Source organism: Caulobacter sp., from assembly GCF_965279145.1.
Lineage (GTDB): Bacteria > Pseudomonadota > Alphaproteobacteria > Caulobacterales > Caulobacteraceae > Caulobacter.
In genome coordinates, this window is the sequence record NZ_OZ257139.1 from 3,909,215 (window position 1) to 4,354,529 (window position 445,315).

The following is a 445,315-nucleotide window of genomic DNA, read 5'->3' on the forward strand; positions in this document are numbered from 1 at the left end:
TCCCAGCCTTGGCCGGCTTGTCGGTCGTCGTGGCCGTCGCGCGCGCCATTCAGGCCCCTAGATGTGCAGCACCCGTCCATACGCGTCGAGCGTGGCTTCGTGCATGGCTTCCGACATAGTCGGGTGAGCGTAGACGATTCCGTGCAGGTCTTCCTCGGTCGCTTCCAGCGTGATGGCGGTGACGAAGCCCTGGATCATCTCGGTCACTTCGTGGCCGATCATGTGAGCGCCGATCAGGGCGCCGGTCTTGCCGTCGAACACCACCTTCACGAAGCCCTCGGTCTCGCCGGCGGCCACGGCCTTGCCGTTGACCTTGAACGGGAAGCGGCCGGCCTTCACGTCGATGCCGGCCGCCTTGGCGGCGGCTTCGGTGTAACCCACCGAGGCGACCTGCGGGTTGGCATAGGTGCAGCCCGGGATCGGCGAATGGACGGCCGGGGTCTTGTAGCCGGCGATGAACTCGGCGGCATGGATGCCTTCGTGGCTGGCCTTGTGCGCCAGCCAGGGCGCGCCGGCGACGTCGCCGATGGCGTAGAGGCCAGGCACGTTCGTCTCGCCGTGCTTGCCGGTGACGACATGGCCGCGATCGGTGGTCAGGCCCACCGCTTCGGTCCCTTCGGTATTGGGCACGATGCCGATGGCGACGATGCACTTCTCGGCCGTCAACTGTTCGGCCTTGCCGCCGACCTCGACCGACACCGAGACGCCCGTGGCGGTCTTGTCGATCTTGGTGACCTTGGCGCCGATGCGGAACTTGATGCCGCGCTTCTCGAACGCCTTCTGGGCGGCCTTGGAGACCTCGGCGTCCTCGACCGGCATGATCCGGTCGACGGCCTCAACGACGGTCACGTCGGCGCCCAGGGCGCGATAGAAGCTGGCGAACTCAATGCCGATGGCGCCCGAGCCGATCACGACCAGCGACTTGGGCATGGTCTTGGGGGCCAGGGCGTCGCGATAGGTCCAGACCTTGTCGCCGTCCGACACCGCGCCGATGGCGGGGATATTCCGGGCCCGCGCGCCGCTGGCCAGGATCACATTTTTCGCCTGGATCGTACGGCTGCCGCCGGCCTTCAGGGCCACGACCACCTTGGGAGCCGGCGCACCCTTCTCGAGCTTGGCCTCGCCCTCGATGACCTCGATCTTGTGCTTCTTCATCAGGAAGGCGATGCCGCTGGACATGGTCTTGGCCACGCCGCGCGAACGCTCGATGATCTTGCTGAAGTCGAACGCCGGCTTCTCGACCGACAGGCCGTAGCTGTCCAGATGCGACAGCTGCTCGAAGATCTCGCCGGACTTCAGCAGGGCCTTGGTGGGGATGCAGCCCCAGTTCAGGCAGATGCCGCCCAGGTTTTCGCGCTCGACGATCGCCGTCTTCAGGCCCAGCTGGCTGGCGCGGATCGCGGCCACATAGCCGCCAGGACCGGCGCCGATGACGACGACATCGAATTCCGTGGACATGGTGTTCTTACCCTAGCTTGGACGTCGCCCGAGGGGAGCCGGGCGGCCTCGATCGATCGGCCTGCAAGCCGATCCGGGAGAATTAGAGCAGCGCCTCGACCGCGACCTTGAGGTCTTCGGGCTTGGTGGTGGGAGCAAACCGCTCGACGACTTCGCCGTCGCGGCCGATCAGGAACTTGGTGAAGTTCCACTTGATGCCCTCGGTACCCAGCACGCCCTTCTGTTCCTTCTTCAGGAACGCATAGAGCGGATGGGCCGAAGGGCCATTGACGTCGATCTTGGCCAGCATCGGGAAGGTGACGTCATAGGTCAGCGAGCAGAAGCTGGCGATCTCTTCGGCGTTCCCGGGCTCTTGGGCCCCGAACTGGTTGCAGGGGAAGCCCAGGATGGTCAGGCCACGATCCTTGTAGTCGCGGTAGAGCGCCTCAAGGCCTTCATACTGCGGGGTGAACCCGCACTTGCTGGCCGTGTTGACGATCAGCAGAACCCGCCCGCGATAGTCGGCCAGGCTCACGTCCTGGCCGTCCAGCGTCTTGGCCGAGTAGTCATAGACCGACATGGCGCTCTCCCTGCCCTTTCCGGTGATCAGACGATCAGGGTCAGCGGCTCTTCGATCAGCGGCTTGAAGGCCGCCAGGAATTTGGCGCCGATCGCGCCATCGACGACGCGGTGATCGCAGGTCAGGGTCACGGTCATCACGGTGGCCACGGCCAGTTGGCCGTTCTTGACCACGGGACGCTGCTCGCCGGCGCCCACGCTCATGATCGCGCCCTGCGGCTCGTTGATGATCGAGGCGAAGGCCTTGATGCCGAACATACCCAGGTTGGAGACCGAGAAGGTGCCGCCCTGGAATTCCTCGGGCTTCAGCTTCTTGGCCTTGGCGCGGGCCGCCAGATCCTTCACCTCGGCAGAGATCTGGGCCAGGCCCTTGGTCTCGGCGGCGCGCACGATCGGGGTGATCAGGCCACCGTCGATGGCCACGGCCACCGCGATGTCGGCGTGCTTGTGCATGGCGATGCCTTCGGGCGTGTACGAGGCGTTAGCCTCCGGCACGCGCTTGAGGGCCACGGCCACGGCCTTGATGATGATGTCATTGACCGACACCTTCACGCCCTGATCCGCCAGCAGGCTGTTGATCTTGGCGCGCGCCGCCAGCAGGCCGTCGATCTCGAGATCGATGGTGAGCGGGAAGTGCGGCACGTCGCGGAAGCTGTCGGTCAGACGGCGCGCGATCGTCTTGCGCATGCCGTCCAGCGGAACCAGATCGTAGGAGCCGGCGGGGATGCCCATCTGCTCCAGAGACAGCGCCTGGCGTGGCGCGGCGGCGGCGGCCGGAGCCGATGCGGCCGCTGTCGTCCTGGCCGGCGCGGCGCCACCCTTGCCGGCGGCTTCGACATCAGCCTTGACCACACGGCCGTGCGGGCCGCTACCCTTGACAGTCTTAAGGTCCAGGCCCGCGACCTGGGCCAGACGACGGGCTAGAGGGGAAGCCAACACACGGTCGCCGTTCTGGGCGACGGGCGCGGCGACGGTTTGAGCCGTGGCTGCCGGCGCAGGCGCGGCGGCCTTGGGCGCTTCAGTGGCGGGCGCGGCCCTGGGCGCGGGCGCTGGGCTGTCGCCCTCTCCCACCAGCTTGGCGATCAGGGCGTTGACCTTGACGTTTTCGGTCCCGGCGTCGACCAGGATGGCCTCGACCACGCCTTCGTCGACGGCTTCGACTTCCATCGTCGCCTTGTCGGTTTCGATCTCGGCGATCACGTCGCCGGCCTTGACGGTGTCACCCACCTTCACATGCCACTTGGCGAGGGTGCCCTCTTCCATGGTGGGTGACAGGGCGGGCATCAGGATGTCGATCGACATTGAGCTTCTTCCTCAAGCGTTCGGGACGTTGTCGGCCGGGCCGTCGTCCGCGCGATCTCGCGCCGGGGCGAGGTGTTGTTCTTGGCCGGAATCGAAACGGCTCACATCCAACAGGTATGCAGCGATCGCCGCCATCCCGCCAGACGTGAGCCGCGTCTTCATCAGCGGTAGCAAACCTTCTTGGCGGCCGAGACGATCTTCTCGACCGACGGTAGCGAGAGGGCTTCCAGATTGGCCGCATAGGGCAGCGGCACGTCTTCCTGGTGCACGCGCAGGGGCGGCGCATCCAGGTAGTCGAAGCCGTGCTCGGTGATACGGGCGACGATCTCGGCACCGACGCCCATCGGACCCCAGCCTTCCTCGGCCGTGACCAGACGGTTGGTCTTCTTGACGCTCTGCAGGATCGTCTCGTGATCCATCGGACGGATGGTCCGCAAGTCGACGACCTCGGCCGAGATGCCTTCCTTGGCCAGTTCGTCAGCGGCCTTCAGCGCGAAGCCCACCATGCGGCTATAGGCCACCAGGGTGACGTCCGAGCCTTCGCGGCGGACCTTGGCCTTGCCGATCGGCACGACGTAGTCCTCGACATCCGGGATGTCGAACTCGATGCCGTACATCATCTCGTGTTCGAGGAAGACGATCGGGTTCGGGTCGCGGATGGCGGCCTTCAGAAGGCCCTTGGCGTCGGCCGCGTCATAGGGCGCGATGACCTTCAGACCGGGAACGTTGCCGTACCAGGCCGCGTAGTCCTGGCTGTGCTGGGCGCCGACGCGGCTGGCCGCGCCGTTGGGGCCGCGGAACACGATCGACGACTTGATCTGGCCGCCCGACATGTAGAGCGTCTTGGCGGCCGAGTTGATGATGTGGTCGATCGCCTGCATGGCGAAGTTCCAGGTCATGAACTCGACGATCGGCTTCAGGCCGGCCATCGCAGCGCCGACGCCCATGCCGGCAAAGCCGTGCTCGGTGATCGGGGTGTCGATCACCCGCCTGGCGCCGAACTCCTGCAGTAGGTCGCGGCTAACCTTGTAGGCGCCCTGATACTGGGCGACTTCCTCGCCCATCAGGAACACGCGGTCGTCGCGACGCATCTCTTCGGCCATGGCGTCGCGCAAGGCGTCGCGCACGGTGATCTTCTTCATCGGCGTGCCGGCCGGAATCTCCGGGTCGGCAAAGGTCGAGGCGGCGGCGATTGTAGCCGGCGCGGCCGCGACCGGCGCGGTGGCCGGAGCGGCGTCGGCGACGGGCGTGATCGGAGCCGGCGGCGCGGCCCCGGCTTCGCCGGCCAGACGCGCGATCGGGGTGTTGACCTTCACGTTTTCCGAACCGGCGGCGATCAGCAGCGCTTCGATGACGCCTTCGTCCACGGCTTCGACTTCCATCGTCGCCTTGTCCGTTTCGATCTCGGCGATCACGTCGCCGGCCTTCACGGTGTCGCCTTCCTTGACCAGCCACTTGGCCAGCGTGCCCTCTTCCATCGTGGGCGAGAGGGCGGGCATGAGGATGTCCACGCTCACTGGGCGGCCTCCAAGTATACGTCGGTATAGAGTTCGGACGGGTCCGGCTCGGGGCTGGTGCGGGCGAATTCCGCGGCTTCGGCGACGATGCGCTTCACCTCGGCGTCGATGCCCTTCAGGTCGTCCTCGGTGACGCCGGCCTTGGCCAGGCGTTCCTTGATGTGATCGATCGGATCGCGCGTCTGCTTGACCTCGTCGACTTCTTCCTTGGTCCGGTACTTGGCCGGGTCCGACATCGAGTGACCGCGATAGCGATAGGTCTTCATCTCAAGGATATACGGGCCCTGGCCGCTGCGCGCGTGCTCGGTGGCGCGTGCGCCGGCCTCGCGGACGGCAACAATATCCATGCCATCAACTTCCTCGCCTGGGATCCGGAACGAGACGCCGCGCTTGTGGAAGGCGGTCTCCGAGGCCGAACGCTCGACGCTGGTGCCCATGGCGTACTGGTTGTTCTCGACCACGTACACGACCGGCAGCTTCCACAGCTGGGCCATGTTGAAGCTCTCATAGACCTGGCCCTGGTTGGCCGCACCGTCGCCGAAATAGGCGTACGAGACGTTGCCATTGCCCTTGTAGTGGTTGGCCAGAGCTAGCCCCGTACCCAGCGCGACCTGGGCGCCGACGATGCCGTGGCCGCCGTAGAAGCCGGTCTCGATGTCGAACATGTGCATCGAGCCGCCCTTGCCACGCGACGAACCGCCCGCGCGACCGGTGAGCTCGGCCATGACTTCCCTGGGATCCATGCCTGCGGCCAGCATGTGGCCATGGTCACGGTAGCCCGTAATGATCTGGTCGCCCTTCTGTTGGATCGACTGCATGCCGACCGCGATGGCTTCCTGACCGATGTAGAGGTGGCAGAACCCGCCGATCAGGCCCATGCCGTACAACTGACCAGCGCGCTCCTCGAAGCGACGGATCAGCAGCATGTCCTGATAGAACTTGAGAAGCTCATCCTTGCCGACGAAAGCGTTGACACCGGTGTCACTCGCCTTCTCCCCGGAAGCTTCACTCTTGCGCGTACGCGCCATTCAAATCTCCCTGGCCAATCTTCATCGCGGCCTTCATCCCAGAACACATCCCGCCGAATTAGTCGTCGGTTCCGCGAAGGAAGTGCTCGTCATGTCACGCCAAGACCACTCCCGGTTCGGATAATCCGAGGAGCGATCGTCAATCCGCGCCGAAAGCAACAATCCGACCCCGCTAACGCTTGGTGCGGATCACATAGTCCTTCGGGTCGGCATATCCCAGGAGCGAACGCGCGCGTTCTTCCAAGAGGTCGGCCGACAGACTGCCGTTGCGTAATAGACGAGCGCGGGCCTCCAGGTCCATCCTCTCCGCGCGGATCTTCTTGAGTTCCTTCGTCTTGGCGGCGAGATCGGCGTTGCGTTGAGACGTCGATAGGAGGCCGCGCTCGCCGGTCAGGGCGTGAAACGCGAAGTAGAAGATCAGGAAGAAGATCGCTGCGGTCGGCAGGATCGGTTGCAGTCGGGCGAACATCAGAGAATCCCGAGAAGGGAGTCTCAGACTCTCAGATCGTGCTTAACGCCTTCTAAACCGGGCGATCGGAGGGCGCCCCCGGGCCGCCTACGAGACCCCGATGCGATGCTTTCAAATGAGATGGTTTCATCGGCATCTAGATGCCGCATTGCAGCACCCTGCTCGCATCCGCGAAGCCGCGTTTTTCGACCATTCAAGTGGGGAAACCGCCGCTTATAGAAAAATTGTTGGTGAATTTTCGCGCCCGAACAATCGTTTACCGTCTGAACGCTGTTTTCGCCCGAGAATCGCCATTCTTACCAAACTCTCTATCAGCCAAAGGTTGAGGAGGGAGAATTTGCCATGATGGATAGACGAGGCCTGTTGCTGTCGATCGGCGCAACGATAGCTCCAGCCGTGGCTCTGGCTGACGAGGGCGTGGTCAAGGGACGCAAGGGCGGCCCCAATATGATCAAGGGCAATCCCCCCAAGCTCGACTTCGGCGGAGGCCTCATTGTCCCGATGAACGCCTCGATCTTCCGGACTCTCTGGGAGGGGGAAGATCGCTGGATCACCTACGGCCGGGCGTTATCAACCCAGAAGGCTCGCGCCATGGGACAGTCCGAACACGCCGCCATTGGGTCGATGAAACTCATGCTGCTTACACTGGTCTTCGCGCCGGATAGGCTGGAGCGCTTCGAGACCTGCGGCTGGAAGCTGAAGTCGGGAGACACAGCCGACCTCGTCAAGGGCGATATCGCCCTGCCCGGCCGCCCTGTCATGCCGACGGTGGATGAGGTCTCCAGTTCGATGGGGCAGGCCCCAGAAGGCGGCGCTGTCGGTGATCCCGCCTTTCACGCCATCACCGGCTACATGGTCATGAAGAAGGATGCCCCGCTGACCTACATAAAGGAAAAGGCGCAACTTCTGTCCGAAGCCGCGCCTTCCTGAAGTCCCTGACTCTGGAGACCGCTAGCGGCCCTTGAGCGCCGAACGACCAGCGTAGACACCTTGATCATCCAGCATTTCCTGGATGCGCAGCAGTTGATTGTACTTGGCCAGCCGGTCAGAGCGGGCCAGCGAGCCAGTCTTGATCTGGCCGCAGTTCAGCGCCACGGCGAGGTCGGCGATGGTCGAGTCCTCGGTCTCGCCAGAGCGGTGGCTCATGACGCTGGTGTAGCCGGCCCGATGGGCCAGATCCACGGCGTCGATGGTTTCCGACAGCGTGCCGATCTGATTGACCTTCACGAGGATCGAATTGGCCAGGCCCTTGTCGAGGCCCATCTGCAGGCGCGATGAATTGGTAACGAAGAGATCGTCGCCGACCAATTGAACCTTCTTGCCCAGACGATCGGTCAGCAGCTTCCAGCCCTCGAAATCGTCTTCGGACATGCCGTCTTCGATCGACAGTATGGGGAACTTGTCGGCCAGGCCCGCCAGGTACTCGACCATGCCGGCCGGATCCAAGCTCTTGCCTTCGCCCTCCAGCTCGTACTTGCCGTTCTTGAAGAACTCTGTGGCCGCCACATCGAGGCCGAGGACGAAATCGTCACCGGCCTTGTAGCCCGCGGCCTCACCAGCCTTGACGATGAACGCAAGGGCGTCTTCGGCGGAACCGAGGTTGGGGGCGAAGCCGCCCTCATCGCCGACATTGGTGTTGTGGCCGGCGTCCTTCAGAGCCTTCTTCAGCCCGTGGAAGATCTCAGCGCCCATCCGAAGGGCTTCCGAAAAGGTCGGCGCGCCGGTCGGCAGGATCATGAATTCCTGGATATCGATCGGGTTGTCAGCGTGGGCGCCGCCATTGATGATGTTCATCATCGGGGTCGGCAGCACGCGGGCGTTCACGCCGCCGACGTACTTGTAGAGCGGCTGCCCAGCGGACTCCGCGGCAGCCTTGGCCGTGGCCAGCGAGACGCCGAGGATGGCGTTGGCGCCCAGACGGGCCTTGTTGGGCGTCCCGTCCAGATCGATCAGCAGTCGATCCACGCGACGCTGATCTTCGGCGTCGACGCCCGACAGGGCGTCGAAAATCTCGCCGTTCACGGCGTCAACGGCCTGAAGCACGCCCTTGCCCAGATAACGGCTCTTGTCGCCGTCGCGCTTTTCATTGGCTTCATGAGCGCCCGTGGAAGCGCCCGAGGGTACTGCGGCGCGACCGAAGGCGCCGTCTTCCAGAATGACATCGACCTCGACCGTCGGGTTTCCCCGGCTATCGAGAATTTCGCGGGCGATGATGTCGACGATCTCGGTCATGGCGTTCCTCAAGGCGAAATGGCGCGGGAGCCTTAGCCGCCAAGGCGGCTCGGCGCAACTTGACTTACCTTTCGGACGGCGCGTGATCATCATTCATCAGAAGGAGAACGCGATGCTGATCGTCGAACGCAGCGGCCCTGTCGCCGTCGTCACGCTGAACCGGCCCGAGGCGATGAACGCCCTGTCCAAGGCGCTGAGGTCCGCGCTCCACGCCGCGATGATCGAGCTCGACGCCGATCCTGACGTTAGTGTGGTCGTCCTGACGGGTGCCGGCGAGAAGGCCTTCACGGCGGGTCTGGACCTGAAAGAGCTCGGCAGCGATCCCAAGGCTATGAGCGCCGCCAACGACCAGGGCGCGGCGTCCAATCCGGTCAAGGCGATCGAGTTGTGCCGGAAGCCCGTGATTGGAGCGATCAACGGCGTGGCCATCACCGGCGGCTTCGAGCTGGCCCTCGCCTGCGATGTGCTGATCGCGTCGGAAAACGCCCGCTTCGCCGATACGCACGCTCGCGTCGGGATAATGCCTGGCTGGGGCCTGTCACAGAAGCTGTCGCGCCTGATCGGGATCTATCGCGCCAAGGAGTTGTCCCTGACCGGCAACTTCCTGGACGCCGCCACCGCGGCGGACTGGGGCCTGGTCAATCGGGTGGTTCCCGCCGCGGACCTGATGCCGACGGCGCTAAAGCTGGCCGCCGATATGGCGTCGATCCCGGTCGAGACGTTGTCGTTCTACAAGGGGCTGATCGACGAAGGCTTTGGCCGCTCGTTCCGCAAGGGTCTGGAGATCGAGCACGAACGGTCCAGCGCCCACAATCGCAAGGTGACGCCGCAGGCGGTGGAGGCGCGCCGTATCCAGGTCCAGGCCCGAGGTCGCGACCAGTAGCCTCAGGCGTTCACCGTTCGTGGCGTCGTGACATTGCCCATCCGGAAGACCACCCGCCCCGCGCCGAAGTCCAGTTCGACCCGGGCGAACATCCGCAGCACGTCGACACCCAGCAGGATCGCCGGTCTGTTGAGCACGCCCCAGACGTCGAAGATGTGCACATCGGCGAAGGCCATGGGCAGGTTGGTGATCCGCACGTCGCCCAGGGTCATGGATGGCGCGATGCGGAACTCGCCGATCGAGACCTCGCCGGCCGCCGTGAGCAGTTGAGCCGGGCGAACGGCGTCGCCGCTCTTGCGCCGGCGCGTGGCGATGGCGCGGGAGAGCGCCATGTTGCCGATGCTGACGCCACCGCCGGAATCGATGAACGCCAGGGCCCTGGCACCGGCGACGCGGCAGTCGACGACGGTCAGACGGCCATACCGGTCATCGGCGCTGACGGAGACCTCACGAGACAGCTGGACAAGATCCAGGCTCGAGCGGCTCCGGCGGATCTCCAGACGCCTGCTTCGGAAATCCATGATCACGTTGCGCCCTTCGAGGACGTCGACGCCCAGCAGACCATCGGCGCCGACGCGCTCGGGAGGCAGCACCGGCAGGCTGACGCCGCGCAGGCTGGCGTCCCCGACCGTGAGCTGATCGATCCGGGCTGTAGGGCTGATCTGCGAACCGCTGACGCCGTGCACGAGGACGTCCTTGCCACGAGCCAGGTCCAGCCGCGAAGCCAGGTCGGCCGAGAGCACGCTGCGATCGGCTCCGGTGTCGACGATAAACTGGAACGGCCCGAGCCCATTGATCATCACCGGAATGGTCAGGCGGTCATCGGCGTCCAGGGACGCATCGAGGAACAGCACCGGATCGGGCGTGGTCGGAATGGGCGGCGGCGTCGACTGCTGAGCCTGGGCCGCGCCCTGGCTCATGAATGACAGTCCCAGTCCCGCCGTTATGAGTCGGCGTGTGAGCATGGGCGGATCTCCCTGACCCGCTCAGCTAACGCCGTTTTCTGCGCGACGGCGACAAAAAAGCGCCGGAACGAAAAACGCCGCCCGGGCAAGCCCTGGCGGCGTCTTCGAACTCACATCCGTGACGGAGAGACCTTAGTCTTCCTTGGGGGTGAGGATTTGCTTGCCGTTGTACAGACCCGTCTTCAGGTCGACATGGTGCGGGCGGCGCAGTTCGCCCGAGTCCTTGTCTTCCACGAACGAGTTCGCGCCCAGGGCGTGGTGCGACCGGCGCATGTTCCGGCGAGAAGGCGAAGTTTTTCTTTTGGGAACGGCCATCGAAGTGACTCTGCTCGCTGAGCTTGAAAATCGGAAGCGGCGACTCGGGGAATGCCCAGGCCGCCGCGTGAGGGCGCGCTTATGCCTGAATCTCTTCAGACATGCAACAGCGCCTGTTAGACCAGCCTGCCCTGCTCTTTCGCCGCGGCGATAAAGCTGGCGAACAGCGGGTGCGGCGCGAACGGACGGCTCTTCAGTTCCGGGTGGAACTGGACGCCGATGAACCACGGATGGTCCTCCCGTTCGACGATTTCGGGCAGCACGCCGTCAGGCGAGCGTCCCGTCAGTTTCAGGCCGGATTCCTCCATCCGGTGGCTGTAGCCGATATTGACCTCGTAGCGGTGCCTGTGGCGCTCGCTGATGGCCGTATCGCCATAGATCTTGGCGACCTTGCTTCCGGGCGTCAGCACGGCGTCAAAGGCCCCCAGGCGCATGGTGCCTCCCAGGTCGTCGCCAGAGCGACGCTGGACGGTCTCATTGCCCTTGATCCACTCGGTCATGATCCCGACGACCGGACGGTCGGTGGGGCCAAATTCGCTGGACGAGGCGTCGGTGATTCCGGCCACGTTGCGCAGGGTCTCGATGACGGCCATCTGCATGCCGAAACAGATGCCGAAATAGGGCACCTTGCGCTCACGGGCGAACTGGGCGGCGCGGATCTTGCCCTCTGCCCCCCGCTCGCCGAAGCCGCCGGGCACCATGATGGCGTTGGCGTTTTCGAGGCGAGCCGCGGCCGCGCCGGGATCGCCCTCGAAGGTCTCGCTCTCGACCCAGTCGAGATTGACCTTCACCTTGTTGGCCAGGCCGCCATGGTGAAGCGCCTCGATCAGCGACTTATAGGCGTCCTTCAGGACGGTATATTTGCCGACCACGGCGATGGTCACTTCGCCGTCGGGATGGTTGACGGTCTCGTCGATCGCTTCCCAGCGCGAAAGGTCGGGCTTGGGCGCGTCGCTCATGCCGAACACGTCCAGCACCTCGGCGTCCAGGCCTTCCTTGTGATAGTCGATCGGCACCGCGTAGATCGACGAGGAGTCCATCGCCTGGATCACGGCGCTGGGCCGCACGTTGCAGAACTGCGCGATCTTGCGCTTTTCCTCGACCGGGATGTCCTGCTCGCAGCGGCACAGCAGGATGTCGGGTTGGATGCCGATCGAGCGCAGTTCCTTGACGGAGTGCTGGGTCGGCTTGGTCTTCATCTCGCCGGCCGTCTTGATGTACGGCAGCAGCGTGAGGTGGACGTAGCAGCTCTGGTTGCGCGGCAGGTCCTGGCGCAGCTGGCGGATGGCCTCGAAGAACGGCAGACCCTCGATGTCGCCCACCGTGCCGCCGATCTCGACCAGCACGAAGTCGACCGGCTTCTCGCCCGTCTCGTCCATGGCCGGCGACAGGACGAAGTCCTTGATCTCGTTGGTGACGTGCGGAATCACCTGGACGGTCGCGCCCAGATAGTCGCCGCGCCGCTCCTTCTCGATGATCGTCTTGTAGATCTGGCCGGTGGTGATGTTGTCGGCCTTGGTCGCCGAAACGCCGGTGAAGCGCTCGTAGTGGCCAAGGTCGAGGTCCGTCTCGGCGCCGTCGTCGGTCACGAAGACCTCGCCGTGCTGATACGGGCTCATCGTGCCGGGATCGACGTTGAGATAAGGGTCGAGCTTACGAAGGCGGACCTTGTAGCCACGAGCCTGGAGGAGCGCACCGAGCGCTGCGGAGGCGAGGCCTTTTCCAAGCGAGGAAACCACGCCGCCGGTGATGAAGATGTACCGGGTCATGGGCGCTCAGATTAGCCGCGATTCGGCGATCGCGTCGAAAAGACCGACGTTCATCAACAGCTTTCGCTGCAAACGCTTACTGGGCGGGGGCTTTGGCCGGCGCCTGGGCGGGCGCCGGGGTCGGCGCGGGCGTCGCGGCCGGAGCCCCGGACAGCGAACCGTTGATCTGCGGCGTCGGCGCCTGGATCGCGCCCGGCTGGGCGGTCGAAGGCGCCTGAGTGGCGGGAGCCGTCGACGGGGCTGGCGCGTTCAAGGACTTGGTGTCGAGATTGTCGATCTTCAGGCGATCGATGGCCGAACCGCCACCCATGCGACCGGTCAGCAGGGTCAGGATCAGGCTGATGAACAGGAAGACCGAAAACAGGATCCAGGTGATGCGGGTCAGCAGGTCGCCGGCCCCCCGCGCCGTCATGAAACCGGTGTTGCCGCCGCCCATGCCAAGGGCCCCGCCCTCGGAGCGTTGCAGCAGGACCACCCCGATCAGGCCGAGGCAGACAACGATATTGATGGCCAGCAGGATGCCGATGAGCATGAGGAAACTGATCTCGATCCGGGCGACGGGACAATCCGTCGTGTAAAACGAAGCGGCCCCTCTACCACTAGCGGCGCGCGCACGCCATAGCTGGGAAGGGCGTCGGGCAACTCAAGGCCCCAAGGGGAGCCAAACAGCCGAATGATCCTGGAAACCGAACGCCTGACCCTGGCGCCGTTGACGACCTCGGACGCGCCGCTTGTCTATCCGTTCCTCAGCGATCCTGAAGTCATGGCCCACTGGGATCAGGCCCCCATCGAGGACCCCGACGAGGTCGCGGCCTGCGTGGAGGCCCAGGTCGCCGAGATGGAGCAGGGCAAGGCCCACTACTGGGCGCTGCGCAATTCCGGGACGGGAGCCTTCATCGGGTCTTGCGAACTGGTCGATATCGACCAGCGCCATCACCGGGCCGAACTGCGATTCATCGTCGCTCGCCAGGGCTGGGGCCAGGGTTACGGGATCGAGGCCGTCCGCGCCGTCCTGGCCCACGCCGCCTCGATCGGCCTCAAGCGCCTGAGCGCCCGCACCCACGTCGGCGACAGACGCGCCGAGCGCTTGCTGGAAAGCCTGGGCTTCGAGGAAGAGGGCTACCTGAAGGGTCATGTTCAGCGCGAGGGCGAGCGGCGCGATTGCCGGATGTATGGGTTGCTGTTGTAGGCGGACACGGCTTCTCAGCCTCACGCGGCATCAGCCACTGAAGGGGTTGGGGAGGCGCGAAGCGGCCGGGACGAACCCGGATGACCGTGATGTGTTTTGTGCGTTTCGGCTCGACCTGTCCGCTCCGCCAAGCTGTTCTTGACCGTGAGGATTGGGGCACACGAGCGTCGGTTTCAGCTCTGATTCCCAATTAACCCCCGGACGGGCGCGCATCTTGTCGATCGGCTAATCCGTCTCGACGCCGACGATGTGCGATAGGCGGACTCTGATCCCCGCCCTGTGATCCGCGCCGTTCCGCGCCCAGGCTTCCGGTGGTCCCGGATCAATCCAACGAACAGACCACCATCGTCCCCGACGCGGGGCGTCGCGGCCCCGCTCAGCTTCATCACCCGTCGCCGCTTTGGGCCGGTACCAGGCGCCCTCCCCCTGCGACGGGGACAAGGAGAAGTATCCACCCGTTTTGGGAGCGGGGGATACAGAAGCGCGAGAAAGTTGGAAGGGATTGAATTCGCTCAGTTCGATTCGCTGAACGCGGAGGATAGAGCGCGACAGGTCCTCCCCATGAAGGGGGAGGCGGCCGTCAGGCCGGCGGGGGAAGACCGCAACGAGTCAACGGTCACTTCCCCCTCCGTCGCCTTTGGCGACACCTCCCCCGCTAGGGGGAGGACTTGGCGGCGCGTTCCCTACGCCCCGCTCCCCAGGCCACCCAGAGCCATGCCGGGCGGCCTCTCAACCAAGCCGCCCCATCACGCCGCCGCGATGATCGCCAGGAAATCGCTGGCCTTCAGCGAAGCGCCGCCCACCAGCGCCCCGCCGACCTCGGCCGTACGCAGGATCTCCGCGGCGTTGTCGGGCTTCACCGAGCCGCCATAGAGGATCGGAACGGTCGCGCCGTGATCGCCGAACAGGACCACCAGTTCGGCGCGGATGGCCGCGTGCATCTCTTCGATGTCGGGAAGGGTCGCCACGCGCCCCGTGCCGATGGCCCAGATCGGCTCATAGGCCACCGCGAAGGCCTGGCCCGCCAGGACGGCCGGCAGCGATTCGCGGACCTGACCGGTCACGACCGCCAGGGCCGAGCCCGCCTCGCGCTGCTGAAGGCTCTCGCCAACGCAGATGATGGGCTCCAGCCCCGCCGTCAGGGCGGTCTCGACCTTGGCCGCCACCAGGGCGCTGGTCTCGCCGTGATCGTCGCGACGTTCGGAGTGTCCCAGGATCACCAGGGCCGCGCCAGCGTCGACCAGCATCGGCGCGGCGATGTCGCCGGTGTGGGCGCCGCTGGTCTTCACATGGCAGTCCTGGCCACCGGTGAGGACGGCAGAGCCTTCCAGGGCCTGGCTGAGCCGATCCAGCAGCGTCGCGGGCGGACAGATCGCCACGCGCGCTCCGGCGGGCTTTTCATCAAGCCCGGCGGCGACCGCGCGGGCTTGATCGAGGGCCTGCGCGAGGCCGTTCATCTTCCAGTTTCCGGCGATCAGCGGCCGGGGCTTAGGGCTCGAAAGGGTCATGAGTAGCGTGTTGACCTCGCGCACCCTTGGGAAGTCAAGACCGCCGTGGCTTGCCCCCTCGCCTCCCCCTCTACTATACCCGCTCCTCGCGTCCGCCGCGTCGTCCCGGGTCACTTTGTCGGGGCGGTGCGCGCGCGATAGTCAGGAAGGTCTTCCCAGTCATGCTCGCCGGTTTCCGCACCTTCGCCAAATCGCCCCTCGCGGTGATCCTGTTTGGCCTGCTGATCGTCAGCTTCGCCGTGTTCGGGATCAGCGACGTGTTCAAGGGACCCCGCATCTCGGGCGTGGTCTCCGCCGGCTCGCGGTCGATCTCGCCGCAGGACTTCAAGGTCCGCTACGACAACTATCGCAAGGAAACCGAGCGCCGCACGGGCGAGGCCCTGACGGCCGACCAGGCCGTGGAGCGCGGCATTGATCGCCAGATCCTGCAGGAAGTGGCGCTCCAGGAATCGACGGCCGAAATGATCCGTCGGTTCGGCGTCCAGCCGTCCGACAAGCTGATCGGCAATGTGGTGCGCGAGCAGATGAGCAACCTGCCCCCGACCCAGCGCCCCTTCGACCCGATCACCGGAAAGTTCGATCCCAAGCTGTACCAGGCGCTGCTGGCCCAGGCCGACCTGACGCCCGACAGCTACCAGGCCTCGCTGCGCGACGACATCGCCCAGACCCACGTCTTCTCGGCCCTGGCCAATGGCCTGCACGCGCCGCGGATCTATTCGGTCCTGCAGGCGGCCTATGGCCTGGAAAGCCGCGATCTGGCCGCCTTCGCGATCAATCCCGCCAGCGTCGAGCGTCCGGCCAATCCGACCGACGCCCAGCTGGTCGCCTTCATGAAGCAGCACGCCGACCGCCTGACCCGCCCCGAAACCCGGGTGCTGTCGATCATGCGCGTCAGCGCCCAGGCGATCGCGCCGTCGGTCACGGTCGATCCGGCCGAAGTCCAGAAGACCTTCAATTTCCGCAAGGACACGCTGGCGACGCCGGAAACGCGCTCGCTGGTCCAGATCGTCGCGCCGGACGCCAAGGCCGCGACGGCCATCGCCCAGCGCCTGGCCAAGGGCGAGCAGCCCGCCGTGGTGGCCAGCGCCTACGGCAAGCAGCCAGTGATCCTCACCGACAAGCCGAAGTCGGCCCTGCCCGACCGCAAAGTCGCCGCCGCCGCCTTCGCCCTGGCCGCCGGTCAGGTCAGCGCGCCGATCGCCGGCGAACTGGGCCTTTCGGTGGTCAAGGTCACCAAGATCACGCCCGGAACCTCCGCCGCGCTCGAGAGCGCCCGCCCGGCCATCGAGGCCGAGCTGCGCGTCCAGAACGCCCAGGCCAAGGCCTATGACCAGACCCAGACCTATCAGGACGCCCACGACGCCGGCGCCGATCTGGTCGCCGCCGCCAGCAAGGCCGGGGCCATGGTGCTGACCACAGCGCCACTCACCGCGCAGGGAACCGACGAAACCGGCCAGCCGGTCGCCGGCCTGACCCCCGACATCCTGAAGACCGCCTTCGCCCTGTCGTCGGGCGGCGAAAGCGAACTGATCGAGATCGGCAAGGGCGAGTACTACGCCGTCAAGGTCGAGAAGGTCATTCCCGCCGCCCTGCCGCCGCTTGACGCCATCCGGCCGCAGCTGACCCAGGTGTGGCTGCAGAACGAGATGGGCGAGCGCATGCAGGCCAAGGCCGACGCCCTCGCCGCCCGCGTCCGCAAGGGCGAGTCGCTGGAAAGCGTCGCAGCTTCGACCGGCTCCAAGGTTCAGCGCGTGGCCGGCATCAGCCGCGAGAACGCCCAGCAGCATCAGGGCCTGGGTCGCGACCTGCTGATCGCGACCTTCGGCGCCAAGCCGGGCGGCATCTTCACCTCGCGCGCGGGCCAGATGGCCTTCGTGGTCGCCAAGCTCGAGGCCGTGCATCCGGGCGACGTCGCCGCAATGGCCCGCATCTCGCAGGCCGTGCGCCAGCAGACCGACGCCGGCGTGATGCGTGATCTGGGCGAGGCCGTCCGCGTCGCCGCCAAGGCCAGCCTGAAGACCAAGGTCAACCTGACCCTGGCCCGCCAGGCCATCGGCGTTGACACCGCCGCCCTGGCCAAGGCCGAGGCCGCCAAGACCGGCAAAGCCAAATGAGCCTTGAGCCCGCCTTCGACGCCTTCGCCCAGACCTATGACGCCGGCCGGCCCCAGGTGGTCTGGACTCGTCTGATCGACGATCTCGAGACGCCGGTTTCGGCCTATCTGAAAATCGGTCAGGGCCGGCCCTACGCCTTCCTGTTCGAAAGCGTCGAGGGCGGCGCCTGGCGCGGCCGCTATTCGATCGTGGCGATGAAGCCCGACCTCGTCTGGCGCTGCCACGGCGACAAGGCCGAGATCGCCGAGGGCGACGCCATCGCCCGGCGCGAGTTCACGCCCCAGCCCGGCGGCGCCCTGGACAGCCTGCGCGACGTGATCGCCCAGGCGCGCATCGACCTGCCCAAAGGGCTGCCGCCCATGGCCGCCGGCGTGTTCGGCGCCCTGGGCTACGACATGGTGCGGCTGGCCGAGCGCCTGCCCGACATCAACGCCGACACCCTGGGCGGTCTGCCCGACGGCATCATGACCCGGCCGTCGATCGTCGCCGTGTTCGACGCCATCGCCCAGGAGATCATCCTGGTCACGACCGTGCGTCCCAAGGCCGGCGTCTCGCCCACGGAGGCGCACGACGCCGCTCGCGCCCGCATCGAGACGGTCATGGCCGACCTGCGCCGTCCGCTGGCCCACGACGCGCCCCGCGCCGGCCACGCGCCGGTCGAGTTCACCACGCCCGTCAGCCGCGAGGACTATGCGGTCGTGGTCGAGAAGGCCAAGGAGTACATCCGGGCCGGCGACATCTTCCAGGTGGTGCCCAGCCATCGCTTCCGCGCGCCGTTCGACCTGGATCCGTTCGCGCTGTACCGCTCGCTGCGCCGGACCAATCCGTCGCCGTTCCTGTATTTCCTGAACCTGGACGGCTGCCATCTGGTGGGCTCCAGCCCCGAGATCCTGGTTCGACTGCGCGACGGCAAAATCACCATCCGCCCGATCGCCGGCACCCGCCCTCGCGGCGCGACGCTGGAAGAGGATCTGGCGCTGGAAGCCGAACTGCTGGCCGATCCCAAGGAACGCGCCGAGCACCTGATGCTTCTGGACCTGGGCCGCAACGACGTGGGCCGCGTGTCGATGTTGAAGGAACCGGGCCGCAACGAACCCGCCAAGCCCCACAAGGGCCCGCGGGTGAAGGTGACCGAGAGTTTCAAGGTCGAACGCTACAGCCACGTCATGCACATCGTCTCCAACGTCGAGGGCGTCGCGCCCGAGGGCGTGGATCCGGTCGACGTGCTGATGGCCGCCCTGCCCGCCGGCACGCTGTCGGGCGCGCCCAAGGTGCGGGCCATGGAGATCATCGACGAGCTGGAGATCGAGAAGCGTGGCCTCGGCTATGCCGGCGCGGTCGGCTATATCGGCGCCGACGGCTCGGTCGACACCTGCATCGTGCTGCGCACGGCCCTGGTCAAGGACGGCATGATGTACGTGCAGGCCGGCGGCGGCGTGGTCGCCGACAGCGATCCCGACGCCGAATATGACGAGACGCTGCACAAGTCCCGCGCCCTCAAGCGCGCCGCCGAAGAGGCTTGGCGTTTCGCTTAGGGGCGTTTCGCTTAGGGCCTACTCGCCCAGGCGGTCGCTCGGCAGGTGCTGGGTGACTGTCGGGGGCGCGATCACCATCACCGTGGCGAAGCTCAGGGCGCAGAAGGCCGCGAAGGCGGCGGCGGCCAGCACCGGAGCCATCTTCTGGCGACGCTCCCGGGGCCGCAGCAGCGCGCGGGCATAGGCGATGGCGACCGGGTCGAGGGCGGAATCACTGACGTCCATGCCCGCTAGGATGACGCACCCCACGCCCGACGCAATGCGGCGCTTTCGCCCGGGGACCACAGGCTGGGACCACAGGCAGAAAAACTCCTCTCACCTTTTTGCCGAACCCGAACTAAAAGCTGTTCTTCGAAAGGCGGCGTCATGATCCTGGTCATCGATAACTACGACAGCTTCACCTACAACCTCGTCCACTATCTGAACGAGCTTGGGGCCGAGACGGTCGTGCACCGCAATGACGACCTGACGGTGCAGGAGGCCCTGGGCCTGCGCCCGTCCGCGATCCTGCTGTCACCCGGCCCCAAGGCGCCGGACCAGGCCGGCATCTGCCTGCCCCTGCTGCGCGGCGCGCCGGAAGACATGCCGATCCTGGGCGTCTGCCTGGGCCATCAGGCGATCGGCCAGGCCTATGGCGGCGAGGTGATCCGCGCCAAGGAAGTGATGCACGGCAAGACCAGCCCGATCCGCCACGCCGACAAGGGCATCTTCAAGGGCCTGCCCAACCCCTTCACCGCCACGCGCTATCACAGCCTGGCGATCCGTCGCGAAGACCTGCCGGCCGAGCTGGAAGTCACCGCCTGGACCGACGACGGCGAGATCATGGGCGTGCAGCACCGCACGCGCCCGGTGCACGGCGTGCAGTTCCACCCCGAATCGATCGCCACCGAGGGTGGCCACCAGATGCTGGCCAATTTCATCGACCTGGCAGGCGTCAAACGCGACGCGGCGATCTGGGTCTAGGCCGACCATGTCCGACGCCTTCAAGCCGCTGCTGGCGAAGCTCGCCGACGGCCAGACCCTGTCCGAGGACGACGCCGAGGTCTTCTTCAGCGCCTGCCTGCGCGGCGAACCCACTCCCGCCCAGGTCGCCGCCGCCGTCACCGCCATGCGCCTGCGCGGCGAGACGGTGGGCGAGATCGCCGCCTGCGCCCGCGCCATGCGCCGCGCCGCCGTCAAGCTGGACCATCCCTATGACGTGGTCGACGTCTGCGGCACCGGCGGCGACGGCCTGCATACCCTGAACATCTCGACCGCCGTCGGCTTCGTGGCGGCGGGCGGCGGGCTGAAGGTGGCCAAGCACGGCAACCGCGCCATCACCTCGAAATCCGGCACCGCAGACGTCCTGACCGCCCTGGGCGTCAATATCGACGCCAGCCGCGAGCAGCAGCGCAAGGCGCTGGACGACGCGGGCATCTGCTTCCTGTTCGCCCAGGCCCATCACGGCGCGATGAAGCACGTCTCGCCGATCCGCCAGCAGTTGGGCTTCCGCACCATCTTCAATCTGCTGGGCCCGCTGACCAATCCGGCCGGCGCCCGCCGCCAAGTGGTGGGCGTCCCCGCCCCGCGCTTCGTCGAGCCCATCGCCCGCGCGCTTGGAGCCCTGGGGGCAGAGCGCGCCTGGTCGGTGCATGGCTCGGGCCTGGACGAGCTGACCACCACCGGCCCCACCGAGGTCGCCGAATGGCGCAACGGCGCGGTGCGCCTGTTCACCATCACCCCCGAAGCCGTCGGCCTGCCGCGCGCGTCGCTGTCCGACATCACCGGCGGCGAACCGGCCTTCAACGCCGCCGCCCTCACCCGCCTGCTGGACGGCGAGACCGGCCCCTATCGCGACATCGTGCTGCTCAACGCCGCCGCCGCCTTCCTGGTCGCCGACAAGGTCGAGACCCTCAGCGAAGGGATTGAAGCCGCCGCCGCGTCGATCGACAGCGGCGGAGCCAAGGCGGCTCTGGCCGGCCTTGTCGCGGCCACCAACACAAAGATCGCCACCGCATGACCGATATCCTGGCCAAGATCGCCGCCTACAAGCGCGACGAGGTCGCCGACCGAAAGCGTCGACGATCGTTCGCGCAGTTGGATGCGGCAGCCAAGAACGCCAACAGCCCGCGCGGGTTTCGCAACGCTCTGAAACACGCCCATACGCCGGGTCGCCTGGCCCTGATCGCCGAGATCAAGAAGGCCTCGCCGTCCAAGGGCCTGATCCGCGCCGATTTCGATCCGCCGGCCCTGGCGCGAAACTATGAGGCCGGCGGCGCGGCGTGCCTGTCGGTGCTGACCGACGGCCCAAGCTTCCAGGGCGCGGACGCCTATCTGATCGACGCTCGCGCCGCCGTCAGCCTGCCCTGCATCCGCAAGGACTTCCTGGTCGATCCCTGGCAGGTAGCCGAGAGCCGCGCCCTCGGCGCCGACGCCATCCTGGTGATCCTGGCCATGATCGACGATGTCGTGGCCGCCGAGCTGATGAGCGAGGCCGAGCGCCTGGGCATGGACGCCCTGGTCGAGGTGCATGACGAGGCCGAGATGGACCGCGCGGGTCAACTGGGCGCGACCCTGGTGGGCATCAACAACCGCGACCTCAAGAGCTTCATCGTGGATCTGGCCGTCACCGAGCGTCTGGCCGCCCAGGCCCCCAAGGACGCCCTGCTGGTCACCGAAAGCGGCATTTTCGTCCACGAGGACGTGGTGCGCATGGAAGCGGCCGGCGCGACGGCGATGCTCGTGGGCGAAAGCCTGATGCGGCAGAAAGACGTCACCGCCGCCACCAAGGCGTTGCTGGGCTAGGACCAAACCCCAAGACACTGCGGCGAAGTGGACTCTGGCGCTTTCGATGCCAGCCCCTCACGCTGCGCATCAAGACATCACGCCGTGTTCGGCACGGACGCGATCGCGCCGAGGGAGGCGGTAGAAGAATGGGTTGGATCGCCCGACTGGTGAAATGGTGTCTGGTCGCGTTCTTCAAACGCGAGGGGTGGGCCATAGAGGGCTCGGCCCCGGCTGTCCGAAAGTTCGTCGTGATCGCGGCTCCCCATACCAGCAACTGGGACTTCGTCTATTTCCTGGGCGCGGTGGACGCCCTGAACCTCAACCTCAGCTTCATGGGCAAGGCGTCGCTGTTTCGCTGGCCTTTCGCGAGGGTGATGCGCGATCTGGGCGGCGTTCCTGTCGACCGGTCCCGCTCACGCGACACGGTTCAGGCGATGGTCGAGGAATTCGCCCGACGCGACGAATTCATGCTGACGATCGCGCCCGAGGGCACGCGCGGCAAGGCGCGGCAATGGAAGACCGGGTTCTATAACATCGCGCTCAAGGCCGGCGTGCCGATGGTGTGCGCGATGATGGATTATCGACGCAAGGTGGTCACCCTGGGCCCGCCGATCATGCCGTCGGGCGACTATGACAAGGACATGGCCCAGATCGCCGTCTTCTACCGCGCCTGTACGCCCAGGCATCCGGAACTGGCCACCAGGCTCTAGCCGGCCGCGCCATGATTTGGTCAAGCTGCCACCGGTATCCTGCCCCCCACCATGCTGCGCGGAGGGGATGACGTGAGCGAGACTGAAGGCAAGACAGGCTGGCGGTATTGGCTGTTCGATACGGCCAAGACGTTCGCCCTGGTGTTCGCCGTGATGCTGATCCCGCGAACCGTGCTGTGCCAGCCCTTCACGATTCCTTCGGGTTCGATGGAGCCCACCCTGCAGGTCGGCGACTATCTGCTGGTCTCGAAATATCCCTATGGCTGGAGCCGCCACTCGGCCCCGCTCAGCCCTCCCCTGGGCAAGGGGCGCCTGCTGGGTCATGCGCCCGAACGCGGCGACATCGTGGTCTTCAAGAAGCCCGGAGACGCTCGCACCGATATCATCAAGCGCCTGGTCGGACTGCCGGGTGACCGGCTGCAGGTGGTGGGCGGGGTGTTGCGGATCAACGGCAAGCCCGTTCGGCGCCAGGCGCTGTCGGACACGCTCGAGCAAGGTCCCTACGGCGAGACGATGCGCGTCAACCGGTTCGTCGAGACCCTGCCCAACGGCAAGACCTTCGTGACCAACAGCTATGGCCGCGACACCGCCGCCGGCAACACCGGCGTCTATGTGGTCCCCGCCAACTGCTACTTCATGATGGGCGACAATCGCGACAACTCGCTCGACAGTCGTTTCGACCCGGGCGCGGCGCCCGCCGGCGAGTCTTCGTGCCCGTGGAACAGTGAACTGGATCGCTATCTGTCGGCCGAAACAGGCATGGGTTTCGTGCCGTTCGACAATCTGGTGGGACGGGCCGAGATGGTGCTGTTCTCGCGCCAGCCCGGCGTGGGCCTGCGCCTGGACCGGACCTTACGCAGCCTGACCGCAACCGCGAATCGGTCGGCGAGCTGAGCGCGAATCGGCCTCAGCCCTGGGCCGCCGCCGCCGTCCTGAACGATTCGACGTTCGCGGGCGGCGCGATCTTGCGGCCCATCGTCCAGTTGGACTGGACCCGAACCTTGGGGTTTGGGGCTGACCAGACTTCGCCCGTTCCGTCGATCGCCACCACCCAGATCAGATGATGTTCCTGACCGTAGTCGATGACCGCAAAGGCAAATCCGCTGCCCTTGCCTTCGACGAGGACGGGAAGGGTCGGATTCAGTTGTGTGAAACTCATGGGAAGCCCGCCTCTCCAAGCACCGGGCCTGATCAACGGCGTGGACGCCCCTGCGTTCCAAAGTCGATAACTTGACATTAAGGAAGAACGCCTAGAGAACATTCGCAAGGTTTGCGGTTTGTTCCGCGTCTTCATCGAGGTCGAGATGCTCACGCGCAAGCAGCACGAGCTGCTGATGTTCATCCATGAACGCATCAAGGAGAGCGGTGTCTCGCCCTCTTTCGACGAGATGAAGGAGGCTCTGGACCTCGCATCGAAGTCGGGCATCCACCGCCTGATCACGGCCCTGGAAGAGCGCGGCTTCATCCGTCGCCTGGCCCACCGGGCCCGGGCGCTGGAGGTGGTGAAGCTGCCGCAGCAGGCCACGACCGCCTCGCCGCCCAAGGGGCGCGGGACCTTCAAGCCGCAGGTGGTCGAAGGCGGCGGTGGCGCATCGCCATCGACCGGCGCGGCCGCGTCGGCCCCGGCCAATGACAGCCGCGATTTGCCGATCTTGGGCAAGATCGCCGCCGGCACGCCGATCGACGCCATCCAGCACGAACGCGACCGCCTGCCGGTGCCGGAAAGCATGCTCGGCGGCGGTGAGCACTATGTGCTCGAGGTGCAGGGCGACTCGATGATCGAGGCCGGCATCCTCGACGGCGACTATGTGATCATCAAAAAGGGCGACACCGCCACGTCCGGCGAGATCGTCGTCGCGCTGGTTGGCGAGGAAGCCACCCTCAAGCGCCTGCGCAAGAAAGGCGGCTCGATCGCCCTGGAAGCCGCGAACCCGAAGTACGAGACCCGGATCTTTGGTCCGGATCAGGTCGAGGTGCAGGGCAAGCTGGTGGGGCTTATTCGGCGCTACCACTAGACGCCGCGCACGTTTGCGAGATTGAGGGCCGCTCCGGTTGGGGCGGCCTTTTTCGTTGGGTGCAGCGCACTCGCCCCCTCCGCGCCTGCGGCGCTCCTCCCCCGTAGGGGGAAGATGAGGGGCGCGGTTCATCTTCCCCCTCCGGGGGAAGACGATCGCGAAGCGATCCGTAGGGGGCAAGTGGCCCGGAGTCCCTACTCCTTAGCGATCCGCGCCAGATGCCCCAGGATCTTCTCGGCAGCATCCAGTCGCTGGGCCGGGGTGTCCCACTCGCCCTTGATCACCACCTTCTGGTCGGGGCGCACCTTCCAGACCAGACTGTTCTTGGCCACGTACTGCATCAGCCCCAGCGGGTTGGCGTAGGTGTCATTGCGGAAGCTGGCCACGGCGCCCTTGGGCCCGACATCGATCTTGGCGACATTGGCTTCGCGGCACAGGCCCTTGATGGCGACCACCTTGAGCAGGCTGTCGGTCTCGGGCGGCAGCGGGCCGAAGCGGTCGATCAGTTCGGCGGCCAGGGCTTCGCGATCGGCCGACTTCTCGGCTTCCGACAGGCGGCGGTACAGCGACAGACGCACATTGAGGTCCGGCACGTATTCGTCCGGAATCATCACGGCCGCGCCGGTGTTGATCTGCGGTGACCAGCCGCGATCTTCCAGCAGGGCCTCGGCGCCCTGGCGTTGGCGTAGCTCGGCGACGGCGTCTTCCAGCATCTGCTGGTACAGCTCGACGCCGATCTCCTTGATGTGGCCGCTCTGCTCGTCGCCCAGCAGGTTGCCGCCGCCGCGCTGGTCCAGGTCGTGGCTGGCCAGCTGGAAACCGGCCCCCAGGCTGTCCAGCGACTGCAGCACCTGCAGGCGCTTCTCGGCCGACTGGGTGATGGTCTTCTCGTTGGGCGTGGTCAGATAGGCATAGGCCCGGGCCTTGGACCGGCCGACCCGCCCGCGGATCTGATACAGCTGGGCCAGACCGAACATGTCGGCGCGGTGGACGATCAGGGTATTGGCCGACGGGATGTCCAGGCCGCTCTCGACGATGGTCGTGGCGAGCAGCACGTCGTACTGGCCCTCGTAGAAGGCCGTCATCACGTCTTCCAGCTGGGTCGGGGCCATCTGGCCGTGGCCGACCACATATTTGACCTCGGGCACCTGGGTGCGGAGGAACTTCTCGATCTCCTCCAGGTCCTTGATGCGCGGCACCACGTAATAGGCCTGGCCGCCGCGATACTTCTCGCGCAGCAGGGCCTCGCGAAGCGTCACGGGGTCGAACGGGCTGATATAGGTGCGCACCGCCAGGCGATCGACCGGCGGGGTGGCGATGATAGACATCTCACGGATACCGCTGAGCGCCATCTGCAGGGTGCGTGGGATCGGCGTCGCGGTCAGGGTCAGCATGTGCACGTCGGCGCGAAGCTCTTTCAGCTTCTCCTTGTGCTTGACCCCGAAGTGCTGCTCCTCGTCGACGATCACCAGGCCCAGGTCCTTGAACGAGACCTGCTTGGACAGGATGGCGTGGGTGCCGACCACGATCTCCAGCTGACCATTGGCCAGGCCCTCGCGGGTCTCGGCGGCTTCCTTGCCGGTGACCAGCCGCGACAGGCGCGTGACCTTGACCGGCCAGCCCTGGAAGCGGTCCTTGAAGGTCTTGTAGTGCTGGCGGGCCAACAAGGTGGTCGGGCAAACGATGGCCACCTGCTTGCCGCTCATCGCCACCACGAAGGCGGCGCGCAGGGCGACCTCGGTCTTGCCGAAGCCGACATCGCCGCAGATCAGGCGGTCCATCGGCTTGCCCGACCCGAGATCGCTCAGCACGTCGGCGATGGCCGACAGCTGGTCGTCGGTTTCCTCATAGGGGAAGCGGGCGCAGAACTCGTCGAACACGCCGTGCGGCGGGTCGGTTTCTTCCACCGACTTCAACTGGCGGGCGGCGGCGATCTGGATCAGGCCCTCGGCCATGACCCGCAGACGTTCCTTGGCCTTGGACTTACGGCTCTGCCAGGCCGCGCCGCCCAGCTTGTCGAGCTGAACGTTCTCGCCGTCGGTCCCGTAGCGGGTCAGCAGGTCGATGTTCTCGACCGGCAGGTAGAGCTTGCTCTCGCCGGCATAGAGCAGGTCGAGGCAGTCGTGCGGCGCGCCCTGGACGTCGAGGGTCTTGAGGCCTTCATAGCGGCCGATGCCGTGGTCGATATGGACGACCAGATCGCCCGGTGTCAGGGCGCTGGCCTCGGCCAGGAAGTTGGTGGCGCGGCGCTTCTTGCGCGGCCGCGCCAGACGGTCGCCGAGAATGTCGGTCTCGGAGATGACCGCCAGGTTCTCGGTCTCGAAACCGTTGTCCAGCGGCAGGATCGCCCGTTGCGGCGTCTTGGGATCGGCCGCCTTGGCCGCCTGCCAGTAAGGCGTGAACGGGATCTTCTTCAGGCCGTGGTCCGACAGCATGGTCCCGAGGCGCTCGGACGAGCCCTCCGACCATGAGGCGAACAGCACCCGCTTGCCCTGGGCGCTCAAGGCCTTGGCGTGCTCGCCGGTGGCCTCGAACAGGTTGACGCTGTCCTGGGCGCGCTCGGCGGCGAAGACGCGGCCGATCTTGGCGCCCATGTCGACCACATCCAGGCCCTGGGGCTGGAAGGGCGTGAACTTGCGGTGCGGACGATCGCTCAGCGCCTCGTCCCATTCCTGGGCCGAGAGATAGAGGGCCCGGGGCTCCAGAGGTCGATAGGCCGACTTGCGATCGGCGCCGGCGCGGGCCTCGTAGGCGTCCTCGATCATCGCCAGACGTTCGTCGCGCGCTTCGGCGGCCTGGTGATCGACACCGACCAGAGAGCCGTCCGGCAGATAGTCGAACAGGGTCGCCATCCGCTCGTAGAACAGCGGCAGCCAGTGTTCCAGACCGGCGCGGCGGCCGCCCTCGCTGACGGTGTTGTAGAGCGGGTCGTCGCCCGGCGCACCGAACTTGGCGACATAGCCGCGCCGGAAGCGCGAGATGCCGTCGGCGTCCAGCAGGGCCTCGCTGACCGGCAGCAGGTCGATATCCTTCAGCTGCCTTGTCGAGCGCTGGGTCTCGGGATCGAAGCCGCGGATGCTTTCCAGCGTGTCGCCGAACAGATCCAGGCGGACGGGTTCTTCCGCTGCGGAGGGATAGACGTCGATGACGCCGCCCCGGATCGCGAACTCGCCCTTCTCCGAAACCGTGGAGGCGCGGACATAGCCGTTGACCGCGAAATAGCGCTCGAGGTCCTTGATATCGACAGTCCCGCCGACCTTGGCCGAATAGCTGGCTCGCATCAGGACGGTCTTGTCGGGGACCCGCTGCAAAAGGGCGGGCGCGGCCACCACCAGCATGGCCGGCTTGGCGGTTCCCAGGCCCCGCGCCAGACGCGACAGGGTGGCCATCCGCTGGGCGGCGACGCCGGCCGACGGGCCGACCCGGTCATAAGGCAGACAGTCCCACGACGGGAAGATCACGGCCTCGATCTCGGGCGCGAAGAACTTCAGGGCGTCGGCGAAGGCGTTGGCGCGGGCGGTGTCGCGGGCGACGAAAACCGTCAGGCCTCCGCGCGAACGGGCGATGTCGGCCATGACCAGGGCGTCAAAGCCCTCGGGCGCGCCGGCCAGGGTCAGGCCGCCGGTGGCCTTGGCGATCTGCTTGGCGTCGTAGGCCATGAATGTCTCTTAAGCGCCGTCGCCGATGGGGCGCACGGCATGGGCCTCGAAGCGGAACGTGCGGATCATCGCCAGCACGTCGGTGTCGAACTCAGCCGGCGTCGCTTCCTGCCCGACAATCCAGGCGTAGATCTCGCGATCCGGATTTTCCAGAAGCGCCTCAAGCGTATCCAGCTGTTCTGGCGTCAACTTGTGGCCATGGTTGTCCGCGAACGGCCCCAGAATGAGGTCCGCTTCACGAAAACCGCGATGCCAGGCGCGGAACCGAAGCCGCCGAAGGCGGGAGTCTTGATCTATGGTCATGTGCCCGGCGGATATAGAGCCTGCAAAGGCTTAGCGCCAGAGACGCCAGTCGCCGCACAGTCTTCGTCGAGATTGACTTTGCCGGGGTTCGGCCTATTTATCCCCAACTTCGGAGCAGGTCAGGCGAATCCGCGCCACCCGTTCGCCCAAATACGGGTGGCTCTGAATTCAGCCAGAATGACATGACAGAATTTTCCGAACTCGGGCTGTCGCCCACGACCCTTCAAGCGGTCGCAGACACCGGCTACACCACGGCCACCCCCATTCAAGCCGCAGCGATCCCGGTCGCCCTGGCCGGTCAGGACGTTCTGGGCATCGCCCAGACCGGCACCGGCAAGACCGCCGCCTTCACCCTGCCGCTGATCGACAAGCTGATGAACGGCCGCGCCAAGGCGCGCATGCCGCGCGCGCTGGTCATCGCGCCGACCCGTGAGCTGGCCGACCAGGTCGCCTCCAGCTTCGAGAAGTACGCCAAGGGCACCAAGCTCTCGTGGGCCCTGCTGATCGGCGGCGTGTCGTTCGGCGACCAGGAAAAGAAACTGGATCGCGGCGTCGACGTGCTGATCGCCACCCCCGGCCGTCTGCTCGACCATTTCGAGCGCGGCAAGCTGCTGATGACCGGCGTGCAGTTCCTGGTCGTCGATGAAGCCGACCGCATGCTGGACATGGGCTTCATCCCGGACATCGAGCGCATCTTCAAGATGACGCCGCCCAAGAAGCAGACCCTGTTCTTCTCGGCGACCATGCCGCCGGAAATCACCCGCCTGACCAAGCAGTTCCTCAAGGATCCCGTGCGGATCGAGGCGGCGCGCCCGGCGACGACCAACGAGAACATCACCCAGCTTCTGGTCAAGGTGCCCTCCTCCGATCCCAAGGCCAAGCGCCTGGCGCTGCGGGCGCTGATCGAGAAGGCCAAGATCGAAACCGGCATCGTGTTCTGCAATCGCAAGACCGAGGTCGACGTCGTCGCCAAGTCGCTGCGTTCGCACGGCTTCGACGCCGCCGCCATCCACGGCGACCTGGACCAGAGCCAGCGCATGAAGACCCTGGCGGCCTTCCGCGACGGTTCGCTGAAGATCCTGGTGGCCTCCGACGTCGCCGCGCGCGGCCTGGACATTCCGGCCGTCAGCCACGTCTTCAACTACGACGTCCCGCACCACGCCGACGACTATGTGCACCGTATCGGTCGCACGGGTCGCGCCGGCCGCTCGGGCGTGACCTACATGCTGGTCACCCCGGCCGACGACAAGGGCTTCGACAAGGTTGTCAAGCTGATCGGCTCGACCCCCGACGAGGAAAAGCTCGACCTCGACTACTCGCAGGCGGTCACCGTCCATCGTGACGGCGACAAGAAGCGTGGCGGTCGGGGCGCACCGCCCAGCCGTGATCGCGGCGGCGAGCGCGAACCGGGCGAACGCTCGGCTCGAGGCGGCCGCGGCGCGCGCACGCGCGACGCTGAAGCGCCGGCCCCGGTCGAGACAGCCGCTGTGGCGGTCGCAAGCGAAGCCGTCGATGCTCCCGTGGAAGCCCGCGAAGAACGCGCCCCGCGCGCGCGCCGCGACCGCAAGCCGCGGGGTGATCGCGCGCCGCGCGTCGAGACCGAAGCATCGACCGACGTCGTCGCGGCCGAAGCGGCAGCCCCCGCCCCCCGCGAGCGCTCGCGCCCTGAACGCGAGCCGCGTCCCGAGCGCGAGGTCCGTCCGGCCCGCGAAGGCCGTGGCGAGCGCGAGCCGCGCGTGGAACGTCCTGCGGCGCCCGAGCGTGAGATTCGTCCCGAGCGTCCCGAGCGTGAAGCCCGTCCAGCCCAACCCGTTCGGGGCGTGCAGCCCGTTCGCGGTCGCGAAGATGATGACGACCGTCGCGTCGTGGGCTTCGGCTCCGACACCCCGGCCTTCCTGATGCGCGCTCCGCCGCGTCTTCCCAAGGTTCCCAGCGACGACTGAGACGGAGAGCGACGCAACGCCGTCGCCATCGCCTGAAATCGAGCATAAGATAACGGCGTTCTCGGCTCTGGCCGGAGCGCCGTTCGCGCGTCTGCGCCGACGACCTCATGGCCCGATCCGAGCCCTCTCGGAGGTCACTGGCATGCAAACCGCGAACGACTCTGAAATCTCCCCGGATCTGCTGGCTCACGAGCGCACCTATCATGCGTTCAACATGCTGGTTCGCTGGGCCATGCTGGGCTTGGCCACCGGCATCACGATGTTGACCCTTTGGTTCGCCACGCCGATCGGCTTCCTGGGCGCCTTGATCACGGGCGTCGTGGTCTGGGTGGTCGGCTATTTCGGGCTGGTCCGGAAGGAAGCCCACCAGCCTCTCGATCCGTGGGCGATGGGACGCTGAACGCTCAGAGCGCGGCGTCTATGAAGGCCAGCAGATCGTCCAGTGGCGGCTCATAGGCGAACCTGAAACCGCGCCTGAGACGGGCCAGTCCGGCCTTGCGCGCATCCGCGGGCGAGTCGCAGACATAGCCGCGCCAGTCCACGCCGACCTGGCGGCAGGCGGCCCATGCCCAGCGGCTGGTGAAGTTCTCGGGTTGAATCTCGATCATCCGCGCGCCGGCCGGCATGAACAGGGCGTTGGCTACGGCCGCGCCGGTGGGAGCCACCACCACCTCTGCGTCGCGCATCAGCTCAACCTGCTGACGGGCCGACAGGCGCTCGGGCCGCACTACCACAAAGCCGCGTTGCTTCAGCGCTTTTTCCAGGGCGCGCTCATTGACCATCACCCGCATCGATTGCCAGCGACGAGAAAGATAGACGCGTCGCGGTCCCTGCCCCATCGGCTTCGAAGCCGCCAGAACGCGTTGGGCGACACGGGCCACTGTCGCGTCCGGCGCGTGCAGGAAGTGGTTCATGCTGGTGGCATAGAGCGCCGACTCCACACGAACGACAGGCGCGGACAATTCCCGGATCGCCCGCTTGGGAAAAGCCAGGGCTAGCAGATCACGCTGCCAGGGCTTGAGCACCGGCGAGAGAATCTCGGCGTCATCCAGCAGTCCGGCCTCGTCGAGCATCAGCAGCGACGGCAAGGCGTCGAGGACGAAATGGCCGTAGTTGAAGCCGCCGCCCCAAGGCTGGAACAGCGCGCCCCGCGCGATCACCGGCGGATCGTCGCGCAGAACCAGCCTTGGCCCATAAGCCTCGACGCGTACGCCAGGCAGACCCGCCAGATCGGGCCAGCGATGGAGAGCCTCGCCCGAGGGGCCTTGATGCACGCCGCCCTTCAGTGGGCCATCGCGCTCCACCACCACCCCAAAAGCCGGAAAGTGCAGGACGTCTCGCGCCAGGCAGAGCGCCGACACGCCTATGGGGGGCGCGGAACGCTCGAACGGCCAGCGCTCGGCTGCCTTGCCCGCCAGGAGGGCGTCACCGTCGGACGCAGCCGCGTCGTCTGTCGTCCGCCAAGCCATGGCGGCCGGTCCGCCGTCGCGCAGACGGGCCAGCAGCGTCGCCTCGTCCGCGACGGCGGGAAGCACGGCGTTGTCCAGCACATGGAGCGGTGCGTCGAAGGTCATCGTGGCCTTTCGACCACGTGACCCGCGACAAGGCAAACCCCTCTAGCGCTTGATCTGACCCGCCAGATATTTGCGAATGCCTTCGCCATAAGGCGGACGCAGGCCCAGCATCGGCGCGATGTCCTTCTTCAGCTGCTGGAACACCGCCTTGCGATGGCTGAACTCCAGGAAGCCGTCATGGCCGTGATAGGCGCCCATGCCGGCCGGCCCGACGCCGCCGAAGGGAAGTTCTTCCTGCGCCACGTGGAAGATCACGTCATTGACCGTGACGCCGCCGCTGATGGTGCGCTCCAGCACCCGGTCCTTTTCGGCTTCGTCCGTACCGAACCAATAGAGGGCCAGGGGACGATCGTGGGCGTTGATGTAGTCCACCGCCTCCTCGACCTTGTTGTAGGTCTTCACCGGCAACAACGGCCCAAAGATCTCCTCCTTCATCACCGTCATGTCGTCGGTGGGGTTGAGGATCAGGGTCGGGGCGATCTTGCGGTGCGGCTGCTGGGACAGGTCCTCGCCGCCCGGATTGATCTCGACGATGGTCGCGCCCTTGGCCCGCGCGTCCTCGACATAGCCCTTGATCCGGTCGAAGTGGCGCTGAGCGACAACGGCCGTGTAGTCGGGATTGTCCTTCAGGGTCGGGAAATAGCGGGCGACAGACGCCTTGGCCTCGGCGACGAAGCTGTCCAGCTGGTCGGCCGGCGCGAACACATAGTCGGGCGCCAGGCAGATCTGACCGGCGTTCAGGGTCTTGCCGTTCATGATCCGGGCGGCCGCCGTGGCCATGTCGGCTCCGCGCGAGAGGATAACCGGGCTTTTGCCACCCAGTTCCAGGGTGACCGGCACGAGGTTCTCGGCGGCGGCGCGCATCACATGCCGCGCCACCGAGGTGGCGCCCGTGAACACCAGATGGTCGAAAGCGAGGCCGGAGAAAGCCTGCCCCGCCTCGGCGCCGCCGACGAAGACGGCGATCTCCTCCTCGGTGAAGGCCTTGGCGAACATCGTCTTCATCAGGTCGGACGTCGCGGGCGTGAACTCCGACGGCTTGATCATCGCCCGATTGCCGGCGGCCAGGATCCCGGCCAGCGGGGCGAAGGTCAGGTTGACCGGGAAGTTCCAGGGGCTGATCACGCCCACCACGCCCTTGGGCTGGTACTGGATGCCCGCCTTGGCCCCGAACAGGCCCAGAATCGCCGGCGTCGTCTTGCGCTTCTGCGGCTTCATCCATTTGGCGAGGTTGTCGCGGGCGAACTTCAACGGTCCGATGGAGCCGGCCACGTCCGTCAGCGCGGTGGCTTCGGGCGAGCGCGACCCAAAGTCGGCGTTAACAGCCCGGGCGATTTCCGTCTGGTGGCCGACCAAAAGATCGATGCAGAGATTGATGCGCTGGATACGCTTGTCGGCGCTGGGCGGGCCCTCGCGCAAATGCGCCGCCTTCTGGCGTGCAAGTACATGATTCATTTCGGCTTTGTGAGCCTCAAGGCTCAGATTCGTCGGCGCGTTCATGCTCACAATCCTCCCAGTCGGCCCGCTCAGGGCTCATCTTATCACTGTTCACAATGATAGGCCGAATACAGAAGCGCAAGAGAACCTTGTTCGCTCTTAACCCCTCGTTTGAACTCTCTGACCTATGGTGATGCTCCAAACGGTCGGCAACGTCGCCATGAAGCGCGCCGACGGGGGAACAGAATATGTCGGACGTCGAAACCACACTGCGCGGACCAGAAGCCTACAAGACCGCCAAACGCGCCTTGGAGCTGATGGAACGTCATCAGGTGTGGCCCACCGCTCTGAACTTCGAACTCTGGACGCACTATGTCGCGGATCCCGAAGGTGCGCTGGCGCGCGAACTGACCCGACTGATCTCCCTGGGCGAGCCGATGACCGAACTGGTCAGCGAGGAGCTTGCCGCCGTCTACCTTCCCAAGGCCCGACTGAACGAACAGATCCGCGATGCCGGCGACCTGCTCAGCAAGGAGCTGGCGGCGGTTTCCAAGGCGATCCAGAACGCCCAGAAATCCAATGTCGCCTTCGGCAAGCAGCTGGATGGCGTCAGCAAGAACCTGAATGGCGACGCCGACGTCGCCACCATCAAGACCGTGGTCACCAGCCTGGCCGAGGCCACTCGCCGCGTTCAGAAGGAAAACAAGTCGCTGGAGTCGCGCCTGGCCGAGTCGACCGCCGAAGTCGACCGTCTGCGCGAACACCTGGAACAGGTGCGCCGCGACGCCACGACCGACGGCCTGACCAACCTCGCCAACCGCAAGGCCTTCGACGAGGAACTCGACCGCGCCTGCGCCGAGAGCGACGAGTCCGGCGCCAGCCTCTGCCTGGCGGTGCTGGATATCGACCACTTCAAGGGCTTCAACGACACCTGGGGTCACCAGACCGGCGACCAGGTCATTCGCTACGTCGCTTCGGTGATCGGCCGCGTGGCCGCCATGCCGCGCTTCGCCGCCCGGTACGGCGGTGAGGAATTCGCCATGATCTTCCCGCGCGAATCCTCGGCCATCGTCGCCGGCTGCCTTGAAGAGATCCGCATCGAGGTCTCGTCGCGCATGCTCAAGCGCCGTTCGACCAACGAAGATCTGGGCACGATCACCATCTCATCGGGCTTCGCGGAACGTCAGAAGGCCGAAAGCGGCCACTCGCTGATGGAACGCGCCGACGCCGCGCTCTACGCCTCCAAGCGCGGCGGCCGCAACAAGGTCAGCTCTGCCGAAGGCAAGCCATCATCGGCCAACGCCGCCTAGGCTATTGGACCTGCAAGTTCATGGAGCGCCGCCGTTTTCGCGAACGGCGGCGCTTTCGTGTGAAAAACCCTCTGGCCTTCCCCGGGGTTAGCGGCGCCTAGCTAGCTCTAAGAGCCTAGAGTCTTGGGAGGACCGCCATGGACTATCAGAAAATCCGCCTGACCGCCGAGGACGGCGTCGCGACGATCACCCTGGCTGATCCGACGACGCTGAACGCCGCCAGCATGGATCTGGCCCGTGAAATCACCCACGCCCTGGCGGCGATCGCCCACGGCAAGGTCGAGGCGCGCGCGCTGATCATCACCGGCGAAGGCCGCGGCTTCTGCTCGGGCGCCAATCTCTCCGGCGGGGGTCCCGCCGCTCGCGAACTCGACGTTGACGGCAAGCCCGACGCGGGCTCGGCGCTCGAGACCGTCTACAACCCGATGATGACCGCCCTGCGCGACTTTCCCTACCCGATCGTCACCGCCGTCAATGGCGCGGCGGCCGGTGTCGGCTGCTCCCTGGCCCTGATGGGCGACATGATCGTGGCGGGTGAAAGCGGCTACTTCCTGCAGGCCTTCCGGCGCATCGGGCTGGCTCCCGACGGCGGCTCGACCTACCTGCTGCCGCGCATGATCGGCAAGGCGCGCGCCATGGAAATGATGTTGCTGGGCGACAAGATCCCGGCCTCGAAGGCGCTGGATTGGGGTCTGGTCAATCGCTGCGTGCCGGACGGCGAACTGCTGGCGACCGCGACCGCGATCGCCAAGGAGCTGGCCAGCGGCCCCGCTTCCCTGGGCACGATCCGAAGACTGGTCTGGGACAGCCTCGACGCCGACTGGAACGGTCAACTGCACGCCGAGCGCAAGGCCCAGAAGATCGCCGGCAAGACCGAGGACTTCATCGAAGGCGTCAGCGCCTTCCTGCAGAAGCGCGCGGCGGTGTTCAAGGGGCGCTAGCGGCTCTTACGGGAAACGCCGCGCTCATGCGTCTGCTCGCCATTTCGGGAAGCCTGAGGAGGGCCTCGTCCAACACCCTGTTGATCGAGGCCCTCGCTGACCTCAGCGCTCCGGGCGTCGAGGTCGAGGTCTATCGCGGCCTCGGCCAACTGCCCCATTTCAATCCGGACCTGGATGGCGAGACGATCGACGCGGTGCGCGCGCTGAGGCAGGCCGTGGGTCAGGCCGACGGCCTGATCATCTGCAGCCCGGAATACGCCCACGGCGTGGCGGGTGTGATGAAGAACGCCCTCGACTGGCTGGTCCCAAGCCTGGAATTTCCGCTGACTCCCGTGGCGTTGCTGAACACCGCGCCGCACGCTCATCACGCCCAGGCCCATATCCGTGACACCCTGGAGGTCATGCAGGCGCGGATCGTCGAAGACGCCAGTGTCACGATATCCTTGCACGGTCGATCGAGCGTTGAGGCGATCCTCGCGGACGAGACGCTGGCGGCGGCCGCGCGAAAGGCTCTATCGACCTTCACGGATGCTATCGCCGCCCTGCCGGCCAAGCCGGACTGGACCTGAGCCTAGCTGGCCAAGTAGGGCTTGTAGCTCTTTTCCTCGACGATTTCCGAGCCCGCGGCGACGTTGATCGCTCTCTTGATCGCGGCGCGCTGATCATTGTCGATATAGACGCGGCGCGCCAGGGCCACGAAGCCGGCGCCGAAGTCCTGGCGACGTTCGCAGTCGCGCTTGCCGTCCTCGATGTCCCACAAGGCCCCGTTGACGGCCGTCAGTTCGGCGGTCAGCCGGTCGATCTCCGCCGATGCCGGCAGGTGCTGCCTGGCCGTGGCCTCCAGCAGAGCCAATTCCTTGCGGACATTGGCCTCCTTGGCGGCGTCGCCGATGCGCTCGGCCTTGACGCGCAGGATGGTGATCTTGTCGATCAGTTCGCCGGCCGAGATGGGCGCGAGGATGGCCATTCTAGGCAACTCCGGACATCAACCGCGCCAGGGCGGCCTCTACCGCCGCCAGCGGCAAGGCGGCCATGTCGTCTCCGTAGTCTCCCGCGACCAGCATCTCAAGCCGGGCGGCGGCTGGACGGAACTTCACGGCCTTGCGGGCGTCCTTCTGCAGCGACAGCAACGGCGCGCCGCCGGCCGCCAGCATATGGCCCGGCCCCGCGTCGTTGGCCACGGCGGCGGCGAGCCGACCGGCCAGGGCGATGACCAGCAGCGGGCCCTTCACATGCGGATAGGCGTCGCGGCGGTCTGTCTCGGGGAAAAGCGCGGCCGAAACCTCGCGCCGCGCCCTGACCGCGTCCTCGGCCTCATCGGGACCGAAGAAGAATACCGGCGTCGCGCCAGCCCTTTCCAGATTTTGGGCCAGCGCGATGTAGCGCTCCAGGGGCCAGCGCTTGTCCTGCCCCCCCGCGCCGGGCGCCAGGCCGACATAGGTAGGACCGTCCGGCAGCAACGTTCTGGCGGCCTCCAGAGCGTCCGGGTGAGCCAGGGTGATCGGTGTAGGCCTGCCCTTCCCGTCCGACGCCAGGGCCAGCAGCCTGGCCAACCGGTCGGTCACCGCCGCCGGCCAGTCCCGGGTTCGCGCCAGCCGCGCCGCCGACACGAACACCCCGGACGCCGCCCGCCGGGCCACGACGCTGCGGCGAAGATTCTCCTGGGTGTCGATGACAAGGTCGAACCTGCGCCCGCCGAACGGCCGGGCCCAGGGCAACAGGTCCCGCAGGCTCGCGCCGGTCACGTCCTTGGACAGGATCTCATCGACATAGCCTTCGACCACGGCCTTGAGCGGACCTGAATAGACCGTCTCGCCCTTGGCCGCGCACCACGCGATATGGGCGTCGGGAAACGCCGCGCGCAGGCCGGCGATGAAGGGCAGCTTGATCAGCCCATCGCCGATCACCTCGCCCATCGAATAAACCAGGACCGTCTTGACCATGGGCTGGATTAGGCCGCCTCAGACCAGACGGTCAATCGGCGGGTTCGACAGCCGGCTGGATCGTCACGCTCTCGCCGCAGCCGCAGGCGTCAGTCTCGTTGGGATTGTTGAACACGAACTTCGAGGACAGCTTGGTGGTCTCGTAATCGATCGTCGTGCCGATCAGGAACAGCACGGCCTTGGGGTCGATCAGGATGGTGACGTCCTTGTCCTCGACCACCTCGTCCAGCGGGTTCTTCTCGGCGGCGTATTCGAAGACATATTCCGAACCGGCGCAGCCGCCGTTCTTCACGCCGACGCGCAGGCCGGCATAGGGTTGGTCGGGCTCTTCTAGCGCTTTTCGGGCCATGATCTCCTTCACGCGCGCGGCCGCGGCGTCGGTCAAGGTGACGACCTTGGGACGGGGGCGGCGTGCGCGGGGCGTAACGGCGATTTCCATGGCGTTCGAACCGATCAGAACATGTTCAGTTGCAGCTTGGCCTCGTCGCTCATGCGCGACGGGTCCCAGGCGGGATCGAAGACGAGGTCGACGGTGCAGGATTTCAGGCCAGGGATTTCCATCACCGCGTCCCTGACCCAGCCCGGCATTTCGCCGGCCACCGGGCAACCCGGCGCGGTCAGGGTCATGTCGATGGCCACGTCCTTGTCGTCGCTGACGTCGACCTTGTAGATCAGGCCCAACTCATAGATGTCGACCGGGATTTCCGGGTCATAGACCGACTTCAGTTTCTCGATCAGCAGATCGGTCAGCCTGGCCAGCTCTTCCTTGGGAAGGGCCGAGACGGTTTCGGGAACAGCGGCGTCGGTCATGAAGGGCTCAACTGAAGAAACTGCGGGCCTTGGCCAGAGCGTCCACGAACGCATCGGCCTCGGCCTCGGTGTTATATAGGGCGAAGGAGGCGCGAGCGCTCGACGTGACGCCAAAGCGGCGCATCAGGGGCTCGGCGCAATGGGTGCCGGCGCGCACGGCGACGCCGTAACGATCCAGAACCTGGGCGATGTCGTGGGCGTGGGCGCCTTCGACCGTGAAGGTCAGCACTGCGCCCTTGCCGGGCGCCGTGCCGAGGATCCGCAGGCCGTTGACGCCCTGAAGACGCTCGGCGACCCGATCATAGAGCGCGTGCTCGTGAGTGAAGATGGCGTCGCGATCCAGGCCGTTCAGCCACTCGACCGCCGCGCCCAGACCGACAGCCTCGAGGATCGCCGGCGTGCCCGCCTCGAACCGATGCGGCGGGTCGGCATATCTGATTTCTTCCATGGACACCGAGGCGATCATCTCGCCGCCGCCTTGGTAAGGCGGCAGGGGGGCCAGTCGCTCGGCCTTGCCATAGAGCACGCCGATGCCGGTGGGGCCGTACAGCTTGTGGCCGGAGAAGACGTAGTAGTCGACGTCGAGCGCCTTCACGTCGACCCTCGAATGGACCACACCCTGGCAGCCGTCGATCAGCACCTGGGCGCCGGCAGCGTGGGCCAGCCGCACGATCTCGGGCACATCATTGACCGTGCCCAGCACGTTCGACATCTGGGTCAGGGCGACCATCCTGGTGCGCTCTGACAGCAGGCCTTTATAGGCCTCCATGTCGAGTTGGCCGTCGTCCAGCACCGGCACGAACTTCAGGACCACGCCCTTGCGCTCGCGCAGGAAGTGCCACGGCACGATATTGGCGTGGTGCTCCATCTCGGAGATGACGATCTCGTCGCCGGCGTTCAGCGACAGGCCAAACGAGGCCGCGACCAGGTTCACCGCCTCGGTGGCGCTCTTGGTCCAGACAATTTCCGTCGGTTCGGCGTTGATGAAGCGCGCTACGCTTTCACGCGCCTTTTCATAGGCTTCCGTCGTTTCATTCGCCAGGGTGTGCAGGCCGCGATGAACGTTGGCGTAAGACGTGCGCGCCAGGCCCATCATGGCGTCCAGCACAGCGTCGGGCTTCTGAGCGCTGGCGGCGCTGTCCAGATAGACCAAGGGCTTACCGTGAACAGTTCGCGCGAGGATCGGGAACTGGGCGCGGATCGCCTCGACATCGAAGGGGGCGTCGAAAGCCATCAGATTGCGCTCCGGCCAAGACGCTGGGCGACCCAGGCGCGGGCCACCTCGCGCGCGCCGTCGTGCTCGATGCGCTCGACCACCTCGCCCAAGAAGGCCTCGGTCAGCATGGCGCGGGCTTCCATTTCGGGGATGCCGCGTTGACGGGCGTAGAAGATCGCCTGCTCGTCCAGGGCGCCGATGGTGTTGCCGTGGGCGCATGACACGTCGTCTGCGAAAATCAGCAGTTCGGGCTTGGCGTCGACCTCGGCCTTGTCCGACAGGATTAGCGCGTGGTGACCCATGCGCGCGTCGGTCTGGTCCGCGCCGGGCTGGACGATGATCCGCCCCTGGAACACCCCGCGCGCCTGGTCGGAGACCATACCCTTGGTCAGTTGCGAGGTGACGCCGTCAACGCCAGCGTGGGTGACGACCGTCGTCTGATCAGCATGGCGCTGGCCATCCAGCAGATAGATACCGTCGAGCCGCAGATCGGCATGGGCGCCGGGGTGGGCGACGTGGGTCTCGATCCGCTGACGGCGGGCGCCGGAGGTCAGGATGGTCTGGGCATAGCGAGCGCCGGGGGCCAGGGAGACCTCCGCGGTGCTGACGGTCACGGCGTCGGCCAGGTCATCGACCAGAACGATGCGCTCCAGGCGCGCGCCTTCGCCGACCGAAAAATCCAGGCCGATATTGGCCAGATAGCCGCCCGCCCCCTGGCCCTCGTAGCTTTCCAGCACGGTCAGGGTCTGGCCGGGCGCGACGGTCACGGCGAAGTCGGAGTCATGGGCCGTCGCATCGGTGTGGGACACGAACCGCAGCGCCAGAACACCGGACTCCCGGACGGGCTCACCCTCGCGCACCCAGCCGTTGACGATCACCACCGAGCTGTCGGCCAGCGCGTCGAACGGGCCCGCGCTGACGTCGCCGACAAAGGCCGGGGACACCGCCGGAATGGCGCGGATCAGGCCGCGCAGATCCGTCCAGCGCCAGTCCTCGTCGCGGCGCGAGGGCAAGCGGCTTGCGTCGCCGGTCTTGAGGGCCAGGGCCAGGCTCATGCCGCGGCGCTCGCATATTTGTCGTAGCCTTCGGCTTCCAGCTGCAGGGCCAGCTCCGGACCGCCCGAGGCGACGATGCGGCCGGCGGCCAGCACATGAACACGGTCGGGTTTGATGTAGTCCAGCAGGCGCTGGTAGTGGGTGATCACCAGCATGCCGCGCTCGGGGGAGCGCAGGGCGTTGACGCCCTCAGAGACGATTTTCAGGGCGTCGATGTCGAGGCCGCTGTCGGTCTCGTCGAGAATGAGGAATTTCGGCGAAAGCATCGCCATTTGAAAGATTTCCATCCGCTTCTTCTCGCCGCCCGAGAAGCCGACGTTCAGGCCGCGCTTGAGCATCTCGAAGTCGATTTTCAGCGAGGCGGCCTTCTCCTTGGCCAGCTTCAGGAAGGCCGGGGCGGCGATCTCGTCCTCGCCGCGCGCGCGGCGCTGGGCGTTGAGGGCGGTGCGGATGAAGGTCAGGGCCGGAACGCCCGGAATTTCAAGCGGATACTGGAAGGACAGGAACAGACCCTTGGCGGCCCGCTCATTGGCGTCCAGGGCCAGCAGGTCCTCGCCATTCAGGCTGGCCGAGCCCTCGGTGACCTCATAGCCGCCACGGCCGGTGAGCACGTAGGACAGGGTCGACTTGCCGGCGCCGTTCGGTCCCATGATCGCATGGACTTCGCCGGCCGGCACGTCCAGCGTGACGCCCTTCAGGATGGCCTTGTCTTCGACGCGGGCGTGGAGATTCTGGATATTAAGCATTGAAAGCCGTGATCTTTTCGAGCGTCTGGATAGCGAACGAGGTCGGCTTTCCGGTCAGGGCCGGCGCCTCCCATTCATGTTCGGGGCTGTAGGCGGCGAGTTTCAGCAGTTCGGTCAGCAAGGCGCGCTCGGCGTCGGCGTCGGCATTGCCCTTGGCCAGCAGCTTGGCGCAGCGGTCGATCAACGGGGCCTCGTCGCCATACGGATTGATCCACGTGCCATGCGCCGCCTGATAGGCCAGCTGCCGGGCGTACTTGTATTCCTTGTCGTTCAGACCGAAGCGGACGGGGATCATCCCACGCTCCCTTCCAGGCTGATGGCCACCAGCTTCTGGGCCTCGACGGCGAATTCCATCGGCAGCTGCTGCAGCACGTCCTTGACGAAGCCGTTGACCAGCAGGGCCACGGCCTCTTCCTGGCTCAGACCGCGCTGCTGGCAATAGAACAGCTGGTCGTCCGACAGGCGGGTGGTGGTGGCCTCGTGCTCGAACACCGACTGGCCGTTGCGGGCCTCGATATAGGGGATGGTGTGGGCCGCGCAGGTCTTGCCGATCAGAAGGCTGTCGCACTGGGTGAAGTTGCGGGCGCCCTTGGCCTTGGGGTGGGCGCTGACCAGGCCGCGATAGGTGCTGGTCGACTTGCCGGCGCTGATGCCCTTGGCGACGATCCGCGATTTGGTGTTGGCGCCCAGGTGGATCATCTTGGTGCCGGTGTCGGCCTGCTGATGACCGTTGGTCACGGCGATCGAATAGAACTCGCCCGAGCTGCCCTCGCCGCGCAGCACGCAGGAGGGATATTTCCAGGTCACGGCCGAGCCGGTTTCCACCTGGGTCCAGCTGACCTTGGAGCGGTCGCCGCGGCAGTCGGCGCGCTTGGTGACGAAGTTGAAGATGCCGCCCTTGCCGGTCTCCGGATCGCCCGGATACCAGTTCTGAACGGTGGAATATTTGATCTCGGCGTCGTCCAGAAGGACCAGCTCGACCACGGCCGCGTGCAGCTGGTTCTCGTCGCGCATCGGGGCCGTGCAGCCCTCCAGATACGAGCAATAGGCGCCCTTGTCGGCGATGATCAGGGTCCGCTCGAACTGGCCTGAATCCTTGGCGTTGATGCGGAAATAGGTCGACAACTCCATCGGGCAGCGCACGCCCGGCGGGATGTAGACGAAGCTGCCGTCGCTGAAGACCGCGCTGTTCAGGCAGGCGAAATAGTTGTCCGAGGTCGGCACCACCGAGCCCAGATACTGCTTCACCAGATCGCCGTGCTCGCGGATGGCTTCGCTCATCGAGCAGAAGATCACCCCGACGGCGGCCAGTTCCTTCTTGAAGGTTGTCACGACGCTGACGCTGTCGAACACGGCGTCGACAGCATAGCGCGGCGCGCCTTCAACGCCGGCCAGAACTTCCTGCTCTTTCAGCGGGATGCCCAGCTTTGCGTAGACGGCCAGGATGTCGGGATCCACCTCGTCCAGGCTCTTGGGGCCGTCCTTGGTCTTGGGGGCGGCGTAGTAGTAGGAGTCCTGGTAGTCGATCTTGGGATAGTTGACCTTGGCCCAGTTCGGCTCTTCCAGCTCAAGCCAGCGGCGATAGGCGTCCAGGCGCCAGTCCAGCATCCACTGCGGCTCGCCCTTCTTGGCCGAGATGAAGCGCACGATATCCTCGGAGAGGCCCTTGGGGGCGAACTCCTGGTCGATATCGGTGGTGAAGCCGTGCTCGTATTTCTCAAGCAAAGCAACGGTTTCGACGGTTTCTTTAATCGCGGCCATCAAGCCACCTCCCGGCGCCGGGCGCCGATACGCTTCCAGGCGGCGAGCCAGGCGTCGCCGCATTTGATCCAGTCATCTTCCGTGCTCGCCCAGCCGCCGCTGACCCGCAGGGCGTAGGGCGCCAGGTCGGACCGGCCCATGGCTTCCACCACGCGGCTGGCCTTGACCTTGCCCGACGAGCAGGCGCTGCCGGCGCTGACCATCACGCCGGCCAGATCGAGGTTCATCACCTGGATCTCGGAGCCGAAGCCCATCCCGGCGAAACACAGGGTCTGGGGCAGGCGATCCGCGCCCTCCCCCAGCACGACCGCGCCCTCAACCTTGACGCGTTCAGCCAGTGCGTCGCGCCATTGAGCCTGCTGGGCGATCAAAGCCAGGTCCCGCGACGCCGCCTCGGCGGCCGCGCCGAAGGCGGCGATGCCGGCGACATTCTCGGTGCCGGCCCGACGGCCGCGCTCCTGCCCGCCGCCATGCTGGCGACGATGCAAGGTGGCGCGCGTGCCGGCGACCAGGGCGCCGACGCCCTGCGGTCCGCCCAGCTTGTGCGCCGACAGCGCCAGGGTGTCAGCGCCGAGGGCGGAGAAATCGATGGCGATCTTGCCGGCCGCCTGCACCGCGTCGACATGCAGCCAGCCGCCGGCGTCCCGAACCAGGGCCGAAGCCTCGGCGACGGGCTGGATGACGCCGGTCTCGTTATTGGCCAGCATCAGGCAAACCAAGGCGCGGCCTGGAGCTTTCAGATCGGCTTCCAGCCAGGGCAGATGGGCCACGCCATTGGCGTCGACCGGCCAGGTCTCGACCGGCAGGCCGCTGGCCTTCGCCGTTTCGACGACCGCGTCATGTTCGGTGGCGCCGACGATGATCCGGGTGAAGCCCGCGGCCCGGGCGCTGTCGATGGCCAGGGCGTTGGCCTCGGTGCCGCCGCTGACGAAGGTGACCGAGCCGGACGGCACGCCGACCAGGGCGGCGACCTGGGCGCGAGCCTTCTCCACGACGTCGCGCGCCGCGCGGCCGGCGGCGTGCACCGACGACGGATTGGCCGGCGCCTCCAGGGCGCGCAGCAGCGCATCCCGCGCTTCCGGACGGATCGGCGCGGTGGCGTTGTAGTCGAGATAGACGGAAGTGCGGGACATGCTCACTCCGCCGCGATCTCCAGGGCCTTGGGATCGGGACGCAGCCGCCCCTCCAGCACATCGGCGATCGAGACCGAGGCCAGATAACCGTGGATCTGACGCCCCATCTCTTCCCAGAGGTCATGGGTCATGCAGCGCTCGCCGCCCGCCATGCAGCCCTTGGGGCCGCCCTTGGTCATGCCGCAGCGCGTGGCGCGCAGGGGCTCGTCGACCGCCAGGACGACATCGGCGATCCAGGTGACTTCCGCGTCCAGCGCCAGGCGATAGCCGCCACCGGGACCACGGGCGCTCTTGACCAGCCCCTTGCGGCGCAGGCGCGCGAAAAGCTGTTCGAGATAGGAAAGGGATATCTGCTGGCGGGCCGCGATCTCGGCCAGGGCGACCGCACGGCCCTCCCCTTCGTCCTGACGCTTGGCCAGGTCGGTCATGGCCATGACGGCGTATCGTCCCTTGGTGCTCAGGCGCATGCGCCTTACTCCTTGCAGATTCCGCGCGCATCGGCTTTTGCGTGTGCTACAAGCCGCGACTTCGCGCCGGACCCCTGGGTCCGCGTCGCTGGTTGCGATTTAGGAAGACCAAGCGCAGCGGTCAAGTATTCCGTCGGTCGAAAGATCGGGAATCGTCCGCCGCTTGCCGAACCAATGGGGTCGATATGCCTGATGTGATTTTGACCGGCGCCTCCGGACGGATCGAAGGTCGCTATTCTCCGGGCAAGACCGAGACAGCGCCGATCGCGCTGATCCTGCACCCGCACCCCAAGGCGGGCGGGCACATGAACCACCCAGTGTCGGTGCAACTGTACCACCTGTTCATGAAGCGGGGTTTCGCGACCCTGCGCTTCAATTTCCGCGGCGTGGGCCGCAGCCAGGGTGAGTTCGACGCCGGCATCGGCGAACTGGCCGACGCCGCCACCGCGCTGGACTGGCTGCAGACGTCCAACCCGGCCGCCAGCCAGACCTGGGTCGCCGGTTTCGACTTCGGCGCCTATATTGGCATGCAGCTTCTGATGCGCCGCCCCGAGACGGACGGCTTCATCAGCGTCTCGCCGCCCACCAACATGTATGATTTCAGCTTCCTGGCGCCCTGCCCGGCCTCGGGCCTGTTCCTGACCGGCTCGGCCGACAGCATCACCCCGCCGGTGGAAGTGGAGCGCGTGGTCTCCAAGCTGCGCACCCAGAAGGGCATCGTCATCGACTACGAGGTCATCGACAAGGCCAGCCACTTCTGGACCGAGCATCTGCCCTTCGTGGAAAAGAGCGTCGGCGACTATCTGGACAAGCGGATCGAAATGAACCCGATCTGATCCTTCAAAGGCCTCCCTTCGGGGAGGCCTTTTTCGTTCGGGACATCGTCGCTGCAAGTACTTACATATCGTTGGTACCGGTAACGCGAGAGCGAACATGCACTACGACATCGTCATTGTCGGCGGCGGCGCGGGCGGTCTGGAACTGGCCTCGCGGTTGGGCCGCAAGCTGGGCCGCAAGGTCGGACGCGAACGCGTTTTGCTGATCGACCGCTCGATCTTCCACATCTGGAAACCGACGCTGCACGAGGTGGCCGCCGGAACGCTGGACGTGCACCAGGAAGGCCTGTCCTATCCGATCCTGGCCCGCAGCAACCATTTCAGCTTTCTGCTGGGCGAACTGACGGGGTTCGACCCCATCGCCAAGCGCGTGACCTTGGGCGAGATGCGCGGCGACGACGAAACGGTTCTGGCGCCGGAGCGCCATGTCAGCTTCACCTGGGGCGTACTGGCGATCGGCAGTGGCTCGAACCTGTTCGACACTCCGGGCGCCGAGACCGCCTATCTGCTGGAACGCACCGAGGACGCCGAGCGCTTCCACGCCCGGCTGCTGGCCGCGTTCATGCGGGCGCCGTTCTCGACCGACAAGGCCCTGCGCGTGGCCATCGTCGGCGGCGGCGCCACCGGCGTCGAACTCTCGGCAGAGTTGATCGAAGCGCACAACGAACTGCAGGATGGCCTGGGCGCCGAGCAGCGCTTCCGCCTGGAGATCAGCATCGTCGAGGCCGCGCCGCGCATTCTGGGCGGCTTGCCCGAGAAGATTTCGAGCCAGGCGACCACGGCGCTGGAACGCAAGGGCGTTAGGGTGAAAACGGGGGCCAAGGTCATCTCTGTGCATCCCGATCGACTGGAGACCAGCCTTGGCGACATTCCGGCCGACCTGATCGTCTGGGCCGCTGGCGTCAAGGCGGCCGGAGCCAACGCCGCCTACGGCCTGGAGACCAACCGCCTCAACCAGTTCGTGGTCAACGACCGGCTGGAAACCTCGGCGATCGACGTCTACGCGCTCGGCGACTGCGCCGCCTGCCCCTGGAAGGACGGAAAGCTGGTGCCCGCGCGGGCCCAGGCCGCCCACCAACAGGCTGACTATCTGACCCGGGTGATCGTCGCGCGCCTACATCAGCGACGCGTCGAGGCGTCCTATGTCTACAAGGATTTCGGCTCGCTGGTGTCGCTGGGCGAGAACAAGGGCGTCGGCTCGCTGATGGGCGGGCTGGGCGGTCCCAACTTCTTCGTCGAGGGGCTGATCGCCAAATACATGTACATCTCGCTGCACCTGGACCACCACCGGGCGATCCTGGGGACGGTGAAGACCGCGGTGCTGGCGATGGCGCGGCTGCTGCAGGAACGGGTGTCGGGGCGGTTGAAGCTACACTAGTGGCGACGGAAGCGGATCTCAGGACGGCTGAACGATCCGTCCGCCCGTCATGGGCTCGGCGACGCCCGTCGTCCCCGGAAAGCTGATCGGCAGCCCCATCGCCGTTCGCGCCGCGAGATAGGCGAAGGCCTCGGCCTCTATGGCATCGCCCCGCCAGCCGAAAGACTCGGCGGTCTTGACTGGCACCGGCGCCCGTTCAGCCAGCACGCGCATGATCTCGGGATTGTGCCGGCCGCCGCCGCAGACGATCAGGGCGCGGGGACGCGCGCCCTTGTCGAACGCCTTGACGACGGCTTCGGCCGTAAACGCCACCAGGGTGGCGGCGGCGTCTTCGGCGGAAAGATGCTCGACCGCGTCGAGGGTGAAATCGTAGCGGTCCAGCGACTTGGGCGCGGGCGCGTTGAAGTAGGCGCCCGCAAGCAGGCCCTGAAGAGCGACTTCATCCACCATGCCCACGGCCGCCAGCCGACCGTTCTCATCGAACCGTCCCAGCCCCCGAGCCTGCAGCATCAGGTCGATCATGCCGTTACCGGGGCCTGTGTCGAAAGCCAGCAGGGTTCCGTCGGCATGGATCAGCGTGATGTTGGCCACCCCGCCCACGTTGAGGGCCGCCACGGGCGTCGCCAGACCCGAGGCCCGGGCGCGGGCGGCGTGATAGATCGGGGCCAATGGCGCGCCCTCCCCGCCGGCCGCGACGTCGGCGGTGCGGAAGTCGAAGGCGACAGGGCGGCCGGTGGCCGTGGCCAGCCGTTCCGCGTCCAGAAGCTGTACGGTGCGGCCGATCCGGCCCGGCTGCGGACGCTCGTGCAGAACGGTCTGACCGTGCACGCCCAGGAGGTCGAAATCGCTCCAGGCCAGGCCATGCTCGGCGATGAAGGTTTCCGCCGCGTACAGGTGCTCGTCGGCGACGGCGCGGCGGGCTTCCTCGAAGATCGCGGGCTCAGGCTCGCCGCGCGCCCAGGCCCGGGCCTGGTCTGTGGCCGCCAGCAACAGATCGCGGGTCGCTTCGCGGAGCTTTCGCTCGCCCGCCGGGCCAAAGGCCTGGATGTCTTCGCCGTCGGTCTCCAGCACCGCCATGTCGACAGCGTCGAGCGAGGTGCCGGTCATGAATCCCAGGATGCGCATCGCCGTTGACTGCCATGCTCGCGGACCTGTAGCTAGACCCCATGATCGCCACCCGCTTCCCCGTCCGCGCCTATTACCGCCCGCTGAAATAGCGGGAGGCCGGCCTGACACGTCGCCACCCTGCCGGGGTCGCGTCTCACAAGATCATGGCGCTCCGGCCTTATCCGGAGACTGACCTTATGAAACCCTCGCCACATACAGGCCCGCCCGTGCTAGACGGCCCACCGTCTCCGCAAGAGTCGTCCCATCCAGAGAGTCGATCCATGTCCGCGCCCGCCTCGTTCAAGTCGGAATTCCTGCAGACGCTGCAGGCGCGCGGCTATATCCACCAGATCACCCACCCCGATGAACTGGACGCCGCCGCCGCCGGCGGGATCGTCACGGCCTACATCGGCTTTGACGCCACGGCGCCCAGCCTGCACGTGGGCTCGCTGATTCAGATCATGATGCTGCGCCGCCTCCAGCAGGCCGGCCACAAGCCGATCGTCCTGATGGGCGGCGGCACCACAAAGGTGGGCGATCCCACCGGCAAGGACGAGAGCCGCAAGCTGCTGTCGGACGCCGACATCGCCGCCAACATCGCCGGCATCAAGCAGGTGTTCGCCAAGTTCCTGACCTTCGGCGACGGTCCGACCGATGCGATCATGGTCGACAACGACGCGTGGCTCTCCAAGTTCGGCTATGTGCAGTTCCTGCGCGATTACGGCGTGCACTTCACGGTCAACCGGATGCTGGCCTTCGACTCGGTCAAGCTGCGGCTTGAACGCGAGCAGCCGATGACGTTCCTCGAGTTCAACTACATGCTGATGCAGGCGGTCGATTTCCTGGAGCTGAACCGCGCCCATGGCTGCGTGCTGCAGATGGGCGGCTCGGACCAGTGGGGTAACATTCTCAACGGCGTCGAGCTGACCCGGCGGGTCGACCAGAAGGCCGCCTACGGGCTGACCACGCCGCTGCTGGCCACCGCCTCGGGCGCCAAGATGGGCAAGACCATGTCCGGCGCCGTCTGGCTCAATGCCGAACAGTTGAGCCCCTATGACTACTGGCAGTTCTGGCGCAACACCGAGGACGCGGATGTCGGACGGTTCCTGAAGCTGTTCACTGACCTGCCCCTGGACGAGATCGCCCGCCTGGAAGCCCTGCCGGGCGCCCGGATAAACGACGCCAAGAAGGTTCTGGCTGACGAGGCCACCCGCATGGCGCACGGCGAAGACGCCGCGCGTTCGGCGCGCGACGCCGCCGAGAAGGCCTTCGAGCAGGGTGTGACCTCGGCCGATCTGCCCACCTTCGAGGTTCCCGCCGCGGACTTGAAGGCCGGGATCGTCCTCGCCAACCTGTTCGCCGACGCCGGTCTGGCCGCTTCGCGCGGCGAAGCTCGCCGCCTGGCCCAGGGCGGCGGCGTGAAGGTCAACGATAAGGCCGAGCCCGACGCCAACCGCGTGGTCACTGACGCCGACCTGATCGACGGGGTGGTCAAGCTGGCGGCCGGCAAGAAGAAGATCGTTCTGGTCAAACCCATCTGACCAGTGTCATCCCGGACCGCCTCCGAGGGGCGGTCCGGGATCGCTGGAAATATCGACGTAGAACCGAATTACGGAGAGAGACGATGCTTCAAGCCGGCGACAAGGCTCCTGCGTTCGACCTGCCCACCGATACCGGCCGGGTCAGTCTTGCGAGCCTGAAGGGCAAGAAGATCGTCCTCTATTTCTATCCCAAGGACGACACTTCAGGCTGCACGTCCGAGGCGCTTCAGTTCTCGTCCGAGGTCGAGGAATTCGCCAAGGTCGGCACGGTGATCATCGGCGTTTCCAAGGACAGCGCCGCCTCGCACGCCAAGTTCCGCCTCAAGCACGACCTCACCGTCGAACTGGCCGCTGACACGACCGGAGAGATCGTCGAGACCTATGGCGCCTGGGTCGAAAAGAGCATGTACGGCCGCAAATATATGGGAATTGATCGCTCGACCTTCCTGATCGACGCCGATGGCGTGATCCGCGAGGTCTGGCGTAAGGTGAAGGTGCCCGGTCACATCAAGGCGGTTCTCACCGCCGCCCGTGCCTTGAAATAGCTGCGCTTTCAGCGAACTCCTGCGTTCTGACGGCGGATCGGCCCGCCTGCAACACTGTTGCATTTCCGCCGCGATCATCCAGCTTCTGTCATGATCGCGGCCGTCCGGCGTGGTCGGCGCATTCAGAACGCGTTAACGCTTGCTGCCGCATGCTGATTTTTTCGACTCGCGCTCCCTTACGGAGTGAAGAGTCTTGCACCGTTCGGCTTTATCGTTGCATATCCCCCTGTCCTGAAAACGGGGGTTTCCTAGGCCATGGTGATCAAGCGCTTCAAGCGGCTTCGGCAATCCCTGGAAGGCCTGTTTCCCGAGCGCCATCTCTACATCCGCTCCGGCGGCGAGATGCGCGGCTACGTTTTTTCCACCAACAAACAACTGCTTGCCGCCGCCGGCGTTGGCATCGCCGCCCTCTGGATGGGTGTCTGCACCGCCTCGATGATGGTCAGCGCCCTGGCCGTAAGTTCGACCGACCAGCAGGTCATCAAGCAGCGCGCCTACTATGAGCGCCTCAACGCCGACCGTCAGGACCGCCTGAACCGTGCTCTGGCTCAGTTGTCGGCCACGAATGGCTCGATCGATGATCTGGCCGCCTCGGTCGAGAAACGCCACGCCGCCCTGGCGATGCTGGTCAGCGACTTCAAGGGCGTGCCTGGCGCCGCCGACGCGCTCAAGGTCGCCAAGCCCCGACTTCTGGCCGCCTCGCCCGTACAGCGCATTCAGGCCACGCGGATGGATCAGGAACGCCTGATCGACGCCGCCGAGACCTTCGCCAAGAGCCGCGCCGAACGCCTTCGCCTCGCCATGCGCATGGCCGGCCTGGACGCCGGTACCTACACGGGGCGCGGCGCTTCGCTGGGCGGCCCGCTGATCGAGGCCAAGGACCCGCGCGCCCTGGCCGCCGTGCTTGACGTCGATGAAGAGTTCGCCAGCCGTATCCAGCGCGCCGCCACCGACATGTCGGACATGCGCTCGCTGAACGCCGCAGCCCAGAAGCTTCCGTTCTTCCGTCCAACCAGCAACCCGGCGCTCAGCAGCAGCTACGGCGTAAGGTTCGACCCCTTCACCCATCGCCCGGCCTTCCATTCGGGTCTGGATTTCCCCGGCGCGTTCTACACGCCGATCCTGGCGACGGCCCCGGGCGTGGTCTCATTCACCGGCGTGCGCTCCGGCTATGGCAACACGGTCGAGATCGACCACGGCGGCGGCTTCAAGACGCGATACGCTCACCTTCAGGCGACCGCCGTCCGGGTTGGACAACGCGTGGCGATCGGGCAACGCGTTGGGGCCATGGGCTCGACCGGCCGCTCAACCGGTCCGCACCTGCACTACGAAGTCTGGGCCAATGGTCGCGCTCAGAACCCCAATCGGTTTTTGAAGGCTGGTGAGTATGTTCAGCAAACAAACTAAGGCTCCGGCCCGTGGCCCGACCAAGATCGAGCCCCTGCCCACCCCGGTGTCGACGGTGGACAGTGCGCGTAAGTCTCCGCCCAAGGTCGCCTCGCTGATCTCGGCTGACATCACCATCGAGGGCGGCGTCACGGGCGACGGCGAGCTCCAGATCGACGGCGTGGTGCGCGGCGATGTTCGCGTCGGCCGCCTGACCGTCGGCGAAACCGGGCATGTCGAGGGCTCGGTCTATGCCGAGGTGGTCGAGGTTCGCGGCCGCGTGGTCGGTTCGATCACGTCCAAGCAGGTGCGCCTCTATGGCACCTCCTATATCGACGGCGACATCACCCACGAGCAGCTGGCGATGGAAACCGGCGCCTTCTTCCAGGGCCGCAGCCTGAAGTTCCAGCGCCCCGCGCCGCAAGCCGCGCCGACGCCCGTCCTGGCGCCCCCGATCGAAGCTCAAGCCAAGCCGGCCTGAAGACACGCAAACGCCCCGGCCAGCCGGGGCGTTTTTCGTTAAGGGTCAGCGACTGGACAGCACGAAGGTGTTGCCGTCTGGATCCTTGAACCTGGCGAAGGTCCCCCAGGGCTGTTTCTGAGGCGGTCCCTCGAACTCGACGCCCTTCTCGACCATTCTGCGATAGCTGTGCTCGACATCGTCGCAGGCCAGCGAACCGTTGAAGAACGTGCCAATGCGGTCCTCGTGGCCTTCCGGCGTGAACAGCACCAGTCCGGTCTCGGCGCCCACGCCGACGGGCGCGCGGTCTTCAGCCACGCCCAGTTGGCCGAGCGCACTGGGCTGTCTCGCCGCACGGCGCAAAGCGCGGTGGAGGTTCTGAAGCGGAGAGGTCTGATCAGCGTGGACCGCAACGGGCCGACGGAAGCGGCGATCTATGTCCCGCTGACGGCCTGGCGACGTCAGCGGGACTAGAGGCCCTTAGGCGTCGCGCGTGGCGCCGACGCGCTGGGCCAGAGACGCGCCCATGAACTCGTCCAGATCGCCGTCCAGCACGCCCTGGGTGTCGGAGGTCTCGACGTTGGTCCGCAGGTCCTTGACCATCTGGTAGGGCTGCAGGACGTAGCTGCGGATCTGGTGACCCCAGCCGATATCGGTCTTCTGATCTTCCAGCGCCTGCTGGGCGGCTTCCCGCTTCTGCAGTTCGGCCTCGTAGAGGCGCGCGCGCAGCATCTTCCACGCTTCCTCGCGGTTCTGGTGCTGCGAACGGCCAGCTTGGCAGGCCACCGCGATGCCCGTCGGAATGTGCGTCAGGCGCACGGCCGAGTCGGTCTTGTTGATGTGCTGGCCGCCGGCGCCGCTGGCGCGATAGGTGTCGGTGCGCACATCGGACGGGTTGATCTCGATCTCGATGGCGTCGTCCACCACCGGATAGACCCAGGCCGAAGCAAAGCTGGTGTGGCGCTTGGCCGCCGCGTCATAGGGACTGATGCGCACCAGACGGTGAACGCCGGCCTCGGTCTTCAGCCAGCCATAGGCGTTCGGGCCCTTGACCAGCAGGGTGGCCGACTTGATGCCGACCTGGTCGCCGGCCGTCTCTTCAACCAGCTCCACGCTCATCTTGTGAGCGTTGGCCCAGCGCGAATACATGCGAAGCAGCATACCGGCCCAGTCGCACGACTCGGTGCCCCCGGCTCCGGAATTGATTTCGACATAACAGTCGTTGCCGTCGGCCTCGCCAGACAGCAGGGCCTCAAGCTCGGCGCGACCCGCGCGGTCCTTGAGATCCTTGAGCTGGGCGCGGGCGTCCTCCAGCAGGGCGTCGTCGCCCTCCATGTCGGCCAGCTCGGCATATTCCAGCGCGTCCTTGAGACCCTGTTCGAGGGCCTGTACGGCCTCGACACGCGTGGCCAGGCTGGCGCGCTCGCGCGAGACGGCCTGGGCTTCGGCGGGTTTGTCCCAAAGGGTCGGGTCCTCGACCCGCGCGTTCAGCTCATCGAGCTTGCGAAGTGCGGCATCCCAGTCAAAGACGCCTCCTGAGCAGTCCTACGGACTGCTCGATGTCAGCCGCGGAGGCCTCGACATCCGGTCTCATCACGTAACTCCGTGACAGTGGTGAAGGGCGCGGGGAATAGCCCGCGCCCGGAGTCGACGCAACGTCGATGATGGATCAATAGAGGCCGCTCAACGGATCGGGAGCCTTGGGCGGCGGCTTGGCGGCCTCGGCGGCGTTGGGCGCGCCGGTCGGCACGCCGTTGGGCCAGGCGTCAGAATAGGGCTGCGGCCCGGCGATGGCGGTCGGAACCTCGACCTTCGGCTCGGTGCCGGGACGGAAAGCCTCGCGGATGCCGCGCACCATGGCGAACTTGGCCGTCTTGGGCGGCTTGAAGTCGACAACCGGCGTGCCCTTCAGGGCTTCCTTCATGAAGTCCATAAACACCGGAACGGCGTCCACGGCGCCGGTTTCCCCCTCGCCCAGCGAGCGATTGTCGTCGAAGCCGACAAAGACACCGACCACCACGTTGGGCGAATAGCCCACGAACCAGGCGCTGCGATATTCGTTGGTGGTGCCGGTCTTGCCCGCCAGGGGACGACCCAGCGAGCTGACCGCCGCCGCCGTGCCGCGCTGGACCACGCCCTGTAGCATCGACGTGATCTGATAGGCCGTCACTGGGTCCATGACCTGCTCACCCGGCGCCTGGAAGCGCGGGCTTTCGTCGCCGTTGAAGCCGGCGTTGCACTTGATGCAGTCACGCTTGTCGGCGCGGAAGATGACCTTGCCTTCGCGATCCTGGACCAGTTCGATCAGGTGGGGCTCGACGCGGCGACCGCCGTTGACGAAGGGCGCATAGGCCGAGGTCAGCTTGAACGGCGTGGTTTCCCCCGCCCCCAAGGCCATGGCCAGCACGGGCTCCATGTCGCGCACCACGCCGGTGCGCTTGGAGAACTCGATGATCTTCTTCATGCCGACGCTCTGGGCCAGGCGCACGGTCATGGCGTTGATGGACTGCTCCAGGCCCTTGCGCAGCGGCTGCGCCCCGTAGAACTCCTTGTGGTAGTTCTCGGGACTCCAGTCCTCGCCGTTGGCGCCCTTCAGGGTGATGGCGCTGTCGACCACCACGCTGGCCGGCGTGTAGCCGTTCTCGAGGGCGGCGGCGTAGACGAACGGCTTGAAGGCCGAGCCCGGCTGACGCATCGCCTGGGTGGCGCGGTTGAAATTCGACAGCGAGAAACTGTACCCGCCGACCAGGGCGATCACCCGGCCGGAGTTGGGCTCGATAGCCACCAGGGCGCCATTGACGGCAGGCACCTGCCTGAGGCGATAGGCGGATGAATTGTCGACCTGTTCGACAAAGATCAGATCGCCGGGCTTGAGCCCCTTGGTCGCGCGAGCCCAGGCTACGTCGGCGCCCGTGAGGGCGCCCTCGCCCGCATTCTTGGTCAGTCGGATACGGCCGTCGGCCGAGGTCACCAGGGCAGGTCGCCAGCCTGGACGTTCGGACGGCGGCGCCTTGGCGCGGGCGGCCTTTTCCCAGTCGGCGTTGTCAGCCTCGACATGCCCCCAGGCGCCGCGCCAGCCGTGGCGACGGTCATAGTTCTCAAGGCCGTCCATCAGGGCGACGCGAGCGGCGGTCTGCAGGCGCGGATCGAGAGTCGTGCGCATGTAGTAGCCGCCCTCGTTCAGGCGGGGACCGAGGGTGGCGACGCCGCGCTGGCGCACTTCTTCGACAAAATAGTCGGCGTCACGATAGGCGGCGCGCTTGGGCGCGGCCTGGACCACCAGATCCTCCGCCATGGCCTTGGCGGCGTCGGCCTTCGACACCCAGCCCAGCTCGGCCATCTGGCCCAGGATCCAGTTGCGGCGGGCGATCGCCTTGGCCTTGTTGCGGACCGGGTGATAGTTGTCAGGCCCCTTGGGCAGCGCGGCCAGATAGGCGCACTCTGCCAGGGTCAGGTCCGGCAGCGACTTGCCGAAATAGTTGTAGGAGGCCGCGCCGACGCCGAACGAGCGATAGCCCAGCCAAATTTCGTTGAGGTACAGTTCGAGGATCTGCTGCTTGTCGAGCGACTGCTCCAGGCGATGCGCCAGGATCGCTTCCTTGAACTTGCGGCCGACCGTGGCGTCGCTGGTCAGCAGGACGTTCTTGGCGACCTGCTGGGTGATCGTTGAGCCGCCCTCGAGGCGCTTGCCCCGCGCGGCATTGCCGACATTCTTGAGCATGGCGCGCGAGAAGCCGCCGACATCGACGCCGCTGTGGCGAAAGAAGTTGCGATCCTCGGCGGCCATGAAGGCCTGGGCCAACTGGGGCGGTATCTGGTCGTATGGAACAAAGATGCGGCGCTCTTTGGAGTATTCGCCGATCAGGGTGCCGTCCCAGGCATAGACGCGCGTCGCGGTCGGCGGACGATAGTCCTGCAACTCGCCGGCGTCGGGCATGTCGTGGAACAGCCAGGCCGCATAGATCGCGATCGCGAAGCCCGCCACGGCGATCGCGGAAAGCACCGCTACGCCGGCGATGGCCATCCATCGTTCGGTGGGTTTCAGATCCACGCGGCCTCCGTCGGGCGACGCGCCCTCGCCCGCCTCATGTCCATCCTCTAGAGCCGGCTGCACAAAAGTGTAAGCGGTTTTGCGGTCGCAACGTCGCGCGCCGACTCAAGTCCATGCCTCTAACGCGCATTAGGCGGGGCGCCAACGGCGCGCACGCCTCAGGACTTGCGGACCTGGGCCGCGAAATAGGACTCGATGGCGTCGCCGACGGCGTTGACCACGCGCGCGCGGCTGCCGGGATTGCTCAGCAGGCGTTCATCCTCGACATTGGTGATGAAGCCCATTTCCAGCAGAACGGCGGGCACATCCGGCGCCAGCAGGACGACGAAGCCGGCGTCGCGATGACTGCGCCGCAGCAGCGAGGTTTCCTCGCCCACCCGCTCCAGCAAAAGCTGAGCAAAGGCGGCGGAGCGGTTCTTGGTGGCGCGCTGAGACAGGTCCAAAAGAATCTGGCTTACCGCGCGATCACGGCCCGGCAGACTGGCCTTCATCAGCCAGTCGTCTTTCTCCAGCACCCGCGCGACGCGATCGGCGCCCTTTTCAGACAGCGTGTAGACGCTGGCGCCGCGAGTGGAGATGTCCGGCCCGGAGTCGGCGTGCATCGAGATGAACAGGTCGGCGTCGGCGCGGCGGGCGATCTGCACCCGCGCCTCCAGTGGGATGAAGGTGTCGGTGTCGCGAGTCATGACCACCTGGAACCGGCCGGTCTTTTCCAGTCGGGCCTTCAGCGCCTTGGCGGCGGCCAGAGTGACATCCTTTTCATAGACCGAAGCGCCCAGCGAACCGGGGTCCTTGCCGCCATGGCCGGCGTCGATGACGATGACCTTCTTCAGACGAAGCGGGGCGGCCTTCACGGCGCTGGAGACCTGAACCAGCTTGGGCATGGCCGACGCCGGAGCCGCGCCGTCGATCGCCTTCAGATCGATCACATATCTATAGGCCACGGCGCCGTCGCCGGGCGGCAACAGAAAGCGCCTGCGAACTTCAGCACGTCCGGCCAAATCCAGCCGAAGGCGCGCACCGCCACCGGCTTCGTCGATGACCCAGCGCTTGACCAGGCCTTGTCCAGCGCCCTGAAGATCGCCCGAAACCGAGACATTGGGCAGTCCGATGACGATGCGTTGATCCACCGAGCCGTCGGCGATCAAACGTCCGACAGCGGCGCGATCCAGGTCGATGACGATGCGGGTCTCTGCGCGGTCTCCGCCGAAGCGTACTTTTTGCACGCCAGCGGCCGGCGCCTGGCCCTGAGCCATGGCGACAGCCACGCCCGTAACAGTCAGGCCGGCGACGATAAACGCCGCCTTCAGCCAGCCAGCCCGAGCTAAACCTATGAGAACCTTACGCATACCGCGCCCACGCATCCCCATCTGGTGAACCAAACGTCAATATCCACCAAGCGCGGTAGCAAAAGCGTTAAACCGGGCCGTGTTGTCGAGTGCTTTCCTTTTGCCTCGCGATGTTGCTACAATTCCCGAGCGTGCGAGCGACGTGATCGTCATGGAAGCCCGCGCGAGCGACCGCGATATGATCGAAGCCTTTCGCCTCTTTCGTTTCGTGCGCCGCGACTAGACGACCTGTTTCAAGGATCGATCCTTCGTTCGTAGGCAGACGCCTGCCCGAGGCCCGTTCCGAAGAGCCCGCGTCGGGCTCTGCGCCTTCCCGGCGACGACGCGCCATCCGATCAGCGCCACTCTGGCGCGACCCGGTAAACCATCCAGCCCGCGCCTCACGGTGCGGTGGAGAAAACGAAACCTCATGGGCTGCGCCGCACCCGTCCGCCATTGGCATCCGACCTCTCGCAACCGCACTGGCGGAGCGACGGGCGGTGACGCGCGCGCCTGTCTTTCATATCGGCGACCGGGCCAAGAGCCCGCCGTGCGCCGTGGAGATTCCCTTAATGTCGAAGAAGATGCTGATCGACGCAGCACACGCCGAAGAGACGCGTGTGGTCGTCGTGGACGGAAGCCGGGTTGAAGAATTCGATTTCGAAAGCCAGACCCGCAAACAGCTTCGCGGAAATATCTATCTCGCCAAGGTGACCCGCGTTGAGCCCAGCCTCCAGGCTGCGTTCATCGAGTATGGCGGCAACCGCCACGGGTTCCTCGCCTTCAACGAGATCCATCCCGACTACTACCAGATCCCGGTCGCCGACCGGGAAGCGCTGATGCGCGACGACTCGCACGATGACGAGGATGATCATCATCACGCTCGCGACGACGATGACGGCGACGCCATCGACGACGAAGAGGATGCGGTCGAGGAAGAACTGGCGCGTCGCAAGCGCCGTCTGATGCGCAAGTACAAGATCCAGGAGGTGATCCGCCGCCGGCAGATCATGCTGGTTCAGGTCGTCAAGGAAGAGCGCGGCAACAAGGGCGCGGCCCTGACCACCTATCTGTCTCTGGCCGGCCGCTATGGCGTCCTGATGCCCAACACGGCGCGGGGCGGCGGCATCAGCCGCAAGATCACCACGGTGACCGACCGCAAGCGCCTCAAGAGCGTCGTTCAGAGCCTGGACGTGCCGCAAGGCATGGGCCTGATCGTCCGCACGGCCGGCGCCAAGCGCACCAAGGCCGAGATCAAGCGCGACTACGACTATCTGCTGCGCCTGTGGGAAAACATCCGCGAGACGACCCTGCATTCGGTCGCCCCGGCGCTGATCTACGAGGAAGAAGACCTCGTCAAGCGCGCCATCCGCGACATGTACGACAAGGAGCTGGAAGGCATCTGGGTCGAGGGCGAGGCCGGGTTCCGCGAGGCGCGCGACTTCATGCGCATGCTGATGCCCAGCCAGGCCAAGAAGGTCTTCCACTACCGCGATCCGGCCCCGCTGTTCGTCAAGCACCGTATCGAGGACCATCTGGCGCAGATCTATTCGCCGATCGTTCCTCTGCGTTCGGGCGGCTATCTGGTGATCAACCAGACCGAAGCCCTGGTCGCCATCGACGTCAACTCGGGCAAGGCCACGCGCGAGCGCAATATCGAAGCCACCGCGCTGAAGACCAACACCGAAGCGGCCGAGGAAGCCGCTCGCCAGCTGAGGCTGCGCGACTTGGCCGGCCTGATCGTCATCGACTTCATCGACATGGATGAGGCCAAGAACAATCGCGCCGTCGAAAAGGTCCTCAAGGACGCCCTGAAGGACGATCGCGCCCGCATCCAGATGGGCAAGATCAGCGGCTTTGGCCTGATGGAAATCAGCCGTCAGCGCCGTCGCACCGGCGTTCTGGAAGGCACCACCCACGTCTGCGAACACTGCGAAGGCACCGGCCGGGTCCGCTCGGTCGAGTCCAGCGCCCTCGCCGCCCTGCGCGCCGTGGAAGTCGAAGCCCTCAAGGGCAGCGGTTCGGTGACCCTGAAGGTCTCGCGCGCCGTCGGCATCTATATTCTGAATGAAAAGCGCGCCTACCTGATCCGCCTTCAGCAGACCCATGGTCTGTTCGTGACGGTGCTGGTCGACGATACGCTGCACGCCGCCGAAAACGAGATCGAGCGCACCGAGCTGGGCGAGCGCATCGCCGTCGCGCCGGCGCCGCTGACTGACGACCTGGCCGACGACGACTTCGCCTATGACGACGAGGACGAAGACGAGGATGAGGAAGTCCTCGACGAGGAAGAGGTCGAACGCGAAGACACCGACGATGACGACGCCTCGACCCGCGCCGCGTCGCGGGGCAAGCCCCGCGCCGAAACGGCCGAGGACGACAGCGATCGCAACCGCAAGCGCAAGCGTCGCCGTCGCGGCCGCCGGGATGAGACCGACGCCGCGCCGGACGCCGAAGCCGCCGAAGGTTCCGACGACGATCTGGGCGACGACGCCCGTGATGGCGACTTCGCCATCGAAGGTGAAGACGAGGAAGCCCGTCGTCGTCGCCGCCGTCGCGGACGTCGTGGCGGCCGTCGTGGCGGTCGCGAGGACGGTGATCGCCCGGCCGACGCCTTCGTCTGGATCCGTCCGCGCGTCCCGTTCGGCGACAGCGCCTTTGCCTGGCACGATCCGGCGGCTCTCGATGGTCGTGGCGGCGAACCCCGCCGCCCGGCGCCCGAGCGCGAGCCCGAACGGGCTCCGGTCGAACGCGCCGAACGTGCTGAACCGGCCGACCGCCCCGAACGGGCTGACCGCTCCGAGCGTCGCTCGGGTCGCTCGGGTCGTGGCCGTCGCGGCGAGCGTGAAGCGCGTCCTGCGGCTATCGAAACCGCCATCGAGGTCGAGGCCGAGATTGGAGCCATGGCCGATGCGCCCGTGATCGCCTCGGCGGTCGTGGAAGCCCCGCCCAGCGATATCTGGGTCGAGCTCCCCGCTCCCAGCGAGGATGCTCCGAAGAAGGCTCGTCGGCCCCGCGCCCGAGGCCGCAAGGCCGACGCCGCGGTGGACGCCGTGGCGGAAACCGAGGCCGTCGCGGTCGAAGAACCCGCAGCTGTCGTCGAGGTCGCCGCGCCGGTCGAAGCCGCGCCGGAAGTCGTCGTCGAGCCCACGCCTGTCGCGGCGCCCGAACCTGAACCCGCGCTGGAAACTGTCTCGGCGCCCGCCGAGCCGGACCCGGCCGAGATCTCCGAACCGCCGGCCAAGCCCCGCAAGGGCTGGTGGCGCCGGGGCTAATGCGTGATCGTGGACGGCCGGGCCCTGGCTCGGCCGTCCACGACGCCTATATGGGCTGGTGACGGAAGATGGAAAGCAGCGGTTCACAGACCGCGGAAATCCACGTTACATTGGCCTCGATCGCGGGGGCGCGACCTGGAGACACTGGATGACCTCCCGCACGCGGTGGGCTGAAAAACGGTTCCGCGCCCTGTGTTCCGTCGCGATCGTGACGGCGATCAGCCTTTCCGCGCCGGTGTCCGCACAAGCCCAAGACGGCGAATCCCTGATCCGCGACACCGAGATCGAGGAAATCCTCCTTCACGACGCCGTGCCGATCTTCCGGGCCGCCGGCCTGGATCCCAAGTCCGTGCACATCCTGCTGATCGGCAGCAAGGAACTGAACGCCTTCGCCGCGCCGGGCATCATGGGCATCAATACGGGCCTGATCCGTCAGTCCGAAAACCCTAATCAGCTCAAGGGCGTCATCGCCCACGAAGTCGGTCACTTGCAGGCCGGCCACTCGTTTCGCTCCGGGGACATGACGAGGGCCGGCCTCAAGCCGATGATCCTGACGATGGGCCTTGGCGTTCTGGCCGCCCTGGCCGGCGCGCCGGACGCTGGCGCGGTGCTATTGGGCAACGCCAGCTTCTTTGGCCAACTGGGCGCGCTGGGCTACAGCCGCGAGCAGGAAGGCCGCGCCGACCAGGCCGGGGCCACCCTGCTGGAAGCCACCGGCCAGTCCGGACGCGGCCTCGTCGAGTTCTTCGACAACTTCCGCTACCAGGAGGTTTTCGACCAGTCGCGGCGCTTCGCCTACTTCCGCAGTCACCCGCTCTCCTCTGAGCGGATCGACGCCTTGCGCAACCGCGTCGAACACCTGTCGAACTACGAGCAGGTCGACACGCCGGAGGATCTGGCCGAGCACGAGATCATGAAGGCCAAGCTGGAAGGGTTCATGAACCCTCAGTCGGCCCTGATCAAATACAAGGAAACCGACCGCAGCTATCCGGCCCGGTATGCGCGCGCCATCGCCTACTATCAGATGAAGGAGCCCGATCGCGCCCTTGGCCTGATCGACGGCCTGCTGACCGAGCAGCCAAAAAACCCTTACCTGTGGGAACTCAAGGGCCAGGTTCTGTTTGAATTCAATCGCGTTCAGCTGGCCGAGGCGCCTCAGCGCCGGTCGGTGGAACTAAAGCCCGACGCGGCTCTGTTGCGGATCAATCTGGGCCAAACCCTGATCGGCCTCAATGATCCCAAGAAGGTCGAGGAAGGCGTGCAGGAGCTGAAACGCGCCCTGCTGGCCGAGAACGACAACGCCGTCACCTGGCGTCTTCTGGCCCAGGCCTATGACCAGCAGGGCAAGGACGGCGAAGCCCGTCTGGCCACCGCCGAGCAGTATTTCTCCATGGGCGCGCCGCAGGAAGCCCGGGTGTTCGCCATGCGCGCCCGCGAACTCCTGACCAAGGACACCCCCGAATGGCGGCGCGCGACGGACATTGTCCTGGCCTCGCGCCCCAGCAACCAGGACCTCAAGGATCTGGCAAAGGAAGGCGCGACCCAGTCCGTCTTCCGCCGCTGATCATCGACATCGTTTCCGGGACTCTCATGAACCTGACCCACCGCGCTGGCGTTTTCGCCGCCTCGCTCGCCCTTTCTGGCGCCCTGATGACCGGCTGTGCGCCCGCTAAGCCCGACAAGGCCTTCGGCGATAGGGTTCGCGCCTACCTGCTGGAGCATCCCGAGGTGTTGCTGGAAGTCAGCGCCAAGCTGGAACAGAAGCAGGCGGCCAAGGTCGCCGAGACCGGTCGCAAGGCCATCGGCCAGTATCGTCAGGCGATCGAACGCGATCCACGCGACTTCGTCGCCAATCCGAACGGCGTGGTCACCGTCACCGAGTTCTTCGACTACCGCTGCGGCTATTGCAAACAGGCCGCGCCGGAGATCGTGAAGCTGATTCAGGAAAACCCCGACGTCCGGTTCGTGTTCAAGGACTTCGTGATCTTCGGCCATGATTCAGAGGCCGCCGCACGCCTGTTCCTCGGGGCCAAGGACCAGGGCAAGGATCTGGCGCTGCACCAGGCTCTGATGGCCGAGAAGAGCCTGGACGAAGCCGCCGCTCTGCGAATCGCCGCCGGCCTCGGCATCGACATCGCCAAGGCCCGCGCCGCCGGCGCCAGCCAGGCGACGACCCAGCACCTGGCCGACACCCACGGCCTGGCCCAGGCCTTGGCCATTGAAGGCACGCCGGCCTTCATTATCGGCGACCAGCTGATTCCCGGCGCGGACATGAATGCCCTGAAGCTGGCGATCGCTCAGGCCAAGGCCGCCAGGGTCAGAAAGGCCTGATCGCAACGGGCCGGCTGCTCGACCTGAAGGTCTAGATCAGGCCCGCCAGCGGCGAGCTGGGATCGGCATACATCCGCTTGGGCATCCGACCGGCCAGATAGGCCTCGCGGCCCGCGATGACCGCGTGCTTCATGGCGCGGGCCATGCGGATCGGATCCTTGGCCTCAGCGATGGCGGTGTTCATCAGGATGGCGTCGCAGCCCAGTTCCATGCCGATCGCGGCGTCAGACGCCGTGCCGACGCCGGCGTCGACCAGCACCGGGACCTTGGCGTTTTCGATGATGATTCTGAGGTTCACACGGTTCTGGATGCCCAGACCCGAGCCGATCGGCGCGCCCAGCGGCATGATCGCCACCGCGCCGGCCTCTTCCAGCTTGCGACAATAGACCGGATCGTCCGAGCAATAGACCATAACCTGGAAGCCCTCGGCGACCAGCAGCTTCAGAGAGCGCAGGGTCTCTTCCATGTCGGGATAGAGGGTCTTGGGATCGGATAGCACTTCCAGCTTCACCAGATCCCAGCCGCCGGCCTCGCGGGCCAGCCTTAGGGTGCGCACCGCGTCCTCGCCGGTGAAGCAACCAGCGGTGTTGGGCAGATAGGTGAAGCGGTCCTGCTTGATGTAGTCGACCAACAGGGGCTGGGTCGGATCGGTCAGGTTCACGCGGCGCACGGCCACGGTGACGATCTCCGCGCCGGCGGCTTCTGCGGCCGCCGCATTGGTCGCGTAGTCCTTGTATTTTCCCGTACCGACGATCAGTCGCGAGGTGAAAGTGCGGCCAGCGACGGTCCAGGTGTCATCGGCGGCGACGGAGTCGGGGGAAACATGCGCGTTCATGCGGCTGGTTTACGCCTGCGGAAGTCCGGTTTCAAACCCGTAGAACCCGCAGCGTTCTAGCCGCCGCCAATAAAGGTGACGATCTCGATGCGATCGCCATCCCCGAGCGCCGTATCGCCATAGGTCGAACGCGGCACGATCTCCAGATTGCGTTCAACGGCCACCTTGCGGGCGTCCAGACCCAATGCGACGACCAGATCCGCGACGCTGGAAACCCCGGCGATGTCCCGCTCGTCGCCGTTCAATAAAAGCCTCATCTCACCTCCTGAGCGAGCCCTGCTTGTGACCCGGCGGAACCGGCTATACAAGACCTTCGGAATCGACGGCGGAGCCGAATGGTAAAACCGATCCATGTGCTGAGCGGCCCGAATCTCAACCTGTTGGGAACGCGTGAGCCCGAGATCTACGGCAAGGACACGCTCGACGATGTCCGGGCGCGCTGCGAGGCGCGTGCGGCTTCGCATGGGCACTCCGTGGTCTTCCGGCAGTCCAACCATGAGGGTCAGTTGATCGACTGGGTGCAGGAGGCGCGTGTGTCTGCCTCGGCCCTCGTGATCAATCCGGCTGGCTACGGCCACACCTCGATCGCCTTGCTGGACGCGCTCAAGATGTTGAGCATCCCGGTGATCGAGTGCCACCTTTCCAACCCGGCGGCGCGGGAGGAATTCCGCCGCCACACCTATGTCTCGCTGGCGGCCACGGGGATCGTCTCCGGCTTTGGCGCGGCGAGTTATGAACTGGCGATCGAGGCCGCTATCGGCCTGATCGGCGCGAACTAGGTCCAGCCCGCTGGCGTGCAGTCGCCGCGAGCCAAGAGAACAAGGTAGCTTCAATGTCCAATCCCAAGGCTTCCGCCGATCCGGTCGAGACTCCGTCGATCGACGCCCGCCTGGTCCGCAAACTGGCGGACATCCTGAAGGACACCGGCCTGAGCGAGATCGAGGTCGAGCATGCGGGCCTGAAAATCCGCGTGGCCCGCGAACTGACCGTGGCCGCCGCGGCCACCACCTATGTCCAGGCCCCGCAGGCCTATGCGCCGCAGGCCGCGCCAGCGCCGGCCGCCGCTCCGATCACTGAAGCCGTCGCCTCAGCCGCGCCCGCCGCCCGCGCTGCGGGTGATCTGGTCAAGTCGCCGATGGTCGGCACGGTCTACATGTCGCCCCAGCCGGGCGCTGACGCGTTCATCAAGGTTGGCGACACCGTCGCCGCCGGCCAGACCCTTTTGATCGTCGAAGCGATGAAGACGATGAACCCGATCTCGGCCCCCAAGGCCGGCAAGGTCGTCGAGATTCTCGTCGGCGACGCTCAGCCCGTCGAGTTCGGCGAGCCCCTCGTCGTCATCGAGTAACGATCATGTTTGACAAGATCCTGATCGCGAACCGGGGCGAGATCGCGCTCCGGGTTCACCGCGCCTGCAAGGAGATGGGCATCGCCACCGTGGCGGTCCACTCCGAGGCCGACTCCAATTCGATGTGGGTTCGCCTGGCCGACGAAAGCGTCTGCATCGGCCCCGCCCCCGCCGCCAAGAGCTATCTGAACATCCCGTCGATCATCGCCGCCTGCGAGATCACCGGCGCCCAGGCCGTTCACCCCGGCTATGGCTTCCTGTCGGAAAACGCCCGCTTCGCCGAGATCGTCGGCGCGCACGGCTTCACCTTCATCGGCCCCAAGCCCGAACACATCCGCTTGATGGGCGACAAGATCACCGCCAAGCAGGCGGTGAAGGACGCGGGCATCCCGGTCGTCCCCGGCTCTGACGGCGGCTTGGCCACAGAGGAAGAGGCCTTCGCGGCGGCCGACAAGATCGGCTTCCCCGTTCTGATCAAGGCCGCCTCCGGCGGCGGTGGTCGCGGCATGAAGGTGGCCCAGACACGAGAAGACCTGGCTGAAGCGGTTTCGACCGCGCGCTCGGAAGCCCGTGCGGCCTTCGGCGACGACACGGTTTACATGGAGCGCTACCTCCAAAAGCCGCGCCACATCGAGATCCAGGTTATCGCCGACAGCCATGGCAATGTGGCGCACCTGGGCGAACGCGACTGCTCGCTGCAGCGCCGCCACCAGAAGGTGCTGGAAGAAGCCCCCTCGCCCGCTCTCGGCGCGGCCGATCGCGCCAAGATCGGCAAGATCGTCGTCGATGCGGTCAAGGCCATCGGCTATCTGGGTGTCGGCACCATCGAGTTCCTTTGGGAGAATGGCGAGTTCTTCTTCATCGAGATGAACACCCGTCTGCAGGTCGAACACCCGGTCACCGAAGCCATCACCGGCATCGACTTGGTGCGCGAACAGATCCGCATCGCCGCCGGTCTGCCGCTGTCGTTCAGCCAGGAAGACGTCGTCTTCGAGGGCCACGCGATCGAGTGCCGGATCAATGCCGAGAACGCGCGGACCTTCACGCCGTCGCCCGGCACCATCACTGACTTCCACGCCCCCGGCGGCCTGGGTGTTCGTCTGGATTCGGCGATCTACACCGGCTATGCGATCCCGCCCTATTACGACAGCCTGATCGGCAAGCTGATCGTCCACGGTCGCGACCGTCAGGAGTGCATCGCGCGCCTGAAGCGTTGCCTGGGCGAGATGGTCGTCGGCGGCATCGAGACTACGATCCCGCTGTTCCAGGACCTGCTGGTGCAGCCCGACATCCTGGCCGGCGACTACGACATCCACTGGCTGGAGCGCTGGATCAAGGCGCAGGGATAGGGACGAGGGCGCGAATGGACGCCTTCACGGTCGACGATCTCATCACCTGTTACCAGCGCGGCGTCTTTCCGATGGCCGACGCCCGGCATGACGAGAGCGTCTTCCTGATTGATCCCGAGCGACGGGGCGTGTTGCCGCTGGACGGCGTGCACATTCCCCGTCGACTGGCCCGCACGGTGCGCGCCAACACGTTCGAAATCCGGATCGACAGCGCCTTCGACGCCGTGGTCGAGGCCTGCGCGACCTCTCGTCCCGGCCGCCTGGAAACCTGGATCAATGCGCCGATCCAGCGTCTCTACGGCGAGCTCTTCGCCCGCGGGCTGGCCCACAGCGTCGAATGCTGGCGAGACGGCGCAATGGTCGGCGGTCTCTACGGCGTTTCTCTGGGCGCGGCGTTCTTCGGCGAGAGCATGTTTTCCACGGAACGAGACGCCAGCAAGGTTGCGCTGGCGCATCTGGTGGCGCGATTGCGGGTTGGCGACTATCGACTCCTGGACACCCAGTTCATCACTGACCACCTGCTGCAATTCGGGGCGCTGGAGATTTCACGCGCCGACTATCGACGCCGTCTGGCGCGCGCCTGGCCTGGCGAGGCCGACTTCTACCGATTGTCGACGGGCGCGACCGGCGCCGACGCCTTGCAGGCGATCAGCCAGGCGTCATAGACCGGGTGCTGAAGCGGGTTCATGCCCGGTGAATTGGCATACATCCAGCCCTTGTACACCTGACGCCCGGGTGGGGCGACGCGGCCCGCCACGGCCTTGGGTTGGGTGTCGATGACCACATAGGCCGCTGATTCCGGAGCCACCTCGTCCGGCGCGGCGGTTTCGCAGGCGCGGACGGTGAAGATCAGGGTCTTGTAGCGAATAGGCTGACCGATCGGCGCCTCGAAGCGCATCGTTTCGGTCGTCACCTTGTCCAGCGCCTGAATGATCGCGACCGAAGAGCGGCCCCGCTTGACTGGTTCCGCCGGCTCAGCCGGTTTGGTTGGCGTCGTGGCGACAGGCTTTGGCGCGGGCGTCGGTTTCGCGGTCGGATCGATCTGGGTCGGCGCCGCCTGAGGGGCAGGCGTGGCCTCGCGCGCCACCTGCGGCTGGGGAGCCGGGGCGACGGGCGCTTGTGGAGCCGCAGGCGCGACCGGCGCGGCGGATTGGCGCGCGGCCGCTGAGCCGACCAGGACCAGGCCGACGACAGCGACGGTCGCGCCCAGAATCACCGATCGGCGCATCAGTCTATTCCGGCTTCCAGGGCTGGTAGTCGCTAGTCGCCACGGCGCGTTCGCCGCCACGGGCCAGGGAGCCCTTGGGACGCCAGGCGTGAACAGTGCCCGTGAGGTTGGGAATGTGATCCTTCTCCCAATCACGGCGCATCAACGGCGCCGTGGTCGGCGGCTCATCCAGGGTATAGTGCAGCCAACCGCTCCACTCGGCCGGAACCTTCGAGGCTTCGGCATAGCCGGTATAGATCACCCAGCGACGCTTGTGAGCGTCGTAGCTGTCATTGGCGTCACGGGCTTCGAAGTAGCGGTTGCCATAATCGTCCTGCCCCACGAACACGCCACGGCGGCCAATGTGGAACCGCTGACCAAGGGTCGCGCCATTCCACCACGTGAAGATCGCTTTCAGCACTGCGTTCGCACCCGAATTTGCAAGGACTTCTAGGGTCGCGGCGAGCGCGACGAAGCGGCCGGACTATAGGGCGGCCAGTCGATAGCGTCCAGCATCACACCGAACGATGGCGCTTCAACATCTTGTGGACCATACTCCCTTAGCCCCCAACATCTATTGAAGGCTGCTATGGGGCGCTCTAGATTGGCAGCCTCCCAGCGCCTAGACGCGGAATCGCACATGCGCATTCAATCCGGATATGTCGGTCAGCCCCCCGGGCTGGAGCGACGCGACCTTGAACGCAGCGATGCTTTCCTTGACGTCCTGGCGCCCGCGTCCTGGACCGATGCGCGTGTGGAGTGCTGGCTGGATTGGTCGGGAGCCCCCTTCGAGTCGGATTCGCCCTTGGGCGGCGGCCCCTCGCGCTACGCGGAACGGCTAGCCAAGGCGGGCCTGGCCAGGGGCGTCTTCGCCGACGCCGCCGACGCCGGCGCCTTCCGCGACGCCCTGCTCACGACAATGCTCACCGGTGTCGCTACGCCAGCCAGCCCGGCAGCGGGCCTGGACCTGCTGCCGGACATCGCCCAGATCGAGTTTCGCCGCCTCGCGGAGGGCCATGTCGCCCGTCGACGGGGCCACCTGCTCGCCAGCAAGGCCGCAGCGAAGCTCGACTCCGCCCTCGCCCAGGTCGGCGATGCGGTTCAACGATGCCATGGCGACGCGAAGGCCTGCTCCGATCCCAGCAAAAATACCGCGCTGGCTCGCGCCGCCCGTCGGGCCCGCGACTTGGGCGCGGACGATCGGATGATCTCCGACGCCATCGCCATGGCCGGGATAGACCGCACACCGTTGCCCGATCCGAACGCGGTGCCCGACATCGCGATGGTCGCCTCGGCCTCGCGCTCCACCGTCGCCGCCGGCGACGACGACGCGAGTCATGCGGCCCAGATCGGCTGGGAGACCAGCGCCCTCACCCTCGCCCTGTCGCCGGAGGACGCCGAGGCCGTGGCTCGCGGCGCGACGCTCGGTGCGGCGATCGACGCCTCGGCCTTCCAGTCGGGCGACGCTTTCAATATCCAGGGCTTCAGTTACGCCGTCCATCTGTGGACGACGGCGCTGGAAATCGAGCGCGGCGCGCAGCGCGCGGTAATTGGTCTGGCAGGCGTCGGCGACTGGCTGCTGGCGCAAGGCCTCTCGGTGGCCAGCAGCGACGGCCGAGATGGAGCCGCCGCCCTCTGGGCTCTGGCCACGGGCGCGGCCCTGGCCGCCAGCGCCGAAGTCGCCGCCACCCTGGGCGCCGATCCGATCTTCACCCAGGACCGGCAAGCCGTGCTGCGTGGCTTGGCCGAGCGTCGCGTTCGAGCCGCGGCGCTCCGCTCCCCGCTAGCGGCCGAGGCCGCCACGGCGCTGGCCATGGCTCATGGCCTGGCCAAGAAGCACGGCCTGCGATCCTCAACGCTCACCGTCGCCTTCGAAGACGACGAGGCCAGCCTGCGCCTTGGCGGCGCGCGGATGGGCTGCGCGGGCGCTGCGTCTCCGGTCTCGACCGCACAGACCGCGGACGGCCTGTTGGTGCCGTCGTTCAGCGCCGCGACCTTCGCCTTTCTGACGGGCAGCGAGGCCGACATCGACGGCGCGCGACGTCATGCTCTGGGTCATGGCTCCCTCGCCGACGCGCCTTCCATTGACCATCAGACGCTGCAAGCGCGAGGCTTCACCGCACACGAGATCGAAATGGTCGAGGGCGTGCTGCGGTCAGCCGGCGGGCTTCGCGAGGCTTTCGCCCCGAGCGTGGTGGGCGCGGGCTTTCTGAGCGACGTGCTGGGCGCGCCATCCCGGGCGCTGACCCAACCCCATTTCGACACCCTGGCCTTCGCGGGCTTTTCACCAAGCGAGATCCGCGCAGCCGAGCGTTACGCGCTGGGAACCGGCGGCCTCTCCGATTGCGAAGCCTTGACCGCCGAAGTGCGGGCGACATTCCAGGCGATCGAGGCCCCGGCTCTGGCCGATCGACTGGCGATGGTCGCGGCCGTCGAGACCTTCACCTGCGCGCCAGCCCCTGTCGCCCTGCACCTCCCCTTCGACGCGCGGCCGGTGGATGGCGTTCGACTGCAGGCCGCCGCGGCTCGAGCGGGCGTTCGCGCCCTGCGCCTGAGCCGGGCCGATGTTCCCGCCGACTTCCGGCTGGACCTGCCGGAAGAGCCCACTGAAGCGCCACGGCAGGCGGCGCGCGAGCAGGTCGTCACCGAGCGGGTGGTCGAGAAAATCGTCGAGCGCGACCGCTCGCGCCGCAAGCTGCCCGACCGTCGCAAGGGCTACATCCAGAAGGCGGCCGTTGGGGGCCACAAGGTCTATCTGCACACCGGCGAGTATGACGACGGCGAAGTCGGCGAAATCTTCATCGACATGCACAAGGAAGGCGCCGCCTTCCGCAGCCTGATGAACAATTTCGCCATCGCGGTCTCTCTGGGCCTGCAGCATGGCGTGCCGCTGGACGAGTTTGTCGACGCCTTCGTCTTCACCCGCTTCGAGCCAGCGGGGCCGGTGACGGGCAACGACTCCATCAAGTCCGCGACCTCGATCCTCGACTATGTGTTTCGCGAACTGGGCGTCTCGTATCTGGGGCGTGATGACCTGGCCAACGCCGACCCGCAGGAGTTCAACGCCGACGGCCTGGGCCATGGCAAGGCCGACGCCGCCGAGGCGGAAGCCGCGCCCCTGCCCGCCAGCAAGTTCATCTCCAAGGGCTTCTCGCGCGGCGCTGCGCCCGACAATCTGGTGTTCCTGCCGTTCGGCGGACGCAAGTCCGAGGACGGCGCCCGCCCCACTGTCGGTGAAGCCGATGTCTGCCCGGCCTGTGGCGACATCGCCCTGACCCAGCGCGGCGCGATCACCGTCTGCGACAGTTGCGGCGTGCAGTCCAACCGGTCGGAGCCCGCGACCTGAGGTCGTTTGCCCGGCCTTAAACTTCCGGCGCCATCCTGATCGCGCCGATAGTCGCCAGGATGCGTTTCAAGATGACCCCGATCGCCCGTCTCGCCGTCCTGGCGCTCAGCGCCGCCGCCCTGGCCGGCGCCCTCCCCGCCCTGGCCCAGAACCCAAGCCAGATCGCCCGGGTTCGTAGCGGCGCGAGCTGCCCGGGCTGTAACCTGTTCCAGGCCGACCTCGCCAATCTGACCTTGCGCGGCCTGAACCTGTCAAAGGCCCGCCTGCGCCAGGCCGACCTGTCGACGGTCGTGATGAACCGCGCCAGCTTCTCGGGCGGCGATCTGCGCGACGTCAACGCCTATGGCGGCGTGTTTGGCGGCGCGAGCTTCGCCCGGAGCGACCTGACCAACGCCAGCTTCGTCGGCGCCTATCTGGAGGGCGCGAACTTTTCCGGAGCCAATCTGTCCGGCGCGAACTTTTCCGGCGCCGAGATGGATCGCGCCGTCGGCCTGTCCCAGAGCCAGCTGAACCGGGCCTGCGGCGACCAGTCCACCCGTTTGCCGCGTGGCCTTTCCATCCCCGGTTGCCGTTAAGTCGCTGTCATTACCGCGATTTAAGTGGCGCCCGGCGGCTCGCGGGGCCAAATCGTAACTCATGCAGTCGCGTATTGGCTGATAGGAGATTTCGATGTCCCGCTTGGGCGTTTCACTCGCAGCACTGACCCTGGGCCTGACGGCCCTGGCCGGCCAGGCGCAGGCCTCGAGCGAGGACAAGGACGTCGCCCGTCTGGTCTCGTTCGGCGGCGTGTGCGTCAGCTGCGAGCTGTCGGGCCGCAAGCTGACCGGCGCCAAGTTCACCGGCGCCAATTTCGCCAAGGCGATCCTGATCGGCTCGGACCTGCGCGGCGCGGCCTTCTACGGCTCCAACTTCCAGAGCGCCGACCTGACCCGCGCCGATCTGCGCGGCGCCGAGATGCGGGGCGCCAACTTCGCCTCCACCAATTTCACCGACGCCCGCCTGTCGGGTGTCGAGAGCAGCGGCGCCAACTTCCAGAGCGCCAACCTGACCCGGGTCGACCTTTCGGCGTCGGAGCTGCACGGGGCCAACATGGTCGGTGCCGTGCTGAACCGCGCCAACTTCTCCAACGCCGAGCTGACCGGCGCCAACCTGGTTTCGGTCAACGCCCGCGACGGCAACTTCCGCAACGCCGAGCTGAACGGCGCCAACCTGACCAACGGCCGCTTCGACGGCGCCGACTTCCGGGGCGCCGAGTTCAACGCCGCCAACCTGCGCGGCGCGGTGTTCAACGGCGCCGACTTCCGGGGCGCCGACCTGTCGAACGCCATGATCGGCGGGGCCGACCTGTCGGGCGCCCGGGGCCTGGACCAGGACCAGCTGGACGAAGCCTGCGGCGACGGCGTCACCCGCCTGCCCCGCGGCCTGACCGTCCGCTCCTGTCACGGCGACCGCCGCCAGATCCGGGTCATCGTCGACTTCCAGCGCGCCCAGGCCGAGGCCCAGAGGGCCGCCGCCGAAGCCCAGAAGGCCGCCGGCGTCGCCGCCTGGGCCGCGCCCGCGCCGCCCAAGCCGCCCAAGGCTCCCCAGCCTCCCAAATACTGACCGTCCGCCCCATACGGTCAAAAGGCCCCGGTTCGCGAGAACCGGGGCCTTTTTCTGTTCGGACTAGACCTTGATGGCCCTACACCTTGATGGGGGGAGCGGCCCGGATGTGCAGCTCCTTGTACTGGCGCTCCTGGGCCTCGGCCGGGGCGTTCATCAGCAGGTCCTGGCCCTGCTGGTTCAGCGGGAAGGCGATGACCTCGCGGATGGCCACCTGCTCGGCCAGCAGCATGACGATCCGGTCGATGCCGGGGGCCAGACCGCCGTGCGGCGGGGCGCCGAAGCGGAAGGCGTTCAGCATGCCGCCGAACTGCTCCTCGACCACCTCGGGGCCATAGCCGGCGATCTCGAAGGCCTTGAGCATGATCTCGGGCTTGTGGTTCCGGATCGCGCCCGAGCACAGCTCATAGCCGTTGCAGACGATGTCGTACTGATAGGCGCGGATGGTCAGCGGATCCTCGTTCTCGAGGGCCTGCAGGCCGCCCTGCGGCATCGAGAACGGGTTGTGCGAGAAGTCGACGCGCTTTTCGTCCTCGTTCCACTCGAACATCGGGAAGTCGACGATCCAGCAGAACTTGAACTGGTTCTCGTCCACCAGGGCCAGCTCGGTGCCGACGCGGGTGCGGGCCAGGCCGGCGAACTTGGCGAAGGTGGCGGGATCGCCGGCCACGAAGAAGGCGGCGTCGCCGGTCTTCAGGCCCAGCTGCGCGGCGATGGCGGCCGAGCGTTCCTCGCCGATGTTCTTGGCGATGGGGCCGGCGGCGCCCTCTTCATTGCCGTGCTCGTCGGCGGCGCGCCAGAAGATGTAGCCCAGGCCCGGCTGGCCCTCGCCCTGCGCCCACGAGTTCATGCGGTCGCAGAAGGCGCGGTTGCCGCCGGTCGGGGCCGGGATCGCCCAGACGCGGTTCTTGGGATCAGCGCCCAGGATCTTGGCGAACAGGCCAAAGCCGCCCTCGCGGAAGTGCTCGGAGACGTCCTGCATCTTGATCGGGTTGCGCAGGTCGGGCTTGTCGCTGCCGTACCAGGCCATCGACTGGGCGTAGGTCAGGCGCTCGAAGCCCTTGTGCTCCATCGTCGCGCCGAAATCGTTGGTGAAGGTCTGCACGCCCGAGATCGGCGACACCGGCTTGCCGCCCGAGAATTCCTCGAACACGCCGTGCATCACCGGCTCGATGGCCGCGAACACGTCTTCCTGCGTGACGAAGCTCATCTCGACGTCCAGCTGGTAGAATTCCAGCGAACGGTCGGCGCGCAGGTCTTCGTCGCGGAAGCACGGCGCGATCTGGAAATAGCGGTCGAAGCCCGACACCATCAGCAGCTGCTTGAACTGCTGGGGCGCCTGCGGCAGGGCGTAGAACTTCTGAGGATGCAGGCGCGAGGGCACCAGGAAGTCGCGCGCGCCTTCCGGCGACGAGGCGGTCAGGATCGGGGTCTGAAACTCGTTGAAGCCCTGGTCGAACATCCGCGCGCGGATCGACTGGATCACCTTGCTGCGCAGCACGATGTTCTTGTGCAGGGTCTCGCGGCGCAGGTCGAGATAGCGGTGCTTGAGGCGGATCTCTTCGGGATAGTCGGGCTCGCCGAACACCGGCAGCGGCAGCTCGGCGGCCTCGCTCAGCACTTCCACGGCGGTGACGTGGATCTCGATCTCGCCGGTCGGCAGGTTGGGGTTCACGGCCGCGGCGTCGCGCGCCACCACCTTGCCGTCCACCTTGATCACGCTCTCGGCGCGCAGGCGCTCGACGATGGCGAAGCCCGGCGTTTCCGGGTGCAGCACCAGCTGGGTCAGGCCGTAATGGTCGCGCAGGTCGATGAAGACCAGGCCGCCATGGTCGCGCTTGCGGTGGATCCAGCCCGACACCCGCACAGTGGCGTCGGTGTCGGAAGCCCGAAGGGCGCCGCAGGTGTGGGTGCGGTAGGCGTGCATGGTGGTCATGACAAAGTCTTCGAAAGTCGCGGGAACGCGTTGATTTGCAAGGCGCGGAAAGGCGCATGGGGGGGCGGATATGTCAAGGATTCTGCGGTTCAGATCCTCCCCCTGAAGGGGGAGGCGGTCCGAAGGACCGGAGGGGGAAGGATGGCTGTCGCGCCGCGTCACTTCCCCCTCCGTCGTCCCTCCGGGCCGACACCTCCCCCGCTAGGGGGAGGATTTAGGCGCACAGCTTCGCCCCCTCGCGCTTTCGCTGCGATGGCGATGGAAAGGGTCGCGGAGCGTCCGGACCACGTCCGGAAGAGTTTGATAAATACCGTTTCGACGAAGCCGTCCGCTCCGCGTGACCGTTCTGGCGAAAGCGCGCGGCGCTCGAGCCCTGTTGGGGCCTCGCCGCCTTGAAGCCTCCGACGGGCGGACGGGATAGCGTTCCCCGCCCGGACTGCTGATCCTTCCGGACCAGCCTGCTGCTCGTTCGACCCTCGAGGTCACGTCGTTTTAGTTTTCCACGGCCGACCGCCGCCAGAGAACAACGAGGTTGACGGCCCGGAGCGCAAGACGCTCCTCCCGCCATCGATTGAGCTTCCCGCTCGATCACCCCCCGCCGCCGCAATGGTCGCTGGCCTTGCGCCCTTTCCTCGCGACGAGGTGACTACAGAATACGGGAGGTTTGAGCGGGGCTGCGTCGATTGTCTGGACGCCCGCGTCGGTCCTCCCCCTAGCGGGGGAGGCGATCGCGTAGCGATCGGAGGGGGAAGTGCTGCAGACTCAATGCGGTGTTCCCCCACCGGCCTCCGGCCGCCTCCCCCTTCAGGGGGAGGACCTGGGGCGTCTATCCCCGTCCCCATCCGTGGACGGCGCGATCGCAATCACCGTAGTCGGCCCCGTCGTCGCCCCCGCCTCCCGCATCCGATAGGCCATCACCGCCGTCGTCCCCAGGTGCTCGACCAGCCGCCAGTTGACGATGGCCCCCACCGGCGCGCCGACCACGGGCAGCAGCTGGGCCAGCTTGGCCAGGTCGATATGGTCGCGATACTGCTGCTGGAAGGCCCGCCAGTCGAAGGCCTCCAGGCCGCCCGGCCGCTCCCCTCTACGCAAGTCCCAGTCATCCATCGCCGCCAGCACCCGGGCCCGGTGGCCGGCGTCGGAAAAGGCCAGCTCGAAGATGTGCAGAATATAGAGCCGCTCATCCAGCGCCGTGCCGTCATGGCCGAAGATCGCGGCGATCTCGAACAGCAGCTTGATCTTGAAGCTCATCAGCAGCGGGAAATCGGCCGCCGCCAGCAGGAAGCCCCCGGCCCCGGAAATCCCGCCCTCGACGCTCGCGGTCTTCTTCCAGCCGTCGATGGCGGCGGCGGCCTTGGCGCGCCGCTCATTCAGGGTCAGGCCGTGAAGGGGCGAGCCGGTGGCGAAGTCGGCCCCGGTCAGGATGGCCCGGGTCATGCCCTCCATGGCGGCGGTGATCGCGGCGTGGACCTTTTCGGGGATGATCTGGTTGATCCTGACCTGCGCCTTGCGCGCGAGGCCGCCGAGGGGGCCGGGCGGCTTGGTGATGGCGGCGCGCCAGGCGGCGAGGTCGGGGGGTGGTGAGGTCATGGGTTTGAGATAGTCCTTCTCCCCCTGCGGGAGAAGGTGGCGCGGAGCGCCGGATGAGGGGTAGCACCGCCGGCGCCGAACCCGTCGTTCCGCACGTCGCGGCGGCCCTCGCCTTCAACCCCTCATCCGACCCCGGACTTCGCCGGGGCCACCTTCTCCCGCAAGGGGAGAAGGAACGCTAAGCTGCGCCCATGACCGACGCTCACCGCCTGACCCTGGTCCGCGCCCTGCACACGGTGATCTATGTCGTGATGGCCAGCGCCAGCCTCGTCGTCCTCTATGCCGGGATCACCGGCGCGCACGGCCCCTGGCTGTGGGTGGCGGCCGCGCTGGTCGCCGGCGAGAGCGTCGTCTTCGCCGCCTTCGGCCTCAAATGCCCCCTGACCGCCATCGCCGTGAAGTACGGCGCGACCAGGGACGGCGCCTACGACACCTTCCTGCCGGAGCGGATCACCCGCTGGACGTTCGCGGTATTCGGGCCGGTGATCCTCGTGGGGTTTGGGTTGTTGGCGGTGCGATGGGGGTTGGGAGGTCTCTAGGCGGCTCGTAACCCTTCGAAGTTGATCACAGCCTCCGGGTTAAAGACCCAGTGAAGCGCGCAGAAAGACCTCGGCCTTGTCCAGCATTTGCGCGCGCGCGGCGCTGTCGTCCAATTGGTGGTCAAGACCTGGGAAGATGACGAGTTCAGCCTTCTTGTCGGCGCTCTTCAGCCGCGAAAGCATGAGACGAGACTCGCCAACGCCAACATTCACATCTTGGTCGCCATGGAACATCAAAATCGGAGCTTTGATCTTCTCTGCGTTTTGAGCGGGCGATCCTTCGCGCAGATGCGGTCCGCGACCGATGTAGGCGTCCATGATTTTGAAATTCGTGAAGTTGCGAGATTCCTCGCGCAGCGTCTCAAGATCAGTGACCGGCGCCACGGCGACGATGGCCTTGAACAGTTCTGGATCAAGAACTGAAGACTGGAGCGCGGCATAGCCGCCGTACGACCATCCGACGATGGCCAGCTTTCCGGGAGCGGCAATGCCCTGATCCCTCAGCCAGCGTCCGGCATCGTTTACATCGCCAATCGCCTTACGCCACGATTGGAACCCGTTCTGTTCGAACCAGGCCTCGCCATAGCCGGAGGATCCGCGAAAATTAGGTTGCAACACCGCAAAGCCCTGATTGGCGAAATACTGCGCCAGCCAGTCGAAGCCCCATTCGTCACGCGCGGCGGGCCCGCCGTGCGGCATGACGATCGCGGGAAGGCTCTTCCCGTCGCTACCGGGCGGTAGGGTGAGATAGGCCGGGACCATGGTCCCGTCATCGGCCTTGTAAGTCATGGCCTGCACAGTCGCGAGCTTGACGGAGGCCAGTTCGGGACGCTGGGGCATGATCTCGCTCAGCCGACGCGTCGTCTTGTCATAGAGATAATAACGGCCCGGATCGATATCGCTGCCGGCCCAGAGCAGCAGACGACTCTCGTCCTGGCTGGCATCGACGAAATTGATCACCGGATGACCGGGAAGCGCCTTGGACAACGACGTTGTCAGCGCCTTCAAGGTGGGATCGAAGAAGACACTCTGTCTTTTGTCCGTCGCGAAGCTGGCGCCAACAACCCGGTTCTGACGACCGATGCGGATCAGCCTGTCCACATCGACATCATCGCGAGATAGCAGAACCTCACGCTTCATCGATCCGTCGAGTGAAACCCGAGTAACCGCCTGTCGACCGTTGAGCCATTCGAACCCATAGGCAACGTTTAGATCGCGATCCACGGCCACAGGCCGAAATCCGGAATGGGCGTCCCAGTCCATCATCCCGAGGGGCGTCCAGGGACCACCGTCAGCTGGGCGGTAGACATAGTTGATCTGGGCCCGGTTGTATCCTGTGTTGGTCTTCAACTGCTGGCCCAGGATACGAACAGAACCAAACTGATCAGAGATGTAGTGTACGGCGTCCTCATGGGGAGGCTCCACCAAGCTGCGGCGAAGCGTATTGGTGTCTACCCGCTCGACGCCAAGGCCCTTTCTCTGGTTGGCCAGCAGGGTTCCCGTGCTCGCTTCTGGCGTATAGACCCGGGTCATCAACACCGAGCCGCTGGCGTCATTGGCCAGACCATCAATGATTTCGCCGCCATCCTGCTGATAGCCGAGAACAACGCCGGAGGAGCGCGCGCTCAACTCCTGAGCCTTGGTTCCATCCGCGTTCACCGCGATCATCCGCGTATGGCCAAGCCTAAAGCCATCACGCAAAGCCAGGATATAGATGCTGCAAACCAGGCGCGTGTTCGATACCCAGCCGCAGTCGCGCAGGCGCTCCGGGCGACCAGTGGCCGAGAGAATGGCCTTCGGCTGTCCCGTCCCATCGAGCGGCGCGACAAACAGCGCCGAGGCTTGGCCGTCCTGAAGCGGCTGCACGAGGGCGATCCACATGCCGTCAGGAGAAAGACTCGCCTGCTCAACGCCCGGCCGAGCGCCGAAGGCCTTGGCAGCCGTATTCTCCGTCGCCCATGCAGAGCCCACAGAGACCAGGGCGGAAATAGCCAAGCTCGCGAGGCCCTTCCAAATCAGGTTTGGCATCACTTCTTTCTTTCAGGCGACGACCACTCAACCCAGCACACTGGAATCCGAAACACCACCTTAAAGAGCAACCGTATCCTTGCCATCCACACCCTCTTTCCCTCCATCCCCACCTTCCCTCACCCACCCCGCTCGCGCTTCCGCCGCACCCGGCCTATATCCAGCACACCCCGTAACCACGCCGGACACTCCCCGACTTGTCCCGTCAGTTCAGACTGCCGCTGCACAGCCCGCCGTCGTTCGCGCGCGCCGACTTTGCGGCGTCGCCGACCAACGCCCAGGCGCTGGAGGCGCTTGACGCCTGGCCGCGCTGGGGCGACGGGCGGCTGGCCCTGGTGGGGGACGCCGGGGCGGGCAAGACCCATCTGGCGCGCGACTGGGCCGCGCGGGCCGACGCCGTGGTGGTCGAGGCCGCCAATCCGCTTGAAGCGCCGCTGGACCTGTCGGCCCTGCGCGGCCGCGCGGTGCTGATCGACGACGCCGACCGGCGGGCGCAAGGCGGCCATCTGGACGACGAGACCCTGTTTCACCTGATCAACATGGCCGGGGTCGACGGCGGCACCCTGCTGCTGACCGGGCGGCTGGCGCCGGTGGCCTGGGACTGCGTGGTGCCAGACCTCCGCTCGCGCCTCAACGCCACCGCCGTGGCCCGTATCGACGAGCCCGACGACATCGTGCTGGAAGCCGTGCTGCGCCGGGCCTTCGCGGCGCGGGCCATCACCCCGGCCCCGGACGTCTATCCCTACCTGCTGCGCCGCATCCCCCGCTCGTCGCTGGAGGCCATGGCGGCGGTCGACCTGCTGGACGAGGCGGCGTCGGCCGAGGGCCGGGCGATCACCCGTGTGCTGGCGGGGGAGGTGCTGGCGTTCGGCGAGGGGGATGAGGAAGAGGACTGAGGTCCCTTTTCCGCTCCAAAATCCTTGTCATCCCGGAAGCCTCGCAGAGGCTGTCCGGGACCCAGGGGCAACCGCACTGCATTGGCCCCTGGGTCCCGGCGCTCCGCGCTGCGCGCTCCGACCGGGATGACAAGGTTAGTTTGTAGGCAGAGAGGGCTTGTCTTGCCCCTGTCACCCGCCGCGTTCACCATAGGCGAACACACCTCGTCTATGGTTCATCCGATGACTGACATCGCCGCCCTGCCGACCCCCGCCAACGAAGCCGAAGCCCACGACGAGACCTGCCGCCTGGACAAGGCGCTGCTGGCCTCGCCGGAGCGGTTCATCAATCGCGAGACCTCGTGGCTGGCCTTCAACGAGCGGGTGCTGGAAGAGAGCGCCAATCCGCGCCATCCGCTGCTGGAGCGGCTGCGGTTCCTGTCGATCAGCGCCAACAACCTCGACGAATTCTACATGGTGCGGGTGGCCGGCCTGAAGGGCCAGGTGCGCGAGGGCGTGCGGGTGGTCAGCCAGGACGGCCTGACGCCCGGCGAGCAACTGACGCGGATCAACGCCTCGGCCTTCGACCTGATGGCCGAGCAGCAGAAGATCTGGCGCGAGGTGCGGGCCGAGCTGTGGGACGAGGGCCTGAAGCTGCTGGACGCCAAGGACATCGAGGGCGAGGACAAGGTCAAGGCCGAGGAGTTGTTCCTGACCCGGATGTTCCCGGTGCTGACGCCCCTGGCCATCGATCCGGCCCACCCCTTCCCGTTCATCCCCAACCTCGGCTTCTGCCTGGCGCTGAAGCTGCGCCGGATCGCCGACGACAAGCACCTGTATGCGCTGGTGCCCGTGCCCAGCCAGGTGCAGCGGTTCTGGGAGCTGTCCAGCGTGATGACGCGGGGCAAGAAGCGCACCCGCAAGATCGTGGCGCTGGAAAGCTTCATCATCCTGTTCCTGAACCACCTGTTCCCCGGCTACGAGGTGGAGGGCCGCGGCCTCTTCCGCCTGATCCGCGACAGCGACCTGGAAATCGAGGAAGAGGCCGAAGACCTGGTGCGCGAGTTCGAGGCGCGGCTGAAGAAGCGTCGCCTGGGCCAGGTGGTGCGGGTCAAGATCCAGACCACCATGCCCGAGGACCTGCGCGCCTTCATCATCGAGGGCCTGCGCGCCGAGCCCGAGGACGTGATCCTGGTGGACGGCAAGCTGGGCCTGGCCCAGATGAGCGAGCTGATCCCGCCCGACCGTCCGGACCTGAAGTTCAAGCCCTACAACGCCCGCTTCCCCGAGCGCGTGCGCGATCACGGCGGCGACTGCTTCGCGGCGATCCGCGAGAAGGACATCCTGGTCCACCACCCGTTCGAGAGCTTCGACGTGGTGGTGCAGTTCCTGCGCCAGGCGGCGCGCGATCCCAACGTGCTGGCGATCAAGCAGACCCTGTACCGCACCTCCAAGGACAGCCCGATCGTGGCGGCCCTGATCGAGGCGGCCGACAACGGCAAGAACGTCACGGCCCTGGTCGAGATCAAGGCCCGCTTCGACGAGGAGAATAACCTCAAGTGGGCGCGCGATCTGGAACGCGCGGGCGTCCACGTGGTGTTCGGCTTCGTCGACTGGAAGACCCACGCCAAGCTGTCGGTGGTGGTGCGCCGCGAGGGCGAGGCCCTGCGCACCTACTGCCACTTCGGCACCGGCAACTATCACCCGCAGACGGCGCGGGTTTACACCGACCTGTCGCTGTTCACCTGCGATCCGGCCCTGGGCCGCGACGGCGGCAAGCTGTTCAACTTCATCACCGGCTACGCCCAGCCGCATGGGCTGGAGAAGCTGAGCTTCTCGCCCGAGACGCTCAAGCCCGACCTGCTTAAGATGATCGCCCACGAGGCCGACAACGCCAAGGCGGGCAAGCCGGCCGGCATCTGGGCCAAGATGAACGCCGTGGTCGATCCCCAGATCATCGACGCCCTCTACGCCGCCAGCCAGGCCGGGGTCAGCATCGATCTGGTCGTGCGCGGCATCTGCTGCCTGCGTCCGGGCGTGCCGGGCCTGTCGGAGAACATCCGGGTCAAGAGCATCGTCGGCCGCTTCCTGGAGCACGCCCGCGTGGTGGCCTTCGCCAACGGCGCCACCCTGCCCAGCGCCCAGAGCCGGGTGTTCATCAGCTCGGCCGACTGGATGCCCCGCAACCTCGACCGCCGCGTCGAGAGCCTGGTGCCGATCGAGAACCCGACCGTGCACCAGCAGGTGCTGAACCAGATCATGGTCGCCAACCTCAATGACGAGGCCCAGAGCTGGAACCTCGACAGCGAGGGCGACTATGCGCGCGACCCGGGCTGGGACGCCAAGGGCGCCTTCTCGGCCCACGACTACTTCATGACCAATCCCAGCCTGTCGGGCCGCGGTCACAAGGTGAAGGATCTGCCGATGGCCTTCGACCACGTCGGACCGCGTCGCGGTTGAGGCGCGGCCTCGCCCTGCCCCTGCTGCTGATGACCGGCCTGAGCGCCTGCGCGCCCAGGGCGTCCGATCAGGCCGAGATCTGCGCCATCCTGGCCCTCCCCGCAGAGCCGGGTCTGGACCAGATCGGCGACGCGGGCCGGTACGACGCGCTGGACAAGCGGCTTCAGTCGCAGGGCCGGTTCTATGGCCCCGGCTGGCGGCTGGGCACCAATGTCCGTTACTGGGGCAAGTGTCGCGCCGCGCCGGCCAGCGGCCAGATGCTGCTGATCAGCCGCGACCACGCCTTCGCCGCCCTGAAGGGAGGGCCCCGCGACCATGGACTTCAAAGACGTTTTGGCACCTGCTTCTACGCCAGGGTCGAAACAGGCTGGCGCTTGCTGGCCTGTCGGATTAATGGCCCGTCCTAGTTCCTCGCGGCGTTTTTCGTCGCGGCCCGCTTCCTCCCTCGCCTGAATAGGCTAAACCAGCTCCATGCCCTTTCCGGCGCCGCGCGACGCGGCCGTGATCGATATCGGCTCCAACTCGGTGCGCCTGGTGGTGTACCGGCTGGAAGGCCGCGCCATCTGGACGGTCTTCAACGAGAAGGTGCTGGCGGGCCTGGGTCGAGACCTGGGCGACAACGGCCGGCTGTCGCCCGACGGCGTGCTGCAGACCCTGGCGGCCCTGAAGCGCTTCCGCGCCGTGCTGGAGGCCGTGGCCCCGGCCGAGACCTTCGTGGTCGCCACAGCCGCCGCGCGCGAGGCCTCCGATGGCCCCGCCTTCGTCGCCCGGGTCAAGGCCGAGACCGGCCTGACGGTGCGCGTCCTGTCTGGCGAGGAAGAAGCCCGTTACGCCGCCCTGGGCGTCCTGGCCGGCGCGCCACGGGCCACCGGCGTCGTGGGCGACCTCGGGGGCGCGAGCCTTGAACTGGTCCGCCTGGAAACCACCGGCGCGGGCCTGGGCGTGACCCTGCCCCTGGGCCCCTTCAGCCTGGGCCTGAGCGACGGCTTCGACGGCGAGCGCGTGCGGCGGCTGTGCGCCCAGCGCCTGGCCCCGGTGGCCAGCGCCTTCAAGACCGACAGCTTCCATGCCGTCGGCGGCGCCTGGCGTAACCTGGCCCTGCTGCATATGCGACTATCGGGCTATCCCCTGCACGTCGTCCATCAGTACGAGATCTCCGCCCAAGAGGCCCTGGAAGCGGCGCGTCTGGTCGCGCACCAGTCCAAGAGTTCGCTGGAACGCATCGAGGGCATGAGCAAGAAGCGCTCGGAGACCCTGCCCTACGCCGCCGTGGTGCTGGAGAGCCTGATCGAAGCCCTGTCGCTGAAGCGGATCGAGATCTCGGCCTTTGGCGTGCGCGAGGGCCTGCTGTTCGAGGCGATGCCGCCGCGCGTGCGGGGCCTGGACCCGCTGATCGAGGGCTGCGCCTCGCTGGGCGCCCGCCAGGGCGTCGCCGACGAGCTGGGCGAAGGCCTGAACGCCTGGATCGCCTCAGCCTTCACCAGCCTGCCGCCGCTCTTCGACGAGGGCCGTGACGCGGTGCTGATGTCGGCCGCCTGCCGCCTGGCCGACCTGGGCGCGCGCCTGCACCCGGACCATCGCGCCGATCTGGTCTTCGAGCAGGTGCTGCGCGCCCCGATCGCCGGCCAGGGCCACGCCGAACGTGCCTTCCTGGCCGCCGCCGCCTATGCCCGCCACTCCACGGCCTTCAACCCGCCCGAGGCCCAGGTGCTGGAGCGGCTGCTGACGCCGGCCCGCCTGAAGCGCGCGCGGGCCCTGGGCGCGGCGATCCGCCTGGGCTGCGACCTCTCGGGCCGCAGCGCGCCCCTGCTGGCCAGGTCGCGCCTGTCGATCGACAAGTCGCAGCTGACCCTCACCGCCGAACCCGGCTATGCCGACCTCTTGCTGGGCGAACAAACCAGCAAGCGCGCGGGCACGACCGCTCAGCTTCTGGGCCTGAAACTCAAGATCTCAACATCCTAAACAAGTCATTGCACCGCGCTCACCGTACTTAATGAGGTATAAATTTCCTCATATTAAGCCCGGACGAAGTCAATACAACCTGCCGCCCAGATATTGAGTACGGTTTGTTAGCATAGATTGCCTAGTGTGTACGGGAACACACAAGGAGGTCAGTTATGCTTCAGCGTAAAGTGGACTATCTGGACGCCATCGCGCCCGAGGCGCGCAAGCGCCCTGCCCTTCGCCTCGCCAACGACAACGATGCTCCGACGGCAAGCCCCGCCCTGGGCCTGCAACATGACATCGCCCGGGTCTTCGCCCAGGAGAGCAAGTGGTCGGTCCGCCGCACCGTGGCGATCGGCATTGTCTTCCATCTGGGCGTCTTCTGCGCGCTGGGCCTGGCCGCCGGCGGCGCGATCCTGCCTCACTAACCGCCTTCCCCTTCCCCTCACCGAGGGGGAGGGTCGCGGACCTCAGGCGGACGCCGCGCCAAACAGCGCGGCGTAGAGCGCGGTCGCGTTTACGGGCTTCTCGACCCAGCCGGTCATGCCGGCCGCCTTGCAGGCGGCGATATCCTCAGGGGTGACCGCGCCCGTGACCGCGATCACCGGCGTCGCCTGATTGAGACCGCTCGCGCGAAGACGCCGGGTGGCTTCCAGGCCATCGACGCCGGGCATGCGCACGTCCATCAGGATCGCATCGAACACTCTGGCATGAGCGGCTTCCAGCGCTGTCTCGGCGTCCTCGGCCGTCTCGACCTGGGCGCCGAAGGCTTCCAGTATGCCACGCAGGGTTCGTCGATTGATGTCGTGATCATCGACCACCAGCACCAGCGGCGCGTCCGCCACCGCCTCCAGGGCAGCGGTCTCGGTCGCGTTGGCGACAGGCGGCGCGACGCCCGGCGGCGCCGGGAGGATCAGCTGAAACCGCGCCCCGCCGCCACTGTCGGCCGCGGCGCTGAGCGAGCCGCCCATCAGGCGAGCCAGATCCCGACTGATCGCCAGCCCCAGTCCCGTGCCGCCGTAGCTGCGCGCGGTGGCCGCCCCCAGTTGGTCATAGGCGTTGAACAGGCGGGCGATCTGATCCTCCGACAGGCCGCGCCCTGTATCGACGACGGTGATCGCGACCTCACGCCCCTGCGGGCCCTCCACCATGGCGATGGACAGGGTCACACCGCCCTTGGCGGTGAACTTGATGGCGTTGGACAGCAGGTTGTTGAGGATCTGTCGCAGGCGCATCGGATCGCCCCGCACCCACTGCGGCAGAAGGCGCGCGCCCTTGACCTCCAGCTTGATGCCCTTGGATCGCGCCTCCGCGCGCCACAGCAGGGCCGTCTCGTTCACGGCGGCCCGCAGATCGTAGTCCACCACCTCGACACCCATGCGCCCGGCCTCGATCTTTGAGTAGTCGAGCAGGTCGTTGAGCAGGGTCTTCATCATTCCGCCGGCGCTGGCGATCAGGCTGGCCGCGCCGCGGTCGATCCCCGCCTGGCGCTCCAGGGCGTTGGCGCCATTGAGCAGAGCATTGATCGGCGTGCGCAGTTCATGGCTGACCATGGCGACGAAGGCCGACTTGGCGGCGGTCTGCGCCTCGGCCGCCAGACGCGCCGACCGCTCGGCCTGCATGGCCTTGCGCGACCACATGAAGACCATGGCCAGCACCAGCAGGAACAGGCCCGCGCCGATCAAGAAATAGGGCGTCACGGGATCGTTCCGCGAGCCGCCGAAGATCGGCAGGACGAAAAGATAGATCAGATGGGGTGTCACCGCCGAAAGGAAGGCCCCGAGACAGCCCTCCGCGCCCATCAGGGCCGTGAGGATGGAGCCCAGTATCAGCAGGGCGCCCGCTGCGGCGGCGGCCGGCGTGCCGATCTGCCACAGAGGGATAGCCACCCAGCCGAACACAACGGCCATCATCAGGTCGGTGACGAGGTTGAACCCCACGATTGAAGACGGGTGCGAAGACGCCAGGAATCGCCGCAAGGCCTGAAGTTCGGCGACCTGAACAACGACATAGGCGGCGGACCAGCCGAGCAGGAACTCAAAGCCGGAGCGCCAGGCCATTGTCGCGCACAACACCAGGATCACGAACAGCCGCAAAGGCACCTGATTGCGACGCGACACCGCGGCAGGATGGTATTCGGTGGCCAGTCTCTCCCAGAAATCAGCCAAGACCACCCCGCTACGCCAACCCACTCGCAACCGCGCCCCTCGGAGCGCCCCGAAGGCTACAGGATACGCTCTGATTCCATCTGGGCGAGAGAACCCATAGCAAAGCTTCCGCACTGTCGTGCGACGGCTGTTGCTTCAAGCCTTCAAGCGCACCCGCTTTGGGTCGGGACGCTCGAACGGGTCTTGATCAGGACGCTTCTGGCTTGGGCGCGCGACGCACTTCGACAACACGGACCTTGGAGCCGTCCAGCACAAGGGCCAGTTCGCCGCGCTTGATCTTCAGGGCGTCGGCTCCGAAAGCGTCGCGCCGCCACCCCACCAGGGCAGGCGTCGAGGCGTTGTCGTCGGCGGCGATCTTTTCCAGATCAGAGACGGTGGCGATGAGCTTGGACGCCACGCCGGCTTCTTCCGACCGGGCCTTCAGCAGCACCTTCAGCAGCTCGACGACAGCGCCCGCCGAGGGCGGCGGCGGCGGACCGGGCTTTTCCAGCACGGGCGCGTAGCCTTCAGGATCGGCCAGGGCCGCCTTGATGGCCGCCAGCAGGTCCGGACCAAACTTGCTGCCGCCAAAGCCCTTGGGCACGCCGCGCAGGGTGTTGAGCCCTTCCAGCGAGGTCGGGGCCTGGGTGGCCAGCTCGTCGATGGCCTCATCCTTCAGGATGCGGCCGCGCGGCTGGTCCCGGGTCTGGGCGGTGCGCTCGCGCCAGGCCGCCACGGCCTTGAACACGGCGAGATACTTCGGGGCGGTCTTGCGGGGGCGCAGGCGACGCCAGGCCTTTTCCGGATCGACGTCATAGGCCGCCGGATCGCAGAGCGCCTTCATCTCTTCCTCGACCCAGGCGCCGCGACCGGCGTCGATCAGCCGCTGACGCAGCATCGGGAACAGCGAGGCCAGGTGGGTGACGTCGGCCAGGGCGTAGGTCAGCTGGGCTTCCGACAGCGGGCGGCGGGCCCAGTCGGTGAACCGGCTGGACTTGTCCAGCTCGATCTTGAGCATCTGCCTGACCAGCGCGTCATAGGCGATCTGCTCGCCAAAGCCCGCGGCCATGCCGGCGACCTGGGTGTCGAACAACGGCCGGGGCATGGCGCCCAGGTTGTTGAAGATCTCGACGTCCTGGCGAGCGGCGTGAAACACCTTCAGCACGGACTCGTCGCGCATCAGATCCAGCAGCGGCGCCAGGTCGATGCCGTCCGCGAGCGGATCGATAACGGCCTCGATATTCGGCGCGCCGACCTGGATCAGGCAGAGCTTTGGCCAATAGGTCGTCTCGCGCATGAACTCTGTGTCCACGGCGACGAAGGGCTGGCCCTGCAACGCATTACAAAACGCCGCCAGCTCGGCGGTAGTGGTTATCGGCTTCATCGGCTGCTAATAGCCTCGCGCACCCCCGAGTCTGCAAGCGTCAAGCGGCGCCTGCGTGCAAATTTCCGCGAGTTGAAGACGAGATTGCGTCTTCAAATAGACCAGAGCGAGCGAATGAGCGATCTGCCCAACGGCCTCACCTATGCCCAGTCGGGCGTGGACATCGATGCGGGCAACGCCCTGGTCGAGGCGATCAAGCCTCTGGCCAAGGCCACGCGACGCCCCGGCGCGGACGGCAGCCTGGGCGGGTTTGGCGCCCTGTTCGACCTGAAGGCGGCCGGTTATGATGATCCGCTGCTGGTCTCCACCACCGACGGCGTCGGCACCAAGCTGCGGATCGCCATTGATGCGTCGATGCACGCCACGGTCGGGATCGACCTGGTGGCCATGTGCGTCAACGACCTTCTGGCCCAGGGCGCCGAACCCCTGCTGTTCCTCGACTATTTCGCCACCGGCAAGCTGGACCTCGAGGTCGCCAAGAGCGTCGTCGCCGGCATCGCCGAGGGCTGCAAGCTGGCCGGCGCGGCCCTGGTGGGCGGCGAAACCGCCGAGATGCCGGGCATGTACAGCGACGGTGAATACGACCTGGCCGGCTTCTCGGTCGGTGCGGTCGAACGCGACGGCGTCCTGCCCAAGCTGGACAAGCAGCGCGCGGGCGACCTGATCATCGGCGTCGGCTCTTCGGGTCCGCACTCCAACGGCTATAGCCTGGTGCGCCGCGTGGTCGAGCGCTCGGGCCTGGCCTGGGACGCTCCGGCCCCGTTCGCAGAAGGCAAGACCCTGGCCGAGGCCCTGATGGCCCCGACCCGCATCTATGTGAAATCGATCCTGCCCCTGCTGCAGTCGGGCCGGGTCAAGGGCGGCGCCCACATCACCGGCGGCGGCCTGATCGAAAACCCGCCGCGTTGCATCGCCAAGGGCCTGGTCCCCGAGTTCGACTGGAACGCTTGGCCCCTGCCGCCGGTGTTCGCCTGGATGCAGGAGGTCGGCGGCATCTCTGACCACGAACTGCGCCGAACGTTCAACTGCGGCGTCGGCTTCATCCTGGTGGTGGCGTCTTCGGACGCCGAGCCGGTTCTGGCCGCCCTGCTCAACGCCGGCGAGGACGCCTTCATCTGCGGCCAGCTGGTCGCGGGCTGATGCCTCAGAAGACCAAGGTCGCGGTCCTGATCTCGGGCCGGGGCTCCAACATGGAGGCCCTGGTCCGCGCCGCCCAGGCCGCTGACTGCCCGTTCGAGATCGCCGTGGTGCTAGCCAACAAGCCCGACGCCGGCGGCCTCGCCACGGCCTCGGCGGCCGGGATCGAGGCGCTGTGCGTCGATCAGAAGCCGTTCGGCAAGGATCGCGAGGCCCATGAACGGGCCATCGACGCGGCCCTGCGCGAACGCGGCGTCCAGGTCATCGCCCTGGCCGGCTACATGCGCATCCTGACGCCCTTCCTGGTCGACGCCTGGGAAGGCCGGATGCTCAACATCCACCCTTCCCTGCTGCCGAAGTATCCGGGCCTCGACACCCACGCCCGCGCCCTGGCGGCCGGCGAGGCCGAGGCGGGTTGCACGGTGCATCTGGTGACGGCGGGCGTCGACGAAGGCCCGATCCTGGGTCAGGCCCGCGTGGGCATCCTGCCCGGCGACGACGAGCACGCGCTGTCTCTGCGCGTGCTGGCGCAGGAGCATCGCCTCTATCCCGAGACCCTGGCGACCTTCTGCCGGAGCCTAGGCTAGGCGCTTTTCCTCGGCGTGGCGGATCACGGCCAGCGCCGCCACCAGGACCGCCGCGCCCCAGAGGGCCAGGACGCCGAACCGCAGATAGGCCGCCGCGCCCAGCGCTCCGCCCAGGGTCAGGCCCAGCCACAGCAGGACGTACGGGCCCCAGGCCCAGCGATCGCCGCCCGTCAGGGCCGCCGCGATCCGCTGCCCGGCCTTGACCAGGGCTCCGGTCATGTAGGTGAGCCCCACGCCCACGTCGCCATTGCGCTGGAAGACGGCGTTCTCGGCGCCCATGGCCAGGACCATGGCCGCCACGCCCGGGCCGTCCAGCCCCGCCATGATCAGCCCCGCCGCGCTCGCCAGCAGAAAGGCCTCCAGGGCCATCACCGTCGAGCGGCGCTCCTCGCCGGCGCGCCGCGCCACCAGCGCCCCCAGCACCACGCCGGCCACGAACAGCGCGATCAGGGTCAGGGCGGTCGCCGCAGCGGCGACATGGCCCGTCGCCAGCCCCACGCCCAGACGGGTGGAATTGCCGCTCATGAACGAGACGAAGAATCCGCCCAGCTTGAGGAAGCCAATGGCGTCGACATAGCCAGCAACGCCCGAAAGGGCGGCGGCGAGGGCCACGTCGCGTCGGCCGTAGTCCTTCACCCGCGATCTCCAGATACGATGATGGCGTGATGGTCGCCGATCCAGGCCGGCCGTGTCATCGAAAATCGTTCTACGCGGACGCCTGGGCGTTGGCGCGTGTGAAGACGATGGTCACCTGCATGCCGCCGCCCGGCTCCGCGCCGACCTCGACCCTGGCGCTGGCGTTCTGGCGCAGGGACTGAACGATCATGTTGCTGAGCTTTCCCGGCCGGGGCCAGGCGTCGCCCGGCTTGAGACCCACGCCGTCGTCCGAGACCACGACCCGGCAGCCTTCCTCGTCGACCAGGCTGTGAAGCGTGATCGTACCGCCATCACGCCCCTTGAAGGCGTGCTTGAGGGCGTTGGTCAGCAACTCGTTGACGACGAGGCCGGTGGGCATGGCCACGTTGATCGAGACCAGCCAGGTGTCGACCTGGAGGTTGAGGTGGATGCCTTCCACCGCATGGGCGCGCATCACGGCCGACGCGATCTCGCTGAGATAGACGCCCAGATCGACGGTCTCGCCCCGCCCCTCTTCGGAGAGGGAGCGATACAGCAGGCCCAGGGCCTCGACCCGCCCGGCAAGCCGGCTGAAGCGCTCGTCCTTGGCGTCCTCGGGGACGTTGCGCGCCTCGATGCGGATCAAGGCCGTGATCATCTGCAGATTGTTGGCCACCCGGTGCTGAAGTTCACGGAGCAGGACATCCTTGTCGAGGATACGCTGCTCGAATTCGCTGCGGTCGGCGTCCCGACTGGTCGCGCCCACCAGGGCCAGCATCCGAAACACCGTAGCGCCGCTGTTGTCCTGGATGATGTTCGACCAAGCGTCGACCGCCTCCACACCCTGGTCGTTGGGGAAAGAGAAGACGCCGATATAGTCCTGATCATTGACGACCGCGTCGCTGAGCGCGCCCTCGCCAGCATCGGTCGCGTTTCCAAGCAGGGCGGTCCACGACTTGCCCTCGAGGTCAACGCCGGTCTGACCACTCAGCCTTTCGAACTCGATGTTGGCGTAGACGATGCGCTCGACCGGATGCAGTTCCGAAACTGCGATGGCGATCGGAACCTGGTCCAGAAACTGCCGGAAGCCGTCACTCTCCAGAACGCCTGCCAAGTCTGGTGTCTTGAGCAGTTGATCGACCTGCTCGCTATTTTCGCTCACGACGCATGCACTCCGCCCTTTCGGTCTCCAGACGACGCCGGGGGAGCGGAAGAGGGCCTGCATACGCCAAATGAGCGCCGCAGACATGAAAAAGCGGCGCGGCCATGGGCCGCACCGCTTCTTGACTTGTAGCTCAGACCGGCAAGGCTCGCCGGCTGGAAAGCCTTAGCCGACGATCTGGTCGTCCGTGAAGAACTGGGCGATCTCGATCGCGGCGTTCTCCAGGCTGTCCGAACCGTGGACCGAGTTTTCGCCGATCGACAGGGCGAACAGCTTGCGGATCGTGCCGGCGTCGGCGTTTTCCGGGTTCGTGGCGCCCATGACTTCGCGGTACTTCAGGACGGCGTTGTCGCCTTCCAGAACCTGCACCACGACCGGCTCGGCGGTCATCTGGCCGACGAGTTCGCCGTAGAACGGGCGCTCGGCGTGCACTTCGTAGAACTTCTTGGCTTGGGCTTCAGTCAGCTGCACGCGGCGCTGAGCGACGATGCGAAGGCCGGCGGCCTCGATCACCGCGTTGATGGCGCCGGTCAGGTTGCGACGCGTCGCGTCCGGCTTGATGATCGAGAAGGTGCGTTCGGTCACGAAGATATCTCACACATAAAGTTGTGAATTGGGAGGTTGCGGGCTTATAGCCGGGCGCTTCCTCCCCGCCAACCCGCCGCGTGCCTTCAAAATCAAATGCTTCAGATCAAAGACCTGACCTTCAACGCCTGGGGACGGAAGTTCTTCGACCACGCCAGCGTCAGCCTGCCGCCGGGCGCCAAGGTCGGCCTGATCGGCCGTAACGGCGTGGGCAAGTCCACCCTGTTCAAGCTGGTCCTGGGCCAGCTGCACGCCGGCGACGACGAGATCAGCCTGCCGAAGACCGCGCGCATCGGTTCGGTGGACCAGGAACACCCCGCCACGCCGGTGTCCCTGCTCGACACGGTGCTGGAAGCCGACGAGGAACGCCACGACCTGCTGACGCGTCTGGAAACGGCCGATCCCGAGGACATGGGCGAGATCTGGGGCCGCCTGATCGAAATCGACTCCGACGCCGCCCCGGCCAAGGCCTCGGAAATCCTGTCGGGCCTGGGCTTCTCGCAGGAAGACCTCGCGCGCCCAATGGCCGAGTTCTCCGGCGGCTGGCGGATGCGCGTGGCCCTGGCCGCGGCGCTGTTCGCCGAGCCCGACATGCTGCTGCTGGACGAACCGACCAACTATCTCGACCTGGAAGGCGCGCTCTGGCTGGAGGCCCGCCTCCAGAAATATCCGCACACCGCCCTGATCGTCAGCCACGACCGCGAACTGCTCAACAACAGCTGTACGCACATGCTGCACCTGGCTGGCGGCAAGCTGGAACTCTACACCGGCGGCTACGACGACTTCGAAAAGCGCCGCGCCGAGAAGGCCCGCCTGCAGCTGTCCGCCAAGGCCAAGCAGGACGCCGAGCGCGCCCACCTGCAGTCCTTTGTCGATCGCTTCAAGGCCAAGGCCTCCAAGGCGGCCCAGGCTCAGTCCCGCATGAAGCGCCTGGCCAAGATGGAGCCGGTGTCGACCACGATCGAGGAGCGCGTCGCGCCCTTCACCCTGCCCTCGCCGCCCCGTCCGCTGCCGCCGCCGCTGATCCGGCTGGAACGAGCCAATGTGGGTTATGAGGAGGGTCGCCCGATCCTCAAGAACCTCAACCTGCGCATGGACCTGGACGACCGCATCGGCCTGCTGGGCGTCAACGGCGCCGGAAAGTCGACCTTCGCCAAGATGATCGCCGGCGCCCTGGGCGTGCAGAGCGGCGAATTCCATCGCGACCGCAAGATGAAGGTGGGCTGGTTCCACCAGCACCAGATCGAGGCGATGGACCCGGTCGACACCCCGCTGGAAATCATCCGCCGGGCCATGCCGGACGCCTCGGAATCCTCGCGGCGCTCGAAACTGGCCCAGTTCGGCCTGGGCTTCGAGAAGCAGGAAACCACCGTCGCCAACCTGTCGGGCGGCGAGCGCGCGCGCCTGCTGCTGAACATGGTGGCGATGGATGCGCCGCACATGCTCATCCTCGATGAGCCCACCAACCACCTGGACATCGACAGTCGCCGCGCCCTGCTGGACGCCCTGAACGACTACGACGGAGCGGTGATCCTGATCACCCACGACCGCTCGCTGATGGAGCTGGTGGCCGACCGCCTGTGGCTGGCCGCCGACGGCACGGTGAAGCCGTTCGACGGCGACATGGATGACTACGCCAAGTTCGTGCTGGATCGCGCCAAGCAGTCGGTGAAGCCGACCCAGGTGGCCCGTGAGCCGGCCAAGGCCGAAGCGCCCGCGGCGGCGCCGCGCAAAGCCGTCGCCATCGAACCGCTGAAACGCAAGATCGAAGCGGCCGAGCAGGTGGTCACTCGCACGACCCGTCAGGTCGCCGAGTTCGACGCCCAGCTGGCCGATCCGCAGCTCTACAAGAACCCCACCAAGCTGGCGGAGCTGACCAAGCGCCGCGAGACGGCCAAGGCGAAGCTCGATGAGGCCGAAGCGACCTGGATGGGCCTGGCCGAGGACCTGGCGGCGGCCGAGGCTTAAGGCCTCAGGCCTGGATCTTGCGACGTACGCGCACCGAGTCCCTTTCCGGAACAGTGCGAGTACGGCGTGATGACCTTCAAGAGCTTCCTGATGATCGGCGCGATGGCGGCGGGCTTCGGCGCGACCGCGCTCACGCCGGCGACGGCGCTGGCCGATGGCTATCCCGCGAGCCTCCGCCATCCTGCGCCGGTTCGCCACAAGCCCAAGCCCTCGCGTCGCCCCGCCCCCGTCAGGATCGTGGAGCGCGTCGTCGAGCGACCGGTCTATATCGAAAAGATCGTCAAGGTTCCGGTTGATCGCCCGGTCTATGTCGACCGCCCCGTCGAAAAGATTGTCGAGAAGGTCGTCAACGTTCCGGTGGACCGCCCCGTCTATGTCGACCGCCCGGTCGAGAAGATCGTGGAGAAGATCGTCAACGTTCCCGTGGACCGCCCTGTGTACGTTGATCGCCCGGTCGAGAAGATCGTCGAAAAGGTCGTCAGGGTTCCCGTCGACCGTCCGGTCTATGTCGACCGCCCCGTCGACCGCGTCGTGGAGCGCCGCGTCGAGGTCCCCGTGGTCAAGGTCGTCGAAAGGCCCGTCTATATCGACCGCCCGGTGGACCGGATCATTGACCGTGTCATCGAAAGGCGCGTCGAGGTCCCGGTCGAACGGCCGGTCTATATCGAGCGCAAGGTCTATGTGGACCGCGAGCCGAGCTATCACGAGCGATACTCTGGCGGCTCAGCTGTCGTTGACTCCAGCGAGAGCCGTTACGAGTCGGAATCCTATTCCAGCAGCGCCGAAGAGAGCCGCTGGAGCCAGGGCCAATACGGCTACGGTCAGGCCTATGACCTCAATCCCTTCACCGGTCAGTCCGACGGCCTGATGACGGGCCTGAACATGTATGGCACGACGGCGCGCTATGGCGCCGGTGGCGGCTGGATCCCGCGCCAGCAGTCCATCGGTTCGGCGGCCTGGGGCATGAGCCGAGCGTATGGCTCGGCCTCGGCGTCATCGAGCGCTCATTCCAGCGCTTCGGCCTCGACCAGCGTTCATGTCGGGGGCGGAAGCCATGGCGGCGGCGGTCATTCCGGCGGCTGCTGCGGCCACTAGAGACCGCTACCTGGCTAACCCCCGCGCGCCGACCCGATCGCCGGCCTCACTTCCGGGGTTCAAGTCCGCGAAGATAGGCGGTCAGCGCGGCGACCTCGTCGAGGTCGAGCTTGGCTTCAGGCATGCGGGGATGGCCGGGGCGAGCCCCCTCCTCCTGCGGCCGTGTGGCGGGCAGCATCCCCTCGTCCAGCAACTGCCGCAGCCCGCCGGGCGGATAGCGCCGATACAGCTCCCGGAACGGCGGAGCGTCGGCCAGAGGGCTCTTGCCCCCGGCGACCGCATGGCAGCCGCCGCAGGCGTTCTGGGCGACGCGCTGCCCTTGCGACACGGGCGCGGCGTCCTGTGCGGCGGCGGCGGTCGCGAAGGCCGCGACGGCCAGCAGCGTCAATGTACGGATCAACCGCATTTCACTTCCTTGACGATGCCGGTGTTGGCGTCGAACAGAATGTTCAGCCGATCGGGTCGGAAGTCCATGGTGACGGGGCAGGTCGTACAGGCCACCCGCCAGCGGGTCGGGTCAACCGGCGCGGGCAGATCGGTGCGGATCTTGCCGACAAAGGCCTTGGCGTCCTCCATGCCGCACTGGTCGTGGGGCTGGGGCGGCGCGATGGCGATGGGCGGCGGAGCGACCGGCGTCTCGGGCGGCGGCAGGGGCGCGGGCGGCGGCGCGCTCGAGCACGACACGGCCAGGACCGTCGCGGCAAGCGCCACGCCCAGCAAAATCAACCGCTTCATGCCTGCTTCTCCCATCCGCGTTCGGCGCCCTGCCGCCAGTAGGACACGGGGTGGCCGGCCTTCTTGAAGCCAGACCAGCGCCCGCGCGCCTGGGACAGGGCCGACTCGTCGCGTCCGTCGAACAATAGGACGCAACGGGCTAAGCCCGCCAGATCACCTGGCTCGGCTCCGTCGATGAGGAACAACGCATCGCGGCCGGCGGGGTTGTCGGCCTGGACGGTCAGCAGCACCGGCTGACGCTCGGCCATGGGTTCGGTCGCCAGGCCATGCGGCAGAAAGGCTTCCTCGCGATAGGTCCAGAGGTGGGCGTCGAGGGCTTCAAGCCGTCCGGCGTCCGCCCCCCGCACCAGCGCCTTCCAGCCGCGCCCCAGGGTCTTTTCCAGCAGTTCGGGCAGCACCTGATCGGCGCTGCTCCGCTCCAGATGGTAGAACCAGACCTCGCAGGGCGCGGACATCAGGTCGATCAGCCTTCGTAGGCGTCAGCGACCAGGCGGTTGAGCAGCCGCACGCCAAAGCCCACGGCCCCCTCCGGCACGGTGGGATCGGTCGAGGGTTTGCGCCAGGCCACCGAGGCGATGTCCAGGTGGGCCCACGGCGTGCCGTTGACGAACTTCTGCAGGAACAGACCGGCCGTGATCGAACCGGCCGGACGGCCGCCGATGTTCTTCATATCGGCGATCGGGCTTTCGATCTGCTTTTCGTAGGCGGCCGGCAGCGGCATGCGCCACAGGTTCTCGCGCTCGGCCTTGCCGGCGGCCAGAAGCTTTTCCGACAGGCCGTCATTGTTGCTGAACAGGCCGGCATAGTCGTGACCCAGCGAGATGATGATCGCGCCGGTCAGGGTGGCCAGGTCGATCATGAACTTCGGCTTGAACCGGTCCTGACAGTACCAGAGGGCGTCAGCGAGCACGAGGCGGCCCTCGGCGTCGGTGTTGATGACCTCGATGGTCTGGCCCGACATCGAGGTGACCACATCGCCGGGGCGTTGGGCGTTGCCGTCGGGCATGTTCTCGACCAGGCCCAGGATGCCGATGGCGTTGACCTTGGCCTTGCGGCCGGCCAGGGCGTGCATGACGCCGGTCACGGCGGCCGCGCCGCCCATGTCCCACTTCATGTCTTCCATGCCGTCGGCAGGCTTGATGCTGATGCCGCCGGTGTCGAAGGTGACGCCCTTGCCGACGAAGGCGATGGGCTGGGCGGTTTTGTCGGCCGCGCCGTTCCACTTCATGATGACCAGCTGGCTTTCGCGGACGCTGCCCTGGCCGACGCCCAGCAGGCTGCCCATGCCCAGCTCGGCCATGGCCGCTTCGCCCAGGATCTCGACCTCGAGGCCCAGGCTTTCCAGGCTCTTGGCCCGGGCGGCAAATTCCTCGGGGTGCAGGATGTTGGCCGGCTCGGAGACGAGGTCGCGGCTGAACAGGATGGCTTCGGCCAGGGCGTCCAGGCCTTCGAACACCTTGGCGGCCTTGACCGGATCGGCGGCGGCGACCTTGACCACGGTGACCGACGGCTTCTTCTCGGCCTTCTCGGTGGTGCGATACTTGTCGAAGCGGTAGGCGGCCAGCTTGACCCCGAACGCGGCGCGGGCGGCCGTCTCGGCGTCGGCGCCCAGCTTCAGGACCAGCTCGGTGACGCCCGTGGTCTTCACGGCCTGATAGGCGGCCGCGGCGGCGGTCTCGACCGCCTCCGGCTCGACCGCGCCGGCGCCGTCGACGCCGACCACGACGACGCGGGCGGCTTCCAGCCCGTGCGGGGCGATCAGGTCCAGGGTCTGACCCTTGGCGCCGATGAAGCGGCCGCCGGCGATGGCGCGGGCGAGAACGCCGCCCGTGGCCTCGTCGACCACGCGCGCCTCGGGCGACAGCGCCCCGGCTTCGTGGGCGAGAACCGCGAGCGCCGCGGTGGCGCCGGCCTGGATGTCGGCGGGGACGAACTCGATACGCATCGCACGCTCCTGAATGGGCTTGGCGGGGTGTCGTCGCGGGCGGGCGGTAACCGACTCGCGGCGCGACCGTCCGCGACGGCCGTCTCGCCTTGATCAGGCGGCATAGTCCAACCCTCGCTCCGAGAAAAGAGTTCCGGCAAGACGCCGCTCGCGGTCTTCGGTTGTGCCCGAGGGAACCGCCCGTGTAGAACACCCCTCTTCCGTGGGGTTCGCTTTTCGAATCCGCCCGCCCGAACCCCATTTTCGATGCGCCTGATCGAACGCTATCTCTTCCGCCAATTGCTGGGTCCGACGCTTTTCGCGACGGCGGCCCTGGCGGCGCTCGCGCTCCTGGCCCGCAGCCTGTCGGAGTTCGACGTCCTGGTGGAACAGCGGCAGAGCGCGCTGATTTTCCTCAAGATCATCGCGCTGGCCCTGCCCCAGCTGCTCAACATCATCCTGCCGATCGCCCTGTTCGTCGCCGCGCTGGTGGCGCTCAACAGGCTGCACACCGAGCAGGAGATCGTCGTCTGCTTCGCCGGCGGCATGAGCCGCTGGCGGGTCATCTCGCCCGCCATAAGACTGGCGGTGTTCGCGGCCCTGTTCTCGCTGTTCCTCGGGCTGTGGGTGCAGCCCTGGGCCGCGCGCCAGATCCGGGAGACCGCCTTCGCGGTGAAGACCGACGTGGCCTCCACCCTGGTCCAGCCCGGAGAGTTCACCGAGCCGGGCCCGGGGCTGACGGTCTATGCCCAGTCGATCGACCGCAACAACCTGATCCACAACCTGTTCATCCACCAGGAACGCCCGGACGGCGGCGCCTCGACCTATTCGTCGCGCGAGGCGGTGATCGCCACCCGGCACGGGGTACCGGTGCTGATCATGTTCAAGGGGTCCAACCAGCAGTTCTCGCGCTCGGGCGTGCTGCAATACACCTCGTTCGACGAATACACCTTCGACCTGTCCTCGCTGTTCCGCAGCGACGAGTTGCTGCACTACAAGGTCGCCGACCGCTATCCGCACGAGCTGTTCGCGCCCGACATGACCCAGGAATGGGAGCAGAAGAACCGCGTCGAGATGCTGGCCGAGGGCCATTCGCGGTTCGCGGGACCGCTCTACAACATCGCCCTGATGGCCATGGCCCTGGCGGCCGTGATCGGCGGGCCGTTCAATCGCATGGGCTATGGCAAGCGCATCGCCGCCGTGGCCGCGGCCGCGGGCGTGGTGCGTATCGTCGGGTTCGGCGTCCAGGCCGCCTGCGACGACTCCGCCTGGCTCAACATCCTGCAGTATCTGGTCCCGATCGCCGCCACCTGGTGGGGCCTGTCCCAGATCTTCCGGCAAAAGGTTTCGCGCTACGTGGCCATCGGCCGGCGTCGCCAGAACGGCGCCTTCGGCGCCCAGGCAGGCGCCGCATGAGCTTTGGCGTCGGCATGGTCGAGCGCTACGTCCTGAAGCGGACAATGGCGTCTCTGGGCGCGGCCCTGGCCGTGCTGGGCTCGATGGTGATGCTGATCGCCTTCGTCGACATCGCCCGCAATGTGGGCACGCGCGCCGATGTCAGCTTCTTCCAGCTGCTGTACCTGACGATCCTGCAGGCGCCGGCCACCGTGCTGGTGCTGACGCCCTTCATCTTCCTGTTCGGCACCCTGGGCGCTTTCGTGGGCCTTAATCGCCGCAGCGAGCTGATCGCCATGCGCGCGGCCGGCGTTTCGGCCTGGCGCTTCATCCTGCCGGCCGCCGCGGCGGCCTTCGTGATCGGCGTCCTGACCGTCACCCTGCTCAACCCGCTGAGCACGGCCATGACCGCACAGTACGAAGTCTCGCGCGACGCGATGATGGAGAACTATCTGAAGGAAGCGCCCAAGGGCACCTGGCTGCGCCAGGGCGACGACAAGACCCAGATCGTGATCCACGCGCGGGCCCGCGACCAGATCGACGGCTCGGTGCGCCTGCGCGGCGTATCCCTGTTCGTCTACACCCTCAACAGCAAGGGCGTGATGGACTTCTCGCGCCGGATCGAAGCCAACGAGGCCCGGCTCGAACCCGGCTTCTGGAGGCTGATCGGCGTGCGCGAGGCCACCCCCGGCGCCGGCGCGATTCGCTCTGAAAGCCTGTCGATCCCGTCCAATCTCGATGATCGCACGGCCTCGGAGCGGTTCAACTCGCCCCAGGCCGTCGCCTTCTGGCGCCTGCCGGGCACCATCAAGCGAACCCAGGACGCCGGCTTCTCGGCCACGCCGTTCCGCCTGCGCTTCCACCAGATCCTGGCGACGCCGCTGCTGTTCGCGGCGATGTCGGTGCTGGCGGCGGCCTTTTCTCTGCGCCTGATGCGTCTGGGCGGCCTGACGGCCCTCGCGGGCTCTGGCGTCGCCCTCGGGTTTGGGTTCTTCTTCTTCAACGAGCTTTGCAGCGCGTTGGCGAAGGCGGACGTTCTGCATCCGGCGATCGCCGCCTGGACTCCTCCGCTCGTCGCGCTTTTGGCGGGCTTCACCCTGCTTTGCTATACCGAGGATGGTTGAGTCCGTGGCTCCGAGGTTGTTCATGAAGGATCAGCGCCAAGGCGCGGCGTTTTACGCGCGCGCGCGGCTGCTCGGCGGCGTCGCCTGGCTTGTGCTGGGCGTCACCGCCACGCATGCCCAGAGCCTGACCGCTGTGCCGCCGGTCCCGGTGGTCGCCGCCGCGCCGTCCGACGGTCTGGGGACCGATGGCTACTATCTCGAATCCGACCTGCTGATCCGCGACGACAAGACCCAGACCCTGACCGCGCGCGGCGACGTCGAGGCCCGCTATCAGGGCCGCACCCTGCGCGCCGAAGAGGTGATCTACGACACCAAGGCCGGCGTGATTACGGCCAAGGGCAAGGTGGCGCTGATCAACGCCGACGGCACCGCCCAGTTCGCCGACGAGATGACGCTGGACAAGGACCTCAAGGCGGGCTTCGCGCTGGGCTTCTCGGCGCGCATGGACAAGAACGTCAAGATCGCCGCCGCGTCCGCCATCCGTCGCAACGAGAACATCCAGGAACTGAACCAGGCGATCTACACGCCCTGCGAGGTCTGCGCCGAGAAGCCGACGCCGACCTGGTCGGTGGCCGCCGACCGGGTGGTCCAGGACAAGCAGCGCCAGCTGGTCTACTACAAGAACGCGGTCATTCGCCTGTGGGGCGCGCCGCTGATGTACCTGCCGGTGTTCTGGCATCCTGATCCGCAGGCCACCCGCAGCTCCGGCTTCCTGACCCCCAAGCTCGGCGCGTCCAAGCGCCGGGGCATGTCGTATCAGCAGCCCTATCTCTACGTGATATCCCCATCTCAGGACATCGTCGTAAGTCCCCAGATTAATTCGAGTGTTAACCCGTTCCTGAACGTGAACTGGCGCAAGCGGTTCTATTCCGGCTACGCCGAGGTCCGCGCAGGGTTCACCTACGAAAAGGACATCGACAACCGGGGCGAACGCTTCGGCGAGGCTACGGCCCGCAGCTATATCCTGGCCAAGGGCGCCTTCGACATCAACGACAAGTGGAAGTGGGGCTTCAGCGCCGAAAGAGCTTCCGACAAGCTGTTGTTTGATAACTACAATATCAACGACGTCTATGCCCAGCGCGGCCTGTTCACCAGCGAGGATCGCCGTCTCAGCTCGCAGGTCTACACGACCCGCCAGGACAAGAGTTCGTTCCTGTCGGTCTCGGCGGTTTCGGTTCAGGGCCTGCGGGTGTCGGGCATCGACGCCGTCACGGGTCTGGCTAGTTTCGAGAACACCGACGCCTTCCCGCTGATCGGTCCTCTGGTCGAAGGCCGGTGGCAGCCCGATGCCCCTGTGCTGGGCGGCCGGCTTCGGGTTCAGGGATCGGGCGTCGTCCTGACCCGGGCCGAGTCGCAGTTCAACGCCGCGCTCGACGGCGCCGACAGCCAGCGCGGCAGCATCAACGCCGACTGGCGCTCCAACATCACCCTGAAGTCCGGCATGCGACTTTCGCCGTTCGTCCAGGCGCGCGGCGACGCCTATCGCGTGTCCGACCTGCCGGGCGCGAATGACAGCAAGAGCTACTCGCGTGGCCTGGCCGTGACGGGTGTCGATTTCAGCTACCCGTTCTTCAAGGCGCTGAAGGGCGGCACGGTGGTGCTGGAGCCCCTGGCCCAGGTGGCGGCCGGCTCCAAGAGCTCGCGCGTGCCGATCGTGGTCGGGACGTCCGGCGCGACGACCTATCTCTACAACGAGGACAGCACCTCGTTCGAGTTTGACGAAACCAACCTGTTCCGCGCCAACAAGTCACCCGGCTTCGATCTCTACGAGGGGGGTCAGCGCCTGAACATCGGCGGTCGGGCGACCGTGAAATATGACGACGGTCGCGGCGCCAGCCTGCTGCTCGGCCGCAGCTTCCGATCCGACAAGGATCTGGTTCTGCCCAGCCGTTCGGGCCTGCAGGACAAGTCATCCGACTGGATCGTAACCGGCACCGTCACGCCGATCCGCGGCGTCAACGCCTTCGTGCGCACGCGCTACGCCCCGGATCTGGCCGACAACAAGTTCCGCCGGATCGAAGCGGGCGTGGACGCCTATCGCGAACGCGCCAGCGGCTCGATCCGCTATATCCGGGACAACCAGGACGCCAGCGGCTCGCGGCTCGAAACCTTCGAAATGCGCGGCCAGCTGAACCTGACCAAGCGCTGGGGCCTCACCGCCTATGGCCAGAATGACGTGGTGGCCGGCGTCTGGCGACGGCGCGACCTGGGCGTCGTCTACAACGACGACTGCATCCGCATCGACGTGATCTACCAGAACGAAGACCGCTTCAGCCAGGTGTCCACGGGCGGTCTGAAGCTGAAGTCCGACGAATCCATCGTGCTGCGCCTAACGCTCGCCACATTGGGTGATACAGGTTACAGCGACTATTGATCCGCGGCGCCGCCGGCGCGCGTGGCTTTACGCGCGCGTGATCGGCATGCCCGCTCTAGAGGAACGACACTATCCATGCGGCCTGCTGCGCGTAGCGTGAAGACTTTTGCGGCGGCTGGAGCCGCCTCCATCATCGCCCTGGCCGCGGCTAGCTTCGGCCTGCCCGCCGGCGCTCAGGAGGCCCCTCCCGCGGTGGCGGCGCCCGCCGCCGCCCCGGCGCCGCGTCCCAACGCGCTGTCGGAAAGCGTCGCGGCCGTGGTCAACGACGACATCATCTCCAGCTATGACCTGATGCAGCGCATGCGCCTGCTGATGATCAGCTCGGGCCTCCAACCGACCGAGGAAAACCTGCCTCAGCTGGAGCAGGAAGCCCTGCGCTCGCTGATCGACGAGCACGTCCAGCTGCAGGAGCTGAAGCGCGTCGAGAAGGCCCAGAAGATCACGATCATCTCGACCGACAAGGAAGTCGACGAGCAGATCGACGACATCGCCAAGGGCAACAACGCCAGCATGACCGGCGCACAGCTCCTGGCCCAGCTGGCCTCGCAAGGCGTCGGCGCCGAGACCTTCCGCACCCAGATCCGCATCGACAGCAGCTGGCAGAACTGGATCAGCGGCCGCTACGGCTCCCGCCTTCGGGTGGGCGAAGACCAGATCAAGGCGTTCCAGCGCCGCATGGCCGAGTCGGCCAGCAAGCCGCAATATCAGGTCAGCGAGGTGTTCCTCGACGCCAGCCGGGTCGGCGGCATGGAAACGGCGGTCAACGGCGCAACCCAGCTGGTCACCCAGATGCAGCAGGGCGCGCCCTTCCCGGCCGTCGCCCGCCAGTTCTCGTCTGCTCCCACGGCCGCCAATGGCGGTGACGTGGGCTGGATCAGCCCCGGTGAAATGCCGGCCGAGGTTGACGCGGCGCTCGAGCAGCTTCGCCCCGGCCAGCTGTCGCGTCCGATCCCCGTCAAGGACGGCGTCTACATCATCTACCTCCGCGACAAGCGCGCGGGCGCCAAGGCCGCCCTCGTCGATCTGAAGCAGGTCGCCTATCCGCTGGCCGCCGACGCCACGCCGGCCCAGATCGATGTCGCCAGCAAGGCCCTGCTGGCCCTCAAGCCGCAGATCACCAGCTGCGCGACCCTGGAAGCCACCGCCGGCAAGGTCGACGGACTGGTCGCGGGCGATCTGGGCGAAGCCGAGATCACCGACCTGGCGCCCGCCTTCCAGGAAGCCGCCGCCGCCCTGCAGGTGGGTCAGGTCTCCGACCCGATTCGCACCGACGCGGGCCTTCACCTGATCGCCGTCTGCGGCAAGCGCCAGTCCGGCGCCGCCGCCCCGACGCACGACCAGATCGAGAACCGTTTGCGCGGCCAGCAACTGGCCCTGATCTCGAAGCGCTACCTTCGTGATCTGCGCAACTCGGCGACCATCGAAACCCGGTGAAACTGACGCCTCTCGCCCTCAGCGCGGGTGATCCCGCCGGCATTGGGGCCGAGATCATCGCCAAGGCCTGGGCGGCGCTCCGCTGGGAGGGGCCGCCCTTCATGGTGGTGGGCGACGCGCGCTCGCTCGCCTCGGCGGGATCGGGCGTCAAGGTCAAGACCGTCACCGGGCCCGCCCAGGCCTTGGACGTCTTCCCGGTCGCCCTGCCGGTTCTGGATATCCCCCTGCTCAGCCCGGTGATCGCCGGACAACCGTCCAGCGCCCATGCGGCCCAGATCATCCGCTGCATCGAGACGGGCGCGGGTCTGGCCCTGTCCGGCGCGGTGTCGGGTCTGGTGACCGCCCCGATCGCCAAGGCGCCCCTCTACGACGCCGGCTTCAAGTTTCCGGGCCATACCGAGTTCCTGGCGGAACTGACGGCCTCGGCCGTGGTCCACGATGGCGCGCGCGGCCCGATCATGATGCTGACGGCCGGTGGGCTGCGCGCCACCCTGGTGACCATCCACAAGGCGCATAACGACGTCTCGGCCGCCCTGTCGGTGGAGGCCATCGTCAATGCCGGCCTGGTGACCGCCCAGGCCCTGAAGCGTGACTTCGGCGTCGCCCGGCCACGCCTGGCCCTCGCCGCCCTGAACCCCCACGCCGGCGAAAGCGGGGCCCTTGGTCGCGAGGAGATCGAGATCATCGAGCCGGCGGCCCGCGCCCTGCGCGACCTGGGTGTGGAGGTCATGGGCCCCGCCCCCGCCGACACTCTGTTCCACGCCGAGGCCCGCGCCCGCTATGACGGGGTGCTGTGCATGTATCACGACCAGGCCCTGATCCCGGTCAAGATGCTCGACTTCTGGGGCGGTGTGAACGTCACCCTTGGCCTGCCGATCGTGCGCACCTCGCCCGATCACGGCACAGGGTTCGACATCGCTGGACGCGGGCTTGCCCGACCCGATAGCCTGATCGCCGCCATCAGGCTGGCGGCCCAGATCGCCGCCCGTCGCGCGGCCTGAATTCCTGTAGAGACCTGAAGACCATGAGCCTGGCCGACATGCCGCCGCTGCGCGACGCCCTGGAGCGTCACGACCTTCTGGCCCGCAAGAGCTTTGGTCAGCACTTCCTGCTGGACCTCAACATCACACGCAAGATCGCGCGGCTGGCGGGCATCGGTCCCGATGACGTGGTGGTCGAGGTGGGCCCCGGTCCCGGCGGCCTGACCCGGGCGCTGCTGGAGACCGGCGCGCGCGTGGTCGCCATCGAGATGGACAGCCGCTTCATGCCGATCCTGGCCGAGCTGTCCGAGGCCGCCGACCAGCGGCTGGAGGTCGTGCAGGGCGACGCCCTGAAGGTGGATGCGGCAAAGGCCGTCGGCGGGGTCCCGGCCCACGTGGTCGCCAACCTGCCCTACAACGTCGGCACCCAGTTGCTGATCAACTGGCTGACCGGTCCGTTCCTGCCGCTGTCGATGACCCTGATGTTCCAGAAGGAAGTGGCCGAACGCATCGCCGCCCACGTCAATGACGACGCCTATGGCCGCCTGGCCGTGATCGCCCAGACGGTCTGCGAGGCCAAGGTGGTGATGGACCTGCCGGCCCGCGCCTTCACGCCGCCGCCCAAGGTCAATTCGGCCGTCATCCGCCTGATCCCCCGCGCCGTGATCCCGCCCCCCCAGGAATTGGCCGCCCTGGAACGCGTGACCGCCGCCGCCTTCGGCCAGCGCCGCAAGATGCTGCGCTCCAGCCTCAAGGCGCTGGGCGGCGGCGCACTGTGCGAAAAGGCCGGGATCAGCCCCGACATCCGCGCCGAGAACGTGCCGATCGACGGGTTTCTGGCTTTGGCGAAGGCGACGCTGAACTAGGCTGACAGCCTAGATTTCTTCCTTCAGCAGGTCGGCGACCAGATCCCCGATCCACGGGTTGCGGGCCCGCTTCTGGCGTTCCGCATGGTAGATGTGGGCCAGGTCGGCATAGGCCTTGTCGAAGTCGTCGTTGAGGATGACGTAGTCGAACTGCTCCCAGGCGGCGACCTCGTCCTTGGCGCGCGACAGACGGCGATGGATGACCTCTTCGCTGTCCTGGCTGCGGGCGTGCAGGCGACGGCTCATCTCGGCCAGCGACGGCGGCAGGATGTAGACCAGCACGCTGTCAGCGCCGGCCTGCTTGTGCACCTTCATCGCCCCCTGGAAGTCGATGTCGAACAGCGCGCTCTCGCCGCGGTCCAGAGCTTCCATGATCGGCGGCTTGGGGCTGCCGTAGAAGTTGCCATAGACCTCGGCCCATTCGAGGAAGGCGTCCGCCGCGATCATCTCCTGGAACTTGTCGCGCGTGACGAAGTGATAGTCGCGGCCGTCATGCTCGCCAGGGCGCGGCTCGCGCGTGGTGGCGCTGATCGACAGGTGCAGGTCGTTGTGGTCGGCGACTAGCCGGCGGGTCAGCGAGGTCTTGCCGACGCCCGACGGGGCCACGACCATCAGCAGAAGGCCGCGGGTCTTGTGAAGGGAAGGCTTATTCAACGTTCTGAACCTGCTCGCGAAACTGCTCGATGGTGGCTTTCAGCTCCAGACCGATCGCGGTCAAGCTGCTCAGGGCCGATTTCGAGCACAGCGTGTTGGATTCGCGCATGAACTCCTGAGACAGGAAGTCCAGCCGGCGACCGGCGGCGGCTTCGCCGGTCAGCAGGGCTCGGGCTCCGCTCACATGACCAACCAGTCGATCCAGCTCCTCGCGGACATCGGCCTTCACCGCCATGGCGGCGGCCTCCTGGACGATGCGCTCCTCCGAGGCGGACTCGCCCAGAAGCTCGGTCATGCGGCGCGCGAAGCGGTCCTTCAGGATGGCGGGCTGACCGGCGGCCTCTGCGCCCGCCTGGGTGGTCAGGGTCTCGATCGTATCGACCTGGCCGTTCAGCACCGGTGTAAGGGCCGCACCCTCCTCCAGTCGGGCGACCTTGAGGCCGTCCAGCGCCTGGGCGATCGAGGCGGCCATGGCGGCCTCAAGGGCGGCGCGGGTTTCGCTGTCGTCCTCTTCCTCGCGGACCTCGATGACGCCGCGAAGGGCCAGCAGGCCATCCAGCGAAGGCTTGGCGACCATGCCAGTGGCGACATAGGGCGCGCCGGCCTTCAGGTAGCGCTCCAGGGTCTCAACGCTGACCTGACTCAGTCCGGTCGCTTCGGCGCGCTTGGCCTGCAGGTTGACCGTCAACTGGCCCCGCTGGAAACGCGCCTGCGCGCCGTCGCGCGCGGCGCGGTCCAGGGTCTCGAACCCGGGCGGACCGCGAAAGCGGGTTTCCAGGTTGCGGCCGTTGACGCTGCGGGCCTCCACCGCCCAGGACCAGGCCCCATGCGCGCCTTCGACCCGGGCGAAGCCGGTCATGCCCGACAGCGCCACCTCAGCCTCCGCTCAGCGGCGTGACCGCCGGCTTGGACGGCGCCTTGGCCGCGCGGCTGCGCTCGACCTGCCGCCACTTGGCGACATTGGCCTCGTGCTCGGCATAGGTGCGGGCGAAGACGTGACCGCCGGTGCCATCGGCGACGAAATAGAGATCGCCGGTCTCCGGCGGATTGAGCACGGCGGCGATGGCGGCGCGCCCGGGGTTGGCGATCGGCGTCGGGGGCAGGCCGTCGATGAAATAGGTGTTGTAGGGCGTCTGGCGTTGCAGTTCCGACAGCAGGATGCCCCGGCCCAGCGGCCGTCCACGGGTCAGGCCGTAGATGATGGTCGGGTCGGAGCCCAGGCGCATGCCGGTGCGCAGGCGGTTGACGAACACGGCGGCGACGCGCGGACGCTCCGACGCCAGGCCCGTCTCCTTCTCGACGATCGAGGCCAGGGTGACGGCCTCTTCCTTGGTCGAGAACGGCAGGCCCTTCTGGCGGTGCGGCCACAGCTCGTCGAGCAACTGATCGCGGTCGTCCATCATCCGCTGCAGGACGGCGGCCCGGTCCTCGCCACGCTGGACCTGATAGGTCTCGGGCAGGATCGCGCCCTCCGGCGGGGTCGGGGCGCTGCCGGTCAGGACGGTCGAGCGTTCCAGGATATCCACCGCCATATCCGAGGTGACGCCCTCGGGAATGGTGATCATGTGGCGCACGATCCGGCCATGCCGGATGGCGTCGAGGACCCGCGCCATCGAGGCGTGGCTCTTGAAGTCGTATTCGCCCGCCTTCAGCGATCGCGCCGCGCCGGTGATCTGGGCGGCGGTCATGAAGATCGACGAGGAGCGGATCACGCCGCCCCGCTCGAGGCTGGAGGCGATCTCGGGCAGGCTGGCGCCCTTGCGCAGCACCACGGTGGTGACATCGCCCGCCTTGGCCGCCGGTCCCGGACCTTGATAGAGCCACAGCGCGCCAAAGATCAGCACCAGGCCGACGACCGCCAGGGTGGCGACCGCCGAAAAGGTCATGGCGATCAGTCGACGTCCGATGGACGCCGACTCACGCTTGCGGGCCTTGCGAGGCGGGGCGGCTTTGCGGCTCACGAGATTTTGCGGAAGACGACGGAAGCGTTGGTGCCGCCGAAGCCGAAGCTGTTGGAAACGGCCACGTCGATCTTCATCGGCACGGCCTTGTTCGGCGCCAGGTTCATGGCGACTTCGACATCGGGATTGTCGAGATTGATGGTCGGCGGCGCGATCTGGTCGCGGATCGCCAGGATCGAGAAGATGCCCTCGATGGCGCCGGCCGCGCCCAGCAGGTGGCCCGTCATCGACTTGGTCGACGACATCACCACGTTCTTGGCGTGATCGCCCAGGAAGCGCTCAACGGCCCGGGCCTCGATGCCGTCGGCCATGGTCGAGGTGCCGTGGGCGTTGACATAGTCGATGTCCGACGGCTGCAGGCCGGCGTCGCGCACGGCGGCCGAGAGGGCGCGGAAGCCGCCGTCGCCATCTTCCGCCGGGGCGGTGATGTGATAGGCGTCGCCCGACAGGCCGTAGCCGACGACCTCGGCATAGATCTTCGCGCCGCGCGCCTTGGCGTGCTCGTACTCTTCCAGAACCAGGGCGCCGGCGCCCTCGCCCATCACGAAGCCGTCGCGGTCCTTGTCATAGGGGCGCGAGGCCTTTTCGGGCGTGTCGTTCCAATCGGTGGAGACGGCGCGGCAGGCGATGAAGCCGGCGATGCCGACCTTGCAGACGGCCGCCTCGGCGCCGCCGGCCACCATCACGTCGGCGTCGCCGTACTTGATCAGTCGGGCCGCGTCGCCGATGGCGTGCGCGCCCGTGGCGCAGGCGGTGACCACCGAGTGGTTGGGGCCCTTGAAGCCATAGCGGATGGAGACCTGACCCGAGATCAGGTTGATCAGCGCCGAGGAGATGAAGAACGGGCTGACCTTGCGCGGCCCCCGGGCTTCCAGCTCGAGCGCCGTGTCGGCGATGGTGGACAGGCCGCCGATACCTGATCCGAGGATCACGCCGGTGCGATACCGGTCTTCCTCGGTTTCCGGGACCCAGCCCGAATCCTTGATGGCTTCATCGGCCGCGGCGATTCCGTACAGGATGAAGTCGTCCACGCGCTTCTGGTCGCGCGGGCTCATGGTCAGGTCGGGATTGAACGCGCCCTCGACGTCAGGGCCGCCGCCGCCGCGTCCATCGACGCGCGGAACCTCGCAGGCCACCTTGCAGGCATAGTCGGTCGGGTCGAAGGCCGAGATCCGATTGGCGCCGGACTTGCCGGCGAGAATGTTCTTCCAGGAAACCTCGACGCCCTGACCCAGGGGGGTCAGCAGGCCAAGTCCGGTGACGACAACTCTACGCATGGATCACTCCTAACCTTCGTAGTCGCAAACATGTGGGGATGAATCGACGAATCCCACGCCCCCCAGCCGCGACTCTCGGCCACATACGAAAACCGCCGCGCGCACGATGGCAAGAGCCCGTGCTGCGCGGCGGTTGAAGACCTGTTCGCAAAAGGCGAACGGTGCCGTTAGGCGCCGGTCTTTTCCGTGATGAACTTCACGGCGTCGCCAACCGTCTGGATGTGCTCGGCGGCGTCGTCCGGAATTTCGATGTCGAACTCTTCTTCGAACGCCATCACCAGCTCGACGTTGTCGAGGCTGTCGGCGCCCAGGTCATCGATGAAGCTGGCCTTCTCGGTAACCTTCTCGGGATCGGCATCCAGATGCTCGATGACGATCTTACGCACGCGCTCGAGAATGTCGGACATTCTGTTAGTCCCTCAGTTTTGAATCTGTTGTCCGCCAACGGTTTGACCAAAGGTCTCATCGCTAACGGGAATTGTCGGCCACCGCCTATCACGTTCCTTTTCAGGTGACCAGCCGGTCACCTACCAAGAAAACAGCGGGTGCTAGATCATGGCCATGCCGCCGTTGACGTGCAAGGTCTGGCCGGTGACGTAGGCCCCCTCATTGCTGGCGAGGTAGACGCAGGCGGCCGCGATATCGCTGCCTTCGCCCAGACGACCAGCCGGAATGCCCGACAGGATACCGGCCTTCTGGGCGTCGGTCAGGGCGTCGGTCATCGGGCTGGCGATGAAGCCCGGCGCGACGCAGTTGACGGTGACGTTGCGGCTGGCCAGTTCCTGGGCCAAGGCCTTGGAAAACCCGATCATTCCGGCCTTCGAGGCCGCATAGTTGGTCTGCCCGGCATTGCCCGTGACGCCCACCACCGAGGTGATGCCGATGATGCGGCCAGAGCGGCGCTTCATCATGCCCTTGGCGGCCGCGCGGGCGAGGCGGAAATAGCCTTCAAGATTGACCTTGATAACGGTGTCCCAGTCCTCGTCTTTCATCCGCACGATCAGACCGTCGCGGGTGATGCCGGCATTGGCGATCACGATGTCGAGTGGCGCGCCGGCGGCCTCCTCGGCCTTGGCGACCAGACCGTCGACGGCTTCAGCGTCGGAAAGATTGGCGGCCACGGTCGAAACGCGCTCGCCGAACTGAGCCTTCAGCTCGGCCAGGGCTGATTCGCGGGTGCCGGAGAGCACCACGTGGGCGCCCTGGTCGTGCAGGGCCTTGGCGATGGCCCCGCCGATGCCGCCCGTGGCGCCGGTGACGAGGGCGGTCTTGCCGGTGAGATCGAACATGGTTGGGTCTCCCAATCCAGATTGTCATCCCGACCGGAGAGCCGGGATCGCCGGACGCGCCGGCGCGTGTTGCGGTCCCGGGCCGGCGCGCTGCGCGCTGGCCCGGGATGACAGCGTCTAAAGAGACTTGGCGAAGGCTTCGAGATCGGCCGGACTGTTCAGCGGCGTGGCCTCGGCGTCGGGCGCGATGCGCTTGGCCATGCCCGACAGCACCTTGCCGGCGCCGGCTTCGGCGAAGCGGGTGATTCCGCCCTCGCCCGCCAGCCAGATCATGCTTTCGCGCCAGCGGACGCGGCCGGTGACCTGTTCCACCAGAAGCCCGCGAATGACGTCGGGATCATGGACGGGGGCCGCAGTGATGTTGGCCACCAGCGGCGCGCGCGGCGAGATGATCGTGGTCCCCGCCAGCGCCTCGGCCATCTCGTCGGCCGCCGGCTGCATCAAGGGGCAGTGGAACGGCGCCGAGACATTCAGCGGAATGGCGCGCGCGCCCAGTTCCTTGGCCTTCTCGATGGCCTTGTCGACCGCGGCCTTGTCGCCGGAGATCACGACATTGCCGTTGTTGTTGTCATTGGCCACGACGCAGACGCCGACCTCGGAACCGGCCGCGGCGGCGGCTTCGGCCAGGGCCAGGTCGGTCTTCGGGCCGATCAGCGAGGCCATGGCGCCCTCGCCCACCGGCACCGCGCGCTGCATGGCCTGGCCGCGCAACTTCAGCAGCCGAGCGGTGTCGGACAGGGTGATCGCGCCGGCGGCGGCCAGGGCCGAGTATTCGCCCAGGCTGTGGCCAGCCACGAAGGCGGCCCTGTCGATGCCGATCCCGAATTCCTTTTCCAGAACGCGGGTCACGGCCAGGCTGACGGCCATCAGGGCCGGCTGGGCGTTTTCGGTGAGGGTCAGGTCGCTCTCGGGACCTTCCTTCATCAACGCGAACAGTTTCTGACCCAGGGCGTCGTCGACCTCCTGGAAGACCTCTCGGGCCGCGGCGAAGGCCTGCGCGAGGTCGGCGCCCATGCCGACCGACTGGCTGCCCTGGCCGGGAAAAATGAAGGCGATGCTCATGGAAGCCCGCTCCGTTTCTGAAGATTCAAGTCGTTCTTGGGGGCGGAGGGTTAGGGTAAAGCCCCTCGCCGGGCAAGTGCGACGGCGTCCAGCGACCATCGCTTGCTTTCCTGTGGCGTGCGTCCAAATTGCCGACCGGCCCGTAGCTAGGGCGACAGAACCCTTGGAGCGTCTCATGAACCGCCTGACCGCCGGCCTCGCGGCCCTTGCCGTGCTCGCCGCAACCCCCGCCTTCGCCGCGCTGAAGCCCGGCGCCAAGGCCCCCGACTTCACCGCTCCGGCCGCCCTCGCCGGGAACGACTTCCAGTTCACCCTGTCCAAGGCGCTGAAGAAGGGCCCGGTGGTCCTCTATTTCTTCCCGGCCGCCTACACCTCGGGCTGCACCGCCGAGGCGCATGAATTCGCCGAGGCGACGCCGGAGTTCGAAAAGCTGGGCGCCACCGTGATCGGCGTCACCGCCGGCAACGTCGACAAGATCAAGGACTTCTCCAAGGAGCACTGCCGCGACAAGTTCGCGGTGGCGGCCGCCAGTCCCGACCTGATCAAGAGCTACGACGTCTCGCTGGGCATTCCGCTCAAGCCGGTGTCCAACCGTACGTCCTATGTGATCGCGCCGGATGGCAAGGTCCTGCTGGCCTACACCGACATGAACTTCGCCGGCCACGTCACCCAGACCATGGACGCTGTGAAAGCCTACAAGGCCAAGAAGTAGCCAGCACTTTCCGGTTTCGACCAGCCTCGCGGCTTGAACGTCGCGAGGCTGACGGAGACGATCGGCCATGACCGATCCCGCCCAGATTCCGTTCGCCGCCCTCGAAATCGGGGTCCGTGGCGTCGCTGTCGGCGCCTTTGCCGCCACAGCCGTCGCCCTCGGCGCCAGCCGCAAGATGACCCCAACCCGCTGGGTCGGCGTCCTGCTGATGGCCTGCGCGATCGCTCACGTCGTCGACGGCCATTTCTACTACACCCAAAGCCGGCACTATGACCTTTTGACCTGGGCCCTATCAGCCTCGGCGGCCGGCGCATTCTGGCTATTCTGCTCGGTGCTTTTCGAGGATGAACCCTCGATCCCGCTCTGGCGCTTCTCGGTTCCCGGGGCCGTGCTAGCCCTTTGGGCGGCTGGCGCGCTTTTGCCTACGTCTCCCGCGCGCGCAGCCGCATGGTGGCTGTTCGCCGCCTTCTCGGTGGGCATCCATTGCCACATCCTGCTGACCGCCTGGCGGGGCTGGCGCATTGATCTGGTTGAGCGTCGCCGTCGTCTTCGCGCGCCCCTCGCCGCTGCGGCGACCGGCTACATGTTCATCCAGAACCTCTGCGATTTCGGCTTTGGACATGGCCCGGTGCTGCCCAGCCTCGTTCAGGCCCTGTCTCTCGCCGCCCTGGGGATCGGGTCAGCCCTGGCATTGTTGCGCGCCGAGCCCCTCCTCGTGCAGGCGGCCGACGTATCCGCCGACATGCCCGCGCCCAAGCCTGCTGAGCCGCTTGATCTGACGCCCGCCGATCGCCTCGTTCTGGCGCGCCTGGAAAAGGCCATGACCGAAACCGAAGTCTGGCGGGGCGAGGACCTGTCGATCGGCGCCCTGGCCGCCCTGATCGGCGCGCCCGAGCATCGCCTGCGCAGGCTGATCAACGGCCTGCTGGGCCATCGCAACTTCGCAGACTATGTCAACGGCCGGCGGATAGAGGCGGCCAAGGTCGCGCTGGCCGATCCGGAACAGGCCCTGAAGTCTGTCTCGACCATCGCCTATGAGCTGGGCTTTGGCTCTTTGGGTCCCTTCAACCGCGCCTTCCGGGCCGCCGTCGGCGTTCCACCGACTACCTGGCGCCAGGAGGCTACGCCGGTCCTCCCGCATCTGCGACTGGTCGAAACCGCACATACCGCGTCGAAAGCCGACAAACGCGCCTGATTTCGAGAACGGCGCGACCCGTCGTTCCCCAACAGCTTCCCTGGCGGCGTCATCCCCCTAGGAGCCACCAATGCCCGATGCCCTACTCCCCTTCGCCCAAAACTGGCTGATCGCCATGCAGGCCGATGTCACCCGCTATGTCCTGTTTTCAGTCGGCGTCTGGCTGACCCTTTGGGTTCTGCTGGCCCGCCCCCTGGCCGGACGCAGGATCCGCGATACGCGACCGCCGGCCCGCCAGCTTGTCCTGGAGTTCCTGATCTCGATCCGCTCGATCATGATCTTCTCCACGGCGGGGCTGCTGACCTTCGGCCTGTTCCGCGCCGGCCTGATGCCGGGCCCTTACATCGCGCGCGACCTGGGCCCCTTCTGGTTCTGGACCAGTCTGGTGCTGATGATCATCGGCCACGACGCCTGGTTCTACTGGACCCACCGGCTGATCCACGACCGGCGACTGTTCCGGACCTTCCACCGCCGCCATCATCGGTCGCACAACCCCTCGCCGTTCACCGCCTACAGCTTCGATCTGGGCGAGGCGGCGATAAACGCGCTGTTCGTGCCGCTGTGGATGCTGATCGTCCCGACCCAGTGGCCGGTCATCGGCCTGTTCGTTCTGCACCAGATCGCCCGCAACACCCTCGGGCACAGCGGCTACGAGCTGTTCCCGGCCCGCAAGGACGGCCGGCCCCTGCTGCCCTGGCTGACCACCGTGACCCACCACGACCTGCACCACGCGCAGGCGGGCTATAACTACGGTCTCTATTTCACCTGGTGGGATCGCTGGATGGGCACCGAGCACCCGGAGTATCTGGCGCGGTTCGCCGCCGTGACGGCCCGCAAGCGTCTGGCTACCAGTTCGCCTTCACCAGCTTGACCATGAAGCGGCCGTCCTGAACGCGCCAGTCCTGGCCATTGAGGTTGGCGGCGCGCAAGCTGACGGTGAACTCGGCGGGGATGTCGAACGGCCGCGTCAGGCTGAGATCGACACCCTCGTCGCCCATCGTGCCGCCGCCGACGGCGATGGAACCGACCGGCTTGCCGTCCAGGGTCAGGGCGGAGCGCACATTGGCCCGCGCCACGGGGATCTGACCGGGGACCGCGATCACCTGGCTGGCGTTCATGTCCATCGAGACGCTGACATAGTTGGCGCGCGGCAGAAGGCCGAAGCCGAACATCTTCGACATCGACGAGCGCAGCCGGGCCTCGCGGTCGTTCCACGAGGCGCCCAGCGCCAGGGAACGCTTGCCGACTTCGGCTTCATCGGGCTTGGCCACCAGATTCAGGTCAAGGTCGTAGGTGGGACGTTCGAGGGTGCCGGCCACCCTTGCGGTCAGCTTGGCGCTTTCGGTGTCGGTGGACAGATCGAGCGGCAGGGCCGCCGAATAGCCGGTGAAACGGCCGTCATTGGCGGAAACCGACAGGGCCGGCTTCTGGATCGCCTGGGCGGCGGCGGATTCGGCGAACATCGCCAAGGTTCCGCAGGCCGCGAAGGCGCGTATGACAGCGCGAGACAGCATCCCTCGCTTCCTAGCACAACCGCCCCTTGCGGCAAGGTTAAGCTGCCATGGGGTTGATGACGGTTTGTGAAGTCGCCGCCTTCGCCCAGGGACAAGGCGTAAGGCGCCGGCTTCCAATGCTTTCTTGCCTCCTGACGCCTTCTCCTGTAATAGCGCGCCCTCTCACGGATGGCGGTCTTGCACGCAGCCCCTAGGGGTCGGGATTTCCCGGTCGCGCTCAGGATCCATCGTGGTGGTCGGACTTCCGCCGACAACCGCGCCGCTATCCAAACCGGAAGAAGGAAAACATGGCGTTCTACGAACACGTGGTCATCGCGCGGCAAGATATCTCGCCGCAACAGGCCGAAGCTCTGAACGAGCAAATCAAAGCCCTGATCGAAGAAGGCGGCGGTCACATCGCCAAGATCGAATACTGGGGCCTGCGTAACCTCACCTATCGCATCAAGAAGAACCGCAAGGGCCACTACTCCCTGCTGGCCATCGACGCTCCGGCGCCGGCCGTCAAGGAAGTCGAGCGCCAGCTGCTGATCAATGAAGACGTCCTGCGCTTCATGACCATCCGCGTGGAAGAGCTGGACCTGGAACTGTCGCCGGTTCTGGCCCGTCGTGACCGCGAACGTAGCGAGCGCCCCGAGCGTTCGGACCGTCCGCGCGAAGACTTCGCGGCCGCGTAAGGGAGAAGAGAGATCATGACCGATACCACTGCTCCCGAAGCCGGCGCTGGCGCGCCCGCCGCTGGCGGCGCCCGCCGCCCGTTCTTCCGCCGCCGCAAGGTGTGCCCGTTCTCCGGCGCCAACGCTCCGAAGATCGACTACAAGGACGTCAAGCTCCTGCAGCGCTACGTTTCCGAACGTGGCAAGATCGTGCCGTCGCGCATCACCGCGGTGTCGGCCAAGAAGCAACGCGAACTGGCCAAGGCCATCAAGCGCGCCCGCTTCCTGGCTCTGCTCCCCTACGTCGTGAAGTAAGGGAGACACCACGATGAAAGTCATTCTGCTCGAACGCGTCGAAGGCACTGGCGTCCTCGGCGACGTGGTCACCGTGAAGGACGGCTTCGCCCGTAACTTCCTGCTGCCGCGTCACAAGGCTCTCCGCGCCAATGCGACGAACCTGAAGTCCTTCGAAGTTCAGCGCGCTGAAATCGAAGTGCGCAACGTGAAGAACCGCGAAGCCGCCGGCGCTGTCGGCGAGACCCTCGACGGCACGCAATACGTGATGATCCGTCAGGCTGGCGAAAGCGGCCAGCTGTACGGTTCGGTCGCGGGTCGCGACGTCGCCGACGCCATCAAGGCCGAAGGCGGCAAGGTCGATCGCTCGATGATCGTCCTGGACAAGCCGATCAAGACGCTCGGCGTTCACGAAGTGAAGGTGAAGCTGCATGCTGAAGTGACCGTCACGGTCACCCTCAACATCGCGCGCAGCGCCGACGAAGCCGAGCGTCAAGCGCGCGGCGAAAACGTCATCGCCGCTCAATTCGAAGAAGACCGCGCGGCTGACGCCGAAGCGGCCTCGGACATGGCCGCCGGTGGCGCCGGTTCGTTCGAAGGCGATCACTACGAGTCCTGATCCTTCCCGGATCGGTGACCTATCGAGAAACGGCGCGGAGCAATCCGCGCCGTTTTTTTCTGCACCGCAGCCTAGAAATGCTCGTCTTGTGGGCGGAGCTCTGAATTCCCATCTTCACGGTAGGGGAGGCTCAACTCCCCTGCTCCGGGGCAAAAGAGCGTTCGTCGCCTCCCGGAGACATCCGAGGGGATTACACATGCGCTATAGAAACCTGCTACTGGCCGCGGCCTCGTTCACGGCCCTGTCCGGCGTCGCCCACGCCCAGACCGCCTCCGCCGACAACGCCATCGTCGATGAAGTCGTCGTCACCGGCACCCGCGTCGTCGGCCGATCGCGCCTCGACACCCTGGCGCCGGTCGATGTCGTCACCGCCAAGACCCTGCAACAACGCGGCAGCACCGAACTGGCCACGGCCCTGGCGGCCACCGTGCCGTCGATCACCTTCCCGCGCCCGTCCAACACCGACGGCACCGACTCGGTTCGCCCTGCGGTGCTGCGCGGCCAGGGCCCCGACCAGACACTGGTGCTGGTCAACGGCACGCGTCGCCACACGACGGCGCTGGTCAATCTGAACGGCTCGGTCGGACGCGGCTCGGCCGCCGTCGACCTGAACGCCATCCCCTCGATCGCCCTCGACCGCATCGAAGTCCTGCGTGACGGCGCGGCCGCCCAGTACGGCTCGGACGCCATCGCCGGCGTCGTGAACCTGCGCCTGCGCGAAGCCGACCACGGCGGCGGCGTCACGATCACCGCCGGCCAGTACCGCACCAGCTTCAAGGGCCTGCAGACCAACGCCAAGCGCAACATCGACGACGGCACGACCCGCACCGTGGCCGGCTGGCAGGGCCTCAAGCTCGGCTCGGACGGCTTCCTGACCCTATCGGCTGAATATCGCGACCGCGACTTCACCAACCGCAGCGACATCGACACCCGCGTGACCCCGCAGCGCGTCACCTCGCGGTTCGGTGATCCGGAAACCAACGACGTCACCTTCTACGCCAATGCCGGCAAGCCCATCGGCGAAAGCTGGGAGGCCTATGGCTGGTACGGCTATCAGCAGCGTGACGCCGAGGCCTCGGCCACCTATCGCCTGCCCACCGACGCCAGCCAGAACATCCCCAGCGTCTATCCCAACGGCTATCTGCCCCTGATCACCACCAACACCGAGGATGTCACCGCCGCCGGCGGCCTGCGCGGCGACTGGAACGGCTTCAAGATCGACGCCAACCTGGTCTACGGCAAGAACGACATCGATTTCGGCGTCAAGAACACCATCAACCCTTCGTACGGTCCGACCTCGCCGACCAGCTTCAAGGCCGGCGGCCTGACCTATGACCAACTGGTCCTGGGCGTGGATGTCAGCAAGGAAGTCGAGGTTGGCCTGGCCGGTCCGCTGAACGTCGCCTTCGGCCTGGAAGCCCGCAAGGAGACCTTCCAGATCAACGCCGGCGAAGTGGCCTCGTATGCGCGCGGCACGGTCTCGCCCACCCTGGCCTTCGGCTCGCGCGGCTTCACCGGCTTCACGCCCAGCAACGCGGTCGACGTCGATCGCGACGCCGTCGGGGTCTATCTGGATCTGGAAGGCAAGCTGACCGAGAAGCTGACCGGCTCGGCCGCCATCCGCTACGAGGACTATTCGGACTTCGGCACCAATACGAGCTGGAAGCTGTCGGGCCGCTACGACTTCACCCCGGCCTTCGCCATTCGGGGCGCCGCCTCGACCGGCTTCCGGGCCCCCAGCCTGCAGCAGCAATACTTCACCTCGACCTCGATCCTGTACATCAACCAGACGGTCGGCGGCGTGACCACGGCGGTGCCGTTCGAGACGGGCACCTTCCCGTCGGTCAGCACCACCGGCAAGGCGCTGGGCGGCAAGCCGCTGGAGCCTGAGAAGTCGAAGAACTTCTCGCTGGGCGCCGTCTATCACAAGGGCCCGTTCGAGCTGACGATCGACGCCTATCGCATCGACGTCGACAACCGCATCGTCCTGACCGAGACCCTGACCGGCAGCGCCACCGCCGCCGCCGGGACCAACGCCCGGGTGATCTTCGACCTGCTGTCGCCCTTCGGCGCCTCGGCCGGCCGCTTCTTCACCAACGGCGTCGACACCGAGACGACCGGCATTGATGTCGTGGCGCGCTATCGCATCGTCGACGAACAGGCCGGCACGTTCGACCTGACGGCCGCGGGCAATATCAACAGCCTGGACGTCACCCGCACGCCGACCACCTCGGTGCTGCCGACCCCGGTGTCGCTGTTCGCCCGCCAGGCCACCCTGCGCTTCGAGGAAGGCACGCCCCAGCGCAAGCTGACCCTGCAGGGCGACTGGAGCAAGAACCAGTGGGGCGCCACCTTGCGCACCACGCTCTATGACAACGTCCTGGCGCCGGGCTCGGCCCTGGACGGCAGCGGCGACTGGCACACCGGCGCGCAGGGCATCGTCGATCTGGAAGCCCGTTATCGCTTCGACGCGGGCGTGACATTGTCGCTGGGCGCCGACAACCTGTTCGACCAGTATCCCGATCAGGTGCCGCCGAACCTCAACACCAGCGGCGGCAACCCCTGGTCCAGCTTCTCGCCGTTCGGCTTCAACGGCCGGTTCGTGTACGGCCGCGTCGCCTACAACTGGTAAGCCAAGGCGATTGACCCAAGGAAAGGCGCGGAGAGCGATCTCCGCGCCTTTCTCTTGCGGAATCGCCCACCGAGAACATACACAAAACATCCCCATTCATCTGAAGCGCGCGACCACACGGCGCGCGCGCGACCCCGGGCCGCTGCGTTAACCTGTGACGATGTCGCTCGTACCCGCTCTAGACTTGCGTCCGCCCCACGCGGACATCACCATCGCCGTCGCGCCGCACAACCTGGAAGCCGAGCAGGCGTTGCTGGGCGTACTGCTGTACGACAATGCGGCCTATGAGCGACTGACCGACGCCCTGAACGGCCGCCACTTCTACGAGCCCTTCCACCAACGGCTGTTCCAGGCGATCGAGACCCACATCCGCAAGGGTCAGCTGGCCGAGCCGATCCTGCTGGCCGACGAGTTCAAGAAGGATCCGGCCTTCGAGGAACTGGGCGGCCTGCGCTACCTCGCCGACCTGGTCGATCGCGCCCCGCCGGCGGCCAATGTCGGCGACTATGCCCGGGCCGTTTTCGACCTGGCCCTGCGCCGCGACCTGATCCGCATCGGCGGCGAGATCGCCTCGGTCGCCCACGGCGGCGGCGAGGAGATCAAGCCGGCCCGCGACCAGATCGAGGCCGCTGAACAGCAGCTCTACACCCTGGCCGAAAGCGGCACGGCCTCGTCGGGCTTCGTCAGCTTCGGCGACGCCCTGCGCGGCGCGGTCGAGATGACCGCCGAGGCCTACAGCCGCGACGGCGGCATGTCGGGCGTCGCCACCGACCTGACCGACCTGGACCAGAAGATCGGCGGCCTGCACCCTTCCGACCTGATCGTGCTGGCCGGCCGCCCCTCGATGGGCAAGACGGCTCTGGCGACCAACATAGCCTTCAATGTCGCCCGCAAGTACGCCTACGAAATCCAGCCCGACGGCACCAAGAAGACGGTCCAGGGCGGCGTGGTTGCCTTCTACTCGCTGGAAATGAGCGCCGAACAGCTGGCCCTGCGTATGCTGGCCGACGCCTCGGGCGTCTCCGGCGACCGCCTCCGCAAGGGCGAGATCGACGCGTCCGAGTTCGGCCGGGTTCGCGACGCGGCCATGGATCTGCAGGAAGCGCCGCTCTACATCGACGCCACCGGTGGTATCTCGATCGCCAAGCTGACGGCCCGGGCCAGACGCCTGAAGCGCCAGGTGGGCCTGGACCTGGTGGTCGTCGACTACCTGCAGCTGGTGACGGGCAGCGACCTCGGCTCCAACGCCAACCGCGTGCAGGAAGTCAGCCAGATCACCATGGGCCTCAAGGCCCTGGCCAAGGAACTGGGCTGTCCGGTGATCGCGCTCTCGCAGCTGTCGCGTCAGGTCGAGCAGCGCGAGGACAAGCGACCGCAACTGTCCGACCTTCGTGAATCCGGCTCGATCGAGCAGGACGCCGACATGGTCTGGTTCGTGTATCGCGAAAGCTATTATGTCGGCCGCGCCGAGCCGCGCGAAGGCACGCCCGAGCACCTGACCTGGCAGGAAGACATGGACCGCCTGCAGGGCCTGGCCGAAGTGATCATCGCCAAGCAGCGCCACGGCCCCATCGGCACCGTGCGCCTGTCGTTCAACAGCGACACCACGCGCTTCGGCAACCTGGCCCGCGACCACTACTTCGCCCAGGCGCGCAACATTCCGTCGGACGAGTAGCGGCGGTTTGACGAGCGGCGGCGCGGCGGGCAAGGCTCGCGCGGCCGCTCCCAGTCCCATCCCCCCTGCGACGAGTCACCCGTGAACTTCAGCCCCCTGCCCGTCTCCAGCTTCATCGGCGCGTTCCTGCTGGCGTTCCCGGCCCTGTTCTCGATCGTCAATCCGGTCGGGGCGTCGCTGATCTTCGACCAGGCCATGGGCGGGCGCAGCCAGGATCAGCGGCTGAAGCTGGCGCGGGCCATCGGCTTCTACGCCTTCCTGGTGCTGCTCGGCTCGTTGCTGCTGGGCGGCTATATCCTCAACTTCTTCGGGGTCAGCCTGGGCGCCCTGCGGGTGGCCGGCGGCCTTGTGGTGGCGATCCGCGCCTGGGGCCTGCTGATGGATCCGCAGGAACAGGAGGACCGAAAGACCAGCGACACCGAACCAGCGCGCCGGCAGGAAGACATCGCCTTCTTTCCGATGACCATGCCGTTCACGACCGGCCCCGGCTCCATCTCGGTCGCCATCGCCCTGTCCTCGCAACGTCCGACCGAGGGCAGCGCCGTGGCGTTCTTCCTCGGCGCCGGCGTGGCGGCGGCGGGCGTGGCCATCCTGGTCTGGCTGCTCTACAGCGCCTCTGACCGGGTGACGCGGCTGCTGGGCCAGTCCGGCGCACGGGTGCTGTCGCGACTGGTGGCGTTTCTGCTGCTGTGCATCGGCGTCCAGATCACCGCTTCGGGTTTCGAGAACCTGGTGACGGTCTTCCTGTCCAAGCACCCGGGCCTGTTCTAGCTGGAAAAGCGGGCCGGTGTCGGCTACGCCCTGACCGCGCCTTAGAGCGTGGCAGCCGAAAGTGTGAGCGGTTTCGGCGACTGCAACGCTCTACATGTTTGATTTAGAGCCTATTTTGACGCCCCGCACGATTCCGTGTGGGGCTAAAAGGCTCTAGCCGGATATCCAGAGCCTCGTGACCGATCCCTTCGACACCCGCCTGACGATCGACCTCGCCGCCCTGGCCAGCAACTATGCGGTGCTGAAGGCCGAAGCCTCGGGAGCCGAGGTCGCGCCGGCCGTCAAGGCCGACGGCTATGGCATCGGCGCGGCCATCGTCGCCGATCGGCTGTGGGCCGAGGGCGCGCGCGGCTTCTACACCGCGCGCCTTTCCGAGGGCCTGGCCCTGCGCGAAAGCCTGGGCGACCGCGAGGCGACCATCTACGTCCTGGATGGCGTAACGCCCGGATCGGCCCCGGCCATGGAAGCCGCCCGCCTGACGCCGGTGCTCAACAGCCTGCCGCAGATCGAGGCCTGGAACAGCCACGCTCGCGGCGGGCGGCTGGCCGCGACGATCCACATCGACACCGGCATGAACCGGCTGGGCCTGCGCCTTGAGGAAGTCCGCGTGCTGTTGGGCGCGATGGACCGCCTCAAGCACGTCGAGATCACCCAGGTCATGAGCCATCTGGCCTGCGCCAATGCGCCCGCTCACCCGTTGAACGCCAGACAGCTGGAGCGCTTCCAGGAAGCCGCCGCGCTGTTCCCGGACGCCCGCAAGAGCCTGGCCAGTTCGGCCGGGATCTTCCTGGGCGCTGACTATGCCTTCGACCAAGTGCGACCGGGCGTCAGCCTGTATGGCGGCGGACCGCGCGATGTTCCGGATGCTCGCCTCAAGGCCGTCGCCACCCTGGAAGCGCCGGTCCTGCAGACCCGAAACGTGCCGCGCGGCGAGAGCATCGGCTACGGCGCGACCTATACCGCCACGGAGAACACCCGCGTCGCCATCCTGGCGGCCGGCTATGCTGACGGCGTCCCCCGCGCGGCCCATCCGCGAGGCGCGGTCTGGTTCGACGGCAAGCGTCGGCCGATGCTGGGTCGCGTCTCCATGGACCTGATCGCGGTCGACATCACCGACTGCGACGCCGCTCGCCCCGGCGCGATGATGCAGATCATCGGCCCCGACCTGCCGGTGGACGACGCGGCGGCGGCGGCGGGGACAACGGCCTATGAACTGCTGACGCGGATCGCGCCCAGAGCCCTGCGAGTAACCAAGCTCTGAGTTGGCGGCGATCCTGGCTCGGCGCGCTTCGCACTGGGCCGGGATGACAGTTTTCAAGGACACGTCCGCCTTTGGCGCAGCGCGGCCCCAGCCTGTAGTCTCCAGTCATTCTCGAATCAGGAGCTTCCATGGCCCGTGACGGCGCCGTTTACGCCTGCCAGTCCTGTGGCGCGGTCCAGACCAAGTGGTCGGGACAATGCCCGGCCTGCCAGAGCTGGAATACGCTCGTCGAGGAAGTGGGCGCGAGAGCGCCCGGCGCGCTTTCCGTCACCAAGGCCACCCGCACGCGCGGCCTGCAGTTCACCGATCTGGAAAGCGACACACCCGCCCCGCCCCGTATCATCACCGGGGTCGACGAGTTCGACCGCGTCTGTGGTGGCGGCGTGGTGCCCGGCTCGGCCATCCTGATCGGCGGCGACCCCGGCGTGGGCAAGTCCACCCTGCTGCTGGAGGTGGTGGCCAGGGCCTCGCTGAAGGGCGTGTCCTGCGCCTACATTTCCGGCGAAGAGGCCGTGGCGCAGATCCGCGGCCGCGCCCATCGGATGGGCTTTGAGAAGGCGCCGGTGAAGCTGGCGGCCGAGAGCAGCCTGCGCGACATCCTGGACGGACTGAAACGCGACAATTTCGACCTCGTGGTCATCGACTCCATCCAGACCATGTGGAGCGACGCCCACGAGGCCGGCCCCGGCACAGTCACCCAGGTCCGCGCCTGCGCCCAGGAGCTGGTGCGCCTGGCCAAGAAGAAGGGCGTGGCCATCCTGCTGGTCGGCCACGTCACCAAGGACGGCCAGATCGCCGGTCCGCGCGTGGTCGAGCATCTGGTCGACGCCGTGCTCAGCTTCGAGGGCGAGCGCGGCTATCCGTTCCGCATCTTGCGCGGCGCCAAGAACCGCTTCGGAGCCACCGACGAGATCGGCGTCTTCGAAATGGGCGATGCGGGCCTGCGCGAGGTCAAGAACCCCTCGGCCCTGTTCCTCAACGAAGGCGGCGAGCGGGCGGCCGGCGCGGCGGTTTTCGCCGGCATCGAGGGCTCGCGTCCCGTACTGGTCGAGTTCCAGGCCCTGGTCGCGCCTTCCGCGTACGGAACGCCGCGCCGGGCCGTGGTCGGATGGGATTCCGGACGGCTTGCGATGGTGCTGGCCGTACTTGAATCACGCTGCGGCCTTGGTTTTGGCGATAAGGACGTCTATCTGAACGTCGCTGGCGGCCTGCGCATAACAGAGCCGGCGGCGGATCTCGCGGCGGCGGCGGCCCTGGCCTCTTCGGCCCTCGATATCGCCCTGCCCCAGGACTGCGTCGTGTTCGGCGAGGTCAGCCTGTCGGGCGAGGTGCGGCCGGTCAGCCGGATGGAGACGCGTTTGAAGGAAGCCGCGAAACTGGGGTTTGGCCGAGCGCTGTCATCGCTGTCGGGCCTGCCTGAAGGTGGCGGCGCCTTGCCGGTGGCGGGGGTCGCGAGACTTGCCGACGCCGTACGCCGGATCGGCGACGAGATCTGGGGTCAGCTGACGTGACGCCGTTCGACATCATCGCCGGCCTTCTGCTCATCACCTCCGGTTCCATCGGCTTCGCGCGCGGCGCGTCGCGGGAACTGACGTCCGCCCTGTCCTTCATCTTCGCAGCCGCGATCTCCCTGTTCAGCCTCAGGATCAGCGGACCGCTCTTTCGGGACCTGATGGACCCGGACTGGGCGGCCACCGCCTGCGCCCTTCTGGTGGTGTTCCTGGTCGTCTTCGCCCTGGTGCGCTTCATCGGCGGCCGCCTGACCGCCAGTCTGCACGAAAGCGCGCTTGGCCTTCTGGACCGCGCCGTGGGCCTGGGCTTTGGCCTGATGCGGGCCCTGGTGGTCCTGGGCGTCTTCAACCTGCTGTTCCACATGGCCACACCGCCCGACCGGGTGCCGGCCTGGGTGGAGCGCTCGATCTTCTACCCCCTGTCGGAAGCCAGCGCCCGGGTGCTGAAAGTCTTCGCGCCGAAAGGTGGCGCCCTGGCGGGCAAACTCGCCCCCGCCATCGAGGGCGCGGTTCGGGGGACCAGCGACAATGCGCCGGACGGCAAATCCGGCGAACACGGCTATGATCAGAACCAGCGTCAGAACCTCGACGATCTGGTGGAGAAATCGCGATGACCTCTATCGGCCAATCGACCGATCGGTACTCCTCCCTCCCGTGGCGTGATCCCGAGGACGACACCCTGCGCCTCGAATGCGGCGTGTTCGGCGTGTTCGGCGTGCGTGACGCCGCCGCCGTCGCCGCCCTGGGCCTGCACGCCCTGCAGCATCGCGGCCAGGAAGCCTGCGGCATCGCCGCCTTCGACGGCCAGCGCTTCCACACCGAGCGCCATATGGGCCATGTCGGCGACGCCTTCACTGGCAACGACCTGGTCGAGCGCCTGCCCGGCGGCATGGCCATCGGCCATACGCGCTATTCCACGGCCGGCGGCAGCGGCATCCGGAACGTCCAGCCGATGTTCGCCGATCTGGAGACGGGCGGCGTCGCCATCGCCCACAACGGCAACCTGACCAACTTCCTGAGCCTGCGCGAGCGCCTGGTGCAGGAAGGCGCGATCTTTCAGTCCACCAGCGACAGCGAGGTGATCCTTCACCTGATCGCCCGCTCGCGGAAGGCCCGCATCGTCGACCGCTTCATCGACGCCATCGGCCAGATCGAGGGCGGCTACGCCATCGTGGCCATCACCAACAAGAAGATGATCGGCATCCGCGATCCGCTGGGCATCCGCCCGCTGGTGCTGGGCGATCTGGACGGCCAGCCGATCCTGGCTTCCGAGACCTGCGCGCTGGACATGATCGGCGCCCGCTTCGTTCGCGACATCGAGCACGGCGAGATGGTGATCATCTCCGACACGGGCGTGAAGTCGCTGAAGCCGTTCAGCAATCTCGCGGCCCGTCCCTGCGTGTTCGAATATGTCTATTTCGCCCGTCCCGACAGCGTCGTGAACGGCCGCTCGGTCTATGACGTGCGCAAGCGCATGGGCCAGCGCCTGGCCATCGAGACCGGCGTCGAGGCCGATGTCGTGGTGCCCGTCCCCGACAGCGGCGTGCCCGCCGCCATCGGCTACGCCCAGCAGAGCGGCATCCCCTTCGACCTGGGCATCATCCGCAACCACTATGTGGGCCGCACCTTCATCCAGCCGACCCAGGGCGTGCGCGAACTGGGCGTGCGCATGAAGCACAGCCCCAACCGCGCCGTGCTGGAAGGCAAGCGCGTGATCCTGATCGACGACTCGATCGTGCGCGGCACCACCTCGCTGAAGATCGTCCGCATGGTCCGCGAAGCCGGCGCCAAGGAGGTCCATCTCCGCTCGGCCAGTCCGCCGATCAAGTGGCCCGACTTCTACGGCATCGACATGCCGGAGCGGGAACAGCTGTTGGCGGCCAACAAGTCGCTGGAAGAAATGGCGCGGTTCCTCGAGGTCGACTCGCTGGGCTTCCTGTCGGTCGATGGCCTCTATGAAGCCCTGGAAGCCGGCCCGCGCGACCCGGTGACCCCGCAGTTCACCGACCACTATTTCACCGGCGACTACCCCACCCGCCTGACCGACCGCGAGGTGGCCGAAGGCCGCAACGAGTCCAACGACAGGCAACTGTCGCTGCTCAGCGCGTAACAATAACTGTCATCCCCCGACTTGTTCGGGGGACCCAAGCCGCGCTAACCGTGCGCCCCGGACGGCCCGCCTGGGTCGCCCGGATCAATCGGGCGATGACGAATGAGAGTGGCGGCGTGACCAATCCTGTTTCCAAACTTCTCTCCAGCCTGAAGATCGACGGCTACATCCTGGCCCTGATCGGCATGGTGGTGCTGGCCTCCATTCTGCCGGTGCATGGTCAGGTCGCGGCGGTCCTGGGCGTGGTGGTCAAGCTGGCCATCGCCCTGCTGTTCTTCCTGCACGGCGCCAAGCTGTCGCGTGAAGCGGTCATCGCCGGGATCACCCACTGGCGCCTGCACCTGACGATCCTGGCCTTCACCTTCGTGATGTTCCCGATCCTGGGCCTGGCGGTCAGCAAGAGCGGCGTCCTGTCGCCGACCATGGCGGCGGGCATGGTGTTCCTCGCGTGCCTGCCCTCGACGGTGCAGTCCTCGATCGCCTTCACCTCGATCGCCCGAGGCAACGTCGCGGCCGCCGTCTGCGCCGCCTCGGCGTCGAACCTGCTGGGCATCTTCCTGACGCCGGTCCTGGTCAGCCTGCTGATGCACAAGACCGGCGGCGCGGGCGACTGGAAATCGATCCAGGACATCATCGTCCAACTGCTGCTGCCGTTCATCGCCGGCCAGCTGGCGCGTCCCGTCGTGGGCGGCTGGATCGAGAAGCACAAGCCGCTGATCGGCTATGTTGATCGCGGCTCGATCCTGCTGGTGGTCTATTCGGCCTTCAGCGCCGCAGTGGTGGGCGGCCTGTGGAAGCGGGTCTCGCCGCTGGAACTGGTGACGCTGCTGGTCGTCTGTGGCGTGCTGCTGGCGGTCGTGATGATCGCCACGACCCTCGGCGCGCGCGCCCTCGGCTTTTCAAAGGCCGACGAGATCGCCATCGTGTTCTGCGGCTCCAAGAAGAGCCTGGCCACCGGCGTGCCGATGGCCGGCATCCTGTTCCCGGGAGCCACGGCTGGCGTGCTGGTGCTGCCGCTGATGATCTTCCACCAGATCCAGTTGATGGCCTGCTCGATCCTGGCGCAGCATTACGCCAAGCGTCCGGCCGATGATGTCACGGACGGGGTTCAAGAACCCTCCGCCGCCCGCTAAAAGCCCCCATGGATTCTTCAGCAAAACCGCTCGCGGGCCGCGTGGCCCTGGTCACCGGCGCGACGCGCGGCATCGGGGCGGCGATCGCCCAGGGCCTGGCCGAGGCCGGCGCCCATATCGTGGCCATCGGACGCACCCAGGGCGCGCTCGAGGCCCTGGACGACGCCATCTTCGCCGCCACCGGCGAGCATGCCACGCTGGTGCCCATGGACCTGCGCGAAGCCGACGGTCTGGACCAGCTGGGCGCGGCCCTGCACCAGCGCTGGGGCAAGCTGGACATCCTGGTCGGCGCGGCCGGCGTGCTGGGCGCTCTCACCCCGGTGGGTCACCTCGACCCCAAGGGCTGGGACATGATCCTGTCCACCAACCTGACGGCCAACTGGCGGCTGATCCGCGCCATGGATCCTCTGCTGCGCGCTTCGGACGCCGGCAGGGCCCTTTTCCTCACCAGCAGCGTCGCCAGGACCCATCCGGCCTTCTGGGGCGGCTACGCGGCCTCCAAGGCGGGCCTGGAAGCCATTGTCGACTGTTATGCCGACGAGATGGAGAACACCACGGTTCGGGCCTTCTGCGTCGATCCTGGCGCGATGCGCACCAAGATGCGCTCAGGCGCCTTCCCCGGTGAGGATCCCATGACCGTGCCGGCGCCCGAGACCATCGCGCCCTACATCGTCGATCTGGTGCGCCCTGATCGCGCGCCCGCCAAGGGCGTGGCGCGCTTCAAGGATCGCGGTCAGGAATCGCCCAGCCTCGGCTAGCGGATCACGGGGCCAGGTGTTGGACCGAGCGGGCGACGGACATCCACGCCTCGCTCTGACCGATCGGGATCACCGAGAGCTGCTGAAGATATAGACCGGATGGGGCCGTCCCCGGGTCCGCTGACGCGGGCTACGCTTGTACGAAACATGGAGACCGCCAGGCTGATTGCAGCCTGAAGGCGGCGCGAACGAGACTGAAAAACCAACGTTCCGCGACGTGCGCGCTCAAATCTCCAGCAGGTCGCGGCCGACGATGATCTCGCCCGCGAAATGGGCGCGCACGGCTTCCAGCCAGACGCGATCTTCGATGAAGGGATAGCCGCCGGGCACGAAGTGCGAGAGCACCAGCGTCTTCACGCCGGCCGCGGTGGCAATCTTTCCCACCTGTTCAGTGGTGGTGTGACTGGCCAGCAGATGATCCTTCAGGCGGGTGGCGTTGGGCTCGGTGGCCAGCAGCGCCTCCATCGCCGGCAGGTACAGAACCTCGTGGACCAGCACGTCCGCTCCCTTCGCCAGGGCGATCAGAGCTTCGGACGGCGCGGTGTCTCCGGAAATGACGATCGAGCGGTCGGCCGTGTCGAAACGATAGGCGAAGGCCGGCGCGACCGGCGGGTGACGCACCAGGGCGGCCGTCACCTTCACATTGGCGTCCTGCATCACAAGGCCCGGCCCAGTGATCTCGTGCGGATGGATCAGCGGCCCCAGCGGCGGACGGCCCTCGTCGGCGATTCTGGTCTGGATGTCGAAGGCGTTCAGCGCCAGCGACTGTCGTGTCATGGCCGCCAGGGGCGGCGGACCATAGGTGTCGACCCGGTGATCCAGATCGGCGGCCCAGGCCAGCAGCAGCAGGTTGCCATAGTCGGCGTTGTGGTCGGAGTGATGGTGGGTGATGAAGACGTCGCGGATCGAGCCCAGCTTCAGCCCCGCCGAGACGATCTGGCGCGCGACGCCGTCACCGCAGTCGATGACATAGGTCGCGCCATTGACGACAATCGCCTGGGCGGGGGCCGAGCGGTTCTTCTTGGGCGTGGGTCCGCCAGCGGTGCCCAGCAGGATCAGCCGGCTCTCCGTGGCGGCCTGCGCCGGAAGGCCGCCGGCCAAAAGCGCGGCGGCGCCAAGCGCCACGCCCCGGGACAGCAAATTTCTGCGATCCAGTGACATGACCCCTGGCTCCCTCGCCCCTACTTGCCCTTGGGCTTGGCCTTGTTGCCGCGCACGATATTCGAACCCGCAACGGGACGCTTGGGCGCGGCCGCCTTGCCGCCGGCGGCCTTGAAGCCGACCTTGTAGCTGGGCGTGGTCGAGACCTTCTTCTGCGCGCGAGGCCCCTGCTTCTTGATCGACTTGACGGCGGCCTTGCCGGGTTCGGCGGCGGGCGCCGTGGCGGCGCTGGTGGTCTTGGCCTCGGCCTTGACGGGCTTCTTCGGGCCCCTCACCGGCGCCTTCTCCGGTGGCGGCAGGCCGGCTGCGGCAGCCGCGGCGGCGGCGGCCTCGTCGGCGATGCGCTTGGATTTCTTGACCGTGTTGCGCGAGGCGCGGATGCGTTCCTCCTCGCGCTCACGGCGTTCGAATTCGCGCTTGCCGCGACCGCTGTGGCCCTTGGCCTCACCATCGGCATAGGGGTTGGCGCCCGACTTGATGGTGATGCGCAGCGGCACCCCCGGCAGGTCGAAGCTCTCGCGCAGACTGTTGATCAGGTAGCGCCGATACTGCTCGGGCATCTGGTCGGCGCGGCTGGAGAACAGCACGAAGGTCGGCGGGCGGGCCTTGGTCTGGGCCATGTACTTGGGCTTGATGCGCTTGCCGCTGACGGTGGGCGGCGGGTGGCGCTGCATGGCCATCTGCAGCCAGTCGTTCAGGTCGCGCGTCTTGACCTTGGTCGCCCAGTCCTTGTGGATCTTCATCACGGCCGGCATCAGCTTTTCGATGCCCTTGCCGGTTTCGCCCGACAGCGCCACCACCGGCGCGCCGCGCAGCTGGGGCAGCATGCGCTCGGCGTGCTCGCGGAAATCCTTCAGCTGGGCCACGGGATCCTCGACCAGGTCCCACTTGGCCAGGACGAAGACCAGCGCCCGCCCTTCCCGTTCGGTCAGGTCGGCGATCTGCAGATCCTGGACCTCGAAGGGGTGGGTGGCGTCCATCACCAGCAGCACCACCTCGGCGAAGGTGACGGCGCGGATCGAGTCCTGGGTGGAGAGCTTTTCCAGCTTCTCCTGAACCTTGGCCTTCTTGCGCAGGCCGGCGGTGTCGACCAGCCGGACCTTGCGACCATCCCACAGCCAGTCGACCGAGATCGAGTCGCGGGTGATGCCGGCCTCGGGACCGGTCAGCAGGCGTTGCTCGCCGATCAGGCGGTTGACCAGGGTCGACTTGCCGGCGTTGGGGCGACCGACGATGGCGATGCGGATCGGCTTGTCGTCGTCGTCCTCTTCCTCGGAATACTGGTCTTCCGGGAAGGCGGCCAGCATGGCGGCGTAGAGCTCGGCCATGCCTTCGCCGTGCTCGCCCGAGATCGGGATCGGTTCGCCCAGACCCAGCTTGTAGGCCTCGCCGATCCCGGACTGCCCCGCTTTACCCTCGGCCTTGTTGGCGGCGATGATCACCGGCTTGCCGCGACGGCGCAGCAGGGTGGCGAACACCTCGTCCAGCGGCGTCACGCCCTCGCGGGCGTCGTAGATGAACAGCGAGACGTCGGCTTCCTCGACGGCCAGTTCGGTCTGGGCGCGCATGCGCGCTTCCAGGCTTTCGTCCGAGACGTCCTCGAAGCCGGCGGTGTCGATCAGTTCGAGGTCCAGATCGCCGAGGCGACCGGAGGCGTACCGGCGGTCACGGGTGACCCCCGGCTGGTCATCAACGATCGCCAGCTTCTTACCGGCGAGACGATTGAACAGCGTGGACTTGCCCACGTTGGGGCGGCCGACGATAGCGAGTTTCAAAGGCATGGGTTTGCAGTAGTCGATTTTTCCCGTTCCCGCAAAGCGACGACCCGGGCCGGCTTGCGCCGACCCGGGTCTCGGGAACGTCTGGTTGATGGTCAACGGGCCGAAAAGCCCGCCGAAAGTCTTTAGCGGATGGCGACGACCTGAGCGTCATCGGTCACCAGATAGATCATGCTGCCGACCGCGATCGGCGACAGCAGAACCGGCGCGCCGATCTTCAGGGTCTTTTCCGCCGCCCCGGTCTTGGGGTTCAGGGCCACGGCCTGGCCGTCGCTGGACACCGTGATCAGACGGCCCGAGGCCAGGATCGGGGTCGACCACAGACGCGGGTGCTTGGCGAGCTTCTTCTTCTGACGCTTGGTCTGGCCCAGGCCCTCGTTGAGGTCGCGGATCCAGTAGATCGAGCCGCTTTCGCGGGCCACGCACATCACCTGGCCGGCCTTGTCGATCACGAAGACGACGTCGCCGGCGGCCCAGGGGCTGGTGATTCCGGTGACCGGCAGGCTCCAGCGCGCCTGGCCGGTGCGCAGGTCGGTGGCGGTGAACACGCCCGAGTGGCTGACGGCGAAGACGTCGCCCTTGTAGATCACCGGCCGGCCGGGAATGTCGCGGATCTCGGACAAGGCGTTGGTGCGGCTGGCGCGCGACAGCGCCTCGCTCCACAGGTCATTGCCGTTCGAGGCGCGCAGGGCGACCAGCTCGCCCGAGGCGAAGCCGGTGACGACCGTGTCGCCGCTGACGGCGGAGCTGGGGGCCGACAGGATGCGGGCCGGCTCGATCAGGGCCTGATAGGTCCAGCCCGGCGCGCCCGAGGCGGCGGCGTAGGTCAGGAGTTCGTTGTCGGTCGAAACCACGAACACGCGACCATCGACGACCGTCGGGGCGGCGTGGACGGGCGTGGCCGTCGTCTGTCGCCAGCCTTCAGCGCCGGTCTTGCCATCCAGTTGGGCCACGAAGCGGAAGCCGGACGAGACATAGAGCTTGTCGTCGGGGCCCAGGGCCAGACCGCCGCCGAAGCCGAGGCGATCGTTCTTGGCGCCGCCGAAACCAAACATGCCGCGTTTGCCGCTCGGACCGGCCGAGGGGCGCAGATCCTTGCGCCATTCCACAGAGCCGCTCTGGATGTCGAGCGACGACACGGTCGACTCGCCGTCCATCACATAGATATGGCTGGCGCTGGCCACGGGCGGCGCCGTGATGTGGAACTTGCGGTTGCCCTTCTGGCCGAAACCCTTGCGCCAGGCGATCTCGAACGCCTTGCCGGCGTCGACATGCTCGACCGACTGCTCGGCGTTGCCGCCCGGCAGACGCCATTCGGTCTGAACGGCGGGTTCCGGCAGGAAGAAGTCCGTGCCCTTGAGAGTCTCGGAGGCCTCGACCTTCTGGTCGAAGGCGATGACCGAGATCCGCTGGCCCTGGGTGGCCTTGGACTTGGCCTTCTCATCCGACTTGTCGAACGGATTGATCTTGGAGATCGTCGAGCACCCGCTCACCGTCACGGCGGCGGACATCAGCGCGATCAACGCGACAGAACGCTTGGAAATCATGAAGCGGCTCATTGGGCGCCAGCGGGCGCGGTTTGCGAGAGGGCCGGCATGGCGGGCGCCGGCGGCAGCGCGATGGCGGCCTTGACCGTCGCCGCCAGATTGGCGGCGGACCCGGAGTCGATCAGCTGGATGGCGGCCTGGGCGCGCTGGCGCACCTCTTCGGACGGGTTGTCGAGCAGGTTGGCCAGGACCGTGAAGTCCTCGCGCGCGCCCTTGGTGTCACCGGCCTGAAGCTTGGCGAACGCCAGGGCTTCCTTGGCCTTCACCCGATACGGACTTTTTTCCCCCGCCAACGGCGTCAACCTCGCTTCGATATCCTTGAACGAGGCCGTATCCATGAGCGCGAAGGCGGATTTGAGGCGGGCCAGATCGCCCAGCACCGGATCGTGCGAAAGCTTGGCCGCTTCATCGAAATAAGCCACCGCCTCGGCGGTCTTGCCCTCGTCCAGGCGGATGCCGCCCATGTGCATCAGGGCCAGGGCGCGATAGCCGGGCGCGCCGCCCTTGGCGATCGCCTGCATGGCCGGGAAACCCTTGGCGGTTCCCTCCCGGCCCATGGTTTCCAGCGCGGCCTGGTAGGCTTCCGAAGCTGCGGCCGACTGCTTGGCTTGATACGCGGTCCAGCCCCAGTAGCCGCCGACGCCGATGACGACCGCCACCGTCAAGGCGCCGAGCCACGGCAGCGCCTTCAGCGCGAGGGTCTTGTAACGGTCGGAGCGCAGTTGCTCTTCGACCTCGTCAAACACATCGACCACGAACGAGGCTCCGAAACAGGCGCCGAAGACGCCCTGACACGACAGCGCCGGTGAGTGCCGGCGGCGGCGCATGGTTTACAACAGAATGTGGCCGGCGGGGGGCCGCCAGCGCAGGCGGCGAACCTATAGCGTGTCCGGGCCAGCCGCAACGGGCGCGAGGCGCGCCGGCTAGCCCTTCTTGGCGTAATAGGTCTCGGCCTCGCCCGGGAAGGTGCGCGCCTTGACGTCGTCGGCGTATTCGCGGGCGGCGCGTTCGATCTCGCCCTTCAGATTGGCGTAGCGACGCACGAACTTGGGCGTCCAGTCGAACAGGCCCAGCATGTCGTCGGTAACCAGGATCTGGCCGTCGCAGCCGGCCGAAGCGCCGATGCCGATGGTGGGCGGGGCGATGGCGGCGGTGATGTCGCGCGCGAGGCTCTCGGCCACGCCTTCGACCACGACCGCGAAGGCGCCCGCATCCGCGGTGCGGCGGGCCTCCTCCAGGATCAGCGCCCTGCCCGCCTCGTCCTTGCCCTTGGCCTTGAAGCCGCCGTCGACCAGCACCGCCTGGGGCCGCAGGCCGACATGGCCCATGACCGGCACGCCGCGCTGGGTCAGATATTCGATGGTCGCCGGCACGGTGGGACCGCTCTCGACCTTCACCGCCTGGGCGCCGGTCTCCTTCATGATCCGAACGGCGTTGGCGTAGGCGGCCTCGGGAGAGGCCTCGTAGGAACCGAACGGCATGTCGACCACGACCATGGCCCGGCGAGAGCCGCGCATCACCGCCTGGCCGTGCAGGATCATCATCTCCATGGTGACCCCGACGGTGTTGGGCAGGCCATGCACGACCATGCCCACCGAGTCTCCCACCAGAAGCAGGTCGCAGGCCTCGTCCAGCGCCGCCGCGACGGGGGCGGTGTAGGCGGTGAGACAGACGATGGGCACGCCACCCTTGCGGGCGGCGATATCGGGGGCGGCGAGACGGCGAACCGTCTCCTCACGATGCGAGGACAGAACGATGCTCCAGAGCAGGCCCCCGGCGACATGAGGGCGCGCTGTTGTCGGTCAGAAAGCGCCCCGCCGCAACATGAACAATGATCACTCCTGACGTGCTCGTTCAGAAGTCTTCCATCATCCGCGTGACCGCGAAGCCCAGGGCCAGGAGGGCCAGCCCGGCCGCCAACCAGAGCGCCTCGACGCTGGCGGACGTGGCGGTGATCTGGTTGAAACGGGTCATGACCTTGTCAACGTCGGCGCTGATATCGCGCGTGCCGTTATGCGACAGGGTCTGCAGCTCCGCCGAAAACCGTGTCGTGACTAGCTGGAACGCCGCGATCAGGCCCGCAAGGACGCCCGCCCCGCCGATCAGCACACGCCGCATAGCCCAGCCCCGGTCGAGGCTGGCTCCAACCTGGGCGGCGAAAAGCTCGGCGTCCGGAAAGGACGGAGCCTCGCTGTAGAGTCGCGTCAACTGCGCTTCGAAATCGGGTTCAGCCATGAGCTTCCCTCCTCGCGCCTTCCGTCTGTGGGGCCAGTCGGACCCGGAGTTTATCCAAACCACGTTTGACATGGGATTTCACCGTGCCGATCGGGATGTTCAAGGCCTCGGCGACCTCGGCATGCGACCAGTCACCCCCATAGCAAAGGGATACGCAGAGCCGCTCGCCCCTCGACAGGGCCTTCAGGGCCTCGTCCAGATCGATGCGATTGGCGGTCCGAGGTTCATTCAGAGCCGTGGGATCGTCGCCATCCTGGGCCTCGTCGGTAAAGATCACGCGAGCTTCCCGCTTGACCTTGCGCAGGTAGAGCCGCGCCGCGATCCGCTTGATCCAGCCCCCGAAGGCGCCTTCGCCGCGATAGTCGGCCACCTGCTCGAACCCGGCCAGGAAGGCGTCCTGGGCGACATCGTCGGCCGTGGCCGAGTCCGCGCCCATCCGGCGCAACAGCCCCCGGATCGCCGAGCCGTGACGCCGGACCAGTTCGCCATAGGCGCGCCGGTCGCCCGCCGCGGCAAGGGCGGCCAGCTCGACATCGTGGCCTGTTGGCAGGCGGTCCATGGACATGCTTTCCCCCTTCCCCAAGGTCCAGCGATCAGACGCGCTTGGCTTTGTTGGGGTTGAAGAAGCTGAGAACGATATAGGCCAGGCCGATCACGGCCGGGATGCAGGCGATGCCGATGCCTGGCGAATGGAAGTCGTTGTCGCCAAAGTCGACGAAGTAGCTGAACGCGGCCAGGCCTATGCCGATCGCCAGCCAGATCACGCCGGCCCGCATGTCGCTCAGCGACGTGGGAGCCACCTTCACGTTGCGGGTCAGGGCCTCGATCACTTCGGGCGGAACGGGCTGTCCCTTGTCGATCGCGGCGCGCAGGGTCGACTGCATCTCGATGCGCTCGCGGCTCTTCAGATACACCGGCACGATGCAGATCGCACCGATGACCAGAAACATGATGATAGGGATCCAGACCTCATCCATGGCGACATTCCTCTTGCGGGGCGCTGTCCACTCAGCGCCGCATTCTGATGATAAGAGGCGCCGGGACCTTCGTTTGGAGGCGCCCGGCGGGATGAAACTTTCGTAACCCTAGTCCTGGGACAGCAACCGGCCGCCCATCACCGCCAGGGCCAGTATGACGACCAGCATGCCAACGGCTGGCAGCAGCGTGGGCGCAAGGGTGTCGACGGCTAGGTTCAGGACCGGCGAACAGGCCCAAAGAACCACACTCAGCACCAGGGCGGCGGCGGCGGCGGCCAACAGGCGGTCAAGGAACGCGCGACGCTCCACGGCTTCCATGACCTCGGCCACGAAGACATCGGTCGTGGCGGGCGGGGGCGTTTCCCCCAGAAAGGCGGACAAGCGATCATCGGGCGTCATGACGGTTCTCCCAGGACGACGAGCAGTCTCTCACGGCCACGCGTCACATGCGACTTCACAGTGCCCAGCGGCAGACCCAGGGCCTGAGCGACCTCGGCGTGGGTCCAGGCCTGGCCCAGGCACAGGGTGACACAGGCGCGCTGGTCTTCCGGCAGGGTATCCAGGGCGGCCTGAAGGGCCATCCGATCCTCCCCGGCGACGGTATCCGGCGCTTCCAGGGCTTCCTGGCCGCGCCAGTCTTCGTCGCGACGGGCCGAACGGCTGGCGGCGCGACGGTGGTCCAGCGCCTTGCGCCAGGCGATGCCATAAAGCCAGGCGCGAAAGCCATCGTCGGCGCGAAGCCGCCCCAGGCTCGTCCAGGCCGCGACGAAGGCGTCCTGGGCGATGTCATCGGCGTCGATCCAGCCGCTCTTCCGCAGAAACCCCCGCAGGGGCTTCTCGTGGATCGCGACCAGTCGTGAAAACGCCGCCTGGGATCCCCCCCGCGCCGCCCTGACGAGCGGCGCATCCATCAGACCTTGGGACCCCGGCTGAGAACCAGCGACACCAGCGAGGCCAGGCTCAGCGCGCCCATCACGAAGGCCACGATCGTAAAGGCGTCGCCCGAGCCGTAGATGTCAGTGAAGGCCGCATAGCTGAAACCGGCGCAGAGGGCGCCGAACAGGACGACCCTGTAGACCGGGTCGCCGCTGTAGCGATAACCGCGATAGCGACGCCGGCGCGGCCGATCATCGTAGTCATAGTCATCTTCATTCCAGCGCTTGTTCAACCGAGCCACCAGCTCCGGCGGGGGCTCACGCCCACTGGCCGCGTAGGACTTGATCAGGTCCAGCGTGTCGCGATTGGCCTTGTAGGAGAGCCAGCTCTGAAAGCCGCCGAACACGAACCAGCTCAGCGGAAAGATCAGCCACCAGTACGAACGAAACAGGTCTTCCATCGAATTTGGCCCCTTGTGGGTCTGCGCGCACTTGCGCGTCGGTCTCGGTGAGTAGTCGCCGCCGCGGATGCGATTGGATGCGGACGGCGGAATTATTTCGGTCTAGCGCCGGCCCAGCCTGGCGATCAGTTCCGCCGGCGGCTCGCGGCCATTGCTGGCAAAAGTCCGCAGAACATCGGCGGCGTCGCGATCGGCGCAATAGGACAGCCAGTTGCGCCACGCGCCGATCACGATCCAGCTCGTCGGAAACACCAGCCACCAGAATGAGGAAAACAGATCTTCCACGACAATCCCTCCAGCGAACGCGAGCCTCTCGCGCCTTCTGAAGACTAGTCGGCGCCGACAGGCGTCCTGGATGCGACCAGGTGGGAAATAATTTCGGACGGCGATTCAAACACGATGGTCGGGTGGTGCTCAGCCAGGATCGAACGCTTGGCCGCGCCCCAGGTGACGGCGCCGCTGGCCAGACCCAGTGCGCGGGCGGCCTCGATGTCGCGGGTCTCGTCGCCGATGCAGATCACCCTGTCGCGCGAGACAACGGCGGTGACCTTCCGGAACTTGCGCGCCTTGCCAAACAGCGAGGCGCCGCAGGCGAACTGACTGATCAGGCTCGACAGGTCCGGCCCCAGCACGGCGCGGATGGTGCGCTCGCTGTTGGAGCTGACCACCGCCAGACGCAGACCCGCGTCGTGCAGGGCCCGCAACATGCCCTCGGTCTCGGGAAACAGCGGAATGGAGTCGCTGTCGGCCGCCATCAGCTTCTTGCCATGGGCGGCGATCATCGGAAGCTTCCACGGCGAGATGCCCAGATAGCGGATGACCTCGCGCGTGGCGCGTCCGCGCAGCATGTCGATCTCGTCGTCGGTGACGGTCTTGAAGCCGAACCGGCGCGCCATCGGATTGACGGCGCGGATCATCCAGGCCGCGCTGTCGGCCAGCGTGCCGTCGAAGTCAAAGATGACCATGTCATACGACGGGATGGGATGGGCTCCCACGCGATGGTTTCCTGCGCTCTTCGTGTTCAAATGGACGAGACTAGTCGCAATAGCCCTGCTCGCCCCTGCTTGTCGCCCTAAAGTCGGCCGACTCGCGCTTTCAGCAAAGCTGCTAGGCCTTCAGGCCGCCTTTTGGAACAGGCGGGCATAGACTTCCGGCTTGAAGCCCGCAGTCAGCTTGCCGTCCACGTCAAGCATCGGCCGCTTGATCATCGAGGGCTGGGCCAGCATCAGGGCGACAGCCTTGTCGGCGTTCAGGTCTTGCCTGTCCGCGTCAGCCAGTTTGCGAAACGTGGTCCCCGCTCGGTTCAGCACGGTTTCCCAGCCCAGCGCCTCGACCCACCGCTCCAGGCTGGCGGCATCGATCCCGGCGACCTTGTAGTCATGGAAGCGATAGTCAACGCCGTGCTCGTCGAGCCAGGCGCGGGCCTTCTTCATCGTGTCGCACGCCTTGATGCCGTAGATGGTGACGCTCAACGCCCTGCCCCCGGTTGACTGAGCCGCGACGGGTAGCGCCCGGCCAGCCAGGGCGCAAGTCAGTCGGCCAACGGATAACGGGCCAGCACCTCGTGCCGCCCCTGGCCCTGATGGCTGACCACCAAGGCAAACTCCCGGACGGTCCAGGTCACCGGCTCGATGGGCGTCACAACGGCGCCAGGCTGTCCGTACAGAACCGTTACGTGCGGCGTGAACGCCAGATTGGCGCTATCCAGCTTCTCCCAGGCCAGGGCCTGGCGCAGCCCGGCCTGAAAGGCTTCCAGAGCGCCAAGCCCCTCGCCGCCGCGCAGCACGACATTCCTTGGAAATCCGCCGATCTGGTCGAACGCAACCTCGAACGGTGCGACGTCCAGCCGCCTGGCGGCCCGCGATATCCTGTCGATCAGGCTTTGAGGCACCTGATCCCAATAGTCGAAATGCCCGAGCGTGATGTGCATCAGATCGGGATTGAAGACCGCCCCGCCAAGCTGATGATCCGCCTGATAGCGTCGCCCCGCGGCCCGCGCGGCGACCCGAGCCTGCTGATCCAGGTAGATCATCAGGATCAGGTGCTTGTCGCGCGGCGCGGCCTCGAAGCCCAGCAGCGAGAGCTGTTCCGCGGCCATCGTCTCAACCCTTGGCCAGATTGCTCCGCAGGCGGTCGGCGACCGCGCCCAAGGTGATCGCCGAGAGCGCTTCCTCGATGACCAGACGGTCCTCGGTCGAGGCGATCTGGGCGATGCGGTGGGTGAAGTCGGTCACCGCCGTGATATGCTGGGCCAGAAGATCGACCATGTGCAGTTCCTGCATCACGCGGGCCTGCTGTTCAGGCGGCGCGGCCTGAAGCATCTGCCCCAGCGCGTCGTCCAGCTTGCCGCAGGCTTCCGCCGCGATCGACATCTCCGCCGACACCGCCGCCAGAATCGCGGCCGTGCTCGAACCCGCCGTGCTGTCCTGTTCCGAATTCATGCTTCCCCCGACGTCTCGTCTGCGGTGTCTTTGTGATTGGCCGGCGCGACAAAGCGCGACCGTCGCGCGCAGGTTGGAGTGATCCCACGCCTCACCGCAAGCCTGTTTACGCAGGGGCGCCGAATAGCGGACTCGGAACGGGTTCCGTTTCTTATCGCCAAAGGAGCCGAACGATCGGCAAACTAGGGGCCGAAACCAGCCCTAGAAGGACTTGGGCATGCCCAGCACGTGGGTGGCCACGTGGCTGAGGATCAGGTTGGTCGAGATGGGCGCCACCTGATAGAGGCGGGTCTCGCGGAACTTACGCTCGATGTCGTACTCCTCGGCGAACCCGAACCCGCCATGGGTCTGCAGGCAGGTGTCACCCGCCGCCCATGAGGCCTCGGAGGCCAGCAGCTTGCCCATATTGGCCTCCGACCCGCAGGGCCGACCCGCGTCGAACAGGGCCGCGGCGCGTTGCACCATCAGTTCGGCGGCGGCGATCTGCACATGCGCTCGGGCGATGGGGAACTGCACGCCCTGGTTCTGGCCGATGGGACGCCCGAACACCTCGCGGTCACGGGCATAGGCGCTGGCGCGGTCCACGAAGAACTTGCCGTCGCCGATACATTCCGAGGCGATCAGGATTCTCTCCGCGTTCATGCCGTCAAGAATGTAGCGAAAGCCCTGCCCCTCCACCCCGATCAGGTTCTCGGCGGGAACGCGCAGATTCTCGAAGAAGAGTTCCGTGGTGGCGTGATTGAGCATGGTGCGCACGGGACGGATGGTCAGCCCCTGCCCGACGGCTTCCCGAAGATCGACCAGCAGAACGCTCATGCCGTCGCTGGACTTGGCGGCCTGATCGCGCGGGGTGGTGCGGACCAGAAGGATCATCAGGTCGGAATGCTCGGCCCGCGAGATCCACAGCTTCTGGCCGTTCACCACATAGGCGTCGCCGTCGAGGCGCGCCGTCGTGGCGATGCGGGTCGTGTCGGTTCCCGCCCCAGGCTCCGTGACGCCGAACGCCTGCAGTCGCAGTTCGCCCGTGGCGATCCTGGGCAGGTATTGCGCCTTCTGGGCCTGGCTTCCATGCTTGAGCAGGGTGCCCATGGTGTACATCTGGGCGTGACAGGCGCCGCCGTTGCAGCCCGAGCGATGCACCTCTTCCAGGATGGCGATCGCCGCGCCCAGGCCAAGACCCGACCCGCCATAGGCTTCCGGGATCAGCACCGACAGGAAACCCGCTTCGGTCAGGGCCTGCACGAACCGGGTCGGATAGGTGCGATCCCGGTCAAGAGCCTGCCAGTAGGTTCCAGGAAACTGTGCGCACAGCCTGCGCACCGACTCGCGGATCTCCGGAAAGCTCTCGTCTGTAATGCTGGACATGCGGACTCCTCGATGTGGCCAGCCTGCCTCGCCCCCCCGGCCAAGGCGCAAAGCCTTTCGCAGAGCTAATCCAGTGACGTTGGGTCAAAGCAAACGGGCGCTGGACGGCGGACGGTAATTTTCGTCGAATAGGCACATGTCGCCCGAAGATCTTGAAACTTGGCGTCGCCACGTCGGTCGCAGCGAAGTCCGTCGCCAGGTGCTGGATGTCGAGACGGTGCGTCGTTTCGCGGCGGCCGTCGACTGCGACCTGGATGTCGAGCGACGGCTTCCGCCACTGGCCCACTGGGCCTTCTTCCTGGACGCTGCCAGGGCGGAGGATCTCGGCCCCGACGGCCACCCCCGGCGGGGAAAAGGACTGCTGCCGCCGGTCAGTCTGCCGCGACGCATGTTCGCCGCCAGCGCCATGCGTTTCGAGGCGTCGATGACCCTGGGCCTCCCGGCCGAATTGAGGCTCACGATCGCGGCTGTTCAGCACCGGGCGGGCAAGTCGGGCGATCTGGTGTTCGTCGAGGTCGACCGGGTCCTCACCCAGGACGGTCACGCTTGCGTGACCGAGCGCCAGACCCTCGTCTATCGCGATGCCGGCGACAGCACGCCGGCGATCGTCCCGATCGAGACACTCCCGAACGACGGGGGCGAGATGTGGACGCCCGGGCCAGCCGACCTGTTCCGGTTCTCGGCCGTGACCTTCAACGCCCATCGCATCCACTACGATCTGCCCTATGCGCGGGACGAGGAAGGCTATCCTGGCCTTGTCGTGCATGGCCCGTTCACGGCCGTGAAGCTAGCCTCCCTGGCCGCGCGGGAACAGCCGCTTAAGACCTTCTCATTCCGGGCTGTCGCGCCGTTGTTCGCGGATCAACCCGTGCGGCTGTCGCCCGGAAGTGCGCCCGGCGTCTATGAGGCGATCCGTTGCGATGGCGTGGTCGCCATGTCGGCCAGGGCCGAGACCTAGATCCGGCGTTCCAGGCCCTGGAGCGTGACCGCGCCGATGGCCGTCATCAATCGATCCGCGGTAAGGCCCTCCACGGTCGGCGCCCATTTTGTCAGCCAGATCAGCATGCCCAGCAGCAGTTGCACCACCAGAGCCGCCTCGCAGCGCACGATCGAGCCGTCCGCCATGCCCTGATTCAGGAGCTGTTCCAGCAGCCCGCTGAGACGAGCGCTCCAGGCGTCCAGATCGTCCCGCTGGGGTTTCTCAAGATAGGAATAGTCGCCGAAATAGAGCTGCGGCCCGTTTCGGGCGGAGTCATGCAGCAGGTTCTCGAGGAAGCGCCGCAGCTTTGCGGCCCCGGTCCCGCCCGCATGGTCAGCCTCATCCAGGATCTGCTCGAAGCGTTCGAGGGAGCTGAGGTGGCAGGCATAGACCAGCGCCTGCTTGTTCGGGAAATAGTAGTAGAGGGCCGCGTCGCGCAGATCTAGCGTCGCCGCGATCTCGGTCATCGTGGCCTGCGCGAAGCTCTTGGCGTTGATGATCTCGATCGCCGCGCGAAGAATGGCGTCGCGCTTCTTGGCCGACTTGCGGCTGTGCGACAGCGGCTTTTGCCCCTCGACCTGGGCCAGCGCGACAGGGTCTCCGCCCTTCAAAACACCGCGATCCCACTCAAATTTGACAAACCTGTGAAATTATATTGGGCAGTTCCGTAGCGTTAGCAAGGGCTCCGCTAAAAATTCTAACTTGTGTTAAAATATCGGAGCCCTACTAAATATTACCCAACCGCGAAGTGTCGAAACAGGCACCGCGAGCTTTGAGGAAACGGCCACCATGCGGAACATCCATTTTCTGAGTGCATCTCTTCTCGCGCTGATCGCCTGCGGCCCTGCCCTGGCGCAGGACAAGGCGGCGCAACCCGCTCCCGCCGCATCGACGGCGCTCGACGAGATCATCGTCACAGCCACAAAACGCGAGCAGACACTGCAGGACGTTCCGATCTCGGTGTCGGTGACCGGCGCGCTGGCCGTCGAACGGGCCCAGATCCGCGACCTGATCGATCTGCAGTCACTGGTGCCCTCGCTGAAGGTTTCCCAGTTCAACTCGGTCGGCCAGACGAACTTCGTCATCCGCGGCTTCGGCAACGGCAACGGCAACGACGGCATCGAAAGCTCGGTCGGCGTCTTCATCGATGGCGTCTACCGCTCGCGGTCATCGGCGGCCCTGGACGATCTGCCCGAAGTCGAACGCATCGAAGTCCTGCGCGGCCCGCAGTCGACCCTATTCGGCAAGAACGTGTCGGCCGGCGCGATCAGCATCGTGACCAAGAAGCCGGAGTTCGAGTTCGGCGGTAAAGCCGAGGTCAGCCTCGGCAATTTCGGCCTCAAGCAGGTCAAGGGCACGATCACCGGACCGATCAGCGATACGCTGGCCCTCCGCGTCTCGGGCAGCGTGAACAAGCGCGACGGCTACGCCACCAACGTCATTACGGGCAACGACGTCAATAATCGCGATCGCTGGTCGATGCGCGCAGACGCCCTCTGGCTTCCGAACGACAAGGCCTCGATCCGCGTGATCGCGGATTACAACAAGATCACCGAGATCTGCTGCGCGGTCGTGTCGCTCCTAAATGGTCCTGCGACCCAGTTCATCGCCGCGCCCTCTCCGTTCGGCCTGGGCAAGCGCGTCGGCAATCCCGCCAACAAGTTCGACCGCAACGTCTATTTCAACGCCGATCCCAGCAATGCCCTGGTCGGCAAGGGCGTGTCGGGACAGCTCGACTATGATCTCGGCTTCGGCGCCCTGACCGCGATCACCGCCTATCGCAAGCAGACCAGCGAATCCCTGCAGGACGTCGACTTCACCGGCGCCGACCTGGCCAACAACGCCCTGGGCAACAACATCAAGACCTTCACCCAGGAACTGCGCCTGGCCTCGAAGAGCGACGGCCCGCTGAACTGGCTGATCGGCGGCTTCTATCAGAACGAAAAGCTGGCGACGGGCCGGACCATCAGTTTCGGCACCGATATCCGCGCCTATGCCGATGGCCTGAGCGGTCAGGTTCCGGCGGCCCTGCTGGGCGCCCTGCCCGCAACCCTGCGCCCCGCTCTGACGGGTCGCTCCAACATCTACGCCCTGGAATTCCTGCAAAGCCTCGTCACGCCGTCAATCGTTCCGGGTTCGACCTATTTCAAGACCGGACCGGCCATCGACGACTACTATACGATGAAGCAGACGTCCTATTCGCTGTTTGGTCAGGCCGACTACAAGGTCACCGATCGCCTGACGTTCACCGGCGGTCTGGCCTATCTGAGCGACAAGAAGGACGCAGCATCGAACGTGGTGCTGTACGACGCGTTCTCGAAACTGAACCTGCAGGCTGTGCCGCAGTTGGCTGCCCTGGGTCTGCCCGGCAACATCTATGGCGCGTTGGGTGGCCTGCAATTCTACTACGGCAACACCACCAACCACGGTCCGGTCAACTTCCCGAACGCGACCGAGTCCGGCAAACTGAAGGGCAACAAGGTCACCTACGCGGTTCGTGGCGCCTATGACTTCGGCCCCGTGAACGCCTATGTCAGCTATTCGACGGGTTGGAAGGCCGGCGCCTTTAACCTGTCGTCGGACAGCCGTCCGCCGAACGCCAACGGCGTGGGCCGCACGGCTGCTCCCGAGCTCGTGGACGTTCTGGAAGCTGGCCTGAAGACCAAGTTCCCGGGCGGCTACATGAACCTCGCGGTCTTCGATCAGGCCATCAAGGGCTTCCAGTCCAACGCCTTTACCGGCCTGGGCTACAGCCTGGTCAACGCCGGTAAGGAGTCGGTGCGCGGTTTCGAAGTCGACAGCGCCTATCGCCCGACCTCGTGGCTGGCCCTTACCGGCGCCGTCACCTATCTCGACCCCAAGTACGACTCCTTCGCCGGTGCGGCCTGCGTGAACTACGACACGGTCCGTTGCCCGGTGAACCCGCTGACCGGTACGCGGCCCAACTTCCGCAACCTGACGGGCGACAAGCCGGCCGGCATCCCGACCTGGAGCGTTTCGACCTCCGCGACCTTCACGCACGACTTTGGCAACGGGTACAACGGTTATCTGCGGGCCGAATATGACTATACCAGCGACACTCAGCTGACCGAGACGACCCCGCCGAACCTGTCGACCTGGGGCTCCAACAACGTCAACGCCAGCCTCGGCGTCACCAGCGCCGAACACCAGCTGGAAGCGATGCTGTGGGTTCGTAACATCACGAAGGACGATAGCCTGATATCGACCTTCCCGACCGTGGCCCAGGATGGCAGCTATAGCGGCTATCCGAGCGCGCCACGCACCTACGGCGTGACCCTGCGCAAGACGTTCTGATCCAAAGCGCCGCGACCTGCCCCATCCGGCGGTCGCGGCGTCCTTGCCTCCAGGCGACGGAGCCGGGACAGCTCGGGCCGTCGACAAATCTTGTTCCATGGCCGATATCCGTCGCGCGCTGGCGAATGCGGCGAAGGGTCCGGACGGTGCGCCGGCGATCTCCTCGGCGCGGCGCGTCTTGAGCTTGGGAGCACGGACACAGATGAGCGACGTAACGGTCAAGCGCCGAAGCCTGCTGGGCGCCGCCGGATTGTGGGCGGCCAGCCCGCTCTACGCCCAGGCGGCCTCGCCCAAGTCCAGGGTCGCGATCCAGACGGCTCAAGGCTTGATCATCGTCGAGCTGGAAGTCGACAGGGCGCCGATCACCTCGGCCAACTTCCTGCGCTATGTCGACGCCCACAAATATGATGGCGGCGCGATCTATCGGGCGTCTCGCAAGCGAGGCGTTCCTGGAGCCGGGTCGATCCAGGGCGGCCCCGCGCCGCGTTTCCGACACTTCGCGCCGATCGCGCACGAGAGCACGCGGACAACTGGCCTCAAGCACAAGACCGGGACCATTTCGATGGCGCGCAATGCGCCGGGCACCGCCACCTCGGACTTCTTCATCTGCGCCAGCCCCGCGCCCTTCCTGGACGCTCACCCGGGCGCGCCCGGTGACAATCAGGGCTTCGCGGCCTTCGGGACAGTCGTCCAGGGCCTGGACGTGGTGCGCAGGATCCTCGCCCTGCCGACAACGGGTACGGCGCTGACGCCCGGCATGAGAGGCGAGATGCTCAACCCGCCCGTTCAGATCGTCAGCATGAAGCGCTCGTCCTGACGGGCGCCATCCCACTCGATCATCAACGGCTCGGCCCTGCCCAACACACTATTCCCCGCGTCAAACCCCTAGCCAACCGTTCGGATCTCCGGCGGCCCTCGACCCAGCGCACTTTGGCGCCGACAGCGCACTGCCCGCGGCCGTCACGGCCACGCAACAATCACGGACTAGAAGGGCGCCGCAGCACGCCGCGCCGAGTCCGATGACCGCCTTACGCCCGATAGACCGCTGGTTCATTGACGAGGTGCTGCCACACGAGGCGCGCTTCATGAAGGTCGCTCGACGGCTTGAGCGCGATATCGACGCCGCTAACGACCTGGTCCAGGAAGCCTATGTTAGGCTCTACGCGATGGACGGCTGGGCCTCGATCACGAGTCCAAGCCACTATGTGCTGCGTATGTTGCGCAACATATCGATCGAGCGGCTGCGCCGTTCCAAGATCATCGCGTTCCAGCGCATTTCCGACATCGACGATTCCAACTTCGTCGACGACGCCCCCTGTCAGTTTCGCGTCGCCGCGGGCAAGGAACTCGTCGCGCGGATCGGGGACGCCTTGGCCGCGATGCCGGAGCGTTGCAGGACCGTTCTGGTGCGCCGTCGCTTCGACAACCAACCCCCGCGCGAGATCGCCCGAGAACTGGGCATTAGCCTGTCGACCATGGAAAAGCGCCTGGCGCGCGCCGTGGTGCTGCTGTCGCGCGCGCTAGGGCCGGAAGGGAGCGGCGCGCTCGTTTTCGACGAACCCGAGGAAGACATCGCCTACAGGGACGACGCGACCAACGGCTGAAGTCGCACAAATATTTCTCCGTCGCTTGGCGGCTCTTTCCACCTGAAGCATCTTATCTCTTGAACGCCCTCCGCGTTTGGTTTCGGGGAGACGTCCCATATCTTCGCAAGGCGCATTTCACCAAGATCCAATTGCCGACGAGGCCGCCCAATGGCTCGCGCGGCACGATCTGGGAACTGCAGATTCCGTCCAATTCGAACAGTGGCGCGCCCGCGATCCAAGGCACGCCATAGCTTTCGCGCGCGCCTCGGCCGCTTGGGAGCGAGTGCGGTCGTGCCAGGACTTCGCGGATGTGGCGGGACGGCCCGAAGGCGGGCGAAGAGCAGCCGATGAGGCCGTGGCGCCTTCCCGGCGAGGGCTTCTACGCGCGGCGGTCGCCAGCGGCGCGGTCCTGGCGGTGGGCGGCGGTCTGATCGGCTCGCGAGCCTACGCCTGGAGCGCCGCCAAGACCGATGTGGGCGAGACCAGACTTCTGCGGCTGCCGGACGGCAGCGAGCTCATTCTCAACACCGACAGCGCCGTCGCCTGGAAGTTCGACCGGGAAACCCGCGCCGTTCGGCTCAAGCGCGGCGAGGTCGCGCTGAACGTCCGTCCCGGAGCGACCAAGCTTGCGTTGATCAGCGAGGGATTGACCGCCGATCTGTCGGAGGGACGTTTCAACGCGCGGCTGAAAGCCGGAACCCTGAACGTCACGGTCCTGAGCGGCGTGGCTCAACCGGGTAGCACTTCTGATCCGTCATCCTTGCGTGATGCGGCCGCCAAGGACCAGACCCTGTTGCTGACCGATACGGCGGCGAGCGTCCGTCCCGTATCAAGCCAGCAGGTCGCCGCGACCCTGGCCTGGCAGGACGGCGAAATCCTGTTCCAGGACGAGCCTCTGACCTCGGCCGTTGAGGAGTACAACCGCTACCTGTCGGCCAAGATTGTCATCATGGATACAAGCTTGGGCGGTATCCGGGTGGGGGGGCGCTTCACCACGACCAACCCCGCGAGCTTCCTGGAAGCCTTACGGGAAATCCTGGATATCGATGTACAGACCACGAACGAAAACTATCTTCTGACTAGAAAAAATAATTCCCAAATTTGGCGGCAACTATAACGCCAACCGTCTCCCCAATGAGAGCCGATTTTCTTGATCGGAAAAACATTGGGGGTTCCATGTTAAATAGAACAACGCGGCATTACGCGCTCTATGCTTGCGCTATTTCCACCATTATTTCTCCCATCGCCTTCTCAACACCCGCGCGCGCCGAGACGCGTGAGATTTCAACGATCAATTTCGACATTCCGTCTCAACCTCTGCCCAGCGCTTTGAACGCCTACGCGAAGCAGGCCGGGATCCAGATCTTCTTTCCGAGCAAACAGATCGCCACGATCCCGTCCGCGCCGCTCAAGGGCGCTCTCACCGGCGAGGAAGCCCTGCGTCGCCTGATCGCGGGCAGCGGTCTCGAGGTCGCGCAGCGCTCCGGCGGCACGATCATGCTGCGTCTGGCTCGTCGTCCGACGCCGACGGCCTCCGCCGACGGCGCGCCGCTTTCGGCGGACACCGCCGAGACGGTAGAGGAGATCATCGTCACCGGCTCGCGTATCGCGCGAGCGGCGCGGGAAAGCTCCACGGCCGTCTCGACCCTCGGTCGTGACGCGATCGAGGCAAGCGGCGCTTCGGTGCTCGAAGATGTCCTCACGCGCGAGCCGCAGTTCGCGGGCGGCCAGACGTCGCGCTCCAACAATCCGGGCACGGGCGCGGCCCAGATCGACCTGCGAGGCCTGGGCACGGCGCGCAATCTGGTGCTGGTCAACGGTCGGCGCTACGTCTTCTTTGGCATCGACCAGGTCACCGACATCAACACGATCCCCTCCGCGCTGGTCGAGCGCGTCGAGGTCGTGACCGGCGGCTCCTCGGCCGTCTACGGCTCCGACGCAATCGCCGGGGTCACCAACTTCATTCTGCGCAAGGACTTCGAGGGCTTCGAAGCCAAGGCCCAAGTCGGCGGTGCGACTCGCGGTGATGCACGCAGCGGCAACCTCGACCTGACCTGGGGCGCGAACTTCGCCGAGGATCGCGGCAACATCGTGCTGTCGAGCAACTATTACGAGCGCGACGGCGTGCGCCAGGCTGCCCGCGCATACTCCAACTTCGCGCTGACCGATGGCGCCGACAGCGCCGGCAAGCCGATCCTGACCGCGCGCGGTTCGCTGCAATCGCCCAACGGCAGCTTTTCCAACATCCCCTACGGATCGCAGCTCAACGCGGCGAACCTGGCCGGCCTGAAGGTGGCGCTGGCGGCCGCGGGTCTCTCCAATATCGGCTCGGCGGGCTTCACCTTCGACGGCGCCGGATCGGCGGCGCGTGTCTACAGAGATCCCGCCGACCGCTACAATTTCGCGCCGCTCAACTACCTGATCATTCCGGCCAAGCGCTATGGCCTGTCAGGCTTCGGTCATTTCGACATCACCGACAAGATCACCGCCTACAGCGAGTTCGCCTACTATCGCAGCGAGGTCGACATGCAGCTTGCAGAGAGCAACCTGTCGACGATCCTGCCGATCGGGGTGAACAACCCTTACGTCTCGTCGGCGATTCAGGACGTTTTCCGCCAGCTCGACATGTCGGAGACCGGCGCCAGCAAGAACGACGGGCTCGTCAACCTGCGCATCGCCCGGCGCTTCCAGGAGTTCGGCGCCCGCCAAGCGCTGGTCACGCGTGACACCTATCGCGTGGGCGGCGGCGTTCGGGGTTCGCTTCCCGATTTCAACGACACCTTTCTGCGCGACAACAAGTTCGACGTCTCGTACTTCTATGGTCAGGCCGACAGCGTCACTCATCTGAACAATCTGGTCTCGCTGAGCAAGCTCAAGGCGGGCCTGCTGAGCAGCAACGGCGCCAAGCCGCTGGTCAATATCTTCGGCGAGGGCGGCATCTCCGCCGAGGCCGTCAAGGCGCTGTCGATCGACACCAGCAACCCCTCGACCAGCCGCCAGCACATCGCCTCGGCCAATGTCTCCAGCAATCTGCTGGCCCTGCCCGCCGGTCCGTTGGGCGTGGCCTTCGGCCTTGAATGGCGCTCGGCCTACGCTCGCTCGCTGCCCGACGCGGCCTTGGCCAGCGGCGATGGCGTGGGCTTCGACAGCTTCCTGCCGACCAAGGGCAAGGTGAACGTCTACGAGGCGTTCGGGGAAACGCGCGCGCCAATCCTGTCGAAGGAGTCGCCCGTCGGTTCGGTCACCGCCAACGGCGGCTTCCGTTTCTCGCATTATGACATCCCGGGCGCCGACAGAGTCTGGACATATCTGGGCGGCCTGGAATGGGCGCCGATCCAGGATCTGCGTCTGCGCGGACAATCACAGCACGCGGTTCGCGCGCCGAACATCGGCGAGTTGTTCGGCGGTCAGTCGGCCGACCGTCCGCGGGCCAGCGACCCGTGCGCGGCCGCATCGGCGGCCACGGACGCCAAGCTGCGCGCGCTCTGCGTCGCAACCGGCGTGCCGACCGGCATGGTGGGCGACGCCAGCTTGCAAAGCGGCGACCGGCTGGACGTGCTTTACGGCGGCAACCTCGACCTGACCGTCGAGACCTCGGACACCTATAGCCTCGGCTTCACGCTCACGCCGCGCTTCATTCCGGATCTGTCGGTGTCGGTCGACTATTTCAACATCCAGGTGAAAGACGCGATCGCTCCGCTCGCGGGCGGCGTCACCAGCATCTTCAACCTGTGCTACTCGGTGATTCAAGACGCCAACAGCGCGGTCTGCAAGGCGGTGCGCCGCAATCCGGCCGATGGCCGCATCGAGGCGCCCTACAGCGTGCTCGCGGCGAACACCAACATCGGCAAGCTCAAGACCTCTGGTGTCGACTTCAACCTGGCCTGGAAGACCCCCTTGGGCTTTGGCCTGCTGAGCGCCGACAGCGCGTTGAACCTCGACCTGCGCGGCACTTGGCTGGAATCATACTCGATCACCCCGGTTCAGGATCTGCGGGATCAGGTGAACGCGTGCGTCGGCGCCTTTGGCCTGACCTGCGGCGACCCCCGCCCACGCCTGAAGACGGTCGCACGCCTCAGCTGGAACACCGGGCCGTTGTCGCTTCGGCTGCAACATCGCTACATCGGTGAGGTCACGGACGATCGGATCGTGATCCCGCGCCGTCGCGGCGTCGCGGGGCCACCGGAGTCCAGCTTCGCGGCCCCGACGATGGGCGCGCGCAACTACATCGACATCTCGTTCAACTTCAACGTCCCGGGCGAGCGACTGTCCGTCTACGGCGGGGTCAACAACGTGTTCGATATCGACCCGCCGATCGTCGGCGCCTCGCAGCAACAGGCGAACACCTATCCGTCGACCTACGACGCGCTGGGGGCCGAGTACTTCCTTGGCGTCAAGGTGCGCTTCCAGTGAGGCGGGGCCCGATGACTATCGCGCGTCGCGCCCTCCTTCAGGCCGGCGGTCTGGTGCTGGTCACGGGCCTGTCCGCCGGACCGGTTTGGTCGCAAGGCCTGGGCGCCGATCCCTTCACCTTGGGCGTGGCTTCCGGTGATCCGGCGCCGGACGGTTTCGTGATCTGGACGCGGCTGGCGAACCGCCCGCTGGAGTTCGGCGGCGGAATGCCCATGCGCGCCATCCCGGTGCGCTGGGAAGTGTCGGCGGATGAGGGCTTCACCAGGATCGTCGCGTCGGGTGAGACACTCGCGCGCCCGGAATTGGGCCACTCGGTTCATGTCGAGATCGGGGGGCTAAAATCCGCGACGCGGTATTGGTACCGGTTCTTCGCGGCCGCGGAGACCAGTCGCGTGGGAACCGCGCGCTCAGCGCCTGAAGCAGGCGCGCAAGCCGACCGGCTTCGTATCGGCGTAGCTGGCTGCCAGCACTACGAGGCCGGTCTCTACACGGCCTATCGCCACCTGAGCGAGGAGTCGGACCTGGACGCGATATTCCACTACGGCGACTATATCTACGAGGGGGCTGCGGGTAAGGGGTGCCCCGTCGCGTGGGGCAGCGCCGACAAGGGGCGCGTGTGCTTCCGCAAGCACGTGGGCGAAGAACTCTATTCGCTCGACGACTACCGGCGGCGATACGCTCAGTACAAGACCGACCCTGACCTGCAGGCGGCTCACGCCGCGGCCGCCTTCATCGTCTCGTTTGACGACCACGAGGTCGATAACAACTGGGCCGGCGACGACGACCAAGACGCCACGCCACGCGAGGTGTTCCGCTTGCGTCGCGCCGCGGCCCTGCAGGCTTGGTACGAGAACATGCCGGTCCGAAGGGCGCAGTTCCCCGCTGGAGGCCATGTGCGCATGCATCGCAGAATCGACTATGGCGACCTTTTGCGCCTTCATGTCCTCGACACTCGGCAGTACCGCAGTGGCCAGATCTGTGGCGCAAAGGCGCCTGACGGTTGCCTGCCACTGAACGATCCCAGCCGTCCGAGCATCCTGGGCGAAGGCCAGTCAGTCTGGCTGGAGGAGGGGCTCGGCGGCGAGGCGCGCTGGAACCTGTTGGCCCAACAGGTAATGGTCATGCCTTTGGCGTATCCCGCCAAGGGCATGACCGGCGGCGCGAATACCGACAGTTGGAGCGGCTATCCCGCTAGTCGCGAACGCTTGGTCGCCGCGATACAGTCGCGGGGCCTGACCAATGTGGTGATCGCCACCGGGGACGTGCATCAACACCACGCTGGGGTGCTGCCGGCCCGGGCTGGCGCGCTGGACAGCGCGGCGGTCGCTACCGAGTTCGTTGCCTCCTCGATCAGTTCCGGCAGCGACGGCTTCATTATGGCCGAGGACTGGAAGGACGTTCCGGCGAATAATCCCCATTGCCAGCTCTTTGACGCCCGACGCGGCTATCAGATTTTCAATGTCGGACGCGATATCTGGCGCACGGAGGTCAAGGTTGTCGACAAGGTCACAGCGCCGGGCGGCGCGCTTTCGACCGTGGCGCAGCTTGTCGTTGATCGCCGCCGCCCCGGATTTTCCTTTGCGTGAAAGCTGGCAGGTTCATGCGATCGCGCGGACCTTGATTGGCGATAGTGCGATCAGCGACTGTTCGACGCCAACGCCCAAAAGCTCGCCACGGCGAAATCAATATGGCGATGATGACGAAGCCCATGAAGTTGGCGAGCAGCTTGTCATGGCGGGTGGCGACGCGGCGGAGGTGCTTGAGTTTGTTGAAGAAGCGTTCAACGCGATTGCGCTCTTTGTGGACGTCGGTGTCTTAGGCGTGCTGGACGCGACGGTTGCGCTTGGGCGGAATGACTAGCGCGGCTCCAGCTTGCGGCATGGCGTTGCGGAGTCGGTCTGCGCCTTGTCGAGCCACTTATTGGCCCACTCTCCATACGTTCTGGCGTCTTGCAGCTTGGCCATGGCACGCCGCTTGTCGATAATGGGCGAACGCCCTTCCCGGACCTCCTTGCGAGCGGCCATCGCCAGTTCCCGAGCCCTCACCAGAGTGATGACATCTGGCCCGTACCGGCCCAGAGTCAGGCTCTGGCGGCGACCGTTCATCCGGTAGCCGAGGCGGAACGAGATCGCTCCAGCCGGAGAGACGGTGACGTAAATGCCGTCACGGTCGCGACCTCGTGGATTTTATCACGGGGTTTCAGGGACTTGAGCTTGCTGTCGCTCAACACTGACGGTCTCCGGCTGGCCCTGAAAGCGGCCGAAAGCGCGCGAAAACGCCGTCAGCCCTAAAGCCAAACGAAGAGCGCGCCGGCGATAGCCCCGAAACGACGCCCCGTCATTCCCACTCGATCGTGCCGGGCGGCTTGCTCGTCACGTCATAGACGACGCGGTTGACGCCCCGGACTTCATTGATGATGCGGGTGGCGGTCTTGCCCAGCACGTCCCAGGGGAACTCGAAGAAGTCGGCGGTCATGCCGTCGGTCGAGGTCACGGCACGCAGGGCCAGGACGTTCTCGTAGGTGCGGGCGTCGCCCATCACGCCGACGGTCTTGACCGGCAGCAGCACCGCGAAGGCCTGCCAGATCTTGTCGTAGAGACCCGCCTCGCGGATGGCTTCCAGATAGATGGCGTCGGCCTGCTGCAGCACCGCGACCTTCTCGGGCGTGATGTCGCCAGGGATGCGGATGGCCAGACCCGGACCCGGGAACGGATGGCGTCCCACGAAAGCCGGAGCCAGGCCCAGTTCGACGCCCAGGGCGCGGACCTCGTCCTTGAACAGCTCGCGCAGCGGCTCGACCAGCTTCAGCTTCATGAAGTCAGGCAGACCGCCCACATTGTGGTGGCTCTTGATCACCGCCGAGGGGCCGCCGCGCGCCGAGACGCTCTCGACCACGTCCGGATAGAGCGTGCCCTGGGCCAGGAAGTCGGCGCCGTCGATCTTGGCGGCTTCGCGGTCGAAGATGTCGATGAACTTGCCGCCGATGATCTTGCGCTTGGTCTCCGGGTCGCTGACCCCGGCGAGGGCGCCCAGGAACTCGGCCCCGGCGTCCACATGGACCAGCGGAATATTGTAGTGGTCGCGGAACAGGGTGACGACCTGCTCGGCCTCGTTGTGGCGCAGCAGGCCGGTGTCGACGAACACGCAGGTCAGCTGGTCGCCGATGGCTTCGTGGATCAGCACGGCGGCCACCGAGCTGTCGACGCCGCCCGACAGGCCGCAGATCACCTTGCCGGTTCCGACCTGGGCGCGGATCTTCTCGACCATCTCCTGCCGGAACGCGGCCATGGTCCAGTCGCCGCGCAGACCGGCGAGCTTGAGGAAGTTGCGATAGACCTGTGTGCCGTTGACGGTGTGGACCACCTCGGGGTGGAACTGCACCGCATAGATCTTGCGGGCGTCGTCGGCGATGGCCGCGAAGGGCGCGCCGTTCGAGGTGGCGATCACCTCGAAGCCGTCCGGGATGGCGGTGACGCGGTCGCCGTGGCTCATCCAGACGGTTTCCAGCTCGCCGACGCCGGCCAGGCCTTCGAACAGCGGACTGGTCTTGCCGATGGTCAGCTCGGCGCGACCGAACTCGCCGGCGTGGCCGCCCTCGACCTTGCCGCCCAGCACGTCGCACAGCAGTTGCTGGCCGTAGCAGATGGCCAGCAGCGGCACGCCCAGCTCGAACAGCTTCTTGCCGATGCGGGGGCTGTCGGCTTCCAACACGCTGGCGGGGCCGCCCGACAGGATGATCGCCGAAGGGGCGTAGTCATCGACAATGGCCTCGGCCTTGTCGAACGGATGGATCTCGCAATAGACGCCCGCCTCGCGCACCCGGCGGGCGATGAGCTGGGTCACCTGGCTGCCGAAATCAACGATCAGAACGCGCTGGTGATGGACGGGGGCGGTCATGGGCGATGGGTCTCCGGCGTGTTCAGGACCTCCTCCCCCAAGGGGAGAAGGACTCTTATGTTCGTTCCAGCACGGCGGCGAAGAAGCCGTCCGTACCGGCGGTGTGGGGCGTCAGGCGCAGGTAGCCCTGGGCGCTGACATGTCCGGCGACCGCCTCGAAGGCGATCGGCTTGACGGCGAAGTCGGGCCGGCGCGCCAGGAAGGCGGCGACGCGGTCCTCGTTCTCCTCGACCAGCAGCGAGCAGGTCACATAGACGAGGCGCCCGCCCGGTTTGACGAAGTCGGCGGCGTCGATCAGCACGCTGTCCTGCTCGATCTGGCGCTTGGCCAGCTGGTCGGGTGACAAACGCCATTTCGCATCAGGGTGACGGCGCCAGGTGCCTGAACCGGTGCAGGGCGCATCGACGAAGACGACGTCCAGCTTGCCTTCCAGGCCCTTCAGGGGTTCGGCCTCGATCGGCGAGCGGATCTGCAGGTTGCGGACCCCTGCCCTCTGGCCGCGACGGATCGTGTCGGCCAGGCGGCGGGCGTCGCTGTCGTGGGCGAAGATCTGGCCGGTGTTGTTCATGGCCGCGGCCAGGGCCAGGGTCTTGCCCCCGCCCCCGGCGCAGAAGTCCAGCACCTGCTTGCCCTTGATCTCGCCGGCCATCGTGGCGGCGATCTGGGAGCCCAGGTCCTGCACCTCGAACCAGCCCTTGGAGAAGGCCGGGACGGCCTCGACCGAAGGCGTGCGATCGGCCGCTTGCGGCGCGGGAATGCGGAAAGCGTTTTCCAGCACGCCGGCCGGCTCGCCGCCGATGAGGGCGACGGCTTTGGCGCCTCGCTCGGCGTCGGTCTTGATGGTGTTGATGCGCAGGTCGACGGGGGCCCGTTGCGACAGGGCCGCCATCTCGTCGCGCACGCCATCGCCCAGAGCCCGGGCCAGGAAGGGCTCAAGCCAGTCGGGATAGTCACCCGCGACCGCCGCCCGCGCGTCCGTCAGCGAGGCGGGCGTCGCCAGCGCCTTGATCTCGGCCTCGGCCAGAGCGCCGGGACCGTGCTCCTCGCCCGCCATCTCGGCGACGCGTTCGGCTGACCAGCCCCAGACATGGGCCAGCACGCCCAGCACCACGCCGCGCGCGCTGCTGTCGCCCATCATGAAGCCCAGCGAGCGCTTGCGACGCAGGGCGTCCAGCACCAGGCCCGAGACGAACGCCCGGTCCTTGGAGCCGGCATAGCGCGCGCTCTCGCCCCAGCGCTTAAGCGCCATCTTCACCGGAAAATGCCGCGCCTCGATCTCGGCCAGAACCTCGATCGCTGCTGAAACCCGTCCTCCGTCCCGCATGGTCTCAGACCACCATGGCCGCGAGGACCATCCCGAGACCGATCAAGGACAAAAGCCAGACCAAGCTGCGAACATAGGGAATGCCGAACGCATAGAGCGGCATATAGACCACTCGGGCCGCCACATAGAGCAGCGCGCCATGGGCGGTCAGATAGCCGATCCGGCCCGACAGATAGGTGACGAGCACGGCGGCGGCGAACAGCGGGAAGGTCTCGCGGAAATTGGCGAAGGCGCGTTCGAGGCGCCCCGCCATTCCGGTCAGGACCACCGGTTCGTCGCGCGGGCCGACGTTCCACTTCAGACCCCGCTGCGGTTGCGCGGCGGCGGCGGCCCACAGCAGGTGGACCAGTCCGACCAGGACCGCGATGGCGAGGAGTTGAAGTTCGACGGCGACCCGCATGATCTAGACCGCGCTCGGATAGTTGGGCGCTTCCCGCGTGATCATCACGTCGTGGACGTGACTTTCCCGCAGGCCCGCGCCGGTGATGCGCACGAAGCGGGCGCGGTCCTGGAATTCGGCGATCGTGGGAGCGCCGACATAGCCCATGGCGGCGCGAAGACCGCCGACCAGCTGGTGCAGGACCGGGGCGATGGCGCCCTTGAACGGCGTCTGGCCCTCGATGCCTTCCGGCACGAGCTTGAAGCTGTCGGTCACTTCCTTCTGGAAATACCGGTCGGCCGAGCCGCGGGCCATGGCGCCCACCGAGCCCATGCCGCGATAGCTCTTGTACGAGCGGCCCTGGTACAGGAACACCTCGCCCGGAGCCTCCTCGGTGCCGGCGAACATCGAGCCCATCATGGCCGTGCTGGCGCCGGCGGCGATGGCCTTGGCCAGATCGCCGGAATACTTGATGCCGCCGTCGGCGATGACCGGGGTGCCGCTTTCACGGGCGGCGCGGACGGCCTCCATGATCGCGGTCAGCTGCGGCACGCCCACGCCCGCGACGATGCGGGTGGTGCAGATCGAGCCCGGACCGATGCCGACCTTCACCGCGTCGGCGCCGGCGTCGATCAGGGCGCGGGCGGCGTCATAGGTGGCGATGTTGCCGGCGACGATCTGGACGCGGTTGGCTTCGCGCTTCAGACGGCTGACGGCCTGGGCGACCTGGCTGGAGTGGCCATGGGCGGTGTCGATCACGACGACGTCGACGCCGGCGTCCACCAGCCCCATGGAGCGCTCAAAGCCGGCGTCGCCGACGGTCGAGGCCGCGCCGACCAGCAGCCGGCCCTTGTCGTCCTTGGCGGCCAGGGGGTGAGCCTGGGCCTTCTCGATGTCCTTGACGGTGATCAGGCCGACGGCGCGATAGGCCTCGTCGACAACGATCAGGCGCTCGATCTTGTGCTTGCGCAGTAGTTCGCGGGCCTCGCGGTGATCGATCCCCTCGCCCACCGTGATCAGGTTGTCGCGGGTCATCAGCGCCGAGGCCGGCACCTTGTCGTCGCCCTCGAACCGCATGTCGCGGTTGGTCAGGATGCCCACCAGCTTGCCGGTCTTGGGCTCGACCACCGGGAAGCCCGAGATCTTGCGGCGGGCCTTGATCTCGCGGATCTCGGCCAGGGTGGTGTCGGGATTGATGGTCAGCGGATTGATGACCATGCCGCTCTCGTAGCGCTTCACTTCGCGCACGTGGTCGGCCTGTTCGTCCACCGTCAGATTACGGTGCAGGATGCCCATGCCGCCGGCCTGGGCCATGGCGATGGCGAGGCGGCTTTCGGTGACCGTGTCCATGGCGGCGGACACGAGCGGTATGTTCAGACTGATTTCACGCGTGAACTTGGTCTCGGTCGTCACCTGGGTCGGCATGACGTCTGACGGACCGGGTTCGAGCAAAACGTCGTCGAAGGTGAGCCCTTCGCGAATCTCCATTGGAGTCTCCATTTTGCGGCGCGGGTATAGCGGCGAGGTCCAGGTTTGTCGAGGCGCGTCCGCGCAAATCGACGGCCTAGTCGGCGATCGCGCCAAGACCCGAACGACCAAGCCGGGAAACCACCAGCAAGCCGTCGCCCGCGCGAATGACCTCCTGAGCGTTCGGCCGCTGCAGCACCGAGCCGTCGGCCCGGTCTATGCGAACCACCAGAAGGCTGCCGCCCCGTCGTTCGAACTCACCGACCGTAATCGCCCGCGCGCCGAATGAGACTGGCGCGACAACCACGCCCAGATCCAGGCCAAGGCTGGACAGCGACTCGCCGAGACCGGCCTGGTCCGGCGTGGCGCCGCGCAGATACTCCGCCAGCTTGGGGAACAGGATCAGCTCGGCGATGCGCTCGGCGCCGATATGGGTGGGCAGGATCACCTTGTCGGCGCCCGCCTGCAGCAGCTTGCGTTCCGTGGAGGGGCGCTCGCCGCGGGCGATGATCTCGAGCTTGGCGTTCAGGCTTCGCGCCGACAGCGTTATGAACACATTGGCCGCGTCGTCGGGCAGCACCGTAGCCAGGATCCTGGCCCGCTCGACGTGAACGGCGCGCAACACGTCCTCGTCGGTGGCGTCGGCATGGCGGCAAAGATAGCCCAGCTCGCGCGCCTCCTGGCAACGCGGCTCCTCGCGCTCGATGACGACGAAGGTCTCGCCCGCCGCCGACAGCTCCGCCGCCAGCATCAGGCCGATCCGGCCAAAGCCACAAATGACGATGTGGCCGTCGAGGCGTTCGATGTCCCGTTCCACGCGTTTTCCAAAAAACTGTTCGAGTTGAGACTGGGTCAGCGCCTGGACCAGGGCGCCGGTCACCACGATCACCCCCGTACACCCGAACAGCATCGTGGCCATGGTTACCGCATGCAAGTAGTCGGTGTTGATCGGGCGAACTTCACCATAGCCCACGGTGAAGATGGTCAGGGTCACCATGTAGAGCGCGTCGGAGAAAGACCATCCCGCCCCGACATAGGCGGTCACCGCCATGACGGCGACCAGCAGAACGAAGACAACGGCGATCGAAAGATTGCGAAACGGGCGCGCCGTCAGTCCATCAAGAACGTGCGCTGCCCGGGTCACCGCCCCCGAAACCCCGTCGCCACCAGGAACACCTCCGAGCTGTCGGCCCGGCTGGCCTTGGGCTTGTAGTGCACCACCTTGTCGAAATGCTTCTTGAGGCGGGCGATGACGTCCGCCGTCTCGCCGCCCTGGAAGGCCTTGGCGACGAAGGCTCCGCCGGGCTTGAGCACCTCGATGGCGAACTCGGCGCCCATCTCGATCAGGCCGACAATGCGAAGGTGATCGGTCTCGCGGTGGCCCACGGTATTGGGCGCCATGTCCGACAGCACCAGGTCCGGCGCGCCGCCCAGCAGCTCGATCAGCTTGGGCGGGCAGGCGTCGTCGGTGAAGTCCATCTCCAGGATGTGGGCCGGCTCGACGGGATCGACCGGCAGCAGGTCCACGCCGACCAGCTGGGTCACACCCCGCTCCACGGCGATCTGCAGCCAGCCGCCGGGCGCGCAGCCCAGATCGATGACGCGGACGCCCTTCTTGAAGAAGCCGAACTTCTCGTCGATCTCGCTGATCTTGAACGCCGCGCGGCTGCGATAGCCCATGGCGCGAGCCTTGGCCGAGAACGGATCGTTGATCTGACGCTCCAGCCAGGCCTGCTGAGAGGTGGTGCGGCCATAGGTCTTCTTCAGGCGCGCGGGCTTGGCGCGGCCGGCTTCGGTTCCCCCGGCGGGCGGCTTGACCATGCGCTTGCGCGGCGGTTCTTCATCGGTCATTCGGACACCGGCTTTGACTTGGACGCGCCGCCCCGGCGGCGCCGACGCGGGCGACGCTGCTGTTCGGACATCAGGGACATCAGGAGCCCCTCTCTAAGCCCTCGATCGGCCACACGCACGCGAGAACAGGGCCAAAGCTCCTGAACGGCCTGAAGAATCGCCGCTCCGGCCAGAACCAGATCGGCGCGGTCGGCGCCGATGCAGGGCTCCTGGGCCCGCTCGGCGGCGGTCAGGCCCAGCAGGCGATCAGCGGCGATCTCGCAGTCCTTGCGGTCCATCCACAGGCCATCGACGACGTTGCGGTCATAGCGCGGCAGACCCAGATGCAGGCCCGCCAGGCTGGTGATCGCCCCCGAGGTGCCGACCAGATGCGCCCGGTCCTGCTGGAACATCTCGCGCATGGGTTCGGCGTGCGGAAAGGCCTCGATCCGGGCCTTGACGTCATCGACCATGGCCCTGAACCAGCCCTCTTCGACCCGGTCGCCTTCCGGGAAGCGTTCGGCCAGGGTCACGACGCCGACCGGAATCGACAGCCAGGCCTTGATCGGCAGCTTCCACGCGGCGAACTGGCGCGGCTTGGCGTCCAGCCCGCCCCCCTTCAGGTCGACCCAGGACAGCTCGGTCGAGCCCCCGCCGACATCCACCACCAGGGCGCCGTCCGATTCGCGATCGAACAGGCTCATGCACCCGGCGACCGAGAGCTGGGCCTCCTCGCGCGGACTGATGATCTGCAGCTTCAGACCCGTCTCGTCGGCGACCCTCTGGACAAACTCTGCCCCGTTGTCTGCGCCCCGGCAGGCCTGGGTGGCCACGGCCTTGATCTTGACCGCCCGCCGGCGGCGGATCTTCTCGGCGCAAACCTTCAGCGCCGCCATCGAGCGATCCATGGCCGCCTCGGAGAGCCTCCCCGTCTGGGACAGGCCTTCGCCGAGACGCACGATGCGGGAATAGGCCTCGACGACGCGGAAACCGCGCGGAGACGGGGTCGCCACCAGCAGGCGGCAATTGTTGGTGCCAAGATCGAGCGCCGCATAACACGACGACTCGCCCGGCGGCCGCCGGCGCCGCCCGCTCTCCTCTCGAGGAGAAGTCGGCGCGCCGGGCGCACGCGGCGCCTCCGACATGGTCTTTCCACCTTGTCTCGCAGACGCCGCAAATCACGGCGCCTCACTTCGAGGCCGAACATAGCAACGCCCCGGCGGGGGGCGGAAGCCTTGTTATCCGTTCGCGGAACGCTCCGTTCAGGATTCAGTCAGGCGAGCCTGCTATTCTCCACATCATGAATTCGAGATTCGCCAAATTCGCGATCGGCCAGGTGGTCAAGCACCGGATCTTTCCGTTCCGGGGCGTGGTGTTCGACGTGGACCCCGTGTTCGCCAACACCGACGAATGGTGGGAGTCGATCCCCGAGGACATCCGGCCGGTCAAGGACCAGCCCTTCTACCATTTGCTGGCTGAAAACGACGAGAACACCTACGTCGCCTATGTGTCGGAGCAGAACCTGCTGGCCGACGAGACCGGCGAGCCGGTGCAGCATCCGCAGACGGCGGTGATCTTCGAGTCCTTCGATCACGGCGCCTACAAGCTTCGCCCCCGGATCTCGCACTAGGCGCAAGGTCTGACCAGCGAACACTCTATTCAGCGCAAATTCCGAACGATATTTGCCATGAACGGGGCGTAGCGTCGTTCCATGAGCGCAGACGGCTTCATCACCTCTCCACCGCCCGGAGCCCGGGCGGACTGGACCATCGATCAGGGCTGGGGCGCCTATTCCAGCGCCGAGCACGAGGTCTGGATCACGCTGTATGAGCGCCAGACGGCCATGTTGCCCGGCCGCGCCTGCGACGCGTTTCTCAGCGGCCTGGACGCCCTGGACCTGCACCGGTCGGGCATTCCCGACTTCGCGCGCATCAATGAAGAGCTCCAGCGCCTGACCGGCTGGAGCGTGGTCGCCGTCCCGGGCCTGGTCCCCGACGACGTGTTCTTCGACCATCTGGCCCATCGCCGCTTTCCCGCCGGCCAGTTCATCCGCAAGCCCGACGAACTGGACTATCTGCAGGAACCCGACATTTTCCACGACGTTTTCGGCCACGTGCCGATGCTGACCGATCCGGTCTTCGCCGACTACATGCAGGCCTATGGCCGGGGCGGCCAGCGCGCTCTGGAGCTGGGCCGCCTGGCCAATTTGGCGCGTCTCTACTGGTACACGGTTGAATTTGGCCTGATGCGCACCGACGCCGGCCTACGCATCTATGGCGCGGGCATCGTCTCGTCGCGCGCCGAGTCCGTCTTCGCCCTCGACGATCCCTCCCCCAACCGCATCGGCTTCGATCTGGAGCGGGTGATGCACACCCCCTATCGGATCGATGACTTCCAGCAGGCCTATTTCGTGATCGACTCGATCCAGACCCTGCAGGAGGTCACCCTCCAGGACTTCGCGCCGATCTATGACCGCCTGGCCATGGCCAGCGACATCGGTATCGCCGAGATCCTGCCCGGCGACACCGTGTTCACGCGCGGGACCCAGGCTTACGCCAAGACCGGCGGGCGGCTGGCTTCCGCGCGCGGCTGAGGCTTCAGGCCGAACAGCCAGCACACCACCGGCAGCCGCCGGGCGATCTCATAGGTGGCGAAGCAGCCGGCGAAGGTGGCGATGATCAGGATCGTCGCTTCCAGTCCCTGAGGCAGGCCCAGCTTGGCCAGGTGATGGGCCATGACCACGATCAGGGTCTGGTGGACCAGATAGAATGGGAAGACGCCCAGGGTCAGGTAGCGCAACGCCGGTCCGCCCTTGTTCAGGTGCTTGGCGCCGAAGCCCAGGATGGCGACGATCGCGCACCAGGTGTCAGTGGCGAATACAAACCGCATGACCATCCGCAGCGTCTCGGGCGGGTTGGCGTCGTCGGCGCGATAGATCCAGACATAGCTGGCCCAGACGGCCCAGGCCGCCACGGCCAGGGCCAGAGCAGGCCAGCGGGCGGCGATCAGGCGCTGACGCAGGATCTCCGACTTGGCCAGACCAAAGCCCAGCAGGAAGGCGCTGAACGAGACGGCGTGCACATAGTGGTCGCCGACCAGGGCGTGGGTCTCGCCGAACCGGGCGTAGAGCAAGGCGCGCATGACGCCCAGGAACAGGACAGGCCAGACGACCAGACCGACGCCCTTCAGCACAAGCTCGGCGCCCGCCTGGATGTGCTCGCCCGCCTTGCGCCAGACCAGCAGCAGGACCGCCAGGACCAGCGTGTAGAACAGCAGATAGGCGACGAACCACATGTGGTTCCAGGTCGGGGTGATCAGGCATCCGTCGGCGTCGCACCAGTGACCCGAGGCCGTGACATACTTCACCCAGAACACCGGATAGGCGTCGACGATGATGCTGGGCGTCGCCGCCGCGGCCTCGACGATCTCATAGTAGGATTGCGGCGGCACGATCACGAACATCGCGAACAAGAGCGGCGGCAGCAGCCGCGCGATCCGCGCGCCGGTGAACTTTCCCACCGTCATCTTGTCGGCCATGAACCGCGTCGCCGCGCCGGAGACCAGGAACAGCAAGGTCAGGCGCCAAGGATTGGTCAGCAGCATGAAGGGCATCACCCCGTCGACGGGATGCGGCGTCTTCACGTGCCAGTCCCACGGTACGTAGAACATGCCGACGTGGTAGAGGATCAGCAGGAAGAACGCGCCGACCCGGATCCAGTCGAGATCGTATCTGCGGTCGGGAGACGTGGTCGTGGTCATGAAGGAACGCCCGGCTTGAAAAGAGATGCCAAGGGGGTGCCTCGCGATGCCGGCTCGGGCCAAGACCCGGGGGATCGGCGGCGCCTGGCGGGGACAAGCGGAAAGCGCATCGGGATCAACGGCGCGGTTTTCGGGATAAGCGGCGAGGAGTTTCGCGCCATTCTGCGGGCCTGGATTCTGGGTGTCGGCCTGATCAGCGCAATCTGCGTGGTCAACGTGCTGACGATCCGGCACGACGCGCCTCGGCTGGGCACGCTGCCGCCCGCCATCTGGGAGGGCAGCAGCGCCCTTGTCACCCTGGTGATCTTCGCGATCCCGGCCGCCGTCGCCCTCTGGGCCGCCCGGACATCGCCGCGTTGGTGGCTGGCCGCGCCCGTCCATCTGGTGGCGGTGTTCGTCTATTCGGCGCTGCATGTGGCCGGGTTCGTGGCGCTGCGAAAGCTCGCCTACCTGACCCTGCTGCACCAGACCTATGACTTCGGCGCCATCTCCAGCGAGTTCCCCTACGAATTCCGCAAGGACCTGATGGCCTACGGCCTGGCCTCGATCATCTACTATCTGTCGCTGCGACAGGGCGCTCGGCAGGCCGCTCCCCTCGCCTCGCCGGCCCGGGCGACCTTCGACATCCAGGACGGCGCGCGCCTGGTCCGGGTGCCGATCGAGGACATTCTCGCCGTCCGATCGGCCGGCAACTATGTCGAGTTCGTGCTGGTCGACCGCCGCCGCCCCCTGATGCGCACGCCGCTGGCCGCGATCCAGACCGACCTGTCGGCGCATGGCTTCGTGCGCAGCCACCGGTCCTGGCTGGTCAACAAGGCCAGGGTGACCGGCCTGCGGCCCGAGGGCTCGGGCGACTACGCCGTGGAGCTGGGCGAGCTGGAAGCCCCTCTGTCGCGCCGCTTCCCCGAGGCCCTGGCGGCGCTACGCCGCTAGAGCAGCAGGCCCAGCAGGATGTCGTCCTCGAAGTGGCCGTCCGGATAGAGGCCACGCGCGACCTGCCGCCCTTCGTGCTGGAACCCTAACCGCTCATAGAGCCGGATCGCGCCGGGATTGCCGGCGCCGGCGGCCAGTTCGATCCGCAGGATCGGCGGCTGCATCGTGCGGGCATGGCCGATCAGCGCCTCGAACAGCCTTGAGCCGACGCCCAGGCCCTGCCGGTCGGGATGCACCGCGACCGTCAGGTTCGACATTACGTGCGAGAACAGCGCCACGCTTTCGCGACGGCCATGGATCTCGCCCCAGATCGCGCCATCCGGACCAACCGCGACGAAGCTCACCGCGCCGGGCGCGCCGATCGCCTGCTCGACATAGGCGCGCGAAATCTCTTCGGGCGCGCGGGCCAGGCCGCCGGGCGTCACGGCGGCGGCGCGGTGCACGGCCAGAACGGCGTCGACGTCATGGGATGTCGCGAGCCGGACCTGAACTCCCGCGCTCACGCCGACCTCTGGAACGGGTAGAAATCGCCCCCGAGGTCGAGGATGCCGGTCAGCTCGTCGAGAGCCTCGCGGCTCTCCGTCAGCAGGGCCGGATCGGCCAGATCGGCGGGCGCGAGGCGATCACGATAGCGACGCTCGATCCAGTCGGCGAGCCGCGCGTGCAGGCTGGCGTCAAACCGCTGGGCCGGATTGGCGGCCGCCAGTTCGGCGTCGGTCAGCACCACGCGCAGGCGCAGGCAGGCCGGACCGCCGCCATTGCGCATGCTCTGCCGGACATCGACATACTCGACCCGGCCAATCGGACCGTTGGAGGTCGCAAGGCTTTCGGCCACCGCATGAGCGCGCGGATTGTCCCGCGTCTCGGCGGGCGCCAGCAACACCAGGCGATCCTCGCCCGGGATGACCAGAAGCTGCGAATTGAACAGGTAGCTGGCGACCAGATCGGCCATCGGCAGGTCGGCTTCCGAGATCTCGACAAAGGCCGGCTCGAAACGGCCCTCGGCCGCCGCGCGGACCTGCGCCTCCATGTCCTCACGATCCTCGAACGCGCGCTCGTGGAAGAACAGGCATTCCCGCGTGCCGACACAGACCACGTCGTTATGGAACGCCCCGCCATTGATCGCCGCGCGACCCTGACGGGGAAACACGGCCCGGGCGGCGCCATGGCGACGCTGGACGGCCTCGAAAGCCTCGCGGGTCTGGCGGGCCGGAAAGCGACCGTCCCAATGCTCCCAGGCCTCACGGCCCCAGACGAACAGGTTGACCCCGCCCGCGCCGTGCTCGGCGCAAAGCCGCACGTGGTTGGCCGCGCCCTCGTCGGCGAAGTGCGGCTGGGCCGGCAGCGGATCGTGAACCGCGAACCGAGCCTCGTCGGGAAACAGGCGACGCAGACTGCGGGTGGTCTGCGGGCCTTCAAGGCTGCGGTGCAGGTTGGTCAGCAGATTGGCGGGCGTGAAGTGGACGCGGCCATCGGTCGTATCGGCGCTGGGCGTCACCGTCGCGGCGTTAGCGGCCCACATCGGCGAGGCCGAACAGGCGGCGGCGGCCAGGGCCGGCGCGTCCTTCCAGGCGCGTTCCAGGACCGCGCCATCAGCGCCGGAAAAGCCAAGTGACTTCAAAAGACTTACGTCCGGACGCTCATGCGGCGGCAGCACGAACTGGGGGATGCCCCAGTCGGCCAGCTTGCGCATCTTGGTCAGGCCTTCCAGCGCCGCGCCGCGCGGATTGGAAACCTCGCCGGCGTTCTTCTGGCTGGCCAGGTTGCCCGGCGATAGGCCCACATAGGAATGGGTCGGCCCGACGATGCCGTCGCAGTTGGCTTCCGTCGCTGAGATCACGGACGCAGGCCCTTGATATCGCTCGTTGTATCAAGCACCGCATCAGCCTCGAAACTGGCCACCGGATAGGCGCAATAGTCAGCGGCGTAGTAGGCGCTGGGGCGATGGTTGCCCGATGCGCCCAGACCGCCGAACGGCATGCTGCCCGCCGCGCCCGTCGTGGGCCGGTTCCAGTTGACAACGCCGGCGCGGATCCGGTTCAGGAATGTGTTCCAATGCGCTGATTCATTGGAGATAAGCCCTGCCGACAGACCGTATCGCGTGGCGTTGGCGGCGGCGATCGCCTCATCGAAGCCGCCCACCCGGCGCACCTGCAGGAGCGGCGCGAACAGCTCCTCGTCAGCGACATCGACGCCGGTCACATCCACGAACCCCGGCGACACGAACGCCTCGCTGAGACCTTCGATCAACCCCATGGCGCGGATCCGCTCGCCCCCCAGCGCCTCGGCCCCGGCCTTGGCCAGGCCGGCGGCGCGGGCCGAGATCAGCGGCCCCATGAAGGGCTCGCTGGGGCCATTCCAGGGCCCCGCGCTCAGGCGGTCGGTCAGGGCCGCGACCGCCTCGATCACCGCCCGGCCCGCCGCGTCGTCCGACACGATCAGCCGCCGCGCGCACGAGCAGCGCTGGCCCGTGGTGATGAAAGCCGACTGGACGACGATGGCCGCGGCGGCTTCGGGGTCGCCCGCATCCCAGACCACCAGCGGATTGTTGCCGCCCAGTTCCAGCGCCAGGATCACGTCGGGCCGGTCGGCGAAGTGGCGACGGAAGAAGGCCCCGGCCGCCGCCGAGCCGGTGAACAGCAGGCCGTCGATCTCTTCATTGATCAGGGCCTGACCCGTCTCGCGACCGCCCTGAACGAGGTTGATGACACCGGCCGGAACACCCGCCGCTTCAAGGGCTTCCACCAGCATCTGACCGGCCAGCGGCGTCTCTTCCGACGGCTTGAACACCACGGTGTCGCCGGCCAGCAGGGCCGGCACGATATGGCCGTTGGGCAAGTGGCCGGGGAAGTTGAAGGGCCCCAGCACCGCCATCACGCCATGGGCGCGGTGGCGCAGCACGGCCCGGCCGAACGGCATGGGATTTTCGATGCCGCCCGTGCGCTCGTCATAGGCCTTGATCGACAGGTCAACCTTGCCGGCCATCGAGCCCAGTTCGGCTTTGGTCTCCCAGAGCGCCTTGCCCGTCTCGCGGCTCAGGGCCTCGGCGAAGGCCGGCGTGCGCTCGACCAGGATTTCCTTGTAGCGGCGGAGGATGGCGATCCGCTCCTCGCGCGGACGGTCAGCCCACGACGGAAAGGCGCGCCGCGCGGCCGCGACAGCGGCGGCCACATCGGCCTGCGAAGCGGTCGCCTCGCGCCAGATCGTCTCGCCCGTCGTCGGGTCGATCGAGACAGCCTCGGCCCCGGCGCCCGAGCGCCAGACGCCATCGATGAACACTCCGCCGCTCATGCCTTCACCCGCACCATGTCACCTTCGGAAAGTCGCAGCGCCTGGGCCGCGTCGCGGCTCAGGATCGCTGTTTCACCATCGACCAGGACGGGCGCGCGCACGGCGCGGAACTGGCCGATCTCGCCCGTCGAGACCAGCGCCTCCTCGCCAAAGGCGTCCTCGCCTATCTTCAGCCGCAGCCGCCGCGCGTCGCGCACGGTCTTGATGTCATCACGTCGGGCCGCCACCGTCGGCCCCGCGTCGAAGATGTCGATCAGACCCTGATAGCGGAAGCCCTCGGCCTCCAGCATGGCGCGGGCCGCCTCGCCCTCACGATGCACCCGTCCCAGCACGTCGCGCGCCTCCTTGGGCAATAGCTCGGCGTAGATCGGGTGGCGGGGCGCCAGGTCCAGGATGAACTGGCCATCGGTCGAGGCGCTCATCATGTCGGCCTCGTCAAAGCCCAGCCGGAAGAACTTGTTGGCGACGTGGTCCCAGAACGGACAGCCGCCGTCCTCGTCAAACCAGCCGCGCAGTTCGGCCAGCACCATCTCGGCGAAGCGCTCGGGCTCCAACCCGATCAGCATGTAGCGCGATTGAGCCAGCAGGCGCCCCGCCCCGCCCTTGCGGCGCTCGGGCTTCAGGAACAGCGAGCCCACCTCCGACCAGCCGGCGCACTCATTGACCAGCACCAGGGCCGTGTGGTCGAAGCGCTTGTCCAGCGTGGGAGAAGACTGGGCCAAGGTCACGACGCGGAACGAGAAATGCGGCCGTTTCAAACCGACGCCCGCCTTGACCCCGGCCACGCCGATGACGTCGCCGGCGTCGAGATCCTCGAGCATCAGGGTGTACCAGGCCTCCGGCGCGGCGACATTGGCCTTGAAGCTGGCATCGGACAGATCCAGGCGCGAGCGCAGTGTCTGTTCGTCCTCTGGCAGACTGGTGAAGCCCCGGCCCGACAGCACGGCCAGCTCCATCAGGGCGTCAAAGTCGGAAGGTCCAGCGGGGCGAACGACAAGCATCAAGCAGTCTCCGAAAGCGTAGTCATGGCCGCGCGGATCGACCGTCCGTCAATCTCGCCACTGGCCAGTTTCATCAGGATCAGGGCCGAAAGCTGGGCGCGCTCGACAAAGCTTTCCGGCCAGGCGTGTTCGGCCTCGCTGTGGATGTCGCCGCCACGCACGCCCAGGGTGTCGACATTGGGCAGTCCCGAGGCGAACAGGTTGTTGCCCTCGCAGACGCCGCCGGACGGCTTCCACGCGATCTCCTGCCCCAGCAGCGCGCCGACCTCCTTCACCGCGCCGAACAGCCGCTGTTGGGCGGCGTTGAAGGGCTTGGCGCCGCGGGTGATCAGGCCGTGCAGATGCACGTGCAGACCCTCGCGCGGTTCAGCGACGATGCGGGCGACCTGGGCCTCGAACCACGCGGCGGCCTCGGCGTCGGGGAAGCGCACATTGAAGCGGGCGATGGCGACATCGGGCACCATGTTCAGGGGCGCGCCGCCGTCGATGCGGGCGACGTTGACGGTGACGCCATCGCGCTGGCCGTTCAACCCGTGCAGCGCCTCGGCGATCCGCGCCGCGCCGATCACCGCGTTGCGGCCGGCGGCGAAGTCGCGACCGGCATGGGCCGCCTTGCCGTGAACGACGATGTGGAAATTGCCCGAGCCCTTGCGCGATGAGGCCAGGGAGCCGTCAGCCAGGGCGGGTTCATAGGTCAGGCCCACATGGCCCAGGCGGGCGAAGTCGGCCAGGATCGGGGCCGAGGCGATCGAGCCGATCTCCTCGTCCGGCGACAGCAGCACGCGATAGCCGACATTGCCGGCCTCGGGATGACGTTCGAACGCCGTCAAGGCCGCCAGCATCACGCTGATGCCGCCCTTCATGTCGGCGATACCCGGTCCATGCAGGGCGCCGTCAGGACGGGTCTGCACGGTCTGGAAGGCGCTGCCTTCGGGATAGACGGTGTCGTAGTGGCCGGTGAGCACCACCTGCAGCGGCGCCTCGGGGCGCACGACGACGGCGATGGCCGGCGTATGGTGCTGCTCGCCGACGCGCCCGTCGGGGCCGATCTCCTCGGACGAGGTCAAGGGAATCTCGGTCGGAGCGGCCGGCAGGGCCGAGACCGCATCGAGCAGAACCTGCCGCTGGCGTTCCAGCCCGGCCAGGTGCCGGCTTCCGGAATTGATCGCGCACCAGGCCACGGCCCGGTCGATGATCATCCCGCCGTCGGCGGCGATCGCCTCCAGGACAGCGCGATCCTCGTCTTTGAGTCGCATGGACATGCTGTTCCTCCCTCAGCCACGATAAACCAAGGGCCGCGGGTAAAACGTGCTTCCTCCGAGGAGGTAACCGGGCGCCCGCGCAACAGCCTTGCCCTCTAGTAGTCCTTTCGCCAGCGGACGGAAAGCTTGGCGTCGTTCTGGCCCCCGATGCGCGAAACCAACGACAGGGTCCGGCGAATCCGCCACTCGACCTGCGCCTCGGGCCCCTCGCGGCCCCCGCCGATGATCTCGAGATAGACATCGTCGGTGACATACTTGCCGCCCGCCACGGTCATGCCGGTGGCGCTCTCGGCGAAGGCCAGCCGGTCCAGCCGCGCCAGGCTGCGCAGGTTGCCGATCACGTCGAAGCCGCCGCCGCCCGCCAGCGCCGCCAGGGCCGAGGCCAATTGCGCCGCTTCGATGGGCGACAGCTGCGCCGCCGAGGTCCCGAACAGCACCTGGCTGAGCACCTCGTCGCGGGGCAGTTCCGGGGTGGAGGTCAAGGTGATTTCCGGCTTGGCGGCCGTGCCCTGGATCTTCACCACTGCGGTCAGGGTGGTGTCCTGACGGCTGGCGCTGAGGTTCAGGCGGATCCTGTCCAGCTGGGTCGACAGCGTGACCACGCCATTGTCGTCGAACTCGAAGCGCTTGCCCGCGAAGTCGTATTCGCCGCGCACCACGCGGGCCACGCCGTCCAGGCTGGGCGAGAACGAGGTGCCGCCGACATGGGCGTCGAGCGAGAGTTCGACGTCCAGCCCCCTGCCCTTCACGAACACCCGGCGCGGAGCCTTCAGATCGATGTCGAGGGCCACGCCGCCGCCGGGACTGGCGCGCCGAGGCTGCACGCCCTGGTCCAGATCGCCTGGGCGATTGCGCTCGACGACATCCATGCTGACCACGCCGGCCGGCGTCTTGCTCTGAGCCGAGACGTCGGCGCGGTCGATGGTCAGGGCGCCGCTCAGCTTGACCTTGCCGTCGGCCGACCGATTGACGGTCGCCTGACCGGTGGCCGTGGCCTTGGCCAGGTCGTTGTCGATCAGTTGGAAGCTCTTGAGGTCCAGCTTGAAGCCGCTGACGGCCTCCCGATTGAGGTTGATGCGTCCCGCGCCGCTCAGCGTGCCGCCACGCCCGTCCTCAGCGGTGGCCTGGCTGACGTCGATGGCGTTGTCGGCCAGAGCCATGCGCAGGGTGATGTTGCGCAGGCGCAGGCCTGTCTGGCCTTCCTCGAAGCCGCCGTCATCCAGCGAGGCGCGACCGACGACGCGCGGATCGGCCAGGGTGCCGGCCAGCGTGCCCTGGGCGTCGATCTTGCCCGACAGGGAGCGTTCGGGGCCGAACAACAGGTCCCATAGCGGCTTGATCTCGCCCTGGGCCAGGAACGTGCCCTGCATCGGCCGGGTGCGGTCGATAGCCAGGTGCAGCGGCCGGGCCGAGGCCTCGGCCGGCAGGGTCAGTCGCGCCTCGGACTTCAGGCCCTGGCGATTGGCGCCGTCGGCGGCGATGGTCACGACGCGATCGCGCAGTTCGCCGCGGATCTGGGCGTCCAGCGACTGGTCGATCTTCGAGCCCCGCTCGCGCGCGCCGGTCAGCTTGGCGGCGAACTCACCGAGCAGGGTCTCGCCCTGTCCGTGCAGATCAAGGGTTCCATCGATGTCGCCGGCCAGGTCAGGATCGAAGGCCGTCAGGCTGACGCCCGCCAGCTTGGCTTTCAGGCTGGCGGTCTCCCCGCCAAGATCGGCGTCGATATCCGCCTGGCCTTCGCCGATCAGCAGCCGCAGCCGGGTCGCCATGGACGGGCCGCCGAAGCGGATGCTGGCGGTCTCGCGCGTCTTGACCTCGGTGCGCCCCATGCGGCCGGTCGCATCGAGGCTCAGCGCGTAGTCGGCGGCGTTCTGGGCCAGGGCGCCGGACCCCGTCACCCGCCAGCGGCCGCCGGGCGCGACACCCTGGGCGTCCAGGCTCAGCGGCAGATTGGCCAGCGGTCCATCGGCCTTGATCCGCGCCGTGCGAACCTTCCAATTGCCGTTGGCGATATCCTCGGCGGTCAGGTCCAGCGTGGCGCGTCCGCCGGTCGGCGCATCGACGATCCTGGCGGAGCCCGAGACATGGCCTTGCGGCAGGAAGGCGCCGGGACCGATGGCGACCACCAGATCCGCCGAGGCCGGCCGTGAGCCGCGCAGAGACACCGCTCCGCTCGCCTTGGCGCCGCCGGCGTCGACATCCAGGTCACTCAGATCCAGCCCGCCCGGCGCGAACCGGAACGCGGCCCCACCCCGCGCCGGTCCATAGAGGCTGTCGGCCGTCAGGCGCGCCACGCCATCAGCGCCTCTTGCCGTCCGCGCGAAGGTTAGGACCAGGTGGGCCTTGGTCAGCAGCAGATTCGGGATGTCGATGGCGTCGAAATCGGCGGTCAGATCGGCCTTGGGCGCGGAGAAGGTTCCACTGATCGCGCCGTCCCCCTTGGCCTTGCCCGCGACTTCAATCGGCCCGGCGCGGAAAGGCCCCGTCGCGGTCCAGTCGAGCTTGAACCCCAGTCCGCCGCCCCGCGCCATCACGCCGGAGGCGCGCGCGCCGGCATTGACGCCATCCAGCTTGGCGTCGGCCACCGAGATCGCGCCGTCGTTCCAGCTGGCCTTGCCGGTCAGCCGGGGCGTCTTGCCCAGCAGGCGGTCCAGTTCGGAGACCCCGGTGGCGAAGTCCTCGCCGCGCGCGTCGACGGTAAAGCCCCACGGCTTGCCGCTGGAACTGCTGGCCGACCACTTGGCGATCAGCCGTCCCTTGGCGCCGGCCCTCACGGGCGACAGGCTGGCGACCCGCGCCTCGCCGTTGAAGCTGAGGCCGCCCAGGATGCCGCGCTCGCCCTCGCCGGTGACCACCAGATTGGGCGCCGTGATCTTGGCGGCGCGAATCAGGAAGCGGCCGCCCTTGACGCGCGCCCCTTCAAACTCGGCCTTGGGATTGGCGCCCAGCACCGCCAGCACGCCGCTGCCCGCGCCGCCCTGGCCGGAGGCCTGGGCCTTGATCGTCAGCTCGCCTTTCGACCACCGCACCAAGGCCGGCCCCCTGGCCCGCGACAGGCGGTAGCCGAGCAGCGACAGGTTGGAGACATCGGCGTCGCCCTCGACCGAGAAGCCGCCGGGCTCCAGCCGGAACCGGCCATCCACCTGACCGACGCCCATGTCGGGAATCGTGACGATCCGCGACAGCGCGCCAATCCGAGCCGTGAACGGCAGGCCGTCCGGTCCGGTGCGCTTCTTGCCGATATCGGCCAGTCCGCGCGAGTTCAGCGTCAGGTTCTGAGCCCGGATTTCCGTGGTCAGATCGTACAGGCCACTCGTCGCCTTGCGTCCGTCGATCATGAACGCCGCCTCGGGGCCGAACATCCGCTCAAGCCGCTTGGTCAGGGTGGAGGCGCCAAGCTCGACCCGCCCCCGCGCCGAGCCGCCTTCGGGCGTCCAGGCGCCGGTGGCGTCGAGCGGCGTGTCGGAACCCGTACGGGCCAGGACCGTGAAGGCGCCGCGGCTCATCGCGCCAGTGGCGCGGGCCTTCAGGTCGAACGGCCGATCCACCGGCAGGCCCAGGGCGCCGGCGATAGCGCCGCCATTGGCTTCCTCGGCGTCGGCGTCCAGCGCGATGGTCTTGTCGCGCCCCAGGTCGAAGGTCAGCCGCAGGTGATCGCCGCGATGAAGCCGGCTAGCCACGGCGACGCGTCCCTTCTGGCCGCCGGCGCGCGCCATCTCGTAGTCGCCCGAGACGTCGAAATCGCCCTCGCTGCCGCTGAAAGCCTTCTTCGTCACCAGGCGCAGCCCAAAGGCGTCCAGATCAACCGAGACCGGCGTGGCCCCGGACTTGCCCTTGGGCGTCAGGGTCGGGCGGCGCAGGACGATGACGTCGCGCGCGTCGATCCGCTCGGCATGGAAACGGCGACCGAAGAGTTCCGCCGGACGCCAGGCGACGCGCACATCGTGCGCCTCCAGCCAGACGCCCTTCTCGTCGACGATGGTCAGGCGACGGACGGCGAAGTCCTTCCAGATGTCGCCAGACAATCCCTCGATCTTCAGCCGGCCCATGCGCCCCAGCTTCAGGCCGCTGGCGCGCGCCTCCAGAAACATCCGCCCTTGCGGCGTGATGGGCGCATAGCGCAGGCCGCCAAAGAAGAAGGCGATGGTCAGCACCGCGATCAGCGAGACGATCATCAGCCAACCGGGACCGCCCACGCGCTTGGCGACGTCAACGACGGTGTCGACCGCGTCTTCCACGGGCGTGGCGCGGTCGGGATGCTCGGGCGCGTCGGTCAAAAGCTTTGCCCGATGCTGAGATAGAGCTGAAACGCGGGGTCGCCGGAGCGCTTGCCCAGCGGCACGGCGATGTCGGCGCGGATCGGGCCGAAGCCCAGGTCGTAGCGAACGCCAAAGCCCGCCCCGGCGCGGAAGTCCTCGCCCTTGGGCTTGCGCTCGGTGCCCACGGCGCCGGCGTCGATGAAGACCACCCCGCCCCAGCGTTCGGTGAAGCGATGACGCAGCTCGAACGAGGTCTCGACCAGCGAAACGCCGCCCTGGGGCGTGTTGTCGGCCAGTCGCGGCCCGATGGCCTGATAGGCATAGCCCCGCACCGAGCCGCCGCCGCCCGAAAAGAACCGGCGAGCGGCGGGGACTTCCTGAAGAAGCCCGCCGAACATCGCGCCCACCTTCAGCCGACCCGCCAGGACGGTCTTGGCTCCTTCGCCGAACGGCAGATAGGCCGAGCCCTGCACCTGGGTCTTCAGATAGCCCAGCACGGTGTCGCCGACGATTCCGGTCGGCTCGGCGCGCGCCTCGAACCGCCAGCCTCGCTTGGGGTCCAGGATGTTGTCGGACTCGTCCCAGGCGAAGGCGGCCAGGGTGGTGAAGGTGGCCAGGTTCAGGGTCTCGCTGGTCGATCCGCCATTGCTGGCCTTCAACTGCTTTGACTGCGAAAGATCCAGGGCGACGCCATAGGTGCGGTACGAGGTCGTCTGGCGTCGCCGGGTCAGGTCGGCGCTGATCGTGGCGCCGGTTTCGTCGTAGGCGTCGGTGGTTTCGCGGAACACCGCGCCATTCATCTTCAGGGTCTGCTGCGGGCGCCGCCAATGCGGCAGGGAAAGCTCCCCCCCCAGTCGCTTTTCCAGCTTGGCCAGGCGGGCGGTGTAGGTCGTGGTGTCGGCGCGGCGCAGGCGGTTGTAGTGGATCCAGCGCGCATCAACGCCGGGGCCCTCGCTGGTCGAATAGCCAGCCCCCAGTTCGATCGTGCGCGCCGGCCGATCGGCCAGGGTGACGATCACAGGGCGCAGACCGTCGGGCCGGATCTTGTCGCGGGGCGACAGCGAGACCGAGACCGAGTCATAGACGCCGGTGTCGCGCAGGCGGCGCTCCAGCTCGGCGATATCCTCGGGATCGTAGACATCGCCTGACGTCCAGGTCGCCAGGTGGCTGACCCAGTCGGGGTTGCTGCGGCCCTTGGTGACCAGTTCGATCCCGTCCAGCTTGGTCAGATCGCCGGCATTGATGTTGAAGGTCGGGTGAACCGTGTGGTCGGCGTGGTCGACAATGACCTCCCGCGGCTCGGCGGCGACATCGGCATAGCCCAGTTGCTGGACCTGGGCGATCACCCGGCCCTCGGCGCCCAGGATGTCGGCGGCGCGTCCGGGGTCGCCGGGAACAAGGTGTATGGCGGCCACCGCCCGCTGGGCGACGCCCTCGTCGGGGCTTGGGCCGCGCCAAGCGACGGTCGGATCAGCCAGCACGAACACCGGGCCCGGGGTCACCTTGACCACACCGCGCGGCGGATCGCCCTCGCTGATATCGGGCTCGACGGCATAGGCGTAGTAGCCCTCGGCGCGCAGCACGGCGACGACGTCCTCGCCCGCGTCGCGCGCCCTGCGCCGGGCCTCGGCGCGGCTTTGCGGCGGCCCCGACGATTGCGCCAGGACGCGCATGATGGCGTCACGCAGCGCCTTGTCCTCGACCCCGGAAATCGTCGCGGAAGGCTCATCGGCCCAGGCGACTCCGGCGACCATCAACGCCGCTGCCGTGATCCCGAGGGTTATTCGTCTACGCACCAAGCCGTATTCCCCGCGCGGAGCGCCCCCGCTCCCCTGTAGTCGCCGGCTCACCCGCTGTCACGGTGGGAAATGCAAAGGAAAGACGACGACGAGCGCTTCCCGGGACGAACGAAAGGCGCCCAAATGATAGGCAGTCGTGCGCATCGACGCGGCGACAGAGAAAATCGCCGACACCGGCCGCCCTGACGTTCTAGGGTTCATCGTGGCGCGTCTGACTCGACGGAGCCCAAAAGGCGAAAAAGCGTGGACGAAGGCGTGGCGGCGAAAATCCAAGACCCAATCGAGGCTCCGACCCTGCCGATGACCGAGGCGGCCTATCTGCCCGGGGTCGCCTATGACGAGATGTTCGCGCCCGACGGGGCGGTGCGATCGCACTACGATCCCCTGCACGCGCGCATGTCGACGCTGGGCGGCGACGAGCTGGCGGGCCGTCAGCAGACTCTGGAACGTTCGTTCCTGCTGCAGGGCATCACCTTCACGGTCTATGGCGGCGGCGAGAACACCACCGAGCGGATCATTCCGACCGACTTGTTTCCGCGCATCCTGCCCGCCCAGGAATGGGCGCGGATCGAGGCGGGCCTGACCCAGCGTCTGATGGCCCTGAACCTGTTTCTCGCCGACATCTATGGCGACCAGCAGATCCTGATGGACGGGGTGGTGCCGCGAGAGCTCGTCCTGGGCGCGCCGTCCTATCGCCGCGAAATGCAGCACCTCTATGTGCCGCACAAATCCTACGCCAATGTCTGCGGCAGCGACCTGATCCGCTGCCAGGACGGCCAGTTCGCCGTGCTGGAGGACAATCTGCGGGTGCCCTCGGGCGTCTCGTACATGCTGGCCAACCGCGACGCGGCCAAGCGCACCTTCCCGGGCACCTATCGCGCCGCCGGGGTGCGGCCGGTGGAGCGCTATCCGGACCTGCTGCTGGCCACGCTGAAGAGCATGAGCCCCGAATGGCGGCCCAATCCGCAGGTCGTGGTGCTGACGCCGGGCGTCTACAACTCGGCCTATTACGAGCACGCCTATCTGGCGCGCCTGATGGGCGTGCCTCTGGTCGAGGGCCGCGATCTCGTGGTCCACGACAACATGGTCTACATGCGCACCACCAGCGGCATCCGACGGGTCGATGTGATCTATCGCCGGGTCGACGACGACTTCATCGACCCCCTCACCTTCCGCCGGGATTCATCGCTGGGCGCGGCGGGCCTGTTCAACGCCTATCGCGCCGGAAATGTGGTGATCTGCAACGCCCCTGGCACCGGGGTCGCCGACGACAAGGCGGTCTACGCCTTCGTGCCGGACATCATCAAATACTACCTGGGCGAGGACGCCATCCTGCCCAACATCGAGACCTTCCTGTGCCGCGAGCCGTCGCAGCTGAAATACGTGCTGGCCAATCTCGACAAGCTGGTGGTCAAGGCCGTCGGCGCCTCGGGCGGCTACGGCATGCTGGTGGGCCCGCACGCCACCCAGAAGGAGCGTGAGGATTTCGCGCTCGCCATCAAGGCCGACCCGGCCAACTACATCGCCCAACCGACCATCCAACTGTCGACCGCGCCCTGCCTGGTCGATGGCCGGATCGAGCCGCGTCACGTCGACCTGCGCCCCTTCATCCTGTCGGGCGAAAAGACCATCGTCACGCCCGGCGCCCTGACCCGGGTGGCCCTGAAGCGGGGCTCCCTGGTGGTCAATTCCAGCCAGGGCGGCGGCTCGAAGGACACCTGGGTGCTGGCCGAGGAAGGCCCCGCCAACGGCAATGGAAACGGAAACGGCGGAGCCCGCCCATGATGCTCGCTCGGGTTGCCGACAGCCTCTACTGGCTGGGCCGATACATCGAACGCGCCGAACACCTGTCGCGGCTGTCCAGCGTGATGCTGAACGCCACGCTCGACCAGACCGACGCCGGCGTCCAGGCCGTCTGGATCGCCCTGTCGGCGGTGGGCGAGCCGGAGATGAGCAGCGCCGTCGGCTCGTTCGAGGCCGCCGAAGCGCTGGTGCTGGATCGCTCGGACGCCAATTCGGTGGTCTCGTCCCTGGCCCGCGCCCGCGAGAACGCCCGTCAGGTGCGCGACCAGATCACCACCGAAACCTGGGAACGGCTAAACCTGCTGTATCTCAAGGTCACCGACGACAACGCCCGGCGTGACTTCGCCGACGGCTCGACCACATTCCTGCACGACGTGATCGCCGACCTGCACCTCTTCAAGGGCGCGGCCGACACCACGATGAGCCACGGCGAAAGCTGGCGGTTCATGATGCTGGGCATGTATCTGGAGCGCGCCCAGCTGGTCTCGCGCCTGCTGGAGGTGTGCTTCGCCGAAACGCCCGGCCGGCAGATCAACGACCACATCGCCCTGGTCAGCCTGCTGCGCATGGCCTGCGCGCTGGAGCCCTATCTGCGGGTCTACACCGCCGAGATCGAGCCCCGGCACATCCTGGAATTCCTGGTGTTCGACGAGGATTTCCCGCGTTCGATCCGGTTCGCGACCTCGCAGATCGAGGCCAATCTCAGCGCCCTGGCGCGCCGCACCGAGGCGGGCGAACGCGCCGGCCCCGAGCGGATCGCCGGCCGCCTGAAGGCCCGGCTGGAGTTCGCCGACATCCATGAACTGGAAACCCAGGGCGCGGGCGCCCTGCTGACCACCGTCGTCAATGAATGCGCGCGGATCCACGAGGCCATCTACGAGACCTTCGTGGCCTATCCGCTCGAAATGCGCCTGCCGGCCTAGGAACGCGAGCGTGGCAGCCGAAAGTGTCAGCGGTTTCGGCGACCGTCACGCGACCCAATAAGGACTTCCCCGTGCTTCTCGAAATCCGCCACGTCACCCAGTACCACTACGAGCGCCCGGTCCGGGAAAGCCTGATGGAGCTGTGGATGCAGCCCCAGAAGACCGCCCGCCAGCGCCTGATCAGCTTCGAGCTGGAGATCAATCCGGCAGCCCAGGTGTTTTCGTACGCCGACAGCTTCGGCAATGCGGTCTATCACTTCGACGTGCCCCAGCCGCACGACAAGCTGAGCATCGTGGCCCGCTCGGCGGTCGAGACCGAGTCGCCCGGCGAGCGACCGGACGCCCTGGACATGGGCGAGTGGGACCGGCTGCGCAGCGAGTTCGTGCGCGGCGAGTGCTTCGACTTCCTGCGCCCGCACGGCTTCGTCGAGACCACCGACGCCCTGCTGACCTTCATCAACGAACACAATCTGGAAGATCTGCGCCGCCGGGACCCGCTGACGGCGATGCGGATCCTGTCGGAGACCATCTACCAGGCGTTCGAGTATCAGCCCGGTGTCACCGACGCCGACAGCCCCATCGACCTGGCGCTGAGCGTGGGTCGCGGGGTCTGCCAGGACTTCGCCCACATCATGCTGGCCGTGTGCCGGTCGTGGGGCGTGCCCGCGCGCTATGTCTCGGGCTATCTGTTCACCGATCGCGACGCGGGCGACCGCTCCGACCCGGACGCCACCCATGCCTGGGTCGAGGTGTTCCTGCCCAGCCTGCGCTGGGTGGGCTTTGATCCGACCAACAACATGATGACCGGCGAGCGCCACGTGGCCGTGGCCGTAGGGCGCGACTACGCAGACGTCACGCCGTCGCGCGGCGTCTACAAGGGCGATTCAGACAGCGAGCTGGCGGTCGGCGTCTCGGTGCGGCGGGCCCGCGCCGCCCTGGCCGAACCGGAATTCCTGCGCATGGCCCGGCCCAGCTTCGCCGGCGGCCGCCGTCGCCCGACCAACGAGGCGGCGCTGCGGCAGGATCTGCATCAGCAGCAGCAACAACAGCAGCAATAGGCCTCAGCCCGGGAAGACGTGCGCCTTGCGCGCGGCGACCCGGACCGCGCCGACGAAGCGTTCGGCCTGATCGCGCGCGGCGGTGATGTCGATCCGGACACCGTCGGGCGTGACGCCGTCGATGGTCGCAAGCGCCCCCTGCACGTGTACGCGATTGATCCGCACCTCGAAGCCGCTGGGGTCCAGCACCAGATCGTGCGGCCGCGCAAAGCCCGTGGCCTTGCCGTCGGCCACGCCCGGCGCGGGCAGGTTGACGGCTCCGGCGATGAAGCGGCCGTTCGACACCGCGCCCTCGAACCGGTTGGCCTCGCCCACGAAGCCGCAGACGAAGGGCGAGACAGGTTCGTCGTGGACCTGGGCCGGCGTGCCGATCTGCTCAATGCGTCCCTGGTTCAGGATGGCGACGCGGTCGGCCAGATCGAGCGCCTCTTCCTGGTCGTGGGTGACAAAGATGGTGGTGACGCCGGTAGCGTCATGCACGCGGCGCAGCTCCTTGCGCAGCGACTTGCGGACCGTGGCGTCGAGAGCGCCGAAGGGCTCGTCCAGCAGCAGCACGCTGGGCTGCACGGCCAGGGCCCGCGACAGGGCCACGCGCTGGCGCTGACCGCCCGACAGCTGCGACGGATAGCGCCCGCCCAGACCTTCCAGCTCGACCAGACGCAGCAGCTCATCGACCCGCCGGGTGATCTCGGCCTTGGACGGCTTGTCCTTGCCCTTGCGCACGTCCAGGCCGAACGCGATGTTACGGGCCACGGTCATGTGCTTGAACAGCGCATATTGCTGGAACACGAAGCCCACGCGACGGGCGGCCGCCGAGGCGAAGGTGACGTCCTGGTCGTGGAACAGCACCTGACCGGCGTCGGGAAACTCCAGGCCGGCGATCACGCGCAGCAGCGTCGTCTTGCCCGAACCCGACGGCCCCAGCAGCGCCAGCAGCTCGCCGTCGGCGATCTCGAGCCCGATCTTGTCCAGCGCGGGATAGCGACCGAACTTCTTTTCGACGGAACGGATGGAGATGGTCATGGCGTCTGGCGTTCCGATCAGTGACCGCCGCGCCCGCGCACGGCGGGCTGGGCGACTTCGAGCGCGGTCTTGAGAACGAGGGTCACGATCGCGAGCAGGCAAAGCAAGGCCGCGACGGCGAAGGCGCCGACGAAATCGTACTCGTTATAAAGAATCTCGACGTGCAGCGGCATGGTGTTGGTCAGGCCCCGGATGTGGCCGCTGACCACCGACACGGCTCCGAACTCGCCCATGGCGCGGGCGTTGCACAGCAGCACGCCGTACAGCAGCCCCCAGCGCACGTTGGGGGCGGTCACCCGCCAGAAGGTGTAGAGCCCCGAAGCGCCCATCGAGACGGCCGCCTCCTCTTCGCTGACGCCCTGTTCCTGCATCAGCGGGATCAGCTCGCGGGCGATGAACGGGAAGGTCACGAAAATGGTCGCCAGCACGATGCCGGGCGTGGCGAAGATGATCTTCACGTCGTGGTCGATCAGGCGCTCGCCGAACCAGCCCTGCAGGCCGAAGACCAGCACATAGATCAGGCCGGCCACCACCGGCGACACCGAGAACGGCAGGTCGATCAGGGTGATCAGCAGGCTCTTGCCCGGAAAGTCGTGCTTGGCGATGGCCCAGGCGGCGCAAAGGCCGAAAACGACATTGAACGGCACGGTGATCGCGGCGGTGATCAGGGTCAGCTTGATCGCGGCGACGGCGTCGGGGTCGGCCACGGCGTCAAGCGCGGGCTGCAGCCCCTTGCGCAGGGCCTCGGCGAAGACGGCGGCCAGCGGCAGGATCAGGACCAGGCCCAGGAAGGCCAGGACCAGGGTGATGATCACCGCCTTGGCCCAAGGCGCGTCGTCGGTGGAACGGCGATGAGCGGCCATCAGGAGTACCTTCTCGCCCAGGCCTGAACGGCGTTGATGACCAGCAGCATCAGGAACGACACGCCCAGCATGACCAAGGCGATCGCGGCGGCCTGGGCGTATTCGAACTGCTCCAGCTGGATGATGATCAGCAGCGGCGCGATCTCGGACTTGTAGGGCATGTTGCCGGCGATGAAGATCACCGAGCCGTACTCGCCGATGCCCCGGGCGAAGGCCAGGGCGAAGCCGGTCAGCCAGGACGGGCCCAGGGCTGGCAGCACGATGCGCACGATCGTCGCGATCCGCCCCGCGCCCAGGCTGGCGGCGGCCTCCTCGACGTCATCGGACAGGTCACGCAGCACCGGCTCGATCGTGCGCACCACGAACGGCAGCCCGATGAAGATCAGGGCGATGGTCACGCCGATCGGGTTGTAGGCGGCCTTGATGCCCAGGGGGGTCAGGAACTGCCCGACCCAGCCATTGGGGGAATAGAGCGTCGCCAGAGCGATGCCGGCCACGGCGGTCGGCAGGGCGAACGGCAGGTCGACCAGCGCGTTGACCAGCGTCTTGCCCGGAAACTCATAGCGAACCAGGGCCCAGGCGGTCAGCACGCCGAACACGCCATTGATCGCGGCGGCGACGAACGCCGCGCCGAAGGTCAGGCGATAGGCCGCCAGGGCCCGCTGGGAAAAGGCCGCCGCGACGAACTGCGCGGGCGATAGCTCTGCCGCCTTCAGGGCGACCGCCGACAGGGGCAGCAGAACGATCAGCGACAGGATGGTCAGAGTCACGCCCAGGGTGATCGAAAAGCCGGGGATCGCCGAGCGGCGACGAAACAGGGGCCTTCGGGCGGCAGGCGCGGGTCGGATCGCGGCGGCGGTCTCGGCGGTCATGATCTGATCGTCGTCCTGGGTCCGGCGAAGTCCGGGAGTGAAACGCGCCGGTTCCCGAAGGGGTCCCGCCGACGTCAAAGCCAGGCTGCTTAAATCCCCACCGCAACGGTGGGGTCAATTGAGAATTCCCCGGCGAGGGTCCCAGAAAAACTCACCGCCATCTCCGAAACACGCGCCGAAACGGCCTTCCAAGGGAACGCGGGAACAGCCGGTTTGAAAACAGCGCCGGAAGCTTCAGAAGAACGCTTTCCGCTCTCCTTTTGTCAGGAGAACGCCACACTCCGAGCGCATGTGGTTTGGTAGGCCGGGTGGGGTTCGAACCCACGACCATTCGATTAAAAGTCGAATGCTCTACCACTGAGCTACCGGCCCGCTCACGACGCGGCGTGGCCGGTGGAAGCGGCGCGGAACATAGTCGGGGGTTCGATGGGCCGCAAGCGTGCTTTCGCCGGTTATCCCCGGTGACGGCGAGGCTTTCGGCGCGATAAGGTTGTTGAATGCGTGGACTGATGATCACGGCCCTGGTTTTCCCCCTCCTGGCGACGAGCGCGCCGGCGATCGCCCAGCAGCAACAGCCGCCCCCGCCGACCGATTCGGAGAAGATCCAGACCACCTCGGACGCCAACAAGGACGGCGTGGCCGGCGCGATCAGCGCGCCGCTGCGCGACGTCAACATCGTGCGCACCAAGATACCGCCGGTGCTGATGGAGGCGATGGGCGACCCCTACGCCCGCCCGCCCCGCGTCACCTGCGACGCGCTGGTCCGCCTGATCACGCCGCTGGACGCCGCCCTGGGCGAGGATTTTGATCAGCATCCGCCGGAAGAGAACGAGGACCTGATGGACCGCGGCCGCAAGGCGGCCGGCAGCGCCGCCCTGGGCGCGATGGCCAGCGCGGCGCAGGACATCATCCCGATGCGCGGCTGGGTGCGAAAGCTGAGCGGCGCCGAACGCCATGATCGTCTGGTGCAGAGCGCCATCGCCTCGGGCGCGGTGCGTCGGGCCTATCTCAAGGGCCTGGGCGAGTCGCGCGGCTGCAATCCGCCGGCCACGCCGCAACACCAGCCGCCCCCGCCGGTCGTCGTGGTCGATCCGGGCATGCCGCCGCCCGTGGATCCGAACGGTCCGCGCAAGCCGCGCTTCCCGATCAAGAACTAATTCAGGCGTTGTGGCGGGCCGCGAAGTCGCGGCGGAAGGCCTCGAACCGGCCCTGCGCGATCGCCTCGCGCATGGCCGCCGTCAGAGCCTGGAAGAAGGCGATGTTGTGCCAGGACAGCAGCACCTGGCCCAGGATCTCCTCGGCCTTGAACAGGTGGCGCAGATAGGCCTTGGAATAGTCGCGGCTGGCCGGGCAGTCGCTGGTCGGATCCAGCGGCGTATCGTCCTCGGCGAACCGGGCGTTCTTGAGGTTGATCGCCCCGTCCCAGGTCCAGGCCTGACCATGGCGGCCCGAGCGGGTGGGCAGAACGCAGTCGAACATGTCGACGCCCCGCGCCACCGCCTCGACCAGGTCGATCGGCTTGCCCACGCCCATCAGGTAGCGCGGCTTGTCGGCGGGCAGCAGGTCCGGTGCATAGTCCAGCACCTCGCACATCGCCGTGTGCCCCTCGCCCACCGCCAGGCCGCCGATGGCGTAGCCGTCGAAGCCGATGTCCTGCAGGCGCTGCGACGACTCGCGGCGCAGATTTTCGAAGGTCGAGCCCTGCTGGATGCCGAACAGCACCTGGCTGTCGCGCGTTCCGAACGCGGTCTTCGAGCGCTGGCCCCAGCGGGCCGACAGCTCCATGCCCTCGCGGGCCCGCTTCTCCTCGGCCGGCCAGGCGACGCATTCGTCCAGCTGCATGACGATGTCGCTGCCCAGCAGGTCGGCCTGGATCTCCATCGACCGCTCGGGGCTCAGCACGTGCTTGGAGCCGTCGATATGGCTGGCGAAGGTGACGGCCTCTTCGGTGACCTTGCTGATCCCCGACAGGCTCATCACCTGGAAACCGCCGCTGTCGGTCAGGATCGGCTTGTCCCAGCGCATGAACCTGTGAAGCCCGCCCAGGCGCTTCACCCGCTCGGCCGTGGGCCGCAGCATCAGGTGATAGGTGTTGCCCAGGATGATGTCGGCGCCGGTGTCCTTGACCTGATCGACGGTCAGGGCCTTGACCGTGCCGGCCGTGCCCACGGGCATGAAGGCTGGGGTGCGGATGTCGCCGCGCGGGGTCTTCAGCACGCCGGTGCGCGCCTTGCCGTCGGTGGCGGAAATCTCGAAGGGAAAGGCCATCAGAGGGTCTCGGGATCGGCGGGGAACAGCAGCGAGCTGTCGCCGTAGGAATAGAAGCGATAGCCCGTGGCGATCGCCCGCTCATAGGCCTCGCGCATGGTCTTCTGACCGGCGAAGGCGCTGACCAGCATGAACAGGGTCGACTTGGGCAGGTGGAAATTGGTCATCAGCACGTCGGCGGCGCGGAAGCGGTAGCCGGGAGTGATGAAGATCGCGGTCTCGTCGGCGAACGGCCGGATGACGCGATCCTCGCCCGTGGCGCTTTCCAGCAGACGCAGGCTAGTGGTGCCCACGCAGACGATCCGTCCGCCGGCGGCGCGCACGGCGTTCAGGGCGTCGGCGATCTCGCGGGTCACCTCGCCATATTCGGCATGCATCCTGTGCTCGGACACCTCGTCGGTCTTGACCGGCAAGAAGGTGCCCGCGCCCACGTGCAGGGTGACGAAGTGGAGGGAGACGCCCCTCGCCTTCAGCCGCTCCAGAAGATCGGGCGTGAAGTGCAGGCCGGCGGTCGGCGCGGCCACCGAGCCGTCCTCGCGGGCATAGACGGTCTGGTAGTCGGCGCGGTCGCGGTCGTCCTCGGCGCGCTTGGCGGCGATGTAGGGGGGCAGCGGCATCTCGCCGTGGCGGGCGATACCGATATCCAGGTCCGGGCCCGCCTGGTCGAAGGCCAGCAGCACCTCGCCGCCCTCATGCTTTTCCAGCACGGTGGCGTCCAGGCGATGCTCGTCAGAGCCGAACGCCACGCGGTCGCTAACCTTCAGCCGCTTGCCCGGGCGCATGAAGGCTTTCCAGCGATCGGGCGACACCCGGCGATGCAGGGTGGCCTCCACCGGCACCGGCGCGCCGTCGCCGCCGCCCGTCGTGCGGGCTTCGCGCAGACCCGCCAGCCGGGCCGGGATCACCCGCGTATCGTTGAACACCAGGGCGTCGCCGGGACGCAGGAAGTCGGGCAGGTCGCGCACGACGTGGTCGGCGAGATCCTGGCCCGGCCGAACGACTAGCAGGCGCGCGGAATCGCGCGGCTCGGCTGGACGCAGGGCGATGTTGTCCTCGGGCAGGACGAAATCGAAGTCGGAAAGGCGCATGGGGCGGCTTCAAGGACACGGCGCGGCTCGCAGGTCAAGATACGGCACGGGACGATCTGCGTGGCGGGCGCCGGGGTGGGAGGATCGAATGAAGGCGCTCGCATCGTTCCGCGGGGCCGATCGCGGATCGGCGCCGAGCGGATGCACAATATCGGCCACCGCGCTTTCGCCGACGACGGAGCCCATCGCCCTGTCTTATGGTCGTGCTAAGGGCAGAGCATGGATCTTCTGCTTCGACTCCTGAGCCTGATGTTTCGCGGTACGGCGCTGATGCTGGGCCTGGCCGGCACGGTGCTGGCCCTGGCCAGCCTCGGCGGCGCGTTCAGCGACCAGCTGGACGCCCTGACCCATTTCGCGCCCTTCTGGTTGGCCATGGGGCTGGCCGCCGTGGTGCTGGGGTCGGTGTTCGCGCGCGGCGATGAACGCAGGGCGATGGTGGGTCTTGGCCTGATCGCGGTGGTCGCCTGTTCGGTCCTCATGGGACCCGACCTGCTCGCCGCCGCCCGCGCCAAGCGCCTGGCCGCCCGCGCCGACGACCTGAAGATCATCCAGTTCAACGTCTGGCACGACAACCGCACGCCAGGAAAGGCGACACAGTGGCTTCTCGATCAGGACGCCGACGTGGTGGTCCTCGTCGAGGGCGGCGGCAGGTCGTCGCCGGTCGTCAAAGCCATGAAGGCCTATTACCCGTTCCTAGTCTCCTGCGCGGGCAAGCGCGTCTGCGACACTTGGATCTTTAGCAAGAAACGGATGATCGCGCGCGCAGGCCTCTATGAAGAAGGCAGGGAACTGCCCGGCGCCTGGGCGACGCTGGCCGACCCGAAGGGCGCGTTCACGGTGGCGGGCGTCCACTATGTGTGGCCGGTGCCCGCCGGACCTCAACAGCAGCAGGTCAAGCGGATGACCGACGCCATTGCCCGCTTCGACAAGTCCAGCACCATCGTCACGGGGGATTTCAACTCAACGCCCTGGTCGTTCACGATGAAGCGCCAGGACAAGGCCTTCGGCCTGGAGCGACGCACCCACGCCATGGCCTCATGGCCGTCGGGCAAGTTCTCCCGCATCGGCAACGCGCCCGCTCCGTTCCTGCCGATCGATCAGGTCTATGCGGGCAGCTCGTGGAAGACGGTCAGCGTTGAGCGCGGCCCGGCGCTGGGTTCGGATCACCGGCCGGTGATCGTCAGGCTGCGCCGGATCGCGCCGTAGCGTCTCGCGCTCGGATCATCGCAGCGCCTCCGGCACGGCAGACACGACCATCGCTCTTGAGGTCGCTACCCGCTTCCCACGGTATCCTGAAAGCCCGTCATCTCACGATGTACCCGCAGGATGCGGGGACAGGATGACCGGTCGCCCGAAGCGGACCTTCCGGAAGTCGGCTTCGGGTGGATGACGGACCTCCGATTCCCTCATCCCCTCAGTTGGCGATAGTGACGGACCTGACGCCGCCGCCCGACAGCGTGACCGGGGCGACGATGGTCCCGCCCCGCTGTTCCAGGTAGGCGCCCTGCTGGGACGGGAGCTCCCAGCTAACGACCACGGCGAGATGGTAGGCGCCATTGGGCAGTCCGGAGAACTGGAAGCGGCCGTGAGCGTCGCAGGTCGTGACCCGCGGCGCCCCGTCGAACGGTAGTCCTTCCCACCGGGTCGTCAGGATCAGGCCGCTACGTAACGGGCCGAAGGCCTGCTGCAGAAACGCGTCCGCTTCGGCGGTGGCGGGAATGATCCACGCGTGGCCGCCAGCGCAGGTGCGGGTCTGGCCTTCGCGCGTCAGCAACCCCTGTCCATCGACCTGATTACCCGCCGGCGTCGGCCCCGCGGGGGGAGCAAAGCCGAGGAGGCCCTGAGAGGAGGCCGCGGGCGATCTCGCCATGGGCTGTGACGGGCGCGGTTCGGGTTCGGACGCGAACCTGGGCGGTGGCGAGGCCGGCGGGCGCGGCGTTTGTCGCGCGGCCCACGCGGGTGGAGCCGGCGCCGAAAAAGCGGCGACCGTCGGCGGGGGCGGCGGACTTGCGGCTGCCAGGCGCGCGCCGCCGAACCTGTAGCCCTCCTCGAACGGCGCGCCGGGTACCTCGAAGGCGTACATCCCCGGATCGGTGCAGGCGGACGTGCTGCCGTTCACATAGGCCGCAGGCCTGACGGCCCCGGCGGCCGGCTGACCGGCCAGGAAGGCCCGGACCGGCGCCGGATCCAGATCAGGTCCCATTGCGGTCGCGCCGAGGTCGAAGCTGCCCAGATAGACGACCTCGCCCGCCTTGATCTCGAAGGCGGGCGAGCCGAGGCAGAGGCTCAGGACCGGCGCGAACCCCAGGCTGCTCATTCGCCAGCGGCCGGGCGCGACGGGCATGGCGATGAAGTCGCCGTTGGCTCCGAAGCTTACCAGATCGGGTCGGTGGTCGACGCTGGAGGCCGGGGTCTCCGGGCTGGAGCCTACACGCGTGAAGCTGACGCCAGCGCCGTTCTTCATGCCGCCGTTCGACACGCGGATCAGCACGATCCCAGCCTGAGGCGTCACCGCCGCAATCCCGGCGGGCTTCACGGGTTTCCTTGGCCACGCCTTGTCCAGCTTGATCCGCTCGGGGGGCATGAAGTTGGGGCCGCTCGCCTCGTCCAGGGTCTGGCCGTTCGCCGCCTTCAGGCTCAGCGAACCGTCGTTCTGATGCGCCGGCCTGATGGAAAAGCGTGGGATTGCTGCGTTGGCCGCGTCGTTGTTCCAGGCGCGGACGAGCGTCCCGGGCGGCGCGTTGGCGCCGACCCAGGGAGCGAGCCGGTCCATCAGCGCGGCCTGCGGAAGCGCGGCCAAGGCCTGGCCTTGGGCGTCGGACAGACGCACGACGCGCCAGCCTCGCACGACCATGCAGTTCTCCAGGCCAGCCCCGACCGTGCCGTGGTAATAGGCCTTGCCCAGCGCGCCGCCGATGAACATGCCCGCCAGGCCCATATCGGCGCCGTTGTTGATGACCTGATCGAACGAGCGCGTCGTCACCGCCTGGGACAGGCAAGCCAGGACGTCGGCGTTGTGGTCCTGGATGCTCGCGCCGGGCTGGTTGAAGTAGCTGTAGCCTAGGGTCATGCGCGACAGATGCACGCCCGGGCTGTCAGAATCCGCCGCCTTGGGCGCGGGCGCGGCGAGCGCCAAGACCGGCGTCGTCGCAAGCGCGCCAACCATCAAGAACCATTTCGCCAGTTTCATCGCCGCCCCCGTAAGCTCAACCGCGTGTAGAGTGGGGGTCGAGCGTTATCAATGTCCAAAGCTTGACCGCGCTTGAGAACCTCCGAATAGAGCCGACCTGATCAAGCTTGCGCGCGTGGCGGGCTAGCGCGTTGGCAAGGTCCACTCAGGGTCGACAGCCCCCTTCGCTCCCCCGCCGATTTCCGACGCGCCCACTCCCAACAAAGACGGCCCCGGATCGCTCCGGGGCCGCTTTCATGTTCGGTTGAGGCCGGATCAGGCGTCGGCGGCGATCTTGGCGCTGACGATCTTGCCCGGCGCGCGGGGCGGTTCGCCCTTGGGCAGCGCGTCGACATGCTCCATGCCCTCGGTCACCTTGCCCCAGACCGTGTACTGGCCATCGAGGAAGGTGGCCTCGTCGAAGACGATGAAGAACTGGCTGTTGGCCGAGTTGGGATCGGGCGTGCGGGCCATCGAGCAGACGCCGCGCACGTGGGCCTCGTCGGAGAATTCAGCCTTGATGTCGGGCTTGTCGCTGCCGCCGCGGCCGGTGCCCGACGGATCGCCGCCCTGGGCCATGAAGCCCGGGATCACGCGGTGGAACACCACGCCGTCATAGAAGCCCTCGCGGACCAGTTCCTTGATGCGCTCCACGTGGCCCGGGGCCAGGTCAGGACGCATCTGGATCGTGACCGGACCGCTCTCGAGCGTCAGGATCAGGGTGTTTTCGAGGTCGGCCGACATGGTCATCCCTTGGGTGTCGAATGGTGAACGCGCTTCTAGCGCGCTTTTCACCCCGCTGTGAACCATCGGTGGACCCGATTTGGCGGCTGACCTATCGGATATCGACCGGGACCGTCACATCACAGACGGAAAAATCGGCGCCCTTGGCCCCGCGCGCGCGCGCAACCTCGGCCGCGAACCATGGCCCCTTGGTGTCGATCACCCGCACCTTGGGCCGATCCGCAGGCGGAATGTCGGACAGCATCCGCACCTTTTCCATGCGGTCCTGCGGCGCGGCGACGGGTTCGCCGGTCTTGATCGCCCGCACCACCTCAAGCCCGCTGATCACCCGGCCAAAGGCGGTGTAGCGCTTGTCCAGCGAGGGATAGGGCTGGCGCATCAGGAAGAACTGGCTGTTGGCCGAGTTGTTGTCGTCGTCACGCGCCATGCCGACCACGCCCGGGCAATAGGTCCCCCAGGCCGAGACCTTTCCATCGGTCGTGACCTCGTGCCAGCTCCAGTTCTGGCTGACGACGGGCAAGGCGCCGATCAGTCCTACTTCCAGGCCGGCCGGCGCGGCGGCCGCGACGAACGGCGTCTCGGCGGAGCGGCGGAAGGTGAATTCGGCCTTCAGGTTGGGCTTGTCGGTTCCGCCGTCGCCGGTGTCCTTGGGATCGCCGGTCTGGGCCATGAAGCGGTCGATGACCCGGAAGAAGGTGCGGCCGTCATAGACACCGGCCCGGGTCAGGTCCCGCAGCCGCGCCACATGGCCGGGCGCGACCTGCGGAACCAGCTCGACGATCACCCGGCCCTTGTTGGTGTCGATCACCATCACGTCGTCGGCGGCCGGAACGCGCCAGTCGGCCTCGGTCGGCTTGGCCGGCCCGGCGGACCAGGAGACGGCCGGAGCCCCGATCAGGGCGACGCCGAGGACAACAGCGGCAGCGCGAGACGGCTTCATTTGACCTGCACCGGGATTTCGACGTCGCAATTGGTGAAGCTGGGGCCCACCTCGGCCCGGCGCTTGGCGACCAGGGCGGCGAAGGCGGGGCCCCGGGTGTCCATCACCTGGATGGCGGGGCGCTTGTCGGCCGGCAGGTCCGCCAGCAGGCGCACGCTGATCATCTTGTCCTGCGGATCGGGTACGGGCTCGCCGGCCTTGATGGCGCGCACCACGTCCAGGCCCGACAGCACCCGGCCAAAGGCGGTGTAGGTCTTGTCCAGCGACGGATAGTGCTGGCGCATGAAGAAGAACTGGCTGTTGGCGCTGTCGGGATCGCCCGCGCGGGCCATGCCCAGCACGCCGGGACAGAAATTGCCCCAGGCCGCCACCTTGCGGTCGGCGGTCATCACCGCCAAGGCGGTCGGCTGGCTGGTCACCGGCAAGGCGCCCAGGAATCCCGTCTCGTTGCTGCCGACCTTGGCCGACGCGCCCAGGGTCACGTCCGTCGCGCGCCGGAACGTGAACTCGGCCTTCAGGTCGGGCTTGTCGGAGCCGCCGGCGCCGGTGTTCTTCGGATCGCCCGTCTGGGCCATGAAGCTGTCGATGACCCGAAAGAAGGTGAGGCCATCATAGAAGTTGGCATGGACCAGTTCGCGGACGCGCTCGATGTGGGCGGGCGCGGCCTGGGGATTCAGCTCGGCGATGATCCGGCCCTTGTTGGTCTCGACCACCAGCACGTTCTGCGGATCGGGCGTGCGCCAGTCCGACGTCTGGGCCCCGGCCGTCTGGGCGACCGCGGCCGTGGCGAACAACGCCAGCGCGGCGGCGGAATGGGCGAGCTTCATGGATATCCCCGAGAAAAAGGCAGACGGGGCGTAGAACGACCACGCCCCTGCGACAAGTCCGCCCCGTGTTGAAGCCCATGATTTCGACAGCTTCACGGCAAGGCCGCGCGTTTCACGCCTTGCGGAGCTTGGACACCAGCTGTTCGCCCACGCCCGCAGGGACGAACTTGGAGATATCGCCGCCCAGGGCCGCGATCTCCTTGACCAGCCGCGAGGCGATGGCCTGGTGCCGGGGATCGGCCATCAGGAACACCGTCTCGATCTCGCGATCCAGCTGCTGGTTCATGGCCGTCATCTGGAATTCGTATTCAAAGTCGGCCACGGCCCGCAGGCCGCGCACGATCATCTGGGCGCCGACCTCGCGCGCGAAATGCATCAGCAGGCTGTCGAAGGGCCTGACCTCGATCGTGGCGATCTTGGCCAGATGCGCGGTTTCCCGCTCGAGGATCGCGACCCGCTCCTCCAGGGTGAACAGCGGACCCTTGCCGATGTTCACCGCGACGCCGATCACCAGCTTGTCGACCAGCTTCACCGCCCGACCGATAATGTCGAGGTGGCCGTTGGTGACCGGATCAAACGTTCCGGGATAAAGCCCGACCCTCATGCAACCCCCTGCGTATCGGCGGGCTACGGGGTCTCGTCCGCCCCGTTTGCCTCGCCCTGATCGTCAGCCTCGCCGCCACCGGCGTCGGCCAACCGTTCCACGCTCACGACGTGCTCGTCCTTCGCGGTGCGGAAGACGGTTACGCCCTGAGTATTCCGCGCTGCAACACGAATTTGCGCGACGGGGCACCGTATCAACTGTCCGGCGTCTGTCACCAGAAGGATTTCATCGCTGTCCTCGACCGGGAACGAGGCCGCCAGACGGCCGCCGCGCTTGGTCAGGTCCTGAGCCGTGAGGCCCTGCCCGCCCCGTCCTGTGCGGCGATAGTCATAGGCGCTGGTGCGCTTGCCGAAGCCTTCCGACGAGACCGTGAGGATGAATTCCTCGGCCGCGCCCAGCTGGGCGATGCGCTCGGGCGTCAGGCTGGCTTCGCCCACATCCTCGTCGGCCTCTTCCGGCGCCGGGGCGTCGTCGCCTTCTTCGCCAGCGGCGCGCAGCATGGCGCGGGCATGTTTCAGATAGGCGGCGCGTTCGGCCGGCGTGGCGTCGACGCCGCGCAGGATGGCCATGGAAATCACGCTGTCGCCGTCGGCCAGCTTCACGCCGCGCACGCCGGTCGAATCACGGCTGGCGAACACCCGCACCTCGTCGGCCGAGAAGCGGATGCAGCGGCCCACGGCCGTGGTCAGCAGGATGTCGTTCTCGCTGCCGCAGACGCCCACGCCGACAATGCCGTCGCCTTCGTCCAGCTTCATCGCGATCTTGCCGTTGCGGCGCACGTCCACGAAGTCGGACAGCTTGTTGCGGCGCACGCTGCCCGAGCGCGTCGAGAACATCACGTCCAGGCCGCCCCAGGTGGCTTCGTCCTCGGGCAGGGTCAGGATCGAGGTGATGGTCTCGCCCGGCTCGATCGGCAGCAGGTTGACGAACGCCTTGCCGCGCGAATTGGCGGCGCCAAGCGGCAGCCTCCAGACCTTCAGCTTGTAGACCTTGCCGCCCGAGGTGAAGAACAGCAGCGGCGCGTGGGTCGAGGCCGAGAACACGCGTGTGACCGCGTCCTCGGTCTTGGTCGCCATGCCCGACTTGCCTTTGCCGCCCCGGTGCTGGGTGCGGTAGCTGGCCAGCGGCGTGCGCTTGACGTAGCCGCCCATGGTCACGGTGATGACCATGTCCTCGCGGACGATCAGGTCTTCATCTTCCACGTCGGCGTCGCCGTCGACGATCTGGCAGCGGCGCGGCACGGCGAATTTCTCGCGCACCTCGACCAGCTCCTCGCGGACCACGGCCATGATATTGGCGCGATCCGACAGCAGTTCCAGGAAGCCGCGGATGGCTTCGGCCAACGATTGGGCCTCGTTGCCGATTTCCTCGCGGCCCAGGCCGGTCAGACGCGACAGGGTCAGGGCCAGGATGGCGCGGGCCTGCTCGTCGGTCAGGCGGATCAGGTCGCCGCCTTCCTGCAGGGTGCGCGGATCGGCGATCAGCTCGACCAGCGGCAGCATGTCGCCGGCCGGCCAGGCCTTGGCCACCAGGCGCTCGCGCGCCTCGGCCGGATCCTTGGACGAGCGGATGATGTGGATGAACTCGTCGATATTGGCGACGGCGATGGTCAGGCCCACCAGGACGTGGCCGCGATCGCGCGCCTTGCCCAGTTCGAACTTGGTCCGCCGGACCACGACCTCTTCGCGGAACTTCACGAAGACGTCGATCAGCTGGTGCAGGCCCATCTGCTCGGGGCGCTTGCGGTTCAGGGCCAGCATGTTGACGCCGAACGAGCTCTGCAGGGCCGTGAAGCGATAAAGCTGGTTGAGGATCACGTCGCCCGAGGCGTCGCGCTTCAGCTCGACCACGATACGCATGCCGTCGCGGTTGGACTCGTCGCGGATGTCGCTAACGCCCTCGATCTTCTTGTCGCGGACCAGTTCGGCGATGTGCTCGACCAGATTGGCCTTGTTCACCTGATACGGGATCGCGGTGACGATGATGGCTTCGCGACCGGCGCGGATCTCTTCCACCGAGGCCAGGCCGCGCATGATCACCGAACCGCGACCGGTCAGCAGGGCCTGACGCGGCCCGCTGCGGCCGATGATTTCGCCGCCGGTCGGGAAGTCGGGACCGGGCACCAGGTCCAGCAAAGTGTCGGTCGTGACCTCGGGATCGTCGATCAGCGCCAGACAGGCGTCGATGATCTCACCCAGATTATGGGGCGGAATGTTGGTGGCCATGCCGACGGCGATGCCGCCCGCGCCATTGACCAGCAGGTTGGGAATCCGCGACGGCAGGACCGAGGGTTCCTGCTCCTTGCCGTCATAATTGTCCTGGAAGTCGACCGTGTCCTTGTCCAGATCGGCCAGCAGAGACAGAGCCGGGGGCGCCATCCGGCACTCGGTGTAACGCATGGCGGCCGGCATATCGCCGTCGACCGAGCCGAAATTGCCCTGGCCGTCGATCAGGATCAGACCCATCGAGAACGACTGGGTCATGCGCACGAGGGTGAAGTAGATCGAGGCGTCGCCGTGCGGGTGATACTTACCCATCACGTCACCGACCACGCGGGCCGACTTCACATACGACCGATCCGGCGTATGTCCTTGTTCGTGCATGGAAAACAGCACGCGGCGGTGAACGGGCTTCAGACCGTCGCGCGCGTCCGGCAGGGCGCGGCTGACGATCACGCTCATCGCGTAGTCGAGATACGAGCGACGCAGTTCGTCCTCGATGAAGATCGGGGCGATATCCCCTCGCGGCCCTTCGGGAGGGGTAGTGATTTGATCGTCGCTCAAGGGGATTTTTCGCCGTCAGAATCGAACACGGAACTGTCAGAAACTGTTAGCATTCCCCCAGGGGCGACGCCACCTTTCCAGGACGGGCGCGCCCTTGGCCCGCTTGTTTTTGAAGGATTTCCCATGCGTCTTCCCCTTCTCGCCACCGCCCTGGCGATCACCAGCCTCGCCTGCGTCGGCGCCGTCTCCGCCCAGGTCGCGGGGGGTCAGTCCGCGACCGCCGAGGTCAAGGCGGGCGATGGCAAGGCGCTGGGAACCGCCACCCTGACCGAAGCGCCGCACGGCGTGCTGCTTCGCCTTGAACTCAAGGGCCTGACGCCCGGCTGGCACGGTCTGCACTTCCACGAAAAGGGCGACTGCGGGACGCCTGACTTCAAATCGGCCGGCGCCCACGTCCACACCACGGCCAATGTGGTCCACGGCCTGCTCAACCCCGACGCCAACGACAACGGCGACCTTCCCAACCTGTTCGCCGGCGCGGACGGCTCGGCCACGGCCGAAGTGTTCTCGCCCCAGGTCTCGCTGAAGGGCGCCGGCGGCCGCCCTGCCCTGCTGGACGCCGACGGCTCGGCCATCGTCGTCCACGCCAGCCCCGACGACTACAAGACCCAGCCCATCGGCGGCGCCGGCGCCCGGGTGGCCTGCGGGGTGGTGAAGTAGGCTTCTCTGCCTATAGCCGGCCAACGCCACTGGCCCCCTCCTGACCTGCTGCGCAGGTCGTCCTCCCCCGGAGGGGAAAGACGGCTGCGCAGCAGCCCGTAGGGGGCAAGTACGGGGACAGGGCTGCGCCCATCCCCGTACTTTTCAGACCAAAACTCAACCCGATCAACGCCTTGTAAAATAGTTGATCGCGCCAATCCTCCGCGCTGAAACCGCCCGCATAATCAATCTCACCTGACAGCACGGGAAGGGCGTCCGGCCGGCGACCAGAGGCGGCTGTCAGGGGTGATCGAGCGGGGCCACCGGAGTCGCGTGAGCGGGACCGGGCTGGGCTTAAAGGAAGGCGGGGGACGTAAATCCGCCTATCGGGGAACTCTCGTCGGAGGTCCCCGCCCGTCCGAAGGTACGTTCCGGGTCCTCCGGAATCGGCGTGGCTGCAGCTTGAGGGCTGGGTCCGTCGCGAGGAGGGCAGCCCGGATGGGTGCAAAGGGTTGAATGAGACCCGCGCGTGCCGGCCAGAGGGATAACGATCACGCGGAGCGTCTGTCTTCGTCGAAACGGTACTTAGAACTCACACATTCCGGGCGAGGCCCGGACGCTCCGCGACCCTTCCCATCAACTCGGCGGATTCCGCGCGAGGTCGCGGACACTTGCCCCCACCTGACCTGCTTCGCAGGTCGTCCGCCCCCGTAGGGGGCAGATGAAGGGCGGCCACCTCATCTTCCCCCTCCGGGGGAAGACGATCGCGCAGCGATCCGTAGGGGGCAAGTCCCGCCCGGCTAAACCGTCTCGGCCGCCATCGCCTCGGCCTTGACGGCCCGCTTCTCCGTCAGCGCCACCAGCGCCACGCCGACCATGGTCGCCGCGCCGCCGATCAGCAGTTGCGGCGTCAGCCGGTCGCCCATGAATAGGATGCCGATCGAACACGAGACCAGAGGCGTCAGCAGGAAATACGGCGTCACCCGTCCCGCCTCGCGCCGCTGGACCAGCCAGAACAGCAGGGCGCTGGCGCCGATGGTCGAGACAATGCCCGCGAAGGCCACGCAGGCCCAGGCGATCAAAGGCGCGCTCGTCACCCGCTCGACCACCCGGGGCTCGAACGCGAAGGACATGGCGATCAGGGTCGGCGCGGCCACCAGCGCCGTCATCCCCTGCACCTTCAGCGGCTTGACGCCCGGGGTCATGCGCACCAGCACGGTGGCCACGGCCCAGCAGGCGCAGGCGGCGATGATCAGGGCCACGGCCGGCAGATCGCCCGCGCCGTGAGGATCCAGGCTCATCCAGGCCACGCCCACGAAGGCGATGACCAGGCCAATCACCGCCGGCAGGCGCATGGTCTCGCCCAGCATCCGCCAGGCCGCGACGGCCGTGAACGGGATCCACAGCTGGCTGGCCACCACAAGCGGGCTCAATGACTTGCCCATGCCGAACGCCACATAGATCAGGCCAAAATGGATCGGCCCCGACAGCAGGATGATCCCCAGCAGCTTCTTGGGCTCGGGAAACGGCGGCCGGACGAACGGGAACAGGAACACCAGCGCGAGGGCGAAGCGAAGGCCGCCCACCATCATCGGCGGCAGATAGGCGGTCGCCACCTTGGCCGCGGCGTTGTTCAGCCCCCAGGTCAGGATGATCGCCACGATGGCGAGACGTTCCAGACCGGACAGGGGCGACTGCGAGGACATGGCCCGCTTGGACCAGACCCGGCGCTTTGGGTCAATCGACGGCGAGAACCCGACGCACGGCGCGGGTCAGAAGGGCGAGGTCCGCATCGGGCGTCGTGAAGGCCGGGGTCAGGTAGATGACCTTGCCCATCGGCCGGATCCAGACGCCCACCTCCGCGAACCAGGCGCACAGGTCGCTGACCGCGACGGGCGTGTCGAACTCCACGACCCCGATCGCCCCCAGCACCCGCACATCGACGACGCCGGGCGCCCGGCTGCAGGGCTCCAACCCTTCGGCCAGGGCCGTCGACACCCGGCTGACCTCAGCGCGCCACGCGCCATCCTCGAACAGGTCGAGCGAGGCGTTGGCCGCCGCGCAGGCCAGCGGATTGGCCATATAGGTCGGGCCGTGCATCAGGGCCGCCTCCGGGTCATCCGACAGGAAGGCCTGGAACACCCGCGTGCTCGCCACCGCCGCCGACAGCGGCAAGGTCCCGCCGGTCAGGGCCTTGGACAGGGTGACGATGTCAGGCTCGATCCCCGCCTGCTGCATGGCGAACATCGATCCGGTGCGGCCAAAGCCGGTGAATATCTCGTCGAAGATCAGCAGCACGCCATGGGCGTCGGCCAAGCGCCGCAGGGCCCGCAGGGTGTCGGGACCGTGCAGCAGCATCCCGCCCGCGCCCTGCACCAGGGGCTCGACCAGTATGGCGGCGATCTCCCCGCCCCGCTGCGTCAGCAAGGCGTCCAGCGCCGCCTCTCCATCGGCGTCGCGCGGCAGATCGGCGATGACCTGGGCCGGCATGACGCCCGAGAACAGGCTGTGCATGCCCTCCTCGGGATCGCAGACCGTCATCGTCGCCAGGGTGTCGCCGTGATAGCCGCCCCGGAACGACAGGAACCGCGTGCGGCCCACCTCACCGCGATTGATGTGGAACTGCAGGGCCATCTTCATGGCGATCTCGACCGCCACCGAGCCCGACTCGGCGAAGAAGGCATGGTTCAGGTCGCCCGGCAGCAGGTCGGCCAAACGCTTGGCCAGGCGATAGGCCGGCTCGTGCGCCAGACCGCCGAACATCACATGCGGCATCCGCTCGATCTGGTCGCGCAGAGCCTGGGCGATGTGCGGATGATTGTAGCCGTGGCAGGCGGTCCACCACGAGGCCAGACCATCGACCAGTTCGCGCCCGTCGGCCAGCACCAGCCGCGAGCCGTGCGTCGCGACCACCGGCAGCGGCGGCCGGGCGGTCTGCATCTGGCAATAGGGCCGCCAGACATGGGGCGCGCCTTGCGTGAGCCAGTCGGGGGTCATGGACGATCCTGCGTTACGCCTCCCTTTTCGTTGCCATGGGAGGGCGCCTTGCCTATGCCCTGCGCCCTGCCTTCGCAAACGGGAAACAGCATGCAGAGCCTAGACGCCTTCGCCGGCGATAAGCTGACGGCCTTGGAGGCCAAGAGCCTGCGCCGTACGCTCAAGCCCACCCGGAGGCTGGACGGCGCGGTCGTCGAGCGCGACGGCCGCCGGCTGATCTCGTTCTCCTGCAACGACTATCTGAACCTGTCGCATCACCCGGCGGTGCGCGCCGCCGCCGCCGAAGCGGCCCTGAACTACGGGGCCGGCGCTGCCGCCTCGCGACTCGTCACCGGCGATCATCCGCTTCTGGGCGACCTCGAAAAACGCTTGGCGCGGCTGAAGGGAACCGAGGCGGCCTGCGTGTTCGGATCGGGCTATCTGGCCAATCTGGGCGTCATCCCGACCTTCGCCGGACCCGGTGACCTGATCCTGATCGACGAACTGGCCCATGCCTGCATCTGGGCCGGCGCCAAGCTGTCGGGCGCCCGAGTGCTGGCGTTCCGCCACAACGACGTCGCCGACCTCGATCGCCTGCTGAAGGCCGAGCGCCCCGCCGCCCGCCACGCCCTGGTCGCCACGGACGGCGTGTTCTCGATGGATGGCGACATTGCGCCGCTCGACGCCCTGTCGGCGACCTGCGCGGCGCACGACGCCTGGCTGCTGTCGGACGACGCCCACGGGGTCGGCGTTCTGGCCGAGGGGCGCGGCTCGGCGGCGTTGTTCCCGGGCGCCGACGTCCCGCTGCAGATGGGCACCCTGTCCAAGGCCATCGGCTCGTACGGCGGCTATGTCTGCGGCTCCAAGGCCGTGATCGACCTGCTGAAGACCCGGGCCCGCACCGTCGTCTATGCCACCGGCCTGCCACCGGCCTCGGCCGCGGCCGCCTTGGCGGCGCTGGACATCATCGAGAGCCAGCCGGCCCTGACCGCCCTGCCCCTGGCCAAGGCCCGCGCCTTCACCGACGCCCTGGGCCTGCCTTCAGCGACCAGCGCGATCGTGCCGGTGGTGATCGGCTCAGCGGCCGCCGCCCTTGAGGCCTCGGCGCGCCTGGAGGCCGAGGGCTTTCTGGTGGTCGCCATCCGCCCGCCGACCGTGCCCGAGGGCACCGCCCGTCTGCGCATCGCCTTCAGCGCGGCTCACACCGACGCCGATGTCCTGCGGCTGGCCGAGCGGGTCGCCGATATCCGCGGGGGCCTCCCGGCATGAAAAGCCTGTTCGTCGCCGGCACCGGCACCGATATCGGCAAGACGCATGTCGCCTGCGCCCTGCTCCGCTCGGCCCTCGCCGAAGGCCTGACCGTCGACGCCTTCAAGCCCGTTGTCAGCGGTTTTGATCCCGACGACGCCGCCGCCAGCGACCCGGCCAGGCTGGCCGAGGCGCTGGGCGAGCCGGACGCCCTGACCCGCATTTCGCCGCGTCGCTACCGCGCGCCGCTGGCCGCCAACCTCGCCGCGCGGCTGGAGGGGCAGACCTTGCTGTTGACCGACCTAGTCGCCGACTGCCAGGCGCGGCTGGGCCGTGAGAACCGAGACCTGTTGCTGATCGAGGGCGCTGGCGGCGTGATGTCGCCCCTGACCGACGACGCGACCAATCTCGACCTGATGGTGGCGCTCGGCCTGCCCGTCCTGCTGGTCGCGGGCTCCTATCTCGGCACGGTCAGCCATGTCCTGACGGCACTGGAGGTCATCCGTTCGCGAAACCTGACCGTCGCCGCCATCGTCATGAGCGAAAGCCTGGACGCGCCCGACCTGACCCAGACCGCCGACTTGTTGCGAGACTTCGAGACCCGCGCGCCACTGGTCGTCGCGCCTCGCGCCAGGGAGTGGGATGGCTCAGAGCTCCTTCAGGCGATCCTTCACGGCCAAGCCTAGCCTCGCAGGTCATCCGAGAGCACCGAACGACAATGGGGCGGTCTCCGGAAGGAAACCGCCCCATCACCTTTGAAGTCGATTGAAGACTGATCCCTAGAACGGGATTTCGTCGTCCAGGTCAGCCGAGAAGCTCTCGCGCGGACCGCTGGGCTGGCTGCGCGCCGCGCCGCCGCCGTAACCGCCGCCGCCACCGCCGCTGGAATAGCCGTCGTCGCCGCCACCCGAGGACGCTCCAGCGCTGTCGCCACGACCGCCCAGCATGGTCAGTTCGCCGCGGAACTTCTGCAGCACGATCTCGGTGGAATATTTCTCGGCGCCGGTATTATCCGTCCACTTGCGGGTCTGGATCGCGCCCTCGATATAAACGGTCGACCCCTTGCGCAGATACTGTTCGGCCACCTTCACGAGGTTGTCGTTGAAGATCACGACCCGGTGCCACTCGGTCTTTTCCTTGCGCTCGCCCGACGTGCGGTCACGCCAGCTCTCGGAGGTGGCGATGCGCAGATTGGCGACGCGGTCACCGGAACCCAGGCTGCGGATTTCGGGATCGGCCCCGAGGTTGCCCACCAGAATGACCTTGTTGACGCTGCCCGCCATCGTTTCGACCTTGTTCTCGCCCGGCGACCCATGCGCCGGAATCTGATCAAGACGTTAACGGAGCGGGCAGGTCAACTCAATTTGTTCTCAATACGTTCTTGTGGACGACAGCAGCTCGCTATTGGGCCGGCGGCGCTTGACGCACCGCGCCCGGAACGGCCAGACGGCCGTCACCCGTGCGAACCAGCGACATGAAACGCGCGCCGTCGTAGGTCTGCCCCAAGAAGATGCCTTCCTTCTCCAGGAAGATGAAGCTGCCCTGATAGGCTCCCGTGAGGGTGCGGTTGGGACTACCCATCCGGACGAAGCGGATGCGCATGCCCTCCAGCGTGGCCGCGCACTGCTCCATCGTCTCGACGTTACGCGCCACGGGATTGAAGCGCAGCGTCTTGTCCTTGTTGGTGGCGACGTGGAAACAGACCCCCTTTTCGAAGGGAGCCGTGATCTGCTTTTCGCACGCCGACAGGGCCAGCGCTGCGGTCGTGACAATAACGGCGGTCAGGATCTGACGACGCATGAGCGATACTCGTCTTAGCCGGCCGCCGGGATCGAGCAGTTCGATCCCTGGTCGATCACGGCGTGGAAGGAACGGTTGTCTGACGATGCCTCGACGCGACCGGGCACCAGGCGAAGGGTTTCCTCGCCCCAACGCCCATAGGTCGCGCCGCCGGGCTTTTCGCAACGCCCGGCGAACAGGATCTGGGCGCAGGCGTTCAAGGTGATGTCGCCCGGCAGACGACGCCATTCGGCCCCCGAATAACGCCAGCAGGCGGCCAGGGGGATATTGCTGGCCGCAGCGGTGGGCGACGGCGCGGGTCCGGGTGTAACGGCGGACGGGGCCGGGACCTCGGTCGCGGCCGGCGGAAGCGGAGTCAGGACGGTACCCGCCTGGTCGGCCGCGGCCAGGGCGCCCGTCTCATCGACGCCGACATCGAGCGCGCCGGTGGCTACGCCGTTCTTCTTGGCGCATTCGGACAGGGTGGTCTCGCCCACGAACTGACCGCCGACGAAACAGCGCAGCGGACGGGCCGGATCGAGCTTGGTATCATCCGAACGGCCGGTCTCAACGATCAAGCCGGCGCGCGAGGCGGGCGGCGGCTCGGTCTGCTTGCCCTTCCCCATCAGGGCGATGGCAATGCTTAGGCCCGCCAGCAACGCCAAGGCGGCGCCGCCGACCCAGATGATCCGTCGGTCTTTCAGAAGTTCCATGAACACTGGCTACGACGCGAAGATGGCGCTTTCAAGCTTCACGGAGCCGCCAGCGCGACTAACCGCCCGTCAGGCGGTTCAGAGCGGCCTGATAGTTGGATATCTGGTTCTTCAGATAGGCGGGGACCGTGCCGCCGGCCTTGCCGGCGGTGTTGGCCGCGCTGCTGTCGACGCCAAGAGCGTTGTCGGCGATCTCGCGATAGGCGGTGCGGACGGCCGACATGGCTCGGGTAATCACAGAAGAGGCGTTCTTGCGCGCCGCTTCGGTGGTGATATCGAGTTCTGGCGAGAGCTGGAGGCCAAAGACCGGCCCCCCTCCGTCAGCCGACACCGTCTTGCCGCTCTCGGTCTTGGTGCCGCGCACCACGCCGGACGCGAGGCCAAGAGCAGACAGCACATCTGTACCGCCCTTCCCCGCGACGATCTCGATGGTGGACGTATTGTAGGCCGGGCTGATCTTCAGCTTTCGGTTATTGCCGTCGCTGGACGTTTCGACCTTGGCGCGGAACCCCGATGCGCGCTTGATCTTGTCAGCCAGGGTCTCGAGCGTGTCCTTGGCTTCGATCGTGACCGTCGTCAGCGTGCCACGCTCGCGAGTACGGATCTGGAAGGTGTCGCCGGCGCGCGCCGCGGTCGCCGACACGATCCTGTCGGACTGCGTGAAATCCATCGTCCCCTTTGGGAGACCAAAGACGTCCAGGCTGCTGGAGCCGGCCTTGTCCACCGAAACGGAGGTGGGCGTCGCGTAGCCGTCCTTGCCGGTCAGGCGCTGCGACCAGGACACGGCGCCGGTCGCCATATCGATCTGGGCGACATAGCCGTCCTTCTCGCCGACCGTGCTTTGCCCTTCAAGATCCTTGCCCGCAGAACCGACCAACCAGGCTGATCCATTGGCCACGGCCATGCCTGTGACCGTCTCGTCGCCGGCGCCGCCGTAATAAGCGAGGGTGTCGGCGCTGGTGTCGGCAAGATCCGTCGACATGCGACCGACGAAACCATCGGAACCGCCCGACGAGGCCGTCGTGGCGTTGTCGATATCCAAAGCGCCGTTCGACGTGTGTCCGCCCACATAGAGCTGGCCGCCGTCGATCTTCAGTCCCGCCAGGTCGCCGCCCTTCAAAGAGCCCAGATCCCGCACGGCGCCGGCCGTCAGAGTGGCGGACTTGGTATAGGTGACCGGTGTCGTGATCGTCACGCCGGTGGGCGTCATGGACGTCGCGTTCTCGGTAACCACGGTCGGGGCGACGGAGAAACTGCGCAGGATGGCGTTACCGCTTTCCTTGCCGGCAACGATGACCTGCGAGCCGTTGACGACGATGTCGGAGACGGTGTCATTTTCGGCGCTTCCGAACTTCTGGGTGAACAGCGCCTTGGGCGAGCCGTTCAAGTCGGTGGCGAAAGCCGAAAGATAGGAGTCATAGCCACCGCCGTTCGCGATGGTGGTCGAGCCTGGAAGATCGGACTTGGAGCGCCCTCCGACATACAGAACGCCGTCCGAACCGAAAGCAACGGCGGTGGCTTCGTCCTCGAGCATACCGCCCCGCCGGACGGTCCACTGCTCATCGCCCTTGGAGTCATAGCGGGTGACGAAACTGTCGGTGAGAGTCGTCGAGGTGGAATCCGAATTGATCGGCCCGTTCACCGCGCCTTGCAGACGTCCGGTCACAGATCCCGCGACGGCGGCGCTGCCATCATCTGCCACGGCGAGGGTCAGGCCGCTGGCCGTATCGGTCGCGCCCAGGCTGCGGGCATAAAGCAGGTGACCGGCGGAATCGTACTTGAGCAGGGCGACGTCCTTATCGCCCTTGATGACCTGGCCGCTGACATCCTTGGTCACGTCGGCCAGCATGTAGATCGAGCCGTCTGCGCCGGTCACCGACTTGCGGACGCTGGAAATGGTGCCCTGAAGGGTCTCGGAGAAGACCTTGCCACCGGGTTGGCCGCCACCCGCGGCGCTATATTTTGTCAGCGTGTTCTCGATGACGGCGTCATCGGTCTTGGTGTTCTTGTCGGGATCTGGATTGCCGGCCGCTGTGGTGATGTAGACCGCTGGAGAACTGGTCGTCGCCGTGAAAGTCAGTTGCTCGGTCGAATCACCCTTCACGCGCAGCGCGAAGTCGTCGCCCGTCGCCGGCAGGGTCACGGCCTGGCCATTGACCTGAACGGTCCGCGTCTCACCGATCTTGCGCTCGACGGCGAAGCTGGTCTCGAACCCCTCCGCCTTCAGCTTGTTGTTCATGAAGCTCACGACATTGGACATCGTGCGCGGGGTGGCCCCCATGTCCGCCAGATCGATGTTCACATTTGTCGTGACGCCGAATTTCTTGACCGCCATGTCGAAGCTGACGTTGCCCTGGAACTTGGGCACCACGTCATCGACCTGACCGCTGTAGATCGTGTCGGTGACATAGCCATAGACGTTCTTGGGCACGCCGACCGTCGCTCGGTCGCTGGCCATGACGGAACCGGCTGTCAGGCGCCCCTGCTCCAGATTCAGGTTCTGGGTATAGGTGGTGATTTCCGAAAGGCCCTTGGTCAGCGCCGTCTGAAGACGCTTCATCTCGCTGTCGGTAACGCCCTTTTCGGACGCCCGCGCGGCAAGCGCCGAGAGGGTGTTCAAAGCCTGATAGGTCGCGAAGAGTTTCTTGTAGTCCCCGCTGGCCCCTTTCAGACTGGTCTGATTGGCGGCTTCATCAACGAACTTGCGTCCAGCGAGGGCGGCTTTCACGAGAGCGCTGGGTTCAGTGGTCGTCGACAGCCAAGGAGCGCTGGGCACGACGGCCTTCGCCTTGCCGCCCGAGGTGGTGGTGGTGGTGGTCGCCGTCGACGCCGTTGCAGCACCAGTCTGGCCCGTGCGAGCCTGATAGTAGCCGAGCAGTGCGCTGGTGTCGAAAGTGATCACGGCCGATCCTAATCGGAGCGCAAGAGCACCCCATCCTTAAACTTGCGCCAGGAACCCTGAAGACTCATTAAGACCTTTGGTTACGCCGCAATTAGGTGGGCCTCGGTCAAGCCGCGCCGCGCCGCATCGCGCAAGCCGCTCCATTCCTCCGCCAGAATACCCAGCAGCACGACGTCGCGAGCCATTCCGTTCTTCAGAACATGTCCGCGCAGATAGCCCTCGCGCCGGAACCCGGAAGCCGCCTGCGCCTTGAGGGCCGCGTCGTTGTCAGCCATCACCTCAGCGAACACCTTGTGCAGACCAAGCTCACCGAAAGCGCGATCGAGACCAAGAACCTGCGCGGCGCGCCCTACCCCGCGGCCACGCGCTTCGGCGGAACCTAGAAACCAGTTCCATTCAGCCCGTCGGTGGTGGCTGAGCAGACCGGTAAGGGTCAGCAGCCCGGAAGGGGCGCCCCCCCGCGTGATAAGCCATCCGCGCTTGTCAGGGTCTGTTCGCAGCCCTTCAAACCATGCGGCATGAGCCTCGCGACTGGGAAAAGCCGCGTCGGACATCCAGCGGTCAACCTCGGGTTCGGACCGCCACTGAAACAGCACGCCCTCGTCCTCATCCCGCAAATCGCGAAGGTCGATCATGCCGGCCCGATTCCCCAAACGCCCTTGACTGTAAACTACCTTGCGCAAACGCCTGGGACTAGGCTTCTCGCTCCGCCAGCGAAGCTTAGCCGCCGTTGAAGAGCTTAAGGATGATTTGCGGCGCGCTGTTGGCGATCGACAGAGCCTGAGCGCCCAGTTGCTGCTTGACCTGCAGAGCCTGAAGGCGCGCGCTTTCCTTGGCCAGGTCAGCATCCACGAGGTTGCCCACGCCTGTCTCCAGAACGTCCGACAGCTTGGAAACAAAGCTGCTGTGCGCCTCGATCTGCTTGGCCTGGGTGCCAATATTGCCGACCGCCTGGTTGACCGCGCTCATCGTCGCGTCAAGACGCGTCAGAACTCCCGAGGCGTTGGCGAGGTTAAGGATGTCATCCGTCGCGGTCAGGGTATTGATCGTCCCGCCGAATGACAGATTTTGCAGGTTCAGCGTGATGGCCGTCCCTGCGTCCGCGTCGGCGAGGAACGAAATGTCGGTCGGCAGGCTGCCGTTCAGCAGGTTGGCGCCGTCGAACGTCGCGCTCGACAGAACCTGCGTCATGTTCTTCATCAGCCCCTGGAAGTCGGCATTGAGGGCCTGACGCGACGTCGTCGTGAGCGACGCGTCCTTCGCAGCGACGACTTTTTCGCGCATCAGGCTGAGAAGATCGGAAACCGATTCCCCCGCAGCCAACGCCACGTCAGCCACCGAAGTGGCCCTGTCGAGGCTCATCTTGACCGCTGACAGCGCGTTCATATCCGCGCGCTGTTCCTGGGCGATAGACCAGACGGCCGCATTGTCCTTGGCGCTGGAGATCGCCAGACCCGTGTTGATGCGGGTCTGAACGCCCTGCATGTCTTCGTTGGTCTGATTCAGATTTTGCAGTGCGATCAGCGCGGGCTGATTGGTATTGACGCTAAGCGTCATTCTCGGCCTCCGATCGGAAATTTTTTCCGGGTTTGGTTCGCATAACAACAGGCAAGCGAGCCCTCACGGAACCGACCGTAGGATCAGAAGGTAAGGTTATGGTTAACGAAAATAAACCATAACTAGCGTGCCCCGCGACCGAGCGCCGCAGAGCCTGAAAACGGGCTTCAGGTCAGGCCGTCGAAGACCGCGCCTGGGCCATAAGTGGCGGCGTGCTTGAGTTTCAGCACATCTTCCCGCGGCAGAACCTGCAGCGTCTCGCCGGTTCGGCGATCCACCGTCTTGTAGATAAAGAACCCCGTGTCCTCGTCCTGCTCGATCACAAGGCGAAGATCGCCAGGCTGAGGCTCCGACGAATCGGATCGCGAATCAGAAACGCCAACAACGCCCGCGGAAGGCTCCGGGGCGACGGGCGTATTGAATGGCCCCGACAGGGGCGGTTCGGCGGGTATCGCCGACAGAGCGGCTTTGGTTTCCATTTCTCCCTGCGCCGAAACCTTCGCGTCGGCGTCCTCTGATTTAGGTTCTCCCCGGCCTCAACCCTGAGAAAGATGGAGGCGGATCCGCAAGGAACCCGCCCCCGTCCATTCCTTAACGGAACAGGCTCAGGATCGACGACGAAGACTGGTTGGCGATCGACAGCGCCTGCACACCCAGCTGTTGCTTGGTTTGCAGAGACTGAAGCTTGGCGCTTTCCTTGGCCAGGTCGGCGTCAACCAGGTTGCCCACGCCTGCGTCGAGGCTGTCTTGCAGCTTGCCGACGAAGGTCAGGTGGGTGTCCAGGCCGGTCGAGTTGGTGCCCAGCGAGGCCAGCTTGTTGGTGGCCGTCTGCAGCGCCGTGGAAACCGTGCCGATCATGGTCTTGGCCGTGGCGGCGTCGGTGAAGCTCGAGGTCGTCGTCAGGCCGATGCCGGCCAAGGTCAGGGTCTGCGCATTGACGGTGAAGCCCGAGCCGTCCGCATTGGCCAGGAAGGTCAATTTGGTGGTCGTGCCGTCGGCGATGCTGACGCCGTTGAACTTGGCGTTCGTGGCGGCCTTGGTCACCTGATCGCGCAGGGATTCAAAGTCGGCCTTCAGAGCATTGAACGAAGCGGTATTCAGCGAGGTGTCGGAAGCGGCCAGGGCCTTTTCCTTCATCTTGCCCAGCAGGTCGGTGATCGTGTCGCCCGCGGCCAGAGCCACGTCGATGGTCGACTGACCGCGTTGCAGCGAGTCCTTCACGGCGTTCAGCGAGGACGCGGTGGAGGATTGATTCTTGGCGGTCGCCCAGATGGCGCCGTTGTCCTTGGCGCTCGCCACCTTCTTACCGGTGTTGATGCGTTGCTGGACGGTCTGCAGTTCCGAGTTGGTGGTGTTCAGGTTTTGCAGCGCGATGAGCGCGCCCGCGTTCGTGTTGATGCTGTTCAGCGCCATTACGAAAGTTCCTTTTCAAGGTGGTCCGACGTCATTTTGACTGCCGGGAGCTTTTTGCTCGGGTGGGTAGGAAGCAATGACCGGGCCAAAGCTGCCGACCCGAACCGCCCACCCAAGCCATTGAAAAGGTTGCGTTATAGATCTGTTTACGACAAAGGCTCCCGGCATTTTCTGCCGAGAGCCTTTGGTCATAGGTAATTATTGCCGGGCACTTGGCGCCCAGCTTGAAGGAGGCGCCGGGCGACCCGAAGATCGCCCGGCATGTCGGATCACTTGAACAGCGACAGAATCGATTGCGGCGTTTGGTTCGCGATCGACAACGCCTGCACACCCAGTTGCTGCTTGGTTTGCAGCGACTGAAGCTTGGCGCTTTCCTTCGCCAGATCAGCGTCGACCAGATTGCCCACCCCGGTGTCCAGGCTGTCCTGAAGCTTGCCAATGAAGGTCAGGTGCGTGTCCAGACCGACTGAATTGGTGCCCAAGGACGACAGCTTGTTGGTCGCCGTGGTGAGAGACGTGGTGATCGTCGCGATCATCGTCTTGGCCGTCGCAGCATCGGTAAACGTCGAAGCCGTGGACAGACCGATGCCGGCGAGCGACAGGGTCTGGGCACTGACGGTGAAGCCAGCGCCATCGGAGTTCGACAAGAAGGTCAGCGCCGTGGTCGTGCCGTCAGCAATGCTGACGCCGTTGAACTTGGCGTTCGTAGCCGCCTTCTCGATCTGATCGCGAAGGGACTCGAAATCGGCCTTCAAAGCGTTGAACGACGCGGTGTTCAGCGAGGTGTCGGAAGCGGCCAGGGCCTTTTCCTTCATCTTGCTGAGGAGGTCAGTGATCGTATCGCCAGCCGCCAGCGCCACATCGATCGTCGATTGACCGCGCTGGAGAGAATCCTTCACGGCGTTCAACGAGCTCGAGGTCGTGCTCTGCATTTTGGCCATCGACCAGATCGCGCCGTTATCCTTGGCGTTCGCGACTTTCTTACCGGTGTTGATGCGGCCTTGAGTGGTTGCAAGCTCCGAGTTGGTCGAGTTGAGGTTCTGGAGCGCGATAAGCGCACCGGGGTTCGTGTTGATTGAGTTCATCATAGGTCACCTACCATTTTGGTCGGATTTATCCGGCTTTCGCCGAGCGGGCGTTTTGCCCACGGTGACCATCGCAAGCGGCGGGCCAGCCGCGCGCACATGAGCGAACTTTATAAGTCGCTGATTTTGAACAGCTTTAACCAGCCATAGGCCGGAATCAAAACCGCCCGGCGAATGCATTATTCGCCGGGCGGCAGGAAGTTCCTAAGCAGACTGGGCAAAGTTGTCGCCGGCCTCGCCAGCGCGTCAGGCAGCCTCGATCCGGCCGGCCAAACCCTGCATTATGGTGCGGTTGATATCGATGAGAGGCTCGAAGTCTTCCTCCTTGCGCATAACCGCGCTGGAGTGACGGCCGACCCAAAGGCTGAGCGAAATAATGCTGGCCCGCAGCTCGGGAGCCAGCGAGTTCTCAGGCAAGGAACAATCGGTGGCCATTGCTGACCACACGCGACGATTCCAGTCGAGCGCATCGATCCGAGTCGCGAAGTCATCCTCCGCGGCCTTTGACGCGTCCATAAGGGCGCGCGTCACCTGGCCGAACAGGCGGTACTCCAACTCACGCGGATTCTCAGCCCGCGTCGCCGCCTGCTGATAGGCCCGTAGAGACATGCCCCAACCTCTCGTCTTCGTATTCGATCAACTTTCGGCTCAACATGAGCGCTTTATAGTACTCGCGCGCCATGACGTGCTTTGAGATGGCGATACAATCGCCAAGCACGACCGGGTTACGCACCACGCTCATGAACTCGTTCAGTCGCGTGGCGAAGTCTTCATAAAACCGCTCCGCGACGCTCTCTTCGAGATACATCATCATGACCGGAAAATAGATACGGCGCGATGGCGTCGTAACTTGATCGGGCTGCATGATGTCCTTCTCGCGAAGGACGGAGGCCTTGTTCTGGAGTACAAGAACGCCACGACGGTCGCCATTCTGGACAACCGCGCCGTTCAAGACGAACTTCTCGCCGGGCTTCAGCGAAAGCTTCAAAGGCACGTTAGGCCGCTCCCCTCTGCGTTGCCGCGAAAACCCGGTCCGCCAGGATCGGCGGTTCAAGGGACAAGCTAAGGCAGCGCGGGTTAACGCCGTCTTGCTGGCCCCGCGACCGTGAGCCGCAGCTTAGGACTCAGTTAAGCATACTGCCCCAGAGGATGGTTAACTCCAAACGCGCAAGGCCAGAAACATGTCACGCAAACGCGCCCTAGAAGGCTCCGGCAGCGCGCTCGCCCAGCAGGAGGTTACCGCTGCAGCGATTGTACAGCGTGGCATCACCGGCACGACAATGGGCGATTCGGCCTCAATCGAGGCCCTCGCCAGACTTGATGCGATCGCCAAGGAGATAAAGAATCAGGAGAACGCCCGCATCATCGCCCAGGCGATCGCGGCGATAAAAAGCCGTGACTATGCGGCGGCCGAGGAAGTCGCGCTCAAGGTTCTGCAGCGTGATGAGCGCTCGGGCCTAGCGTGGCATATCCTGGCGATCGCCAAGGAGAAAGCTGGACAGTTCGCAACCTCGATGCAGGCCTATGAAGCGGCGCTGCAATTGTTGACTGATCATGGCCCGGTCGCCGGCGATCTCGGACGCCTGGCGTTTCGGATGAACATGCCGGAGCTGGCCGCCAAGTTCTTCGCGCACTATCGCGTTGCGCGGCCTGATTGTCCCGAGGGCGCCAATAACCTCGCCTGCGCCCTGCGTGAAATCAATCGAGACCAAGACGCGATCGAGGTGCTGCGCGAAGCCATCCTGGCCGATCCCTCACAGCACATGCTGTGGAACACGCTCGGAACGGTTCTCTGCAATATCAGCGATGGTCAGGGCTCGTTGACCTTCTTCGACGAAGCGCTGCGCCTGGCGCCGACCTTCTCCAAGGGCTACCACAACCGCGCCTTCGCCCGTCTGGACCTGGGCGATATCGAGGGCGCGTTCGCCGACTGCGAGGCGGCGATGCGCAATCCGGAAAACGAAGAAGATCTGGCGATGATGCGCTTTGCGCGCGCCACGATCCTGCTCGCGATGGGGCGTGTCGCCGAAGGCTGGGAAGCCTATGACGCGCGCTTCTCACCCGCGCTGACCGATGCGCCGCGCTTCATGATAAACGCCCCGCTTTGGACCGGCGAGGATCTGAAGGGTAAGTCCCTGATGCTCAGCGCCGAACAAGGTCTGGGGGACGAGGTGATGTTCGCCAGCATCCTGCCCGACGTGCTGGAGGCTCTGGGACCGGAAGGAGCCCTGTCCATCGCTGTCGAGCATCGACTGGTGGGTCTGTTCCAGCGCTCGTTTCCTGGCGTTGAAGTGACGGCCCACAGGACCGTCGCTCAGGAAGGTCGCGTCTATCGAACCGCGCCAAATATCGAGGATTGGTCCCGCTTTGATTTCTGGGCTCCGATCGGCGCCCTGCTGCCCCGGTTCCGTCCGTCGGTAGAGTCTTTCCCGAAGCGCAACGACTATCTGATCCCCAAGCCGGACCGGGTCGCGCACTGGAAAACCCAACTGGAACAGGCGGGGCCAGGACTGAAGGTGGGTCTTCTCTGGAAAAGCCTAAAGCTGAACGCCGAACGCGCCCGCCAATTTTCGCCATTCCATCTCTGGCAACCGGTTCTGGAGACGGCTGGCGTGACCTTCGTCAATCTCCAGTATGGCGATTGCGAGGAAGAAATCGAGCTGGCGCGCGACAGCTTTGGCGTCGACATCTGGCAGCCTCAGGGCATCGACCTGAAGCAGGATCTCGATGACGTGGCGGCGCTTTGCAGTGCTGTGGATCTCGTGATCGGCTTCTCGAACGCCACGATCAACCTGGCTGGCGGTTGCGGCGCGAAAATCTGGATGCTGACGGGGGCCGCTGCCTGGACCCGCCTGGGGACAGACAGCTATCCTTGGTATCCCAACACGCGCTGCTTTGTCACCGAACGCTATGGCGCCTGGGAGCCGACAATGGACGCCATTGCGCTGGCCCTAAGTGAATTGGTCGCGGCCTAACCACTGCGGTTGGCCGTTCGCCATTGAGCTTGGTCAATTTTCGCGCATAGTCGCCGCCCTACTCTTTCGGGCTAAGCGAAGAGGAGCAACAGGTGGCGTGGGCGATCCTGCAGGCAAGGATGTCTTCCTCCCGTCTGCCCGGCAAGGTTCTGGCTGATGTGGTCGGCGCGCCGATGGTGCTGCGGCAGGTCGAGCGTTTGGCGCGCTGTCGCCGGCTTCAGGGCCTGACCGTCGCCGTTCCCGAAGACCAACGAGATGACGGGCTCGCGGCGACGCTGAACGAAGCGGGCGTATCCACCTATCGTGGCCCACTGGATGATGTGCTGGCGCGATTTGCGGGGGCCGTGCGCGCCGCCGGCTCGCCCGAGACGGTTGTTCGCCTCACGGCCGACTGCCCCCTGACCGATCCCGCCGTCATAGACGCCACGATCGACTTCTTCCACGCTTCGGACGCCGACTACGTGTCGAACACGGGCGATCACAGAACCTTTCCCATCGGCCTTGATGTCGAGGTTTTCCGCTCCGCCGCCCTTATGGAGGCCGAACGCGAGGCCAACGCGCCGTACGACCGCGAGCACGTCACGCCGTTCATCTACCGCAGGCCCGACCGGTTCCGGATCGCGACCCATCAGCAGGCGCCCGATGAGGGCGCGGTCCGGTGGACGGTCGACCGACCGGACGACCTGGCCTTCGTTCGGGAAGTCTATGGCGCGCTGTACGGGATCAACCCCGACTTCACGAGCCAGCACATCCGTCACTTCGTGGCTTCCCGCCCCGAACTGATGGCTTTCGGGGGGGACCCTCGCCTGTGAGTACGGTCGAGCCCCAGCCGCCCGCGCCCCACACGGTGACACTTCATCCGGTCGAAGAGGCCGATCGCCTGCGTCTGTTTACCTGGCGCAACAGCGCGGACGTGGCGCCGTTCATGTATACCGACCACCAGATTACGGCGGAGGAACACAACCGCTGGTTCGACGGCTTGGGTCAGGACCCGTCCCGGCTCTACTGGGTCATCTGCCTGGACGGCGTCCCCGTGGGACTGGCGAATTTCGCCGACATCGACCTGAAGAATCGGCGCTGCGCTTGGGCGTATTATCTGGCCAGCCCTTCCGTTCGAGGCCTGGGCGTCGGGTCTTTCGTCGAGTTCTGGATGATCGAATACGCCTTCAATGTCCTCAAGCTTGAAAAGCTGTGGTGCGAGGTCCTCCTGTCCAATGAGGCGGTGTGGAAACTTCATCAAAACTACGGATTCCAGCAGGAAGCGCTCTTCCGGGGACACGTCATCAAGGAAGGCGAGCCCCGGGATGTCGTTGGGTTGGGCTTGCTGACGTCAGAGTGGGCCGCTCGTCGGGAGGCCATGCGGGCCCGGTTGGCCGACAAGGGTTACGTAGCCTGAGCGCCGTTGCCTGCGACATCTGAACTGCATTTTCAAACAGGACGCCAAGCACTCTTGCCAACCGCGTCGGCGTCGGTAATTTGAACGCTTGTTTGAGACCGGGCCAGCCCCGGCAGAAGGTGGGCATGAGCCAGCGCTTCGAAGGCACTTCCGATTATGTCGCGACCGAGGACCTGAAGGTCGCGGTCAACGCTTCCGTGGCGCTTGAACGCCCACTGCTGATCAAGGGCGAACCCGGCACCGGCAAGACCGTGCTCGCCTACGAGGTCGCCAAGGCGATGGGCGCGCCGCTTCTGACCTGGCACATCAAGTCCACGACCAAGGCTCATCAGGGCCTTTACGAATATGACGCCGTAACCCGTCTGCGGGACAGCCAGCTGGGCGACGAGCGGGTCAAGGACGTCAAGAACTACATCAAAAAGGGCAAGCTCTGGGAGGCTTTCGAAAGCCCCGTGCGCCCTGTCCTGCTGATCGATGAGATCGACAAGGCCGACATCGAGTTTCCGAACGATCTGCTGCAAGAGCTCGATCGGATGGAATTCTACGTCTACGAAACCGGCGAAACGATCGCGGCCAAGGTCCGGCCGATCATCATCATCACCTCGAACAACGAGAAGGAACTGCCCGACGCGTTCCTGCGCCGCTGTTTCTTCCACTACATCCGCTTCCCCGAGGAAGCGACGATGCAGGCGATCGTCGACGTCCACTACCCGGGCATCAAGCAGAAGCTGGTCAGCGAAGCGCTGCGGATCTTCTACGACATGCGCAAGGTGCCGGGCCTGAAGAAGAAGCCGTCGACGTCCGAACTGCTGGACTGGCTGAAGCTGCTGATGGTCGAGGATATCGACGAGAAGCTGTTGCGCGAGAAAGATCCGACCAAGCTGATCCCGCCTCTGCATGGCGCCCTGCTGAAGAACGAGCAGGATGTTCACCTGTTCGAGCGCCTGGCCTTCCTGGCTCGACGCGAAGCGGGCGGACGCCCAGGCCAGTAGCAGCGCGGACCGGTCGCGCCCTTACCGGGAATTCACTGGACGGCTCGCGCGGCCGCGCTCACCTTCCCGCCGAAATCAAAGGGATGGTCATGCGTCAATCGACTTGGCTCGCTACGGTGCTCGTGATCAGCGCCAGCACTTTGGCGCTGGCCGGCTGTCATCGTTCGGAAACGGTGAAGACCGAAAAATACGAGCGATCTGCCCGCCGCGAGCCCATCCGCGTGATCTCCAAGCTCGACTGCCCCGAAAAGCAGGGTGACCTGAAGCGGATCAGCGTCGCTGAAGACGGTCTCTCCTGCGCCTATGAGGGCCAGGACGCCGAAATCCTGCTCAAGCTGGTATCGCTGAACGGCGGTGACGCCGAAGACGCTCTCACCCCGATCGAGGCCGATCTGAAGACCCTGATGCCTGCGGTCAAGGCCGTCGGCGACGCCGCCAACGACGCCAGGCACGGCAGAAACAAGACCAGCATCCATCTGCCCGGCGTGCGGATCGACGCCAGCGACGGCGGGGCCGACATCAAGATCGGCCATCTCACCATCAACAGCGACGACGGCGCGGCCGAGGTCAAGATCAACAAGAACGTCGAGGTCAAGGGCGGAAAGCACACCGAAAGCGTCAACGTCACCACCAACGGCGAAGAAGACGATGACGACGTCAACATCCGCGCCAACGACGGCGGCGCGGAAATCCGTCACAACAAGCGCGGTGACTCGATCCGTTCAACCCTGATCCTGGCCAGCGACAAGGCGCCCAGCGGCTATCGCGTTGTCGGGTACGAAGCGCGCGGGCCCAAGGGAGGCCCGATCGCCGTCGCCACCATCAAGGCCAAGAACCGCGACGCGGGCGACCACGACGTCTTCAAGGACATGAAGGCCCTGGTCCGCCACAACGTCGGCGGCTGATTTCAGGCCGCCGGGACAACCTCCATGACCTTGTAGGTCAGCGGACGACCATCCTCGTCGGTCACGGTGACATATTCTCCCAGCGCGAACCGGTGCTCCCCAAGCCGATGCACGGGCTCGTCGTCGGCGCTGTCGGTGCTGTCATAGTCGAAGAACCAGTGAGCGCCCTTGCGGGCCAGGCGGCCGTCGGCGGCCTCTTCATCGGGCGCGAAGCGACGGACGCTGCAGGACGCCTTGCTCTTGGCATAGGCCGCTTCGTCAAGGTGACCATCGGGGGTCAAAGGGGCGGTCAGGGCGTAGCCGCGATGGTCGTCACCACCGGCGAACTCGGTGCCAGGATTGCGGGCAAGGCGCATTACGATGCGAGACAGGGACATCCTGGTCTCCTTCTTGAAATCTAATGGGAGAGGAACAGCGAAGGACCTTCGCTGTTCAGCAGGCTGCGCGTGGTCCCGCCGAAGATGAACTCCTGAAGGCGAGGATGCCCGAAGGCGCCCGCCACGACGAAGTCGGCGCCCACATCGCGCGCCGCGTTCAGGAGCAGTCCAGCCGCGTCGCCCGACCCGTCAAGGGTGCGCGTCGTGGCCTTGACCCCGCGAGCGCCGAGGAACTCGGTCAATCGCGAGAGGTCGAAATTCCGCGACGACGCGCCAGGCGCGCCAGCGACGACCACGGATGAAGCCTTCTGCAGAAGCGGCAGGGCCGTCCGCACGGCGCGGCTGGCTTCCTTGCCGCCATCCCAGGCCACCAGCGCCACACCGCCCACCTTGAGGCCTGGACGGGCCACGACCACGGGGCGCTGCTCGTCGGCGACCAGTTGCTGGAACGCCTCCGCCAGAGGACCCTTGCCCCGCGCGGCGGCGTCATCGAAGACGATCACGTCGGAGAGGCGGCCTTCCATGGCCAGTCCCGCCCAGACGGGAGACTCAAGGGTCAAGACCCGGGTCCGCGCATAGCCAAGCTCGGCGGCCATCGCGCCGACGGCCCGAGCCCCCTCGACGGCGGCTTCCTTCAGGCTTTCCAGCGCCGTGACCTGCACGCCGCCCATGAAGCCCTCACCCATCCAGGGCATCAGATCGGCCATGTCGGCCGGCGCGTGGATGCAGGCCAGCTCGGCGTCAAAGGCCTTGGCCAGCACCGCGGCGGAGGCCAGCAGCCCCTTGTCGCCCTGCGCTCCCGCGACGGGAGCCATAATTCTCGCCCAGCTCATGATCGAACTCCTCTGGCGTGTATTTCCACAGATGAGAGCGGACCCATCATTGATCTTTGTCAACCAATGGGCCAGTCAATCCACCTTCATTGCAAGGAACGATCACGTGGCCAAAGGGCTGCATAAGGGAAAGCCGCCCCGGGCCTGGCAGAGAATGCTCTCCGGCCGGAGACTGGATCTGCTTGACCCGTCGCCCATGGACATCGAGATCGAGGACATCGCCCACGGGCTGGCCCGCGTCGCGCGCTGGAACGGCCAGACGATTGGCGAGCATGGCTTTTCTGTCGCCCAGCACAGTGTGGTGGTCGAGGAGATCGCCGCCCATATCAAGCCCGACCTCGAACCCAAATGGCGCCTGGCCGCTCTGCTTCACGACGCCTCCGAATATGTGATCGGCGACATGATCAGCCCGTTCAAGGCGGCCCTTGGCGTCAGCTACAAGGATTTCGAGGCCCGGCTGGAGGATGCGATCCACATCCGCTTTGGCCTGCCGGTGAAGACCCCGCCGGCCATCAAGAAGCTGATCAAGCAGGCCGACCGCGCCTGCGCCTTCTTCGAGGCCACCCAGTTGGCCGGCTTCGATCACGCCGAATCCCTGTCCATCTTCGGCGCGCCGCCCGCGGGCTATGATCTGCACATCAAGCCGCAGTCGCCATTCGAGGCCCAGGCGCACTATGTGCAGCGCTTCCACGTGCTCTCCCGGGCGGCGGGCTTCGAGTCCGCGCCCAACGCGGCGTTCGAGACCGAATGACGGCGTCGGTCGTCATCGGACTGTCGGCCGTCGTGGTGGCCATCCGCGACGGCGAGGCCGTGGTGCTGACCGTTCGGCCGCATGACGCCGTCACCGATATCGCCTCTCCCCTGCCCGGCCTGCCGTTCGGCCCTTTCGACCCCGAGGGACACCGCACCTTCGAGCTGGGCCTGCGGGCCTTCGTCACCGAGCAGACCCGGTTCCAGCTCGGCTATGTCGAGCAGCTCTACACGTTCGGTGACAAGGGCCGCGACGCCCCTCGGGCCGAGGTCGGGGCCGGCGCGGCGCGCGTCGTCTCGGTCGGCTATCTGGGCCTGACGCCGGACGCCATCGACACCGACGCCCCGGATACGGTCTGGGCCCCCTGGTCGCGGTTCTTTCCCTGGGAAGACTGGCGCCACGGACGCCCGGCCCTGCTGGACGAGGCGATCGCCCCGGCCCTGAAGCGCTGGGCGGCGGACGACGCCGGCAAGTGGTCGCGGGCCCGTCTGGCCTTCGCCCTGGAGGGCGCGCCGTGGAACGAGGAGCGGGTCCTGGAGCGCTATGAGCTGCTCTACGAGGCGGGTCTGGCCCCCGAAGCCGCGCGCGACCGGGCCAGGGCCGACGGCCACGATCCGGCCGAGCCCGAAGCCCTGTCGGCGGCCCTGGGCGAGCCGATGATCTCCGATCACCGCCGCATCCTGGCCACCGGCCTGTCGCGGCTGCGCGGCAAGATCAAGTATCGCCCCGTGGTGTTCGAGCTGACCCCCGACGAGTTCACCCTCTCGACCCTGCAACGCACCGTCGAGGCCATAGCCGGGGTGCCGCTGCACAAGCAGAACTTCCGCCGCGTGGTCGAACGCGAGGAGCTCGTGGAAGGCCTGGGGCGCCTGGACGCCGAGACCGGCGGCCGCCCGGCCGAGCTGTTCCGCTTCCGCCGCGAGATGCTGACGGCGCGACCGGCCAGCGGGCTCAGCCTGCCGCTGCTGCGGGAGTAGCGCACGGTAGCTGAATCAATGTCCAAACTCCGTCTTCCCGGCCTTCGCTGGGGAAACGGAGAAACAGGGCAAATTTACAGCTCTGAGCCAGACTATTCCGCCGCGTCGCGCATCGCCGCCTTTTCCGCCTCGATCCGCGCCCGCCACTTGGCTTTCAGCGTATGAGACGTATCGCGCGAGCCGTCCGGGCTCCAGCCCGGCGGGCCGAACACGTAGCCCAGCGCCTCGCGCGGCGACTTCGAACCCGCCAAGTCCTTGCCGATGCCGATCCACTCGTGAAAGACATTGGTCAAGAGATTGAAATTGCCAAGGTTCTTGACCGTGCCGTAGCGGCACGGCTCTTCGTCGACCTCGGGGATGAAGGTGCCGAACATCCGGTCCCAGATAATCAGGATGCCGGCGTAGTTGGCGTCCAGATACCGGGCGTTGCGCGAATGGTGCACCCGGTGATGCGAGGGCGTGTTGAACACCGCCTCGAACCAGCGCGGCATGCGTTTGATCGCCTCGGTGTGGATCCAGAACTGATAGACGAGGCTGATCCCTTTCTGGATCGCCACCATGGCCGGCGGAAAGCCCAGGAATGAGAGCGGCAGCCACAGCAGCCACGTCCCGGCCACCCCGCCCGTCCAGGTCTGCCTCAAGGCGGTGGACAGGTTGTAGTGGGTCGAGGTGTGGTGGTTGACGTGGCTGGCCCACCAGAACCGCCGCTCATGCGCCAGGCGATGGAACCAGTAGTAGGTCAGGTCTTCGGCGAAGAAGAGCGCCACCCAGGCCCAGACCGCCGTCATCGGGATCGTGAAAATGCGGTGATGCCAGACCCAGATCGTGGCCGCGAAGACCACCCCGCCCAACAGGACGCCGGCGATGGTGCTGCCCAGGCCCATGGCCAGGGACGTAGCCGTATCCCGCGTCTCGTAATGGGCCTTGGCCTTGCCGAACCTGGCCAGCAGGATCTCGAGAATGATGGCCAGAATGAAGAACGGAATCGCCAACTGGACGGGATCGAAGGTGGCTTTCATGCGGTCCGTTCCGGTTGGGTGACGAGGATTTGGGGCGGCCAGACGTTGTCGCCGACGGCCAGCACCGGAGCCGCGTCGGCAAGCTGAAGCGTCAGCCTTCCGCTCTTCGATCGCGCCCCCGCCACGACAGACCAGGCGACATCGCGGGCGACATAGCCGTCGCCGCGCCGCCAGAGGACCAGCGCCAGATCGCCGGACCGCACCAGGGCGCCGGCGCCGTCGGTCGAGATCCACGTCGCCGTAGGGTGATGATCGGGAAACTCTTCGGCCAGCAGCGCCGCCAGCCTCGCGGCGTCAAGCGGCGGGGTCGGCCGGGCGATCTTCGCCCAGGCCGCGAAACCGACAAGCGCGGTGATCGCGATCGTCGAGCCGATAAGCTGAATCAGCATCGCTTTGTCCAAGCTGACGCCACCCTCCCTTTTTTTCCAGCGTCGGGCCGCGGGCGCCCCGCGTCAAGAGTGACGCCTGCGTCATGTTTGCATCTCTCGCCCGAGACTTGCCCCCTACGGGCTGCTGCGCAGCCGTCTTCCCCCGGACGGGGAAGATGAGATCAGCGCCCTTCATCTGCCCCCTACGGGGGCGGACGACCTGCGAAGCAGGTCAGGTGGGGGCAAGTCTGGCGGACACGGCCTTACGCCCTCGCGCGGAAACCGCCGAGTTGATGGGAAGGGTCGCGGAGCGTCCGGGCCTCGCCCGGAATGTGTGAGTTCTAAGTACCGTTTCGACGAAGACGAACGCTCCGCGTGATCGTTATCCCTCTGGCCGGCACGCGCGGGTCTCGTTCAACCCTTTGCACCCATCCGGGTTGCCCTCCTCGCGACGGACCCAGCCTTGGGCTGCAGCCACGCCGATTCCGGAGGACCCGGAACTCACCTTCGGACGGGCGGGGAGCTCCGACGAGAGTTCCCCGATAGGCGGATTTACGTCCCCCGCCTTCCTTTAAGCCCAGCCCGGTCCCGCTCACGCGACTCCGGTGGCCCCGCTCAATCACCCCTGACAGCCGCCTCTGGTCGCCGGCCGGACGCCCTTCCCGTGCTGTCAGGTGAGATTGATTATGCGGGCGGTTTGAGCGCGGAGGATAAGGTCGCGCGAGAAAGTTGCAGAGCGTTGAAATCGTGGAACTCTGCCCCGCCAACGCCGAGGATGGAGCGCGCTCTATCCCCGTGCGCCCCCAGCGAGCCGCGAAGGACGCGAGGCGTCTGGTCGGAGACCGACCGTCCTCTCCCGAAGCGGAAGAGGTTCCAGACCTCAATCAGTCGAGCGCGCCGATATACGGCAGGCCACGGCTCTTGCCCTCGTCATCCAGGCCATAACCCACCAGATACCGGGCAGGAGCCTCCCACGCGACGAAGTCGGGCTCCATGCCGCGATCGGTCGGCCAGGGCTTGCGGGCGAAGACGGCGGTCAGGACTTCGCTGGCGCCGGCGTCCTTGACCAGGCGCGAGGCCTCGCTCAGCGACAAGCCGCTGTCAAACACGTCATCCACCACCAGAGCGCGGCGGCCGACCAGCGGGCGTTGCAGATCGGCGCGGACCTCGCAGCGGCCGGTGCTCTTGCGCTCGTCATGATACGAGGCCAGCCACAGGGCGTCGAAGCGGACATTGCGTCCGGCACGCCACAGCGCCCGGGTCAGGTCGGCGGCGAACCACAGGCCGCCGGTCAGCAGGCAGACGGCGACGGTGTCGTCGTCAATGCGTGGGGCGATGGCGTTGGCGAGGGCCTGAACGCGCTGCGCGATGTCGGCTTCCGAAATCAGGACTTCGGGTTGGGTCTGGTCATTCATGATGCGCGGGTTCGTGAGAGTCGGTGGGAGGGGCTTCGGCCGCTCCGGTCTCATGCCCCGGGGGTTCATGTCCAGCCGCTTCGCCTTCGGCGACCGCATCCTGGGCGCCGCGCAGCGACGGTTCGTGCTCTTCAGCGGGCGCGTGGGGCTTCTTCAGGACAGCCTTGACGGCGTTGGCGGCGCCCGGCTCGGTGGCGAAGCTGATCACCACGTCCTTGGCGGTGCGCGGCGGGTCCTTGATGGTGATGGAGAAGTGGCGGATCTCGCCCGGCGGCACCTTGGGATCGGCCGCGGCGGCGATGCGGCCGGCCACCCGCTTGTCCTTGGCGTTGCGCAGCTCGACCCGCAGCGGCGGCGCGACGACGGCGCCGTCGGTGATGTTGCGCATCGTGCCCGAGATGGTCACGGCCGCGTGACCTTCTTCCATCGACGGTTCGGCCTTCAGCGACGCCTTGTCGATCACCAGGCCCACGGTGTTCACCGGCAGGCCGACACTGGCATAGGCGCCCGCCGTGGTCGGCAGAAGCTTGACGACGTCGATGCGGAAGATCAGCGCGCCCACCACCATGACCGCCAGGGTGGCGGCCATGCCGGCCCAGACGACGCCCGTCGTGGTGGCTTCGCGCAGCCGGCGCTCAGCGTCGGCGCGAGCCCGGAAGACCTTGGGCAACTCCTCGCCCGGCAGGGCGCTGACCGGCGGCTCGCCCTCGCCCTCGGCGCCGCCGGCGGCGGCGGCCGAGTCCGCGTCCGCGCCGTTGGCGTCGAGCGCGGTCATCGAGGTGTCGCTGGCCACCGAAGCGGGGGCCTCTTCGAAGATGTCGAGGGCTTCCTCGTTACGCGCCGTCCAACGGTGCCCGCACGAGGCGCAACGCACGACGCGACCCGCCGACCCGACCTTGGAGTCGTCGACGAAATAGCGGCTGGCGCACTCCGGACAGGTTAGTATCATGGCCTCGAATCGTACGCCCCCTGCGTTAATAAATGGGGTCGCCGATTTTGTCCCTGATGTCCAGAAAGCCCGGCGGCGGCACCTTGCGGATTGACGCAGAACAGGGCGACGACGCCCTTCCGGTGGTCCGCTTTCAAGGCGTGTCGATGCGCTATGGGCGTGCGCCCGAAACGCTTCAGGACATTGGCTTTTCCCTTATGCCCGGGTCGTTTCACTTCCTGACCGGCGCCTCGGGCGCGGGCAAGAGCTCGCTGCTCAAGCTGATCTACCTGGCGCATCATGCGTCACGGGGTCGCGTTGAGCTGTTCGGACGGGATGTGAGCCTGGTTCCGTCGGCCGACCTGCCGTTCCTGCGCCGCCGGATCGGGGTGGTTTTCCAGGAGTTCCGGCTGCTGGAGCACCTGTCGGTGTTCGATAACGCGGCCCTGCCGCTGCGCATCCTGCAACGCAAGCCGGCCACCTATCGCGACGATGTCGCCGAGCTGCTGAACTGGGTGGGCCTGGGCGACCGGATGCACGCCCTGCCCGCCACCCTTTCGGGCGGCGAGAAGCAGCGCCTGGCCATCGCCCGCGCCGTGGTCGACCGGCCCGACGTGCTGCTGGCCGACGAGCCGACCGGCAATGTCGATCCGGCCATGTCGCTGCGCCTGCTGCGGCTGTTCGTCGAGCTCAACCGCCTGGGCACCACGGTGCTGATCGCCACCCATGACGAGGATCTGGTGGCGCGCGCCGGTCGCCCCACCCTGCACCTCGAACATGGCCGCCTGGTCGACACGGGAGAGGCGCGATGAGCGACATATTCCTGGTGGCGCGGTGGAAGCCGGGACCGCTGCTGCCGCCGCGTGACGCCCGGGACGGATCGCTGGTCTTCGTGGTCGCGGTGCTGTGCTTCTTGGCCTGCCTGACCGCCATGGCCGCCCTGGCCGCCAATCGCGCCGCGCACGGCTGGACCAGCCAGCTGACAAGCTCGGCCACCGTGGTCGTCCGCGCCCGCTCCGGCGAGACCCCCGATTCGGCCGCCGCGAGGGCGGCCGAGGCCCTGGCCGGCGTCAGGGGCGTCGTCGAGGCCCGCGCCCTGTCCCGCGAAAAGGCCGAGGCGCTGCTGGCGCCGTGGATCGGCAAGGACGCCCTGGTCGAGGACCTGCCGACGCCGCGCCTGGTCACCCTGGATCTCGACCCCAAGTCGCCGGCCTCCGCCGGTGCCCTGGCCCAGGCCCTGAAGGCGGCCAATGTCGACGCCGTCGTCGATGATCACAGCCGCTGGATCGCCGACATCGAGCGCGCCGCCAACCTGGCGCGCTGGGCCGCCCTGGGCGTCTTCGCGCTGATCGCGGCGGCGACGACGGCCGTGATCGCCTTCGCCACGCGCGCCGGCCTGGCCGCGCGGGCCGATGTGATCGAGGTCCTGCACCTGTCGGGCGCCGAGGCCGGCTTCATCGCGGGCCTCTTCCAGACACGCTTCGCGGTCATGGCCGCCGTGGCGGGCTTGCTGGGCGGCGCGTCGGCGGCCATCATCGGCGCGGGACTTCGAACCCTGGGTGGCGGTTCGGGCCTGGCCCCGGTCCTGCCCCTGGCCTGGACCGACCTGCTGGCGCCCCTGCCCTGCCCCCTGATCGCGGCCCTGGTCGCGGGCCTCACCGCCCGCCTCGCCGCGCTTCGCCTGCTCAGGAGCATGCCGTGAAAAGCCTCGCCGCGCTGCTGATCCTGGTCATGGTCTGGGCCGTCGGCCTGCTGGCCTTCTCGGTTCGGGTCGAACAGTCCACGCCCGCCCGTGAGCCGCCGGTCGCCGACGGCGTCGTGGTGCTGACCGGCGCCTCCAACATCCGGCTCGAGGCGGCGACCAAGCTGCTGGAGGCCGGCAAGGGTCAGCGCCTGCTGATCTCGGGCGTCAATCGCGAGGCCACGCGCGACGACGTTCAGGGGGTCACCAAGGCCGTCAAACCGATCTATGACTGTTGCGTGGACCTGGGCTTCGCCGCCGCCAACACCGTCGGCAACGCCCGGGAGACGGCCGAGTGGGCCAAGGCCAAGGGCTATGACAGCCTGATCGTAGTCACCGCCGACTACCACATGCCGCGCTCGATGCTGGAACTGCGGGCGACCATGCCGGGCCTGAAGCTGTATCCCTATCCCGTCGCCACCGAGGGCCTGAACGCCCATCGCTGGTGGAAGAACGACATCAGCGCCCGTCGCATGATCGTCGAATATTGCAAGTACCTGGCGATCCTGGGCCGCGAGGCGTTCCTGGGGCTGGGTCCGAAGGACAAGCCTGGGCAACCGGCGAAGGAAGCATCTTGATCTATCTGCGTTCGTTCCTGTTCCAACTGTATTTCTGGGTCTGGTCGGTGTTCACGGCCGTCTGGATGCTGGCGCTGCTGCCTCTGCCGCGCCGCTTCGCCGTCGCCGCCCTGACCTTCTGGTCCAAGGGGCTGTTCTTCGGTCTGCGCTGGATCGCCGACGTCAGGGTCGAGGTGCGCGGCCGCGAATATCTGCCGACCGGCCCGGCGCTGGTCGCGGCCAAGCACCAGTCGATGTTCGACGTGTTCAGCCAGTTCGGCCTGCTGCCCGACGCCTGCTTCGTGATGAAGAAGGAACTGCTGAACGTGCCGCTGTTCGGCTGGCACGGCCTGAAGGCCGGCATGGTGGTGGTCGATCGCGCCGGCCACTCGGCGGCCCTGAAAAAGCTGGTCCGCGACACGCTGGAGAAGATGAAGGAAGTCCGCCAGGTCGTGATCTTCCCGGAAGGCACGCGCGGCGCGGTGGGCGTTCCGGGAGACTACAAGCCCGGCATCGCCGCCCTCTACCGCGAACTGGACCTGCCGGTGACGCCCCTGGCGCTGAACTGCGGCGTCCACTGGGGCAAGGGCTTTCTGGTCAAGCCGGGCGCGATCGTCTTCCACTACCTGCCGCCGATCCCCGCCGGGCTGAAGCGCGGCGAGTTCATGCGCGAACTTCAGACCCGCATCGACACCGCCACCAAGGCGCTGGAGGACGAGGGCATCTAGGCGTCGGCGGGCTCCCGCGCCTCGACCAGTTTCAGCAGCTTTTCCATTGCGTGATCTCGCACGCCGTCCTCGCGCAGGTGGCCGACGAGGTCGCCGAGATAGTCGATATTGCGGCCCGACAGGCCCCGGGCGCCGGCGATCAGGTCGGCCTGCTGTTCCAGGCTCAGGGCTCCGGCCCACTGGCTGTGCTTCATGTCTGACAGGAAGACCAGCGAGGAGACCTTGCCCGCCTCGCCATCGATCTTCAGATCGCTCCAGGCCTCAAAATAGGTCTCGGTCGGCTGTTCGCGTTCGCGCAGATAGGCATAGACCTCTTCCCACTGCGCCGCCGCAACGCGGTAAGCCGCGCCGCGCACCGAACCACCGGGCGCGAGGCCCAGAACCAGCCCCGGACGCTCATAGGTGCCCCGGTGGTGCACCGAATAGATGCAGAAGGCTCGACGACGCCCGTGGAGAACCGCGCGTCTTCGCTCTACAAACGGGAACCCGGGACGCCACATGAGCGATCCGTATCCGAATACCCAGCGATCGCCGCTCTCTACGCTCATCACAAATCCCGACTGGACGCGCCCTTCATGACCCATACCGACGCCGCCCCGTCCCGCAAAGCCCGTCGGCGCGGCTTGATCACCCCTTTCGTCCTGTTGCTGGCCTTTGCCTCGGCCTGGTGCGTCGGCTGGTTCTGGCTGCGCGGTCAGGCCGAGCAGCGGATGGACACGGCGGCGGCGTCGCTGAAGTCGCGCGGCTATGACCTGTCGTGGAGCGCCCGCACCTTCTCCGGATTTCCGTTCCGCCTGGACGTCACCCTGGCCGACGCCCGAGTGGCCGAGCCGTCGGGCTGGGCGCTGCGCATCCCCGAACTGAAGGGCGAGGCGCTGATCTATGACCTGGACCACTGGGTGGCGGTCGCGCCGCGCGGCGCCTTGCTGACCCGTCCCGATGACGGCGGCGACGTCGCCATCGCCGGACAGGCCCTTCGCGCCAGCCTCGCCGGCTTCGACCAGTATCCCCCGCGCATCTCGATCGAGGGCGCGGGACTGGTGTTCTCGACCGCGCCAAACGCCCGCCCCTTCCCGCTGCAGACGGCGCAGTCGATGCAACTGCACCTGCGTCCGGGCCCGGACGACCAGGGCGCGATCCTGTTCAAGGCCGAAGGCGCGCGCGTCAACTTCACCGGCCTGCTGGGCCGCATCGCCCAGCAAAACACGGCCGACATGATCCTGGACGCCCGACTGAGCCGCGTCTCGCACCTGCGCGGCAAGAACTGGGCGGACGCCGTGCGCGACTGGGGCGTGGCCGGCGGGACGATCACCATGCACGACGCCCGGATCACGGCCGGCGAGGCCGAAGGCACGGCCAAGTCCGGCGCGCTCACGGTCGACGCCAACGGCCGCCTGCAGGGCGCGCTGGACGTGGCGCTGAAGGAGCGCGTCGATCCCAACGCCAAGATCAAGACGCCCGAGCAGGCCATCGCTGCCGTCTCCCAGGCCCTGGGCCGCGAACCGGTGATCGAGGCCAGCCTGATCTTCCAGGACGGCCGCACTCGCCTGGGCACGATCGACACCGGCCCTTCGCCGCGCGTCTATTAGGCGAAGATCAAGCGCGCCTCCCGCGAGGGGCGCGCAAGTTTCTTCCCGAGAACGCCAGCTATTGCACCGGCGGCGGCAAGGACTATGGTCCGCCCTCCAATTTCGGGGATAAACATGGGTACCGACGCGGCCGACGCGCCTCTGTCACTCGACGAGGTCCGATGGCGACTGGACGCCATTGATGGCGAACTTCTGAAGCTGCTGGACGAGCGGGCCGCCCTGGCCAGTTCGGTGGCGGCGGCCAAACGCGCGGCGGGTGATGATGGCTTTGGCCTGCGCCCCGGCCGCGAGGCGATGATCGTCCGCAAGCTGCTGGCCACGCCGCGCAAAGCCGCCAACGACGCCCTGGTCATCCGCATCTGGCGCGAAGTGATGAGCGACAACCTGGCGCGCCAGGGCCCTTATCACCTGTCGGTCTGGGGCGGGAAGGACGCGACCCGCACGGTCGAACTGGCTCGCCTGCGCTTTGGAACCGCGCCGCGTATGCAGGTGCTAGCCGAGCCCAAGGACGTGCTGGCCGCCGCCAAGACGCCCTGGGGCGTCGGCGTGCTGGCCCTGACGCCGGACAGCGCCTGGTGGGGCCGGCTGCTGGCCGAACCGAAACTCAAGATCTTCGCCGCCCTGCCCTGCCTGTCGGCCTGGGGCCCGCAGGCGGCCCTGGCCGTGGCCGAGGTCGAGGTCGAGCCCACCGGCGGCGACCAGACCTTCTGGGTCACCGACTCGGCCAAGAGCGCCTCGGCCATCGTCGAGGCCCTGGGCCAGGACGGCGTCGCCGCCGAGCCCCTGGCCGAGGCCGGCGGGCTGAAGCTGTTCTCGCTGGTGGGCTTCTTCATGCCCGGCGACGAGCGCCTGACCCGCGCTCCGGGCAAGCTGACGGGAGTCATCGGGGCCGCGCCAACGCCGTTCGACGTTTGAGCGGACGAGGTGTAAGACCGCCCCGAGTTTCCCCAGGTTCCACCGAGTAGCCAAGATGACCGCCCCGACCTCCGACCGTTTCGCCGCGCCGCGCCCCACGCCCAAGCCGGGCCTGATGGACATCCACGCCTATGTCGGCGGCAAGTCGAAGATCGAAGGCGTCGCCCATCCGGTGAAGCTGTCGAGCAACGAGAACGTCCTGGGCTGCAGCGAAGCGGCCAAGGACGCCTATCGCGCCGCCGTCGATCGCCTGCACATCTATCCGGACGGTAAGGCCAATATCCTGCGCGAGGCGGTGGCCCAGCACTATGGCCTGGAACCCGAGCGCCTGACGTTCGGCGACGGCAGCGACGAGATCTTCGCCCTGCTGTGCCAAGTCTATCTGGAGCCGGGCGACAATATCGTCCAGGGCGAGCACGGCTTCGCCGCCTACGCCATCGGGGCCCGCGCCTGCCAGGGCGAGGTGCGCATGGCCCGCGAGCCCAACCAGCGCATCGACGCCGAAGAGGTGGTCAAGTGCGTCGACGAGCGCACCCGGCTGGTGTTCATCGCCAACCCCGCCAACCCGACCGGCACCTGGCTGACGGGTGAGGAGATCCGCGCCCTGCACGCGGCCCTGCCGCCGTCGGTGGTGCTGGTGCTGGACGGCGCCTATGCCGAGTTCGCCACCGATCCGCGCTTCGAGGACGGGCTGGATCTGGCCCGCACGGCGCAGAACGTCATCGTCACCCGCACCTTCTCCAAGATCCACGGTCTGGCCGCCCTGCGGGTGGGCTGGGGCTACGGCCCCTCGCACATCATCGAGCCGATCGAGCGCATCCGCCCGCCGTTCAACACCTCGATCCCCGGCCAGGAAGCCGCCGTCGCCGCCTTGGCCGATGTCGACTTCCAGGCCCGTTCGGTGGCGCTGGTCGAGCAATGGCGGCCTTTCCTGACCCAGCAACTGGGCGGGCTTGGCCTGGAGGTGACGCCCTCGGCGGCCAATTTCGTGCTGGTCAATTTCCCCAAGGTTCCGGGCAAGACCGCGCCGGAGGCCGAGGCGTTCCTGGCGTCGAAGGGCTATCTGGTCCGCGCGGTCGGCAATTACGGCCTGCCCGACGCCATCCGCATCACCATCGGCCAGGAAGAGCACAACCGCGCCGTGGTCGAGCTGCTGACCGAGTTCGTGGGGCGATGATGTCTAAGCCCGGCATCCTCTATCCCAAGATGACCGTGATCGGCTGCGGCCTGATCGGCGGTTCGGTGATCCGCGCGGCCCGCGCCCACGGCGTGGTCAGCCAGATCACCGTGGCCGACTCCAGCGCCGCCAACCGCGCCCGCGTCGTCGAACTGGGCATCGCCGACCACGTCACCGACGATATCGCCGAAGCCGTGAAGGACGCCGACCTGGTGGTCATCGCCACGCCGGTGCTGTCGATCGCCGAGGTCGCCGCCGCCGTGGCTCCGGCCATGAAGGCCGGCGCGACCCTGACCGATGTCGGCTCGACCAAGGGCAATGTCGGCGAAGCGTTTCGCGCCCAGCCGCTGGACCACGTCTTCGTCATTCCTGGCCACCCGATCGCCGGCACCGAACAGTCTGGGCCCGACGCCGGCTTCGCCGAGCTGTTCGAGAACCGCTGGACGATCCTGACCCCGGCCGAGAAGGACGACGAGGCCTATGCCGCCGCCGTCGCCAAGCTGTCGACGTTCTGGCGCGCCTTCGGCGCCCAGGTCGAGCTGATGGACGAAAAGCACCACGACCTGGTGCTGGCCGTCGTCAGCCACCTGCCCCACCTGATCGCCTACACCATCGTCGGCAGCGCGGCCGATCTGGAGAACGTCACCGAGAGCGAGGTGATCAAGTTCTCGGCCTCGGGCTTCCGCGACTTCACCCGCATCGCCGCCAGCGACCCGACCATGTGGCGCGACATCTTCATCGCCAACAAGGACGCGGTGCTGGAGATGCTGGGCCGCTTCACCGAGGACCTGCAGGCCATGAGCCGCGCCATCCGCTGGGGCGACGCCGACACCCTGCACAGCCACTTCACCCGCACCCGCGCCATCCGCCGGGGCATCGTCGCCGCCGGCCAGGAAAGCGCCGAACCGAACTTCGGACGCGATCGCGGAAAGCATTGAGGTGAGCCGGCGGCGCCTGTTGTTCGTGGGCGTTGGCGTCGCTCTGCTCGGGGCGCTCGTCGTTGCCTTCTCGACGGGCCTCATAGCAGTTCAGATCGACGTCGCGACGCCGAAAGGCGGGTCCTTCAAGGACGCGGTGAAGCTGGTCGCCTTGCAGCAGAACATCGACGTCAAGAAAGACGGATCGCTACGCCTGGGCGGCCGTCCCACGACCTTGGAAACGTTGGAGCCCGACTTAGCCACCGCCTTCACGCGAGCGCACGCTCCCTCTGACCGTTCGGAGCAGCCCGTCACGATCTGGGCCGAAGAGGGCGCCCCCAGAGCATCAATCGACGCCGCCTATGAGAAGTTACTCACATCCGGATGGACCGAAGCCGATCTCTCGATGAAAACGCGGCAAATCCAATGAACGGCTATGCTTGGCTGGCTATCGCCATTGTCGCCGAGGTCATCGCCACCTCGGCGCTGAAGGCCGCCGAGGGCTTCACCAGGCCCCTGCCGTCGATCATCACGGTCAGCGGCTATGCGATCTCGTTCTTCGCCCTGTCGCACACGCTCAAGACCCTGCCGGTGGGCATCGCCTACGCCATCTGGTCGGGCGTCGGCATCGTGCTGGTCACCGGCATCGCCTGGGTGATGTATCGCCAGCGCCTGGACGGCGCCGCCCTGGCCGGGATCGCGCTGATCATGGCGGGGGTGCTGGTGATCAACCTGTTTTCCAGGAGCGGCGCGCCGCATTGACGCGCCGCGATCGGCGGACCGGGATTTTCTCGACACAGGAAGCGAACGGAACGGCGTCTCGGGCGCTATCAGGGCATGGACATCCCGTTCACGCCGCTGAAGACCTTCGCGCTGACCCGGCCGGTGCTGTACGGCGCGCCGCTGGCGGCCGTGATCGGCATCGCCTTCGGCCTGATATTCCGCATCGGCGGCCAGATCGAGGACCCCGCGCCGGAGCAGTCGGTCAACCGCGCCGCTCTCGAAGAAACGGCTGCTCCCATCGCCTGGCCGACCGGCAAGGTGCCCGACTATGTGATCGGCACCGACTTTCTGGCCCCGCCCCCGGTGCAACGCACCGACGCCGCCTATTATCGCGATGAAGAGCCGTTCGTGATGCCGCCGCCGATGGACGTCCCGCCGCCTCTGGTGACGGTCGCCCGCACCCCGCCCGCCCAGCCTCACTGGGCTTCGACCCAAGGCGACATCCTCAATGTGGCCCTTCCCGAGGATCCGCCCGAAGGCGCGCCGACCTCGGACTGACTCGCCTTTCGGCTCCGGGATGGCTACTGGAGCGGCATGACCGACTATACGCCCCAACAGATCGTCGCCCGCGGCGCCCGCGCCGACGCCGAAGCCGCCGCAGACGCCATTGATGTCGACGTCGCGCTGGAAGGCGCCACCTACTCGATCCTGGAAGAGGACGAGGACAAGGGCATCTGGCGGATCGACGCCTTTCCGACCACCCAGGACGAGTCCGACGGCATCAACCGCGTGCTGGCCGGCTTCAAGCTGAAGGTGACCACCGAGGTGCTGGCCGATGCCGACTGGCTGGCCATGGCGCTGTCGGGCCTGCCGCCGGTCAAGGCCGGGCGCTTCTTCGTCTACGGGATGCACGATCGCGGCCGTCTGCCGGCCAGCACCGTCAACCTGCGCATCGAGGCCGGCGCGGCCTTCGGCACCGGCCACCATGGCACCACCGTGGGCTGCCTGCAGGCCTATGACCGTCTGATCAAGGCGCGCGGCTTCAAGAAGGTGCTGGACGTCGGGGCCGGTACGGGCCTGCTGGCCATCGCCGCCGCCCGCACGGGCAGCAAGCTGGCCGTCGGCACCGACATCGACAAGCCCAGCGTCCGGATCGCCCGCGAGAACGCCAAGGTCAATCAGGCCAACGCCAAGTTCGTCCACGCCTCAGGCCTGGGCGACCGGCTGGTGGCCGACAACGCGCCCTATGACCTGGTGTTCGCCAACATCCTGGCGCGCCCGCTGATCAGCCTGGCCCAGGACATCAAGCGCGCCCTGGTCCCGGGCGGAACGGTGATCCTGTCGGGCCTGCTGCGCACCCAGGAACGCATGGTCAAGGCGGCCTATCTGTCACGCGGCTTCAAGATCGTCAGCCGCATCCATCGCGACGCCTGGGCGACGCTGGTTCTCCAGCGCCCCTGAGGCTGATGTCGAGGCCGCCCCGATCCGAACTGGACCGGATCGGGGCGGCCTGAACTCAGGCGATGGTCTCGACCTTGCCGTCCAGGGACATCAGGCCCAGTTCGACCTCCAGATGCTCGTGACGACGCTTGATTTCCGCGCGCAGGGCTTGAAGTTCCTTGGTGTGCGCGGCCAGTTCCAGCTCCGGCGTCGCGATAGCGTCCGCGCCGAGAATCACCTTGTAGGCGCCGCAATCGCGGTGATCGAGCACCATGACCTTGTGAATGGCGTGCAGGCTGATGGCCACGTCGAGATGGCTCCAGAACGCTTCGCCCCAGCTGGGATACTTGTCCGTCAGCGCCCCCAGTGAAGCGCCGGCCAGAACGACATGATCATATTTGTCGCGCAGGCCACGCCCGTCCATATAGGCGACGGTGTCATCGGTCAGGCGATAGTCCATGCAGGTGAGCAGAAGCATGTCGGTATGACCGCGAGCCCGGGCGACGCCCGGCGCCAGGGTCGATAGCAGGCCGACGCCGCCGCCCAGGGCGATCAGGCCAAAAGCTTCCCGACGCGACAAGGCCGGGATCTTAGCGGAACAACAGCTCATCATGGCATTTCTCCGAAAGCCCAGGATCGCTCGCCCGGCGCCAAGCTTCACAGTTGCAAGCGACGCTGACTCTCGCCATGCGACGTCCCGTCGCACGAACGCGGGTATGTCGAGCACGCGATGCGGCCGCACTTGGCCTTTTGGAGCCCACGCTCTAAATCCCTGCCATGCGCCAGACCTTCGATGAATCCACCGATCCGTCCTTCGGACCCCGCCACGTTCCGCTGATCCGCGCCGCCATGGCCCGCCAGGGTCTGGACGGCTTCCTCGTGCCGCACGAGGACGAGCACCAGAACGAATACCTGCCGGCCGCCAATGACCGCCTGGCCTGGGCCAGCGGCTTCACCGGCTCGGCCGGGGCCGGCGTGATCCTGCGCGACCGCGCCGCCGTCTTCGTCGACGGCCGCTACACCCTGCAGGTGCGCGAGCAGGTTGATCAGGACGTGTTCGAGATCCGCGACCTCGTCGAGGGCGGCGTCCCCGCCTATCTGGAGACCGCCACGCCCGGCGCGGTGATCGGCTATGACGCCCGCCTGCACAGCCCCCAGGCCCTGGACGCCCTGAAGGCTGCCGCCGCCCGGGCCGGCGCCGAACTGAAGGCCGTCGCGACCAATCCGCTGGATGAAGCCTGGGGCGCCCAGCGTCCGGCCCAGCCCGCCGCGCCCATCGTGCCCCAGCCGGTCGAGTATGCCGGCGAGGACTCCGCCTCCAAGCGCGGCCGCATCGGCGCCAGCCTGGCCACCCTGGGCGCGGAAGCCGCCGTGATCACCGCGCCCTCCTCGATCGCCTGGCTGTTCAATGTGCGCGGCGGCGACGTGATCCGCTCGCCCCTGCCGCTATCCCAGGCCATCGTCAACGCCGACGGCACGGCCCGTGTGTTCATCGATCCGGCCAAGGTTACGGCCAAGCTGCCCGCCTGGCTCGGCAACCAGGTGTCGCTGGAAACGCCCGAAGCCCTGGAAGGCGCCCTGGCGGACCTGGCGGGCAAGAGCGTGCTGGTCGATCCGGGCCAGTCCTCGGCCTGGTACTTCGACACCCTGACCAGCGCGGGCGCCAAGGTCGTGCGCGGCATGGACCCCTGCACCCTGCCGCGGGCCTGCAAGAACGCCGTCGAGATCGAAGGCACGCGCGAGGCCCACCGCCGCGACGGCGCGGCCCTGACCCGCTTCCTGCACTGGCTGGCCACCGAAGGTCAGATCAATCCGCCGGACGAGAAGCAGGCCGTCGCCAAGCTGGAAGGCTTCCGCGAGGCCACCGGCGTGCTCAAGGACCTCAGCTTCGACACCATCGCCGGCGCCAATGGCCACGGCGCCCTGCCGCACTATCGCCCGACCGAGCGCAGCAATCAGCAAGCCGCCATGGGCTCGCTGCTGCTGGTCGACAGCGGCGGCCAGTATCTGGACGGCACCACCGACGTCACCCGCACGGTGGCGATCGGCGAGCCGTCGGCCGAGATGGTCCAGCGCAACACCCTGGTGCTGAAGGGCCACCTGGCCATCGCCCGTCTGCGCTTCCCGGCCGGCACCACCGGTTCGGCCATCGACGCCTTCGCCCGCGCCGCCCTGTGGGCTCACGGCCTGGACTATGACCATGGCACCGGCCACGGCGTCGGCGTCTATCTCGGTGTTCACGAAGGCCCGCAGCGGATCAGCAAGGCGCCCAACACCATAGCCCTGCAGCCGGGGATGATCGTCTCCAACGAGCCCGGCTTCTACAAGGACGGCGAATACGGCATCCGCATCGAGAACCTGGAAGTGGTCATGCCCGCCGAGGACATCGCCGGGGGTGAGCGTCCGATGCACCGCTTCGAGGCCCTGACCCTGGCCCCGATCGACCGCCGCCTGATCGACAAGGCGCTGCTCAGCGCCGAAGAGGTCGCCCAGTTCGACGCCTATCACGCGCGGGTGCTGAAGGAGATCGGGCCCCGGGTCGACCCCGAGGTGCGGGCCTGGATGGAAGAGGCCTGCGCGCCGCTGTAGGCTTGAGATCCTCTCCCTGAAGGGAGAGGTGTCGCCGCAGGCGACGGAGAGGGAAGCTCAACGGCCCAGGCCACTTCCCCCTCCGGTCGCTACGCGACCGCCTCCCCCATCAGGGGTAGGACCATTACTACCGAACCCGGTTCCACACCTGCGTCTTGCACAGCGGCGCAACGATGCAGCCCTTCAGCTTCAGCTGGTTGTCGTTGAGCATGTCGATCGTGCCCGAATACGTGCCGCCGTCGTCGGGATTATAGACCTTGCCGCCGGTCCACTTGGTGGGGCCGCCGGTAAAGTCGTACAGCATCTGCAGGTTCTTCAGCGTGCGACCGCGCTGGGCGGCGTCCTTGTTCTTTCCGTCCTTGAGCGACGGATCGTCCTTGATGTGCTGGGACGTCACCAGCTTGCCGCACAGGCTGTTGCCGCAGCGGCCGATCTCGACCTGCCCGCCGTTGGTCGGGGTGGCCCAAAGGCCCGTGATATCCGAGGCGAAGGCCGGGCTGGCCAGCGCGCCGAGGGCCGCGACGGCGATCAAGGTGGTGCGGAACATGCTTGTACTCCCAAGGGTTCGCGTTTCGAACACGCGTTCGGCGTAACGGATCGCCCGATCCGCCAGGAACGGCAAGCGTCGCGGCGAATTCAGGGCGAAATCTTCGAAATCGACCCGTCAGCCCGCCACCATCGCCAGCCATTCGTCCTCGGTCATCACCTGGATGCCCAGGTCGGTGGCGGTTTTCAGCTTCGAGCCCGCCCCCGGACCAGCCACGACCAGGTCCGTCTTCTTCGAGACCGATGAGGCGACCTTGGCGCCCAGGGCCTCGGCCTGGGCCTTGGCCTCGTCGCGGGTCATCTTTTCCAGCGCGCCGGTGAAGACGATGGTCTTGCCGGCCACGGCGGTGTCGGTCTTTGGCTTGGCGACGGCCTGGATGTCGAGTTGCTCGACCAGATTGGCGACCTTTTGCCGGTTGTGCTCTTCGCTGAAGAACCGGGCCAGGGACTGGGCCGCCACGGGCCCCACGCCATCGACGGCGGCCAGGTGCAGATAGTCCTCGCCCGGCGCGCCGCCGGCGGCCTCGACAAGGGCGGCCGCAAAGGCGTCCCAGGTCCCATAGCGCTCGGCCAGGGCCGCGCGGGCGGGCTTGGTCAGCTTGGGGACGGCGTGGCCGATCTTGATCTCGAGATTGTCGGCCTGCGGCCAGGGATCGGCCAGAAGACCGCCCTTTCCGGCCTCGACCAGCAGGTCCAGCGCCTTGGGGCCCACGCCGGGCGCCGTCGACAGCTCCAGATAGGTGGCGGTCGGCAAACCGGTCGCGGCGGCCTCCGCTGCGGCCTGCAGGTCGGCGAAGGCGTCGAAGTGGCGGGCCAGGACGGTCGAGGTGGTCTCGCCGATATCGCGCATGCCAAGACCGTAGACCACCCGGTCCAGACCGATGGTGCGCCGCGCCTCGATCCCCTTGACCAGATTGGTGACGGAGGTTTCGCCGTAGCCGTCGCGCTCGCGCAGCGCCGTCAGCTTCTCCTCGTCGCGGGCCAGGCGGAAGATGTCGGCCGGCTCCTTGATCCAGCCCTCGTCGAAAAAGGCCTGCAGTTGCTTCTCGCCCAGACCCTCGATGTCGAAGGCCCGGCGCGACACGAAGTGGCGCAGGTGCTCGACCCGCTGGAACGGACAGGCGAACTCGCCGGTGCAGCGCCGGACGACGGATTCGGTCCCCGAGGCGTTGGTCTCGCGCGCCAGCGGCGTCTTCAGCGGACAAGGGCAGACATGCGGAAACTCATAGGCCGGCGGCGCGGGGTCGGGCCGGACGTCCAGAGCCACCTCGACGATCTGCGGGATCACGTCGCCGGCCCGCTGGATCACCACCGTGTCGCCGATCCGCACATCCAGCCGGGCGATCTCGTCGCCATTGTGCAGGGTGGCGTTGGTCACCGAGACCCCGCCCACCGTCACCGGCTTCAGCCGCGCCACGGGCGTGATCGCGCCCGTGCGGCCCACCTGCAGGTCGATGGCCTCCAGGATCGTGCGGGCCTTCTGGGCCGGGAACTTGCGGGCGATGGCCCAACGCGGCGAGCGCGAGACGAAACCCAGACGCTTCTGCAGGTCCAGATCGTCGACCTTGTAGACCACACCGTCGATATCGAAGCCCAGCTTGGGCCGCAGGATCTCGAACTGCGCATAGATGTCCAGCAGGCCCTGGGCGTTCTCGACGCGCCGGGCCGGCGGGGCCGTGGTCACGAAACCCCAGGACTCCAGCTTGGCCAGGGCCTCCCACTGGCTGCCCGCGAAGCTGTCGCTGACCAGGCCCCAGGCATAACCGAAGAAGCGTAGCGGCCGCTGGGCGCTGATCTTGGGGTCGATCTGGCGCAGCGAACCGGCGGCGAAGTTGCGGGGGTTGGCGTAGGTGCGCTGGCCGGCCGCCTCGGCGGCGGCGTTGAAGGCGGCGAAGGCGGCCAGCTCGACATAGACCTCGCCGCGCACCTCGATGACGTCGGGCCAGCCTGAGCCCTTCAGGCGTTGGGGAATGTCGGCGATGGTGCGCAGGTTGGCGGTGACATCCTCGCCCACCCGGCCGTCGCCCCGGGTCGCGCCCTGGACCAGCACGCCCTTCTCGTAGCGCAAGGACGCCGACAGGCCGTCAATCTTGGGCTCGGCGGTATAGGCCAGGGGCTCATCGGCCGAGAGCCGCAGGAACCGCCGCACACGGGCGTCAAACTCGATCGCCTCGTCATTGGAAAAGGCGTTGTCGAGGCTGAGCATCGGCACGCCGTGCTCGACCGGCGAAAACTGGTCGGCCCGCGCCGCGCCGACGCGCAGGGAGGGCGAGTTCTCGCGGATCAGGTGCGGAAAGCGCGCCTCGATGTCGAGGTTGCGGCGCTTGAGCGCGTCGTACTCGGCGTCCGAGATCGTCGGCGCGTCCTGCTGGTGATAGCGCAGGTCGTGGGCGGCCAGCTCGTCGGCCAGCGCGGCCAGCGCATCGGCGGCTTCGGTTTCGGACAGGTCGGCGACGGGCTTCAGGGTCACGGGCGAATCCGGCTCGGAAAGGTCAGGTGTGGGTTTTAACCGATGCCCGGATAAAACGCTCCTGCTGGCGCGCGCCTTGCTGACAGGCCGCGTGGACCGGAGTTCCTGATGCAAAGCGCCGCCTTGCCGTACCGCAATGACGCACGCCCCCTGTCGCGCGGCGGCCCGCTGGACGCCCTGCGCTTCTTCGCGGCCTTCTTCATGGTGGTCTATCACTATGCCGAGCAGGCGCCGGTCAGCCTGTTTTCCCTGCATCCGGCGCTGGGGCGCGGCTATCTGGCGACGGACTTCTTCCTGATGCTGTCGGGCTATGTGCTGGGCCGCGCCTATGGCGACCGGGTCGCCGGTCGCCAGGTGAAGGACCGCGAATTTCTGCTGAGGCGCGTCGCCCGCGTCTGGCCTTCGCACCTGGTGATGCTATCGGGCTTTGTCGCCCTGATCCTGGTCACCAGCCTGGTGGGGATCGCGCCGCAGAACCCGCAGTGGTTCCAGTGGTCACAGCTGCCGGCCCAGGTGTTCCTGGTCCAGGCCTGGGGTTTCGACGGCCCGTCCGGCTGGAACACCCCGACCTGGACGCTGTCGGCCCTGATCTTCTGCTACGCCGCCTTCCCGACCCTGTGGCGCGCCTTCTCCAGGATTCGATCGCCCTGGGCGGCGCTGGCGGTCGGAGTCCTGATCTTCGCGGCGGTCGATCTGGCCTGCCGTCCGATTCTGGGCGAAGCCGCCTATCGCCTGCCGCTGAAGTACGGCGTCATCCGCGCCCTGCCGCTGTTCCTGCTGGGCGCCCTGATCGCCCGCATGGGGCGCGAGGTCTTGGTCAGCGCCCGCATGGCCGACGGACTGGGCGCGGCGGCCATCGCCGGGGTCGTGGGCCTGAACCTGATCGGACGGTTCGATCATGCCAGCCTGGCCCTGCTGGGCCTGCTGATCTTCGCCGCCGGGGCCTCGGCGCGGACGGGCTGGGCCTGGGCCAGCACGGCGGGACGGTTGTCGTTCTCGCTGTACCTGACCAACCAGTTCGTCGGCGTCACCTGGTTTGGCGCGCAGCACGTGGCCGCCGGCAAACTGGTCCTGGGCCAGCCCGCCCTGTGGCTGACCTGGGCCCTGGCCTTCCCGGCCGCCATCGTCTTCTCGGCCCTGTTCGAGCGGTTCGTCGACGCGCCGCTGCAGCGCTGGGTAAAGCCTCGGGCGGAGGCTCCGCGACTGGGTCGACGTGGTCGCTCCGGGGCGACCGGCTTCAGGGAAGGCGTCCCGGGCCTCAGGGCCCGGGACGAAACCTCCTAGAACTTGCGGACGTAGGCCACGGCGAGCGTGTCGGCGTCTTCCTTGGAGTTGTTGAACTCCGATTTGGTCCAGTCGGCGCGAACGCCGTTCCTGTCGTCGAACCTGTACTGGGCGCCGACGCCGTAGTTCCAGCTTTCCATCGAGCCCTTCAGCGGCGAGGCGGCCGAGGAGGCGTCGAACTTGGTCGTGCCGTAACCGGCGCGCGCCAGAAGCTCGATGTTCGGCGTCACCGGCAGAAAGCCCACGGCATAGGCGGCGGCCTGATGCTGCTGCTTCACATTGACCGGCACGCCGGCGACATAGGTCTTGTCGTCCGAAACGCCGCCGGCGAGTTCGCCTTCAACACCGAAGTGGGGGGTGATCTTGGCGCCGACGCGCCCTTGGATGACGCCGGTGTCGGCGCCGCTGGCGCGGGTCGAGCCGTAGCCGACCGAACCATAGATTTCAGGCGAGGTCTGGGCCTGCGACAGGGCGGGGATAGCAGCGACCGAAGCGGCGACAAGCGTCGCGGCGATGAGAGTTTTCATTGTTGTTACTCCTACTCGTACTCATTCTTCAGCTCCCTCAGCGGCCTTTCAGCTAGGCGCGGAACACGGCCGGCATGGGGCGGTTCACGGTCGGGTTTGAGGCCATTGCGTGTCGGAGCGGCAACGCGGCGCGTCGGACACACTGATGATGACGGCGGCGTCATCCATGATATCAACGGCGCCAGAACAAGAAATCGCGGGCCCCTTGAGGCTCCGCGCGCATCATCGGGACAGTCGCGTGCATCAAGCCGTCATCGCCGCCACGGGGCTCTACACCCCGCCCTTCAGCATTTCGAACACCGAGTTGGTCGAAGCCTTCAACACGTTCGTCGAGCGCTTCAACGCGCAGAACGCCGAGGCCATCGCGGCCGGCGACGTGGCGGCCCTGGCCCCCTCCTCGCCCGAGTTCATCGAGAAGGCCTCGGGCATCAAGTCGCGGTTCGTGATGAACAAGTCCGGGATCATCGACCCGGCCGTGATGCGGCCCGACCTGCCCGAGCGGCCCAATGACCAGATCTCGATCCTGGCCGAGATGGCCGTCGAGGCCGCCAAGCAGGCGATCGCCGCCTGGGGCAAGCCGGTGTCGGAAATCGGCGCGGTGATCTGCGCCGCCTCGAACATGCAGCGGGCCTATCCGGCCATGGCCATCGAGGTGCAACAGGCCCTGGGCATCGAGGGCTTCGCCTTCGACATGAACGTGGCCTGCTCCTCGGCGACCTTCGGCATCAAGACGGCCGTCGACTTCGTGGCCACGGGCAGCGCCAAGGCGGTGCTGATGGTCAATCCCGAGATCTGCTCGGGCCACCTGAACTTCAAGGATCGCGACAGCCACTTCATCTTCGGCGACGTGGCCACGGCCGTGATCATCGAGGACGCGGCCCAGGCCACGGGCGGCTGGGAGATCCTGGGCACCCGCCTGAAGACGGTGTTCTCCAACAACATCCGCAACAACTTTGGCTTCCTCAACAACGCCGCCCCGGAAGGCATCGGCGCCAAGGACAAGCTGTTCGTGCAGGAAGGCCGCAAGGTGTTTCGCGAGGTGGTGCCGATGGTCAGCGAGATGATCATCCAGCACGCCGCCGACCTGGGCGTGGATCCGCACGGCCTCAAGCGGCTGTGGCTGCACCAGGCCAATATCAACATGAACGAGATGATCGGCCGCAAGGTGCTGGGCCGCGATCCCGCTCCCGGCGAGAACGTCATCATCCTGGATACCTACGCCAACACCAGCTCGGCCGGCTCGATCATCGCCTTCCACTCGGCCAATGACGATTTCAAGCCGGGCGAGACCGGGCTGATCTGCAGCTTCGGCGCGGGCTATTCGGCCGGCACGGTGTTCGTGCGCAAGCGGTAGGCCCGACCACTCGGGATTCTGCGCGCGAGAAGGGCAGAATCCCGACAAAGCGCCCGCTGGATCCATCGTCGCCCCGCCGGTGTCGCAAGGGGTCTGGCGAAGGGCGAACGGGCGTATAGAACTGCGGTGAGAGAAAACCTGTCAGAGGTCCACATGCGATTCCCTGCCCGCCGCGACATCCTGCTGGCCCTTGGCGCCGGCGGCGTGCTGGCCCTTGCCGGCTGCGGCGACAAGGCCAAGGATGGCCCCCAGACGACCGCGCAACGGGTCGAAGCGACCAAGACCCTGCGGATCGGTCTGGAGGGGACCTATCCGCCGTTCAACTTCCAGGACAAGGACGGCCAGCTGGCCGGCTTCGATGTCGATTTCGCCAGGGCCCTGGCGGCCCAGATGGGCCTCAAGCCGGTGTTCAGCCCCTCGCCTTTCGCCGGCCTGCTGGGCGCGCTGGAATCCCGCCGCATCGACGTGGTCGTCAACCAGATCACCATCACGCCCGAACGCGCCGCCAAGTACGACTTTTCCAAGCCCTATACGGTCTCGGGCATCCAGATCATCACGCTGAAGGGCAAGGCGGGCCCCTATTCACCCGCCGACCTTGCCGGCAAGAAGGTGGGCGTCGGCCTGGGCACCAACTACGAGAGCTGGGCGCGCGCCAATGTGCCGACCGCCGACATCCGCACCTATGACGACGACCCGACCAAGTACCAGGACCTGAAGGCCGGGCGCATCGACGCGGTGCTGAACGACCGCTTGGTGGCCGCCGACTTCGTCAAGAACTCGCCCGAGTTCGTGGCTTCGGGCCCCGCCTTCGCGGCGCAGAACCAGGGCGTGGCCATGCTCAAGGATCCTGCCATGAAGGTCATGGTCGACCAGGCCATCGACGCGATGCGCGCCGACGGCCGGCTGGCGGCGCTGTCGCAGAAGTGGTTCGGCGCGGACGTGACCCGATAGGCATGGACGCCACGCTCGATCTTCTGCGCCAGTCCGCGCCCCTGCTGCTGAAGGGCGCGGGCTACACCGTGGCGCTCAGTCTGATCGGCATGAACCTGGGCCTGGTCCTGGGCTTTGGCCTGGCGCTGATGCGGCTGTCGCGCTCGGCCCTGCTGCGCTGGCCGGCCGGAGCCTATGTCTCGGCCATTCGCGGCACGCCGCTCTTGGTGCAGCTCTTCCTGATCTATTACGGCCTGCCGCAATTTGGCGTCGAGCTGCCGCCGCTGGTCGCGGCCGGCATCGGCTTTTCGCTGAACATCGCCGCCTATGCCTGCGAGATCCTGCGCAGCGCCATCGCCAATGTCGATCGCGGCCAGTGGGAAGCCGCCACCGTGCTGGGCATGAGCCGCGGCCAGGCCCTGCGCCGGGTGATCCTGCCGCAGGCCGCCCGCACGGCCGTGGCCCCGCTTTCCAACAGCTTCATCAGCCTTGTCAAAGACACCTCGCTGGCCGCCACGATCCAGGTGCCCGAGCTGTTCCGCCAGACCCAGCTGATCACCGCCCGCACCTTCGAGATCTTCACGATGTATCTGGCGGCGGCGGCGATCTATTGGATCGTCTCGACCCTGCTGGCCGCCGGACAGGGCGTTCTGGAACGCCGCGCCGCCGAGGGCCGCCGATGAGCGCGATCACCGCCAGGGGCCTGGTCAAGAAGTTCGGCGCCGCCACCGTGCTGAATGGCGTCGATCTCGAGGTGGCCACCGGCGAGGTCGTGGCCATCATCGGCCCCAGCGGCTCGGGCAAGAGCACCCTGCTGCGCTGCATGGCCGGGCTGGAGCTTCTGGACGGCGGAAGCCTGCGCATCGCCGAGGTCGAGGCCGCGCCCCGCGCCCCCTTGGCCCGCGCGCTGAACGGGCGGGTTGGCTTCGTCTTTCAGAACTTCAATCTGTTCCCGCACCGCACCGCGCTCGAAAATGTGATCGAGGGTCCGATCGTCGTCCGCAAGCAGTCTCGGACCCAGGCGCTGGAGCGTGGCCGTGCGCTTCTGGACAAGGTCGGACTGGGCGGCCGCGCCGACGCGTATCCGGGCGAACTGTCGGGCGGCCAGCAGCAGCGCTGCGCCATCGCGCGCGCCCTGGCCATGGATCCGGAGGTTATTCTGTTCGACGAGCCCACCTCCGCCCTCGACCCGGAACTGGTCGGCGAGGTGCTGTCGGTGATCCGCGACCTGGCCTCCGAACGCCGAACCATGTTGATTGTCACCCATCAAATGGACTTCGCCCGCGACGTCGCCGACCGCACGATCTTCATGGATGACGGCGTTATCGTTGAACAGGCCCCCTCGCGCGAGCTGTTCGGAGCGCCTAAGGAGGAGCGCACGCGACGATTCCTCGGCAAAGTGGCGGCGTCCTGAGCCTTAATTTGGCCTCCGGCGCCCGCCACCAGATCGCCGCCAGCGCCGCGTGCTGTTGAGGCGAGGTCCCGTGAAACCCTATATCGAACTGAAAGGCGCTTCTGGCGCCGTCTACCGCTACAAGCTGGCCGAGGGCGCCGATCCCCGGACGACGATCGCTGGCAATTTCATCTATCTGGACGCTCAGGGCGTGGTGGTGTTCGCCGGCGAGACCAACAATCTGGTCGGGTCCACCGAGCGCTGGTCCGAAGCCGTCACCCGGCACGGCGCCGCTACGCTCTACACCCGCCTGAACGTCTCGGGCGCTTCCCGCGCCGAAGAACACGCCGATATCATCGCGGCGATCAGCCCCGTGATGAACCGGGACGCCTAACCAGCGTCCCCTTCCGACGCCGACTTGGCTATGGTCGTCTCCAGATGCGACCCGAGATTCTCTTTCCCCTGTTCACGCCGGTCTCCACGCTGAAAGGCGTGGGGCCGCGCGTCGCGCCCCTGGTCGAGCGCCTGGCGGGTCCCCTCGTGCGGGATGTGCTGTTCACCCTGCCGCAAAGCGTCATCCGTCGCACCGCCACCACGGTCGACCGCGCCATCGACGGCCAGGTCCAGACCTTCATCGTCAGCATCGACGCGCATCAGCAGCCCGGACGCCTGGGACAGCCATGGAAGATCCGCGCCTGGGACGAGACGGGGTTCCTGACCCTGACCTGGTTCAAGGGCCATGGCCCGCACCTGGAGCGCCAGCACCCGGTCGGCGCCCGCCGCGCGGTCAGCGGCAAGGTCGAGCGCTTCGGCTCGGAAATCCAGGTCGCCCATCCCGAATATCTGCTGCCGGAAGAGCGGGCCGGCGATATCCCCGAATTCGAGCCGGTCTATCCCGCCACCGCCGGCCTGCCGTCGCGCACCTTCAGGCGGTTCGCCCTCGAAGCCCTGGACCGCGCCGCGCCCCTGCCCGAGTGGCTGGACCCGGCCTGGCAGGCCCGGGAGGCTCTTCCGGCCTGGCGCGAAGCCTTCGCCGCCGCCCACCATCCCGGCGGGGAAGCCGACGTCCATCCGCTGTCACCCCATCGTCGCCGCCTGGCCTATGACGAACTGCTGGCCCACCAACTGGCCCTGGCCCAGCGCAAGGCCTCGCGCCGCGCCCAGCCCGCCCCACGCATCGCCGCCAGCCCCCTGGCCGAGGCCGCCGAAAGGGCGCTGCCCTTCAAGCTGACCGGCGCCCAGATCCGCAGCCTGTCGGAGGTGCGCGGCGACCTGGCCTCGGGCGAGCGCATGAGTCGCCTGCTGCAGGGCGACGTGGGCTCGGGCAAGACCGTGGTCGCCATGCTGGCCGTCGCCGACGCCGCGGGCGCGGGTCTGCAGTCGGCGATCATGGCCCCCACCGAGATCCTGGCCCGCCAGCACTACGAGACCATGGCCGCGCCCCTGGCGGCCCTTGGCCTGTCGGTGATCCTGCTGACGGGCCGCGACAAGGGCGCCGGCCGGGCCGCCAAGCTGGCCGGCCTGGCCGACGGCTCCCACGCCGTGGCCATCGGCACCCACGCCCTGTTCCAGGATGACGTGGTCTTCAAGGCCCTGGGCCTGTCGGTGATCGACGAACAGCATCGCTTCGGCGTCAACGAGCGCCGCCGACTGCAGGACAAGGGCGATGGGGTGCACCTGCTGGCCATGTCGGCCACGCCCATCCCGCGCACGCTGGAACTGACAGTGTTCGGCGATCTGGACGTCTCGCGCATCGACGAAAAGCCGCCAGGACGCACGCCGGTCGCCACCCGGGCCGTGCCCATGCCGCGTCTGCCCGAGATCATCGCTCGCCTGAAGGCCGCCGCCGCCAGTGGCGCCCAGGCGTTCTGGATCTGCCCGCTGGTCTCGGAATCCGAGAAGATCGACCTGCGCGCCGCCGAGGAGCGCGCCGCCGACCTGCGCCAGATCATCGGCTCGTCGGTCGGCCTCGTGCACGGCCAGATGCCGGCCGCCGAGAAGGACGCCGTCATGGCCGATTTCGTGGACGGCAAGGTCTCGGTGCTGGTCGCCACCACCGTGGTCGAAGTCGGCGTCAACGTGCCCAACGCGAGCATCATGGTCATCGAGCAGGCCGAGCGCTTCGGCCTGGCCCAACTGCACCAGTTGCGCGGCCGGGTCGGACGCGGCGCGCGGGAGAGTTCCTGCGTGCTGCTGTACGACCTGCCCCTGTCCGACACCGCCCAGCAGCGGCTGGACATCCTGCGCAAGTCCGACGACGGCTTCGAGATCGCCGAGAAGGATCTGGAACTGCGCGGCGGCGGCGATCCCCTGGGCCTAAAGCAGAGCGGCTTTCCCGCCTATCGTCTGGCCGACCCCGTGGCCCACCGCGACCTGATCGCCGTGGCCGCCGACGACGCCCGCCTGATCCTGGCCCGCGACCCGGACCTGACTTCGCCCCGTGGCCAGGCGGTGCGGACGCTGCAGGAACTGTTCGACTGGAAGCCCACCGCGCCACAGCACGACGCGGGTTAGTGCGCGGCGGCGCCCTTGCGCTTGTGCCAAAGGTGCATCACCCCGGCGATGACGCCGCCGATCACCAGGCCGACGACTGCGGATCCGGCGGCGAAGGCCATCCAGCCCGTCAGCGCCCCGACCACCGGAACGCCACCCGCCCAGTGCGAGAAGCCCTCGACCCAGTGCGGGATCGGCGTCAGGTGGAAATGCTCCAGGCCATGGACGATGATCCCGCCGCCGACCCACAGCATCGCCGCCGTGCCGATCGCGCTCAGGGCGTCCATGGTCACCGGCATGGCCTTGACCAGCCCGCGCCCAAATCCGCGAAAGGCGGCGTTCTTGCCCTTGGCCATGTGCAGGCCGATGTCGTCCATCTTCACGATCAGGCCGACCACGCCATAGACGGCGATGGTCAGCAGCACGCCGACCAGGGCGAGCGCGGCCGCCTGGATCAGCAGGGGCCGCTGGGCCACATCGGCCAGGGCGATGGCCATGATCTCGCCCGACAGGATCAGGTCGGTGCGGATCGCGCCGTTGACCTTCTGCTTTTCCAGCTCGGGTCCGCTGAGCGCCAGCTCCTCGGGCTCGTCGCACTCGTTGTCCTCGCCGTCGAAGGCCTCGAGGATCTTCTCGGTCGCCTCGAAGGTCAGATAGGCGCCGCCCAGCATCAGGATCGGCGTTACGGCCCACGGCGCGAACGCGCTGAGCAGCAGCGCGCCGGGCAGCAGGAACAGCAGCTTGTTGCGGAACGACCCCATCGCGATCTTCCAGACGATCGGAAGTTCGCGGTCGGGGGTGAAGCCCATGGCGTAGCCCGGCGTGACGGCGGTGTCGTCCACGACCACGCCCACGGCCTTCGTCCCGGCCTTGCCGGCGGCTCCGGCGACGTCATCGAGGGAGGCGGCGGCGAGCTTGGTGATGCCGGCGACGTCATCCAGCAGTGCGGCGAGACCTGAAGGCATGGAACTCTCGATAGGGCGGAATGGAAAGGCGGCGCCAAGGTGTGGTGATCCGCCGGCAAAGTCGATAACGCGATCCCTTGCATGACGCTGGGTGAGACCTGAAACCTTGTTTTCATGGATGTGCCCACCGCCCTCGCCCGCCTCGCGCCGCGCCTGTCGCCCTCGGCGACCACCGTGGTCAACGCCCGCCGACTGTCAGGCGGCGCCAGCCTGGAGACCTGGGCCTTTGACCTGGATGACGGCGCCTCGCTGATCCTGCGACGTCGGCCCGACGGCGCCACGCCGCGCGAAACGGCCCAACCCCTGTCCACCGAGGCGGCCCTGATCGTCGCCGCGGCCCGGACCGGGGCCCCCGTGCCAATCGTCGAGCATGTCTGCGCGCCTGAGGACGGCCTGGGCGAGGCCTTTGTCATGCGCCGGCTCGAAGGCGAGGCCCTGGGCAAGCGGATCGTGCGCGACGCGGCGTTCGACGCGGTTCGCCCTGGCCTGGCGCACCGTTGCGGCGAGGTGTTGGCCCGGATCCACGGCGCGCCGACCGTCGGCCTGCCGCCGCTGACCACCTCCGACGCCCGGGGCGAACTGGCGCGCTACGAGGAGGTCTACCGCCAGTCCGGCGCCGAGCGGCCGACCTTCGAGGCGGCATTTCGCTGGCTGGAGGCCTCGTCGCCGGCTCCCGTTGCGCCCGTGCTGGTCCATGGCGACTTTCGCAACGGCAACCTGATGATTCACCCCGAGCAGGGCCTGGTGGGCGTGCTGGACTGGGAGCTGGCTCATCTGGGGGACCCGGCCGAGGACCTGGGCTGGATCTGCGTCAATTCCTGGCGGTTTGGTCAGTGGCGCAAGCCGGTCGGCGGCTTTGGCGACTATCAGGCCCTGCTGGACGGCTATGCGGCCGGTGGAGGCCGCGAGATCCCGTTGTCGCGGCTACAGTTCTGGCAGGCCCTGGGCTCGCTGAAATGGGGCGTCATGTGCCTGATGATGTACGCCAGCTTCGCCAACGGCTCGGATCCCTCGATCGAACGGGCCATGATCGGGCGGCGGGTCAGCGAGACCGAGATCGACCTTGTGCACCTGATGGAGGCCATGGCGTGATCACCTGCCCCACCGCCGCCGAGCTCCAGACAGCCCTCGACCTCTTCGATTCGGAACCCGACAACCCCGGCGACGGCCGGCGGGTGTTCCTGGCGCGGGTGGCAGACAACGCCCGGGCGTTGCTGGCGCGCGAAGCGAGCCTGGGCGCCGTGGCCGAGACGGGGGAGACCGCGCGGCTCACGGCCCTGCTGGGCGGCGACGGCGCGTTCACGGATCTGAATCATCGGCTTTGCGAGGCCTTGAAGTCCGGCGTCATCGCCCCGCGCGATCCTGCCCTGCTGGCGCATCTGAGGGCCACGGCCATCGCCCGCATCGCCATCGACCAGCCGACCTATTGTGGACTGGAAGCCCTGCTGGCCTGAACCGGCTTGCCCGTGGCGACCGCCACCCGCTCCTGCGCGTCGGCCTCGATGTCGGCGTAGAACAGGTTGAAGCCGTCGACCTTATGGCGATCAGCCCAGGATCCGGCGCCGCGCAGGGCCGTCGATTTCGGACGGCTGGTGTGCAGCAGACCGCCCTGGCACTGGGCCCAGACCTGGCGCTGCAGGAAGGCCGGACGAGCGCCCCATTCCAGCCCCGTGGCGTTGGCGGCGCCCAGATTCAGCCTAGCCGGCGCGCGCTCGGTTCCCGTCCCGCCCAGCAGGGGGTTGAAGCACAGCGCCTGACGGCCATTCAGGTCGATCAGTTGGTCGCCATTGTCCCAGATCAACGAGCGGCGGTTCAGGTCCTGGATGCGCTGGAAATCGCCCTCCTGGGTCGAGGCCCAGGCGGCGACGCAGCCCGTCTGGCCGCGCTGGCCGCAGGCGGGAATGGGCGACAGAACGCCATATTCCTCGACCGGAACGATGGTCTCGATCAGATAGGCGGCGACCAAGCGCGCCCGGACCGACGCGGCGCCGCTGACTTCCTCGCGCAGCAGCCGCGCGGCCATCGCCCCGCCCTGCTCCACCCCGACGACGATGAACGGGCGGTCGTTGTTGTAGCGGGCCAGATAGAGCCGGAAGGCCTCGCGCACGTCGCCATAGGCGAAGCGCCGGGCCTCGCGGGCGTCATCGCGCAGGGTCAGGTAGGTGTAGAGGCTCGCCTGCCGGTAGCGGGGCGCGAACACGCGGCCGACCCTGTAGAACGGCCCGGCATAGTTGGGCAGCACCACCCGCGACAGGAACCGCTGGGCCTTGGGCTGGTCGATCGCGCCGTTCCAGTCCTGTCCGCCATCGAAGGTGGTGGGATGGACGAAGAAGACGTCGGCCGGCAGATCGCCGGGGGCCGGTCCGGCGGGATCCTTGGGCAGGAGGGCCCAGGACGAGGCCCTGGCGTAATCCGGAGCCGGCGGCGGCTCATAGGTCAGGAACGGGACCTTGGGGTCCAGGGCGTTGCTGAGGATGTCGTAACGCCACACGAACGCCGCCGCGACGAGCAGCCCCAGGACCAGGACCGCTCCGGCGAAGATCCAGCGTTTGAAGCCCTTTAAGCGGTCGCCCATGAGTCTGGGTTACACCAAGCAGGGTTGGGGATTAAGCCCCCTCCTGCCCGATGATCGCGACCGAACACACATTGCTGGCCGGCGCGCCGCCCAGATTGTGGGTCATGCCGAAAACCGGGTCTTTCAGCTGTCGCTCGCCGGCCCGGCCCTGCAGCTGCAGGTACATCTCGTAAAGCATCCGCAGGCCCGAGGCGCCGATCGGGTGGCCGAAGCACTTGAGGCCGCCGTCGATCTGGCAAGGCACCCCGCCGTCGGCGTCGTAGAAGCCGTCCATCACGTCGCGCCAGCCTTGGCCCTCGGGCGAGATGAACAGGTCCTCCATGGTCACCAGCTCGGTGATCGAGAAGCAGTCGTGCACCTCGATCATCGAGATCTGCTCGCGCGGCCGCTCGATTCCGGCCTCGCGATAGGCCTTGCCGGCGGCGATGCGGGCGGTGTGGAAGTGGCTGCCGTCCCAGCCGTTGTACTGGCTTTCATAGCCGTTGGAGACCGACAGCTGGATGGCCTTGACCATCGTCAGGTTCTTCTTGCCCATCGCCTTGGCGATCTCGGGCGTGGTGACGATGGCGCAGGCCGCCCCGTCCGACACGCCGCAGCAGTCGAACAGGCCCAGGGGCTCGGCGATCATCGGAGCGTTCAGCACCTGATCCACCGTGATCGCCTTGCGCAGGTGGGCCTTGGCGTTCTTGACCCCGTTGGCGTGGCTCTTGACCGAGACGTGGGCGATGGCGCGCTTGAGATCGTCCTTGGAGACGCCATGCTTGGCGCGATAGGCGCTGGCCAGCTGGGCGAAATTGCCGGGCGCCGAGCCGTTGGGCATGACCTGCGGCGTCAGGGTGCCCGGATTGGCCACCGGCAGGCCGCCATAGCCGGTGTCCTTCAGCTTCTCGACGCCCAGGGCGATGGCGATATCGGCCGCGCCCGAGGCCACGGCATAGACCGCGCCGCGGAACGCTTCCGAGCCCGAGGCGCAGAAGTTCTCCACCCGGGTGACGGCGATATTGGGCAGGCGCAGGGCGATCGACATCGGCGTGCCGCCCTTGCCCGTGCCCATCTCGTCGACATGGGTCGAGAACCAGGCCGCGTCCAGCTGGCTGGGCTCGATGCCGGCGTCGCTCATGGCCTCGATATAGGCCTCGACCATCAGGTCGTCGGGACCGCAGTCCCAGCGCTCGCCGAACTTGCTGCAGCCCATCCCCAAGATGGCGACCTTGTCGCGGATGCCTTGCGCCATGATCGTCTCTCCTATTCGGCCGCGACGGCGGTTTGGGCTGAGGCGGCCGAGCGATCCGGCGCGGCCTTCCAGAAATAGCGGACGAAGCCGCGCTTCTCGTCGATGTCCTTGATGCGGAACACCATCTTGACCGGCAGGCCGGTGTCGACGTCGCCGGGCGAGACGTCGGTGATGTCCATCATGATCCGGCCGCCGCCCTCGAAGACGATCATGCCGTAGTGGTTGGGCGGGGCCATCGAGAAGGTCAGGTAGTCGGCCGAATAGCTGAGCACCGACGCCTTGCGCTCGGCGAAGCGGTACGGCTCCTGGGTGTCGACGGCGGGGTTGTTGGGCGCCACCGAGATGCGGGTGCGGGGGAACTGCACGACGCCGGTCTCGCGGCAGCGACCGCCGACCAGGCCCAGGATCATGTCCTCGTTGCGATAGAGGGTGGTCAGGGCCGTCTTGTTGTCCTTCTCGGCCCGCATGCCCTTGTCCCAGTCGACCAGGCCATTGAACATCAGGAACTTCAGGTAGTTGGTCTCTTCCTGACGGTCGGCCAGCGAACCCGCCACGCCACGCGCCGGCTTGAGGTTGGCCGCGCCGGTGGCCCGGAACACCAGGGCCTCGGCACCCTGGCCGAACTGGGCGACGACGATGATCTCGCCGGCCTTGGCCTGCTCCAGGGCGTGGGCGAGCATCAGCGGACCATGGGCCGAGCCGGCCTCGCCCATCACGGCGGCGAGGTTGTCGCGCACGGCTTCGGCCGGGATGCCCAGGGTCTTGGCCAGGGTCGCGGCCATGCCCGAAAAGGTCGAGGGGAAGCAGAAGTGGGCCACGTCGGCGGCGGCGACGCCGGCGACTTGCAGCGCGCGCTTGATGGCGGGCGGGACCAGCTTGACGATGCCCTCGTCGCGGATCCACCGCTCTTCCCACGAATAGTCGAACCCGCCGTCATTGCCCCGGAAGTGGTCGACGAAATCGTCGGTGACGCTGCCGCGCCCCAGGAAATCAGCCGCGCCGCCCTCGGCGGTGACCACGAAGGCCGCCGCGCCGTCGCCGCAGTCCAGCTCCAGCGCCGAGACCGCGCGGGCCTTGCGGCGCTCCCCGGCCGCGACCAGCGCGGTCTTGGCCGCGCCGCCCGAAACCGCCGCCAGGGCGTCGGCCAGGGCGGTCAGACCGCAGCGCTGCGAGCCGGTGACGTCACTGGCGGTGATCGACTTTTCCAGGGTCAGCGCCGCCGAGACGATCCCCGCGTTCAGCCGGTCGGCGAACGGCGCGGTCGTCGAGGCGAAATAGAGGGCGTCGATTTGGCTGCGGTCGTCACCGGCCCCGAGGGCGTCGCGGGCCGCCTCGACGGCCATGGTCAGGGCGTCCTCGTCCCAGTTGGCCATGGACCGCTCGCCCTTGCCCTTGGAGGCAAGGTTAGGCGCGACCCAGGCGTTGGCCGTGACCACCGCCTTACGGCTCAGACGTAGACGCGGCGCGTACGCGCCCCAGGCGGCGATGCCGACCATGTTCCGCTCCCCGAGATATCCGCAGAGCGGATATTTCTAACTGTTGCACTGGAGCGTGACGGGCGCCGAAACCGGCTTCCACTTTCGGCTGTCACGCTCACGTCGCGTTAGATCGCGACTTATCAGCGGTTAGATTACGCTCGCGGAAGGGGGCGGCAAGTATGACGTGGCGGCAAGAGGCGGGGTTTTTGGCGGCCTCGCCATGCGTCCCTCGAGGCCCGCTCACGCGGGCGCCTCAGGATGAGGAAATCAGCAAACCGTCCTCATCCTGAGGCGCGAGCCGCAGGCGAGCCTCGAAAGACGCAAGGCCTCTACCGATACGGATCGTCCGTATTCAAAAATCCCGCCACATAGTCATCCACCCCGTCCTCCAGGCTGGTCATCGGCGCGGTGTAGCCGGCGGCCCGGAGGCGGCTCATGTCGGCCTCGGTGAAGTACTGGTACTTGCCGCGCAGAACCTCGGGCATGTCGACATAAGCGATGTCGGGCTCGCGACCGATCGCCCGGAAGGTGGCCTCGGCCAGGTCCTTGAAGGTTCGCGCCTGACCCGAGCCCAGGTTGAAGACGCCGTTGACCTGCGGGTTGTCCGCCAGCCAGCCGGCAATATCGGCGACGTCGCGCACATAGACGAAATCGCGCAGCTGCCCGCCGTCCTCGTAGTCGGGATGATGCGACTTGAAGAGCTTGACGCCCTCGCCCGCCGCGACCTTGGGCCAGATCTGGGCGACCACCGACTTCATGCCATCCTTGTGGTCCTCGTTGGGGCCATAGACGTTGAAGAACTTCAGGCCCACCCATTGCAGCGGCGCGCGCCCCCGGGCGGCCTCGCGCACGGCATAGATGTCGAACAGGGCCTTGGACCAGCCGTAGGCGTTCAAGGGACGCAGCGCCTTGAGCGACCCGATGTCGTCCTTGCCGTCAAAGCCCAGGTCCCCGTCACCATAGGTGGCGGCCGACGAGGCGTAGATCAGCCGTCGGCCATGCTCTGCGCACCAGGTCCACAGGTCACGGGACAGCACGAAGTTGGACTGGACGATCTTGTCGGCGTCCGGCTCGGTCGTCGAAGACACGGCGCCCATGTGGATCACCAGCTCGACATCGCCGCCGCGCTTGGCCAGCCAGTCGAACAGGTCTTCGGGCGCGACGAAATCGGCGATCGGCGACTTGGCAATGTTGCGCCACTTGCCGCTGGCCGCGCCGCGCAGCCGATCGCAGACCACCACGTCGATGGCGGGGTCTTCGGCCAGGCGGGCGACGATGTTGGAGCCGATGAAGCCGGCGCCGCCGGTGACGAGGACGGTGCGCCGGGTCATGCCGCCCGCTTGGTCAGAGCGTCGTATTCCAGCAGATTGGCGACCAGCGCCTCGAACTGGCTCATGGGCACCATGTTCGGGCCGTCCGAAGGGGCGTTGTCAGGATCAGGGTGGGTTTCCATGAACACGCAGGCCACGCCGATCGAGACGGCGGCGCGGGCCAGCACCGGCACGAACTCGCGCTGACCGCCCGAAGAGCCGCCCAGACCGCCGGGCTGCTGCACGCTGTGGGTGGCGTCGAAGACCACCGGGCAGCCGATCTCCTTCATGATCGGCAGGCTGCGCATGTCGCTGACCAGGGTGTTGTAGCCGAACGACACGCCCCGCTCGCAGGCCATGACGTTGGGATTGCCGGCGCCCGTCACCTTGGCGATGACGTTCTTCATGTCCCACGGGGCCAGGAACTGGCCCTTCTTGATGTTGATGGCCCGCCCCGTGGCGGCGGCGGCCAGCAGCAGATCGGTCTGGCGGCACAGGAAGGCCGGGATCTGGATCACGTCGACGGCCTCGGCCACCGGCGCGCAGTGGCTGATCTCGTGCACGTCGGTCAGGGTCGGCAGGCCGGTGACCTCGCGGATCTCCTGAAAGATCGGCAGGCTGTCATGCAGCCCGATGCCGCGCTGGGCGTTGGCCGAGGTGCGGTTGGCCTTGTCGTAAGAGGTTTTGTAGATCAGGCCCACGCCCAGGCGGTCGGCCATCTCGCGCAGCGCATGGGCGGTTTCCAGCGCATGCTGGCGGCTTTCCATCTGGCAGGGGCCGGCGATGATCGACAGCTTTTCGCCGTTACCGATGCGGACAGGCTTTCCATTCGCGGTCTTGATCTCGACGACGGCGTTTGGGGCTACGGCTTGGGGCTGACTCAAGGCAAGACTTCCGGCGAGTGGTGATGTCAGGTCAGACAGGTGGCCTCAGAAGCGGGACGGTGCAAGTGCGGATCGACATGGGCGGCGACGGACCGATCGTGGTGTGGCTTCGCAAGGACCTGCGACTGACCGACAACCCAGCGCTGGACGCGGCGGTTTCGACCGGCCGCCCCGTTATCCCGCTCTATATTCTGGACGAGACACCAGGCGTTCGCCCCATGGGCGCGGCGTCGCTGTGGTGGCTGAACAAGTCGCTGGCCGCGCTGGGCGCCGACATCCATGAGCGCGGCGGCAGGTTGATCCTGCGGCGCGGCCCTGCGGCCTCGGTTCTCGACGACCTGATCGCCGAGACCGGCGCGGCGGGCGTGGTCTGGAACCGGCTTTATGACAAGGCCAGCATCGACCGCGACGCCGAGATCAAGGCCGACCTGCGCGACCGGGGTCTGGCCTGCGAGAGCTTCAACGCCAGCCTGCTGAACGAGCCCTGGACGGTGAAGAACGGCTCCGGCGAAGGCTACAAGGTGTTCACGCCGTACTGGCGAGCGGCGCGCGAGCATATTGGCGAGGTGCATATCGCGCCGGCGCCGGACACCCTGCCCTCGCCCGCCGCGTGGCCGGCCAGCGAGCATCTTTCCGACTGGGGCCTGCATCCGAGCCGGCCGGACTGGTCCACGGGCTTTTCGATGTGGTCGCCCGGCGAAGCCGGGGCGGCCGATCGTCTGGTGACCTTCCTGAGTTCGAAGATCCAGGACTATGCCGACAAGCGCGACATTCCCGGGGTCGAGGTGACCTCCCTGCTGTCGCCCCACCTGCATTTCGGCGAGATCGGGCCCCGGCAGGTCTGGGCGGCCACGCGGGCCGAGGCGGCCGCGGGAAACATTCCCGTCGCCCAGGCCGACAAGTTCCTGTCGGAGGTGGGCTGGCGCGAGTTCAACCACTCAATCCTGTTTCACCGGCCAGACATCATCACCGCCAACTTCCGCCCGGAGTTCGACGCCTTCCCCTGGAACCGCGACGACGCGGCTTTCGCGGCCTGGACCCGGGGCCAGACGGGCTATCCCATTGTCGACGCCGGCATGCGCGAGCTGTGGGCCACCGGCTTCATGCACAATCGCGTTCGCATGATCGTGGCCTCGTTCCTGATCAAGCACCTGCTGATCGACTGGCGACAGGGCGAGGCCTGGTTCTGGGACACGCTGCTGGACGCGGATCTGGCCAACAATGTCGGCAATTGGCAGTGGACCGCCGGCAGCGGGGCGGACGCCGCGCCCTATTTCCGGATCTTCAATCCGATCACCCAGGGCGAGAAGTTCGATCCGCGCGGCGTCTATGTGCGCCGCTGGATTCCGGAACTGGCCAACCTGCCCGACAAGCTTATCCACAGCCCGTGGACGGCGGCGACGCATCTCACCCCGGCAGCCAAGCGTATATACTCAAGACCGGTCGTGGATCACGCCCAGGCGCGGCAACGCGCCCTGGCCGCCTATCAAAGTCTCAAGGGAGACTAACGGGCATTTGCGGGGACGGTCCCAAGAGCGTTTAATGCCCAGGAGACCGCATGCGGACCGCCATGACCTGTTCGGACACAGCGCTCTGGAATGACCCGGATCTGCGGCGCGCCCCCGGCGCGTTCCGGACGGCTCTGCGCGTCGCGGCCGAGAACTGGGCGGCGGGCTCCCTCAGCTTCATCCTGCCGTCGGGCAAGCGTCTGGACATCGAGGGCAAGACACCCGGCCCCCGGGCGGTGATCCAGATTCGCGACTACCGTTTCGTACGCCGGGCCCTGGCCTCGGGCGACATCGGCTTCGCAGAAGGCTTCATCGCCGGAGAGTGGGATACGCCGGACCTGTCGACCGTGCTCGAGGCCTTCTCGCTGAACTTCGACCGCCTGCACGATCTGGTCGAGGGCAACATCGTGATGCGGGCGATCAACGCGCTCTATCACCTGTTCAACCGCAATGACCGCAGAGGGTCGAAGAAGAACATCCACGCCCACTATGACCTGGGTAACGCCTTCTATTCCCGCTGGCTCGACTCCAGCATGACCTATTCCTCGGCGCTCTATGACAAGCCGGGACAGGCGCTGACCGACGGCCAGACCGCAAAGTACGCCGCCCTGGCCCGGACCATCGACCTGCGGACCGATCAGAGCGTGCTGGAGATCGGCTGCGGCTGGGGCGGTTTCGCCGAGTTCGCGGCCAAGGAGGTCGGCGCGCGCGTCACCGGCATCACCATCTCGCCCGCCCAGCACGATTTCGCCCGCAAGCGCCTGTTCGACCTGGGGCTGGCCGACAGGGCCGACATCCAGCTGATCGACTATCGCGACGTTCAGGGCCGCTTTGACCGCGTGGCTTCCATCGAGATGTTCGAGGCCGTCGGCGAGGAATACTGGCCCACCTATTTCGGCAAGATCCACGAGGTGCTGAGCCCCGGCGGCCGCGCCGGCCTGCAGATCATCACCATCCGCGACGAGCTGTTCGAGCACTATCGGACCCACACCGACTTCATCCAGCGCTACATCTTCCCGGGCGGGATGCTGCCCAGCGAGACCCGCCTGAAGGCCGAGACCACCAAGGCCGGGCTGGAGTGGCGCGAGATCAACCGCTTTGGCCAGGACTATGCCAACACCCTGGCCGAATGGGCCCGTCGCTTCGAGGCGGCGTGGGACGAGATCGCCAAGCTGGGCTTCGACGAGCGCTTCCGGCGGCTGTGGCGTTTCTATCTCAGCTATTGCGAGGCAGGCTTCCGGACTGACCGCACCAATGTGATCCAGCTGGGTCTGAGCCGGACCTAGACGTTTGGCCTTCGCTTCACGACCTTTGGTGTGCGTAGATGATCAAAAGCATCGCGAGGTCGCGTTCGAATGACCCTCTACACCATGGTCCTGGATTTCCACGGCGGCACCTACATCACCCAGTTCGACGCCGACTCCCCGGTTGACGCCGTTACCGCCTGGTGCGGCGAACTGCAGGAAGAGCAACTGCTGGGCGAGGTGTCGTCCGACATCGCCGAGGGCATCATGATCGACGCCGTCGAGAACCGCCTGGTCGAGGTGGAAGGTCTGCATAACGTCTGGTGCGCCGCCACCACGGCGGGCGGCCCGCTGGCCCTGCTGAACGTCATCGAGACCCACGCCAGCCCGGCCTAGACTCCCATGGCCTTGCGGGTGGCCGCCGCCTTGGCGCGGAAGGCCGCCCGTTCGGCGTCAGGCATTTTCGACAGGGTCTTGAGCGGCATCATCATGCGCCCCAGGCCCGCCAGCCTGACTTCGTGTCTGTCGATAAAATCCCAGTACAGCGCATTGAACGGACAGGCATTATCGCCGTTGCGATCCTTGACGTCATAGCGACAGCCTTTGCAGTAGTCGCTCATCCGATCGATGTAGGCGCCGCTGGCCGCATAGGGTTTTGAACCCACGATCCCGCCGTCGGCGAAGGTGGCCATGCCGCGGGTGTTGGGCATCTCGACCCACTCATAGGCGTCGGCGAACACCACCATGTACCAGTCGTCGACCGCGTCGGGATGCACGCCCAGCAGCATGGCCAGATTGCCGGTGACCATCAGCCGCTGGATGTGATGGGCGTAGGCGTGATCGCGCGCGGCGGTCACGGCGTCGGAGACGCAGGCCATGTCGGTCTCGCCCGTCCAGTAGAACCACGGCAGCTTGCCCTGGGCGTCCAGGGCGTTGCGGAGGGCGTATTCTGGCATCTTCAGCCAGTAGACCCCGCGCACGAACTCCCGCCAGCCCAGGATCTGGCGGATGAAGCCCTCGACGGCGTTCAGCGGCGCCTTGCCGGCCCGATACGCCGCCTCGGCGCGCCGACAGACCGTCAGCGGGTCCAGCAGGCCGATGTTCAGGGCGGGCGAGATCAGGCTGTGCCACAGGAACGGCCGCCCCCAGCTCATCGCGTCCTGCCAGTCGCCAAAGCCCGCCAGCATGTCTGCGAAGAAGTGGTCGAGGATCGCTTCCGCTTCCTCGGGATTGGTCGGCCAGGCGAAGGAGTCGACGCGGCCGAAATGGTCCTCGAACCCCGTCCCGACCAGGGCCATCACCTCCCGCGTCGTGGGGTTGGGCGACGTGCGCAGCCGCTGCGGCGGCCGAACGCCGGCCGGCAGCTTCTTGCGGTTCTCGGCGTCGAAATTCCACTGCCCGCCGACGGGCTTGTCGCCATCCATCAGCAGGCCCGTGGCGCGGCGCATCTCGCGATAGAAATACTCCATCCGCAATTCCTTGCGCCCTTCAGCCCACGCGGCGAACTGCTTGCGGGAACACAGGAAACGGTCGTCCTCGCGGATCTCCATCCGAGCCGGAAGGGTGCTGGCCAGGGCCAGCAGATGGTCCTCCAGACCCCACTTGCCGCAGGCCGTGCGGATAACCCGGTCCAGCGGCTCCTCGGCTAGAGCGCGGGCGATCTCGCCGCCAATCGAACCGGTGTTGGCGGGATCATCCAGTGTCACATAGCGAACCCGCACGCCTCTGGCCCGAAGGCGCTCAGCGAACTGGCGCATCGCCGACCACACCAGAACCAGCTTCTGCCTGTGATGCTTCCAGGCCGTGGCCTCGGCGACCGACTCGGCCATCAGGACGAGATCGCGATCCGGATCCAGTCCCTCGAGGGCCGAGAGGTTGTCGCTCAGCTGGTCGCCTAGCACCAGCCGCAGCGCGCCCTGTCCATGTTCCGTCACGCTCTGCTTCTTCCCTCGCCCCGACCTTTAGGAAAACTGGGCTTGCTTCGGGTCGTCGCGACACGATCTACCATGATCAACGCACCCCGCCCCCTCCAGCTTCACCGAACCGCGCACATGACCGTCAAACCCAGCGTCTCCCCCAGTGTTCTGGACGCTATCGGCAATACGCCGCTGATCCGACTGCACCGCGCCAGCGAGGCGACCGGCTGCGAGATCCTGGGCAAGGCCGAGTTCATGAACCCCGGCCAGTCGGTCAAGGACCGCGCCGCCCTGGGCATCATCCGGGACGCCGAGGCGCGGGGCCTGCTGAAGCCCGGCGGCCGGATCGTGGAGGGCACGGCGGGAAACACCGGTATCGGCCTGGCCATGGTCGCCTCAGCCCTGGGCTACAAGACCACGATCGTCATCCCCCGCACCCAGAGCCAGGAAAAGAAGGACGCTATCCGTCTCCTTGGCGCCGAACTGGTCGAGGTGGACGCCGTTCCCTATTCAAACCCGGACAACTATGTCCGCTATTCCGGACGGTTGGCCGAGGAACTTGCCAGGACCGAGCCCAATGGCGTGATCTGGGCCAACCAGTTCGACAATGTCGCCAATCGCCAGGCGCATTACCTGACCACAGGACCGGAAATCTTCGAACAAACAGATGGTAAGGTGGATGGCTTCATCTGCGCCGTCGGCTCGGGCGGCACCCTGGCCGGCGTCGCCGCGGCGCTGCGCGAGCGCAAACCGTCGGTGAAGATCGGCCTGGCCGACCCGCACGGCGCGTCCCTCTACAGCTGGTACAGGGACGGCGAACTGAAGTCGGAGGGAACCTCGATCAGCGAGGGCATCGGCCAGGGCCGTATCACCGCCAATCTGGACGGCCTGGTAGTGGATCACCCCTTCCGGATCAGCGACGAGGACATGCTCAAGGTCGTCTTCGATCTGGTCGAGCACGAAGGCCTTTGCCTGGGCGGCTCGGCTGGGATCAACGTCGCCGGCGCCGTTGAACTGGCCAGGGTGATGGGTCCGGGCCACACCATCGTGACCATCCTGTGCGACCACGGCTCGCGCTATCAGAGCAAGCTGTTCAATCCGGCGTTCCTGGCTGAAAAGGGCCTGCCGACACCGCCCTGGATGTAGGCCTGGTCGCTTAAGGGCGCTCAACAGCTTGCCCCACGGGGCCGATGCCGCGATCCTGCGAGTTCTCAATCTGGGGCGAGTCAGACCCCGAAAGGCGCAGCCATGACCCCACAAGACCCCCTCGTCTCGACCGCCTGGCTGCGCGACCATCTCGATTCCCCCGATGTGCGGATCGTCGACGCCTCGTGGTTCATGCCGGGCACGCCGCGCGACCCCAAGGAAGAGTTCCTGCAAGCCCACATCCCGGGCGCGGTGTTCTTCGACATCGACGAGATCGCCGATGAGACCTCGGACCTGCCGCACATGCTGCCCAGCGCCATCAAGTTCGCGTCCCGGGTTCGCAAGATGGGCCTGGGCGATGGCTCGCGCATCGTCGTCTATGACAGCCTCGGCATCCTGCCGGCCGCGCGGGTCTGGTGGCACTTCCGCGCCATGGGCCACGAGGACGTGGCGGTGCTGGACGGCGGCCTGCCCAAATGGATCGCCGAAGGTCACCCCACCGAGGACGGCCCAGCCCTGCCGCAGGAGCGGCATTTCACGCCGCGTATCCAGGCCGATATCATCCGCTCGCTCGAGCAGATGAAGACCATCGTGGCGACCGGTCGCGAGCAGATCCTCGACGCCCGCCCCGCCGGGCGCTTCACCGGCGAGGTCCCCGAGCCCCGCGCCGGCCTGCGGGGCGGTCACATGCCCGGCGCCCACAACATCCCACTGAGCGCCCTGCTCGCCCCGGACGGCACCATGCTGCCGGCCGACAAGCTGGCCGCCGTGTTCGAAGCCGCCGGCGTCGACATTTCCAAGCCGGTCGTCTCGACCTGCGGGTCGGGCATCACGGCCTCGGTCGTGGCCCTGGCCCTGGCCCGCCTCGGCCGGCCGCGTTCGGCGGTCTATGACGGCTCATGGACGGAATGGGGCGGTCTGGCCGATACGGCGGTTGTGACCGGGCCAGCGACCTAGGTCGGCCTCAACGCATCGGCGGCGCGTACAGGAGCCCCGGCTTCTGTGCGCTCCACAGCGCGTTCATGCCCCGATCCAGCTTCAGCGCCGAGCCCGCGCCGATCTCGCGGTCGAAGATCTCGCCGTAATTGCCCCCGGCCGTCACCGCCCGATAGGCCCAGGCCGAATCCAGCCCCAGCAATCGGCCAAACGTCCCCTCGCCGCCCAGCAGACGTCGCATCTCCGGATCCGAGCCGTCGGTCATGGCCTTGGCGGTCTTGGCCGTGACGCCGTGTTCTTCGGCCAGGATCAGGGCGAACAGCGTCCAGCGCACGATGTCGGTCCAGGCCGGATCGTCCTGGCGCACCAGCGGCCCCAGCGGCTCCTTGGAGATCACGTCAGGCAGGATCACGTGGTCGGCGGGGTTGTTCATCACCGAGCGGGCGGCCGCCAGGGCGGAGATGTCGGCCGTGAAGGCGTCACAGCGCTCGGCCTGGTAGGCGGCGCGGGCCTGGTCCCCGCTGTCCAGCACGACGGCGGTGTAGGCGATGCCGCGGCCGCGGAAATAGTCGTCCAGGTTCTGGGCGCTGGTGGCGTTGGCCTGCACGCAGACCTTGGCGCCGCTCAGCTCGACCGCGCTGGTCAGGTTCAGGGTCTGGCGGACCAGAAAGCCCTGACCGTCGAAATACGAGATGGCGGCCATGTCGAGGCCTTGGCCCGCGTCGCGGCTGAACGTCCACGAGGTGTTGCGCCACAAGACATCGACCTGGCCCGATCGCAAGGCCGCGATCCGCTCCTCATTGCCTAGCGGCACCATCCGCGCCTTGCTCGCGTCGCCCAGCACAGCCGCCGCCAGGGCCCGGCAGAAGGCGACATTGAAGCCGCGCCAGCGGCCGCGATTGTCCTGGAACGCAAAGCCCGGCAGGCCCGGATTGACCCCGCACCGCAGCTCGCCCCGAGCCTTGACGGCCTTCAGGGTCGGACTGGGCGTCGCGGTTTCAGGCGCGGCTTTTGACGCAACGACAGGCGCCGCCGAAGGCGTCGGCTCGGTCCGGCGCTCACAGGCCGCCAGCCCCACAACCGCGATCAACACCACGCCAAAACGCCACAACACCGTATCGCTCCTTGAACCGGCCGCGCCGAGCGCCTTAAACCACCCGACGTCTTCCGTCGCGTCGCTTTGAGCTTGCCGTTCCCATGGATGAAGAAACCCGCCTGATCCGCAAGGGCTCGTCGCAGGATTTGCCCGCCCGCACGGTCAATCCGCCGATCCAGCGCGGCTCCACGGTGCTGATGCCCAACGCGGCGTCGCTCTATGACGACAACGAGATCAGCTACGGCATCACCGGCCTGGCTTCGCCCACCGCCCTGCAGAGCGCCCTGGCCGAGCTGGAGGGCGCCGCCAATGTGACGCTGTACCCCTCGGGTCTGGCCGCGATCACCGGGGCGCTGCTGGCGGTGCTGAAGGCCGGCGACGAGATCCTGGTGGTCGACAGCGCCTACAAGCCGACCCGCCGGTTCTGCGACCGCGTTCTGGCGCGCTATGGCGTGACGACGCGCTATTACGATCCCGCCCTTTCGGCCGACGCCCTGATCGCCCTGACCACCGCCAGGACGCGGCTGATCGTGCTGGAAGCGCCGGGCTCCCTGACGTTCGAGATGCAGGACATCCCGGCCATCGCCGCGGCCGCCAAGGCGCGCGATATCCTGACCCTGATCGACAACACCTGGGCGGCAGGCCTCTATTTCAAGCCCCTGGCGCACGGCGTGACCCTCAGCGTCCAGGCCCTGACCAAATATGTCGGCGGCCATTCGGACTGTTTCATGGGCTCGGTCGCCGCCAACGATCCCGACGTCATTCGCCTGCTGGACGACGCGATGTGGGACATCGGCTGGTCGGTCTCGGCCGACGACGCCTACACCATGCTGCGCGGCCTTCGCACCATGGCCACCCGCCTTCCCCGCCATCACGAGCATGGCCTGGCGATCGCCCGCTGGCTGCAACAACGGCCCGAAGTCTCCCGCGTGCTTCACCCGGCCCTGCCGGAAGACCCGGGCCACGGCCTGTGGAAGCGCGACTTCACCGGCGCCTGCGGCCTGTTCGGCGTGGTGCTGAAGCCCGCGTCCGAGACGGCTGTTCACGCCTTCATCGACGCGCTGGACCTGTTCGGCCTGGGCTTTTCCTGGGGTGGCTATGAAAGCCTGGCGATCCATTGCGATCCGCAGTTGAAGACCCGCACGATCCCCACCCAGCTGGAAGGCCCCCTCCTGCGCCTGCATATCGGCCTGGAGAGCCCGGCCGACCTGATCAACGACCTAGAGCGCGGGTTCGCCGCCCTCGCCCGAGAGGCATAAGACCCCATGACCACCCACATCGCCCTGCTGCGCGGCATTAGCGTGGGCGGCCAGCAACCGATCGCGGCCGAGACGTTCATCGCCCTGCTGGGCGAATTGGGGTTCACCGGGGCCCGGGCCGTCGGCGGCGCCAACAACCTGGTGTTCGACAGCCCTGAGCGTACGGGCGCCGACCTGCAGACCTTTCTGGAAACCGAGATCCACGCCCGCCTTGGCCTGCGCACCGACATCTATGTCCGCACGGCCCAGGCCTGGGCCGCGATCATCACGGCCAATCCCTACATCGAGTTCGCCGAAAGCGACCCGGGCCTGCTGATGACCCTGTTCCTGAAGGATCCGCCGGACAAGAAGGTGATCGGGGCCCTGCGCGCCAAGCTGACCGACGGCGAGCAACTGCGCGTCGAAAGCCGTCAGTTCTACGTCACCTATCCCAATGGCCTCGGCGCATCGAAATTCAGCAACAACATCGTCGAAAAGGCCCTCGCCACCCGCATCACCAGCCGTCCCTGGACGGTGGTTCAGGCGATCGGAGACGCGACAGGCGAAACCGCGAGCGCCTAGGCCGGCGTCAGGGGGTGGCTTCGGAAATAGTCGCGCGCCGCCCTCGTGAACACCGCGACATTGGCGGAGGCGATCCGGCGCGCGGGATAGACGGCGCTGACCGGTGACGGCGGTTCGGCGAATACCCCCAGCAGCGGCGCCAGACGGCCGGCCTCGATGGCTGTCTTGACCTGATAGGACAGCGCTCGCGTGATCCCCAGTCCGGCCTCGGCCGCCGCGATGGCCGCGTCGGCGCTGTTGACCGTCAGGCGCGGATCAATCCGAACCAGGCTTTCGGGAGACCTGAACCGCCACTCGTTGGTCACGCCCAGCCCGTCAAAGGCGATGATGTCGTGTCCGTCCAGATCGCCGGGCGACCGGGGCTCGCCATGCGCGGCCAGATAGGCGGGGCTGGCCACGAGCACGCGACTGACGGACCCAAGGGTCGTGGCCAACAGACTGCTGTCGGCCAAGGCTCCGATCCGGATGGCGACATCGACGCCATCGTCGACAAAGTGCACGTTCCTGTCGGACAGCAGCAGGCGCACCTTCAGGCGTGGGTGCTCCCGCAGCAACCGCTCGATGATGGGCAGCACATGCAGCCTGCCAAACACCACGGACGCGCTCACCGTCATTTCGCCCCGAGGATCGGCGTCCTCGCCGCGCACCCGGCGCTCGGCGGCGTCCAGGTCGTCGAGGATCTGCTGACAGCTTTCCAGGAAGATCGCCCCGCGTTCGGTAAGCCGGAGCGATCGCGTGGTGCGGGTCAGCAGGGTCAGGCCCAACTGGTCTTCCAGCTGGGCGATGGCGCGCGTGGCCACCGACGGCGACACTCGAAGCTGACGCGCAGCCTCGGCGAAGCTGCCGCGGCCGGCGACGGAAACAAACACGCGCATAGCGTCAAGGCGATCCATGAGATCATTGCTGAATTGGCAATACTGGATTGTCAATTGGCTCTATTATTCCAATCGATCGATGGCCGTAGAAGACATGCATCCGGCGCCGCCGGTTCAGCCTTTTCGGAGAACGCCATGTCCCGCCTTGCCATCCCCGCCCGCGACGCCGCCCCCGCCGCTTCCCAACCGCTGCTCGACGCCGTCGAAAAGCAGTTGGGCGTCGTTCCCAATCTCTACCGCCTCGTCGCCAGCAGCACGCCCGCCCTGCAGGGCTTGCTGGGTTTTGGCGGCGCCCTGGCCAAGACCCTGGACGTCAAGACCCGCGAACGCATCGCCATCGCCGTGGCCCAGGCAAACGGCTGTGACTACTGCCTGTCCGCCCACACCTATCTCGGTCTGAACCTGGCCAAGATCGACGCCGCCGAGATCGCGCTGAACCGCCAGGGCGGCTCCTCCGACCCCAAGGCCAACGCGGCGGTTCACTTCGCGCGCCTGGTGGTCGACACCCGGGGCAAGGTCAGCGACATGGACCTGGCCGCCGTCAAGACGGCGGGGTTCAGCGACGCCCAGATCATCGAGATCGTCTCGGTGGCCGTCGAAAACGTCCTGACCAATTTCCTCAACAATGTCGCGGAAACCGAGATCGATTTCCCGGTTGTTCGCGCCGCCGACGCGATCTGACGCCACGCCTTCCGGAGAGCCTCCCCGGCTCTCCGGAAGGATGAATCTGGAGACCGCCCATGACCTATGGATTTCTGGATATTCTCGCGACGCCCGAGGTTCGGGCCGCCCAGGACGCCAACGGCGTCGGCTCGACCTGGTCACGCTTCGCCGGAGACCGGGCCTTTGACCGGTTCACCGACAACGAAGCCGCCTTCATCGCCGCGCGGGACAGCTTCTACCTGGCTTCGATCTCCAGCAGCGGCTGGCCCTACGTCCAGCATCGCGGCGGTCCGCCAGGCTTCCTCAAGGTTCTGGACGAGACGACGCTGGGTTTCGCCGACTTTCGCGGCAACCGGCAGTATATCACCCAGGGCAATGTCGCCGGCGATGATCGGGTCAGCCTGATCCTGATGGACTACCCCAACCAGGCGCGTCTGAAGATCCTGGCCCACATGGAAATGCGCGATCTGGCGCAGGCGCCCGACCTGGCGGAGCGCCTGGTCCAGCCCGGCTACAAGGGCCGGCCGGAGCGCGCCTTCGTGCTGCGCCTGGAAACCTTCGACTGGAACTGCCCCCAGCACATCACGCCGCGCTTCACCGCCGCGGAGATCCAGACCGCTGTGTCGCCCTTGCAGACGCGCATCGCGGCGCTCGAGGCCGAAAACCAGGCGCTGAAAGCGAGGCTTGCGCTGGCCCCGTCCCCCGACCGCTAGAGTTGGGACGCCACATAGAGCACGATCGCGATGATCGGGCCTATCGCCACCAGGATCGCCAGGGGCGCATGGCGGTGGCCGAGATTGAGGGTCAGGCCCGTTCCGGCGATCTGCTTTGGCACCAGCAACCGGGGATTGGCCGGGTCGCGGTAGAAGCCAAGGCCGTCATATCCAGGCTTCGTTGGTTGGGTCACGCCGATGAACTCCACGCTTAATGGGTTGAGTTTCTCCAACGATTCTAACCGTGTCCAGAAATCTCCACAGTTTCTCCCCAAGCGGCGAAACCGCGCCCGACCTCTGGTCCGCCTCGCGACGAGCCGGCGACGGACAAGGATCGTGCGGCCCTAGTCGACCGGATCCTCGGCGACCGACCGAAAGCGAGCCTGGCGGACGATCTTCTCCTCGGCGTCACGCACCATCCGCCTTTGCTCGTGGAACATCGACAGCTGGGCGCAAATCTTGAAAAATCCGCCGAGCCGCCGGGTGTCGATGTCCTCGCTCAGGGTCACCAGGTCGAGTCCCGCGGCTTCCAGTCGACCCAGGAAGAGCAGCAGGTCGACCAGGTGGGCGGCGAAGGCGTGCAGGCTGGGCGCCACCAGCACATCGCCGGCATTCATCGCGGCCAGAGCGGCCTCAAGTCCCGGCTTGTACACGGCCAGACCATAGCAGCCATCGTGGAACAGCTGGTCGCAGCCGGCCTCGAACAGGCGCTGCGACAGAGGTCCGTCGAACACAACGCCCCTGACGGGTGGAACCCGGAAATAGCCGATCATGCGCATGGCGCGGTGTGTCGCAAAGCCCGGCCGATGACGCCAGAGCCGATCACGTCAAAGTCGTGGATAGCCTGTCAGGCCGTCGTGGAAGCCGCAGCCCGCGCCCGTCGCCGGGCGAACGCCGCTGCGGCGTCAGCGGCTCCCAACACGCCTCCAACGCCGTCGCCATCCAGGGTCTCGGTCTCGATGAACTGCAGGCCGGCTTCCCGTTCCGACTGCCAGACCGATTTGGTCAGGTGGATAAGCCGCGTGCGGGTATCGACCAGATAGAGATCGTCCTGGGGCAAGGCCGCGTTGGGCAGACGGATACGCGCGCCGCCAATGGCGACATCGACAAGTCCGCATTTCACGGCGAACGACCCACTGACCAGATAGACTTTTCGGCGCGCCGGCTCGCGCGGGGAGGCGCGCTGCTCTGGTCGTGATGTGGTCTGATCGAAGGGCGGCATGAGCACACCATAACCCAATACGGTTAATGGAGCATGCCTCTTGCGCCTGCCCCAGCCGCGCGGATTGTCGCGGCTTGTCGTTGAGCGATGATCGCGGACTATCGCCCAGGATCTGGTCAGCCAGCGGATCGTCGACCGAACGCCCCACGGCCAACTAGATCACGAAGGGGAACGGCGAGAGCGACTTGGTGGATTCCTCGACCAGCAGGGTCCTGTTGATCGGCGCGGCCGCGCGCTGCGGACAGGCGGGGCGCTCGCAGATCCGGCATGACGGTCCGATCTCGACAGCGACCGGCGCGGCGATATCGAGCCCCCGCGCATAGGCCAGCTTGCTGGCGTATTTCAGCTCGCACCCCAGGCCGATCACCAGTTCGTCTTCCTGTCCCGCCTGCAGGCCGGATACGCGGCGGACGGTGCGCGACAGGGTGAAATAGCGCTCGCCGTCCGGCGTCTCGATCACCTGGGTCAGGATTCGCCCCGGGGTCTTGAAGCTGTCGTGGACGTTCCAGCGCGGACAGGTTCCGCCGAACCGTGAGAACGGAAAGGCCCCCGCCGCGAAGCGCTTGGAGATGTTTCCGGCCGCATCCAGCCGGACCATGAAGAACGGCACCCCCCGCGCGCCGGAGCGACCCAGGGTCGTCAGGCGCTGGGCCGCCTGCTCGAAGCTGATGCCAAACCGCGACCGCACGCGCTCGATGTCGTAGCCATTGGCTTCAAGCGCCGCCAGGAACGGGCCGTAGGGCATCATGATGGCGGCGGCCAGATAGTTGCCCAGGAAGACCTTGAGCAATTGTCGCGTGGCGCGATCGGGCGCCTTGTAGCGATCGGCCAGCGCGGTCAGGGCGTCGCCGAACTCCAGCAGGCCCAGTTGATAGCACATCGCGAAGATCCGACTGGCCGGCGCCAGGGTCTCCGACACCATCAACCGCTTGCGGTGATGATCGTAACGGCGAAGCGCGCTGGCCATCACCTCGACCGGCATGACCCGCGTCTGGATGCCATGACGAACCAGCAGGCGCTCGCGGACCGCCGGACCCAGGTCCTGTGGATCAGCCTTGAGCGCCGCGACCAGGGTCTCGGCGCAGGTTTCCAGTTCGGCGAAATAGTTGCGCTGCGAGCCGACCAGGTCGCGCACCCACTCGGTGGGCTGCACGGTCGGAATGACCTCCGAGCCCCCTTCCCGATCGAACGCCCCCAGGTCGATCAAGCGGCCGCGATCCAGATAGGCGCGGTAGAGCCGCACCACCGCCTCGGTCACCGCAGGCGAGACCTCGGCCACCTCGGCGGCCTCGTGACGGCCGATGCCGAGGTCAGCGAACATCTTGTCGCCCAGCACCTCTTCCAGGCCCGCCCCGCCACCGGGATCGTCGGCGGCCAGGCTGCGGAAATCCAGGTCGTAGGCGTCGGCCAGGCGCAGCAGCATCTGAGCCGTCACCGGCCGCTGGTTGCGTTCCAGCAGGTTCAGATAGCTGGCCGAGACCTCGAGGTCTTCGGCCATCCGGGTCTGGGTGATCCCCAGGTCGCGCCGCAGCCGCTTCAATCGGCCGCCGAGAAAGAGCTTCTTGTCCGAGGTCGCCATTCGGTCAAGTTGTCATAGATTTACAGAAATCACAATGTCCGTTTGTGACAAATCACCTTCAATAGGTTCGACCGGTTCGGCCTCATGCGGCTAGCTGGGTTCAACAGACACCGCTCTTGGGACCCGCCGACCATGCAACGCACCACCTATGCTCAACACCGCGAAGCCCTGCTGGCCCGCTACCCCAATGGCGTGGCGCCGGGCGACATCGCCATCGACGACATCATCCAGCTGAAGCTGCAGAACACCTTCTCGACCCACCTGGACATCGCCCGGTCGATGGCCGGCGTCATGCGCGCCGACATGGCCGAGTATGATCGCGACAGCAGCAAGTTCACGCAGTCGCTGGGCTGCTGGTCGGGCTTCCACGCCCAGCAGATGATCAAGTCGGTCAAGCGCCTGCGCGGCACGACCAAGGGCGCTTACGTCTATCTGTCCGGCTGGATGGTCGCCGGCCTGCGCAACCGCTGGGGCCACCTGCCCGACCAGTCGATGCACGAGAAGACCGCCGTCGTCGACCTGATCGAGGAGATCTACGTCTCGCTGCGCCAGGCCGATGAAGTGGCGATCAACGACCTGTTCAAGGCCCTGAAGACCGCCCGCGACGCCGGCGACCAGGTCGCCGAACAGGCCGCGATCAAGGCCATCGACGGCTTCGAGACCCATGTCGTGCCGATCATCGCCGACATCGACGCCGGCTTCGGCAACGAGAACGCCACCTACCTGCTGGCCAAGGAAATGATCAAGGCCGGCGCCTGCTGCCTGCAGATCGAGAACCAGGTCTCCGACGCCAAGCAGTGCGGTCACCAGGACGGCAAGGTCACCGTGCCGCGCGAAGACTTCATCGAGAAGCTGCGCGCCTGCCGCCTGGCCTTCGAGGAACTGGGCGTGGATGAGGGCGTCATCGTCGCCCGCACCGACAGCCTGGGCGCCGGCCTGACCCAGAAGGTGCCGGTCAGCCAGTCGCCGGGCGACCTGGCCAGCGACTACATCAAGTGGCTGAAGACCGAAGCGATCACCGCTGAAAATCCCATCCAGGATGGCGAGGTCGCGCTCTATCGCGACGGCCAGTTCGTCAAGCCGGTGCGCATGCCCAACGGCCTGTTCGCCTTCCAGGACGGCACCGGCCGGGCTCGTGTCATCGAGGACTGCATCTCGTCGCTGACCCAGGGCGGCGCCGACCTGCTGTGGATCGAGACCGACACTCCCAATGTCGACGAGATCGCCTCGATGGTGAACGAGATCCGCAAGGTCGTGCCGAACGCCAAGCTGACCTACAACAACTCGCCGTCGTTCAACTGGACCCTGAACCTGCGCAAGCAGGTGCGTGACCAGTGGATCGCCGAGGGCAAGATCCACAAGGACAGCTATCCCGAAGGCGCCGCCCTGATGTCGGCGGAATATGACGACGCCGATCTGGGTCGCGAAACCGACGCCCGCCTGGCCCGCTTCCAGGTGGACATCTCGGCCCGCGCCGGGGTGTTCCACAACCTGATCACCCTGCCGACCTTCCACCTGACCGCCAAGAGCATGGACGAACTGTCCCGCGGCTACTTCGGCGACGACCGGATGAAGGCCTACGTCAACTCGGTGCAGCGCGAGGAGATCCGCCGCGGCGTCTCGGCCGTCAAGCACCAGCACGAGGTCGGCTCGGATCTGGGCGACACCTTCAAGGAAATGGTCGCCGGAGAGCGCGCCCTGAAGGCCGGCGGCCACGGCAACACCATGAACCAGTTCGCGGCCGAATAGGCCTCGACCTCACCTTTTCGACCAGCCCCTTCCACCCGATCGAGGATTCAACCATGTCCGCTACGCAATTTGCTCCCGCCGCCATGCCGAACTCCACCGCCGAACAACGCGCGGTCGATCGGGTGGCCGAGGCCTCGCACCGCCTGAACGAAGCCGTCCGCCGCGCCATCGAGGCCGGCTATTCGGTGGAGTTGGTGCGCACCTCGCGCCATCATGACGGCGCCGGCAACTGGGGCGACCAGATCGTCCCGACCGTCCGCGCCAACAGCGCCGAAAAGAGCGCCTGATCCTAAGACTGTCATCCCGGCCAAGCGCGCAGCGCTGCGGCCGGGATGACAGACTGAGCTAGATACACTGACCTTGGCCACAAGACCGCCTACAGGATCTCCCATGCCCCTCGACATCGCCGCCCACATCCAGATCACCGGCCCTGTCGAAGGTCGCGCGGTAGAGATCCTGACGCCGGAAGCCCTGGCCTTCGTGGCTGATCTGCACCGCCGCTTCGACGCCCGTCGTCGCGAACTGCTGGCCCTGCGCGTCGCCCGTCAGGTCCGCTTCGACGCCGGCGAGGCTCCAGACTTCCTGGCCGAGACGGCCGATGTCCGGGCCAGTGACTGGACCGTGGCCCCGATCCCGGCGGACTTGCAGGACCGCCGCGTCGAGATCACCGGCCCCGTCGATCGCAAGATGATCATCAACGCCCTCAACTGCGGGGCCAAGGTGTTCATGGCCGACTTCGAGGACGCCACCTCTCCGACCTGGGCCAACCTGATCGAAGGCCAGGTCAATCTGAAGGACCGCTGGGCCGGCGCGCTGACCCATGTGGATCCGAAGTCCGGCAAGAGCTACGCGCTGGGAGCCAACCCCGCCGTCCTCGTCATCCGTCCGCGTGGCTGGCACCTGCCTGAACGCCACATGGAGGTCGATGGCCTGCCCGTCAGCGGGGCCTTGTTCGATTTCGGCCTGTATTTCTTCCACAACGCCAAGACGTCGCTGGCCCAGGGCTCGGGCCCCTATTTCTACCTGCCCAAGATGGAGAGCCATCTGGAGGCCCGCCTGTGGAACGAGGTCTTCGTTCACGCCCAGGCCGCGCTGGGCATTCCGAACGGCACGATCAAGGTCACGGCCCTGATCGAGACCATTCCGGCCGCCTTCGAGATGGACGAGATCATCTACGAACTGCGCGACCACATGGCCGGCCTCAACTGCGGCCGCTGGGACTACATCTTCTCGTTCATCAAGCGTCTGGGCCGCCGCCCGGAATATCTGACGCCCAACCGCGCGACGATGGTGATGGGCCAGGCCTTCCTGGGCGCCTATTCGCTGAAGCTGATCCAGACCTGCCACCGCCGCGGGGCCTTCGCCATGGGCGGCATGGCCGCGCAGATCCCGATCAAGGGCGACGAGGCCGCCAACCAGGCCGCCTTCGCCAAGGTCCGCGCCGACAAGGAACGCGAGGCCGGAGCCGGCCACGATGGCACCTGGGTCGCCCACCCCGACCTGGTCCCGGTGGCCATGGAGGTCTTCGACCGCCTGATGCCGACGCCCAACCAGCTGGGTAAGCGCCTGGAGGACCTGACCATAACCCAGGCCCAGATGCTGGAGCTGCACAAGGGTGTGCGCACCGAAGAGGGCATGCGCGAAAACATCCGCGTCGGCGTGCGCTACACCCAGGCCTGGATCGAGGGCCGGGGCGCGGTGCCGCTCTACAACCTGATGGAAGACGCGGCCACGGCCGAGATCTGCCGCACTCAGCTGTGGCAGTGGATCAGGCTGGGCGCCGACCTCGACGACGGCCGGGAGATCACCTCACAGCTGTTCGTCAGCCTGCTGACCGACGAGATGACCGGCCTGCGCCGCGACTTCCCGTCCGACCGCCTGGAAGAGGCCGCGCACCTGTTTTCGCGCATGGTCCTGGCCGACGCGCTGGAAGAGTTCCTCACCCTGCCGGCCTATGAACTGATCGACTGATCGTCGGGATCGGGGTGTCGGGACCTGCATCGTCAGGTCGCCGACACCCTTGTCCGGACCCGGCGCTCCAGGCTCCGGTCGAAGGGCTAGCCTGCGGCTCCGATGCGCGCGCCGCCAGCCTTCGGCGTCTCGGCCGGGCAATAACGATCCAGGAAATCCTGGTGGCTGGGCATCCTGGCGACCGCGCCCGCGATATTGCCCTTCAGGTCTTCCAGCGCCTGGCGCAGTTGCGCCGGCGGCATCATCCGACCCATGTGATGGTGGCTGGCCGGGACCATCCTCTGACCCAGCATCACCTGCAGCCATGAGTCGACCTGGAAGAGTTCGCCGGGGGCCTGATAGACTTGGGCGTTTTCCTGGAACAGCGCCACGCGTTGGGCCAGACTATCGGGGATATCCATCATCCGGCAGTAGTCCCAGAACGGACTGTCGGCGCGCTCGGTGGCCTTGTAGTGCAGGATGATGAAGTCCCGGATCTTTTCCAGCTCGTCTTCGGCTAGGCGGTTGTAGCGGTCGGCCAGCGCTTCGTTGAACCCGCCGAAGGGGAACAGCTGCATGAGCCGCGTGACGCCGATCATGATCATGTGAATCGAGGTCGATTCCAGCGGCTCCAGGAAGCCGCTGGCCAGTCCCAGGGCCACGCAGTTCTTGGACCAGGTCTTGCGGCGACGGCCCGCGCCGTAGCGGATCACCCGCGGCTCGGTCAGCATCTGGCCCTCGACAGCGTCCGTCAGGATCTGACGCGCCTCGTCGTCCGACATGTGGTCGCTGCTATAGACCAGACCATTGCCCACGCGGTGCTGCAGCGGAATCTTCCATCGCCAGCCGGCCTTGTGCGCGATCGCCCGCGTATAGGGGACGGCCGGTCCGGTGGAGGTCGTCTGCACCGCGAGCGCGCTGTTGGTCGGCAGCCAGTGGCTCCAGTCCTCCCAGCCGGTCTTCAGCGTCTGCTCGATCAGCAGGCCGCGAAAGCCGGTGCAATCGATGAAGAGATCCCCCTCCACCACGGCGCCGGAGTCCATGACCAGGGCCTCGATGAAGCCGTCGCCTGCGCGCTGCCTGACGCTGGCGATCTTGCCCTCGATGCGCCGGACCCCTTTGCCTTCGCTCATCCTGCGCAGGAACTGCCCATAGAGGGTGGCGTCCAGATGATAGGCGTAGTTGATCGAGGCCTTGTCGTCGGTGAAAAACTTTTCCGCCTCCGCAGCTTTCAGCTCGAAACAATAGTCGCCCAGGTCGCCCCCGAAGCCCTGCGCCCGGGCCTGAAGCCAGAAGTGGTGGAAGCCGCCCATCCAGGTGGATTTGCCGACCTGGCCGAACGAATGAATGTAGCGATCGCCGATCTGGCCCCAGTTCTCGAACGAGATCCCCAGCTTGAACGTCGACTGGGTCTCGCGCATGAACTGCTGCTCGTCGATGCCCAACAGCGCATTGAAGGTGCGCGCCGTCGGGATGGTCGACTCCCCTACCCCGACCGTGCCGATGTCGTCGGACTCGACCAAGGTGATGTCCAGCAACGGCCCCAGTTGCCTGCAGAGCGCCGCCGCCGCCATCCAGCCGGCCGTGCCGCCGCCCGCGATGACCACCCGTTTCACGATCTGACCGTTCATGGCGTCCTCCCTTGTTCTTATCGGTTCAGCCGGTCGAGCAGCGACGCCCGCAAACGCCTGGCCGTCACAACATCCATCGGCCCCAAGGGACCTCGCGCGGGCTCAGGCAGATGCTCGGCGGCGCGATCGGCCCGGCCAAACACGTAATAGTCAAACAACGCCTTCCAGCCCTGCTTCTCGAAATCTGGTCGATCCCGAAGGCTGAGCAGGCCGTGCAGCAGGGTGTTCATGGGGGTGTCCATGAAGCCCGGCGCGGCGTTCCACCAATAGTTCACCAGCACGTTGAAGGGGTCGAGCGCCTCGACCTGGTGCCACCACAGGGCGGGATAGACAAGCACATCGCCAGGCTCGAGCTCGGCCACCTGGGCGTTGGCAAGGGCTTGCCTGAAGCCGGGATGTCGCTCGAAGTCGGGGGCGTCGAAGTCGACCATGCTCACCACCTGGCCGCCGGGCGTCGGCTCCAGCGGGCCGGGATAGAGATTGGCGACCTGGTCAGGCGGAAAAAGCGTGAAGCGCCGATGTCCCACGGCGCAGACGGCGAGGTTGTTGGACATGTCAAAATGGGCGGAGGCCACCGTGCGGTTGCCGATCCACAGGCTGGCGAACGGCGGCTCGGACCCGAATGTCTCGGGGCCCAGGCCTGGATCGTTTTCGCGGCCCAGGCTGGGAAAATAGGTGTCGAGGTCGGTCGAGCCCACATACAGCGAGGGCCCATCGGCCTCGTGCAGCCCGGCCTGTATCCGCTCCAGGATCTCGCCAAGGCCGGCCCGCTCGGCCCGAAAATTCATCTTCGTCCGACTGTCGTCGTAGAAGAAACGCCCCCTGATCTCGGGCTCGCCCACATAGGCCAACAGAGGCCCGCCCCGGTCGTGGGACAGCAGATAGCTCATGGCGTCCTGGCTGGAGCTCAGACCCGCGCGAACCAGGGGCCAGTCGCGCGCCAGTCCCTTGAACACCATCGGCGTCTGGCCCTGCAGAACGGCCGCGAACGGAATGTCGGCGAACAACGCGACCGTCGTCTCAAGGACCTTTCGCGCAGCGCCTGTCATGGCGTCGCCAGCCCCTCGCCCGCCCGCGCCATGACCAGTCGGCGGTTCTTCATCTCCACCAGCTGCTGGACATTGCCCATCGACGACACCAGCCATTGGGCGGCGCGCAGCAGACCCGAATGATGGAGCCGCTCGAGATCGCCCCCCGACAGCGCCGCCAACCGATCGGCGGCAATCGTGTGAAAGTCTGGCAGGTCGTATGTCGCGCCATCCACCAGCTCGATCGCGATGGCGACCGGCTCGATCAGATCCAGCTCCGAGAAGGCGGCGAACATCGGCTTGGCGACCTCCAGCCCATCATAGATGGCGCCCAGGACACCGATCATGTGCTGCAGATAGGGCGCATTGCCGCCGGCCGGCAGGAACAGGGGCAAGCCCTCGCTCGTGCTGACACGCGGGTGGTCCAGATCAACGTGGATCATCGGCCGTGGCGCCCCGCCGTCCTTGGCGTCCTGCAACGCGATCGAGAACGGGCCCCGCTGCTGAACCGCCGGCACGTAGCGTGCGCGCCACTCCCCGCCGTCGAGAAACAGGTTTTCGTCACGGTCCAGGCCCAGCAGGGCCACCGCCTGATAGTCGCCTTGCGGATCCTTGCGCAGCAGGATCGGATATTCCCGCTGGGCCTCCTCGAACTCCGTCGGCAGGAGAAGCGCCTGATTGACGTTGTCGCCAAACCTGGGGCCGTAGCCGACGATCGCCCGCAGATCGGCGTGATCGACATTGTTAAGCAGCACTCTGTTGGTCATGCGCGCCTTTCGCGTCGAACGGTCCCTTGCTTAATCCTACGCCGCTTCGGAAGAAAAAGGCCGCTGCGTGAGCAGCGGCCTTTCCCTTTCTCCAGCGTAGGTGTCGTCTAGAAGCGGTAGCGCGCGCCGAGCAGGATGCGGCGATCCAGCTCCTGGGCGAACCACAGCTCGTGTTCGCTACGGCCGTAGGTCCGCAGGCTTTCACGCGTCAGGTTGATCCCTTCCAGCGAGAGCGCCAGCTTCTCGTTCACATCGTAGCTGACGTTGAAGTCCAGCTGACCGAACGGCGCGACGAACACCGGGTTACGCGAGCCGCCACGGTTGGTCTGTTGCAGGAACCGGTCGCGCCAGTTGTAGGCCAGACGCGCCGAGAACCCGTTCTTGTCGTAGATCAGGGTGGCGTTGGCCGTGTCGCTCAGACCCAGCAGCGCGAACTGATCCTGGCTGGGGTTGGCGCCGATGTCGAAATCGACGTCACCCCGAACCAGGGTGTAGGCGCCGGCGATACCGAAGCCGGTGTCGCCGAAGAAGTGCTGACCAGCGATTTCAAACCCATGGATCTTGCCGGTCTTGTTGTTGATCGGCTGCGACACCTGGAAGTTGAACAGCGGATCCGACGAATTGGGCTCGATGTCATAAGCCGCCAGGATCTGGTCGACGAAGGCCTGCTTCAGGTCGCCCCCCGGACCGCGATTGGCCTGGTACTGCGCCGATGCGGCCGCCACCGAGCCGAGCTGGTTGATCAGAGCCGTCATCGTGAACAGGTTCACGTCGGTCTGATCAGCGCCGATCGCGGTAAGTTGCGCCTTGGCGTCGCCCGAGCGGGTTCCCGCCGCGCCGGAGCTGGCGTCACGCAGACCAAACAGGTTCTGGGTGACGGTGCCGGTGCCGACGAAGTTGTTGACCCGCTTTTCGAAGAAGCCGGCCGAGATGTAGCTGCTGGGCTTGTAGTACCACTCCAGCGAGACGTCGAAATTGTCCGAGATCAGCGGTTCGAGGTTGGGGTTGCCGCTGGTGCCCAGCGGAATGGCGCCGTTGGCCACCGGGCGGTTGGGAGCCCCGGCCGATTTGGAGGCGAACAGGTTGCCATAGTCCGGACGCGCGATGGTGCGGCTGAACGAGAACCGGCCGACGACGTCGTCCCGCAGATCGACCTGGAAGTCCAGGGACGGCAACAGGTTGTCGTACTTGCCCTCGCCGGAGACCGGCACATAGGTCGCGGTCGTGTCGATGCGGAAGTCGTTGTCGGCGGTCCAGACGATGGCCCGCGGCGAACGGATCAGCGAGACGGAATTGACCTTGGTCCGCTCATAGCGCGCGCCGGCGACGAGGGTCGCGGGACGGCCGGCCAGGTCCGCCTTCCAGGTGAGTTGGGCGTAGGCGGCGGTGATGTCTTCGTCGACCCGGTTGTTGTCCTGACCGGTGACGCCGACGGGATTACCCTTCGCCACATAGGCCGGTGACAGCGCGTTGTACAACTTGATGGCGTCGGCGCGGAACGAGGTCAGGCCCGAGCCGCTTTGATGCGCGTCATAGGTGTTGAACTGGCAGGACAGGCAGAAGCTGCTGACCAGGCTGCCGGCGTATTGCGCCACGTCGCCCGGATTGGAAATGCCCCAGCTGCCCAGGTCCTGTTGGGTGTTCAGGGTGGTCTGGATCATCTTCGAGGTGCGGTAGTCCGCCCCGAAGTCGAACCGGCTGCCATTGTCATCAAGATCCCAGGTCACGTCGGCCCGGATTTCCTTGATGTCGTTGCGCTGGCGCTGGGCCGAGGTGCGGGCCACCTGGCTGCCCAGATCACCGGCGTCGAGCTTTCCGTTGCCGTTACCGCGCGGCGCGGCGTCGTTGATCGTGAACGCCTGGACCGGAATGTCGCCGTTGTAGTCCACCGAGTGGCTGGAAATGATCGGTGCGCCGATGCTGACCGAGGTCATGCTGGTGCCGTTGGGCGCATCGGGGGCGCTGTCGGCTTTGGAGACGTGGCCGTCAACCGCGACGTGGAAGCGGTCGTTCACGTCCCAGACGCCGTTCAGGCCGAAGGACTGCAGCTTGTCCTTGTTGGCCCGATACTGCTGTTCAAAGCCCATATCCTTGGTGCCGCTGAGGTTTTCCTGCAGCAGAACCGCCGTGGCGACGACGGGATTGTTGTCGAACGTCACCTTGTCGAAGGGCCGGTTAAACCAGTTGGTGCTGTCGTTGCGGCGTTCGAAGGACTTGTTTTCCGCATACAGCGCGTCGGCGGTGATCAGGAGGTTCTCGATCGGGCGATATTGCACCGACAGCTGACCATTGACGCGTTCCCGCTCGCCTTCGGCGAAGTGGTAGCGGCTGTCATTGGGGATCGCCACCCAGGTGTCGCCGCTCTTCGGCGCGTTGGTGATCTGGGTCGCGCCGCCGTTGCGGACAAAGCCGTTGGCGGGATTGAGGAAGTCCGAATACTTGCGGATGTTCCAGTCGTTGGACGTGGCCGCGCGGCTGGTGAAGTTGCGCTTCTGATAGCTGCCGAACAGGCTGACGCCGAACTTTTCGGACTCGTCCAGCCAGTTGAGCAGGCCCGAAACTTCCGGCGTGATCTTGTCGGCGCCCGAAAGCGACTTGTCCGCGCCTTCGTCATAGACGGCCTTGGCGCCGAGGCTGCCGCTGAAGCCGGTTTCGCGCGCCTCGAGCGGGCGACGGGTCTTGACGTTGATGGTGGCGCCGATGCCGCCCGACGGGATCGCCGCGCGGCCGGTCTTGTACACTTCCAGCGTGGTCACGCCTTCCGACGCCAGGTTGGAAAAGTCGAACGAGCGGCTGGTGCCGGAGGCGAAGTCCGCCGATTGGTCGCCGCCGACCGTGGCGACATTCGCGGCGGGCATCGTACGACCGTTCAGGGTCACCAGGTTGAAACCGCCGCCGAAGCCGCGAACCGTGACCTGCGAGCCTTCGCCGTTGGTGCGGTCGATCGACACGCCGGTGATGCGCTGCAGGGACTCGGCCAGGTTGGTGTCGGGGAACTTGCCCATGTCTTCAGCGGAAATCGCGTCGACGACGCCGCTGTTGGTGCGCTTGATCGCGATGGAGCGTTCCAGCGACGCGCGGATCCCGGTGACGACCACCTCTTCCACCGCCTGGCTGTCCGCAGCCTGACGCGCATAGGCGTGCCCCGCGCCCAGCATTGCTGACAGCGCTATCAAAGATACAGATGTGGTGAGTCTGCGTTGCCGCTTCATGGTCGTTTCCCCGCGCAAGAGCCCCGAAGACCGGAGCGAATTTGTTTTTTTCAGCGCCGTAAAAAATGACACAGGCCGGGGGGCTCACCCCAATCTGAACAACTTAACAGCGAAGATGACGGTAGCGGTAACATCGGTTTGCGAGACGGGTCAAGGGTAAGATTTGGCCTTGAAGACAATTTTGACAGCGCTGTTTGTAGTATTATTTAAGCCCAGTCCCACTATTTGGACAAAGATTGTGATTTATGCATTTTCTTTCATCAGTGAAAAAATTGCGGGCATAGCCGCAACACAACCCAAAGATGTTTGCAGGATTGACCACCAAGCGACGCGATGGTAGCGGTACCGGAAGTGGTTCATGACTTCAGTAGGTCATGACGCCCAACTCCCCCTCTGCTAGGGGCCGCCAAGCTTTTGACGGCCCCCTTTTTTTGGCCGACGCGCAAGGGGAAGATCCGGACAGCCACGAACTCAGGGACGGCCAATGACCCTTGGCAAGCAGTCCGCGCCGTGACCGGACATGCGGATGACCTCGGGCGGTCCGCAGACGCGCGCCCGCGCGGCGCAAGACACGCAATTTAGAACACCTGCCGGCCGAGAACCGCTATCAAGACTGGATGGATCACAGACGCAGAATCCTGATCGTCGGAGGTGGCGCGGCCGGGTGGCTGACCGCGGCCTATCTGGCCAAATCGCTGCGGATCGCCCAACAGGCGCATCTTGAGATCACGCTTCTGGAGTCGCCGGAGGTCGGTATCATCGGCGTCGGCGAGGCCACCTTCCCGACCATCCGCGCGACCCTACAGTTCCTGGGCATCGACGAAGCGCGGTTCATCCGCGAGACCTCCGCCACCTTCAAGCAAGGCATCCGCTTCACCGACTGGGCCTGGGCGCCGAAAGACAATGGCGACCACCACCAGTATTTCCATCCGTTCGAAGCCCCCTTCTCGACTGACGGGACCAGCCTGGCGCCCTATTGGCTGCTGCAGGATGAAGCCACCCGCGCGCCCTTCGCCGAGGCGATGACGATCCAGGCGCGCGTCGCCGACGCCCAACGCGCGCCCAAGCGACCGCACGAGGGAAATTTTTCCGGGCCGTTGAACTACGCCTACCATTTCGACTCCGCCAAGCTGGCCCTGGTGCTGGCCGAACGCGCCCGCGAGCTGGGCGTGCGTCACATCCAGGGAATGCTGGGCCAGGTGGAACTGGACGCGACCGGCGCGATCGACCACGTGACCTCGCCCGACCATGGCAGGCTGGAGGCGGACCTCTATATCGACTGCACGGGCTTTCGGGCCGAACTGATCGGCCAGGCCCTCAAGGCGCCGTTCAAGTCGGCCCGCCCCACCCTGTTCGCCGACCGGGCCCTGGCCTGCAAGATCCCCTACGAGCGCCCCGACGCCCCCATCCAGAGCTTTACGGTCGCGACCGCCCATGAGGCCGGATGGACCTGGGACATCGGCCTGAATGGCATGCGCGGAATCGGATGCGTCTATTCCAGCGACCATCTGGGCGATGACCAGGCAGAGGCGATCCTGCGGCGCTATGTTGGTCCCGGCGTCGAGATCTCGCCGCGATCCATTCCGTTCGACGCGGGCTATCGCCAGAAGCAATGGATCAAGAACTGCGTGGCCGTGGGCCTGTCAGCGGGCTTCCTGGAGCCGCTGGAATCCACGGGCGTGGTGCTGATCGAGGCGGCGGTGGCGATCATCGCCGAACTCTTCCCGCACAATGGCCCGATCAGCGCGCCAGCCTTCCGCTTCAACGAGCTGATGACGGCGCGCTATGAAAACATCATCACCTTCCTGAAGCTGCACTACTGCCTCAGCCAGCGGACCGAGCCGTTCTGGCGCGACAATGCCGATCCCGCTTCGATCCCCGAACGGCTGGCCGATCTGCTGGAGCAGTGGCGCTACAGGCCGCCGACCCGCTACGACTTCATCCTGGATCTCGAGACCTTCGCCTTCTTCAACTACCAGTACATTCTCTATGGGATGGGCTTCAAAACCGACCTGTCGCCTGGCCGCAGCGAGTTTCCGGATGTCGCCGGCGCTGAAAAGCTGTTCGCCAAGATCCGCAGTTTCGGCGAACGCGCCACCCACGACCTGCCCAGTCACCGCGATCTCATCCAGCAGATCAACCGCTTCGGCTTCGATCCCGCCGTCGAGCACGCCTGACGGGGACGCCCCCGTCCCAATGGAACGGGGACCTGGAGTCGCAAGCGAACCGCTAGACGACCTTGGCGGCGGCGGTGTCCAGCGCCTCGAGTTCGCCCGACTCCCGGGCCTTGCGACCATAGAAGAGTTCGAACAGCGGGCTGGCCATCACGGTCGTGACGATCGCCATCAGCACCAGCATCGAGAACAGCGTCGGGCCGATGATACCCTTCTGCAGCCCGATATTGATGATGATCAGCTCCATCAGGCCGCGCGAGTTCATCAGGGCCCCGATACCCAGAGCGGTGCGGTTGTCCTCGCCCGTCAGGCGCGCGGCGACGTAGCAGGCCACGCCCTTGGCCAGGATCGAGGCCAGCAGGATGCCAAAGGCGATAAGCAGCAGCTGCGGCGAGTTGACCATGTCCATCCGGGTGTTCAGCCCCGAATAGGTGAAGAACATCGGCAGCAGCAGGACCACCGCCAGAGGCTCGACCTTCCTCTTCAACTCCTCGACGAACCTGCCGCGCGGCATGACCGCGCCCAGCATGAAGCCGCCAAAGATGGCGTGGATGCCGACGGCGTCCATCAGGAAGGCCGACAGGCAGAACAGCATCATGGTGATGGCCAGGATCGTAAGGCTCATCTCGCCTTCGCGCTCGACGATCCGACCCAGCGGCGCCAGCAGGCGCTGGCCAAACAGCATCAGGAACAGGGCGTAGGACAGCCCCCCGCCGATCGCCAGGATGGCCACGCCCGGGCCACCACCGAAGGTCGCCAGAACGATGGCCAGGACGCACCAGGAACAGGCGTCGTCGAAGGCGCCGGCGGTCAGGGACAGCGTGCCCAGGGACGTCTTGGCCAGGCCCCGCTCATTGATGATCCGGGCGAGCATCGGAAACGCCGTCAAGGCGATGCAGGCGCCCATGAACAGGGTGGCGTTGGCCTGTGAGATACCCGGCGCGAATAGCCCGGGGACCTTGATCAGGAACGGCGTGATCAGCACGGCGATCAGGAACGGCGCGGCGATGCCGGCGAAGGAAACACTGGCGGCGCTCCTGGCCTTGGCCTTGAAATGATCGGCCTGGAAGCTGGTCCCGACCATGAACATGTAGAGCCCCACGCCCAACTGGGCGCCGACATAGAGAACGTTCTTGGTCTCCTTGGGAAACAGCATGCCCTGAAACTGCGGGAACAGAAGACCCAACAGCGACGGGCCCAGCACCACGCCCGCGATCATCTCGCCGACGACCTGGGGCTGCCCCAGCAGCTTCTGGCCAAGCCATCCCACCACGCGACAGGCCAGCAGGATCACCGCCAGCTGGAGGAAGAAATGCACGCTGAAATCGCCCGGCGCGTAGCTGTGCGCGCCCGCTGCCGTGGCGGGACCATGCGGGGATAGAATGCCGCCCACGGTGCTGATGATGCTGGCTAGGATATCGGACAAGCGTGTCCCCCCGTACTTATGGCTCGACGTTTCGCTCGCCGTTGCCGAAAGGCGCGCAGAGTCCACTGAAGGGCGCAAGTGAAAAGCTCCGCGTCGACGCCCTGGGTAGCATTATGTTTTTGCAGGGGAATTTCGTGTTGCCGGAACATCACAATGTAGTAACGTACCTACAAGGCAACGCTGTCAATGTAGGCTTGTAGGCACATGAAGGTCATCACCAGCCGCGACTTCAATCAGGACGTCAGCCAGGCCAAGCGGGCCGCGCGGATAGAGCCGGTCTTCATCACCGATCGTGGCCAGGCGACCCATGTGCTGATGAACGTCGAGACCTATCGCAAGCTGACCGGCCAGGCTGAAACCATTGTTGACCTGCTGGCGATGCCGGGGCTGCCGGCCATCGATCTCGACGCCGCGCGTTCGACCGACGCCTGGGACGGCCGGGGCGACTGATGTACCTGCTCGACACCGACATCGTCTTCGAACTGCGCAACGCCAAGTCTGGCGCCACGGACACAGGCCTGGCCGCATGGGCCGCGGGCGTACAGAGCGCCACCCTGTTCCTCTCGGCGATCAGCCTGCTGGAACTGGACGCCGGCGCCGCCCGGGTCGAGCGCAAGGACAAGGCTGCGGGAACCGCGCTGCGTCAGTGGTTGGACAATCAGGTCGCCCCCGCTTTCGAAGGGCGCATCCTGGCTGTGGACGCCGCGGTCGTGCGGCGTCGGGCTCATATCCCCCTCGGCTCGTCGCGTGACGCCTTGCTGGCGGCGACGGCGCTCGAACACGGCCTGACCCTGGTGACGCGTGACACGGCCGCCTTCAAGGCCTCCCGCGTGAAACTCTTCAATCCCTGGGGTTACGCGCCCGAAGCCGTCGAAGACGAAGACTGGGGACAGGCCACCAAGTCCAGCTCCCTGTGGCTGAGAAATATCTTCGTCCGCGGATAGACAGGGGGCTCTCCGCGTTCGACGAGACAGGCTTGGACGCGCAGCCTGTCACCGCACGGACATGAGGCGTGGCTACACAGCATCTGAGTCTCCTTACCTTTCGGAATCGACATGTCGCCTTCAGTAGATCGTCGCGCCTTCCTGCTCTCGGCCACGGCCGCTCTGGCTCTGCCCCCCGCCGTCGCCAAAGCCCTGGCGATCGACGCGGACGTGCGGACCGGCACGCTAAAGGACGTCGAGCACGTGGTGATCCTGATGCAGGAAAACCGCGCCTTCGATCACTATTTCGGCGTGATGAACGGGGTCAGGGGCTTTGGCGATCGCTTCCCGATCCCCCTGCCCGACAGTCAGGGCCTGCGCCACAAGACCGTCTGGACCCAGGCCAACGACACGACGAAAGGCGGGCCGCCGCTGATCTCCCCCTTCCCGTTGGACACCCTCAAGACCTTCGCGCACATGCGGGTCGAGGGCACGCCGCACGGCTGGTCTGACGCCCAGGCCGCCTGGAACGAAGGCCGCATGAATCGCTGGCCGGCCGCCAAGACCGAACGCGCCATGGGCTACTATCGTCGCGAGGACATCCCCTTCCAGTATGCGATGGCCGACGCCTTCACCGTCTGCGACGCCTATCATTGCTCGACCCAGACCGGCACCAACACCAACCGTCTGTTCCTGTGGACGGCCACCAACGACCCGTCCGGTCAGCATGGCGGTCCCTCGATCTCCAACAGCCACGACAGCCTCGTGGCCGATGGGGGGGCGGCCGATCCGTATCGCTGGACGACCTACGCCGAACGACTGCTGTCAGCCGGCGTGACCTGGCGCATCTACCAGGACATGGCCGACAATTTCACGGACAACCCGACGGCCGGCTTCAAGACCTATCGCGACAGCCACGCCGGCCTCCCGGGATCCGATCCGCGCCTGAAGGCCCTGGCGCTGTCGACGCGCAAGCTGGACGGTCTGCGCGAGGACGTGCTGGCCGGAGCCTTGCCGCAGGTGTCGTACATCGTCGCCCCGGCCGCCGATTCCGAACATCCCGGCCCCTCCAGCCCTGCCCAGGGCGCGGACTACACCGCCCGGGTGATCGACGCCCTGACCGCTGATCCCAAGGTCTGGGCCCGCACGGTTCTGCTGGTGATGTTCGACGAGAACGACGGCTTCTTCGACCATGTCCCGCCTCCTGCCCCGCCCTCGAAAGCCGCGGATGGAACGACTTTGGGCGCTTCGACGGTCGACACCGCCGGTGAGTATCATCTGGTTCGCAACCCCACCGAGGCCTCGGCCGAACGCGACGAACTGATGGGCCGTCCCTACGGTCTTGGCCCCCGGGTTCCGCTGTATGTGCTGTCACCCTGGAGCCGCGGTGGCTGGGTGAATTCACAGGTCTTCGACCACACCTCGGTGATCCGCTTCCTGGAGACGCGTTTTGGGGTCATGGAACCCAATATCTCGGCCTGGCGACGCGCGGTCTGCGGCGACCTGACCACCACCTTCGACTTCAAGACGCCGAACAACACGCCCTTTGCTCCGGCCCTGCCCACCACCAGGGCTCTGGCCGATCGGGCCGCGGCGCTCAAGGGCACCACCGTGCCGCCGACCCCGGCCGCGCCCGCGGTTCCGACCCAGGCGACAGGCCCCCGGCCCTCGCGCGCCCTGCCCTACGCCCTGCGCGTCGACGAAGGCGCGCGGGACGGCCGCCTGACGCTGACGCTCGCCAACGACGGCGCGCAGGCGGCGGTGCTTCACGTCTATGACCGTCTGCGCCTGGACCAGCCGCCACGTCGCTACACCGTCGAGCCGGGCAAGCAGGCCAGCGACGCCTGGCCCGTCGGCGCCTACGACCTGTGGGTGCTGGGTCCGAACGGCTTTCATCGGCACTTCATCGGCGCGGCGCCGGGCGAGGATCCCATCCTGCGCATGCTGACATCGCCATCCCAGGAGCTGGTCAGCCTGTCGCTGCGCAATCCCGGCGGCGCGGCCAGAACCCTGACCGCCGCGTCCAACGCCTACAAGACGGCTTTCCGGCCCTGGAAAAAGGCCCTGGCGCCGTCTCGGGAGATCCGCACGGATCTGCGCGTGGAGGCCACCGGGGGCTGGTACGACGTGTCGATTGAGGCTCCCGGCTATCTGCGCCGCGCGGCTGGACGCCTTGAGCGGGGTGTCGACACCATCAGCGATCCCGCCATGGGCGGTATGGCGATCATGGATCAGCCGTATCGCGGCTAAGCGGGCCAAGCCGGGCCCTTCAAGGCCCGGCGATTACCAGGATGGGCGACAAGCCGAAAAGGCGCCGCCCGTCCAACCCGCCCCGGTCCGGTAACCGGTCCTGTCAGTCCGCGACGACGACGGCAGGACTCGGACGACGGCGCAGGAAATAGAGGCCGGCCAGGACCGTGCAGACCGCGCCGACCACACTCGTCGCATAGGCGCTGGCGATGAAGAAACCCAGCCAGTCCAGCTGGACCATGGCGAAGTTGCGCCAGACCAGCAGGGCGACGCTGCCGAGATAGCCCGAAGCGTCGGCGACATAGATCAGGAAGCCCGCCGTGCCCACGGTGCCGCTGAACGCGATCATCCGGTCAAAGAGCATGGCGTTGAACGGCGTATAGGCCATGTAGAGGCCGGCCCCGGTGAGGACCATCCAGGTCAGGGGCGTCAGGAAATGGGCCTGAAAGGCCAGGGTCGAGAGGCCCAGCAGCAGAAAGCCGGCCAGGATCACGCCGTGCATGACCAGAAGCGCCCGCAGATTGTCGCGAACCAGCATCACCGCCCCCATCACCCCCAGGGCGATGGCGGCGACCGGCAGCTCGCTGGCGGTGAAGACGCCCGACGCTTCGCCAAAGCCCAGCGCCGTCCAGATCTCGGCGGCGAAGTTGTCGCGGAAATCACGGAAGGCGGTCAGCAGAACATAGGCCATCACCAGCAGGACAACGCCGGGGGCGTAGGCGGCGAGAAAGGCGCGGCGCTGGGCGCGGTCCATCGGCTGACGACGCACGCGGGCGGCCTCGTCCTCCGGGCTGGGCGGCGGCAACTGAACCAGCGCCCAGACCGAAACGGCCAGCAGCGGCAGGAACAGCGCGCCGGTGGCGGCCGGCATCCAGAACGCCGAGATATGGAGGTCGACCATCAGCCATTTTCCGACCGATTTCACGACGCCGGACGAGAGGATGAAGCTGGCGCAGAGGATGGCCCCCAGGACCTCCGAGACGCGCCGCCCTTCCATGAAGCCGAACACGAGCCCCCAGATCATGCCCAGCGGCAGGCCGTTCAGGAACAGGGCCGCGACATTCCAGGGCGCCGGGATGACCGCGAAGGCCAACAGGGCCAGCCATGAGATACCGATCAAGCCGAGAATGGCCCGCCCGCGATGAGCCGGCGAGATTTCGGAGATCACCTTGACCCCGATGAGCTTTGAGGCCGCGTAGCCGGCCACCTGGGCCAGCACCAGGGCGATCTTGTAGTCGACGGCGAAGGACCAGCCATCGACCACGCCGAAGGTCGCCGCCGCGAACGGCTTTCGGAAGGCGTACATCGAGAAGTAGGCGCAAAAGCCGGCCAACCCCGCGAACAAAGTGAACGCCAGCGGATTGGCTCGCTCCAGCCAGCGTCGCGGACCCGAACTCATGAAAACGCCCCTCGTGAGCCGCTTGGTCTATACCACCGACATGGCGGTTCGATGACGGCGCGAACGCGCCCAACAGACGCGCCCGAGCGCGCCACGTGAGAACCCAGCACCATCATCGGACGCGGATGTCGACGCTGATCTTCAAGGCGTCATGGCGCCAGTATTCGCGGTCAAACTCGACCACCCGCCCCTGGGCGTCATAGCAGGTGCGAACCAGGCTCAGCCCCGGCAGGCCAGACTTGACGCGCAAGGCCTCGGCCACGTCGCGCGTCAGGGCGCAGGGCTGCATGTCGACCTTGTTTCGCGCGACGCCGATGCCGTACACCTGCTTGAGGACGCTGGTCAGCGAACCGTCCAGGTCGTGGTCCACGAGGCCCGGCGCGAGCGACCCGTCGACGATGATGCTCTCGATCAATACAGCCCGTCCGTCGATACAGCGCCGCCGCCGAATCCACGACATCGGCGCGCCGACAGGACGCGAAAAGATCTCCGCGAGTTGCCCGTCGCAGGCGATCTCGATCTTGCTCAGCGTCTCGGTCTCGGGCCGCCGCCCCTGCGCCTCGACATAGGACATGAAGCCTTCCCAGCGGGTGGGATCATAGACCACAGGCGGAGGCGAAACGTACCAGCCGCTGCGGTCCTTGCGATAGATGACCCCTTCGGCTTCCAGCTGAAACAGCGCTTCGCGAATCGTGCCGCGCGCCACCCCGCCGCCGATCTGCAACTGGCGCTCCGAGGGCAAGCGCTCGCCGGGCTTGAACTCGCCGCAGGCTATGCGGGCGGCGATGTCATCGCGCACGCCGATATACTGGAGACTCTCGGGCTGCTGCATCGGACGACCTGGCCGGCGGTCGAATCCCGCCGTGTCAAGGATGGGAGGGCGCTTGACCGGGGTCAAGGAACTGCATCCGACCGCCCGAGAACAGGCCATGCCGCAGCGGAGAATTCACGAAAGTTTCGTCAAAGCGAATTTTCATCTGGTCTATACCAAAAATGAGATTGAGATATGGACTGCCATGACCGACCGCCGCTCATTCCTGCGTTCCGCCGCCGTCACGGGCGCGGCCATCGGCCTGCTTCCCGCCACGGTCGCCAGGGCCATGGCCATTCCCGCGCGACATCGCACCGGCACGATCATGGACGTCGAACACGTCGTGATCTTCATGCAGGAGAACCGGGCGTTCGATCACTATTTCGGCGCGTTGAACGGGGTGCGGGGCCTGGGTGATCCGCGACCCCAGCGGCTACCGGGCGGAGCCTCGGTCTGGCGCCAGCCCAGCACCGAACACCCGGACGGCTTCGTCGCGCCGTTCCACGGCGACGCCTCGGTCACGAACGCCTACACGGTCGACGGATCGGACCAGGGCCACCAGGCGGCGGTCACCATCGTCAATGGCGGCCGGTATGATCAATGGGGCCACTCGGGCGAGCTGCACAAGCGGATGGTCTACTACAAGGCCTCGGATCTGCCCTTCTACCACGCCCTGGCCAGCGCCTTCACCATCTGCGACGCCTATCACTGCTCGACCCTGACCCAGACCTATCCGAACCGCCTGCACCTGTGGACGGGCTGCAACGGCGGCGGCAAGGTGGGCGGCGATCCCGAGATGAGCAACTACGGCGAGGACGAAACGCCCAGCGCCGACATGGCCGAAGACAAGGTGATGGCCAGGGGGCCGTACAACTGGACGACCTACGCCGAACGCCTGCAAGCCGCCGGGGTCAGCTGGAAGGTCTACCAAGAGTACGACAATTTCGGCGACAACATCCTGTCGGTGTTCAAGCCTTTTCGCCCCTGCCCCAAGGACTCGCCGCTGTACGAACGCGGTCGATCCTGGGTGTCGGAGCACAAGACCGGCGCCGACCGCACCCGCTCGGACGGCCAGCAACTCGTCGAGGCGTTCAGGGCCGACGTCGCCGCTGACCGCCTGCCGCAGGTGTCCTGGATCGTCACCGCCGCCGACCTGTCCGAACACCCCCAGGCCGAGCCCTCGAAGGGCGAGCACGTCTGCGCTGAACTGATCAAGGCGCTGGTCGACAACCCCGAAGTCTTCGCCAAGACCGTGTTCATCGTCAATTACGACGAGGCCGGCGGCTTCTATGATCACATGCAGCCGCCGATGCCGCCGCTGACGCCCGAGCAGGGGTGGAGTTCGGTGTCGGTCGCCGGCGAGGCCAAGGACTACGGCCAGGCCAAGGTCGACAATCCTGGCGCTCATCCGCTGGGCCTTGGCATCCGCGTGCCGGCCATCATGGTTTCGCCGTGGAGCCGGGGCGGCTATGTTTGCTCGGAAGTGTTCGACCACACCTCGACCCTGCGCTTCCTGGAAAAGCGTTTCGGGGTGCGCGAGGAAAACATCAGCGACTGGCGCCGAACGGTTTGCGGCGACCTGACCTCGGCCTTCGACTTCGCCACGCCCAACCAGGACTGGACGGCTCTGGCCCTGCCGCAGACGGCCGACTACATGGCGCGTGTCACCCGCTCCAAGGCCGCGCCGACCCTGCGGATTCCCGCCAAGCAGACCGCCTCGATGCAGGAAGGGCCGCAGCGCGGCGCTCGTCCCCTGCCCTACGTGCTGTCGGCCAACGCCCGCGTACGTGACGGCGACCTCTGGATCGACCTCGCCAACAAGGGCCGGACAGGCGCCGTGTTTCAGGTGTTCGACAACACCGATCGCGAAGGTCCCTGGCGGTTCACCCTGGCGGCCGGCGAAACCTACGCGGCCGGTCACTGGAATCACGCGGGCCGCCCGCCGGGGCCATACGACCTGACCGTTCATGGCCCGAACGGCTTTTATCGGCGCTTCGCCGGCGACGCGTCGCGACGCCAGCCCGGCGTGGCGGTGACGGCTGACGCGCGCTCCCGTCTGATCGTCAGCCTGACCAGCACGGGCGGGGGTCCTGCCGTGGTCACCGCGCGCATGAACGAAGCCTATCCGCTGGCCGAGGGCGAAGCTCGCGAGAACCTGATGCTGAAGCCAAACGGCGCCGTCCGCTCGGTCTGGGACCTGCGCGGCAGCGACCACTGGTATGACCTCACCCTGACCCTGGCGGACGATCCCTCGTTCACCCAACGCCTGGCCGGCCACCTCGAGACGGGGCGGGCCAGCCGAACCGACCCGGGCATCGGGCGGATGCGCCTCTAGCGCGTCCGTCTAGGTCCCCCCGTCACGTCAACAACCACGGATACTCGATGACCTCCCTTTCCACGGCCGACGCCTTCGTGGCCGAACTGACCGATCTCTTCACCCGACTGGGCGGCCTCCATTATGGAGAGGACGTCAGCCAACTGGAGCACGCGCTGCAGACGGCGCATCACGCCAAGCTCGACGGCGCGCCACCCGCCCTGGTCGTCGCCGCCCTGCTGCACGACGTCGGCCACCTGATGCAGAAGGTCGGAGAAGACGCCGCCGACCACGGCATCGACACGCGCCACGAACACATCAGCGCCGGCTACCTGGCCCGCGCGTTCGGCCCCGAGGTGACCGAACCGATCCGGTTGCATGTGGCGGCCAAGCGCTATCGTGTGGCCGTCGACCCCGCCTATCTCGCGCGCCTCAGCAAGGCGTCGCTTCAGAGCCTGGTCCTTCAGGGTGGACCGATGAGCGAGAGCGAGGTCGAGGCCTTTCTCGCCGAACCTGCCGCCGAGGCCGCCCTGCGGCTGCGTGGCTATGACGAGGCCGGCAAGGCCCCCGACGCCGACGTGGCCGGCTTCGAGAGCTATCACGACCTTCTCCGCGAACAGATCGAGCGTCCGGCGCGGACCTAGGAGGCCGTCTGTCGCGGCCGCTCGCCACGCCGGATCCGCGCTTCGATGTCCGCCAGAACGGGGCCAAGATCGGCGACGCTCTCGACCACATAGTGCGCGCCGGCCTCGAGTAGCGCCGTCGCCGAGGCCTGGATCCGCGCGGCGCGCTCGACGGGAGGCAGAGCCGCCAGCGCGTCCTGTTCCAGACCGACGCCGTTGCCAGAGGCCGAAAGACCCACGGTCCAGGCGCCGACCTCCAGCCCCTCGCCGATGCCGACGACAGCATCGTCGACCTTGACGCAGGCCCGCGCCGGCCAGGCGCCGAGCTCGACCAGGGCCTTCCACATCATGAGGGGCGACGGGCGTCCCTGCGCCGTTTCGCCCGCGCAGACCACCACGTCAGGCGCGTAGCCCTGTTGGGCGGCCAGCGGCAGGATGTCGGCCATCATCGGCCGGGTGTAGCCCGTGGTCGAACCGATCGGCACGCCTCGCGCGCGAAGGTTGGCCGCGATCTCGGCCGCCCCGGGGATCAGCCTGGCGCAGTCGCGGGCCGCAGCGCGCATCTTCGGCTCGACGGCGTCATGCAGACGCGTGACGTCGTCCTCGTCGGCGGCGACGCCGTGGCGTTCAGCCCAAAGCGTGGCGATGCGGGGCATGGCCAACAGAGCCCGCACATGATCGCGCTTGGCGCGGCCCATGTCCGCCCGCGCCTCGGCTTCGGAAATATCGACTCCCGCCTCGCCAAAGACCTCGCGCAAGGCGACGACCGGCGCGCGACAGCCGAAGTCGATCATCGTGCCGGCCCAGTCAAAGATGACGGCCTGAATGGAGCTGTTGGTCATGCGGTGGCTCTTTGGGAAAGATCATGGAGGTCGGCGATCACGTCCTCGGCCAGGCCGAACGCGGTCGAGGCGCCTGTGCCGCTGGTCACGGTCACCAGCCGTACGCCCGCCATGGGCGCTTCGACCAGGCTGTGGCGAGCGGCCGACGCGTAGGTGCCGACCCAGCGCTCAACGACAGGCGGCGGCGCCTGGCCGAACACCTGGGCGAACTCGTCGAGGATCAGGCCGTCGACATCGTCACGGGCGAACGGGTCCGGTGTCGCGGCATAGTGGTGGCTGTCGCCGACCACCAGGGAACCGTCGGCGCTCTGGGCAACGATCAGGTGGACGCCATGCTCAAGATGCTGGGCCTGCTCGGCGCGCAGCCGCGAGAGCAGCGGCACGGCCTGCGGCAGGTCGGCATAGCCCTGGTAACGGACAAGGCCCAGGTCGGACATCACCGGCGCGGGCAGACGCCAGCCCGGATCGGCCAGGCGCAGCATCTGCAGCTTGCAGCGCGTCACCTGGGCGCGGGCGAAGCTTTCGGGAAACAGGGTGATCAGGTCATCGCCCGGACAGACCACGATGGCCTCGGCGCGGACCACGCCGGCGGAGGTCTCGAGGCGTCCGGTCTCGACGCCATGCACGGCCACGCCGCGCAGAAAGACCACGCCATGCGCGTCGGCCAGCCAGCCTGCCAGACGGGGAATGGCCGTGCGGGACTCAACCCGCAGATCGACCTTGCTGACCAGGGCGCCCAGAATGTCACCCTGACGGGGCAGCTGGTCGGCGAGGTCGCCAGGCTCTCGCCAGGCGCACCCCTCGGCCATCTCGGTCGCGAGGAAGCTTTCCAGCACAGCCTTGGCCTCTGGACGACGCGCGACCATGGTCAGGCCGCGCTGCAGCACATCGATCCCGGCGGGGCCGGCGACCTCGTTCCAGATCTGGGCCGATCGGCGGGCGCGTCGCCACACTTCGCCACTGGCCTGGCCCGTGACCGTCACGAAGCCGAAGTTGCGCACCGAGGCGCCGTTGGCCTGGGCGTCGCGATCAATGACGACGACCCGCTTGCCGAGGCGCGCGGCGGCCAGGGCGTGGGCCAGGCCCACAATGCCCGCGCCGACCACCGCGAGATCGAAATGTTGTTCCAAGTTCATCATCCTTCGCCGGATAGCCGGCTCGTTTGCGGCGGAACCTCGTCCGCGACCAGGTGCTGCAGCACCCGCTTTTCCAGCACCAGCAGCGCGCTGGCGTCGTTGGTGCGCATCACCAGACCGTCGGCCAACGGTCTGGCGGCCGCGTGCACGGCGTGCGCCAGACGCAGAAAGTCCTGCCGGCCCCGCCCGCCGGCGCCGTGCAGCGCGCAGAGCTGACGCCAATCGAACACGAAATCTTCCAGCAGCGCGCTGAACCGGGCGGCCCGCGCCCTGGCTTCAGGCGTGTTGGTTGTGATCGCCAGTTCCCCGCGCAGGTCATCGACCAGCATCTGCACCTCGGCGGCGGGCATCACCGGCGCGCGCTGATCGCCCTCGGTGAGCAGTTGCGGCGCGGCCGCCGGATCCCAGGCGACCGTCCGCCACTGCGCGCGCGGCGGCGCCTGACCGCGGGCGACCCGCCAGAACGCAGCCGTTCCACTGGTGTCCGCGACGAGATGGATGCGCGCGGCGCTAGCCCCGTTCTCGACGTGGTGTCGGCGCCAGTTGTCGAAGATCCAGGCCTCGCCGGCGGCCATGTGGACAGATTGCCCGTCGCAATGGAAACGCACCTCCGGCCAGGTGAAGATCGGGATGTGGAGCCGGACGCGGTTATGCCAGTGGTAGTTGATATCGGCATGCTCGGGCACGCCCGCGCCGGGCGCCAGGCGCATCAGCCGTGAGCGGCTCCAGACAACGCCGAACCCCGCCAGCGCCTGTCGCAGGTAAGGCATGGCTTCAAGCCAGCGCGTCGGCAGCATCTGTCCGTGGACGGAATCAGTCTCTTCGCCCCCGGCGCTGATCAATCGCGCCGCGCTGTTGCCCGGCACGCGGTCCGGGTGCGCGGTCCAGGCCTCGGACGGCAAGGCCGCGACCTCGTCCTGCAGACGCGCCACGTCGAAGATCAGGGGAAATTGGAAGAAGGGATGGGAAAGTCGCATGGTCAGTCCCGATAGCGCATCAAGGCATCGCCCAGCGTGTCCCGCAGCGGCGTGAGCCAGGGCGCGTAGTGACGCCATTGCTCCAGCCCTTCCCGTCCGATGGGCTGGCGAACCTGCTCGGAGCTGGGCGTTCGCACGCTGCGCCGGGTCTCGTGGAATGTCAGGCAAGCCGCCTCGAAGGGTAATCCGCAGTGCTCAAGCATGCGCCGCGCGCTCCCTTCGAGATCCTCGATGACGTCTTCATAGGGCGCCCGCAACACCCGCCCCGGCAGCACCTCTTCCCAATGCCGCATGAGATCGAGATAGGCGCGATAGTGGCGAGCGACGTGATCCACGCCGTAGCTGAATTCCTGATTGGCGCCACCGAACAGCTGCTTGAGATTGCTGAAGCCGCACGCCATCGGCTCCCGCCGCACATCGATAATGATCGACCGCGGCAGGATCAGGTGGATCAGGCCGATGTGCCAGAAGTTGTTGGGCATCTTGTCGATGAAGAACGGTTTGCCCAGCCTGCGATAGGTGTGGGTTTCGGCCAAGAACCGCTCGCCCAGCTGCTGGGCGTCCCGCGCGCTCAGGCGCAGCAGGGCCTCAGGGCGCAGGGGCAAGCCGCAGTCAGGATCCCGGCCGCAGAGTTCGCCGACATAGCGATCGATTTCGGTCAGCTCCTGCGTGCCCTCCACGCGGGAATGCGAGGCGAGGATTTGCTCGATCAGGGTCGAGCCCGATCGCGGCAAGCCCAGGATGAAGATAGGCGCCGCGTCGGCCACGCCCCAGCCAGCGCGCGCGGCGAAAAAGTCGGCGGTGAAGACCTGCTTCAATCGCTCGGCGCAGGACTCCGCGCCCTCAGGTCGGTAGCGGCTGGCGCCGCGCCGCACCGCGTTGCCGCGCTCGTAGTACTGCCAGGAGGCTTCGTAGTCGCCCCGATCCTCCAGCGCCTTTCCCAGCGCGAAGCACAGATAGACGCGATCCATTTCCTGAACGTCAGGCCCGCACTCGGCGGCGCGCATCCGCGCGACGTCATCGTCGGTGAAGCGATAGGTCTTCAGGTTGGCGAGGCTGAACCAGGCCACGCCGTAGTCCGGTCGAGCCGCCAGAGCGGCGCGATAGTCCAGAATGGCCTCCTGCTGCCGGCCCGTGATCTTCAGGGCGTTCGCCCGCCACAGACGCAGATCGGCGACCTCGGCTCCGGACTGAGGCTGACCGGCCAGCAGGGTCTCATAGAGATCAATCACGGGCTCGTGGTCGCCCAGACCGATGCAGGCCGCGCCGTACTGCTTGAGGTAATCGCGGTTGTGCGGGTCGTGTCCGAGCAGGTGCTCGGCCTCCTGCCGCGCCCGCAGGTGCTTCTGTTGCTGCAGGAGCACCATGGCGTAGTCCAGGCGAGCCGCGTGATAATCCGGCGCGCGATCCAGCACAGATTTGAGCAACGTCTCGGCCTCTTCGGGCGCGTCCCGTTCCTTGCGGATGCGCGCCAGAAGGCGCAGCGAGCCCACGTTGTCGGGATCCTTGCGCAGGTAATCCCGGATGACCTCCTCCGCCGACGGAAGGTCGCCGTCGGCCAGAAGGCTGTGCGCCACCACCACCTCGGGAGGCAGCTGCCTCAACGTGGACAACTGCCGCTCCGCCGCGGCGGCCTGCGCGGCGTCGCCCTGCAGGCGGTAGAGTTGCTCCAGCATGTCCCAGCTCGCGGGCAGCGTCGGGTTCAGGCGCACCGCCTCCCGAAGCGCGTCGATGGCGGCCGGAGCGTTCCGAAGCAGGACATGGCAGTGGCCCCGCTCCTGAAAGAGTCGGCTGAACCGGGGATACAGCCCTTCCAGCCGCGCGAGGACGGCCAACGCCTCGGGGATGCGCTGGCGCGAGCGCAGGTCCCGGGCCTCCTTCAGGAGCAGGTCGCGATCGCTGGAGTCGGTGGAAAAATTCACCGCGCGGCGCCGGCCAGCAGGAACGGCTCCAGCCAGGCGGGGTCCGGCTGGTCGGCGTCGTAGTATTCGAAGATCAGGTGGATGCGATCGGTTTCGCCGTCATTGCGCACCCAGTGCGGGCCAAGATTGTCGACCTCCACCGCCTCGCCGGGCGGGAAATGGTGTTCGCCGCCGCCGAAGAAGGACACCACACCGGCGTTGGTCGACAACGGCACGTGAATCTTGTGCGGCCACTTCGCGGCGGGATTGGCGTCGATGTGCGGGAGGATCACCCCGCCCGGCCGCATCCTCGCCAGCATCACCCTCGGGAACACTCCGCGCGCATAGCCGTAGTCGCGGACGGCCTGCTCCAGCACCGGCTCGAGCATCTCCCGCCATTGCGGCCAGGCCGCGCGATCGTGCGACCCGCGCCAGTCGCGGGGACTGTCGATGAAGCGAAAAACGATATGGCGCGTGCCGTCGAGAACCTCGAACTTGTTCGGCTTGCTGGCGTTCTCGGCCTCCCAGACGTCCTCAGGGATCGCCAGGACAGCCGCCCGCAGCGCGGCGATATCGACCGGACCGAGCTTGCGGATGCTCGTCGTCTTGCGCGGGTTGGCGGCCGGCTCTGGACGGACGGCGCTCATCGCAGGCCTTCGAAGGTGTAGCCGAACAGGTCCAGATCCTGGGCGTAGCGCGCGGCGACCCCGTCGATCAGGGCCTGGTCGTAGTATTGACGATAGTCCCCGTGCTTGCTGCCGTTGACGCGATCGAGCGCTCGGGAATTGATGCCGATCCGCGCGCAGATCGCATCATAGGATCCTTGCATATTCTCGACATGGCCGACCTGGTCGGTAAGCAGGGCCGTGCCGTCCTCCCCGACCAGCAGCGACGCCTGCGGCTGGAAAAGGATGTGATCTTCCGGCGGCTCCACGAACAGGAAGTGGCGCATTACCTCCCGTGGCTGCCGCTGAAAGACGTCCCCGCCCCTCAGCATGAAGGCGCAGTACGAGACGAAGCGGTCGAAGGGATTGCGCACGAAGGCGAACTTGAAATAGCCGGCGAAGGCCTCTTCGCCGAGATAGGGCCGCACCTGCCGCAATGAGAGGTGGCCATGCCGGATCGCCGCCAGATCTTCCCACGGGAAGCGCTTGTCGACGAACAGCCCCACCTGCTCGACATCCTCGTCGCCCAGTTGCTCGCGCAGGGCCTGCCGCACGGAATGGGTGCCGGTCTTGGGCACCGCGGCGAAGATGAAGCGGTGGCGATGGGAAACAATCACGTTTCAGCAAACCCGGAAAAGCGCCCCGCCACCAGGGCGGCGGGGCGCACAGTCAAACAGTCAGTGGTCTAGAACTTGTAGCTCAGCCCCAGCATGTAGGTCTTGCCGCTCTGGGTCTGGTTGTAGAGATATTCGTTCTGACCCCAGAACTGCGTGTCCTTCTGGTTGGTCAGATTGATCGCATCCAGCGTGATCTGCAGCTTTTCGCTGATGTTCACGAAGGCCGCGGCGTCCACATAGGTGGACCCCTGGAAGCCTCGCGTGCTCGCGCTCATGACGGAGTCGTTGCGCCCGGAGAACCAGCGGTCACGTTGGCTGACTGAAGCGCGGGCGCCCCAGCTATCGGTCTCATAGTAGATCGTGGCGTTGTAGCTGGTCTTCGAGATGCCCGTAAGCTCCGGGGGGGTGTCCACATAGGTATAGTTGGCCACCACGCCCAGATTGTCGAACGGCGCCGGCAGGAACGACAGCTGGCTCTGAGCGGCCAGTTCGATACCCGTCAGCTTCTTCTTGCCCGCGACATTGATCGGCATCGAGAATTCCGAGACGATCGTGCTGTCCTTGGCGCCGGGGATCGTGCCGGATGGCACGCCCGTTTGGCTGAAGGGGACGTTCTCGAGGGTCAGCGAACCGATGAAGTTCGTGATGTTCTTCTGGAACACGCCCGCGGAAAGCAGGCCAGCCTTGCCGAAATAGTATTCGACCGCCAGATCCAGCGTCGTGTCCTTGTAGGGCTTCAGATTGGGATTGCCGCGCGACGCCGTGATTTTGCAATCATTGACGCCGTTGGCCGCGATCGTGCAGGCCTCATTACCCTGGAACGCGCTGCCCTTGGCGGCCATGGAGCCCAGGCCGGGACGGTTCAGGTTCTGCGTGGCGGAGAAGCGCACCAGAACGTCCGGCGTCATCTCCAGCACCGTATTCAGCGACGGCAGAACGCCCGAATAGCTGCCCTCGACGTTGGTGGTGCCCAGGTAGGCATAGCTGTCGCCCTGGATCCAGCCGGTGCTGTGGGTGTCGGTCTGATAGCCGCGCAGGCCGATGTTGCCCCGGAAGGTCTTGCCGAAGAGCTCGCTGTCCCAGTCCGCCTGCACGTACTCGGAAACGGTCTCTTCCGTGGTTTCGTAGACGTTTTCGATGTCCTGGAGCGCGCCGCCCGTGCCGTCCTTGTTGGGCCCGAACCGGTGGTACTCGTTATACTTCGCGAAGGCCTTGGCGTAGTCGCCGACCAGCCAGGACCCGAAGCTGTTGGTGAACACCGAGCTGATGTCGGCGACCGAAGTCCCGCGCGTCTTGGACCGGGTGCCATTGACGTTGTCGTCGTAGAACAGGTCGATGCCGCCCTGCGAGAATTTGTGATAGGCGGCGCCGGCCCGCACGGTCCACACGTCGGACAGTTCGTAGCGCGCGTTCAGAACGCCCTCGCGGAGCTCCGACTTGTTGTTGAAGCCGCGATAGTAGAACGAGTCCATGGCGTAGTTGGCGGGATTGGTCGGATCCCAGTTCGGATACTGGAACGTCGCCGACTGGCCGTCAGCGCCATAGTTGGCGACCAGGTTGCCCTTGGCGCGCATATAGAGCTTGTCGTCATAAGGCGTCTTGTAGGTCGACTTCTCGTAGCCGACGTGGCCGTCGATCGTCAGGCGATCAGACAGGTCCCACTTGCCGGTCAGGGCGACCTGGTCGAAGCGGTTTTCGTTCAGCGACCGGCGGTGCTCGCTGCCGAAGGTCGTGCCCGTGACATCCGTCATGGTGACGTAGTTGCTGCTGTCCCAGGCCAGGTTGTTGATCACCGAACCCGTCTGGAACTGGGCCGGCCAGACACCGTTGGCCTTGGTGTCGAACGCCACCGAGCCCGTCGAGGCCAGCGGGCGAGTGGCCAGATGCATCTCGTCACGATGGGTGGTAAACTCGCCGTGCAGCACATCCAGCGTCAGCAGCAGGTTGTCGACCGGCTTCCACTGCACGGCGCCGGTCAGGCCCAGGCGCTCCATCTTGGAGTCCCATGAGGAGATGCGGTTGCCGTCCGCGAAATACAGGTCGCCCGACAGGAACTTGGCCTGCTGAGAGGCGCTCAGCTTGGAGATGTTCAGCCCCTTGGCGACCAAACCCTGCAGGGTCGACGCGCTCGGGTGGGAGTAGTTGTAGGTATTGTGGCCCTGCTCCGTGGTCTCACGCTTGCTGTAGGCGACCGACACGGCCACGCCGAACTTGTCGCCCCAGTTATGGCTGAACAGCGCGGCGATGCGCGGCTGCGCGTCTTTGGTGTATTGGTTGGTGCCCAGCTTGAGCGAGACCGCGCCCTTGGAGCCCGGCTTGTAGTCGAACGGCTTGCCGGTAAACAGGCCGACCGTGCCGGCCATCCCGCCTTCGTTCTGGGCGGCTTCGAAGGTCTTTTCGACCTCGACCTTCGAGAACAGCTCTGAGGCGAAGATGTTGAAGTCGAAAGCGCGGTCGCGCGAGCGCTGGCCACGGCTGTCCTGCGCGGAGTCGACGTTGCCCAGAACTTCCATGCCGTTCAGCTGCACGCGGGAGAAATCCGGGCCAAGACCGCGCAGCGAGATCCGCCGGCCCTCGCCCGCCTCGCGCGTGATCTGAACGCCCGGCAGGCGCTGCAGCGATTCGGCGAGGTTCAGTTCCGGGAACTTCGCCATGTCTTCAGCGACGATGGCGTCCTTCTGGATGACGGACTCCCGCTTGATGTTGCGGGCGTCGGCCAGCGACTTCCGGAAGCCCGTGACGACGACCTCGTCGACCACGTCGCCGGACGCCGGCGCGCTCGAGGCCTGCTGCGCATAGGCAACCGACGAGCTGGCTCCGACGACCATCACCGAAACGGTGGCCAGCAAAAGGTTCTTGAGGTTCGGGCGCATGGCTCGAACAGGATATTGCTTCGACATAGGTGTTCCCCTGCCCCAACTGGTATGGACCAGGCGCTTAAAGCAGCTTGCGACAACATCTCCGTGACAGTTGCCGACGCCGAGCAGGAAATCCGTCATTCAGGCGCCGAAAGTTGGCGATACAGCGACAGACGCGGAGTGAAGACGAGAGCGGAAGCTGCCTGTCGCTCCGCCCGTCGGCGTCGAAACCCCGCGGCGAGGGGTTACTTGAGTGCGGCCAGCCTTTGTGACACCTGCGTTACAAGCTGAGCTCATGAGCGTCAGAAGGGTCTAGGCCGACTCAGGGCCTTTCAGGGTCATGGGTCCGGTCTTGCGACTGTCGGCCCTGTTCCTCGTGGACGCCTCTTTGCAGCGAAGGTGGGCTCCAGGCGGCTTGCGCCACAACAGGCGACAGTATCTGGACTATACCAAAATTTCCGCGACGACCGCTCGCTGCGCTAGGGGCGTCTAGGCGTTGGCGCGCGCTCCCCCCATGACTTGCCTGCCGGCCGGCCAACAAGACGGATTTTTCAATGAGATAGATCTGGTGGGTCCGGAATTGGAGCTCCGTACAGAGACCCTTGGTCCACCGGCTCGGCCTGACTGTCCCCGCCGAAGAGAACTCTCGAACGTCGGCGTCGAACCCGAGTGGGGACAATCGGGCGCGACTTACCATAGCGAAGTCGAGGCGCTCTCCGAACGAAAGTCGGCATGATGCTCGTACGAATGAACCACCTACTCGCGGGAAATAGTCCTGCGAACTGAAACCCGCGACCGCTGCAAACTGTTCGGAACGGGTGAGCCGCAGGCCTCGAAGCCATGCTCCAACACCCAAATTGCACCGACGGACAAGCCGATCGCGCGGCATGTGTGAAGCCTGCGCTGGCGCCGCGGACTAGCCTGAAATGGCGGGGCCTCCCTTTGCTGTCTGAAGATCGGAGGACCGCCTGCAGATAGGAGATCCCCCATGAACTCTTCGTCCGCCCGCGCCCAGCCCCCTCGCCTATTCCGCGGCCTCCAGCCGGCTCGCATAGCGGTTTACGGGATAGTCCAGGCCAAGGTTCTCCCGGAATGTCGGCCCGTCGTAGTCGCGGCGATAAACGCCCCGCGCCTGCAGGATCGGCACGACCAGCTCCACGAACAGTTCCAGTTGCCCGGGAAGGCTCTCGAACAGCACGAAGCCATCGCTGCCGCGCGCCTCGAACCAGTTCTGCAGGCTGTCTGCGACCTGTTCCGGCGTCCCGACGAAATGACCGCGCGGGGTGGCGAAGCGGAGGGCGACCTGGCGCAGGGTGAGATCCTCGGCCTCGATGGCGGCGAGGACCTTCTGGCTCGCGCTGAGGTTCGAGTTGGCCCCATAGGTGAACGCCTCGCGGGGGAACGGCCCGTCCAGGTCGTGGGGGCTGAAATCGTAGTCGTTGAACGGACGCCCCAACATCGACAGGGCGTTCTCGATCGACACCAGATTGATCAGTTCCTGGTACTTGGCCTCCGCCTCCTCCGGTGTGCGGCCAACCACTGGCCGCGCTGACGGCAGGATGTGCAACTGGTCAGGATCGCGCCCGAAGCCGGCCGCCCGCGCCTTGACGTCCTTGTAATAGGCTTGGGCGGCGTCCAGCTCCTCGTGCGAGACGAAGATGGCGTCCGCGCGCTGAGCGGCGAAGTTCTTGCCGTCTTCCGACGCGCCGGCCTGGAAGATAACCGGCTGGCCCTGAGGCGAGCGCGAGATATTCAGCGGCCCCTTCACCGAGAAGAACTCGCCCTTGTGATTGAGGGTATGCAGCTTGGCCGGATCGAAGAACTCGCCAGAGGCCTTGTTGAAGGTCAGGGCGTCGTCCTCCCAGGAGTCCCAAAGCCCCTGGACAACGTCGAGATACTCTCCCGCCAGCCGATAGCGCACATCGTGGGCGTAGTGCTTTTCGCGGCTGTAATTGGCGGCGCTGCCTTCCAGCCAGGATGTGACGACGTTCCAGCCCGCGCGACCGCCGCTGATGTGGTCGAGCGAGGCGAACTGACGGGCGACGTTGAACGGCTCGCTGTAGCTGACCGTCAGGGTGGCCACGAGACCGATATTGTTGGTGGCTCCGGCCAGGGCCGACAGGATGGTCAGCGGCTCAAAGCGGTTCAGGTAGTGCGGGCTGGACTTCTCGGTGATGTAGACGCTGTCGGCGACGAACAGGAAGTCGAACTTGCCGGCCTCGGCGACCTGCGCCTGGCGTTTGTAGAACTGGAAATCGGTGCTGGCGGTCGGCTGGGCGTCGGGATGACGCCAGTCGCCCCAGCCGGGGCCGACGCCGTGAAGGATGAAGCCGAGCTTGATTTGACGGCCAGGGTTTTGGGTAGCGGCCATGAGAAGGACTCCGGTCTATTCGGCGGGAACGAGGGTGATGTCGCGAACGGCGGCGACGATGGCGTCGGCCTCGGTGCGGACCAGCCAGTCGGGACTGACGTCGACAAAGCGAGCGATGCGGTCATGGCCGATCACCACCACGGCGGGCTGGGGCAATTCCCAGGTCCCCGTGCCGGTGGTGTCGCCGATGAAGCCGCCCTTGGCGCGCTGCGCGGCCTGGCTGGCCTCGTCGGCCGTGTAGAGAATGCCAAAACGACGCCCCAGCGCGTTGCCGATATCCGACGCGACCTTGAAAGACAGGCCGTGGCGTTGGCGGATCTCGATCAGGCGGTCGGGAACCTGCGGGCTGACGGCCACCAGGGTCGCGCCGACGTCGCGCAGGGCCAGCGCCAGGGCCTTGTCGTAGTAGGGCAAGGCGATGTTGCAGGCCGGGCATCCGGCGAAGCGGAAGAAGATCAGCACCGCCGGGCCGGTGGCTGTGAGGCTTTCGAGGGTCAGATCGCCCCCCTCGACATCCTTCAGAACGAAGGGCTCGACGCTGTCGCCTTCCTTGATCCAGGCCGCCGGATCGGCGGTTTCCACCAAGATCCGGCGTTGATCGATATTGATCTGCAGGGCGGCTGGGTCCCAGGTGCGCACGCGCTCGGCATGCAGGGCGGCCAATTGCTGATTGAGGCTCATGGTGCGGGTTTCCTCGGCTAGGTGGATCGTCACGGCTGGATCGTCGCGTTGAACGAGGCGTCAAAGGCGTCGGCGGGATCGCGGTTCGACTTGACCGCGCCACTGGTGCGGAACCGGTCGAGCACGGCCTTGGCCTCGGCGATGGCAGCAGCGTCGATGGCGGCGGGCTCGGCGCGATAGCGTTCGACGGTGTAGAGCGCGACCTCGGGCGACAGGCCGGTCTCCTTCGACAGAACGGCGGCGAATTCCTTCGGGTGCGCGGCGGTCCAGCGCCGGGCCTTGGCCAGGCGGCGCAAGAAGTCCTCGATCTGCGGCCGCTTGCCGGTGATCGCCGGCTCGCTGGCCGCCTCGTAACCAAGCCCGCTCATCACGCCTTCGCCGTCGGCCAGGATCGTGGCGTCATCATGCAGGCGCGCCAGGGCGACATAGGAGCCCCAGGTCACCCAAGCGTCGATCGCGCCGCTGCTGAAGGCGGCCTTGGCGTCGCCGGGTGACAGGAAGACCACCGACACGTCCGTCGGCTTCAGGCCGGCGTCCTCGATCAAGCGCAGCAACAGGTAGTGACCGATCGAGCCCCGCCCCGTGGCGACCTTCTTGCCCCTCATGTCGGCCACGGTGCGGATCGGCGAGCCCTTGGGCACCAGGATCGCCGTCGCAGAGCCCCCGCTCTTGCCGGCCTGCACCGCCTTGATCCTGGCCCCGCCGGCGTAGGCGAACAGGAACGGCGCGTCGCCGGCCTCGCCCAGATCCACCGCTCCCGCTGACAGCGCCTCCAGCAGCGGCTGGGCGGCGGGAAACTCGCTCCACTCGATCTTGTAGGGCGCACCTTCCAGGGCGCCGGAGGCGACCAGCGCCGCCTTCGTGCCGCCGCGCTGGCTGCCGACCTTTAGGAGCTGACCGCCGTCCTTCGGGCCGCAACCCGCGAGCGTCAGAGCCAGCGCCAGACCGGCGAAAACAGAATGTCTCAGCATCGCGCCCACCTCAGAACTGCTGGGTCAGGCGGGCGTAGTAGTAGCCGCCGGTGATGCCGAAGGGCGAGAACATGCCAAACTGGTTCAGGCCCGTGTCGGCGTTGATGATCCCGATCTTGTCGGGATGCTCGTCGAACAGGTTGTTGGCCCCAATCGCTACGTTGGTCGTCGGTCGCACGTCCCAGGAGAGATCGAGATCGGTCACCCACTTGGGACTGAAGACCCGGTCCAGGCTCGCCGAGGTTCCGGCCTCGGTATATTCGCCGTAGCGGGTCGAGCGCAGGCTGGCCGTGAGCTTGTCCCGGCTCCAGACCGCGCCAAGAATGACCTTCTCGCGGGGCGTCCCAATGGTCAGGTCGGCGATCTTCTGCCGGTCGAACAGCACGAGGTTGGGATTGACCGCCTTGAGGATCGCCGGCGTCGCCAACCGCTCGCGGATCTTGGTCTTGTTGAAGGCGTAGGCGGCGTTGAGGTTGACCCGGCCGGCGTCGCCCAGGTCGAAGCTGTACTCGCCGACAAGGTCCACGCCCGTCGTCCGGGTGGAGACGGCGTTGGTATAGTAGGTCGCCGTCAGGCCCTGCGGGAAGCGGGCCAACAGCGGGGCCAGGGTCGGCTGCGAGGCCAGCTGGGCGATGTTGAGATCAAGGTTGCTGGTGTCGACGATGCGGTCGTCGATATCGATCTGGTAGGCGTCCAGCGTCACGCGCAGCCGGCGGACCGGCTCGGCGGTGATCCCGACGCTGTAATTGGTCGAGGTCTCGGGCTTGAGCGGCGTCGCGCCCAGGGCGGCGGCTTCGGCGCTGTCGGGACGCAGCACCTTGATGGGAAAGCTCAGATACTCGCCCGCCACGCATGGCGCGCCGCGGAAGGTGTTGTTGGGCGCGGCCGGGCACAGGCTGGCCGAGATGGTCGAGCTGGCGAATACCGACTGGCCCAGGGACGGCGCGCGGAAACCGTTGCTGACCGTGGCCCGCACGGCATAGCCGGGCAGGAACTCCCAGCGCGTGGTGAACTTGCCGCTGGTGGTGTCGCCGACGCTGCGCGTGAAACGCTCATGCCGCAGGGCCGCCCCGACATACCAGTTGCTGGTCAGGTTGGTCCCGATATCGACATAGGCCGCGTAGCTGTCGCGGGTCGCGGAGCCGGCGTCCCGCGGCGCCGTGCCGGCATATGACGCCAGACCGGGATTGGGGCGCAGCCCGGCGAACGGCTGTCCAGCCGGAATGACGTAGCTCCCGACAACATAGGAGGCCTCGTCGCCGGCCTCGATCAGGAACCGCTCATAGCGCTGCTCCAGACCCCAGGAGACCTGCAGCGGCTGCGGCGTGAGGCCCTTGAACTCCCGCGTTACATCCAGGTTGGTCGTGACCTGCTGGAACTCGTGGGTCGACAGGTGGAAATAGGTCGGGCTGCTCGGACCCAGCGTGGCGTTGAGCGTGTTCTGGGCGTCGAGCTGGGCGTGATCCTGGGCAAGGGTGGTGGAGAGGTCCCAGTCCCAGCCCGCCTTGACGCCGCGTGCGCCGAAGCTGGTCTGGAAGTCGGTCTCGAAGATCCTCCGCAGGGCGTTGAAGCCATAGGGATAGACCTCGGGCAGCGAGTTGCGGTTCTGAGGTCGGCCCGCCGTGACGCCGGCCACGGGCGCGAGGTTGGGCAGGAAGCTGCCGGTCACCTTCCTGGACGACCGGTGGCTGAGCGTGCCCGACGAATAGAGCGTCAGGTCCTTCCAGGGCAGTTCGGCATTGTAGGACGCCGCCAGGATGTCTTCCTCGCCGGGACCGTAGCTCTGGCCCCAGAAGTAGCGGTCGGCCGTGGCGTCGCGGGAATCGGCCGTGACCGTGGTGACGCCGCCGACGGTCGTGACCGTGGGCTGAAAGATGTATTGGGCGCGCGAGGGCACGGCGCGCGAGGCGGCCTCGTTGTTCTTCCAGTTCAGCGCCAGGCTGACGAAGCCGCCGTCGTCGCCGAGCGGCAGACCATAGTTCAGGGTCGCCGAACGCGTGTCGCCGTCACCCAAATAGTTCTGGCCGCCGGTGTAGCTGAACGACCCGCCTTTCGCGTCCTTCTTCAGGATGATGTTGACCACGCCGGCGATGGCGTCCGAGCCGTACTGGGCCGAGGCTCCGTCGCGCAGCACCTCGATCCGCTCGATGGCCGACGCGGGGATGAAATCCAGATCCACCGGCACGCCGCCGCGCCCGACCCGAGCCAGGTTGTTGATCAGCGACGTGGTGTGGCGGCGCTTACCATTGACCAGGAATAGGGCCTGGTCGCCGTTCAATCCGCGCAGGGTGATGGCTCGCACCGTCCAGGACGTGCCGCCGCCATTGATGCCCGGCAGGTTGAACGACGGGATCAGGGTGTTGAGCACCTCCTTGAGACCGACCTTACCGGTGGTCAGCAATTGCTCGCCGCTGATCACGTCGACGGGCGCCGGGCTGTCGGCGACCGTGCGCCGGACGCCGCGCACGCCGGTGACGATGACGCTGTCCAGCGCCGTTGCGCCATCGACGGCGGGATCGACCGGAACTTCAGCGGCGACGGCGGAAACGGCGAAGGCGGACACGCAGGTCAGAAGCGCCAAACGTAGAAGCGGCCGGCGAGCGGCGCGGATCGAAAAGGTCAAGGTCATCCCCTGCACGGGGATCGATGCCCCGCGCCTTCCTGGTCTTGAAAGAAGCAAACGCACCGTCGATGCGGCGCCGGGGGAAACCTTGACGGGGAAACTTTACTTCATCGATAGAGTATTTCTTCTCGCCATTTGAGCATTTTATATATCGCGATCAAAAATATGCGTGACGAGCTAAGATCAATGTGGATCTAAAATATATCTCTTAAGCCAAAATCATGGATCAGAGCTCAATGGCGGCCGCGTGAACCAATTGTCCGAGCTTCAAGATCGATGCATGCGGTGAATCATTTGTTCGCTGGACATAGGCGACCTGCGGCAATTCCGGCAAACCCACCGCCTCAAGAGGCGGACTGCCGGGCAGGAAAAGCACCGTCCGGCAGGTGACCGCGAGGCCGGCCTGAACCGCGGCCCGCAAGGCCGAAAGACTGGGTGTTTCCAGGGCCACCCGATAGGCGCGCCCTTCCCGATCGAGCGCGGCCAGAGCCGCGTCGCGAAAACGGCAGGGCGCCTCAAGAATGGCGATCGGCAACACGGCCTGCTCGGCCAGGGCCTCGTCGCCATGCCAGACCATCGGCGCGACACGCACGGCGGCGGGATCGTCAGGCGGCCCCATGCACAGGATGACGTCGAGACGGTCGCTGCCCAGCAACTCCAGCAGTTCGGGCGAGCCGGCCACCCGCACCTGCAACTGGGTGTCGGGATTGAGTTTTGAAAACCGCGCCAGCACACCCGACAGCAGGGTCTCGGCGAAGTCCTGCACCAAACCCACACGGGCTGGGCCGGCCAGGGTGTCGCCCGTCAAGGCCACGACGGCCTGGTCATTGAGCGCCAGGATTTCCCGAGCACGAGGAAGCAGGGTCTGGCCCGCCGGGGTCAGCACCAGACGGCGACCGTCACGATGGAACAGCGGCGTCAGCACCGTCTCTTCCAGGCGCTTCATCTGCAGGCTGAGCGCCGACTGGGTGACGAAGACGCGCTCGGTCGCGCGCAGCATCGAGCCGCTGTCGACGATGGCCACGAAGCTGCGCAGAAGTTCGGTCGGAAGATTGGTGGCCATGGCCCGCCCTTGAGAAACTCTAATAAGACCCCTGAGGATAAGTCTATTGATCTGGTAGGAATTAGATCGCCTTCTCTGTGGACCAAAGGCGCTTGCGCCGCAACGGCTCACAGCGTGGAAGGGCCTCAATGTCTCTGGCGGAGACCCACAGAAATTCTTCAACCGGATCATGGCGTTGGCCTGATCTGTCGCGCGCCCGCTGGCTGTCGCCAATCATCCTGCTCCTCATCTGGGAACTGGGCTCGCGGGCGGGTCTGATCCCCGAACGGGTTCTGGCCGCTCCCTCCGCCGTCGCGAAAACCGCCTGGGAGCTGACGATTTCGGGCGAGCTGCCGTCAAATCTTCTGGTGTCGCTTGGCCGCGCCGCCGCTGGGTTGGCGGCGGCCCTGACCGTCGCCGTGACCTTGGGGCTGGTCTCGGGCCTGTCTCGCTGGGGCGAGACGCTGGTCGACCCGCTGATGCAGATCAAGCGAACCATCCCGTCCCTGGCCCTGACCCCTCTGTTCATCGTCTGGTTCGGCATCGGCGAGGCGCCGAAGATCACCCTGATCGCGGTCGCGGCCACCTTCCCGCTCTATCTGAACCTCTTCGCCGGCATCCGGGGCGTCGACGTGCGGCTGGTCGAGGCGGCCCGCAGCTTTGGCCTGTCGGGCTGGTCGCTGATCCGCGAGGTGATCCTGCCCGGCGCCCTGCCCTCGTTCTTCGTGGGCCTGCGCTACGCCCTGGGCGTCGCGGTGCTGGTGCTGGTGGTGGCCGAACAGATCAACGCCCAGGCCGGCCTGGGCCACCTGATCAACAACGCCCGCGACTTCATGCGCACCGACATCATCGTCGTCTGCCTGCTCGTCTACGCCCTGCTCGGCCTCGGCGCCGACGCCCTCGTCCGCACGCTGGAGCGCAAGACTCTGGCCTGGCGCCCCAGCCTCGTGGAGCAATGACATGGTACAGCCCCGCCTTCGCACCCGTCCCCTGACAGTCGTTTCCGGCGCCGCGCCGCCGCCGACCGTACGCCTGAAAGGCTTCACCCGCCGGTTTGGCGACAATGTCGTCATCGACGGTCTCGACCTGACCATCGCCCCCGGCGAGTTCGTCGCCCTGCTGGGCGCCAGCGGCAGCGGCAAGACCACCCTGCTACGCACCCTGGCGGGCCTGGATTCGGCCCAAGGTCAGGACGTCGCCACCCCCGATGCGCGCGCCGTGGTCTTTCAGGACGCCCGCCTGCTGCCGTGGAAGAAGGTCTGGCGCAATGTCGCCCTGGGCCTGAAGGGAAGCGACATCCGCGCCCGCGCCGAGGCGGCCTTGCGAGAGGTGGGCCTTGGCCATCGCCTCGACGTCTGGCCCTCCACCCTGTCCGGCGGTGAGGCGCAGCGCACCGCACTGGCCCGCGCCCTGGTTCGCGAACCGGCCCTGCTGCTGCTGGACGAGCCCTTCGCGGCCCTGGACGCCCTGACCCGTCTGAAGATGCACGATCTGGTTCTCTCGCTCTGGCGCGAACACAAGCCCGCCGTGCTGCTGGTCACCCACGATGTCGATGAAGCCATCGCCCTGGCCGACCGCGTCCTGGTGCTGGACAAGGGCCGCATCGCCGCCGAGGAGCGCATCGCCCTTGAGCGGCCGCGCCAGCCCGACGCGCGCTTCCACGCCATCCGCCGCCGTCTGCTGGCGCATCTGGGCGTCGACACCCCCGCGCCGCAAGCCGAGGGCGCCCTGGTCGCCTTCCCGACCGGCGAGGTGGTGCTGTGAACGCCCCCGCCCTCCGCCTGACGCCGACGCCGACGCCGGACCTTCCCGATCTGGACCTCATCCTGCCCGGCCTGACCGCCGCCTTCGCCGCCACCGCCGGCCAGCACGACCGCGAAGCCAGCCTGCCGACCGCCAACTTCGAGGCCCTGCGCGAGGCGGGCCTACTGGCCCTGACCGCGCCCAGGCGACTGGGCGGTCTGGAAGCCGACCTGCCGACCGCGCTCAAGGTGATCTCGGCCGTGGCCCGCGGCGAGCCGGCCACGGCGCTCGTTCTGGTCATGCAGTACCTGTTCCACGCCTCGGTGGAAGGCCGCTCCGGATGGCCCGAACATCTGAAGCAAAGGGTGATCGGTGAGGCGATCAGCGACGGCGCCCTGATCAACGCCCTGCGGGTCGAGCCGGATCTGGGCACGCCCGCGCGCGGCGGCCTGCCCGCGACGATCGCCCGCCGCACGCCCGAAGGCTGGCGGATCGACGGCCGCAAGATCTATTCCACCGGCTCGACGGGCCTGACCTGGTTCGTGGTCTGGGCCCGCTCCGACGATCCCGAGCCATTGGTCGGCGGCTGGCTGGTGCGGGCCGACACACCCGGCATCACCATCGAAGAGACGTGGGACCACCTTGGCCTGCGCGCCAGCGCCAGCCATGACGTGGTGTTCGAAGACGTCCTCGTGCCGCTCGACCACGCTCTGGACCCGCAACCCCTGGGGGCGCCACCGCCCTATCCCGCCAGCTTCGCGGCCTGGTCGGCGGTGCTGACCGCCGCCATCTACGACGCCCAGGCGCGCGCGGCCCGCGACTGGCTGATCGGGTTCCTGGCCAATCGCAAGCCCGCCAACCTGGGCGCGGCGCTGTCGACCCTGCCCCGCTTCCAGGAAGCGGTCGGTGAAATCGACAGCCTGCTGCTGTCCAACCGGGTTCTGCTCGACACCGCCGCCAGGGGCGAGGTCACAGGTGTAGAGGCCGGACAGGTCAAGCACCTGGTTACCGAAAACGCCATCAGCGTGGTCGAAAAGGCCCTGAAGCTGACCGGCAATCCGGGCCTGACGCGAGGCGCCCCGCTGGAACGGCACCACCGCGACGTGCTTTGCGGCCGGGTTCACACCCCTCAGGCCGACGTGGTGCTGACCAGCGCCGGCAAGGCCGCCTTCGCGGCCCATGAGGCGGCGCGATGACTCGCCTGGTCGTCGCCAGCCAGTTGCCGGACCTATTCAACAGCGTCTTCGCCCAGCACGCCGGCGACGCCGATATCATCGCCGTCCCCCCAGGCCTGACCGCGCCCCTGCCCGACAAGGCGCGGGTCTTGGTCGCCGCCCCGTTCCGCAAGGCCGGCGGCGTGCTGCCGGCCAAGGCGCCCAGCGGCTGGCCCTATGATGTGGAGTGGGTGCAGTTGGTGTCGGTCGGCATCGACTTCTACCCCGACTGGCTGTTTGACGGCCCAGTGGTGACCTCGGCGCGCGGCTCTTCGGCCGTGGCCCTGGCCGAGTTCGCCATGGCCGCCATTCTGGCCGACGCCAAGCGCCTGCCCGAGATCTGGATCGACAAGGCCGAGCGCTGGGCGCCGCAGCCCCTGAAGCTGATCGCCGGCACCACCCTTGGCCTCGTCGGCTTCGGCGCCATCGGCGAGGCTTTGGCCCCGCGCGCCCAGGCCCTGGGTCTGAAGGTCATCGCCACCCGGCGCTCGGACCAGCCGATCCCGACGCCGGGCGTCGAGCGGGTGGCCGATCTGAAGACGCTGCTGGCCCGCAGCGACCATGTCGTGCTGGCGGCCCCGGCGACGCCGGAAACCCACCACATCATCGGTCGCGACGCGCTGGCACACGCCAAGCCCGGCCTGCACCTGATCAACATCGCGCGCGGCGCCCTGATCGATGACGAGGCCCTGCTGGAGGCGCTGGAAGACGGCCGTGTCGCCCGCGCCAGCCTGGACGTCACCCATCCAGAGCCCCTGACAGAGGGCCACCCCTACTACACCCATCCCCGGGTGCGGCTCTCGCCCCACACCTCGGTCCATACGCCCGACACCCGCATCAATCTCGCGACCCGCTTCGCCGAGAACCTGGCCCGGTTCCGGTCCGGCGCGCCCCTGGCCGACGTCGTCGACCTGTCGCGCGGCTACTGAAGGACACCCCATGACCGCCATCAGCCCTTCTCGCGCCTTCGCCGCGCAAGGCCCTCACCCGGCCAAGATCGAGACCGCCCTGCCCGAGTTCGGATCGAAGGTTCTCCCGGTCCAGCCGACACACGAGCAGGAGCGGCTCTATCGAAAGCAGCGCCTGGCCGCCTCGTATCGCCTGTTCGGCCGCTACGGCTTCGACATGGGCGGCGCGGGCCACATCACCGCCCGCGATCCAGAGCTAACGGACCACTTCTGGGTCAATCCGTTCGGCGTGCACTTCAGCCGCATCAAGGTCTCGGACCTGATGCTGGTCAGCCATGCCGGCGAGATCGTTCAGCCGCCCGCCAAGGTCCCCGCGCGCCTGAACCGCGCCGCCTTCGCCATCCACTCGCAGCTGCACGAAGCGCGGCCCGACGTCGTGGCCGCCGCCCATTCGCACTCGCTGTACGGCAAGGCCTGGTCGGCGCTGGGTCGGCTACTGGATCCTCTGACCCAGGATTCCGCCGCCTTCTATGACGACCACGCCCTGTTCGAGGAATTCTCCGGCGTGGTGCTCGACACCAGCGAAGGCCAGAAGATCGCCAAGGCGCTGGGGCCAAGGAAGGCGGTGATCCTGCTGAACCACGGCATTCTGACCGTCGGCCAGTCCGTCGAGGCCGCCGTGTGGCGCTATCTGGCGCTGGAGAACGCCTGCCAGACCCAGCTTCTGGCGGAAGCCGCCGGCCCGACCAAGCCCATGTCGCCGGAGGTCGCCAAACACACCGCTGGCCAGGTTGGCGGCGAGGCCGGCGGCATCTGGGCCTTCCAGCCCTACTGGGATGTCGTCACCGAAGAAGAACCGGACCTGTTCGACTGATGGCTGGCCTCACCCTTTCCCGCCGCCATCTGATGGCTGGCGGTCTCTCGATTGGCGGCCTGTCCATGGCGGGCCTGACCGCCTGCTCGCCCTCCAGCGACGGCAAGGCTATCGACCTCAAGGACCTAACCCTGCGGGTCGGCACCTATCGCGGTCAGATCAATGCGGTGTTCAAGGCCGCCGGCCTGGCCGACACGCCCTACAAGGTGGCGTATTCGGAGTTCGCCGGGGGCAACCTGATCGTCGAGGCCATCAACGCCCGCGCGATCGACCTCGGCTCGATGAGTGAAATCCCGCCGATCTTCGCGGCCGGCCAGCCCACCCTGATGAAGGTGGTCGCCGTCCAGAAGGCCGATGTGACCTCGCAGCTGGTGCTGGTTCCCAAGGGCTCGCCGATCCAGTCGGTGGCGCAGCTGAAGGGCAAGCGCATCGGCTATGTGCGCGCCACGACCTCGCAATACATCCTGCTGCGCCTGCTCCAGGAAATCGGCGCCAGCCTGGACGATATCAAGCCCGTGGCCCTGTCGCCTCAAGACGGCCTGGCCGCCTTCGAACGCGGCGAGCTGGACGCCTGGATCATTTATGGCGTCCAGGGCTTTCTGGCGCGCTCACGCGGGGCCCGGGTGCTGACGACCGGCCTTGGGCGGCTGTCAGGCAACTATGTTTACAGCGCCCTGTCGGAGTCACTGGACGATCCGATCCGTCTGGCCGCGATCGGTGACTACCTCCAGAGGGCCCAGAAGGCTTGGAAGTGGAAGGACGCCAATCCCGACGCCTGGGCCGACATCATCGCCAAGGCGACCGGCGCGCCGAGGGAAGCTTTCCTGCTGACCCACCGCGAGCGCGACAGGGCCGCGGAAATCCTGCCGGTGGACGATGAAGCGATCGCCTCGGAACAGGCCGTCGCCGACGCCTTCGCGTCAGCGGGCGTCATCCCCGCAAAAGTGGACGTTCGCCCCCTATGGGACAAACGTCTCAATTCGTTTCTCTGAATATTGAGATCATCAAATGATCAATATTCGCCGCGCCGATATGAGTAAATCTGAGACCAATTAGATATTATGTTGTTTGAAATCAAATTCCCGCACGCGCCTTATCCCTACCAATTCTATCGGGGATAAACATGCGTAACACCTTCTTGAAGACGTCGCTGGTCGCGGCGGGATCGATCCTGGCTCTGGCTACGGCGGCCAGAGCCGATACCCTGCCGCCAACCGACGCCGACGGCGCGCCCGCCGTGGAGCAGGTGATCGTCACCGCCGAGCGCCGCGCCACCGACCTGCAGAAGACGGCCATCGCCATCTCAGCGTTCGGCGAGCAAGTTCTGGCCGACCGCAAGATCGACAACATCCGTGACCTGTCGGGCCAGATCCCGAACCTCAATATCGGCCGGGTCACGATCAGCCACACCACCCAGACCTATTCCCTGCGCGGGGTCGGCGAGGCCGATCCGATCCAGGAGCCGGTGCTGGCGGTCTATGTCGACGACGTCTACATCCCGCGCCAGATCGGCTCGATGGTCGAGTTCAACGACCTTGAACGGCTGGAAGTGCTGCGCGGTCCGCAAGGCACGCTGTATGGCCGCAACTCCAGCGCCGGCGCCCTGCGGGTCATCACGCGCGACCCGGGCCAGGCGTTTCGCGCCAAGGCCGAGGTCGGCCTTGGCAATCTGGGCGCGGTCGATGTGCGCGCGCTGATCGAAGGACCACTGGTCGAAGGGAAGCTGGCCGGCAGCCTCTCCTACATCCATCACAGCCGCGACGGGACGGCGTTCAATCCGACCCTGAACCATGACGTCAATCGCATCGACCTGAACGCCTACCGCGCCAAGCTGCGCTGGACGCCGACAGAGAAGCTGGATGTGCTGCTGACGCTCAACGCCGTGGCCGACCGCAGCGATACGCGCGGTTACATCCCGCTCAAGCAGCCCGGCGGCGTGTTCCGCAAGGACCGCACCTATTCCGAGGTCGAGCCGGCCCAGGATCTTGACCAGGCCAGCGGCTCGATCCGTGTCCAGTACGCGATCAATGACGCCCTGAAGCTGAAGTCGATCACCGCCTATGGCGGCTTCAACCTCAACCCCGCCAACTACGACAACGATGGCGAGGCGGCGCTGATCCAGAAGAACCTGATCCACTACAACGATCAGTACGCCACTCAGGAAATCCAGCTGAACGGCGACTATGGCGCCGTCACGTTCACCAGCGGCCTGTTCTACCTCCATGAGCGCTTCTTCGTGCAGCGCGACGGCTACAGCCGGCGCAACGCCCTGGCGACCGATCCGGCGGTGACGCCCGGCAACTACATCTTCGCCCGCGCCCACAACATCACCAACACCGACGCCTACGCCCTGTTCGGCGAGGCGACCTGGAAGGCCACCGAGCGCCTCAGCCTGACCGGCGGGCTGCGCTGGACCAATGAGGAAAAGCAATTCGTCTTCGACAACAAGACCCTGAACCTGGCCGGTCAGGTCACGGGTCAGTCGATCCGGGGTAAGGCCGACAAGACCTGGTCGGCGATCACGCCCAAGCTGGTGGCTCAATACCAGTGGACGCCGGACGTGCTGCAGTACGCCAGCTATTCCAAGGGCTTCAAGTCGGGCGGCTTCGACAACCGGGCCACCCGCCTGGACCTGGCCACCCTGCCCTTCGCGCCGGAGGACGTGACCACCTATGAGACCGGCCTGAAGACCCAGCTGTTCGAGAACCGCCTGCGGGCCAATCTCGCGGCCTTCTACAACGACTATCAGGACCTGCAGGTGTCGTTCTACGACCCGGCCTATGTGGGCAGCCGTCGCGGCAATGCCGGCCAGGCCCACACCTATGGCGTCGAGTTGGAAACCGACGCACGCCCCACCGAGCGCCTTGGCGTGCAGCTGAATCTGGGTTGGCTGTTCGCGGTCTATGACGACTACAAGGGCGCCGGTGGGGCCGGGGTGAACGCCGACGGCCATCGCCTGATCGGCTCGCCCCGCTGGAACGTGTCGACCGGCTTCACCTATGACGTGCCGGTCGAGATTCCCGGATCGCTCCGGGTAGGCCTGAACGCCCAATGGCAGAGCGGCATCGTCACCAGCGCCACCCCGGCGGCGGGTGGCCAGAACAACATCCCGTCGCAAGGCTTCCTGAACGGCGTGGCCACCTGGACCTCGCCCGACCCGCATTGGGCCGTCAGCCTCTCGGTGCGCAACATCCTCGATTCCGACAAGCCGGTCGGCTCGACCTACACGCCTTCGACCGGGGTCAACTACCAGAACTTCCCGGATCCCCGGACCGCCGTCGTCACCCTCAAATACGCGCTGTGATCCGATGAGCGAGCCCCGCCTTCACCGCCTGACCGACTTCGTCACGACCCTCGCCGCCGTGCTGGATCGCACGTCCGACGAGGCCAAGATCCTGGAGGACGGCGGCCGGCTGCTGGCGGGGCTTGTCGCCCACGATGACTGGCTGCCCGACGCCTATGCTCAGCCCGATCCGGTCCGCTACCAGCAGTACCTGCTGCACTGCGACAGCCGCGAGCGGTTCAGCGTGGTCAGCTTCGTCTGGGGACCGGGCCAGGCGACGCCGATCCACGACCACACCGTCTGGGGGCTGATCGGCGTGCTGCGGGGCTCCGAGCTGTCGCAGAGCTACGCCCGCCACGGCGACGCCTTCGCCGCCGCAGGACCCGTCCATCGACTGGAGCAGGGACAGATCGAGGCGGTCTCGCCCCGGGTTGGCGACGTGCACCGCGTCACCAACGCCTTCGACGACCGGGTCTCGATCAGCATCCACGTCTATGGCGCCAATATCGGCGCCGTGCGGCGCGCCACCTACGACCGCGAAGGGCGATCCAAGCCGTTCGTCTCCGGCTACGCCAACGCGACCCTGCCCAACCTGTGGGACCGCTCCCGCCCTACCCCCGTCGAGATTGCGCCATGACCCTGCCGACCGTCACGCCGCGCGAGGTCCGCAACGACCTGATCGCCCGCCGCGAGATCGCCCTGATCGACCTGCGCGAAGAAGACCCCTTCGCCAAGGCTCATCCCCTGTTCGCCTCGCAACTGCCGCTGAGCCGACTGGAGCTGGAGGTCCTGGACCGCATCCCCCGCAAGGACGCGAAGGTCGTGCTCTACGACAACGGCGAAGGCCTGGTCTCGCCGGCCGGCAAGCGGCTGGCGGCGCTGGGCTACACCCACGTCCATGCCCTGAAAGGCGGACTGCAGGGCTGGAGCGACGCTGGCTACGAGCTGTTCCAGGACGTCAATTCTTACAGCAAGGCGTTTGGCGAACTGGTCGAGGCGCGGCGGCATACGCCGTCCCTGCCCGCCCAGGACGTCCAGGCCCTGATCGACGCCAAGGCCGACCATGTCATCCTCGACGCTCGCCGGTTTGAGGAATACGCCACCATGAGCATCCCCGGCGGGATCAGCACCCCGGGGGCCGAACTGGTGCTGCGCGTCGCCGAACTGGCGCCCGATCCCGCCACCACCGTGATCGTCAATTGTGCAGGCCGCACCCGCAGCCTGATCGGCGCCCAGTCGCTGGTGAACGCCGGCGTGCCCAACCCGGTCTTTGCCCTGCGCAACGGCACAATCGGCTGGACCCTTGCCCAGCAGTCCCTGGAGCATGGCCAGAGCCGTCGTTTCAAGGACGTCTCCGACCAGACCCTGAAGCAGGCGCGCGGCAAGGCGCGGGCCGTGGCCTATCGCGCCGGCGTCCGCCGCATCGACGCCGAGGGATTGGCCGATCTGGCCCAGGACCGCAAACGCACCCTCTATCGCTTCGACGTCCGCACGCCCGAGGAATATGCCGCCGGCCATCTGCCGGGGTTCCGCAGCGCGCCGGGCGGCCAGTTGGTGCAGGAGACCGACGTCTTCGCGCCCGTTCGCGGCGGCCGCATCGTGCTCGCCGACGACCTGGGGCCGCGCGCCGACATGACCGCCTCATGGCTCGCCCAACTGGGCTGGGACGTTTATGTGCTGGACGGCGCTTTCGAGTGCGAGCTGGAGACAGGCCCTTGGCGCGCGACGCGACCGGCCCTGCCCAACGTCGAGACCCTGACGCCGCGCGATCTGGCCCAGGCCCTCGCCGATGACGCCGTCGTAGTGCTGGACCTTGCCCCCAGCCCGACCCACCGCAAGGGCCATGTGCCGGGCGCCTGGTTCGTGATCCGCGCCCGTCTGGCCGAAGCTTTCGAGCGCATCCCGGAAGGCAAGCCAATCGTCCTGACCTCGCCCGACGGCGCCCTAGCGCGTCTGGCGGCGGCCGAGGTCGAGGAGATTTCCGACCATCCGGTTCGTGTGCTTGAGGGCGGCACGGAGGCCTGGATCGCCGCCGGCCGCGCGGTGGAGCTGGGCCTTACCCGCGCCGCGTCTGATCCGGAGGACATCTACAAGCGTCCCTACGAGGGCACCGACAACGCCGCCGAAGCCATGCAGGCCTATCTGGACTGGGAGTTTGGCCTCGTCGATCAGCTGGCCCGCGACGGCACGCATGGCTTTGTCGTGATCTGAGGCCGCCATGTCGTTGAAACTCTATTTCGCGCCCGGCGCCTCATCGCTCGCTCCGTTGATCGCGCTGGAAGAGATCGGTGTTCCCTTCGAGGCTCACCGGATAGACCTTGCCGCCGGCGAGCAGCGCCAGCCGGCCTATCTGAAGGTCAATCCGCGCGGCCGGGTGCCGACCCTGGCGGTCGATGGCGAACCGGTCACCGAAGTGCTGGCGATCCTGACCTATCTGGTCCACGCCTATCCTCACAGCGAACTGCTACCCTTGGCCGATCCGCTGAAACTGGCCCACGCCTATGAGGTGATGAGCTGGTTCGCCAGCACGGTTCACGTGGCCTTCGCCCAGATCGCCAGGCCCGAACGCTTCGCCGATGACGAGACCGTCAAGGCGGCTCTGGCCACGCCAGGCGAGGCCCGTTTCCACCGCACCCTCACCGACATCGAGCGGCTGGCCAAAGGCCCCGGCTCTTGGCTGCTCGGCGACAGCTTCAGCGCCGTCGACGCCTACGCCCTGGTCATCTGGCGGTGGGCCGAGCGCCGCCAGATCGACACATCGGCCTATCCCGCCTGGAGCGCCAAGGCCTACCGCGCCCTGGCGCGCCCGTCGGTCAGGCGCGCGCTCCAGAAGGAGGCCGCGCAGCCGACCCCCGTCGCCTCTTGAGCGGCCTGATGAGCCTGCCTGATCAGACCCTTGAGAACTCCTCGCTCATCCCCGAGCGGGCCCGCCCCTAGACTTCGCCCTAACCCCAGACTGGAGCCTCCTACCATGCCCGTCGAATTCATCGGTTTTGTCGGCGCCCAGAACGCCTCGGAAATTCATCCGCCCAGCGGCCCGGCCATTGACCGCGACTATGTCGAGCGCGTCGCCCGCGCCCACGAGGACGGCGGCTTCGACCGCGTCCTGGCCGCCTTTCACTCCACCGGTCCGGAGAGCCAGCTGGTGGTGGCCCACGCGGCCTCGGTCACCTCGCGCCTGGGGTTCATGATCGCCCACCGGCCGGGCTTCACCGCCCCCACCATCGCCGCCCGACAGTTGGCCACACTCGACCAGTTCACCGGCGGCCGCGTGGCGGTTCACATCATCACCGGGGGCTCCGACGAGGAGCTGGCCAAGGACGGCGATCACCTGACCAAGGATGAGCGCTACGCCCGCACCAGCGAGTACCTGGACATCGTCCGCCAGGAATGGACCAGCGAGACGCCGTTCGACTACAAGGGCGACTACTACAATGTGGTCCAGGCCTTCGGCGGCGTGAAGCCGCACCAGAAGCCGCAGATCCCGGTCTATTTCGGCGGCTCGTCCGACGCCGCGATCCCGGTGGCCGGCAAGCACGCCGACATCTTCGCCCTGTGGGGCGAGACCCAGGCCCAGGTCGCCGAGACGATCGCCCGTGTGCGCCACGCCGCCGTCAAGCACGGCCGCCAAGTGCGTTTCTCGCTGTCGCTGCGCCCGGTGATTGCCGACACCGAAGAGGCCGCCTGGGCCAAGGCCGACGCCATCGTCGCCAAGACCAAGGCCCTGCGCGAGGCCGCCGGCCTGCCCACCAGCGGTCACCGCCCGCCCAACGCCGGCTCGCAACGCCTGCTCGACGCGGCCAACCAGGGCTCGCGCCTCGACAAGCGCCTGTGGACCGGCGTCGCCGCCGTCACCGGCGCCCAGGGCAATTCGACCGGACTGGTGGGCACACCCCAGCAGGTCGCCGAGGGCCTGCTGGACTACTACGACCTGGGCGTCACGACCTTCCTGATCCGGGGCTTCGACCCGCTGGAGGACGCCATCGCCTATGGTCGCGACCTGATCCCGTTAGTGCGCCAGCTGGTGGCCGAGCGCGACGCCCGCCCGGCCGTGGCGGCGGGCTAAACCCTGATGGCTCCGTTCGACGCCTCGGCCTCATGGTCCGCCGCGCCGGCGGAGCCTGACGGCTTCGCAGATCGCTTCAAGGACGCCCTGGCCAACCTGGCCAGCGGCGTGGCCATCATCTCCTGCTGGGATGACGACGCGCCGCGCGGCTTGCTGGTCAGCTCGATCACGGGCCTGTCGGTGGACCCGCCACGCTTCCTGTTCTGCGTGCGCAAGGAGGCCGCGAGCCACGAGGCCCTGCTCCGGGCCGAAACCTGCGGCGTCGCCATTCTATCGTCCGGCGACCACGAAGAGGCCCTGCGCTTCTCATCCTCGGCCCGCGCCAGCGAGCGGTTCGCCCCTTCGCGCTGGGACCTGGACCATCAAGACGCCCCGGCCTATCTGGGCGGCCTTTCAACCGCCACCTGCCGCATCGATAGCCGCATCGACGCCACCACCCATTCGATGTTCGTCGTCAGCGCGATTGATATTGTCGTGGCCCCATCAACCAACCCCTTGATCGCCTTTGCGCGCGGGCTCCATGGACTTGAGGCCGTGGCCGCATAGACGCGACCCGCGCCTACGGTATGCATGAAGCCGCCCCTGCGAACGTCGTAAGGGCGAAGCCTGCGCGAGACGGAACGGCTCGCACGGATCGCCAGAAAGCCCCGCCCAACGGCGCCATGCTTAAAGCCAGAAATCCGCGCGCAGTCCCTCCACCTTTCAGGCTGCGCGACCCGTCGAGCGCAAATCTATCTGCGCGAAAGGGAAAGAAAGAGAGGTTGCGGAAAGCTCTGGAGAGCCCCGGCAAACTCTCGGCAAGTGGCGCGCCCTGCTGGATTCGAACCAGCGACCGCTCGCTTAGAAGGCGAGTGCTCTATCCAGCTGAGCTAAGGGCGCGAACCGGGAGTATCCTGCGGACCGGCGCTAATGCGTCCAGGGCTGGCGGCGGCCGGCGGCGAAATTGTCGGCATAGGCCTTGAGAATCCGCTTGGGGACCTTGGGCTCGAACAGCTGAAAAGCCAGACCGTTGGCTTGGGCGTAGGCGACCGCCTCTTCCCGGGTCTCGAACGTGAGGCGCACCTGCCCCTTCATGTCCGTGGACTGGGTCCAGCCCATCAACGGATCGGAACGGCGGGCCGAAGCCGGTTCGAACTCCAGGATCCAGTCCTTGGTCTTGGCCTTGCCAGACTGCATGGCGGTCTTCGCGGGGCGATAGATGCGAGCCAGCATGAATCTCTCCAAAGGCGCTCGTCAGACATCCAGAGCATGACAGGCGCCGAGCCTGGTATCCACTCTCGGCTGTCATACACCAGGCAATCAGGTCTTGCCGATGGTCGGAGCGGCAGGATTCGAACCTGCGACCCTCTGGTCCCAAACCAGATGCGCTACCAGGCTGCGCTACGCTCCGACACATCGGCAGGCGCGTGCTCTACAAGGGTTCGTCGCCCGGAGCAAACGGGAACCGGCGCGGGATCAGCCTTTCGGGAAAATCCTGTGCAGGACGCGGTCGCCGGGCAGGATGCCAAGCTGCGCCGCGCGGCCGCCAGCGATTTCCAGCACGCCCAGAATGATGCCTCCGGAGGAAATCGGCGTCTCATCATGGGGGCGCGCGTTGCGGGCGATCGACAGCACCCGGCCACTGGGCGCGATGTAGATGATGTCCAGCGGGATCAGCGTGTTCTTCATCCAGAACGCCGCCGATTGCGGCTTGGCATAGGTGAAGAGCATGCCGCGATCCGGCGCCAGCGCCGTCCGGTACATCAGGCCGCGCTGCTGCTGAGCGTGGGTCGCCGCGATCTCGACCTGAAAGCGGGCCCGCCCCTTGCTGGTGATGATCTCGAGCGTCTCCAACGCGCCCGCGGGCTTTGCCCAAGCCGCGCCGCCGCCCGCCGAGACCGTCAAGCCAACAAGGCCGGCGAGAAGCTCGCGTCGTCTGAAACCACCTGTCAAAGCCACGCGCATCCTCATTCCCGAGCCCACTGTCGGCTCGGGTCGTTTAAGCCGCCGGAATGGCGAAAGTCAGGCGTCGCCGGGCGTGATCTCGGCCACCACGAGGCCCTTGGGCCCCCTGGCGAACCGCACCAGCACGTCGTCGCCGGGTTGCAGGTCTTCAAGGCCACCGCGACGCAAGGTCTCGATGTGGACAAAGATGTCGCCCGGCTCGGCGTCGCGAACGACGAAGCCATAGCCCTTCGTGCGGTTGAACCACTTGACCTTGGCGTGCTCGGCCGGGCCTTCCGGCGTCAGGGCCTGACGGCCGCCGCCGCTGTCGAGGCCGGAGCGGAACCCGCTGCCCAGGCCATCGCGGCGCGCGCCCGGTTCGGCGAAGCTGCGACGCGGCCGGTCCAGCGGCGTCGGCGCAGAGCTCTCGTCCAGATCGACCACTTCACAGACCTGCCAGCCCTTTGGCCGGCGCACCACGTCGCAAACGATCACCGCGCCCTCGAGCGCCGTCTCACGCCCGCAGTTGCGCAGCGATGTCACGTGAAGAAGCACGTCCTTGAGACCGGTCTGACCGGGGTCGTCGGGAACGATGAACCCGTACCCTTTTCCCGCGTCGAACCATTTAACACGCCCACTGATCCGCACGAGATCCTCGTGCGCCCCTACGGCGTCGAAATCGTAACCAGACATTCCGCCCCTCTGGCTCGCCCAATCAGCCCACCGGGACGAGCACCACAAGAATAACACTGTTCTCGCGTAAGGAGAGCCGTCAATGACGAATTCGCGTCAAGCGCAGGCGTGCGCGAGCACCGCGACATTTCGTCGCGGCGGGTTTCTGGAAACAATTCTGAAATACAGCTGAGGGTGCTGGAACGCAGCCCTTGGTGGTAGTCCCTAGGGGAGTCGAACCCCTCTCTCCAGAATGAAAATCTGGCGTCCTAACCGATAGACGAAGGGACCACATCGCGTTTCAACAACAACGATATCGTCGGGTAGTCGATTTAGAAGACCTCGCGGGTGGTAGTCCCTAGGGGAGTCGAACCCCTCTCTCCAGAATGAAAATCTGGCGTCCTAACCGATAGACGAAGGGACCACGGCCCCGCGAGGAAGCGGGTGTATAGCTGCGCCCTTGGGGACACGCAACCCGCCGATGAGCATTTTTTCAGTCGTTGCGGGCGCGCGGATCGGCGGCGTCTTCGATCTCGAGCTGGACACCGTTGCGCCCCATATAGTCGTCCGGTTTCAGACGTCCGGCGACGTGCAGGGAACCCCCGCCTGACAGCAGCCGGCGCCCCAGGTCGGTTTCGGCGCTGCGCCAGGAAATCGCCTTCAGGCGCTCGCCCGTGGGGCTCACCAGATCCATCCGGACGTGGCCGCCCTTCAGCGCCATCACGCGGTCGGGGCGCACCCCGGTCAGGGCGAACATCGGCTCGGGATTGCCGGGGCCAAAGGGCGCCAGACGCTGGAAATCCTCGTACAGGGCCCGGTCGGCGCCCCTGGGCTGGACCAGGGCGTCGATCTCGACGGCCTCTGGCCCGACGGCCTCCATCTCGCCCGCCAGTCGCTCTTCCAGGAAGGCGCGCAGCTCAGGGATCGAATCGGGGCGGATACTGAGGCCCGCGGCCATGGCGTGACCGCCCCCGGACATCAGAAGGCCTTCCTCGAACGCGGCCTGAATGGCGCGCCCCAGATTAACGCCCGGCTGCGAACGGCCAGACCCCTTGCCGACATTGGCGGCGCGGTCGATGCCGATCACCACCACAGGCTTGCGATAGCGCTCGCGCAGACGGCCGGCGACGATGCCGATGACGCCGGGGTGCCACCCCTCCCCCGCCACCACGATCACCGGCGCGTCGGGATTGAAATTGCTGCCGCGCTCCAGGATGGCGGCGGCCTCCTCGACCACGCCGGCCTCGACGGCCTTGCGTTCGGTGTTGAGCAGGTCGAGCTCCTCGGCCAGGGCCTGGGCTTCGACGGGATCATCCGTCGACAGAAGACGCGCGCCCAGGTCGGAGCGGCCGATTCGCCCCCCGGCGTTGATTCGGGGGCCCAGGATGAAGCCCGCATGGAACACCGAGGCCGGCCCTGAGCCCTTGCCGACTTCGAACAGGGCCTTGAGGCCCGGATTGCCCCAGTTGGACATGGTCCGCAGGCCCAGGGTGGTCAGGGCCCGGTTGAAACCCACCAGCTGGGTGACGTCGCAGACCTCGCCCATGGCCACCAGGTCCAGCCACTGGCGCAGGTCGGGCTCGGGCCGATCCTCGCTGAACAGGCCGCGCTTGCGGGCCTCACGGTTCAGCGCCGCCAGTAGAACAAAGGTCACACCGGCGGCGGCCAGGACGCCCTGGCCTGACTGGCAGCCCGGACGATTGGGATTGACCACGGCGGCGGCGGCCGGCGGGTCCTCGCGCATCATGTGATGGTCGATGACCACCACCTCCAGGCCGATGGTCGCGGCGCTGGCGATGGCGTCATAGGCCGCCGCGCCGCAATCGAGGGTGACGACCAGATCGGCGCCGGTGTCACGGATGGTCTTGAAGGCCGCCGGGCTGGGGCCGTAGCCCTCGGTCAGACGATCGGGGATGTAGATCGGCAGCTCGACGCCCATGTGCCGGAACCAGCGCACCAGCTGGGCGGCGCTGGTGGCGCCGTCGACGTCATAGTCGGCGAAAACCATGACCGAGCGACCGCTCTCCAGGGCGTCGATCAGGATCTGGGCGGCCCGGTCCATGTCGGTGAAGCTGGACGGGTCGGGAAACAGCGCCTTGAGGGTGGGACGCAGATAGTTGTCGGCGTCGTCCAGACCGACGCCCCGAGCCGCCAGGGCGCGCGCCAGGGGCTCGCTCAGGCCATGCGTCTGCTGATGGCCGCGCACCACAGCAGGGTCCGCCGCGCGCTCGCGCCACGCCCGGCCGCTCAGCGAGCGATCGACGCCGAGAAAGGCGTCGGCGGCAAAGGGCGCATGGCCGTCGGCGGCCACGGCTAGACAGTCCTGGAGTTGGCGACGCTGAGCATCGGGCGACCCTATCCGTTTCCGGGGATTCGCTCCATGCGCCCGGGCGCCGTCCGTCGCGGTCGCGGCCTAACCGGCGACGACCTGGTCGACTTCATTGGCCGACCCCAGAACCACCGGAACGCGCTGGTGCAGCTTGGTGGGTTGCAGGTCGAGGATCGCGGTCTGGCCGTCGGTGGCCTTGCCGCCGGCCCGCTCGACGATCAGCGACATGGGATTGGCTTCATACAGCAGGCGCAGCTTGCCGGGCTTGTCCGGCTCGCGAGCGTCCCACGGGTACATGAAGATGCCGCCGCGCATCATGATGCGGTGGACATCGGCCACCATCGAGGCGACCCAGCGCATGTTGAAGTTCTTGCCGCGCGGGCCGTCCTTGCCCTTCAGACAGCCGTCGATATAGCGCCGCACGGGCTCGGCCCAATGGCGCTGGTTGGACATGTTGATCGCGAACTCGCTGGTGTCGGCCGGCACCGCGAGGGCCTCGTGCGTCAGCAGCCACGCGCCGTCGGCGCTCAGCGTGAAGGCGGCCACGCCCTTGGACAGCGTCAGGACCAGCATGGTCTGGGGGCCATAGACCGCATAGCCGGCGGCCACTTGCCGCCGCCCCGGCAGCAGGAAGTCGGCCTCGGTCGGTTCGCGGCCGGCCGGCGCGGGCAGGACCGAGAAGATCGTGCCCACCGAAACATTGACGTCGATATTGCTGGAACCGTCCAGCGGATCGAACGTGACCAGGAAGCCGCCTGAGCGGCCGGTCGTCTCGATCTCGTCCAGTTCCTCGGACGCCAGGCCCGCGACCGGCTGGCAGGCCTTCAGGGCCTCGCGCAGCATGTCGTTGGTGATGATGTCGAGCTTCTTCTGCTCTTCATCCTGGACGTTCTTCTGCCCGGCCGCGCCGAGGTTGCCCAGGATCGCGCCCGAGGCGACGACGCGGCTGATCTGGACGCAGGCCTCGGCGATCACGCCGATCACCGCCTTGACCTCGGTATCGGACGTCTGCTCCGCGGCGAGATAGCCGGGCAGATCGATAAGCGTGGTCATGCGGGAGGCCTCGGAAAGACTGCGGGATTCGGCGCGACCTTAGCCAATCGACCTTGGCGAACCAATGACAACTCCAGTCCAGCGTGTGGTTTCGAGATCCGGCGCCACGATCCTGACGCGGGCGCGTGCGCAAAAATGGCGCGTCGGGTCGTTGTCAGTGCTGGAGTCTGGATGCCCGAAGCGGTCCGATCGCCCCGAAATACCAGGCAAAATCGGCTTTTGCCAATCGCGGTCAGCCTTGCCGGCCACGTCCTGGTTTTGACGGGTCTGTTGTGGGCGAAAGCGGACAGCCCCCAGGAGCCGGAGCCGACAGCCATCAGCGTGGCCCTGATCCCGCCTCCGGAGCCACCGCCGCCGCCTCCACCCGAGAAGCCTTCCACGCCCATGGGGCCACCAGCAATGGAGGCGGCGCCGGCTTCGACCAGGAGCGTCCGCGCCGACAAGCCTCGCCCCGCCCCACGCTCAAGCCTCCGGCCGACACCCACGCCGCCAGCTGTCACGCCCCTGCCGGCCAGCGCACACCCCGTCAGCGCCCCAACCCTGACGGTGGGCGAAGGCCAGCTGGCCTCGGCGGGAACGGCCGACGGTCCCGGCGGCGGGGCCGGCGCGGGGGGCGGCGGTCAGGGCTGCAACATGGTCAAGCTGGTGCAGACCGCACTGCGCAAGAACGCCAGGGTCCGCACGGCCATCGCGCAAGCTCACCCGGAGGCGGTCTCGGCCGGCAAGGCGATCCTGGTCTGGAACGGCGACTGGATCCGCAGCGGTCTGCAGGACGGCAAGGGCCTGGCCGGCCTACGCCAGGCGATCGCGCTGGAAGTGGCTTTCGCGCCCGAGGCCTGCCGCGCCGATCCGGTGCGGGGCCTGGTGCTGATCAAACTGAGCGACGAGCCGGGATCGGTCCGCCTGGTGATGGGACACGACCGCTGGCGCTGGTCGGACCTGCTGTTCAACTAGACCCGGCGCTTCATCCGCACTTCGCGAACGGTGCCGGTCGACGAGTTCATCACCAGGGTGTGGGTGTGGACGAAGCCGTCCTTGTAGACCACGCCTTCCAGCAGGTTGCCCCAGGTCACGCCGGTGGCGGCGAAGATGGCGTCGGCGCGAACGATCTCGTGCAGGTCGTACTTCTTGTCAAGCTCGGTGATGCCCCACTTGGCGGCGCGAGCCTTCTCGTCGCTGTTGCGGAACAGCAGGCGGCCCTGGAACTGTCCGCCGACGCACTTCAGCGCCGCGCAGGCCAGGACCCCCTCGGGCGCGCCGCCAGAGCCGACATAGAGGTCGATGCCGGTGGAGGGGTCAGTGGTGCTGATCACCCCGGCCACGTCGCCGTCCGTGATCAGATAGAGACGCGCGCCGACGGAGCGGATGCTGGCGATGATCTCGGCGTGACGCGGGCGGTCCAGGACGCAGACGGTGATCTGCGACATCTCAACGCCCTTGGCCTCGGCCAGCGCCCTGATGTTCTCGGCCGGAGACTTGTCGAGATCGATGACGCCGGCCGGCAGGCCGGGGCCGCAGGCGATCTTGTCCATATAGGTGTCGGGGGCGTTCAGCAGCGTGCCCTTGGGGGCCCAGGCCATCACCGCCAGGGCGTTGGGCATGGCCTTGGCCGCCAGGGTGGTGCCTTCCAGCGGGTCAAGCGCGATGTCGATGGCGGGGCCTTTGCCCGTGCCGACCTTCTCGCCGATATAGAGCATCGGCGCTTCGTCGCGCTCGCCTTCGCCGATGACGATCTCGCCATCGATCTCGAGTTCGTTGAGCGCGTTTCGCATGGCGTCGACGGCGGCCTGGTCAGCCGCCTTCTCGTCGCCGCGCCCCACCATGGTCCAGGACGCGATGGCTGCGGCTTCCGTCACGCGGACCGCATCCAGGACCAGCGAGCGGTCCAGGGTCTTCGAACTCATCAACGTCTCCCAGCCTGTTGAGGCTAAAACCCGACCGCTTCTCGCGGTTCTCAGATGCGCGCGACGCGCAAAAGGCGGGGACGCTCTAGCACGGCGCGCAATTTTTCGATGCGTGTAATCGCATCCAGGAGATTGGATTCCGGAGTCGCATGCGTGACGAGCACGATGGGCACCCCACCCGCGCCTTCCACGGGCTTTTGCAGGAAACTGTCGATCGACACCCCGCACTCGGCCAGGGTCTCGGAGATGGCGGCGATGGCGCCCGGCTCATCGCGAACCATGATCCGCAGATAGGCCTTGCCCACCGTGCGGCTGGGGTCGACCGAGACAAACGGCTTCAGCGCGCCGGCCGGAGCCTGGAACACCGGACGCACGGCCTTGGTCATCACATCGGCGATATCGGCGGCCACCGCGGCGGCGGTCGGGCCGGCGCCCGCGCCGGGTCCCTGCACATAGATCCGCCCGACGCGGCGACCTTCGATGAACAGAGCGTTGAGCGCGCCGCCGGCCTGGGCCAGCGGATGTTCCAGCGGGGCCAGCGACGGATGCACCTTCACGGCCACGCCGTCGTCGGTGCGTGAGGCCGAGGCGACCAGCTTGATCCGGTAGCCAAGGTCCTTGGCCAGCTTGATGTCGAGCAGTTCGACGGCCTCGATACCCTCGATCTCGGCGGCGGCGAAGTTGGGCGCGCAGCCAAAGGCCAGGGCGGCCAGGATGGTGATCTTGTGACCAGCGTCGAAGCCGCCGACATCCATGGTCGGGTCGGCCTCGGCATAGCCCAGGGCCTGGGCTTCGCGCAGCACGTCGGCGAACGAGCGGCCGGTCTTCTCCATCTCGCTGAGGATGAAATTGCAGGTGCCGTTGAGGATGCCGGCCACGGAGTCGATGTCGTCGCCGACCATCGCCTCGCGCATGATCTTGACGGCGGGAACGCCGCCCATGACGGCGGCTTCAAACAGCAGCGGAACGCCCTGGGCTTCGGCCAGGGCGGCCAGTTCGGCGCCGTGCTCGGCGATCAGGGCCTTGTTGGCGGTGACCACCGGCTTGCCGGCCTTGAGCGCGGTTTCCACGGCCGCCTTGGCGGGACCGTCGGAACCGCCGACCAGTTCAACGAAAAGGTCGATGTCGGGCGAGCCGGCCAGGGCCACCGGATCGTCGAACCAGGTCAGGCCCGAGATATCGACCGTACGCGGCCGTGACTTGGAGCGCGCGGAGACGGCGGTGACAACAGCGCTGTCGCCGGCGGGGGCGAAATTGGGCCGCTCCGCCAGGAACTGCAGCAGTCCGCCGCCGACCGTGCCAAGTCCCGCGACGCCGACTCGCCAGGTTTTGTTCGTCATCTTCGAATCCTATCGCGGGATCGCGACGACGCTCCGAGCGTCGTCGCGACTCTTGGGATCAGCTTGGAGCGTCGGCCTAGGCCGGCTCCACCGAATTGTGGTGCCTGGCCAGTATGGTGTCGGCATTGGTGATGAATTTCTTCACGTTGCGCGCGGCCTGCCGGATACGGTGCTCGTTTTCGACCAGCCCGATGCGGACATAGCCCTCGCCGTACTCACCAAAGCCGACGCCCGGAGCGACGGCGACGCCGGCCTCCTCGATCAGCAGCTTGGAGAACACCATCGAGCCCGCTTCCCGATAGGCTTCCGGGATCTTGGCCCAGGCGAACATCGAGGCCGGTGGATTGGGAATGTCCCAGCCGGCGCGGGCCATGGACGACACCAGGGTGTCGCGTCGGGCCTTGTAGATGCCCCGGATCTCGTCGACGCAGTCCTGCGGACCGTTCAGAGCCGCGGCGGCCGCGACCTGCACGGGCGTATAGGCGCCATAGTCCAGATAGGACTTCACCCGCGCCAGGGCGGCGCAGATGCGGGCGTTGCCGACCACCATGCCCACGCGCCAGCCGGCCATGGCATAGGTCTTCGACAGCGAGTTGACCTCGACCGCGATGTCCTTGGCGCCGTTGACCTGCAGGATGGACGGCGGCGGGTTGTCCTCGAAATAGATCTCGCCGTAGGCCACGTCGCTGATCACCAGCAGATCGTGCTTTTTCGCGAGCGCGACGGCGTCCTTGTAGAAGTCCAGGTCCACCGACTGGGCCGTCGGGTTGGACGGATAGGACAGGATCAGCACGCTGGGCGGCGGCACCGAGTGCTTCACCGCGCGGCTGATGTTCGAGAGATAGTCCTCAGGCGTCAGGGCCGGCACGTGGCGGATCACGCCGCCGGCCATGATGAAACCGAAGGCGTGGATCGGATAGGCCGGGTTGGGACAGATGATCACGTCGCCCGGCGCGGTCAGGGCCTGGGCCAGGTTGGCGAAGCCTTCCTTGGAGCCCAGGGTCGAGATGACCTCGGTGTCGGGGTTCAGCTTCACGCCGAAGCGGCGGTCGTAGTAGCCGGCCATGGCCTTGCGCAGACCCGGGATCCCCTTAGACGCCGAATAGCGCCCGGCCTTGGGGTCGCGAGCCGTTTCGATCAGCTTGTCGACGATGTGCTGCGGCGTCGGCATGTCGGGATTACCCATGCCGAAATCGATGATGTCGGTGCCTTCGGCGCGGAGGCGCGCCTTGATCTTGTTGACCTCTTCGAAAACATAGGGCGGCAGGCGACGGATACGATGAAAATCGGTGGTCATTTCTGGCTCAATGCGCCGCTCCGGCGCGTCGGGAGCAAAAGTCGGGCATGGATAGACCCCGAGCGAGGTCAGGCCAAGCCAGTTCCAGGAAGATTATGCCTTCGCCGACCTATTTAGGCTGCGACGAAGGCGCGCTAGCTCGGCCACGCGCCGCCTTCGCGAAGGCTTCGGTCGCTGCACGGTCGGCTTCGGTGGGCGCGTCGATGTCCGGCGCCGTGCCGGCGGCGCGGGCGCGGGCCACATAGGCCTCGGTATCCTTCAGCACGAAGGTTTCCGGCGCGGTCTGGCGGCGCAACTCTTCCGCCGCGGCTTGCTCGGCGGTCACCGAGGCTCGGAAGCCTTCGGCGGGGCGAACATCGGTCGGCATGGCCGGGATGTCGGCGAACTTGGGACGACGGCCGTGCTGACGGGCGACGGCGCTGGTCTGAGCGGCGATCGGCGAGGTCGGATCGACCTGCGCGCGCGCGAACGGCGAGGCGCAACCCGAAGCGGCCAGAGCCGTCAGACCGATAAGCACGCCGAGACGTACGATTTTACCTGTTTCGCCGTTCATCTTGTCTCTGGTCTTATGCGATGATCGCGGCGAGCGGAAGGCCGTGCTCGCCACTTGCCGACCGGACCAAAAGAAAAGAAGCGGGAAGAACCAGCATGGCGACGGCGAAAACACCTTCCAAGCCCAAGGCAGCGTCCGTTTCCAAGGGCAAGGGCGCCTCTTCCCAAGCCAAGGCGGCGACGCCGAAGGCCAAGGCAGCCAAACCGAAGGCCGCCACGCCCCCTCCTCCGCCTCCGGAGGCGCCGCCCAAGCCGACGCCCGAATCGGCCAGCCGCGGCCAGGTCCCACCGCCCTCGCCTGTCATGCCGGGTTTCGACGCGATGATGTCTCCCGAGCAGCGACAGATGCTTGAGACCCTCTCGGCCAATCTGGCTCGCGCCGCGGTGACCGCCCAGGGCGCCATCGCCGAGGCGGCGTTGCGCCAGGCGGATCGTCCCGCCGCCCTCACGCCCGATCCCTTCCATGTCGCACCGGCCATGAACGAGGTCATGGCCGGGCTCGCCGCCCAGCCGGACCGCCTGCTGCGGGCCCAGGCCGATCTCTTCAGCCGCTACATGGACCTCTGGCAGTCAGCGGCCCGTCGCGCCGCCGGCGAGGAAGCCAGGCCGGTGATCGCGCCGGCCAGCGGCGACAAGCGTTTCAGCGATCCGGATTGGGCGTCCAATCCCATGTTCGACATGATGAAGCAGTCGTATCTGCTGTCGTCGAACTGGCTCAACAGCCTGGTGTCGGAGGTCGAGGGCGTCGATCCGGCCTCCAAGCGCCGGGTTGAGTTCTTCGTCAAGATGCTGACCGACGCCTTCTCGCCATCGAACTTCCTGATCTCCAACCCCGCCGCCCTGCGCGAGGTGGCCCAGACCAAGGGCGAGAGCTTGGTGCGCGGCATGGAGAACTTCGCCGCCGACCTGGAGCGGGGCGGCGGCCAGTTGGCCATCAGCCAGACGGATCTGGAGAAGTTCAAGGTGGGCGAGAACGTCGCCACCTCGCCCGGCAAGGTCGTCTATCAGAACGACATCCTGCAGCTGCTGCAGTTTAATCCGACCACGGAACAGGTCCACGAGATCCCGCTGCTGATCTTCCCGCCGTGGATCAACAAGTTCTACATCCTGGACCTGCGGCCCGAGAACTCGATGATCCGCTGGCTGACCAGCCAGGGCTTCACGGTGTTCGTCACCTCGTGGGTCAACCCGGACGCCAAGCTCGCCGCCAAGACCTTCGAAGACTACATGCTGGAGGGGATCTACGACGCCACCCAGCAGGTGATGAACCAGACCGGCGTCGATCGGGTCAACACCGTCGGCTATTGCATCGGCGGGACGTTGCTGTCCTGCGCCCTGGCCCACATGGCCGCCAGGGGCGACAAGCGGATCAATTCGGCCACCTTCTTCGCCGCCCAGCAGGACTTCGCCGAAGCCGGCGACCTGCTGCTGTTCACCAACGAGGAATGGCTGCAGTCCATCGAGCAGCAGATGGACCAGACAGGAGGCTTCCTGCCCAGCCAGTCGATGGCCGACACCTTCAACAGCCTGCGCGGCAACGATCTGATCTGGTCGTTCTTCATCAGCAACTATCTGATGGGCAAGGAGCCCCGCCCCTTCGACCTGCTGTTCTGGAACGCCGACCAGACCCGCATGCCCAAGTCGCTGCACATGTTCTATCTGCGCAATTTCTACAAGGACAACGCGCTGACGACGGGCGCCCTGACCTTGGGCGGCGAGAAGCTGGATCTCTCCAAGGTCAAGATCCCGATCTATGTCCAGTCGTCGAAGGACGACCACATCGCCCCCTATCGCAGCGTCTATCGCGGCGCGCGGGCCTTCGGCGGACCCGTGACCTTCACCATGGCCGGCTCGGGCCACATCGCCGGCGTGATCAACCCTCCCGACGCCAAGAAGTACCAGCACTGGACCAACGAGCACCTGCCCGGCTCGGTCGAGGGCTGGATGTCGGGCGCGCAGGAGCATCCGGGCTCCTGGTGGCCGCACTGGGCCGAGTGGCTCCGCGCCAAGTCCGGCCCCCTGGTCCCGGCGCGCGACCCGGCCAAGGGCAAGCTGAAACCGCTGGAAGACGCCCCCGGCAGCTATGTTCGGGTGCGCTCCGACACCTGATCAGTGATCAGATATTGAACGGACGAGGTTCGCCCAAAACTCGCCGAGATTGCGGCGGAGCTTCCCCGCCATGCTTGCGATCAGCCGCCGCTCGACCCTGGGAATGCTGCTCGCCGCCCCGACACTGGGCGCGGCGGCGGCGGCGCGCGACCCTCTCGGTCTCGCCCAGGCCGCCCGCGAACAGATCGGCGTGACCAAGGCCTATGACGCCAACTACCGCGCCATCTCGTATCCAGGCGGCGACGTGCTGCGCACCACCGGGGTTTGCGCCGACGTACTGGTGCGCGCGGCCCGCGACGCGTGGAACATCGATCTGCAGCAACGCGTGCACGAAGACATGCTGAGGGCCTTCGACGCCTATCCCTCTCGCGCCGCCTGGGGTCTGAAGACCCCGGACGCCAATATCGATCATCGACGCGTGCTGAACCTGGAGACCTATCTGACCCGACAAGGCGCCTTGCTGCGACGGGCCTCGAAACGCGAGCCCGGCGACAGGTTCGACGCGCCGCGCCCGGGCGATATCCTGACGTGGCGCGTCTGGGGCGACCGCCCGCATCTCGGGATCGTGGCGCGTGGGCCGGAAGGCGCCCGCGTGGTTCACAATATCGGCTTCGGGACCAAGGAAGAGCCGCTGTGGATGTTCAAGCTCCACACGGCCGTGGCCCACTACCGCTGGCGCCCCTGATCCGGGACGGCCCGACGGATCAAAGGCCCGCCGCCTCCTCCAGGCCCAGGGCCAGGTTCAGGTTCTGCACCGCCGCGCCGGACGCGCCCTTGCCCAGATTGTCGAGCAGGGCCACCAGACGCGCCTGACCGCTGTTGTCCGAACCGAACACGAACAGCTTCAGGCGATTGGTGCCGTTCAGGCCTTCAGGGTCCAGTGTCGTCAGGCCCTTGCACTCATCCAGCGAAGCGGCCTCGACGAACTGCTCGTCCTTGTAGTGGGCGGCGTAGGCGGCCTGGATCTCGCCCAGTGAACGGCCCTCGTTCAGCGTCGCCAGATGCAGCGGCAACTCCACCAGCATGCCCTGCGCGTAGCGACCCACGGCGGGGGTGAAGATCGGCCGGGTCAGCAGGCCGCCATGTTTCTGGATCTCGGGCACATGCTTGTGCGACAGGCCCATGGCGTAGATCCGGTACGGGACCCTGGTGAAATTGGCCGCCGTCTCGTCCTCGAACTCGGCGATCATCGCCTTTCCGCCGCCGGTATAGCCCGACACGGCGTTGAACGAGAGCGGCAGCTCGGGCGGCAGGATGCCCGCCGAGACCAGCGGCCGGGTCAGGGCGATGGCGCCGGTCGAATAGCAGCCCGGATTGGAGATCCGCTTGGACGCGGCGACCTTGGCGCGCTGCGCCTTGTCGAGTTCGGGAAAGCCGAAAGCCCAGTCAGGATCGGTGCGATAGGCGGTCGAGGCGTCGATCACCACGGTGTCGGGGTTGGTGACCAGACCCACGGCCTCCCTGGAAGCCTCGTCGGGCAGGCACAGGATCACGGCGTCGGCGCTGTTGAGCATTTCGGCGCGCGCGACCGGGTCCTTGCGCTTGTCGGGATCGATCGAGATCAGTTGCAGGTCGGTGCGGCCGACCAGACGCTCGCGGATCTGCAGGCCCGTGGTGCCGACTTCGCCATCGATGAAGACCTTCGGGGTCATGCTGACTCCAATCAATCCGGACAAAAGGACAAAGAAAAAGGGCGCTCCGGTTTCCCGAAGCGCCCTCTTCCAAACACGGAAAACCCGCGTTTAGCGCTTCGAGAACTGGAAGCTACGACGGGCCTTGGCCTTGCCGTACTTCTTACGCTCGACCACGCGGCTGTCGCGCGTCAGGAAGCCGTGCGGCTTCAGGACGGGACGCAGCGCGGGTTCATAGTAGGTCAGGGCCTTGGACAGGCCGTGGCGCACGGCGCCGGCCTGACCCGACAGGCCCGAACCTTCAACGGTGACGACGATGTCGAACTGGCCTTCGCGGTCGGTGACCTGCAGAGGCTGAGCGATCATCATGCGCAGAACGGGGCGAGCGAAATAGATCGCCTGGTCGCGGCCGTTGATGGTGATGGTGCCCTTGCCGGGCTTGATCCAGACGCGAGCGATCGCGTTCTTGCGCTTGCCGGTCGCGTAGGCGCGGCCTTGGGCGTCGATCTTCTGGACGGCCGGAGCGGCCGCTTCGGGGTTGCTGGACAGGCTGGCCAGCGCGTCAAAGCCTTGAGCTTCGGACATGACTTAGGCGCTCCGGGTGTTTTTGGCGTTGCGCGCAGCGAAATCGATCGCTTCCGGGCTCTGCGCTTGGTGCGGGTGCTCACCGTTGTTGTAGATGAGCAGGTGCGTCAGCTGCTTGCGAGCCAAGGGGCTTTCCTTGGGCAGCATGCGCTCGACGGCCTTTTCGAGGACGCGTTCCGGGAAGCGGCCTTCCAGCAGCTTGCGCGGGGTGGTCGACTTGACGCCGCCCGGGTGACCGGTGTGGCGATAGTAAACCTTGTCGTCCATCTTCTTGCCGGTGAACTTCACCTTGTCGGCGTTGATCACGACGACGAAGTCGCCGCAGTCAACGTTGGGGGTGTAGTCGGGACGATGCTTGCCGCGAAGACGCATCGCGATGAACGTCGCCAGACGACCGACAACGGCGTCCTGGGCGTCGACCACGATCCACTTCTTCTCGACCTCGGCGGGCTTCAGGGAAGCCGTGGTCTTTTGCATGGGATTGATCCGTATTCCTTGTGCGTCGGGAGCCAAACAAGCGGCTCCGTCTGCGTGAGGGGCGGCTGATACGTGAGGGTTCGCGCCCTGTCAACGTTGAGCGCGCAGAATATCCGGAAACCCTTACGGCATAAGGGATTGCGTGATAAGGTATTATGATACCACAGTGAAAATCGTCATCCCGGCGAGGCGCGAAGCGCGCAGAGCCGGGACCGCCGCAACACCAACGCCTGTTGCGGTCCCGGGTCTTCGCTACGCTTCGCCCGGTATGACAACCGCCTCAGCGCTTGTCCGCGTCGAAGCCGAAGGCGTGGCGCATGACCTGGAAGATGTAGGACTCCTCGACCACCCCATGCACCAGCCAGGCGCCCGGACCGTCGGCGAACACGCCGACGTCTTCGCCCGAGTGGGCCGCGCTGGGCAGGTTGGCCAGGGCCTGCTGGTGATAGTCGACATCGTCCATGTCTTCCTTGGCAGGGTCGGCGCGCAGGTTCTGGCCTTCGGGGCCGCCAGGGCCGGTGGCGAAGCTCAGCACCGAATAGGGCTTGCCGTCGCCGGCCACGATCGGTTCGCCCTCATTGCCCGCAAGGCCCAGGATGGGCGCGTTGCGGGAGGCGTAGCCCGAGATCACCAGGCCGTGGCTATGGTCGGCGGTGACGATGATCAGGGTGTCCTTCAGGTCCACCTTGTCGAGCGCCGCCTGGATGGCCTTGGAGAACTCCGCGGTCTCGGTGAGGGTCCGCTTGGCGTTGTTGAGGTGGCTGCCCATGTCGATCTTGCCCCCTTCGACCAGCAGGAAATAGCCCTTGGGGTTCTTGTTCAGCAGGTCGATGGCCTTGGTCGTCATCTGGGCCAGGGTCGGAACGCCCTCGCCCAGGATGGGCCGCTCGACTTCATAGGGCAGGTGCTCGTTGGCGAAGAGGCCGAGGACGGGACCGGTGCGGGCGGGATCGAGCGCCGCCAGTTGGTCCGCCGTCGTGACATAGGCCGCGCCCGACGCCTTGCGCCATTCGGCGGTCAGATCGCGACCATCGCCGCGCTTGCCGCCGGCGGCGTCGGGCAGGAAGCGCGAGCGCCCTCCCCCCATGGCCACATCCAGCCGCAGATTGGCCGGCGCCTCGATCAGTTGGCGGGCGATATCCTTGCAGCCGGCCTGGGTAGCCTCCAGCGGCATGTCGGTGTCGCCCTCCCAGTCACGATAGGCGGTGTGAGCATAGACACCGGCGGGCGTGGCGTGGGTGATGCGGGTGGTGGTCACCGCGCCCGCCGACAGGCCATGGGCCTTGGCGATCTCGGCGATGGTTTCGACGCGATTGGCGGCTTCGGTGGCGCACTGCTCGGGCTGAGCCGCGCCGGTCAGGCCGATCACCTTGTTGCGCGTCTTCACGCCCGTGGTGATGGCGGTGATGCCGGCGGCGCTGTCGGTGACCTGGGTGTCGTGGCTGTAGGTCTTGGAGAGCGCCGTCCACGGCAGCTTCTCGAACGACAGACTGCTGGACTCGCCGTCCACGCCCCGTGATTGACCCTCGAAGATGCGCCCCGCGGTGATCGTCGAGATGCCCATACCGTCGCCCAGGAACAGGATGACGTTCTTGGCGCGGCCCGTGTTGGGCGTGATCGCCAGGTTGCGGGCCAGGGCGGCTTCGCCGGCCTTGTAATAGGGGTCGGTCGCCGGAGCGGCGAAAGCCGGGGCGGCCAGCAGCGCGGCGACAAGGGTGAGCGAAGACAAGCGGATCACGGCCGAAAACTCCTGAGAGATGCCGGTCTGCTTTGCTTCACGCGTGTGACAGTTGTTCGCGCGCGCGAGAAATTACGGTCGCCGAACGCGCCAGGCGAAGCTGGTCGCCACGGCGAGCAGCACCGCCGCGCCCGCCTGATGGACGACGCCCAGCCAAACCGGCACATGCGCCATCAGGGTCCAGATCCCCAGACCCGCCTGCAGGATCACCACGCCCGCGACAACCAGACCGACGACCTTGGCCTCGCTCGGCAGATGGCGGGCGCGCTGGGTCAGGACACCGATCGCCAGCCCCGCCGCGAACAGGGCGTAGGCGAACAGGCGGTGATGAAGCTGCACCGCGCCCTGGCTGTGAGCGATCGTGCCCCAGAAACCATTGCCCAGATAGGGATCGGGCAGCAGCGCGCCGTTCATCAGCGGCCAGTCGTTGAAAACCAGGCCTGCGTCATTGCCGGCCACCAAGGCGCCCAGCAGGCTCTGGAAGAACACCGCGCCCAGGAAACCCAGGGCCCAGCCGCGCCAGGCGCTGCGCTCCTCGATGCGGGGCGAACCGGCCCAGGCGTCCAGGCCCGTCCAGATCAGCACTACGAACAAAGTCAGGGCCAGACCCAGGTGGGTCATCAGGCGCTCGGGCGCGACCGACACCCGCTCCGACAGGCCGCTGGACACCATCCACCAGCCGACCAGGCCTTGCAGCCCGCCCAGCACCAGCATCACCGCGCAGCGCCAGATCAGGCGGCGCGGAATCATCCGGCGAATGAGAAAGAAGACGAACGGAATCGCGAACACCGCCCCGACCAGGCGGCCCAGAAGCCGGTGCGCCCACTCCCACCAGAAGATGCCCTTGTAGGCCTCCAGGGTCATGTCGGGATTGACCAGCTTGAACTGCGGGATCTGCTTGTAGAGCTCGAAATTGGCGCGCCAGGCGGCTTCCGACATCGGCGGCAGCGCGCCCATGATCGGCTTCCACTGGGTGATCGACAGGCCGGAATCGGTCAGGCGCGTGGCCCCGCCGACCACGACCATGCCAAAGACAAACACCGCCACGGTGAACAGCCAGATGGCGACGGGACGGGAACGATCGGAACGCAGGAATGACGTCATCGGACGGAAGAAGCGCCTGTTCGGGGCCGAAATGGGGCCGGCAAACCCCTACGCCCGAGTTCGCCTCGCGTCCATGCCCGATGAGGCCTCTCGACGCGCGATGACTAGGCTGTCGCTTCATGCGAAGATCCGGTCGCGGACGCGAAGTCCGGCGCGGAGGACCTGATGAGCGGTGTTGGAGTGTTCGCCACGGCAGTGATCGGCATCCTGGCTGGCTGGATCGCCGACATCGCGCTGGCCCGCCGGCATTCCCTGTTCGTCAAGTTGCTGATCGGCGTGATCGGCTCGTTCATCGGCGTCTTCATCGCCCAGCGCCTTGACCTGCCCTTCACCGGCTTCTGGGGTGGGCTGCTCGTATCGAGCGTCGGCGCCGTTCTTTTTCTGGCCGTGCTCGGCCTTGTCGTCCGGAGACCCGCGTGAGCCAACCCTCTATCCCCGCCCGCCCCCTTATTCCGGCGAGAGTGCGCAAGCTGATCGGCGGCGTCGGCATCATGGCCTTCCTGGCCGCCTGGATCTGGGCCGGGACCAGCTTCTATGACTACCTGCCCAACAACCGCGCGGTGCACCTGATCTACTTCGTGATCGTCGGCATGGGCTGGGGCGTACCGCTGATGCCGCTGATGTCGTGGATGGGCAAGGCCGACAAGCCGGTGATCCACTAGACCCGGAATCGAAAAAGGCCGCCCCTTGGGGCGGCCTTTCCGTTCTTCCGTTTATTCCCTTGCGGAAATGGTCGGAGCGACAGGATTTGAACCTGCGACCCCTTGACCCCCAGTCAAGTGCGCTACCAGGCTGCGCCACGCTCCGACGGAAGAGGCGCTCTTATAGGCGCCGGCCCCGACCTCCGCAACCGGTATTCCAGGTGATTTTCTAGCGCCTCAAAAGCCCGTCCAGGCGCGCCTTCACGGCTTCCAGATCATCGAGGGCGAAGGCCAGGCGATCCCGGGCCTCGTCCGCCAGCTCAAAGCCGGGCGGCGATTCGATATCACGGGCGGCGTCGGGGTCGAGCATGGCCGAGCCGTTTGACCCCAGGCCCGCCGCGATCACCTGGGTCAGGCCCTGATCGCGATGCAGCTTCTGCACGCCCTTGATCGTCAGGCCTTCGCGATGCAGCAGCACGCGCACGCCATTGAGGACGGCGATGTCCTGGGGGCGATAGAATCGACGCCCGCCGGCCCGCTTCATGGGGCGGATGAAAGAGAACTTGGTTTCCCAGAAACGCAGGACGTGCTGCGGCACGCCCAGCTCTTCAGCGGCTTCGGAGATCGTGCGGAAGGCGTTGGGTCCCTTCGCCACCGCTGTCTCCGTCCTAGCCGCCCAGGGCGCGGTCGATCCGCGCCTTCATGACCTGCGAGGCGCGGAAACCGATCACCCGACGGGGTTCGATCTCGGCCGGTTCGCCGGTCTTGGGATTACGGCCCATGCGAGCCCGCTTGTCGCGAACCTGAAAGACGCCGAATCCGGAAAGCTTGACCGTTTCGCCGGTCTCCAGAGCCTCGGCCACCAGATCGAGCGTGCGCTCGACGAGCCCCGCGCAATCCTGCCGGGTCAGACCGACCTCCTCGTGAACCGCCTCGCAGAGGTCGGCCCGGGTCAATGTCGCGCCCTTCATGACGCCCCCTACACGCTTCGGCCAGGTCTTCTAGACCGCGCCAGATTGAGAACTGTTGTCACCCGCAAGCGAAGATCACGATCTTCACCCCCGCGAACGCTCACGTTTAGCTCCGACTGCATGCCGCGATTATCGCATGAAGTCAAAGACTCAACGGCGAGACTTCACACCCGCCCGCAGCAAAAGCCCGATAGCCGAAAGTGGAGGCCGATTTCAGCGGCGATCACGCCTTGATGCCTGAAATCGAGACCGTCACGGAAAGCCCACCGCGCCGGGCGACCGGCTCAGAGGCGAATAAGGCAGGCGCCCCAGGTCAGGCCTCCGCCCATGGCCTCCAACAGGAGAAGCTGACCTGGCTTGATCCGGCCATCGGCCACGCCGTGGGCGAACGCCAGAGGGATCGACGCCGCCGAGGTGTTGGCGTGGATCGCCACCGTGGAGATCACCTTGTTCTCGTCCAGCCCGACCCGGTGGGCGACGCCCGCCAGGATGCGCTGGTTGGCCTGATGCGGAATGAACCAGTCAACGTCGGCGATCGCCACACCGGCCGAATCGACCGCCGCGTGGATAGCCTCGGAAATGTTGATCACCGCGTGCTTGAAGACCTGGTTGCCCAGCATCCGCAGCTTGCCGACCGTGCCCGTGGTCGAGGGGCCGCCGTCGACGTACAGCAGATCCTGCTTGGTCCCGTCGGCGCGCAGGGCAAAGCTCAGCAGCCCCTGATCGGCCGTGGTCCCCTGCCCTTCGCGCGGCTCCAGCACCACAGCGCCGGCGCCGTCGCCGAACAGAACGCAGGTGCCGCGGTCGGCCCAGTCCATCAGGCGGGTCATGGTCTCGGCGCCGATAACCAGGGCGCACTTGGAATGGCCGCGCGCCACGAAGCCGTCGGCGACGCTCAGCGCGTAGACGAAGCCCGAGCAGACGGCCTGGATATCGAAGGCCACGCCGACCGGCGCGCCCAGCTTGCGCTGCACGATCGCGGCGGTGGCGGGAAAGGTCAGGTCGGGCGTGGTGGTGGCGACAATGATCAGGTCGATGTCGGCGGCGGTCTTGCCGGCCGCCTCCAGGGCCTGCCTGGCGGCTTCGACGGCCAGATCCGACACCGCCTGGTCCTCGGCGGCCTGATGGCGCTGGCGAATGCCGGTGCGCTCGACGATCCACTCGTCGCTGGTGTCGACGAACTTGGCCAGATCACTGTTGGTGACGATCTTGGGCGGCAGATAGGCGCCGATCCCGGTGACCGCGCTACGGATAACGCTCACTCACTCGCTCCCTGACTCTCGACGCCGGACAAGCCTTCGCCGTCCTTGGCCGCCGTGGCGGTCAGGCGCTTCAAATTCCGATCGATCTCGGCGGTGAAGTCGCTGCGCGCCAGATCGGCGGCGACGCGAATCGCCGAGAAGAAGCCGTTGGCGTCGGCGCCGCCATGGCTCTTGACCACGATGCCGTTCAGGCCCAGCAGCGGAGCTCCATTCACCCGGCCCGGATCCAGCCGCTGCCGCATCTTGCCCAGCGCGCGCGAAGCGATGACCGCGCCCAGCATGGCCAGCGGCGACGAGGTCAAGGTCGTCTTAATCTCGTTCGAGAAGAACCGCGCCAAACCTTCGGCTGTCTTCAGAGCGACATTGCCGGTGAAGCCGTCGGTGACCACGACATCGACGGTGCCGTAGGCGATGTCGTTACCCTCGACGAAGCCGTGATAGTCAAAGTCCAGATTGGTCTCACGCAGGATGGCGTTGGCCTCACGCACTTCTTCGTGGCCCTTCTGCTCTTCCGAGCCGACGTTCAGAAGACCCACGGTCGGCCGCTTGGAGCCGTGGACGGCGTGGTGGTAGGCTGCGCCCATGATGGCGAACTCGACCAGTTGGGCCGCGTCGCTTTCGACATTGGCGCCGACGTCCAGGACCGTCGTCACGCCCTTCATGTTGGGCCAGTTGGCCACGATGGCCGGACGCTCCAGGCCCGCCCCCATGCGCAGGATCAGCTTTGAGATCGCCATCAAGGCGCCGGTGTTCCCGGCCGAGACGCAGGCCTGGGCCTCGCCCGCCTTCAGCGACTCAACGGCGTTCCAAAGGCTGGAGCCCTTGCCGCGGCGCATGGCCTGGGCGGGCTTTTCTTCCATCGCGATGAACTTGTCGGTGTGACGGACGTCGCTGACCGCCCTGGCGGCGGGCGCCTTGGCCAGTTCGGCGTTCAGCCTGGCTTCGTCGCCGTGCAGCAGGAACCGCACGCCAGGCAGCGCCTGGGCGGCCTTGGCCACACCCGGAACGACGACGGACGGGCCGTGATCGCCGCCCATGGCGTCGATCGAAATGACAATGGACTTGGACACTTTGGCGCTATCGGCTCCTGGCGCCCGCTCGCCGGGTCAAGGCGGCGGACGATACATCCGCGTGAATATCACGCAAGCACGGCGAGTCGGACCCGATCAGTCCGTCTCGCCCTTGGTCTTGAACGCCTTTAGCGCGGCGAAGGGCGAAATTTCCGCTGACGGTAGGGGATTTTCGAAGACAGCGCCCGGCTTGCGGGGAAACGGATCCAGCTCCAGCGCCAGATGTTCCAGGACATAGCCAGAGACATCGATGACCTCCCCCTCCAGCACGTCGGGCGGATCATCGGCTTCCGGATCAAGGCCAAGCTCTCCGCCTTCCTCGGCCGGCGCATGCTCGCTGTCGGCGGGGATGACGTGGACGGTGAAGCGCGCGTCGATCGACTCCTCGAAGTCGTCGGCCGAGACGCTGCAGATCTGGATCACCCGGGCGCGCAGGCGCCCCGAAACCTCGGCCCCGTCCATCCACGAGCTCAGATAGACCTCGGCGGAAAACTCCTCCAGGCGCACCAGACCCAGCTGCTTGGCGATGGCCTTGCGCTGGTCGGCGTCGGGTTCGAGTCGCAGCGCGACCTCGCCGCGATCGACACGGGCCAGGGGCACTTCACAAGGCCAGGGCGTGTTTACGGGTTCGGCCATTTCGCCTCTCCTTGCAGCAGGGTGTCCAGAGGCTGGCTGGCCAGGGCTTCGCGCGCGCCGACCACATAGGCGGTCAGAGCCTCGACGTCGCCCTCGCCGCGCTCTTCCAGGACCGTTCGCGTGATCATCTCGGACAGCGCCGCCTGATCCGGCAGCGTCGCCGCCGCTTCGTCGAAGGCTTTCAGGCGGCCATAGAAGGCGCCGGCGAGCTTCTTCATCTTCTTGCCCACGGCGGTGTCGGAGACACCGATCTCGCGGAAGGCGTCGTCCAGGCCCCGCACATACGAGTCGAACACCGCCTGCGAGGTTTCCGCCGCCGGCTCGCCCTGGGCCTTGAGGCGTTCCAGCAAGACCACGACGTGAAGGGTGAAAAGCTCGAACCGGCCTTCCAGCGAGTCGCGCACGCCCATCACGGCGTAGAACGGCGCGGAGCGGGCCTGGGCGACGGCGCCCGCATACAGCTTGGCCCCCGCCGCCTTGGCGGGCCTGGGTTTGAGCAACCGATCCAGAATCATTGAACGCCTCTATTTCGCCGCGACCCGGAACTAGATGAGCAACGGGTCCACGCGGGCCATTGAACTAAGCCCCCGCGGACGATAGGTCAAAGTCCAGCATTTTTCCGGTTCCGGAGCCCGCATGTTTCGTCCCGCCATTTTCGTCGCCGCCGCCCTCGGCCTGTCCGCCGTTGTGTCAGGCTGCACGCCGCTGACGAGCTATTCCGGCTTCCAGGCGATCGAGGCCAAGCCTGCCGACATGAAGGTGGGCGAAGACAGCAAGTCCACACTGATGGAGAAGCTGGGCTCGCCCTCGACGATTTCGACCTTCGACCCCAACACCTGGTACTACGTGTCCCAGACGACCGACCGGGTGGCCTTCTACATGCCGCGCGTGATCAAGCGCGACGTCATTGCCATCAAGTTCAACCCGGCCGACGAAAAGGTCGCCTCGGTCAACACCTTCACGCTGAAGGACGGCAAGGTCATCGCCTATAACGGCCGCGAGACCCCCACACGCGGTCGCGAGATGACCATCCTGGAACAACTGCTCGGCAACGTCGGGCGCGGCGGCATGCTGCCCCAGGAAGACGACGGCGTGCCCGGCACCCGTCCGGGCGATCGTCGCTAGGCCTTCATTTCCTCTTGTCGCTCCACGAAAAGGCCGCGTCTTCCGGACGCGGCCTTTTTTCACGCCTTGCGACAGGCGACCCCACCCGATCCACTCAGAAGCGAACTGTAATCGTGATCACGATTTAAGTTAATCGCCAGTCACGACGATTCTTCCCTAAGCTGATCGAGATCGCAACATTTCATCAACCAGAGATGCGGCAGGTTTCAACTTAAGAGGCATAACGCCGCATGAGTTCTAACCTTAAGCGTGGGGGGCGGTGCTAGCGAAATGGATCTGAAGTCGCTGTCCGTGCTGATCGTCGACGACAACTCCAACATGCGCAAGATCCTGGGCGCGATCCTCAAGTCCTTCGGCGTGCGAAATATCAAGGAAGCCGACGACGGCCTGCAGGCGTTGCGCATCCTGAATGTCCAGGAAATCGACATCATCTTCACCGATCTGATGATGCAGCCGGTCGACGGTCTGGCGTTCGTTCGCTGGATCCGCACATCGACCGCCAGCCCCTGCGCCCTTGTGCCGGTCATCATGATCACCGGCCACGCCACCCAGCGCAGCCTGAATGAAGCTCGCATGGCGGGCGTCACAGAATTCCTGGCCAAGCCGCTGACGGCGCGCGGCGTGATGCATCGGCTCAACGAAGTGATCAACAATCCCCGCCCCTTCGTCCGGGTCAGCGACTATTTCGGCCCCTGCCGACGTCGACGGATCGACCATGAGTTCTTTGGCGAGGAACGACGCCGCGCCGGAGGCGATGAGCAGGACTTCGATCCAGAGGACGTCTACTGAAAACAGACGAAAAACGCCCCGGAGGTCTCCCTCCGGGGCGTCGTCGTTCAGGTCGATCGCTGGATCAGACGCCGTGGGCCAGGACGGCCAGCAGCAGCAGAGCCACGATGTTGGTGATCTTGATCATCGGGTTCACGGCGGGACCCGACGTGTCCTTGTAGGGGTCGCCGACGGTGTCGCCGGTGACGGCGGCCTTGTGAGCCTCCGAACCCTTGGTGTGCAGGACCCCGTCCTTGTCGGTGAAGCCCTCTTCGATGACCTTCTTGGCGTTGTCCCAGGCGCCGCCGCCGCTGGTCATCGAGATGGCGACGAACAGGCCGGTGACGATCACCCCCATCAGCATGGCCCCCAGAGAGGCGAACGCGTCGACCTTGCCGGCGATGGCCTGGATCGCGAAGAACAGCACCACAGGCGAGACCACCGGCAGCAGGCTGGGCACGATCATCTCGCGGATCGCGGCCTTGGTCAGGATGTCGACCGCCTTGCCGTACTCGGGCTTGACCTCATAGGTCATGATCCCGGGGTTCTCGCGGAACTGGCGGCGCACCTCGGCGACGACAGCCTCGGCGGCCCGGCCCACGGCCGTCATCGACATGCCGCCGAACAGGAAGGGCAGCAGCCCCCCGAACAGCAGGCCGACCACGACATAGGGGTTGGACAGGTCGAAGGTGACCGGACCCATGCCCTCGAAGAAGCTGCCCGGCGCGGCGTTGGCCGAGAAGAACTTCAGGTCCTCGGTATAGGCTGCGAACAGCACCAGGGCGCCCAGGCCGGCCGAACCGATGGCGTAACCCTTGGTGACGGCCTTGGTGGTGTTGCCCACGGCGTCGAGGGCGTCGGTGGTGACACGGACTTCCTTGGGCAGGCCGGCCATTTCGGCGATGCCGCCGGCGTTGTCGGTGACCGGACCGAAGGCGTCCAGGGCGACGATGAAGCCGGCCAGCGACAGCATGGTGGTGGTGGCGATGGCGATGCCGAACAGGCCCGCCAGATTATAGGTCACAACGATGCCGACGATGATGGTCAGGGCCGGCAGGGCCGTGGATTCCAGCGACATGGCCAGACCCTGGATCACGTTGGTGCCGTGACCCGAAACGCTGGCCTGGGCCACCGACTTCACCGGGCGGAAATTGGTGCCGGTGTAGTATTCGGTGATCATCACGATCAGGGCGGTGACAGCCAGACCGGCCAGTCCGCAATAGAACAGGCTGTTGGCGTCGAACGTCTGCTCGCCCACGGTGACGGCGGTGGGGACCAGTTGGTGGATCACGTACCAGACGGCCGGGATCGACAGCAGGCCCGTGACGATGAGGCCCTTGTAGAGGGCTCCCATGATGTTCTGGCTCTTGCCCAGCCGGACGAAGAACGCGCCGACGATCGAGGTGACGATGCAGACCGCGCAGATGGCCAGCGGCAGCAGCATCATCGCGGTGACCGCTTCGGTGCCGCGGAAGAAGATCGCCGCCAGGACCATGGTGGCGACCGTGGTCACGGCATAGGTCTCGAACAGGTCGGCGGCCATGCCGGCGCAGTCGCCGACATTGTCGCCGACGTTGTCGGCGATGGTCGCGGCGTTGCGGGGGTCGTCTTCCGGGATGCCGGCTTCCACCTTGCCCACCAGATCGCCACCCACGTCAGCGCCCTTGGTGAAGATGCCGCCGCCCAGGCGGGCGAAGATGGAGATCAGGCTTGCGCCGAAGCCCAGGGAGACCAGGGAGTCGACCACGACGCGGTCAGTGCCCGCGTAGCCGCCAGGACCGGTCAGCAGGGCGAAATAGCCCGCGACCCCGATCAGGGCGAAACCCGCCACCAGCATGCCGGTGACGGCGCCGGAGGTGAAGGCCATCGACAGGCCCTTGGCAAGGCTCTCGGACGAGGCCTGGGCCGTGCGAACGTTGGCGCGCACCGAGATCAGCATGCCGGCGAAGCCAGCGGCCCCGGAGAGGATCGCGCCCAGGGCGAACCCGACGGGCTGCTCCCAGGACTTGAAGAAGAAGGACAGCAGGGCGATGACCACGACGCCGACCAGGGCAATGGTGGTGTACTGGCGCTTCAGATAGGCCTGCGCGCCTTCCTGGATCGCCGCCGCGATCTCCTGCATCTTCGCGTTGCCGGCCGAGGCCCGCATCAAGATGGACGTCTGCACGGCGCCATACAGCACCGCCAGCAGCCCGGCCGCTATGGCCAGTGTAAGCCAAGAACTCATTCGGAAATTGCCCCTTCGCGCTTCAAATCACGAGGGGGTAGCCGGTTCGGTTTCGGCGCCTTGATCATCATCAACACACCGTCCAAATCGACGGGCGGGCCTTATGGCCTCATGCCCCCTCGATGCTCCCTGATTGGCGCTCTAGCGGCGCCAAGGCATGGACAGTGCCAAATGGCACAGGGGTGCGCAACCCGTTGCCGCGCAAGCGCTGGCGACGGGATGGTCCGTTCGGCTAGGGACGGTTCAGGGGATAATGGCGGATGTTGACGCCGAAACCCGGGCCGGTTCACCGGGTTGTGCGCGAACAGGCGGAGGCAACTGCTTGCGAGCGATCTGCTTGGTGATCTCCACCGACGCGATCTTGCCCTTGCCGATCAGAACGGCGGCCTCGCGCAGAACCACGGCCTTCAGCCGGGGCTCGTCGACTTGGTTGTAACTGTCAGCCTTGTTGAAGGGCGTGCGGTGAGCGGCGCGAACGATGGCGTCGCGCAGGATCGGCTCCTGCCCTTCCATGACCGTCACCGGGACGCCCTCGGCCATCTTCAGGCTGAGGTTCAGGAAGACGTAGTTCACCAGCCTGCCGTTCTCGACGATCGGCGCGGCGAAGGGCAGCATCTTGATGATCGGATCCGGCGGCGGGCCCTCGCCCTCGCCCTCCCCTTTCTTCTCACCCTTCTTCTCTTCCTTCTTCTTGGAATTCGCCAGGGCCGGGCCAGCGGCGGCAAGCAGCACGGCGACAAGCGCGGCGCGGCGCGTGAAGGCGGAGGAGGTGATCATGGCGACGAGCTTAACCAGCAAGCCTTGCCGTTTCGCTACCGGCTACAGGCATAACCCCGGCACGGGTCCCAGACAGCTTCGAATGCGACTTTAGCCGTGCAGCCAGCCCAGCTTGGTGGGCGTGACGTCCTTGCGCTTGTAATAGGCCAGGATCCCCTCGCCCTCGACAAACTCACCGATTTCGCTGACCTTGATCCCCACGGCGGCGGCGGCGACGCGGAATGCCCAGGCGTCGGCGGGATCCACGGCGCAGACAATCTCGTAGTCATCACCGCCCGACGCCAAGGCCAGCCGGGCCTCCGAGTCCTCGGGCTGGGTTTCCAGCCAGGCCATGGCGCCAGGCGAGAGCGGCAGGCGCTCCAGATCGACGCGCACGCGGCAGCCGCTGGCCTTGGCCAGGTGGCTGCTGTCGGCCAGAAGGCCGTCCGAGACGTCGGCGGCGGCATGGGCGTGGGCGCGCAAGGCGTCGCGCAGACCGACCCGAGGTTCGGGCTGGCGATAGCGCTTGAGAAGCGAACTGTCCTCGTCCAGCACCTCGCCCCACTGGGCCATCAGGCCCAGCCAGCCATCGCCGATCGTGCCGGACACCATCAGCCGGTCGCCAGGCTTGGCCCCGCGACGCAGGACCGCGGCGCCGCTCGGCACCCAGCCCAGGAAGGTCGCCGAAACGACGAACGGACCCGAGGTCGTCACCGTGTCGCCGCCCAGAAGCGAGATGTCGAAGGCCGCGCCGTCCTCGGCGAGGCCGCGCGCGAAGGTCTCGCGCGACGCGACATCCGCGCCCGAAGGCCAGCCGACGGCAAGGAAATAGCCGTACGGCTCGGCGCCCTTGGCCGCGAGATCAGAGAGATTGGTGCGCAGAAGCCGGCGCGCCACCACGTCCAGAGCTTCGTCCGCGAGGAAATGGACGCCCGCGACCAGGGCGTCCTTGGTGATGACAAGGTCGTAGCCGGGGCGCGAAGGCAGCACGGCGGCGTCGTCCAGCAGGTCCAGCGCCACGGGATCACCCCGCGTCAGCGGACGCAGAAAGCGCGCTATATGGTCGAATTCATTGGCCGGGGGCGGCGCCGTCGTTTCAGACGGGCCGTCATCCGCGAACCAGTCGTCGTCTTCGTCAGGTTCGTGCATCGCGGGCGATTGCGTCGAGGGCGCCATTGATGAATCCGGCCTCCGGTCCTTCGAAGAACGATTTGGCGATCTCGACATACTCGTCGATGACGACCTCGGTGGGAACGTCCGGGCGATGCATCAGCTCGAACGCGCCGGCCCGCAGCACCGCGCGCGCGGTGGCGTCCAGACGGTCCAGCCGCCAGCCCGAAGCCAGGCGCTTGACGATGGCCTGGTCGACGTCGCTCTGCTTGGCGACGACGCCCTTGGCCAGCTCGGCGAAAAAGGTCTCGTCGGCGGCGGCCATCCGCTCGCCATCGACATCGCGATCAAAACGGTGTTCGGAGAACTCCCGGACCACGGCGTCAACGCCGACGCCCGAGACTTCCATCTGATACAGCGCCTGAACGGCCGCCAGTCGAGCGACGGATCGCGGCTGAACGCGATTCTTGCTCATCGGGTCTGCCCCAGCAGCTGGCGCTTCAGCGCCACGGTCTCGAGGCAAGCCTTGGCGGCGGCGCCGCCCCGATCGCCTTCACTGACCTTGGCCCGGGTCCAGGCCTGGTCTTCCTCGTCCACCGTCAGAACGCCAAAGCCGATGGCGAGGCGCTTGCCGATGCAAAGGTCCTGAAGACCGCGCGCCGTCTCGTTGGCGACGATCTCGAAATGGTAGGTCTCGCCGCGGATCACGCAGCCGAGCGCGACATAGCCGTCATACTGGATGCCCACGGGCCGATGGCCGGCTTCCTCGGCCAGCGCCACGGCGCCGGGAATCTGGAGGGCGCTGGACACCGTGATCACGTCGTATTCCGCGCCATAGGCGTCGATCGCCTGGATGGCTCCGCGCAGCAGTTCGTCGGAGATCCCCGAATAGCTTCGGCCCTCCACGATCAGCAGGCGGATCTTGTCTTCAACCATCTAACTCGAACTCCCGGGCCGGCGCCGACGCCTCGTCGAAACACGGCCGTAATCAAAACAGAATGCGCCTAAGGTTCTTCCTCGGCGACGTCACTCAGACCTTCTTCGCCCAAAAACTTTGCGAAATCGCTAGTTTCCTTGAAATCGCGATAAACCGAGGCGTACCGGACATAGGCCACGTCATCGAGCGCTTTCAGCGCCTTCATGACCATTTCCCCAACCGTCGACGACGGAAGCTCGGTCTCGCCCATGCTTTCAAGCTGCCGAACGATGCCATTGATCATGCGATCGACCCGTTCGGCGTCAACAGGACGCTTCTGGGTCGCCAGGGCGATCGACCGCACCAGCTTCTCGCGATCGAACGGCGACCTGCGGCCCGAGCGCTTCAGGATGGTCAGCTCGCGCAGCTGAACGCGCTCGAAGGTGGTGAAGCGGCCCCCACATTCGGGGCACATACGTCTACGCCGGATGGCCGCGCCGTCTTCCGACGGGCGGCTGTCCTTGACCTGGCTCTCAGCGTGACCACAGAACGGGCAGCGCATGATCTAGCCCCCTCCGGCTTTTCCGAGTCTATTAGTTGTAGATCGGGAAGCGCGCCGTCAAGGCCAGGACTTCCTCGCGGACCGTCGCTTCAACGTCGCCGTTGCCGGTGGGACCGTTTGTCGCAAGCCCATCGACAACCTGGGCGATCAGTTGACCCACCCGCTTGAACTCCGCCTCGCCAAATCCGCGAGTGGTGCCGGCCGGCGTGCCCAGGCGGATGCCCGAGGTGATGGTGAAGGGCGCGGTGTCGAACGGCACGCCGTTCTTGTTGCAGGTCATGTTGGCGCGCTCGAGGCTGTGCTCGGCGTCGCGGCCGGTCACGCCCTTGGGCCGCAGGTCGACCAGCATCAGGTGACTGTCGGTGCCGCCCGAGACGATATTGACGCCGCCGGCCTGCAGCGCGTCGGCCAGCGCCCGGGCGTTGGCGATCACCTGCCTGGCGTAGGTCTTGAATTCCGGCTTCAGCGCCTCGCCGAAGGCCACGGCCTTGGCGGCGATCACATGCTCCAGCGGGCCGCCCTGGAGGCCCGGGAACACGGCCGAATTGACCTTCTTGATGATCGCTTCGTCATTGGTCAGCACCATGCCGCCACGTGGTCCCCGCAGGGTCTTGTGGGTGGTGGTGGTGACGACGTGGGCGTGCGGGATCGGGCTGGGGAACGCGCCGCCGGCCACCAGGCCGGCGAAGTGGGCCATGTCGACCATCAGATAGGCGCCGACGCTGTCGGCGATCTGACGGAAGCGGGCGAAGTCGATCTCGCGGCTATAGGCGCTGCCGCCGGCGATGATCAGCTTGGGCTTCTCGCGCTCGGCCACCTCGGCGACGTTGTCATAATCGATCAGCTGGTCCTGCTGGCGCACGGTGTAGGACACCGGCTTGAACCACTTGCCCGACTGGTTGGCGGGGCTGCCGTGCGTCAAATGGCCGCCGGCCGCCAGGTCCATGCCCAGGAAGCTGTCGCCCGGCTGCAGCAGCGCCATGAACACCGCCTGGTTGGCCTGCGAGCCCGAGTGCGGCTGGACGTTGGCGAAACCGGCGCCGAACAGCTGCTTGGCGCGTTCGATGGCGATCGTCTCGATCTCATCGACATATTCGCAGCCGCCGTAGTAGCGCTTGCCCGGGTAACCCTCGGCGTACTTGTTGGTCAGGATCGAGCCCTGCGCTTCCAGCACGGCCCTGGAGACGATGTTCTCCGAGGCGATCAGCTCGATCTGGTTTTGCTGACGACCCAGCTCCAGACCAATCCGATCGAAGATGTCGCGGTCCGCCGTGGCGAGGTCCGCGCCGAAAAAGGCGGTCAGGGTGGAAGCTGGTGCGGTCATGGGCGGTCTCCAGACGCTGCGGGGGAGTCGGTCGGTGGCGCTCTCTTTAACGGGCTACGCGCCGCGATCAATCTAGGAACCTTGGAGAAAGTTATGCGTTCGTCCCGTTCCGGGTCGGTAAGGCGTCCGCTCCGGCCAAAACATTGCAACGATAGAGGCGGGTACCCATGGTGTCGCAGAGCGGCGAGTCGGAGTCCAAGGGCGAGAGAAGCCTGGATATTCTGGGATTGAGCGCGGAGATCGTCGCGGCCTATGTCGGGCAGAATACGGTCCCCCAGTCGGTGATTCCGGATCTGATCCGCACGGTGCATCGCGCCCTCTCGACCCTGAACGGGGACGACACACCGCGCGCCGCGGAAAAGGCCAAGCCCGCGGTGCCTGTGTCACGCTCGGTGCAGCACGACTACATAGTCTGCCTCGAGGATGGAAAACGGCTGAAGATGCTGAAGCGCTATCTGCGCTCGCACTACGATATGAGCCCCGAAGACTATCGCCGCAAATGGGGCCTGCCGGCTGATTATCCGATGGTGGCGCCCGCCTATGCGGCCCGCAGGTCGGACTTCGCCAAGCAGATTGGCCTTGGCAAGGGCGTGCGACGCGGGCTCTGAAAACTGTCACCCGGCCCGGCGCGCTGCGCGCTTGGCCGGGATGACAACTTCGAGGGATCAGGCCGCGTGGCCGCCCATGCGGGCGACGTTGCAGTGCGCCCACAGCTTTTCCATCGCCCCGACCAGCTTGCGCATCATGTCGTCGGTGTGGAACGGCGTCGGGGTGAAGCGCAGGCGCTCGGTGCCCCGCGGCACGGTGGGATAGTTGATCGGCTGCACATAGACGCCGTGATCGGCCAGCAGCATGTCGCTGATCAGCTTGGTGTGGTTGGGATCCCCCACCAGCACCGGCACGATGTGGCTGTCGTTTTCCATCACCGGCAGACCGGCGGCCTTGAACATGGCCTTCAGGGTCTTGGCGCGCTCCTGATGGGCTTCGCGCACTTCCGGATGCTGCTTGAGCCACTTGACGCTGGCCAAGGCCCCGGCCGTGAGGGCCGGCGGCAGCGAGGTGGTGAAGATGAAGCCCGAGGCCATCAGCCGGATGGCGTCGATCACTTCGGTGTCGCCGGTGATGTAGCCGCCCATGACGCCGAAGGCCTTGCCCAGGGTGCCCTCGATGATGTCGATCTGGCCCATGACGCCGTCGCGCTCGGCGACGCCGCCGCCGCGCTGGCCATACATGCCCACCGCGTGAACCTCGTCGAGATAGGTCATCGCGCCGTACTTCTTGGCCAGGGCCGCCGTGGCGCCGATGTCGGCGATGTCGCCGTCCATCGAATAGACGCTCTCGAAGGCCACCAGCTTGGGCGCGTCGACCGGCGCCGCCGCCAACAGCTCTTCAAGGTGGGCCAGATCGTTGTGGCGGAAGATGTGCCGCTTGCCGCCGCCGTTGCGGATGCCCGCGATCATCGAGGCGTGGTTCTGCTCGTCGGAGAAGATGATCAGGCCCGGGAGGATCTTGTAGAGAACGCTCAGGCTGGCCTCGTTCGAGACATAGCCCGACGTGAACAGCAGCGCCGCGTCCTTGCCATGCAGGTCGGCAAGCTCCGCCTCCAGCTCGACATGGTGGTGATTGGTGCCCGAAATGTTGCGGGTGCCGCCCGAGCCCGAGCCGTGCTGGTCGATCGCGGCGTGCATCGCATCGAGCACCACCGGGTTCTGACCCTGGCCGAGATAGTCGTTGCTGCACCAGACCACGACATCGCTCTCGCCACCGTCGGCGTGAGTCCAGGTGGCGCGCGGGAAGGCGCCGCGATGGCGCTTCAGGTCGGCGAACACCCGGTAACGGCCTTCGTCACGGATCTGGCCGATCGCGGCCTGGAACGCGGCTTTGTAATCCATGGTCTTGTTGCTCGATCATCAGGCGGAAAACGCCGCCGACTGTCGGTCCCTATTCGATATCCGCGTTTCGCACGCACGGACGGCCGTTGTCCACATAGGGACCATTACTTACACATTGGGAATAGGACATTTGGCGCGCTGGCGAGTTCTGGATAATTTGAGAACAATTCTCAAATTCAACCTAGTTCACCCAAGCGACCCCGCAACAACTGGATCACGGCCGAGAAATCCTTTCCGCCGAATCCGTTGGCGTCGAAGAGCGCGTAGAGGGCCTCGGCCTGGGCGCCCATGGGCGTCGAGGCGCCCGACTTGGCGGCGGCGTCCTGGGCCAGCTTGAGGTCCTTGAGCATCATGGCGGTCGCGAAGCCGCCCTCATAGCCGCGGTCGGCCGGGGTGGCGGGCCCCACGCCGGGAACGGGGCAATAGGTCGAGACCGACCAGCACTGGCCCGACGACTTGCTGGCGATCTCGAAGAACCGGTCGGCCGCCAAGCCCAGCTTCTCGGCCAGGGCGAAGGCCTCGCAGGTTCCCAGCATCGAGACGCCCAGCAGCATGTTGTTGCAGATCTTGGCCGCCTGCCCCGCCCCGTGATCGCCGGCATGGATGGTCACGCGCGACATCGGAGCCAGCGCCGCCTCGACAGCGGCGAAATCGGCGGTGTCGCAACCGACCATGAAGGCCAGGGTCCCGGCCTCGGCGGCCATGATCCCGCCCGACACCGGCGCGTCGGCGAACCGGAAGCCCGCCGCCTTCGCCTGTCCGGCCACGGCGCGGGCGCTCTCGACGTCGATCGTGGAGCAGTCGAGCAGCAGGGCCGACCTGGGCGCATGGGCCAGGATCTGCTCGCCATAGACCGTCCGCACATGCGGTCCGGCTGGCAGCATGGTGATCACCACCTCCGCGTCGGCCACCGCCTCGGCCACCGACGCCGCCGCGTGACATCCCGCCGCGACGGCCCGCTCGACCGCCGCCGCCGACAGGTCGAAGGCCCTGACATGGTGCTGGGCCTTGGCCTGGTTGGCGGCCATGCCGCCGCCCATGTTGCCCAGGCCGATAAAGGCGATGCGGGTCATGCTGATGGTGCTCCCAAATGCGAACCGCGCCTCATGGGCGCGGCTCTTGTCATTGTCAGTGCGTCCTTCGAGGCTCGCCTATGGCTCGCACCTCAGGATGAGGAAGCCAGAAGACGTCCCTCATCCTGAGGCGCCCGCAAAGCGGGCCTCGAAGGACGCAAGGCCTCAACGCGCCGAGGCCGGCTTGCGGAACTTGTAGACGAACTGGTCGGTCTTGCCGCGGATCGACGGGTCGAACACGCTGACCTTGCGGGCGTCGGCCGGATCACGAAGGATCTTGCTCTCGCCCTCGAAGATGAAACCAGCCGCGGTGACTTCCGACCTGACCACCGCCGAGTCGATACGGTGCAGGGTCTCGGTGTCGCGCAGGCCCGAGCCGGCTTCGGCCGAGTGGTCGATGACCAGGAACACGCCGCCCGGCTTCAGCGAGCGGAACACGGCCTTGTTGACGGCCGACAGATCGGCTGGGCCCATGAACTTGTCGTGCATGTCGTGATAATTCTGGGCCGTGAACACCAGATCCAGCTTCTCGGGCGCCGAGAAGTTGGGGAGCGTGTTCAGGATCACCGTCACGTTTTTGTAAGCGGGGTCCCGGGCGATGGCGTTCACCGCCGGTTCGCGCTTGGCCATCTTGGTCAGTTCGTCAGGCACATAGGCGTAGACACGCCCCTTGGCGCCGACCGCCTTGGAGAAGATGCGGGTGAAATAGCCGCCGCCCGGGATCAAATCGGCCACCTTGCCGCCCGTCTTGACGCCCGCGAAGGTCAGGATCTCGGCGGGAAGGCGATCGGCGTCGCGGACCATGTCGGCGGCAGGACGCGCCGGATCGGAGACCGCGGCGGCGATATTGGCCGGAATGGCGACGGCCACAGGGCCCGAAGGCGGCGGGGGCGGAGGCGGCGGTCCCATGGGCGTCGTGGCGCACGCGGCGAGTGCGAGCACGGCGACGAGACTGAGAAGCGGCTTACGCATGGCATTCCTTCCGAACCAAGGCTTGTTCTGGTTGCGCGGCACGATAGCGCACGACATCCGCTACGTCAGCGGTGTCCACTCCTCGCCCGGTGGAAGCGGCGCGAAAATCTCGTCAAGCAGGCTGTCGGTGACGCCCTCAAGCGTGGCGGGCGACCACCGGGGCGCATTGTCCTTGTCGATGATAACCGCCCGCACCCCCTCGATGAAGTCGTGCATGCGGACCACGCGCGAGCCGATCCGGTATTCCATCGCCATGTGCTCGGCGAAGTCCTCGGCCGCCTCGCCCAACTCCAGTTGCCGGAAGGCCACCTTCAGGGTCTGGGGCGACTTGGTCTTCAGGATCGCCAGTTGGGCCTTGCCCCAGTCGCTGGAGTCCATCTCCAGGAACTCGAAGATCTCTTCTACGCTGCCCCCGACGAACAGGCGGTTGAGATCCTGTTCGATGCTGGCCAGCGGCGCCTTGCCGGCGTCGGCGCGGAACATCTTCAGCGTCTCGTCGATGCGGCGGTGATCGGCGGTGATCGCCTTCTTCAGGCCCTCGATCGCGCCGAACTCGACGAAGTGGGTGGCGATCCCCAGACGCAGACAGTCCGCGCCCTTGATCCGCGCCCCGGTCAGGGCCAGCCACAGCCCCGCCTTGCCCGGCAGACGCGGCAGATACCAGCCACCGCCCACATCGGGAAACAGGCCAATGCCCGTCTCGGGCATGGCGAAGGTCGTCCGCTCGGTGGCGATCCGGTAGTGGGCCGGCATCGAGATGCCGACTCCGCCGCCCATCACCACCCCGTCCATGATCGCCACGATCGGGCGGTCATAGTGGAACATCAGGTGGTTGAGCCGGTATTCCGTGTGGAAGAACTGGCGCGCCGCGACGCCGTCGCCCGCCCCGCTGTCGGCCAGCATGCGGATGTCGCCGCCGGCGCAGAAGCCGCGCTCGCCGGTGTGGTCGATCATGACCATGTCGATCTCGGGATCGGCCTGCCACTCGACCAGGGTGTCGATCATCTTTTCGCACATGCCCAGGGTCAGGGCGTGCAGGGCCTTGGGCCGATTGAGGGTGATGCGGCCGACGTTTTTATGAACGCGGACAATGATCTCGGCGGGGTCGTTCATCATGCGGGTTCCTCGACGGGTTCGCAGTCCAGGCGGTGGATCTGGCCCGCGCTCAGGCGAAAGAGCGCGTCCTGCGGCACGTCCTGGGCCAGGGTCTCGTCGCGCGACAGGCCGGCATAGGCGCCGCGCAGCAGGCGTCCCGCGATGCCGTGGCTGACCACGATCAGCCGACGCTCCGGTTCGGGCGCCTGCTCGGCCAGCCAGTCAGACACCCGCGCCATCACCTGCTCATAGGTCTCGCCGCCGGGCGCGGTGAAGAACCACTCGGGACTTTTGAAGGCCTCGGGGTTTTCGCGATGCACATCGGCGTAGAGACGCCCTTCCCATTCGCCGACCGTCAGTTCCATCAGCCGATCATCGAACGCGACCGTCATGCCAAGCCGGTCGGCGATCGCCTGGGCCGTATCGCGGGCCCGCCGCAGCGGGCTGGCGACGATCCGCCAGTCGGCGGACGGCTCCCCCGCGATCTGGTCATGCAGCAGGTCGGCCATGGCGGCGGCCTGCCGCCGGCCCAGAGGCGTCAGGTCGGCCTCGGTCTGGCCCTGCAGGCGGCGTTCGCGGTTCCACTCGGTCTGGCCGTGGCGGCAGAGATAGATCACGTCAGGTCCTGGGTTCTGCGAAGGGCTGGCGCAGGCTCTACTGCCGAAAGATCTCGCGCGCTATGATGACGCGCATGATCTCGTTGGTGCCTTCCAGGATCTGGTGCACCCGCAGGTCGCGGACGATGCGCTCCAGCGGATAGTCCTGCAGATAGCCGTAGCCGCCGTGCAGCTGCAGCGCGTCATTGGCCACCTGGAAGCCGGCGTCGGTGGCGAAGCGCTTGGCCATGGCGCACAGCTTGGTGGCCTGCGGGTCCTTGTTGTCGAGCGCATGGGCCGCGCGGCGCACCATCAGGCGGGCGGCTTCCAGTTCAGTCGCCATGTCGGCCAGCTTGAACTGCAGGGCCTGGAAGTCCTTCAGCGGCTTGCCGAACTGGTTGCGGGTCTCAAGATAGGCCTTGGCGGTGTCCAGGGCCAGTTGCGCGCCGCCCAGCGAGCACGAGGCGATGTTCAGGCGCCCGCCGTCCAGGCCCATCATGGCGAAGCGGAAGCCCTCGCCTTCCTGGCCGATGCGGTTGGCGACCGGCACGCGGCAGTCGTCGAAATTGACCTGGGCGGTCGGCTGGCTATTCCAGCCCATCTTGCGCTCATTGGCGCCGAAGGTGAGACCCGGCGTCCCCTTCTCGACCACGAAGGCTGAAACGCCCTTGGCGCCGTCGCCGCCGGTGCGGGCCATCACCACATAAACGTCAGACACGCCGCCGCCCGAGATGAAGGCCTTGCCGCCGTTCAGGACGTAGTGGTCGCCCTCCAGCCTGGCGCTGGTGCGCATATTGGCCGCGTCGGAGCCTGAGCCCGGCTCGGTCAGGCAATAGCTGGCGATCAGCTCCATGGTCGTCAGGCGCGGCAGATAGCGCTGGCGCAGATCCTCGGATCCGAACCGGTCGATCATCCACGAGGCCATGTTGTGGATGGTGAGATAGGCCGCCGTCGGCACGTCGCCGTAGGACAGCGCCTCGAAGATAATCGAGGCGTCGAGGCGCGACAGGCCCGTGCCGCCCACGTCTTCCTGCACATAGATGCCGGCGAAGCCCAGTTCGGCGGCCTGACGCAGCACGTCGACCGGGAAGTGCTTCTTCTCGTCCCACTCGGCGGAATGCGGGGCAAGCTGTCCCTCGGCGAAGACGCGAGCGGCCTCCTGGATGGCGGCCTGATCTTCGGTCAGCGCGAAATCCATGCGCGAAATCCTCCCGTCAGGGGCATATGCGCCCTCATCGTCTTGGCGCTGACGTGCCGCGCGCTGTAACCCTTGTCAATGAGCCCTCGGCCGCGTGACCAACGATGCGCTCGAAGAAACTGCTTGATCCATGTCAAACAGGACGTCAGCCTCAAGTTTACAGTGATTAGTTAGGCGTCCGAAAGAGGCGTCCGGGAGAGAAACACGGCGCGGCCGACAGGTCCGCCGACTGCAGGAGGCGCCACATGACCCAAACCGCCACGCTCGAAAGAGCGTCCGACAAGACCCAGACCGAACATTTCGACGTCATCATCGTGGGCGCGGGCATATCCGGCGTCGGCGGAGCCTATCACCTGACCCAGCAACGCCCGGGCGCCAGCTTCGTGGTGCTCGAGGCCCTGGAGGACTTCGGCGGCACGTGGCGCAGCCACACCTATCCCGGCATCCGTTCGGACAGCGACCTCTACACCTTCGGCTATCGTTTCAAGCCCTGGGTCGGACCGCCGATCGCCAGCGCCGCCGAGATCCTGACCTATATGGGCGAGGTCATCGCTGACAACGATCTGGCGCGCCACATCCGCTATCGGCACAAGATCACCCAGGCCAGTTGGTCCAGCCAGGACAAGCTGTGGACCCTGGAGGTCACGCGCGGCGACGGCTCGACCCAGCGCTTTACGACGGGCTTTCTGTGGATGTGCCAGGGCTACTATCGCCAGCTGCAGGGCTACACGCCGCAATGGCCCGGCATGAGCGACTACAAGGGCCAGATCATCCACCCGCAGGAGTGGCCCAAGGACCTGGACTACAAGGGCAAGAAGGTCGTTGTGATCGGCTCGGGCGCCACGGCGGCGACCCTGGTGCCGGCCATCGCTGGCGACTGCGCCCATGTCACCCTGCTGCAGCGCTCGCCGACCTATTTCGTGCCCGGCCGTAACGAGAACGACCTGGCCAACACCCTGCGCGAACTGCAGATCGACGAGACCTGGATCCACGAGATCGTGCGTCGCAAGGCCCTGTTCGACCAGGAGATGTTCACCCACCGCGCCGTCGCCGAGCCGGAAGTCGTCAAGGCCGAGTTGCTGGAGGGCGTGAAGGCTTTCCTGGGCGAGGACTTCGACATCGCAAAGCACTTCACGCCCCGCTATCGCCCCTGGCGCCAGCGGATCGCCTTCGTGCCGGACGGCGATCTGTTCCAGGGAATCGCGTCGGGCAAGGCCTCGATCGTCACCGACGAGATCGAGCGCTTCACCCCGACCGGCCTGCTGCTGAAGTCGGGCGAAACCCTCGACGCCGACATCATCATCACCGCCACCGGCTTCAACCTGAACGTCCTGGGCGACATCGCCTTCAGCGTGGACGGCAAGCCGCTGACCTTCGCCGAGACCGTCACCTATCGCGGCATGATGTTCACCGGCCTGCCCAACATGGTCTGGGTCTTTGGCTATTTCCGCGCCAGCTGGACCCTGCGGGCCGACCTGATCGCCGACTTCGTCTGCCGCCTGCTGGCCCACATGGACGAGAAGGGCGCCAAGGAAGTCCAGGTCGCGCTGCGTCCGCAAGACAAGGACATGCCGCTGTCGGACTGGATCGATCCGGAGAACTTCAATCCCGGCTATCTGATGCGCGGCATGCATCTGCTGCCCAAGGCCGGCGACAAGCCGGAATGGCGTCACACCCAGGACTACTGGCTGGAAAAGGACGAGCTGCCGGCCATCGACCTGGACGATCCCTGCTTCGTCTATTCCTGAACATTCGGGTCCCTCCGACGACGCCCGAAAGGACGCCGTCGGGGCGGTCCAGCCCCGACCTGGGGTGTGGCCTGAAATCCTCCGTTACACGACGTGAATCGGCGGAATCACGACCGCCCCTTGCTAACCTTGTCCCGCAGCCTCAAATCACGCCCTTCGAAGAGGCGTCGGTTTTCTGGATGCGTATCGTGAAATTGGCTTTTGCCGTCCTGACGGCGACCCTGGCTTTGGGTTCGGCCGCGGCCCAGGCCGCCGGCGAGGATGACATCGCGCGCACCTATGGCGTCTGGCGCAATCCTCACGACACGGTTCACCTGGAAATCAAGGACTGCGGTCCCAGCACCTGCGGCATCGTGGTCTGGGCCAGCGCCAAGGCGCAGGCCGACGCTCGCAAGAGCGGCTCCGACACTCTGATCGGCCAGCAGCTGCTGCGCGACTTCGAGCCGCAAAAGGCCGGCGGCATGCGCGGCAAGGTCTACGTGCCCACCCTGAAGATGACCTTCCAGGGCACCGCCGAGCTGCTGGACGGCAAGACCATGAAGGCCAAGGGCTGCGTGATCGGCAACCTGCTGTGCAAGTCGCAGGTCTGGACCCGCATCGACAGCGGCTACAACATGGCCAGCCGCGCGGCTCCTTAAGGGCCGTGGCGCCTTGCCTCGCGCCGCCTCCCGCGCGAAACCGTGAAGCATGACCACGCCCCCGCTCGCCCCCTACCCCGCCACCCGCCTGCGTCGTGTTCGCCAGGCTGACTGGACCCGCCGCCTCGTCCGCGAGACCGAGGTTCGCCCGTCCGACCTGATCTGGTCGATGATCGTGCACGAAGGCGAAGGCGTGATCCCCGTCGGCTCGATGCCGGGCGTCGAGCGCCTGAGCGTCAAGGAAGCCGCCAAGGCCGCCGTGCGGGCCCGCGATCTGGGCATCCCGGCCATCGCCATCTTCCCGCACATCGACGGGGCCCGTAAGGACTCGACCGGCTCGATCGCCGCCGATCCGAACGGCGTCATCCCCCGCGCCGTGAAAGCCATGAAGGACGCCGCCCCCGAGGTCGGCATCATGTGCGACGTGGCGCTCGACCCCTTCACCGACCACGGCCATGACGGCGTGGTCGAGGGCGGCAGGATCCTCAACGACCCGACCATCGAGCGCCTGATCGAACAGGGGCTGATGCAGGCGCAGGCCGGCGCCGACATCCTGGCTCCGTCGGACATGATGGACGGCCGCATCGGCGCGCTTCGTGCGGCTCTTGAGGGCGCGGCCTTCCAGGACACCCTGATCATGTCCTACGCCGCCAAGTACGCTTCGGCCTTCTACGGCCCGTACCGCGACGCCATCGGCTCGGCCAAACTGGCCGGCGGCCAGGGCGACAAGAAGACCTACCAGATGGACCCGGCCAACACCGAGGAAGCCATCCGCGAGGTCGCCCTCGACATCGCCGAGGGCGCCGACATGGTCATGGTCAAGCCGGGCATGCCCTATCTGGATATCCTGCGCCGCCTGGTCGACGAGTTCCGCATGCCCACCTACGCCTTCCAGGTCTCGGGCGAGTACGCGATGATCAAGGCCGCCGGGATGAACGGCTGGATCGACGAGGAGCGCGCCATCCTCGAGAGCCTGACCGCCTTCAAGCGCGCCGGCGCGGCCGGCATCATCACCTATTTCGCGCCGTGGGCGGCGGAGAAACTGGGCTAGTGCCCGCCAAGACCATCGACATCGTCACCGCCGTGATCCGCGACGACGCCGGCCGGATGCTGGTGGTGCGCAAACGCGGCACGGCCATCTTCATGAAACCCGGCGGCAAGCGCGAGCCGGGCGAGGATGACCTGACGGCCCTGGCCCGGGAACTCGACGAAGAACTGGGCTGCCGGCTGGTCGAGGCCCAACTTCTGGGCCGGTTCGAAGCTCCCGCCGCCAACGAGCCCGGCTTCACGGTGCGGGCGGCGACCTATCTGGCCACGGTCGAGGGCGAGATCGCTGTGCGCGCCGAGATCGAGGCCATGGCCTGGATCGACATCGCCGATCCGGGCCACATCGCCTTGGCGCCGCTGATGCGCGTGGTGCTCGCCGCGCTTTAAACCGTCGCCGCGTCCAGGCGAGCCTGCAGTATGCCCAGGGCCACGTCGCGCGCCCGGCCCTGCGGCTTGCCCAGCAGGTCACTCAGCGGCGGCCCGAACAATCCGACCCCCAGGGCGAAGGTCACGCAGCCCAGGATAAAGTCGCCCAGGATCTCGACCGAGACGCCGGCCACCTGATTGATGCGGGCGTCTATGACCTCCTGAACCGCCCCGCGCACGCTGGTCATCCGCGACGCCTCGCCCGTCAGCACCAGCCAGGCGGCCAGGCGCGCCGCCCCCTTGGCCTCGAACGCGTCGAACAGCGCCCGCATCCCGTCGCCAGCCAGAACGGCCGCATCGCCGTTGGTCGCGGTGATGGCGATCACCTCGTCGACCAGTTGCCGGATCATCCGCTCCATCAACGCCGTCTGCACGCCGTCGATCGAACCGAAGTGGTGCAGCACGGTGGCGTTGGCCACCCCCGCCCCCTTGGCCACCTCGACCAGCTTCAGGTCCTGCGGCCCGGAGGCCAGCAGGATCGTCTCGGCCGCCGCCAGGATGTTGTCGCGCGACGCTTCGGGAGAACGCCGTTGCCGGGCGCGAGGTAAGGAGGACTCTATTGACATTTTTGTCGGTAAGGCCATTTTAGAGACGGGCTTGCGGAGACAAGCCCTATCCCGAGGCAGGAACGAACGCCATGGCCGCGCCGCGCAACACTCCCCAGGACGTCCAGGTCATCCCGCGCGACCTGCATTTCGACACCCAGGCCGTCGGCAAGGGCGCCTGGCTGGGCGGCGATGTCGTGGGTACGGCGGTGTTCAACGCCCTGTCCCTCACCTTCCCCGACGGCGAGCGCCTGTTCATGGACGCGGTGCGCCACTATCGCCCCAAGCTGTCGGGCAAGCTGCTGGACGACGCCAAGGCCTTCATCACCCAGGAAGCCATCCATTCGCGCGAGCACGTGGCGATGAACGGCGGCCTGGACCGCGCCCGCTATCCCGTCGCCGCCATCGAGGCCCAGGTGAAGGAGCGCACCACCATGGTGCGCGGCAAGGGCCCGATGGCGATGCTGGGCGCGACCATCGCGCTGGAGCACTTCACCTCGATGATGGCCGACTCGTTCATGCGCAACGACGACCTGTTCGAGAACACCGACCCCGAGATGAAGCGCCTGTGGCAGTGGCACGCCCTTGAAGAGACCGAACACAAGGCCGTGGCCTTCGACGTCTTCCAGGAGGTCACCAAGGACTGGACGCCGCGGAACCGCTATCGCCTGCGCGTCCGGGTGATGGTGCTGATCAGCATCATGTTCACCCGCAACATCACCCGCTACGCCTCCGACCTGCTGGCCGCCGACGGCATGAAGCCGGGCGTCGCCCGCGCCAGGGTGCTGTGGTTCCTGTTCGGGACGCCCGGCCTGTTCCGCCGTTGCGCGCGGGAATACTGGGCCTGGTATCGCCCCGGTTTCCATCCCTGGGACCATGACAACCGCGAGCGCCTGCAGGGTCTGCGCGACGCGTTCACCCCGGCGATGGCGGCGGAATAGCGCTAGCGCTCCAGCCGGGCGACCAGGCTGGATGTGTCCCAGCGATGGCCGCCAAGGGCCTGAACCTCGCCGTAGAAGTCGTCGATCATCGCGGTGACCTCCAGGCGGGCGTTGTTGCGCGCGGCTTCGTCGAGGGCGATGCCCAGATCCTTGCGCATCAGATCGACGGCGAAGCCGAAGTCGAACTTGCCCTGGGCCATGGTCGCCCAGCGATTCTCCATCTGCCACGACTGCGCCGCGCCCTTGGAGATGGCGGCCAGCACGTCGTCGGTCGGCAGGCCGGCGCGCTTGGCGAAGTGCAGCGCCTCGGCGACGCCCTGGATCACGCCGGCGATGGCGATCTGGTTGCACATCTTGGTCAACTGGCCCGCGCCGACATCGCCGATCCGGCGGATGGCCTTGGCGTAGGCGGCGATGACCGGTTCGATCCGGGCGAAGGCCGCCTCGTCGCCGCCCGCCATGATCGTCAGCTGGCCGTTCACCGCCCCTGCCTGACCGCCTGAGACCGGCGCGTCGATGAAGGACCGGCCGCCCTCCTCCGCCAGCCTGGCCATCTCGCGGGCGACGACGGCGGAGGTCGTGGTGTGGTCGACGATCACGCCGCCCGCCGCCATCGCCGGCAAGGCCTGCGCCACGACGCCGCGGACGTCGTCGTCATTGCCGACGCACAGCACGACAAGATCACAGCCCGCCACCGCCTCGGCGATCGTCTCGAACGCCGGACCGCCATGCTCGACCGACCACGCCCGGGCCTTGTCGGGGCTACGGTTGAAGACGGAAACCTCGCGGCCGGCGGCCTTCAGGTGACCCGCCATCGGGTAGCCCATCACGCCCAGGCCGATAAACGCCGTCTTCATGTCGATCACTCCCGCGCCTGCGGGTCCGATCGGACCCACGGCTCAATCTAATGGCCATGAGCGCGTCGCGCGGAGAACCGCCGACACTTTCGCCTGAGGCGCTCGTGAGGAGCCCGCGATTTCGCCTGCAATGACCCGCTTCGCAACCCCATCTTAACGTCCACAGGTCAACTTCCGACGACAGGGTTAAGCAGGCTTAAGCACTATGGCCGTCAGCGCCGAACAGCCGATCATTATCAAGAAGGTCAAGAAGGTGGTCGGCGGCGGCCACCACGGCGGCGCCTGGAAAGTCGCCTATGCCGACTTCGTGACCGCGATGATGGCCTTCTTCCTGCTGATGTGGCTGCTGAACTCGACCAGCCCCGAGCAAAAGCAGGGCATCGCCGACTATTTCGCGCCCGCCAGCATCTCGTCCACCACCAGCGGTTCGGGCGGCATCCTGGGCGGCACCTCGCTGGGCGACGACGGCGCCAAGGCCGACGGCAAGATGTCGGTTGTTCAGCAGATGGCCCCCGAGGCCCCCGACGACATCCAGAAGGACGGCCAGAGCTCGACCCAGGCCAGCCTCGACTCGGCCAGCGAGCAGGCGCTCCGCGACGCCCTGGCCAAGAAGGAACAGGACAGCTTCGCCTCGGCCGCCCAGTCGCTGCGCCAATCTCTGCAGGACATGCCGGAGCTGGCCGAACTGTCCAAGCAGATCATGATCGACCAGACCCCCGAGGGCCTGCGCATCCAGCTGATCGACCAGGAAGGTCGCTCGATGTTCAAGGAAAACTCGCGCGAACCCAACGACCGGGCCCGGATCCTGCTGCGCGCCGTGGCCAAGGTGGTCAACCAGCTGCCCAACCGCATCACCGTCTCGGGCCACACCAGCGCCAACGCCCAGGGCCGCGCCAGCGACAGCGACTGGTCGCTTTCGGCCTCGCGCGCCGACGCGTCGCGCGCCGTGCTGCGCAACGCCGGCGTCGCCGATGACCGCATCTATCAGGTCTCCGGCAAGGCCAATTCCGAGCCGCTCTATGCGGACGACCCCACGCTTGCCGGCAATCGCCGCATTTCAATCGTGCTGCTGCGCGAAAAGCCGGTTCTGCCCGATGGTCTGTGACGCGATGCCGCGCGGCGTCTCGGCGCCGCTTGCGAAAACCTCGGCGATGCCGCCTAATCACCCGCCGGCAAAGAGCCGCTAGAAGGGAGACGGCGCTTCCGTGACGCAGCATTTTCCGACGCGACAGCTTCGGTTCTTTCTCACGGCGCCGACCCCATGCCCCTATCTGCCGGGCCGGGAAGAGCGAAAGGTCTTTGCTCACCTGCCCCTGTCGGATGGCCCCACGGTCAATGACAGCCTCACCCAGGTGGGCTTCCGTCGCTCCCAGAACATCGCCTACCGCCCGGCGTGCGAAACCTGCCGCGCCTGCCAGTCGGCCCGCGCGCCGGCGGCGGACTACGTCTTCTCACGCTCCGAGCGCAAGGTGCTCAGCCGCAACGGCGACCTGGAACGCCATCTGGTCGAGTCCGAGGCGACGCTGGAGCAGTTCGAGCTGTTGCGCCGCTACCTGCTGACACGCCACGCCGATGGCGGCATGGCCGAAATGACCTGGCCCGACTATGTGGCCATGGTCGAGGATACGGCGGTCCGCACCCACCTGATCGAATATCGCCGCCGCTCGCACGACCGCGGCCCGGGCGACCTGATCGCCTGCGTGCTGGTGGATGTGCTCTTCGACGGCCTGTCGCTGGTCTACAGCTTCTATGACCCCGAACTGGTCAAACGCAGCCTGGGCTCGTTCATCATCCTGGATCATCTGGTCCAGGCCCAGCAGACCGGCCTGCCCTATGTGTATCTGGGCTACTGGGTGCCGGGCAGCGAGAAGATGGCCTACAAGGCCCGCTACTCGCCCCTGGAAATCCTCAAGCCCGGCGGCTGGGCCCTGATGTCGGCCCGCGAGCGCGGTGCGCGCTCGCCACGGGCGCTGGGCCCGCGCGAGGCCGAGGATCGCGACCTGGACATGAGCGACGCCGAGCCGGCGATACTGGACGACCTCTAGCGCCTTTTCTTCCGCTCTTCCCGGCGAAAGCCGGGGAGAGCGGAGAATGGATTTTAGCGCGCGAAGCTGACCCCGCCGTCCACCGTGACGGCCGAGCCCATCACATAGTCGCCGGCCCGCGAGGCCAGGAAGATGGCTGTGCCGGCCATGTCCTCGTCCGTGCCGATCCGGCCGGCGGGAATGGCCTTGGACACCGCGTCGGCATGATCGCGGGCGACCTTGTTCATGTCCGAAGCGAAGGCGCCGGGCGCGATGGCGCTGACGGCGATGTTCTCGGGAGCCAGGCGCAGGGCCATCCGCTTGGTCAGATGCAGCAGGCCGGCCTTGGACGCGCCGTAGGGATAGGTCTCTTCCTTGGCCACCGACTGGCCGTCGATCGAGCAGATGTTGATCACCTTGGCCACGCGATCCTTGGCGGCCGCGCGCAACTGGCCGATCAGGGCCTGGGTCAGGAAGAACGGCGTCTTCATGTTCAGATCGACGGTCTTGTCCCAACCGCTCTCGGGGAACTCGTCGAACGCCGCGCCCCAGGCCGCGCCGGCGTTGTTGACCAGGATGTCCAGCTTGTCCTCGCGCTCGGCGATGCGCGAGGCCAGGCCCTGGATGCCTTCCATGGTCGAGATGTCGCCCGGCAGCGAGACGCATTCGCCATACTGGCTGAGCTCCTCGGCCGTCGCGTCGCAGGCGGCGGCCTTGCGGGCGGTGATGTAGACGCGCTTGGCGCCATAGACGAGGAAGCCCTTGGCGATCATCGCGCCGATGCCGCGCGAACCGCCGGTGACGACCGCGACGCGGCCTTCGAGCGAGAAGAGGTTGTTCATGGTCATGTCCTTCAGAAGCCGCGCGTGGCGGCCAGGGCGCCGAGGCGTCCGGTGATGTCGTGGAACTGGGCGACGGTCTCGTCGATGATCTGCTGAGCCGTCTTGACCTCGTCGATCAGGCCGATGGTCTGACCGGCCAGGGCGGGCGCGGCCTCCATGTCGCCGCCGAAATAGACGCCCAGGATGCCCTTCAGGGCGTCGGGCGGCATCAGGCCTTCATCGTAGATGGCCTTGGTGCGCTCGGACTTCAGGGCCCGGATGCAGGGACTGGACTTCTTGTTGAGGATCCAGGTGCCGGTTTCCTTGCCGCCCGTGATGGCGGCCTTGTAGTTCTCGTGCACCGGGCTTTCGGCCGAACTGACGAAGCGGGTGCCCATCTGGATCGCCTCGGCGCCCAGGGCGAAGGCGGCGGCCATGCCGCGTCCGTCACAGATGCCGCCGGCCGCGATCAGCGGCACATCGACCCGGGCGCGGATGGCCTGCAGCAGCACCAGGGTCGAGACCTCTTCGGGGTTCTTGAAGCCGCCCCCCTCGGCGCCCTCGACCACCAGGCCATCAATGCCGGCCTCGGCGCATTTGACTGCCGCATCGACGGTGGGCACCGCGTGATAGACGACGATGCCGGCGTCCTTCAGCGGGCCGATGAACTTGGCCGGACTGCCCGCCGAGGTGGTGACGAACTTGACCCCGCTCTCGCAGACGAACTTCAGCATGGAGTCATCGCGCAGGAACAGGATCGGCAGGTTCACCCCGAAAGGCAGGCCCGTTTCCGCCATCTTGCGGATCTCGGCCTTGCAGTTCTCGGTCTCGCCCGACGAGGTCTCGATGATGCCCAGCCCTCCGGCCCGCGACACCGCCGAGGCCAGGGGATAGCGCGCGATCCAGCCCATCGGGGCCTGGACGATCGGATATTTGGCCCCGGTGTGGGCCAGCACGCGATTGGTCTGGCTCATGGGATCAACAGCACCCGGCCCACGGCCGCGCGGCTCTCGATATAGGCGTGGGCGGCGGCGGCTTCCGACAGCGGGAAGGTCCTGTCGATAACCACCTGCAGCTCGCCTCGCGCGGCTTCGTTGATCAGTTGTTGGATCATGTCGTGGACGCGGTCGGTCATGATCTCGGCGCCCAGAAACACGCCCGTCAGCGAGCGGTTGCCGCCCATCAGCGACGAGACATCCACCATCATGGGCTCGCGGCCGGCATTGCCGACCAGCGAGACGCGGCCCCGATAGCCCAGAGCGCCGAGGCTGCCCTTCAGCGTCGCGCCGCCGACCGGATCGACCACTAGGTCGACGCCCTTGCCGCCGGTCAGCTTCATGACCTGCTCGACCACGTCATCGCGGCCGTAATTGATGCCATGGTCGAGACCGAAGGCCTTCAGGCGTTCCAGCCGCTCATCGCTGGAGGCGGTGGCCAGAACCGTGGCGCCGGCCCGCTTGGCCAGCTGGATGGCGGCGATGCCGACGGCGCCCGCCCCGGCCTGGACCAGCACGGTCTCGCCGGCCTTCAGATGGCCCGCGCCGAACAGGCACTCATGCGCCGTGCCGAACGGCACCGGCATGGCCGCGGCCTTGTGCAGGTCGAAGCCCTCCGGGATCGGCCAGGCGTTGCGAGCGGGCACCGAGCGCAGCTCGGCGTGTGAGCCGAAGGCGTTCACGGTGACGACCTTCTGGCCGACCTTCAGGTGGGTGACGTCGGCGCCGACCTCGATGATCTCGCCGGCCGCCTGATAGCCGACGATATGCGGCGTGCCGGCCATCGCTCCGCCACCGCGATTGAGGGTGTCGCCGCCCTCGATGCTGACCGCCTCGACCCGGATCACCACGCCCGAGGCGTGGCAGACCGGATCGGCGACATCCTCATAGCGCAGCACGTCCGGCGAACCGGTTTCGTAATAGACGGCGGCCTTCATGGCGCTCTCTCCCTAAATCGTCTTCTTATTGATTAAACTTGGCTATTTCGAAGGATCGACCAGCGCCGAATAGACCAGCTGCTGGCTGATATCGTCGAGATTGCGCAGGGCCGGATCGCCGTCCTTGTTGAGGATGTGGATCATGCCCAGGAAGAACAGGTCGTTCTTCGGATCGATCCAGAACCAGGTGCCGGCCGCGCCGCCCCAGCTGATCGTGCCCTCGCCCGCCGGCGTGCCGGCCTTGGCCGGATCGGTGATCACCATGAAGTCCAGGCCAAAACCCTGGCCCCGGGCATTGGTGAACGAGCCCTCCTTGCCGGTCATGATGCCGTCATTGAGGTGGTTGGCGCCCATCAGCTTGATCGTGCTGGGCGACAGGATCCGCGCGCCGTCCAGCTCGCCGCCATTGAGGATCATCTGGGCGAAGCGGGCATAGTCGGCGCTGGTCGAGACCAGTCCGCCGCCGCCCGAGGCCACGGCCGGCGGCTTGCTGATATCCAGCACCATGAAGCCCGCGGCCGGAACCAGCTTCTGTTCCTTGGGACCCCACAGATACAGCGACGCCAGGCGATCAGACTTGGCGGCCGGCAGGTAGAAGCCGGTGTCGGTCATCTTCAGCGGCTCAAAGATCCGTGTACGCATGAAATCGGCCAGCGACATTCCCGACAGCTTCTCGATGATGAAGCCCTGGATATCGACCGAGGCGCTGTATTTCCACTGCGCGCCCGGCTGGCCCACCAGCGGCAGGGCCGCGACCTTCTGGATGAACTCCTGCCCGGTCTTGCTACCCAGCACGCCGGTCGAGACATAGGCCTTGTCGATGGGGTTATCGGGAACCAGACCATAGGCGAAGCCGCCCGAATGGCTCATCAGCTCGCGCATCGTCGGCGGGCGGGCGGCCGGCTCGGTGATGAAGGTCCCGTCGGGGTTCTGACCCTTGTAGACCTGCAGCTTGGCGAACTCGGGCACGTACTTGCTGACAGGGTCGTCCAGGCGCCACTTGCCTTCCTCGAACAGCATCATCATGGCCACGCCGGTGATCGGCTTGGTCTGGGAATAGATCCGGAAGATGGTGTCCTTGGTCATCGGCGGGCCGTCGAAGCCCTTCTTGCCGTGCACCTCGAAGGCCACGACCTTGCCGTGGCGCACGACCATGGTGGTCACGCCGGGCAGATGGCCCTGATCCACGAGCGCCTGCATGCTGGCGTCCAGAGTCTTCAAGCGAGCACTGGAAAAGCCGACGCTTTCGGGCGCGGCCGGCGCAAGGGTGACGGCCGGACTGCTCTTGGGAGCCGCGTAAAGCGGCGCGCCCAGCGCCAGGAACCCGACCGCGACGGCGGTCCCGAACAAACGACGCAAAGCCATCAGCCCCACCTTTTCGAACACTTGTTTTAGGCGACCTTAGGAGAAATCCCCTCGGTTGCGCAGCGAGATTTTCTCTAGGCCCGGAGCATGTCGCTCGCGTGACCCCTGCACCCGCCCCTGGGGGACAGGGATCATTCCACCGCGAACTTCAGCCCGGCATGGGCCTCCAGCCGATCGATCAGCTTGCGCTGCATGGCCGCGCCGGGCGTCCAGACCCCGCCGGGGACATCTGTCGCCTCGGTCACCAGGCAAACCGCCGACTCGGCGATCATCTTCGACGTCGAGCCATAGCCGGGGTCCTTGTCGCCCTTCACCGAGGCGCGGATCTGTCGGCCATCGGCCGCGATACCCAGGAACAGCACGTCGTAGAAGCCCGTCTCGCGCTCTTCCTTGCTGGGGCCTTCGCCGGGCCTGGGACCGCCCTCGCCGCCCAGTCCGCCGTCGGACGCGGCGATCATCCGGGCGATCTGTTCACCCTGCTCACCCGGGCCGGTCAGCATCATCTCGTCATAGACGAAGTCGGCGCCATAGGCCTGGCCCAGCAGGGCGTTGGAGCGGTGGACGTTGCGGGTGTTGATCGCCGCCATCACGAACGGCGCGGCCCAGACGCCGAGGTCCTCATCCAGCATCGGCTTGTTCCCTGACGGCTGATCCGGCCCCTTGAAGCCCGGAACCAGCGAGAACGGGTTCTTCAGCAGCTCGATGATCGCCGAGTCGCGCGCGGCGGCGGCCATGGTGGCCTTCAGGCTGGCGGCCGTGCCGCCCGAGAAGCCGCCCTTCATGCCGCGAACCCGGCCCTTCACGCGCGGGACAGGTCCGCCCAGCGTGGCCCTGGCCGCGTCCTGCAGGAACCAGACGCCCAGCTCGAACGGGATGGAATCGAAGCCGCACGAGAAGACGATCCGCGCGCCGGTCTTCTGGGCCGTGGCGTGATGCGCATCGATCATATGGCGCATCCAGGCCGGCTCGCCGCACAGGTCCAGATAGTCGGTCCCGGCCTCGGCGCAGGCCGCCACCAGGGCCGAACCATATAGCTGGTAAGGGCCGACCGTGGTCAGCACCGCCTTGGTCCGCTCAACCATGGCCTTGAGGGAATCGGGATCATCGGCGTCGGCGGTGACCAGCGGCGTCTCGGCGGGCGCGCCGATCTCGTCGCGGACGGCCGCCAGCTTTTCCAGGCTCCGTCCCGCCATCGCCCAGCGCAGCTTGCCGCCGACGCCGTACTGCCTGGCCAGATATTCCGCCACCAGCCGGCCGGTAAAGCCGCTGGCGCCATAGACGATGATATCGAATTCAGCCGCCGGGTTCATGCGCCCCTCCCCCAATCTTGTTGTCGCAGGTCTTGTTGCAGGCAACATGACCGGGTTGGAGGCTTCGCGCAAACGGCCGTTTGAATGGAGAAGGGGAACAGGAGTTAGTCCGCGCGCAGCACGCGTTCGATGCGTCGGTCGGGCACGAACCAGATCACCGCCACGGCCACATAGCAGCCGACAGCCATCCACGAATTCACGAAGGCCAGGGCGATGCCGGCCACATAGAGCACCAGCGAAAGCTTGGACTTGCGGTCCTTGCCGAAGGCCCGGGCCAGTTTCGAGTCCGCGCCCTCGTGCCGGGTCATCAGCCTGGCTAGCAACATGAAGGCCAGGGCGCACATCAGCATGACGCCGCCGTAGAGCGCGATGGGTATGGACGCGAAATGGTTCTCGCCCATCCACGCGGTGACGAAAGGCACCAGGGACAGCCAGAACAGCAGGTGCAGATTGGCCCACAGGATCGGCCCGGTGACCGAGGTCACCGCATGCAGCATGTGATGGTGATTGTTCCAGTAGATGCCGACATAGATGAAGCTCAGCACATAGCTGAGGAACACCGGAATCAAGGGCTTCAACGCCGAAAGTTCTGCGCCATGCGGAACCTTCAGCTCCAGCACCATGATGGTGATGATGATGGCCAGGACGCCGTCGCTGAACGCCTCGAACCGCCCCTTGCCCATGACCGCGCCCCCCGCTGATCCGCCTACTGTTCCGGATGCTCCAGGGCCTGATAGACCAGCGTTCGGGTCGTGGCGTCCAGACCTGAACCCACCCCGCCCAGGCGCTGGATCATGCCGATGAAGAACAGGTCATTGGCCGGGTCGATCCAGAACCAGGTGCCGGCGCTGCCGCCCCAGCTGATCGTGCCGGGCCCGACCGGAGCGCCCGAGGCCGCCGGATCCACCGCCACCGCGACGTCGAGGCCATAGCCCATGCCCAACGCGAACGGGAAAGGCTTGGCGTTGGCCGTGGGCTGCAGCACCCCGGCCGTTCCGTTGGTGGTGACCGTGAAGCTGGCCGGCAGCTGGTTGAGCCGCATCAGGGCCACGGTCTCCGGCTGCAGGATGCGCGTCCCGTCCAACTCGCCGCCATTGAGGATCATCTGGGCGAACCGGGCGAAGTCATGGGCCGTCGAGACCAGTCCGCCGCCGCCCGACGGGGCCAGGGGCGGCTTGGTGACGTCACGCCACGCCCCTTCGACCGCCGGGATCAGGCGGCCGGCGGAGTCGGCGTCATACAGAGCCGCCAGGCGGCCGACCTTCTCCTGCGGCACATAGAAGGCCGTGTCGCCCATGCCCAGCGGAGCGAAGATCCGCTCCTGCATGAACACCGGCAGCGACTGGCCCGACAGTTTCTCGACGATATAGCCCTGGATGTCGGCGGCGACGCTGTAACGCCACAGGGTCCCGGGCTCGGCGAACATCGGCAGGGTCGAGACCTTGCTGACCAGCTCATTCAGTGACCCCGACTGCAGCACGGCGGCCTTGTAATAGGCCTGGTCGGCGGGGCTGGAGGGGTCGTCGGCGATGCCATAGGCGAAGCCCGCCGTATGGGTCATCAGCTCGCGCATGGTCGGCGGCCGCGAGATCGGCGTCAGGATCGGGCGGCCCTCGGGGTCCATCTTGACGACCCGCAGATTGGCGAACTCCGGCACGTACTTGCTGACCGGATCGTCCAGCTTCCACTTGCCCTCGTCATACAGGATCATCATCGCCACGCCGGTGACCGGCTTGGTCTCCGAGCGGATGCGGAAGATGGCGTTGGCCGGCATCGGGTCGGCGGTTTCCAGCCCCCGCTTGCCGAATGCGGCCGTCTGCACGATGTGGCCGTGGCGGGCCAGCAGCGTCACCGCCCCGGCCACATGGCCCTGATCGACCATGGCCTGCATGGCCTCGTCCAGCTTCTTCAGCTTGGGCGACGAAAAGCCGACCGCCTCGGGCCTGGCGTGCGGCAGGGGCTGAGCGACAACCCCGCCGGCCGCGGCGGCGCAGCCGAGCAGGCTGGCGACAAATCCGATCGCCTTCCGTCTCAGCCGCGCGCCGTTCATTTCGGCTTGAACCGTTTCGAGGTGGGGAAGCCCTTGGGCGCGACCTTGCCGGCCCCGGCCCGCTTGCCGACGAAGGTCTGCCAGTCGGTCCAGTCGCGACGCCGGCCCGCCCCATCGATCCAGTAGCCGCCGGTCTCGGCGTTGAACGACAGCGCGTCGCGCAGGCCGCCCTCGCGATAGGCCTGCAGCTTGACGCCCTTGCCGCGCGGCATTTCCGGCAGCTCTTCCAGCGGGAAGATCAGGATCTTGCCGTTGTCGCCGATGACGCCCAGTTGGTCGCCCGTGGCTTCCAGACAGAAGGCGGCGCCGGCGGCGTCGACGGTCAGAACCTGCTTGCCGGCCTTGCGATTGGCGAGCGCTTCTTCCTCGGGCATCAGGAAGCCATAGCCCAGCTTCGAGGCCAGAATGCGTTTGCGGCCAGCCTTGTAGGGGAAGACGTCGAGGATCTTCACCTTGTCATCCAGCTCGATCATCATCCGCAGCGGCTCGCCATGGCCCCGCGCGCTCGGCAGCTTGTCGCAGCCGATCGTGAAGAAGCGGCCGTCGGAGCTGAAGATCAGCAGCTTGTCGGTGGTCTCGGCCGGGACCAAGAAGCCCAGCTTGTCGCCTTCCTTGAACTTCAGTTCGGACGGATCCTCGACCTTGCCCTTGGCGGCGCGGATCCAGCCGCGATCCGACAGGATGATGGTGATCGGTTCACGGACGATCATCGCCTCGATGGCGGCCTCGGCGTCGACCAGGGGCGCGTCGGCGAAGATCGAGCGGCCGATGGCGCCGGTCGGACGGCCGCCCTTGTCCAGCGGATGCTTGATCTTCAGCAGCGCGGCGCGGACATGGGCCAGGCCTTCGCCGACCAGCTTCCATTGCTTCTCATCGCTGGCCAGCATGGCCAGGATGCCGTCGCGCTCTTCCATCAGCTCGGCGTGCTCGCGGCGGATCTCCATCTCCTCCAGCTTGGCCAGTTGGCGCAGGCGGGTGTTGAGGATGGCGTCGGCCTGGATGTCCGAGAGCTTGAAGGTCTCGATCAGCTTGTCTTTGGGCTTGTCCTCATAGCGGACAATCCGGATCACCTCGTCGAGGTTCAGATAGGCGATCAGCAGGCCGTCCAGGATGTGCAGACGGGCTTCGATCTTGGCCAGGCGATGTTTGGCCCGGCGGGTCAGCACCTCGCGGCGGTGCGCCAGGAACGCCATCAAGGCCTGCTTCAGGCCCATGACGCCCGGCGTGCCCCGCGCGTCCAGCACGTTCATGTTGACCGGGAAGCGGCTTTCCAGCGCCGAGAGCTTGAACAGGCTCTCCATCAGCACTTCGGGCTCGACGTTCTTGGACTTGGGCTCCAGCACCAGCCGGATGTCTTCGGCGCTCTCGTCGCGCACGTCGCCCAGCAGGGCCGCCTTCTTGCTCTCGATCAGGTCGGCCAGTTGCTCGACCAGATCCGACTTCTTCACCTGATACGGGATCTCGGTGACGACGATCTGATAGGTCCCGCGACCGGTGTCTTCCTTTTCCCACTTGGCGCGGACGCGAACGCCGCCGCGGCCGGTCTCGTAGGTTTCCAGCAGGCTGGCGCGCGGCTCGACGATAACGCCGCCGGTCGGGAAATCAGGCCCGGGCACGCGCTCCAGCAGGTCTTCGGTCGTGGCGTCGGGGCGAGCGAGCAACAGTTGGCAGGCGTCGATCAGCTCGGCGGCATTGTGCGGCGGGATCGAGGTGGCCATGCCGACCGCGATGCCCGACGAGCCGTTGGCCAGCAGGTTGGGGAAACCTGACGGCAAGACCACCGGCTCCTCGTCCTGGCCGTCATAGGTGGGACGAAAATCGACCGCGTCCTCGTCGATGCCGTCCAGAAGCAGCGTCGCCGCCTCCGTCATGCGGCATTCGGTGTAGCGCATGGCCGCGGCGCTATCGCCGTCGATATTGCCGAAATTGCCCTGGCCCTCGACCAGCGGGAAGCGCTGAGCGAACTCCTGGGCCAAGCGCACCAGGGCGTCATAGATCGACTGGTCGCCGTGCGGGTGGAAGTTACCCATCACCTCACCCACCACCTTGGCGCACTTGCGCGCGGCGGACTCCGGGTTCAGGCGCATGTTGTTCATCGCGTACAGCACGCGACGGTGGACGGGCTTGAGCCCGTCGCGCACGTCCGGCAGGGCCCGCGAACTGATCGTCGACAGGGCATAGGCCAGATAGCGGCGCGACAGGGCCTCGGTCAGAGGCTCGTCAAGGATGCGGTCGCCGTCGCCAGGACCGCCGGGGGGAAGGACAGGTTTGTTCATCGGGGAGATTCGTTACGCGGGCAGTCACTCTAGGGCATGATGATTGGCGTTTGAATCATCATTTGAATCCGCTCTCCCCGGCGAAAGCCGGGGCCCAGATTCAGCCTGAGCGTTTGGGGATAACGCGCCTCCTGTCCCAGACGAACAGTTCGCGCCCTGGGTTCGATCTGGGGCCCGGCTTTCGCCGGGGAGATCGGGATTGGGGGCGATGGCCTAGACGGTCGCCAGGCGCGGATTTCCGGCTTCGACCGCCAGCTTCGCCCGCGTGGTCAGCTTGCCGTCGCGCCGGGTGACGGCGTCCAGCACCTTGAACTCCGTCGTCCAACGCTCCGGCGTCACGTCGCAGATGGCGTAGCCGCGCTGGTTGTTGTTGAACTTCAGCTGCGGATTGACCGCCTGGATCTTCGCCATGTCCTCGCGCTGGTCGGCGCCGTCGCCGCCGGAGGTGATCGACGTGACGACAAATTCCGTGCCGATCGGCGCGCCCTCGGGATGCGCTCCGTCCAGGTACAGCTCGCCGGCATAGTTCTGATGCTCGTCGCCGGTCAGCACGATCGGATTGACGATCTTGCGGTCGCGGATCTGTTTCAGCAGCCGGTTGCGCGGCGAACGATAGCCCGCCCAGGAGTCCGGATTGGCGATGACGCCCGGGCCGGGATCGCGATCCAGATCCATCATCATCACCTGCTGGGCCAGCACGTTCCAGCGCGCTTTCGACGCCGACAGGCCATCCAGCAGCCACTTCTCCTGCTTCAGACCCAGCACCTCGGCCTTGAGGTTTTCCAGCTCGCCGCAGGCGCCGAACTTGTCACCGCAGGGCTGGTCGCTGCGAAACTGGCGGGTGTCGAGCAGATTCAGGTCCATCAGACCGCCGAAGCTGGCGCGGCGGTACAGCTGGATCGTGGTTCCAACCGGAAAGCTGCTGGGGCGAAGCGGCATGTTCTCGAAATAGGCCTGGACCGCCGCCTGTCTGCGCAGGTTGAAGATCTTGGGATCGACGCCGTCCTGGTCCATGTCGCTGACCCAGTTGTTGTCGGTTTCATGGTCGTCCCAGACCACGAACCACGGCGCGGCGGCGTGGGCGGCCTGCAGGTCGGTGTCCATCTTGTAGAGGGCGTAGCGGCGGCGATAGTCGTCGAGGCTGTAGATCTCGCCGCCGAAATGCTGGCGCACGTTCTCGACCGGCCCGTTGGGCCCGTTCGACAGGCGGTTGCCGCGCCCCTCATAGATGTAGTCGCCGTAGCAGAACACGAAGTCGGGGCGGTCCTCGGCCAGCCGCCGATGGGCGGTGTAGTAGCCGTTCTCATAGTGCTGGCAGCCGGCGACGGCGAAGCGGACGCGATCCACGGTCGAGCCCGGGGCCGGGGTCGTGCGGGCCCGGCCCGTCAGGCTGCGCTCCTTGCCGGCCACGAAGCGGTACCAGTAGTCGCGACCCGCCTCCAGGCCGCCGACTTCGACGTGGACGGCGTGGGCCAGTTCGGGCATGGCCACCGCGACGCCCTTGGCGACCACGGTCCTGAAGCCAGCATCGGCGGCCACTTCCCACGACACTTCGACGGGCTGGCTGGGCATGCCGTGGCCGATCTCCATCGGCTCCGGCGCCAGGCGCGTCCAGATCACGAAACCATCCGGCTGCGGATCGCCCGAGGCGACGCCCAGCTGGAACGGATAGATCGAGAACACCGGTTGGGCCAGGGCCTGGCCGCTGAACAGCGGGATCGACAGGGCGGTGGCGGCGACGCCGCCAAAAGCGGCCAGGGCGCGTCGGCGCGACAGGGCGTAGCGATCGAGCAGGATGGACATCGGCGACTCCTTGAACGGGTCTGCCGATATCGCGCCTTTGTGACGGTTCTTAAAGCCGCCCCGCCTCGCTCAGGCGATCCAGCAGCCAGGTCCGCGTCGGCGGCAGCGGGCGGTTCAGCGGACCGAACACGAACTGCTCCAGAAAGTGGCCGGTGATATCCAGCCCCGCCTTCACGTCGCCCTCCGCCAGACCACCCTGGGCCGACAGCAGAAACGGTGGCAGCGGCAACAGCTTGTCCCTGTAGGGCTCGCCCGCCGCGCGGCTGACGGCGCGGCCGGTGCGGGGGCTGACATAGATCAGGTCGTCGAAGCTGCCGGTGGCCGCGCACTTGGACAGGTCCAGGCCAAAACCCAGCTCCTGCAGCAGCCCGGCCTCATAGCGCACATAGACCGCCGGCCAGATGTCGGGGATCTGCAGCACGCCGATCAGGGCCTCCAGCGCGTGGAAAGCGCCGGGATGGGCCTCGCGCTCGGGCAGGGCGCCGGCCGCCAGCGAGGCCGCCGACGACAGGCCGGCCAGGGCCAGCGGATCGTCGAACAGCGACGCCACCCCCTCGCCCATCGGCTCCAGCGTGGCCGCGCCCAGCTGGTCCGACATCCGGGCGCGGTAGCGCGCGATCACCCGCGAGCCCGGCTGCAGGAATGGCTTCATCCGCCGCGAGGCCGCGCCCGAGACGTGGGCCGCGAACTTGCCGCGCTCCAGCGTCAGCAGCTCGACGATCGCGCCGGTCTCGCCATGGATGCGAGCCGAAAGGACAAGGGCCTCGTCCTCCCATTCCATCTAGGTGGGTGTTCCCCAGCCGACGACCTTTTCCAGCACCGGGCGCCAGTCGGCCTCGACCGGCAGGCCGATGATGTCGCGCAAGGTGACTTCCAGCTCGTCGACCGACAGGTCGCGCTGCTCGACCAGGGCGCCGGTCTGATCACGGTGGGTCAGGCGGTTGTTCTTCAGGGCGTAGCGCGCGGTCGGCGTCGTGCGCCCCACCGTCATGCTCCAGGTGAAGTGCGACGAGGGATGGGTGTAGGTGAAGTAGTTGACCTGCTCGTAGTCGACATCGGCCCAGGCGCCCTGGGCCACCTGATAGAGCGGCGACCACTTGCCCGACAGATTGGCCTGAACCTGCCGCTCGGCCACGCCGCCGTGGCCGGCGTCGACGATGCGCAACTGGCCGTTGGGGCTGTCCTGGATCTCGTCGGAAAACAGGCGCAGCGGCGCGGTCAGCACGCAGCCGCCAAAGCCGGCGTCGGCCAGCCAAGTCTCGCCGTCGATCTCCACGCCCAGCACCATGTGCGAGCGCGGCCGGGGCGGCGCACCGACCGGCGCCATCCACAGCACCCGGGCCATCAGCCCCTCGACCCTGAAGCCGACGCCGCTCAGCACCCGCTTGAGCAGGCCGTTCTGTTCGTAGCAATAGCCGCCCCGCCCTGCCCCGATCAGCTTGGCGTCGATGGCCGCCGGATCGATCGAAACGCCTCGTCCCAGCAGCACGTCCAGGTTCTCGAACGGTATGGCGTCAGGGTGCTTCTGGGTGATGGCCCGCAGCACGGCCAGGGTCGGCTCACGCGGGCCGTCATAGCCGATCCGCGCGAAATAGGCGTCGAGGTCGACGGCCGGAACGGTCGATGAAAAGGCGGTGTCGATCTTGCTCACTGGGCTCGATATTCCCGGTATGTTCTCATCCGTAGGGACAGCCTGTCGGGGCTGAAGTCAAGGGCCGCGCCGCGAGAACGGCGGCGCGGCCTTGGGTCATCAGGCGTCGAAGTCCAGACCCATGTCGTTGAACAGGCCGCGCTCCTCGGCCCAGTTTTCCTTGACCTTCACGTGCAGGAACAGGTGCACCTTGCGGTCGAGGATCTCGCACAACTCCTCGCGCGAGGCCTGGCCGATCCATTTCAGGGTCTGGCCGCCTTTGCCCAGCACGATGGCGCGCTGGCCGTCGCGTTCGACATAGATGGTCTGCTCGATGCGGGCGCTGCCGTCGGCGCGTTCCTCGAAGGCGGTCGTTTCGACCGAAGCCGCGTAGGGCAGCTCCTCGTGGACGCGCAGATAGATCTTCTCGCGGGTGATCTCGGCGGCCAGCAGGCGGGCCGGCAGGTCGGCGGTCTGGTCTTCCGGATACAGCCAGGGGCTTTCCGGCATCATGCCGGCCAGGCGTTCCAGAAGGTCGTCGACGCCCGCGCCGGTGGCGGCGCTGATCATGAAGACTTCCGAATAGACGCCGGTGTCGAACAGTTCCTTGGTCACGGCCAGCAGGGTGTCGCGCTTGACGCCGTCGATCTTGTTCAGCGCCAGGATCACCTGGCGGTTGGCGGTCTTCAGGCCCTCGATGATGGTCTGGACGTCCTGCACCGAGCGGTGCTCGGCCGGCGTGGCCTTGTTGACGTTCGAGGCCAGCTCGGCCTGGACGTCGACCAGGTGCACGGTGACCTCGGCCTCTTCCGAGCCGCTCCAGGCCGAACGGACCATGGCGCGGTCCAGGCGGCGGCGAGGGCTGAAGATGCCGGGGGTATCGACCAGGATGATCTGGGCCGCGCCATGCATGGCCACGCCGCGCACGGGAAAGCGCGTGGTCTGGACCTTCTGGGTGACGATCGAGACCTTTGCCCCGACCATGCGGTTGACCAGGGTGGACTTGCCCGCATTGGGCGCGCCGATGATGGCGGCGAAGCCGGCCCGCGTAGGCAGGGCGGTGTTCTGTGAGGTGTTTTCAGTCATTGCGCGTGCGTGTAGCACAGCGGGGCCGGAATTCCTCCCCCTGATGGGGATCCGGGGCCGAGGACGGTGGTTCGAGGTCCTGAGCGGAGGTTGCGAGGGTCTGTTTTGGGTGGCTAGTAGACCTCAGATGCCCGGGCTGGATTGGGGCTGAATGTAGCCGCCATTCTCCAGCCGAGTTAGAAACGTGGCTGTCCACTCATTGTCGGTGTCGGTCAACGCGGTCCAAATTGGCCAACTCGGCGCAGCTTCAATCCTGTGAAGAATTGTCCAATTCAGCCCAAAGGCAGTGTCGCCTGATGGCGGCAAAAGCGACAACAGCGCTCTGACATCGTCTTCAGAGAGTGGTTGAACGAGCTGATCGAGAAGATTTGTCGCCTCTTTGAGAGGACTCTCGTCCAAGCTGTCATCGAGCGTTGGTGCGACGGCCACGAGCTGTCTAACCGCATCCTGCATCGCAACCCCTCGCACGCTTCTTCCTTGAACTTAGTCCGCGAGTGATTACCCGCAAGCGGACTTTCCCAACTTCCCAATTGGGTCGAGAGCAGTCCTTGACATCAATACCGAAAGCCGACGCCCCCAAGCCGCGCCAAGCCTTACATCTCTTGGAGGCTGCAACCTCCACAGTCCGGCGATCGTCTTGCCGTGAGATTTAGGAATGGCTCTCTTCGGCGCGAAGGGGGCAAGGCGCGCGCTACCAAGTCCTCCCCCTGAAGGGGGAGGCGGCCGGAGGCCGGTGGGGGAAGACCGCAAGGAGTCAGCAGCACTTCCCCCTCCGTCGGCCCGAAGGGGCCGACCCCTCCCCCTTCAGGGGCAGGACTAGTGGGGATACGCCGCGCTCTATCCCCGTCGTTTCCAGAACAAACCCAAGCCTGATCAACGGCTTGTAAAATAGTTGATCGCGCCAATCCTCCGCGTTCAAACCGCCCGCATAATCAATCTCACCTGACAGCACGGGAAGGGCGTCCGGCCGGCGACCAGAGGCGGCTGTCAGGGGTGATCGAGCGGGGCCACCGGAGTCGCGTGAGCGGGACCGGGCTGGGCTTAAACGAGGACAGGTGACGTAAACCTGTCCATCGGGGAACTCTCGTCGGAGGTCCCCGCCCGTCCGAAGGTACGTTCCGGGTCCTCCGGAATCGGCGAGGCTGCGGCCCAAGGCTGGGTCCGTCGCGAGGAGGAGCGCCCGGATGGGGGTGAAGGGTTGAACCAGACCCGCGCGCCCCGGCCAGAGGGATAACGATCACGCGGAGCGTCTGTCTTCGTCGAAACGGTACTTAGAACTCACACATTCCGGGCGAGGCCCGGACGCTCCGCGACCCTTCCCATCAACTCGGCGGTTTCCGCGCGAGGCTGCGAAGCCGTGTCCGCGCCAAGATCCTCTCCCCGTGGGAGAGGGGTCGCCCAAAGGGCGACGGTGAGGGGGCGCCATGAACAGAAGGGACTTCCCCCTCCGGCCCTTCGGGCCACCTCCCCCACTGGGGGGAGGATCTGCAAAGGCCCGCCGGGGGCTGCCCCTACTCCGCGCCTTCCCGATCCAGCAACGCCCTGGCGGCGGCTTTCTCGGCGTCCTGGCGCGAGCGGCCGGTGGCGAAGACCGGATCGATGCCGGCGACCACGACCTGGACGGTGAACACCGGCGCGTGGTCTGGGCCCGTGCGGTCCTTGACGGCATAGGTCGGCAACGGCTTGCCCTTGCCCTGCGCCCATTCCTGCAGGGCGGTCTTGGGATCGCGCGGCTTGCCGGCGGCGGCGCGGTCGAACTCCGCCGACCACAGATCGAGGAACACCCGGCGCGCCGTCTCCAGCCCGCCGTCGCGATACAGGGCCGCCATCAGGGCCTCGCAGCCGCCGGCCAGGATCGAATCGGTCTCGCGACCGCCGATCTTGCTGGACGAGGCCGACAGGCGCAGGGCCGGGCCCAGCTCGGCGGCGCGGGCCACGCGGGCGCAGGTCTCGCGGCTGACCAGGGCGTTGAGGCGCGGCGCCAGCTCGCCTTCCTTGGCCTGCGGGAACCGCTCGGCCAGGGCCTCGGCGGCCAGCAGGCCCAGCACGCGGTCGCCGATGAACTCCAGCACCTCGTTGTCGGCGGTCTTCTTGGCCCCGTCCCCGACGCTGGCGTGCGTCAGGGCCTGTTCGAGCAGATGGCGATCCGAAAACGTATGACCGATCCGGCGCTCCAGGTCGCCGACGGCGACGACCCGTCTATCCATTGTTCAGGTTCACTTCAGGACGCGGAAGAAGCGGCTGGGACGCGCATCCAGCACCCAGGTCCAGGGCTTGAACAGAGCCGCGTTGCGGTTCCACGACAGCAGGATGATCTGGGCCTTGCCGACCAGGTTCTCGGCCGGAACGAAGCCGACCCCGACCTCGTCGCCGATATACTGGTCCAGCTCATAGTCCCACTTGCAGACGCCCGAGCCGGTCTTGAACGGCGAGGTGCCCGGATCAAAACGGCTATCGGCCGAGTTGTCGCGATTGTCGCCCATGAAGAAATAGCAGCCGGCCGGAACGGTATAGACGCCGGTGCTGTCGCCGCGGCTGTCGGGACCATAGTCCTGGGTGATGTACTTGCGCCCTTCCGGATTGGTTTCCTGGAAGCGCTGCACCTGCTGGGTGAAGCCATAGCCCATGTCGACCAGGGCCGGCGGACGGACCTCCTGGGTCAGGGGCTTGCCATTGATATTGACGACGCCGCCGCGCACCTGGACCTTGTCGCCCGGCATGCCGATCAGGCGCTTGATGTAATCGGTGCGGCCGTCGCGCGGCAGCTTGAAGACGATGATGTCGCCGCGCTTGGGGGCGTGGCCCAGGATCCGGCCGTTGAACAGCGGCGGGCTGAACGGGATCGAGTGCTTGCTCCAGCCATAGCTGAACTTGCTGACGATGATGTAGTCGCCTTCCAGCAGGTTCGGCTCCATCGAGCCCGACGGGATCGTGAAGGGCTGGAACAGCAGGACCCGCAGCACAAGGGCGATGGCCAGGGCGTAGGCCACCGTCTTGATGATCTCGATGAATTCCCGGACGGCGCCGCCCTTGTCTTCTTCGGGCGGCGAGGTGTCGGCGGCGTCGGTCATGCGGGCGCGGAGCTCTCAGGCAATGGGGTTCCGGCGAACCGGACAGGCTTAGCTAGACGGGCTTGGCGACAGGGGCAAGCGCCCGGCGATTACATCGGCTTCATGGCGCGGGTTGGGCGAAGACCGCCCGGCCCGGAAACGCCTATTCCGGAAGAGCCTCGATGATCACGAAGGCCTGGGCGTAGGGATGATCGTCGGTCAGCGACAGGTGGATCACCGGCGTCATGCCCTCCGGGACCATGGAGGCCAACCGCTCGGCCGCGCCGCCGGTCAGGGCCAGGGTCGGCTTGCCCGACGGCAGGTTGACCACGCCCATGCCGGCCAGATGCACGCCGCGCTTCAGGCCCGTGCCCAGGGCCTTGGCGCAGGCCTCCTTGGCGGCGAAGCGCTTGGCGTAGCTGCTGGCGCGATCAGGCTTACGCTCCGACCGCGCCCGCTCGATCTCGGTGAACACCTTGTGCGTGAACCGCTCGCCAAAGCGCTCCAGCGACTTCTCGATCCGGCGAATGTCGCACAGGTCCGAGCCGATGCCGATGATCACGCTGCGACGTCCAGTCTGGCCGCGTCCATCAGGGCCCGCATCCGATGAATCGCCTGCGGCAGACCTACGAAAATCGCCTCGCCGATCAGGAAGTGGCCGATGTTCAGCTCGGCGATCTGCGGGATGGCCGCCACCGGCTTGACCGTGGCATAGTCGATCCCGTGGCCGGCATGGACCTCCAGCCCGAGGCTCGAGGCAAGGGCCGCGCCGTCCTGCAGGCGCTGGAGAATGGCGGTCGCCCGCTCGACCTCACCGGCCCTGGCCGCGTCGCAATAGGCGCCGGTGTGCAGCTCGATCACCTGGGCGCCGAGGCGGTGCGAGGCCTCGATCTGACCGGCCTCGGCGTCGATGAACAGCGACACTCGGCTGCCGGCCTCACGAAGCCGAGCCGTTGCGGCGGCGATGGAGTCATAGCCGCGCACGACGTCCAGGCCGCCTTCGGTGGTCACCTCCTCGCGGCGCTCGGGCACCAGGCAAGCGGCGTGGGGGCGAGCCTTCAGGGCGATGCCGACCATCTCGTCGGTGACGGCCATCTCGAAGTTCAGCGGCTTGCCGCGTTTCAGGCACAGGTCGGTCAGCAGCGCGATGTCGGCGTCGGAGATGTGCCGGCGGTCCTCGCGCAGGTGGGCCGTGATGCCGTCGGCGCCGGCCGCCAGGGCCAGCTCGGCGGCGCGCACGGGCTCGGGATAGCTAGACCCCCGGGCATTCCGGATCGTCGCCACGTGGTCGATATTGACGCCCAGGCGGACGCTCATCTGATGCTCGCTAAAAATCTTACCGCCCTCGAACGCGATCGGCGGCCGATCCCTGGCCGTCGCGAACATCCTATCGCCTTCAGACCGATGCGTGGAGACCTGAAAAGCAGCGCATGCCCCGGTTCCGATCCAGCGCGCCAAAACAGCATGGACAGCCGCCGCGCCGCCGCCGAAGGTCTCGGCTCCGAAATGGGGGAAGACCATGATCCTGAAGACCGCCCGGGCCGCGGCCCTGACCTTGCTGATGGCCACGACGGCCGGATCGGCGCTGGCGGCGCCGGCTGTTTCGGCCGGCAAGCTGAAGGCCTTGAAGGCTCAGGTCGTCGCCGGCGTGGAGGCGCGGGCCAAGCTTTCACAGGTGATGAACGACCAGATCTTCTCGTTCGGCGAGCTGGGCTTTCAGGAAGTCGAAACCTCGAAATACATCACCAGCGTGCTGGAGGAGAACGGCTTCACGATCCAGCGCGGGGTGTCGGGCATCCCCACCGCCTGGACGGCCAGCTGGACCAACGGCGCCGGCGGACCGGTCATCGCCCTGGGCAGCGACATCGACTGCATTCCCAAGGCCTCGCAGAAGCCTGGCGTGCCCTGGCATGACCCGATCATCCCCGGCGCGCCCGGCCATGGCGAAGGTCACAATTCCGGCCAGGCCCTGAACATCGTGGCGGCGCTGGCGCTCAAGGACCTGATGATCAAGGAGCACATCGCCGGCACCCTGATGCTGTGGCCCGGCGTCGCCGAGGAACTGGTGGCGGGCAAGGCCTACATGGTGCGCGACGGCGTCTTCAAGGACGTGGACGTGACGATCTTCACCCATGTGGGCTCCAACCTTCAGACCAGCTGGGGTCCTTCGAACGGCACGGGGCTGGTCTCGGTAAAGTACAGCTTCCACGGCGAATCCGCCCACTCGGCCGGCGCGCCCTGGCGCGGCCGCAGCGCCCTGGACGCCGTCGAACTGATGGACATGGGCTGGAACATGCGGCGTGAGCATCTCAAGCCCGAACAGCGCTCGCACTATGTGATCACCGACGGCGGCGACCAGCCCAACGTCGTGCCCTCGGAAGCCACCGTCTGGTACTATTTCCGCGAGCAGAGCTTCGATGCGATCAAGAAGAACTACGCGATCGGCAACAAGATCGCCCAGGCCGCCGCCGACATGACCGACACCACGGTCGATCACATGGTGGTCGGCACGGCAGCGCCCCGCTACTTCAACAAGCCGATGGCGCAGGCCGCGCAGGCCAATATCGAGGCGGTGGGCCTGCCCAAATGGACGGACGACGAACAGGCCTTCGCCAAGGCGGTGCAGACCAATGTCGGCTCGACCAAGAAGGACGGCCTGGACATCAAGCTGAAGGGCCTGACCGCGCCCGAGGCCAAGCCCGAGAGCGGCGGCTCGGACGATATCGGCGACATCTCTTGGATCATGCCGACCATCACGATCAACTATCCGTCCAACATCCCTGACCTGCCCGGCCACCACTGGGCCAACGCCATCTCGATGGCCACGCCCATCGCCCACAAGGGCGTCGCGGCGGGCTCGAAAGTGGTGGCGATGACGGCGCTGGACCTGCTGACCCAGCCAAAGCTGCTGCAAGAGTCAAAGGCCTGGTTCAGGGACGTCCAGACCAAGGACCAGAAATACGTGCCGATGCTGTCGGCGACCGACAAGCCGCAGACCCAGATCAACGCCAACATCATGGCGACCTACCGGCCGGCCATGCGCGCCTTCTATTACGACCCCGCCAAGTACGGGACCTATCTGGAGCAGTTGGGCATCGCCTGGCCGGTCAAGCAGCTGACGCCGCCTGCTGCGGCCAAGTGATTACTGAGCCTTCAGCCGGCGGCTGCCGGGATCCTCGATGGGGATCGCGGCCAGCTCCGGCGGCAGGGCGTCGGCCGGATAGGCCGGCACTTCCAGGCTGCACAGAGAGACCAGCGGCACGCCGACATCGGCCTTGCCGCCAGAGCGGTCGACGATGCAGGCGGCGGCGATGACGTCGCCGCCGGCTTCCTGGATCGCGGCGATGCATTCGCGCGACGACAGGCCGGTGGTGACGATGTCCTCGACCATCACGACCTTCTGGCCGGGTTCGAGGTGAAAGCCGCGCCGGAACTTGAAGCCGCCACCCTCGCGCTCGACATAGATCGAGGCGACGTTCAGGTGGCGGGCGGTCTCATAGCCGGGAATGATCCCGCCGACGGCCGGCGAAACCGCGACGTCGGGCTGGCCGACCGTGGCGATGATCTTCTCGGCCAGGGCCTTGCACAGGCGCTCGCAGCGCTCGGGGCGCATGAACACCAGGTTCTTCTGCAGGAAGACCGGGCTGTGCAGGCCGGAGGAGAGCACGAAGTGGCCTTCGCGCAGCGCGCCGGCGGCGCGGAATTCGTCGAGGACGTCATCATTGGTCATGGGCGGTGGATATAGCCGAGGCGAGCGAGTCTTCAAACGGGGGCGTCGCGTCTTGCGCATCGGGTCGGTTTTGGCTCTATCGCGCCCATGACCGAACCCCAACGTCCCCGCGTCGGCTGCGGCGCCGCCATCCTCGACGACCAAGGTCGCCTGCTGCTGGTCAAGCGGATCAAGGCCCCCGAGGCCGACCACTGGGGCGTTCCCGGCGGCAAGCTCGACTGGGGCGAAGCGGCGCGAACCTGCGCCGAGCGCGAGATCCAGGAGGAACTGGGCATCGCGATCGTCGGCGGCCCCGTCCTGGCGGTCACCGACATGATCGCTGACGACTATCATTGGGTGGCGATCACGTATCGAACCCAGCGGTTTGAAGGCGAGCCCGCCATTCAGGAAGCACACGCACTGGCCGACTGGGGCTGGTTCGCCCTGGACGCCCTGCCCGACCTGCTGACGGCGGCGACCCGCGACGCCGTGGCGGCCCTGAAGGCCTAGCCGCGCGTCCGGTCGACGGTCTCGACCGACGGACAGGCCCGCAAGGCCGCCGAGATATTGGTCAGGTGCTTGGCGTCGCGCACTTCGACATCGATGTCGGTGTCGAAGAAGTCGCTCTGGCGATGGTGCATGCGCAGATTGACGATATTGCCGCCGGCCTCGCCGATGATGGTGCAAACCTGCCCCAACACGCCGGGGGCATTCTGGATCGTGGCGTGCAGACGGGTCAGCGACACCGTCTCGCGCTCGGCCTCCGGCGTCCAGTTCAGGTCGCGCCAGAGATCTTCCTGGTCCTCGTAGTCGGCCAACTTGGGGCAGTCGATGGTGTGGACGTCGAGCCCTTCACCGTCTTCGCGGAGGATGCCAACGATGCGATCGCCCGGCACGGGGCTGCAGCAATGGGCGAAGTGCAGGGACACGCCCGGGGTCAGGCCGCCGCCGCGCACATAGAGCCGCGCGCCCTTGCCGCCCTCGATCTTGCGACGCGCCGAAGCGGCCGCCATCTCGGTGTCCTTCATGCCCGGGAAGGCGGTTTCCAGAACCTGGCTGGGCGAGACCCGACCTCGGCCGACCGCGTCGTACAGCGCCTCGTCACCGTCCAGCGCAAAGCGTTCGAGGATCGGACGCAGCGAAACATCCTTCAGACGCTTGCCCGCACGCTCGAAGATCTGCTCGACCGACGACCGCCCCAGGCGAAGGAACTCTTCCTTCTCGGTCTGACGGATATGACGGCGAATGGCCGAGCGGGCGCGGCCGGTCACGGTCAGCGAGCGCCAGTCCGGCGGCACCACCGGCTTGGAGCCGCGAATAACCTCGACGACGTCGCCGTTGTTCAGACCCGTGCGCAGCGGCTTCAGCTCGCCGTTGATCTTCACGCCGATACAGGTGTCGCCGACGCTGGTGTGGACAGCATAGGCGAAGTCGAGCGGCATGGCCCCGCGCGGCAGGCTGACCAGCTTGCCCTTGGGCGTGAACACGAAGACCTGGTCGAGGAACATCTCGAGCTTGGCGTGTTCGACCAGTTCCTCGGCGTCGCCGCCGTGTTCCAGCACCTGCACCAGCTGACGCAGATTGGCCAACGGGTCGCGGCCGCCTGCGGCTTCCATGCCCTCAAGGTCGAGGCCATACGAGGCGTCCTTGTAGCGGAAGTGGGCGGCCACGCCCTCTTCGTTCACCCGGTCCATCGACTCGGTGCGGATCTGCATCTCGATGCGCATGCCGCGCGGCCCGACCACCGTCGTATGCAGCGATCGGTAATTGTTCCGCTTGGGCGTCGAGATGAAGTCCTTGAAGCGGTCGGGCACACTGGACCAGGCGCGGTGGACGACACCCAGGGCCCTGTAGCAATCCTCCTCGCTGTCGACGATCACGCGGAAGGCGTAGATGTCGGACATCTGCGAGAAGCCAATCGATTTGCGCTGCAGCTTGCGCCAGATCGAATAGGGCGACTTTTCCCGCCCGAAGACCCGGGCGGGCAAGCCGGCGGCGTCGAGCCGCGCGGCGATTTCCTGGCTGACCAGGGCCACCGCACCACCCTGCTCCGCCCGCAGGGTGTCGAGCCGGCGAATGATCGCGTTGCGAGCCACCGGATTGGTGTGCTCGAACGACAGCTCTTCCAGTTCGGTGCAGATCCGATGGCAGCCGATGTTGCGCGCCAGCGGCGCATAGATGTCGCGCGTCTCGCGAGCGATACGCTCGCGCTTGGCCTGCGTCTTGATGAAGTGGAGCGTCCGCATGTTGTGCAGACGGTCGGCCAGCTTGACCAGCAGAACGCGAACATCCTTGCTGATCGCCAGAATGAACTTGCGAAGGTTCTCGGCCTGGCGCGAATGCTCGGCTTGCAGTTCCAGCTTGGAAAGCTTGGTGACGCCTTCGACCAGTTCGGCGATCTCATCGCCGAACAGACCGGCGATGTCCTCGCGGGTGACCGGGGTGTCCTCGATCACGTCATGCAGCAGAGCCGTGACGATGGTCGCCGTGTCGAGCCGATACTCGGTCAGGATGCCCGCCACCTCGATCGGGTGAGCGTAGTAAGGGTCGCCGCTGGCGCGGGTCTGACTGCCGTGCATCCGCATGGCGTAGACATAGGCCCGGTTCAGCAGCGCTTCGTCGGCCGTCGGATCGTACGAGTGGACCCGCTCGATCAGTTCGTACTGGCGAAGGATTTTCTGGCGCGGCTTCGGGGCGACGGCCGGCGCGGCCTCGCTGGAGGCCATAAACGAAGACGCGCCCGGATCGACCTCGGCTTGAGGATCGACGGGCGCGCGTTCGGATGGAGCGGCGGCAGCCGCCGCTTCAAGGGTCAGAGGGTCTGTGCCGTCGGGGCTCAGTACCGCTCCTCCTGGCCGCCGTCACGGTCGCTCTGCAGGGCGCGAACCAGTTCAAGCTCGCTCATCTGCATGTGGCTCGGATCAGCCAGCAGGGCCAGGGTTTCGGCTTCTTCCTCGGCCTCGGTATGCTCATCCACGCGTTGCAGCGTGCTGATCAGCTGTTCCTTGAGGCCTTCGTGATCGACGACGTCGTCGGCGATTTCACGCAGAGCGACGACGGGGTTCTTGTCATTGTCGCGATCGACCAGCAGCGCGGCGCCGGCCGAGATGCCGCGCGCCCGGTGGGCAGACAGCAGGACGAGCGCGAAGCGGTTCGGAACCTTCTCGACGCAATCTTCGACGGTGACGCGGGCCATGAATTCCTCGGGCTAGCCGTGATGCTCTGCAAAATAAGGAGCCTGACGACGTTACGCAACGTCGCCTGGGTTGTCGCCCATCTTTCGCGAGGGGGCGCTTATGCCCGCTTCGCTCAGGGAAGTCCAGTGCGGCTGGCGTCGCGCCCGACCTGGGCAGTCCGTGCCAAGTCGCTGGCCGTCTCGCCGATCGTCGGATGACGCCAGTCCGGCGCGATCTCGGCCAGCGGCCCCATCACGAAGAGGCGCTCGTGACCGCGAGGATGGGGCAGGACAAGGCCTTCGGTCGTCACGATCCGGCCATGCGCGATCAGATCAAGATCCAGGGTCCGCGCCGCGTTCAGCTCTCCCCTCGCCCGCCCGAAACGCGCTTCGACTCCATGCAGGGCCTCGAGTGTCGCCTGCGGCGAGAGCGATGTTTCAACGATCGCGACGCCGTTCAGATAGCCGGGCCCGGAAGGATCCGGCCAGGCCGCCGAGGTCCACCAGCCCGACCGCGCGATCACGTTCAGACCGACGCCGGGCAGGGCGTCGAGCGCGCTTTCCAACAAGACCTCGCGACTCGTATAGGCTCCGGGCAGATTGCAGCCGAGCGCCACCACGACCGCCTCGTCCAAGTGATTTCGATCGACCGTATTTTTCAAGGATCTACCGCGTTGACCTTCTACCCGACCGACCGTCTGGCCCTGTTCATCGACGGGGCCAATCTCTATTCGGCCGCCAAGGCGCTGGGCTTCGACATCGACTACCGCAAGCTGCTCGACGAGTTCAAAAAGCGCGGCGTCCTGATCCGGGCCTATTATTACACCGCCATCAACGAGAATGACGACTATTCGCCGATCCGCCCCCTGGTCGACTGGCTCGACTACAATGGCTTCACCCTCGTGACCAAACCCGCCCGCGAGTTCACCGACAGTCAGGGCCGCAAGCGCTGGCGCGGCGACATGGACATCGAGATCGCCGTCGACATGCTGCAGATGGCGGAGACGGCCGACCACCTTGTGCTGTTCTCGGGCGACGGTGATTTCCGCGCGCTGGTCGAGGCCGTCCAGCGCAAGGGTCGTCGGGTGACGGTGGTTTCCACCATGAAAAGCCAGCCGCCGATGACCAGCGACGACCTGCGCCGCCAGGCCGACAACTTTGTCGACCTCAACGACCTGGGCAACATCATCGGTCGGCCGCAACGCGCGCCCGCGCCGCGCCCGGTCGCCGACGCCCGCACCCTGGCCGAGCGCGAGGCCGACGATGAATACTGAGCGGTCCAACATTGCCGGCGAGAAGGTCCCCTCCCCGGCGGAACCCTCGCGCGACTGCCCGCTCTGTCCGCGCCTTGTCGCCTATCGTCGCGAAAACCAGGAACTGTACCCGGACTGGTTCAACGGACCCGCGCCGTCATTCGGCGACAAGGATGCGCGGCTGCTGGTCGTGGGTCTGGCTCCAGGCCGCAAGGGCGCCAACCGCACGGGGCGCCCCTTCACCGGGGACTACGCCGGCACCCTGCTCTACGACACCCTGATCAAGTTCGGTTTCGCCACGGGCAAGTTCGAGGCCCGTCCAGACGACTCCCTGAAACTGATCGGCAGCGCGGTGACCAACGCCGTCCGTTGCGCCCCGCCAGGCAACAAGCCCGAGACCTCTGAAGAGAATAGCTGCCGCCCCTTCCTGACCAACCGCATCGAGGCTTTTCCGAACCTGAAGGCCATCGTCACTCTGGGTGACGTCTCGCGGCGCAATGTGCTCAAGGCCCTGGGCCTGAAGGCCTCGGCGGGCATTCCGGGCCACGGCTCGGAGTTCCAGGCCGGTCGCTACCGGGTGTTCAACAGCTATCATTGCTCGCGGCTCAACACGAACACCGGCCGCCTGACGACGCCGATGTTCGAAGACCTTTTCGCGCGGGTGAAGGCCTATATCGACGCGGCCGACTAGCGCTGTCCCTGACGTATGCTGCGGATCATCTCGACGATTTGCTGGCGCTCGGCGTCGTACTCGCGGGTCTTTGGCAGGATCGCGCTTGTGTGCTGCAGGTACTGCACATGCGTCAGCACCTTGGCATGGTCGCGGATGGCCTGGGCGCAACCGCTGAGGATGTATTGGGCAAGCGGGGCTGAGCCGTCGTTATCGTCGATCTCGGTCGCCGAGTAGGTCGTCTGCCCATGCGCGACGCGGCCATCGCTCAGGGTGGACACACAGGCTGTCTTCCTGCCCGCGCCAGCATCGATCACCGCATATCGCACCAGGGCCGGATTGGGCGGAGCGTCATTCTGGGCCGCCTTGACGAATTCCAGCGACGCCTTGTGGCCCTTCATACGAACGGCCAGAAGAACCATTCTGGCTTCGTTGTCGTCCTCGACAGCGATCGCACCCTTCCCTGTTACGGAACCCTCGCGCCGACGCTCGTCGCTCGTGAGGACATCCTGGAATGTGCCGATGACCTCAGCAGGCTTGTTGGCGAACGCCATCGGCTCGTCCGCCGGGGATTTTGGCGTCAGACCCGGCAGAGCCCACCAGGCGGCGGCGAACACGGCGGTAAACACCCCGCCCGCCAGAAAGGCGTTGCTCGCCTGCCCCATTGTGACTCGCCTCAAACTCGACCAGAACAATTCAGGGTCGAGTTCAGCTAGCCGCAAAACTTCCAATCAGAGGTTAAGGCAGCTGCCTACCGGGCCAGCCAGCCGTTGTCGGCCATCCAGTCTCTCAGCCGGTCCGGCCAGACCCTGATCGCGGCCTTGCTCGTCCGGAAACCCATGTTGAAGGCGTGACCGCCCGTCTGGAACAGGTGGAACTCAACAGGGACCTTGGCCGCGCGGAACTTCGTCAGGAGCTCCACGGGCGGCGTCGAACAACATTCATCGTCATCGGCCGCGAGGATGAAGGCTGGCGGGGATCCGGCGGGAACCTTGTCAGGCACGCCCAGCGGCCCCGGATAGATCAGCACCTGGAAGTCAGGCCGCGCACTGACGCTGTCGATCGCATCAACCTTCGGATCGTTTTCAGCGTTTCCGTAAACCTCGAGGTTGACCACTTCGCCGCCGCCGGAAAAGCCCATCAGACCGATCCGATGGGGATCGACACCGAATTGGGCGGCGTTGGCGCGGACAAAGCGCACGGCTCGGGCGGCATCCTGTCGGGCATGATCGATCGTGTAGGGTGAGCCTTCCTCTCGAAACAGCCGGTACTTCAGCACGAAGACCGCGACGCCCATCGGGTTCATCACCTTGGCCACGTCCGTGCCCTCGGGATGTATCACCAACAGCTTGTGACCACCGCCCGGGAGCACGATCAGCGCCGCGCCCGTCGCCTTGTCCTTCGGCGGCAGCCAGGCGGTGACCGAGGGATTGTTGATGCTCTTGGCCCAGTATTCCGCGGCCTGCTCTGGAATATCGCGGCGACTTTCAAAGCCGGGCGCGCCCTTGGGCCACAGAAAGACCTGCTGCTGCGCCATCGCCGCGAAGGGCGCGAGCACAAGGGCGGCGATCAAGGCGAGACAGCGGATCACAACCGCACCGTCCGACCTTCGCGCGCCGCGCGGTAGATGGCTTCGATCACCTTGAGGTCCCTCACCCCCTCCTCGCCGCCGACCAGGGGTTCGCGGTCAGTGAGGATACATTCCGACAGGTGATCCAGTTGACCGGCGAACTGGCTCTTGGCCCTGGTCGGCGCGGGCTCGCGCGGACCTGTCTGGCCGTTCAATTGCGCCCGCATCGTTTGACCGCCATAGCCCGTGGCCGGCTCGATCTCCACCCAGCCGCGGGGTCCCGAAATCCTGTAGCGATTGACGTTGACGCTGTAGGCCGAGACACAATTGGCCGTCGCGCCCGACGGAAACAGGAGTTGGAAGGTGATGACATCCTCCACCTGACGGAAACGGACATCGCTGCGATCGGTGGACTCGATCGCATTGACCGCGACAGGCTCCTCACCGGTCAGGTAGCGGGCGGCGTTGAGGCTGTAGATGCCGATATCCATCAGACTGCCCCCGCCTGACAACGCCCGCTTCAGCCGCCATTGCTCGGGATCGCCGATGGTGAAGCCATGATCGGCGACAATGGTTCGAACCGGGCCCAGGGCTCCGCTCCGCGCCAAGGCGATCGCGTCGATATTATGAGCCTGGAACCGACTGCGGTAGCCGATCATCAACTTGCGACCGGCGGCCTTGCAGGCGGCGATCATGGCCTCACCATCGGCGACCGAGGTGGCCATCGGCTTTTCACACATCACATGCTTGCCGGCCTTGGCCGCACGCTCGACAAAGCTGCGATGCAGGCTGTTGGGCGTGACGACGTAGACGATATCAACCGCCGGATTGTCGATGATCCGGTCGAACGTCTCGTAGCTGTAGAGGCTGCCCTCGGGCACGCCATATTGCGCACCGAACCGCTTGAGCTTGTCGGGCGAGCCGCTGACCAGGGCTGCGATCCTAGAATGTTCGCACTCCACGAAGCGCGGCATAATGATCTGGGTCGCATAGTAGCCTAGACCAAGGATCGCATAGCCCAGTGTGCGACCTTCGGCCTGGGCCTGGGTCAGAGCTTCCGCCGGCCCCGAGGCCACAGCGCCCAGCGCCAGACCTCCCGCGAGAAAGCTGCGCTTGCTGAAAAGATCCATGGCGCGCTCCTAGATCAGGCCGGTGGTCTTGAGGCGTAGGCGGACGAGGATGTCGTCGGAGGTCAGGAACAGGGTGTGACCATCTTCTCCGAAGGCGCAGTTGGCGACGGGGCGGCCCGTCTCGATCACGCCGATCAGTTCGCCCTCTGGCGTGATCACCAGAACGCCGCCCGGCCCCGTGGCGTAGAGACGGCCATCGGTGTCCAGACACATGCCGTCCGGCAGGCCGGGGCCGCCCGCCTTGTGCAGGGCCATGGCGTCGAAAAACACCGAGGACTTCTCGGGCAGGCCATCGGCGCCCAGGTCATAGACCATGATCACGGGACCATCCGGATCGGAGACCGAGACATACAGACGCTTCTCATCCGGCGTCAGGGCCAGCCCGTTGGGAAAGGTCAACCTGTCGTCCAGCACAGCGACCGAGCCGTCGGGTCGGCGCAGATAGACTCCGTTGAAGGCCATCTCCTTGACCGGCGAGGCGTTCAGGCCCTCCAGGCCATAGGGAGGGTCGGTGAAATAGATCGCGCCGGAGCGGGCGACCGCCAGGTCGTTAGGACTGTTGAACCTCTTGCCCTGATAGCGATCGAGCAGGATCGTCTTCTTCCGGGTCGTGAGATCGACCTTCGATATCGCCCGGTTGCCGTGGTCGCAGACCAGCAGAGCGCCTGAGGCATCCAGGGCCAGGCCATTCGACCCCGACTCGCGGAAGATCTTGGTCGGCGGGCCGTCATAACCCGACGGCTGCAGGAACACGCTCGCGCCGTCCTTCTCGGTCCAGCGATACATGATGTTGGCCGGCACGTCGGAGAAGACAAGATAGCCGCCGTCCTTCACCCAGACCGGCCCTTCGGACCAGACGAAGCCGTCGGCGATCTGCTCGATCGGCGTGTTCTCCGTCATCACGGCGTCAAGCGCGGGCGACAGGCGGCGGATCTTGCCCACGGTCGGGCGAGCGGCCTGGGCGGGCATCGAAAATCCTCCGACGATGACGGCCGCGCTGGCCCCCAGGGTGATGGAACGGCGCGTCGGGGTCATGGGGGGACTTACCTCTCGTTATGACAGCGATGTCATAGCAAGCCGCCGCGAAACAGGCGACCCGCGTTATGCGTAAGGCCGGAAATATTCAGGTGCGAACGCGGGGCACCGCGTCCAGCCACCGCGAATAGGCGGCTTCCCGGTGATGCAGAGACATGGACGGGGTCAGAGCTTCAGCCGACGGTCGCGCGGCGGCGGCCTCTTCAATCGATGCGAAGACACCGGCTCCCAGGCCCGCGAACAAGGCCGCGCCCAAGGCCGTGGTTTCCAGATAGCTGGCGCGTTGCACCGGCATGCCGGTCAGGTCGGAGAGGCGTTGCGAGAACCAGGCGCTCTTGGACATGCCGCCGTCGATCCGCAGTTGCGCCTCCTCGCCAAAGGCGCCGGGCGCGTCGGCCCGCATGGCTTCGATCAGGTCGCGGCTTTGCAGGGCGCAGGCATCGTAGGTGGCGGCGGCGATCTCGGGCAGGCCGGCATCGCGGGTCAGGCCGAAGATCGCGCCCCGCGCGCCGGCGTCCCACCATGGAGCGCCCAGACCGGTGAAGGCCGGGACAACCACGACGCCATGATCGGGCTTGGCGGCGCGGGCCAGGGCCTCGGCGGCTCTAGGCCCGCCTGTAATGCCCAATCCTTCACCCAGCCACTGGATCGCGGCGCCGGCGACAAAGATTGAACCCTCGAGGGCATAGGTCGTCTTGCCGTTGACCCGCGCCGCCACGGTGGTCAACAGGCGCGATCGCGAGACCGGACGGGCTTCGCCTGTATTGATCAGCATGAAGCAGCCCGTGCCGTAGGTGGCCTTCATCTGGCCTGGCCGGATACAACCCTGCCCCATCAGCGCCGCCTGCTGGTCGCCCGCCACGCCCCGGATCGGGACTTCGATACCCAAGACATCGCTGCTCATGACGCCGTAGTCGTCGGCACAATCCAGGACCCGGGGCAAAAGACCGGCGGGTACGTCCAGCAGGTCCAGCATGGGCTGGGACCATGCCTGCGCCTCGATATCGAACAGCAGGGTGCGTGAGGCGTTCGTGGCGTCGGTGGCGTGAACAGCCCCGCCGGTCAGCCGCCAGATCACCCAGCTGTCCATGGTGCCGCACAGCAGTTCACCGGCCTCGGCCCGGGCGCGGGCTCCGGCGACGTGGTCCAGAATCCAGGCGATCTTGGAGCCTGAGAAATACGGATCGAGCAGCAGCCCGGTGATCGACGCCACGCTCGGCCCGTGGCCCGCGTCTCTCAGGCGCTCGCAAGTGTCCGCCGTCCGCCGGTCCTGCCAGACAATGGCGGGATGGATCGGACGCCCCGTCGCCCTGTCCCAGATCACGACCGTCTCGCGCTGGTTGGTCACGCCGATGGCGGCCAGATCGGCCACGTCCCGACCTGAGTTCTCCATGGCCTCGCGCAACACGGCCACACAAGCGGCGAATATCTCTTCGGCGTCATGCTCGACCCAGCCATCGGCGGGATAACTCTGCCTCAAGGGTCTGGTCGCGTCAGCCAACGCCCCGCCCGTCGTGTCGAACAGGATCGCCCGTGTGCTGGTCGTACCCTGATCCAGAGCCAGAATCAGTTGCTCAGCCATGCTCGCGCCTCACCGTCCCTAAGCTTCATCCGCGACAACAGGTCGCTATTCTTGTCGTTTGTCGGGCAAGCCTGTTTAAGCATGTTTTCATTTGCGAGCAGCAAGGTCATCCTTACCGAGTTCGGGATTCGAGGAGGCTGGTCATCCAAGCCGTCCAGACCGCAAAGCTTCTGTCACTGGCGCGCAGCCGCGATCCGGGCGATCGAGAACGGCTGCTGACAGGTATAATCGAGCTTTGCGAAGCGACCGAGGCCGTTGGCGCGCCCGGCGACCCCGATGTCCAGCGGCTGCTCGATTCCATTTTCATGAGTCTGGTGGTCGAAGCCGAGCGCGATATCCGTCAACGCTTGGCTGAACGCCTCGCCGACGCGCCCTGGGCGCCGTCAGCGCTGATCAACATCATGGCTCTGGACGAGATCGAAATCGCCCGGCCCATTATCTCGCGCAGCCCTGTCCTGCAGGATCATGACCTGATCCGTCTTCTGGTGCAGGCGACGCTGGAACATCAGATCGAAGTCGCCCGCCGCCCAAAACTGGCGGCATCGGTCGTCGAAGCGATTCTGGCGCGCGGCGAGCCCGCCGTGTTGACCGCCCTGGCCAGTAACAACAGCGCCGAGATCTCTCCCGACGGGATGCGCAAGCTGGTCGATCGGGCCAGGGAGGTCGTGGCCCTGCGCTCACCGCTGGCCCGGCACCCGCGCCTTTCCAGCGATCTGGCCGAACAGCTCTATCTTTGGGTCGGCCGCGCGCTTCGCGACGCGCTGACAAAGCGGTTCCACCTGGACCCCGACACCATGGCCTCCGCAGTGGACGAGGCGCTTCGCGCCGCCCATCGCGGCGAAGATCCAGCCAATGACGGTGTCATGGAGAGCGAGGAAGGACGCGAGGAGATGGAACGCACCCTCGTCGAAAAGCTCGACGCGGCGGGACAACTGCGTCCAGGCTATCTTCTGCGCGTTCTGCGCGAAGGTCGCCTCCCTCTCTTCATCATGGCGATGGCGCGTCTTGGCAGCTTCGAGCCCGATCAGGTTCGCCGCGCCATCGACGGCAATCGCCCGGAGCTCCTGGCCCTGGCCTGCTCTGCGGTAGGCATCGACCGCAGCGTGTTCCCGACCATCCTGGAGCATGTTCGTCAGTTGAACGGCGGACGTCCGGGGGGCGGTGATGAAGGCGCCCGGCGCGCCGGCAGCGCCTTTGGACCCTTCACCCCCGACATCGCGGCGATGGCGTTCCGTCAGGCCGTAGGAGCGGTTTGACAAGCGGACGGGCTTCCCGCCTCTTGGGCTCGATGTACCAGCCTCAGCCCATCCTGACTCGCCTGTCCTTCAAGGCCAGCGACCGCCCAGAAGCCGAAGAAGCGCGCGACCGCCTTGTCGCCCGCTATGGCGATGTCGGCGAAGACGCCGCTCAGGTGATCGTGGCGCTCGGCGGCGACGGCTTCATGCTGGAAACACTGCACGGGGCCCTGGCGAAGCAGACGCCCATCTACGGCATGAACCGCGGCTCGGTTGGCTTCCTGATGAACGAGTACAGCGAGGACGACTTGCTGGAGCGGATCAATGCGGCCGAGCGGGCCGTGATCCACCCGCTGGCCATGACCGCCATCGACTCGCGTCGTCGCAATCATCACGCCCTGGCGATCAACGAGGTTTCCCTGCTGCGCCAGACGCGGCAGACCGCCAAGCTGCGAATCTCGATCGACGGCAAGGTGCGAATGAGCGAACTGGTCTGTGACGGCGCCCTGATCGCTACGCCGGCCGGCTCCACCGCCTACAATCTTTCGGCCCATGGGCCGATCATTCCGATTGGCGGCCAGGTTCTGGCCCTAACGCCGATCAGCGCTTTCCGCCCGCGTCGCTGGCGCGGAGCCCTGCTGCCGCGCTCCGCTCGGATCACCTTCGAGATTCTCGAAGCCGACAAACGCCCCGTAAGCGCGGTCGCCGACAATTTCGAGGTCCGCGACGTGCTGGAAGTGCACATCTCGGAGGATCGCGACACTAGTCTGGCGATGTTGTTCGACGCAGGCCGTAGTCTTGATGAGCGCGTGCTGGCCGAACAGTTCTCGGCCTGAGGCGTTCCGCCGCACGGAAATCCGCGTCTCATTCGTTGTTAACGCCTGCTATGATAGCGATCGGGAAATGCCCGCCGATGGGGAGGCGATCTTGACGACTAAACCCACCGCTGAGGTGATCCAGGTTCCGAACATGCTGAAGCTCAAGGTGGGCGGACGCGGCGGTATCGACATGGCCGCCATCGCCAAGGCCGAGGCGGCCCTGAAAAGCCTTTCCGGCAATTTCGCCCAATGGCTGCAGGATGAGATCACCAAGCTCGAAGCCGCGCGCCAGGAGGTCAAAACCCAGGGCCTGACGGCGCAAACGGTCGAGACCCTCTACCTGCGCGCCCACGATCTGAAGGGCCTGGGCGCCACCTACGAATTCCCGCTGATCACCCGCATCGCCGCGTCGCTGTGCAAGCTGATCGACGAACCCGAGACCCGACTCTCGGCCCCGATGTTCCTGGTCGACGCCCACATCGACGCCATCAAGGCGGCCGTTCGCGGCGATATCAAGGTCGATACCCATCCGGTGGGCAAGGCGCTGGCCGAGGAACTGGAAGGCCGGACGGCGGAATACCTCGCGGGCTAACCCTCAGGTCAGCCCGAACAGCCCCCTCAGATACGGATTGAGCATCCGCCCCTCCGGATCCAGCTGCGCCCGCACCTTGAGGAAATCATCCCAGCGCGGATACAGCGCCGCAAGCGCACCGCCGTTCAGGCTGTGAAGCTTGCCCCAGTGCGGTCGCCCGCCATGGCGACGGAAGATCGGCTCGATCAGGTCATACAGGAACGCGAAGTCGTCCTTGTAGTGCGTGTGCACGGCGACCGAGCCGCGCGGGCCGCCCTGAAAGGGCGACAGCCAGGCGTCATCGGTCGCTATCCGGCGCACCTCGACTGGGAAAAAGACATCCGGTCGTTCCCTCTCCAGGGTCGCAACCACCTCCTGCAAAGCTTGAAGCTGGTGCTCGACCGGCAGGTGAAACTCCATTTCGTTGAAGCGCACCGGTCGTTCCGTCGAAAGGAGCTTCCAGCCTTCATCGACTGCGGTCTCGGGTTTGGCGCTGGCCATCAGGGCGCGGGCGGCCGCCTTGCGCAGCGGAGTCGAAAATCCCAGAAGGTTTCGCAGCCCCTTCAAGGCGTCGAGGAAGGCCGTATCCTGATCAGGACCCCGCGCCTCCGCCGGATCGTCGGTTTCGTCGTGACTGATGCCGACCGCCAGGCCGGTGAAGGGAACGGCATAGAACTCGAAATTCCGATGGTTCGCCCAGCGCGCCTCGGCGTTGCCCAGCGCGTCCGCGAACGGCTCGATCCACACCCGCCGGCGAATACGGCGGTTGGCAGTGGTCTTCAGCCGCACTTGGGCGATCACACCCAGCGAGCCGAGCGACACCCTGGCGGCCTGGAAGATCTCGGGCTCGCGCGTTGCATCGCAGTCGATCACCTGGCCACCGGGCGTGACCAGTCGCAAGCCCGTTACATCGCCATGCAGGGCCTGAAGCTTGGCCCCGGTGCCGTGCGTGGCCGTGGCCAGGGCTCCGGCCAGTGACTGCTTGTTGATATCGGGCAGATTGGCCATGGCCCGCCCCTTGGCGGCGAGGGCTGGGCCAAGGGCGCCAAGCCGCGTACCCGCCATCACAACAGCCTCATCGCCCTCCCAGCCGACGATGCCGGACATGGCGTCCAGCGAGACCAGCGCGCCGCTGGTCGGGGCCAGGGCCGTGAACGAATGCCCCGCGCCGACCGGCCGGATCGGCGCTGCTGCGGTCTTGAGCATCAGGGCCAGTTCGGCCTCGTCCTTGGGGGCCAGCCGCGCGGAGGGATAGGCGGTCTGGACACCGGACCAGTTGCGCCACAACAGCTTGCCCTGGGCATTGACCGATGGCGGCGCCGCGGGTTCAGGCTTGTCGTGCGTGGCGACCAGAAACCCCGCGCCGCCCGCGACGACCAGGCCGGCTCCCGCTCCACCCGCGACTAGAGCGCCTCGTCTCGAGATCATCGCTTTTCCCCCGCTTATGCGGGATCTTCGCGCCCCGCCATGAATCGTATCAGGCCCTGGAAATCGGACGGCGCGCAAGCCACGCACTGACCTGCAGCCGGCATGGCCTTGTAGCCCTGGACCGCATGGTCGAGCAGCACGGCTTCTCCCTGCTTCCAGCGCGGGTCCCAGGCCACCCGATCATGGACCAGAGGCGCCCCCGTGCCCGGCGTGGCGTGACAAGCCTTGCAAGAGGTCTCGTAGAGACCCGCCAGGCGCGCATTGGCGGGCTTCAGCAACAGGGCCTGCTCTGGTGTCGGGGTAGGCGGAATCTTGTCTCCACAAGCGACGAGCGACAGGGAAGCCAGCGTCAGGACAAGCGCGCCGCGCATCAGGCGTCGATTCCGTGCAGCCGCTTGGCCGCCGTGACGGTATTGGCCAGCAGGCAGGCGATCGTCATCGGCCCCACCCCGCCCGGCACCGGCGTGATCGCGCCGGCCACGGCCTTGGCCTCGTCGAAGGCGACGTCGCCAACAAGCCGGGTCTTGCCGGCGGCGGCCGCGATCGGATCACGGGACGGAAAACGGCTGATGCCGACATCGATGACCACCGCGCCCGGCTTGATCCAGTCGCCCCTGACCATCTCCGCCCGACCGACAGCGGCGACGACGATGTCGGCCTGGCGAACGATTCCCGGCAGATCCACGCTACGCGAATGGGCGATCGTGACGGTGCAGTCAGCGGCCAGCAGCATTTGCGCCATCGGCTTGCCCATCAGGTTCGATCGACCGATGACCACCGCCGACTTGCCGCGCAGGTCGCCCAGAACGTCCTTCAGCAGCATCATGCAGCCCAGAGGGGTGCAGGGCGTCAGGGCCGGCAGTCCGCTGGCCAGCCGGCCAGCGTTGAGTACGGTCAGGCCATCAACATCCTTGTCGGGCGAGATCGCCGCGACGATGTCGGACTGCTTGAGGTGGTCGGGCACAGGGAACTGCACCAGCACCCCATGAATAGACGGGTCGGCATTCAGCTTGCCGACCAGCGCCAGAAGCTCGTCCTGAGTGACATCAGCGGGCAGACGGTGCGTTTCGGAGTACATGCCCGCCGCCTGGGTTTGCTCCCCCTTGTTTCGGACATAGACCTGACTGGCGGGATCATCACCGACCAGCACCACCGCCAGACCTGGCGTGAGGCCATGACTGGCTTTCAGGGCAGCGACCTCCTCGCCGATCCGCGCACGCAGATCGGCCGCGAATGCCTTACCGTCGATGATCCTGGCCTCGGACATGGGCGCCTCCCGGTTTCGCCGTGCCTAACCGCTCGCTTTGATGTGCGCAACGCTGGCGTGGCCGTAGCACAATCATGTTAGACGCAGAATCATGGCAGTTGCGTCCTCAACCTCCCGCGCCGATGTCGTCCTGGTGGGCGGCGGGCTCGCCAACGGGCTGATCGCCCTGAGGCTCAAGGCCATGCGCCCCGACCTGCGGGTCGTGCTGTTGGAACGCGATACGCGAATCGGCGGCGAACATACCTGGTGCCACTTTGAGACCGACGTCAGCGCCGGAATCGGCGGATGGCTGAGGCCGCTGATCGTCCATCGCTGGGCCGGCTACGATGTCCGGTTCCCGACACACTCGCGGTCGCTTGACACCCCGTACCTGGCCATCACCTCGGAGCGCCTCCATCAGGCGGTCGTCGCCGCGCTTGGCGACGACGTCTGGCTGGGCGCGGCGGTCTCGGACGTGTCGCCCCATCAGGTCACCCTGCAGGACGGTCGCCGGATCACCGCCGCCGCGGTCATCGACGGACGTGGCCCCCGCCGCAGCCGCAGTCTCGTCCTGGGCTGGCAGAAGTTCCTTGGACAGGGGGTGCGCCTGACGGCGCCGCATGGCCTGAGCCGCCCCATCATCATGGACGCCACCGTCCCCCAGACGGACGGCTATCGCTTCCTCTATCTGCTGCCGCTAGATTCGACCCGCCTGCTGATCGAGGACACCCGCTATAGCGACGGGCCCGACCTGGATCACTCCGACCTGCGCGCCGCCATCGCGACCTATGCCGGCCAGCAGGGCTGGAGCATCGCCAAGGTCGAACGCGAGGAACACGGCGTGCTGCCCATCGCCCTGGCTGGAGACATCGACGCCTATTGGCGCGAAGCCCGCGCCCAGGTGGCCGAGGTCGGCCTGCGCGCCGCGCTGTTCCAGCCCACCACCGGCTATTCCCTGCCCGACGCGGCGCGGCTGGCCGACCAGATCGCCGCCCTTCCCCACATCACCAGCGCCCATGTGCGGACGTGCGTCGAGACGCATTCGAAGGCCGTCTGGCGTCGTCGGCGATTCTTCCGGCTCCTGAACCGAATGCTGTTCAAGGCCTGCGCGCCAGACCAGCGCTACAAGGTGCTGGAGCGTTTCTATCGCTTGGGCGCGCCGCTCATTCAGCGGTTCTACGCCGCCAGGCTGACTCCTTTTGATCGGATGCGCGTCCTGATCGGCAAACCGCCCGTACCTATTCTCGCCGCCCTGGGTTATCTGGGCGAACGTTCCGTGATCGAGGACTAAGCAGCATGTCTCATCCCAAGCCGCGCGCGGCCGTTATCGGCTCCGGCTTCGGCGGCCTGTCCCTGGCCATTCGCCTGCAATCCTCCGGCTTCGGCGTCACCGTCTTCGAAGGGCGCGACAAGCCCGGCGGCCGGGCCTATGTCTGGGAAGACGAAGGGTTCATCTTCGACGCCGGCCCGACGGTGATCACCGATCCGGACTGCCTCAAGGAACTGTTCACGATCAGCGGTCGCAAGATCGAGGACTATGTCGAGCTGATGCCGGTCAATCCGTTCTACCGGCTGGTCTGGGAAGACGGAGACGTGTTCGACTACGTCAACGATCAGGCCGAGCTGGACCGCCAGATCGCCGCCCGCAACCCGGCCGACGTCGAGGGCTATCGCCGCTTCCACGCCTATTCCGAGGAGCTCTATCAAAAGGGCTATGTCGAGTTGGGCGCCGTGCCGTTCCTCGACATTCGCAGCATGATCTCGTCGGCTCCCGCCCTGATGAAGCTGCAGGCCTGGCGCAGCGTCTATGACAAGGTCTCCTCCTTCGTGAAGGACGAGCACGTCCGCCAGGCGATGTCATTCCACAGCCTGCTGGTCGGCGGCAGCCCCTTCGCCACCTCGTCGATCTACGCCCTGATCCACGCCCTTGAGCGTCGTGGCGGCGTGTGGTTCCCGCGCGGCGGCACCGGCGCGTTGATCCGTGGCCTGGTGCGTTTGCTGGAAGACCTGGGCGGCACGATCCGCCTCAACGCTCCCGTCCAGAAGATCGCAACCCGGGACGGCCGCGTCACGGGCGTGATCAACCACGAAGGCGACTTCGAAGCCTTCGACACCGTCGCCTCGAACGCCGACGTGATGCACACCTATCGCGAGCTGCTGGTCGATGACCCGCGCGGCAAGAAGGTGGGCAAGGCGCTGGAGAAGAAGCGCTGGAGCCCCTCGCTGTTCGTGATCTATTTCGGTCTCAAGGCAGAGCACCCCGAAATCCGCCACCACACGATCTGCTTCGGCCCCCGCTACCGCGAGCTGATCGGCGAGATCTATAACAAGGACGGCCTGGCCGACGATTTCTCGCTGTACCTGCACTCGCCCTGCGCCACCGATCCCGGCATGGCCCCTCCGGGCTGCAGCAGCTTCTACGTTCTGTCGGTCGTTCCGAATCTCGAGACCGCCGACATCGACTGGAGCGAGCAAGGCCCCGCCTATCGCGACAAGATCCTGAAGTATCTCGAGGATCGCTATATCCCCAACCTGTCGCGAGATCTGGTGACCAGCCGGATCTTCACGCCCGATGACTTCACCAGCGAACTCAACGCCTGGAACGGCGCCGCCTTCTCGCTGGAGCCGCTGCTGACCCAGAGCGCGTTCTTCCGGACGCACAATCGCGATGACGTCATCCCCAACCTCTATTTCGTCGGGGCCGGCACCCATCCGGGCGCGGGCATCCCCGGCGTCGTCGGCTCGGCAAAGGCCACGGCCGGTCTGATGATCGACGACTTCCACACGGAGACCGCGTGAGCGATCTAGAGGTCCAGAGCCGCGAGGCGATCCAGAAGGGCAGCAAGAGCTTCGCGGCCGCCGCCGCCCTGTTCGATGCCGAAACCCGCGCCGACGCCGAGATGCTCTACGCCTGGTGCCGCCACTGCGACGACGTGATCGACGGCCAGACCCTGGGTCACGGCATGAGCCCGGTCGAGGACGCCCCGGCGCGTCTGGCCGCGCTCTACGCCCAGACCAGAGCGGCGCTCGCCGGTGAGCCGCCCGCCGATCCGCAATTCGCCGCCTTCCAGATCGTGGCCCGGCGCCGCCAGATCCCCGAGCGCTACGCGCTGGACATGATCGACGGCTTCGCCATGGACGTCGAAGGTCGCCGCTACCAGACGCTGGACGACCTGCTGGACTATTGCTGGGGCGTGGCCGGGGTCGTCGGCACGATGATGGCCCTGGTCATGGGCGTGAAGCCCGATCAGCTGGACATTCTCCGGCGCGCCCAGGATCTGGGTCTGGCCTTCCAGCTGACCAACATCGCCCGTGACATCATCGAGGACGCCCGCAACGACCGGATCTATGTGCCGCGCGCCTGGCTGGCCGAGTTTGGCGTTCCGGAAACAGCGGTGGCCGATCCGGCCCATCGCGAGGCGATCGCGGTGATCGCCAGTCGCCTCGTCCATGCCGCCGAGCCCTACTACGCCTCGGCCCGCTGGGGGCTGCGTGACCTTCCCGTCCGCTGCGCCTGGGCGATCGCCGCGGCGCGCGGCGTCTACCGCCAGATCGGCCTGGACGTCGTCAACGAAGGCGCCAAGGCCTGGGACGAGCGCGTGGTGGTCAGCGGCCGCATAAAGGCGTGGCGGGCGCTGGAAGGCGGCGTGATCGCGCTGCGTTCCGCGGTGTGGGATCGGGCCATTAAGCCGCCGGCGCGGCCCGACATGTGGTCGAAGATCTAGGCTTCGACACCCCGGGCCTTGAGCTGGGCCTTCAGTTCGCGAACCGGCTTGGCCCATAGGAACCCGAACGACACCGCGCCCTCCTTGGTGTGCACGGCGTGATGGATGCGGTGGGCCTGGATGCGCGTCTTCCAGAAGCCCGACTTGCCGAACGGCACCTTGAAGCGCTTGTGCACCAGCCCGTCGTGGAAGCCGAAATACATGAAGCCATAGGCCGTGATCCCAAGGCCCACGGGCAGCAGCCAAGGCGTGCCGTGAACCCCGAAATAGATCGCCACGATGGCCGGCGCGGCGAACACCACGGCGAACAGGTCGTTGAGCTCGAACAGCCCCTCGCGCGGTTCATGGTGCGACTTGTGCCAGACCCACATGAACCCGTGCATCACATAGCGATGGGTCACCCAGGCGAAGCCCTCCATGAAGGCGAAAGCGGCCAGGAAGAGCACGATATCAAGCGCCAGGGTCGTCATCACGGGTCCTATCGGCGCGACAGTCGCGCCAGGGTCTGGGCCAGCGCCAAGCCGGCCAGGCCGGCGGCGGCGAGCACGCCCCAAGCCTTATACACCTCCGAAATTGTCGCGTCGCGCCAGAGGACGCCTTGATAAGCGTCAATGACCCAGGCGTGGGGCGTGAACCAGCCGACGGTCTGCAGCCAGACCGGCATCAGGAAGCGCGGCACCATGCTGCCGCCGATCGCGGCCAGCACCAGGATCACGAAGGTCGACAGCATCTGGGCCTGTTCCCGCGTCCGGCAGATCGAGACCAGCCCCAGGGCCAGACCGGCCGCGCAGACCGCTGTGGCCAGGGTGGTTGGCAGCCATAGGCCGATATGCTGGATCACCCCGACGCCATAGACGAACTGGGCGGTCGCGAAGATCGCCACGGCCTGAACGATCCCCTGCCCCACCAGGAAGACGAATTTCCCGGTCACGACCGGCCCCATGCCCGCCACGCCGGCCTGCAGGCGATCGGCGACGCCCGTGCGGCGTTCGTCCATCAGGCCCAGCGCGCCCTGCATGGCCGAGAACAGGGCGAACAGGATCAGCACCGCCCCGGCGTAGTAGGCGATCACCGCCCCGCCTTTGCGGGCGCCCAGCAGGTCCTCGCGATCGAACAGGTCGCCCTCGGTCGCCTTGGGCGGCGTGGCCTTCAGGATGCTGGCGGCCATGTCGAGATTGTCGGTCTGGTCGGCCGTGAGGTCGCCGATCGCGGGGCGGATCTGATCGACGCTGCGGCGCAGGGCGGCGTCAGGGGCGGCGCGGACCAGGGCCTGCTGCACGCGAGCCTGGGCCAGGGGCGCGGCGACCGCGCGGCCGGGATCGGCGATGATCAGGAACGGCCGGCCCGCGACCGAGGGATCGCTTCTCAGCACCAGACCGGCGTCGGCCTGGCCGGATTTCACCCGGGCCCGCACGGCCTCGACGGTGGCGGGGGTGACAATCTCGGCGCGGATCTCGGGGCTGGCCAGCAGGGCCTTGGTCAGTCTTCCCGTGGTCTCGGTGCGCGCCAGGTCGGCGACGGCCAGCTTGGGCTTGATGTCCTCGCCAGTGGCGCCGGCGAAGACCGAGCTGAAGATCAGAAACACCAGGGGCGGCAGCAGGAAGGTCATGACCAGGGCCGCGCGGTCGCGCCACAATTCCAGCGCCATGACGCGGACCATGGCCAGGGTCATCTGGATCGCGATCATGCCGCCTGCTTCCGATCGGACACGAGGCTGAACAGGTTGTGCAGCGAGGGTTCGCGCACCCGGATCTCGCGCGGAATCAGGCCGGCCTTCCGCAGCCGCTTGTCCAGCCGCCCGGCGGAGGCGTAGCCGTCAAGGTCGAGCCGAACCCAGAGATTGGCGCGGCGGGCGGCCTTGGCCAATCCCTCGGCGAGCAGCACGGCTTCACAGGCGGCGTCGGGCTCGCCCAACAGTTCGACCAGCACCTCCATCCGGGCGCCGAAGGCCTCGGTGATCAGGGCCTGGGGCTCGCCCTCCAGCACCAGGCGGCCCTCGCGCAGGAAACCGACGCGATCGGCCAGGGCCCGGGCCTGGTCCAGGTCGTGGGTGGTCAGCAGCACCGCCACCCCGATATCGCGCAGGCCCCGGATCACGGTGTCCAGCGCCTCCCGAGCGTCGATATCGACGCCGACGGTCGGCTCATCAAGAATCAGCAGGGCCGGCTCATGCACGATGGCGGCGGCGATGTTGGCGCGGCGCTGATAGCCGCCCGACAGATGGCGGATGGGCACGTGGGCCCGATCGACGGTGCGGGTCAGTTCCAGCGCCCGCTGCACGGCGGCGGGAATGGCCCGGCGCGGCATCCGGGCCAGGCTGGCGAAGGTCTCCAGGTTCTCGGCCACGGTCAGGTGGGCGTAGAGGGCGATTTCCTGCGGCGCCAGGCCCAGGCTGGATCGCGCGGCGTTCTCGCGGAAGGGATCCCGGCCGTTCAGTCGCACCTCGCCGCCATCGGGACGAAAGCGGCCGCAGATGGTCTTGATCAGGGTGGTCTTGCCGGCCCCGTTCGGGCCCAGCAGGGCGTAGATCTCACCCGGAGACAGGGTCAGATCGACCCCCTGGAGCACGGTCCTGTCGCCATAGGCGTGGACCGCGCCCCTCACTGTCAGAATGGGAGAGGCGGTCACGCCGCCGCCTTGCGCCCGGCGAAGAGGCGGCCGACATAGCCGGCCACGAGGTCGCAGCCCCCCACGGAGTCCAGCGCCGCCTGGCCGGCCGCGAGGTGGGCCTCCATGGCGGCCCGGGCGCCCTCGACGCCCAACAGCGAGACGGCCGTGGTCATGCCGGCGTCCTGGCCGACATCCTTGCCGGCGCTCTCGGCCGAGCCCTCGGCGTCGATCAGGTCATCGCAGATCTGGAAGGCCAGACCCGCCCGCCAGCCGAACTCGCCGACGGCGGCGACGGCGGCGTCCGAAGCCCCGGCGATCCGGGCCCCCGACTGGGCGGCGGCCATGATCAGCACGCCGGTCTTTTCGTGGTTGAGGCGGTCGATGGACGGCAGGTCGCGCAGCTGGTCGCGATCGAACAGATCCCGCGCCTGGCCGGCGATAAGACCGGAGAAGCCGACCGATTGCGCGATGCGGCCGGCGATCTCGGCGCGAAGCTCGCCGGTCAGGTGCGGATCGGCGGCGATCACGGCATAGGCCTGATTCAGCAGCCCGACCCCCGCCAGGATCGCCGTGGCCTCGTCATAGGCCCGGTGGATGGTCGGCAGGCCGCGCCGCAGACCGGCATTGTCCATCGACGGCAGGTCGTCGAGAATCAGCGACGAGGCGTGGACCATCTCGAAGGCGCAGGCGGTATCCAGGGCCACGCTCTCGGCCGCGCCGAACTGGCTGGCGGTCAGCAGGGTCAGCATCGGGCGAAAGCGCTTGCCCGGGGCCAGAAGAGCATAGCGCACCGCCTCCACCAGCCGGTCCGGAGCCGTGCCCGGCCGGGGCGCGAGCTCGGCCAGGCGTCGGTCGACGCCGGCCCGCAGGGCCTCAAGTCGCTGAAGATAGGCGGCGTTGTCATCCATAAGCGGATCGCGGCATGCCCGAACGCCCCGATGTGGGCCGGCTCATTTGAAGGCGCCCGCCAGCAGCGTCAAGCAGCCCCCACTTGACCCGAAGCCCGGGTGGGCGTTTTCCACGGTCATGACCCAGTCCTTCCCATCCCCCGCCGCTCACCTCCGCGCCGTCATGGCCGAGCTGGGCGTCGCCGGTCTGCCCGCCGACGGCGGCGTTCCGGTGCGTTGCCCCCTGGACGGCGCGATCCTGACCCAGGTGGCCTATGACGACGCCCGCGCCATAGAGGCCAAGGTCTCGGCCGCCACGCGGGCCTTCCGCGACTGGCGCACCGTACCCGCCCCGCGTCGTGGCGAGCTGGTCCGCCTGCTGGGCGAGGAACTGCGCGCCGCCAAGGATCAGTTGGCCGCCATCGTCACTCTGGAGGCCGGCAAGATCGCCTCGGAGGCGGCCGGCGAGGTTCAGGAGATGATCGACATCTGCGACTTCGCGGTCGGCCTGTCGCGCCAGCTCTACGGCCTGACCATCGCCTCAGAGCGTCCCGGCCACGCCATGCGCGAGACCTGGCATCCGCTGGGCCCCGTCGTGGTGATCAGCGCCTTCAACTTCCCCGTCGCCGTCTGGGCCTGGAACGCCTGCCTGGCCCTGGTCTGCGGCGATCCGGTGATCTGGAAGCCGTCGGAAAAGACCCCGCTGACCGCCATCGCCACCCACGCGATCCTGGAGCGCGCCATCGCCCGGTTCGGCGATGCGCCCGAGGGTCTGTGCAGCGTGGTCCTGGGCGGCCGCGACGCCGGCGAGCGGCTGGTGCGCGATCCGCGCATCCCGCTGGTCAGCGCCACCGGCTCCACCCGCATGGGCCAGGCCGTCGCCCCGATCGTCGCCGGCCGCTTTGGCCGCTCGATCCTGGAGCTGGGCGGCAACAACGCCATGATCGTCACCCCCAGCGCCGACCTGTCGCTGGCCGTGCGGGCCATCGTCTTCTCGGCGGCGGGCACGGCGGGCCAGCGCTGCACCTCGCTGCGACGGCTGATCGTTCACGAGAACCTGATCGACAAGGTCGCCGACGCGGTCGAAAGCGCCTTCTCGCGCCTGCCGGTCGGCGATCCGCGCCAGAACGGCGTGCTGCTGGGCCCCTTGCACGACAAGGCCGCCTATGACGCCTTCGTCGCGGCGATGGATCAGGTCCGGGCCGACGGCGGGACCGTCAGCGGCGGCGAGCGCCTGCTGATCGACGAGCATCCGGACGCCTATTACGTGCGACCCGCCCTCGCCCGCCTGCCGGCTCCGAGCGCCGGCATGCAGCGCGAGACCTTCGCCCCCCTGCTGCACGTCGTGCCCTATCGCGACTTCGACGAGGCCGTGGCGATCCAGAACGATGTGCCCCAGGGCCTGTCCTCCTGCGTGATGACCAATGACGTCCGAGAGGCCGAGGCCTTCCTGTCGGCCGCCGGCAGCGACTGCGGCATCGCCAACGTCAATATCGGCCCCTCGGGCGCCGAGATCGGCGGCGCGTTCGGCGGCGAGAAGGAAACCGGCGGCGGTCGCGAGAGCGGCTCCGACAGCTGGAAGCAGTACATGCGGCGCCAGACCGCGACGGTGAACTATTCGGGAGCCCTGCCGCTGGCGCAGGGGGTGAGGTTTGATCTGTAGGCTCTGAGCCACTTGCCCCCCTACGGGTCGCTCCGCGACCGTAGGGGGCAAGTCTGGCGGACACGGCTTTACGACCTCGCGCGGAAACCGCCGAGTGGATGGAAAGGGTCGCGGAGCGTCCGGGCCTCGCCCGGATGTGTGAGTAGTGAATACCGTTTCGACGAAGACAGACGCTCCGCGTAGTCCGTTATCCGGTGAGCCTGCGGGGCGCGGGGTTTTAACCCGCTCCCGACCTTAGGCCCCCGACGGGTGGAGGGGCTGACGACCCCGTCCAGACCGCATGGGCGATTTCAGCCCATGCCTGTCGCGCATCGTGCGGGCGTCGCCCAAGGGTGTTCCCGGCGGTCCCGGTCCGGCTTCATCACGTCCGCCCCCCGCAAGGACCGATCCGCTCCACCAGACCCTGCCGGGCCTTAAACGACGGCCGACGGGCGCTTCCCGCTCGACCACCCCCACAAGCCCGTCGGGTCGCCGGCCGACGTCCCTTCCCCTGCTTCTGGGTAGGAACAGTATCCCTCAGCTTTCGGACCCGGAGATACACAAGCGCGAGAAAGTTGTAAGTGATTGATTTTACTGCGCTCCACTGGCTGAACGCAGAGGATAGAGCGCGACAGGTCCTCCCCCTGAAGGGGGAGGCGGCCGTCAGGCCGGTGGGGGAAGACCGCAATGACTCAGCAGAACTTCCCCCTCCGATCGCTTCGCGATCCCCTCCCCCGCTAGGGGGAGGATCTGGAGCGCCAATCCCTAAAGCGGGATGTTGTCGTGCTTCTTCCAGGGGTTGGACAGTTCCTTGCCCTTCAGGCTCTTGAGCCCCCGCACGATCCGGCGGCGGGTGCCGTGCGGCATGATCACGTCGTCGATATAGCCGCGCGAGGCGGCCACGAACGGGTTGGCGAAGGCGGCCTTGTACTCGGCTTCACGGGCGGCCAGGGCGACGGGGTCCTTGGCCTCGGCGCGGAAGATGATCTCGACGGCGCCCTTGGCGCCCATCACCGCGATCTCGGCGGTGGGCCAGGCATAGTTGAGGTCGCCGCGCAGGTGCTTGGAGCTCATCACGTCATAGGCGCCGCCATAGGCCTTGCGGGTGATGACCGTGATCTTCGGCACCGTGGCCTCGGCATAGGCGAACAGCAGCTTGGCGCCGTGTTTGATCAGGCCGCCATATTCCTGCTTGGTGCCCGGCATGAAGCCCGGGACGTCGACCAGGGTGATGATCGGGATGTTGAAGGCGTCGCAGAAGCGCACGAAGCGGGCGGCCTTGCGCGAACTGTCGATGTCCAGCACGCCGGCCAGCACCTGGGGCTGGTTGGCGACGATGCCGACGCTCTCGCCGTCCATGCGGGCGAAGCCGCAGATGATGTTCTTGGCCCAGTCGCTTGAGATCTCGAAGAAGTCGGCCTCGTCGACGATCTTGAGGATCAGTTCCTTCATGTCATAGGGCTTGCCCGGATCGCTGGGGATCAGGGTGTCGAGACTCATCTCCTCGCGCAGGGCCTCGTCGAAGCTCTCGCGCTCGGGGGCCGGTTCGCGGTTGGACGAGGGCAGGAAGTCGACCAGGCGGCGCACCTGGGTCATGGCTTCAAGGTCGTTCTCGAACGCGCCTTCGGCCACGCCCGACTTGGCCGCGTGCACCCTGGCCCCGCCCAGTTCCTCGGCGGTGACCACCTCGTTGGTGACGGTCTTGACCACGTCAGGACCGGTCACGAACATGTAGCTGGTGTCCTTCACCATGAAGATGAAGTCGGTCATGGCCGGCGAATAGACGTCGCCGCCGGCGCAGGGGCCCATGATCACGCTGATCTGCGGCACCACGCCCGAGGCCAGCACGTTTTCCATGAAGATGTCGGCATAACCGGCCAGGCTGTCGACGCCTTCCTGGATGCGCGCGCCGCCAGCGTCGAACAGGCCGATGATCGGCGCGCCGACCTTCATGGCCTGGCGCTGGACCTTGACGATCTTGGCCGCGTGAGCGCCCGACAGCGAGCCGCCGAACACCGTGAAATCCTTGGAGAAGACGTAGACGACCTTGCCGTTGATCGTGCCCCAGCCGGTGACGACGCCGTCGCCGGGAATCTTCTGGTCCTGCATGCCGAAGTCGGCGCTGCGGTGCTCGACGAACATGTCGAACTCCTCGAAGCTGCCTTCGTCGAGGAGCAGGTCGATGCGCTCGCGGGCCGTAAGCTTGCCCTTGGCATGCTGCGACGCGACCCGCGCCTCACCGCCGCCGGCCTTGGCCTGCTCGCGACGACGATCCAGTTCCTCGAGAATGTTCTGCACGCGGATACGCTCCCCTGCTCGTGACGGCTGTTTCCCACGACATTGGGGCCGCATTGTCGACCGAGGGGTAAAGCCGCGCGGCCGTGCTGGCAAGCCAGCCCTTACGGCAGTGCAGCAAAGACCGTGCGGCGCCCTATTGGCGCAAGGCCGCGAACCACTGTTCCAGCACCCTCGCCTCGACCGACAGCAGCTGGGCGCGAAGCCTGGCCTCATCGTCCTGACCCCATTGCTCGGCCTGGAACAGCTCTTCCAGGCGCGACAGGTCCAGGGCCCGCTGACCGTCGATCTGGCCCGCGCGCACCGCCAGGGCCAGCACGGTCGAGCCCAGCAGGCCGGCGGCATAGGCCACGCCCGCCAGCGAGAAGTCGTCCAGCGACAGGGCCAGGGCCTCGACGGCCGCCAGGGTCTGCGGCGGCTGCGGCGAATGGATGATCCCGGCGACGGGCGTGAACGTAACGCCAAGGGTCTGGCCCGCCCAGTCGAGGACCGGCTGCCACTCGCGATCCTGGCGCTCGACCAGCGGTGTGGGGTGTTCGGCGCGGTAGCACAGTAGGTCCGAGCCGGCATAGGCGGCGACCTCGCGGGCCACCTCGGCGCGGGTCTCGGAGATCCGGTCGATGGCGGTGAAGGCCAGGCGGGTGGCCGGCATGACCGTGGAATCGATGACCTTTTCCTGCGCCTCCCACTCGTCCGCGACCAGTTGGGCCAGGGCCGGGGTCGGCAGGATCAGGGGCGACTTGGCCGGCGACTTGGGCGTGCGGCCATCCAGGTGCACCGCGAAGCCCCCGTCCACGGATGAGACGGTCGCGGCCTTGTAGAAGCGGCGCGGCTTGTGAAGCAGGTCTGGCTTTTCTGACACGCGCGGCATTCCCTGGACGGGGCCGCGACGGAAACGCGCGGCCTGGGCGTTGAATGATCAAAGTCAGTTCGTCGCGCAAGGGAGAGCGTCTTGAGTTTGCCGTCCAGGGACATGATGGCGGCGATCGCCGTCACCCGTTTCGGCCTCGGGGCCAGGCCGGGCGAGATCGCGACGGCCGGCGGCGATCCGCTGGGCTGGCTGGCGGCGCAGGTGCGTCCCGCCGGCGCGGACCTGCCCCAGGACGACGGCGCGACCGCCGCCAGCCGCTTCCTGGCCATGGACGCCTATCGCAAGGACCGCCAGGCGGCCCGCAAGGACATCCAGAAAACCGGCGACAAGACGGGCGAGGCCGCCGAGCAACTGAAGGACGCCCAGCGGATGCTGCGCGAGACCATCGGCGGCGACTTCCTGGCCCGCGCACGCTTGGCCGCCAACACGCCCGACAGCTTCCGCGAGCGCTGGACGCTGTTCTGGGCCAACCACTTCACCGTTTCGGCCACCAAGCAGATCACCGGCTTGCTGGTGGGACCGTTCGAGCGCGAGGCCATCCGCCCCAATGTGTTCGGGCGCTTCGAGGACCTTCTGGTCGCCGCCTCGACCCATCCAGCCATGCTGACCTATCTGGATCAGGTCCAGTCGATCGGCCCGAACAGCCGCGCCGCCGCCTTCGCCGCCCGGCGCCAGGCCGGCAAGCGCCAGCCGGGTCTCAACGAGAACCTGGCCCGCGAGATCCTGGAGCTGCACACCCTGGGCGTCGGCTCCGGCTATACCCAGGCCGACGTCACCGAGTTCGCCCGCGCCCTGACCGGCTTCAGCCTGGGCCGCGGCGAGGACGACCGGGCCGGCCAGTTCGTGTTCCGCGAAAACGCCCACGAGCCCGGCGCGCGCGAGATCCTGGGTCGCCGCTACAACGAGGCGGGCCTCGACCAGGGGCTGACCGCCCTGAAGATCCTGGCCGCCGATCCGCGCACCGCCCATCACGTGTGCGCGAAGATCGCGACGCACTTCGTCTCCGACACGCCGCCGCCCAGCCTAGTGGCGGCGCTGGAAGAGCGCTGGATGGAGACCGGCGGCCGGCTGGACGTCGTGGCCAGGGCCCTGATCGCCGCGCCGGAAGCCTGGGATCCGACGCCCGCCAAGTTCAAGACGCCCTATGAGTTCACCCTGTCGACCTGGCGACTGGTCGGGGCGGAGCCCTCGGCGATCGAGCGGCTGGCGCCGATCCTGACGGGACTGGGCCAGAAGCCGTTCTCGCCGCCCTCCCCCAAGGGCTGGCCCGAAGAGGCCCAGGCCTGGGCCTCGCCCGACGGCCTGATCAAGCGGATGCAGTGGAGCCAGGGCTTCGCCGCCGTGGTCGGCGACCGGCTGGATCCCAACGCCACCGCGCTCGAGGCCCTGGGCGCGCGCCTGTCCCCGCCCGTCGCCAAGGCCGTGTCGCGGGCCGAGACCCGCCGCGAAGCCTTCGCCCTTCTTGTGATGAGCCCGGAGTTCCAACGCCGATGACCGCTCAAACCTCCCGCAGGTCGTTCCTGACCCTGGCCGCCGGCCTGGGTTTCTCGGTCAGTTTCGTGGGCCGCCAGGCCTTCGCCGCCGGCGACGGCGAGCTGGCCCGGCGCAAGATGGTGGTGGTGATCTGCCGGGGCGGCATGGACGGCCTGTCGGTGGCCCCGCCGGTCGGCGACCCCGCCTATGCCGGCCTGCGCGGCGCGATCGCCCTGAAGCCGGAAGACACCCTGAAGCTGGACGGAACCTTCAGCCTGCACCCCGAACTGTCGGCGGTGCACAGGCTGGCCCTGAAGGGTCAGGCCCGCATCGCGCCGGCCATCGCCAGCCCCGACCGCGCCCGCTCGCACTTCGAGGCCCAGGACGTGCTGGAGACCGGCCAGGCTCATGTCTATGGCGGCGAGACCGGCTGGCTGAACCGCACGCTGGAGGCCCTGTCGCCGGTCCGCAAGGTCGAGGGCCTGTCCGTGGGGACCACCGCCCCGCTGATCCTGCGCGGCAAGGTCCAGGCCGCCAGCTGGTCGCCGGGCAAGGGTGTGGACGAGACCGCCCGCCTGCCGACCCTGCTGCAGGATCTCTATCGCAATGATCCGCTGATGGGTCCGGCCTTCGCCCGGGGCCTGGAGACCGAGACCATGGCCCAGGCGGCCATGACCGCGATGGCGCCCAGCCCGGCCCAGACCGAAAGGGCGGCGGCGACGCCCGCCAGCGACCAGATGGCCCCGATGTCGCCGCCCCTAGCCAATGACCGCAACGGTCGTCAGGGTCGCCAGGCGGCGCAGAAGCTGGGCTCGACCCTGGCCGGCTTCATGAACCAGCCGGGCGGCCCGCAGATCGCGGCCATCTCGCTGGACGGTTTCGACACCCATGCCGGCCAGCCCGGACAGATCGCCACCCGTCTGTCCTATCTGGACGCGGTGCTGGACGGTCTTAACACCGGCCTGGGAGACCAGTGGAAGAACACCGTGGTCGTGGTGGTCACCGAATTTGGCCGCACAGCCCGGGTCAACGGCACCGGCGGCACCGACCACGGCACGGCCTCGACGGCTCTGGTCCTGGGCGGAGGGCTCAAGAGCGGCGGCATCATCGGCGACTGGCCGACCCTGTCGCGGGAGGCCCTGTTCGAGAACCGCGACCTGACCCCCACCCTCGACATGCGCGGCCTGTTCAAGGGCGTGCTGGCCGACCACATGGGCGTCGACCGCGCGGTGCTGGAGAGCAAGGTGTTCCCCGACAGCGCCGGAGCGAAGGCGGTGACGGGGCTGGTCTGAACCAGCCCCTCTTCCCGCTCATCGGCGCTTGATCTGCCTCTTGGCGAACGGATCCTGGTCGGCCTCGTCTTCCGAGAAGCCGAACTTGGCGAAGCCGGCCTTCAGCTCGGGGCTGATCGGCGCCTCGATGAACAGCATGCCCACCGACGGGTGCGGCAGCATCACCGAACGGGCGTGCAACTGCAGCTTCAGCCCTTCCGACAGCTGGGCCGACTTCTCGTCGCTGTATTTCGGATCACCCAGGATCGGGTGGCCGATGGCCTTCATGTGGGCGCGCAGCTGGTGCGTGCGGCCGGTGTGCGGGCGCAGGGCCATGAAGGTGACGCGCGGGCCGGCGCGGCTGATCGAGACGAACTCGGTCTCGGCCGGTTGGGCGTCCTTGTCCTTGGGCTCGGCGGGCACGACGAGCTCACGATCGCCCACGCCGCGCTTGGCCAGGTGCAGCTCGATGACGCCCTCGACCGGGTGCGGGTTCCCCTGCACGATGGCCCAGTAGGTCTTCTGGGCCTTGCGCTTGGCGAACGAGCCCGACAGGCGGGCGGCGGCGGCCGGGGTCTTGCCCAGCAGCAGCACGCCGGACGTGTCGCGGTCCAGGCGGTGGACGAGCTTCGGCCGATTGACGCCTTCGCCCCAGGCCGACAGCAGCTTGTCGATGTGGTGAGTGGTCTTGGTGCCGCCCTGCACGGCCAGGCCGGCGGGCTTGTTCAGCGCCAGGACTTCCTCGTCCTCGTACAGAACCAGCGACTTGGCGAAGGCGATGTCGCGCTTGGACAGGGCCAGCTTCTCGTCGGGATCGGGCGCGTCGGGCAGCGGCGGCACGCGCACCTGCGAGCCGGCCACCAGCTTGGTGTCCGCCTTCACGCGCGAGCCGTCGACCCGCACCTGGCCGGAGCGGAACAGCTTGTTGAGCTGGATGTGGTTCAGGTGGGGCCAGCGGCGCTTGAACCAGCGGTCCACCCGGGTGCCATCCTCGCCCGCGTCCACATAGAGCGTGCGTACTTCTTTCATGCCGCGAATATCCTGCGGGCGATCAGCAGGCCCGCGAAAAGGGCCGCCACGGACAAAAGCACGCTGGCGGCGGTGTAGGAAAAGGCCTGGGCGTAGGCGCGCTTCTGAATCATCAGCGCGGTTTCCAGCGAAAAGGCCGAGAAGGTGGTGAAGCCGCCCATGACGCCGACGGCGAGCAACAGGCGGACAGGCTCGTGATTGGCGTTGCCGCGATGGGCCAGCCACGAGGCCAGGACTCCCATCAGGAAACCACCGGCCACATTGACGGTGAAGGTGCCGTAGGGCCACGCCGTTCCGAACAGTCGGAGGGCTTGAGCGCCCACCAGATAGCGGGCGACCGAGCCGACGGCGCCGCCGGCGGCCACGAGAAGCAGTTTGGTCATTGTCTCCTTATGCGCCCGGGCGAGCCGAACGCCAAGCCGCGCACCGATTTCTTCAAGGTGAACGGGTCTGGAAACCCTGTTTCTGAACGAGAGGTTAAGCGTGCTGGCGGCATTCTGGACGTCCCTCTCGCGAGCCGAGCCCCATGCCCATCGACAGCCATGACCAGGACGATGCGACCCAGCGTCTGGCCCTGCCCGCTCCGGTTCTGCACCGGCTGGCGGGATCGGACCTGATCGCGCGGGGCTCGGTGAACGTCATCAGCGTCAAGGCCATCCGCGCCTGGGCCGGCGACTGGTGGATGCAGAAGCGCGGCGATGTCTGGACCTATGTCGAGCGCAAGCTGAGCGAACATCTGGACCGCACCGACATGCGGGCCCGCATTTCCGACAGCGAATTCCTGATCGCCATGAACAGCGACCAGGGCCTGGCCGCCCAGGCGACCAGTGTTCGCATTCTGGAAGACGTGCTGACCCACCTGCTGGGTTCGGTCGATCTCAACGACCTGGGCATCAGCTCGGTGATCGGCGTCAACAATGGCGAGGCGATCTGTCGCCGTATCGACGCGGCCACGGTTCTGGCGGCCCGCGCCCGACGCGACTCCAATCGCTCCCCCGTCCGGCGCGCCGTCGAACCGGCGGACGAGGCCCGACGCTCCCCCGTCGCCTTCACCACGGCCGGCGGCGCCGCCCTGCGCGTCGATTTCACGCTTGAACATGTGGTCAGCCTGCGCCGCAACGTGGCCACGGCCATCCGCATCGAACCGATGGTGACCCATCTGGGCAGCGGCCGACAGGCCACCGCGCGGGCCGTCAGCCGCCTGCCCGACCGCGACATCGCCTTCATCGACGAAGCCACCCTGAAGTTCGGCGCCCTGTTCGCGCGCGGCGCCCAAGGCCACAATGTCCCCGACCTGATCCTGCCGGCTTCGTTCCGCACCCTGGGCACCCAGCGCGGGCGCGACATGCTGACCGGCACGCCGGGCCTGTCCCTGGCCCTGTTGCGCGGCGGCGTGATGATCGAGCTGGTCGACATCACCCGGGGCACGCCGTCTGGTCGCCTGATCGAGGTGGTCGGCCTGCTGAAGGCCCTGACACGCGGCGTCATCGCCCGCGTGCCGCCCGAGAAGGACGCCCTGCGCGGCCTCAAGGAAGCCCGCCTGGCCGGCCTGGCCCTCGACGCGTCGGATCTCGTGGGTCCCGCCGAAAAGGTGGCGATGGAGATCATGAACTTCGGCCGCGACGCCAAGGGCCTGGCGCCGATCACCATCCTGCAGGGGCTCCCCGCCGAGGGCTATTTCGCGGCGGCCGACACGGCGGGCCTGACCCACGCCGCCCTGCGCGCCACCAATCCGTTGGCTATCAAGTCGACCGTGGCGGCCTGATCGATCAGGTCTGGCTGCGGCCGTAACCGATCGAGCGGATGATCTCCCTGGCGACATAGGCGTCGGCGTCGCGGGGTGCCGGGCCCCTTCCAAACACGACTTCCAGCGAGCTGGTGACGGCTGGGCCCGGACCGAGGTCAAAGCTGGTCCCCACGCCCAGACCCACCGCGCTGCGATGGCCATAGCTGCTGGACCCGCCGCCGATCGACAGGCGCGGACCGCTGCGGGCGCCGGTGCTGGAGGTCACGCGGTCAGACACCCGAAACCAGTCATAGCCGTCACGCACCGCCAGCTCGGCCGCGCGCAGCAGGGCGTAGTCCGCCACCTGCTGCGCCGGCGCGCCCGGACCGCCGTGGAAGGTGACCCGATACCGGCCAGGCTCCAGGCGAAACTCGGAATAGCCCGCGCCGTTGGGCGCGGCCTGCGCGGCATACAGCGTGGGCGAGGTCGCGCACCCGCTGAGCAGCGCAATGGACAGGACCAGACCAGCAAGGCGTTTCATGGCGTTATCTCCCTATCCCCTCAAACGGCCTGGCTGGGACGCTGTTCCGGAAGCGTCAGGCCAAGCTTGTCCAGCATAAGCGTCATGTCGGCCGGGACCGGGGCGGTTATGCGGCGCTCGCCGCCGTCGGGGTGCGGAAACGACAGGCTGGCGGCGTGCAGCATCAGCCGGGGCACGGCGACCCCACCCAGCATCAGCGCCCCGCCATAACGGCTGTCACCCGAGATCGGCCGGCCGATGGAAGCCATGTGGACGCGAAGCTGGTGCATGCGGCCGGTGTCAGGCGACAGCTCGACCAGGGCGGCGATGGCGCTGGCCGACAGGGTGCGATAGCGGCTGCGGGCGGTCTCGGCGTCGGGGTGATCGGGCGGGCAGACCCGCATATAGGCCTCGCGGCCGATCGACTCGCGGCGCAGCGGACTGTCGATCATGCCGCCCTTGGGCTCCGGCGCGCCCGGCGCGACGATGGCCATGTAGGACTTGCGAAACCGCTTGCCCATCAGGGCCTTGCCCAGGAACGCCGCCCCCGGCTTGGTCTTGGCGGTCAGGATAACGCCAGAGGTGTCGCGGTCCAGCCGATGGATCAGGCGCGGACGCGGGCGGCCCGGTCGGGCGAAGGCCCACAGCAGGTCGTCCAGCGTATGGGCCTGGATGCGGCCGCCTTGGCTGGATAGGCCGGCCGGCTTGTTCAGCACGATGATGCTGTCGTCCTCATGGATCACCCACGACCGCGCCAGGGCGATTTCGTCATCTGTCAGCGTGATGGGCGCGTCGGAAGCCTTGGGCTTGGGCGCGAGGGGCGGACGGCGTGTCATGCCTTCTTCCCCTGCGGGAGAAGGTGGCCCGCGTCAGCGGGTCGGATGAGGGGTCTCTCAAGCATGGCCGCATAGAGACGCAGCGGCATCGCCGCGCAACCCCTCATCCGGCGCTTCGCGCCACCTTCTCCCGCAAGGGGAGAAGGAGTCACTTGCCATCCCGCCGCAGCTTGCCCCAGGCGTCCAGCCGTTCGCGCACCTTGGCCTCGGCGCCGATCGGCTTGGGTTCGTAGAACTTCGGCCGCGCCATGCCGTCCGGGAAGTAGTTCTGGCCCGAGACGCCGCCCTCGACGTCGTGGTCATAGGCGTAGCCATCGCCATAGCCGAGGGTCTTCATCAGCTTGGTGGGCGCGTTGAGGATGTGGGCCGGCGGCGCCAGCGAACCGGTCTCCTTGGCGGCGCGGCGCGCGGCCTTGAAGGCGGTGTAGACGGCGTTGGACTTGGGCGCGCTGGCCATGTGGACCACGCACTGGGCCAGGGCCAGCTCGCCCTCGGGGCTGCCCAGGAAGTCAAAGGCGTCCTTGGCCGCCGTGGTCAGCAGCAGGCTGAGGGGATCGGCGGCTCCGATGTCCTCCGACGCCATGCGCACCAGCCGGCGGGCGATGAACAGCGGGTCCTCGCCGCCCTCGAGCATCCGGGCCAGCCAGTAGAGCGCCGCGTCGGGATCGCTGCCGCGCACCGATTTGTGCAGCGCGGAGACGAGGTTGTAGTGCTCCTCGCGGTTCTTGTCGTAGGCGGGCCGGCGCTTCTGCAGGAATTGGCCCAGCTGCGTGGCGTTCAGCGGCGTATCGGTTCCGACCGACAGCAGGGTCTCGGTCAGGGTCAGCAGATAGCGGCCGTCGCCGTCCGCCATGGCGATCAGGGTGAAGCGCGCGTCGGCGTCCAGCGGCAGCTTGCGGCCCTCGGCCTCCTCGGCCTTGACCAGCAGGGCCTCCAGCGCCTCTTCGTCCAGCCGCTTGAGCACAAAGACCTGGCAGCGCGACAGCAGAGCGCCGTTCAGCTCGAACGATGGGTTCTCGGTGGTGGCGCCGACCAGTGTGATGACGCCCTCCTCCACGAACGGCAGGAAACCGTCCTGCTGGGCGCGGTTGAAGCGATGGATCTCGTCGACGAACAGCAGGGTGCTCTGGCCCGCCATGCGGCGGCCGCGCGCCTGCTCGAAGGCCTTCTTCAGGTCGGCGACGCCGGAGAACACCGCCGAGATCTGCTGGAACTCATAGCCCCCGGCCTTGGCCAGCAGCCGGGCGATGGTGGTCTTGCCAGTACCGGGCGGGCCCCACAGGATCATCGAGGCCAGCCGTTTCGCCGCCGCCATACGCCCGATCGGACCCTCTGGGCCCAACAGGTGCTCCTGCCCCACCACCTGCTCAAGCGTCTGTGGCCGCAGGCGCTCGGCGAGCGGCGACGGCGCGTGGGGCGTCAGGCCGGCGGCTTGGAAAAGATCGGACATGGCTCTGGTCTACGAAATCCGAAGGCTGATGACCAATAAAGAAGACCCGGCGCGGGGTTCCGCGCCGGGTCCTTTCGACGTCGCTCGTCGCGCGATCAGGGGGTCAGGCGCGCGGTGATGCGCTGACCGCCGCGTTCGATGGTGACGCTCCAGGCCTTGTTGGCGCCGCCGGCGCCCGCCGCCGAGGCCAGGTCGGCGACGACATTGATGGGCCGGCCATTGACCTCGCGGATGAAGTCGCCAGGCCGCAGGCCGGCGTTCAGGGCAAAGCCCTGGCCGATCTTGGTCACCAGCACGCCCTTGCCGGCGAACGGATCGGCGCCCAGGTCCTGGGCCACGGCGGGCGACAGGTTCATCACCGTCGCGCCGTCGAAGGGGTTGCGGCCGGTCAGGGTGCGCTCGTCGCGGGCGGGAATTTCCGGCGCGATCTCGGCGCGGACGGTCAGGGTCTGCTCCTTCTCGCCGCGACGGATGACCATCGGCACGCGATCGCCGACCTTGTGGGTGCCGATTGCGAAGGCGCCGCCGCCCTCGTCGTTCACGTCCTTGCCGTCGATCGACAGGATGACGTCGCTCTCCTTCAGCCCCGCCTTGTCGGCCGACGAGCCGGGATAGACCTGGGCCACCAGTACGCCGCGCGGGGCGACCATGCCCAGGCTCTTGGCGATCTCGCCGGTCACGGGCTGGCCCTTCACGCCCAGCCAGGGGCGGACCACGCTGTGGCCGCCGCCGAGGGCCGTGGAGACCACCTGCTTGACCACGGCGGCGGGAATGGCGAAGCCCACCCCGCTCGACGAGCCCGAGCGCGAGATGATGAAGGTGTTGATGCCGATCAGGTCGCCGTCCATATCGACCAGCGGACCGCCGGAATTGCCCGGATTGATCGAAGCGTCGGTCTGGATGTAGCTGCCGAAGTCCGCCGCCCCGACGTCGGTGCGCGCCATGGCCGAGACGATGCCGTTGGTCACGGTCTGGCCGACGCCGAAGGGGTTGCCCAGGGCCAGGACGAGGTCGCCGACCTCCAGCTGTTCCTGGTCGTCGATGGCCATCACCGGCAGGCGTTCGCCCTTCACGTCGATCTTCAGCACGGCCAGGTCGGCGCGCGGATCGTCGAGCAGGATGGTGGCGGGGAACTCGCGACGGTCGGCCAGCTGGACGGTGACGTCGCTCATGCCCTCGATATTGTGGTGATTGGTGATGATCACCCCGTCGGCGCGGACGATGGCGCCGGAGCCCAGCGAGCCCTGCACCTGGTCACGCGGCGCGCCGCCGCCGCCGCCCATGAAGAAGTCCCAGAACGGGTCGCGCTGCTGGCGCACGATGCGCCGGCTGGCCACGTTGACGACGGCCGGGGCGGCCTTCTTCACCACGGGCGCAAAGGAGGCCTTCATGGAGGCCGGGTCGCTGGGCGCGCGGCGGGTGGGCTGGGCCAGGTCCGGGATCGACTGGGCCTTGGACGGGCCTTGCGGCGAACAGGCCGCCAGCAGTGCGAGGGCGGGAAGCAGGGCGCGATGGGCTCGCATGGGTGAGTGGCGTCTCCTGTGAAGCGGTCCGGACATCGCCTGAGCTTTCGGGCGCATTGATGGCGGCGACGTGGCCGTCACCGGCCCATCAGGGCCGACCGTCAAGCCTTGAGCGGCTCGGTTGAGATAGGACGGGCCACGCTGAACGCCAGACCCGTGGCGGCCAGCATCAGCAGGGCCGCCAGCAGGATCGGCAGCCCGGGCAGATGCAGGGTGGCGTCATGGCGCAGGGCCCAGGCGAACGGGGCCAGGTAGAGGATGGGCCCGATGATCGACGCGATCCCCATCATGGCCGAGTTGGCGCCCTGAAGCTGTCCCTGTTCGTGCGGCGCAACGCGGCGGGTCATCAGGCCCTGAAGGCCAGGCTGGATCAGGCCCGACAGGGCGAACAGCGGCAGGCCCAGCAGGTACAGCCCCCCGGTCGGCGCCAGGGCATAGACCAGGAAGCCCAGGCAGCCGGCGAACAGGCCGATCAGCAACGCCCCGCGCTCGCCCAGCGTCCTGACGACTCGGCCGACCACGAAGCCCTGCATCAGGATGCCGCCGATGCCGCTGGCCATCAGGGTCAGGCCGATCACCTGCGGCGACCAGTGATAGCGAAAGCCCATATACAGCACGAAGACGCTGGGCAGGACGTTGTGGGCCAGCTGGAACAGGAAGCCGACGCCGGCCAGGCCCAGCAGGTTGGGCTTGCTGGACAGCAGTTTCAGCGAGCCCAGCGGGTTGGCCTTCTTCCAGTCGAAGCGCTTCACGCGCCGTTCCGGCGGCAGCGACTCCGGCAGCACGAAGAAGCCGTACAGCCAGTTGCACAGGGCCAGGCCCGCGCAGACCATGAACGGCAGGCGATGGTCGAACTGCCACAGGAAGCCGCCCAGGGCCGGCCCGAAGGTGAAGCCAACCCCGAACGCCGCGCCCATCAAGCCAAAGCCCTTGGCCCGGTTCTCCGGCGTGGTCACGTCGGCGACATAGGCGCCGGCCGTCGAGAAACTGGCGGCGGTCATGCCGTTGAAGATCCGCCCCAGGAACAGCCACCAGAGATTGGGCGCGAAGGCCATGAACAGGAAGTCGACGCCCAGGCCGAAGATCGAGGTCAGGATCACTGGCCGGCGGCCGAATCGATCAGACATCAGGCCCAGCACGGGCGCGCAGAAGAACTGCATCACGCCCCAGGTGGTGGCGAACAGCACGTTCCACTCGGCGGCCGAGGCGGTGTCGCCGCCGTTGAAGCGTTTGACCAGCTCCGGCAGGACCGGGATCATCACGCCCAGCGACAGCACGTCCATCACGGCGGTGATGAAGATGAAGCCAAGCGCCGCCTGTCGTCGTGATCCGCTGATTTCTGTCATGCTTGGTCCTCCCCGGCGCGCCCTTGTTGCCGTGACGTCGCCTGCGCCGCAAGGCCGGCCAGCAGATCGCGCCACCATTCGCCGTGCCGCCGCAGGAAAAGGCTGTCGGGGAAGCCATGGCGCGCCACGTGCGGCGCGGGCACGCAGTCCCAGCCGCGATGCTCGACCGTCACCCGCGTGCCGTCCTCGACCGCCTCGAAGCGAACCTCGACCTCGGTGTCCATCTCCGGCGCGAAGGTCGCCTGCCGCCAGCCGACCACCAGCCGCTCGCCGGGCCGCCAGACCCGCACCTGGCCCACCTCGAACACCTTGCCCGAGGCCAGGCGCTCGACCAGTCGGCGACCGCCCTCCCCGGTCTCGAAGGCCATGACGCCCGGCGACCGGGGCGTGAAGGCGAACAGCCCATTGGGCCGCCACCAGACAGCGATCTCCGTGGTGAAGGCCTCGAACACCCGCTCGGGCGACGCCTTGATCCGCAGGGCCACGACGACGCGCGAGCTCATGAGCCCTCCACGTGGGCCTTCAGCGCCGACAGCTGGCCGATCCAGTGGGCTTCCGCGATTTCCAACCAGGCCTTGAGCTCGGCCATGGGGCCGGGCGTCAGCTGATAGACCCTCACGCGGGCGTCGAAGTCCGGATGGCTTTCCTCGACCAGACCCGCCTGGCGCAGGGCGCGCAGATGACGGCTCATGGCCGGCGGGGTCAGACCGACGGCGTCGGCCAGTTCTCCCGCGCGATGCGGCCGCTGGCGCAGCAGGTCGACGACCCGCCGACGGTGCGGATCGGCCAGGGCGGTCAGGGTGCGGTCGATCGAGGCGGTCAAACCGCGCTTCTGATAGTCAGGCCCGTCCGGCGTTCCATTTCCTGGATCGACACCGTCTCGACATTGCGGGCCACCGTCCAGATGTGGCCTTCCAGGTCTTTGCAGCGATAGGTGCGGTCGCCGTAGAACTGGTCGGAGGGCTCGACGATGATCTCGGCGCCCGCCGCCCGCGCCCGCTCGCAGTGGGCGTCGAGATCGCCCTCGCTCAGCTGGATATGCACGGTCTGGGTGTTCTTGCCGCCCAGCGAGGCCGGGCTCTTGTGGTCGTCGCTCCACTCGTTGCCGATCATCACGCAGGCGTCGCCGAAGCGCATTTCGGAGTGACCGAGATTGCCCTCGGCGTCCTCGACCAGAAAGACCAGTTCGAACCCGAAGGCCTTCTCCAGCCAGGCCAGAGCGGCCTTGGGGTCGCGATAGCACACCGCGGAAATCAGATTGGGTCGCCAGTCAGCCATGCCGCACTCCATTTCGGAATTCGACAATATTTAACGCATAAAGAAACTATACCCGCAAGATCACAGAACGCCGTTTCCCCGGCCTTCGCCGGGAAGACGGTAGATATCTCTACCGCAGCGCGTCCTTGACCGTCTTCAGGCGACCGTCACCCCGCTCGGCGCGAACGCCCGAGATCCTGGCCAGCAGCGGATAGACATCGACATTGTCGAACGCCGGCAGGCTGACGCCGGACTTGAACGAGGGGCCGCGCGCGACGAACACCGCCCGCATGGTCGGATCGGCCGGATCATAGCCATGCGCGCCGCCATCCATCCTGTCCCACTTCGACGGCTTGGCCGCCCGCGTCGACACCTGCCAGCCCGGCTCCGACAGGCAGACGATCGCCGGGATGCGGGCGTTGGTTCCATAGTGGAAACGCCTAGGCATCTCGCCCTTGCGCCAGCAGGTCATGTGCGGCGGCGGCTTGAAGCCGGCGGTTTCGACCTCCGTCGCCTTGTCCTGCCAAGGCAGGGTGATGCGCGGATGCGGCAGCTTCAGACGCCACGGCGGCGCGATCAGGATGTTCTCGATCTCCTTCTCGTGCCCGCGACGCGGCGTCAGGCCAAGCACCGCGCCCGTGCTGATCACCCGCACCTTGGAGACGTCGAGGATGTCGTCGAGCATCCAGCGTTGGCTCGCTGGAACCGGCGCCATGCCGTGGTCCGCGACGATGACCAGGTCGGTGGTGTCGTACCGCCCCCGAGCCTTGAGGCCTTCGACCAGACGAGCCAGCGCCTTGTCGACCCGCGCGGCGGCGGCGCGCACCTCGGCGGACTCGGGGCCGTAGTGGTGGCCGTCAGTGTCGACGTCGTCGAAATAGAGGGTCGAGAACCGCAGTTCCGGCCCCTTGGGGTCGTCCAGCCACGAGAGCAGCATGTCGACGCGCGCTTCCGGCGGCATCTCATGGTCGTACTCCACCCAGCGCGAAGGCCGCACGCCCTTGATCTCCGCCTGCGAGCCCGGCCAGAACATCGCGGCCGCAGGCTTGCCCTTCTTCTCGAGAGACACCCACAGCGGCGTGGCCTGGCTCCACCAGCGGCCGTCGTTGACCGCGTCCTTGTTGGACATCCGGAACAGGGCGCTCGGGATCGTCGTGTCGTTCATGACATTGTTGACGATGCCGTTGCGGTCCGGTCGCTTGCCCGTGATCAGGGCGTAGTGGTTCGGATAGGTCAGCGACGGGAACGACGGGCGCATCTCCGAGCGCACCCCGTCAGCCGCCAGGGCGCTCAGGGTGGGCGTGTCGCCGCGATCCAGATAGTCGGCGCGGAAACCGTCGATCGAGACCAGGATCGTCAGCCGGCTCTTCGGCGGCTTCGTCGCCAGCGGACTGGCCGGCAGAGTCGGCAGCAGACGCTTGAGCGGGCCGGCTGTCGCCGCCATCGGCGCGGTGGCGGCGGCCAGGAGCGCTAGGCCAGCGATAGCGAGACGGAAGCTACGGATCATGACGGGTTCTCGATGGATCAGACTGCGTGGCGTCGCCCCCGCGTTTCCGCGTATGGCGCCGGCGCATGACCTCGTCTTAACTTGGCCCACGGGATGTGCACGCCCATAGTCGCCCCATCGTCAAATTTTTTCGCGATCGAGACCGTCCCAGCATGACCATCGCCCTTGAGGCCACCTCGCTCACCAAGACCTACGGCTCGGTGCGCGCGCTCGACGATTTCTCGCTCTCGATACCGGCGGGCGGCGTGTTCGGTGTTCTGGGTCCCAACGGGGCCGGAAAGAGCACCCTGTTCCGCATCGCCCTGGGTCTGGTGCGCCCCACCAGCGGCTCGGCGCGGCTGTTCGGCGCCCCGGCCGGCGACATGACCGCCCTGCGCAAGGTGGGGGCCATGATCGAGACCCCGCGTTATCCGCCTTATCTCACCGCGCGCGACACCCTGACGATGCTTGCGCTGGAAAGCGGGGCCAAAAGCCCCGACATTGGCGGCTGGCTGGAGCGCGTGGGCCTCGGCGGCGCGTCCGACCGGCCCACCAACGGCTTCTCGGTGGGCATGAAGCAGCGCCTGGGCCTGGCGGCGGCCTTCTTCACCCGGCCCGAGCTGGTGATTCTGGACGAGCCGACCAGCGGCATGGACCCGGCCGGCATCCAGGAAATCCGCGCCCTGATCGTCGATCTGGCCAGGCGCGAGGGCGTGACGGTCATCCTGGCCAGCCACCAGTTGGACGAGGTCAAGCGCGTCTGCGACCGGGTGGCGATCCTTTCCAGAGGCAAGATCGCCGCCGAGGGCGCTGTCGACGCCCTGACCGCCAGCCACGTCCGCCTGCGGCTGTTGGCCTCCCCGGTCGACCAGATCCTGGCGGTGCTTGGCGACAAGGGCGAGGCCGATGGCCCCGACGCCGTGCTGGCCGACATTCCCCGCGCCGAAGCCCCTGCCCTGATCAAGGCCCTGGTCAATGCCGGCGTCGAGATCACCGAAGCCCGCTGGCGCGAGGCCGATCTCGAAGGCGTCTATCTGCGAACCCTAGAACAGACTCCTCAAGACCAGACCGGAGCGGCCTGATGCTGACCGACGCCATCGCCGCTGAACGCTTCCGCCTGCTGCGCGACCGCGGCGCCCTGTTCTGGGGTTTCGTCTTCGCCCCCCTGGCCGGCTTCCTGCTCAATATCGGCGGCGACCTTTTCGTCCGCTTCGTGATCAAGCGGCCCTTCCCCGGCGCCACGATCGACCTGACCGGCCAGGTGCTCAAGGCGCTGGACGGCGGCGCCTCGGTGTTTCCGGCCCTGTTCCTGATGATCGGCGCCGCCGCCATACTGGCCGGTGACTATCGCTGGGAGACCTGGCGACTGCTGACCCCGCGTAACAGCCGGCCCAACCTGCTGCTGGCCAAGCTGATCGTGGTCGGCGAAGCGGTGCTCTGGAACCTGGTGCTGACAGCGGTTCTATCCCTGCTGGCGTCCGTGATCGGCGCGGGGATCAACAGCAAGGCCATCATGATCTCGGCCACCGGCGCGGGCCTCGGCCAGGTCGCCGGCGTCTTCGTGATCACCTGGCTGGAAGCCATGACGCTGGTGGCCCTGGCGGCCTGTATCTCGGTGGTCGCCCGCTCGACCATGGGCGCGGTCGTGGCCTGCATCGTCATCCGCTTCGTGCAGTCGATCCTGGCCGGCGCGCTGGGCGCGATGAATCCGGAGCCGACCTGGAAGACCCTGGCCATCCCGACCTATTCCGCCGACCTGCTGCGCCACTTCGTGACCTCGCCCTCGCATGTGGGTCTGGACAGCGGCCCGGTCGGCGCGGCCTTCCTGGTGCTGCTGGGCTGGACGGCCCTGCTGGCCGCCGGCGCGGTGTTCCTGTTCCAGCGGCAGGATCTGACGCGGGAGTAGCTGCTAAAGCCAGGAACCAGTCATGAAAGCCTGCGCCATTGCCCTGGCCCTGATAGCAATGGCCGCCCCGACCGCCTTTGCCCAGACCGCTCCGGCCATTGGGTCCAGCGCCGAGATGAGCCGTCTGTACGAAGCCGATCAGGCCGACCGAAAGTCGCTCTTCACCGCAGACTGGGCTGTGGTTCGCAAAAACGATAGCGAGCGCCGGGCACGAACCAAGGCGCTTCTGGACGCCGGCGCTCTGCACAGCGCGGAAGACTATCGGCAAGCGGCCTTCGTCTTCCAGCACGGGGACGCGGCCGATGACTATCTGATGGCCCACACGCTGGCGATGATCGCCGTCGAAAAGGGAGACGCCTCGGCGCTGTGGATCGCCAGCGCCTCGTTGGACCGCTTTCTGCACGCGATCGGGCGGCCTCAAATCTATGGCACGCAATACGCCTTGCCTGCCGACAAGCCTGAGGTCACGCAGGAGCCGTACGACCGATCGCTTATCTCGGACGCGATCCGGAGAGATCTGGGCGTTCCGGACATGGCCCAGCAACGCCAGCGCATGCTCGACTATCTGGCGGAGCAGAAGCTGTCGAAGAAACCGTGAAACCAAAGAAAAAAGGCCCCGGATCGCTCCGGGGCCCCTTCCTTCAGCCGAGGCTGAGAATTCCTAGTCTTCCGACTCGGCGGTGAACACCGGGCCCGAATCCTTGCCCTTGGCCGAGACGTCGCGGTCGACGAACTCGATCACGGCCAGCGGGGCGTTGTCGCCGTAGCGGAAGCCGGCCTTCAGGACGCGGATGTAACCGCCCTGACGCGACTGGTAGCGCGGGCCGATGGCGGCGAACAGCTTGCCGACCTGCTCGACGTCGCGAACGATGCTGATGGCCTGACGACGCGCGTGCAGGTCGCCGCGCTTGGCCAGGGTGACCAGCTTTTCGACGAAGGGACGCAGTTCCTTGGCCTTGGGCAGGGTGGTGACGATCTGCTCGTGCTTGATCAGCGAGGCCGACATGTTGGCGAACATGGCGGTGCGGTGAGCGGACGTGCGGCCGAGTTTACGGTGAGCTTTACCGTGACGCATTGTAGTGTCTCCTGGGCCGAGGCCCGCTGCTTGCGCGATCTAGCGCTGATTGTCACCAATCCCAGCTTGTTCCCGGCCGGGTTCAGAACGAAGCGCCGGGGCCCTCCACCGCTGTTGCGGCTTCAAAAGGCCCAGGCCGCCCGCCATCCCCGAAGGGTGACGAGCGGCCCGGATCGAGCGCGATAGTCTGTCTTAGATCTGGTCTTCGAACTTCTTGGCCAGGTCTTCGATGTTTTCGGGCGGCCAGTTCGGCACGTCCATACCTAGGTGCAGCGCCATGCCAGCCAGCACTTCCTTGATTTCGTTCAAGGACTTGCGGCCGAAGTTCGGCGTGCGCAGCATCTCGGCTTCGGTCTTCTGGATCAGATCGCCGATGTAGACGATGTTGTCGTTCTTCAGGCAGTTGGCCGAACGAACCGACAGTTCCAGCTCATCGACCTTCTTCAGGAGCGCCGGGTTGAACGGCAGCTCAGGCTTGGCCTCGTCGGCCGACTTGGCCTTGGGCTCTTCGAAGGTGATGAAGATCTGCAGTTGGTCTTGCAAGATCCGGGCGGCGTAGGCCACGGCGTCCACCGGAGTGACGGCGCCGTTGGTTTCGACTTCCAGGATCAGCTTGTCATAGTCCAGCGACTGGCCTTGACGGGTGGGCTCGACGCGATAGGCGACGCGCTTGACCGGCGAGTACAGGGCGTCGACGGCGATCAGGCCGATCGGCGCGTCTTCAGGACGGTTCTTGTCGGCCGGGACGTAGCCCTTGCCGGTGTTGACCGTGAACTCCATGCGCACGGTGGCGCCGTCGTCCAGCGTGCAGAGCACGTGGTCGGGGTTCAGGATCTCGATATCCGAAGGCGTTTCGATCTGACCAGCGGTCACCGGGCCGGGGCCGGTGGCGCGCAGCGTCATGCGCTTCGGGCCCTCGGCGTGCATGCGCACGGCCAGTTGCTTGATGTTCAGAACGATGTCGACGACGTCTTCGCGGACGCCTTCGAGCGAGGAGAATTCGTGGACAACGCCATCAATCTGGATGGCGGTAACGGCGGCGCCCTGAAGCGAGGAGAGCAGGACGCGGCGCAGAGCGTTGCCGAGCGTCACACCGAAACCACGTTCGAGCGGCTCAGCCACGATCCGCGCCTTGCGGGTCGCGTCGGCGCCAGTCTCGATTTGCGGCTTCTCAGGACGGATCAGCTCGTTCCAGTTTCTTTCGATCACGTGGTCGATCCCTTGAACGCGGCTCGCCGGCCGCGTTTTGCGCAGCCGGCGAAGGAGAATTGTGTCTAAAAAGTACTAGACGCGACGACGCTTGGGCGGACGGCAGCCGTTGTGCGGGATCGGCGTGACGTCGCGGATCGTCGTGATGGTCATGCCCGCGGCCTGAAGGGCGCGCAGAGCCGACTCACGGCCCGAACCCGGACCCGACACGTTGACCTCGAGGGTCTTCACGCCGTGCTCGGCAGCCTTCTTGCCAGCGTCTTCCGCAGCCATCTGAGCGGCGTACGGAGTCGACTTGCGCGAACCCTTGAAACCCATCGCGCCGGCGCTGGACCAGGAGATGGTGTTCCCCTGAGCGTCGGTGATGGTGATCATGGTGTTGTTGAACGAGGCGTTCACGTGCGCCACGCCCGAGGTGATGTTCTTGCGTTCGCGCTTTTTAACGCGACCCGGTTCCTTGGCCATCGTCAGGCTACCTTATTTCTTCTTGCCGGCGATCGGCTTGGCCGGACCCTTGCGGGTGCGAGCGTTCGTGTGCGTGCGCTGACCGCGGACCGGGAGGCCCTTACGGTGACGCAGGCCGCGATAGCAGGCCAGGTCCATCAGACGCTTGATGTTCATCGAATTTTCGCGGCGCAGGTCGCCTTCGACGGTGAAGTCCTTGTCGATCGTTTCACGGATCGCGAGAACCTCAGCGTCGGTCAGCTGATTGACCCGGCGGGCGTCATCGATGCCCACCTTCGCGACGATGTCACGAGCGGACTTTTGGCCAATGCCATGAATGTACTGAAGCGCGATCAAAACGCGCTTGTTCGTCGGGATGTTGACGCCTGCAATACGGGCCACGTCTAATGTTCTCCTAGTCACGCACTAAAGACGCGAACGGCGCGCCCGGCCCGGCCTTACGACCCAGTCCGGCGCGCACAGATCGCGCCCTTTCGCGGAAGCGCCCCGTTATAGGGATCGTTGCGCCGCCGTCAATGGTTGAATCCGCCGAAAATCAACGAATTGAAAATGTCTCACGCCACGCCCGAGAGCGCCGCGTCGATAGAGGCCGCGACCGTTTCCACAGGCGCCATGCCATCCAGCTCCGTCAACTTACCCTGCTCTATGTAATAGGGCAGCAAAGGCGCGGTCTGGGCGTTGTAGGCCGCCAGTCGTGTCACGAACACTTCCGGATTGTCGTCAGCCCTGCCCTGCTCGGCGAATCTCTTCGAGATCCGTTCGATCAAGGACGGTTCGTCTACCTTGAGTCGGAGGACGAGGTCGATCTTCTGCCCGCGAGCGGCCAGCATTTTATCCAGCGCCTCGGCCTGGGCCACGGTGCGGGGGAAACCATCGAAGATCGCGCCGCCAGCAGCCTCAGCCTCGGGCAGGCGGTCCTCGATCAGGGCGATGACGATCTCGTCGGTCACCAGCTCGCCGCGGTCCAGTACGCCCTTCACACGGGCGCCCAGCTCGGAGCCGGAAGCAATGGCCGCGCGAAGCATGTCGCCGGTGGAAAGCTGGACCATGCCGCGCTCGGTGACGAGCCGCTTGGCCTGGGTCCCCTTCCCCGCCGCCGGCGGTCCGAACAGGATCAAGTTCATGAATGCCCCTTCGCGCGTCGCCGAGTCTTCGCCCGGTCATCTTCCCGAGCAGACCTAGAGCCCGAGCGGAAAAAACGGAAGCCGGTTTATGACAAACCGGCTTCCGAAATTCTGACTTTCCTTAGCGGCCCTTGCCGCCCCGGAGTTTCGACTTCTTGATCAGGCCCTCATACTGGTGCGCCAGCAGGTGGGACTGAATCTGCGCGACGGTGTCCATGGTCACCGTCACGACGATCAGCACCGAGGTGCCGCCCAGGGCGAACTGGGTGGCGCCCAGGCTGGCCATCATGATCTCCGGCACCAGACAGACGGCGGTGATGTAGGCCGCGCCTATCACCGTCAGACGGGTCAGGACGTAGTCCAGATACTCGGCCGTGCGCTTGCCGGGGCGGATGCCCGGCAGGAAGCCGCCATACTTGCGCAGGTTCTCGGCCGTCTCCTCGGGGTTGAACACCACCGAGGTGTAGAAGAACGAGAAGAAGATGATCAGGCCGGCATACATCAGCATGAAGGCCGGCTTGCCGTGCTGCAGGGCGCCGACCGTGCCGGGCAGCCAGGCCGCCCATTCAGGCAGGTTGGCAGTCGACAGGAAGCCCATGGCGGTCGTCGGCAGCAGAAGCAGCGACGAGGCGAAGATCGGCGGAATGACGCCGGCGGTATTGATCTTCAGCGGCATGAACGAGGTGTCGCCACCGATCATGCGATTGCCCTGCTGGCGCTTGGGATAGTGGACCAGCAGGCGGCGCTGCGAGCGCTCGATGAAGACGATCGCCGCGACGGCCGCGACAGCCAGCAGAACGATCACGAACAGCGGGGTGTAGTTGCCCGAGGTCTGCGACTGCACCAGCAGCTGGCCGATGCCCATGGGCAGACCCGCCACGATGCCGGCGAAGATGATCAGGGACACGCCGTTGCCGACGCCGCGGCTGGTGATCTGCTCGCCCAGCCACATCAGGAACATGGTGCCGCCGGTCAGGGCGACGACGGTCGAGGCGACGAAGAACGGCGCACTGATGCCGTCGAAGACCAGGCCGGGCTGGCTATGCAGGCCCACAGCGATCGAGAACGACTGAACAACCGCCAGGATCACCGCCAGATAGCGGGTATACTGGTTGAGCGCCTTGCGGCCAGCCTCTCCGCCTTCCTTCTTCAGCTTTTCCCACGGCGGATACACCGAGCCCATCAGCTGCACGATGATCGACGCCGAGATGTAGGGCATCACGTTCAGCGAGAACACGGCCATGCGCTGCACGGCGCCGCCCGAGAACATGTTGAACATGCCCAGGATGCCCTTCGACTGGCCCGCAAAGGCGTTGGCGAAGGCGGCCACGTCGATCCCCGGGATCGGCACATAGGTGCCGAGGCGGTAGACCACGAGAGCGATGATCGTGAACCAGATACGCTTATGAAGTTCGGTCGCCTTTTGGAACGACGCGAAATTCATATTGGCTGCGAGTTGTTCGGCGGCCGAGGCCATTCAATTCCCCACGACTCGAGTGCGTGACAGCTGAAAGTGGACGCCGGTTTCGGCGGCCGTCACGCACCAACAAATAGGTCTTGGGCCTGCTTATCCTTTTCAAAGGAAGTTTGAAAAGGGCAGGCCCAAGTGTGAGCCACAAATAGGTGAGGCCCGCCGTGATGTCACGGCGAGCCTCGAAAAGAACTGTCATCCCGGCCGAACCCCGGCGCAAGCCGGGGGAAGAGCCGGGACCGCTCCAAGCGCGGAGCTTCCGGCGGTCCCGGCTCGGCCTGACGGCCGTCCGGGATGACAGTTTATAAGGTTAGGCCTTGGCTTCGGCTTCGACCTTGACCTTCTTGGTCACGGTCACCGAACCACCGGCGGCTTCAACGGCCTTGATGGCCGCTTCGGTCGCCGAATAGACGGTCAGCTTCAGGGCCGACTTGATTTCGCCCTTGCCCAGCAGCTTCACGCCGTCCAGTTCGCGACGGATCACGCCGGCGGCGACCAGGTCGGCCACCGAAACGTCAGCGCCGGCCTTAAGCTTGCCGGCTTCGACGGCTTGTTCCAGGCGCCACAGGTTCACTTCGGCGAAGTCCAGGCGGAAGGGGTTGTTGAAGCCGCGCTTAGGCATACGCATGTGCAGCGGCATTTGACCGCCTTCGAAGCCGGCGATGGCGACGCCCGAGCGCGCCTTCTGGCCCTTGACGCCGCGACCGGCGGTCTTGCCCTTGCCCGAACCGGGGCCACGGCCAACGCGCATGCGGCCCTTGGTCGAACCGGGGGTCGGGGCGAGTTCATTAAGCTTGGTCATATGTGCCTCTCCTTGGAGATCTGCGCCTGGCCGGGGGCCAGACTCGGCTTTGAAAGTTGGACTTCGTTCCCTGCCCCACCCCATTTTCCCAGAGGGATTGGAGAGCGGGACTTCAAACGAAAACCACCCCGGCTTTCACCGGGGTGGCGATTTCGGCGTCGTGTAGCAGACCTACTCGACGATTTCCAGCAGATGCTGGACCTTGCGGATCATGCCGCGAACCGAAGGGGTGTCTTCCAGCTCGGACACGCGGCCCAGCTTGTTGAGACCCAGGCCAGCCAGCGTTGCGCGCTGGATGGCGTTGCGACGGATCGGGCTGCCGGTTTGGCGAACCTTGACGGTTTTAGCTTCAGCCATGACTTAGCCCTCGATGGCGTCCGGAGCCGAAGCTCCGTCGGCGCGGCGGCCGAGAATGTCGCCAACCTTCTTGCCGCGCTTGGCGGCGATCTGGCGGGGCGACGATTGAACCTTCAGGGCCTCGAACGTGGCGCGAACCATGTTGTACGGGTTGCTGGAACCCGTCGACTTGGCCACGACGTCCTGGACGCCCAGGGTTTCGAGAACCGCGCGCATCGGACCACCAGCGATGACGCCCGTGCCGGGAGGGGCAGCGCGCATCATGACCTTGCCAGCGCCCCAACGGCCGTAGCCGTCGTGGTGCAGGGTGCGCGACTCGCGGAGCGGGACGCGGACCATGGTCTTCTTGGCTTCTTCGGTCGCCTTGCGGATGGCTTCCGGCACTTCACGCGCCTTGCCATGACCGAAGCCGACGCGGCCCTTTTGGTCGCCAACGACCATCAGAGCGGCGAAGCTGAAGCGACGGCCGCCCTTCACGGTGGCGGCGACGCGGTTGATGTGGACGAGCTTTTCGACGATGTCGCTGTCGACCCGCTCTTCGGGGGCATTGCGGTCGCGACGGTCCCGGCGAGGACCGCCTTCACCGCGCTGTTGGTCACCACGAGCCATGATGTTTCCCTTAGAAGTTGAGGCCGGCTTCGCGCGCGGCGTCAGCCAGGGCTTTCACCCGACCGTGGAAGATGTAGCCGCCGCGATCGAAGACGACGTCCTTGACGCCCTTTTCGATGGCGCGCTCGGCGACGAGCTTGCCGACCAGGGCAGCCGCGTCCTTGTCCTTGCCGGCCTTGCCTTCACCCTCGAGGGTGGAGGCGGCAGCCAGGGTCACGCCGCGTTCATCATCGATGATCTGGGCGTAGATGTTCTTGGACGAACGGAAGACCGTGAGACGCGGACGACCGTTGGACAGTGCCTTGAGGCGGGTGCGGGTGCGTTGGGCACGACGCACGGCGGATTCGCGAGGTGTGAGCGCCATGGCTTACTTCTTCTTGCCTTCCTTGCGGCGAACCTTTTCGCCGGCATAACGAACGCCTTTGCCCTTGTAGGGCTCGGGCGGACGAATGCGGCGGATCTTCGCGGCAATCTCGCCAACCGCCTGCTTGTCAGCACCGGCGATCTTGATTTCGGTTTGCTTCGGAACCGCGAAGGTGACGCCGGCCGGAGCCTCAACGTCGACATCGTGGCTGAAACCGAGCTGGATGGAGAGCGCGGAGCCCTTCATCGCGGCGCGGTAACCAACGCCCACCAGTTCGAGGGTTTCCTCGAAGCCGGTGGTGACGCCTTGCACCATGTTGGCGACCAGCGTGCGGGACAGACCCCACATCGACTTGGCGCGAGCGGTTTCGTTCCGCGGGACCAGGGTCAGCTCTTCGCCTTCGACCTTGATCTCGATTTCTTCCGGAACGGTCCAGGAGAGTTGGCCCTTGGGACCCTTGACCGACACAGTCTGGCCTTCGAGCGTCAGAGTGACGCCCTTGGGGATTGCGACGGCTTTCTTACCGATACGTGACATGCTCTTTCCCTCCCGCGCCTAGTAGACGCGGCAGAGGACTTCGCCACCGACATTAGCGTCGCGTGCGGCGGAGTCCGACATGACGCCCTTCGGCGTCGAAAGGATCGAGATGCCCAGGCCGTTCTTGATCGGCTTCAGGTCCTTGATCGACGAATAGACGCGGCGGCCCGGCTTGGACACGCGAGCGATTTCGGCGATCACGGGCTCACCGTCAAAATACTTGAGCTCGATCTCGAATTCGGGGAACGCACCGGGCTTCTCGACCAGCGAGTAGCCGCGGATGTAGCCTTCGTCGGCCAGCACGTCCAGGACGCGGGCGCGCAGCTTGGAAGCCGGCGTCGCGACCTTGGCGCGCTTGCGCGTGGCGGCGTTCTTGATACGAGCGATCAGGTCGCTCAGGGGATCGTTCATCGACATATGATCGTCCTCACCAGCTCGACTTGACGAGGCCGGGGATCTGGCCCGACGAGCCGAGCTCGCGGAGCGCGATACGGCTCATCTTCAGCTTGCGATAGTAGGCGCGCGGACGGCCCGTGACTTCGCATCGGTTACGGATGCGAACGGCGGAGGAGTTACGCGGCAGCTTCGCGAGCTTCAGACGAGCTTCGAAGCGATCCTCGAGCGGCAGGGTCTCGTCGTTGGCGATCGCCTTGAGCGCGGCGCGCTTGTCGGCGAATTGCTTGACGAGGGCCTTGACCATCTCGTTACGGTTGACGGCGCTTTTCTTGGCCATGGTGTGTTTCCCTGCCCGCTCTTAATTCGTGAACGGGAACTGGAATTCCTTCAGGAGAGCCTTGGCTTCCTGATCGGTCTTCGCAGTGGTGCAGACGATGATGTCCATGCCCCAGATCTGTTCGATCTGGTCATAGTTGATTTCCGGGAACACCAAGTGCTCCTTCAGGCCCATGGCGTAGTTGCCACGGCCGTCGAAGCTCTTGCCGTTCAGGCCGCGGAAGTCCTTCACGCGCGGCAGCGCGATCGTGACCAGGCGGTCGAGGAACTCATACATGCGATCCTTGCGGAGCGTCACCTTGGCGCCGACAATCATGCCTTCGCGCAGCTTGAAGCCGGCGATCGACTTGCGAGCCTTGGTGGCGACCGGCTTTTGACCCGCGATCAGGGTAAGATCCTTGATCGCCGTCTGAGCCTTCTTGGAGTCCGCAACGGCTTCGCCGATACCCATGTTCAGGACGATCTTGTCCAGCTTGGGAACCTGCATCTCGTTGGTGTAACCGAACTGTTCCTTCAACGCGGCGCGGATGCGCGCGCGATATTCGGACTTCAGCCGCGGCTCGTAAGCTTGATCAACCATTGATCACCTCGCCCGTGGTCTTGGCCACGCGCACCTTCTTGTCGCCTTCGATCTTGAAGCCGACGCGGGTGGGCTTGCCGTTGGAATCCACGATGGCGACGTTCGAGACGTGCAGCGCGGCTTCCTTGCTCTTGATGCCGCCTTGCGGATCGGCCTGCGTCGCCTTGGTGTGGCGTTGAACCAGGTTCACGCCTTCCACGACAACGCGGTTTTCCTTGGGGAGAACCTGGGACACAGCGCCTTGCTTGCCCTTGTCCTTGCCCGCCAGGACGACAACGCGGTCGCCCTTCTTGATCTTGGCAGCCATTACAGCACCTCGGGGGCGAGGGAGATGATCTTCATGTGGTTCTTGGCGCGCAGTTCACGGGGAACCGGGCCGAAGATCCGCGTGCCGACCGGCTCGCTCGCTTTGTTGACGATGACCGCGGCATTCTTGTCGAAGCGGATCAGCGAACCGTCCTTGCGCTTCATGCCTTGGTTGACGCGAACGACGACGGCGCGAAGCACGTCACCCTTCTTCACCCGGCCGCGAGGAATGGCTTCCTTCACGGACACGACGATCACGTCACCGACGCTGGCGTAGCGACGACCTGCGCCACCCAGCACCTTGATGCACATGACCCGGCGAGCGCCGGAGTTGTCGGCAACTTCCAGGTTAGTTTGCATCTGGATCATGGTTTAAACCTTCCAGACTTAAGCCGAAGCCTTGGGAAGTGCTTCCCAGGTCTTCAGCTTGGACTTCGGAGCGCACTCGATGATGCGGATCGCTTCACCGGTCTTGTACGCGTTGACTTCGTCATGAGCGTGGTACCGCTTGGAGCGGCGCACGATCTTCTTCAGCAGCGGGTGAACGATGGTCCGTTCAACCTTGACCACTACGGTCTTGTCGCCCTTATCGGAGACGACAACCCCTTCGAGGATACGCTTGGGCATATCGTTCTCCTTAAGCCGCGGCCTTGGCGCGCAGCACGGTCTTGATGCGGGCGATGTCCTTGCGGATCTCGCCAACGCGGTGGGTCTTTTCCACCTGACCGGTCGCGGCCTGGAAGCGCAGGTTGAACTGCTCCTTCTTGAGGCTGAGCAGCTGCTCGGCGAGTTGGTCGGGCGTCATACCCCGGATGTCAGCAATCTTGGTCATGCCGCTTCGGCCTCCAGAGCCGCACCAGCGTCGATGCGGGTGACGACACGGGTACGGATCGGCAGCTTGGCCGCGCCGAGGCGCAGGGCTTCGCGAGCGATATCGTCCGGCACGCCGTCGATTTCGAACATGATGCGACCCGGAGCCACGCGAGCGGCCCAGTGATCGACGGCGCCCTTGCCCTTACCCATCCGGACTTCGGCAGGCTTGCCGGTGACCGGCACGTCCGGGAAGATGCGGATCCACACGCGACCTTGGCGCTTCATCTGGCGAGTGATCGCCCGACGAGCCGCTTCGATCTGGCGAGCGGTGATGCGTTCCGGCTCAACGGCCTTGAGGCCGTAGGAGCCGAAGTTCAGCAGGGTGCCGCCCTTGGAGACGCCATGAATGCGCCCCTTGAACTGCTTGCGGTACTTGGTTTTTTTCGGTGACAGCATAGCGCTCTATCCTTAGCCCCGATCGCGACGGCCGCGGTCGCCCCGGTCGGGACGATCGCCGCGCTCGCGCCCACCACCTTCGCCGGCAGGGCCGGACTCGGTGGCGAGACGCTTGTCGAGCGCCATCGGGTCATGCTCCAGCACTTCGCCTTTGAAGATCCAGGTCTTCACGCCGATGATGCCGTAGGTGGTCTTGGCTTCCGCGAAACCGTAGTCGATGTCGGCGCGCAGGGTGTGAAGCGGCACGCGACCTTCGCGATACCATTCCATCCGAGCGATTTCCGCGCCGCCGAGGCGGCCCGACACGTTGATGCGGATGCCCTTGGCGCCAAGACGGACGGCCGATTGGATCGACCGCTTCATGGCGCGACGGAAGGCAATCCGGCGCTCGAGCTGCTGGGCGATGGACTCGGCCACCAGCTGGGCGTCGGTTTCAGGCTTACGGATTTCGACGATGTTCAGGTGAACTTCGCCTTCCGTCATCACCGACAGGTCCTTGCGGAGCTTGTCGATGTCAGCGCCCTTCTTGCCGATGATGACGCCCGGACGGGCGGCATAGATCGTGACGCGGCACTTCTTGTGCGGACGCTCGATGATGATCCGCGAAACGCCGGCGAGATACAGGCGCTTCTTGAGCATCTTGCGGACCGCGAGGTCCTGATGCAGGAGCTTGCCGTACTGGTCGCCGTCGGCGAACCAACGGCTGTCCCAGGTGCGGTTTACGCCGAGCCGAAGCCCGACCGGATTGACTTTCTGACCCATCAGGCGGCCTCACCCAGTTCGCGGACCACGATGGTGATCTCGGAGAACGGCTTTTCAACGCGCGTGGCCCGACCGCGAGCACGCGGCGAGAAGCGCTTCATCACCAGGTTCTTGCCCACATAGGCCTCGGCGACGACCAGCGAGTCGATGTCGAGGTTGTGGTTGTTCTCAGCGTTGGAGATCGCCGAGTACAGCGCCTTGCGGACGTCCTGGGCGATGCGCTTGTGGCTGAATTCGAGCTCGTTGAGAGCGCGCTGGACGTTCAGACCACGAATGGACTGAGCAACCAGGTTCAGCTTACGGGCGCTGGTGCGCAGGGTGCGAACCTTACACATCGCTTCGTTGGCCGGCAGGCGGCGAGGTTGTTTAGCTTGGCTCATGGCCTACTTCCTCTTCGCCTTCTTGTCGGCGGCGTGGCCGGGGAAGTTGCGGGTGGGAGCGAACTCACCGAACTTCATGCCGACCATGTCTTCCGACACGATAACGGGGACGTGCTTGAGACCGTTGTGGACGCCGAAGGTCAGGCCGACAAATTGCGGCATGATCGTCGAGCGACGCGACCAGGTCTTGATGACGTCCTTGCGGCCCGACGACAAAGCGACGTCGGCCTTCTTCAGGAGGTACCCGTCAACAAACGGGCCTTTCCAGACGGAGCGGGTCATGGCTTAGCGGCCCTTTTTCGCTTTGTGGCGCGAACGGATGATGAACTTATCCGTGGCCTTGTTAACGCGGGTCTTGGCGCCCTTGGTCGGCTTACCGGCCGGGGTCACCGGGTTACGACCGCCCGAGGTACGACCTTCACCACCACCGTGGGGGTGGTCGACCGGGTTCATGGCGACGCCGCGAACGTGGGGACGACGACCCATGTGACGAACACGACCGGCCTTGCCGAGGTTTTCGTTCATGTGGTCGGGGTTGGAAACGGCGCCGACGGTGGCCATGCAGGTGTCGAGGACCATGCGCAGTTCGCCCGAGTTCAGGCGGATCTGGGCGTAGCCGGCGTCACGACCGACCAGCTGGGCGTAGGCGCCAGCCGAACGAGCGATCTGACCACCCTTAGCGGGCTTCAGCTCGACGTTGTGGATGATCGTGCCGATCGGCAGGGTCCGCAGCGGCGAGGCGTTGCCCGGCTTCACGTCGACCTTGTCGGCGGTGACGACTTCGTCGCCGGCCTTGAGGCGTTGCGGGGCCAGGATGTAGGCCAGCTCGCCATCAACCTGATACTTGATCAGGGCGATGAAGGCGGTCCGGTTGGGGTCATACTCGAGACGGACAACCGTCGCGAC

General features: G+C 66.8%; 435 protein-coding genes, 6 tRNA genes and 8 pseudogenes (2 of these 449 cut by a window edge). 177 read left to right on the forward strand and 272 right to left on the reverse strand.

The genetic code is table 11. The annotated features are described in order from the left end of the window. The 7 genes from ACQY9P_RS18220 to ACQY9P_RS18250 form a co-directional block, all read right to left on the reverse strand. Window positions 1-49: the start of a DUF6880 family protein gene (locus ACQY9P_RS18220; protein WP_421737815.1), read on the reverse strand. The gene continues 1,454 nt to the left of window position 1, outside the view; only the first 49 of its 1,503 coding nucleotides appear in the window; its start codon is at window positions 47-49; its stop codon lies beyond the left edge, outside the window. An 8-nt stretch (window positions 50-57) separates the two neighbouring features. Then, window positions 58-1,458 (reverse strand): dihydrolipoyl dehydrogenase, encoded by a 1,401-nt coding sequence (gene lpdA, locus ACQY9P_RS18225; protein WP_421737814.1) that lies wholly within the window; start codon window positions 1,456-1,458, stop codon window positions 58-60. 82 nt (window positions 1,459-1,540) lie between these two features. Beyond that, the gene (locus ACQY9P_RS18230; protein WP_421737813.1) at window positions 1,541-2,017 is read right to left on the reverse strand and encodes a glutathione peroxidase; all 477 of its coding nucleotides are present in this window, start codon (window positions 2,015-2,017) and stop codon (window positions 1,541-1,543) included. A gap of 26 nt (window positions 2,018-2,043) precedes the next feature. Next, window positions 2,044-3,318 carry a pyruvate dehydrogenase complex dihydrolipoamide acetyltransferase gene (locus ACQY9P_RS18235; protein ID WP_421737812.1) on the reverse strand — a complete coding sequence of 425 codons (1,275 nt, stop codon included), beginning with the start codon at window positions 3,316-3,318 and terminating at the stop codon, window positions 2,044-2,046. Window positions 3,319-3,479: 161 nt separating this feature from the next. Beyond that, window positions 3,480-4,829, reverse strand: coding sequence for a pyruvate dehydrogenase complex E1 component subunit beta (locus tag ACQY9P_RS18240; protein ID WP_421738300.1), 1,350 nt, complete (start codon window positions 4,827-4,829; stop codon window positions 3,480-3,482). 2 nt (window positions 4,830-4,831) lie between these two features. Next, window positions 4,832-5,863, reverse strand: a complete 1,032-nt coding sequence (gene pdhA, locus ACQY9P_RS18245; RefSeq protein WP_421737811.1) for a pyruvate dehydrogenase (acetyl-transferring) E1 component subunit alpha — start codon at window positions 5,861-5,863, stop codon at window positions 4,832-4,834. Between the two features lie 172 nt (window positions 5,864-6,035). Further along, on the reverse strand, window positions 6,036-6,332 hold the full coding sequence (locus tag ACQY9P_RS18250; protein WP_421737810.1) for an FtsB family cell division protein: 297 nt from the start codon (window positions 6,330-6,332) through the stop codon (window positions 6,036-6,038). Window positions 6,333-6,674: 342 nt separating this feature from the next. On the opposite strand from ACQY9P_RS18250, the gene ACQY9P_RS18255 reads away from it, so the two are divergent. Further along, entirely contained in the window at window positions 6,675-7,262 is a 588-nt protein-coding gene (locus ACQY9P_RS18255) for a hypothetical protein (RefSeq protein ID WP_421737809.1), read from the forward strand. A gap of 21 nt (window positions 7,263-7,283) precedes the next feature. On the opposite strand, the gene eno is transcribed toward ACQY9P_RS18255, so the two are convergent. Next, complete coding sequence (eno, locus tag ACQY9P_RS18260; protein ID WP_421737808.1) at window positions 7,284-8,564, reverse strand: phosphopyruvate hydratase; 1,281 nt, start codon at window positions 8,562-8,564, stop codon at window positions 7,284-7,286. A gap of 112 nt (window positions 8,565-8,676) precedes the next feature. Between eno and ACQY9P_RS18265 the strand changes: the two genes are divergently transcribed. After that, a complete protein-coding gene (locus ACQY9P_RS18265; RefSeq protein WP_421737807.1) occupies window positions 8,677-9,447 on the forward strand; it encodes an enoyl-CoA hydratase in 771 nt (256 codons plus the stop codon). Between the two features lie 2 nt (window positions 9,448-9,449). Here ACQY9P_RS18265 and ACQY9P_RS18270 read toward each other — a convergent pair whose 3' ends face one another. The 4 genes from ACQY9P_RS18270 to secG all read right to left on the reverse strand — a co-directional run bounded on the left by ACQY9P_RS18270 (window position 9,450) and on the right by secG (window position 13,028). Continuing rightward, window positions 9,450-10,367, reverse strand: coding sequence for an aspartyl protease family protein (locus tag ACQY9P_RS18270; RefSeq protein ID WP_421737806.1), 918 nt, complete (start codon window positions 10,365-10,367; stop codon window positions 9,450-9,452). A gap of 177 nt (window positions 10,368-10,544) precedes the next feature. Further along, entirely contained in the window at window positions 10,545-10,727 is a 183-nt protein-coding gene (gene rpmF, locus ACQY9P_RS18275) for a 50S ribosomal protein L32 (RefSeq protein ID WP_007671126.1), read from the reverse strand. Window positions 10,728-10,843: 116 nt separating this feature from the next. Next, on the reverse strand, window positions 10,844-12,496 hold the full coding sequence (locus ACQY9P_RS18280; RefSeq protein ID WP_421737805.1) for a CTP synthase: 1,653 nt from the start codon (window positions 12,494-12,496) through the stop codon (window positions 10,844-10,846). Window positions 12,497-12,572: 76 nt separating this feature from the next. Continuing rightward, complete coding sequence (gene secG / locus ACQY9P_RS18285) at window positions 12,573-13,028, reverse strand: preprotein translocase subunit SecG (RefSeq protein WP_421737804.1); 456 nt, start codon at window positions 13,026-13,028, stop codon at window positions 12,573-12,575. Window positions 13,029-13,169: 141 nt separating this feature from the next. Between secG and ACQY9P_RS18290 the strand changes: the two genes are divergently transcribed. After that, the gene (locus tag ACQY9P_RS18290) at window positions 13,170-13,685 is read left to right on the forward strand and encodes a GNAT family N-acetyltransferase (protein WP_421737803.1); all 516 of its coding nucleotides are present in this window, start codon (window positions 13,170-13,172) and stop codon (window positions 13,683-13,685) included. A 746-nt stretch (window positions 13,686-14,431) separates the two neighbouring features. Here the strand turns inward: ACQY9P_RS18290 and tpiA are convergent. Beyond that, on the reverse strand, window positions 14,432-15,193 hold the full coding sequence (gene tpiA / locus ACQY9P_RS18295; RefSeq protein ID WP_421737802.1) for a triose-phosphate isomerase: 762 nt from the start codon (window positions 15,191-15,193) through the stop codon (window positions 14,432-14,434). A gap of 161 nt (window positions 15,194-15,354) precedes the next feature. On the opposite strand from tpiA, the gene ACQY9P_RS18300 reads away from it, so the two are divergent. Next, window positions 15,355-17,307, forward strand: coding sequence for a peptidyl-prolyl cis-trans isomerase (locus ACQY9P_RS18300; RefSeq protein ID WP_421737801.1), 1,953 nt, complete (start codon window positions 15,355-15,357; stop codon window positions 17,305-17,307). Next, complete coding sequence (trpE, locus tag ACQY9P_RS18305; RefSeq protein ID WP_421737800.1) at window positions 17,304-18,842, forward strand: anthranilate synthase component I; 1,539 nt, start codon at window positions 17,304-17,306, stop codon at window positions 18,840-18,842. The genes ACQY9P_RS18300 and trpE overlap by 4 nt, the downstream gene beginning before the upstream one ends. An 18-nt stretch (window positions 18,843-18,860) precedes the next feature. Here the strand turns inward: trpE and ACQY9P_RS18310 are convergent, their stop codons facing one another. Beyond that, entirely contained in the window at window positions 18,861-19,067 is a 207-nt protein-coding gene (locus ACQY9P_RS18310) for a hypothetical protein (RefSeq protein WP_421737799.1), read from the reverse strand. Window positions 19,068-19,208: 141 nt separating this feature from the next. Here ACQY9P_RS18310 and ACQY9P_RS18315 point away from each other — a divergent pair, with 141 nt between their 5' ends. From ACQY9P_RS18315 to lepB (ACQY9P_RS18335), 5 genes are all read left to right on the forward strand, one after another. Continuing rightward, window positions 19,209-19,805, forward strand: a complete 597-nt coding sequence (locus ACQY9P_RS18315; RefSeq protein WP_421737798.1) for an anthranilate synthase component II — start codon at window positions 19,209-19,211, stop codon at window positions 19,803-19,805. 7 nt (window positions 19,806-19,812) lie between these two features. After that, window positions 19,813-20,841 carry an anthranilate phosphoribosyltransferase gene (gene trpD, locus ACQY9P_RS18320; protein ID WP_421737797.1) on the forward strand — a complete coding sequence of 343 codons (1,029 nt, stop codon included), beginning with the start codon at window positions 19,813-19,815 and terminating at the stop codon, window positions 20,839-20,841. Continuing rightward, a complete protein-coding gene (trpC, locus tag ACQY9P_RS18325) occupies window positions 20,838-21,626 on the forward strand; it encodes an indole-3-glycerol phosphate synthase TrpC (RefSeq protein ID WP_421737796.1) in 789 nt (262 codons plus the stop codon). Before trpD ends, trpC begins: the two co-directional genes overlap by 4 nt. 128 nt (window positions 21,627-21,754) lie before the next feature. Beyond that, window positions 21,755-22,318 carry a lysophospholipid acyltransferase family protein gene (locus ACQY9P_RS18330; protein ID WP_421737795.1) on the forward strand — a complete coding sequence of 188 codons (564 nt, stop codon included), beginning with the start codon at window positions 21,755-21,757 and terminating at the stop codon, window positions 22,316-22,318. A gap of 72 nt (window positions 22,319-22,390) precedes the next feature. Beyond that, window positions 22,391-23,212, forward strand: a complete 822-nt coding sequence (lepB, locus tag ACQY9P_RS18335) for a signal peptidase I (RefSeq protein ID WP_421737794.1) — start codon at window positions 22,391-22,393, stop codon at window positions 23,210-23,212. A 13-nt stretch (window positions 23,213-23,225) separates the two neighbouring features. Here the strand turns inward: lepB (ACQY9P_RS18335) and ACQY9P_RS18340 are convergent, their stop codons facing one another. Further along, the gene (locus tag ACQY9P_RS18340; protein WP_421737793.1) at window positions 23,226-23,477 is read right to left on the reverse strand and encodes a hypothetical protein; all 252 of its coding nucleotides are present in this window, start codon (window positions 23,475-23,477) and stop codon (window positions 23,226-23,228) included. Between the two features lie 145 nt (window positions 23,478-23,622). On the opposite strand from ACQY9P_RS18340, the gene lexA reads away from it, so the two are divergent. Continuing rightward, entirely contained in the window at window positions 23,623-24,333 is a 711-nt protein-coding gene (lexA, locus tag ACQY9P_RS18345; RefSeq protein WP_421738299.1) for a transcriptional repressor LexA, read from the forward strand. 194 nt (window positions 24,334-24,527) lie between these two features. Here lexA and mfd read toward each other — a convergent pair whose 3' ends face one another. Both mfd and ACQY9P_RS18355 read right to left on the reverse strand, forming a co-directional pair. Continuing rightward, window positions 24,528-27,992 (reverse strand): transcription-repair coupling factor, encoded by a 3,465-nt coding sequence (mfd, locus tag ACQY9P_RS18350; protein WP_421737792.1) that lies wholly within the window; start codon window positions 27,990-27,992, stop codon window positions 24,528-24,530. Between the two features lie 9 nt (window positions 27,993-28,001). Further along, entirely contained in the window at window positions 28,002-28,295 is a 294-nt protein-coding gene (locus ACQY9P_RS18355; protein ID WP_421737791.1) for a succinate dehydrogenase assembly factor 2, read from the reverse strand. Between the two features lie 182 nt (window positions 28,296-28,477). Between ACQY9P_RS18355 and ACQY9P_RS18360 the strand changes: the two genes are divergently transcribed. Beyond that, window positions 28,478-30,238, forward strand: a complete 1,761-nt coding sequence (locus ACQY9P_RS18360; RefSeq protein ID WP_421737790.1) for a DEAD/DEAH box helicase — start codon at window positions 28,478-28,480, stop codon at window positions 30,236-30,238. Between the two features lie 142 nt (window positions 30,239-30,380). After that, complete coding sequence (locus tag ACQY9P_RS18365; RefSeq protein ID WP_421737789.1) at window positions 30,381-30,638, forward strand: hypothetical protein; 258 nt, start codon at window positions 30,381-30,383, stop codon at window positions 30,636-30,638. Between the two features lie 4 nt (window positions 30,639-30,642). Here the strand turns inward: ACQY9P_RS18365 and ACQY9P_RS18370 are convergent, their stop codons facing one another. Together ACQY9P_RS18370 and ACQY9P_RS18375 are read right to left on the reverse strand one after the other, a co-directional pair. Beyond that, window positions 30,643-31,812: a glycosyltransferase family 61 protein gene (locus ACQY9P_RS18370; RefSeq protein ID WP_421737788.1), complete on the reverse strand. Its 1,170-nt coding sequence runs from the start codon at window positions 31,810-31,812 to the stop codon at window positions 30,643-30,645. 42 nt (window positions 31,813-31,854) lie between these two features. Next, entirely contained in the window at window positions 31,855-33,312 is a 1,458-nt protein-coding gene (locus ACQY9P_RS18375; RefSeq protein WP_421737787.1) for a coniferyl aldehyde dehydrogenase, read from the reverse strand. 185 nt (window positions 33,313-33,497) lie between these two features. On the opposite strand from ACQY9P_RS18375, the gene ACQY9P_RS18380 reads away from it, so the two are divergent. The 3 genes from ACQY9P_RS18380 (at window position 33,498) to ACQY9P_RS18390 (ending at window position 36,069) form a co-directional block, all read left to right on the forward strand. Next, window positions 33,498-34,559, forward strand: coding sequence for a diguanylate cyclase domain-containing protein (locus ACQY9P_RS18380; RefSeq protein WP_421737786.1), 1,062 nt, complete (start codon window positions 33,498-33,500; stop codon window positions 34,557-34,559). Window positions 34,560-34,696: 137 nt separating this feature from the next. Next, window positions 34,697-35,500, forward strand: coding sequence for an enoyl-CoA hydratase/isomerase (locus ACQY9P_RS18385; RefSeq protein ID WP_421737785.1), 804 nt, complete (start codon window positions 34,697-34,699; stop codon window positions 35,498-35,500). Window positions 35,501-35,526: 26 nt separating this feature from the next. Continuing rightward, window positions 35,527-36,069 carry an NADPH-dependent FMN reductase gene (locus ACQY9P_RS18390; RefSeq protein ID WP_421737784.1) on the forward strand — a complete coding sequence of 181 codons (543 nt, stop codon included), beginning with the start codon at window positions 35,527-35,529 and terminating at the stop codon, window positions 36,067-36,069. Window positions 36,070-36,071: 2 nt separating this feature from the next. Here the strand turns inward: ACQY9P_RS18390 and ACQY9P_RS18395 are convergent, their stop codons facing one another. From ACQY9P_RS18395 to ACQY9P_RS18445, 11 genes are read right to left on the reverse strand one after another with little or no spacing between them, the layout of a single operon-like run. Further along, the gene (locus ACQY9P_RS18395) at window positions 36,072-36,467 is read right to left on the reverse strand and encodes a DUF6165 family protein (protein WP_421737783.1); all 396 of its coding nucleotides are present in this window, start codon (window positions 36,465-36,467) and stop codon (window positions 36,072-36,074) included. A gap of 1 nt (window position 36,468) precedes the next feature. Next, on the reverse strand, window positions 36,469-37,443 hold the full coding sequence (locus tag ACQY9P_RS18400; protein ID WP_421737782.1) for a glycosyltransferase family 9 protein: 975 nt from the start codon (window positions 37,441-37,443) through the stop codon (window positions 36,469-36,471). A 31-nt stretch (window positions 37,444-37,474) separates the two neighbouring features. After that, window positions 37,475-37,882 carry a HesB/IscA family protein gene (locus tag ACQY9P_RS18405; RefSeq protein ID WP_421737781.1) on the reverse strand — a complete coding sequence of 136 codons (408 nt, stop codon included), beginning with the start codon at window positions 37,880-37,882 and terminating at the stop codon, window positions 37,475-37,477. Between the two features lie 14 nt (window positions 37,883-37,896). After that, window positions 37,897-38,253, reverse strand: a complete 357-nt coding sequence (locus tag ACQY9P_RS18410; RefSeq protein ID WP_421737780.1) for an SUF system Fe-S cluster assembly protein — start codon at window positions 38,251-38,253, stop codon at window positions 37,897-37,899. A 7-nt stretch (window positions 38,254-38,260) separates the two neighbouring features. Next, the gene (locus ACQY9P_RS18415; RefSeq protein ID WP_421737779.1) at window positions 38,261-39,487 is read right to left on the reverse strand and encodes an aminotransferase class V-fold PLP-dependent enzyme; all 1,227 of its coding nucleotides are present in this window, start codon (window positions 39,485-39,487) and stop codon (window positions 38,261-38,263) included. Then, window positions 39,487-40,524, reverse strand: coding sequence for a Fe-S cluster assembly protein SufD (gene sufD / locus ACQY9P_RS18420; protein WP_421737778.1), 1,038 nt, complete (start codon window positions 40,522-40,524; stop codon window positions 39,487-39,489). The genes ACQY9P_RS18415 and sufD overlap by 1 nt, the downstream gene beginning before the upstream one ends. Further along, complete coding sequence (gene sufC, locus ACQY9P_RS18425) at window positions 40,521-41,270, reverse strand: Fe-S cluster assembly ATPase SufC (protein WP_421737777.1); 750 nt, start codon at window positions 41,268-41,270, stop codon at window positions 40,521-40,523. The genes sufD and sufC overlap by 4 nt, the downstream gene beginning before the upstream one ends. Next, a complete protein-coding gene (locus ACQY9P_RS18430) occupies window positions 41,263-41,565 on the reverse strand; it encodes a hypothetical protein (RefSeq protein ID WP_421737776.1) in 303 nt (100 codons plus the stop codon). Before ACQY9P_RS18430 ends, sufC begins: the two co-directional genes overlap by 8 nt. Next, window positions 41,562-43,031, reverse strand: coding sequence for a Fe-S cluster assembly protein SufB (sufB, locus tag ACQY9P_RS18435; protein ID WP_421737775.1), 1,470 nt, complete (start codon window positions 43,029-43,031; stop codon window positions 41,562-41,564). Before sufB ends, ACQY9P_RS18430 begins: the two co-directional genes overlap by 4 nt. Continuing rightward, window positions 43,031-44,170: a cysteine desulfurase family protein gene (locus ACQY9P_RS18440; protein WP_421737774.1), complete on the reverse strand. Its 1,140-nt coding sequence runs from the start codon at window positions 44,168-44,170 to the stop codon at window positions 43,031-43,033. The genes sufB and ACQY9P_RS18440 overlap by 1 nt, the downstream gene beginning before the upstream one ends. Then, the gene (locus ACQY9P_RS18445; RefSeq protein WP_421737773.1) at window positions 44,167-44,631 is read right to left on the reverse strand and encodes an Rrf2 family transcriptional regulator; all 465 of its coding nucleotides are present in this window, start codon (window positions 44,629-44,631) and stop codon (window positions 44,167-44,169) included. The genes ACQY9P_RS18440 and ACQY9P_RS18445 overlap by 4 nt, the downstream gene beginning before the upstream one ends. A 185-nt stretch (window positions 44,632-44,816) precedes the next feature. On the opposite strand from ACQY9P_RS18445, the gene ACQY9P_RS18450 reads away from it, so the two are divergent. Both ACQY9P_RS18450 and ACQY9P_RS18455 read left to right on the forward strand, forming a co-directional pair. Beyond that, window positions 44,817-45,467: an alpha/beta hydrolase gene (locus ACQY9P_RS18450; RefSeq protein WP_035046771.1), complete on the forward strand. Its 651-nt coding sequence runs from the start codon at window positions 44,817-44,819 to the stop codon at window positions 45,465-45,467. Between the two features lie 97 nt (window positions 45,468-45,564). After that, on the forward strand, window positions 45,565-46,845 hold the full coding sequence (locus ACQY9P_RS18455) for an NAD(P)/FAD-dependent oxidoreductase (protein ID WP_421737772.1): 1,281 nt from the start codon (window positions 45,565-45,567) through the stop codon (window positions 46,843-46,845). Between the two features lie 18 nt (window positions 46,846-46,863). Here the strand turns inward: ACQY9P_RS18455 and ACQY9P_RS18460 are convergent, their stop codons facing one another. Further along, window positions 46,864-47,952, reverse strand: coding sequence for an anhydro-N-acetylmuramic acid kinase (locus ACQY9P_RS18460; protein ID WP_421737771.1), 1,089 nt, complete (start codon window positions 47,950-47,952; stop codon window positions 46,864-46,866). Window positions 47,953-48,149: 197 nt separating this feature from the next. Between ACQY9P_RS18460 and tyrS the strand changes: the two genes are divergently transcribed. The 4 genes from tyrS to ACQY9P_RS18480 all read left to right on the forward strand — a co-directional run bounded on the left by tyrS (window position 48,150) and on the right by ACQY9P_RS18480 (window position 51,905). Continuing rightward, on the forward strand, window positions 48,150-49,493 hold the full coding sequence (tyrS, locus tag ACQY9P_RS18465; RefSeq protein WP_421737770.1) for a tyrosine--tRNA ligase: 1,344 nt from the start codon (window positions 48,150-48,152) through the stop codon (window positions 49,491-49,493). An 83-nt stretch (window positions 49,494-49,576) separates the two neighbouring features. Continuing rightward, complete coding sequence (locus ACQY9P_RS18470; protein WP_421737769.1) at window positions 49,577-50,038, forward strand: peroxiredoxin; 462 nt, start codon at window positions 49,577-49,579, stop codon at window positions 50,036-50,038. 255 nt (window positions 50,039-50,293) lie between these two features. Then, window positions 50,294-51,445, forward strand: a complete 1,152-nt coding sequence (locus ACQY9P_RS18475) for a peptidoglycan DD-metalloendopeptidase family protein (RefSeq protein WP_421737768.1) — start codon at window positions 50,294-50,296, stop codon at window positions 51,443-51,445. Next, complete coding sequence (locus tag ACQY9P_RS18480) at window positions 51,426-51,905, forward strand: bactofilin family protein (protein ID WP_421737767.1); 480 nt, start codon at window positions 51,426-51,428, stop codon at window positions 51,903-51,905. Before ACQY9P_RS18475 ends, ACQY9P_RS18480 begins: the two co-directional genes overlap by 20 nt. A 45-nt stretch (window positions 51,906-51,950) precedes the next feature. Here the strand turns inward: ACQY9P_RS18480 and ACQY9P_RS18485 are convergent, their stop codons facing one another. The 4 genes from ACQY9P_RS18485 to ACQY9P_RS18500 all read right to left on the reverse strand — a co-directional run bounded on the left by ACQY9P_RS18485 (window position 51,951) and on the right by ACQY9P_RS18500 (window position 57,284). Then, entirely contained in the window at window positions 51,951-52,202 is a 252-nt protein-coding gene (locus ACQY9P_RS18485; protein ID WP_421737766.1) for a VOC family protein, read from the reverse strand. Window positions 52,203-52,364: 162 nt separating this feature from the next. After that, a protein-coding gene (prfB, locus tag ACQY9P_RS18490) for a peptide chain release factor 2 (protein WP_421737765.1) occupies window positions 52,365-53,478 on the reverse strand; the annotation gives its coding sequence in 2 pieces (ribosomal slippage) (window positions 52,365-53,408 and window positions 53,410-53,478; 1,113 coding nt in all). Window positions 53,479-53,553: 75 nt separating this feature from the next. Further along, window positions 53,554-55,935, reverse strand: coding sequence for a penicillin-binding protein 1A (locus ACQY9P_RS18495; protein ID WP_421737764.1), 2,382 nt, complete (start codon window positions 55,933-55,935; stop codon window positions 53,554-53,556). A 158-nt stretch (window positions 55,936-56,093) separates the two neighbouring features. Then, on the reverse strand, window positions 56,094-57,284 hold the full coding sequence (locus ACQY9P_RS18500; RefSeq protein WP_421737763.1) for an N-acetylmuramoyl-L-alanine amidase family protein: 1,191 nt from the start codon (window positions 57,282-57,284) through the stop codon (window positions 56,094-56,096). A gap of 409 nt (window positions 57,285-57,693) precedes the next feature. On the opposite strand from ACQY9P_RS18500, the gene ACQY9P_RS18505 reads away from it, so the two are divergent. From ACQY9P_RS18505 to ACQY9P_RS18520, 4 genes are all read left to right on the forward strand, one after another. Then, the gene (locus ACQY9P_RS18505; RefSeq protein WP_421737762.1) at window positions 57,694-57,912 is read left to right on the forward strand and encodes a hypothetical protein; all 219 of its coding nucleotides are present in this window, start codon (window positions 57,694-57,696) and stop codon (window positions 57,910-57,912) included. Next, the gene (locus tag ACQY9P_RS18510) at window positions 57,836-60,538 is read left to right on the forward strand and encodes an Rne/Rng family ribonuclease (protein WP_421737761.1); all 2,703 of its coding nucleotides are present in this window, start codon (window positions 57,836-57,838) and stop codon (window positions 60,536-60,538) included. The genes ACQY9P_RS18505 and ACQY9P_RS18510 overlap by 77 nt, the downstream gene beginning before the upstream one ends. Window positions 60,539-60,686: 148 nt before the next feature. After that, window positions 60,687-62,102 carry a M48 family metalloprotease gene (locus ACQY9P_RS18515; protein ID WP_421737760.1) on the forward strand — a complete coding sequence of 472 codons (1,416 nt, stop codon included), beginning with the start codon at window positions 60,687-60,689 and terminating at the stop codon, window positions 62,100-62,102. 26 nt (window positions 62,103-62,128) lie between these two features. Then, entirely contained in the window at window positions 62,129-62,869 is a 741-nt protein-coding gene (locus ACQY9P_RS18520; protein ID WP_421737759.1) for a DsbA family protein, read from the forward strand. A 31-nt stretch (window positions 62,870-62,900) separates the two neighbouring features. Here the strand turns inward: ACQY9P_RS18520 and ACQY9P_RS18525 are convergent, their stop codons facing one another. After that, window positions 62,901-63,704, reverse strand: a complete 804-nt coding sequence (locus tag ACQY9P_RS18525) for a thiazole synthase (RefSeq protein ID WP_421737758.1) — start codon at window positions 63,702-63,704, stop codon at window positions 62,901-62,903. A gap of 56 nt (window positions 63,705-63,760) precedes the next feature. Next, entirely contained in the window at window positions 63,761-63,961 is a 201-nt protein-coding gene (thiS, locus tag ACQY9P_RS18530; RefSeq protein ID WP_421737757.1) for a sulfur carrier protein ThiS, read from the reverse strand. A gap of 78 nt (window positions 63,962-64,039) precedes the next feature. On the opposite strand from thiS, the gene aroQ reads away from it, so the two are divergent. From aroQ to aat, 4 genes are read left to right on the forward strand one after another with little or no spacing between them, the layout of a single operon-like run. After that, window positions 64,040-64,483 (forward strand): type II 3-dehydroquinate dehydratase, encoded by a 444-nt coding sequence (aroQ, locus tag ACQY9P_RS18535; RefSeq protein ID WP_421737756.1) that lies wholly within the window; start codon window positions 64,040-64,042, stop codon window positions 64,481-64,483. Between the two features lie 53 nt (window positions 64,484-64,536). Then, on the forward strand, window positions 64,537-65,052 hold the full coding sequence (gene accB, locus ACQY9P_RS18540) for an acetyl-CoA carboxylase biotin carboxyl carrier protein (protein ID WP_421737755.1): 516 nt from the start codon (window positions 64,537-64,539) through the stop codon (window positions 65,050-65,052). A gap of 5 nt (window positions 65,053-65,057) precedes the next feature. Continuing rightward, on the forward strand, window positions 65,058-66,401 hold the full coding sequence (accC, locus tag ACQY9P_RS18545; RefSeq protein ID WP_421737754.1) for an acetyl-CoA carboxylase biotin carboxylase subunit: 1,344 nt from the start codon (window positions 65,058-65,060) through the stop codon (window positions 66,399-66,401). Window positions 66,402-66,415: 14 nt separating this feature from the next. Continuing rightward, entirely contained in the window at window positions 66,416-67,066 is a 651-nt protein-coding gene (gene aat / locus ACQY9P_RS18550) for a leucyl/phenylalanyl-tRNA--protein transferase (protein ID WP_421737753.1), read from the forward strand. Here aat and ACQY9P_RS18555 read toward each other — a convergent pair. Then, window positions 67,003-67,629 carry a DUF2155 domain-containing protein gene (locus ACQY9P_RS18555; RefSeq protein ID WP_421737752.1) on the reverse strand — a complete coding sequence of 209 codons (627 nt, stop codon included), beginning with the start codon at window positions 67,627-67,629 and terminating at the stop codon, window positions 67,003-67,005. The genes aat and ACQY9P_RS18555 overlap by 64 nt on opposite strands. 4 nt (window positions 67,630-67,633) lie before the next feature. Next, complete coding sequence (locus tag ACQY9P_RS18560) at window positions 67,634-68,029, reverse strand: NADH:ubiquinone oxidoreductase subunit NDUFA12 (RefSeq protein ID WP_421737751.1); 396 nt, start codon at window positions 68,027-68,029, stop codon at window positions 67,634-67,636. Window positions 68,030-68,248: 219 nt separating this feature from the next. Between ACQY9P_RS18560 and ACQY9P_RS18565 the strand changes: the two genes are divergently transcribed. The 3 genes from ACQY9P_RS18565 to ACQY9P_RS18575 all read left to right on the forward strand — a co-directional run bounded on the left by ACQY9P_RS18565 (window position 68,249) and on the right by ACQY9P_RS18575 (window position 72,556). After that, window positions 68,249-70,954, forward strand: coding sequence for a ribonucleotide reductase (locus ACQY9P_RS18565; RefSeq protein WP_421737750.1), 2,706 nt, complete (start codon window positions 68,249-68,251; stop codon window positions 70,952-70,954). Window positions 70,955-71,025: 71 nt separating this feature from the next. After that, a complete protein-coding gene (locus ACQY9P_RS18570; protein ID WP_421737749.1) occupies window positions 71,026-71,529 on the forward strand; it encodes a pentapeptide repeat-containing protein in 504 nt (167 codons plus the stop codon). A 94-nt stretch (window positions 71,530-71,623) separates the two neighbouring features. After that, the gene (locus tag ACQY9P_RS18575) at window positions 71,624-72,556 is read left to right on the forward strand and encodes a pentapeptide repeat-containing protein (protein ID WP_421737748.1); all 933 of its coding nucleotides are present in this window, start codon (window positions 71,624-71,626) and stop codon (window positions 72,554-72,556) included. Between the two features lie 79 nt (window positions 72,557-72,635). Here the strand turns inward: ACQY9P_RS18575 and aspS are convergent, their stop codons facing one another. Next, window positions 72,636-74,492: an aspartate--tRNA ligase gene (gene aspS, locus ACQY9P_RS18580; protein ID WP_421737747.1), complete on the reverse strand. Its 1,857-nt coding sequence runs from the start codon at window positions 74,490-74,492 to the stop codon at window positions 72,636-72,638. A 258-nt stretch (window positions 74,493-74,750) separates the two neighbouring features. Here aspS and ACQY9P_RS18585 point away from each other — a divergent pair. Both ACQY9P_RS18585 and ACQY9P_RS18590 read left to right on the forward strand, forming a co-directional pair. Beyond that, window positions 74,751-74,838, forward strand: a pseudogene (locus tag ACQY9P_RS18585) (hypothetical protein); the annotation flags it as partial. Between the two features lie 227 nt (window positions 74,839-75,065). Further along, a pseudogene (locus ACQY9P_RS18590) lies at window positions 75,066-75,160 on the forward strand (hypothetical protein); the annotation flags it as partial. Between the two features lie 136 nt (window positions 75,161-75,296). Here ACQY9P_RS18590 and ACQY9P_RS18595 read toward each other — a convergent pair. Then, entirely contained in the window at window positions 75,297-76,082 is a 786-nt protein-coding gene (locus tag ACQY9P_RS18595) for an EcsC family protein (RefSeq protein ID WP_421737746.1), read from the reverse strand. Window positions 76,083-76,273: 191 nt separating this feature from the next. Here ACQY9P_RS18595 and ACQY9P_RS18600 point away from each other — a divergent pair, with 191 nt between their 5' ends. Further along, the gene (locus tag ACQY9P_RS18600; protein ID WP_421737745.1) at window positions 76,274-76,621 is read left to right on the forward strand and encodes a hypothetical protein; all 348 of its coding nucleotides are present in this window, start codon (window positions 76,274-76,276) and stop codon (window positions 76,619-76,621) included. A gap of 39 nt (window positions 76,622-76,660) precedes the next feature. On the opposite strand, the gene ACQY9P_RS18605 is transcribed toward ACQY9P_RS18600, so the two are convergent. Beyond that, a complete protein-coding gene (locus tag ACQY9P_RS18605; protein WP_421737744.1) occupies window positions 76,661-78,649 on the reverse strand; it encodes an alpha/beta hydrolase family protein in 1,989 nt (662 codons plus the stop codon). A gap of 197 nt (window positions 78,650-78,846) precedes the next feature. On the opposite strand from ACQY9P_RS18605, the gene ACQY9P_RS18610 reads away from it, so the two are divergent. From ACQY9P_RS18610 to ACQY9P_RS18630, 5 genes are all read left to right on the forward strand, one after another. After that, window positions 78,847-79,545 carry a chromosomal replication initiator DnaA gene (locus ACQY9P_RS18610; RefSeq protein WP_421737743.1) on the forward strand — a complete coding sequence of 233 codons (699 nt, stop codon included), beginning with the start codon at window positions 78,847-78,849 and terminating at the stop codon, window positions 79,543-79,545. Between the two features lie 222 nt (window positions 79,546-79,767). Further along, window positions 79,768-81,984, forward strand: a complete 2,217-nt coding sequence (locus ACQY9P_RS18615; RefSeq protein ID WP_421737742.1) for an RNA degradosome polyphosphate kinase — start codon at window positions 79,768-79,770, stop codon at window positions 81,982-81,984. Further along, complete coding sequence (locus ACQY9P_RS18620) at window positions 81,981-82,391, forward strand: hypothetical protein (protein ID WP_421737741.1); 411 nt, start codon at window positions 81,981-81,983, stop codon at window positions 82,389-82,391. Before ACQY9P_RS18615 ends, ACQY9P_RS18620 begins: the two co-directional genes overlap by 4 nt. A 64-nt stretch (window positions 82,392-82,455) precedes the next feature. Further along, window positions 82,456-83,946 (forward strand): Ppx/GppA family phosphatase, encoded by a 1,491-nt coding sequence (locus ACQY9P_RS18625; protein ID WP_421737740.1) that lies wholly within the window; start codon window positions 82,456-82,458, stop codon window positions 83,944-83,946. A gap of 155 nt (window positions 83,947-84,101) precedes the next feature. Continuing rightward, window positions 84,102-84,356: a hypothetical protein gene (locus ACQY9P_RS18630; RefSeq protein WP_421737739.1), complete on the forward strand. Its 255-nt coding sequence runs from the start codon at window positions 84,102-84,104 to the stop codon at window positions 84,354-84,356. A 42-nt stretch (window positions 84,357-84,398) separates the two neighbouring features. On the opposite strand, the gene ACQY9P_RS18635 is transcribed toward ACQY9P_RS18630, so the two are convergent. Together ACQY9P_RS18635 and rnd are read right to left on the reverse strand one after the other, a co-directional pair. After that, window positions 84,399-86,102 (reverse strand): response regulator, encoded by a 1,704-nt coding sequence (locus tag ACQY9P_RS18635; RefSeq protein WP_421737738.1) that lies wholly within the window; start codon window positions 86,100-86,102, stop codon window positions 84,399-84,401. A 181-nt stretch (window positions 86,103-86,283) separates the two neighbouring features. Further along, on the reverse strand, window positions 86,284-87,459 hold the full coding sequence (gene rnd, locus ACQY9P_RS18640; protein WP_421737737.1) for a ribonuclease D: 1,176 nt from the start codon (window positions 87,457-87,459) through the stop codon (window positions 86,284-86,286). Window positions 87,460-87,573: 114 nt separating this feature from the next. Here rnd and purM point away from each other — a divergent pair, with 114 nt between their 5' ends. Beyond that, on the forward strand, window positions 87,574-88,599 hold the full coding sequence (gene purM, locus ACQY9P_RS18645; RefSeq protein ID WP_421737736.1) for a phosphoribosylformylglycinamidine cyclo-ligase: 1,026 nt from the start codon (window positions 87,574-87,576) through the stop codon (window positions 88,597-88,599). After that, entirely contained in the window at window positions 88,599-89,183 is a 585-nt protein-coding gene (gene purN / locus ACQY9P_RS18650; RefSeq protein WP_421737735.1) for a phosphoribosylglycinamide formyltransferase, read from the forward strand. The genes purM and purN overlap by 1 nt, the downstream gene beginning before the upstream one ends. Here the strand turns inward: purN and ACQY9P_RS18655 are convergent. The 3 genes from ACQY9P_RS18655 to ndk form a co-directional block, all read right to left on the reverse strand. Then, window positions 89,175-89,819, reverse strand: a complete 645-nt coding sequence (locus ACQY9P_RS18655) for a YoaK family protein (RefSeq protein WP_421737734.1) — start codon at window positions 89,817-89,819, stop codon at window positions 89,175-89,177. The two genes, purN and ACQY9P_RS18655, sit on opposite strands and share 9 nt — an antisense overlap. Window positions 89,820-89,889: 70 nt before the next feature. Next, on the reverse strand, window positions 89,890-90,960 hold the full coding sequence (locus ACQY9P_RS18660) for a sensor histidine kinase (RefSeq protein WP_421737733.1): 1,071 nt from the start codon (window positions 90,958-90,960) through the stop codon (window positions 89,890-89,892). A 165-nt stretch (window positions 90,961-91,125) separates the two neighbouring features. Next, entirely contained in the window at window positions 91,126-91,545 is a 420-nt protein-coding gene (gene ndk / locus ACQY9P_RS18665) for a nucleoside-diphosphate kinase (RefSeq protein ID WP_421737732.1), read from the reverse strand. A gap of 96 nt (window positions 91,546-91,641) precedes the next feature. On the opposite strand from ndk, the gene ACQY9P_RS18670 reads away from it, so the two are divergent. Further along, window positions 91,642-93,513: an ABC-F family ATP-binding cassette domain-containing protein gene (locus tag ACQY9P_RS18670; protein ID WP_421737731.1), complete on the forward strand. Its 1,872-nt coding sequence runs from the start codon at window positions 91,642-91,644 to the stop codon at window positions 93,511-93,513. Window positions 93,514-93,582: 69 nt separating this feature from the next. Then, a complete protein-coding gene (locus tag ACQY9P_RS18675; protein ID WP_421737730.1) occupies window positions 93,583-94,608 on the forward strand; it encodes an IMCp domain-containing protein in 1,026 nt (341 codons plus the stop codon). Between the two features lie 46 nt (window positions 94,609-94,654). Here ACQY9P_RS18675 and ACQY9P_RS18680 read toward each other — a convergent pair whose 3' ends face one another. From ACQY9P_RS18680 to ACQY9P_RS18695, 4 genes are read right to left on the reverse strand one after another with little or no spacing between them, the layout of a single operon-like run. Then, window positions 94,655-95,014: a c-type cytochrome gene (locus ACQY9P_RS18680; protein WP_421737729.1), complete on the reverse strand. Its 360-nt coding sequence runs from the start codon at window positions 95,012-95,014 to the stop codon at window positions 94,655-94,657. Further along, window positions 95,005-95,343, reverse strand: a complete 339-nt coding sequence (locus ACQY9P_RS18685) for a peptidase inhibitor I78 (protein WP_421737728.1) — start codon at window positions 95,341-95,343, stop codon at window positions 95,005-95,007. The genes ACQY9P_RS18680 and ACQY9P_RS18685 overlap by 10 nt, the downstream gene beginning before the upstream one ends. Further along, a complete protein-coding gene (locus tag ACQY9P_RS18690) occupies window positions 95,340-95,801 on the reverse strand; it encodes a DNA polymerase III subunit chi (RefSeq protein WP_421738298.1) in 462 nt (153 codons plus the stop codon). Before ACQY9P_RS18690 ends, ACQY9P_RS18685 begins: the two co-directional genes overlap by 4 nt. A gap of 5 nt (window positions 95,802-95,806) precedes the next feature. Continuing rightward, window positions 95,807-97,288, reverse strand: a complete 1,482-nt coding sequence (locus ACQY9P_RS18695) for a leucyl aminopeptidase (RefSeq protein WP_421737727.1) — start codon at window positions 97,286-97,288, stop codon at window positions 95,807-95,809. Between the two features lie 246 nt (window positions 97,289-97,534). Between ACQY9P_RS18695 and lptF the strand changes: the two genes are divergently transcribed. From lptF to rsmA, 6 genes are all read left to right on the forward strand, one after another. Further along, window positions 97,535-98,683 (forward strand): LPS export ABC transporter permease LptF, encoded by a 1,149-nt coding sequence (gene lptF, locus ACQY9P_RS18700; protein WP_421737726.1) that lies wholly within the window; start codon window positions 97,535-97,537, stop codon window positions 98,681-98,683. After that, the gene (gene lptG, locus ACQY9P_RS18705; protein ID WP_421737725.1) at window positions 98,680-99,786 is read left to right on the forward strand and encodes an LPS export ABC transporter permease LptG; all 1,107 of its coding nucleotides are present in this window, start codon (window positions 98,680-98,682) and stop codon (window positions 99,784-99,786) included. The genes lptF and lptG overlap by 4 nt, the downstream gene beginning before the upstream one ends. A 22-nt stretch (window positions 99,787-99,808) precedes the next feature. Continuing rightward, on the forward strand, window positions 99,809-102,160 hold the full coding sequence (locus ACQY9P_RS18710; protein ID WP_421737724.1) for an LPS-assembly protein LptD: 2,352 nt from the start codon (window positions 99,809-99,811) through the stop codon (window positions 102,158-102,160). Window positions 102,161-102,256: 96 nt separating this feature from the next. Continuing rightward, on the forward strand, window positions 102,257-103,594 hold the full coding sequence (locus ACQY9P_RS18715; RefSeq protein ID WP_421737723.1) for a peptidylprolyl isomerase: 1,338 nt from the start codon (window positions 102,257-102,259) through the stop codon (window positions 103,592-103,594). After that, on the forward strand, window positions 103,591-104,595 hold the full coding sequence (gene pdxA / locus ACQY9P_RS18720) for a 4-hydroxythreonine-4-phosphate dehydrogenase PdxA (RefSeq protein WP_421737722.1): 1,005 nt from the start codon (window positions 103,591-103,593) through the stop codon (window positions 104,593-104,595). Before ACQY9P_RS18715 ends, pdxA begins: the two co-directional genes overlap by 4 nt. 23 nt (window positions 104,596-104,618) lie before the next feature. Beyond that, window positions 104,619-105,440 carry a 16S rRNA (adenine(1518)-N(6)/adenine(1519)-N(6))-dimethyltransferase RsmA gene (gene rsmA / locus ACQY9P_RS18725; protein ID WP_421737721.1) on the forward strand — a complete coding sequence of 274 codons (822 nt, stop codon included), beginning with the start codon at window positions 104,619-104,621 and terminating at the stop codon, window positions 105,438-105,440. Between the two features lie 9 nt (window positions 105,441-105,449). Here rsmA and gmk read toward each other — a convergent pair whose 3' ends face one another. The 7 genes from gmk to fabD form a co-directional block, all read right to left on the reverse strand. Beyond that, on the reverse strand, window positions 105,450-106,094 hold the full coding sequence (gene gmk, locus ACQY9P_RS18730; RefSeq protein ID WP_421737720.1) for a guanylate kinase: 645 nt from the start codon (window positions 106,092-106,094) through the stop codon (window positions 105,450-105,452). Further along, on the reverse strand, window positions 106,087-106,968 hold the full coding sequence (locus tag ACQY9P_RS18735) for a YicC/YloC family endoribonuclease (RefSeq protein WP_421737719.1): 882 nt from the start codon (window positions 106,966-106,968) through the stop codon (window positions 106,087-106,089). The genes gmk and ACQY9P_RS18735 overlap by 8 nt, the downstream gene beginning before the upstream one ends. 1 nt (window position 106,969) lies before the next feature. Then, on the reverse strand, window positions 106,970-107,980 hold the full coding sequence (gene mltG / locus ACQY9P_RS18740; RefSeq protein WP_421738297.1) for an endolytic transglycosylase MltG: 1,011 nt from the start codon (window positions 107,978-107,980) through the stop codon (window positions 106,970-106,972). Between the two features lie 71 nt (window positions 107,981-108,051). Further along, window positions 108,052-109,332, reverse strand: a complete 1,281-nt coding sequence (fabF, locus tag ACQY9P_RS18745; RefSeq protein WP_421737718.1) for a beta-ketoacyl-ACP synthase II — start codon at window positions 109,330-109,332, stop codon at window positions 108,052-108,054. A 167-nt stretch (window positions 109,333-109,499) separates the two neighbouring features. Then, the gene (locus ACQY9P_RS18750; protein ID WP_007672577.1) at window positions 109,500-109,739 is read right to left on the reverse strand and encodes an acyl carrier protein; all 240 of its coding nucleotides are present in this window, start codon (window positions 109,737-109,739) and stop codon (window positions 109,500-109,502) included. 141 nt (window positions 109,740-109,880) lie between these two features. Then, entirely contained in the window at window positions 109,881-110,621 is a 741-nt protein-coding gene (gene fabG / locus ACQY9P_RS18755; RefSeq protein WP_421737717.1) for a 3-oxoacyl-[acyl-carrier-protein] reductase, read from the reverse strand. Between the two features lie 117 nt (window positions 110,622-110,738). Beyond that, entirely contained in the window at window positions 110,739-111,683 is a 945-nt protein-coding gene (gene fabD / locus ACQY9P_RS18760; RefSeq protein WP_421737716.1) for an ACP S-malonyltransferase, read from the reverse strand. 175 nt (window positions 111,684-111,858) lie between these two features. Here fabD and ACQY9P_RS18765 point away from each other — a divergent pair, with 175 nt between their 5' ends. From ACQY9P_RS18765 to ACQY9P_RS18775, 3 genes are all read left to right on the forward strand, one after another. After that, on the forward strand, window positions 111,859-112,395 hold the full coding sequence (locus ACQY9P_RS18765; protein ID WP_421737715.1) for a peroxiredoxin: 537 nt from the start codon (window positions 111,859-111,861) through the stop codon (window positions 112,393-112,395). A 67-nt stretch (window positions 112,396-112,462) separates the two neighbouring features. After that, the gene (locus tag ACQY9P_RS18770; RefSeq protein WP_421737714.1) at window positions 112,463-113,590 is read left to right on the forward strand and encodes a helix-turn-helix domain-containing protein; all 1,128 of its coding nucleotides are present in this window, start codon (window positions 112,463-112,465) and stop codon (window positions 113,588-113,590) included. A 70-nt stretch (window positions 113,591-113,660) separates the two neighbouring features. Next, window positions 113,661-114,461 (forward strand): sterol desaturase family protein, encoded by an 801-nt coding sequence (locus tag ACQY9P_RS18775; RefSeq protein WP_421737713.1) that lies wholly within the window; start codon window positions 113,661-113,663, stop codon window positions 114,459-114,461. Here ACQY9P_RS18775 and ACQY9P_RS18780 read toward each other — a convergent pair. Then, on the reverse strand, window positions 114,436-115,104 hold the full coding sequence (locus ACQY9P_RS18780; protein ID WP_421737712.1) for a hypothetical protein: 669 nt from the start codon (window positions 115,102-115,104) through the stop codon (window positions 114,436-114,438). The genes ACQY9P_RS18775 and ACQY9P_RS18780 overlap by 26 nt on opposite strands. A 287-nt stretch (window positions 115,105-115,391) precedes the next feature. Between ACQY9P_RS18780 and rpsF the strand changes: the two genes are divergently transcribed. The 12 genes from rpsF (at window position 115,392) to ACQY9P_RS18840 (ending at window position 128,521) form a co-directional block, all read left to right on the forward strand. Then, complete coding sequence (gene rpsF, locus ACQY9P_RS18785; protein WP_421737711.1) at window positions 115,392-115,778, forward strand: 30S ribosomal protein S6; 387 nt, start codon at window positions 115,392-115,394, stop codon at window positions 115,776-115,778. A gap of 15 nt (window positions 115,779-115,793) precedes the next feature. Further along, entirely contained in the window at window positions 115,794-116,072 is a 279-nt protein-coding gene (rpsR, locus tag ACQY9P_RS18790; protein WP_419255182.1) for a 30S ribosomal protein S18, read from the forward strand. Between the two features lie 13 nt (window positions 116,073-116,085). Next, window positions 116,086-116,670, forward strand: coding sequence for a 50S ribosomal protein L9 (rplI, locus tag ACQY9P_RS18795; RefSeq protein WP_421737710.1), 585 nt, complete (start codon window positions 116,086-116,088; stop codon window positions 116,668-116,670). A 196-nt stretch (window positions 116,671-116,866) separates the two neighbouring features. Continuing rightward, window positions 116,867-119,302, forward strand: coding sequence for a TonB-dependent receptor plug domain-containing protein (locus tag ACQY9P_RS18800; RefSeq protein WP_421737709.1), 2,436 nt, complete (start codon window positions 116,867-116,869; stop codon window positions 119,300-119,302). A gap of 154 nt (window positions 119,303-119,456) precedes the next feature. Beyond that, window positions 119,457-120,977 carry a replicative DNA helicase gene (locus tag ACQY9P_RS18805; protein ID WP_421737708.1) on the forward strand — a complete coding sequence of 507 codons (1,521 nt, stop codon included), beginning with the start codon at window positions 119,457-119,459 and terminating at the stop codon, window positions 120,975-120,977. A gap of 81 nt (window positions 120,978-121,058) precedes the next feature. Beyond that, complete coding sequence (locus ACQY9P_RS18810; RefSeq protein WP_421737707.1) at window positions 121,059-121,748, forward strand: MarC family protein; 690 nt, start codon at window positions 121,059-121,061, stop codon at window positions 121,746-121,748. 175 nt (window positions 121,749-121,923) lie between these two features. After that, entirely contained in the window at window positions 121,924-123,009 is a 1,086-nt protein-coding gene (gene alr / locus ACQY9P_RS18815) for an alanine racemase (protein WP_421737706.1), read from the forward strand. A gap of 128 nt (window positions 123,010-123,137) precedes the next feature. Continuing rightward, window positions 123,138-124,520: a DNA repair protein RadA gene (radA, locus tag ACQY9P_RS18820; RefSeq protein WP_421737705.1), complete on the forward strand. Its 1,383-nt coding sequence runs from the start codon at window positions 123,138-123,140 to the stop codon at window positions 124,518-124,520. Further along, window positions 124,517-125,134, forward strand: a complete 618-nt coding sequence (locus ACQY9P_RS18825) for a CvpA family protein (RefSeq protein WP_421737704.1) — start codon at window positions 124,517-124,519, stop codon at window positions 125,132-125,134. Before radA ends, ACQY9P_RS18825 begins: the two co-directional genes overlap by 4 nt. Continuing rightward, window positions 125,131-126,630: an amidophosphoribosyltransferase gene (gene purF, locus ACQY9P_RS18830; protein ID WP_421737703.1), complete on the forward strand. Its 1,500-nt coding sequence runs from the start codon at window positions 125,131-125,133 to the stop codon at window positions 126,628-126,630. Before ACQY9P_RS18825 ends, purF begins: the two co-directional genes overlap by 4 nt. A 116-nt stretch (window positions 126,631-126,746) precedes the next feature. Further along, entirely contained in the window at window positions 126,747-127,763 is a 1,017-nt protein-coding gene (locus ACQY9P_RS18835) for a bile acid:sodium symporter family protein (RefSeq protein WP_428150724.1), read from the forward strand. Window positions 127,764-127,771: 8 nt separating this feature from the next. Continuing rightward, entirely contained in the window at window positions 127,772-128,521 is a 750-nt protein-coding gene (locus ACQY9P_RS18840; RefSeq protein ID WP_421737701.1) for an SDR family NAD(P)-dependent oxidoreductase, read from the forward strand. A 225-nt stretch (window positions 128,522-128,746) separates the two neighbouring features. On the opposite strand, the gene ACQY9P_RS18845 is transcribed toward ACQY9P_RS18840, so the two are convergent. The 17 genes from ACQY9P_RS18845 to ACQY9P_RS18925 form a co-directional block, all read right to left on the reverse strand. Then, a complete protein-coding gene (locus ACQY9P_RS18845) occupies window positions 128,747-129,682 on the reverse strand; it encodes an MBL fold metallo-hydrolase (RefSeq protein WP_421737700.1) in 936 nt (311 codons plus the stop codon). A 20-nt stretch (window positions 129,683-129,702) separates the two neighbouring features. After that, on the reverse strand, window positions 129,703-131,463 hold the full coding sequence (gene der / locus ACQY9P_RS18850; RefSeq protein WP_421737699.1) for a ribosome biogenesis GTPase Der: 1,761 nt from the start codon (window positions 131,461-131,463) through the stop codon (window positions 129,703-129,705). A 122-nt stretch (window positions 131,464-131,585) separates the two neighbouring features. Continuing rightward, the gene (locus ACQY9P_RS18855; protein WP_421737698.1) at window positions 131,586-133,019 is read right to left on the reverse strand and encodes a PQQ-binding-like beta-propeller repeat protein; all 1,434 of its coding nucleotides are present in this window, start codon (window positions 133,017-133,019) and stop codon (window positions 131,586-131,588) included. Beyond that, on the reverse strand, window positions 133,016-133,762 hold the full coding sequence (locus tag ACQY9P_RS18860) for a tetratricopeptide repeat protein (RefSeq protein WP_421737697.1): 747 nt from the start codon (window positions 133,760-133,762) through the stop codon (window positions 133,016-133,018). Before ACQY9P_RS18860 ends, ACQY9P_RS18855 begins: the two co-directional genes overlap by 4 nt. 168 nt (window positions 133,763-133,930) lie before the next feature. Then, complete coding sequence (gene panB, locus ACQY9P_RS18865) at window positions 133,931-134,758, reverse strand: 3-methyl-2-oxobutanoate hydroxymethyltransferase (RefSeq protein WP_421738296.1); 828 nt, start codon at window positions 134,756-134,758, stop codon at window positions 133,931-133,933. A gap of 103 nt (window positions 134,759-134,861) precedes the next feature. Next, window positions 134,862-135,242 carry a hypothetical protein gene (locus tag ACQY9P_RS18870; protein WP_421737696.1) on the reverse strand — a complete coding sequence of 127 codons (381 nt, stop codon included), beginning with the start codon at window positions 135,240-135,242 and terminating at the stop codon, window positions 134,862-134,864. Then, complete coding sequence (locus tag ACQY9P_RS18875) at window positions 135,235-135,807, reverse strand: RNA polymerase sigma factor (protein ID WP_421737695.1); 573 nt, start codon at window positions 135,805-135,807, stop codon at window positions 135,235-135,237. The genes ACQY9P_RS18870 and ACQY9P_RS18875 overlap by 8 nt, the downstream gene beginning before the upstream one ends. A 28-nt stretch (window positions 135,808-135,835) precedes the next feature. Then, the gene (locus ACQY9P_RS18880; RefSeq protein WP_421737694.1) at window positions 135,836-136,192 is read right to left on the reverse strand and encodes a DUF6249 domain-containing protein; all 357 of its coding nucleotides are present in this window, start codon (window positions 136,190-136,192) and stop codon (window positions 135,836-135,838) included. Between the two features lie 135 nt (window positions 136,193-136,327). Further along, complete coding sequence (locus ACQY9P_RS18885; protein ID WP_421737693.1) at window positions 136,328-136,618, reverse strand: hypothetical protein; 291 nt, start codon at window positions 136,616-136,618, stop codon at window positions 136,328-136,330. After that, window positions 136,615-137,130 (reverse strand): RNA polymerase sigma factor, encoded by a 516-nt coding sequence (locus ACQY9P_RS18890; protein WP_421737692.1) that lies wholly within the window; start codon window positions 137,128-137,130, stop codon window positions 136,615-136,617. The genes ACQY9P_RS18885 and ACQY9P_RS18890 overlap by 4 nt, the downstream gene beginning before the upstream one ends. Continuing rightward, entirely contained in the window at window positions 137,130-137,555 is a 426-nt protein-coding gene (locus ACQY9P_RS18895) for a hypothetical protein (protein WP_421737691.1), read from the reverse strand. The genes ACQY9P_RS18890 and ACQY9P_RS18895 overlap by 1 nt, the downstream gene beginning before the upstream one ends. 102 nt (window positions 137,556-137,657) lie before the next feature. Beyond that, on the reverse strand, window positions 137,658-137,840 hold the full coding sequence (locus ACQY9P_RS18900; RefSeq protein WP_421737690.1) for a hypothetical protein: 183 nt from the start codon (window positions 137,838-137,840) through the stop codon (window positions 137,658-137,660). Between the two features lie 44 nt (window positions 137,841-137,884). Then, a complete protein-coding gene (locus ACQY9P_RS18905) occupies window positions 137,885-138,550 on the reverse strand; it encodes an HAD hydrolase-like protein (RefSeq protein WP_421737689.1) in 666 nt (221 codons plus the stop codon). Between the two features lie 120 nt (window positions 138,551-138,670). Continuing rightward, window positions 138,671-139,027 carry an ArsC family reductase gene (locus tag ACQY9P_RS18910; protein ID WP_421737688.1) on the reverse strand — a complete coding sequence of 119 codons (357 nt, stop codon included), beginning with the start codon at window positions 139,025-139,027 and terminating at the stop codon, window positions 138,671-138,673. 59 nt (window positions 139,028-139,086) lie between these two features. Beyond that, the gene (locus ACQY9P_RS18915) at window positions 139,087-139,653 is read right to left on the reverse strand and encodes a 2'-5' RNA ligase family protein (RefSeq protein ID WP_421737687.1); all 567 of its coding nucleotides are present in this window, start codon (window positions 139,651-139,653) and stop codon (window positions 139,087-139,089) included. Between the two features lie 4 nt (window positions 139,654-139,657). Further along, entirely contained in the window at window positions 139,658-139,996 is a 339-nt protein-coding gene (locus tag ACQY9P_RS18920; RefSeq protein ID WP_421737686.1) for a hypothetical protein, read from the reverse strand. Window positions 139,997-140,197: 201 nt separating this feature from the next. Beyond that, window positions 140,198-141,361 (reverse strand): acyl-CoA dehydrogenase family protein, encoded by a 1,164-nt coding sequence (locus ACQY9P_RS18925; RefSeq protein WP_421737685.1) that lies wholly within the window; start codon window positions 141,359-141,361, stop codon window positions 140,198-140,200. A 136-nt stretch (window positions 141,362-141,497) separates the two neighbouring features. Between ACQY9P_RS18925 and ACQY9P_RS18930 the strand changes: the two genes are divergently transcribed. Beyond that, a complete protein-coding gene (locus ACQY9P_RS18930) occupies window positions 141,498-142,319 on the forward strand; it encodes a hypothetical protein (protein WP_421737684.1) in 822 nt (273 codons plus the stop codon). On the opposite strand, the gene ACQY9P_RS18935 is transcribed toward ACQY9P_RS18930, so the two are convergent. Further along, window positions 142,316-142,951 carry a TetR/AcrR family transcriptional regulator gene (locus ACQY9P_RS18935; protein WP_421737683.1) on the reverse strand — a complete coding sequence of 212 codons (636 nt, stop codon included), beginning with the start codon at window positions 142,949-142,951 and terminating at the stop codon, window positions 142,316-142,318. The two genes, ACQY9P_RS18930 and ACQY9P_RS18935, sit on opposite strands and share 4 nt — an antisense overlap. Before the next feature lie 178 nt (window positions 142,952-143,129). Here ACQY9P_RS18935 and ACQY9P_RS18940 point away from each other — a divergent pair, with 178 nt between their 5' ends. From ACQY9P_RS18940 to ACQY9P_RS18970, 7 genes and pseudogenes are all read left to right on the forward strand, one after another. Beyond that, a complete protein-coding gene (locus tag ACQY9P_RS18940) occupies window positions 143,130-145,655 on the forward strand; it encodes a TonB-dependent receptor (RefSeq protein ID WP_421737682.1) in 2,526 nt (841 codons plus the stop codon). Window positions 145,656-145,857: 202 nt separating this feature from the next. After that, window positions 145,858-146,472 carry a peptidylprolyl isomerase gene (locus ACQY9P_RS18945; RefSeq protein WP_421737681.1) on the forward strand — a complete coding sequence of 205 codons (615 nt, stop codon included), beginning with the start codon at window positions 145,858-145,860 and terminating at the stop codon, window positions 146,470-146,472. Between the two features lie 202 nt (window positions 146,473-146,674). Continuing rightward, window positions 146,675-147,259: an RNA polymerase sigma factor gene (locus ACQY9P_RS18950; protein WP_421737680.1), complete on the forward strand. Its 585-nt coding sequence runs from the start codon at window positions 146,675-146,677 to the stop codon at window positions 147,257-147,259. A gap of 76 nt (window positions 147,260-147,335) precedes the next feature. Further along, window positions 147,336-147,500, forward strand: a pseudogene (locus tag ACQY9P_RS18955) (FecR/PupR family sigma factor regulator); the annotation flags it as partial. Between the two features lie 51 nt (window positions 147,501-147,551). Further along, window positions 147,552-148,358: a FecR family protein gene (locus ACQY9P_RS18960; RefSeq protein WP_421738295.1), complete on the forward strand. Its 807-nt coding sequence runs from the start codon at window positions 147,552-147,554 to the stop codon at window positions 148,356-148,358. Window positions 148,359-148,570: 212 nt separating this feature from the next. After that, window positions 148,571-151,654 carry a TonB-dependent receptor domain-containing protein gene (locus ACQY9P_RS18965; RefSeq protein WP_421737679.1) on the forward strand — a complete coding sequence of 1,028 codons (3,084 nt, stop codon included), beginning with the start codon at window positions 148,571-148,573 and terminating at the stop codon, window positions 151,652-151,654. An 11-nt stretch (window positions 151,655-151,665) separates the two neighbouring features. Next, window positions 151,666-153,240, forward strand: coding sequence for an alkaline phosphatase D family protein (locus tag ACQY9P_RS18970; protein ID WP_421737678.1), 1,575 nt, complete (start codon window positions 151,666-151,668; stop codon window positions 153,238-153,240). A gap of 97 nt (window positions 153,241-153,337) precedes the next feature. Here ACQY9P_RS18970 and ACQY9P_RS18975 read toward each other — a convergent pair. The 9 genes and pseudogenes from ACQY9P_RS18975 to ACQY9P_RS19015 form a co-directional block, all read right to left on the reverse strand. After that, window positions 153,338-153,517: pseudogene (locus ACQY9P_RS18975) on the reverse strand (IS5/IS1182 family transposase); the annotation flags it as partial. After that, window positions 153,511-153,813: an Arm DNA-binding domain-containing protein gene (locus ACQY9P_RS18980; RefSeq protein WP_428151679.1), complete on the reverse strand. Its 303-nt coding sequence runs from the start codon at window positions 153,811-153,813 to the stop codon at window positions 153,511-153,513. The gene ACQY9P_RS18980 and the pseudogene ACQY9P_RS18975, both read right to left, overlap by 7 nt. A gap of 178 nt (window positions 153,814-153,991) precedes the next feature. Further along, complete coding sequence (guaA, locus tag ACQY9P_RS18985) at window positions 153,992-155,551, reverse strand: glutamine-hydrolyzing GMP synthase (RefSeq protein ID WP_421737677.1); 1,560 nt, start codon at window positions 155,549-155,551, stop codon at window positions 153,992-153,994. Window positions 155,552-155,606: 55 nt separating this feature from the next. After that, the gene (locus ACQY9P_RS18990) at window positions 155,607-156,875 is read right to left on the reverse strand and encodes an RsmB/NOP family class I SAM-dependent RNA methyltransferase (protein WP_421737676.1); all 1,269 of its coding nucleotides are present in this window, start codon (window positions 156,873-156,875) and stop codon (window positions 155,607-155,609) included. Between the two features lie 4 nt (window positions 156,876-156,879). Continuing rightward, window positions 156,880-157,275 carry an MAPEG family protein gene (locus ACQY9P_RS18995; protein WP_421737675.1) on the reverse strand — a complete coding sequence of 132 codons (396 nt, stop codon included), beginning with the start codon at window positions 157,273-157,275 and terminating at the stop codon, window positions 156,880-156,882. Window positions 157,276-157,278: 3 nt separating this feature from the next. Beyond that, entirely contained in the window at window positions 157,279-158,742 is a 1,464-nt protein-coding gene (guaB, locus tag ACQY9P_RS19000) for an IMP dehydrogenase (RefSeq protein WP_421737674.1), read from the reverse strand. 76 nt (window positions 158,743-158,818) lie between these two features. After that, window positions 158,819-159,865: a potassium channel family protein gene (locus ACQY9P_RS19005; RefSeq protein ID WP_421737673.1), complete on the reverse strand. Its 1,047-nt coding sequence runs from the start codon at window positions 159,863-159,865 to the stop codon at window positions 158,819-158,821. Continuing rightward, on the reverse strand, window positions 159,862-160,572 hold the full coding sequence (locus ACQY9P_RS19010) for an RlmE family RNA methyltransferase (RefSeq protein WP_421737672.1): 711 nt from the start codon (window positions 160,570-160,572) through the stop codon (window positions 159,862-159,864). Before ACQY9P_RS19010 ends, ACQY9P_RS19005 begins: the two co-directional genes overlap by 4 nt. Further along, window positions 160,569-161,696, reverse strand: coding sequence for a Ppx/GppA phosphatase family protein (locus tag ACQY9P_RS19015; protein ID WP_421737671.1), 1,128 nt, complete (start codon window positions 161,694-161,696; stop codon window positions 160,569-160,571). The genes ACQY9P_RS19010 and ACQY9P_RS19015 overlap by 4 nt, the downstream gene beginning before the upstream one ends. Before the next feature lie 155 nt (window positions 161,697-161,851). On the opposite strand from ACQY9P_RS19015, the gene hspQ reads away from it, so the two are divergent. After that, window positions 161,852-162,181, forward strand: coding sequence for a heat shock protein HspQ (hspQ, locus tag ACQY9P_RS19020; protein WP_421737670.1), 330 nt, complete (start codon window positions 161,852-161,854; stop codon window positions 162,179-162,181). A gap of 81 nt (window positions 162,182-162,262) precedes the next feature. Then, the gene (gene phhA, locus ACQY9P_RS19025; RefSeq protein ID WP_421737669.1) at window positions 162,263-163,144 is read left to right on the forward strand and encodes a phenylalanine 4-monooxygenase; all 882 of its coding nucleotides are present in this window, start codon (window positions 162,263-162,265) and stop codon (window positions 163,142-163,144) included. On the opposite strand, the gene ACQY9P_RS19030 is transcribed toward phhA, so the two are convergent. After that, window positions 163,102-164,310 (reverse strand): acyltransferase family protein, encoded by a 1,209-nt coding sequence (locus ACQY9P_RS19030; protein ID WP_421737668.1) that lies wholly within the window; start codon window positions 164,308-164,310, stop codon window positions 163,102-163,104. The genes phhA and ACQY9P_RS19030 overlap by 43 nt on opposite strands. A 36-nt stretch (window positions 164,311-164,346) precedes the next feature. Between ACQY9P_RS19030 and ACQY9P_RS19035 the strand changes: the two genes are divergently transcribed. After that, window positions 164,347-165,243: a LytTR family DNA-binding domain-containing protein gene (locus ACQY9P_RS19035; RefSeq protein ID WP_421737667.1), complete on the forward strand. Its 897-nt coding sequence runs from the start codon at window positions 164,347-164,349 to the stop codon at window positions 165,241-165,243. Here ACQY9P_RS19035 and ACQY9P_RS19040 read toward each other — a convergent pair. From ACQY9P_RS19040 to ACQY9P_RS19070, 7 genes are all read right to left on the reverse strand, one after another. Then, window positions 165,240-165,746 carry a GNAT family N-acetyltransferase gene (locus ACQY9P_RS19040; RefSeq protein ID WP_421737666.1) on the reverse strand — a complete coding sequence of 169 codons (507 nt, stop codon included), beginning with the start codon at window positions 165,744-165,746 and terminating at the stop codon, window positions 165,240-165,242. The genes ACQY9P_RS19035 and ACQY9P_RS19040 overlap by 4 nt on opposite strands. After that, window positions 165,743-167,083, reverse strand: coding sequence for an N-succinylarginine dihydrolase (gene astB, locus ACQY9P_RS19045; protein ID WP_421737665.1), 1,341 nt, complete (start codon window positions 167,081-167,083; stop codon window positions 165,743-165,745). The genes ACQY9P_RS19040 and astB overlap by 4 nt, the downstream gene beginning before the upstream one ends. Further along, a complete protein-coding gene (gene astD / locus ACQY9P_RS19050) occupies window positions 167,080-168,534 on the reverse strand; it encodes a succinylglutamate-semialdehyde dehydrogenase (protein ID WP_421737664.1) in 1,455 nt (484 codons plus the stop codon). The genes astB and astD overlap by 4 nt, the downstream gene beginning before the upstream one ends. Next, on the reverse strand, window positions 168,531-169,535 hold the full coding sequence (locus ACQY9P_RS19055; RefSeq protein ID WP_421737663.1) for an arginine N-succinyltransferase: 1,005 nt from the start codon (window positions 169,533-169,535) through the stop codon (window positions 168,531-168,533). Before ACQY9P_RS19055 ends, astD begins: the two co-directional genes overlap by 4 nt. After that, entirely contained in the window at window positions 169,535-170,791 is a 1,257-nt protein-coding gene (locus ACQY9P_RS19060) for a hydrolase (protein ID WP_421738293.1), read from the reverse strand. Before ACQY9P_RS19060 ends, ACQY9P_RS19055 begins: the two co-directional genes overlap by 1 nt. A 101-nt stretch (window positions 170,792-170,892) precedes the next feature. Continuing rightward, window positions 170,893-175,074: a translocation/assembly module TamB domain-containing protein gene (locus ACQY9P_RS19065; protein WP_421737662.1), complete on the reverse strand. Its 4,182-nt coding sequence runs from the start codon at window positions 175,072-175,074 to the stop codon at window positions 170,893-170,895. After that, the gene (locus tag ACQY9P_RS19070) at window positions 175,071-176,810 is read right to left on the reverse strand and encodes an autotransporter assembly complex protein TamA (protein ID WP_428150745.1); all 1,740 of its coding nucleotides are present in this window, start codon (window positions 176,808-176,810) and stop codon (window positions 175,071-175,073) included. Before ACQY9P_RS19070 ends, ACQY9P_RS19065 begins: the two co-directional genes overlap by 4 nt. Window positions 176,811-177,155: 345 nt before the next feature. On the opposite strand from ACQY9P_RS19070, the gene ACQY9P_RS19075 reads away from it, so the two are divergent. From ACQY9P_RS19075 to ACQY9P_RS19085, 3 genes are all read left to right on the forward strand, one after another. Then, window positions 177,156-178,640, forward strand: coding sequence for a circularly permuted type 2 ATP-grasp protein (locus tag ACQY9P_RS19075; protein ID WP_421738292.1), 1,485 nt, complete (start codon window positions 177,156-177,158; stop codon window positions 178,638-178,640). Continuing rightward, window positions 178,637-179,581: an alpha-E domain-containing protein gene (locus ACQY9P_RS19080; protein ID WP_421737660.1), complete on the forward strand. Its 945-nt coding sequence runs from the start codon at window positions 178,637-178,639 to the stop codon at window positions 179,579-179,581. The genes ACQY9P_RS19075 and ACQY9P_RS19080 overlap by 4 nt, the downstream gene beginning before the upstream one ends. 71 nt (window positions 179,582-179,652) lie before the next feature. Then, on the forward strand, window positions 179,653-180,639 hold the full coding sequence (locus ACQY9P_RS19085) for a transglutaminase family protein (protein WP_421737659.1): 987 nt from the start codon (window positions 179,653-179,655) through the stop codon (window positions 180,637-180,639). Between the two features lie 3 nt (window positions 180,640-180,642). Here ACQY9P_RS19085 and ACQY9P_RS19090 read toward each other — a convergent pair whose 3' ends face one another. From ACQY9P_RS19090 to ACQY9P_RS19105, 4 genes are all read right to left on the reverse strand, one after another. After that, complete coding sequence (locus tag ACQY9P_RS19090; RefSeq protein ID WP_421737658.1) at window positions 180,643-181,662, reverse strand: sulfate/molybdate ABC transporter ATP-binding protein; 1,020 nt, start codon at window positions 181,660-181,662, stop codon at window positions 180,643-180,645. Window positions 181,663-181,679: 17 nt separating this feature from the next. Beyond that, on the reverse strand, window positions 181,680-182,525 hold the full coding sequence (gene cysW / locus ACQY9P_RS19095; protein WP_421737657.1) for a sulfate ABC transporter permease subunit CysW: 846 nt from the start codon (window positions 182,523-182,525) through the stop codon (window positions 181,680-181,682). After that, the gene (gene cysT / locus ACQY9P_RS19100) at window positions 182,525-183,397 is read right to left on the reverse strand and encodes a sulfate ABC transporter permease subunit CysT (protein WP_421737656.1); all 873 of its coding nucleotides are present in this window, start codon (window positions 183,395-183,397) and stop codon (window positions 182,525-182,527) included. Before cysT ends, cysW begins: the two co-directional genes overlap by 1 nt. A gap of 297 nt (window positions 183,398-183,694) precedes the next feature. Next, window positions 183,695-183,769: transfer RNA gene (locus ACQY9P_RS19105), tRNA-Lys, on the reverse strand. Between the two features lie 125 nt (window positions 183,770-183,894). On the opposite strand from ACQY9P_RS19105, the gene ACQY9P_RS19110 reads away from it, so the two are divergent. Continuing rightward, window positions 183,895-184,554 (forward strand): hypothetical protein, encoded by a 660-nt coding sequence (locus tag ACQY9P_RS19110; RefSeq protein ID WP_421737655.1) that lies wholly within the window; start codon window positions 183,895-183,897, stop codon window positions 184,552-184,554. A 1-nt stretch (window position 184,555) separates the two neighbouring features. Here ACQY9P_RS19110 and tgt read toward each other — a convergent pair whose 3' ends face one another. After that, the gene (gene tgt, locus ACQY9P_RS19115) at window positions 184,556-185,668 is read right to left on the reverse strand and encodes a tRNA guanosine(34) transglycosylase Tgt (RefSeq protein WP_421738291.1); all 1,113 of its coding nucleotides are present in this window, start codon (window positions 185,666-185,668) and stop codon (window positions 184,556-184,558) included. After that, the gene (queA, locus tag ACQY9P_RS19120; RefSeq protein ID WP_421737654.1) at window positions 185,665-186,753 is read right to left on the reverse strand and encodes a tRNA preQ1(34) S-adenosylmethionine ribosyltransferase-isomerase QueA; all 1,089 of its coding nucleotides are present in this window, start codon (window positions 186,751-186,753) and stop codon (window positions 185,665-185,667) included. The genes tgt and queA overlap by 4 nt, the downstream gene beginning before the upstream one ends. Window positions 186,754-186,972: 219 nt before the next feature. Here queA and ACQY9P_RS19125 point away from each other — a divergent pair, with 219 nt between their 5' ends. Next, on the forward strand, window positions 186,973-187,959 hold the full coding sequence (locus ACQY9P_RS19125) for an endonuclease/exonuclease/phosphatase family protein (RefSeq protein WP_421737653.1): 987 nt from the start codon (window positions 186,973-186,975) through the stop codon (window positions 187,957-187,959). 208 nt (window positions 187,960-188,167) lie between these two features. On the opposite strand, the gene ACQY9P_RS19130 is transcribed toward ACQY9P_RS19125, so the two are convergent. The 6 genes from ACQY9P_RS19130 to gyrA all read right to left on the reverse strand — a co-directional run bounded on the left by ACQY9P_RS19130 (window position 188,168) and on the right by gyrA (window position 195,820). Next, window positions 188,168-189,943 carry a hypothetical protein gene (locus tag ACQY9P_RS19130; RefSeq protein WP_421737652.1) on the reverse strand — a complete coding sequence of 592 codons (1,776 nt, stop codon included), beginning with the start codon at window positions 189,941-189,943 and terminating at the stop codon, window positions 188,168-188,170. Window positions 189,944-190,198: 255 nt separating this feature from the next. Further along, on the reverse strand, window positions 190,199-190,666 hold the full coding sequence (locus ACQY9P_RS19135; RefSeq protein ID WP_421737651.1) for a peptidylprolyl isomerase: 468 nt from the start codon (window positions 190,664-190,666) through the stop codon (window positions 190,199-190,201). A gap of 91 nt (window positions 190,667-190,757) precedes the next feature. After that, window positions 190,758-191,606 (reverse strand): peptidylprolyl isomerase, encoded by an 849-nt coding sequence (locus ACQY9P_RS19140; RefSeq protein WP_421737650.1) that lies wholly within the window; start codon window positions 191,604-191,606, stop codon window positions 190,758-190,760. Further along, window positions 191,603-192,433 (reverse strand): peptidylprolyl isomerase, encoded by an 831-nt coding sequence (locus ACQY9P_RS19145; protein WP_421737649.1) that lies wholly within the window; start codon window positions 192,431-192,433, stop codon window positions 191,603-191,605. The genes ACQY9P_RS19140 and ACQY9P_RS19145 overlap by 4 nt, the downstream gene beginning before the upstream one ends. 112 nt (window positions 192,434-192,545) lie before the next feature. Further along, on the reverse strand, window positions 192,546-193,037 hold the full coding sequence (gene coaD, locus ACQY9P_RS19150) for a pantetheine-phosphate adenylyltransferase (RefSeq protein WP_421737648.1): 492 nt from the start codon (window positions 193,035-193,037) through the stop codon (window positions 192,546-192,548). A gap of 23 nt (window positions 193,038-193,060) precedes the next feature. Further along, window positions 193,061-195,820, reverse strand: a complete 2,760-nt coding sequence (gene gyrA / locus ACQY9P_RS19155) for a DNA gyrase subunit A (RefSeq protein ID WP_421737647.1) — start codon at window positions 195,818-195,820, stop codon at window positions 193,061-193,063. A gap of 123 nt (window positions 195,821-195,943) precedes the next feature. Between gyrA and sodC the strand changes: the two genes are divergently transcribed. After that, window positions 195,944-196,480: a superoxide dismutase[Cu-Zn] gene (gene sodC / locus ACQY9P_RS19160; RefSeq protein WP_421737646.1), complete on the forward strand. Its 537-nt coding sequence runs from the start codon at window positions 195,944-195,946 to the stop codon at window positions 196,478-196,480. A 779-nt stretch (window positions 196,481-197,259) separates the two neighbouring features. On the opposite strand, the pseudogene ACQY9P_RS19165 reads toward sodC, so the two are convergent. Next, window positions 197,260-198,200, reverse strand: a pseudogene (locus ACQY9P_RS19165) (DMT family transporter). Next, window positions 198,197-199,456, reverse strand: coding sequence for an adenosylmethionine--8-amino-7-oxononanoate transaminase (locus ACQY9P_RS19170; protein WP_421737645.1), 1,260 nt, complete (start codon window positions 199,454-199,456; stop codon window positions 198,197-198,199). The pseudogene ACQY9P_RS19165 and the gene ACQY9P_RS19170 overlap by 4 nt, the downstream one beginning before the upstream one ends. A gap of 90 nt (window positions 199,457-199,546) precedes the next feature. On the opposite strand from ACQY9P_RS19170, the gene bioF reads away from it, so the two are divergent. Together bioF and bioD are read left to right on the forward strand one after the other, a co-directional pair. Next, on the forward strand, window positions 199,547-200,704 hold the full coding sequence (gene bioF / locus ACQY9P_RS19175; RefSeq protein ID WP_421737644.1) for an 8-amino-7-oxononanoate synthase: 1,158 nt from the start codon (window positions 199,547-199,549) through the stop codon (window positions 200,702-200,704). Next, a complete protein-coding gene (gene bioD, locus ACQY9P_RS19180; RefSeq protein ID WP_421737643.1) occupies window positions 200,701-201,369 on the forward strand; it encodes a dethiobiotin synthase in 669 nt (222 codons plus the stop codon). Before bioF ends, bioD begins: the two co-directional genes overlap by 4 nt. A 93-nt stretch (window positions 201,370-201,462) precedes the next feature. Here bioD and ssb read toward each other — a convergent pair whose 3' ends face one another. From ssb to flbT, 11 genes are all read right to left on the reverse strand, one after another. Continuing rightward, complete coding sequence (gene ssb, locus ACQY9P_RS19185; RefSeq protein WP_421737642.1) at window positions 201,463-201,966, reverse strand: single-stranded DNA-binding protein; 504 nt, start codon at window positions 201,964-201,966, stop codon at window positions 201,463-201,465. A 118-nt stretch (window positions 201,967-202,084) separates the two neighbouring features. After that, window positions 202,085-202,483, reverse strand: coding sequence for a hypothetical protein (locus ACQY9P_RS19190; protein ID WP_421737641.1), 399 nt, complete (start codon window positions 202,481-202,483; stop codon window positions 202,085-202,087). A 14-nt stretch (window positions 202,484-202,497) separates the two neighbouring features. Continuing rightward, window positions 202,498-203,175: a hypothetical protein gene (locus tag ACQY9P_RS19195; RefSeq protein WP_421737640.1), complete on the reverse strand. Its 678-nt coding sequence runs from the start codon at window positions 203,173-203,175 to the stop codon at window positions 202,498-202,500. 58 nt (window positions 203,176-203,233) lie between these two features. Next, on the reverse strand, window positions 203,234-206,077 hold the full coding sequence (locus ACQY9P_RS19200; protein WP_421737639.1) for a hypothetical protein: 2,844 nt from the start codon (window positions 206,075-206,077) through the stop codon (window positions 203,234-203,236). Window positions 206,078-206,157: 80 nt separating this feature from the next. Beyond that, window positions 206,158-206,712 (reverse strand): UDP-4-amino-4,6-dideoxy-N-acetyl-beta-L-altrosamine N-acetyltransferase, encoded by a 555-nt coding sequence (pseH, locus tag ACQY9P_RS19205; protein WP_421737638.1) that lies wholly within the window; start codon window positions 206,710-206,712, stop codon window positions 206,158-206,160. An 85-nt stretch (window positions 206,713-206,797) separates the two neighbouring features. Next, window positions 206,798-207,634, reverse strand: a complete 837-nt coding sequence (locus ACQY9P_RS19210) for a flagellin (protein ID WP_421737637.1) — start codon at window positions 207,632-207,634, stop codon at window positions 206,798-206,800. Window positions 207,635-207,801: 167 nt separating this feature from the next. Further along, entirely contained in the window at window positions 207,802-208,113 is a 312-nt protein-coding gene (locus ACQY9P_RS19215; RefSeq protein ID WP_421737636.1) for a hypothetical protein, read from the reverse strand. A 112-nt stretch (window positions 208,114-208,225) separates the two neighbouring features. Then, the gene (locus ACQY9P_RS19220; protein ID WP_421737635.1) at window positions 208,226-209,047 is read right to left on the reverse strand and encodes a flagellin; all 822 of its coding nucleotides are present in this window, start codon (window positions 209,045-209,047) and stop codon (window positions 208,226-208,228) included. Window positions 209,048-209,316: 269 nt separating this feature from the next. After that, the gene (locus tag ACQY9P_RS19225; protein ID WP_421737634.1) at window positions 209,317-210,135 is read right to left on the reverse strand and encodes a flagellin; all 819 of its coding nucleotides are present in this window, start codon (window positions 210,133-210,135) and stop codon (window positions 209,317-209,319) included. A 243-nt stretch (window positions 210,136-210,378) separates the two neighbouring features. After that, window positions 210,379-210,741 (reverse strand): flagellar biosynthesis regulator FlaF, encoded by a 363-nt coding sequence (flaF, locus tag ACQY9P_RS19230; protein ID WP_421737633.1) that lies wholly within the window; start codon window positions 210,739-210,741, stop codon window positions 210,379-210,381. After that, on the reverse strand, window positions 210,701-211,126 hold the full coding sequence (gene flbT / locus ACQY9P_RS19235) for a flagellar biosynthesis repressor FlbT (RefSeq protein WP_421737632.1): 426 nt from the start codon (window positions 211,124-211,126) through the stop codon (window positions 210,701-210,703). Before flbT ends, flaF begins: the two co-directional genes overlap by 41 nt. Before the next feature lie 187 nt (window positions 211,127-211,313). Here flbT and ACQY9P_RS19240 point away from each other — a divergent pair, with 187 nt between their 5' ends. The 5 genes from ACQY9P_RS19240 to ACQY9P_RS19260 all read left to right on the forward strand — a co-directional run bounded on the left by ACQY9P_RS19240 (window position 211,314) and on the right by ACQY9P_RS19260 (window position 216,400). After that, complete coding sequence (locus tag ACQY9P_RS19240) at window positions 211,314-213,107, forward strand: flagellar protein FlbA (RefSeq protein WP_421737631.1); 1,794 nt, start codon at window positions 211,314-211,316, stop codon at window positions 213,105-213,107. Window positions 213,108-213,199: 92 nt separating this feature from the next. Further along, complete coding sequence (locus ACQY9P_RS19245; protein WP_421737630.1) at window positions 213,200-213,919, forward strand: cytidylyltransferase domain-containing protein; 720 nt, start codon at window positions 213,200-213,202, stop codon at window positions 213,917-213,919. Then, window positions 213,916-214,503: a UDP-4-amino-4,6-dideoxy-N-acetyl-beta-L-altrosamine N-acetyltransferase gene (gene pseH, locus ACQY9P_RS19250; protein WP_421737629.1), complete on the forward strand. Its 588-nt coding sequence runs from the start codon at window positions 213,916-213,918 to the stop codon at window positions 214,501-214,503. Before ACQY9P_RS19245 ends, pseH (ACQY9P_RS19250) begins: the two co-directional genes overlap by 4 nt. 125 nt (window positions 214,504-214,628) lie before the next feature. After that, the gene (locus ACQY9P_RS19255; RefSeq protein WP_421737628.1) at window positions 214,629-215,495 is read left to right on the forward strand and encodes an AAA family ATPase; all 867 of its coding nucleotides are present in this window, start codon (window positions 214,629-214,631) and stop codon (window positions 215,493-215,495) included. Window positions 215,496-215,584: 89 nt separating this feature from the next. Continuing rightward, the gene (locus ACQY9P_RS19260; protein WP_421737627.1) at window positions 215,585-216,400 is read left to right on the forward strand and encodes a hypothetical protein; all 816 of its coding nucleotides are present in this window, start codon (window positions 215,585-215,587) and stop codon (window positions 216,398-216,400) included. A 2-nt stretch (window positions 216,401-216,402) separates the two neighbouring features. On the opposite strand, the gene ACQY9P_RS19265 is transcribed toward ACQY9P_RS19260, so the two are convergent. After that, window positions 216,403-216,777, reverse strand: a complete 375-nt coding sequence (locus tag ACQY9P_RS19265) for a hypothetical protein (RefSeq protein ID WP_421737626.1) — start codon at window positions 216,775-216,777, stop codon at window positions 216,403-216,405. 20 nt (window positions 216,778-216,797) lie between these two features. Next, window positions 216,798-217,610, reverse strand: coding sequence for a universal stress protein (locus ACQY9P_RS19270; protein WP_421737625.1), 813 nt, complete (start codon window positions 217,608-217,610; stop codon window positions 216,798-216,800). A 106-nt stretch (window positions 217,611-217,716) separates the two neighbouring features. Between ACQY9P_RS19270 and ACQY9P_RS19275 the strand changes: the two genes are divergently transcribed. Then, window positions 217,717-218,361: a YfbR-like 5'-deoxynucleotidase gene (locus ACQY9P_RS19275; protein WP_421737624.1), complete on the forward strand. Its 645-nt coding sequence runs from the start codon at window positions 217,717-217,719 to the stop codon at window positions 218,359-218,361. After that, window positions 218,358-219,338 carry an NUDIX hydrolase gene (locus ACQY9P_RS19280; protein WP_421737623.1) on the forward strand — a complete coding sequence of 327 codons (981 nt, stop codon included), beginning with the start codon at window positions 218,358-218,360 and terminating at the stop codon, window positions 219,336-219,338. Before ACQY9P_RS19275 ends, ACQY9P_RS19280 begins: the two co-directional genes overlap by 4 nt. Before the next feature lie 92 nt (window positions 219,339-219,430). On the opposite strand, the gene ACQY9P_RS19285 is transcribed toward ACQY9P_RS19280, so the two are convergent. The 4 genes from ACQY9P_RS19285 to ACQY9P_RS19300 form a co-directional block, all read right to left on the reverse strand. Then, a complete protein-coding gene (locus ACQY9P_RS19285) occupies window positions 219,431-220,357 on the reverse strand; it encodes a sterol desaturase family protein (RefSeq protein WP_421737622.1) in 927 nt (308 codons plus the stop codon). Then, entirely contained in the window at window positions 220,354-220,746 is a 393-nt protein-coding gene (locus ACQY9P_RS19290; RefSeq protein WP_421737621.1) for a hypothetical protein, read from the reverse strand. Before ACQY9P_RS19290 ends, ACQY9P_RS19285 begins: the two co-directional genes overlap by 4 nt. Window positions 220,747-221,609: 863 nt before the next feature. Next, window positions 221,610-222,194, reverse strand: coding sequence for a phosphoribosyltransferase (locus tag ACQY9P_RS19295; RefSeq protein ID WP_421737620.1), 585 nt, complete (start codon window positions 222,192-222,194; stop codon window positions 221,610-221,612). After that, window positions 222,133-223,089: a DUF3426 domain-containing protein gene (locus ACQY9P_RS19300; protein WP_421737619.1), complete on the reverse strand. Its 957-nt coding sequence runs from the start codon at window positions 223,087-223,089 to the stop codon at window positions 222,133-222,135. The genes ACQY9P_RS19295 and ACQY9P_RS19300 overlap by 62 nt, the downstream gene beginning before the upstream one ends. Before the next feature lie 83 nt (window positions 223,090-223,172). Here ACQY9P_RS19300 and ftsE point away from each other — a divergent pair, with 83 nt between their 5' ends. From ftsE to ACQY9P_RS19320, 4 genes are read left to right on the forward strand one after another with little or no spacing between them, the layout of a single operon-like run. Continuing rightward, complete coding sequence (gene ftsE / locus ACQY9P_RS19305; protein WP_421738290.1) at window positions 223,173-223,880, forward strand: cell division ATP-binding protein FtsE; 708 nt, start codon at window positions 223,173-223,175, stop codon at window positions 223,878-223,880. After that, the gene (locus ACQY9P_RS19310; RefSeq protein ID WP_421737618.1) at window positions 223,877-224,770 is read left to right on the forward strand and encodes a cell division protein FtsX; all 894 of its coding nucleotides are present in this window, start codon (window positions 223,877-223,879) and stop codon (window positions 224,768-224,770) included. The genes ftsE and ACQY9P_RS19310 overlap by 4 nt, the downstream gene beginning before the upstream one ends. Continuing rightward, window positions 224,767-225,387 (forward strand): YdcF family protein, encoded by a 621-nt coding sequence (locus ACQY9P_RS19315; RefSeq protein WP_421737617.1) that lies wholly within the window; start codon window positions 224,767-224,769, stop codon window positions 225,385-225,387. The genes ACQY9P_RS19310 and ACQY9P_RS19315 overlap by 4 nt, the downstream gene beginning before the upstream one ends. After that, on the forward strand, window positions 225,384-226,094 hold the full coding sequence (locus tag ACQY9P_RS19320; protein WP_421737616.1) for a lysophospholipid acyltransferase family protein: 711 nt from the start codon (window positions 225,384-225,386) through the stop codon (window positions 226,092-226,094). Before ACQY9P_RS19315 ends, ACQY9P_RS19320 begins: the two co-directional genes overlap by 4 nt. On the opposite strand, the gene ACQY9P_RS19325 is transcribed toward ACQY9P_RS19320, so the two are convergent. Beyond that, a complete protein-coding gene (locus ACQY9P_RS19325) occupies window positions 226,091-226,642 on the reverse strand; it encodes a gamma-glutamylcyclotransferase (protein ID WP_421737615.1) in 552 nt (183 codons plus the stop codon). The genes ACQY9P_RS19320 and ACQY9P_RS19325 overlap by 4 nt on opposite strands. Window positions 226,643-226,669: 27 nt before the next feature. Here ACQY9P_RS19325 and ACQY9P_RS19330 point away from each other — a divergent pair, with 27 nt between their 5' ends. The 8 genes from ACQY9P_RS19330 (at window position 226,670) to ACQY9P_RS19365 (ending at window position 232,876) form a co-directional block, all read left to right on the forward strand. After that, entirely contained in the window at window positions 226,670-227,683 is a 1,014-nt protein-coding gene (locus tag ACQY9P_RS19330; RefSeq protein WP_421737614.1) for a DUF2125 domain-containing protein, read from the forward strand. Window positions 227,684-227,797: 114 nt separating this feature from the next. Next, entirely contained in the window at window positions 227,798-228,598 is an 801-nt protein-coding gene (locus ACQY9P_RS19335; protein ID WP_421737613.1) for a chorismate mutase, read from the forward strand. Between the two features lie 55 nt (window positions 228,599-228,653). After that, window positions 228,654-229,775 (forward strand): histidinol-phosphate transaminase, encoded by a 1,122-nt coding sequence (hisC, locus tag ACQY9P_RS19340; RefSeq protein ID WP_421737612.1) that lies wholly within the window; start codon window positions 228,654-228,656, stop codon window positions 229,773-229,775. Beyond that, window positions 229,775-230,713, forward strand: a complete 939-nt coding sequence (locus tag ACQY9P_RS19345; protein ID WP_421737611.1) for a prephenate/arogenate dehydrogenase family protein — start codon at window positions 229,775-229,777, stop codon at window positions 230,711-230,713. Before hisC ends, ACQY9P_RS19345 begins: the two co-directional genes overlap by 1 nt. A gap of 1 nt (window position 230,714) precedes the next feature. Continuing rightward, window positions 230,715-231,122, forward strand: coding sequence for a hypothetical protein (locus ACQY9P_RS19350; protein WP_421737610.1), 408 nt, complete (start codon window positions 230,715-230,717; stop codon window positions 231,120-231,122). Further along, complete coding sequence (locus ACQY9P_RS19355; protein ID WP_421737609.1) at window positions 231,119-231,454, forward strand: DMT family transporter; 336 nt, start codon at window positions 231,119-231,121, stop codon at window positions 231,452-231,454. The genes ACQY9P_RS19350 and ACQY9P_RS19355 overlap by 4 nt, the downstream gene beginning before the upstream one ends. A 75-nt stretch (window positions 231,455-231,529) precedes the next feature. Further along, window positions 231,530-231,973: a hypothetical protein gene (locus ACQY9P_RS19360; protein WP_421737608.1), complete on the forward strand. Its 444-nt coding sequence runs from the start codon at window positions 231,530-231,532 to the stop codon at window positions 231,971-231,973. 36 nt (window positions 231,974-232,009) lie between these two features. Next, a complete protein-coding gene (locus ACQY9P_RS19365) occupies window positions 232,010-232,876 on the forward strand; it encodes a 50S ribosomal protein L11 methyltransferase (RefSeq protein WP_421737607.1) in 867 nt (288 codons plus the stop codon). A gap of 55 nt (window positions 232,877-232,931) precedes the next feature. Here the strand turns inward: ACQY9P_RS19365 and ACQY9P_RS19370 are convergent, their stop codons facing one another. Next, entirely contained in the window at window positions 232,932-233,435 is a 504-nt protein-coding gene (locus tag ACQY9P_RS19370; protein WP_421737606.1) for a carbonic anhydrase, read from the reverse strand. 197 nt (window positions 233,436-233,632) lie between these two features. On the opposite strand from ACQY9P_RS19370, the gene ACQY9P_RS19375 reads away from it, so the two are divergent. Further along, on the forward strand, window positions 233,633-235,444 hold the full coding sequence (locus tag ACQY9P_RS19375; protein WP_421737605.1) for an aminopeptidase P family protein: 1,812 nt from the start codon (window positions 233,633-233,635) through the stop codon (window positions 235,442-235,444). A 127-nt stretch (window positions 235,445-235,571) separates the two neighbouring features. On the opposite strand, the gene ACQY9P_RS19380 is transcribed toward ACQY9P_RS19375, so the two are convergent. Together ACQY9P_RS19380 and ligA are read right to left on the reverse strand one after the other, a co-directional pair. Continuing rightward, window positions 235,572-235,991: a DUF2147 domain-containing protein gene (locus ACQY9P_RS19380; protein ID WP_421737604.1), complete on the reverse strand. Its 420-nt coding sequence runs from the start codon at window positions 235,989-235,991 to the stop codon at window positions 235,572-235,574. Window positions 235,992-236,108: 117 nt separating this feature from the next. Then, entirely contained in the window at window positions 236,109-238,460 is a 2,352-nt protein-coding gene (ligA, locus tag ACQY9P_RS19385) for an NAD-dependent DNA ligase LigA (protein WP_421737603.1), read from the reverse strand. A gap of 108 nt (window positions 238,461-238,568) precedes the next feature. On the opposite strand from ligA, the gene ACQY9P_RS19390 reads away from it, so the two are divergent. Continuing rightward, window positions 238,569-239,744, forward strand: a complete 1,176-nt coding sequence (locus tag ACQY9P_RS19390) for an acyltransferase family protein (RefSeq protein ID WP_421737602.1) — start codon at window positions 238,569-238,571, stop codon at window positions 239,742-239,744. Here ACQY9P_RS19390 and ACQY9P_RS19395 read toward each other — a convergent pair. Beyond that, window positions 239,741-240,271 carry a porin family protein gene (locus tag ACQY9P_RS19395; protein ID WP_421737601.1) on the reverse strand — a complete coding sequence of 177 codons (531 nt, stop codon included), beginning with the start codon at window positions 240,269-240,271 and terminating at the stop codon, window positions 239,741-239,743. The two genes, ACQY9P_RS19390 and ACQY9P_RS19395, sit on opposite strands and share 4 nt — an antisense overlap. 238 nt (window positions 240,272-240,509) lie before the next feature. Here ACQY9P_RS19395 and ACQY9P_RS19400 point away from each other — a divergent pair, with 238 nt between their 5' ends. From ACQY9P_RS19400 to recG, 6 genes are all read left to right on the forward strand, one after another. Next, window positions 240,510-241,625, forward strand: coding sequence for a beta-ketoacyl-ACP synthase III (locus ACQY9P_RS19400; protein ID WP_421737600.1), 1,116 nt, complete (start codon window positions 240,510-240,512; stop codon window positions 241,623-241,625). Between the two features lie 153 nt (window positions 241,626-241,778). Then, a complete protein-coding gene (gene tcyJ, locus ACQY9P_RS19405; protein ID WP_421737599.1) occupies window positions 241,779-242,576 on the forward strand; it encodes a cystine ABC transporter substrate-binding protein in 798 nt (265 codons plus the stop codon). 2 nt (window positions 242,577-242,578) lie between these two features. Then, window positions 242,579-243,238, forward strand: a complete 660-nt coding sequence (gene tcyL / locus ACQY9P_RS19410) for a cystine ABC transporter permease (protein WP_421737598.1) — start codon at window positions 242,579-242,581, stop codon at window positions 243,236-243,238. Beyond that, a complete protein-coding gene (locus ACQY9P_RS19415; RefSeq protein ID WP_421737597.1) occupies window positions 243,235-243,969 on the forward strand; it encodes an amino acid ABC transporter ATP-binding protein in 735 nt (244 codons plus the stop codon). Before tcyL ends, ACQY9P_RS19415 begins: the two co-directional genes overlap by 4 nt. Window positions 243,970-244,039: 70 nt before the next feature. Then, window positions 244,040-244,342 carry a hypothetical protein gene (locus tag ACQY9P_RS19420; RefSeq protein WP_421737596.1) on the forward strand — a complete coding sequence of 101 codons (303 nt, stop codon included), beginning with the start codon at window positions 244,040-244,042 and terminating at the stop codon, window positions 244,340-244,342. A gap of 44 nt (window positions 244,343-244,386) precedes the next feature. Next, a complete protein-coding gene (recG, locus tag ACQY9P_RS19425; protein WP_421737595.1) occupies window positions 244,387-246,462 on the forward strand; it encodes an ATP-dependent DNA helicase RecG in 2,076 nt (691 codons plus the stop codon). Here recG and ACQY9P_RS19430 read toward each other — a convergent pair. Beyond that, a complete protein-coding gene (locus ACQY9P_RS19430) occupies window positions 246,459-247,406 on the reverse strand; it encodes a DUF808 domain-containing protein (RefSeq protein ID WP_421737594.1) in 948 nt (315 codons plus the stop codon). The two genes, recG and ACQY9P_RS19430, sit on opposite strands and share 4 nt — an antisense overlap. A 114-nt stretch (window positions 247,407-247,520) precedes the next feature. On the opposite strand from ACQY9P_RS19430, the gene ACQY9P_RS19435 reads away from it, so the two are divergent. Together ACQY9P_RS19435 and ACQY9P_RS19440 are read left to right on the forward strand one after the other, a co-directional pair. Next, a complete protein-coding gene (locus ACQY9P_RS19435) occupies window positions 247,521-248,498 on the forward strand; it encodes a phosphotransferase family protein (RefSeq protein WP_421737593.1) in 978 nt (325 codons plus the stop codon). After that, window positions 248,495-248,860 carry a DUF6285 domain-containing protein gene (locus tag ACQY9P_RS19440; RefSeq protein WP_421737592.1) on the forward strand — a complete coding sequence of 122 codons (366 nt, stop codon included), beginning with the start codon at window positions 248,495-248,497 and terminating at the stop codon, window positions 248,858-248,860. The genes ACQY9P_RS19435 and ACQY9P_RS19440 overlap by 4 nt, the downstream gene beginning before the upstream one ends. Here the strand turns inward: ACQY9P_RS19440 and ACQY9P_RS19445 are convergent. From ACQY9P_RS19445 to kdsA, 5 genes are all read right to left on the reverse strand, one after another. After that, entirely contained in the window at window positions 248,830-249,981 is a 1,152-nt protein-coding gene (locus ACQY9P_RS19445; RefSeq protein WP_421737591.1) for a DUF3089 domain-containing protein, read from the reverse strand. The two genes, ACQY9P_RS19440 and ACQY9P_RS19445, sit on opposite strands and share 31 nt — an antisense overlap. Window positions 249,982-250,012: 31 nt before the next feature. Then, window positions 250,013-251,215, reverse strand: coding sequence for an acetyl-CoA acetyltransferase (locus ACQY9P_RS19450; protein ID WP_421737590.1), 1,203 nt, complete (start codon window positions 251,213-251,215; stop codon window positions 250,013-250,015). 11 nt (window positions 251,216-251,226) lie between these two features. Beyond that, on the reverse strand, window positions 251,227-252,711 hold the full coding sequence (locus ACQY9P_RS19455) for an OB-fold domain-containing protein (RefSeq protein ID WP_421737589.1): 1,485 nt from the start codon (window positions 252,709-252,711) through the stop codon (window positions 251,227-251,229). A 311-nt stretch (window positions 252,712-253,022) separates the two neighbouring features. Beyond that, window positions 253,023-254,024, reverse strand: coding sequence for an ADP-glyceromanno-heptose 6-epimerase (gene rfaD / locus ACQY9P_RS19460; RefSeq protein WP_421737588.1), 1,002 nt, complete (start codon window positions 254,022-254,024; stop codon window positions 253,023-253,025). Further along, on the reverse strand, window positions 254,021-254,887 hold the full coding sequence (gene kdsA, locus ACQY9P_RS19465; protein ID WP_421737587.1) for a 3-deoxy-8-phosphooctulonate synthase: 867 nt from the start codon (window positions 254,885-254,887) through the stop codon (window positions 254,021-254,023). The genes rfaD and kdsA overlap by 4 nt, the downstream gene beginning before the upstream one ends. Window positions 254,888-254,946: 59 nt before the next feature. Here kdsA and ACQY9P_RS19470 point away from each other — a divergent pair, with 59 nt between their 5' ends. From ACQY9P_RS19470 to ACQY9P_RS19480, 3 genes are all read left to right on the forward strand, one after another. Next, window positions 254,947-256,395, forward strand: a complete 1,449-nt coding sequence (locus ACQY9P_RS19470) for a cryptochrome/photolyase family protein (RefSeq protein ID WP_421737586.1) — start codon at window positions 254,947-254,949, stop codon at window positions 256,393-256,395. Between the two features lie 50 nt (window positions 256,396-256,445). Continuing rightward, entirely contained in the window at window positions 256,446-257,681 is a 1,236-nt protein-coding gene (locus ACQY9P_RS19475) for a class I SAM-dependent methyltransferase (RefSeq protein WP_421737585.1), read from the forward strand. A gap of 69 nt (window positions 257,682-257,750) precedes the next feature. After that, a complete protein-coding gene (locus tag ACQY9P_RS19480) occupies window positions 257,751-258,035 on the forward strand; it encodes a hypothetical protein (protein ID WP_421737584.1) in 285 nt (94 codons plus the stop codon). Here ACQY9P_RS19480 and ACQY9P_RS19485 read toward each other — a convergent pair. Next, complete coding sequence (locus ACQY9P_RS19485) at window positions 258,032-259,573, reverse strand: cryptochrome/photolyase family protein (RefSeq protein ID WP_421737583.1); 1,542 nt, start codon at window positions 259,571-259,573, stop codon at window positions 258,032-258,034. The two genes, ACQY9P_RS19480 and ACQY9P_RS19485, sit on opposite strands and share 4 nt — an antisense overlap. Before the next feature lie 117 nt (window positions 259,574-259,690). Between ACQY9P_RS19485 and ACQY9P_RS19490 the strand changes: the two genes are divergently transcribed. Further along, complete coding sequence (locus ACQY9P_RS19490; protein ID WP_421737582.1) at window positions 259,691-260,701, forward strand: cysteine synthase A; 1,011 nt, start codon at window positions 259,691-259,693, stop codon at window positions 260,699-260,701. A gap of 102 nt (window positions 260,702-260,803) precedes the next feature. After that, window positions 260,804-261,658, forward strand: coding sequence for a 3-mercaptopyruvate sulfurtransferase (gene sseA, locus ACQY9P_RS19495; protein WP_421737581.1), 855 nt, complete (start codon window positions 260,804-260,806; stop codon window positions 261,656-261,658). Between the two features lie 7 nt (window positions 261,659-261,665). On the opposite strand, the gene ACQY9P_RS19500 is transcribed toward sseA, so the two are convergent. Then, a complete protein-coding gene (locus tag ACQY9P_RS19500) occupies window positions 261,666-262,751 on the reverse strand; it encodes an amino acid ABC transporter substrate-binding protein (RefSeq protein WP_421737580.1) in 1,086 nt (361 codons plus the stop codon). Between the two features lie 83 nt (window positions 262,752-262,834). Between ACQY9P_RS19500 and metC the strand changes: the two genes are divergently transcribed. Both metC and ACQY9P_RS19510 read left to right on the forward strand, forming a co-directional pair. Beyond that, window positions 262,835-263,992: a cystathionine beta-lyase gene (metC, locus tag ACQY9P_RS19505; RefSeq protein ID WP_421737579.1), complete on the forward strand. Its 1,158-nt coding sequence runs from the start codon at window positions 262,835-262,837 to the stop codon at window positions 263,990-263,992. Between the two features lie 6 nt (window positions 263,993-263,998). Continuing rightward, window positions 263,999-264,553, forward strand: a complete 555-nt coding sequence (locus ACQY9P_RS19510) for a DUF1697 domain-containing protein (protein ID WP_421737578.1) — start codon at window positions 263,999-264,001, stop codon at window positions 264,551-264,553. Here the strand turns inward: ACQY9P_RS19510 and ACQY9P_RS19515 are convergent. Continuing rightward, entirely contained in the window at window positions 264,550-265,446 is an 897-nt protein-coding gene (locus ACQY9P_RS19515) for a LysR family transcriptional regulator (protein ID WP_421737577.1), read from the reverse strand. The two genes, ACQY9P_RS19510 and ACQY9P_RS19515, sit on opposite strands and share 4 nt — an antisense overlap. 117 nt (window positions 265,447-265,563) lie before the next feature. Between ACQY9P_RS19515 and ACQY9P_RS19520 the strand changes: the two genes are divergently transcribed. Both ACQY9P_RS19520 and ACQY9P_RS19525 read left to right on the forward strand, forming a co-directional pair. Next, window positions 265,564-266,109, forward strand: a complete 546-nt coding sequence (locus tag ACQY9P_RS19520) for a carboxymuconolactone decarboxylase family protein (RefSeq protein WP_421737576.1) — start codon at window positions 265,564-265,566, stop codon at window positions 266,107-266,109. Window positions 266,110-266,168: 59 nt separating this feature from the next. Further along, window positions 266,169-266,804: a pyridoxamine 5'-phosphate oxidase family protein gene (locus tag ACQY9P_RS19525; protein ID WP_421737575.1), complete on the forward strand. Its 636-nt coding sequence runs from the start codon at window positions 266,169-266,171 to the stop codon at window positions 266,802-266,804. Here the strand turns inward: ACQY9P_RS19525 and ACQY9P_RS19530 are convergent. The 4 genes from ACQY9P_RS19530 to ACQY9P_RS19545 all read right to left on the reverse strand — a co-directional run bounded on the left by ACQY9P_RS19530 (window position 266,801) and on the right by ACQY9P_RS19545 (window position 269,605). Next, window positions 266,801-266,998, reverse strand: a complete 198-nt coding sequence (locus ACQY9P_RS19530; protein ID WP_421737574.1) for a DUF5808 domain-containing protein — start codon at window positions 266,996-266,998, stop codon at window positions 266,801-266,803. The two genes, ACQY9P_RS19525 and ACQY9P_RS19530, sit on opposite strands and share 4 nt — an antisense overlap. A gap of 150 nt (window positions 266,999-267,148) precedes the next feature. Continuing rightward, window positions 267,149-267,583, reverse strand: coding sequence for a recombinase family protein (locus ACQY9P_RS19535; protein ID WP_421737573.1), 435 nt, complete (start codon window positions 267,581-267,583; stop codon window positions 267,149-267,151). A 68-nt stretch (window positions 267,584-267,651) separates the two neighbouring features. Further along, the gene (locus ACQY9P_RS19540) at window positions 267,652-268,026 is read right to left on the reverse strand and encodes a PilZ domain-containing protein (RefSeq protein ID WP_421737572.1); all 375 of its coding nucleotides are present in this window, start codon (window positions 268,024-268,026) and stop codon (window positions 267,652-267,654) included. A 154-nt stretch (window positions 268,027-268,180) separates the two neighbouring features. Then, on the reverse strand, window positions 268,181-269,605 hold the full coding sequence (locus ACQY9P_RS19545; protein WP_421737571.1) for a helix-turn-helix domain-containing protein: 1,425 nt from the start codon (window positions 269,603-269,605) through the stop codon (window positions 268,181-268,183). Between the two features lie 132 nt (window positions 269,606-269,737). Here ACQY9P_RS19545 and ACQY9P_RS19550 point away from each other — a divergent pair, with 132 nt between their 5' ends. From ACQY9P_RS19550 to aceB, 3 genes are all read left to right on the forward strand, one after another. After that, a complete protein-coding gene (locus tag ACQY9P_RS19550; protein ID WP_421737570.1) occupies window positions 269,738-271,354 on the forward strand; it encodes an isocitrate lyase in 1,617 nt (538 codons plus the stop codon). Window positions 271,355-271,407: 53 nt separating this feature from the next. Further along, on the forward strand, window positions 271,408-271,641 hold the full coding sequence (locus tag ACQY9P_RS19555; protein WP_421737569.1) for a hypothetical protein: 234 nt from the start codon (window positions 271,408-271,410) through the stop codon (window positions 271,639-271,641). A gap of 103 nt (window positions 271,642-271,744) precedes the next feature. Continuing rightward, window positions 271,745-273,325 carry a malate synthase A gene (aceB, locus tag ACQY9P_RS19560; protein ID WP_421737568.1) on the forward strand — a complete coding sequence of 527 codons (1,581 nt, stop codon included), beginning with the start codon at window positions 271,745-271,747 and terminating at the stop codon, window positions 273,323-273,325. 86 nt (window positions 273,326-273,411) lie between these two features. Here aceB and ACQY9P_RS19565 read toward each other — a convergent pair whose 3' ends face one another. The 4 genes from ACQY9P_RS19565 to ACQY9P_RS19580 form a co-directional block, all read right to left on the reverse strand. Continuing rightward, the gene (locus ACQY9P_RS19565) at window positions 273,412-274,935 is read right to left on the reverse strand and encodes a tryptophan halogenase family protein (RefSeq protein WP_421737567.1); all 1,524 of its coding nucleotides are present in this window, start codon (window positions 274,933-274,935) and stop codon (window positions 273,412-273,414) included. Window positions 274,936-274,952: 17 nt separating this feature from the next. After that, entirely contained in the window at window positions 274,953-275,984 is a 1,032-nt protein-coding gene (locus tag ACQY9P_RS19570; RefSeq protein WP_421737566.1) for a cupin-like domain-containing protein, read from the reverse strand. Next, window positions 275,981-276,730 carry a SapC family protein gene (locus ACQY9P_RS19575; protein ID WP_421737565.1) on the reverse strand — a complete coding sequence of 250 codons (750 nt, stop codon included), beginning with the start codon at window positions 276,728-276,730 and terminating at the stop codon, window positions 275,981-275,983. The genes ACQY9P_RS19570 and ACQY9P_RS19575 overlap by 4 nt, the downstream gene beginning before the upstream one ends. Before the next feature lie 107 nt (window positions 276,731-276,837). Beyond that, window positions 276,838-279,942 (reverse strand): TonB-dependent receptor, encoded by a 3,105-nt coding sequence (locus ACQY9P_RS19580; RefSeq protein ID WP_421737564.1) that lies wholly within the window; start codon window positions 279,940-279,942, stop codon window positions 276,838-276,840. A gap of 617 nt (window positions 279,943-280,559) precedes the next feature. Between ACQY9P_RS19580 and ACQY9P_RS19585 the strand changes: the two genes are divergently transcribed. Continuing rightward, window positions 280,560-282,119: a tryptophan halogenase family protein gene (locus tag ACQY9P_RS19585; protein ID WP_421737563.1), complete on the forward strand. Its 1,560-nt coding sequence runs from the start codon at window positions 280,560-280,562 to the stop codon at window positions 282,117-282,119. 52 nt (window positions 282,120-282,171) lie between these two features. Here ACQY9P_RS19585 and ACQY9P_RS19590 read toward each other — a convergent pair whose 3' ends face one another. Further along, on the reverse strand, window positions 282,172-283,542 hold the full coding sequence (locus ACQY9P_RS19590) for a cation:proton antiporter (RefSeq protein WP_421737562.1): 1,371 nt from the start codon (window positions 283,540-283,542) through the stop codon (window positions 282,172-282,174). Window positions 283,543-283,746: 204 nt separating this feature from the next. On the opposite strand from ACQY9P_RS19590, the gene ACQY9P_RS19595 reads away from it, so the two are divergent. The 3 genes from ACQY9P_RS19595 (at window position 283,747) to ACQY9P_RS19605 (ending at window position 286,715) form a co-directional block, all read left to right on the forward strand. Next, window positions 283,747-283,992: a type II toxin-antitoxin system Phd/YefM family antitoxin gene (locus ACQY9P_RS19595; protein ID WP_421737561.1), complete on the forward strand. Its 246-nt coding sequence runs from the start codon at window positions 283,747-283,749 to the stop codon at window positions 283,990-283,992. Then, window positions 283,992-284,486: a type II toxin-antitoxin system VapC family toxin gene (locus ACQY9P_RS19600; protein ID WP_421737560.1), complete on the forward strand. Its 495-nt coding sequence runs from the start codon at window positions 283,992-283,994 to the stop codon at window positions 284,484-284,486. Before ACQY9P_RS19595 ends, ACQY9P_RS19600 begins: the two co-directional genes overlap by 1 nt. Before the next feature lie 111 nt (window positions 284,487-284,597). Next, entirely contained in the window at window positions 284,598-286,715 is a 2,118-nt protein-coding gene (locus ACQY9P_RS19605) for a phosphocholine-specific phospholipase C (protein ID WP_421737559.1), read from the forward strand. 103 nt (window positions 286,716-286,818) lie between these two features. Here ACQY9P_RS19605 and ACQY9P_RS19610 read toward each other — a convergent pair whose 3' ends face one another. Continuing rightward, on the reverse strand, window positions 286,819-288,114 hold the full coding sequence (locus ACQY9P_RS19610; protein WP_421737558.1) for a DUF5690 family protein: 1,296 nt from the start codon (window positions 288,112-288,114) through the stop codon (window positions 286,819-286,821). A gap of 112 nt (window positions 288,115-288,226) precedes the next feature. Then, window positions 288,227-288,946 carry a UTRA domain-containing protein gene (locus tag ACQY9P_RS19615; RefSeq protein ID WP_421737557.1) on the reverse strand — a complete coding sequence of 240 codons (720 nt, stop codon included), beginning with the start codon at window positions 288,944-288,946 and terminating at the stop codon, window positions 288,227-288,229. A gap of 184 nt (window positions 288,947-289,130) precedes the next feature. Between ACQY9P_RS19615 and ACQY9P_RS19620 the strand changes: the two genes are divergently transcribed. Beyond that, the gene (locus ACQY9P_RS19620) at window positions 289,131-291,260 is read left to right on the forward strand and encodes a phosphocholine-specific phospholipase C (RefSeq protein WP_421737556.1); all 2,130 of its coding nucleotides are present in this window, start codon (window positions 289,131-289,133) and stop codon (window positions 291,258-291,260) included. Window positions 291,261-291,307: 47 nt separating this feature from the next. Continuing rightward, window positions 291,308-291,883, forward strand: coding sequence for an HD domain-containing protein (locus tag ACQY9P_RS19625; protein ID WP_421737555.1), 576 nt, complete (start codon window positions 291,308-291,310; stop codon window positions 291,881-291,883). Here the strand turns inward: ACQY9P_RS19625 and phnX are convergent. From phnX to ACQY9P_RS19685, 12 genes are all read right to left on the reverse strand, one after another. Continuing rightward, window positions 291,880-292,704 (reverse strand): phosphonoacetaldehyde hydrolase, encoded by an 825-nt coding sequence (gene phnX / locus ACQY9P_RS19630; RefSeq protein WP_421737554.1) that lies wholly within the window; start codon window positions 292,702-292,704, stop codon window positions 291,880-291,882. The genes ACQY9P_RS19625 and phnX overlap by 4 nt on opposite strands. Further along, window positions 292,701-293,843 carry a TIGR03364 family FAD-dependent oxidoreductase gene (locus ACQY9P_RS19635; protein WP_421737553.1) on the reverse strand — a complete coding sequence of 381 codons (1,143 nt, stop codon included), beginning with the start codon at window positions 293,841-293,843 and terminating at the stop codon, window positions 292,701-292,703. Before ACQY9P_RS19635 ends, phnX begins: the two co-directional genes overlap by 4 nt. Beyond that, window positions 293,840-294,817, reverse strand: coding sequence for an aspartyl/asparaginyl beta-hydroxylase domain-containing protein (locus ACQY9P_RS19640; RefSeq protein WP_421737552.1), 978 nt, complete (start codon window positions 294,815-294,817; stop codon window positions 293,840-293,842). Before ACQY9P_RS19640 ends, ACQY9P_RS19635 begins: the two co-directional genes overlap by 4 nt. A gap of 2 nt (window positions 294,818-294,819) precedes the next feature. Continuing rightward, on the reverse strand, window positions 294,820-296,739 hold the full coding sequence (locus tag ACQY9P_RS19645; protein ID WP_421737551.1) for a tetratricopeptide repeat-containing sulfotransferase family protein: 1,920 nt from the start codon (window positions 296,737-296,739) through the stop codon (window positions 294,820-294,822). Continuing rightward, complete coding sequence (locus ACQY9P_RS19650; RefSeq protein WP_421737550.1) at window positions 296,736-297,365, reverse strand: aspartyl/asparaginyl beta-hydroxylase domain-containing protein; 630 nt, start codon at window positions 297,363-297,365, stop codon at window positions 296,736-296,738. Before ACQY9P_RS19650 ends, ACQY9P_RS19645 begins: the two co-directional genes overlap by 4 nt. After that, entirely contained in the window at window positions 297,362-298,000 is a 639-nt protein-coding gene (locus tag ACQY9P_RS19655; RefSeq protein ID WP_421737549.1) for a sulfotransferase family 2 domain-containing protein, read from the reverse strand. The genes ACQY9P_RS19650 and ACQY9P_RS19655 overlap by 4 nt, the downstream gene beginning before the upstream one ends. Before the next feature lie 68 nt (window positions 298,001-298,068). Continuing rightward, complete coding sequence (locus ACQY9P_RS19660) at window positions 298,069-300,900, reverse strand: TonB-dependent receptor (RefSeq protein WP_421737548.1); 2,832 nt, start codon at window positions 300,898-300,900, stop codon at window positions 298,069-298,071. Window positions 300,901-301,882: 982 nt separating this feature from the next. Beyond that, the gene (locus ACQY9P_RS19665; RefSeq protein WP_421737547.1) at window positions 301,883-303,229 is read right to left on the reverse strand and encodes an LLM class flavin-dependent oxidoreductase; all 1,347 of its coding nucleotides are present in this window, start codon (window positions 303,227-303,229) and stop codon (window positions 301,883-301,885) included. Between the two features lie 15 nt (window positions 303,230-303,244). Further along, window positions 303,245-303,943, reverse strand: coding sequence for a peroxiredoxin-like family protein (locus ACQY9P_RS19670; RefSeq protein ID WP_421737546.1), 699 nt, complete (start codon window positions 303,941-303,943; stop codon window positions 303,245-303,247). Further along, window positions 303,940-304,881, reverse strand: coding sequence for an ABC transporter substrate-binding protein (locus ACQY9P_RS19675; RefSeq protein ID WP_421737545.1), 942 nt, complete (start codon window positions 304,879-304,881; stop codon window positions 303,940-303,942). Before ACQY9P_RS19675 ends, ACQY9P_RS19670 begins: the two co-directional genes overlap by 4 nt. 10 nt (window positions 304,882-304,891) lie before the next feature. Further along, window positions 304,892-307,510 carry a TonB-dependent receptor plug domain-containing protein gene (locus tag ACQY9P_RS19680; protein ID WP_421737544.1) on the reverse strand — a complete coding sequence of 873 codons (2,619 nt, stop codon included), beginning with the start codon at window positions 307,508-307,510 and terminating at the stop codon, window positions 304,892-304,894. A gap of 220 nt (window positions 307,511-307,730) precedes the next feature. Continuing rightward, window positions 307,731-308,567, reverse strand: coding sequence for a LysR substrate-binding domain-containing protein (locus ACQY9P_RS19685; RefSeq protein ID WP_421737543.1), 837 nt, complete (start codon window positions 308,565-308,567; stop codon window positions 307,731-307,733). Between the two features lie 128 nt (window positions 308,568-308,695). On the opposite strand from ACQY9P_RS19685, the gene ACQY9P_RS19690 reads away from it, so the two are divergent. The 12 genes from ACQY9P_RS19690 to ACQY9P_RS19745 all read left to right on the forward strand — a co-directional run bounded on the left by ACQY9P_RS19690 (window position 308,696) and on the right by ACQY9P_RS19745 (window position 321,180). Continuing rightward, window positions 308,696-309,505: an ABC transporter permease gene (locus ACQY9P_RS19690; RefSeq protein ID WP_421737542.1), complete on the forward strand. Its 810-nt coding sequence runs from the start codon at window positions 308,696-308,698 to the stop codon at window positions 309,503-309,505. Window position 309,506: 1 nt separating this feature from the next. Next, complete coding sequence (locus tag ACQY9P_RS19695; RefSeq protein WP_421737541.1) at window positions 309,507-310,310, forward strand: ABC transporter ATP-binding protein; 804 nt, start codon at window positions 309,507-309,509, stop codon at window positions 310,308-310,310. Then, window positions 310,307-311,485, forward strand: a complete 1,179-nt coding sequence (locus ACQY9P_RS19700) for an acyl-CoA dehydrogenase family protein (protein WP_421737540.1) — start codon at window positions 310,307-310,309, stop codon at window positions 311,483-311,485. Before ACQY9P_RS19695 ends, ACQY9P_RS19700 begins: the two co-directional genes overlap by 4 nt. Next, complete coding sequence (locus ACQY9P_RS19705; RefSeq protein ID WP_421737539.1) at window positions 311,482-312,432, forward strand: D-isomer specific 2-hydroxyacid dehydrogenase family protein; 951 nt, start codon at window positions 311,482-311,484, stop codon at window positions 312,430-312,432. The genes ACQY9P_RS19700 and ACQY9P_RS19705 overlap by 4 nt, the downstream gene beginning before the upstream one ends. Window positions 312,433-312,442: 10 nt before the next feature. After that, window positions 312,443-313,285, forward strand: coding sequence for a class II aldolase/adducin family protein (locus ACQY9P_RS19710; RefSeq protein ID WP_421737538.1), 843 nt, complete (start codon window positions 312,443-312,445; stop codon window positions 313,283-313,285). After that, window positions 313,285-314,277, forward strand: coding sequence for an ABC transporter substrate-binding protein (locus ACQY9P_RS19715; RefSeq protein ID WP_421737537.1), 993 nt, complete (start codon window positions 313,285-313,287; stop codon window positions 314,275-314,277). The genes ACQY9P_RS19710 and ACQY9P_RS19715 overlap by 1 nt, the downstream gene beginning before the upstream one ends. 131 nt (window positions 314,278-314,408) lie before the next feature. Further along, window positions 314,409-316,589, forward strand: a complete 2,181-nt coding sequence (locus tag ACQY9P_RS19720; RefSeq protein ID WP_421737536.1) for a TonB-dependent receptor — start codon at window positions 314,409-314,411, stop codon at window positions 316,587-316,589. A gap of 4 nt (window positions 316,590-316,593) precedes the next feature. Next, complete coding sequence (locus ACQY9P_RS19725) at window positions 316,594-317,205, forward strand: cysteine dioxygenase (RefSeq protein WP_421737535.1); 612 nt, start codon at window positions 316,594-316,596, stop codon at window positions 317,203-317,205. After that, window positions 317,202-318,779 (forward strand): rhodanese-like domain-containing protein, encoded by a 1,578-nt coding sequence (locus tag ACQY9P_RS19730; protein ID WP_421737534.1) that lies wholly within the window; start codon window positions 317,202-317,204, stop codon window positions 318,777-318,779. Before ACQY9P_RS19725 ends, ACQY9P_RS19730 begins: the two co-directional genes overlap by 4 nt. Before the next feature lie 7 nt (window positions 318,780-318,786). Further along, complete coding sequence (locus tag ACQY9P_RS19735; RefSeq protein WP_421737533.1) at window positions 318,787-319,434, forward strand: glutathione S-transferase family protein; 648 nt, start codon at window positions 318,787-318,789, stop codon at window positions 319,432-319,434. Window positions 319,435-319,539: 105 nt separating this feature from the next. Next, entirely contained in the window at window positions 319,540-320,634 is a 1,095-nt protein-coding gene (locus tag ACQY9P_RS19740) for an LLM class flavin-dependent oxidoreductase (RefSeq protein ID WP_421737532.1), read from the forward strand. Window positions 320,635-320,640: 6 nt separating this feature from the next. Continuing rightward, the gene (locus ACQY9P_RS19745; protein ID WP_421737531.1) at window positions 320,641-321,180 is read left to right on the forward strand and encodes a flavin reductase family protein; all 540 of its coding nucleotides are present in this window, start codon (window positions 320,641-320,643) and stop codon (window positions 321,178-321,180) included. A 256-nt stretch (window positions 321,181-321,436) separates the two neighbouring features. Here ACQY9P_RS19745 and ACQY9P_RS19750 read toward each other — a convergent pair. From ACQY9P_RS19750 to ACQY9P_RS19790, 9 genes are all read right to left on the reverse strand, one after another. After that, a tRNA-Arg gene (locus ACQY9P_RS19750) sits at window positions 321,437-321,513 on the reverse strand. Between the two features lie 27 nt (window positions 321,514-321,540). Next, window positions 321,541-321,846, reverse strand: a complete 306-nt coding sequence (locus ACQY9P_RS19755; protein ID WP_421737530.1) for an ETC complex I subunit — start codon at window positions 321,844-321,846, stop codon at window positions 321,541-321,543. 101 nt (window positions 321,847-321,947) lie between these two features. Beyond that, window positions 321,948-322,024 (reverse strand) — tRNA-Pro (locus tag ACQY9P_RS19760). Window positions 322,025-322,089: 65 nt separating this feature from the next. Next, window positions 322,090-322,578, reverse strand: coding sequence for a DUF192 domain-containing protein (locus ACQY9P_RS19765; RefSeq protein WP_421737529.1), 489 nt, complete (start codon window positions 322,576-322,578; stop codon window positions 322,090-322,092). A 57-nt stretch (window positions 322,579-322,635) separates the two neighbouring features. Then, on the reverse strand, window positions 322,636-323,250 hold the full coding sequence (gene cspD / locus ACQY9P_RS19770; protein ID WP_421737528.1) for a stationary phase survival cold shock domain protein CspD: 615 nt from the start codon (window positions 323,248-323,250) through the stop codon (window positions 322,636-322,638). Between the two features lie 195 nt (window positions 323,251-323,445). Beyond that, window positions 323,446-323,520, reverse strand: a tRNA-Glu gene (locus ACQY9P_RS19775). A 58-nt stretch (window positions 323,521-323,578) separates the two neighbouring features. Further along, window positions 323,579-323,653, reverse strand: a tRNA-Glu gene (locus ACQY9P_RS19780). A gap of 69 nt (window positions 323,654-323,722) precedes the next feature. After that, window positions 323,723-325,540: a single-stranded-DNA-specific exonuclease RecJ gene (recJ, locus tag ACQY9P_RS19785; protein ID WP_421737527.1), complete on the reverse strand. Its 1,818-nt coding sequence runs from the start codon at window positions 325,538-325,540 to the stop codon at window positions 323,723-323,725. Between the two features lie 102 nt (window positions 325,541-325,642). After that, window positions 325,643-326,611 carry a class 1 fructose-bisphosphatase gene (locus ACQY9P_RS19790; RefSeq protein WP_421737526.1) on the reverse strand — a complete coding sequence of 323 codons (969 nt, stop codon included), beginning with the start codon at window positions 326,609-326,611 and terminating at the stop codon, window positions 325,643-325,645. 384 nt (window positions 326,612-326,995) lie between these two features. Between ACQY9P_RS19790 and ACQY9P_RS19795 the strand changes: the two genes are divergently transcribed. After that, window positions 326,996-327,565 (forward strand): hypothetical protein, encoded by a 570-nt coding sequence (locus ACQY9P_RS19795; protein ID WP_421737525.1) that lies wholly within the window; start codon window positions 326,996-326,998, stop codon window positions 327,563-327,565. Here ACQY9P_RS19795 and glpX read toward each other — a convergent pair. From glpX to ACQY9P_RS19820, 5 genes are all read right to left on the reverse strand, one after another. Beyond that, window positions 327,562-328,515: a class II fructose-bisphosphatase gene (gene glpX / locus ACQY9P_RS19800; protein ID WP_421737524.1), complete on the reverse strand. Its 954-nt coding sequence runs from the start codon at window positions 328,513-328,515 to the stop codon at window positions 327,562-327,564. The two genes, ACQY9P_RS19795 and glpX, sit on opposite strands and share 4 nt — an antisense overlap. A 50-nt stretch (window positions 328,516-328,565) precedes the next feature. Beyond that, window positions 328,566-329,855: a homoserine dehydrogenase gene (locus tag ACQY9P_RS19805; protein WP_421737523.1), complete on the reverse strand. Its 1,290-nt coding sequence runs from the start codon at window positions 329,853-329,855 to the stop codon at window positions 328,566-328,568. 76 nt (window positions 329,856-329,931) lie between these two features. Continuing rightward, window positions 329,932-331,152 (reverse strand): LL-diaminopimelate aminotransferase, encoded by a 1,221-nt coding sequence (locus ACQY9P_RS19810; RefSeq protein WP_421737522.1) that lies wholly within the window; start codon window positions 331,150-331,152, stop codon window positions 329,932-329,934. Between the two features lie 109 nt (window positions 331,153-331,261). Beyond that, on the reverse strand, window positions 331,262-331,705 hold the full coding sequence (locus ACQY9P_RS19815; protein WP_421737521.1) for a hypothetical protein: 444 nt from the start codon (window positions 331,703-331,705) through the stop codon (window positions 331,262-331,264). 13 nt (window positions 331,706-331,718) lie between these two features. Continuing rightward, on the reverse strand, window positions 331,719-331,922 hold the full coding sequence (locus ACQY9P_RS19820; protein WP_421737520.1) for a hypothetical protein: 204 nt from the start codon (window positions 331,920-331,922) through the stop codon (window positions 331,719-331,721). 127 nt (window positions 331,923-332,049) lie between these two features. Between ACQY9P_RS19820 and ACQY9P_RS19825 the strand changes: the two genes are divergently transcribed. Continuing rightward, complete coding sequence (locus ACQY9P_RS19825; protein ID WP_421737519.1) at window positions 332,050-333,813, forward strand: class I poly(R)-hydroxyalkanoic acid synthase; 1,764 nt, start codon at window positions 332,050-332,052, stop codon at window positions 333,811-333,813. A gap of 70 nt (window positions 333,814-333,883) precedes the next feature. Further along, window positions 333,884-334,498: a DUF1287 domain-containing protein gene (locus ACQY9P_RS19830; RefSeq protein ID WP_421737518.1), complete on the forward strand. Its 615-nt coding sequence runs from the start codon at window positions 333,884-333,886 to the stop codon at window positions 334,496-334,498. Between the two features lie 19 nt (window positions 334,499-334,517). Here ACQY9P_RS19830 and argC read toward each other — a convergent pair whose 3' ends face one another. The 5 genes from argC to ACQY9P_RS19855 all read right to left on the reverse strand — a co-directional run bounded on the left by argC (window position 334,518) and on the right by ACQY9P_RS19855 (window position 339,348). Beyond that, the gene (gene argC / locus ACQY9P_RS19835) at window positions 334,518-335,465 is read right to left on the reverse strand and encodes an N-acetyl-gamma-glutamyl-phosphate reductase (RefSeq protein WP_421737517.1); all 948 of its coding nucleotides are present in this window, start codon (window positions 335,463-335,465) and stop codon (window positions 334,518-334,520) included. A 90-nt stretch (window positions 335,466-335,555) separates the two neighbouring features. Beyond that, entirely contained in the window at window positions 335,556-336,029 is a 474-nt protein-coding gene (gene rpsI, locus ACQY9P_RS19840; protein ID WP_062146811.1) for a 30S ribosomal protein S9, read from the reverse strand. 3 nt (window positions 336,030-336,032) lie between these two features. Then, on the reverse strand, window positions 336,033-336,506 hold the full coding sequence (gene rplM / locus ACQY9P_RS19845) for a 50S ribosomal protein L13 (protein WP_062146814.1): 474 nt from the start codon (window positions 336,504-336,506) through the stop codon (window positions 336,033-336,035). A gap of 280 nt (window positions 336,507-336,786) precedes the next feature. Beyond that, window positions 336,787-338,244, reverse strand: a complete 1,458-nt coding sequence (locus tag ACQY9P_RS19850) for an alkaline phosphatase (protein WP_421737516.1) — start codon at window positions 338,242-338,244, stop codon at window positions 336,787-336,789. A gap of 72 nt (window positions 338,245-338,316) precedes the next feature. Then, complete coding sequence (locus tag ACQY9P_RS19855; RefSeq protein ID WP_421737515.1) at window positions 338,317-339,348, reverse strand: COX15/CtaA family protein; 1,032 nt, start codon at window positions 339,346-339,348, stop codon at window positions 338,317-338,319. Between the two features lie 165 nt (window positions 339,349-339,513). Here ACQY9P_RS19855 and ACQY9P_RS19860 point away from each other — a divergent pair, with 165 nt between their 5' ends. Further along, the gene (locus tag ACQY9P_RS19860; RefSeq protein ID WP_421737514.1) at window positions 339,514-339,768 is read left to right on the forward strand and encodes a GlsB/YeaQ/YmgE family stress response membrane protein; all 255 of its coding nucleotides are present in this window, start codon (window positions 339,514-339,516) and stop codon (window positions 339,766-339,768) included. Beyond that, window positions 339,765-340,010, forward strand: coding sequence for a DUF2842 domain-containing protein (locus ACQY9P_RS19865; RefSeq protein WP_421737513.1), 246 nt, complete (start codon window positions 339,765-339,767; stop codon window positions 340,008-340,010). Before ACQY9P_RS19860 ends, ACQY9P_RS19865 begins: the two co-directional genes overlap by 4 nt. A 68-nt stretch (window positions 340,011-340,078) precedes the next feature. Here the strand turns inward: ACQY9P_RS19865 and ACQY9P_RS19870 are convergent. The 7 genes from ACQY9P_RS19870 to ACQY9P_RS19900 form a co-directional block, all read right to left on the reverse strand. Beyond that, window positions 340,079-340,155, reverse strand: a tRNA-Pro gene (locus tag ACQY9P_RS19870). A 63-nt stretch (window positions 340,156-340,218) separates the two neighbouring features. Beyond that, window positions 340,219-340,644, reverse strand: coding sequence for a MerR family transcriptional regulator (locus tag ACQY9P_RS19875; RefSeq protein ID WP_421737512.1), 426 nt, complete (start codon window positions 340,642-340,644; stop codon window positions 340,219-340,221). A gap of 13 nt (window positions 340,645-340,657) precedes the next feature. Continuing rightward, window positions 340,658-340,960 (reverse strand): integration host factor subunit alpha, encoded by a 303-nt coding sequence (locus ACQY9P_RS19880; protein WP_035047822.1) that lies wholly within the window; start codon window positions 340,958-340,960, stop codon window positions 340,658-340,660. Between the two features lie 284 nt (window positions 340,961-341,244). After that, the gene (locus ACQY9P_RS19885; protein ID WP_421737511.1) at window positions 341,245-342,222 is read right to left on the reverse strand and encodes a beta-ketoacyl-ACP synthase III; all 978 of its coding nucleotides are present in this window, start codon (window positions 342,220-342,222) and stop codon (window positions 341,245-341,247) included. Beyond that, the gene (gene plsX / locus ACQY9P_RS19890; protein WP_421737510.1) at window positions 342,219-343,292 is read right to left on the reverse strand and encodes a phosphate acyltransferase PlsX; all 1,074 of its coding nucleotides are present in this window, start codon (window positions 343,290-343,292) and stop codon (window positions 342,219-342,221) included. The genes ACQY9P_RS19885 and plsX overlap by 4 nt, the downstream gene beginning before the upstream one ends. Window positions 343,293-343,388: 96 nt before the next feature. Continuing rightward, window positions 343,389-343,928, reverse strand: a complete 540-nt coding sequence (locus ACQY9P_RS19895; RefSeq protein WP_421737509.1) for a YceD family protein — start codon at window positions 343,926-343,928, stop codon at window positions 343,389-343,391. Beyond that, entirely contained in the window at window positions 343,913-344,443 is a 531-nt protein-coding gene (locus tag ACQY9P_RS19900) for a ubiquinol-cytochrome C chaperone family protein (protein WP_421737508.1), read from the reverse strand. Before ACQY9P_RS19900 ends, ACQY9P_RS19895 begins: the two co-directional genes overlap by 16 nt. 121 nt (window positions 344,444-344,564) lie before the next feature. Between ACQY9P_RS19900 and ACQY9P_RS19905 the strand changes: the two genes are divergently transcribed. Together ACQY9P_RS19905 and ACQY9P_RS19910 are read left to right on the forward strand one after the other, a co-directional pair. Next, entirely contained in the window at window positions 344,565-345,053 is a 489-nt protein-coding gene (locus ACQY9P_RS19905; protein WP_421737507.1) for an outer membrane protein assembly factor BamE, read from the forward strand. A gap of 270 nt (window positions 345,054-345,323) precedes the next feature. Then, on the forward strand, window positions 345,324-345,842 hold the full coding sequence (locus tag ACQY9P_RS19910; protein WP_421737506.1) for a response regulator: 519 nt from the start codon (window positions 345,324-345,326) through the stop codon (window positions 345,840-345,842). A gap of 64 nt (window positions 345,843-345,906) precedes the next feature. Here ACQY9P_RS19910 and ACQY9P_RS19915 read toward each other — a convergent pair whose 3' ends face one another. The 7 genes from ACQY9P_RS19915 to glyA all read right to left on the reverse strand — a co-directional run bounded on the left by ACQY9P_RS19915 (window position 345,907) and on the right by glyA (window position 352,716). Continuing rightward, window positions 345,907-348,048: a sodium-translocating pyrophosphatase gene (locus ACQY9P_RS19915; protein ID WP_421737505.1), complete on the reverse strand. Its 2,142-nt coding sequence runs from the start codon at window positions 348,046-348,048 to the stop codon at window positions 345,907-345,909. 243 nt (window positions 348,049-348,291) lie between these two features. Continuing rightward, window positions 348,292-348,825 carry a hypothetical protein gene (locus tag ACQY9P_RS19920; protein ID WP_421737504.1) on the reverse strand — a complete coding sequence of 178 codons (534 nt, stop codon included), beginning with the start codon at window positions 348,823-348,825 and terminating at the stop codon, window positions 348,292-348,294. 90 nt (window positions 348,826-348,915) lie between these two features. After that, complete coding sequence (thiL, locus tag ACQY9P_RS19925; RefSeq protein ID WP_421737503.1) at window positions 348,916-349,980, reverse strand: thiamine-phosphate kinase; 1,065 nt, start codon at window positions 349,978-349,980, stop codon at window positions 348,916-348,918. Beyond that, on the reverse strand, window positions 349,940-350,389 hold the full coding sequence (gene nusB / locus ACQY9P_RS19930; RefSeq protein WP_421737502.1) for a transcription antitermination factor NusB: 450 nt from the start codon (window positions 350,387-350,389) through the stop codon (window positions 349,940-349,942). The genes thiL and nusB overlap by 41 nt, the downstream gene beginning before the upstream one ends. Then, entirely contained in the window at window positions 350,386-350,850 is a 465-nt protein-coding gene (gene ribH, locus ACQY9P_RS19935; RefSeq protein WP_421737501.1) for a 6,7-dimethyl-8-ribityllumazine synthase, read from the reverse strand. Before ribH ends, nusB begins: the two co-directional genes overlap by 4 nt. 68 nt (window positions 350,851-350,918) lie before the next feature. Beyond that, the gene (nrdR, locus tag ACQY9P_RS19940) at window positions 350,919-351,392 is read right to left on the reverse strand and encodes a transcriptional regulator NrdR (protein WP_421737500.1); all 474 of its coding nucleotides are present in this window, start codon (window positions 351,390-351,392) and stop codon (window positions 350,919-350,921) included. Window positions 351,393-351,423: 31 nt separating this feature from the next. Next, complete coding sequence (glyA, locus tag ACQY9P_RS19945; protein ID WP_421737499.1) at window positions 351,424-352,716, reverse strand: serine hydroxymethyltransferase; 1,293 nt, start codon at window positions 352,714-352,716, stop codon at window positions 351,424-351,426. A gap of 167 nt (window positions 352,717-352,883) precedes the next feature. Here glyA and ACQY9P_RS19950 point away from each other — a divergent pair, with 167 nt between their 5' ends. Then, the gene (locus ACQY9P_RS19950) at window positions 352,884-353,324 is read left to right on the forward strand and encodes a MucR family transcriptional regulator (protein WP_421737498.1); all 441 of its coding nucleotides are present in this window, start codon (window positions 352,884-352,886) and stop codon (window positions 353,322-353,324) included. A gap of 57 nt (window positions 353,325-353,381) precedes the next feature. On the opposite strand, the gene hemA is transcribed toward ACQY9P_RS19950, so the two are convergent. Together hemA and mmsB are read right to left on the reverse strand one after the other, a co-directional pair. Next, window positions 353,382-354,608: a 5-aminolevulinate synthase gene (hemA, locus tag ACQY9P_RS19955; protein ID WP_421737497.1), complete on the reverse strand. Its 1,227-nt coding sequence runs from the start codon at window positions 354,606-354,608 to the stop codon at window positions 353,382-353,384. Window positions 354,609-354,784: 176 nt separating this feature from the next. Further along, window positions 354,785-355,702, reverse strand: a pseudogene (gene mmsB, locus ACQY9P_RS19960) (3-hydroxyisobutyrate dehydrogenase); the annotation flags it as partial. A gap of 12 nt (window positions 355,703-355,714) precedes the next feature. Between mmsB and ACQY9P_RS19965 the strand changes: the two are divergent. After that, window positions 355,715-355,880, forward strand: a pseudogene (locus ACQY9P_RS19965) (hypothetical protein). Here ACQY9P_RS19965 and ACQY9P_RS19970 read toward each other — a convergent pair. The 4 genes from ACQY9P_RS19970 to ACQY9P_RS19985 are packed head-to-tail and all read right to left on the reverse strand — an operon-like array spanning window position 355,847 to window position 359,542. Beyond that, window positions 355,847-356,653, reverse strand: coding sequence for a class I SAM-dependent methyltransferase (locus ACQY9P_RS19970; RefSeq protein WP_421737496.1), 807 nt, complete (start codon window positions 356,651-356,653; stop codon window positions 355,847-355,849). The pseudogene ACQY9P_RS19965 and the gene ACQY9P_RS19970 overlap by 34 nt on opposite strands. Before the next feature lie 60 nt (window positions 356,654-356,713). Beyond that, entirely contained in the window at window positions 356,714-357,766 is a 1,053-nt protein-coding gene (locus ACQY9P_RS19975; RefSeq protein WP_421738289.1) for an enoyl-CoA hydratase/isomerase family protein, read from the reverse strand. Then, window positions 357,766-358,365: a histidine phosphatase family protein gene (locus ACQY9P_RS19980; RefSeq protein WP_421737495.1), complete on the reverse strand. Its 600-nt coding sequence runs from the start codon at window positions 358,363-358,365 to the stop codon at window positions 357,766-357,768. Before ACQY9P_RS19980 ends, ACQY9P_RS19975 begins: the two co-directional genes overlap by 1 nt. A gap of 37 nt (window positions 358,366-358,402) precedes the next feature. After that, window positions 358,403-359,542, reverse strand: coding sequence for an isobutyryl-CoA dehydrogenase (locus ACQY9P_RS19985; protein WP_421737494.1), 1,140 nt, complete (start codon window positions 359,540-359,542; stop codon window positions 358,403-358,405). A gap of 245 nt (window positions 359,543-359,787) precedes the next feature. Between ACQY9P_RS19985 and ACQY9P_RS19990 the strand changes: the two genes are divergently transcribed. The 4 genes from ACQY9P_RS19990 to ACQY9P_RS20005 all read left to right on the forward strand — a co-directional run bounded on the left by ACQY9P_RS19990 (window position 359,788) and on the right by ACQY9P_RS20005 (window position 363,362). Further along, window positions 359,788-361,290 carry a flavin-containing monooxygenase gene (locus tag ACQY9P_RS19990; protein WP_421737493.1) on the forward strand — a complete coding sequence of 501 codons (1,503 nt, stop codon included), beginning with the start codon at window positions 359,788-359,790 and terminating at the stop codon, window positions 361,288-361,290. 179 nt (window positions 361,291-361,469) lie between these two features. After that, window positions 361,470-361,928 (forward strand): DUF2147 domain-containing protein, encoded by a 459-nt coding sequence (locus tag ACQY9P_RS19995; RefSeq protein WP_421737492.1) that lies wholly within the window; start codon window positions 361,470-361,472, stop codon window positions 361,926-361,928. A gap of 49 nt (window positions 361,929-361,977) precedes the next feature. After that, complete coding sequence (hemB, locus tag ACQY9P_RS20000; protein ID WP_421737491.1) at window positions 361,978-362,979, forward strand: porphobilinogen synthase; 1,002 nt, start codon at window positions 361,978-361,980, stop codon at window positions 362,977-362,979. Then, window positions 362,979-363,362: an NUDIX hydrolase gene (locus tag ACQY9P_RS20005; RefSeq protein WP_421737490.1), complete on the forward strand. Its 384-nt coding sequence runs from the start codon at window positions 362,979-362,981 to the stop codon at window positions 363,360-363,362. Before hemB ends, ACQY9P_RS20005 begins: the two co-directional genes overlap by 1 nt. Here the strand turns inward: ACQY9P_RS20005 and ACQY9P_RS20010 are convergent. Beyond that, window positions 363,359-363,967, reverse strand: coding sequence for a TetR/AcrR family transcriptional regulator (locus ACQY9P_RS20010; protein WP_421737489.1), 609 nt, complete (start codon window positions 363,965-363,967; stop codon window positions 363,359-363,361). The two genes, ACQY9P_RS20005 and ACQY9P_RS20010, sit on opposite strands and share 4 nt — an antisense overlap. 71 nt (window positions 363,968-364,038) lie before the next feature. Between ACQY9P_RS20010 and ACQY9P_RS20015 the strand changes: the two genes are divergently transcribed. Further along, complete coding sequence (locus ACQY9P_RS20015; RefSeq protein ID WP_421737488.1) at window positions 364,039-364,887, forward strand: metal-dependent hydrolase; 849 nt, start codon at window positions 364,039-364,041, stop codon at window positions 364,885-364,887. Window positions 364,888-364,889: 2 nt separating this feature from the next. Here ACQY9P_RS20015 and ACQY9P_RS20020 read toward each other — a convergent pair whose 3' ends face one another. Then, on the reverse strand, window positions 364,890-365,744 hold the full coding sequence (locus ACQY9P_RS20020; protein WP_421737487.1) for an NAD(P)-dependent oxidoreductase: 855 nt from the start codon (window positions 365,742-365,744) through the stop codon (window positions 364,890-364,892). Window positions 365,745-365,949: 205 nt separating this feature from the next. Between ACQY9P_RS20020 and ACQY9P_RS20025 the strand changes: the two genes are divergently transcribed. Together ACQY9P_RS20025 and ACQY9P_RS20030 are read left to right on the forward strand one after the other, a co-directional pair. Continuing rightward, the gene (locus tag ACQY9P_RS20025) at window positions 365,950-366,849 is read left to right on the forward strand and encodes a flagellar motor protein MotB (RefSeq protein ID WP_421737486.1); all 900 of its coding nucleotides are present in this window, start codon (window positions 365,950-365,952) and stop codon (window positions 366,847-366,849) included. 100 nt (window positions 366,850-366,949) lie between these two features. Further along, the gene (locus tag ACQY9P_RS20030) at window positions 366,950-367,789 is read left to right on the forward strand and encodes an arginyltransferase (protein WP_421737485.1); all 840 of its coding nucleotides are present in this window, start codon (window positions 366,950-366,952) and stop codon (window positions 367,787-367,789) included. Between the two features lie 53 nt (window positions 367,790-367,842). Here ACQY9P_RS20030 and ACQY9P_RS20035 read toward each other — a convergent pair whose 3' ends face one another. The 17 genes from ACQY9P_RS20035 to ACQY9P_RS20115 all read right to left on the reverse strand — a co-directional run bounded on the left by ACQY9P_RS20035 (window position 367,843) and on the right by ACQY9P_RS20115 (window position 386,409). Continuing rightward, the gene (locus ACQY9P_RS20035; protein ID WP_421737484.1) at window positions 367,843-368,610 is read right to left on the reverse strand and encodes an SDR family NAD(P)-dependent oxidoreductase; all 768 of its coding nucleotides are present in this window, start codon (window positions 368,608-368,610) and stop codon (window positions 367,843-367,845) included. Between the two features lie 11 nt (window positions 368,611-368,621). Further along, the gene (locus tag ACQY9P_RS20040) at window positions 368,622-369,563 is read right to left on the reverse strand and encodes an NAD(P)H-dependent flavin oxidoreductase (RefSeq protein ID WP_421737483.1); all 942 of its coding nucleotides are present in this window, start codon (window positions 369,561-369,563) and stop codon (window positions 368,622-368,624) included. Next, a complete protein-coding gene (locus tag ACQY9P_RS20045; protein WP_421737482.1) occupies window positions 369,560-370,522 on the reverse strand; it encodes a quinone oxidoreductase family protein in 963 nt (320 codons plus the stop codon). The genes ACQY9P_RS20040 and ACQY9P_RS20045 overlap by 4 nt, the downstream gene beginning before the upstream one ends. 42 nt (window positions 370,523-370,564) lie before the next feature. Then, the gene (locus ACQY9P_RS20050) at window positions 370,565-371,887 is read right to left on the reverse strand and encodes a serine hydrolase domain-containing protein (RefSeq protein ID WP_421737481.1); all 1,323 of its coding nucleotides are present in this window, start codon (window positions 371,885-371,887) and stop codon (window positions 370,565-370,567) included. Window positions 371,888-372,018: 131 nt separating this feature from the next. Further along, window positions 372,019-373,197: a saccharopine dehydrogenase family protein gene (locus tag ACQY9P_RS20055; protein ID WP_421737480.1), complete on the reverse strand. Its 1,179-nt coding sequence runs from the start codon at window positions 373,195-373,197 to the stop codon at window positions 372,019-372,021. A gap of 104 nt (window positions 373,198-373,301) precedes the next feature. Continuing rightward, the gene (locus tag ACQY9P_RS20060; protein WP_421737479.1) at window positions 373,302-373,880 is read right to left on the reverse strand and encodes a TMEM175 family protein; all 579 of its coding nucleotides are present in this window, start codon (window positions 373,878-373,880) and stop codon (window positions 373,302-373,304) included. Between the two features lie 23 nt (window positions 373,881-373,903). Beyond that, window positions 373,904-375,247 carry a serine hydrolase domain-containing protein gene (locus tag ACQY9P_RS20065; RefSeq protein ID WP_421737478.1) on the reverse strand — a complete coding sequence of 448 codons (1,344 nt, stop codon included), beginning with the start codon at window positions 375,245-375,247 and terminating at the stop codon, window positions 373,904-373,906. Continuing rightward, on the reverse strand, window positions 375,244-377,523 hold the full coding sequence (gene parC / locus ACQY9P_RS20070) for a DNA topoisomerase IV subunit A (protein WP_421737477.1): 2,280 nt from the start codon (window positions 377,521-377,523) through the stop codon (window positions 375,244-375,246). The genes ACQY9P_RS20065 and parC overlap by 4 nt, the downstream gene beginning before the upstream one ends. 213 nt (window positions 377,524-377,736) lie before the next feature. Next, on the reverse strand, window positions 377,737-379,326 hold the full coding sequence (locus tag ACQY9P_RS20075; protein ID WP_421737476.1) for an alkaline phosphatase D family protein: 1,590 nt from the start codon (window positions 379,324-379,326) through the stop codon (window positions 377,737-377,739). 49 nt (window positions 379,327-379,375) lie between these two features. Further along, window positions 379,376-380,107: a DNA repair protein RecO gene (recO, locus tag ACQY9P_RS20080; RefSeq protein WP_421737475.1), complete on the reverse strand. Its 732-nt coding sequence runs from the start codon at window positions 380,105-380,107 to the stop codon at window positions 379,376-379,378. Beyond that, window positions 380,108-380,968 carry an arylamine N-acetyltransferase family protein gene (locus ACQY9P_RS20085; protein ID WP_421738288.1) on the reverse strand — a complete coding sequence of 287 codons (861 nt, stop codon included), beginning with the start codon at window positions 380,966-380,968 and terminating at the stop codon, window positions 380,108-380,110. It lies immediately after the preceding gene. A 108-nt stretch (window positions 380,969-381,076) separates the two neighbouring features. After that, entirely contained in the window at window positions 381,077-382,042 is a 966-nt protein-coding gene (gene era / locus ACQY9P_RS20090) for a GTPase Era (protein ID WP_421737474.1), read from the reverse strand. Window positions 382,043-382,165: 123 nt separating this feature from the next. Next, a complete protein-coding gene (locus tag ACQY9P_RS20095) occupies window positions 382,166-382,495 on the reverse strand; it encodes a hypothetical protein (protein WP_421737473.1) in 330 nt (109 codons plus the stop codon). A gap of 1,058 nt (window positions 382,496-383,553) precedes the next feature. Further along, complete coding sequence (gene rnc / locus ACQY9P_RS20100; RefSeq protein ID WP_421737472.1) at window positions 383,554-384,249, reverse strand: ribonuclease III; 696 nt, start codon at window positions 384,247-384,249, stop codon at window positions 383,554-383,556. Between the two features lie 9 nt (window positions 384,250-384,258). Further along, on the reverse strand, window positions 384,259-385,113 hold the full coding sequence (lepB, locus tag ACQY9P_RS20105) for a signal peptidase I (protein ID WP_421737471.1): 855 nt from the start codon (window positions 385,111-385,113) through the stop codon (window positions 384,259-384,261). 142 nt (window positions 385,114-385,255) lie between these two features. After that, on the reverse strand, window positions 385,256-385,654 hold the full coding sequence (gene acpS, locus ACQY9P_RS20110) for a holo-ACP synthase (protein ID WP_421737470.1): 399 nt from the start codon (window positions 385,652-385,654) through the stop codon (window positions 385,256-385,258). Then, window positions 385,651-386,409, reverse strand: coding sequence for a pyridoxine 5'-phosphate synthase (locus ACQY9P_RS20115; RefSeq protein WP_421737469.1), 759 nt, complete (start codon window positions 386,407-386,409; stop codon window positions 385,651-385,653). Before ACQY9P_RS20115 ends, acpS begins: the two co-directional genes overlap by 4 nt. 202 nt (window positions 386,410-386,611) lie before the next feature. Between ACQY9P_RS20115 and ACQY9P_RS20120 the strand changes: the two genes are divergently transcribed. Next, on the forward strand, window positions 386,612-388,234 hold the full coding sequence (locus ACQY9P_RS20120; protein WP_421737468.1) for an amidohydrolase: 1,623 nt from the start codon (window positions 386,612-386,614) through the stop codon (window positions 388,232-388,234). On the opposite strand, the gene pyrE is transcribed toward ACQY9P_RS20120, so the two are convergent. Further along, the gene (gene pyrE / locus ACQY9P_RS20125; protein WP_421737467.1) at window positions 388,235-388,822 is read right to left on the reverse strand and encodes an orotate phosphoribosyltransferase; all 588 of its coding nucleotides are present in this window, start codon (window positions 388,820-388,822) and stop codon (window positions 388,235-388,237) included. Between the two features lie 87 nt (window positions 388,823-388,909). Here pyrE and ACQY9P_RS20130 point away from each other — a divergent pair, with 87 nt between their 5' ends. Next, window positions 388,910-389,311: an NUDIX domain-containing protein gene (locus ACQY9P_RS20130; RefSeq protein WP_421737466.1), complete on the forward strand. Its 402-nt coding sequence runs from the start codon at window positions 388,910-388,912 to the stop codon at window positions 389,309-389,311. On the opposite strand, the gene ACQY9P_RS20135 is transcribed toward ACQY9P_RS20130, so the two are convergent. The 3 genes from ACQY9P_RS20135 to folK form a co-directional block, all read right to left on the reverse strand. After that, on the reverse strand, window positions 389,308-391,527 hold the full coding sequence (locus ACQY9P_RS20135; RefSeq protein ID WP_421737465.1) for a RelA/SpoT family protein: 2,220 nt from the start codon (window positions 391,525-391,527) through the stop codon (window positions 389,308-389,310). The two genes, ACQY9P_RS20130 and ACQY9P_RS20135, sit on opposite strands and share 4 nt — an antisense overlap. A 110-nt stretch (window positions 391,528-391,637) precedes the next feature. Next, on the reverse strand, window positions 391,638-391,997 hold the full coding sequence (rpoZ, locus tag ACQY9P_RS20140) for a DNA-directed RNA polymerase subunit omega (protein ID WP_035049486.1): 360 nt from the start codon (window positions 391,995-391,997) through the stop codon (window positions 391,638-391,640). A gap of 113 nt (window positions 391,998-392,110) precedes the next feature. Next, on the reverse strand, window positions 392,111-392,611 hold the full coding sequence (gene folK, locus ACQY9P_RS20145) for a 2-amino-4-hydroxy-6-hydroxymethyldihydropteridine diphosphokinase (protein WP_421737464.1): 501 nt from the start codon (window positions 392,609-392,611) through the stop codon (window positions 392,111-392,113). Window positions 392,612-392,650: 39 nt separating this feature from the next. On the opposite strand from folK, the gene ACQY9P_RS20150 reads away from it, so the two are divergent. Together ACQY9P_RS20150 and ACQY9P_RS20155 are read left to right on the forward strand one after the other, a co-directional pair. Further along, window positions 392,651-393,250 (forward strand): NYN domain-containing protein, encoded by a 600-nt coding sequence (locus ACQY9P_RS20150; RefSeq protein WP_421737463.1) that lies wholly within the window; start codon window positions 392,651-392,653, stop codon window positions 393,248-393,250. Then, the gene (locus ACQY9P_RS20155) at window positions 393,240-393,920 is read left to right on the forward strand and encodes a uracil-DNA glycosylase (RefSeq protein ID WP_421737462.1); all 681 of its coding nucleotides are present in this window, start codon (window positions 393,240-393,242) and stop codon (window positions 393,918-393,920) included. Before ACQY9P_RS20150 ends, ACQY9P_RS20155 begins: the two co-directional genes overlap by 11 nt. Here the strand turns inward: ACQY9P_RS20155 and ACQY9P_RS20160 are convergent. The 5 genes and pseudogenes from ACQY9P_RS20160 to glpK form a co-directional block, all read right to left on the reverse strand. Next, window positions 393,917-394,564 carry a hypothetical protein gene (locus tag ACQY9P_RS20160; RefSeq protein ID WP_421737461.1) on the reverse strand — a complete coding sequence of 216 codons (648 nt, stop codon included), beginning with the start codon at window positions 394,562-394,564 and terminating at the stop codon, window positions 393,917-393,919. The two genes, ACQY9P_RS20155 and ACQY9P_RS20160, sit on opposite strands and share 4 nt — an antisense overlap. A gap of 86 nt (window positions 394,565-394,650) precedes the next feature. Further along, window positions 394,651-395,436, reverse strand: a complete 786-nt coding sequence (locus ACQY9P_RS20165; protein ID WP_421738287.1) for an alpha/beta hydrolase — start codon at window positions 395,434-395,436, stop codon at window positions 394,651-394,653. Between the two features lie 50 nt (window positions 395,437-395,486). Continuing rightward, window positions 395,487-396,602, reverse strand: a pseudogene (locus tag ACQY9P_RS20170) (Gfo/Idh/MocA family protein); the annotation flags it as partial. A 6-nt stretch (window positions 396,603-396,608) separates the two neighbouring features. Next, window positions 396,609-397,634, reverse strand: a complete 1,026-nt coding sequence (locus ACQY9P_RS20175; RefSeq protein WP_421737460.1) for an SMP-30/gluconolactonase/LRE family protein — start codon at window positions 397,632-397,634, stop codon at window positions 396,609-396,611. An 88-nt stretch (window positions 397,635-397,722) separates the two neighbouring features. After that, window positions 397,723-399,216, reverse strand: a complete 1,494-nt coding sequence (gene glpK / locus ACQY9P_RS20180) for a glycerol kinase GlpK (RefSeq protein WP_421737459.1) — start codon at window positions 399,214-399,216, stop codon at window positions 397,723-397,725. A gap of 170 nt (window positions 399,217-399,386) precedes the next feature. Here glpK and ACQY9P_RS20185 point away from each other — a divergent pair, with 170 nt between their 5' ends. The 3 genes from ACQY9P_RS20185 (at window position 399,387) to ACQY9P_RS20195 (ending at window position 401,861) form a co-directional block, all read left to right on the forward strand. Further along, entirely contained in the window at window positions 399,387-400,472 is a 1,086-nt protein-coding gene (locus tag ACQY9P_RS20185) for a DUF2336 domain-containing protein (protein WP_421738286.1), read from the forward strand. Window positions 400,473-400,504: 32 nt separating this feature from the next. Continuing rightward, window positions 400,505-401,287 (forward strand): NAD kinase, encoded by a 783-nt coding sequence (locus tag ACQY9P_RS20190; protein ID WP_421737458.1) that lies wholly within the window; start codon window positions 400,505-400,507, stop codon window positions 401,285-401,287. Between the two features lie 91 nt (window positions 401,288-401,378). Continuing rightward, window positions 401,379-401,861, forward strand: a complete 483-nt coding sequence (locus ACQY9P_RS20195) for an Hpt domain-containing protein (RefSeq protein ID WP_421737457.1) — start codon at window positions 401,379-401,381, stop codon at window positions 401,859-401,861. A gap of 3 nt (window positions 401,862-401,864) precedes the next feature. Here ACQY9P_RS20195 and ACQY9P_RS20200 read toward each other — a convergent pair whose 3' ends face one another. The 3 genes from ACQY9P_RS20200 to folD form a co-directional block, all read right to left on the reverse strand. Next, window positions 401,865-403,268, reverse strand: a complete 1,404-nt coding sequence (locus ACQY9P_RS20200; RefSeq protein ID WP_421737456.1) for a D-arabinono-1,4-lactone oxidase — start codon at window positions 403,266-403,268, stop codon at window positions 401,865-401,867. Window positions 403,269-403,282: 14 nt separating this feature from the next. Next, window positions 403,283-403,546 (reverse strand): c-type cytochrome, encoded by a 264-nt coding sequence (locus ACQY9P_RS20205; protein ID WP_421737455.1) that lies wholly within the window; start codon window positions 403,544-403,546, stop codon window positions 403,283-403,285. A 92-nt stretch (window positions 403,547-403,638) separates the two neighbouring features. Then, window positions 403,639-404,535: a bifunctional methylenetetrahydrofolate dehydrogenase/methenyltetrahydrofolate cyclohydrolase FolD gene (folD, locus tag ACQY9P_RS20210; RefSeq protein ID WP_421737454.1), complete on the reverse strand. Its 897-nt coding sequence runs from the start codon at window positions 404,533-404,535 to the stop codon at window positions 403,639-403,641. A gap of 91 nt (window positions 404,536-404,626) precedes the next feature. Between folD and crtY the strand changes: the two genes are divergently transcribed. From crtY to ACQY9P_RS20225, 3 genes are read left to right on the forward strand one after another with little or no spacing between them, the layout of a single operon-like run. Further along, complete coding sequence (crtY, locus tag ACQY9P_RS20215) at window positions 404,627-405,805, forward strand: lycopene beta-cyclase CrtY (RefSeq protein ID WP_421737453.1); 1,179 nt, start codon at window positions 404,627-404,629, stop codon at window positions 405,803-405,805. Between the two features lie 5 nt (window positions 405,806-405,810). Next, window positions 405,811-407,313 (forward strand): phytoene desaturase, encoded by a 1,503-nt coding sequence (locus ACQY9P_RS20220; protein ID WP_421737452.1) that lies wholly within the window; start codon window positions 405,811-405,813, stop codon window positions 407,311-407,313. Next, window positions 407,310-408,239, forward strand: coding sequence for a phytoene/squalene synthase family protein (locus ACQY9P_RS20225; RefSeq protein WP_421737451.1), 930 nt, complete (start codon window positions 407,310-407,312; stop codon window positions 408,237-408,239). The genes ACQY9P_RS20220 and ACQY9P_RS20225 overlap by 4 nt, the downstream gene beginning before the upstream one ends. On the opposite strand, the gene ACQY9P_RS20230 is transcribed toward ACQY9P_RS20225, so the two are convergent. The 4 genes from ACQY9P_RS20230 to ACQY9P_RS20245 are packed head-to-tail and all read right to left on the reverse strand — an operon-like array spanning window position 408,236 to window position 411,757. Continuing rightward, complete coding sequence (locus ACQY9P_RS20230; RefSeq protein ID WP_421737450.1) at window positions 408,236-408,709, reverse strand: sterol desaturase family protein; 474 nt, start codon at window positions 408,707-408,709, stop codon at window positions 408,236-408,238. The genes ACQY9P_RS20225 and ACQY9P_RS20230 overlap by 4 nt on opposite strands. Window positions 408,710-408,717: 8 nt before the next feature. Further along, complete coding sequence (locus ACQY9P_RS20235) at window positions 408,718-409,926, reverse strand: ABC transporter permease (protein WP_421737449.1); 1,209 nt, start codon at window positions 409,924-409,926, stop codon at window positions 408,718-408,720. Beyond that, complete coding sequence (locus tag ACQY9P_RS20240; protein ID WP_421737448.1) at window positions 409,923-410,867, reverse strand: ABC transporter ATP-binding protein; 945 nt, start codon at window positions 410,865-410,867, stop codon at window positions 409,923-409,925. Before ACQY9P_RS20240 ends, ACQY9P_RS20235 begins: the two co-directional genes overlap by 4 nt. Further along, the gene (locus tag ACQY9P_RS20245; RefSeq protein ID WP_421737447.1) at window positions 410,864-411,757 is read right to left on the reverse strand and encodes a polyprenyl synthetase family protein; all 894 of its coding nucleotides are present in this window, start codon (window positions 411,755-411,757) and stop codon (window positions 410,864-410,866) included. The genes ACQY9P_RS20240 and ACQY9P_RS20245 overlap by 4 nt, the downstream gene beginning before the upstream one ends. Window positions 411,758-411,875: 118 nt before the next feature. Between ACQY9P_RS20245 and amaB the strand changes: the two genes are divergently transcribed. Further along, window positions 411,876-413,399, forward strand: a complete 1,524-nt coding sequence (gene amaB, locus ACQY9P_RS20250) for an L-piperidine-6-carboxylate dehydrogenase (RefSeq protein ID WP_421737446.1) — start codon at window positions 411,876-411,878, stop codon at window positions 413,397-413,399. Window positions 413,400-414,143: 744 nt separating this feature from the next. Here amaB and ACQY9P_RS20255 read toward each other — a convergent pair. Continuing rightward, window positions 414,144-415,676, reverse strand: a complete 1,533-nt coding sequence (locus ACQY9P_RS20255; RefSeq protein WP_421737445.1) for an acyl-CoA carboxylase subunit beta — start codon at window positions 415,674-415,676, stop codon at window positions 414,144-414,146. 133 nt (window positions 415,677-415,809) lie between these two features. Then, window positions 415,810-416,535 carry an ATP12 family chaperone protein gene (locus ACQY9P_RS20260; RefSeq protein ID WP_421737444.1) on the reverse strand — a complete coding sequence of 242 codons (726 nt, stop codon included), beginning with the start codon at window positions 416,533-416,535 and terminating at the stop codon, window positions 415,810-415,812. A 90-nt stretch (window positions 416,536-416,625) separates the two neighbouring features. Between ACQY9P_RS20260 and ACQY9P_RS20265 the strand changes: the two genes are divergently transcribed. Further along, on the forward strand, window positions 416,626-418,038 hold the full coding sequence (locus ACQY9P_RS20265; RefSeq protein ID WP_421737443.1) for a DUF1800 domain-containing protein: 1,413 nt from the start codon (window positions 416,626-416,628) through the stop codon (window positions 418,036-418,038). Continuing rightward, window positions 418,035-419,309, forward strand: a complete 1,275-nt coding sequence (locus tag ACQY9P_RS20270; protein WP_421737441.1) for a DUF1501 domain-containing protein — start codon at window positions 418,035-418,037, stop codon at window positions 419,307-419,309. The genes ACQY9P_RS20265 and ACQY9P_RS20270 overlap by 4 nt, the downstream gene beginning before the upstream one ends. An 18-nt stretch (window positions 419,310-419,327) precedes the next feature. On the opposite strand, the gene ACQY9P_RS20275 is transcribed toward ACQY9P_RS20270, so the two are convergent. Together ACQY9P_RS20275 and crcB are read right to left on the reverse strand one after the other, a co-directional pair. Then, on the reverse strand, window positions 419,328-420,317 hold the full coding sequence (locus ACQY9P_RS20275) for an RluA family pseudouridine synthase (RefSeq protein WP_421737440.1): 990 nt from the start codon (window positions 420,315-420,317) through the stop codon (window positions 419,328-419,330). Then, entirely contained in the window at window positions 420,314-420,700 is a 387-nt protein-coding gene (gene crcB, locus ACQY9P_RS20280) for a fluoride efflux transporter CrcB (RefSeq protein ID WP_421737439.1), read from the reverse strand. The genes ACQY9P_RS20275 and crcB overlap by 4 nt, the downstream gene beginning before the upstream one ends. Window positions 420,701-420,843: 143 nt before the next feature. On the opposite strand from crcB, the gene ACQY9P_RS20285 reads away from it, so the two are divergent. After that, the gene (locus tag ACQY9P_RS20285; RefSeq protein WP_421737438.1) at window positions 420,844-422,082 is read left to right on the forward strand and encodes a hypothetical protein; all 1,239 of its coding nucleotides are present in this window, start codon (window positions 420,844-420,846) and stop codon (window positions 422,080-422,082) included. Window positions 422,083-422,086: 4 nt separating this feature from the next. Here ACQY9P_RS20285 and ACQY9P_RS20290 read toward each other — a convergent pair whose 3' ends face one another. From ACQY9P_RS20290 to ACQY9P_RS20330, 9 genes are all read right to left on the reverse strand, one after another. Further along, window positions 422,087-422,584: a CC0125/CC1285 family lipoprotein gene (locus ACQY9P_RS20290; protein WP_421737437.1), complete on the reverse strand. Its 498-nt coding sequence runs from the start codon at window positions 422,582-422,584 to the stop codon at window positions 422,087-422,089. A gap of 20 nt (window positions 422,585-422,604) precedes the next feature. Further along, complete coding sequence (locus tag ACQY9P_RS20295) at window positions 422,605-423,399, reverse strand: RluA family pseudouridine synthase (RefSeq protein WP_421737436.1); 795 nt, start codon at window positions 423,397-423,399, stop codon at window positions 422,605-422,607. 148 nt (window positions 423,400-423,547) lie between these two features. Beyond that, window positions 423,548-424,849, reverse strand: a complete 1,302-nt coding sequence (locus ACQY9P_RS20300; RefSeq protein ID WP_421737435.1) for a replication-associated recombination protein A — start codon at window positions 424,847-424,849, stop codon at window positions 423,548-423,550. Between the two features lie 95 nt (window positions 424,850-424,944). Continuing rightward, window positions 424,945-426,372: a Do family serine endopeptidase gene (locus ACQY9P_RS20305; protein WP_421737434.1), complete on the reverse strand. Its 1,428-nt coding sequence runs from the start codon at window positions 426,370-426,372 to the stop codon at window positions 424,945-424,947. Window positions 426,373-426,473: 101 nt separating this feature from the next. Beyond that, window positions 426,474-427,718, reverse strand: coding sequence for a TCR/Tet family MFS transporter (locus tag ACQY9P_RS20310; protein WP_421737433.1), 1,245 nt, complete (start codon window positions 427,716-427,718; stop codon window positions 426,474-426,476). Continuing rightward, window positions 427,715-428,221 (reverse strand): SRPBCC domain-containing protein, encoded by a 507-nt coding sequence (locus tag ACQY9P_RS20315; RefSeq protein ID WP_421737432.1) that lies wholly within the window; start codon window positions 428,219-428,221, stop codon window positions 427,715-427,717. Before ACQY9P_RS20315 ends, ACQY9P_RS20310 begins: the two co-directional genes overlap by 4 nt. Further along, the gene (locus ACQY9P_RS20320) at window positions 428,218-428,541 is read right to left on the reverse strand and encodes an ArsR/SmtB family transcription factor (RefSeq protein ID WP_421737431.1); all 324 of its coding nucleotides are present in this window, start codon (window positions 428,539-428,541) and stop codon (window positions 428,218-428,220) included. Before ACQY9P_RS20320 ends, ACQY9P_RS20315 begins: the two co-directional genes overlap by 4 nt. Continuing rightward, entirely contained in the window at window positions 428,538-428,996 is a 459-nt protein-coding gene (locus tag ACQY9P_RS20325; RefSeq protein ID WP_421737430.1) for a VOC family protein, read from the reverse strand. Before ACQY9P_RS20325 ends, ACQY9P_RS20320 begins: the two co-directional genes overlap by 4 nt. Before the next feature lie 109 nt (window positions 428,997-429,105). Beyond that, entirely contained in the window at window positions 429,106-430,482 is a 1,377-nt protein-coding gene (locus ACQY9P_RS20330) for an ectonucleotide pyrophosphatase/phosphodiesterase (protein WP_421737429.1), read from the reverse strand. Window positions 430,483-430,634: 152 nt separating this feature from the next. On the opposite strand from ACQY9P_RS20330, the gene ACQY9P_RS20335 reads away from it, so the two are divergent. The 3 genes from ACQY9P_RS20335 to ACQY9P_RS20345 are packed head-to-tail and all read left to right on the forward strand — an operon-like array spanning window position 430,635 to window position 432,965. Beyond that, window positions 430,635-431,543: an ABC transporter ATP-binding protein gene (locus ACQY9P_RS20335; protein ID WP_421737428.1), complete on the forward strand. Its 909-nt coding sequence runs from the start codon at window positions 430,635-430,637 to the stop codon at window positions 431,541-431,543. Further along, entirely contained in the window at window positions 431,543-432,367 is an 825-nt protein-coding gene (locus ACQY9P_RS20340; protein ID WP_421737427.1) for an ABC transporter permease subunit, read from the forward strand. Before ACQY9P_RS20335 ends, ACQY9P_RS20340 begins: the two co-directional genes overlap by 1 nt. Before the next feature lie 22 nt (window positions 432,368-432,389). Continuing rightward, window positions 432,390-432,965, forward strand: a complete 576-nt coding sequence (locus ACQY9P_RS20345; RefSeq protein WP_421737426.1) for a hypothetical protein — start codon at window positions 432,390-432,392, stop codon at window positions 432,963-432,965. A 63-nt stretch (window positions 432,966-433,028) separates the two neighbouring features. Here ACQY9P_RS20345 and rplQ read toward each other — a convergent pair whose 3' ends face one another. From rplQ to rplB, 23 genes are all read right to left on the reverse strand, one after another. Beyond that, window positions 433,029-433,442, reverse strand: coding sequence for a 50S ribosomal protein L17 (gene rplQ / locus ACQY9P_RS20350; RefSeq protein WP_421737425.1), 414 nt, complete (start codon window positions 433,440-433,442; stop codon window positions 433,029-433,031). A 192-nt stretch (window positions 433,443-433,634) separates the two neighbouring features. Further along, complete coding sequence (locus ACQY9P_RS20355; protein ID WP_062145568.1) at window positions 433,635-434,651, reverse strand: DNA-directed RNA polymerase subunit alpha; 1,017 nt, start codon at window positions 434,649-434,651, stop codon at window positions 433,635-433,637. A 75-nt stretch (window positions 434,652-434,726) separates the two neighbouring features. Next, on the reverse strand, window positions 434,727-435,116 hold the full coding sequence (rpsK, locus tag ACQY9P_RS20360; protein ID WP_035049391.1) for a 30S ribosomal protein S11: 390 nt from the start codon (window positions 435,114-435,116) through the stop codon (window positions 434,727-434,729). A 12-nt stretch (window positions 435,117-435,128) separates the two neighbouring features. Then, entirely contained in the window at window positions 435,129-435,497 is a 369-nt protein-coding gene (rpsM, locus tag ACQY9P_RS20365) for a 30S ribosomal protein S13 (protein WP_421737424.1), read from the reverse strand. 173 nt (window positions 435,498-435,670) lie between these two features. Then, entirely contained in the window at window positions 435,671-436,240 is a 570-nt protein-coding gene (locus tag ACQY9P_RS20370; protein WP_421737422.1) for an adenylate kinase, read from the reverse strand. Window positions 436,241-436,361: 121 nt separating this feature from the next. Next, window positions 436,362-437,717, reverse strand: coding sequence for a preprotein translocase subunit SecY (secY, locus tag ACQY9P_RS20375; RefSeq protein WP_421737421.1), 1,356 nt, complete (start codon window positions 437,715-437,717; stop codon window positions 436,362-436,364). A gap of 304 nt (window positions 437,718-438,021) precedes the next feature. Continuing rightward, window positions 438,022-438,513, reverse strand: coding sequence for a 50S ribosomal protein L15 (rplO, locus tag ACQY9P_RS20380; RefSeq protein ID WP_421737420.1), 492 nt, complete (start codon window positions 438,511-438,513; stop codon window positions 438,022-438,024). Between the two features lie 171 nt (window positions 438,514-438,684). Continuing rightward, the gene (rpmD, locus tag ACQY9P_RS20385) at window positions 438,685-438,870 is read right to left on the reverse strand and encodes a 50S ribosomal protein L30 (protein WP_421737419.1); all 186 of its coding nucleotides are present in this window, start codon (window positions 438,868-438,870) and stop codon (window positions 438,685-438,687) included. Window positions 438,871-438,873: 3 nt separating this feature from the next. Continuing rightward, window positions 438,874-439,479, reverse strand: coding sequence for a 30S ribosomal protein S5 (rpsE, locus tag ACQY9P_RS20390; RefSeq protein WP_062145554.1), 606 nt, complete (start codon window positions 439,477-439,479; stop codon window positions 438,874-438,876). A 10-nt stretch (window positions 439,480-439,489) separates the two neighbouring features. Next, a complete protein-coding gene (gene rplR / locus ACQY9P_RS20395) occupies window positions 439,490-439,843 on the reverse strand; it encodes a 50S ribosomal protein L18 (RefSeq protein WP_421737418.1) in 354 nt (117 codons plus the stop codon). Window positions 439,844-439,846: 3 nt separating this feature from the next. Then, a complete protein-coding gene (gene rplF / locus ACQY9P_RS20400) occupies window positions 439,847-440,380 on the reverse strand; it encodes a 50S ribosomal protein L6 (RefSeq protein WP_421737417.1) in 534 nt (177 codons plus the stop codon). Window positions 440,381-440,398: 18 nt separating this feature from the next. Beyond that, complete coding sequence (rpsH, locus tag ACQY9P_RS20405; protein ID WP_062145548.1) at window positions 440,399-440,797, reverse strand: 30S ribosomal protein S8; 399 nt, start codon at window positions 440,795-440,797, stop codon at window positions 440,399-440,401. Between the two features lie 10 nt (window positions 440,798-440,807). Next, window positions 440,808-441,113: a 30S ribosomal protein S14 gene (gene rpsN, locus ACQY9P_RS20410; RefSeq protein WP_421737416.1), complete on the reverse strand. Its 306-nt coding sequence runs from the start codon at window positions 441,111-441,113 to the stop codon at window positions 440,808-440,810. A 21-nt stretch (window positions 441,114-441,134) separates the two neighbouring features. After that, a complete protein-coding gene (gene rplE, locus ACQY9P_RS20415) occupies window positions 441,135-441,692 on the reverse strand; it encodes a 50S ribosomal protein L5 (protein WP_421737415.1) in 558 nt (185 codons plus the stop codon). Then, the gene (gene rplX, locus ACQY9P_RS20420) at window positions 441,685-441,999 is read right to left on the reverse strand and encodes a 50S ribosomal protein L24 (RefSeq protein WP_062145544.1); all 315 of its coding nucleotides are present in this window, start codon (window positions 441,997-441,999) and stop codon (window positions 441,685-441,687) included. The genes rplE and rplX overlap by 8 nt, the downstream gene beginning before the upstream one ends. Beyond that, entirely contained in the window at window positions 441,999-442,367 is a 369-nt protein-coding gene (gene rplN, locus ACQY9P_RS20425; protein WP_035049365.1) for a 50S ribosomal protein L14, read from the reverse strand. Before rplN ends, rplX begins: the two co-directional genes overlap by 1 nt. An 18-nt stretch (window positions 442,368-442,385) precedes the next feature. Further along, window positions 442,386-442,625, reverse strand: a complete 240-nt coding sequence (gene rpsQ, locus ACQY9P_RS20430; RefSeq protein ID WP_421737414.1) for a 30S ribosomal protein S17 — start codon at window positions 442,623-442,625, stop codon at window positions 442,386-442,388. A gap of 10 nt (window positions 442,626-442,635) precedes the next feature. Beyond that, window positions 442,636-442,830 (reverse strand): 50S ribosomal protein L29, encoded by a 195-nt coding sequence (gene rpmC / locus ACQY9P_RS20435; RefSeq protein WP_035049361.1) that lies wholly within the window; start codon window positions 442,828-442,830, stop codon window positions 442,636-442,638. Next, window positions 442,827-443,267, reverse strand: a complete 441-nt coding sequence (gene rplP / locus ACQY9P_RS20440; RefSeq protein WP_035049360.1) for a 50S ribosomal protein L16 — start codon at window positions 443,265-443,267, stop codon at window positions 442,827-442,829. Before rplP ends, rpmC begins: the two co-directional genes overlap by 4 nt. A 12-nt stretch (window positions 443,268-443,279) precedes the next feature. Beyond that, the gene (rpsC, locus tag ACQY9P_RS20445; protein ID WP_421737413.1) at window positions 443,280-444,029 is read right to left on the reverse strand and encodes a 30S ribosomal protein S3; all 750 of its coding nucleotides are present in this window, start codon (window positions 444,027-444,029) and stop codon (window positions 443,280-443,282) included. Beyond that, the gene (gene rplV / locus ACQY9P_RS20450; protein WP_012285670.1) at window positions 444,029-444,409 is read right to left on the reverse strand and encodes a 50S ribosomal protein L22; all 381 of its coding nucleotides are present in this window, start codon (window positions 444,407-444,409) and stop codon (window positions 444,029-444,031) included. Before rplV ends, rpsC begins: the two co-directional genes overlap by 1 nt. 3 nt (window positions 444,410-444,412) lie before the next feature. Next, on the reverse strand, window positions 444,413-444,691 hold the full coding sequence (rpsS, locus tag ACQY9P_RS20455) for a 30S ribosomal protein S19 (protein ID WP_062145538.1): 279 nt from the start codon (window positions 444,689-444,691) through the stop codon (window positions 444,413-444,415). A 3-nt stretch (window positions 444,692-444,694) separates the two neighbouring features. After that, window positions 444,695-445,315, reverse strand: the 3' portion of a protein-coding gene (gene rplB / locus ACQY9P_RS20460) for a 50S ribosomal protein L2 (protein ID WP_421737412.1). The gene runs 219 nt beyond the window's last position; the window shows 621 of its 840 coding nt (coding positions 220-840); the start codon falls outside the window, past its right edge; the stop codon is at window positions 444,695-444,697.

What these genes read in the sequence shown, in the direction of transcription:
- rfaD (WP_421737588.1), bottom strand. Translation starts at nt 254,024, where the DNA reads ATGACCCGGCGCACCGTCCTCGTCACCGGCGGCGCCGGCTTCATCGGC.
- ACQY9P_RS19455 (WP_421737589.1), bottom strand. Translation starts at nt 252,711, where the DNA reads ATGGTCGGCATCGCCGCCTGGGGCGCGTACGCGCCGCGTCTACGTCTG.
- ACQY9P_RS18390 (WP_421737784.1), top strand. Translation starts at nt 35,527, where the DNA reads ATGCGTCTGCTCGCCATTTCGGGAAGCCTGAGGAGGGCCTCGTCCAAC.
- ACQY9P_RS19910 (WP_421737506.1), top strand. Translation starts at nt 345,324, where the DNA reads ATGGATCTGAAGTCGCTGTCCGTGCTGATCGTCGACGACAACTCCAAC.
- ACQY9P_RS19895 (WP_421737509.1), bottom strand. Translation starts at nt 343,928, where the DNA reads ATGGCCGAACCCGTAAACACGCCCTGGCCTTGTGAAGTGCCCCTGGCC.
- ACQY9P_RS18680 (WP_421737729.1), bottom strand. Translation starts at nt 95,014, where the DNA reads ATGCGGTTGATCCGTACATTGACGCTGCTGGCCGTCGCGGCCTTCGCG.
- aat (WP_421737753.1), top strand. Translation starts at nt 66,416, where the DNA reads ATGGACGCCTTCACGGTCGACGATCTCATCACCTGTTACCAGCGCGGC.
- ACQY9P_RS19725 (WP_421737535.1), top strand. Translation starts at nt 316,594, where the DNA reads ATGAGCGAGCCCCGCCTTCACCGCCTGACCGACTTCGTCACGACCCTC.
- ACQY9P_RS19905 (WP_421737507.1), top strand. Translation starts at nt 344,565, where the DNA reads ATGTTTCGTCCCGCCATTTTCGTCGCCGCCGCCCTCGGCCTGTCCGCC.
- ACQY9P_RS19345 (WP_421737611.1), top strand. Translation starts at nt 229,775, where the DNA reads ATGTCTAAGCCCGGCATCCTCTATCCCAAGATGACCGTGATCGGCTGC.
- bioD (WP_421737643.1), top strand. Translation starts at nt 200,701, where the DNA reads ATGAAAAGCCTGTTCGTCGCCGGCACCGGCACCGATATCGGCAAGACG.
- hemA (WP_421737497.1), bottom strand. Translation starts at nt 354,608, where the DNA reads ATGGATTACAAAGCCGCGTTCCAGGCCGCGATCGGCCAGATCCGTGAC.
- ACQY9P_RS18615 (WP_421737742.1), top strand. Translation starts at nt 79,768, where the DNA reads ATGACTGACATCGCCGCCCTGCCGACCCCCGCCAACGAAGCCGAAGCC.
- ACQY9P_RS19855 (WP_421737515.1), bottom strand. Translation starts at nt 339,348, where the DNA reads ATGACGTCATTCCTGCGTTCCGATCGTTCCCGTCCCGTCGCCATCTGG.
- hemB (WP_421737491.1), top strand. Translation starts at nt 361,978, where the DNA reads ATGACCACGCCCCCGCTCGCCCCCTACCCCGCCACCCGCCTGCGTCGT.
- rpsC (WP_421737413.1), bottom strand. Translation starts at nt 444,029, where the DNA reads ATGGGTCAGAAAGTCAATCCGGTCGGGCTTCGGCTCGGCGTAAACCGC.
- ACQY9P_RS19605 (WP_421737559.1), top strand. Translation starts at nt 284,598, where the DNA reads ATGTCGCCTTCAGTAGATCGTCGCGCCTTCCTGCTCTCGGCCACGGCC.
- ACQY9P_RS19695 (WP_421737541.1), top strand. Translation starts at nt 309,507, where the DNA reads ATGGTACAGCCCCGCCTTCGCACCCGTCCCCTGACAGTCGTTTCCGGC.
- ACQY9P_RS19555 (WP_421737569.1), top strand. Translation starts at nt 271,408, where the DNA reads ATGTCCGCTACGCAATTTGCTCCCGCCGCCATGCCGAACTCCACCGCC.
- ACQY9P_RS19660 (WP_421737548.1), bottom strand. Translation starts at nt 300,900, where the DNA reads ATGTCGAAGCAATATCCTGTTCGAGCCATGCGCCCGAACCTCAAGAAC.
- ACQY9P_RS18370 (WP_421737788.1), bottom strand. Translation starts at nt 31,812, where the DNA reads ATGACCTTCGACGCACCGCTCCATGTGCTGGACAACGCCGTGCTTCCC.
- ACQY9P_RS19915 (WP_421737505.1), bottom strand. Translation starts at nt 348,048, where the DNA reads ATGAGTTCTTGGCTTACACTGGCCATAGCGGCCGGGCTGCTGGCGGTG.
- ACQY9P_RS19280 (WP_421737623.1), top strand. Translation starts at nt 218,358, where the DNA reads ATGACGGCGTCGGTCGTCATCGGACTGTCGGCCGTCGTGGTGGCCATC.
- ACQY9P_RS18840 (WP_421737701.1), top strand. Translation starts at nt 127,772, where the DNA reads ATGGATTCTTCAGCAAAACCGCTCGCGGGCCGCGTGGCCCTGGTCACC.
- ACQY9P_RS19805 (WP_421737523.1), bottom strand. Translation starts at nt 329,855, where the DNA reads ATGACGAACAAAACCTGGCGAGTCGGCGTCGCGGGACTTGGCACGGTC.
- amaB (WP_421737446.1), top strand. Translation starts at nt 411,876, where the DNA reads ATGACCCAGTCCTTCCCATCCCCCGCCGCTCACCTCCGCGCCGTCATG.
- ACQY9P_RS18380 (WP_421737786.1), top strand. Translation starts at nt 33,498, where the DNA reads ATGTCGGACGTCGAAACCACACTGCGCGGACCAGAAGCCTACAAGACC.
- ACQY9P_RS18250 (WP_421737810.1), bottom strand. Translation starts at nt 6,332, where the DNA reads ATGTTCGCCCGACTGCAACCGATCCTGCCGACCGCAGCGATCTTCTTC.
- ACQY9P_RS20175 (WP_421737460.1), bottom strand. Translation starts at nt 397,634, where the DNA reads ATGACCCCGACGCGCCGTTCCATCACCCTGGGGGCCAGCGCGGCCGTC.
- tpiA (WP_421737802.1), bottom strand. Translation starts at nt 15,193, where the DNA reads ATGACCCTTTCGAGCCCTAAGCCCCGGCCGCTGATCGCCGGAAACTGG.
- ACQY9P_RS20345 (WP_421737426.1), top strand. Translation starts at nt 432,390, where the DNA reads ATGAAAGCCTGCGCCATTGCCCTGGCCCTGATAGCAATGGCCGCCCCG.
- ACQY9P_RS19860 (WP_421737514.1), top strand. Translation starts at nt 339,514, where the DNA reads ATGAGCGGTGTTGGAGTGTTCGCCACGGCAGTGATCGGCATCCTGGCT.
- ACQY9P_RS20055 (WP_421737480.1), bottom strand. Translation starts at nt 373,197, where the DNA reads ATGAACCCGGCGGCTGAATTCGATATCATCGTCTATGGCGCCAGCGGC.
- radA (WP_421737705.1), top strand. Translation starts at nt 123,138, where the DNA reads ATGGCCCGTGACGGCGCCGTTTACGCCTGCCAGTCCTGTGGCGCGGTC.
- ACQY9P_RS19830 (WP_421737518.1), top strand. Translation starts at nt 333,884, where the DNA reads ATGCTTGCGATCAGCCGCCGCTCGACCCTGGGAATGCTGCTCGCCGCC.
- ACQY9P_RS19355 (WP_421737609.1), top strand. Translation starts at nt 231,119, where the DNA reads ATGAACGGCTATGCTTGGCTGGCTATCGCCATTGTCGCCGAGGTCATC.
- ACQY9P_RS19900 (WP_421737508.1), bottom strand. Translation starts at nt 344,443, where the DNA reads ATGATTCTGGATCGGTTGCTCAAACCCAGGCCCGCCAAGGCGGCGGGG.
- ACQY9P_RS19130 (WP_421737652.1), bottom strand. Translation starts at nt 189,943, where the DNA reads ATGAAACTGGCGAAATGGTTCTTGATGGTTGGCGCGCTTGCGACGACG.
- ACQY9P_RS19715 (WP_421737537.1), top strand. Translation starts at nt 313,285, where the DNA reads ATGGCTGGCCTCACCCTTTCCCGCCGCCATCTGATGGCTGGCGGTCTC.
- rplP (WP_035049360.1), bottom strand. Translation starts at nt 443,267, where the DNA reads ATGCTGTCACCGAAAAAAACCAAGTACCGCAAGCAGTTCAAGGGGCGC.
- ACQY9P_RS19705 (WP_421737539.1), top strand. Translation starts at nt 311,482, where the DNA reads ATGACTCGCCTGGTCGTCGCCAGCCAGTTGCCGGACCTATTCAACAGC.
- ACQY9P_RS19735 (WP_421737533.1), top strand. Translation starts at nt 318,787, where the DNA reads ATGTCGTTGAAACTCTATTTCGCGCCCGGCGCCTCATCGCTCGCTCCG.
- der (WP_421737699.1), bottom strand. Translation starts at nt 131,463, where the DNA reads ATGCCTTTGAAACTCGCTATCGTCGGCCGCCCCAACGTGGGCAAGTCC.
- rnd (WP_421737737.1), bottom strand. Translation starts at nt 87,459, where the DNA reads ATGAAGCCGATAACCACTACCGCCGAGCTGGCGGCGTTTTGTAATGCG.
- ACQY9P_RS19445 (WP_421737591.1), bottom strand. Translation starts at nt 249,981, where the DNA reads ATGGGCGACCGCTTAAAGGGCTTCAAACGCTGGATCTTCGCCGGAGCG.
- pyrE (WP_421737467.1), bottom strand. Translation starts at nt 388,822, where the DNA reads ATGACCAATGATGACGTCCTCGACGAATTCCGCGCCGCCGGCGCGCTG.
- hisC (WP_421737612.1), top strand. Translation starts at nt 228,654, where the DNA reads ATGACCGCCCCGACCTCCGACCGTTTCGCCGCGCCGCGCCCCACGCCC.
- guaA (WP_421737677.1), bottom strand. Translation starts at nt 155,551, where the DNA reads ATGACCGCCCCCGTCCATCACCAGCGCGTTCTGATCGTTGATTTCGGC.
- rpmF (WP_007671126.1), bottom strand. Translation starts at nt 10,727, where the DNA reads ATGGCCGTTCCCAAAAGAAAAACTTCGCCTTCTCGCCGGAACATGCGC.
- rpsN (WP_421737416.1), bottom strand. Translation starts at nt 441,113, where the DNA reads ATGGCCAAGAAAAGCGCCGTCAACCGTAACGAGATGGTCAAGGCCCTC.
- coaD (WP_421737648.1), bottom strand. Translation starts at nt 193,037, where the DNA reads ATGAGGGTCGGGCTTTATCCCGGAACGTTTGATCCGGTCACCAACGGC.
- cspD (WP_421737528.1), bottom strand. Translation starts at nt 323,250, where the DNA reads ATGTCTGGTTACGATTTCGACGCCGTAGGGGCGCACGAGGATCTCGTG.
- ACQY9P_RS18950 (WP_421737680.1), top strand. Translation starts at nt 146,675, where the DNA reads ATGACCGCCTTACGCCCGATAGACCGCTGGTTCATTGACGAGGTGCTG.
- ACQY9P_RS18605 (WP_421737744.1), bottom strand. Translation starts at nt 78,649, where the DNA reads ATGCCAAACCTGATTTGGAAGGGCCTCGCGAGCTTGGCTATTTCCGCC.
- ACQY9P_RS18515 (WP_421737760.1), top strand. Translation starts at nt 60,687, where the DNA reads ATGACCTCCCGCACGCGGTGGGCTGAAAAACGGTTCCGCGCCCTGTGT.
- ACQY9P_RS18395 (WP_421737783.1), bottom strand. Translation starts at nt 36,467, where the DNA reads ATGGCCATCCTCGCGCCCATCTCGGCCGGCGAACTGATCGACAAGATC.
- ACQY9P_RS19720 (WP_421737536.1), top strand. Translation starts at nt 314,409, where the DNA reads ATGCGTAACACCTTCTTGAAGACGTCGCTGGTCGCGGCGGGATCGATC.
- ACQY9P_RS20200 (WP_421737456.1), bottom strand. Translation starts at nt 403,268, where the DNA reads ATGATCTCGAGACGAGGCGCTCTAGTCGCGGGTGGAGCGGGAGCCGGC.
- rpsI (WP_062146811.1), bottom strand. Translation starts at nt 336,029, where the DNA reads ATGTCCGAAGCTCAAGGCTTTGACGCGCTGGCCAGCCTGTCCAGCAAC.
- ACQY9P_RS18600 (WP_421737745.1), top strand. Translation starts at nt 76,274, where the DNA reads ATGACCGACGCTCACCGCCTGACCCTGGTCCGCGCCCTGCACACGGTG.
- ACQY9P_RS20115 (WP_421737469.1), bottom strand. Translation starts at nt 386,409, where the DNA reads ATGAGCGTCCGCCTGGGCGTCAATATCGACCACGTGGCGACGATCCGG.
- ACQY9P_RS19215 (WP_421737636.1), bottom strand. Translation starts at nt 208,113, where the DNA reads ATGGAAACCAAAGCCGCTCTGTCGGCGATACCCGCCGAACCGCCCCTG.
- ACQY9P_RS19300 (WP_421737619.1), bottom strand. Translation starts at nt 223,089, where the DNA reads ATGATACTAACCTGTCCGGAGTGCGCCAGCCGCTATTTCGTCGACGAC.
- ACQY9P_RS19985 (WP_421737494.1), bottom strand. Translation starts at nt 359,542, where the DNA reads ATGGATTTCGCGCTGACCGAAGATCAGGCCGCCATCCAGGAGGCCGCT.
- ACQY9P_RS18375 (WP_421737787.1), bottom strand. Translation starts at nt 33,312, where the DNA reads ATGAACGCGCCGACGAATCTGAGCCTTGAGGCTCACAAAGCCGAAATG.
- ACQY9P_RS19950 (WP_421737498.1), top strand. Translation starts at nt 352,884, where the DNA reads ATGGTGTCGCAGAGCGGCGAGTCGGAGTCCAAGGGCGAGAGAAGCCTG.
- ACQY9P_RS19415 (WP_421737597.1), top strand. Translation starts at nt 243,235, where the DNA reads ATGAGCGCGATCACCGCCAGGGGCCTGGTCAAGAAGTTCGGCGCCGCC.
- ACQY9P_RS18500 (WP_421737763.1), bottom strand. Translation starts at nt 57,284, where the DNA reads ATGCGTAAGGTTCTCATAGGTTTAGCTCGGGCTGGCTGGCTGAAGGCG.
- parC (WP_421737477.1), bottom strand. Translation starts at nt 377,523, where the DNA reads ATGAACAAACCTGTCCTTCCCCCCGGCGGTCCTGGCGACGGCGACCGC.
- ACQY9P_RS18505 (WP_421737762.1), top strand. Translation starts at nt 57,694, where the DNA reads ATGGGCTGCGCCGCACCCGTCCGCCATTGGCATCCGACCTCTCGCAAC.
- fabG (WP_421737717.1), bottom strand. Translation starts at nt 110,621, where the DNA reads ATGTTCGATCTCACCGGCAAGACCGCCCTCGTCACCGGCGCCACGGGC.
- recO (WP_421737475.1), bottom strand. Translation starts at nt 380,107, where the DNA reads ATGGAATGGGAGGACGAGGCCCTTGTCCTTTCGGCTCGCATCCATGGC.
- rpsK (WP_035049391.1), bottom strand. Translation starts at nt 435,116, where the DNA reads ATGGCCAAGGAACCGGGTCGCGTTAAAAAGCGCGAACGCAAGAACATC.
- ACQY9P_RS20010 (WP_421737489.1), bottom strand. Translation starts at nt 363,967, where the DNA reads ATGTCAATAGAGTCCTCCTTACCTCGCGCCCGGCAACGGCGTTCTCCC.
- ACQY9P_RS18315 (WP_421737798.1), top strand. Translation starts at nt 19,209, where the DNA reads ATGATCCTGGTCATCGATAACTACGACAGCTTCACCTACAACCTCGTC.
- ACQY9P_RS19595 (WP_421737561.1), top strand. Translation starts at nt 283,747, where the DNA reads ATGAAGGTCATCACCAGCCGCGACTTCAATCAGGACGTCAGCCAGGCC.
- rplE (WP_421737415.1), bottom strand. Translation starts at nt 441,692, where the DNA reads ATGGTTGATCAAGCTTACGAGCCGCGGCTGAAGTCCGAATATCGCGCG.
- aroQ (WP_421737756.1), top strand. Translation starts at nt 64,040, where the DNA reads ATGGTAAAACCGATCCATGTGCTGAGCGGCCCGAATCTCAACCTGTTG.
- ACQY9P_RS19140 (WP_421737650.1), bottom strand. Translation starts at nt 191,606, where the DNA reads ATGAAGCCGTCTCGCGCTGCCGCTGTTGTCCTCGGCGTCGCCCTGATC.
- ACQY9P_RS18510 (WP_421737761.1), top strand. Translation starts at nt 57,836, where the DNA reads ATGTCGAAGAAGATGCTGATCGACGCAGCACACGCCGAAGAGACGCGT.
- rpoZ (WP_035049486.1), bottom strand. Translation starts at nt 391,997, where the DNA reads ATGGCCCGCGTCACCGTCGAAGATTGCGTCGAGAAGGTTCCGAACCGC.
- ACQY9P_RS18400 (WP_421737782.1), bottom strand. Translation starts at nt 37,443, where the DNA reads ATGGTCAAGACGGTCCTGGTTTATTCGATGGGCGAGGTGATCGGCGAT.
- ACQY9P_RS19675 (WP_421737545.1), bottom strand. Translation starts at nt 304,881, where the DNA reads ATGCTGAGACATTCTGTTTTCGCCGGTCTGGCGCTGGCTCTGACGCTC.
- ACQY9P_RS19030 (WP_421737668.1), bottom strand. Translation starts at nt 164,310, where the DNA reads ATGACCACGACCACGTCTCCCGACCGCAGATACGATCTCGACTGGATC.
- ACQY9P_RS19360 (WP_421737608.1), top strand. Translation starts at nt 231,530, where the DNA reads ATGGACATCCCGTTCACGCCGCTGAAGACCTTCGCGCTGACCCGGCCG.
- ACQY9P_RS18990 (WP_421737676.1), bottom strand. Translation starts at nt 156,875, where the DNA reads ATGCGGGACGGAGGACGGGTTTCAGCAGCGATCGAGGTTCTGGCCGAG.
- ACQY9P_RS18235 (WP_421737812.1), bottom strand. Translation starts at nt 3,318, where the DNA reads ATGTCGATCGACATCCTGATGCCCGCCCTGTCACCCACCATGGAAGAG.
- rpsF (WP_421737711.1), top strand. Translation starts at nt 115,392, where the DNA reads ATGGCGTTCTACGAACACGTGGTCATCGCGCGGCAAGATATCTCGCCG.
- ACQY9P_RS19680 (WP_421737544.1), bottom strand. Translation starts at nt 307,510, where the DNA reads ATGACCTTGACCTTTTCGATCCGCGCCGCTCGCCGGCCGCTTCTACGT.
- ACQY9P_RS20025 (WP_421737486.1), top strand. Translation starts at nt 365,950, where the DNA reads ATGGCCGTCAGCGCCGAACAGCCGATCATTATCAAGAAGGTCAAGAAG.
- crtY (WP_421737453.1), top strand. Translation starts at nt 404,627, where the DNA reads ATGGCAGTTGCGTCCTCAACCTCCCGCGCCGATGTCGTCCTGGTGGGC.
- ACQY9P_RS20015 (WP_421737488.1), top strand. Translation starts at nt 364,039, where the DNA reads ATGGCCGCGCCGCGCAACACTCCCCAGGACGTCCAGGTCATCCCGCGC.
- ACQY9P_RS19815 (WP_421737521.1), bottom strand. Translation starts at nt 331,705, where the DNA reads ATGAACGGCGAAACAGGTAAAATCGTACGTCTCGGCGTGCTTATCGGT.
- rpsR (WP_419255182.1), top strand. Translation starts at nt 115,794, where the DNA reads ATGACCGATACCACTGCTCCCGAAGCCGGCGCTGGCGCGCCCGCCGCT.
- ACQY9P_RS20295 (WP_421737436.1), bottom strand. Translation starts at nt 423,399, where the DNA reads ATGACACGCCGTCCGCCCCTCGCGCCCAAGCCCAAGGCTTCCGACGCG.
- ACQY9P_RS19685 (WP_421737543.1), bottom strand. Translation starts at nt 308,567, where the DNA reads ATGGCCACCAATCTTCCGACCGAACTTCTGCGCAGCTTCGTGGCCATC.
- rpmD (WP_421737419.1), bottom strand. Translation starts at nt 438,870, where the DNA reads ATGGCTGAAGCTAAAACCGTCAAGGTTCGCCAAACCGGCAGCCCGATC.
- nusB (WP_421737502.1), bottom strand. Translation starts at nt 350,389, where the DNA reads ATGAGCAAGAATCGCGTTCAGCCGCGATCCGTCGCTCGACTGGCGGCC.
- ACQY9P_RS19060 (WP_421738293.1), bottom strand. Translation starts at nt 170,791, where the DNA reads ATGCGACTCAAAGACGAGGATCGCGCTGTCCTGGAGGCGATCGCCGCC.
- ACQY9P_RS19975 (WP_421738289.1), bottom strand. Translation starts at nt 357,766, where the DNA reads ATGAACGACCCCGCCGAGATCATTGTCCGCGTTCATAAAAACGTCGGC.
- ACQY9P_RS19325 (WP_421737615.1), bottom strand. Translation starts at nt 226,642, where the DNA reads ATGAGCGTAGAGAGCGGCGATCGCTGGGTATTCGGATACGGATCGCTC.
- ACQY9P_RS19260 (WP_421737627.1), top strand. Translation starts at nt 215,585, where the DNA reads ATGCGTCAATCGACTTGGCTCGCTACGGTGCTCGTGATCAGCGCCAGC.
- ACQY9P_RS18450 (WP_035046771.1), top strand. Translation starts at nt 44,817, where the DNA reads ATGCCTGATGTGATTTTGACCGGCGCCTCCGGACGGATCGAAGGTCGC.
- ACQY9P_RS20165 (WP_421738287.1), bottom strand. Translation starts at nt 395,436, where the DNA reads ATGGCGCAGCAGCAGGTCTTTCTGTGGCCCAAGGGCGCGCCCGGCTTT.
- ACQY9P_RS18770 (WP_421737714.1), top strand. Translation starts at nt 112,463, where the DNA reads ATGACCGATCCCGCCCAGATTCCGTTCGCCGCCCTCGAAATCGGGGTC.
- ACQY9P_RS19450 (WP_421737590.1), bottom strand. Translation starts at nt 251,215, where the DNA reads ATGGCGCAAGGCATCCGCGACAAGGTCGCCATCTTGGGGATGGGCTGC.
- ACQY9P_RS19755 (WP_421737530.1), bottom strand. Translation starts at nt 321,846, where the DNA reads ATGCTGGCTCGCATCTATCGCCCCGCGAAGACCGCCATGCAGTCTGGC.
- ACQY9P_RS19290 (WP_421737621.1), bottom strand. Translation starts at nt 220,746, where the DNA reads ATGCTGATTCAGCTTATCGGCTCGACGATCGCGATCACCGCGCTTGTC.
- ACQY9P_RS19170 (WP_421737645.1), bottom strand. Translation starts at nt 199,456, where the DNA reads ATGACCCCCGACTGGCTCACGCAAGGCGCGCCCCATGTCTGGCGGCCC.
- argC (WP_421737517.1), bottom strand. Translation starts at nt 335,465, where the DNA reads ATGACCCCGAAGGTCTTCATCGATGGCGAAGTCGGCACCACGGGCCTG.
- lepB (WP_421737471.1), bottom strand. Translation starts at nt 385,113, where the DNA reads ATGACCGACGCCGCCGACACCTCGCCGCCCGAAGAAGACAAGGGCGGC.
- ACQY9P_RS20035 (WP_421737484.1), bottom strand. Translation starts at nt 368,610, where the DNA reads ATGAACAACCTCTTCTCGCTCGAAGGCCGCGTCGCGGTCGTCACCGGC.
- ACQY9P_RS18670 (WP_421737731.1), top strand. Translation starts at nt 91,642, where the DNA reads ATGCTTCAGATCAAAGACCTGACCTTCAACGCCTGGGGACGGAAGTTC.
- rplO (WP_421737420.1), bottom strand. Translation starts at nt 438,513, where the DNA reads ATGACCAAGCTTAATGAACTCGCCCCGACCCCCGGTTCGACCAAGGGC.
- fabD (WP_421737716.1), bottom strand. Translation starts at nt 111,683, where the DNA reads ATGAGCATCGCCTTCATTTTTCCCGGCCAGGGCAGCCAGTCGGTCGGC.
- ACQY9P_RS19380 (WP_421737604.1), bottom strand. Translation starts at nt 235,991, where the DNA reads ATGTTCCGCACCACCTTGATCGCCGTCGCGGCCCTCGGCGCGCTGGCC.
- hspQ (WP_421737670.1), top strand. Translation starts at nt 161,852, where the DNA reads ATGAATTCGAGATTCGCCAAATTCGCGATCGGCCAGGTGGTCAAGCAC.
- rpmC (WP_035049361.1), bottom strand. Translation starts at nt 442,830, where the DNA reads ATGACCAAGATTGCTGACATCCGGGGTATGACGCCCGACCAACTCGCC.
- glyA (WP_421737499.1), bottom strand. Translation starts at nt 352,716, where the DNA reads ATGACCGCACCAGCTTCCACCCTGACCGCCTTTTTCGGCGCGGACCTC.
- thiS (WP_421737757.1), bottom strand. Translation starts at nt 63,961, where the DNA reads ATGAGGCTTTTATTGAACGGCGACGAGCGGGACATCGCCGGGGTTTCC.
- ACQY9P_RS18565 (WP_421737750.1), top strand. Translation starts at nt 68,249, where the DNA reads ATGCGCATTCAATCCGGATATGTCGGTCAGCCCCCCGGGCTGGAGCGA.
- ACQY9P_RS18890 (WP_421737692.1), bottom strand. Translation starts at nt 137,130, where the DNA reads ATGGATGCGCCGCTCGTCAGGGCGGCGCGGGGGGGATCCCAGGCGGCG.
- rplR (WP_421737418.1), bottom strand. Translation starts at nt 439,843, where the DNA reads ATGGCGCTCACACCTCGCGAATCCGCCGTGCGTCGTGCCCAACGCACC.
- ACQY9P_RS20155 (WP_421737462.1), top strand. Translation starts at nt 393,240, where the DNA reads ATGAATACTGAGCGGTCCAACATTGCCGGCGAGAAGGTCCCCTCCCCG.
- ACQY9P_RS18280 (WP_421737805.1), bottom strand. Translation starts at nt 12,496, where the DNA reads ATGACCCGGTACATCTTCATCACCGGCGGCGTGGTTTCCTCGCTTGGA.
- ACQY9P_RS19730 (WP_421737534.1), top strand. Translation starts at nt 317,202, where the DNA reads ATGACCCTGCCGACCGTCACGCCGCGCGAGGTCCGCAACGACCTGATC.
- ACQY9P_RS18330 (WP_421737795.1), top strand. Translation starts at nt 21,755, where the DNA reads ATGGGTTGGATCGCCCGACTGGTGAAATGGTGTCTGGTCGCGTTCTTC.
- lptF (WP_421737726.1), top strand. Translation starts at nt 97,535, where the DNA reads ATGCGCCTGATCGAACGCTATCTCTTCCGCCAATTGCTGGGTCCGACG.
- ACQY9P_RS19540 (WP_421737572.1), bottom strand. Translation starts at nt 268,026, where the DNA reads ATGCCGCCCTTCGATCAGACCACATCACGACCAGAGCAGCGCGCCTCC.
- aspS (WP_421737747.1), bottom strand. Translation starts at nt 74,492, where the DNA reads ATGACCACCATGCACGCCTACCGCACCCACACCTGCGGCGCCCTTCGG.
- ACQY9P_RS19635 (WP_421737553.1), bottom strand. Translation starts at nt 293,843, where the DNA reads ATGATGAACTTGGAACAACATTTCGATCTCGCGGTGGTCGGCGCGGGC.
- ACQY9P_RS20020 (WP_421737487.1), bottom strand. Translation starts at nt 365,744, where the DNA reads ATGAAGACGGCGTTTATCGGCCTGGGCGTGATGGGCTACCCGATGGCG.
- ACQY9P_RS18520 (WP_421737759.1), top strand. Translation starts at nt 62,129, where the DNA reads ATGAACCTGACCCACCGCGCTGGCGTTTTCGCCGCCTCGCTCGCCCTT.
- ssb (WP_421737642.1), bottom strand. Translation starts at nt 201,966, where the DNA reads ATGGCGGGCAGCGTCAACAAGGTCATTCTGGTGGGCAACCTCGGGGCC.
- ACQY9P_RS18845 (WP_421737700.1), bottom strand. Translation starts at nt 129,682, where the DNA reads ATGTCACTGGATCGCAGAAATTTGCTGTCCCGGGGCGTGGCGCTTGGC.
- ACQY9P_RS18310 (WP_421737799.1), bottom strand. Translation starts at nt 19,067, where the DNA reads ATGGACGTCAGTGATTCCGCCCTCGACCCGGTCGCCATCGCCTATGCC.
- ACQY9P_RS18360 (WP_421737790.1), top strand. Translation starts at nt 28,478, where the DNA reads ATGACAGAATTTTCCGAACTCGGGCTGTCGCCCACGACCCTTCAAGCG.
- ACQY9P_RS20095 (WP_421737473.1), bottom strand. Translation starts at nt 382,495, where the DNA reads ATGCAGGATGCGGTTAGACAGCTCGTGGCCGTCGCACCAACGCTCGAT.
- ACQY9P_RS18385 (WP_421737785.1), top strand. Translation starts at nt 34,697, where the DNA reads ATGGACTATCAGAAAATCCGCCTGACCGCCGAGGACGGCGTCGCGACG.
- glpK (WP_421737459.1), bottom strand. Translation starts at nt 399,216, where the DNA reads ATGGCTGAGCAACTGATTCTGGCTCTGGATCAGGGTACGACCAGCACA.
- ACQY9P_RS20230 (WP_421737450.1), bottom strand. Translation starts at nt 408,709, where the DNA reads ATGACGACCCTGGCGCTTGATATCGTGCTCTTCCTGGCCGCTTTCGCC.
- accC (WP_421737754.1), top strand. Translation starts at nt 65,058, where the DNA reads ATGTTTGACAAGATCCTGATCGCGAACCGGGGCGAGATCGCGCTCCGG.
- ACQY9P_RS20060 (WP_421737479.1), bottom strand. Translation starts at nt 373,880, where the DNA reads ATGGGCAAGGGGCGGTTCGAGGCGTTCAGCGACGGCGTCCTGGCCATC.
- glpX (WP_421737524.1), bottom strand. Translation starts at nt 328,515, where the DNA reads ATGAGTTCGAAGACCCTGGACCGCTCGCTGGTCCTGGATGCGGTCCGC.
- pdhA (WP_421737811.1), bottom strand. Translation starts at nt 5,863, where the DNA reads ATGGCGCGTACGCGCAAGAGTGAAGCTTCCGGGGAGAAGGCGAGTGAC.
- ACQY9P_RS19335 (WP_421737613.1), top strand. Translation starts at nt 227,798, where the DNA reads ATGGGTACCGACGCGGCCGACGCGCCTCTGTCACTCGACGAGGTCCGA.
- folD (WP_421737454.1), bottom strand. Translation starts at nt 404,535, where the DNA reads ATGTCCGAGGCCAGGATCATCGACGGTAAGGCATTCGCGGCCGATCTG.
- ACQY9P_RS18355 (WP_421737791.1), bottom strand. Translation starts at nt 28,295, where the DNA reads ATGACCATAGATCAAGACTCCCGCCTTCGGCGGCTTCGGTTCCGCGCC.
- ACQY9P_RS18575 (WP_421737748.1), top strand. Translation starts at nt 71,624, where the DNA reads ATGTCCCGCTTGGGCGTTTCACTCGCAGCACTGACCCTGGGCCTGACG.
- ACQY9P_RS20310 (WP_421737433.1), bottom strand. Translation starts at nt 427,718, where the DNA reads ATGACAGAAATCAGCGGATCACGACGACAGGCGGCGCTTGGCTTCATC.
- ACQY9P_RS19640 (WP_421737552.1), bottom strand. Translation starts at nt 294,817, where the DNA reads ATGCGACTTTCCCATCCCTTCTTCCAATTTCCCCTGATCTTCGACGTG.
- ACQY9P_RS20045 (WP_421737482.1), bottom strand. Translation starts at nt 370,522, where the DNA reads ATGAAGGCCGCCGTCTATTACGAAACCGGTTCGCCGGACGTGCTGCGC.
- ACQY9P_RS19220 (WP_421737635.1), bottom strand. Translation starts at nt 209,047, where the DNA reads ATGGCGCTGAACAGCATCAACACGAACGCGGGCGCGCTCATCGCGCTG.
- phnX (WP_421737554.1), bottom strand. Translation starts at nt 292,704, where the DNA reads ATGACCAACAGCTCCATTCAGGCCGTCATCTTTGACTGGGCCGGCACG.
- thiL (WP_421737503.1), bottom strand. Translation starts at nt 349,980, where the DNA reads ATGGCGCCCTCGACGCAATCGCCCGCGATGCACGAACCTGACGAAGAC.
- ACQY9P_RS19510 (WP_421737578.1), top strand. Translation starts at nt 263,999, where the DNA reads ATGACCACCCACATCGCCCTGCTGCGCGGCATTAGCGTGGGCGGCCAG.
- ACQY9P_RS19650 (WP_421737550.1), bottom strand. Translation starts at nt 297,365, where the DNA reads ATGAGCGCCGTCCGTCCAGAGCCGGCCGCCAACCCGCGCAAGACGACG.
- ACQY9P_RS18710 (WP_421737724.1), top strand. Translation starts at nt 99,809, where the DNA reads ATGAAGGATCAGCGCCAAGGCGCGGCGTTTTACGCGCGCGCGCGGCTG.
- ACQY9P_RS19375 (WP_421737605.1), top strand. Translation starts at nt 233,633, where the DNA reads ATGCGCCAGACCTTCGATGAATCCACCGATCCGTCCTTCGGACCCCGC.
- ACQY9P_RS20285 (WP_421737438.1), top strand. Translation starts at nt 420,844, where the DNA reads ATGCCCATCGACAGCCATGACCAGGACGATGCGACCCAGCGTCTGGCC.
- ACQY9P_RS18265 (WP_421737807.1), top strand. Translation starts at nt 8,677, where the DNA reads ATGCTGATCGTCGAACGCAGCGGCCCTGTCGCCGTCGTCACGCTGAAC.
- ACQY9P_RS18925 (WP_421737685.1), bottom strand. Translation starts at nt 141,361, where the DNA reads ATGTCCAGCATTACAGACGAGAGCTTTCCGGAGATCCGCGAGTCGGTG.
- ACQY9P_RS19270 (WP_421737625.1), bottom strand. Translation starts at nt 217,610, where the DNA reads ATGAGCTGGGCGAGAATTATGGCTCCCGTCGCGGGAGCGCAGGGCGAC.
- era (WP_421737474.1), bottom strand. Translation starts at nt 382,042, where the DNA reads ATGACTGAAAACACCTCACAGAACACCGCCCTGCCTACGCGGGCCGGC.
- ACQY9P_RS18870 (WP_421737696.1), bottom strand. Translation starts at nt 135,242, where the DNA reads ATGGCTGAACCCGATTTCGAAGCGCAGTTGACGCGACTCTACAGCGAG.
- ACQY9P_RS20270 (WP_421737441.1), top strand. Translation starts at nt 418,035, where the DNA reads ATGACCGCTCAAACCTCCCGCAGGTCGTTCCTGACCCTGGCCGCCGGC.
- cysW (WP_421737657.1), bottom strand. Translation starts at nt 182,525, where the DNA reads ATGGCCGCTCATCGCCGTTCCACCGACGACGCGCCTTGGGCCAAGGCG.
- sufD (WP_421737778.1), bottom strand. Translation starts at nt 40,524, where the DNA reads ATGAGCCTGGCCCTGGCCCTCAAGACCGGCGACGCAAGCCGCTTGCCC.
- secG (WP_421737804.1), bottom strand. Translation starts at nt 13,028, where the DNA reads ATGCTCATCGGCATCCTGCTGGCCATCAATATCGTTGTCTGCCTCGGC.
- ACQY9P_RS20050 (WP_421737481.1), bottom strand. Translation starts at nt 371,887, where the DNA reads ATGGCTTTGCGTCGTTTGTTCGGGACCGCCGTCGCGGTCGGGTTCCTG.
- ACQY9P_RS19055 (WP_421737663.1), bottom strand. Translation starts at nt 169,535, where the DNA reads ATGCTTGTCGTTCGCCCCGCTGGACCTTCCGACTTTGACGCCCTGATG.
- ACQY9P_RS19145 (WP_421737649.1), bottom strand. Translation starts at nt 192,433, where the DNA reads ATGAAGCTCGCCCATTCCGCCGCCGCGCTGGCGTTGTTCGCCACGGCC.
- phhA (WP_421737669.1), top strand. Translation starts at nt 162,263, where the DNA reads ATGAGCGCAGACGGCTTCATCACCTCTCCACCGCCCGGAGCCCGGGCG.
- ACQY9P_RS19995 (WP_421737492.1), top strand. Translation starts at nt 361,470, where the DNA reads ATGCGTATCGTGAAATTGGCTTTTGCCGTCCTGACGGCGACCCTGGCT.
- ACQY9P_RS19535 (WP_421737573.1), bottom strand. Translation starts at nt 267,583, where the DNA reads ATGCGCATGATCGGCTATTTCCGGGTTCCACCCGTCAGGGGCGTTGTG.
- ACQY9P_RS19610 (WP_421737558.1), bottom strand. Translation starts at nt 288,114, where the DNA reads ATGAGTTCGGGTCCGCGACGCTGGCTGGAGCGAGCCAATCCGCTGGCG.
- ACQY9P_RS19920 (WP_421737504.1), bottom strand. Translation starts at nt 348,825, where the DNA reads ATGATCACCTCCTCCGCCTTCACGCGCCGCGCCGCGCTTGTCGCCGTG.
- sufB (WP_421737775.1), bottom strand. Translation starts at nt 43,031, where the DNA reads ATGGCCGCGATTAAAGAAACCGTCGAAACCGTTGCTTTGCTTGAGAAA.
- eno (WP_421737808.1), bottom strand. Translation starts at nt 8,564, where the DNA reads ATGACCGAGATCGTCGACATCATCGCCCGCGAAATTCTCGATAGCCGG.
- ACQY9P_RS19080 (WP_421737660.1), top strand. Translation starts at nt 178,637, where the DNA reads ATGATGCTCGCTCGGGTTGCCGACAGCCTCTACTGGCTGGGCCGATAC.
- ACQY9P_RS20330 (WP_421737429.1), bottom strand. Translation starts at nt 430,482, where the DNA reads ATGATCCGTAGCTTCCGTCTCGCTATCGCTGGCCTAGCGCTCCTGGCC.
- ACQY9P_RS18475 (WP_421737768.1), top strand. Translation starts at nt 50,294, where the DNA reads ATGGTGATCAAGCGCTTCAAGCGGCTTCGGCAATCCCTGGAAGGCCTG.
- ACQY9P_RS20275 (WP_421737440.1), bottom strand. Translation starts at nt 420,317, where the DNA reads ATGAAAGAAGTACGCACGCTCTATGTGGACGCGGGCGAGGATGGCACC.
- sufC (WP_421737777.1), bottom strand. Translation starts at nt 41,270, where the DNA reads ATGCTTAATATCCAGAATCTCCACGCCCGCGTCGAAGACAAGGCCATC.
- ACQY9P_RS18940 (WP_421737682.1), top strand. Translation starts at nt 143,130, where the DNA reads ATGCGGAACATCCATTTTCTGAGTGCATCTCTTCTCGCGCTGATCGCC.
- ACQY9P_RS19570 (WP_421737566.1), bottom strand. Translation starts at nt 275,984, where the DNA reads ATGACAGGCGCTGCGCGAAAGGTCCTTGAGACGACGGTCGCGTTGTTC.
- ACQY9P_RS19480 (WP_421737584.1), top strand. Translation starts at nt 257,751, where the DNA reads ATGACCCTCTACACCATGGTCCTGGATTTCCACGGCGGCACCTACATC.
- rplV (WP_012285670.1), bottom strand. Translation starts at nt 444,409, where the DNA reads ATGAGCCAAGCTAAACAACCTCGCCGCCTGCCGGCCAACGAAGCGATG.
- flaF (WP_421737633.1), bottom strand. Translation starts at nt 210,741, where the DNA reads ATGTCTCTACGGGCCTATCAGCAGGCGGCGACGCGGGCTGAGAATCCG.
- ACQY9P_RS19490 (WP_421737582.1), top strand. Translation starts at nt 259,691, where the DNA reads ATGACCGTCAAACCCAGCGTCTCCCCCAGTGTTCTGGACGCTATCGGC.
- ACQY9P_RS19255 (WP_421737628.1), top strand. Translation starts at nt 214,629, where the DNA reads ATGAGCCAGCGCTTCGAAGGCACTTCCGATTATGTCGCGACCGAGGAC.
- ACQY9P_RS19970 (WP_421737496.1), bottom strand. Translation starts at nt 356,653, where the DNA reads ATGCGTAAGCCGCTTCTCAGTCTCGTCGCCGTGCTCGCACTCGCCGCG.
- ACQY9P_RS18410 (WP_421737780.1), bottom strand. Translation starts at nt 38,253, where the DNA reads ATGACCGACGCCGCTGTTCCCGAAACCGTCTCGGCCCTTCCCAAGGAA.
- ACQY9P_RS19395 (WP_421737601.1), bottom strand. Translation starts at nt 240,271, where the DNA reads ATGAAAACTCTCATCGCCGCGACGCTTGTCGCCGCTTCGGTCGCTGCT.
- ACQY9P_RS18405 (WP_421737781.1), bottom strand. Translation starts at nt 37,882, where the DNA reads ATGGAAATCGCCGTTACGCCCCGCGCACGCCGCCCCCGTCCCAAGGTC.
- rsmA (WP_421737721.1), top strand. Translation starts at nt 104,619, where the DNA reads ATGAGCCTGGCCGACATGCCGCCGCTGCGCGACGCCCTGGAGCGTCAC.
- sseA (WP_421737581.1), top strand. Translation starts at nt 260,804, where the DNA reads ATGACCCCACAAGACCCCCTCGTCTCGACCGCCTGGCTGCGCGACCAT.
- ACQY9P_RS18765 (WP_421737715.1), top strand. Translation starts at nt 111,859, where the DNA reads ATGAACCGCCTGACCGCCGGCCTCGCGGCCCTTGCCGTGCTCGCCGCA.
- ACQY9P_RS20235 (WP_421737449.1), bottom strand. Translation starts at nt 409,926, where the DNA reads ATGATCGCGATCCAGATGACCCTGGCCATGGTCCGCGTCATGGCGCTG.
- ACQY9P_RS19310 (WP_421737618.1), top strand. Translation starts at nt 223,877, where the DNA reads ATGAGCGACATATTCCTGGTGGCGCGGTGGAAGCCGGGACCGCTGCTG.
- ACQY9P_RS19550 (WP_421737570.1), top strand. Translation starts at nt 269,738, where the DNA reads ATGCAACGCACCACCTATGCTCAACACCGCGAAGCCCTGCTGGCCCGC.
- ACQY9P_RS19575 (WP_421737565.1), bottom strand. Translation starts at nt 276,730, where the DNA reads ATGACCAACAGAGTGCTGCTTAACAATGTCGATCACGCCGATCTGCGG.
- mfd (WP_421737792.1), bottom strand. Translation starts at nt 27,992, where the DNA reads ATGGCCTACGACGCCAAGCAGATCGCCAAGGCCACCGGCGGCCTGACC.
- ACQY9P_RS18415 (WP_421737779.1), bottom strand. Translation starts at nt 39,487, where the DNA reads ATGGCTTTCGACGCCCCCTTCGATGTCGAGGCGATCCGCGCCCAGTTC.
- purM (WP_421737736.1), top strand. Translation starts at nt 87,574, where the DNA reads ATGAGCGATCTGCCCAACGGCCTCACCTATGCCCAGTCGGGCGTGGAC.
- ACQY9P_RS19015 (WP_421737671.1), bottom strand. Translation starts at nt 161,696, where the DNA reads ATGTCGGAGGCGCCGCGTGCGCCCGGCGCGCCGACTTCTCCTCGAGAG.
- ACQY9P_RS19765 (WP_421737529.1), bottom strand. Translation starts at nt 322,578, where the DNA reads ATGCGCGTGGCTTTGACAGGTGGTTTCAGACGACGCGAGCTTCTCGCC.
- rplN (WP_035049365.1), bottom strand. Translation starts at nt 442,367, where the DNA reads ATGATCCAGATGCAAACTAACCTGGAAGTTGCCGACAACTCCGGCGCT.
- ACQY9P_RS20135 (WP_421737465.1), bottom strand. Translation starts at nt 391,527, where the DNA reads ATGGCCTCCAGCGAGGCCGCGCCGGCCGTCGCCCCGAAGCCGCGCCAG.
- ACQY9P_RS19435 (WP_421737593.1), top strand. Translation starts at nt 247,521, where the DNA reads ATGGATGTGCCCACCGCCCTCGCCCGCCTCGCGCCGCGCCTGTCGCCC.
- accB (WP_421737755.1), top strand. Translation starts at nt 64,537, where the DNA reads ATGTCCAATCCCAAGGCTTCCGCCGATCCGGTCGAGACTCCGTCGATC.
- rplX (WP_062145544.1), bottom strand. Translation starts at nt 441,999, where the DNA reads ATGGCTGCCAAGATCAAGAAGGGCGACCGCGTTGTCGTCCTGGCGGGC.
- ACQY9P_RS18445 (WP_421737773.1), bottom strand. Translation starts at nt 44,631, where the DNA reads ATGCGCCTGAGCACCAAGGGACGATACGCCGTCATGGCCATGACCGAC.
- crcB (WP_421737439.1), bottom strand. Translation starts at nt 420,700, where the DNA reads ATGACCAAACTGCTTCTCGTGGCCGCCGGCGGCGCCGTCGGCTCGGTC.
- ACQY9P_RS19520 (WP_421737576.1), top strand. Translation starts at nt 265,564, where the DNA reads ATGTCCCGCCTTGCCATCCCCGCCCGCGACGCCGCCCCCGCCGCTTCC.
- tyrS (WP_421737770.1), top strand. Translation starts at nt 48,150, where the DNA reads ATGAAACCCTCGCCACATACAGGCCCGCCCGTGCTAGACGGCCCACCG.
- rplQ (WP_421737425.1), bottom strand. Translation starts at nt 433,442, where the DNA reads ATGCGTCACGGTAAAGCTCACCGTAAACTCGGCCGCACGTCCGCTCAC.
- ACQY9P_RS18675 (WP_421737730.1), top strand. Translation starts at nt 93,583, where the DNA reads ATGACCTTCAAGAGCTTCCTGATGATCGGCGCGATGGCGGCGGGCTTC.
- rplM (WP_062146814.1), bottom strand. Translation starts at nt 336,506, where the DNA reads ATGCAAAAGACCACGGCTTCCCTGAAGCCCGCCGAGGTCGAGAAGAAG.
- ACQY9P_RS19285 (WP_421737622.1), bottom strand. Translation starts at nt 220,357, where the DNA reads ATGAAAGCCACCTTCGATCCCGTCCAGTTGGCGATTCCGTTCTTCATT.
- ACQY9P_RS20300 (WP_421737435.1), bottom strand. Translation starts at nt 424,849, where the DNA reads ATGTCCGATCTTTTCCAAGCCGCCGGCCTGACGCCCCACGCGCCGTCG.
- ACQY9P_RS19070 (WP_428150745.1), bottom strand. Translation starts at nt 176,810, where the DNA reads ATGGTCGCCGGAGTCGCCTGGGCCGATGAGCCTTCCGCGACGATTTCC.
- ACQY9P_RS19580 (WP_421737564.1), bottom strand. Translation starts at nt 279,942, where the DNA reads ATGAAGCGGCAACGCAGACTCACCACATCTGTATCTTTGATAGCGCTG.
- ACQY9P_RS19620 (WP_421737556.1), top strand. Translation starts at nt 289,131, where the DNA reads ATGACCGACCGCCGCTCATTCCTGCGTTCCGCCGCCGTCACGGGCGCG.
- recG (WP_421737595.1), top strand. Translation starts at nt 244,387, where the DNA reads ATGCGACCCGAGATTCTCTTTCCCCTGTTCACGCCGGTCTCCACGCTG.
- ACQY9P_RS19240 (WP_421737631.1), top strand. Translation starts at nt 211,314, where the DNA reads ATGTCACGCAAACGCGCCCTAGAAGGCTCCGGCAGCGCGCTCGCCCAG.
- ACQY9P_RS18460 (WP_421737771.1), bottom strand. Translation starts at nt 47,952, where the DNA reads ATGACCGGCACCTCGCTCGACGCTGTCGACATGGCGGTGCTGGAGACC.
- ACQY9P_RS20040 (WP_421737483.1), bottom strand. Translation starts at nt 369,563, where the DNA reads ATGAGCCAGACCAATCGCGTGCTGGCCCACACCGGGGCCAAATATCCG.
- ACQY9P_RS18775 (WP_421737713.1), top strand. Translation starts at nt 113,661, where the DNA reads ATGCCCGATGCCCTACTCCCCTTCGCCCAAAACTGGCTGATCGCCATG.
- lexA (WP_421738299.1), top strand. Translation starts at nt 23,623, where the DNA reads ATGCTCACGCGCAAGCAGCACGAGCTGCTGATGTTCATCCATGAACGC.
- ACQY9P_RS20335 (WP_421737428.1), top strand. Translation starts at nt 430,635, where the DNA reads ATGACCATCGCCCTTGAGGCCACCTCGCTCACCAAGACCTACGGCTCG.
- lptG (WP_421737725.1), top strand. Translation starts at nt 98,680, where the DNA reads ATGAGCTTTGGCGTCGGCATGGTCGAGCGCTACGTCCTGAAGCGGACA.
- ACQY9P_RS20075 (WP_421737476.1), bottom strand. Translation starts at nt 379,326, where the DNA reads ATGTCCATCCTGCTCGATCGCTACGCCCTGTCGCGCCGACGCGCCCTG.
- ACQY9P_RS18480 (WP_421737767.1), top strand. Translation starts at nt 51,426, where the DNA reads ATGTTCAGCAAACAAACTAAGGCTCCGGCCCGTGGCCCGACCAAGATC.
- rnc (WP_421737472.1), bottom strand. Translation starts at nt 384,249, where the DNA reads ATGGATAGACGGGTCGTCGCCGTCGGCGACCTGGAGCGCCGGATCGGT.
- ACQY9P_RS18340 (WP_421737793.1), bottom strand. Translation starts at nt 23,477, where the DNA reads ATGAGTTTCACACAACTGAATCCGACCCTTCCCGTCCTCGTCGAAGGC.
- ACQY9P_RS19330 (WP_421737614.1), top strand. Translation starts at nt 226,670, where the DNA reads ATGACCCATACCGACGCCGCCCCGTCCCGCAAAGCCCGTCGGCGCGGC.
- ACQY9P_RS19475 (WP_421737585.1), top strand. Translation starts at nt 256,446, where the DNA reads ATGCGGACCGCCATGACCTGTTCGGACACAGCGCTCTGGAATGACCCG.
- ACQY9P_RS19190 (WP_421737641.1), bottom strand. Translation starts at nt 202,483, where the DNA reads ATGCGTCGTCAGATCCTGACCGCCGTTATTGTCACGACCGCAGCGCTG.
- aceB (WP_421737568.1), top strand. Translation starts at nt 271,745, where the DNA reads ATGCCCCTCGACATCGCCGCCCACATCCAGATCACCGGCCCTGTCGAA.
- ACQY9P_RS19390 (WP_421737602.1), top strand. Translation starts at nt 238,569, where the DNA reads ATGCAAAGCGCCGCCTTGCCGTACCGCAATGACGCACGCCCCCTGTCG.
- ACQY9P_RS18915 (WP_421737687.1), bottom strand. Translation starts at nt 139,653, where the DNA reads ATGGCCGCGGAACAGCTCTCGCTGCTGGGCTTCGAGGCCGCGCCGCGC.
- ACQY9P_RS18630 (WP_421737739.1), top strand. Translation starts at nt 84,102, where the DNA reads ATGCTTCAGCGTAAAGTGGACTATCTGGACGCCATCGCGCCCGAGGCG.
- ACQY9P_RS19880 (WP_035047822.1), bottom strand. Translation starts at nt 340,960, where the DNA reads ATGAAGGGCGCGACATTGACCCGGGCCGACCTCTGCGAGGCGGTTCAC.
- rplI (WP_421737710.1), top strand. Translation starts at nt 116,086, where the DNA reads ATGAAAGTCATTCTGCTCGAACGCGTCGAAGGCACTGGCGTCCTCGGC.
- ACQY9P_RS18970 (WP_421737678.1), top strand. Translation starts at nt 151,666, where the DNA reads ATGACTATCGCGCGTCGCGCCCTCCTTCAGGCCGGCGGTCTGGTGCTG.
- ACQY9P_RS20120 (WP_421737468.1), top strand. Translation starts at nt 386,612, where the DNA reads ATGATCCTGAAGACCGCCCGGGCCGCGGCCCTGACCTTGCTGATGGCC.
- ACQY9P_RS19795 (WP_421737525.1), top strand. Translation starts at nt 326,996, where the DNA reads ATGGGGCCACCAGCAATGGAGGCGGCGCCGGCTTCGACCAGGAGCGTC.
- ACQY9P_RS20065 (WP_421737478.1), bottom strand. Translation starts at nt 375,247, where the DNA reads ATGAACGGCGCGCGGCTGAGACGGAAGGCGATCGGATTTGTCGCCAGC.
- ACQY9P_RS18595 (WP_421737746.1), bottom strand. Translation starts at nt 76,082, where the DNA reads ATGACCTCACCACCCCCCGACCTCGCCGCCTGGCGCGCCGCCATCACC.
- trpD (WP_421737797.1), top strand. Translation starts at nt 19,813, where the DNA reads ATGTCCGACGCCTTCAAGCCGCTGCTGGCGAAGCTCGCCGACGGCCAG.
- ACQY9P_RS19690 (WP_421737542.1), top strand. Translation starts at nt 308,696, where the DNA reads ATGTCTCTGGCGGAGACCCACAGAAATTCTTCAACCGGATCATGGCGT.
- ACQY9P_RS18365 (WP_421737789.1), top strand. Translation starts at nt 30,381, where the DNA reads ATGCAAACCGCGAACGACTCTGAAATCTCCCCGGATCTGCTGGCTCAC.
- ACQY9P_RS18255 (WP_421737809.1), top strand. Translation starts at nt 6,675, where the DNA reads ATGATGGATAGACGAGGCCTGTTGCTGTCGATCGGCGCAACGATAGCT.
- mltG (WP_421738297.1), bottom strand. Translation starts at nt 107,980, where the DNA reads ATGACCTTTTCGGCGGTCGCCACCCTGGCGGTCGTCGGCCTGGTGCTG.
- ACQY9P_RS19010 (WP_421737672.1), bottom strand. Translation starts at nt 160,572, where the DNA reads ATGACCGATGAAGAACCGCCGCGCAAGCGCATGGTCAAGCCGCCCGCC.
- ACQY9P_RS20370 (WP_421737422.1), bottom strand. Translation starts at nt 436,240, where the DNA reads ATGAACTTGATCCTGTTCGGACCGCCGGCGGCGGGGAAGGGGACCCAG.
- ACQY9P_RS18300 (WP_421737801.1), top strand. Translation starts at nt 15,355, where the DNA reads ATGCTCGCCGGTTTCCGCACCTTCGCCAAATCGCCCCTCGCGGTGATC.
- ACQY9P_RS19430 (WP_421737594.1), bottom strand. Translation starts at nt 247,406, where the DNA reads ATGCCTTCAGGTCTCGCCGCACTGCTGGATGACGTCGCCGGCATCACC.
- cysT (WP_421737656.1), bottom strand. Translation starts at nt 183,397, where the DNA reads ATGACCGCCGAGACCGCCGCCGCGATCCGACCCGCGCCTGCCGCCCGA.
- ACQY9P_RS19210 (WP_421737637.1), bottom strand. Translation starts at nt 207,634, where the DNA reads ATGACGCTTAGCGTCAATACCAATCAGCCCGCGCTGATCGCACTGCAA.
- trpC (WP_421737796.1), top strand. Translation starts at nt 20,838, where the DNA reads ATGACCGATATCCTGGCCAAGATCGCCGCCTACAAGCGCGACGAGGTC.
- ACQY9P_RS18945 (WP_421737681.1), top strand. Translation starts at nt 145,858, where the DNA reads ATGAGCGACGTAACGGTCAAGCGCCGAAGCCTGCTGGGCGCCGCCGGA.
- ACQY9P_RS19745 (WP_421737531.1), top strand. Translation starts at nt 320,641, where the DNA reads ATGGCTCCGTTCGACGCCTCGGCCTCATGGTCCGCCGCGCCGGCGGAG.
- ACQY9P_RS20130 (WP_421737466.1), top strand. Translation starts at nt 388,910, where the DNA reads ATGACCGAACCCCAACGTCCCCGCGTCGGCTGCGGCGCCGCCATCCTC.
- metC (WP_421737579.1), top strand. Translation starts at nt 262,835, where the DNA reads ATGGATGAAGAAACCCGCCTGATCCGCAAGGGCTCGTCGCAGGATTTG.
- tcyL (WP_421737598.1), top strand. Translation starts at nt 242,579, where the DNA reads ATGGACGCCACGCTCGATCTTCTGCGCCAGTCCGCGCCCCTGCTGCTG.
- ACQY9P_RS18875 (WP_421737695.1), bottom strand. Translation starts at nt 135,807, where the DNA reads ATGTCCATGGACCGCCTGCCAACAGGCCACGATGTCGAGCTGGCCGCC.
- ACQY9P_RS19990 (WP_421737493.1), top strand. Translation starts at nt 359,788, where the DNA reads ATGACCCAAACCGCCACGCTCGAAAGAGCGTCCGACAAGACCCAGACC.
- ACQY9P_RS19125 (WP_421737653.1), top strand. Translation starts at nt 186,973, where the DNA reads ATGGATCTTCTGCTTCGACTCCTGAGCCTGATGTTTCGCGGTACGGCG.
- ACQY9P_RS19825 (WP_421737519.1), top strand. Translation starts at nt 332,050, where the DNA reads ATGCTTGAGACCCTCTCGGCCAATCTGGCTCGCGCCGCGGTGACCGCC.
- rpsQ (WP_421737414.1), bottom strand. Translation starts at nt 442,625, where the DNA reads ATGCCCAAGCGTATCCTCGAAGGGGTTGTCGTCTCCGATAAGGGCGAC.
- ACQY9P_RS18430 (WP_421737776.1), bottom strand. Translation starts at nt 41,565, where the DNA reads ATGATCCCCGTCCGCTTCGGTCTGAACGACAAGGAATACAAGTACGCC.
- ACQY9P_RS18920 (WP_421737686.1), bottom strand. Translation starts at nt 139,996, where the DNA reads ATGAATTCGGAACAGGACAGCACGGCGGGTTCGAGCACGGCCGCGATT.
- purF (WP_421737703.1), top strand. Translation starts at nt 125,131, where the DNA reads ATGACCTCTATCGGCCAATCGACCGATCGGTACTCCTCCCTCCCGTGG.
- ACQY9P_RS18895 (WP_421737691.1), bottom strand. Translation starts at nt 137,555, where the DNA reads ATGGAAGACCTGTTTCGTTCGTACTGGTGGCTGATCTTTCCGCTGAGC.
- ACQY9P_RS19075 (WP_421738292.1), top strand. Translation starts at nt 177,156, where the DNA reads ATGACCGAGGCGGCCTATCTGCCCGGGGTCGCCTATGACGAGATGTTC.
- ACQY9P_RS18270 (WP_421737806.1), bottom strand. Translation starts at nt 10,367, where the DNA reads ATGAGCCAGGGCGCGGCCCAGGCTCAGCAGTCGACGCCGCCGCCCATT.
- tcyJ (WP_421737599.1), top strand. Translation starts at nt 241,779, where the DNA reads ATGCGATTCCCTGCCCGCCGCGACATCCTGCTGGCCCTTGGCGCCGGC.
- guaB (WP_421737674.1), bottom strand. Translation starts at nt 158,742, where the DNA reads ATGGAGATTCGCGAAGGGCTCACCTTCGACGACGTTTTGCTCGAACCC.
- ACQY9P_RS18780 (WP_421737712.1), bottom strand. Translation starts at nt 115,104, where the DNA reads ATGCTGTCTCGCGCTGTCATACGCGCCTTCGCGGCCTGCGGAACCTTG.
- ACQY9P_RS19790 (WP_421737526.1), bottom strand. Translation starts at nt 326,611, where the DNA reads ATGACCACGCTTATCGATCTGCCCGGCTATCTCGCCGCGGAGCAGACG.
- rpsH (WP_062145548.1), bottom strand. Translation starts at nt 440,797, where the DNA reads ATGTCGATGAACGATCCCCTGAGCGACCTGATCGCTCGTATCAAGAAC.
- ACQY9P_RS18230 (WP_421737813.1), bottom strand. Translation starts at nt 2,017, where the DNA reads ATGTCGGTCTATGACTACTCGGCCAAGACGCTGGACGGCCAGGACGTG.
- ACQY9P_RS19295 (WP_421737620.1), bottom strand. Translation starts at nt 222,194, where the DNA reads ATGAGACCGGAGCGGCCGAAGCCCCTCCCACCGACTCTCACGAACCCG.
- ACQY9P_RS19525 (WP_421737575.1), top strand. Translation starts at nt 266,169, where the DNA reads ATGACCTATGGATTTCTGGATATTCTCGCGACGCCCGAGGTTCGGGCC.
- ACQY9P_RS18290 (WP_421737803.1), top strand. Translation starts at nt 13,170, where the DNA reads ATGATCCTGGAAACCGAACGCCTGACCCTGGCGCCGTTGACGACCTCG.
- secY (WP_421737421.1), bottom strand. Translation starts at nt 437,717, where the DNA reads ATGGCCTCGGCCGCCGAACAACTCGCAGCCAATATGAATTTCGCGTCG.
- fabF (WP_421737718.1), bottom strand. Translation starts at nt 109,332, where the DNA reads ATGCGTAGAGTTGTCGTCACCGGACTTGGCCTGCTGACCCCCCTGGGT.
- sodC (WP_421737646.1), top strand. Translation starts at nt 195,944, where the DNA reads ATGCGTCTTCCCCTTCTCGCCACCGCCCTGGCGATCACCAGCCTCGCC.
- queA (WP_421737654.1), bottom strand. Translation starts at nt 186,753, where the DNA reads ATGCGCCTTTCCGACTTCGATTTCGTCCTGCCCGAGGACAACATCGCC.
- rplF (WP_421737417.1), bottom strand. Translation starts at nt 440,380, where the DNA reads ATGTCACGTATCGGTAAGAAAGCCGTCGCAATCCCCAAGGGCGTCACT.
- ACQY9P_RS20160 (WP_421737461.1), bottom strand. Translation starts at nt 394,564, where the DNA reads ATGGGGCAGGCGAGCAACGCCTTTCTGGCGGGCGGGGTGTTTACCGCC.
- ACQY9P_RS19225 (WP_421737634.1), bottom strand. Translation starts at nt 210,135, where the DNA reads ATGATGAACTCAATCAACACGAACCCCGGTGCGCTTATCGCGCTCCAG.
- ACQY9P_RS19195 (WP_421737640.1), bottom strand. Translation starts at nt 203,175, where the DNA reads ATGGAACTTCTGAAAGACCGACGGATCATCTGGGTCGGCGGCGCCGCC.
- ACQY9P_RS18455 (WP_421737772.1), top strand. Translation starts at nt 45,565, where the DNA reads ATGCACTACGACATCGTCATTGTCGGCGGCGGCGCGGGCGGTCTGGAA.
- ACQY9P_RS18695 (WP_421737727.1), bottom strand. Translation starts at nt 97,288, where the DNA reads ATGCGTATCGAGTTCGTCCCCGCCGACATCCAGGCCGGCGCCACCGCG.
- ACQY9P_RS20190 (WP_421737458.1), top strand. Translation starts at nt 400,505, where the DNA reads ATGTACCAGCCTCAGCCCATCCTGACTCGCCTGTCCTTCAAGGCCAGC.
- ACQY9P_RS18930 (WP_421737684.1), top strand. Translation starts at nt 141,498, where the DNA reads ATGTCGCCCGAAGATCTTGAAACTTGGCGTCGCCACGTCGGTCGCAGC.
- ACQY9P_RS19585 (WP_421737563.1), top strand. Translation starts at nt 280,560, where the DNA reads ATGGATCACAGACGCAGAATCCTGATCGTCGGAGGTGGCGCGGCCGGG.
- bioF (WP_421737644.1), top strand. Translation starts at nt 199,547, where the DNA reads ATGCAGAGCCTAGACGCCTTCGCCGGCGATAAGCTGACGGCCTTGGAG.
- ACQY9P_RS19090 (WP_421737658.1), bottom strand. Translation starts at nt 181,662, where the DNA reads ATGACCATCTCCATCCGTTCCGTCGAAAAGAAGTTCGGTCGCTATCCC.
- ACQY9P_RS19110 (WP_421737655.1), top strand. Translation starts at nt 183,895, where the DNA reads ATGCGTGGACTGATGATCACGGCCCTGGTTTTCCCCCTCCTGGCGACG.
- ACQY9P_RS18685 (WP_421737728.1), bottom strand. Translation starts at nt 95,343, where the DNA reads ATGAAGCGGTTGATTTTGCTGGGCGTGGCGCTTGCCGCGACGGTCCTG.
- ACQY9P_RS19740 (WP_421737532.1), top strand. Translation starts at nt 319,540, where the DNA reads ATGCCCGTCGAATTCATCGGTTTTGTCGGCGCCCAGAACGCCTCGGAA.
- ACQY9P_RS18470 (WP_421737769.1), top strand. Translation starts at nt 49,577, where the DNA reads ATGCTTCAAGCCGGCGACAAGGCTCCTGCGTTCGACCTGCCCACCGAT.
- ACQY9P_RS18800 (WP_421737709.1), top strand. Translation starts at nt 116,867, where the DNA reads ATGCGCTATAGAAACCTGCTACTGGCCGCGGCCTCGTTCACGGCCCTG.
- ACQY9P_RS18995 (WP_421737675.1), bottom strand. Translation starts at nt 157,275, where the DNA reads ATGCGGGTCGCCGTCGAACTTCAACTCCTCGCCATCGCGGTCCTGGTC.
- rpsS (WP_062145538.1), bottom strand. Translation starts at nt 444,691, where the DNA reads ATGACCCGCTCCGTCTGGAAAGGCCCGTTTGTTGACGGGTACCTCCTG.
- ACQY9P_RS19365 (WP_421737607.1), top strand. Translation starts at nt 232,010, where the DNA reads ATGACCGACTATACGCCCCAACAGATCGTCGCCCGCGGCGCCCGCGCC.
- ACQY9P_RS20340 (WP_421737427.1), top strand. Translation starts at nt 431,543, where the DNA reads ATGCTGACCGACGCCATCGCCGCTGAACGCTTCCGCCTGCTGCGCGAC.
- lpdA (WP_421737814.1), bottom strand. Translation starts at nt 1,458, where the DNA reads ATGTCCACGGAATTCGATGTCGTCGTCATCGGCGCCGGTCCTGGCGGC.
- ACQY9P_RS19810 (WP_421737522.1), bottom strand. Translation starts at nt 331,152, where the DNA reads ATGACCACCGATTTTCATCGTATCCGTCGCCTGCCGCCCTATGTTTTC.
- ACQY9P_RS18880 (WP_421737694.1), bottom strand. Translation starts at nt 136,192, where the DNA reads ATGTTTCTGGTCATCGGTGCGATCTGCATCGTGCCGGTGTATCTGAAG.
- ACQY9P_RS19515 (WP_421737577.1), bottom strand. Translation starts at nt 265,446, where the DNA reads ATGGATCGCCTTGACGCTATGCGCGTGTTTGTTTCCGTCGCCGGCCGC.
- ACQY9P_RS20245 (WP_421737447.1), bottom strand. Translation starts at nt 411,757, where the DNA reads ATGGATGACAACGCCGCCTATCTTCAGCGACTTGAGGCCCTGCGGGCC.
- ACQY9P_RS18570 (WP_421737749.1), top strand. Translation starts at nt 71,026, where the DNA reads ATGACCCCGATCGCCCGTCTCGCCGTCCTGGCGCTCAGCGCCGCCGCC.
- astD (WP_421737664.1), bottom strand. Translation starts at nt 168,534, where the DNA reads ATGAGCGGCGGAGTGTTCATCGATGGCGTCTGGCGCTCGGGCGCCGGG.
- ACQY9P_RS20220 (WP_421737452.1), top strand. Translation starts at nt 405,811, where the DNA reads ATGTCTCATCCCAAGCCGCGCGCGGCCGTTATCGGCTCCGGCTTCGGC.
- trpE (WP_421737800.1), top strand. Translation starts at nt 17,304, where the DNA reads ATGAGCCTTGAGCCCGCCTTCGACGCCTTCGCCCAGACCTATGACGCC.
- pseH (WP_421737638.1), bottom strand. Translation starts at nt 206,712, where the DNA reads ATGATCGACCTTCGCGATTTGCGGGATGAGGACGAGGGCGTGCTGTTT.
- ACQY9P_RS19135 (WP_421737651.1), bottom strand. Translation starts at nt 190,666, where the DNA reads ATGTCGGCCGACCTCGAAAACACCCTGATCCTGACGCTCGAGAGCGGT.
- ACQY9P_RS18855 (WP_421737698.1), bottom strand. Translation starts at nt 133,019, where the DNA reads ATGAGCCGCTTCATGATTTCCAAGCGTTCTGTCGCGTTGATCGCGCTG.
- ACQY9P_RS20315 (WP_421737432.1), bottom strand. Translation starts at nt 428,221, where the DNA reads ATGAGCTCGCGCGTCGTCGTGGCCCTGCGGATCAAGGCGTCGCCCGAG.
- purN (WP_421737735.1), top strand. Translation starts at nt 88,599, where the DNA reads ATGCCTCAGAAGACCAAGGTCGCGGTCCTGATCTCGGGCCGGGGCTCC.
- ACQY9P_RS19265 (WP_421737626.1), bottom strand. Translation starts at nt 216,777, where the DNA reads ATGTCCCTGTCTCGCATCGTAATGCGCCTTGCCCGCAATCCTGGCACC.
- ACQY9P_RS20325 (WP_421737430.1), bottom strand. Translation starts at nt 428,996, where the DNA reads ATGGCTGACTGGCGACCCAATCTGATTTCCGCGGTGTGCTATCGCGAC.
- ACQY9P_RS19615 (WP_421737557.1), bottom strand. Translation starts at nt 288,946, where the DNA reads ATGCAGCAGCCCGAGAGTCTCCAGTATATCGGCGTGCGCGATGACATC.
- ACQY9P_RS18525 (WP_421737758.1), bottom strand. Translation starts at nt 63,704, where the DNA reads ATGAACGCGCATGTTTCCCCCGACTCCGTCGCCGCCGATGACACCTGG.
- ACQY9P_RS20290 (WP_421737437.1), bottom strand. Translation starts at nt 422,584, where the DNA reads ATGAAACGCCTTGCTGGTCTGGTCCTGTCCATTGCGCTGCTCAGCGGG.
- ACQY9P_RS19665 (WP_421737547.1), bottom strand. Translation starts at nt 303,229, where the DNA reads ATGGCCGCTACCCAAAACCCTGGCCGTCAAATCAAGCTCGGCTTCATC.
- ACQY9P_RS18555 (WP_421737752.1), bottom strand. Translation starts at nt 67,629, where the DNA reads ATGCGCCGATCGGTGATTCTGGGCGCGACCGTCGCTGTCGTCGGCCTG.
- ACQY9P_RS18625 (WP_421737740.1), top strand. Translation starts at nt 82,456, where the DNA reads ATGCCCTTTCCGGCGCCGCGCGACGCGGCCGTGATCGATATCGGCTCC.
- ACQY9P_RS18750 (WP_007672577.1), bottom strand. Translation starts at nt 109,739, where the DNA reads ATGTCCGACATTCTCGAGCGCGTGCGTAAGATCGTCATCGAGCATCTG.
- ACQY9P_RS19545 (WP_421737571.1), bottom strand. Translation starts at nt 269,605, where the DNA reads ATGGCGACCTCGGACAAGAAGCTCTTTCTCGGCGGCCGATTGAAGCGG.
- ACQY9P_RS20305 (WP_421737434.1), bottom strand. Translation starts at nt 426,372, where the DNA reads ATGCGAGCCCATCGCGCCCTGCTTCCCGCCCTCGCACTGCTGGCGGCC.
- ACQY9P_RS19600 (WP_421737560.1), top strand. Translation starts at nt 283,992, where the DNA reads ATGTACCTGCTCGACACCGACATCGTCTTCGAACTGCGCAACGCCAAG.
- ACQY9P_RS19565 (WP_421737567.1), bottom strand. Translation starts at nt 274,935, where the DNA reads ATGAACGGTCAGATCGTGAAACGGGTGGTCATCGCGGGCGGCGGCACG.
- nrdR (WP_421737500.1), bottom strand. Translation starts at nt 351,392, where the DNA reads ATGCGCTGCCCGTTCTGTGGTCACGCTGAGAGCCAGGTCAAGGACAGC.
- ACQY9P_RS19625 (WP_421737555.1), top strand. Translation starts at nt 291,308, where the DNA reads ATGACCTCCCTTTCCACGGCCGACGCCTTCGTGGCCGAACTGACCGAT.
- ACQY9P_RS18885 (WP_421737693.1), bottom strand. Translation starts at nt 136,618, where the DNA reads ATGACGCCCGATGATCGCTTGTCCGCCTTTCTGGGGGAAACGCCCCCG.
- rpsE (WP_062145554.1), bottom strand. Translation starts at nt 439,479, where the DNA reads ATGGCTCGTGGTGACCAACAGCGCGGTGAAGGCGGTCCTCGCCGGGAC.
- ACQY9P_RS19710 (WP_421737538.1), top strand. Translation starts at nt 312,443, where the DNA reads ATGACCGCCATCAGCCCTTCTCGCGCCTTCGCCGCGCAAGGCCCTCAC.
- ribH (WP_421737501.1), bottom strand. Translation starts at nt 350,850, where the DNA reads ATGGTTGAAGACAAGATCCGCCTGCTGATCGTGGAGGGCCGAAGCTAT.